At 60.2% G+C, this 455349-nt stretch carries 421 protein-coding genes, 6 tRNA genes, 20 pseudogenes, 1 riboswitch and 2 other annotated features (2 of these 450 running past the window's edge); of the genes and pseudogenes, 158 read left to right on the top strand and 289 right to left on the bottom strand.

Annotation, left to right across the window (positions count from 1 at the left end):
* The 5 genes and pseudogenes from EIO64_RS12480 to EIO64_RS12460 all read right to left on the bottom strand — a co-directional run.
* A pseudogene (locus EIO64_RS12480) lies at window positions 1–84 on the bottom strand (ABC transporter ATP-binding protein) (it extends 1421 nt beyond the left edge of the window).
* A gap of 189 nt (window positions 85–273) precedes the next feature.
* Window positions 274–1431 carry a BMP family lipoprotein gene (locus tag EIO64_RS12475; RefSeq protein WP_021751380.1) on the bottom strand — a complete coding sequence of 386 codons (1158 nt, stop codon included), beginning with the start codon at window positions 1429–1431 and terminating at the stop codon, window positions 274–276.
* Window positions 1432–1902: 471 nt separating this feature from the next.
* On the bottom strand, window positions 1903–2619 hold the full coding sequence (gene deoD, locus EIO64_RS12470) for a purine-nucleoside phosphorylase (RefSeq protein WP_136891443.1): 717 nt from the start codon (window positions 2617–2619) through the stop codon (window positions 1903–1905).
* Window positions 2620–2634: 15 nt separating this feature from the next.
* On the bottom strand, window positions 2635–3294 hold the full coding sequence (deoC, locus tag EIO64_RS12465) for a deoxyribose-phosphate aldolase (RefSeq protein ID WP_136891442.1): 660 nt from the start codon (window positions 3292–3294) through the stop codon (window positions 2635–2637).
* Between the two features lie 21 nt (window positions 3295–3315).
* The gene (locus EIO64_RS12460) at window positions 3316–4311 is read right to left on the bottom strand and encodes an MBL fold metallo-hydrolase (RefSeq protein WP_136891441.1); all 996 of its coding nucleotides are present in this window, start codon (window positions 4309–4311) and stop codon (window positions 3316–3318) included.
* Window positions 4312–4522: 211 nt separating this feature from the next.
* Between EIO64_RS12460 and EIO64_RS12455 the strand changes: the two genes are divergently transcribed.
* The 3 genes from EIO64_RS12455 (at window position 4523) to EIO64_RS12445 (ending at window position 6341) form a co-directional block, all read left to right on the top strand.
* Entirely contained in the window at window positions 4523–4861 is a 339-nt protein-coding gene (locus EIO64_RS12455; protein ID WP_119310496.1) for a DUF2651 family protein, read from the top strand.
* A 197-nt stretch (window positions 4862–5058) separates the two neighbouring features.
* The gene (locus EIO64_RS12450) at window positions 5059–5607 is read left to right on the top strand and encodes an S-layer homology domain-containing protein (protein ID WP_158629788.1); all 549 of its coding nucleotides are present in this window, start codon (window positions 5059–5061) and stop codon (window positions 5605–5607) included.
* On the top strand, window positions 5556–6341 hold the full coding sequence (locus tag EIO64_RS12445; RefSeq protein WP_136891439.1) for a S1C family serine protease: 786 nt from the start codon (window positions 5556–5558) through the stop codon (window positions 6339–6341). Before EIO64_RS12450 ends, EIO64_RS12445 begins: the two co-directional genes overlap by 52 nt.
* A gap of 56 nt (window positions 6342–6397) precedes the next feature.
* On the opposite strand, the gene EIO64_RS12440 is transcribed toward EIO64_RS12445, so the two are convergent.
* The 8 genes and pseudogenes from EIO64_RS12440 to EIO64_RS12405 form a co-directional block, all read right to left on the bottom strand.
* A complete protein-coding gene (locus EIO64_RS12440) occupies window positions 6398–7054 on the bottom strand; it encodes an HAD hydrolase-like protein (protein WP_119310494.1) in 657 nt (218 codons plus the stop codon).
* A 36-nt stretch (window positions 7055–7090) separates the two neighbouring features.
* Window positions 7091–8131, bottom strand: coding sequence for a helix-turn-helix domain-containing protein (locus EIO64_RS18845; protein ID WP_119310493.1), 1041 nt, complete (start codon window positions 8129–8131; stop codon window positions 7091–7093).
* A 137-nt stretch (window positions 8132–8268) separates the two neighbouring features.
* Complete coding sequence (locus EIO64_RS12430) at window positions 8269–8478, bottom strand: helix-turn-helix domain-containing protein (RefSeq protein ID WP_021751390.1); 210 nt, start codon at window positions 8476–8478, stop codon at window positions 8269–8271.
* A gap of 226 nt (window positions 8479–8704) precedes the next feature.
* The gene (locus EIO64_RS12425; RefSeq protein WP_021751391.1) at window positions 8705–9271 is read right to left on the bottom strand and encodes an NADH peroxidase; all 567 of its coding nucleotides are present in this window, start codon (window positions 9269–9271) and stop codon (window positions 8705–8707) included.
* Between the two features lie 136 nt (window positions 9272–9407).
* Window positions 9408–9605, bottom strand: a complete 198-nt coding sequence (locus EIO64_RS12420) for a DUF4177 domain-containing protein (RefSeq protein WP_136891438.1) — start codon at window positions 9603–9605, stop codon at window positions 9408–9410.
* Window positions 9606–10137: 532 nt separating this feature from the next.
* Window positions 10138–12219: an elongation factor G gene (locus tag EIO64_RS12415; protein ID WP_025545335.1), complete on the bottom strand. Its 2082-nt coding sequence runs from the start codon at window positions 12217–12219 to the stop codon at window positions 10138–10140.
* A 567-nt stretch (window positions 12220–12786) separates the two neighbouring features.
* Window positions 12787–14205 (bottom strand): spore germination protein, encoded by a 1419-nt coding sequence (locus EIO64_RS12410; RefSeq protein WP_021751395.1) that lies wholly within the window; start codon window positions 14203–14205, stop codon window positions 12787–12789.
* A 165-nt stretch (window positions 14206–14370) separates the two neighbouring features.
* A pseudogene (locus EIO64_RS12405) lies at window positions 14371–14931 on the bottom strand (DUF4349 domain-containing protein); the annotation flags it as partial.
* A 599-nt stretch (window positions 14932–15530) separates the two neighbouring features.
* Here EIO64_RS12405 and EIO64_RS12400 point away from each other — a divergent pair.
* On the top strand, window positions 15531–16550 hold the full coding sequence (locus EIO64_RS12400) for an alpha-hydroxy-acid oxidizing protein (RefSeq protein ID WP_021749287.1): 1020 nt from the start codon (window positions 15531–15533) through the stop codon (window positions 16548–16550).
* Window positions 16551–16614: 64 nt separating this feature from the next.
* Here EIO64_RS12400 and EIO64_RS12395 read toward each other — a convergent pair whose 3' ends face one another.
* Together EIO64_RS12395 and EIO64_RS12390 are read right to left on the bottom strand one after the other, a co-directional pair.
* Window positions 16615–17322, bottom strand: coding sequence for an alpha/beta hydrolase (locus EIO64_RS12395; protein ID WP_136891436.1), 708 nt, complete (start codon window positions 17320–17322; stop codon window positions 16615–16617).
* 1 nt (window position 17323) lies between these two features.
* Entirely contained in the window at window positions 17324–18067 is a 744-nt protein-coding gene (locus EIO64_RS12390) for an acyl-[acyl-carrier-protein] thioesterase (RefSeq protein WP_025545641.1), read from the bottom strand.
* A gap of 158 nt (window positions 18068–18225) precedes the next feature.
* On the opposite strand from EIO64_RS12390, the gene EIO64_RS12385 reads away from it, so the two are divergent.
* Window positions 18226–18597 carry a RidA family protein gene (locus tag EIO64_RS12385; RefSeq protein ID WP_021749284.1) on the top strand — a complete coding sequence of 124 codons (372 nt, stop codon included), beginning with the start codon at window positions 18226–18228 and terminating at the stop codon, window positions 18595–18597.
* A 109-nt stretch (window positions 18598–18706) separates the two neighbouring features.
* On the opposite strand, the gene EIO64_RS12380 is transcribed toward EIO64_RS12385, so the two are convergent.
* The 8 genes from EIO64_RS12380 to EIO64_RS12345 all read right to left on the bottom strand — a co-directional run bounded on the left by EIO64_RS12380 (window position 18707) and on the right by EIO64_RS12345 (window position 25818).
* Window positions 18707–19549, bottom strand: a complete 843-nt coding sequence (locus EIO64_RS12380; protein ID WP_119310487.1) for a DegV family protein — start codon at window positions 19547–19549, stop codon at window positions 18707–18709.
* 286 nt (window positions 19550–19835) lie between these two features.
* Window positions 19836–20375, bottom strand: a complete 540-nt coding sequence (locus EIO64_RS12375) for an ABC transporter ATP-binding protein (RefSeq protein WP_249390670.1) — start codon at window positions 20373–20375, stop codon at window positions 19836–19838.
* 22 nt (window positions 20376–20397) lie between these two features.
* Window positions 20398–21162 carry an ABC transporter permease gene (locus EIO64_RS12370; protein ID WP_136891435.1) on the bottom strand — a complete coding sequence of 255 codons (765 nt, stop codon included), beginning with the start codon at window positions 21160–21162 and terminating at the stop codon, window positions 20398–20400.
* Window positions 21163–21231: 69 nt separating this feature from the next.
* A complete protein-coding gene (locus tag EIO64_RS12365; RefSeq protein ID WP_412239956.1) occupies window positions 21232–22266 on the bottom strand; it encodes an ABC transporter substrate-binding protein in 1035 nt (344 codons plus the stop codon).
* Window positions 22267–22277: 11 nt separating this feature from the next.
* Window positions 22278–22544: a TM1266 family iron-only hydrogenase system putative regulator gene (locus EIO64_RS12360; protein ID WP_025545700.1), complete on the bottom strand. Its 267-nt coding sequence runs from the start codon at window positions 22542–22544 to the stop codon at window positions 22278–22280.
* Window positions 22545–22762: 218 nt separating this feature from the next.
* Window positions 22763–23218 carry a GNAT family N-acetyltransferase gene (locus EIO64_RS12355; RefSeq protein ID WP_136891434.1) on the bottom strand — a complete coding sequence of 152 codons (456 nt, stop codon included), beginning with the start codon at window positions 23216–23218 and terminating at the stop codon, window positions 22763–22765.
* Window positions 23219–23262: 44 nt separating this feature from the next.
* Window positions 23263–24738, bottom strand: coding sequence for a 4-alpha-glucanotransferase (gene malQ / locus EIO64_RS12350; RefSeq protein ID WP_136891433.1), 1476 nt, complete (start codon window positions 24736–24738; stop codon window positions 23263–23265).
* 57 nt (window positions 24739–24795) lie between these two features.
* Window positions 24796–25818: a C45 family autoproteolytic acyltransferase/hydrolase gene (locus tag EIO64_RS12345; RefSeq protein ID WP_136891432.1), complete on the bottom strand. Its 1023-nt coding sequence runs from the start codon at window positions 25816–25818 to the stop codon at window positions 24796–24798.
* Window positions 25819–26047: 229 nt separating this feature from the next.
* Between EIO64_RS12345 and EIO64_RS12340 the strand changes: the two genes are divergently transcribed.
* The gene (locus EIO64_RS12340; protein WP_136891431.1) at window positions 26048–27385 is read left to right on the top strand and encodes a helix-turn-helix domain-containing protein; all 1338 of its coding nucleotides are present in this window, start codon (window positions 26048–26050) and stop codon (window positions 27383–27385) included.
* A 54-nt stretch (window positions 27386–27439) separates the two neighbouring features.
* Here EIO64_RS12340 and argF read toward each other — a convergent pair whose 3' ends face one another.
* The 7 genes from argF to EIO64_RS12305 form a co-directional block, all read right to left on the bottom strand.
* Window positions 27440–28423, bottom strand: a complete 984-nt coding sequence (gene argF / locus EIO64_RS12335; RefSeq protein ID WP_136891430.1) for an ornithine carbamoyltransferase — start codon at window positions 28421–28423, stop codon at window positions 27440–27442.
* Between the two features lie 197 nt (window positions 28424–28620).
* A complete protein-coding gene (locus EIO64_RS12330; RefSeq protein WP_136891429.1) occupies window positions 28621–29799 on the bottom strand; it encodes an aspartate aminotransferase family protein in 1179 nt (392 codons plus the stop codon).
* 4 nt (window positions 29800–29803) lie between these two features.
* On the bottom strand, window positions 29804–30664 hold the full coding sequence (gene argB / locus EIO64_RS12325; protein WP_021747910.1) for an acetylglutamate kinase: 861 nt from the start codon (window positions 30662–30664) through the stop codon (window positions 29804–29806).
* A gap of 182 nt (window positions 30665–30846) precedes the next feature.
* Complete coding sequence (gene argJ, locus EIO64_RS12320; RefSeq protein ID WP_021747911.1) at window positions 30847–32073, bottom strand: bifunctional glutamate N-acetyltransferase/amino-acid acetyltransferase ArgJ; 1227 nt, start codon at window positions 32071–32073, stop codon at window positions 30847–30849.
* A gap of 91 nt (window positions 32074–32164) precedes the next feature.
* Entirely contained in the window at window positions 32165–33106 is a 942-nt protein-coding gene (argC, locus tag EIO64_RS12315) for an N-acetyl-gamma-glutamyl-phosphate reductase (RefSeq protein ID WP_119310479.1), read from the bottom strand.
* Between the two features lie 63 nt (window positions 33107–33169).
* Window positions 33170–34558, bottom strand: coding sequence for an argininosuccinate lyase (gene argH, locus EIO64_RS12310; RefSeq protein ID WP_119310478.1), 1389 nt, complete (start codon window positions 34556–34558; stop codon window positions 33170–33172).
* A gap of 227 nt (window positions 34559–34785) precedes the next feature.
* Window positions 34786–36006: an argininosuccinate synthase gene (locus EIO64_RS12305; protein ID WP_021747915.1), complete on the bottom strand. Its 1221-nt coding sequence runs from the start codon at window positions 36004–36006 to the stop codon at window positions 34786–34788.
* Window positions 36007–36289: 283 nt separating this feature from the next.
* Here EIO64_RS12305 and EIO64_RS12300 point away from each other — a divergent pair, with 283 nt between their 5' ends.
* Window positions 36290–36724 (top strand): hypothetical protein, encoded by a 435-nt coding sequence (locus tag EIO64_RS12300; RefSeq protein ID WP_021747917.1) that lies wholly within the window; start codon window positions 36290–36292, stop codon window positions 36722–36724.
* Window positions 36725–36783: 59 nt separating this feature from the next.
* Here the strand turns inward: EIO64_RS12300 and EIO64_RS12295 are convergent, their stop codons facing one another.
* The 9 genes from EIO64_RS12295 to EIO64_RS12255 form a co-directional block, all read right to left on the bottom strand.
* On the bottom strand, window positions 36784–37971 hold the full coding sequence (locus EIO64_RS12295; protein WP_136891428.1) for a stalk domain-containing protein: 1188 nt from the start codon (window positions 37969–37971) through the stop codon (window positions 36784–36786).
* Window positions 37972–38126: 155 nt separating this feature from the next.
* Entirely contained in the window at window positions 38127–39347 is a 1221-nt protein-coding gene (locus tag EIO64_RS12290) for a DUF4367 domain-containing protein (RefSeq protein ID WP_119310476.1), read from the bottom strand.
* Complete coding sequence (locus tag EIO64_RS12285) at window positions 39340–39858, bottom strand: RNA polymerase sigma factor (RefSeq protein ID WP_249390911.1); 519 nt, start codon at window positions 39856–39858, stop codon at window positions 39340–39342. Before EIO64_RS12285 ends, EIO64_RS12290 begins: the two co-directional genes overlap by 8 nt.
* 126 nt (window positions 39859–39984) lie before the next feature.
* Window positions 39985–41343: a class II fumarate hydratase gene (fumC, locus tag EIO64_RS12280; RefSeq protein ID WP_025545503.1), complete on the bottom strand. Its 1359-nt coding sequence runs from the start codon at window positions 41341–41343 to the stop codon at window positions 39985–39987.
* 98 nt (window positions 41344–41441) lie between these two features.
* Complete coding sequence (locus EIO64_RS12275; protein ID WP_119310473.1) at window positions 41442–42137, bottom strand: zf-HC2 domain-containing protein; 696 nt, start codon at window positions 42135–42137, stop codon at window positions 41442–41444.
* Window positions 42121–42615, bottom strand: coding sequence for an RNA polymerase sigma factor (locus EIO64_RS12270; protein WP_119310472.1), 495 nt, complete (start codon window positions 42613–42615; stop codon window positions 42121–42123). The genes EIO64_RS12275 and EIO64_RS12270 overlap by 17 nt, the downstream gene beginning before the upstream one ends.
* A gap of 110 nt (window positions 42616–42725) precedes the next feature.
* Window positions 42726–43700: a stalk domain-containing protein gene (locus tag EIO64_RS12265; RefSeq protein WP_025545501.1), complete on the bottom strand. Its 975-nt coding sequence runs from the start codon at window positions 43698–43700 to the stop codon at window positions 42726–42728.
* Window positions 43701–44030: 330 nt separating this feature from the next.
* Complete coding sequence (gene typA / locus EIO64_RS12260; RefSeq protein ID WP_036631354.1) at window positions 44031–45854, bottom strand: translational GTPase TypA; 1824 nt, start codon at window positions 45852–45854, stop codon at window positions 44031–44033.
* A gap of 189 nt (window positions 45855–46043) precedes the next feature.
* Window positions 46044–46181: a hypothetical protein gene (locus EIO64_RS12255; protein ID WP_158629787.1), complete on the bottom strand. Its 138-nt coding sequence runs from the start codon at window positions 46179–46181 to the stop codon at window positions 46044–46046.
* A 386-nt stretch (window positions 46182–46567) separates the two neighbouring features.
* On the opposite strand from EIO64_RS12255, the gene EIO64_RS12250 reads away from it, so the two are divergent.
* Together EIO64_RS12250 and EIO64_RS12245 are read left to right on the top strand one after the other, a co-directional pair.
* Window positions 46568–47734 carry a phosphoglycerate dehydrogenase gene (locus EIO64_RS12250; RefSeq protein WP_021751363.1) on the top strand — a complete coding sequence of 389 codons (1167 nt, stop codon included), beginning with the start codon at window positions 46568–46570 and terminating at the stop codon, window positions 47732–47734.
* Between the two features lie 181 nt (window positions 47735–47915).
* Window positions 47916–47992: transfer RNA gene (locus EIO64_RS12245), tRNA-Arg, on the top strand.
* Between the two features lie 189 nt (window positions 47993–48181).
* Here the strand turns inward: EIO64_RS12245 and EIO64_RS12240 are convergent.
* The 10 genes and pseudogenes from EIO64_RS12240 to EIO64_RS12190 all read right to left on the bottom strand — a co-directional run bounded on the left by EIO64_RS12240 (window position 48182) and on the right by EIO64_RS12190 (window position 54560).
* A complete protein-coding gene (locus EIO64_RS12240; protein WP_181446409.1) occupies window positions 48182–49576 on the bottom strand; it encodes a site-specific integrase in 1395 nt (464 codons plus the stop codon).
* 21 nt (window positions 49577–49597) lie between these two features.
* Complete coding sequence (locus tag EIO64_RS12235; protein WP_136891426.1) at window positions 49598–49804, bottom strand: helix-turn-helix domain-containing protein; 207 nt, start codon at window positions 49802–49804, stop codon at window positions 49598–49600.
* A gap of 529 nt (window positions 49805–50333) precedes the next feature.
* On the bottom strand, window positions 50334–50567 hold the full coding sequence (locus EIO64_RS12230) for a helix-turn-helix domain-containing protein (protein ID WP_136891425.1): 234 nt from the start codon (window positions 50565–50567) through the stop codon (window positions 50334–50336).
* A gap of 5 nt (window positions 50568–50572) precedes the next feature.
* Entirely contained in the window at window positions 50573–51004 is a 432-nt protein-coding gene (locus tag EIO64_RS12225; RefSeq protein ID WP_181446408.1) for an RNA polymerase sigma factor, read from the bottom strand.
* A gap of 524 nt (window positions 51005–51528) precedes the next feature.
* A complete protein-coding gene (locus EIO64_RS12220) occupies window positions 51529–51714 on the bottom strand; it encodes a cysteine-rich KTR domain-containing protein (protein ID WP_009260154.1) in 186 nt (61 codons plus the stop codon).
* A gap of 1 nt (window position 51715) precedes the next feature.
* Complete coding sequence (locus EIO64_RS12215) at window positions 51716–52138, bottom strand: YjdF family protein (RefSeq protein WP_136891424.1); 423 nt, start codon at window positions 52136–52138, stop codon at window positions 51716–51718.
* Window positions 52135–52659, bottom strand: coding sequence for a PadR family transcriptional regulator (locus tag EIO64_RS12210; protein ID WP_136891423.1), 525 nt, complete (start codon window positions 52657–52659; stop codon window positions 52135–52137). The genes EIO64_RS12215 and EIO64_RS12210 overlap by 4 nt, the downstream gene beginning before the upstream one ends.
* Window positions 52660–52762: 103 nt before the next feature.
* Window positions 52763–53397: pseudogene (locus tag EIO64_RS18840) on the bottom strand (CatB-related O-acetyltransferase).
* Between the two features lie 20 nt (window positions 53398–53417).
* The gene (locus EIO64_RS12195; RefSeq protein ID WP_136891422.1) at window positions 53418–54116 is read right to left on the bottom strand and encodes an Ntn hydrolase family protein; all 699 of its coding nucleotides are present in this window, start codon (window positions 54114–54116) and stop codon (window positions 53418–53420) included.
* Window positions 54117–54251: 135 nt separating this feature from the next.
* Window positions 54252–54560: a CD3324 family protein gene (locus tag EIO64_RS12190; RefSeq protein WP_136891800.1), complete on the bottom strand. Its 309-nt coding sequence runs from the start codon at window positions 54558–54560 to the stop codon at window positions 54252–54254.
* A gap of 241 nt (window positions 54561–54801) precedes the next feature.
* Between EIO64_RS12190 and EIO64_RS12185 the strand changes: the two genes are divergently transcribed.
* From EIO64_RS12185 to EIO64_RS12160, 6 genes are all read left to right on the top strand, one after another.
* Entirely contained in the window at window positions 54802–55170 is a 369-nt protein-coding gene (locus EIO64_RS12185; RefSeq protein WP_136891421.1) for a helix-turn-helix transcriptional regulator, read from the top strand.
* A gap of 244 nt (window positions 55171–55414) precedes the next feature.
* Window positions 55415–55744 carry a plasmid mobilization protein gene (locus tag EIO64_RS12180; protein ID WP_136891420.1) on the top strand — a complete coding sequence of 110 codons (330 nt, stop codon included), beginning with the start codon at window positions 55415–55417 and terminating at the stop codon, window positions 55742–55744.
* Entirely contained in the window at window positions 55705–57045 is a 1341-nt protein-coding gene (locus EIO64_RS12175; protein WP_136891419.1) for a relaxase/mobilization nuclease domain-containing protein, read from the top strand. The genes EIO64_RS12180 and EIO64_RS12175 overlap by 40 nt, the downstream gene beginning before the upstream one ends.
* A 69-nt stretch (window positions 57046–57114) precedes the next feature.
* Window positions 57115–57327: a helix-turn-helix domain-containing protein gene (locus tag EIO64_RS12170; protein WP_136891418.1), complete on the top strand. Its 213-nt coding sequence runs from the start codon at window positions 57115–57117 to the stop codon at window positions 57325–57327.
* Window positions 57328–57372: 45 nt separating this feature from the next.
* Window positions 57373–58368, top strand: a complete 996-nt coding sequence (locus EIO64_RS12165; protein ID WP_136891417.1) for an AAA family ATPase — start codon at window positions 57373–57375, stop codon at window positions 58366–58368.
* Between the two features lie 17 nt (window positions 58369–58385).
* Window positions 58386–60920 (top strand): S8 family peptidase, encoded by a 2535-nt coding sequence (locus tag EIO64_RS12160; protein WP_136891416.1) that lies wholly within the window; start codon window positions 58386–58388, stop codon window positions 60918–60920.
* A 346-nt stretch (window positions 60921–61266) separates the two neighbouring features.
* On the opposite strand, the gene EIO64_RS12155 is transcribed toward EIO64_RS12160, so the two are convergent.
* The 35 genes and pseudogenes from EIO64_RS12155 to EIO64_RS11995 all read right to left on the bottom strand — a co-directional run bounded on the left by EIO64_RS12155 (window position 61267) and on the right by EIO64_RS11995 (window position 89941).
* Window positions 61267–63126, bottom strand: a complete 1860-nt coding sequence (locus EIO64_RS12155) for an antirestriction protein ArdA (RefSeq protein ID WP_136891415.1) — start codon at window positions 63124–63126, stop codon at window positions 61267–61269.
* 12 nt (window positions 63127–63138) lie between these two features.
* Window positions 63139–63675, bottom strand: coding sequence for a hypothetical protein (locus EIO64_RS12150; RefSeq protein WP_249390910.1), 537 nt, complete (start codon window positions 63673–63675; stop codon window positions 63139–63141).
* Window positions 63676–63774: 99 nt separating this feature from the next.
* A complete protein-coding gene (locus tag EIO64_RS12145; protein WP_346730096.1) occupies window positions 63775–64098 on the bottom strand; it encodes a DUF3795 domain-containing protein in 324 nt (107 codons plus the stop codon).
* 97 nt (window positions 64099–64195) lie between these two features.
* Window positions 64196–66265, bottom strand: coding sequence for a DNA topoisomerase 3 (locus tag EIO64_RS12140; protein WP_136891413.1), 2070 nt, complete (start codon window positions 66263–66265; stop codon window positions 64196–64198).
* Window positions 66262–66993, bottom strand: coding sequence for a DUF4366 domain-containing protein (locus tag EIO64_RS12135; protein ID WP_136891412.1), 732 nt, complete (start codon window positions 66991–66993; stop codon window positions 66262–66264). The genes EIO64_RS12140 and EIO64_RS12135 overlap by 4 nt, the downstream gene beginning before the upstream one ends.
* Complete coding sequence (locus EIO64_RS12130) at window positions 66983–67273, bottom strand: DUF4315 family protein (protein WP_136891411.1); 291 nt, start codon at window positions 67271–67273, stop codon at window positions 66983–66985. The genes EIO64_RS12135 and EIO64_RS12130 overlap by 11 nt, the downstream gene beginning before the upstream one ends.
* Window positions 67260–68000: an adenine nucleotide alpha hydrolase family protein gene (locus tag EIO64_RS12125; protein WP_136891410.1), complete on the bottom strand. Its 741-nt coding sequence runs from the start codon at window positions 67998–68000 to the stop codon at window positions 67260–67262. Before EIO64_RS12125 ends, EIO64_RS12130 begins: the two co-directional genes overlap by 14 nt.
* A gap of 15 nt (window positions 68001–68015) precedes the next feature.
* Window positions 68016–69905: a C40 family peptidase gene (locus tag EIO64_RS12120; protein ID WP_249390667.1), complete on the bottom strand. Its 1890-nt coding sequence runs from the start codon at window positions 69903–69905 to the stop codon at window positions 68016–68018.
* Window positions 69902–70060, bottom strand: coding sequence for a hypothetical protein (locus EIO64_RS19255; RefSeq protein ID WP_243423658.1), 159 nt, complete (start codon window positions 70058–70060; stop codon window positions 69902–69904). Before EIO64_RS19255 ends, EIO64_RS12120 begins: the two co-directional genes overlap by 4 nt.
* Window positions 70057–70428 (bottom strand): hypothetical protein, encoded by a 372-nt coding sequence (locus EIO64_RS19250; protein WP_429835904.1) that lies wholly within the window; start codon window positions 70426–70428, stop codon window positions 70057–70059. Before EIO64_RS19250 ends, EIO64_RS19255 begins: the two co-directional genes overlap by 4 nt.
* Window positions 70429–70477: 49 nt before the next feature.
* Window positions 70478–70927: pseudogene (locus tag EIO64_RS19245) on the bottom strand (DNA cytosine methyltransferase); the annotation flags it as partial.
* The gene (locus tag EIO64_RS12110) at window positions 70920–71243 is read right to left on the bottom strand and encodes a hypothetical protein (protein WP_136891408.1); all 324 of its coding nucleotides are present in this window, start codon (window positions 71241–71243) and stop codon (window positions 70920–70922) included. The pseudogene EIO64_RS19245 and the gene EIO64_RS12110, both read right to left, overlap by 8 nt.
* Window positions 71244–71247: 4 nt before the next feature.
* Window positions 71248–73650, bottom strand: a complete 2403-nt coding sequence (locus EIO64_RS12105; protein WP_136891407.1) for a VirB4-like conjugal transfer ATPase, CD1110 family — start codon at window positions 73648–73650, stop codon at window positions 71248–71250.
* Entirely contained in the window at window positions 73616–74002 is a 387-nt protein-coding gene (locus EIO64_RS12100) for a PrgI family protein (RefSeq protein WP_136891406.1), read from the bottom strand. Before EIO64_RS12100 ends, EIO64_RS12105 begins: the two co-directional genes overlap by 35 nt.
* Before the next feature lie 15 nt (window positions 74003–74017).
* A complete protein-coding gene (locus EIO64_RS12095) occupies window positions 74018–74872 on the bottom strand; it encodes a VirB6/TrbL-like conjugal transfer protein, CD1112 family (RefSeq protein WP_136891797.1) in 855 nt (284 codons plus the stop codon).
* Between the two features lie 79 nt (window positions 74873–74951).
* Window positions 74952–75050: pseudogene (locus tag EIO64_RS19035) on the bottom strand (Maff2 family mobile element protein); the annotation flags it as partial.
* Between the two features lie 88 nt (window positions 75051–75138).
* Window positions 75139–76746: a recombinase family protein gene (locus EIO64_RS12085; RefSeq protein ID WP_078784320.1), complete on the bottom strand. Its 1608-nt coding sequence runs from the start codon at window positions 76744–76746 to the stop codon at window positions 75139–75141.
* A 111-nt stretch (window positions 76747–76857) separates the two neighbouring features.
* Window positions 76858–77046, bottom strand: a complete 189-nt coding sequence (locus EIO64_RS12080) for a transposon-encoded TnpW family protein (protein ID WP_002569233.1) — start codon at window positions 77044–77046, stop codon at window positions 76858–76860.
* The gene (locus tag EIO64_RS12075; RefSeq protein WP_136891405.1) at window positions 77043–77897 is read right to left on the bottom strand and encodes an ATP-binding protein; all 855 of its coding nucleotides are present in this window, start codon (window positions 77895–77897) and stop codon (window positions 77043–77045) included. The genes EIO64_RS12080 and EIO64_RS12075 overlap by 4 nt, the downstream gene beginning before the upstream one ends.
* Window positions 77894–78643: a phage replisome organizer N-terminal domain-containing protein gene (locus tag EIO64_RS12070; RefSeq protein ID WP_117888470.1), complete on the bottom strand. Its 750-nt coding sequence runs from the start codon at window positions 78641–78643 to the stop codon at window positions 77894–77896. Before EIO64_RS12070 ends, EIO64_RS12075 begins: the two co-directional genes overlap by 4 nt.
* On the bottom strand, window positions 78633–78845 hold the full coding sequence (locus EIO64_RS12065; protein WP_117536991.1) for a hypothetical protein: 213 nt from the start codon (window positions 78843–78845) through the stop codon (window positions 78633–78635). The genes EIO64_RS12070 and EIO64_RS12065 overlap by 11 nt, the downstream gene beginning before the upstream one ends.
* 184 nt (window positions 78846–79029) lie before the next feature.
* Entirely contained in the window at window positions 79030–80652 is a 1623-nt protein-coding gene (locus EIO64_RS12060; protein ID WP_136891404.1) for a relaxase/mobilization nuclease domain-containing protein, read from the bottom strand.
* Window positions 80624–81022, bottom strand: a complete 399-nt coding sequence (locus EIO64_RS12055) for a plasmid mobilization protein (protein ID WP_002569238.1) — start codon at window positions 81020–81022, stop codon at window positions 80624–80626. The genes EIO64_RS12060 and EIO64_RS12055 overlap by 29 nt, the downstream gene beginning before the upstream one ends.
* Window positions 81023–81518: 496 nt before the next feature.
* Window positions 81519–81944 (bottom strand): hypothetical protein, encoded by a 426-nt coding sequence (locus EIO64_RS12050; protein ID WP_136891403.1) that lies wholly within the window; start codon window positions 81942–81944, stop codon window positions 81519–81521.
* Between the two features lie 42 nt (window positions 81945–81986).
* Window positions 81987–82184 carry a helix-turn-helix domain-containing protein gene (locus EIO64_RS12045; RefSeq protein ID WP_008818017.1) on the bottom strand — a complete coding sequence of 66 codons (198 nt, stop codon included), beginning with the start codon at window positions 82182–82184 and terminating at the stop codon, window positions 81987–81989.
* Window positions 82162–82663, bottom strand: a pseudogene (locus EIO64_RS12040) (RNA polymerase sigma factor). Before EIO64_RS12040 ends, EIO64_RS12045 begins: the two are co-directional and overlap by 23 nt.
* A 116-nt stretch (window positions 82664–82779) precedes the next feature.
* Window positions 82780–83484 carry a zf-HC2 domain-containing protein gene (locus EIO64_RS12035; RefSeq protein WP_136891402.1) on the bottom strand — a complete coding sequence of 235 codons (705 nt, stop codon included), beginning with the start codon at window positions 83482–83484 and terminating at the stop codon, window positions 82780–82782.
* Window positions 83477–83989 carry an RNA polymerase sigma factor gene (locus EIO64_RS12030; RefSeq protein ID WP_136891401.1) on the bottom strand — a complete coding sequence of 171 codons (513 nt, stop codon included), beginning with the start codon at window positions 83987–83989 and terminating at the stop codon, window positions 83477–83479. The genes EIO64_RS12035 and EIO64_RS12030 overlap by 8 nt, the downstream gene beginning before the upstream one ends.
* Window positions 83990–84246: 257 nt before the next feature.
* A pseudogene (locus tag EIO64_RS12025) lies at window positions 84247–84375 on the bottom strand (Maff2 family mobile element protein); the annotation flags it as partial.
* A 2-nt stretch (window positions 84376–84377) separates the two neighbouring features.
* Window positions 84378–85229: pseudogene (locus EIO64_RS12020) on the bottom strand (VirD4-like conjugal transfer protein, CD1115 family); the annotation flags it as partial.
* 41 nt (window positions 85230–85270) lie between these two features.
* On the bottom strand, window positions 85271–85429 hold the full coding sequence (locus EIO64_RS12015) for a transposon-encoded TnpW family protein (protein ID WP_002596227.1): 159 nt from the start codon (window positions 85427–85429) through the stop codon (window positions 85271–85273).
* Between the two features lie 143 nt (window positions 85430–85572).
* Window positions 85573–87444, bottom strand: a complete 1872-nt coding sequence (locus EIO64_RS12010) for an AAA family ATPase (RefSeq protein ID WP_136891400.1) — start codon at window positions 87442–87444, stop codon at window positions 85573–85575.
* Window positions 87441–88937, bottom strand: a complete 1497-nt coding sequence (gene mobQ / locus EIO64_RS12005; protein ID WP_136891399.1) for a MobQ family relaxase — start codon at window positions 88935–88937, stop codon at window positions 87441–87443. Before mobQ ends, EIO64_RS12010 begins: the two co-directional genes overlap by 4 nt.
* A complete protein-coding gene (locus tag EIO64_RS12000) occupies window positions 88903–89262 on the bottom strand; it encodes a DUF3847 domain-containing protein (RefSeq protein WP_120120820.1) in 360 nt (119 codons plus the stop codon). Before EIO64_RS12000 ends, mobQ begins: the two co-directional genes overlap by 35 nt.
* Window positions 89263–89377: 115 nt before the next feature.
* Window positions 89378–89941, bottom strand: coding sequence for a hypothetical protein (locus EIO64_RS11995; protein WP_227156861.1), 564 nt, complete (start codon window positions 89939–89941; stop codon window positions 89378–89380).
* A gap of 247 nt (window positions 89942–90188) precedes the next feature.
* Between EIO64_RS11995 and EIO64_RS11990 the strand changes: the two genes are divergently transcribed.
* The 3 genes from EIO64_RS11990 to EIO64_RS11980 are packed head-to-tail and all read left to right on the top strand — an operon-like array spanning window position 90189 to window position 93158.
* Window positions 90189–91160, top strand: coding sequence for a tyrosine-type recombinase/integrase (locus tag EIO64_RS11990; protein ID WP_136890970.1), 972 nt, complete (start codon window positions 90189–90191; stop codon window positions 91158–91160).
* Complete coding sequence (locus EIO64_RS11985; RefSeq protein ID WP_136890969.1) at window positions 91157–92146, top strand: tyrosine-type recombinase/integrase; 990 nt, start codon at window positions 91157–91159, stop codon at window positions 92144–92146. The genes EIO64_RS11990 and EIO64_RS11985 overlap by 4 nt, the downstream gene beginning before the upstream one ends.
* A complete protein-coding gene (locus tag EIO64_RS11980; protein ID WP_136890968.1) occupies window positions 92133–93158 on the top strand; it encodes a tyrosine-type recombinase/integrase in 1026 nt (341 codons plus the stop codon). The genes EIO64_RS11985 and EIO64_RS11980 overlap by 14 nt, the downstream gene beginning before the upstream one ends.
* Before the next feature lie 170 nt (window positions 93159–93328).
* On the opposite strand, the gene EIO64_RS11975 is transcribed toward EIO64_RS11980, so the two are convergent.
* The 6 genes from EIO64_RS11975 to EIO64_RS11950 form a co-directional block, all read right to left on the bottom strand.
* Window positions 93329–93937, bottom strand: a complete 609-nt coding sequence (locus EIO64_RS11975; protein ID WP_002593328.1) for an ATP-binding cassette domain-containing protein — start codon at window positions 93935–93937, stop codon at window positions 93329–93331.
* Window positions 93934–95898, bottom strand: coding sequence for a DUF1430 domain-containing protein (locus tag EIO64_RS11970; RefSeq protein WP_002593327.1), 1965 nt, complete (start codon window positions 95896–95898; stop codon window positions 93934–93936). The genes EIO64_RS11975 and EIO64_RS11970 overlap by 4 nt, the downstream gene beginning before the upstream one ends.
* A 215-nt stretch (window positions 95899–96113) precedes the next feature.
* A complete protein-coding gene (locus EIO64_RS11965) occupies window positions 96114–96458 on the bottom strand; it encodes a TnpV protein (RefSeq protein WP_136891398.1) in 345 nt (114 codons plus the stop codon).
* Window positions 96455–99445 carry a DUF4368 domain-containing protein gene (locus tag EIO64_RS11960; protein WP_136891397.1) on the bottom strand — a complete coding sequence of 997 codons (2991 nt, stop codon included), beginning with the start codon at window positions 99443–99445 and terminating at the stop codon, window positions 96455–96457. The genes EIO64_RS11965 and EIO64_RS11960 overlap by 4 nt, the downstream gene beginning before the upstream one ends.
* Window positions 99442–99930 carry a PcfB family protein gene (locus tag EIO64_RS11955; protein WP_080906131.1) on the bottom strand — a complete coding sequence of 163 codons (489 nt, stop codon included), beginning with the start codon at window positions 99928–99930 and terminating at the stop codon, window positions 99442–99444. The genes EIO64_RS11960 and EIO64_RS11955 overlap by 4 nt, the downstream gene beginning before the upstream one ends.
* 6 nt (window positions 99931–99936) lie before the next feature.
* Window positions 99937–100830 (bottom strand): DUF6017 domain-containing protein, encoded by an 894-nt coding sequence (locus EIO64_RS11950; protein WP_136891396.1) that lies wholly within the window; start codon window positions 100828–100830, stop codon window positions 99937–99939.
* Window positions 100831–101528: 698 nt separating this feature from the next.
* On the opposite strand from EIO64_RS11950, the gene EIO64_RS11945 reads away from it, so the two are divergent.
* Window positions 101529–103412: a coiled-coil domain-containing protein gene (locus tag EIO64_RS11945; protein WP_136891395.1), complete on the top strand. Its 1884-nt coding sequence runs from the start codon at window positions 101529–101531 to the stop codon at window positions 103410–103412.
* Window positions 103413–103484: 72 nt separating this feature from the next.
* Here the strand turns inward: EIO64_RS11945 and EIO64_RS11940 are convergent, their stop codons facing one another.
* The 8 genes from EIO64_RS11940 to EIO64_RS11905 all read right to left on the bottom strand — a co-directional run bounded on the left by EIO64_RS11940 (window position 103485) and on the right by EIO64_RS11905 (window position 113901).
* Window positions 103485–103694, bottom strand: a complete 210-nt coding sequence (locus EIO64_RS11940) for a helix-turn-helix domain-containing protein (RefSeq protein WP_136891394.1) — start codon at window positions 103692–103694, stop codon at window positions 103485–103487.
* A 580-nt stretch (window positions 103695–104274) separates the two neighbouring features.
* Window positions 104275–105531: an acetyl-CoA C-acetyltransferase gene (locus EIO64_RS11935; RefSeq protein WP_021751364.1), complete on the bottom strand. Its 1257-nt coding sequence runs from the start codon at window positions 105529–105531 to the stop codon at window positions 104275–104277.
* Window positions 105532–105823: 292 nt separating this feature from the next.
* Window positions 105824–106903: a peptidylprolyl isomerase gene (locus tag EIO64_RS11930; protein WP_119310449.1), complete on the bottom strand. Its 1080-nt coding sequence runs from the start codon at window positions 106901–106903 to the stop codon at window positions 105824–105826.
* Between the two features lie 115 nt (window positions 106904–107018).
* Window positions 107019–110543 carry a transcription-repair coupling factor gene (mfd, locus tag EIO64_RS11925; protein ID WP_119310448.1) on the bottom strand — a complete coding sequence of 1175 codons (3525 nt, stop codon included), beginning with the start codon at window positions 110541–110543 and terminating at the stop codon, window positions 107019–107021.
* Window positions 110544–110811: 268 nt separating this feature from the next.
* Entirely contained in the window at window positions 110812–111399 is a 588-nt protein-coding gene (gene pth / locus EIO64_RS11920) for an aminoacyl-tRNA hydrolase (RefSeq protein ID WP_136891393.1), read from the bottom strand.
* Between the two features lie 102 nt (window positions 111400–111501).
* Window positions 111502–112461 (bottom strand): ribose-phosphate pyrophosphokinase, encoded by a 960-nt coding sequence (locus EIO64_RS11915; RefSeq protein ID WP_021748686.1) that lies wholly within the window; start codon window positions 112459–112461, stop codon window positions 111502–111504.
* A gap of 73 nt (window positions 112462–112534) precedes the next feature.
* Window positions 112535–113551 (bottom strand): glucosamine-1-phosphate N-acetyltransferase, encoded by a 1017-nt coding sequence (locus EIO64_RS11910; RefSeq protein ID WP_249390665.1) that lies wholly within the window; start codon window positions 113549–113551, stop codon window positions 112535–112537.
* A 38-nt stretch (window positions 113552–113589) separates the two neighbouring features.
* Window positions 113590–113901: a hypothetical protein gene (locus EIO64_RS11905; protein ID WP_145985041.1), complete on the bottom strand. Its 312-nt coding sequence runs from the start codon at window positions 113899–113901 to the stop codon at window positions 113590–113592.
* A 75-nt stretch (window positions 113902–113976) separates the two neighbouring features.
* Here EIO64_RS11905 and EIO64_RS11900 point away from each other — a divergent pair, with 75 nt between their 5' ends.
* The 5 genes and pseudogenes from EIO64_RS11900 to EIO64_RS11880 all read left to right on the top strand — a co-directional run bounded on the left by EIO64_RS11900 (window position 113977) and on the right by EIO64_RS11880 (window position 119483).
* Entirely contained in the window at window positions 113977–114468 is a 492-nt protein-coding gene (locus EIO64_RS11900) for a tRNA (cytidine(34)-2'-O)-methyltransferase (RefSeq protein ID WP_119310447.1), read from the top strand.
* 227 nt (window positions 114469–114695) lie between these two features.
* The gene (locus EIO64_RS11895; RefSeq protein WP_119310446.1) at window positions 114696–115889 is read left to right on the top strand and encodes a phosphoglycerate kinase; all 1194 of its coding nucleotides are present in this window, start codon (window positions 114696–114698) and stop codon (window positions 115887–115889) included.
* Window positions 115890–116335: 446 nt separating this feature from the next.
* Window positions 116336–117109 carry a triose-phosphate isomerase gene (gene tpiA / locus EIO64_RS11890; protein WP_021748680.1) on the top strand — a complete coding sequence of 258 codons (774 nt, stop codon included), beginning with the start codon at window positions 116336–116338 and terminating at the stop codon, window positions 117107–117109.
* A gap of 47 nt (window positions 117110–117156) precedes the next feature.
* Window positions 117157–118673 (top strand): annotated as a pseudogene (gene gpmI / locus EIO64_RS11885) (2,3-bisphosphoglycerate-independent phosphoglycerate mutase).
* Window positions 118674–118781: 108 nt separating this feature from the next.
* Window positions 118782–119483, top strand: a complete 702-nt coding sequence (locus EIO64_RS11880) for a M23 family metallopeptidase (RefSeq protein WP_119310445.1) — start codon at window positions 118782–118784, stop codon at window positions 119481–119483.
* A 52-nt stretch (window positions 119484–119535) separates the two neighbouring features.
* Here EIO64_RS11880 and EIO64_RS11875 read toward each other — a convergent pair whose 3' ends face one another.
* Together EIO64_RS11875 and prfB are read right to left on the bottom strand one after the other, a co-directional pair.
* On the bottom strand, window positions 119536–120927 hold the full coding sequence (locus EIO64_RS11875; RefSeq protein ID WP_036631364.1) for an MATE family efflux transporter: 1392 nt from the start codon (window positions 120925–120927) through the stop codon (window positions 119536–119538).
* A 132-nt stretch (window positions 120928–121059) separates the two neighbouring features.
* On the bottom strand, window positions 121060–122184 hold the full coding sequence (gene prfB, locus EIO64_RS11870) for a peptide chain release factor 2 (RefSeq protein ID WP_021751408.1): 1125 nt from the start codon (window positions 122182–122184) through the stop codon (window positions 121060–121062).
* A 282-nt stretch (window positions 122185–122466) separates the two neighbouring features.
* On the opposite strand from prfB, the gene EIO64_RS11865 reads away from it, so the two are divergent.
* On the top strand, window positions 122467–125421 hold the full coding sequence (locus EIO64_RS11865) for an S-layer homology domain-containing protein (RefSeq protein ID WP_136891392.1): 2955 nt from the start codon (window positions 122467–122469) through the stop codon (window positions 125419–125421).
* 191 nt (window positions 125422–125612) lie between these two features.
* Here EIO64_RS11865 and rsiV read toward each other — a convergent pair whose 3' ends face one another.
* The 9 genes from rsiV to EIO64_RS11820 all read right to left on the bottom strand — a co-directional run bounded on the left by rsiV (window position 125613) and on the right by EIO64_RS11820 (window position 136392).
* The gene (rsiV, locus tag EIO64_RS11860) at window positions 125613–126455 is read right to left on the bottom strand and encodes an anti-sigma-V factor RsiV (RefSeq protein WP_136891391.1); all 843 of its coding nucleotides are present in this window, start codon (window positions 126453–126455) and stop codon (window positions 125613–125615) included.
* 10 nt (window positions 126456–126465) lie between these two features.
* Window positions 126466–126954, bottom strand: coding sequence for an RNA polymerase sigma factor (locus EIO64_RS11855; RefSeq protein WP_021751404.1), 489 nt, complete (start codon window positions 126952–126954; stop codon window positions 126466–126468).
* A gap of 132 nt (window positions 126955–127086) precedes the next feature.
* Window positions 127087–128667, bottom strand: a complete 1581-nt coding sequence (locus tag EIO64_RS11850; protein WP_021751403.1) for a peptide chain release factor 3 — start codon at window positions 128665–128667, stop codon at window positions 127087–127089.
* Window positions 128668–129155: 488 nt separating this feature from the next.
* Window positions 129156–130034, bottom strand: coding sequence for an NAD(P)-dependent oxidoreductase (locus EIO64_RS11845; RefSeq protein ID WP_025545638.1), 879 nt, complete (start codon window positions 130032–130034; stop codon window positions 129156–129158).
* Window positions 130035–130077: 43 nt separating this feature from the next.
* On the bottom strand, window positions 130078–131802 hold the full coding sequence (lpdA, locus tag EIO64_RS11840) for a dihydrolipoyl dehydrogenase (protein ID WP_119310442.1): 1725 nt from the start codon (window positions 131800–131802) through the stop codon (window positions 130078–130080).
* Window positions 131803–131814: 12 nt separating this feature from the next.
* Window positions 131815–133077 carry a dihydrolipoamide acetyltransferase family protein gene (locus tag EIO64_RS11835; protein ID WP_136891390.1) on the bottom strand — a complete coding sequence of 421 codons (1263 nt, stop codon included), beginning with the start codon at window positions 133075–133077 and terminating at the stop codon, window positions 131815–131817.
* A gap of 13 nt (window positions 133078–133090) precedes the next feature.
* Window positions 133091–134071 carry an alpha-ketoacid dehydrogenase subunit beta gene (locus tag EIO64_RS11830; protein WP_136891389.1) on the bottom strand — a complete coding sequence of 327 codons (981 nt, stop codon included), beginning with the start codon at window positions 134069–134071 and terminating at the stop codon, window positions 133091–133093.
* A complete protein-coding gene (locus EIO64_RS11825) occupies window positions 134068–135012 on the bottom strand; it encodes a thiamine pyrophosphate-dependent dehydrogenase E1 component subunit alpha (protein ID WP_051319924.1) in 945 nt (314 codons plus the stop codon). The genes EIO64_RS11830 and EIO64_RS11825 overlap by 4 nt, the downstream gene beginning before the upstream one ends.
* A gap of 63 nt (window positions 135013–135075) precedes the next feature.
* Window positions 135076–136392, bottom strand: a complete 1317-nt coding sequence (locus EIO64_RS11820; protein ID WP_136891388.1) for a GntP family permease — start codon at window positions 136390–136392, stop codon at window positions 135076–135078.
* Between the two features lie 297 nt (window positions 136393–136689).
* Between EIO64_RS11820 and EIO64_RS11815 the strand changes: the two genes are divergently transcribed.
* Window positions 136690–137277, top strand: coding sequence for a LysR family transcriptional regulator (locus EIO64_RS11815; RefSeq protein WP_136891387.1), 588 nt, complete (start codon window positions 136690–136692; stop codon window positions 137275–137277).
* A complete protein-coding gene (locus tag EIO64_RS11810) occupies window positions 137274–137591 on the top strand; it encodes a hypothetical protein (RefSeq protein WP_249390664.1) in 318 nt (105 codons plus the stop codon). The genes EIO64_RS11815 and EIO64_RS11810 overlap by 4 nt, the downstream gene beginning before the upstream one ends.
* Window positions 137592–137802: 211 nt before the next feature.
* On the opposite strand, the gene EIO64_RS11805 is transcribed toward EIO64_RS11810, so the two are convergent.
* Window positions 137803–138531, bottom strand: a complete 729-nt coding sequence (locus EIO64_RS11805; RefSeq protein WP_025544779.1) for a FadR/GntR family transcriptional regulator — start codon at window positions 138529–138531, stop codon at window positions 137803–137805.
* A 329-nt stretch (window positions 138532–138860) separates the two neighbouring features.
* Here EIO64_RS11805 and EIO64_RS11800 point away from each other — a divergent pair, with 329 nt between their 5' ends.
* Genes EIO64_RS11800 through EIO64_RS11785 form a run of 4 tightly spaced genes read left to right on the top strand, consistent with a single transcriptional unit; the run spans window position 138861 to window position 142607 of the window.
* Window positions 138861–139877, top strand: a complete 1017-nt coding sequence (locus tag EIO64_RS11800) for a TRAP transporter substrate-binding protein (protein ID WP_036629491.1) — start codon at window positions 138861–138863, stop codon at window positions 139875–139877.
* A 34-nt stretch (window positions 139878–139911) separates the two neighbouring features.
* Window positions 139912–140415: a TRAP transporter small permease gene (locus EIO64_RS11795; RefSeq protein ID WP_025544782.1), complete on the top strand. Its 504-nt coding sequence runs from the start codon at window positions 139912–139914 to the stop codon at window positions 140413–140415.
* On the top strand, window positions 140412–141689 hold the full coding sequence (locus tag EIO64_RS11790; RefSeq protein WP_021747776.1) for a TRAP transporter large permease: 1278 nt from the start codon (window positions 140412–140414) through the stop codon (window positions 141687–141689). Before EIO64_RS11795 ends, EIO64_RS11790 begins: the two co-directional genes overlap by 4 nt.
* 24 nt (window positions 141690–141713) lie before the next feature.
* The gene (locus EIO64_RS11785; protein WP_021747777.1) at window positions 141714–142607 is read left to right on the top strand and encodes an NAD(P)-dependent oxidoreductase; all 894 of its coding nucleotides are present in this window, start codon (window positions 141714–141716) and stop codon (window positions 142605–142607) included.
* Between the two features lie 136 nt (window positions 142608–142743).
* On the opposite strand, the gene EIO64_RS11780 is transcribed toward EIO64_RS11785, so the two are convergent.
* The 4 genes from EIO64_RS11780 to EIO64_RS11765 all read right to left on the bottom strand — a co-directional run bounded on the left by EIO64_RS11780 (window position 142744) and on the right by EIO64_RS11765 (window position 146393).
* Window positions 142744–143001 carry an HPr family phosphocarrier protein gene (locus EIO64_RS11780; RefSeq protein WP_021749720.1) on the bottom strand — a complete coding sequence of 86 codons (258 nt, stop codon included), beginning with the start codon at window positions 142999–143001 and terminating at the stop codon, window positions 142744–142746.
* 390 nt (window positions 143002–143391) lie between these two features.
* Complete coding sequence (locus tag EIO64_RS11775; protein ID WP_021749718.1) at window positions 143392–144765, bottom strand: VWA domain-containing protein; 1374 nt, start codon at window positions 144763–144765, stop codon at window positions 143392–143394.
* A gap of 21 nt (window positions 144766–144786) precedes the next feature.
* Complete coding sequence (locus EIO64_RS11770; protein ID WP_025545610.1) at window positions 144787–145917, bottom strand: TerD family protein; 1131 nt, start codon at window positions 145915–145917, stop codon at window positions 144787–144789.
* A 143-nt stretch (window positions 145918–146060) separates the two neighbouring features.
* The gene (locus EIO64_RS11765; RefSeq protein WP_021749716.1) at window positions 146061–146393 is read right to left on the bottom strand and encodes a helix-turn-helix domain-containing protein; all 333 of its coding nucleotides are present in this window, start codon (window positions 146391–146393) and stop codon (window positions 146061–146063) included.
* 283 nt (window positions 146394–146676) lie between these two features.
* On the opposite strand from EIO64_RS11765, the gene EIO64_RS11760 reads away from it, so the two are divergent.
* The 3 genes from EIO64_RS11760 to EIO64_RS11750 all read left to right on the top strand — a co-directional run bounded on the left by EIO64_RS11760 (window position 146677) and on the right by EIO64_RS11750 (window position 151305).
* A complete protein-coding gene (locus EIO64_RS11760) occupies window positions 146677–147948 on the top strand; it encodes a DeoR family transcriptional regulator (protein ID WP_021749715.1) in 1272 nt (423 codons plus the stop codon).
* Window positions 147949–148255: 307 nt separating this feature from the next.
* Window positions 148256–148543, top strand: a complete 288-nt coding sequence (locus EIO64_RS11755; RefSeq protein ID WP_136891383.1) for an S-layer homology domain-containing protein — start codon at window positions 148256–148258, stop codon at window positions 148541–148543.
* Window positions 148540–151305 (top strand): S-layer homology domain-containing protein, encoded by a 2766-nt coding sequence (locus EIO64_RS11750; protein ID WP_158629785.1) that lies wholly within the window; start codon window positions 148540–148542, stop codon window positions 151303–151305. The genes EIO64_RS11755 and EIO64_RS11750 overlap by 4 nt, the downstream gene beginning before the upstream one ends.
* A gap of 414 nt (window positions 151306–151719) precedes the next feature.
* Here EIO64_RS11750 and EIO64_RS11745 read toward each other — a convergent pair whose 3' ends face one another.
* From EIO64_RS11745 to EIO64_RS11675, 16 genes are all read right to left on the bottom strand, one after another.
* On the bottom strand, window positions 151720–152619 hold the full coding sequence (locus tag EIO64_RS11745; RefSeq protein WP_136891381.1) for an AEC family transporter: 900 nt from the start codon (window positions 152617–152619) through the stop codon (window positions 151720–151722).
* An 85-nt stretch (window positions 152620–152704) separates the two neighbouring features.
* Entirely contained in the window at window positions 152705–153706 is a 1002-nt protein-coding gene (gene yjfF / locus EIO64_RS11740; RefSeq protein ID WP_021748032.1) for a galactofuranose ABC transporter, permease protein YjfF, read from the bottom strand.
* A complete protein-coding gene (locus tag EIO64_RS11735) occupies window positions 153703–154734 on the bottom strand; it encodes an ABC transporter permease (protein ID WP_309452332.1) in 1032 nt (343 codons plus the stop codon). Before EIO64_RS11735 ends, yjfF begins: the two co-directional genes overlap by 4 nt.
* Entirely contained in the window at window positions 154735–156237 is a 1503-nt protein-coding gene (locus EIO64_RS11730) for a sugar ABC transporter ATP-binding protein (RefSeq protein WP_025544018.1), read from the bottom strand.
* Between the two features lie 137 nt (window positions 156238–156374).
* The gene (locus tag EIO64_RS11725; protein WP_136891380.1) at window positions 156375–157388 is read right to left on the bottom strand and encodes an ABC transporter substrate-binding protein; all 1014 of its coding nucleotides are present in this window, start codon (window positions 157386–157388) and stop codon (window positions 156375–156377) included.
* A gap of 186 nt (window positions 157389–157574) precedes the next feature.
* Entirely contained in the window at window positions 157575–158426 is an 852-nt protein-coding gene (locus EIO64_RS11720; protein ID WP_136891379.1) for a sensor histidine kinase, read from the bottom strand.
* Window positions 158426–159028, bottom strand: coding sequence for a hypothetical protein (locus tag EIO64_RS11715; RefSeq protein ID WP_136891378.1), 603 nt, complete (start codon window positions 159026–159028; stop codon window positions 158426–158428). The genes EIO64_RS11720 and EIO64_RS11715 overlap by 1 nt, the downstream gene beginning before the upstream one ends.
* A gap of 5 nt (window positions 159029–159033) precedes the next feature.
* Window positions 159034–160533, bottom strand: coding sequence for a helix-turn-helix domain-containing protein (locus tag EIO64_RS11710; protein WP_158629783.1), 1500 nt, complete (start codon window positions 160531–160533; stop codon window positions 159034–159036).
* A 950-nt stretch (window positions 160534–161483) separates the two neighbouring features.
* Entirely contained in the window at window positions 161484–162257 is a 774-nt protein-coding gene (gene phnX, locus EIO64_RS11705) for a phosphonoacetaldehyde hydrolase (protein ID WP_136891376.1), read from the bottom strand.
* Window positions 162254–163360: a 2-aminoethylphosphonate--pyruvate transaminase gene (locus EIO64_RS11700; protein WP_021748043.1), complete on the bottom strand. Its 1107-nt coding sequence runs from the start codon at window positions 163358–163360 to the stop codon at window positions 162254–162256. The genes phnX and EIO64_RS11700 overlap by 4 nt, the downstream gene beginning before the upstream one ends.
* A 34-nt stretch (window positions 163361–163394) precedes the next feature.
* Window positions 163395–164378 carry an ABC transporter substrate-binding protein gene (locus tag EIO64_RS11695; protein WP_119310433.1) on the bottom strand — a complete coding sequence of 328 codons (984 nt, stop codon included), beginning with the start codon at window positions 164376–164378 and terminating at the stop codon, window positions 163395–163397.
* Window positions 164375–166054 (bottom strand): ABC transporter permease subunit, encoded by a 1680-nt coding sequence (locus EIO64_RS11690; RefSeq protein ID WP_021748045.1) that lies wholly within the window; start codon window positions 166052–166054, stop codon window positions 164375–164377. Before EIO64_RS11690 ends, EIO64_RS11695 begins: the two co-directional genes overlap by 4 nt.
* Before the next feature lie 11 nt (window positions 166055–166065).
* A complete protein-coding gene (locus EIO64_RS11685; RefSeq protein WP_119310432.1) occupies window positions 166066–166836 on the bottom strand; it encodes an ABC transporter ATP-binding protein in 771 nt (256 codons plus the stop codon).
* Between the two features lie 199 nt (window positions 166837–167035).
* Entirely contained in the window at window positions 167036–167917 is an 882-nt protein-coding gene (locus EIO64_RS11680) for a MurR/RpiR family transcriptional regulator (RefSeq protein ID WP_119310431.1), read from the bottom strand.
* A 650-nt stretch (window positions 167918–168567) separates the two neighbouring features.
* Window positions 168568–168645, bottom strand: coding sequence for a hypothetical protein (locus EIO64_RS19240; protein ID WP_429835888.1), 78 nt, complete (start codon window positions 168643–168645; stop codon window positions 168568–168570).
* A complete protein-coding gene (locus EIO64_RS11675) occupies window positions 168639–173300 on the bottom strand; it encodes an InlB B-repeat-containing protein (RefSeq protein ID WP_158629782.1) in 4662 nt (1553 codons plus the stop codon). The genes EIO64_RS19240 and EIO64_RS11675 overlap by 7 nt, the downstream gene beginning before the upstream one ends.
* A 515-nt stretch (window positions 173301–173815) precedes the next feature.
* On the opposite strand from EIO64_RS11675, the gene EIO64_RS11670 reads away from it, so the two are divergent.
* Window positions 173816–174040, top strand: coding sequence for a hypothetical protein (locus EIO64_RS11670; RefSeq protein WP_145985039.1), 225 nt, complete (start codon window positions 173816–173818; stop codon window positions 174038–174040).
* A gap of 751 nt (window positions 174041–174791) precedes the next feature.
* Here the strand turns inward: EIO64_RS11670 and EIO64_RS11665 are convergent.
* The 4 genes from EIO64_RS11665 to EIO64_RS11650 form a co-directional block, all read right to left on the bottom strand.
* Window positions 174792–175736 carry a ComEC/Rec2 family competence protein gene (locus EIO64_RS11665; RefSeq protein ID WP_119310428.1) on the bottom strand — a complete coding sequence of 315 codons (945 nt, stop codon included), beginning with the start codon at window positions 175734–175736 and terminating at the stop codon, window positions 174792–174794.
* Window positions 175723–176814 carry an ABC transporter ATP-binding protein gene (locus EIO64_RS11660; protein ID WP_025544010.1) on the bottom strand — a complete coding sequence of 364 codons (1092 nt, stop codon included), beginning with the start codon at window positions 176812–176814 and terminating at the stop codon, window positions 175723–175725. The genes EIO64_RS11665 and EIO64_RS11660 overlap by 14 nt, the downstream gene beginning before the upstream one ends.
* Before the next feature lie 15 nt (window positions 176815–176829).
* The gene (locus EIO64_RS11655; protein WP_025544009.1) at window positions 176830–178479 is read right to left on the bottom strand and encodes an ABC transporter permease; all 1650 of its coding nucleotides are present in this window, start codon (window positions 178477–178479) and stop codon (window positions 176830–176832) included.
* 83 nt (window positions 178480–178562) lie between these two features.
* The gene (locus EIO64_RS11650) at window positions 178563–179633 is read right to left on the bottom strand and encodes an ABC transporter substrate-binding protein (protein ID WP_158629780.1); all 1071 of its coding nucleotides are present in this window, start codon (window positions 179631–179633) and stop codon (window positions 178563–178565) included.
* Window positions 179634–179895: 262 nt separating this feature from the next.
* On the opposite strand from EIO64_RS11650, the gene EIO64_RS11645 reads away from it, so the two are divergent.
* The 13 genes from EIO64_RS11645 to EIO64_RS11590 all read left to right on the top strand — a co-directional run bounded on the left by EIO64_RS11645 (window position 179896) and on the right by EIO64_RS11590 (window position 195555).
* Window positions 179896–182082, top strand: coding sequence for an extracellular solute-binding protein (locus EIO64_RS11645; protein ID WP_025544006.1), 2187 nt, complete (start codon window positions 179896–179898; stop codon window positions 182080–182082).
* Window positions 182083–182790: 708 nt separating this feature from the next.
* Window positions 182791–183039 carry a heavy-metal-associated domain-containing protein gene (locus tag EIO64_RS11640; RefSeq protein WP_021751948.1) on the top strand — a complete coding sequence of 83 codons (249 nt, stop codon included), beginning with the start codon at window positions 182791–182793 and terminating at the stop codon, window positions 183037–183039.
* Between the two features lie 40 nt (window positions 183040–183079).
* Complete coding sequence (locus EIO64_RS11635) at window positions 183080–183961, top strand: AraC family transcriptional regulator (RefSeq protein ID WP_249390663.1); 882 nt, start codon at window positions 183080–183082, stop codon at window positions 183959–183961.
* Window positions 183962–184066: 105 nt separating this feature from the next.
* Window positions 184067–184147, top strand: a complete 81-nt coding sequence (locus tag EIO64_RS19375) for a DUF6219 family protein (protein ID WP_227605409.1) — start codon at window positions 184067–184069, stop codon at window positions 184145–184147.
* A 27-nt stretch (window positions 184148–184174) separates the two neighbouring features.
* Window positions 184175–184435, top strand: coding sequence for a DUF6110 family protein (locus tag EIO64_RS11630; RefSeq protein ID WP_025544004.1), 261 nt, complete (start codon window positions 184175–184177; stop codon window positions 184433–184435).
* Window positions 184436–184491: 56 nt separating this feature from the next.
* Window positions 184492–186588, top strand: coding sequence for a heavy metal translocating P-type ATPase (locus EIO64_RS11625; protein ID WP_136891373.1), 2097 nt, complete (start codon window positions 184492–184494; stop codon window positions 186586–186588).
* 113 nt (window positions 186589–186701) lie between these two features.
* On the top strand, window positions 186702–187319 hold the full coding sequence (locus EIO64_RS11620; protein WP_136891372.1) for a TetR/AcrR family transcriptional regulator: 618 nt from the start codon (window positions 186702–186704) through the stop codon (window positions 187317–187319).
* Between the two features lie 57 nt (window positions 187320–187376).
* Window positions 187377–189170 carry an ABC transporter ATP-binding protein gene (locus EIO64_RS11615; protein WP_136891371.1) on the top strand — a complete coding sequence of 598 codons (1794 nt, stop codon included), beginning with the start codon at window positions 187377–187379 and terminating at the stop codon, window positions 189168–189170.
* 16 nt (window positions 189171–189186) lie between these two features.
* Window positions 189187–190941: an ABC transporter ATP-binding protein gene (locus EIO64_RS11610; protein ID WP_136891370.1), complete on the top strand. Its 1755-nt coding sequence runs from the start codon at window positions 189187–189189 to the stop codon at window positions 190939–190941.
* A 1902-nt stretch (window positions 190942–192843) separates the two neighbouring features.
* Window positions 192844–193689 (top strand): tyrosine-type recombinase/integrase, encoded by an 846-nt coding sequence (locus EIO64_RS11605; protein ID WP_136891369.1) that lies wholly within the window; start codon window positions 192844–192846, stop codon window positions 193687–193689.
* A 285-nt stretch (window positions 193690–193974) separates the two neighbouring features.
* On the top strand, window positions 193975–194847 hold the full coding sequence (locus tag EIO64_RS11600) for a tyrosine-type recombinase/integrase (RefSeq protein ID WP_025544841.1): 873 nt from the start codon (window positions 193975–193977) through the stop codon (window positions 194845–194847).
* Complete coding sequence (locus tag EIO64_RS11595; RefSeq protein WP_025544840.1) at window positions 194813–195283, top strand: hypothetical protein; 471 nt, start codon at window positions 194813–194815, stop codon at window positions 195281–195283. Before EIO64_RS11600 ends, EIO64_RS11595 begins: the two co-directional genes overlap by 35 nt.
* Window positions 195271–195555: an S-layer homology domain-containing protein gene (locus EIO64_RS11590; RefSeq protein ID WP_025544839.1), complete on the top strand. Its 285-nt coding sequence runs from the start codon at window positions 195271–195273 to the stop codon at window positions 195553–195555. The genes EIO64_RS11595 and EIO64_RS11590 overlap by 13 nt, the downstream gene beginning before the upstream one ends.
* A gap of 422 nt (window positions 195556–195977) precedes the next feature.
* Here the strand turns inward: EIO64_RS11590 and EIO64_RS11585 are convergent, their stop codons facing one another.
* The 6 genes from EIO64_RS11585 to EIO64_RS11560 are packed head-to-tail and all read right to left on the bottom strand — an operon-like array spanning window position 195978 to window position 200467.
* On the bottom strand, window positions 195978–196844 hold the full coding sequence (locus tag EIO64_RS11585; RefSeq protein WP_136891368.1) for a hypothetical protein: 867 nt from the start codon (window positions 196842–196844) through the stop codon (window positions 195978–195980).
* Window positions 196845–196876: 32 nt separating this feature from the next.
* Window positions 196877–197209: a hypothetical protein gene (locus EIO64_RS11580; protein WP_136891367.1), complete on the bottom strand. Its 333-nt coding sequence runs from the start codon at window positions 197207–197209 to the stop codon at window positions 196877–196879.
* Window positions 197209–198354: a hypothetical protein gene (locus tag EIO64_RS11575; RefSeq protein ID WP_025544836.1), complete on the bottom strand. Its 1146-nt coding sequence runs from the start codon at window positions 198352–198354 to the stop codon at window positions 197209–197211. The genes EIO64_RS11580 and EIO64_RS11575 overlap by 1 nt, the downstream gene beginning before the upstream one ends.
* A complete protein-coding gene (locus EIO64_RS11570; RefSeq protein ID WP_021749534.1) occupies window positions 198351–199202 on the bottom strand; it encodes an ABC transporter ATP-binding protein in 852 nt (283 codons plus the stop codon). Before EIO64_RS11570 ends, EIO64_RS11575 begins: the two co-directional genes overlap by 4 nt.
* On the bottom strand, window positions 199189–199938 hold the full coding sequence (locus EIO64_RS11565; protein ID WP_021749533.1) for a hypothetical protein: 750 nt from the start codon (window positions 199936–199938) through the stop codon (window positions 199189–199191). Before EIO64_RS11565 ends, EIO64_RS11570 begins: the two co-directional genes overlap by 14 nt.
* Window positions 199931–200467: an RNA polymerase sigma factor gene (locus EIO64_RS11560; RefSeq protein ID WP_021749532.1), complete on the bottom strand. Its 537-nt coding sequence runs from the start codon at window positions 200465–200467 to the stop codon at window positions 199931–199933. The genes EIO64_RS11565 and EIO64_RS11560 overlap by 8 nt, the downstream gene beginning before the upstream one ends.
* A gap of 559 nt (window positions 200468–201026) precedes the next feature.
* Between EIO64_RS11560 and EIO64_RS11555 the strand changes: the two genes are divergently transcribed.
* From EIO64_RS11555 to EIO64_RS11540, 4 genes are all read left to right on the top strand, one after another.
* Entirely contained in the window at window positions 201027–201872 is an 846-nt protein-coding gene (locus tag EIO64_RS11555) for a tyrosine-type recombinase/integrase (protein ID WP_136891366.1), read from the top strand.
* Window positions 201873–202276: 404 nt separating this feature from the next.
* Window positions 202277–203548, top strand: a complete 1272-nt coding sequence (locus EIO64_RS11550; protein ID WP_136891365.1) for a tyrosine-type recombinase/integrase — start codon at window positions 202277–202279, stop codon at window positions 203546–203548.
* A gap of 376 nt (window positions 203549–203924) precedes the next feature.
* Window positions 203925–207125, top strand: coding sequence for an S-layer homology domain-containing protein (locus tag EIO64_RS11545; RefSeq protein WP_136891364.1), 3201 nt, complete (start codon window positions 203925–203927; stop codon window positions 207123–207125).
* Between the two features lie 111 nt (window positions 207126–207236).
* Window positions 207237–207491: a hypothetical protein gene (locus tag EIO64_RS11540; protein WP_158629779.1), complete on the top strand. Its 255-nt coding sequence runs from the start codon at window positions 207237–207239 to the stop codon at window positions 207489–207491.
* 198 nt (window positions 207492–207689) lie between these two features.
* Here the strand turns inward: EIO64_RS11540 and EIO64_RS11535 are convergent, their stop codons facing one another.
* Window positions 207690–208436, bottom strand: a complete 747-nt coding sequence (locus EIO64_RS11535) for a DeoR/GlpR family DNA-binding transcription regulator (RefSeq protein WP_249390662.1) — start codon at window positions 208434–208436, stop codon at window positions 207690–207692.
* Between the two features lie 354 nt (window positions 208437–208790).
* On the opposite strand from EIO64_RS11535, the gene EIO64_RS11530 reads away from it, so the two are divergent.
* The 10 genes from EIO64_RS11530 to EIO64_RS19370 all read left to right on the top strand — a co-directional run bounded on the left by EIO64_RS11530 (window position 208791) and on the right by EIO64_RS19370 (window position 217354).
* Entirely contained in the window at window positions 208791–209831 is a 1041-nt protein-coding gene (locus tag EIO64_RS11530) for an NAD(P)-dependent alcohol dehydrogenase (RefSeq protein ID WP_305148294.1), read from the top strand.
* Window positions 209832–209888: 57 nt separating this feature from the next.
* Entirely contained in the window at window positions 209889–210902 is a 1014-nt protein-coding gene (locus tag EIO64_RS11525) for a Bug family tripartite tricarboxylate transporter substrate binding protein (RefSeq protein WP_136891363.1), read from the top strand.
* A 96-nt stretch (window positions 210903–210998) separates the two neighbouring features.
* Window positions 210999–211460 carry a tripartite tricarboxylate transporter TctB family protein gene (locus EIO64_RS11520; RefSeq protein ID WP_158629778.1) on the top strand — a complete coding sequence of 154 codons (462 nt, stop codon included), beginning with the start codon at window positions 210999–211001 and terminating at the stop codon, window positions 211458–211460.
* 18 nt (window positions 211461–211478) lie between these two features.
* Window positions 211479–212981: a tripartite tricarboxylate transporter permease gene (locus EIO64_RS11515; RefSeq protein ID WP_136891361.1), complete on the top strand. Its 1503-nt coding sequence runs from the start codon at window positions 211479–211481 to the stop codon at window positions 212979–212981.
* Window positions 212982–212994: 13 nt separating this feature from the next.
* Window positions 212995–213774, top strand: a complete 780-nt coding sequence (locus EIO64_RS11510; RefSeq protein WP_025544259.1) for a hydroxypyruvate isomerase family protein — start codon at window positions 212995–212997, stop codon at window positions 213772–213774.
* Between the two features lie 37 nt (window positions 213775–213811).
* A complete protein-coding gene (locus tag EIO64_RS11505) occupies window positions 213812–214747 on the top strand; it encodes a carbohydrate kinase family protein (protein WP_158629777.1) in 936 nt (311 codons plus the stop codon).
* Window positions 214748–214777: 30 nt separating this feature from the next.
* Window positions 214778–215620 (top strand): class II fructose-bisphosphate aldolase, encoded by an 843-nt coding sequence (locus EIO64_RS11500; RefSeq protein WP_158629776.1) that lies wholly within the window; start codon window positions 214778–214780, stop codon window positions 215618–215620.
* A 13-nt stretch (window positions 215621–215633) separates the two neighbouring features.
* The gene (locus EIO64_RS11495) at window positions 215634–216680 is read left to right on the top strand and encodes an alcohol dehydrogenase catalytic domain-containing protein (RefSeq protein ID WP_025544256.1); all 1047 of its coding nucleotides are present in this window, start codon (window positions 215634–215636) and stop codon (window positions 216678–216680) included.
* Between the two features lie 312 nt (window positions 216681–216992).
* The gene (locus EIO64_RS18835) at window positions 216993–217121 is read left to right on the top strand and encodes a hypothetical protein (RefSeq protein ID WP_256264863.1); all 129 of its coding nucleotides are present in this window, start codon (window positions 216993–216995) and stop codon (window positions 217119–217121) included.
* Window positions 217122–217171: 50 nt separating this feature from the next.
* The gene (locus tag EIO64_RS19370) at window positions 217172–217354 is read left to right on the top strand and encodes a tyrosine-type recombinase/integrase (protein ID WP_488174986.1); all 183 of its coding nucleotides are present in this window, start codon (window positions 217172–217174) and stop codon (window positions 217352–217354) included.
* A gap of 464 nt (window positions 217355–217818) precedes the next feature.
* Here EIO64_RS19370 and EIO64_RS11490 read toward each other — a convergent pair whose 3' ends face one another.
* Window positions 217819–218571, bottom strand: a complete 753-nt coding sequence (locus EIO64_RS11490; protein WP_136891359.1) for a GntR family transcriptional regulator — start codon at window positions 218569–218571, stop codon at window positions 217819–217821.
* Window positions 218572–218839: 268 nt separating this feature from the next.
* Between EIO64_RS11490 and EIO64_RS11485 the strand changes: the two genes are divergently transcribed.
* Genes EIO64_RS11485 through add (EIO64_RS11470) form a run of 4 tightly spaced genes read left to right on the top strand, consistent with a single transcriptional unit; the run spans window position 218840 to window position 222294 of the window.
* Window positions 218840–219874: an NCS2 family permease gene (locus EIO64_RS11485; protein WP_249390661.1), complete on the top strand. Its 1035-nt coding sequence runs from the start codon at window positions 218840–218842 to the stop codon at window positions 219872–219874.
* 59 nt (window positions 219875–219933) lie between these two features.
* Window positions 219934–220218, top strand: coding sequence for a hypothetical protein (locus tag EIO64_RS11480; protein ID WP_249390660.1), 285 nt, complete (start codon window positions 219934–219936; stop codon window positions 220216–220218).
* 19 nt (window positions 220219–220237) lie between these two features.
* Complete coding sequence (add, locus tag EIO64_RS11475; protein WP_136891358.1) at window positions 220238–221272, top strand: adenosine deaminase; 1035 nt, start codon at window positions 220238–220240, stop codon at window positions 221270–221272.
* Complete coding sequence (gene add, locus EIO64_RS11470) at window positions 221269–222294, top strand: adenosine deaminase (protein ID WP_249390659.1); 1026 nt, start codon at window positions 221269–221271, stop codon at window positions 222292–222294. The genes add (EIO64_RS11475) and add (EIO64_RS11470) overlap by 4 nt, the downstream gene beginning before the upstream one ends.
* Window positions 222295–222547: 253 nt before the next feature.
* Here the strand turns inward: add (EIO64_RS11470) and EIO64_RS11465 are convergent, their stop codons facing one another.
* Window positions 222548–222754, bottom strand: a complete 207-nt coding sequence (locus EIO64_RS11465; RefSeq protein WP_158629775.1) for a hypothetical protein — start codon at window positions 222752–222754, stop codon at window positions 222548–222550.
* Between EIO64_RS11465 and EIO64_RS19030 the strand changes: the two are divergent.
* Window positions 222744–223073, top strand: a pseudogene (locus EIO64_RS19030) (tyrosine-type recombinase/integrase); the annotation flags it as partial. The gene EIO64_RS11465 and the pseudogene EIO64_RS19030 overlap by 11 nt on opposite strands.
* A 601-nt stretch (window positions 223074–223674) precedes the next feature.
* Window positions 223675–223893 (top strand): tyrosine-type recombinase/integrase, encoded by a 219-nt coding sequence (locus EIO64_RS11455; protein ID WP_249390658.1) that lies wholly within the window; start codon window positions 223675–223677, stop codon window positions 223891–223893.
* Between the two features lie 509 nt (window positions 223894–224402).
* On the opposite strand, the gene EIO64_RS11450 is transcribed toward EIO64_RS11455, so the two are convergent.
* The 6 genes from EIO64_RS11450 to EIO64_RS11430 are packed head-to-tail and all read right to left on the bottom strand — an operon-like array spanning window position 224403 to window position 229602.
* Window positions 224403–225713: a TRAP transporter large permease gene (locus EIO64_RS11450; RefSeq protein WP_021749568.1), complete on the bottom strand. Its 1311-nt coding sequence runs from the start codon at window positions 225711–225713 to the stop codon at window positions 224403–224405.
* Entirely contained in the window at window positions 225710–226309 is a 600-nt protein-coding gene (locus EIO64_RS11445) for a TRAP transporter small permease subunit (RefSeq protein ID WP_021749569.1), read from the bottom strand. The genes EIO64_RS11450 and EIO64_RS11445 overlap by 4 nt, the downstream gene beginning before the upstream one ends.
* A 52-nt stretch (window positions 226310–226361) precedes the next feature.
* A complete protein-coding gene (gene dctP / locus EIO64_RS11440) occupies window positions 226362–227447 on the bottom strand; it encodes a TRAP transporter substrate-binding protein DctP (protein ID WP_021749570.1) in 1086 nt (361 codons plus the stop codon).
* Between the two features lie 37 nt (window positions 227448–227484).
* Window positions 227485–227793 carry an enoyl-CoA hydratase/isomerase family protein gene (locus tag EIO64_RS18830; protein WP_136891357.1) on the bottom strand — a complete coding sequence of 103 codons (309 nt, stop codon included), beginning with the start codon at window positions 227791–227793 and terminating at the stop codon, window positions 227485–227487.
* Window positions 227790–228293 (bottom strand): enoyl-CoA hydratase/isomerase family protein, encoded by a 504-nt coding sequence (locus EIO64_RS18825; protein ID WP_158629774.1) that lies wholly within the window; start codon window positions 228291–228293, stop codon window positions 227790–227792. Before EIO64_RS18825 ends, EIO64_RS18830 begins: the two co-directional genes overlap by 4 nt.
* Window position 228294: 1 nt before the next feature.
* Entirely contained in the window at window positions 228295–229602 is a 1308-nt protein-coding gene (locus EIO64_RS11430) for an acetyl-CoA hydrolase/transferase family protein (RefSeq protein WP_119310426.1), read from the bottom strand.
* A gap of 445 nt (window positions 229603–230047) precedes the next feature.
* Between EIO64_RS11430 and EIO64_RS11425 the strand changes: the two genes are divergently transcribed.
* The 4 genes from EIO64_RS11425 to EIO64_RS11410 all read left to right on the top strand — a co-directional run bounded on the left by EIO64_RS11425 (window position 230048) and on the right by EIO64_RS11410 (window position 234144).
* Window positions 230048–231517 carry a sigma-54 interaction domain-containing protein gene (locus EIO64_RS11425; protein WP_119310425.1) on the top strand — a complete coding sequence of 490 codons (1470 nt, stop codon included), beginning with the start codon at window positions 230048–230050 and terminating at the stop codon, window positions 231515–231517.
* Between the two features lie 981 nt (window positions 231518–232498).
* Window positions 232499–232678, top strand: a complete 180-nt coding sequence (locus EIO64_RS11420; protein WP_025544248.1) for a hypothetical protein — start codon at window positions 232499–232501, stop codon at window positions 232676–232678.
* A 341-nt stretch (window positions 232679–233019) separates the two neighbouring features.
* Window positions 233020–233730 (top strand): tyrosine-type recombinase/integrase, encoded by a 711-nt coding sequence (locus EIO64_RS11415; RefSeq protein ID WP_249390657.1) that lies wholly within the window; start codon window positions 233020–233022, stop codon window positions 233728–233730.
* The gene (locus EIO64_RS11410) at window positions 233731–234144 is read left to right on the top strand and encodes a tyrosine-type recombinase/integrase (RefSeq protein ID WP_333637356.1); all 414 of its coding nucleotides are present in this window, start codon (window positions 233731–233733) and stop codon (window positions 234142–234144) included.
* Between the two features lie 194 nt (window positions 234145–234338).
* Here EIO64_RS11410 and EIO64_RS11405 read toward each other — a convergent pair.
* The 4 genes from EIO64_RS11405 to EIO64_RS11390 form a co-directional block, all read right to left on the bottom strand.
* Window positions 234339–234414: transfer RNA gene (locus EIO64_RS11405), tRNA-Met, on the bottom strand.
* Between the two features lie 13 nt (window positions 234415–234427).
* Window positions 234428–234514 (bottom strand) — tRNA-Leu (locus EIO64_RS11400).
* Between the two features lie 302 nt (window positions 234515–234816).
* Entirely contained in the window at window positions 234817–235881 is a 1065-nt protein-coding gene (gene mnmA / locus EIO64_RS11395) for a tRNA 2-thiouridine(34) synthase MnmA (protein ID WP_119310424.1), read from the bottom strand.
* Entirely contained in the window at window positions 235799–236815 is a 1017-nt protein-coding gene (locus tag EIO64_RS11390) for a sensor histidine kinase (protein ID WP_136891355.1), read from the bottom strand. The genes mnmA and EIO64_RS11390 overlap by 83 nt, the downstream gene beginning before the upstream one ends.
* 320 nt (window positions 236816–237135) lie before the next feature.
* Here EIO64_RS11390 and gap (EIO64_RS11385) point away from each other — a divergent pair, with 320 nt between their 5' ends.
* Together gap (EIO64_RS11385) and EIO64_RS11380 are read left to right on the top strand one after the other, a co-directional pair.
* On the top strand, window positions 237136–238161 hold the full coding sequence (gene gap / locus EIO64_RS11385) for a type I glyceraldehyde-3-phosphate dehydrogenase (RefSeq protein WP_021748499.1): 1026 nt from the start codon (window positions 237136–237138) through the stop codon (window positions 238159–238161).
* Window positions 238162–238310: 149 nt separating this feature from the next.
* Window positions 238311–238652, top strand: a complete 342-nt coding sequence (locus EIO64_RS11380; protein ID WP_119310423.1) for a helix-turn-helix domain-containing protein — start codon at window positions 238311–238313, stop codon at window positions 238650–238652.
* Window positions 238653–238738: 86 nt separating this feature from the next.
* Here the strand turns inward: EIO64_RS11380 and EIO64_RS11375 are convergent, their stop codons facing one another.
* From EIO64_RS11375 to EIO64_RS11280, 20 genes and pseudogenes are all read right to left on the bottom strand, one after another.
* Window positions 238739–239482, bottom strand: a complete 744-nt coding sequence (locus EIO64_RS11375) for a PIN domain-containing protein (protein ID WP_119310422.1) — start codon at window positions 239480–239482, stop codon at window positions 238739–238741.
* A gap of 166 nt (window positions 239483–239648) precedes the next feature.
* On the bottom strand, window positions 239649–240197 hold the full coding sequence (gene hpf, locus EIO64_RS11370) for a ribosome hibernation-promoting factor, HPF/YfiA family (RefSeq protein ID WP_119310421.1): 549 nt from the start codon (window positions 240195–240197) through the stop codon (window positions 239649–239651).
* 312 nt (window positions 240198–240509) lie between these two features.
* The gene (locus EIO64_RS11365; protein ID WP_119310420.1) at window positions 240510–240974 is read right to left on the bottom strand and encodes a S1 RNA-binding domain-containing protein; all 465 of its coding nucleotides are present in this window, start codon (window positions 240972–240974) and stop codon (window positions 240510–240512) included.
* Between the two features lie 123 nt (window positions 240975–241097).
* A complete protein-coding gene (locus EIO64_RS11360) occupies window positions 241098–241397 on the bottom strand; it encodes an FtsB family cell division protein (RefSeq protein WP_021748472.1) in 300 nt (99 codons plus the stop codon).
* Window positions 241398–241653: 256 nt separating this feature from the next.
* Window positions 241654–241803 (bottom strand): annotated as a pseudogene (gene yabQ, locus EIO64_RS19235) (spore cortex biosynthesis protein YabQ); the annotation flags it as partial.
* A 63-nt stretch (window positions 241804–241866) separates the two neighbouring features.
* Complete coding sequence (locus tag EIO64_RS11350) at window positions 241867–242151, bottom strand: YabP/YqfC family sporulation protein (protein WP_021748470.1); 285 nt, start codon at window positions 242149–242151, stop codon at window positions 241867–241869.
* 58 nt (window positions 242152–242209) lie between these two features.
* Entirely contained in the window at window positions 242210–242455 is a 246-nt protein-coding gene (locus EIO64_RS11345) for an RNA-binding S4 domain-containing protein (RefSeq protein ID WP_025545076.1), read from the bottom strand.
* Window positions 242456–242529: 74 nt separating this feature from the next.
* Complete coding sequence (locus EIO64_RS11340) at window positions 242530–242805, bottom strand: HU family DNA-binding protein (RefSeq protein ID WP_021748468.1); 276 nt, start codon at window positions 242803–242805, stop codon at window positions 242530–242532.
* A 76-nt stretch (window positions 242806–242881) separates the two neighbouring features.
* On the bottom strand, window positions 242882–243688 hold the full coding sequence (mazG, locus tag EIO64_RS11335) for a nucleoside triphosphate pyrophosphohydrolase (RefSeq protein WP_021748467.1): 807 nt from the start codon (window positions 243686–243688) through the stop codon (window positions 242882–242884).
* A gap of 102 nt (window positions 243689–243790) precedes the next feature.
* The gene (locus EIO64_RS11330) at window positions 243791–245455 is read right to left on the bottom strand and encodes a putative polysaccharide biosynthesis protein (RefSeq protein WP_021748466.1); all 1665 of its coding nucleotides are present in this window, start codon (window positions 245453–245455) and stop codon (window positions 243791–243793) included.
* An 82-nt stretch (window positions 245456–245537) separates the two neighbouring features.
* Entirely contained in the window at window positions 245538–246362 is an 825-nt protein-coding gene (locus EIO64_RS11325; protein ID WP_136891354.1) for a purine-nucleoside phosphorylase, read from the bottom strand.
* A gap of 14 nt (window positions 246363–246376) precedes the next feature.
* Window positions 246377–246769, bottom strand: a complete 393-nt coding sequence (locus EIO64_RS11320) for a zinc ribbon domain-containing protein (RefSeq protein ID WP_021748464.1) — start codon at window positions 246767–246769, stop codon at window positions 246377–246379.
* A 48-nt stretch (window positions 246770–246817) separates the two neighbouring features.
* Window positions 246818–247777: a uridine kinase family protein gene (locus tag EIO64_RS11315; protein WP_021748463.1), complete on the bottom strand. Its 960-nt coding sequence runs from the start codon at window positions 247775–247777 to the stop codon at window positions 246818–246820.
* Window positions 247764–249233, bottom strand: coding sequence for a coproporphyrinogen dehydrogenase HemZ (gene hemZ, locus EIO64_RS11310; protein WP_136891353.1), 1470 nt, complete (start codon window positions 249231–249233; stop codon window positions 247764–247766). Before hemZ ends, EIO64_RS11315 begins: the two co-directional genes overlap by 14 nt.
* Before the next feature lie 13 nt (window positions 249234–249246).
* Window positions 249247–249858 carry an MBL fold metallo-hydrolase gene (locus EIO64_RS11305; protein WP_025545575.1) on the bottom strand — a complete coding sequence of 204 codons (612 nt, stop codon included), beginning with the start codon at window positions 249856–249858 and terminating at the stop codon, window positions 249247–249249.
* A gap of 85 nt (window positions 249859–249943) precedes the next feature.
* Window positions 249944–250387, bottom strand: coding sequence for an ester cyclase (locus EIO64_RS11300; RefSeq protein ID WP_249390656.1), 444 nt, complete (start codon window positions 250385–250387; stop codon window positions 249944–249946).
* Window positions 250384–250830, bottom strand: a complete 447-nt coding sequence (gene dtd / locus EIO64_RS11295; RefSeq protein ID WP_021748459.1) for a D-aminoacyl-tRNA deacylase — start codon at window positions 250828–250830, stop codon at window positions 250384–250386. The genes EIO64_RS11300 and dtd overlap by 4 nt, the downstream gene beginning before the upstream one ends.
* A gap of 1183 nt (window positions 250831–252013) precedes the next feature.
* Window positions 252014–254226 (bottom strand): annotated as a pseudogene (locus EIO64_RS11290) (RelA/SpoT family protein).
* Complete coding sequence (locus tag EIO64_RS11285; RefSeq protein ID WP_249390907.1) at window positions 254223–255626, bottom strand: single-stranded-DNA-specific exonuclease RecJ; 1404 nt, start codon at window positions 255624–255626, stop codon at window positions 254223–254225. The pseudogene EIO64_RS11290 and the gene EIO64_RS11285 overlap by 4 nt, the downstream one beginning before the upstream one ends.
* On the bottom strand, window positions 255626–256321 hold the full coding sequence (locus EIO64_RS11280; protein ID WP_249390655.1) for a DHH family phosphoesterase: 696 nt from the start codon (window positions 256319–256321) through the stop codon (window positions 255626–255628). Before EIO64_RS11280 ends, EIO64_RS11285 begins: the two co-directional genes overlap by 1 nt.
* Window positions 256322–256539: 218 nt before the next feature.
* On the opposite strand from EIO64_RS11280, the gene EIO64_RS11275 reads away from it, so the two are divergent.
* The gene (locus EIO64_RS11275) at window positions 256540–258093 is read left to right on the top strand and encodes an S-layer homology domain-containing protein (RefSeq protein ID WP_136891352.1); all 1554 of its coding nucleotides are present in this window, start codon (window positions 256540–256542) and stop codon (window positions 258091–258093) included.
* A 69-nt stretch (window positions 258094–258162) separates the two neighbouring features.
* On the opposite strand, the gene EIO64_RS11270 is transcribed toward EIO64_RS11275, so the two are convergent.
* The 3 genes from EIO64_RS11270 to EIO64_RS11260 all read right to left on the bottom strand — a co-directional run bounded on the left by EIO64_RS11270 (window position 258163) and on the right by EIO64_RS11260 (window position 261320).
* Window positions 258163–258573 (bottom strand): ATP-binding protein, encoded by a 411-nt coding sequence (locus EIO64_RS11270; RefSeq protein ID WP_021751350.1) that lies wholly within the window; start codon window positions 258571–258573, stop codon window positions 258163–258165.
* A gap of 160 nt (window positions 258574–258733) precedes the next feature.
* On the bottom strand, window positions 258734–260068 hold the full coding sequence (locus EIO64_RS11265; protein WP_025545030.1) for a glucose-6-phosphate isomerase: 1335 nt from the start codon (window positions 260066–260068) through the stop codon (window positions 258734–258736).
* A 130-nt stretch (window positions 260069–260198) separates the two neighbouring features.
* Entirely contained in the window at window positions 260199–261320 is a 1122-nt protein-coding gene (locus EIO64_RS11260) for a D-alanyl-D-alanine carboxypeptidase family protein (protein WP_025545029.1), read from the bottom strand.
* Window positions 261321–261434: 114 nt separating this feature from the next.
* On the opposite strand from EIO64_RS11260, the gene EIO64_RS11255 reads away from it, so the two are divergent.
* Window positions 261435–261508, top strand: a tRNA-Gly gene (locus tag EIO64_RS11255).
* A 388-nt stretch (window positions 261509–261896) separates the two neighbouring features.
* Here EIO64_RS11255 and EIO64_RS11250 read toward each other — a convergent pair.
* Both EIO64_RS11250 and EIO64_RS11245 read right to left on the bottom strand, forming a co-directional pair.
* Window positions 261897–261988, bottom strand: a tRNA-Ser gene (locus EIO64_RS11250).
* Between the two features lie 144 nt (window positions 261989–262132).
* Complete coding sequence (locus EIO64_RS11245; RefSeq protein WP_021751346.1) at window positions 262133–262312, bottom strand: hypothetical protein; 180 nt, start codon at window positions 262310–262312, stop codon at window positions 262133–262135.
* A gap of 155 nt (window positions 262313–262467) precedes the next feature.
* On the opposite strand from EIO64_RS11245, the gene EIO64_RS11240 reads away from it, so the two are divergent.
* The gene (locus tag EIO64_RS11240) at window positions 262468–263535 is read left to right on the top strand and encodes a bifunctional histidine phosphatase family protein/GNAT family N-acetyltransferase (RefSeq protein WP_119310414.1); all 1068 of its coding nucleotides are present in this window, start codon (window positions 262468–262470) and stop codon (window positions 263533–263535) included.
* A 57-nt stretch (window positions 263536–263592) separates the two neighbouring features.
* Here EIO64_RS11240 and EIO64_RS11235 read toward each other — a convergent pair whose 3' ends face one another.
* Window positions 263593–264207 (bottom strand): NUDIX hydrolase, encoded by a 615-nt coding sequence (locus EIO64_RS11235; RefSeq protein WP_025545295.1) that lies wholly within the window; start codon window positions 264205–264207, stop codon window positions 263593–263595.
* Window positions 264204–265100: a diacylglycerol/lipid kinase family protein gene (locus EIO64_RS11230; protein WP_249390654.1), complete on the bottom strand. Its 897-nt coding sequence runs from the start codon at window positions 265098–265100 to the stop codon at window positions 264204–264206. Before EIO64_RS11230 ends, EIO64_RS11235 begins: the two co-directional genes overlap by 4 nt.
* A gap of 310 nt (window positions 265101–265410) precedes the next feature.
* On the opposite strand from EIO64_RS11230, the gene EIO64_RS11225 reads away from it, so the two are divergent.
* Genes EIO64_RS11225 through EIO64_RS11195 form a run of 7 tightly spaced genes read left to right on the top strand, consistent with a single transcriptional unit; the run spans window position 265411 to window position 272233 of the window.
* Window positions 265411–266961 carry an ABC transporter substrate-binding protein gene (locus tag EIO64_RS11225; protein ID WP_119310413.1) on the top strand — a complete coding sequence of 517 codons (1551 nt, stop codon included), beginning with the start codon at window positions 265411–265413 and terminating at the stop codon, window positions 266959–266961.
* A gap of 51 nt (window positions 266962–267012) precedes the next feature.
* A complete protein-coding gene (locus EIO64_RS11220; RefSeq protein WP_025545294.1) occupies window positions 267013–267963 on the top strand; it encodes an ABC transporter permease in 951 nt (316 codons plus the stop codon).
* On the top strand, window positions 267960–268772 hold the full coding sequence (locus tag EIO64_RS11215; protein ID WP_021748026.1) for an ABC transporter permease: 813 nt from the start codon (window positions 267960–267962) through the stop codon (window positions 268770–268772). The genes EIO64_RS11220 and EIO64_RS11215 overlap by 4 nt, the downstream gene beginning before the upstream one ends.
* On the top strand, window positions 268772–269563 hold the full coding sequence (locus tag EIO64_RS11210; RefSeq protein ID WP_021748025.1) for an ABC transporter ATP-binding protein: 792 nt from the start codon (window positions 268772–268774) through the stop codon (window positions 269561–269563). Before EIO64_RS11215 ends, EIO64_RS11210 begins: the two co-directional genes overlap by 1 nt.
* Entirely contained in the window at window positions 269560–270297 is a 738-nt protein-coding gene (locus tag EIO64_RS11205) for an ABC transporter ATP-binding protein (RefSeq protein ID WP_021748024.1), read from the top strand. Before EIO64_RS11210 ends, EIO64_RS11205 begins: the two co-directional genes overlap by 4 nt.
* A gap of 2 nt (window positions 270298–270299) precedes the next feature.
* Window positions 270300–271421 carry a DUF3810 domain-containing protein gene (locus EIO64_RS11200; RefSeq protein ID WP_119310412.1) on the top strand — a complete coding sequence of 374 codons (1122 nt, stop codon included), beginning with the start codon at window positions 270300–270302 and terminating at the stop codon, window positions 271419–271421.
* Window positions 271418–272233, top strand: coding sequence for a glycosyltransferase family 8 protein (locus tag EIO64_RS11195; protein WP_021748022.1), 816 nt, complete (start codon window positions 271418–271420; stop codon window positions 272231–272233). Before EIO64_RS11200 ends, EIO64_RS11195 begins: the two co-directional genes overlap by 4 nt.
* A 156-nt stretch (window positions 272234–272389) precedes the next feature.
* Here EIO64_RS11195 and htpG read toward each other — a convergent pair whose 3' ends face one another.
* Window positions 272390–274273 carry a molecular chaperone HtpG gene (gene htpG / locus EIO64_RS11190; RefSeq protein ID WP_119310411.1) on the bottom strand — a complete coding sequence of 628 codons (1884 nt, stop codon included), beginning with the start codon at window positions 274271–274273 and terminating at the stop codon, window positions 272390–272392.
* Window positions 274274–274455: 182 nt separating this feature from the next.
* Between htpG and EIO64_RS11185 the strand changes: the two genes are divergently transcribed.
* Together EIO64_RS11185 and EIO64_RS11180 are read left to right on the top strand one after the other, a co-directional pair.
* Window positions 274456–274884, top strand: coding sequence for a ribonuclease P Rpr2/Rpp21/SNM1 subunit family protein (locus EIO64_RS11185; protein ID WP_021748020.1), 429 nt, complete (start codon window positions 274456–274458; stop codon window positions 274882–274884).
* Between the two features lie 12 nt (window positions 274885–274896).
* Window positions 274897–275505: a GNAT family N-acetyltransferase gene (locus EIO64_RS11180; RefSeq protein ID WP_119310410.1), complete on the top strand. Its 609-nt coding sequence runs from the start codon at window positions 274897–274899 to the stop codon at window positions 275503–275505.
* Window positions 275506–275562: 57 nt separating this feature from the next.
* On the opposite strand, the gene EIO64_RS11175 is transcribed toward EIO64_RS11180, so the two are convergent.
* The 6 genes and pseudogenes from EIO64_RS11175 to EIO64_RS11150 all read right to left on the bottom strand — a co-directional run bounded on the left by EIO64_RS11175 (window position 275563) and on the right by EIO64_RS11150 (window position 280389).
* Window positions 275563–276639, bottom strand: a complete 1077-nt coding sequence (locus EIO64_RS11175) for a branched-chain amino acid aminotransferase (protein WP_021748018.1) — start codon at window positions 276637–276639, stop codon at window positions 275563–275565.
* A gap of 433 nt (window positions 276640–277072) precedes the next feature.
* The gene (locus EIO64_RS11170; RefSeq protein WP_021748017.1) at window positions 277073–277609 is read right to left on the bottom strand and encodes a 2-oxoacid:ferredoxin oxidoreductase subunit gamma family protein; all 537 of its coding nucleotides are present in this window, start codon (window positions 277607–277609) and stop codon (window positions 277073–277075) included.
* A 1-nt stretch (window position 277610) separates the two neighbouring features.
* Window positions 277611–278369, bottom strand: a complete 759-nt coding sequence (locus tag EIO64_RS11165) for a thiamine pyrophosphate-dependent enzyme (protein ID WP_119310409.1) — start codon at window positions 278367–278369, stop codon at window positions 277611–277613.
* Between the two features lies 1 nt (window position 278370).
* A pseudogene (locus EIO64_RS11160) lies at window positions 278371–279440 on the bottom strand (3-methyl-2-oxobutanoate dehydrogenase subunit VorB).
* Between the two features lie 17 nt (window positions 279441–279457).
* Window positions 279458–279670, bottom strand: a complete 213-nt coding sequence (locus EIO64_RS11155; RefSeq protein WP_021748014.1) for a 4Fe-4S dicluster domain-containing protein — start codon at window positions 279668–279670, stop codon at window positions 279458–279460.
* Between the two features lie 35 nt (window positions 279671–279705).
* Window positions 279706–280389: a P-loop NTPase gene (locus EIO64_RS11150; RefSeq protein ID WP_021748013.1), complete on the bottom strand. Its 684-nt coding sequence runs from the start codon at window positions 280387–280389 to the stop codon at window positions 279706–279708.
* Between the two features lie 165 nt (window positions 280390–280554).
* Here EIO64_RS11150 and EIO64_RS11145 point away from each other — a divergent pair, with 165 nt between their 5' ends.
* Complete coding sequence (locus tag EIO64_RS11145; protein WP_025544674.1) at window positions 280555–281238, top strand: FadR/GntR family transcriptional regulator; 684 nt, start codon at window positions 280555–280557, stop codon at window positions 281236–281238.
* An 89-nt stretch (window positions 281239–281327) separates the two neighbouring features.
* On the opposite strand, the gene EIO64_RS11140 is transcribed toward EIO64_RS11145, so the two are convergent.
* A complete protein-coding gene (locus tag EIO64_RS11140; RefSeq protein WP_197714234.1) occupies window positions 281328–283211 on the bottom strand; it encodes a heavy metal translocating P-type ATPase in 1884 nt (627 codons plus the stop codon).
* Between the two features lie 151 nt (window positions 283212–283362).
* Here EIO64_RS11140 and EIO64_RS11135 point away from each other — a divergent pair, with 151 nt between their 5' ends.
* On the top strand, window positions 283363–283755 hold the full coding sequence (locus EIO64_RS11135; protein ID WP_249390653.1) for a GNAT family N-acetyltransferase: 393 nt from the start codon (window positions 283363–283365) through the stop codon (window positions 283753–283755).
* A gap of 110 nt (window positions 283756–283865) precedes the next feature.
* Here the strand turns inward: EIO64_RS11135 and EIO64_RS11130 are convergent, their stop codons facing one another.
* The 10 genes from EIO64_RS11130 to EIO64_RS11085 all read right to left on the bottom strand — a co-directional run bounded on the left by EIO64_RS11130 (window position 283866) and on the right by EIO64_RS11085 (window position 293181).
* Window positions 283866–284141 (bottom strand): metal-sensing transcriptional repressor, encoded by a 276-nt coding sequence (locus EIO64_RS11130; RefSeq protein ID WP_119310408.1) that lies wholly within the window; start codon window positions 284139–284141, stop codon window positions 283866–283868.
* Between the two features lie 62 nt (window positions 284142–284203).
* On the bottom strand, window positions 284204–284638 hold the full coding sequence (gene aroQ / locus EIO64_RS11125; protein ID WP_025545245.1) for a type II 3-dehydroquinate dehydratase: 435 nt from the start codon (window positions 284636–284638) through the stop codon (window positions 284204–284206).
* Window positions 284619–285863, bottom strand: a complete 1245-nt coding sequence (locus EIO64_RS11120) for a shikimate kinase (protein WP_021748006.1) — start codon at window positions 285861–285863, stop codon at window positions 284619–284621. The genes aroQ and EIO64_RS11120 overlap by 20 nt, the downstream gene beginning before the upstream one ends.
* Before the next feature lie 3 nt (window positions 285864–285866).
* Window positions 285867–287003: a bifunctional chorismate mutase/prephenate dehydratase gene (locus tag EIO64_RS11115; protein ID WP_021748005.1), complete on the bottom strand. Its 1137-nt coding sequence runs from the start codon at window positions 287001–287003 to the stop codon at window positions 285867–285869.
* The gene (gene aroC / locus EIO64_RS11110; protein WP_136891351.1) at window positions 286990–288081 is read right to left on the bottom strand and encodes a chorismate synthase; all 1092 of its coding nucleotides are present in this window, start codon (window positions 288079–288081) and stop codon (window positions 286990–286992) included. Before aroC ends, EIO64_RS11115 begins: the two co-directional genes overlap by 14 nt.
* On the bottom strand, window positions 288071–289315 hold the full coding sequence (locus tag EIO64_RS11105; RefSeq protein WP_119310406.1) for a 3-phosphoshikimate 1-carboxyvinyltransferase: 1245 nt from the start codon (window positions 289313–289315) through the stop codon (window positions 288071–288073). Before EIO64_RS11105 ends, aroC begins: the two co-directional genes overlap by 11 nt.
* Window positions 289316–290386, bottom strand: coding sequence for a 3-dehydroquinate synthase (gene aroB / locus EIO64_RS11100; RefSeq protein WP_021748002.1), 1071 nt, complete (start codon window positions 290384–290386; stop codon window positions 289316–289318).
* 50 nt (window positions 290387–290436) lie between these two features.
* Window positions 290437–291273: a prephenate dehydrogenase gene (locus EIO64_RS11095; protein WP_021748001.1), complete on the bottom strand. Its 837-nt coding sequence runs from the start codon at window positions 291271–291273 to the stop codon at window positions 290437–290439.
* 3 nt (window positions 291274–291276) lie between these two features.
* Entirely contained in the window at window positions 291277–292290 is a 1014-nt protein-coding gene (gene aroF / locus EIO64_RS11090) for a 3-deoxy-7-phosphoheptulonate synthase (RefSeq protein ID WP_119310405.1), read from the bottom strand.
* 330 nt (window positions 292291–292620) lie between these two features.
* Entirely contained in the window at window positions 292621–293181 is a 561-nt protein-coding gene (locus EIO64_RS11085; RefSeq protein ID WP_021747999.1) for a zinc dependent phospholipase C family protein, read from the bottom strand.
* A 232-nt stretch (window positions 293182–293413) separates the two neighbouring features.
* Between EIO64_RS11085 and EIO64_RS11080 the strand changes: the two are divergent.
* The 3 genes and pseudogenes from EIO64_RS11080 to EIO64_RS11065 all read left to right on the top strand — a co-directional run bounded on the left by EIO64_RS11080 (window position 293414) and on the right by EIO64_RS11065 (window position 296052).
* Window positions 293414–294771, top strand: a pseudogene (locus EIO64_RS11080) (acetyl-CoA hydrolase/transferase family protein).
* 232 nt (window positions 294772–295003) lie between these two features.
* On the top strand, window positions 295004–295366 hold the full coding sequence (locus EIO64_RS11070; protein ID WP_119310404.1) for a CidA/LrgA family protein: 363 nt from the start codon (window positions 295004–295006) through the stop codon (window positions 295364–295366).
* Window positions 295363–296052 carry an LrgB family protein gene (locus EIO64_RS11065; protein ID WP_021747996.1) on the top strand — a complete coding sequence of 230 codons (690 nt, stop codon included), beginning with the start codon at window positions 295363–295365 and terminating at the stop codon, window positions 296050–296052. Before EIO64_RS11070 ends, EIO64_RS11065 begins: the two co-directional genes overlap by 4 nt.
* 51 nt (window positions 296053–296103) lie before the next feature.
* On the opposite strand, the pseudogene EIO64_RS11060 reads toward EIO64_RS11065, so the two are convergent.
* From EIO64_RS11060 to EIO64_RS11040, 5 genes and pseudogenes are all read right to left on the bottom strand, one after another.
* A pseudogene (locus EIO64_RS11060) lies at window positions 296104–298190 on the bottom strand (glutamine synthetase III family protein).
* A 947-nt stretch (window positions 298191–299137) separates the two neighbouring features.
* The gene (purB, locus tag EIO64_RS11055; protein WP_136891349.1) at window positions 299138–300502 is read right to left on the bottom strand and encodes an adenylosuccinate lyase; all 1365 of its coding nucleotides are present in this window, start codon (window positions 300500–300502) and stop codon (window positions 299138–299140) included.
* A gap of 145 nt (window positions 300503–300647) precedes the next feature.
* The gene (locus EIO64_RS11050; RefSeq protein ID WP_136891348.1) at window positions 300648–300836 is read right to left on the bottom strand and encodes a hypothetical protein; all 189 of its coding nucleotides are present in this window, start codon (window positions 300834–300836) and stop codon (window positions 300648–300650) included.
* 12 nt (window positions 300837–300848) lie between these two features.
* Window positions 300849–302123: an adenylosuccinate synthase gene (locus EIO64_RS11045; protein ID WP_021750975.1), complete on the bottom strand. Its 1275-nt coding sequence runs from the start codon at window positions 302121–302123 to the stop codon at window positions 300849–300851.
* A gap of 173 nt (window positions 302124–302296) precedes the next feature.
* Complete coding sequence (locus tag EIO64_RS11040; RefSeq protein WP_136891347.1) at window positions 302297–303064, bottom strand: class I SAM-dependent methyltransferase; 768 nt, start codon at window positions 303062–303064, stop codon at window positions 302297–302299.
* A 167-nt stretch (window positions 303065–303231) separates the two neighbouring features.
* Here EIO64_RS11040 and EIO64_RS11035 point away from each other — a divergent pair.
* Window positions 303232–304714: pseudogene (locus EIO64_RS11035) on the top strand (DUF1846 domain-containing protein).
* An 8-nt stretch (window positions 304715–304722) separates the two neighbouring features.
* On the opposite strand, the gene EIO64_RS11030 reads toward EIO64_RS11035, so the two are convergent.
* Window positions 304723–304968 (bottom strand): DUF6809 family protein, encoded by a 246-nt coding sequence (locus tag EIO64_RS11030; RefSeq protein ID WP_136891346.1) that lies wholly within the window; start codon window positions 304966–304968, stop codon window positions 304723–304725.
* A 69-nt stretch (window positions 304969–305037) separates the two neighbouring features.
* On the opposite strand from EIO64_RS11030, the gene EIO64_RS11025 reads away from it, so the two are divergent.
* The 4 genes and pseudogenes from EIO64_RS11025 to EIO64_RS11010 all read left to right on the top strand — a co-directional run bounded on the left by EIO64_RS11025 (window position 305038) and on the right by EIO64_RS11010 (window position 308233).
* Window positions 305038–305250, top strand: coding sequence for a helix-turn-helix domain-containing protein (locus EIO64_RS11025; RefSeq protein ID WP_119310397.1), 213 nt, complete (start codon window positions 305038–305040; stop codon window positions 305248–305250).
* Between the two features lie 91 nt (window positions 305251–305341).
* Window positions 305342–305662, top strand: coding sequence for a hypothetical protein (locus EIO64_RS11020; protein ID WP_158629769.1), 321 nt, complete (start codon window positions 305342–305344; stop codon window positions 305660–305662).
* 3 nt (window positions 305663–305665) lie between these two features.
* Window positions 305666–307832: pseudogene (locus tag EIO64_RS11015) on the top strand (Tex family protein).
* 14 nt (window positions 307833–307846) lie between these two features.
* Window positions 307847–308233 carry a metallopeptidase family protein gene (locus EIO64_RS11010; RefSeq protein WP_119310395.1) on the top strand — a complete coding sequence of 129 codons (387 nt, stop codon included), beginning with the start codon at window positions 307847–307849 and terminating at the stop codon, window positions 308231–308233.
* A 57-nt stretch (window positions 308234–308290) separates the two neighbouring features.
* On the opposite strand, the pseudogene EIO64_RS11005 reads toward EIO64_RS11010, so the two are convergent.
* Both EIO64_RS11005 and EIO64_RS11000 read right to left on the bottom strand, forming a co-directional pair.
* A pseudogene (locus tag EIO64_RS11005) lies at window positions 308291–309045 on the bottom strand (nucleoside phosphorylase).
* Window positions 309046–309129: 84 nt separating this feature from the next.
* Window positions 309130–309825, bottom strand: a complete 696-nt coding sequence (locus EIO64_RS11000; RefSeq protein ID WP_021750982.1) for a YoaK family protein — start codon at window positions 309823–309825, stop codon at window positions 309130–309132.
* 339 nt (window positions 309826–310164) lie between these two features.
* On the opposite strand from EIO64_RS11000, the gene EIO64_RS10995 reads away from it, so the two are divergent.
* From EIO64_RS10995 to EIO64_RS10970, 6 genes are all read left to right on the top strand, one after another.
* The gene (locus tag EIO64_RS10995) at window positions 310165–311154 is read left to right on the top strand and encodes a LacI family DNA-binding transcriptional regulator (protein ID WP_036628089.1); all 990 of its coding nucleotides are present in this window, start codon (window positions 310165–310167) and stop codon (window positions 311152–311154) included.
* 79 nt (window positions 311155–311233) lie between these two features.
* A complete protein-coding gene (locus EIO64_RS10990) occupies window positions 311234–312073 on the top strand; it encodes a carbohydrate ABC transporter permease (RefSeq protein WP_119310392.1) in 840 nt (279 codons plus the stop codon).
* Between the two features lie 64 nt (window positions 312074–312137).
* Window positions 312138–313397 carry an extracellular solute-binding protein gene (locus tag EIO64_RS10985; protein ID WP_021750985.1) on the top strand — a complete coding sequence of 420 codons (1260 nt, stop codon included), beginning with the start codon at window positions 312138–312140 and terminating at the stop codon, window positions 313395–313397.
* A gap of 124 nt (window positions 313398–313521) precedes the next feature.
* Entirely contained in the window at window positions 313522–314418 is an 897-nt protein-coding gene (locus EIO64_RS10980) for a carbohydrate ABC transporter permease (protein WP_021750986.1), read from the top strand.
* A gap of 6 nt (window positions 314419–314424) precedes the next feature.
* Window positions 314425–315357: a ComEC/Rec2 family competence protein gene (locus tag EIO64_RS10975; protein WP_136891345.1), complete on the top strand. Its 933-nt coding sequence runs from the start codon at window positions 314425–314427 to the stop codon at window positions 315355–315357.
* 248 nt (window positions 315358–315605) lie between these two features.
* Entirely contained in the window at window positions 315606–316790 is a 1185-nt protein-coding gene (locus tag EIO64_RS10970) for an ABC transporter ATP-binding protein (protein WP_021750988.1), read from the top strand.
* Window positions 316791–317403: 613 nt separating this feature from the next.
* On the opposite strand, the gene EIO64_RS10965 is transcribed toward EIO64_RS10970, so the two are convergent.
* A tRNA-Leu gene (locus EIO64_RS10965) sits at window positions 317404–317486 on the bottom strand.
* A 116-nt stretch (window positions 317487–317602) separates the two neighbouring features.
* Between EIO64_RS10965 and EIO64_RS10960 the strand changes: the two genes are divergently transcribed.
* From EIO64_RS10960 to EIO64_RS10950, 3 genes are all read left to right on the top strand, one after another.
* Window positions 317603–318451 carry a pyridoxamine kinase gene (locus tag EIO64_RS10960; RefSeq protein ID WP_036631223.1) on the top strand — a complete coding sequence of 283 codons (849 nt, stop codon included), beginning with the start codon at window positions 317603–317605 and terminating at the stop codon, window positions 318449–318451.
* Window positions 318448–319632: an MFS transporter gene (locus EIO64_RS10955; protein ID WP_021750991.1), complete on the top strand. Its 1185-nt coding sequence runs from the start codon at window positions 318448–318450 to the stop codon at window positions 319630–319632. Before EIO64_RS10960 ends, EIO64_RS10955 begins: the two co-directional genes overlap by 4 nt.
* Before the next feature lie 485 nt (window positions 319633–320117).
* Window positions 320118–322193: a serine hydrolase domain-containing protein gene (locus EIO64_RS10950; RefSeq protein WP_136891344.1), complete on the top strand. Its 2076-nt coding sequence runs from the start codon at window positions 320118–320120 to the stop codon at window positions 322191–322193.
* Between the two features lie 50 nt (window positions 322194–322243).
* On the opposite strand, the gene EIO64_RS10945 is transcribed toward EIO64_RS10950, so the two are convergent.
* Window positions 322244–323260, bottom strand: coding sequence for a LacI family DNA-binding transcriptional regulator (locus EIO64_RS10945; protein ID WP_021750995.1), 1017 nt, complete (start codon window positions 323258–323260; stop codon window positions 322244–322246).
* A 300-nt stretch (window positions 323261–323560) separates the two neighbouring features.
* Here EIO64_RS10945 and gap (EIO64_RS10940) point away from each other — a divergent pair, with 300 nt between their 5' ends.
* Complete coding sequence (gap, locus tag EIO64_RS10940) at window positions 323561–324574, top strand: type I glyceraldehyde-3-phosphate dehydrogenase (protein WP_021750997.1); 1014 nt, start codon at window positions 323561–323563, stop codon at window positions 324572–324574.
* Between the two features lie 802 nt (window positions 324575–325376).
* On the opposite strand, the gene EIO64_RS10935 is transcribed toward gap (EIO64_RS10940), so the two are convergent.
* Genes EIO64_RS10935 through EIO64_RS10925 form a run of 3 tightly spaced genes read right to left on the bottom strand, consistent with a single transcriptional unit; the run spans window position 325377 to window position 327083 of the window.
* Window positions 325377–326144, bottom strand: a complete 768-nt coding sequence (locus EIO64_RS10935) for a hypothetical protein (RefSeq protein ID WP_136891343.1) — start codon at window positions 326142–326144, stop codon at window positions 325377–325379.
* Between the two features lie 32 nt (window positions 326145–326176).
* Entirely contained in the window at window positions 326177–326398 is a 222-nt protein-coding gene (locus tag EIO64_RS10930) for a hypothetical protein (RefSeq protein WP_136891342.1), read from the bottom strand.
* 13 nt (window positions 326399–326411) lie between these two features.
* Window positions 326412–327083 (bottom strand): Crp/Fnr family transcriptional regulator, encoded by a 672-nt coding sequence (locus EIO64_RS10925; protein WP_136891341.1) that lies wholly within the window; start codon window positions 327081–327083, stop codon window positions 326412–326414.
* A 110-nt stretch (window positions 327084–327193) separates the two neighbouring features.
* On the opposite strand from EIO64_RS10925, the gene EIO64_RS10920 reads away from it, so the two are divergent.
* Together EIO64_RS10920 and EIO64_RS10915 are read left to right on the top strand one after the other, a co-directional pair.
* Complete coding sequence (locus tag EIO64_RS10920) at window positions 327194–327913, top strand: ATP-binding protein (RefSeq protein ID WP_119310387.1); 720 nt, start codon at window positions 327194–327196, stop codon at window positions 327911–327913.
* A gap of 14 nt (window positions 327914–327927) precedes the next feature.
* A complete protein-coding gene (locus EIO64_RS10915; RefSeq protein ID WP_021751001.1) occupies window positions 327928–328110 on the top strand; it encodes a ferredoxin in 183 nt (60 codons plus the stop codon).
* Between the two features lie 493 nt (window positions 328111–328603).
* Here the strand turns inward: EIO64_RS10915 and trxA are convergent, their stop codons facing one another.
* From trxA to EIO64_RS10900, 3 genes are read right to left on the bottom strand one after another with little or no spacing between them, the layout of a single operon-like run.
* Window positions 328604–328921, bottom strand: a complete 318-nt coding sequence (trxA, locus tag EIO64_RS10910; RefSeq protein WP_021751002.1) for a thioredoxin — start codon at window positions 328919–328921, stop codon at window positions 328604–328606.
* Between the two features lie 42 nt (window positions 328922–328963).
* On the bottom strand, window positions 328964–329791 hold the full coding sequence (locus EIO64_RS10905) for an NAD(P)/FAD-dependent oxidoreductase (RefSeq protein WP_021751003.1): 828 nt from the start codon (window positions 329789–329791) through the stop codon (window positions 328964–328966).
* Complete coding sequence (locus EIO64_RS10900; protein ID WP_021751004.1) at window positions 329781–330080, bottom strand: ArsR/SmtB family transcription factor; 300 nt, start codon at window positions 330078–330080, stop codon at window positions 329781–329783. The genes EIO64_RS10905 and EIO64_RS10900 overlap by 11 nt, the downstream gene beginning before the upstream one ends.
* Before the next feature lie 388 nt (window positions 330081–330468).
* Here EIO64_RS10900 and rpe point away from each other — a divergent pair, with 388 nt between their 5' ends.
* The 3 genes from rpe (at window position 330469) to recR (ending at window position 332762) form a co-directional block, all read left to right on the top strand.
* Entirely contained in the window at window positions 330469–331113 is a 645-nt protein-coding gene (gene rpe / locus EIO64_RS10895; RefSeq protein WP_021751005.1) for a ribulose-phosphate 3-epimerase, read from the top strand.
* A gap of 11 nt (window positions 331114–331124) precedes the next feature.
* On the top strand, window positions 331125–332099 hold the full coding sequence (locus tag EIO64_RS10890; protein ID WP_136891340.1) for a D-cysteine desulfhydrase family protein: 975 nt from the start codon (window positions 331125–331127) through the stop codon (window positions 332097–332099).
* A 63-nt stretch (window positions 332100–332162) separates the two neighbouring features.
* Window positions 332163–332762, top strand: coding sequence for a recombination mediator RecR (gene recR / locus EIO64_RS10885; protein ID WP_119310385.1), 600 nt, complete (start codon window positions 332163–332165; stop codon window positions 332760–332762).
* Between the two features lie 56 nt (window positions 332763–332818).
* Here the strand turns inward: recR and EIO64_RS10880 are convergent, their stop codons facing one another.
* The 9 genes from EIO64_RS10880 to EIO64_RS10840 form a co-directional block, all read right to left on the bottom strand.
* Window positions 332819–334174 (bottom strand): uracil-xanthine permease family protein, encoded by a 1356-nt coding sequence (locus tag EIO64_RS10880; RefSeq protein ID WP_136891339.1) that lies wholly within the window; start codon window positions 334172–334174, stop codon window positions 332819–332821.
* 183 nt (window positions 334175–334357) lie between these two features.
* A complete protein-coding gene (locus EIO64_RS10875; protein ID WP_136891338.1) occupies window positions 334358–335800 on the bottom strand; it encodes a M20 family metallopeptidase in 1443 nt (480 codons plus the stop codon).
* 118 nt (window positions 335801–335918) lie between these two features.
* A complete protein-coding gene (locus tag EIO64_RS10870; protein WP_181446436.1) occupies window positions 335919–336677 on the bottom strand; it encodes an amino acid ABC transporter ATP-binding protein in 759 nt (252 codons plus the stop codon).
* Window position 336678: 1 nt separating this feature from the next.
* The gene (locus EIO64_RS10865) at window positions 336679–337455 is read right to left on the bottom strand and encodes an amino acid ABC transporter permease (protein ID WP_021751011.1); all 777 of its coding nucleotides are present in this window, start codon (window positions 337453–337455) and stop codon (window positions 336679–336681) included.
* Between the two features lie 94 nt (window positions 337456–337549).
* Window positions 337550–338473: a transporter substrate-binding domain-containing protein gene (locus EIO64_RS10860; RefSeq protein ID WP_083491015.1), complete on the bottom strand. Its 924-nt coding sequence runs from the start codon at window positions 338471–338473 to the stop codon at window positions 337550–337552.
* Between the two features lie 333 nt (window positions 338474–338806).
* Entirely contained in the window at window positions 338807–339418 is a 612-nt protein-coding gene (gene rbr, locus EIO64_RS10855) for a rubrerythrin (protein ID WP_136891337.1), read from the bottom strand.
* A gap of 119 nt (window positions 339419–339537) precedes the next feature.
* Window positions 339538–341286, bottom strand: a complete 1749-nt coding sequence (locus tag EIO64_RS10850) for a Na/Pi cotransporter family protein (RefSeq protein WP_136891336.1) — start codon at window positions 341284–341286, stop codon at window positions 339538–339540.
* Window positions 341287–341526: 240 nt separating this feature from the next.
* Complete coding sequence (locus EIO64_RS10845; RefSeq protein ID WP_021751017.1) at window positions 341527–342411, bottom strand: patatin-like phospholipase family protein; 885 nt, start codon at window positions 342409–342411, stop codon at window positions 341527–341529.
* Between the two features lie 46 nt (window positions 342412–342457).
* Entirely contained in the window at window positions 342458–343234 is a 777-nt protein-coding gene (locus EIO64_RS10840; RefSeq protein ID WP_119310380.1) for a class I SAM-dependent methyltransferase, read from the bottom strand.
* A gap of 215 nt (window positions 343235–343449) precedes the next feature.
* Here EIO64_RS10840 and EIO64_RS10835 point away from each other — a divergent pair, with 215 nt between their 5' ends.
* The 6 genes from EIO64_RS10835 (at window position 343450) to EIO64_RS10810 (ending at window position 347490) form a co-directional block, all read left to right on the top strand.
* Complete coding sequence (locus tag EIO64_RS10835; RefSeq protein WP_249390652.1) at window positions 343450–344961, top strand: DUF1538 domain-containing protein; 1512 nt, start codon at window positions 343450–343452, stop codon at window positions 344959–344961.
* Entirely contained in the window at window positions 344958–345257 is a 300-nt protein-coding gene (locus EIO64_RS10830) for a hypothetical protein (RefSeq protein WP_136891335.1), read from the top strand. Before EIO64_RS10835 ends, EIO64_RS10830 begins: the two co-directional genes overlap by 4 nt.
* Window positions 345257–345670, top strand: a complete 414-nt coding sequence (locus EIO64_RS10825) for a P-II family nitrogen regulator (RefSeq protein WP_136891334.1) — start codon at window positions 345257–345259, stop codon at window positions 345668–345670. The genes EIO64_RS10830 and EIO64_RS10825 overlap by 1 nt, the downstream gene beginning before the upstream one ends.
* Window positions 345671–345913: 243 nt before the next feature.
* Window positions 345914–346075: a hypothetical protein gene (locus EIO64_RS10820; protein WP_156909670.1), complete on the top strand. Its 162-nt coding sequence runs from the start codon at window positions 345914–345916 to the stop codon at window positions 346073–346075.
* 198 nt (window positions 346076–346273) lie between these two features.
* Window positions 346274–347107, top strand: coding sequence for a deoxyribonuclease IV (locus EIO64_RS10815; RefSeq protein ID WP_136891333.1), 834 nt, complete (start codon window positions 346274–346276; stop codon window positions 347105–347107).
* Complete coding sequence (locus EIO64_RS10810; protein ID WP_346730040.1) at window positions 347104–347490, top strand: GNAT family N-acetyltransferase; 387 nt, start codon at window positions 347104–347106, stop codon at window positions 347488–347490. Before EIO64_RS10815 ends, EIO64_RS10810 begins: the two co-directional genes overlap by 4 nt.
* An 83-nt stretch (window positions 347491–347573) precedes the next feature.
* On the opposite strand, the gene EIO64_RS10805 is transcribed toward EIO64_RS10810, so the two are convergent.
* The 7 genes from EIO64_RS10805 to thiE form a co-directional block, all read right to left on the bottom strand.
* Window positions 347574–348233 carry a CatB-related O-acetyltransferase gene (locus EIO64_RS10805; protein WP_119311865.1) on the bottom strand — a complete coding sequence of 220 codons (660 nt, stop codon included), beginning with the start codon at window positions 348231–348233 and terminating at the stop codon, window positions 347574–347576.
* Window positions 348234–348500: 267 nt separating this feature from the next.
* Complete coding sequence (locus tag EIO64_RS10800) at window positions 348501–349700, bottom strand: ABC transporter permease (RefSeq protein WP_136891332.1); 1200 nt, start codon at window positions 349698–349700, stop codon at window positions 348501–348503.
* The gene (locus EIO64_RS10795) at window positions 349697–350434 is read right to left on the bottom strand and encodes an ABC transporter ATP-binding protein (RefSeq protein ID WP_021751028.1); all 738 of its coding nucleotides are present in this window, start codon (window positions 350432–350434) and stop codon (window positions 349697–349699) included. Before EIO64_RS10795 ends, EIO64_RS10800 begins: the two co-directional genes overlap by 4 nt.
* Window positions 350434–352185 (bottom strand): RND family efflux transporter, encoded by a 1752-nt coding sequence (locus EIO64_RS10790; RefSeq protein ID WP_025544590.1) that lies wholly within the window; start codon window positions 352183–352185, stop codon window positions 350434–350436. The genes EIO64_RS10795 and EIO64_RS10790 overlap by 1 nt, the downstream gene beginning before the upstream one ends.
* 279 nt (window positions 352186–352464) lie before the next feature.
* Window positions 352465–353274 carry a bifunctional hydroxymethylpyrimidine kinase/phosphomethylpyrimidine kinase gene (gene thiD, locus EIO64_RS10785; RefSeq protein WP_025544589.1) on the bottom strand — a complete coding sequence of 270 codons (810 nt, stop codon included), beginning with the start codon at window positions 353272–353274 and terminating at the stop codon, window positions 352465–352467.
* 112 nt (window positions 353275–353386) lie between these two features.
* On the bottom strand, window positions 353387–354025 hold the full coding sequence (locus EIO64_RS10780) for an HAD family hydrolase (protein WP_025544588.1): 639 nt from the start codon (window positions 354023–354025) through the stop codon (window positions 353387–353389).
* Entirely contained in the window at window positions 354022–354663 is a 642-nt protein-coding gene (gene thiE / locus EIO64_RS10775) for a thiamine phosphate synthase (RefSeq protein WP_025544587.1), read from the bottom strand. The genes EIO64_RS10780 and thiE overlap by 4 nt, the downstream gene beginning before the upstream one ends.
* A 368-nt stretch (window positions 354664–355031) precedes the next feature.
* Between thiE and EIO64_RS10770 the strand changes: the two genes are divergently transcribed.
* Together EIO64_RS10770 and EIO64_RS10765 are read left to right on the top strand one after the other, a co-directional pair.
* Window positions 355032–355703 (top strand): CPBP family intramembrane glutamic endopeptidase, encoded by a 672-nt coding sequence (locus EIO64_RS10770; protein WP_051365607.1) that lies wholly within the window; start codon window positions 355032–355034, stop codon window positions 355701–355703.
* Between the two features lie 174 nt (window positions 355704–355877).
* Window positions 355878–356627 (top strand): sulfite exporter TauE/SafE family protein, encoded by a 750-nt coding sequence (locus EIO64_RS10765; protein ID WP_119310377.1) that lies wholly within the window; start codon window positions 355878–355880, stop codon window positions 356625–356627.
* Window positions 356628–356677: 50 nt separating this feature from the next.
* Here EIO64_RS10765 and EIO64_RS10760 read toward each other — a convergent pair whose 3' ends face one another.
* The 4 genes from EIO64_RS10760 to rpsT form a co-directional block, all read right to left on the bottom strand.
* A complete protein-coding gene (locus tag EIO64_RS10760; protein ID WP_119310376.1) occupies window positions 356678–357301 on the bottom strand; it encodes a TatD family nuclease-associated radical SAM protein in 624 nt (207 codons plus the stop codon).
* Window positions 357302–357321: 20 nt separating this feature from the next.
* Entirely contained in the window at window positions 357322–358278 is a 957-nt protein-coding gene (locus tag EIO64_RS10755) for a putative periplasmic lipoprotein (RefSeq protein WP_119310375.1), read from the bottom strand.
* Window positions 358275–359051 carry a TatD family hydrolase gene (locus EIO64_RS10750; protein WP_119310374.1) on the bottom strand — a complete coding sequence of 259 codons (777 nt, stop codon included), beginning with the start codon at window positions 359049–359051 and terminating at the stop codon, window positions 358275–358277. The genes EIO64_RS10755 and EIO64_RS10750 overlap by 4 nt, the downstream gene beginning before the upstream one ends.
* Before the next feature lie 145 nt (window positions 359052–359196).
* A complete protein-coding gene (gene rpsT / locus EIO64_RS10745) occupies window positions 359197–359460 on the bottom strand; it encodes a 30S ribosomal protein S20 (RefSeq protein ID WP_025544580.1) in 264 nt (87 codons plus the stop codon).
* Window positions 359461–359653: 193 nt separating this feature from the next.
* On the opposite strand from rpsT, the gene gpr reads away from it, so the two are divergent.
* The gene (gene gpr / locus EIO64_RS10740) at window positions 359654–360550 is read left to right on the top strand and encodes a GPR endopeptidase (RefSeq protein ID WP_036631190.1); all 897 of its coding nucleotides are present in this window, start codon (window positions 359654–359656) and stop codon (window positions 360548–360550) included.
* A 166-nt stretch (window positions 360551–360716) separates the two neighbouring features.
* Here the strand turns inward: gpr and EIO64_RS10735 are convergent, their stop codons facing one another.
* Complete coding sequence (locus tag EIO64_RS10735; RefSeq protein WP_119310373.1) at window positions 360717–361472, bottom strand: exodeoxyribonuclease III; 756 nt, start codon at window positions 361470–361472, stop codon at window positions 360717–360719.
* Window positions 361473–361682: 210 nt separating this feature from the next.
* On the opposite strand from EIO64_RS10735, the gene metG reads away from it, so the two are divergent.
* On the top strand, window positions 361683–363734 hold the full coding sequence (gene metG / locus EIO64_RS10730; protein WP_119310372.1) for a methionine--tRNA ligase: 2052 nt from the start codon (window positions 361683–361685) through the stop codon (window positions 363732–363734).
* A gap of 337 nt (window positions 363735–364071) precedes the next feature.
* Here metG and thpR read toward each other — a convergent pair whose 3' ends face one another.
* Window positions 364072–364572 (bottom strand): RNA 2',3'-cyclic phosphodiesterase, encoded by a 501-nt coding sequence (gene thpR, locus EIO64_RS10725; RefSeq protein ID WP_119310371.1) that lies wholly within the window; start codon window positions 364570–364572, stop codon window positions 364072–364074.
* A gap of 93 nt (window positions 364573–364665) precedes the next feature.
* Between thpR and EIO64_RS10720 the strand changes: the two genes are divergently transcribed.
* On the top strand, window positions 364666–365325 hold the full coding sequence (locus EIO64_RS10720) for an HAD family hydrolase (protein ID WP_021751038.1): 660 nt from the start codon (window positions 364666–364668) through the stop codon (window positions 365323–365325).
* Between the two features lie 60 nt (window positions 365326–365385).
* Here the strand turns inward: EIO64_RS10720 and thiM are convergent, their stop codons facing one another.
* Complete coding sequence (thiM, locus tag EIO64_RS10715; RefSeq protein ID WP_021751037.1) at window positions 365386–366180, bottom strand: hydroxyethylthiazole kinase; 795 nt, start codon at window positions 366178–366180, stop codon at window positions 365386–365388.
* 24 nt (window positions 366181–366204) lie between these two features.
* On the bottom strand, window positions 366205–366720 hold the full coding sequence (gene thiW / locus EIO64_RS10710; protein WP_021751036.1) for an energy coupling factor transporter S component ThiW: 516 nt from the start codon (window positions 366718–366720) through the stop codon (window positions 366205–366207).
* A 308-nt stretch (window positions 366721–367028) separates the two neighbouring features.
* A riboswitch (TPP riboswitch) is annotated at window positions 367029–367131 on the bottom strand.
* A gap of 192 nt (window positions 367132–367323) precedes the next feature.
* Here thiW and rpsF point away from each other — a divergent pair.
* The 4 genes from rpsF (at window position 367324) to EIO64_RS10690 (ending at window position 369444) form a co-directional block, all read left to right on the top strand.
* On the top strand, window positions 367324–367620 hold the full coding sequence (gene rpsF / locus EIO64_RS10705; protein ID WP_021751113.1) for a 30S ribosomal protein S6: 297 nt from the start codon (window positions 367324–367326) through the stop codon (window positions 367618–367620).
* Window positions 367621–367632: 12 nt separating this feature from the next.
* Window positions 367633–368085, top strand: coding sequence for a single-stranded DNA-binding protein (locus EIO64_RS10700; protein ID WP_021751114.1), 453 nt, complete (start codon window positions 367633–367635; stop codon window positions 368083–368085).
* A gap of 25 nt (window positions 368086–368110) precedes the next feature.
* Window positions 368111–368362, top strand: coding sequence for a 30S ribosomal protein S18 (gene rpsR, locus EIO64_RS10695; RefSeq protein WP_021751115.1), 252 nt, complete (start codon window positions 368111–368113; stop codon window positions 368360–368362).
* Window positions 368363–368523: 161 nt separating this feature from the next.
* On the top strand, window positions 368524–369444 hold the full coding sequence (locus EIO64_RS10690; protein ID WP_021751116.1) for an AEC family transporter: 921 nt from the start codon (window positions 368524–368526) through the stop codon (window positions 369442–369444).
* A gap of 75 nt (window positions 369445–369519) precedes the next feature.
* Here the strand turns inward: EIO64_RS10690 and EIO64_RS10685 are convergent.
* Window positions 369520–371039 (bottom strand): annotated as a pseudogene (locus tag EIO64_RS10685) (4Fe-4S dicluster domain-containing protein).
* 435 nt (window positions 371040–371474) lie between these two features.
* On the opposite strand from EIO64_RS10685, the gene EIO64_RS10680 reads away from it, so the two are divergent.
* The 8 genes and pseudogenes from EIO64_RS10680 to EIO64_RS10645 all read left to right on the top strand — a co-directional run bounded on the left by EIO64_RS10680 (window position 371475) and on the right by EIO64_RS10645 (window position 381064).
* Window positions 371475–372488, top strand: a complete 1014-nt coding sequence (locus tag EIO64_RS10680) for an ABC transporter ATP-binding protein (protein WP_119310370.1) — start codon at window positions 371475–371477, stop codon at window positions 372486–372488.
* Window positions 372472–373338, top strand: a complete 867-nt coding sequence (locus EIO64_RS10675; protein WP_021751120.1) for an ABC transporter permease subunit — start codon at window positions 372472–372474, stop codon at window positions 373336–373338. Before EIO64_RS10680 ends, EIO64_RS10675 begins: the two co-directional genes overlap by 17 nt.
* Before the next feature lie 16 nt (window positions 373339–373354).
* Window positions 373355–374773 carry a DUF7088 domain-containing protein gene (locus EIO64_RS10670; RefSeq protein ID WP_025544707.1) on the top strand — a complete coding sequence of 473 codons (1419 nt, stop codon included), beginning with the start codon at window positions 373355–373357 and terminating at the stop codon, window positions 374771–374773.
* A gap of 17 nt (window positions 374774–374790) precedes the next feature.
* Window positions 374791–375828, top strand: coding sequence for a DUF4340 domain-containing protein (locus EIO64_RS10665; protein ID WP_136891331.1), 1038 nt, complete (start codon window positions 374791–374793; stop codon window positions 375826–375828).
* Between the two features lie 112 nt (window positions 375829–375940).
* Window positions 375941–376624, top strand: a complete 684-nt coding sequence (locus EIO64_RS10660) for a response regulator transcription factor (RefSeq protein WP_021751123.1) — start codon at window positions 375941–375943, stop codon at window positions 376622–376624.
* Window positions 376625–376691: 67 nt separating this feature from the next.
* Window positions 376692–377918: a sensor histidine kinase gene (locus tag EIO64_RS10655; protein ID WP_021751124.1), complete on the top strand. Its 1227-nt coding sequence runs from the start codon at window positions 376692–376694 to the stop codon at window positions 377916–377918.
* Window positions 377919–378058: 140 nt separating this feature from the next.
* Window positions 378059–378765: pseudogene (locus tag EIO64_RS10650) on the top strand (response regulator transcription factor).
* The gene (locus tag EIO64_RS10645; RefSeq protein ID WP_136891330.1) at window positions 378734–381064 is read left to right on the top strand and encodes a sensor histidine kinase; all 2331 of its coding nucleotides are present in this window, start codon (window positions 378734–378736) and stop codon (window positions 381062–381064) included. The pseudogene EIO64_RS10650 and the gene EIO64_RS10645 overlap by 32 nt, the downstream one beginning before the upstream one ends.
* A gap of 90 nt (window positions 381065–381154) precedes the next feature.
* Here the strand turns inward: EIO64_RS10645 and spoIIP are convergent, their stop codons facing one another.
* The 3 genes from spoIIP to EIO64_RS10630 all read right to left on the bottom strand — a co-directional run bounded on the left by spoIIP (window position 381155) and on the right by EIO64_RS10630 (window position 385190).
* Window positions 381155–382321, bottom strand: coding sequence for a stage II sporulation protein P (gene spoIIP, locus EIO64_RS10640; protein WP_136891329.1), 1167 nt, complete (start codon window positions 382319–382321; stop codon window positions 381155–381157).
* 113 nt (window positions 382322–382434) lie between these two features.
* The gene (locus EIO64_RS10635) at window positions 382435–382881 is read right to left on the bottom strand and encodes a PaaI family thioesterase (RefSeq protein ID WP_136891328.1); all 447 of its coding nucleotides are present in this window, start codon (window positions 382879–382881) and stop codon (window positions 382435–382437) included.
* Between the two features lie 383 nt (window positions 382882–383264).
* A complete protein-coding gene (locus EIO64_RS10630; protein ID WP_136891327.1) occupies window positions 383265–385190 on the bottom strand; it encodes an NAD(+) synthase in 1926 nt (641 codons plus the stop codon).
* A 261-nt stretch (window positions 385191–385451) separates the two neighbouring features.
* On the opposite strand from EIO64_RS10630, the gene EIO64_RS10625 reads away from it, so the two are divergent.
* Window positions 385452–386543: a putative NPN-dependent ornithine cyclodeaminase gene (locus tag EIO64_RS10625; RefSeq protein ID WP_119310365.1), complete on the top strand. Its 1092-nt coding sequence runs from the start codon at window positions 385452–385454 to the stop codon at window positions 386541–386543.
* Window positions 386544–387006: 463 nt separating this feature from the next.
* Here the strand turns inward: EIO64_RS10625 and rnhA are convergent, their stop codons facing one another.
* The 11 genes from rnhA to dnaA form a co-directional block, all read right to left on the bottom strand.
* A complete protein-coding gene (gene rnhA, locus EIO64_RS10620; protein ID WP_036631207.1) occupies window positions 387007–387444 on the bottom strand; it encodes a ribonuclease HI in 438 nt (145 codons plus the stop codon).
* A gap of 117 nt (window positions 387445–387561) precedes the next feature.
* Window positions 387562–390048 (bottom strand): DNA gyrase subunit A, encoded by a 2487-nt coding sequence (gyrA, locus tag EIO64_RS10615; RefSeq protein WP_119310364.1) that lies wholly within the window; start codon window positions 390046–390048, stop codon window positions 387562–387564.
* 94 nt (window positions 390049–390142) lie between these two features.
* Complete coding sequence (gyrB, locus tag EIO64_RS10610; RefSeq protein WP_136891326.1) at window positions 390143–392092, bottom strand: DNA topoisomerase (ATP-hydrolyzing) subunit B; 1950 nt, start codon at window positions 392090–392092, stop codon at window positions 390143–390145.
* A gap of 395 nt (window positions 392093–392487) precedes the next feature.
* Entirely contained in the window at window positions 392488–392751 is a 264-nt protein-coding gene (gene remB, locus EIO64_RS10605; RefSeq protein WP_021751139.1) for an extracellular matrix regulator RemB, read from the bottom strand.
* 81 nt (window positions 392752–392832) lie between these two features.
* Complete coding sequence (locus EIO64_RS10600; RefSeq protein WP_158629767.1) at window positions 392833–393666, bottom strand: hypothetical protein; 834 nt, start codon at window positions 393664–393666, stop codon at window positions 392833–392835.
* 124 nt (window positions 393667–393790) lie between these two features.
* Window positions 393791–394696, bottom strand: coding sequence for a DNA replication/repair protein RecF (recF, locus tag EIO64_RS10595; protein WP_136891324.1), 906 nt, complete (start codon window positions 394694–394696; stop codon window positions 393791–393793).
* Window positions 394693–394872, bottom strand: coding sequence for an AAA family ATPase (locus tag EIO64_RS10590; RefSeq protein ID WP_136891323.1), 180 nt, complete (start codon window positions 394870–394872; stop codon window positions 394693–394695). The genes recF and EIO64_RS10590 overlap by 4 nt, the downstream gene beginning before the upstream one ends.
* On the bottom strand, window positions 394859–395077 hold the full coding sequence (locus EIO64_RS10585; protein ID WP_021751142.1) for an RNA-binding S4 domain-containing protein: 219 nt from the start codon (window positions 395075–395077) through the stop codon (window positions 394859–394861). Before EIO64_RS10585 ends, EIO64_RS10590 begins: the two co-directional genes overlap by 14 nt.
* Window positions 395078–395081: 4 nt before the next feature.
* Window positions 395082–396194, bottom strand: coding sequence for a DNA polymerase III subunit beta (gene dnaN, locus EIO64_RS10580; protein WP_136891322.1), 1113 nt, complete (start codon window positions 396192–396194; stop codon window positions 395082–395084).
* Window positions 396195–396271: 77 nt separating this feature from the next.
* On the bottom strand, window positions 396272–396430 hold the full coding sequence (locus tag EIO64_RS10575) for a hypothetical protein (RefSeq protein ID WP_207754050.1): 159 nt from the start codon (window positions 396428–396430) through the stop codon (window positions 396272–396274).
* A 21-nt stretch (window positions 396431–396451) separates the two neighbouring features.
* The gene (gene dnaA, locus EIO64_RS10570; protein WP_021751145.1) at window positions 396452–397768 is read right to left on the bottom strand and encodes a chromosomal replication initiator protein DnaA; all 1317 of its coding nucleotides are present in this window, start codon (window positions 397766–397768) and stop codon (window positions 396452–396454) included.
* Between the two features lie 376 nt (window positions 397769–398144).
* On the opposite strand from dnaA, the gene rpmH reads away from it, so the two are divergent.
* From rpmH to EIO64_RS10535, 7 genes are all read left to right on the top strand, one after another.
* Complete coding sequence (gene rpmH, locus EIO64_RS10565; RefSeq protein WP_021751147.1) at window positions 398145–398285, top strand: 50S ribosomal protein L34; 141 nt, start codon at window positions 398145–398147, stop codon at window positions 398283–398285.
* 121 nt (window positions 398286–398406) lie between these two features.
* The gene (rnpA, locus tag EIO64_RS10560) at window positions 398407–398751 is read left to right on the top strand and encodes a ribonuclease P protein component (protein WP_021751148.1); all 345 of its coding nucleotides are present in this window, start codon (window positions 398407–398409) and stop codon (window positions 398749–398751) included.
* Window positions 398751–398960 carry a membrane protein insertion efficiency factor YidD gene (yidD, locus tag EIO64_RS10555; RefSeq protein ID WP_025543888.1) on the top strand — a complete coding sequence of 70 codons (210 nt, stop codon included), beginning with the start codon at window positions 398751–398753 and terminating at the stop codon, window positions 398958–398960. Before rnpA ends, yidD begins: the two co-directional genes overlap by 1 nt.
* Before the next feature lie 151 nt (window positions 398961–399111).
* A complete protein-coding gene (locus EIO64_RS10550; protein ID WP_021751150.1) occupies window positions 399112–400242 on the top strand; it encodes a YidC/Oxa1 family membrane protein insertase in 1131 nt (376 codons plus the stop codon).
* Window positions 400243–400257: 15 nt separating this feature from the next.
* Window positions 400258–401082, top strand: coding sequence for an RNA-binding cell elongation regulator Jag/EloR (jag, locus tag EIO64_RS10545; protein ID WP_136891321.1), 825 nt, complete (start codon window positions 400258–400260; stop codon window positions 401080–401082).
* Window positions 401083–401236: 154 nt separating this feature from the next.
* Window positions 401237–401445, top strand: a binding site (T-box leader).
* Between the two features lie 56 nt (window positions 401446–401501).
* The gene (locus EIO64_RS10540) at window positions 401502–402917 is read left to right on the top strand and encodes a glycine--tRNA ligase (RefSeq protein WP_021751153.1); all 1416 of its coding nucleotides are present in this window, start codon (window positions 401502–401504) and stop codon (window positions 402915–402917) included.
* Window positions 402918–403604: 687 nt separating this feature from the next.
* Window positions 403605–405554, top strand: coding sequence for an LTA synthase family protein (locus tag EIO64_RS10535; protein ID WP_136891320.1), 1950 nt, complete (start codon window positions 403605–403607; stop codon window positions 405552–405554).
* Between the two features lie 99 nt (window positions 405555–405653).
* Here EIO64_RS10535 and msrA read toward each other — a convergent pair whose 3' ends face one another.
* The 5 genes from msrA to EIO64_RS10510 are packed head-to-tail and all read right to left on the bottom strand — an operon-like array spanning window position 405654 to window position 408915.
* A complete protein-coding gene (msrA, locus tag EIO64_RS10530; RefSeq protein WP_136891319.1) occupies window positions 405654–406232 on the bottom strand; it encodes a peptide-methionine (S)-S-oxide reductase MsrA in 579 nt (192 codons plus the stop codon).
* A complete protein-coding gene (locus EIO64_RS10525; RefSeq protein ID WP_021751158.1) occupies window positions 406232–406537 on the bottom strand; it encodes a DUF6881 domain-containing protein in 306 nt (101 codons plus the stop codon). Before EIO64_RS10525 ends, msrA begins: the two co-directional genes overlap by 1 nt.
* Window positions 406522–407412, bottom strand: coding sequence for an alanine--tRNA ligase (locus tag EIO64_RS10520; RefSeq protein WP_249390651.1), 891 nt, complete (start codon window positions 407410–407412; stop codon window positions 406522–406524). The genes EIO64_RS10525 and EIO64_RS10520 overlap by 16 nt, the downstream gene beginning before the upstream one ends.
* On the bottom strand, window positions 407316–407693 hold the full coding sequence (locus tag EIO64_RS10515; RefSeq protein ID WP_249390650.1) for an alanine--tRNA ligase-related protein: 378 nt from the start codon (window positions 407691–407693) through the stop codon (window positions 407316–407318). Before EIO64_RS10515 ends, EIO64_RS10520 begins: the two co-directional genes overlap by 97 nt.
* 43 nt (window positions 407694–407736) lie before the next feature.
* A complete protein-coding gene (locus EIO64_RS10510; RefSeq protein WP_021751161.1) occupies window positions 407737–408915 on the bottom strand; it encodes a glycoside hydrolase family 3 N-terminal domain-containing protein in 1179 nt (392 codons plus the stop codon).
* Between the two features lie 140 nt (window positions 408916–409055).
* On the opposite strand from EIO64_RS10510, the gene EIO64_RS10505 reads away from it, so the two are divergent.
* Window positions 409056–409748 (top strand): hypothetical protein, encoded by a 693-nt coding sequence (locus EIO64_RS10505; protein WP_119311862.1) that lies wholly within the window; start codon window positions 409056–409058, stop codon window positions 409746–409748.
* A gap of 107 nt (window positions 409749–409855) precedes the next feature.
* Here EIO64_RS10505 and aspS read toward each other — a convergent pair whose 3' ends face one another.
* The 20 genes from aspS to EIO64_RS10400 form a co-directional block, all read right to left on the bottom strand.
* Window positions 409856–411631 carry an aspartate--tRNA ligase gene (gene aspS / locus EIO64_RS10500; protein WP_119311861.1) on the bottom strand — a complete coding sequence of 592 codons (1776 nt, stop codon included), beginning with the start codon at window positions 411629–411631 and terminating at the stop codon, window positions 409856–409858.
* A gap of 60 nt (window positions 411632–411691) precedes the next feature.
* Window positions 411692–412213 carry a hypothetical protein gene (locus tag EIO64_RS10495; protein ID WP_136891317.1) on the bottom strand — a complete coding sequence of 174 codons (522 nt, stop codon included), beginning with the start codon at window positions 412211–412213 and terminating at the stop codon, window positions 411692–411694.
* A 128-nt stretch (window positions 412214–412341) separates the two neighbouring features.
* Entirely contained in the window at window positions 412342–413697 is a 1356-nt protein-coding gene (hisS, locus tag EIO64_RS10490) for a histidine--tRNA ligase (RefSeq protein ID WP_136891316.1), read from the bottom strand.
* Window positions 413698–414040: 343 nt separating this feature from the next.
* A complete protein-coding gene (locus EIO64_RS10485; protein WP_021751168.1) occupies window positions 414041–414454 on the bottom strand; it encodes a methylglyoxal synthase in 414 nt (137 codons plus the stop codon).
* Window positions 414455–414469: 15 nt separating this feature from the next.
* The gene (gene minD / locus EIO64_RS10480; RefSeq protein WP_021751169.1) at window positions 414470–415222 is read right to left on the bottom strand and encodes a septum site-determining protein MinD; all 753 of its coding nucleotides are present in this window, start codon (window positions 415220–415222) and stop codon (window positions 414470–414472) included.
* Window positions 415223–415257: 35 nt separating this feature from the next.
* Window positions 415258–415956: a 16S rRNA (guanine(527)-N(7))-methyltransferase RsmG gene (rsmG, locus tag EIO64_RS10475; RefSeq protein ID WP_249390649.1), complete on the bottom strand. Its 699-nt coding sequence runs from the start codon at window positions 415954–415956 to the stop codon at window positions 415258–415260.
* Window positions 415953–416399 (bottom strand): large-conductance mechanosensitive channel protein MscL, encoded by a 447-nt coding sequence (mscL, locus tag EIO64_RS10470; RefSeq protein ID WP_136891315.1) that lies wholly within the window; start codon window positions 416397–416399, stop codon window positions 415953–415955. Before mscL ends, rsmG begins: the two co-directional genes overlap by 4 nt.
* A gap of 185 nt (window positions 416400–416584) precedes the next feature.
* The gene (gene serS / locus EIO64_RS10465) at window positions 416585–417901 is read right to left on the bottom strand and encodes a serine--tRNA ligase (protein WP_136891314.1); all 1317 of its coding nucleotides are present in this window, start codon (window positions 417899–417901) and stop codon (window positions 416585–416587) included.
* Window positions 417902–417968: 67 nt separating this feature from the next.
* Entirely contained in the window at window positions 417969–418499 is a 531-nt protein-coding gene (locus tag EIO64_RS10460) for a hypothetical protein (RefSeq protein ID WP_136891313.1), read from the bottom strand.
* A 20-nt stretch (window positions 418500–418519) separates the two neighbouring features.
* A complete protein-coding gene (locus EIO64_RS10455) occupies window positions 418520–419398 on the bottom strand; it encodes a ParB/RepB/Spo0J family partition protein (protein ID WP_021751175.1) in 879 nt (292 codons plus the stop codon).
* Between the two features lie 22 nt (window positions 419399–419420).
* On the bottom strand, window positions 419421–420179 hold the full coding sequence (locus tag EIO64_RS10450) for a ParA family protein (protein WP_136891312.1): 759 nt from the start codon (window positions 420177–420179) through the stop codon (window positions 419421–419423).
* Window positions 420180–420366: 187 nt separating this feature from the next.
* On the bottom strand, window positions 420367–422235 hold the full coding sequence (locus EIO64_RS10445) for a glycoside hydrolase family 13 protein (protein WP_136891311.1): 1869 nt from the start codon (window positions 422233–422235) through the stop codon (window positions 420367–420369).
* Window positions 422236–422249: 14 nt separating this feature from the next.
* A complete protein-coding gene (locus EIO64_RS10440; RefSeq protein WP_136891310.1) occupies window positions 422250–424454 on the bottom strand; it encodes a penicillin-binding transpeptidase domain-containing protein in 2205 nt (734 codons plus the stop codon).
* Between the two features lie 14 nt (window positions 424455–424468).
* Window positions 424469–424981: a hypothetical protein gene (locus EIO64_RS10435; protein ID WP_136891309.1), complete on the bottom strand. Its 513-nt coding sequence runs from the start codon at window positions 424979–424981 to the stop codon at window positions 424469–424471.
* 42 nt (window positions 424982–425023) lie between these two features.
* Window positions 425024–425863, bottom strand: a complete 840-nt coding sequence (gene mreC / locus EIO64_RS10430) for a rod shape-determining protein MreC (protein WP_021751180.1) — start codon at window positions 425861–425863, stop codon at window positions 425024–425026.
* 22 nt (window positions 425864–425885) lie between these two features.
* Window positions 425886–426464 (bottom strand): Maf family protein, encoded by a 579-nt coding sequence (locus tag EIO64_RS10425; RefSeq protein WP_136891308.1) that lies wholly within the window; start codon window positions 426462–426464, stop codon window positions 425886–425888.
* Between the two features lie 10 nt (window positions 426465–426474).
* The gene (locus EIO64_RS10420; RefSeq protein ID WP_021751182.1) at window positions 426475–426906 is read right to left on the bottom strand and encodes a dUTP diphosphatase; all 432 of its coding nucleotides are present in this window, start codon (window positions 426904–426906) and stop codon (window positions 426475–426477) included.
* A gap of 180 nt (window positions 426907–427086) precedes the next feature.
* Window positions 427087–427731 (bottom strand): DUF998 domain-containing protein, encoded by a 645-nt coding sequence (locus EIO64_RS10415; protein ID WP_158629766.1) that lies wholly within the window; start codon window positions 427729–427731, stop codon window positions 427087–427089.
* 4 nt (window positions 427732–427735) lie between these two features.
* The gene (locus EIO64_RS10410; RefSeq protein WP_136891306.1) at window positions 427736–429856 is read right to left on the bottom strand and encodes a U32 family peptidase; all 2121 of its coding nucleotides are present in this window, start codon (window positions 429854–429856) and stop codon (window positions 427736–427738) included.
* A complete protein-coding gene (locus EIO64_RS10400; protein ID WP_021751185.1) occupies window positions 429853–430194 on the bottom strand; it encodes a cell division protein ZapA in 342 nt (113 codons plus the stop codon). The genes EIO64_RS10410 and EIO64_RS10400 overlap by 4 nt, the downstream gene beginning before the upstream one ends.
* A gap of 236 nt (window positions 430195–430430) precedes the next feature.
* Here EIO64_RS10400 and EIO64_RS10395 point away from each other — a divergent pair, with 236 nt between their 5' ends.
* The 3 genes from EIO64_RS10395 to EIO64_RS10385 are packed head-to-tail and all read left to right on the top strand — an operon-like array spanning window position 430431 to window position 432358.
* Window positions 430431–431162 (top strand): DnaD domain-containing protein, encoded by a 732-nt coding sequence (locus EIO64_RS10395; protein ID WP_249390648.1) that lies wholly within the window; start codon window positions 430431–430433, stop codon window positions 431160–431162.
* Entirely contained in the window at window positions 431111–431353 is a 243-nt protein-coding gene (locus tag EIO64_RS10390) for a DnaD domain protein (RefSeq protein WP_249390647.1), read from the top strand. Before EIO64_RS10395 ends, EIO64_RS10390 begins: the two co-directional genes overlap by 52 nt.
* A gap of 6 nt (window positions 431354–431359) precedes the next feature.
* Complete coding sequence (locus EIO64_RS10385) at window positions 431360–432358, top strand: ATP-binding protein (RefSeq protein ID WP_119311853.1); 999 nt, start codon at window positions 431360–431362, stop codon at window positions 432356–432358.
* A gap of 62 nt (window positions 432359–432420) precedes the next feature.
* Here EIO64_RS10385 and ileS read toward each other — a convergent pair whose 3' ends face one another.
* The 9 genes from ileS to EIO64_RS10345 all read right to left on the bottom strand — a co-directional run bounded on the left by ileS (window position 432421) and on the right by EIO64_RS10345 (window position 441644).
* The gene (gene ileS, locus EIO64_RS10380) at window positions 432421–435228 is read right to left on the bottom strand and encodes an isoleucine--tRNA ligase (RefSeq protein ID WP_021750459.1); all 2808 of its coding nucleotides are present in this window, start codon (window positions 435226–435228) and stop codon (window positions 432421–432423) included.
* A gap of 36 nt (window positions 435229–435264) precedes the next feature.
* Window positions 435265–435441, bottom strand: a complete 177-nt coding sequence (locus tag EIO64_RS19230) for a PF20097 family protein (protein ID WP_444880363.1) — start codon at window positions 435439–435441, stop codon at window positions 435265–435267.
* Window positions 435442–435490: 49 nt separating this feature from the next.
* On the bottom strand, window positions 435491–435724 hold the full coding sequence (locus tag EIO64_RS10375; protein ID WP_021750457.1) for a hypothetical protein: 234 nt from the start codon (window positions 435722–435724) through the stop codon (window positions 435491–435493).
* Between the two features lie 72 nt (window positions 435725–435796).
* Window positions 435797–436048 (bottom strand) — a binding site (T-box leader).
* A 71-nt stretch (window positions 436049–436119) separates the two neighbouring features.
* On the bottom strand, window positions 436120–437454 hold the full coding sequence (locus tag EIO64_RS10370) for a hypothetical protein (RefSeq protein WP_021750456.1): 1335 nt from the start codon (window positions 437452–437454) through the stop codon (window positions 436120–436122).
* Between the two features lie 63 nt (window positions 437455–437517).
* Entirely contained in the window at window positions 437518–437688 is a 171-nt protein-coding gene (locus EIO64_RS10365) for a hypothetical protein (protein ID WP_170180091.1), read from the bottom strand.
* 102 nt (window positions 437689–437790) lie between these two features.
* Complete coding sequence (locus EIO64_RS10360; RefSeq protein ID WP_021750454.1) at window positions 437791–438441, bottom strand: peptidoglycan recognition protein family protein; 651 nt, start codon at window positions 438439–438441, stop codon at window positions 437791–437793.
* Window positions 438438–440435: an ABC transporter permease gene (locus tag EIO64_RS10355; RefSeq protein ID WP_119311851.1), complete on the bottom strand. Its 1998-nt coding sequence runs from the start codon at window positions 440433–440435 to the stop codon at window positions 438438–438440. The genes EIO64_RS10360 and EIO64_RS10355 overlap by 4 nt, the downstream gene beginning before the upstream one ends.
* Window positions 440389–441285 (bottom strand): ABC transporter ATP-binding protein, encoded by an 897-nt coding sequence (locus tag EIO64_RS10350; protein WP_021750452.1) that lies wholly within the window; start codon window positions 441283–441285, stop codon window positions 440389–440391. The genes EIO64_RS10355 and EIO64_RS10350 overlap by 47 nt, the downstream gene beginning before the upstream one ends.
* Complete coding sequence (locus EIO64_RS10345) at window positions 441282–441644, bottom strand: GntR family transcriptional regulator (protein WP_119311850.1); 363 nt, start codon at window positions 441642–441644, stop codon at window positions 441282–441284. Before EIO64_RS10345 ends, EIO64_RS10350 begins: the two co-directional genes overlap by 4 nt.
* Before the next feature lie 295 nt (window positions 441645–441939).
* Between EIO64_RS10345 and rpsO the strand changes: the two genes are divergently transcribed.
* The gene (rpsO, locus tag EIO64_RS10340) at window positions 441940–442206 is read left to right on the top strand and encodes a 30S ribosomal protein S15 (RefSeq protein WP_021750449.1); all 267 of its coding nucleotides are present in this window, start codon (window positions 441940–441942) and stop codon (window positions 442204–442206) included.
* Between the two features lie 173 nt (window positions 442207–442379).
* A complete protein-coding gene (locus EIO64_RS10335) occupies window positions 442380–444530 on the top strand; it encodes a polyribonucleotide nucleotidyltransferase (RefSeq protein WP_119311849.1) in 2151 nt (716 codons plus the stop codon).
* A gap of 137 nt (window positions 444531–444667) precedes the next feature.
* Here the strand turns inward: EIO64_RS10335 and EIO64_RS10330 are convergent, their stop codons facing one another.
* Together EIO64_RS10330 and EIO64_RS10325 are read right to left on the bottom strand one after the other, a co-directional pair.
* Window positions 444668–445312, bottom strand: a complete 645-nt coding sequence (locus tag EIO64_RS10330; RefSeq protein ID WP_136891305.1) for an S-layer homology domain-containing protein — start codon at window positions 445310–445312, stop codon at window positions 444668–444670.
* A gap of 193 nt (window positions 445313–445505) precedes the next feature.
* Window positions 445506–446063: a flavodoxin family protein gene (locus EIO64_RS10325; protein ID WP_136891304.1), complete on the bottom strand. Its 558-nt coding sequence runs from the start codon at window positions 446061–446063 to the stop codon at window positions 445506–445508.
* 103 nt (window positions 446064–446166) lie between these two features.
* On the opposite strand from EIO64_RS10325, the gene EIO64_RS10320 reads away from it, so the two are divergent.
* The 10 genes from EIO64_RS10320 to EIO64_RS10275 form a co-directional block, all read left to right on the top strand.
* Window positions 446167–446514: a winged helix-turn-helix transcriptional regulator gene (locus EIO64_RS10320; protein ID WP_136891303.1), complete on the top strand. Its 348-nt coding sequence runs from the start codon at window positions 446167–446169 to the stop codon at window positions 446512–446514.
* Window positions 446515–446519: 5 nt separating this feature from the next.
* The gene (gene mnmE, locus EIO64_RS10315) at window positions 446520–447914 is read left to right on the top strand and encodes a tRNA uridine-5-carboxymethylaminomethyl(34) synthesis GTPase MnmE (protein ID WP_136891302.1); all 1395 of its coding nucleotides are present in this window, start codon (window positions 446520–446522) and stop codon (window positions 447912–447914) included.
* A gap of 116 nt (window positions 447915–448030) precedes the next feature.
* A complete protein-coding gene (locus EIO64_RS10310; RefSeq protein WP_021750440.1) occupies window positions 448031–448612 on the top strand; it encodes a DUF1836 domain-containing protein in 582 nt (193 codons plus the stop codon).
* 2 nt (window positions 448613–448614) lie between these two features.
* Window positions 448615–449487 carry a DegV family protein gene (locus tag EIO64_RS10305; RefSeq protein ID WP_136891301.1) on the top strand — a complete coding sequence of 291 codons (873 nt, stop codon included), beginning with the start codon at window positions 448615–448617 and terminating at the stop codon, window positions 449485–449487.
* 89 nt (window positions 449488–449576) lie between these two features.
* The gene (prmA, locus tag EIO64_RS10300; RefSeq protein WP_119311963.1) at window positions 449577–450551 is read left to right on the top strand and encodes a 50S ribosomal protein L11 methyltransferase; all 975 of its coding nucleotides are present in this window, start codon (window positions 449577–449579) and stop codon (window positions 450549–450551) included.
* A 28-nt stretch (window positions 450552–450579) separates the two neighbouring features.
* A complete protein-coding gene (locus EIO64_RS10295) occupies window positions 450580–451575 on the top strand; it encodes a bile acid:sodium symporter family protein (protein WP_119311846.1) in 996 nt (331 codons plus the stop codon).
* Window positions 451576–451713: 138 nt separating this feature from the next.
* Window positions 451714–452514: a ParB/RepB/Spo0J family partition protein gene (locus EIO64_RS10290; RefSeq protein WP_021750436.1), complete on the top strand. Its 801-nt coding sequence runs from the start codon at window positions 451714–451716 to the stop codon at window positions 452512–452514.
* Between the two features lie 127 nt (window positions 452515–452641).
* Window positions 452642–454540, top strand: coding sequence for a VanW family protein (locus EIO64_RS10285; protein WP_136891300.1), 1899 nt, complete (start codon window positions 452642–452644; stop codon window positions 454538–454540).
* A 119-nt stretch (window positions 454541–454659) separates the two neighbouring features.
* On the top strand, window positions 454660–455319 hold the full coding sequence (locus tag EIO64_RS10280; protein ID WP_036636562.1) for a TVP38/TMEM64 family protein: 660 nt from the start codon (window positions 454660–454662) through the stop codon (window positions 455317–455319).
* A gap of 28 nt (window positions 455320–455347) precedes the next feature.
* A protein-coding gene (locus EIO64_RS10275; RefSeq protein WP_158629765.1) for an acyltransferase crosses the window boundary here: on the top strand, window positions 455348–455349 show a 2-nt sliver of it. 1111 nt of this gene lie beyond the right edge of the window; a 2-nt sliver of its 1113-nt coding sequence is all that appears in the window; its start codon straddles the right edge of the window (only 2 of its three bases are visible, at window positions 455348–455349); the stop codon falls past the right edge of the window.

The raw sequence follows: 455349 nt of genomic DNA, 5'->3' as shown, positions 1-455349 counted from the left end.
CGCGTGGATCTCGCCCCGCTTCAGTTGGAGCGTGATGTTGTCGTTTGCGACAATTCCCGGAAAGCGCTTGGTGATATTCAGCATTTCAATGGCATATGGCTGTTCCAAGCTTACCGCCCTCCTCCTCTTGTATAGTGTATTTATTGTACTATATCTTCCGGAATATTTCAAAGAAAAAATGCAGGAATATCAGGTTTGTTTTGTAAAATTTGTCCAGAGGCAAAAAAAGAGGACGGGATTGCTCCCGTCCTCTTCCTGCAAAGACTCTGATCCTTACTTGATGTTGCCGGCAAAGTTCACCGTGATGGTGGTTGCGGGCATGGCGGAGATGTCGTTGGAAACGGTGACATCGCCGTCGTACATGGCCTTCACCAGGGCCTTATAGTCGTCCTGGGTGAAGCCGTCGCCCCACTGGGTGGTCTCCATGGGCAGCTGGACATAGTTGGCGGTGGGATCATCGCCGTTCACCAGGCCCAGGGTCTCCACCTGGCCGCCGTAGTTGGCAAAGTTGCCTGCCACGACCTCGCCCAGCATGTGCTTGACGGTCTCGGCCAGACCCTTCATGGCGGAGGTCACGCACATGCCCTCGCCATAGGTGTCGATGTTGGCGGACTGGTCCACGTCCACGCCGATCAGCTTGCCGCCGACCTTGGCAGCAGCCTCAGCCGCGGAGGTGTAGATGCCGCCGCCGCTGGCGAAGACGACCTCCACGCCCAGGGTCTGATACCAGTTGTCCATGTAGGCGGTGATATCGCTGTCGCCATAGAACTGGTTGCCATAGGCATACTCCATCACGACCTGGTCGGCGATGCCCATCTCCACGGCAGCGGCGTCAGCGCCCTGCACGAAGCCATAGCCGAACCGCTGCACGGCGGGAACGGCCATGCCGCCCAGCACGCCCAGGTGGGTGTAGCCCAGCTTCACGGCGGCGTAGCCGGCCATGTAGCCGCACAGCTCTTCCTGATACACAGCGCAGTACACGTTGGAGGGCACGGTGTAGTCCTCGCCCAGATCGCCCTGCGCCACGTCCAGCGCGATGAAGGTCACGTCGGGATACAGCTCCGCGGTCTCCTTGATGGTCTCGGCAAAGGCGTAGCCGGGCATCACGATGACGTTGTAGCCGTCAGCCACAGCGGCGTCCACCATGGCCACACGCTCGGCGGTGGAGTCACCGGCGGGCTTGTAGTACTCGAACTGCAGGCCCTCGGCGTCACAGAACTCCTGGCAGGCCTCATAGGTGGTCTGGTTGAAGGACTGGTCGGTGATATCGCCGTAGTCAGTAATCATAGCCACCTGATAAGCGGCGGTCTCGGCGTTGCCGCCATCCTCCGCATCGGCGCCCCCGTCAGCGGCGGTGTCGTCCCCGCCGCCGCAGGCGACCAGGGACAGGGACATCACCAATGCCAGGAGCAATGCAAGAAACTTCTTCATTGGAATCTACCTTCCTTCGTTTTGTTATCCGCGCGAAAATCTCTCCGCGCAGGATGACCTCAACGGGTCAGGCCCATTATAACAACTCTTCCTGAGGATTGCAACCGCATTTCCAAATTGTTTTCTTTTTCGCCACATTTTGTTGAAATTTTTATGAATTTCGGATATCTTTTTTACGGTTTTGTAAAAAGCAGAACCAATTCTGCAAAATTTTTGCTGTGGTTTGTCACGGCTCTGTTTCCATTGTCACCGGTCATTTCCCGGAGAGGCTCGGCCTGTGCCGGACCGGGAAAATATGGAAAAGATGCTCCGCGTCCCGGCCCGGCGGCTTTGCCGGCGGGCCTCCCGCTTTCACCTTTGCCGAAAGTCGCCGCTGCGGCGGGCCGATCAACTATGAAGGGGGACTCAACGTCCCCCTTCATGCTTCCCCCGCGTGGCCGCGGGGACTGATTCTTCTTTTTTGAACTCGCCTTACTTCTTCGCCATTTCCACGGCAACGCCCAGGGCGATCTCCATCATCTGGGTGAAGGTGGTCTGGCGGTCGGCGGCAGGCAGCTCCTCGCCGGTAATCAAGCTGTCGGAGATGGTACAGATGGCCAAGGCCCGCTTGCCCGCCTCGGCGGCGTTGCAGTACAGGGCCGCGCTCTCCATCTCTACGGCCAGCACGCCCATCTTGCCCCAGTCCAGAGTGTTGCCCGCCTTGTTGTAGAACACGTCGGAGCTGAGCAGGCTGCCCACATGGGGCTCGATGCCGAGCTTCCGGGCTACCGTCACGGCGGTCTCCAGCAGGGTGAAGTCCGCGATGGGGGCGAAGGTGCCGCCCAGGCCGAACTGGTGGGCGTAGTTGGAGTCCGTGCAGGAGCCCTGGCCGAACACCACGTCCCGCACCTTCAGCTGGGGGGAGATAGCGCCGGCGCTGCCCACCCGGATGATGTTGTCCACATCATAGAAGTGGAACAGCTCATGGGAGTAAATGCCGATGGAGGGCATCCCCATGCCGGAGGCCATGACGGACACAGGCGTGCCCTGATAGGTGCCGGTGTAGCCCTGGACGCCCCGGACGTTGTTCACCAGCTTCGCGTCCTGCAGAAAGGTCTCCGCGATGAATTTGGCCCGCAGCGGATCGCCGGGCATCAGAACGGTCTTGGCAAAGGCCCCCTGGGCCGCCTCGTTATGGGGAGTTCCCATGCTTTCATTTCCTCCTTATTTCTCTTCCATGGCCTTCACGGCCTTGACGATGCGGCTGGTGCCCAGGCGGGAGGCACCCAGGTTGATGAAGTCCTCCGCGTCCTTCAGGTCGGCGATACCGCCGGCGGCCTTGATCTTCACGTTGGGGCCCACGTGCTTGGCGAAAAGGGCCACGTCCTCCCGGGTGGCGCCGCCGGTGCCGAAGCCTGTGGAGGTCTTGATATACTCCGCGCCGGAGGCGGTGACGATCTCGCACATCTTGATCTTCTCCTCGTCTGTGAGGAAGCAGCACTCGATGATGACCTTCAGCAGCCTGCCCTTGCAGGCGGCCTTCACGGCCTTGATCTCGGCGAGCAGGTCATCCCACTTCTGATCCTTCACCCAGCCCAGGTTGATGACCATGTCCACCTCCTCGGCGCCGTTCTCCACGGCGTCCGTGGCCATGAAGCACTTGGCGGCGGTGGTGTCATACCCGTTGGGGAAGCCGATCACCGTGCAGATGGGCAGCTTTCCCGCCACATACTCCGCCGCCTGCTTGACATAGCTGGCAGGGATGCAGACGCTGGCGCAGCCGTACTTCATACCATCGTCGCAGATGGCCTGGATCTCCTTCCAGGTGGCCGTTTGGGCCAGCAGAGTGTGGTCGCACTTGCTCAGAATCTCTTTCACTTCCATTTGAAGCATCTCCTTTATCATTCATATTTTGTCGCCCACGCCGGCGAAATATACCCGTTTTCCATGTATCTCCTGGCGGAAGACCCGCCTTTGGGCCTCCAGATGGTCCAGATGGGCCAGGGCCTCTCCCACGGCAAAGAACTTCTGCGCCAGGGGAAAATCCGCCCAGTTCCGGCAGCGGATGCTCCAACGCATCCGGCCTGCGATCTGATAGGCGGTGAGGCCCGGCGCCTTCTCCACGGTCCGCAGGGTGTCCTCCAGCCGGCGGGCGTGGTGGGCCTTCAGCTCCGCCGTCCGCTGCCGCAGGTCCCCGGTCTCCGCCCGGTGGGCGGGATACAGCTCCGCTGTGTCCAGAGCGGCCGTCCTGTCCAGACTGCTGAGATAGTCCCCCAAAGAGTCCTCCACTCCCTGCCAGCGGCAGATGTTGGGCGTGATGTGAAACAGCACATGGTCGCCGCAGAACAGCCGCCGGCGGGCCGGGTCATACAGGCACAGGTGCCCCGGCGTGTGGCCCGGCGTCAGCACGCACCGCAGCATACGGCCGCCGTAATGGAGCGCCGCGCCGTCCTGCAGCTCCGTATAGAGCCCTTCCCGCCAGGGCGGGGCCGCCGTCTGGGCCGGATTGTCTCCCCACAGGGCCTCCATCTCCGCCTGGGTGAAGCCGTCCCGCACATATTCCCCGTAAAGCCGCTTCCAACAGGACGGATCCGAGGCGTTTTTCACGCCGGGGCTGTCGATCTCCCCGATATAGATCCGGCAGCCGGGGCGGATCAGCTCCGGCGCCAGCCCTGTGTGGTCGCTGTGGAGGTGGGTGCAGAAAATGTCCAGCCGGTCCCGGTCCACGTGCGTCTCCGCCAGCTGGCGCTCCATGGCCTCGCGGCAGGACTGCTGGCGGAAGCCCGTGTCGATCAGCAGGCTCCGCTCTCCGGTCAGCAAATAGCTGTTCAAGTTTTTCAGCGGGTTCCCCACCAAGGGGATGTCCAGCCGCCAGAGGTCCTCCGCCAATCGCTCCGCCATGGGCCGCTTCCTTTCCAAAAGGTAGATTCAGTATAGCAGACTTTGGCCCGCCTGTCCAGTGAGACGGGCCTTGCTCCCCCGCCTCCTCCGGACGGATGGGCAGCTCCGGCGCTTTCGCTGAAGGGGCCCGCTTCCAAACCTTGAAGCAGCCAGACGTATATGATATCATATAGAAAAGCAACCATTTCCGTATAAAAGGGAGGCCATCCACATGAAGCCATTGATCTTCTGGTCTATATTGGCAATGCTGTTGATGATAGGCTGTCCGTGGTTGGCAGCAACATTTGCAGGCAGCGCGGGAATGGCCGTCTGCCTTCTGCTGTTCTTTGGGGTCAATCCCATATTTTCTGCTGTATGCGGCGTATTTGCAGGAAAGGACATCAAGCGGCTGTGGCCCCTTCCAATTGTTGTCGCGGGATTATTTCTGGCAGGGGCGTGGCTATTCTTTGCGATGGGTGAAACAGCGTTTTTGTTGTATTGCGTCTGCTATCTCATGATTGGCATGATCGCGATGCTGATGCGTTCTTTTCTGAAGGGCAGAAGAGCGTGATCCCAATATACAGAATAGTGGAACCAAGGCCCTCATGTGCGGCAGCGGGGCCTTTTATATACCGTTCTGTTCCGTCTTTTCCGCCAAGAGAGTCTTGGGAACGCCCAAATCGGCCCGGGCAGTAAAGGGACCGGGCCTTGCCAAGCGCTCTGCCCGGTGCTAAAATGGAGCCATTCTCAAGATTTGGAGGCTACCCCATGAAAAAACGACTTCTTTCGCTCCTCTGTGTCCTTGTCCTGACGGTGAGCGTGATCCCCGCCGCCTCCGCTCTGGAGGGGGAGGCGGCCCGGGCCGCGGACACCCTCTCCACCCTGGGACTGATCGACTCTACATATAATCTGGACGCCCCCGCCACCCGGGCACAGGCGGCCGTGCTGCTGGTGCATCTGGCCGGGGCAGAACAGGCCGCCGCGGCAGACAACTGGCTGGCCGGCTTCCGGGATGTTCCCGCCTCCATCGCCCAGGAGGTGAACTACGCCGCCCGGCAGGGCTGGATCACCGGCGTCACGGCGACAGCCTTCCGGCCGGACGCGGCCCTCACCGCCAACGCCTGGAGCGCCTTCCTGCTGCGGATGCTGGGGTATTCCGACAAGGCGGGCGACTTTACCATTGCCGACGCCGCGGGTTTCGCCCAGCGGATCGGCCTCTTCCCCATCGCCTATACCGGCACCCTGACCCAGGGGACCTGTTTGAGATGGCGGCGGATGCCCTGTCCTTCTCCTACCGGGACGGCAGCGCCACAGTGATCGGGCGCCTGGTGAGCCAGGGGACCGTCTCCCGGGCCGCGGCCAACGCCCTGGGCCTGCTGACCCCCGCCCTCACCGCCCGGCAGGTGGCGGACCGCTGCGCGGCCGCCGTGTTCCGTCTGGACACCTATGAGACGGAGGCGTACCGGGACGAAGGCCTTGTCACCGGCGAGGCCAGCGGCTTCTTCATCACGGAGGACGGGCTGGCCATCACCAACTACCACTCCATCGCGGACGCGGTCTCCGCCACCGCCACGCTCTCCACCGGGGATGTATATGAGGTGGAGCGGGTCATCTACTACGATCCGGACATCGATATCGCGGTGATCCGCGTCTCCCACGCCGCCCTAAAGGGACACGACACCTCTGCTTTTGCCACGCTGGACATCGCGGATTCCGGCACCGGAGACCTGCGGGCGGGCGACACGGTCTACGCCATCGGCAATCCCCTGGGCCTGGGGCTGGCAGTCAGCTCCGGCATCGTCAGCGCCACGCAGCGGGATGTGGAGCGGTACGCCCTGCCCTGCGTCATGAGCACCGCCGACATCTCCGAGGGCAGCAGCGGCGGCGCCCTGCTGAACGTCTACGGTCAGGCGGTAGCCGTTACCTCCGGCGCCTATGTCTACGGCAATAGTATGTATCTGGCGGTGCCCATCGACCCCATCCTCACCGCCGATCTCACTGGTGAGGGCCTGACCCTGCCGGAAGTCCTCGAGGCGGAAACCGTCGGCTGAATACCGAAGCGCCTGAAAGAGGCGGCGCCCCATGGGCGCCGCCTCTTTTTTCGCATTCAATGGGTCAGGATGAACTGCTCCAGCTCCTCCGGTGTCCGGACCACGGCCACAGCGCCGCTCTCCGCCAGCTCGCCGGGGGCGGCGTAGCCGAAGAACTCCACGCCCGCGCAGGCGATGCCGCACGCCTTGGCGCCCAGCACGTCGAACTTCCGGTCCCCCACCATCAGGATCTCCGGCTTGTGGGCCTCCGTCAGCTCCAGGCGGCGCATAGTCTCCCGGATCACGTCCGCCTTGCTCCAGTCCCCCACGGGCGGGCTGCCCGTCACAACAGCCAAAGACGGCGTGAAGCCGAACTTCTCGCAGATGGGCACACACAGGCTCTCCGGCTTGGAGGAGGCCAGAGCCAGCACATAGCCCCGGGCCTTCAGCCGGGCGCACAGGTCCGCCATGCCGGGGGCGGCCATGTTCTCAAACTTGCCGACAGGCTCGTACCGCTCCCGGAAGGCGGCGATGGCCTCCGCGGCCCGCTCCGCCGAAAAGCCGCAGAATTCCGCGAAGGAGTCCTGCAGGGGCGGGCCGATGAATTTGATGAGGGTGCTCTCCGGCGGCACCGGCTCCCCCAGCTTGTCAAAGGCATACCGCAGGCTGTTGAGGATGCCCTCCTTGGAGTCTGTCAGCGTGCCGTCCAAATCAAAGAAAATATAGTGATACATACACTTCTCCCCTTATTCTTCGCCGGAGAGATTCTATCATGTTTCGCCCTCCTCCGCAAGAGGGGGGCGGCGCTTTTTCCAATGTAGCAGCGTCCAAACCAGCACGCCAGCCCCGGAGACGGCGCCGGCGATCAGCACCCCCTGCCGCAGCCGGAGCCAGAGTGCCACATCCGCCTCCAGCCGCCCCCGCAGGATGGTCCAGCTCTCCGGGAAACCGCTTTGGACCAGCTCTTCCCCATATCGGGCGATCCAGGGCGCCAACACCCGGTCCAGCTGGCCGTCCGCCAGGAACCACAGCCCCGCCAGAAGTACCGCCCACGCCAGCCACACCAGCCAGAGCCGCCGGGTCCGCCGCAGGAAGCCGCCGCTCCGGTGGAGCATTGGCCGCAGCCGCTCCGGTATCCACAGCAAAGAGGCATCCGCCCCCGCCCGGCGGCGCAGGGCCCGCTCCAGCACGGCGCACAGCAGCGCCAGCCCCACGGCGAAGAGCAGCGGCTTCCAGGCTTGCATGGTGTCGTAGTACCGCATCTCCGCAAAGTCCACCTCCAGCCTGCCCAGCCGCACCAGCCGCAGCAGGGCCCACCACTGGACGGCGGAGGCGGCCAGCAGCTTGCGGTACAGGTTTTCCCAAATTTTAGCATCCAACGATATATCACCGTACCGGGCCGGATGGACAGCCAGCACATAGCCGATCCATAAGAGGCCCACCGACAGCGGCCAGGCCGCCAGACTGACATAGGCCACCCGGAATGCCGCCAGCACACCCAGCGCCAGGCTGCCGATGAAACAGAGGTCGAACCGGGTCCGCAGCCGCAGCAGCAGGAGGCGCCGCCGTGCCGGTCCCTGGGCCTCCGCTGGCCGGCCCCGCAAGGTCTCTCCCGCCAGGATATCATCGGCGGTGACGCCGTACAGCTCCGCCAAGGCAGGCAGCACGGTGATATCCGGCAGCCCCGCGCCGTTTTCCCACTTGCTCACGGTCTTGTTGGAGACACCCAGCTGATCCGCCGCCTCCTGCTGGGTCATGCCCCGGGCTTTCCGCAGCGCCGCCAGATAGGCGCCTGTCTTTCCGGCATCCATGGGCCTCCCTCCTCTCTGGCCTCAGCATACCGCAAATCAGGCTGTTTGACCATCCCCCGCCCTTGAATTTTGTCTGCGGAGCGTAGAATCGGGCCGGGGACGGCAAAAAACGGCAGAGCGGGCGGCCTGCTCTGCCGTTACGCTTTCCCGTCCGGAATATGCCGCATAATGTCCCCCACCTCACACTTCAGGATCTTGCAGAACATCTCAATGGTGTGGGGGCTGACGCTCTCATTCCGCTTCAGGCGGGTGATCTGGGCTGGATTGATGTGCCAGCGCCTAATCAGGGCGTATTGAGAGATGCCTTTTTCCTTCATTTTGTCCCGCAGGCTGTCATAGGAGATCATCACACGCAAGCCTCTCTTTCTGCCTGCATGTTAACCGAAATTGATGTATGACCAGATCAACCAACATCAGTTCATGTATATGGGAGCAGAAAAGCAAGCGCCCCTCAGGGCCTTGAAAGATGTTACAGATTCTGATTAGTTTCGTGCGGCGCGAACGGTCTTACCTCTCTTTTTATAAAAATCCCCCGGCCGGCGGCCGGGGGATTTGCCGTATGGACTTTTCGAATCAGCCGAAGTACCGCTTCAGCAGGCCCTCGAAAGCCTTGCCGTGACGGGCCTCGTCGCGGGCCATCTCATGCACGGTGTCGTGGATGGCGTCCAGGTTGTACTGCTTGGCCAGCTTGGCCAGCTCGAACTTGCCCAGGGTGGCGCCGTTCTCGGCCTCGACCCGCATCTCCAGGTTCTTCTTGGTGGAGTCGGTCACCACATCGCCCAGCAGCTCCGCAAACTTGGCAGCGTGCTCGGCCTCTTCCAGAGCGGCCCGGCGCCAATACTCACCAATCTCGGCATAGCCCTCACGATATGCCACGCGGGACATGGCCAGATACATGCCGACCTCAGTGCACTCGCCGGTGAAGTTGGCGTTCAGACCGTCGATGATCTCCTTCTGGACCTCGGCGGGAACAGACTCGCCGAAGGACTTGCCCACGCCGACCACATGCTCGGCAGCCCAGCTCAGCTCACCCTTCTGCTCGGTGAACTTGGAGGCGGGAACACCGCACTGGGGGCACTTCTCGGGGGGATTCTCGCCCTCATAAACATAACCGCAGACAGAGCAGACCCACTTCTTCATAGTAAATGTCCTCCTTTTATACTTATCTTTTTTGAAAGCCTTTTTTCCTCAGTCCCCTTGGGACAGTTTGAGTATAACAGGATATTCTAATATTTTGAAGTTGCTTTTGCAACTAATAGAAAACTTTTCCTGGATTTTAAGTCGGCAATTTACGACTCCGTTCAAAGATCAGGTCCACCCGGCTAATCCCTCCATGACTCGTGAAGCTCACCGGGAAAAATCCCACATACCGCCAGCCTTCTGCGGCGTATGCGTCGATAAGCTCCCGGTGTTCCCGGGTGTCTGACAGGAAGCCGCCGCCGGTATCCACCGGAATGTATTTATATTGATACATGTGCCCGCTCCTTTCATACAAATTAACAGCTTGTGGCATTTCTGCTTACAGAAACGGCGGGGAGTTTGCTCCCCGCCGTTTTGGTTTTTGCAAATGTGCGTTATCTTTCCTCCGCCGCCTGGAGCGCCTTCGCCTCCGCGATGGCCTTCTCCTGGGCCGCAGGCGGGCAGTCGCCCCGCAAGCCGCTTTGCGCCCTGCGGGGACCCCGCATTGGATGCAAATCGCCCGAAGTGAATTCGGCCGATTTCAAGATTTTGCCTCCGGCAAAATACTTGTACGCCGGACTCCCGGCGGAGAGACGCGGACTGCCTCTTCCTTACTTCTCCTCCGCCGCCTGGAGCGCCTTCGCCTCCGCGATGGCCTTCTCCTGGGCTGCCGGCGGGCAGTCGCCCCGCAAGCCGCTTTGCGCCCCGCGGGGACCCCGCATTGGATGCAAATCGCCCGAAGTGAATTCGGCCGATTTCAAGATTTTGCCTCCGGCAAAATACTTGTACGCCGGACTCCCGGCGGAGAGACGCGGACTGCCTCTTCCTTACTTCTCCTCCGCCGCCTGGAGCGCCTTCGCCTCCGCGATGGCCTTCTCCTGGGCTGCCGGCGGGCAGTCCTCGTAGCGGACGAAGTGGAAGGTGAAGCTGCCGCGGCTCTGCGTCATAGACCGCAGATCGATGGCGTAGCTGCCCATCTCAGCCATGGGCACCTCCGCAGAGATCACCTGGTTGCCGTCGCCGGTGGGATCCATGCCCATGACGCGGCCCCGGCGCTTGTTCAGATCGCCGATGACGTCGCCCATGTAGCTGTCGGGCACAGTGACCTTCAGCTCGCCCACCGGCTCCAGCAGGACCGGGTTGGCCTCCGGCAGGGCGGCCTTGTAGGCCAGCTGCGCCGCGGTCTTAAAGGCGATTTCGGAGGAGTCCACCGGATGGTAGGAGCCGTCGTACAGCACGGCCTTCAGGTTCACCACGGGATAGCCCGCCAGGGGACCGTGGGCGCAGGCCTCCCGCAGGCCCTTCTCCACCGCAGGGAAGAAGTTCTTGGGCACGCTGCCGCCGAAGACCTCCTCGGCGAAGATCATGTCGTCCTGCTCCGTCTGGGGTTCAAACCGGATCCACACGTCGCCGAACTGGCCGCTGCCGCCGGTCTGCTTCTTGTGGCGGCCCTGCTTCTGGACAGTCTTGCGGATCTTCTCCCGATAGGGCACCCGCACGGGCTTCAGATCCGCCTCCACATTGAAGCGGCTCTTCAGCTTGCTGACCAGCACATCCACCTGCATGTCGCCGGAGCCGTTGAGCACCATCTGGTGGGTCTCGGCGTTGTTGGTGACGGAGAAGGTGGGATCCTCCTCGTTCATACGGGCCAGGCCCTGGGCGATCTTGTCCTCCTGGCCCCGGGTCTTGGGCACGATGGCCACGGAATAGCAGGGCTCTGCGAAGGGCAGTTCCTTCAGGGCGACGACCTTCCGGGCGTCGCACAGGGTATCGCCGGTCTTGACCTTCTCCATCTTGCCGATGGCGCCGATGTCGCCGCAGCCCAGCTCCTTCACCTCGGTGGCCTTCTTGCCCCGCATGGTGTACAGGCGGCCCAGTTTTTCAGAGACGCCGGTGCGGGCGTTGACCATGGGCAGATCCGGCGTCAGGGTGCCGGAGAGCACCTTGACGAAGCTGTACTTGCCGTACTGGTCAGAGACGGTCTTGAACACGAAGGCCGTAGGCACGCCGCCGGGGGAGACCACAAAGGGCTCCGTCTCGCCGTCCTGGCGGGTGGCCTTGTGATAGTTGCCCTCCATGGGGTTGGGCAGCAGGTCCACGATGTCGTCCAGCAGCATCAGGCTGCCCATGCAGTTGACAGCGGAGCCGCACAGCACGGGGAACAGGCTCAACTCCCGCACGCCCTGGCGCAGGCCCTGAATCATCTCGGCGTAGGTGAAGTCCTCGCCGCCGAAGAACTTGTCCATGAACTCCTCGCTGGTTTCGGCCACGGACTCCTTCAGGGCGTTGTTGAACTCCTCGATGACGGCGTCCTTGCCCTCGGGGATCTCGATCTCCACCCGCTTTTGGTCCTGCATCTCATAGGCGCGCTTGTTCAGCACGTCGATGATGCCGGTGACCTTCTTGCCCTCGTCCCAGATGGGCACCACCAGAGGCGCGATCTTGTTGCCGAACCGGGCCCGCAGAGCCTCGAAGGTGGCGTTGTAGTCGCTGTTGTCCTCGTCGGTCTTGGAGATATAGATAAAGCGGGGCATATTCCGCTCCTCGCAGTATTTCCACGCCTTCTCCAGGCCCACGGACACGCCGTCCTTGGCGGAGCAGACGATGATGGCGGCGTCGGCGGCCCGTAGAGCCTCGATCACCTCGCCGGCGAAGTCGAACGCGCCCGGCGTGTCCAGCACGTTGATCCGGCACCCCTTGTACTCCAGCGGCGCCACAGCGGTGGAGATGGAGATCTGCCGCTTGGTCTCCTCCGGATCATAGTCGCAGACCGTATTCCCGTCCGCGCCCCGGCCCATCCGGTCGATGGCCCCGGTCATATACAGCAGGCTCTCTGCCAGGGCGGTCTTGCCGTTTCCGCTGTGGCCCAGCAGACAGACGTTGCGGATGTTTTGTACAGAATAGCTCATGTTTGTTCCACTCCTTATGTTGTGCTGTTGCCGCGGCCAGTCCCACCGGCCGCCGGGGATGCCTAATGTAGAAATTATACAACCTTTGCCGGTGCAATACAACAAAAATTTTGGCACATTCCCCGTTTTGGGCAGGAGAGCGAAAAAACAGCCGGAAATTTCGTCAAGTCGGCGAAAAACAGTTTCCCCCCGCCGGGCGGCGCCATGCAGGCACGCACGGCCGTCTCCAGCGCGGCTGCAAAGACGGCAGCCGGGCCGTCCGGCCACCGGAGCAGCTGTGGCGGCCCCTCATTTCTCTCCGCCGGCTGCATCTCTCCCGCCTGTTCAAATTTCCCCTCCATCCAAAGCTGAAGGGGTGTAGAAGTTCATGATGATCCGTGATATGAGTCCCTTCTCTCCTCGTCAAACGCACCAGGGTGGGCTTTTGTCCCCGCAGTCCGTTTCATCAGAGCGCCCATTTTTTCCAAAAGGGGTTGGAAATGCCACAGTTTGAAAAATTTTCTGCTTTCGGGGAAAAAACGCGCCGGACAGAATCCTGTCCGGCGCGTGCTGGAAGGAGCGGGTCTCTCAGGTGTTGTCCCGATTGATGGGTTCCCGCACCAGCAGCCGGCGAAGCGCCTTGCCGTTGAAGGGGATCAGGGGATAGAGATACCCGTGGCCCACCAGGGGTTTTGTGGTGGCCAGCAGGACTAGGATGCCCACGAACCCCAGGCAGAATCCCCAGACGTCGAAGGCCGCTGTCAGCAGCAGCAGCGCCACCCGCAGCAGCTTGAAGGCGTACCCCAGCTCATAGCTGGGCTGGGCGAAGCCCGCCACGGAGACGAATGCCATATACACCAGTACTTCCGGCCCCAGCCATCCGGCCTGCACGGCAAAATCACCCAGGATCAAGGCCCCCAGCATGGAGAAGGAGTTGGACAGCGTATCCGGCGTGTTCAGGGACGCCAGCTTCAGCACGTCGATCAGGAATTCCACCACCAGCAGCTGGGACAGCAGAGACAGCGCCGCCGGCTCCGGGGAGGAGAGGAAATCCAGCCAGGACGGCAGGCGCCCCGGCGAGCTGACCATCAGGTACCAGGCAGGGGTAATCAGCAGGGAGATCAGGAACACCGTCACCCGCAGGACCCGCAGATACGTGCCCACCAGCGGGGGAAAATAGAAGTCATTGGCCTCCTGGGTAAAGTCAAAAAAGGTGGTGGGCAGGATCATCACCGCCGCAGAGTTGTCCACCATCAGGATGATGCTGCCCTCCATGACGCAGGCGGCGGCGGTGTCCGGCCGCTCAGTGTACCGCACCTTTGGGAAGGGGTTGTACCACTGCTTGGGGCGGATGGCCTCCGCCACGCTCTCCTGCGCCATGGTGAGGGAGTTGGCCTGGATGTTCTGGAGCTTGTGGCGCAGCTCGTCCAGCAGGGCGTGGTCCACCCGGTCATCCAGGTAGCACAGCGCCACGTCGCTGTGGGTCCGCTGGCCGACCTTCAGCCCCTCCATGGTCAGGTGGGGATCCCGGATGCGGCGGCGCAGCATGGCCATGTTGGGCACCACCGCCTCAATGAATCCGTCATGAGAGCCCCGGAGGACCTTGCCGTCCGGCGGCTCTCCCACGCTGCGGCTGGGATACTCCTTGGCGTCGATCAGCGCCGCGCCGGACAGCCCCTCCATCACCAGCAGGCTTTTGCCCATCAGCACGGAGGTGACGATGTCATCCCGGTCATAGCTGACGTTCACCTCCATAAAGGTCACATAGCGGTCCGCGAACTGCTGCATCTCCGTCAGGCCCTGCACCGCCTCCGGCTGGAGCGACAGCCAGAAGGCCCCCATCCGCTCCAGGATGGCGTCCCCGCCGAAGCCGTCGATGACCCAGAACCGGGCCCGCCGGCCGCCCACATACAGGTCCCGACATACCATGTCGCAGCTGCGGCCTGCCCCTAGCACGTCGTTGAACCATTGCACATTTTCCTCATAATTGGATGAAATCCGATTCATGCTCCACCTCCGTGATCCCCGCTAGTATGTGCCGCGGCGGCGCGGTGTATGCCCGACAGCGAACACAAAACGGAATATCATCCGTCAAAAATCCACATCATTTTCAAAAATCCGGCAGGAAAACAGCGCATCCAACGCCGGATGCGCTGTTTGTTCCGTTCTGTCTTACGGCTTGTTCTCCGACTCCTTGGAGGCGGCCTGCCGCTCCCTGCGCCTCCTCTTCCAGAGAAGGCGGCCCGCCACGGTGCCAACCGCCGCCAGAAGCAGCAGCCACACCCAGCCGTAGGCCAGGGCCACGGCCAGACTCTCCAGTGCGCCCACAAACCCCCGCCAGCCAGAAGCAAAGGCCGCGCCCATGCGGCTTGCAAAACTGGTAGCCGGCTCCTCCACATTGGAGAGCTGGTACACCTCCTGGAGGGAGAGATGGACAGTGGCGTAGTCCACCAGGGCGTCATACTGCCGCAGGGTGCCGGTGAGCCGCTCGATCTCCAGCTCCGTGTCGGAGATGGCGGATTCGATGGTGATAATGTCCTCCATATTCTCCGCCTGGGCCAGCAGGTTCTGCAGCCGCTCCAGCTTGGTCCTCTGAGTGGCCAGGCGGCTCTCCGCGTCGTAGTACGCCTCGCTGACGTTCTCGCTGGTCTGCTCCTGATAGGTGACGTGGCACAGTGTCCCCACCCGGTCCAGGAAAGGCTGGAACTGATCCGCGGGGATGCGCACTTTGTAGTCGCCGGAGCGATAGCCGCTGCCGTAGTCATGGACCGCCGCCTGCTCAAAATAGCCCCCAGGACCTCCACCAGCGTCCGCAGGTCCGCGTCGGCGGTGTCGAAGGCGGTGGTCTCCACCTCCATCCGGGCGGTGTAGATCATCTTGGCGTTTTCCAGACGGTCGGAGGCACCGTCCTCCGCCGTACCGCCGGAGTCCTCAGCCACTTCCGCCTCCGCCCAGGCGCCGTAGGAGCCGCCCGGGTCGTCCGCCCCATCCGTGGCGGCGCTGTTGGAGGCGGTGTCCGACACAGTCGTATCACCACCACCGCCGCAGCCGGACAGCAGACCCAGCAGCGCCAGCAGCGTCAGCAGCCACGCAAAGCCTCTTTTCATTCCAATACCCTCCTTTTCACGCCCCGCTTCCAAACCGGGGCCTCTGCCTATTCAGACGGAAAGGCGGGCCGTATGTTGCAGGAAAACAAAAAATTTTTCCAGCCTCTTTTTGCGCCCGGGAACTTCTCTGCCAAAGGTTGCCTTTTTCTTTTAAAGGGAGTACAATCAAGGCAGCCTTCCGCGGCGTGCCGCGGTTTTCGGAAAACAATTCGGAGGGGAAAATCTATGACATATCAGGAAGTTCTGGAACAAGCGCGGGGCGCTATGGGCCCCTACTGCAAGGCCTGTCCCGTGTGCAACGGCTTGGCCTGCAGGAACACCGTCCCCGGCCCCGGCGCCAAGGGCATCGGGACCGGCTTCATCCGTAACTATCAGAAGTGGCAGGAGCTGTGCGTCAACATGGACACCATCTGCGAGAACAAGCCGGTGGACACCTCCTTCACCTTGTTCGGCCGCACGGTGGACCTGCCGGTCTTCGCTGCCCCGGTGGGCGCCATGACGCTCCACTACGGGGACAAGTACAACGATCTGGCCTATAACGACATCCTGGTGGCCGCCTGTGCTGAAGCGGGCATCGCCGCCTTCACCGGCGACGGCACGGACCCTGCGGTCATGGAGGGCGCTGCGGCGGCCATCGCCAAGAACGGCGGCTGCGGCGTGCCCACCGTCAAGCCCTGGAACCTGGAGACCATCCGGCAGAAGATGGACCTGGTGAAGGCCGCAGATCCCTTTGCCATCGCCATGGACATCGACGCGGCGGGCCTGCCCTTCCTGAAGAACATGACGCCCCCCGCCGGCAGCAAGACTGTGGAGGAGCTGCGCGAGATCGTTGCCATGGCGGAGAAGCCCTTCATCGTCAAGGGCATCATGACCGTGGCCGGGGCCAAGAAAGCTCTGGAGGCCGGGGCCAAGGGCATCGTGGTGTCCAACCACGGCGGCCGGGTGCTGGATCAGTGCCCCTCTACCGCAGAGGTGCTGCCCGCCATCGTGGACGCTGTGGGCGGCCGGATGACCATTCTGGTGGACGGCGGCATCCGCACCGGCATGGACGTGTTCAAGGCCCTGGCCCTGGGCGCGGACGCGGTGCTGATCGGCCGGCCCTTCGTCACCATGGTGTACGGTGCCGGTGCCGAGGGCGTCAAGACCTATGTGGAAAAGCTGAAGGCCGAGCTGGCCGACACCATGGCTATGTGCGGCGCCCACTCCCTGGCGGACATCAGCCGCTCCATGCTGTACGGGTTCTGAGCTCTGCTCCCGCTTCAAATCACAGCGCCGCCCCGCGGATGCGGGGCGGCGCTTCGCTGTTCTCTTATTCCAGGTCCGCCAGGCAGGCACGCTGCCAGCGGTCCACCACCGCCAGCTGCTCCGGCGTGTGGAACCAGTGCTCTCCGGCCTCCTCCACAGTCAGGCGGCAGCCATTCCGGGCGGCAAAGGCCTCCACGGTCTCCCGGTCCGTCAGATGGTCCCGGGCGCCGTACAGGATGGCCGTGGGCGTCCGCCACCGGCGGGCAGGGTGGGTCCGGACGTATCGCAGATATTCCCAGGAGAGGGTCTGGCCGAACGTTGTGGGGATGCGCCCCTCCCGGGCCAGCCGCTCCTCACTGACACCGGCCCAGCCCATCATTTTGCGGATCAGGGCCTCCATGTCCACCACCGGAGAGAGGAACAGCGCCCCCGCCAGGGGCGCGTCCGGATATGCCAGCAGGCCGAACCAGGCCCCCAGGCTGGAGCCGAAGAGCCCCACCCGGTCCCATCTGCCCCGCAGCTCCGCCAGGGCGCACCGCAGCTCCGGCACCACCTGCCAGGGGACCAGAGCCGCGGCCTCTGACTCCCGGTCCCCGTGGCCGGGCAGATCCACGCTGACGGTCTGCCACCCGGCGTCCGCCGCCGCGGCGGCAAAGAACGCAGCCTCCGCCTTGCTTCCGCCCTGGCCGTGGAGGTAGAGGATCCCCCGCCGGCTGGGCCGCCCCCAGCGGAGGGCCGGCATCCCGCCCAGGGAAAACGGCTCCGCCCGCATCTTAAAACACGCACTGGGCGGAGAAGCAGACGCCCTCCGGGCCCAGGCCCTCCATCAGATACTCGCCGCCCTTGCGGCAGCCCACCATCCGCAGCTCCTGGCCCAGGGTGGCTTCCTTGCTGTAATTGATGAAGAACTCCCGGGGCACCTTTTCCTGCAGGTCGGCGGGCAGGTAGTCCCAGACGAAGTCACCGTAGTTGCCGCTGTACACATGGCCGTTACCGTCCAGGTCGGACCAGACCACCTTCCGGGCGCCCAGATCCTCAACCCCCTCCCGGGGCAGCAGGATCTTCCGGGGCTCCGGAGCGTCGATGGCCTTGGGGCAGGTGCCCAGCTTCTTGGCTGTGAAGGTGCCGGGCCGCATGATGCGCCGGGTCTGCGGGTCCACCAGAATCCAGTCGCTGCGGATGGACACCAGAAGTCCCTCCCTGTCCGTGATCTCATACACCCGCTGCATGTGGGCGGCCTTGACGCCGTCCTCCCAGGTGGTGACGTCCACCACCTGCAGCGCCCTGGGGCAGCGATGGATCCGCAGGGCGATGCGGGAGAGCAGGAACACCTCCCGCATCTCATAGAGCTTCTCATAGGTCAGACCCCGGGCGTCGTAGTCCGCCCCGGCCACGGCGGCGGCGATGCTCAACAGCGTGCTCACCCGGGCCCGCTGGTACCGGTCGCAGTCCGCGAAGATCAGCTGCTTCTGGCGCAGATAGCTGTTCTCCTGAAGGACTTCCCTCAAATCGCTCATACTTGCTCTTCTCCTTCCGGCGGGCCGTCCGCCCTTCCTGTAAGACATTCCAAAAAAGTATACCACGATTTTCCCTTTTTCACAAGCGCCGGTAGTTGACTTTTCTGCGGCGGATGTTATGATGAAGGTATCCAAATCGATCAAAGGAGGGTTTTCCCATGAAAACCGTGATTTCCACCCCCAACGCTCCGGGCGCCATCGGCCCTTACTCCCAGGGCTACGCCTTCGGCGACCTGGTCATCACCTCCGGCCAGATTCCCGTGGACCCCGCCACCGGCGCTATCCCCGAGGGCATCGCCGCACAGGCGGAGCAGAGCTGCAAGAACGTGGGCGCCATTCTGGAGGCCGCCGGCGTCACTCTAGAGAGCGTGGTGAAGACCACCTGTTTCCTGGCGGACATGGGCGACTTCGCCGCCTTCAACGAGGTGTACGCCAAGTATTTCACCTCCAAGCCCGCCCGCAGCTGCGTGGCCGTGCGAGAGCTGCCCAAGGGCGTGCTCTGCGAGATCGAGGCCATCGCCGTCAAGTAAATCTGATTTCCAGCAAAGAGAGCCGGTCCCCAGAGGGGCCGGCTCTTCTGTTTGATGCCAGGGCGCGGGAAGCGGGCCGCCGGGCCTGCCGCCCGCAGCGCGCACGGTCTCACGCCTTCCGCAGGAAGATCACGCCCAGGGTGCCGGGGCCGCAGTGACAGAAGATGGTGCACCCCGCCTTGGCCTCGATGATCTCCTGGAACCGCCCGTCCTGACGCAGGACCTCCCGGGCGATGGAGGCCAGGTGGTCGTCCGGGCAGGTGTCCACCAGAAAGGCCCGGTGGGTGTCCAGGTCCGCGCGGTCCCGCAGCCGGTCCCGGACGTACTCCTCCACCACCTTCTCGATGGAGCCCCGGTACTTCTTCGTCACCGGCAGCTTGCCGTCCACTACGTCCAGGCAGGGGTGGAGCTTCAGCAGGCTGGCACCCAGGGCCGTGGCGGTGGAGCAGCGACCGCCCTTTTTCATGTAATCCAGCCGGTCCAGCACAAAGCTGGTCTCCACCCGGGGAATCATCTCCTCCAGCATCGCCAGGATCTCCGTCACAGACTTCCCGGCCTCCGCGGCCTCTGCGGCGGCCAGCACCAGCATCCCATGGCCCACCGTCAGGTTGGCGGAGTCCACCACATACACGCCGTCCACCTCCTCCGCCGCCAGGCGGGCGTTCTGGTGGCAGCTGGAAAAGCCCATGCCGATGTTCAGGTGGATGACCGCGTCATACTCCTCCATCAGACGGCGGAACAGCTCCTCATAGTCCGCCACATTGACGGCGTTGGTGGTGGTGATCTCGCCGCCGGCGTCCACATGGGCGGCGATGTCCCCGGTGCGGATGTCCACCCCGTCCTGGTACAGCTTCCCCGCCTTGATGATCCCCAGCGGGGTCACGGTGATATTGTATCGCTCCAGCAGCTCCCGCGGCAGGTCGCAGGTGGAGTCGGTGGTGATCTTAATCATACAGACAGCTCCTTTTGGTCGCATCCCCGGACGGCCGTCCGGGGTTGAGGTTGTTGGATGGTCGGCCCCCCCACGGGAGCGGTGCGCTGACGCTGCGGCTGCTGCGCCACCCCCCGCGGGGATCTGGTGCTCCGGGCGGCTGTCCCGCAGGAGGCCGGGCGTGGTCCCAGCCATGGCAGGCGCCCTCCCGCCGCTTTGCGGCCATTGTACCATAGTCTCTCCCAAAAAGCTAGTCCTATGGCGCACCGCGGCGCCGCCCGGAGGCGGCGCCGCGCTCTGTTCTTCCTTACAGCGTGACGACCGGCGATCCCGCCGCGTCGGCGGCATCGTGGGTCACCAGCAGTACCGGCCGATCCCCCGCCGTCTCCCGGATGCAGGCCAGGGCCAGGTCCCGGTTCTCCCGGTCCAGGCCGGTGAAGGGCTCGTCCAGCGCCAGCGCGTCAAAGGGCGCCAGCAGCGCCCGTGCCAGGGCCAGCCGCCGCTTCATGCCGCCGGAGAACTCCCGCACCGGCTGCGCGCCCGTGTCCGGCAGGCCCAGCCGGTCCAGCAGGGCCCGGGCCGCGGCGGGGTCATAAACCCGGCCCAGCACAAACCGGAGATTGCCCTCAGCGGAGAGGTGCTCCAGCAGCCGGTCCTCCTGGAACACGGCGGTGAGCCGCTTTCCCGCAAGCCCCTCCACCGTGCCGCTGTCCGGCCGCTCCAGCCCCAGCAGGATGCGCAGCAGGGTGGTCTTGCCGGTCCCGGAGGGCGCCATGACGGCCGTAATGCCGGGTCCCGCAGTAAAGGTCAAGTCCCGCAGCACCGTCCGGCCCCGAAGGATTTGCACAGGTGCTTCACCGCAATCTCCATCAGCTGCCCGCCTTTCTCACTGCGGCGTCCACCAGGCGGAGGAACAGCCGCTCGAATATCACCGATACCGTCACGATCACCGCCGTCCAGGCGAAGAGGTCTCCGGTCTGGAAGTACACCTTGGCGGTGTACAGCGCCTCGCCGATAGACCCGGCAGGCAGGCCGATGACCTCCGCCGCCGCGCCGGACTTCCAGCACAGGCCCAGCCCCAATGACACGGCGGAGCGGAAATAGGGCAGCACCGCCGGCAGGTAGATGCCCCGCAGCTGCCGGGAGACCGGCACCCGGAACACCCGGGCCATCTCCAGCAGCTGCCGGTCCGTGTGCCCGATGCCCTCCAGCACGTTCAGATACACCGGCGGGAACACCATCAGGGCGGAGATCAGCAAAGACAGGTTCTCCGACGAGAAGAAGATCAGCGCCAGGATGATGAAGGACACCACCGGCACCGCTTTCACCACCGCCACCAGGGGGCTCAACAGGTCCCGGACCCACTGGAAACGGGCCGCCAGCGGTGCCAGCACCGCCGCCAGCGCGCAGGCCAGGAGAAAGCCCCCCAGGATGCGGAGGGAGGAGAAGGCCACCGCCTGCCAGAAGGCCGCCGTGCCCGCCAGGGCCAGCAGCCGCCCCAGCGCCTGCACCGGAGAGGCCAGCAGCAGCATCCGCCCGCCGGTGGTAGCCGCCAGGGCCAGACTGGCCCCCTCCCACACCAGCAGCCAGAAGGCCGCCGCCCACAGCCGGACAGAGCCTGTTCGCCGCTTCATCTGCCTCCCCTTTCTCCTGGAAACCACCGCGCCCCGGGTGTTCCCGGGGCGCGGAAAATTTGTCAGCCGTTACGCGCCGTAATAGAAGTCGTCGTTGGGCATACCGCCGCCCACGGATTCTGCGTCCTGCTCCCACAGCACGCTCAGATAGCCGGACAGCATATCCATCATCTCCGTGCCGGTGACGCACACGATATTGCAGTAAGGCAGGGCCTTCTCCGCCACAGTAGCGTCCACGATGTCATAGCCGCCGATGAGCTCCGCCGCCTCGGCGGTGTTGGCGTTCACCCAGTCCACGCTGGCGCTGTACTGCTCCAGGAAGTTGCTGACCGCCGCCGGGTGCTCTTTCACGAAGTCTGCCCGGGCCACCACCACGCCGGTGAGCAGGGCGGAGCCGTTGTCCAGGGCGTCCCACTCCTCTGTCAGGTCCAGGGCCACCCGCAGGTCCGGCAGCTGGGTCTGGGCCACGGTGACGAAAGGCTGGGGCAGCATGGCGATGGTAGCCGCGCCGGATGCCAGGGATGCCACGCATTCGCTGTGCTCGCTCTTCCAGTCGATGGTGACGCCGGTGTCCGGGTCGATGCCGTTCTCCGTCAGCAGATACCGCAGGGCGTACTCCGGCGTGGAGCCCTTGCCGGAGGCCACGATAGTCCGGCCCGCCAGATCCCCCATGGACTGGACGGAATTGCCATTCTCCACAATATACAGCACGCCCAGGGTATTCACCGCCAGGGTGACGATGCCGCCGTCCGTCCGGTTATACAGCACGGAGGCCAGGTTGGCCGGCACGCAGGCGATGTCCAGCTCCCCCTGCATCAGCTTGGGGGACACCTCGTCGGCGGAGGCGGCCAGGGTGAACTCATAGGTGTTTCCGCCGCCAGCGGTCACCACATTCTCCTTATCCTCCAACGCTTCCTCCACAGGAGCATAATCGCTCATCAGCTTCACCATGCCCATGGCGGTGGGTCCCTTCAGGGCCGCCACCCGGACGTTGACGGACTCCTCCGCGGGCGTCTCGCCCTCCTTCCCGCCACAGGCGGCCAGGGTCAGGCACATAACCAGGGCCAGGCAGGCCGCCAGACTCTTCTTCATCCACTGTTTCATCTTCTGTTTCCTCACTTTCCTTGTTGCAGCGCATCCTCCGGCGCGTAAACGGTCTTGGCCGTGATCCCCGCCAGCCGGCCGATCTTGCCGGACAGGGCGGAGATGGCGTCCGCCGGTGCGTCCACCGCCACGCTGATGATGTTCACGCCCCGGGCGTGGTAGGGCACCCCCATCCGCCCGATGATATAGGGGGCGTACTGGTGCAGCAGCTCGTTCAGCGCCGGGACAGAGGCCGTGTCCCGGACGATGATCGCCAGCACGGCCACACGGGTCTCCACAGAGGATTCCTCCTTTTTCCAAAAAGTAAACCCCTCCGCCGCGCTGGCAGAGGGGGATTTTGACATGCGCCGTCCGCCCGGCACCGCCGGGCGCTTCCCCGTCTTGCGGCCGGGGCTGGCCCGTGCCGGTCAGAGCGACAGAATCCAAAATTGTCCGGTCCGCCGGTCAGAGCTTCTTCCCAGGGACAGGGAAATGATACCATGGAACGCTCCGCCCGTCAAGGGGCGGCTGTCTCCCGCCGCATGTAGAGAATCGGATAGGGATTTCCCTGTTCGTCCAGCTCCGACCGCTCAAAGACCTGGAACCCCATGTGCTCATAAAAGTCCCGGGCCTGGGGGTTCTGCTCGTTGACCGCCAGGGATTCGACCGCATACCGCTGGATTCCATGCTCCAGGAGCTGCCTTCCCAGCCCCTTCCCCCGCTCTTCCGGCGCCAGGAACAGCATTTCCAGCTTTCCGTCCTGGACTCCCATAAAGGCGGCGGGCGCGCCGTCGTCCCGTTCCGCTACCACCAGATGCGCCACTCCCATCAAAGCCTGGGGGACATACCGCTTGATCTCCGCGATCTCGTTCGCGGAGAGGAACAGATGCGTGGCCCGCACGGACGCCTCCCACACGTCCACCAGCTGTTCCACCAGCCGGGGCGTTCTCTCCTCTACTTCCCGAATCTTCATCGCGCTTTCCCTCCGTCAAAATTTCTCAGGCGCTTCTCCGGTCCTCAGCAGCGGCCGTAGACCTCCGTCAGCCGCCGGATGTCCACCGCCAGCCCGGCCGCGGCCGCGCCGGGGGCCATCCGCCAGCGCCAGTTGCCCTCCGCCACGCCGGGGACGTTGATCCGCCCCTCGCTGCCCAGGGCCAGGTAGTCCTGCATCTGGGCCACGAACAGCTCCGCCGTGCTGCCCATGCCGCACCGCAGCAGCGCCCGCCGGACATTCTCCCGGCCGGAGGCGCCCAGATACCGCTCCGCAAAGGCCCGCTCCGCTTCCCCCGCGTGGTCGTACCAGCCCAGGGCGGTGTCGTTGTCGTGGGTGCCGGTGTAGCAGACGCACCGGCGGCTGCCGTAGTTGTGGGGTAGATAGTCGTTGCCGGGGTCTGAAAAGGCGAATTCCAGCACCTTCATGCCCGGCAGGCCCGCCGCCTCCCGGAGCTGGTGGACCTCCGGCGTGAGAAGCCCCAGGTCCTCGGCAATGTAGGTGATGTGGGGGAACCAGCCGGTCAGGACCCGCAGCAGGTCCATGCCGGGGCCGGGTTCCCAGCGGCCCTCTCTGGCGGTCTCCGCCCCGGCGGGGACGGACCAGTACCGCTCAAAGGCCCGGAAGTGGTCGATGCGGATGGCGTCGAACAGGCGGGAGGCGCCCTCCACCCTTCTGATCCACCAGCCGAAGCCGTCCCGCTTCTGGGCCGCCCAGTCGTACAGGGGATTGCCCCACAGCTGGCCCTCCTCCGAGAAGTAGTCCGGCGGCACGCCCGCCACCCGGCTGGGCCGCCCCGTCTCGTCCAGCAGGAACTCCCTCCGCTCGCTCCACACGTCGGCGCTGTCCAGGGACACGTAGATGGGCAGATCCCCGATGATCCGCACCCCCAGGCCGTTGGCGTGGTCCTTCAGGGCCTTCCACTGGGAGAAGAACCAGAACTGCACCGCCTGGTGAAAAGCGATATCCTCCGCCAGCTCCTGCCGGGCGGCCGCCAGCGCCGCCGGGTCGCGGTTCAGGAGGTCCTTGTCCGGCCAGTCGAACCAGGCCGTCTGGCCGAAGCGGGCCTTGAGCGCCCGGTACAGGGCGTACTCCCCCAGCCAGGGATTGGCTGCGGCAAAGTCCCGCACGGACTGGGCCTCCGCTCCGCCCAGCCGGGAGAAGGCCCGCCGCAGCAGTGCCTCCCGGCTCTCATAGAGGGCGGCGTAGTCGATGGGCGCTCCCTCCGGCACCCGGGCGGCGGACAACTCCGCCTCCGTCAGCAGGCCCCGGTCCCGCAGGTCCTCCAGGTCGATGAGCAGCGGGTTCCCGGCGAAGGTGGACTCGCTGGTGTAGGGGGAGTTCCCCGCTCCGGTGGGCCCCACCGGCAGCACCTGCCACCACCTCTGCCCGGCGTTGTGGAGAAATTCGGCAAAGGCCCGGGCCTCCCGGCCCAGGGAGCCGATGCCGTAAGGCCCCGGCAGGGAGAACACCGGCAGCAGGATGCCAGCGGAACGCTCCATATCAGCCCCTCCTTTTTGTCAGATTCCGTTCTATTGTATGCAGCCGGGCGGCGGGTGTCAAGGGCGGCTGTCCCCCCGCTCCACTGGGAAGGGAATCTCCCGGAAGGCCGTCCGCCCCGGGTTGCCCTCCGCCAGCAGGCAGCGCCGCCGGGTCAGGTCGCAGGCCGCGGACCAGACGGTGTCCCGCCCCGCAGCCCGGTCATACTGGCAGAGAAAGCCCTTTCGCCCCGCCAGCAGGGCCTGGACGCCGGAAAGAGCCAGCGTCTCCCCCTCCCGCTCCAGCACCCGGCGCATCGTGTCGTACCGCTCCGCCGCCCGCCAGGAGTCCAGCCCCGGCGGCAGCGGGACCGCCAGATCCGAGTGAAAGAGATTCGCGGCGCAGACGAAGGGTCCCGCCGGGCCGGGACGCTCCACCCGCATCCCCTCCGGGCTGCACTCCGCCACAGCAATGTCCCCGGCGGCATCCGCCAGCGTCAGCGTCTGGCAGGAGGCCAGGGGCAGCGCCCGCAGGCGGTCCAGGGCCTCCGGCACGGCGGCGCAGGTCTCTGCCAGCAGCCGCAGAACCATGCCGGCGTTCAGACCCGGCCGGGGCCTGGGCGTGTAGACAGAGGTGAGCCCGATGGCCAGTCCCCGGGCGTTGACGGCGTCCTCCATCTGCACAAACGAGGTGGTGTTCCCTGTAAAGGGGATCGCCCTGTCGGAAAATCCGTATGTCACATGGGTGTAGTCCGGCTCCAGCGCCGTCAGAAAGTCGCTGTTCCGTCCGAAGAACACCCCGTTCCCGTTGGACACCGCCAGGCAGGAACAGCCGCAGGCGGGCGGCAGGGCGTAGGTGGTGAAGAGGACCGTCTCCAAGTCCTCCTGCCGGCAGTTCTGCCCCGCCGCCAGCCCCTCCAGCTCCTCCAGGGCGGCGGGGAAATGGCGCGCATACGCCGGGTGGCAGGCAGCCGCAAAGGCCCGCCGCTCCGCCTCCAGGGGAAAGGGCACATGGTCCAGCAGGCGCAGGCCGCGCTCCGCCAGCCGGGCGCCCCACTGAAAGCCCATCTCCCGGTGGGTGCCCCGCAAGGTCAAATGATTCATGTGTATTCGCTCCTTCCAGTTCTGTCAGGAGCCGCCGGCAGCTCTGCCCTTACCATAGAACAATAAAAAATTGTTGTCAAGCAGAGATTTTTTATTTGTTTTTTCAGGAGATTCAGGGGAAATTATTTTCTTTTTCCCATCCGCAACCCGTGGTTGACATCCGGGAAACCCGCCGGTGGTTGCGCTTTTTCCCGCTCTCTGGTATGGTGAGGGCAAAGGAGTTGATACCATGCGGGAGCAGCAGACCCTGGGCCGCCGCATCCAGGAGGCCCGAAAGGCCGCCGGCCTCTCTCAGGAATCCCTGGGGGAGCGGCTGGGCGTCAGCCGCCAGGCGGTGAGCAAGTGGGAGGCGGACGCCGCCGTGCCGGAACTGGAGAACCTGATCGCCATGAGCCGGATCTTTGGCGTCACCATCGGCGCCCTGCTGGGAGTAGAGCCGGAAGCGGCGGAGGACCGTTCCGAAAAAGATGCCCCGGAAGCCCCCGGTGAAGGCGTGGAGGGCACCGCCCCGGCGGGGGAGCTGACCGACCGGGAGCTGGCGGCAGTGGAGGCCATCGCAAAAAAATATCTTGACGCGGCCCAGGTCGTCCAGAACCCCAGGTGGAGCCGGAAGAAAAAAATCGCCGTAAGCGCCGGGATTTGCGGCGCGGCTTTGACGGCGGCGCTGGCTTTGGGCAGCGGCCTTTCCGCCCTTGGCAGCCGCCTGGATCAAGTCCAGTCTCAGGTGTACGGTATCGAGAGCAGCGTCAGCGGCCAGATTGGGGCACTTGCCGGGCAGATCCGGGATCTCCTGGATGAGGATTCCAATCTTTTTGCGGTTTCCCAGGCGCGGGTTACGGACTACGACCTGGCAGCGGGGACTGTGACCCTTCAGGTGTCGGCCCAGGCCAAAAGCTGGCAGGACAACACCACCGCCCTCTTCACCGCCCTTCTCTCGGACGGCCGGCAGTTTTCTGCGGAGGCCTCTGGGAAAAACGGAACCTTCACCGCTCAGAATTGGACCCTTCCCATGGATCAGGAAATCCTTCTCTCCGCATCCCTCACCACGGATGGCGTCACTGCCGCCGACCAGATGGAAACCTTGTACGACTGTCTGCCCGGAAATTTCCGGCTGGATGTGTGGGGTGGGTTCAGCCAAACCGACTGGGCCAACCAGTGGAGAGATTTCCAGAGCGATTCCTGGCCGCAGACCAGCAAGAAACTCACGCTGGGCGGGTTGTCCCTTTCCATCTCTCATGGAGGCAACACCCATTTCAGCCCCTCCCCGTCTCAGGTGGAGATCTGCTTCTACCGAAATCAGGAGACAGTCCCGGAATCGTCCGTCCCCGTTCCGGAGGCCTTGGAGCTGTGGGCAGAGGCCGGGTTTGTGGAAATGTATAACTGGACGGATTACACCTTCACCTGTGAACTCCTGCCCGGGGAAACCCTGACAGCCGCCGTCTGCATCACCGATGACCACGGCCAGACCACATGGACCATTCTGTGCGCTTACAGGCTCGACCAGAGCGGGAACGTCCAAACCCCGCAGGATCTGCCCGCCGACTGGCAGCCGGGGGATCTGCTTTGACGACGCATAACAGCGCCCCGGAGTTTTGATACTCCGGGGCACTGTTTCGTTCTCTCACTTCATCAGCTCATACATGACGGCCTTGATGGTGTGCATCCGGTTCTCCGCCTCGTCAAAGACGATGGAGGCCGGGGACTCGAACACCTCGTCGGTGACCTCCATGGTCTCCCGTCCGAACTTCTCGCCCATCTCTTTCCCCACCTTGGTCTTGTGGTCATGGTAGGCGGGCAGGCAGTGCATGAACCTGCACTGGGGCCCGGCGTTGTCCATCAGGGCCTTTGTCACCTGATAGGGCGCCAGGGCGGCAATGCGCTCCTGCCAGACCTCCATCGGCTCCCCCATGGAGACCCAAACGTCCGTGTACAGCACGTCGGCGTTCTTGACAGCTTCCATGGGGTCTTCAATGAACTCCAGCACCGCGCCGGTCTCGGCGGCGAGACGTAAGCAGGTATCGATCAGCTTCTGGTCCGGCATGTACGCCTTTGGGGCGCAGGCCACAAAGTGCATCCCCATCTTGGCGCAGCCCACCATCAGACTATTGCCCATATTGAACCGGGCGTCCCCCAGATACACCAGCTTGATGCCCTTGAGTCTCCCGAAGTGCTCCTGGATGGTCAGGAAGTCTGCCAGGATCTGGGTGGGGTGGAACTCATTGGTGAGGCCGTTGAACACCGGCACCTCAGCGTAGTTTGCCAGCTCCTCCACAATTTCCTGTCCGAAGCCCCGGTACTCGATGCCGTCGTACATCCGGCCCAGCACCCGGGCGGTGTCGGCGATGGACTCCTTCACACCGATTTGGCTGCCAGTGGGACCCAGGTAGGTGGAACCCATGCCTAAGTCCTGGCAGGCCACCTCAAAGGCACACCGGGTCCGGGTGGAGGTTTTTTCGAAGATCAGAGCCACGTTCTTCCCCTCCAGATACCGGTGGGGAATGCCGGCCTTCTTTTTGGCCTTCAGATCTGCTGCGGTGTCCAGGAACTGCTGGATCTCCGCCGGGGTAAAGTCCAGGAGCTTTAAAAAATGGGTGTGGTTTTCCATGGGTGTCTCCTCTCTGTCCCGCCATGGGCGCTTTTATCATTTAGTCCGGGAAAATTGTGTAAAATTCTCCGGTTATAGTTAGGGTTATAGTTAGGGTTATAGTTAGTGTTAGTGTTAGAGTTATAGCGGGTGTTCGTGTAAGTGCCGGAGTCACGGCGGGGCGCAGCAGGTCCCCGGCCGGAGCGAAAAAGACAGATTCAGGAGAGCGTCTTTTTCAGGATCTCCAGCCCCTGGTCCATCTCCTCTTGGGAGATCACAAGAGGCGGCAGCAGCCGCATACTCGGTCCGGCGGTCAGCACCAGCAGGCCGTTTTCGATCAGCTTGCTTGCGATCTCCTTATTGGTCCAGCCGTCCTTCACCTGGATGCCGATCATCAGCCCCATGCCCCGGGTGGCGCCGAAGCAGGGCAGGTCCAGCGCCTCGATCTGGTTACGCAGATACGTGCCCTTGGCCCGGACGTCCTCCAGAAACGCGTCCGTCAGCGTCTCCTGCACCACCAGACCGGCGGCAGCGCACACCGGATTGGCGCCGAAGGTGGTGGCGTGAGTGCCGGGGCCCAGCACGTCCCGGCATTTCTCATTGGCCAGAATGCCGCTCATGGGCAGTCCCCCGGCAATGCCCTTGGCGAAGGACGCCACGTCCGGCAAAATGCCGTACTGCTGGAAGGCGAAGAGGCTGCCCGTCCGCCCTACGCCGGTCTGGACCTCGTCCACCAGCAGCAGCCAGTCCTTCTCCGCGCACAGTCTGGCAACGGCCTTCACATAGTCACGGTCCAGGGGCAGCACGCCGCCCTCGCCCTGGACCAGCTCCATCATGACGGCACACACGTCGTCCCCCGCTGCGGCCTCCAGGGAGGCAAGGTCGTTGGCGTCGGCATACCGGAACCCCTCGGTGAAGGGGAAGAAATAGTTGTGGAACACGTCCTGGCCGGTGGCCGTCAGGGTGGTGATGGTGCGGCCGTGGAAGGAGTTGTTCAGAGTGACGATGGCGGCACGGCCCCTGCCGTACTTGTCGAAGCTGTACTTTCTCGCCAGCTTAATCATGCCCTCGTTGGCCTCGCCGCCGCCGTTGGCGAAGAATACGCTGCTCATGCCGGTCCGCTTGCAGAGGATCTCCGCCAGCCGGGCCGGTGGCTCAGTGTAGAACAGGTTGGAGGTGTGGCCGATCTTCCCCGCCTGCTTGGCGATGGCGTCCACCCAGGGCTGACAACCATAGCCCAGATCGCTGACGCCGATGCCGCTGGTGAAGTCGATGTAGGCGTTGCCCTCGGGGTCGTAGAGCGTGGCGCCCTGTCCATGGTCGATGGCCACCGGGAAGCGGCCGTAAGTGTTCATGATGTACTGCCCGGTCAGGGCCTTGATCTCTTGGCTGGTCATGGGATCAGTCCTCCTTTTTCAACATGGTGCCGATGCCCTCATCACTGAGGAGCTCAATGAGAATGGAATGGGGAATGCGTCCGTCCAGGATGTGGACCCGCTCCACGCCGCCGGCGATGGCGTCCACACAGCACTCCATCTTGGGGATCATGCCCCCGGAGATGATGCCCTGGGCCACCAGGCCCGGCACATCGTAGGTGTGGACCACGTGGATCAGCGTCTCCTCGTCCCTGGGATTGCGCAGCAGGCCCCGCACGTCCGTCAGCAGGATCAGCTTCTCCGCCCCCATGGCGGCTGCCAGCTTGGAGGCGGCGGTATCCGCGTTGATGTTGTAGGCGGTGTCCGCGTCCACGCCCTGGGCCACGGTGGACACCACGGGGATATAGCCGCTGAGCAGGGCGTTTTCCACCGGCTCCGGATTCACACCCGTGATCTTTCCCACCAGGCCGTACTTCTCGTCCAGCTGCTCCGCCTGGAACAGCTGCCCATCCATGCCGCACAGGCCGATGGCCTGGCCCCCCAGACGGTTCAGCTGGGCCACCAGATTCTTGTTGACCTTGCCGCAGAGGACGGACTGGACCACGTCCATGGTCTCGGCGTCGGTATAGCGCAGGCCGTCCACAAACCGGCTTTCGTGGCCGAGCTTCTTCAGCATCTCGCTGATCTCCGGCCCGCCGCCGTGGACCACCACCACCCGAATGCCAACCAGGGACAGCAGGATGATGTCGCACATGACAGCCCGGCGGAGTTCGTCGGACACCATGGCGTTGCCGCCGTACTTGACCACGATGGTCTTGCCGGTGAATTTCTGGATATAGGGCAGGGCTTCCACAAGCGTCCGCGCTTGCTGTGCGTGGGAGGACATCGTAACATCAACTCTTTTCTTGAAAATCGGCGGGATTCCGCCGGAGGGGGAGGAGGTGTCCCATGGGACGCGGGAATGGCAGCTATGATGACTGGACAGATGCACCCGCTACGGGGTGCGGATAGGCCGCCGGACAGCGGCCCATCTCCGCTCCCCGCAAGGGCACTATCGGGCATCCCGGTTTACGTCCGGTAATCCCCGTTGATCTTCACATACTCATAGGTGAGGTCGCACCCCCAGCAGGTGCAGCTGCTATCTCCCTCGCCCATGGTGATGGCAATGGTGACATCGTGCTCCGTCAGGACCCTCTTGGCCAGATCTTCATCAAAATCCAGCCCCCGGCCCTTAGCGCACACCTGGACGCTGCCCGCCTGACTCTGGAAGGCCACATCCACCTTGTCCGGATTGAAGTCCTCCCCGGAATAGCCCATGGCGCACAGCACCCGGCCCCAGTTGGCGTCCGCACCGAAGATGGCCGCCTTGGTGAGGGCGGAGCCGATCACGGATTTGGCGACGGTCTCAGCACTCTGCTCGCTCCCGGCTCCGGTGACGGTGCAGGTGATGAGGTGGGTAGCGCCCTCCCCGTCGGAGGCCATCTTTTTCGCCAGCTCCACACACAGGGCGCGCAGGGCCTCCACAAAGGCGTCGTAATCCGGCCCCTTCTCCGTGATGACAGGGTTCCCCGCCAAGCCGTTGGCCAGGACGCAGCACGTGTCGTTGGTGGAGGTGTCTCCGTCCACGCTGATGCGGTTGAAGCTGGCCTGAACGGTCTCCAGCAGGGCGGACTTGATCATCTCCGAGGAGATGGCGCAGTCGGTGGTCAGGAAGCACAGCATGGTGCCCATGTTGGGGTGGATCATGCCGGAACCCTTGGCGATGCCGCCCATCCGGACGGTCTTGCCGCCGATAACGGTCTCCACTGCCAGCTCCTTCTTGACGGTGTCCGTGGTCATGATGGCGTGGGCGGCCGCGTCGCTGCCCGCCGCCGTGTGGGCCGCCGCCGCGCACAGCTCCGGCATCCCCTGCTCGATGACCGCCACGTTCAGCGTCTGACCGATGACGCCGGTGGCGGCTACCACCACATCCTCCGGCCGGCAGCCCAGGGCCTTGCCTGCCGCCGCGCAGACCCGCTCCGCGTTTTCCTCTCCCATGGGGGCGCAGGCGTTGGCGTTGCCGCTGTTGATAACGGCAGCCCGGGCCTTTCCGTCCGCCAGATGGCGCTTGTCCACATGGATGTGGGCGGCCTTCACGGCGTTTTTCGTATACACGGCGGCGCAGGCGCAGTCCTCGTCGGACACGATCAGCGCCACGTCCTTTTTCCAGGCCGCGTGGGTCTTGACCCCCACGTGGATGCCCCCGGCCCGGAAGCCCTGGGCGGCGCACACGCCGCCGGTGATGAAGTTCAGCATCGTATCATCCTCTCTTCAACAGATAAGGGACATCTCTCCCCCGCCAAAATCAGGGCGCGCCTATCCCTTATCTCTTTTCTTCACTTTTGCCTCACAGCAGTCCAGCGGTCTCCTCAAATCCCAGCATAATGTTCATGTTCTGCACCGCCGCGCCGGAGGCCCCTTTCCCCAGGTTATCGAACAGGGCGGTGATGGTGAATCGCTCGTCATTTCCCGCCGCCACCAGGGTCAGGCCGTTGTCCCCGGCTCTGGCGTTGCCGTACAGCTTGGATCCTGCGTCCGCGCTCCCCTCCGGGGCCACATGGACCAGCTTTTCCCCGGCGTAGTGGTCCGCCAGCGCCTGCCACACCTGATGGAGGGTGGCCTCCCCCGTCAGCTGACTCCTGTGCAGGGGCACTGTGGCAGCCATGCCCTTGTAGTAGTCATCCACGATGGGCGTGAACACCGGGGGCTTTTTCAGGCCGCAGAGCTTCTGCATCTCCGGCAGGTGCTTGTGGGCCTGGGTCAGGCCGTAGAGGCCGGGGCTGTAAAGGCTCTCTGCCTTCTCCGCCGCCTCGTACTGGGCGATCATTTTCTTCCCGCCGCCGGAGTAGCCGGTGAGGGAGAAGCAGCACAGGTCCGCGTCCGCGGACAGTAGCCCCGCCTGAACCAGCGGCGCGACAATGGAGATGAACCCCGTGGCGTGGCAGCCGGGGTTGGCCACATATCGGGCCCCCGCGATGGCCTCCCGCTGGCCGGGCCGCAGCTCCGGGAAGCCGTAGACCCAGCCCGGCGCCGTCCGGTGGGCGGTGGATGCGTCGATCATCCGGGCGCCGGAGCCCTCCGCCAGGGCCACGGCCTCCACAGCCGCCGCGTCCGGCAGGCACAAAAACACGATGTCCGCTTCCGCCATCAGCCGTTTCCGTTCGCCCGGGTCCTTCCGCTTCGCCTCGTCGATCAGCAGCAGGCCGATGTCATCCCGCGCCGCCAGCCGGTCATAGATTTGCAGGCCGGTGGTGCCGTCCTTTCCGTCGATGTAGACCTTTGGTTTCATATCATCACCCCAGTGAAGATAAGGGATAAGAGATATTACCGGATCTGCCTATCTTTTATCCTTTTATCTGTTCTCTTTGATCTTCTGAATGAACTGTTCGATCTCCCCGATCTGCCTTGCGGTCTCCGCCACCGCCGGGCCGCCGTAGCTGCTCCGCAGGGCCATACAGTTCTCCAGGTTCAGCGCGTCATACACGTCCGCCTCGAAGAGCTCGGAGACAGCCTTCAGCTCCTCCAGCGTCAGTTCCTCCAATGTCTTGCCCCGGGCCGTGCACTGGGCCACCAGATGGCCGGTGACGGTGTAGGCGTCCCGGAAGGGCATCCCCTTTTTCGTCAGGTAGTCGGCGCAGTCGGTGGCGTTGATGAAGCCGTGGCCGGCGGCCTTCCGCATATTGTCCGTCCGGACGGTCATGGTGTCCAGCATGGCGGCGAACACCGGCAGGCACATCTCCACCGTGTCCACGGCGTCGAACACCGGCTCCTTGTCCTCCTGCATGTCCTTGTTGTATGCCAGAGGCAGGCCCTTCATGACGGTCAGCAGGCTCATCAGGTCGCCGTAGACCCGGCCCGTCTTGCCCCGGACCAGCTCCGCCACGTCCGGGTTCTTCTTCTGGGGCATGATGGAGGAGCCAGTGGCATAGGCGTCGTCCAGCTCGATGAACTTGAACTCCCAGCTGCACCAGAGGATGACCTCCTCGGCGAAGCGGCTCAGGTGCATCATCAAAATGGACAGGCCGCTCAAAAGCTCCAGCGCGTAGTCCCGGTCGCTGACGCCGTCCAGGGAGTTGCCCATGGGTGCGGCGAAGCCCAGGGCCTTTGCCGTCTCCCACCGGTCGATGGGATAGGTTGTGCCCGCCAGGGCGCCGGATCCCAGGGGACACTCGTCCAGCCGGGCCCCGCAGTCCTCCAGCCGGGTCACGTCCCGGCGGAACATGGCGGCATAGGCCATCAGATGCTGGGCAAAGGAGATGGGCTGCGCCCGCTGGAGATGGGTGTAGCCGGGCATCACGGCGGTCTGGTGCTTCTTCGCCTGACGGCAGAGGACCGTCTCCAGCTCCAGCAGCTGCCCCACGATGACGGGGATCTGCTCCCGGACATACATCCGGAAGTCCAGGGCCACCTGGTCATTGCGGCTGCGGGCAGTGTGGAGCCGCTTCCCCGCGTCGCCGATCCGGGCGGTGAGCAGGGCCTCCACGTTCATGTGGATGTCCTCGTTGTCGGCGGTGAATGCCGCCTTCCCCGCCTCGATGTCTGCCAGAATGTCCTCCAGACCGCTGGTGATGGCGGCGGCGTCCTCTTTGGAGATGATGCCGCAGTCCGCCAGCATGGCGGCGTGGGCCATGGAGCCGGTAATGTCCTCCCTGTACAGCCGCTGGTCAAAGCTGATGGAGGCGTTGAGTTCATTCACCAGCAGGTCGGTGTCTTTTTGAAAGCGTCCGCCCCAGAGTTTCATAAGCTGTTGTTCCTTTCATGGCAGACGCAGGGCGAAGAAGCCTCTCCGCCCCGCCCCTGTGGTCTTGTAATGGTCTTGCCTCTCCCCGCCGGGCATATTGAAAACATTTTCGGCAGGGCGTGTACCTGCCGAAAATACTTTGCCCCAGCCGCCCTGGGCAGCGTTCACCAGTCTGAGGACTGGTGGTGGGGCGGCTCGGAGGGGAGCCCGCTCCCCTCCGAAATCTCTCAGAGCTTCCCCTGCTCCCGCAGTGCCAGCACTGTGTCGGGCAGGCCCCACAGGTTGATGAAGCCGGTGGCGTTGGTCTGGTCATAGCTGCTCTCGTTGAAGGTCACCAGTTCCTCGGAGTACAGAGACTCGGGCGAGGTGATAGAGGCCGTTATCATGTTGCCCTTATACAGCTTCAGCTTCACGCTGCCGGTGACGTGCTCCTGGGTCTTGTCAGCGAAGGCGCTGAGGGCCTCCCGCAGGGGGGTGAACCACTTGCCGTTGTACACCAGGTCCGCGAAGTCCACCGCCAGCTTGCTCTTCATGTGGGCGGTATCCTTGTCGATGGTAATCATCTCCAGGCACTGGTGGGCCTTGTAGAGGATGGTGCCGCCGGGGGTCTCGTACACGCCCCGGTCCTTCATGCCCACCAGCCGGTTCTCCACGATGTCCAGCAGGCCGATGCCGTTCTCGCCGCCCAGCTTGTTCAGCTTGCGGATCACGTCGCTGGCCTTCATCTTCTCCCCGTCCACCGCCACGGGCACGCCCTTTTCAAAGTCGATGGTCACGTAGGTGGGCTTGTCGGGGGCAGCGATGGGGCTGACGCTCATCTCCAGGAAGCCGGGCTTCTCATACTGGGGCTCGTTGGCCGGGTCCTCCAGGTCCAGGCCCTCGTGGCTCAGGTGCCATAGGTTCTTGTCCTTGGAGTAGTTGGTCTCCCGGCTGATCTTCAGGGGTACGTTGTGGGCCTCGGCGTAGTCGATCTCCTCGTCACGGCCCTTGATGTCCCACTCCCGCCAGGGGGCGATGATGGGCATATCCGGGGCGAACCGCTTGATGGCCAGCTCAAACCGCACCTGGTCGTTGCCCTTGCCGGTGCAGCCGTGGGCGATGGCGTCGGCGCCCTCCGCCTTGGCGATCTCCACCAGCTTCTTGGCAATGATGGGTCTTGCAAAGGCCGTGCCCAGCAGATACTGCTCATAGCTGGCGCCCATCTTCAGGGAGGGGATGATGACCTCGTCCACCATCTCGTCGGTGAGGTCCGCGATGTACAGCTTGCTGGCGCCGGTCTTGATGGCCTTCTCCTCCAGCCCCTCCAGCTCGTCGTTCTGGCCTACGTCACCGGATACGGCGATGATCTCGGGGTTGTTGTAGTGTTCCTTCAGCCAGGGGATGATGATGGATGTATCCAGTCCGCCGGAATAGGCCAGCACGATCTTCTTGATGTTTTTCTGATCCATAATGAATTCCCTCCGTGGAGTTTTGATTGATGATGTTTGGATTATACATCTTTCACGCATATTTATTCAAGCATCATTTTGCACAACATTTCCAGCTTCTTCCGCGCATTTTTGCATAAAATTTCGATGAACGTCTTAGAAAACCGTATATTTATTTCGATATTCAAAAAAATATGAATATATACACTCGCTCACACAATCTCCGCACCCAGCGCATAGGCTGGACTGCGGGGCGGTCGCCCCGCCGGGCGGACCTGCGCGTTTTGATAGAAAGGCTGGTCCTATGAAACGCTGCTTCTGTTATCTTCTGACCCTGGTGCTGGGGTCCCTGGCTGTGGGCGGCCTGGTGTTCGCCCTGCTGCGCACGGACGTGCTGACCCTGACGGCCGCCACGCCCACGGCTCTGTTCTTTTTCGCGGCCACCGCTGCCGCCGGTCTTGGCGGCCTGCTGGCCTATCTGCTGGGCGGCCTGCTGGCAGACCGCACGCCGGCCCTGGCGGACGCCTGGCTCTGCTGCGGGGAGGCCTCCGCTGTGGGCGCCCTGGGGGCGCTGCTGACGGCGCTGATTACCGCCCTCTCCACCGCCTCCGGCGTGGGGCTCCACATCGGCGCGGCGCTTTGCTGCGCCTTCCTGGCCCTGATGGCAGGCGGCATCCTCTGCTTTTTGCGGCGGTATGTCACGACCCGCTTCACCTGTAGCTGCGGCCAGAGCTGCTGACAGAAAAGCCCCGGCGTGCTTTGCACGCCGGGGCTGCTTTTATGAGTGCCGTCCGATCTTCACTTGATCCGCAGGCTCTCCGCCACATGGAGCAGATTCTCCTGATCCACAGTGCCGTGGAGGCGGAAGTTCAGGCCGCCGTCCGTCCAGGCCAGGGTGGCCACATCCGCTGCCTGGGGGCCGGAGATGGTGCCAGACGAGATAATCACGCCGCCCACCGTCTCAGGCTCCCACGCATCCGTCTCCGCCTCGTGAGGCTTCTCCGCCTCCCAGAACCTGGCGGTCACACCGCCGAAGCGCACGGTCTCTCCATCTCCCTCCGGCATCAGCAAGGGGGTGGCAGAGCAGGTCAGGGTGATATTGCCGCCCTGGCCGACCCAGGTAGTCTCCGCCGCGCCGCCGGAGGCGTTGGTTTCAAACCAGCTGTAGCCGCCGGGCAGCCAGTCAGCCTCACAAGCGGGCGCAGTCTTTGATGTGGGCTCCACGGAGGAGGCGGCCTCCACCAGCGTGTCCGGGTCCACGTCCGACCCGGTGAACCAGAACAGCACCCCCGCTTCGTCCTCCCACACCAGCAGGCAGCTGTCGCCGTATTCGCTGCTGTAGGTGTAGAGCGCCGCGTCATGGCCGTTCACGGTGACGGTGCGGCAGGGGATCTCCCCGCTGCCGGGGCTCCAGCCATAGCTCCCGCCGTCGGGATAGGCACAGGAGAAGGAGATGCGCCCGCCGCCATTCCAGTAGCTCAGATTCCCTCTGCCGCCCATTCCGGCCCGCACGGACTCCAGCTCCCAGCCCTCCGGCAGCTTTGTCAGCGCGTAGCCAGGGGCTTCGGTGTAGTCGATCCCAGGGTCCTCGCTGGCGTATGTGACGCCGTCCTCATCGGTCTCCCTGTGCCAGTAGAGCCCTGAAGCGACGGCTGCGGAGGCCGGCTCGGTCTGCTCCCCCAGCAGCACCGTGCGGGTGGCGGAGTCGTAGCCCACCTTCACCCCCAGCAGCTCGCTGATGGTCCGGATGGGCAGGTAGTTGGTCTTGCCGCCAGCCTCATCCACATAGAGGATGGAGCCGGGGACCCGCTGGCCGTTGGGGGCGGTGATGTCGCTGCCGGCGGCGATCTTTGTCTCGCCGTTCAGAGCCACCCCAGCGAAGTTGAACTGCACCTGCCCGGAGGCCGCCAGAGCGGTGGCGGTCAGGGCCGTCAGCGCCAACGCCGCGGCCGCGCCGGCCAGGAATGATAGGACTCGTCTTTTCATGGAACTCCTTCCTTTCTGTCTCCGTGTGTTTCCGGGGGACAGGCCCCCGGCCGTTCTATTAGTTGAACGTGCCGTGGGCAGGACGTATCCACGGACTTTTCTATCTTTGTCAAAAATCACAAAGATCTCGTCTCTTTCTGTGGAGTCTGACTGTTTCACTTCCCACCGCCGGCAGTGCCGGTGATCGACTGCGCTCTCTTCGTGGGAGGTGAGAGCTGCGGCTCCGTCTCCTCCGTACGGACAGCCATGTCCCGCAGGTCAAAGCGGTCCAGGGCCCCCTCCAGGAAGAAGGTCGTGTTGGTGTCCGGGTCCGTCCAGATCAGAGTGCCGGTCTCCTCTGTGTCCGGGGAGCCGCCGGTGATGATGGTGACGCCGCCTACGGTGACGGAGGAGCCCTCCGCCTGAATCTCCTCCCCATTCACAGTAATGGTGGGGCCATCGCTCTCCTCCGGCTCCTCCTCCGCCGTCCAGTACCAGCCGGTGACGCCCCGCAGGTCGATCTCCTCCGGCTCCCCCTCCGGGGTCTCGAAGGGGCAGATGGGGTCAGTGACATACTGCCAGGTCAGTGTTGTCCCGTCCCTGACCCACACCTGCTGGACGGCTCCAGCGCCTTCATCCCGGTACATGGGTTCATAGCCCTCCGGCACCCAGCCCATCTCCCAGGCCACACCGGGTCCCTCGTAAGGCACCACGCCTTCCGCCATGGACAGCAGGGTCTCGGTGTCGCCAAAATCCGTGGCCCGCAGCATAAAGAGGTATCCCGCCTCGTTCTGCCAGGTCAGCAGGATTGTCCCCTCCGACTGGAAGAGGTCTGCCTGGTACCCCTGCACAGTGACGGTGGTGTGGTTTTCCCCCGCGTCCGAGGCTCCGTCCACATTGGTAGCTACCTCTCCCGCCTCCGGCGTGTAGACGGCAAACCACAGCCATGCGCCGGTCCCCGGCTCATAGTACCTCCAATAGCCCGAGCTCTCCTTGGGACTCACGTCCGTCAGCACAAAGCCCTCCGGGATCTCCGACAGCCGCCAGCCGCCGGGCGGATCCTCTGCCACGGTCCGCTTCGGGTTGATAAAGGTCACCAGATCCTCCTGCACCTGATGGAACCACCCCAACACCGCCGCCCGGACGGCGGGGCTCACCGCCATCAGGCCCCCCAGGGTCACCAGGCATGCCAATAGCACGCAGGCCGCTGTCCGGGCCGCCCGCTTCCACACCGGCCGGGCCATCCGCTTCGCCCAGCCGAAGGGATCCGCCAGCAGCCGCGTCCGGTTTCTCAAATACCGGTGGGACCAGTCCGGTTCCTCCGCCGCGTCCAGCACGTCCCGGAACCGCTCCAGGTTGGCCTCCATCAGGGCATGGCGCAGCATCCGCTCATCCATGGACGTACCCCTCCTTCTCCAGCGCCGCCGCCAGCATGGTCCGCCCCCGCAGGACGCGGGTGGCCACGGTGGACTCCTTCAGCCCCAGCCGCCGGGCGATCTCCCGGTTGCTCTCCTCCTCCACGCACTTCAGCTCCAGCACCCGCCGGTAGCTCTCCGGCAGCGCCCGGATCAGGCTCACCAGATAGCGGTAGTCCGTCTCCCCCGTCTCCGGAGCGGGCGGATCCCAGTCCTCCGGCAGAGCTTCCTCCCACCGCTCCTTCCGCAGCATGTCCACCGCCGCGTTCTTCACAGCGGTCACTAGATATCCCTCCGTCTCGCTCCAGGCCAGGCCGCTCACCCGGTCCCACCGCCGGATGAGCTGCAGCCAAGTCTGCTGCACCGCGTCCTCCGCCGCGGTCCGGTCCCCCAGAACACGGACCGCCACGGCGTATAGCTTCTTCTCATAGGTCCCATGGAGCTTCAAAAACCTTTCCCGGTCCTCCTCCGTCTCCAGCATAGCCAGCAGCATGGAAAGCAACGCGCTCGCCTCCTCTTCTCTCTTGGGGGCGCATCCCCCCCGTCCGGTAAACGTCCCGGAAACGCAGAGTATCCCACCGGGAGCGAATCTTTTCGTCCCCGGCGGGATACTCTTCTCTTATACCATTTTCTCCGGCCGTACCGTCTCGTCGAATTCCGGCCCCGTCAGATACCCCAGGGCCAGCACCGCCTCTTTCAGGGTAGTGCCGTCGTGAAGGGCCTTCTTGGCGCACGCCGCCGCTGCCTCGTAGCCGATCCTCGGCGTCAGGCAGGTCACCAGCATCAGGGAGTTGTGCAGGTTGGCCGTCATCCGCTCCACATTAGGGGTGATGCCCTCCACGCAGTGGACCCGGAAGGAATCGCACACATCCCCCAGCAGCCGGGCGGAGAGCAGAAAGTTATAGGCGCTCACCGGCAGAAACACATTCAGCTGGAAGTTTCCCTGGCTGGCGGCAAAGCCGATGGCCGCGTCGTTCCCCATCACCTGCACGGCCGCCATGGTGACGGCCTCGCACTGGGTTGGGTTCACCTTGCCGGGCATGATGGAGCTGCCGGGCTCATTCTCCGGGATGTTCAGCTCTCCCATGCCGCACCGGGGACCGCTGGCCTCGAACCGGATGTCGTTGGCGATCTTCATGAGGTTGGCGGCCAGGGCCTTCAGCGCCCCGTGGGCGAACACCAGGGCATCCTTGCTGGTCAGTGCGTGGAATTTGTTGGCATCCGGGGTGAAGTCCACCCCGGTCATGGCCCGAAGCCGCCCGCACACCATCTCGTCGTACCCCTTGGGGGCGTTGAGGCCGGTGCCCACGGCGGTGCCGCCGATGGCCAGTTTGGTCAGCTCCGGCAGGGCGGTGCGCAGCATCCGGCAGGGGGCCTCCACCAGCTCCCGCCAGCCGGAGACCTCCTGGGCGAATTTCAGGGGCGTGGCGTCCTGCAGGTGGGTCCGGCCAATGCGGATCAGGTCCGGATAGGCCTCCTCCAGCCTCCGGAAGGCCCCTGCCAGCCGCTCCGCCGCTGGCAGCACCTGCTCCGTGACGCTCAGGGCCGCCGCGATGTGGAGAGCGGAGGGGAACGTGTCGTTGCTGGACTGGGAGGCATTCACGTGGTCATTGGGGTGAAGCCGCATCCCCCGGTCCGCAGCTAGGTGGGCAATGACCTCGTTGACGTTCATGTTGGTCTGGGTGCCGCTGCCGGTCTGCCACACCACCAGGGGGAACTCGTCATTCCACCTCCCCGCCCGGATCTCGGCGCACACGGCGGCGATGGCCCCGGCCTGCTCCGCCGTCAGCTTGCCGCAGTCCGCGTTGGCCTGGGCACAGGCCTCCTTCAAATAGGCAAAGGCGGTGATGATCTCCTGCGGCTGGCGCTGGCCGCCGATCTTGAAGTTTTCCAGGCTCCGCTGGGTCTGGGCGCCCCAGTGATGCTCCGCCGGGACAGCAATCTCGCCCATGGTGTCGTGTTCGATGCGGGTGTTCATGGTCCAATTCCCCCTGATCGAAAAATCGTTGCCTCCATTATAACGGGAAACAGCGGCGTGGACAAGCCCCGCCGCCATTCTGCTCCCGCAAGTTTTTCTCACCCCGCCGGGTCCAGTAGTCCCATCTCCCGGACGGAGTAAGTGACTTCTCCATCCCGGTAGCGGACAATAAAGACGATATCAAAGTCCTCTGGGATCGGCCCCGCCTCATTGGGATAGCCATAGCCGGCGGTGATCGAGCCCGAGCCACTGGGAGCCCGGTCCGGCACCTCCCACATGTCTATGACATAGCCCGCCCGAACGATGACTCCATTTTCGTCTGTCTCTGAAAAAGGCTCTATTCTGGACCGCAGGTTCTTCTCATGCGATGAGCAGACATGTATCACGCCGCTCCAGTTCCCCTGTTCCAGCTCTCCCCGGCTCCCGTCTCCTCCGGAATCCTCCCCGGAAGTGAGGCCTGACCATTGCAGTTCCAGAGAGACCTCCACATCCCCCGCCGCCACGCGGCGGCCCCAGAAGCAGGTCAGGAAGATCCCCCCCGCCACCGCCGCCGTCACCACTGCCGCCGTCACGGCGATGAGGACCTGCCTCCGCCGCCACCGCCGCTTGAAGCGCCGCAGGGGCTCCACCCCCTCCGGCTCCGCCGGCAGGGCTGTCCCCAAGCGCCCCAGCTCCTCCCGGCAGGCGGGACAGGACGCCAGGTGCTCCTCCACCAGGGCGACCGTGTCGGCACTGGCCGCCTGGTCAGTATACAGGGGCAGCAGGTCCCGGATCACGTCACAGCTCACTTTCATCTCGCTCCGCCTCCCATTGTCTCAAGATCCGGCTTTTGGCCCGGTAGTAGGTCACACGGGCCCAGCCCTCCGTCTTTCCGAAGACCTGTCCGATGGCCCGGAAGGGCAGCTCCCCGAACACCCGCAGGCCGAACACCTCTTTATAGGGCTCCGGCAGGGTGTGGAGAATTCTGTGGAGGGCCAAGACCTCCTCCCGGTCCTCCAGCGCCCCGGCAAAGTCTCCGCCGCCGGGCAGATCCTCCCCCGGCAGCTCCGTCTCCCGCCGGTGCCGGCGGCAATGGTCCACCCAGACATTTCTGGCGATGGTGAACAGCCACGCCCGGACGTCTCCCCGGCCGTCGAACCGGTCCACCGCTCCCAGGGCCCGGGCAAAGGTCTCCTGGGCGATCTCCTCCGCCAGATGTTCGTCCCGAGAGAGTCCCCGGACATAACGGTAGACATCCCGGAAATACAGGCGATAGAGAATCTCAAAGTCCACGGTCCTCCCTCCCTTCACCAAATTAACGCACAGCGCCCCCGAAACGTTACAGATCCCCGGTGGAAATTTCCTCCGGGGATCTGATACGCGGTTTTTCTGTTGTGCCGGACTCAGTCCGCCAGATACAGGTCCAGCGCCTGGGCCAGCGCGGAGCGGGAGACATAGGTGACACCGGCCTCCTTCACGCAGGTGCCGTAGACCTCCTCCGTGGTGCCGTCGCTGTTCACCGCGGCGATGGCGCCGCCGGGCATGGCGGTCATCAGCGTCTCCGTGGTCAGGGGGGCAGGCTTCACCATGTCATCGCCATAGGAGACCACGGCGCCCTGCTTCGCGTCCCAGCGGACGCTCATGCCCAGGGCCTCCGCCACCGCCCGGATGGGCAGCAGGGTGTCGCCGTCAGCGGTGGTCTTGGCCTTCTGAGTCGTGGACTGGCCGTTGACGGACACGACGCCGTCCTCCGCCACGCTGATATAGCCCCGATAGCCGTAGGCGAACACCAGCACCTTCTCCGGCGTGCCCTTGGAATCGGACCACACCAGGATGCGGGCGCCGGGACGCAGATCGGCCAGGGTGACAATGTTCTTCGTCAGGTAGGGCGTCAGCTTTGCAGAGGCGGGCACGGTGATCGTGTCATTGCTGCCCGCCACATGCAGCACCGCGGACTCCTCCGTAACGGTGGAGCTGGTGATCTCATAGTACTGGGGCACGGCGTAGTCGGCGGGGATGTTGCCCACGATCAGGCTGGCCGTGGACTGGGGCGGCAGGCTCAGCGCCATGGCGGGGCCAACCCAGGCATAGACGGCGTCCCCGTCCTCCAGCGTCTCCAGGTTCAGGGTGTTGCCGGTGACGGCGTCCAGGTAGGGGGCATCCCCCACGTGGACCACCACCGCGTCGCCCAGGCCGTCCTCCTTCCCGCTGTCCAGCAGGAAGGTGTCCTCATCCATCCAGGTGACAGTGCCCCAATAGGCCGCGGGGCCCAGGCGGGCGGGCGCTTCTTCGTCAGCGGTCTCCGCGGCCGCGGCGGGGATCGCCAGCATGGCGGCGCAGAGGATCAGGGACAGGCATTGCAGAATCCGTTTTTTCATTCTCGTTCATCCTTTCCAATGCTTTCGGGGGAGCATCTGCTCCGTTTGCCTGTACTGACGCAGGGCAGCGGGAAAAAGTTCCCGTCCAAGGCAGAATTTTTAACAAATATTTTTGAGGCGCCGCGGAGGGCGCTGTACCCGAGCCTGCGGGGCCCGGCATCCCGGAGCGGCTGGTTTCCCCCGCGGGGCAGTCCACCTCCGGGCCGCCGGGATCATCGCCCCCCTGCGGATGCGGCGCGGTCTTTCCCAACAGCCCCCGCCTCCTGCCCGGGCGGCAAACGAACAGGCCCCGGCCCCCTCCCGGGGGCCAGGGCCCATGCAATGGCCGGTTTACTTCTTGCCATGCAGCGCCTTCATGCGCTTCTCGTGGTCCAGAATGGCCTTGCGCATCCGCAGGCTCTTGGGGGTGACCTCCAGCAGCTCGTCGTCCGCCAGGAACTCCAGACACTGCTCCAGGCTCATCTGCTTGGGGGGCACCAGCCGCAGCGCCTCGTCGGAGCCGCTGGCCCGCATGTTGGTCAGCTGCTTCTTCTTGCAGATGTTGACGGTGATGTCCTCGCTCCGGGGGCTGACGCCGATCACCATGCCGCCGTACACCGGCACGCCGGGCCCGATGAACAGGGTGCCCCGCTCCTGGGCGTTGAACAGGCCGTAGGTGACGGACTCGCCGGTCTCAAAGGAGATCATGGAGCCGGTGCCCCGGCGGGAGATGTCGCCCTTGTAGGGGGCGTAGGAGTCGAACACGCTGGCCATGATGCCCTCGCCCTTGGTGTCCGTCAGGAAATCGCTGCGGTAGCCGAAGAGGCCCCGGGCGGGAATCAGGAACTCGATCTTCATCCGCTCGCCCACGGGAGTCATCTCCACCAGATCCGCCTTGCGGGCACCCAGCTTCTCGATGACCGCGCCCACACAGTCGCCGGGCACGTCCACCACCAGCCGCTCGATGGGTTCGCACTTGACGCCGTCGATCTCCTGGTACAGCACGCGGGCGGGGGAAACCTGGAACTCATACCCCTCCCGGCGCATGGTCTCAATGAGGATGGAGAGGGACATCTCGCCCCGGCCCGCCACGTTGAAGGCAGTCTCCTTGTCCGTGTCGGTCACACGCAGGGACACGTCCTTCAACGTCTCCCGGTACAGCCGGTCCCGCAGCTGGCGGGAGGTGACGAACTTGCCCTCCTTGCCGGCAAAGGGGGAGTCGTTGACGGAGAAGGTCATCTCCAGGGTGGGGGCGCTGATCTTCACGAAGGGCAACGCCTCCACGCAGTCCGGGACGCAGATGGTGTCGCCGATGGTGATGTCGGGAATGCCGCTCATGGCGATGATGTTGCCGGCGGTGGACTCGGTCACCGGATTCCGGGCAAGGCCCTCGAACTCGTAGATGGCGGTGGCTCTCGCCTTACGGAGCACAGCCTCCGGGTCGTGGTAGTTGCACACGACGATGTCCTGGTTCTGCTTCAAGGTGCCCCGCTCGATGCGGCCGATGGCGATCCGGCCCACGAAGTCGTTGTAGTCGATGGAGCTGACCAGCATCTGGAAGGGCTGGTCCACATCTGCCTCCGGGGCGGGGATATACTCCAGAATGGTCTCAAACAGGGGCTTGAGGTCCGTGCCCGGCACGTCGGGGGAGTAGGAGGCGGTGCCGTTGCGGCCGGAGCAGAACAGCATGGGGGAATCCAACTGTTCCGGGGTGGCATCCAGGTCCATCAGCAGCTCCAGCACCTCATCCACCACCTCGTGGATCCGCTGGTCGGGCCGGTCGATCTTGTTGACCACCACAATGACCCGGTGGCCCAGCTCCAGGGCCTTGGAGAGCACGAAGCGGGTCTGGGGCATGGGGCCCTCGGCGGCGTCCACCAGCAGGATGACGCCGTTGACCATCTTCAGGATGCGCTCCACCTCGCCGCCGAAGTCGGCGTGGCCCGGGGTATCCACGATGTTGATCTTGGTGTCCTTGTACCGGATGGCGGTGTTCTTGGCCAGGATGGTGATGCCCCGCTCCCGCTCCAGGTCGCCGGAGTCCATGACCCGGTCCACCACCTCCTGATTCTCCCGGTAGACGCCGCCCTGCTTCAGCATCTCGTCCACCAGCGTGGTTTTGCCGTGGTCGACGTGGGCGATGATGGCGACATTTCTCAAATGTTCGTTCTGCATAATTCTCTTCTCCTTCTTCTCTGGCAAGGCCGCGCCGGGCGGCGCGTACAAGTGTTTTGCCTGCGGCAAAACCTTGGCGGAGGCGGAATTCACTGCACAGCCGTTGGCGGCTTTCCCGCCTTACGGATGTGGCGTACCCCTTGCGGGTGCTTCCGCCGGGCATTTCTATCAAACGATCCCCGCAGGGTGTCAGCCCTGTGGGGCAGTCTTGCCGTGGTCGATGTGGGCGTTGATGGCGATGTTCCTCAAATGTTCGTTCTGCACATCTTCCATCTCCTTTTCTCTATGAAGGGGCCACGTGGGGTACGCCGGGCGGCGGATCAACACACGCGGCCTCCCTGCCGGCCGTCCGATTCCGGCCGCCGGTCGAGATTTGCACACAGTTTTGCATTATATGCCGTTCTCTCGATTTTTGCAAGCTGCTTTCAGGGGCTTTTTCAAAAAAACAGGACGATTCCGCAGTTTTCATAGGAAAGCGGCAGTTCCGGAGGCGCAGAACTGCCTTTTGGGGTATTTTCCCAGGCCGTTCCAAAAGTAATACCTCTCCAAAAACTTTCGGCCCAACCGGCCGTGGATTTGGCGGTTCGGCACATTGACTGGGACGGCGGCCTCTACCTATAATAGAAGATGCTGCGGCGGAAGCGGTGCCAGCACCGCACGTTCCCCCGCAAGTACCGCGACCCGCTGGGGCCGCCCAATGGAGGCATTCTGCCATGTACCGTATCAGAACATTCAACAAGATCTCTCCCGTCGGCCTGAACCGCCTGGATCCGGCGCTGTACGCCGTCTCCGATTCGGAGACGGACGAGGACGCCATCCTGGTCCGCTCCGCCAAGCTGCTGGACTATGATTTTCCGAAAAACCTTCTGGCCATCTCCCGGGCCGGGGCCGGCGTCAACAATATCCCCCTGGACCGCTGCTCCGAGGCGGGCATCGTGGTATTCAACACCCCCGGTGCCAACGCCAACGCCGTAAAGGAGCTGGTGCTGTGCGCCATGCTGATGGGCTCCCGGGACGTGGACGGGGGCATCCAGTGGGTCCGGCAGCAGGTGGCCTCCGGCGTGGACGTGACCACCGTAGTGGAGAAGGGCAAGGCCGCCTTCATCGGCCCGGAGCTGTACAAGAAGACGCTGGGCGTCATCGGCCTGGGGGCCATCGGGTCATTGGTCGCCAACATCGCATTGTCCCTGGGCATGGATGTGTACGGCTACGACCCCTTCCTGTCTGTGGATGCCGCCCTGCGGCTGGACCGCCACATCCATGTGGTGAAGGACATCAACGAGCTCTACAAGCGGGCGGACTATATCACCATCCACATCCACTACACCAAGGACACAGAGCGCATGATCGACGCCAAGGCCATCGGCGCCATGAAACGGGGCGTCCGGTTCATCAACCTGGCCCGGGGCGAGATCGTGGACGACGATGCCATGCTGGCGGCGCTGGACACCGGCTGGGTAGCGGCCTATGTCACAGACTTCCCCAATAACCGCCTGGTGGGTGCGCCCCACGTGCTGGCCATGCCTCACCTGGGAGCCTCCACACCGGAGAGTGAGCAGAACTGCGCGGTCATGGCGGTGGACCAGCTGCGGGATTACTTGGAAAACGGCAACATCCGCAACAGCGTAAACCTGCCCGCCGTCAGCCAGGAGCGCAGCGGCGTGTGCCGGCTGTGCCTGATCCACAAAAACGTGCCTGCCATGCTGGCCAGCATCACCACCCTGCTGTCCCGGGACGGCATCAATGTGGAGAACCTGAGCAACAAGTCCCGGGGGGACTACGCCTACACCATCGTGGACCTGAGCGCCCCGGCGGACCAGTGCGTCATCGACGAGGTGACGGCGCTGGAGAATGTGATCCGGGTACGGGTCATCCAGTGAGCGCCGAAGGGCTGCCGCCTGCGCGGCAGCCCTTTCCCATTGACAGCAGGGCGGAAAACAGGTACAATGGTTTCTGCCTATTTGATATGCCCCTGTAGCTCAGTCGTATAGAGCGACCGCCTCCTAAAAATCGAATCGTTCGAATCCTGGAGCCCTGTAAAATTGAATATTTTCTGTATAAGCCCCCGTAGCTCAGTTGGATAGAGCGGTCGCCTCCTAAGCGACAGGCCACTGGTTCGAACCCAGCCGGGGGTGCCAAAAATGACCGCTGTAAGCCGTTTTTCGGTGGTTTACAGCGGTTTTTTGTTATCGTTTCTTCGGAGTATTCTTGCCGCTCCGCCGGAACGATTTTATACATTTTCCGCTGTATGCCTGCTAATTGGCTTCGAACTATTTTTCCGGCCTTGCTAATAAAAAACGCCGATTTGCTAATACGATTTTCCCGCCCTATTTTTCGGATGGGGCCGACACCAGCAATGCAGCCAGTGTGTTGGCCAGTTCCGGCGACTTGCGAAGCTGTTCCACCAGGGACTCCAAATCCAATGTGGCGGGTGCCGGTTCCTTTGGTTCCTCCGGGGGACGAACCGAACGCAGGTCGGGATTGGCATAGAAGGCGCTCTCAAACTTCTGGGCATTGATCTTGCGATCCTCGTCCAGAATGTGGGCATACACGCTGGTGATCATGTCGATCTGGGCGTGTCCGGTATCGCCCTGAGTGGCCTTCAGGTCGCCGTGGTTCAGCTTCAGCTTATAGGTGGTGCTGGAATGGCGGAGGGAGTGAAAGACCACTTTGGGCAACCCTGCTTTCTCCCGTAGCTTTGCAAACTCTTTGAGGATGATCCGATCCTCGCAGGGCCGTCCATTGGGAAGTGCCACCACCAGATCGAAGTCCTGATACTCGTCACGGAGCAGCGACCGCAACTCGTCTTGCGCGGATTTCCATTCCCGCAGGATGTAAGCTAGGGTCTTGGGCAGCCACACCTTACGGATGCTGGAATCGGTCTTGGGCTTCTTCAGGATGATCCTGGTGCTGGTATTGGGAAACAGAGGCGTGAACACATGGTAGATGTCCTTTTGTCCCAGCATCTCAATGGCCCGCTTGGAGGCCCGCGCCAGCTCCTTGTCGATGTAGACATAGGCATTGTCATCAGCGATTTCTTCATCGGAGATGTGGACATTGCTCCAGGTCAGTCCCAGAATCTCGCCCATACGCAACGAGCAGGCAAAAGAGAGGTTCATAGCCACATAGAGCTTGCTGTCCGTACACTGATCCAGGGCGGCGCGGATCATATCGGCGGTCCAGATGTCCCGCTTCTTGTATTCCACTTTGGGCAGCACCACATTGTCAAAGGGATTCTTGGCAACCAGTTCCCACCGAACCGCCTGCTTGAAGGCACAGCGGAGGAGCTTAATAATCTTCTCAATAGTGGCGTTGGTGACAAACTCCGTTTTGGCGTGGTGCGTCCTGGTGTTCACCGCAGGGGTTTTCTGCAAAGTCTGGATGTACTTATCCACCACCCGCGTGGTGATGTCCTGCACCTTCATATCCCCGATGATGGGGTTGATGTAGTTGGCAATCAGCGAGTTTTGGCTGTCATACATGGACACGCCCCACCGCTTTTCGCCATAGAGGGAGACGAAGTCGGACAGGAACTCCGCAATATTCTGATTGGTGGGCGGCAGGAAAGAGTTGGAGCTTTTCTGGCTCTCAATCTCCGCCTTACGCTTCAATGCCTCCTGATAGGAAGTGCGGGTTTCCCACTTCTGCTTGGTCTCACCGTTCTCGTCCACATAAGTGTAGACGATGGAATAGTTTTTCTTTCTTTTGATAATGGATGCCATAACGAACCTTCCTTTCTTGTGTCACAGGTCAAGTGACTCCAGCCAGTGGTCGAACGACCGCTTGGAAATTCGTATGGCGTTGCCAATTCGTACGCTTTTGAAAAGGCCCTCCTGCACAAGTCTATATGCCCGTGCCTGGCTGACGCCTAATATACGGGCAATCTCGTTGACCGTATAGGTCCGGCACTCCAAAGGCCTTCTCTCCGTACCGTTCTGAATTTCTGACACAGCAGCCTCCTTTCCAGTCAGAAACGGCACGCAAAAGGGTGTTCATTCATAACTTCCACCCTCATTGTACCGCGCCGCTTCGGGTTTGTCTGCTGCTAATGGAAAGTTTACGAATTATCCGTAAACAGAAAAGCAGAAGATTTATCTGAAAATAAAAGAGGCAAAAAAACGGATGGCTGCTGGCCGCAGCTCCACGGGAATCTCACCCCGGCCCATGCTGATGGGTGCGCCGCGCAATGCTTTGAGGGCGTTCAACGCGGGAGTCTCATTATCCTGTCTGTGTATCCTCGCCCACAGACTGCCACGCCTGTTTCGCGGCCTGGTTTTGTCGCTCACCTGTTTGGTAGGGGTCCCGTCCTGCGGACTTGCAACAGGGTCATGGCGCACCGGCCGACCGGCTCCACACAGACAGATCGTATCCGTCTGCCTTATGCTGCCCGAAGGCTTTCTTTGTCAAGGTGGGGTCAGTCCCCGGCATCGGCAAAGGAGGAAAGGGTAAGCCGCTTGCCTTCTGCCAGGGCTGAAAGGATCAGGCGCGCATCACGGCCCGGATCAGTCGGATTTCCAGACAGCGCTTCATGTGGGTATCCACGCACACATGAGGGGTTCCGTCCTTGTCATAGAGAGTACGGGTACACAGGCGGCTCATATAGTCGTCGTAGTACCGCAGCACTTGCTCCATGGCCTCGCTGTCACCGCCGGAGGCCGCGTGGATCACCCAAACGGACGGCAGGTCCTTTCCCTTGTGGATGGGCTCTGTCATCTTCCTCAGCCTCCTTTCGGCATCAGCGCCGACAATGTTTCACGCAGCTCCTGCAGCGCCCTCGTCCGGTGCCGCTGAACGGCGCTCCGGGACATCCCAACGAGATTGCCGATCTCACCGTCTGCCAGGTCCAGGGTGCAGTGCAAAATCAAAATGCTCTGCTCCATCTGCGGCAAAGCGGCAAAAGCCTCGGCTACAAGCTCGTTGTCGATATGTAGATCGTAGCCGTGCGACGAGAACACAATGCTGTCGCTGGGGTAACGATCCATGACACAGAGCTTGTCCAGTTCCGCCTGGGACAAGTCGCTAAAGAAGGCTTCACGCTCTCTTTGGCGTTTCATGTTCCGCAGGTAGGCTCTGGCCTCGTTTCGCAATACCTTCTTGCAAAAAGCATCGAACCGGCATTGCTCGCCATAGTCGCGGGGGTTAGATTCCATCAGTTTCACCCCCTTTCCATGGGGGATCAGGTGGTTCTCTCCCTTTCCGCTACTACCAATCCTGCGAGAGCGTGTTCTGCCCGCTAAACGCCTCCTTTTTGAAGAAAATTTGAGAAAAGCAATGGCCAGCCAGCCCGACCGCAGGAAACGACAAAAAGCGCCCGGCAGGTCACAGACCCACCGGGCACAATAGCAAGTGATATGCAGATTATTTACATGGTATAGTTCATACTCATGGCCGAACATCTCCGCCGACTGGAACGAGCTTTTTTTGAGCGGCTAACCTTTGTCAGATCAGGCGGTGACAGCATCCGGCGCAGCATGGCGGCATCCCCCTTTTATGCCGCCGTGTGAGCTGTCTGGACAAAGAAAAACGGCGGCTCGAATCGAACCGCCGTGAATCAAGTGCTCTTTTGCGCATAGAAAGCCGTCTGCCCCGCGGCGGTTTTTTTCTTTTCTGCCGCCGGGCAGATCATAGAGGATATAAAAACAGAGCCGATAACCTATGAGGTTTTTCCTCAGTGTTATCGGCTCTGCGTCTTAGCGTCTGGCTCTTGGATGATGGATAGATTCAGTTGTCTTACCGCGATCAAGGTTTCATGTTTGCATTTTGGGCAATACAGCGGAAAGTTTTCCAGAACTGTATCATCGCGGATTTTCAATCGCGTTTTGCTGCCGCAAAAGGGGCATAAAATCCATTCTATCTTCATGTTATCTTCCTCTGTGCTTGGCTTTCTTCTTTTCCTGCCGTATGGCAAACTGGCGGTCTTTCTCCGTCTCTTTCTGCTCACGGCTCTTGGCTTTCCGTTCCAGCTTACATTGCTCATGCTGGAGTTTCAACGCCTGCTGCGCCTTTGTTCCAATGCCTTTATCCTGCAGTTGGCTTTGAATTTCGCGCTGCATACGTTTGGGATTGATTTTTCGCTCTATGGCTATCTCGGCCTGGATTGGAGGACTGAATTTCAGCTTGTGCCAATTCTTCAACAGAAACTCATAGACCTCGTAATCTTTGGGCTCTGAGCCGAAAGTAATTTTGCATACCTCGTACTTACCGTTATCCGTTCTTTCGTATAGACCGATCCAAAATGGAGCTTCAAACAGGATGGTCAAACTGCTTTGGGAGCTTGTACTCATTCTTCCAAGAACTGCCCTTCAAAGTGATCCAGCCATTCCAAAAGAGCACGATAGAGAAGCTGCTGCTGTTCAAAAATCGTTCTCCCATCCAAGGGAATGTCTGCAAATTCCCGCGCATAGCCCTCGTTCAATTCAGCCGAGGACTGTATGCTCTGGCGCAATGCCGAAACCAGCTCCACTGCTTCGGCTTTGTCCATCTTGTTCAAATTGGTAATGACTACATTGAAATCGAATAATAGGGGCACCGGGCCAGCGGCGCAAGAGGCCATCAGCTCCTTGAAATACGCTCTGCCCCGATCGGTAATAGAATAGATGGCCTTGTCCGCAAACTTATCACCTTTGACAATATCGCTTTGGAGATACCCCTTCTCGCTCAACTGAAGGACCTTACGATAAATAGAAGGTACGCTTATTTTTGTCCAGCGGGAAAAATGGTGGTACTCCACATCCTTCTGAATGTCATAGGCGCTTTGCGGTTTCTCCAGTACAATACCAAGTATGACTAAATCAATCGACGACATAACGACACCTCCAACTTTTACTATTAACAATAGTACTATCAATAATAGCAAAAGTCAAGGCGCATACACTGAATGTAGCCAAATCAAAATAAAACTCTCAAAGTCAAGAGAACAGTTTTCTTAAATCCGCAATTCTCCCTGATTGAATTTCAGTAATATGACTCTGGATTTGTTCAACCGGCCAGTCCCACCATTTCATTTTTAATAATGTATCTATATCATTATCTGAAAAGCGTTTTCGGATTGTCTTAGCGGGAACGCCACCGACAATCGTATAAGGGGGAACATCTTTTGTAACGACAGCGCGGGTACCAATAATTGCTCCATCCCCAATGGTAACACCAGACAAAATCACTGCCTCATATCCAATCCAAACATCGTTGCCGATAATAATATCGCCTTTATTGTCCCATGCACTCGTTATGTTTTGGACATCCAATCCCCATTCCTCAAAAAGATAGGAAATGGAAAGGTAGATAGCGACATTTGCGTATGATTGGCACTAGTAAACAAAAACTTTGCTCCGCAGGCGATGGAACAAAATTTTCCGATGATAAGTTTGTCATGGTTGATCGGATAGTGATACAGTACATTGTTCTTCTCAAACTGCCGCGGATCATAGACGAAGTCGTTATACATGGTAAAGTCCCCGACAAGGATGTTGGAATTTTTGATGACATTTTTCAGATAAACGGTTTCGTGGTCGTTGGTGCGAGGATAAATGTTCTCTGGATTCATGACTTTCCCTCCTCTCGAAGTTATGAGAACTCATATCTCTTAATCAGTGAAAAATGGTTGTTCTCCACATAGTAAACAGCGTGTTCCTTGGCCGAATAAACAAAAGAAACTCTAGTGGCCCAGATTCCTTCCTGCCGGACGGCTTGAAGTACAGAAAACGCATCGCTGACAGTAAACTGCTTTCCGTAAGTGTTTAGAAGTTGAGCAGTCCTTTCGTATCGATCATCTCCCGGCACAAGAAAGGGCATTGTGCTTTCGGGTGCAAGGATAGAGTAATTGGTAATCAGCGAGTAGCGTCCATCGCCTTCCCGCCAGCCAATACCCGGTTCAACGATCAGGGTACGCCCCTGCTGGTCGGACAACATGGCCTGCATGGTGGCATCCGGGGCATAGACGATCTTCTGTTCCTGCACGATCTGCAGTGCATCGTCAAAACTGATTTTTGCCTGCACAAACTGTTCTGTCAGGTCTGCGATTGTCATGCAACCTTTGAAATCCTGATAGGCCCCCTCCGGGTTTCCGTGAACATACAACAAGGTTCCGACATTTCCGTTGCGGTTCACGCCATGATAGGAATGACGCATCCCATCGGGCCGCAGGATGCCGATATAAAAGCGGTCTTTTTCTGTTATGATTTTGTGATTCCACACGGCAAGGTCAATCTCAAAATTGAAGCCGGTGATTATATCATCACCTCGGTAGACAAATCGAGTACACATAGTTTTTTCCTTTCTTGTGATGTATTTGTTATTTTATCGTACTGCCGATGCAAACACTTTTCTATCCACTAGACAATACCGAATCAATCTGTATCAAACAAAAAGCGGGGTTGCATTTCTGCAACCCCCGCCGGTTCATTTCTGATAAATGATTTTACGAATGGCCGATACGGACAAGAAGTATTTTTCCGCTAACGCCTCCATAGAGGTTCCGTTCTGAAACTCCTCTACGATTTGGCGGTTGCGTTGTTGCAATTCCTGCCGGTAGCCCGAAGCTTCTCCCCATCGTTTTTGCTGCGCTTGATCAGACGGGACATAAAGATAGCCCCCTTGCACATAGCTTTGCAACTCCTTGACTAGCGCATCGGGAAGAAGATCTTTTGCATTGATGTATTTCATGCAGGCTTCCTCCTTGAGATGATTGTCAAGTAGCAAAGCCAGCATATTCATTTTGCGACAATTTTTACTCCATGCAAATGTCGCAATCTACTGGCTTTGCATGGAGCCATTCTTCGTTGAGCTTTGTCATTAATACCACTTCTTTCCGCTCTTAAACATTGTAATTATATCATAGCGCTTGCCCATGTGCAAGAAATGAGTATGAAAAATAAAATGTAGTAATAAAGCATATAGCAACATTCCACAGACAAAATATGAAATATACAATGTAAGTGGGTGATGCTATATGGCGAATATTGAAGATTGCCCCGGTTTTGAAACTTTCGGTGCCGATGTAAAAGCCGCTCGGAGCGCAAAGCATCTATCGCGCAAGACATTGGCAGAGATCGTTAACATCGACTCCCGGTATCTCGCAAATATCGAGAACGAAGGTACGATTCCTAGCTTGCCGGTTATCATACAGCTTATCAAAGTGTGCGGACTTCCCGTGGAACGGTACTTCAATCCAGAGGTCATGCGGGAGGAAAGCGCACAGAGACAGCGTATCAGCCACAAACTGAAACTTTGTCCAGAGCAGTATTTGACCATCATCGAGGGTGCGCTTGACGGGGCGCTTAAAACTAAAGAATCAGCAAACGAAACGGAGGGTGTGTGAAAGTATCCTCCGTTTTCGTTTCCTCTGGGCGGCTCTGCCGCCCTTTTCTTTTGAAAAAATCCGGGATTTTGTGGGCAGACGAAGGTGGTTCCGGCATTGTATTTACGGGGGAAGGAGCGTAGAGCAAGCACAGCAAGTGTGGCCACACTTGCGAATTTTGCTTTAGGGAACCCCTTCCCCCTAAATACAAAATTGCTTGTTGGGATAGCCCCAAACCCTTATGCAGAAAGGACGGTGCCACCCTATGGTAAATCGAAAACGCCCCATCATCCTGCGCTGTCCGGTGACGGCAGAAGAACGGAGCCTGATTGAGCAGAAAATGGCCCAGCTCCAGACAAAGCGGATCGGTGCCTACTTGCGGAAGATGGCAATCGACGGATATATCATCTATGTGGACACCAGGGACATCAAGGAGATAAACAAACTCCTGTCCGCCATTGGCCGGAACATCAATCAGATCGCCAAACGGGTCAACGCCGGAGGACCTACCTATCAGGCCGACATGGAAGAAATCCGGGAAAGGCTGGATCAGATATGGCAGTTACAAAGACGCATCCTATTAAGTCAACGCTGAAAGCGGCCATTGACTATATCTGCAATCCCGACAAGACGGACGGGAAGCTGCTGGTGTCCTCCTTTGGCTGCGCCGCCGAGACCGCCGACATTGAATTTGAATGGACACGCCGCCATGCCATTGACAAAGGCACGCACCTGGGCCGCCACCTGATTCAAGCCTTTGAGCCTGGGGAGGTATCGCCAGAGGAAGCCCATGAAATAGGGTTGCAGTTGGCAAAAAAAATATTGGATGGTAAGTACGAGTTTGTACTTACCACCCATATTGACAAGGGACATATTCACAATCATCTGATTTTCAATGCGGTCAGCTTCACCGACCACAAGCACTATCATTCCAACAAGCGTAGCTATCACGAAATACGCCGGGCCAGCGACCGTTTGTGCCGAGAACACGGCCTATCCGTCATCGTCCCTGGCCGGGACAAGGGCAAGAGCTATATTGAGCATCAGGCCGTACAGAACGGCACTAGCTATAAGGCAAAGCTGAAAGCCGTCATTGACCGGCTGATTCCCGTGTCCACCAGCATAGACGATTTGCTTGCCCGGTTGCAGCGGGAAGGATACGAGATCAAGCGGGGAAAGTATATCTCCGCCAGGGCACCGGCTCAGGAGAGGTTTACCCGGCTCAAAACCCTGGGTGCCGATTACACGGAAGAAGCCGTTGTCTCCCGCATTGCCGGAGGCATCCGCCCCTCCAGACAGCCCCAGCAGCGCAGCGGGAAGGTCAGCCTGCTCATTGACATTCAGAATAATATCAAGGCCCAGCAGAGCGCCGGATACCAACGGTGGGCGACCATTGAGAATCTGAAACGTGCGGCCGCCACCATGAACTTTCTTACCGAACACGGCATCGACAGTTATGAGGAATTGAAGGAACGGTGCGACGCCATTGCCGCCGCCACCATCCGCACAAGGGAAAGCCTGCGGGATGTGGAACAGCAGCTCACCGACCTTGCCCTCCTGGGCAAACAGATTGACACCTACCGCAAACTGAAGCCTATCTATGACCGTTACAAAATGTCAAAGGACAAGGAAAAATTCCTGCGTGGGTTTGAGAGTGAGATCATCTTATTTGAGGCGGCGGCCAGGGACATCAAGGAGGCCGGGATCACCAAACTTCCTTCCGCCAAGAAGCTGAAAGCAGAACTGGATGAACTCTCCTCCTGCAAGACCGCCCTGCAAGCGGAACTTCGTAAAATACAGCAGGAAGAAAAGGAATATGATATGCTCCATAGAAATGTAGATTTATTACTACCCTCACACAAAAATCTTCAAAAAAGCAAGGAGTATATGTTGTAAATATTTACGTTGATACTTGTCGTCTGCTATAGCACATGCTATAATTTACAGTAACGGAGGTGTACTCACATGCCCTTTTCTGAAATTTTAAAATCTATCCGAAAGCAAAAAAAATATACTCAAGAGCAGTTTGCTAGAGAACTAAATGTGAGTTTCTCCACAATAAATCGATGGGAAAATGGACGTACTGAGCCTAGTGTACTGGCAAAAATGCGACTTCTCGAATATTGCAAAAAGAATGGTATCGAGGAAATGATCATAATGGAACTCAGTAAATACTAACTGCTTTATTCGATTCTGATTGCAATTTGGAAAGGAGACGCTACCATGGCGAGGGCAGATTTGTTGAAAAAGCTATTTAGTAGCTTTAATAATAATGATAGAGAATCATTTTTGAAAACCGCTCATGAGATTATTGCAGATGAGCGAAAAAAGAACCATGCAATTTTAGCAGATGACTTGGAAATGGTTCTTAACGGTGCACAGAAGAGTTTTGGACACTCGATGTCCACAATGAAACCCACATATTTGTCCAAATCAGGCAAAGAAGAACGGCTAGTTGAGATTATATATCCCGATAAATATTTTGATGATGTTATTCTTCCACAAGAGAAAATGCTTCAACTGTCGGAAGTAATAAAAGAATTTCAGAATTGGGATATCTTAATTAGCAACGGAGTTGCACCAATAAATAAACTACTTTTTTATGGCCCTCCTGGCTGTGGAAAGACATTGTGCGCAAATGTGCTTGCGGCTGAAATTGGAATTCCATTAATGTATGTAAGATTTGACGCATTAGTATCGTCGTATTTGGGAGAAACCGCTAGTAATATTAGAAAAGTTTTTGATCTGGCAAAAAGCGATAGTTTCGTGATATTGTTTGATGAGTTTGATGCGATAGGCAGAAGTAGGAGCGACACAAGTGAGCACGGCGAAATCAAACGAGTGGTCAATACTTTTTTACAGCAAATTGATTGCTTTAGGGGACGCTCAATTATTATTGCTGCAACAAACTTTGAACAGTCCTTGGATTATGCAATATGGCGCAGATTTGATGATACGATTAAATTTGATTTGCCGTCAAACGAAGAAAAGCTAAACCTTTTTATTTTGCGGCTAAAACAATTTAATGGGCCAGCGCATGTATTCGAGTCCTTTTTGAATGAAACCAATTCGTTTTCTTATGCGGATGTCGAAAATATATGTAAAACAATAATGCGAGGGTGCATCCTTAATGGGAAACGAACATATAGCAAAAAAGACATTGAATTTGCAGTCGAAAAACAAAAGAAATTAGTTTCTTTGAGAAGAAGCCAATATTAACTAAGGGGGGTTATGAGATGGCAAATTATGATCATATTCAAATTGAGCGTCAAGAGACCGTCTCTACCTACCGCGGTCGGCCTAACCCTGCAGCCCCAAAACCTCCAGTTCGTGATAGAAAGCGGCATGGGCAAAAACTATCAGAAGAAATCTCTCAAGCATCAAAAAATGTTCTTGATTCCAGAAAGAACATTGGAATTCAAACAGATAAACTGATGGTGTTGGAACTATCTGGAGAAGCTTTATCGGGTGACCTTCTGGAACTGCTAATTAATAAATTTAGGTTGTCTCTAGTTGAAGAAACGGCAGAACCTGGATCAAATCAATCGAAATTGATAGTGCAATTTGAGGATCAAGAGGCAATAGCCCAATTTAATGCCGAACGCGCTCTTTGGGAAGATGATTTACCCGATGAAGTTCTTTTAACGCATGCACAACGCCGTAATTTGTTTTCCTGTATAGATGCTGTCCGAAGTTTAACTCCCGAGGACAGAATGGGACCGCATCTTAAAGATTTTATAAAGGCAATCCCAAAAGACATGGGGTTTTTTATAGTTAATATTGATGTCTGGTATAATAACAATCCTTCGGAAATATTGTCGACTGAGAGGCAAATCCGAAGCGTTTTAGGCACTCAAGGCAGTCAATTGCTAGGTGATCTGTTTGCGATTTCTGGTTTGCTACTGGGGCGCGCCAAGGTTAATGAGTTTTCCTTAAATGCACTGCTTAGCATGGATATTATATCCTCAATTGAATTACCTGCGGAGATAGTTACCCAGGAGCCCCACGAACTTTATCAATATGATTATGTCCCTATTGTAAATGATACACTTGACGAAACGGCGCCGCTTGCTACTGTACTGGATTCTGGTATTTTTACAGGAAATCCTTTGCTTAAATCTGTAGTCGTTGCAGAAGAAGATTTTGATACTACGGAACACACAACAGCAGATATGAACGGTCATGGAACTGGTGTTGCTGGCATAGTAGTGTATGGTGACTTTTCCACCCCCGACGAAAGCAGAATTTTTACACCCTTAGTACGAATCTGTAGTGCTAAAATCATGCATGATGAAGATGGCGATCCCTATTTCCGAGAAGATGTTCGTCCTGAAAGACTTGTTAGAGATGCTATTGTATATTTCTATGAAACGTATGGATGCCGCATCTTTAATCTTTCGGCGGGCGATGCAGGTAGCATGTATAATGGCGGACGCCAATTGAGTTGGGCGAGCATGTTGGATGATCTAGCACGGGAATTAGATATTGTAATTATTGTGAGCGCCGGAAATGTTTCCGATCCTGAAATACCAGAATTTGAATCCCGAGAAGAAGCGATGGAAAAAGTTCGCGATCAGCTATTTGCTCAAGACCATCGTCTGATTGATCCTGCTACTTCTGCTCTTAGCGTTACCGTTGGATCAATATCACGTTCTTCTGAGCCAGCAGTTTTACGAGGTACTGGAATTAATCCCATCTCTGTAGGTTTAAAAGACCATCCCTCGGTATTTACAAGGATCGGAAAAGGTGTCAACAAATCTATCAAGCCTGATTTTGTTGATTACGGAGGTAATTTTTCACTTCGACAAATATCGAGAGGGGCCAGCCGGTGGCTAAAGACAGATCAGAATCTTATGGAACCTACTTTGAACCATACTAATGATCGAGTCTTTAAAGGATATTGTGGAACAAGCTTTGCTGCTCCACATGTTACTCATATTGCGGCCCGGCTAGAACGCATTTTGGAAGCTCAAATTGATGGAAGGCCTTCAGCAAATTTAATTCGAGCGCTGCTTGCAAATTCAGCTAAGTGCTCTAATGATATGCAAACCTGGGGCGAAATGTCGAAAGACGCAGATTATACTGGAAAAGATAATCCAAAACATGATCGATTTATGCGTTTATACGGGTATGGGAAAATTTCAGAACAGATACTTACTTCGACGGATAACCATGTTACACTTTTTGCAGAAGATAGACTTCCGTTACGAGATTTTCATCTTTATAAGATACCTGTACCCAAACAGTTTCTCAAAGTTCGAGCGGCAAAATCGATTACTGTTAGTTTGGCATATAACCCTGTAACAAGAATAAGCAGGAAAGAATACTTAGCCAATAATTTGTGGATTGAGATTTTTCGTAGGATTGATGAGGATACGCTAATCAAATATAAGGCCAAAAGAGAAGCTGGTACAGATACAGAAGATGATTTTAAGAAGCTTCCTGATGAATACAAAATTAAAGACTTTATCCCTGGTTATGATACTGTACAGAAATCAACCCTGCAACAGAGACGTTGGCAAAAGAGTCCTACGGGCGGTGCTGACCTCCTATGGCCTGGTAATGATGAACCATATATATACATATTAATATCGGGCAAAGAGCGGTTTAAATATGCTCAACAAGAGCAGCCTCAATCTTATGCATTATGCGTAACTTTTGCATATGAGTCTGAAGAAAACATCGATTTGTACAACCAATTACGTAATAATGTAAAATTGAAAGCTGTGGAAAGAGAACGGGACAAAGTTCAGCCAAGAATCAAAATATAAAAAAGGGCTCGCCGCCACCGGACAACATCCGATGGCAGCGAGCCTTTCTGTTTGAAAAAGGTGAAATACGAACGTTTTCCCTGTGCAGAAATGCCTTACCGCCCCACATGGGAAATCATACTGCCCCTACACAGAAAAGCCGCCACAGGCGGTTTCTTCGCCTATTTTGAACCCTAATTCCTGCGTTTTTTGGAACGGCGGGAAAGATAGTACGGGCAGGACACTACTACTGTCCGGAAACTCTGCTTGCAGGGATGGGCGCAGCCTTTGCAGAGCTTGTTATACTGACGCCTGCCGTTCTCGCCCAGGAAGAACGCCCATTCCAGACGCCATTTCTTGCTCCGGCTCATAAGTCGCCCAGCTCCGGGGGCTCCTTCTGCGGGGTGGGCTTGTCCGGGCCTTTTCGCGACCCACACTCCCGCTTTGCGTCCTCCAGCCGCTCCCGGATGGAAGGCTTTTTCTCCGGCGTGGTCCTGCGCGCCTCGGCCTGGGCTTTCTCCAATTCCTCCCCACGGCGGCCGTTGTTGATGATCCCGTCGATCATGCCGTAGTCATCCTCTAGGGTCATTTCCGCCGTGCGCAGCGGGTTTTCCGGCTCCACGGGAACGGATACGATCTGCCCGTTGATGCTGGCGAACAGCTCCGGCCGCTTGAATTGCTCAGTGTACTTCTGGATCATGTCCGGGGGCAGGGACGCGAAACTCTCCGGCCCCAGGCCCACCACCAGGAAGGTGCCCGCCACAATGTCGTAAATCTCGCCATGCTCGTCCCGGAGGGAACGGTTCAGGTCCAGACCGATGAGCTTGCCTTCATCATTCAGCACCAGCCCCACCGGATCGTCAAAGGGATAGGAGGCGGCAATATCGCCGCCCACCTCCGCTTGCAGCGCATGAAGGCCGGGATCGATCTCCTTCACATAGGGTTCCTTCATAGGCTCCACCACCAGAACAGTCAGCTTCTCCGGCGCGGTATGTTCGGGGGCGGCTCCGCTGGGGATGGCAAAGGCACGGCTGCCATTGGCCATGATGAGATACTTCCCGTCCTCGGACTCATGGTGAAAACCGTATCCGGCCGCCTCCATCTGTTCCCGGCTCATATCCGTCACATGGAAGATTCCCCTGGGAGTCCGCACCGTTTCGCCGGTCTCCCGGTCATCCGGGGTGGGCGCCGCTTGCTGCCCGTACAACTCCGCCTCATACTCCCGATTTGCCTGCTCCGCAAAGGACAGCATCTCGTCCACATGGGACTGGTCCGGGTTTTCAATAGCTTCCCGAATCGCCTGCGGGTCCACATCCAGAAATTCCTCATAGCCGGTGGCGTCCTTGAACTTCTCAATCTCCGAAGGCAGATAGTCCTCCTGGGTCTGCCCCAGAGCGGCCAGCTTCTCGTCCAGAGTGGAGATGCGCCCGGCCATCAGATTTTCGTAGATTTCTTCCTTCGCCGCGTGTTCCTCCGGGTGCTCGGCGGCATACTGCGGGTCGTGCTGCCGGAAAAACTCGTCCATATCGTAGGCAAGGTCCATGGCCCATTCCGAAATTTCTTCTTCAGGGATGTCGTCCTGGAAGGTCATCACCTGGTATTCCTCCGGGATGCTGCCGCGCTCGCCATCGTAATACTCATGGAAGCTGTCCCCGGTGTCCCGCACATAGCCCAGGTCGGTGAACTGGCCGCTTTCCTCCAGGGCAATGTCCCGTCCGTAGGCCTCATAGTCGATGTAGTTGCGCAGATGCTCCGGCACCTGCATGGCGTCCAGTTCCTCGATGTAATACCGGCCCAGATCGTCGTGGTCGTGGATGTCAGGGTAGATGTCGTAACAGTCCAGGTTCTCCGTCAGATTGATAAGCTCCTGGATGCTGCCCGTGTGGTCGCCGATCTCCATGGCCGCCTGGAACCGCTCGTATTCATCCTGGCTCATATCATCCAGTTTGGAAGCCAGGTAGTTCAGCTCGTCCAGGTTTGCATACTCACCCAGCAGGTCATAGAGGCCGTCCACATAGCAGTCGTAGTCCGTAATGAACCATTCCTCATAGGTCTGCCCGAAGTCGTCCTTCGCGCCGATCCCGATGCGCTCAAAGACCTTTTTCAGTTCCTCCGCCGTGGTGGGAAATTTCACCCATTCACCCACAAGGGCGCCCTCGTTGTATTTGCCCAGGTTAGTGATGAAAGCGGCAAAGGGATACTCTTTGTCATAATCATAATGGGGCATAGCGACACCTCCTTACAGTTCCGGCGCAGGCTTTTCCCGATGGGGCTGCGCCTTGCTCTGATTGGCACATTCCTTCCGGCCCTGCTCCAGCCGCTCCTTGATGGAGGGCTTTTTCTCCGTCTGCTTCTCCCTGGGGCGCTCGTGCTCCCACTCGTCGCCGGAGAGGGTGAGATACCCCTTACTGGTGAAACACCCCTGTTCCTCCTGCATGGCGTGGTTGCCGAAGGGAACGGGATCAATGGCGTCCAGCAGCTCCGGGGGCAGAAGGACATCCAAATGCTGCGCCAGATAGCGCCAGCCCACATCCTCCACCTTGCTGATGTTGGGCTCCAGGACAAAATACTCGGCGTTGGCGGGAAACTCCCGGAACTGCTCCAGGGTGGTCAGACGATAGGGCGACTCCTGGACAGCGGCCAGGAGGTCACGATCCTCCAGGGAAAGTCCGGCAAGCGCCTGGGCCGCTGCCTCCAGCTCGCTTGCGTCACCGCTTGCGGGGAGCAGCGGTTTCAAATGCTCCATGAAATTAGGTTCGGTTTTGCTCAAAGACATCATCCTTTCTGAAAATGGGTAAAAGAAAAGCAGGAAACCCGGAAAGGTTTCCTGCTTGATGCCGTCACTGGCGGCTTCTATTTTGTTGTGGTATGTAGTCTATCCCTTCAGGTTGTCCAGCGCAGCGGGGTTGTTGGAAAGAATTGCGCCGACTGTCTGGCAACTTTCCAATTCAGGACAGTCACCGCAGGTCGTCACGCCTTTTTGTCGGGCGCATTGACGAATACCGCAAAGGCTTTCACAATACACCGTTTTCACTCCATCCACGCGGCAGCCTTGACAGTTGATATGCTCCGGCAGAATGGGCGCATGATTTAATTCAGACCATAGTTTTGCAGTTTTCTCGCGCAATGCCTGATCGTCGTTGATCGTTGCAAGATAAGCGTCGCACTTCTCACAGTCCAGCCCACAGTATGCGATCATATCCCTCACGGCTATTTACCTCCTGAAAGATTTTGGCCTTATTATACAGCAAATCGTTACTCTTGGATAGAGCCGTGAAGGAAGAACGACACGATACTTATTTCTCAATGCGGTAATTCACATACTTCCCGCCGGTGTCGGCCAGAACGATTGTCCCGTCATAGGTTTTCCCAGTACGCAGGGAGCGCAGTCCCTTGACCTTTGTCTTTCCGTCTTTGAGCAATGCAGTGGCAATTTTGGAAGTAAAGACCTTTCCGCGCTGCTCGAAAAAGCGGTCATTCTTCCACATGACAAACTGACAGGCACGGTCCGAACAGGCGAAGTTCTTCTTACCCTCATAAACCGGCTTACCGCAGCGGGGGCAGAGCCCCACCGTCTCCTTCTCCGGCTGGAACAGCTTTTGCCCATCCTCGGAAATGTGGGAGTATTTCCGCACCAGCTCCGCCGTCATCGCCTCGATCCCGTCCATGAAAGCCTCCGACGCCGCCTGACCCTTTGCCACCTCGTTCAACCGCTGCTCCCAATCCGCTGTGAGTTTGGGAGAGGTCAGCAGTTCCGGCAGCACCGTGACCAGGTTGACGCCTGCCTTTGTGGGGATTAGGTTCTTGCCCTTGCGCTCGACAAATCCGCCGGACACCAGCTTTTCGATGATGGCCGCCCTGGTCGCCGGGGTGCCCAGGCCCTTGCGTTCTGCCTCGTCCGGCATATCTTCCTTGCCTGCGTTCTCCATGGCCGACAGAAGGGTATCCTCGGTGTAGGGCTTGGGGGGCGAAGTGAAGTGCTCAGTGACGGAGGCGGCGACCGGCTCAAAAACCTGCCCCTCGGTCAAGGCGGGAAGAACACCCTCGGCATCTTCATCCTCCGGCTTCTCCTTCAGGGAGGAACGGAACACCTCCTGGATAGCCCGCCAGCCCTGGGAAAGCACCTGTTTTCCTTTGGTCGTGAAGGTATGTCCGCCGCAGTCAAAGATAGCCGTGACCGCCTCATACACGAAAGGCTCCGCTGCGGCACACAGCAGCTTGCAGCAGACCAGCAGAAGGATATTGCGCTCGCCCACAGGCAGCGCAGGGACATCCTCCTTTTCCAGCTCCAGGGTGGGAATCAGGGCGTGGTGGTCGGATACCTCCTTGTCGTTCAGCAGCGCCAGAACATCGGGGAAAAACTCTGGGCAGGCGTCGAAGGGAGGCACCCGCGCCGCCAGATGCAGGACCACGGAGGCGGTCTCCGCCATGTCGCCGGTCAGATACCGGCTGTCCGTGCGGGGATAGGTCAGCAGTTTCTTTTCATAGAGGGATTGGGCGTAGTCCAGGGTTTGCTTGGCCGTGTAGCCAAACACCCGGTTGGCCTCCCGCTGCAAGGTGGTCAGGTCGTACAGTTTGGGCGGTTTCTCCGTCTTTTTCTCCTGCGCCACGGATACACAGGTTGCTTTTTTACCATCGCAGGCATCCCGGATGGTCTGGGCGTCCTCCGGGGAAACAATGCGGTCGCTGACCGCCTCGGCGCTCTCCAGCGCCAGCCGCACATGGTGGTATTTCTCCTTGCGGAACAGGACAATCTTGCTGTCCCGGTCGGCCAGCATCGCCAGGGTGGGCGTCTGCACCCGCCCAATATTTAACGTTCGATGATACAACACCGAAAAGAGCCGTGAGGCATTGATACCAACAAGCCAGTCCGCCTTTTGGCGGCAAAGTGCCGATTGATACAGCGGGTCATAGTCCTTGCCGGGGCGCAGGTCGGCAAAGCCCTCCCGAATCGCCACGTCCTCCATCGAAGAAATCCAGAGGCGGGAGAAAGGCTTGGAACATCCGGTAGCCTCATAGACCAGCCGGAAAATCAGCTCACCTTCGCGCCCCGCGTCGCAGGCGTTGACCAGTTCCGTCACATCAGGGCGTTCCATCAGGGAACGGAGAATGTGGAACTGGTCAGCCTTTTCCTCGGACACCACATAGCGGAAGGGGGCGGGCAGGATGGGAAGGTCCTCATACCGCCACTTCTTATAGCGGTCATCGTAGGCGGCCGCGTCCGCCAGTCCCACCAGATGACCAATGCACCAAGAAATCAGCCAGCCGCCGCCTTCAAAATAGCCATCGGCCCTGGATGTGACACCCAGGGCCGATGCGATACTCTTTGCTACACTCGGTTTTTCACAGATCACCAATTTGCTCAATTCTGGTCCTCCTGTTCTTCCTGTTCAGGAACGTCCTCGTTTTCATATTCCTCGTCCTCGAACTCATAATCGTCCGGGTCGGCGCTGACCTTTGCGCCCTGTTTGGGCTTGATGAACTTGATGTAGGCGAAGGCTCCGCCGCCGCCCAGGACCGCCAGCAGCAGGATCAGTACCAGGGCGCCGCCGCTGCCGGACTCCTTCTCCGGTTCCGGTTCAGGCTCCGGCTCCACCTCCGGCGCTTTTCCGGCGCACTCGCTCATATTCACCGCGCAGACCGGACAGGCGGTATTCACCGCACCGGCCTGGCATTTCTCGACGCAGGTGCAGACTGCGGGTTGTTCCTCCGTCTGCCCATCTTCCATCAGCGCCATCAGGTCGGCTTCGTCCACCTGGTTCAAGAAGTGAACGGCGATCTCCTTGTCCTTGTTTGCCCGGTCGATTAAGATGTAAAAATAGTTGCCCGCTTTCGTGGTCACGGTGATAAGCTGCTTATCGCCGTAATAATCGTCCACCAGCGTGGCGTTGCCCTCCGGGGTAAGGGGCTGGTCCTCCGGCTCCATGCCTCCGGTGGCGGGTTCCTCGGTGGGTTCCGGGGTCGTCTCGGCGGGTTCCCCGGTGTAATAGTCGCCATCCCCACCGCCCGCAAAGGCGGTGACGGAGAAGGCGGTCATGCACAGGACCACCGCCGTCAGGGACGCCAAAAGGCGGAAAACTCTGTTACGCTTCATCTTCGCCGTCCTCCATTCCTTCCATATCCTCGTCGTCGGGGTCCGGCGCCGCCTCCGCCTCCATCATCCCGTCGGGCAGGGTGATAAGGCCGCTGGCGTAGGCTTTCAGAAAGGCGGTCAGCTCCTTGTTGTCCATGCGCACCGCCTTGACCATGCGGACGATCTCCAGGTTTTCTTCCTCGGTGAGCTGCGCCTCCAGCTCCCGAAGGCGCTTCTGCTGGGCGGAGATCTTCTCCTTCGTCTTTTCGATGTCCTTGCGGATCTTCTCAACCGTTGCCATGTGTGCAAAACTCCTTTCCAAATCGTTCTCTCCAGGAATAGTTCCGCCCCAGGCCCTTGACCGTTTTCAGATTTTGCCGGGCGTTGTCCTCCAGCGCCAGGGCGCGGCGGAATAAATCGTGATACTGCTCCCGCAGGGCGGTGATCTCGTCGGGTTTCATGCTGGGGCAGAAAAAACAGGACGATTTTCCCGGCTGGGGCAGCCCTGCCGCCTCGATCTGCCGGATGCAATCGTCCCGCGTCCATCCCCATTCCATCAGGGGATACCACTTGCTGTATTTTCGGTCGGCCAAGTCCCCCAGCAGCACCTTATTGCTGCGGTAGCCCTCGCCCGCGTCGTAGCCAATAAATTTGACCACCCGCTTGCCCGCCTCCCATATTCGGCGGCATGGCGGGTAATGGTTGCAGAACTTTTCCTGCGGCCCGATCTTGTGTTTCAGGGAACACCGCTTGAAGCCGTAGGCGATAGACGGAAGGCTGCAACTTTGCAAACATTCATCTTCCAGCGTCAGCCGTTTACCCTCACGGGTGGTCTTATATACTCTGGTAATGGACGGCATCCCGTGATCCTTCAGCCAGGAATCCATCACCTCCAGATAGGCGTAGGTGTGGGGATGCTCTGCCCCCGTATCCGCAAAGAGGATCAGGTCCACCGGGATACGGTGCTGGTGCAGCCCGATCAGAAGGGCGGTGCTGTTGGCGCCGCCCCCATAGGAAACCATATTGATACTTCATCACCTCCATCAGTTGTACGGCGGTCTGCCGTATGCGTAGAAATGGGACTGCCAGTAACTTGTATTCAGGTTGGAATACTGGATGGGGGCGCCGCAGTGCAGCATCATCCCGTCGCCCACATAGATGCCTACATGAGATACGCCGGTTGTATCGTAGGTCCCCACGAAGAACACCAGATCGCCGGGCTGGGGGTCGGATACCGGAGTGGAAATATTGTAGAGCCCCTGTGCGCCCAGCCGCCCGGTATTGCACAGGCCGCTGTTGGTCAGCACATAACTGACGAAGCCGCTGCAATCGAAAGAAGCGCTGGGACTGCTGCCGCCCCACACATAGGGATAGCCCAAATACTTTTCTGCCTCGGTGATAAGGGTATTGAACCGCTCGTCCGTCAGGTATTCAGCGGGAATCTCCCAGGCGGTAGGTGGGTTGTCGATGTACTTGTTCACATACCCGGAGGACGGGAACAGGTCGGGGCGGTTGCCCAGGGTGGACATATAGGTGGCGTACAAGGAAAGCTGTTCCTCGCCCATCATGTAGACCGGCACATGGGAGAGGTCGAAGTTTTCCAGCGTGACGGTGCAGATGGTCCAGGTGTACGGCACCTGGACCGTATAAGGATTGCCCTCGCTGTCCGTCCTTGTTTCCGTCCGATAGCGGGTCTCCGTTGTCACGGTTTCGGTGAGGATATATTGCTTGTCAAAGAGGTTTTGAAGGTCGTCCTGTACCTGGTCGATGGTGAACACCCCTTCATGGATTGCCGACAGAATGGAGATCAGCACATAGGGGTCGTGCTCAATTTCATCCAGGTCGAAGTGATACTCGTCATAGTCGTGGGTGGCCTCGTAGGTATCCAGGTACTCCCGCAATTCATCCTCTTTGGCGCAGTAGGCTTCTTCCGCCGCCAGCATATCGGAATCCTCGGAGAGATAGGAGGACGCCATGATGTTGGACACTCCGCCGCCGAACATGGAGGAACAGGATTGCAGGGAGCCCAGCAGCATCACCAGCAGAAGGCCGATGCCGCCCACGATCAGCGCGCCCTTCCAATGCCGTTTCAGGAAAAGGGCGGTGCGCTTGGACTCCTGGGCGGTTTTCTTGGCCGCCTTTGCCGTGGCCTCCGCTGTTTTCCCGGCCTGGGCAGTCTTGCCCGCTGCCCGATATGCCGCCGCATATTGCTTTTGCAGCTTCCTTTTCTGCCACAGGCGGGAGATGGGATTGGATGCAAGCTGGGGGTTCTCCGCCACGGCTTTCCGATAGCAGAAATCCGCATTGGCCTTGACCGCCGCCTGCTCCGCCTTTGCTACGTCTCGCCAGGGTTTCAGCTTGCGTTCCGCCCGCCAGTTCTGGACACGGCGGTTTCCGTAGCCCACAGCCTTCTCAAAGCTGCGTTCCCCCAGGTGGCCCGACTGGACGCCGGAATTTTCTTGCTCCACCTCCCGGACCTTGCCGTGGATCGCCGCGCCTGCCTCCTGAATAGGGCGGGACAGCGGATTGGTGTGGGGCTTTCCCGGACTCTTATTGGGGATCGCGTCTCTGGCGGCATCCAGCCGGTCCGCCGCCTTGTCCGACTTGCGGATAGCACCTTGCAGCTCCGGCTTGGCCTGGTCCGCCTCGGAAAACTGCAATCGGGAGGATGGACGGCCCGCTGCCGCCTCGCCCTCCCGATAGGCTCTGCGCTGTTTCCGGCGCTTCTTTTTGGCTGCTGCCTGTTCCCGGTGCAGTTCCGCACGGTCCACCGCTTTTCCAGCGGCGCCCGCCGCGTCGCCGGATGTGGAATAGTCCTGCTCCGGCGTCCGATCAGAGGGATAGGTAGTCTCGCCCGTGACCAGATTGACGGACACCGACCCGTCACGGGTCATCTTCTGCGCCTCCTTTTCGGGGGCTTTCCATTCTTTCAAGGTGCGTCACCTCCTGTTCCATAGGGGCAGATGTTGACACAGGCCCCGGTTTCGATCATGGCGATGTACTGGAAAATGGGATAGGCCTGGGGAGGGCAGACCGCATTCCCCAGGGTTTTCAGCCGCAACGCCCGGTTGTCCGTGTCCTCGGTCATGCGGGGGACTCCTTCGGGCTCGGCACGCCATAGGATGCGTCCGTCCATTTCGGGGGGAATCCCATGAGCCATTCCACCCAGTCCGGGTTCAGCGCCGCCTTTTCGGAAAAGGGCTGCTCCTGCCGGATCACCTGGGCCGACAGGTTGGAGGTCGGGGATTTGTCCCGGAAGGCCGCCGGTTTCAGGGTGGAACGGTAGTCCTCCGACGCTGCCGGGGTCAGGTAGAACACCGCCGCCGACAGGGACAGGCTCCAGATGGACCCGTCCTTGTTCCGTTTGCGGAATATCCCATTGTCCGACAGGAACACATCCAGGTTGGCAGCGTCTCGCCCCGTGGATTTGTCGGAGGCAAGGGGTGTGGGAAACATCAGCCGCGACGATAAAAGTTCGCTGGCGCTCATGCCATGCGCCGACGCCGCAAGCCGGAAATACGAATGGGAGAACAGCGTATCCCGCTTTTGCCAGGTCAAAAATCGTTTTGTCGAGCCCCATATTGATGAAGCCAGCAACATTTTCCCCAAGCACCCAATGGGGTCGCAGTTCGGCAATAACGCGGCACATCTCCGGCCACAGGTAGCGTTCATCCGCAAAGCCACGCCGTTTTCCGGCGGTGGAGAAGGGCTGGCACGGGAAGCCACCGGAGAGGATGGTGACGGTTTCAAGTCCTGTTCTTTCAAAAAACGCCTCCTTCGTGAATGTGGTGATGTCCCGGAATTTCGGCACATCCGGCCAATGCTTTTGCAGGATGGAATAGGGATAGTCCGCCCACTCGCATTGGCAGACCGTTTCAAAGCCTGCCGCCTCCGCCGCCAGGTCCAGCCCGCCGATACCGGAAAAGAGGCTCACATGGGTGAGGCGGTCAGGCATGGAGCTGGTCCTCGTCGTCCTCGCAGTCCACATAGAAGGCGTCCAGCTCGCACAGCTCCAGGGCCTTCAGCCGGGCAAGGTCGTCCTTGTCGCCGAACACCAAATAGCGGCCGGGGATGCTCCAGCGGTCAAACATCTGGTCGGCAATGTCCCCATAGTGCCGGGCGGTGTCGATCAGGTTCTCCATGTCCCGGCGGTCCTTGATCTTCCCGGCAAGAAAGGCCAGTTGGTGGAGCAACCCGTAGAGGTGGACCTCCTCGTCGATGTGCGCCTCGTAGGTCTTTTCCTCAATGACATACAGCTTTTCCTGTTCCATATCCTTATCCCATCCTTTCCTCATGTTCCACCTCGCTGGGCTTGGTGGTGAGCAGCTTATAAAGTTCGGTATCCTTCGGGAAGTCATCCGCAAAGGGCAGGATGACATTGTTGAAGAACAGCAGCCCGTGGCCCGGCTCGGAGTTGGTCACATAGGCAAGCTGTTCAGAAGAAATGTTCAGCCGCTCCGCCAGTATCTTCCGGTCGCCCGCCGCCTGGTTGAGCATATAGATGAAATCGCTGTTTTCCAGGATGTTTTCAATCTCCGGAGAGGAAAGCAGGTCTTTGGGGTTCTGGGTCGCCCCGGTGGGGATACCGCCCCACTTTCTGAACCGCTTCCAAATCTCGGCGCTGTACGCCGCAGTCTGTTCCTCTTTCAGCAGAAGGTGGAACTCGTCCACGAAATACCAGGTAGACCGGCCAATGGCCCGGTTGATGGTGACGGTGTTCCACACCGCATCCTGGACAATCAGCATGCCGGGCTTTTTCAGGTTCTTGCCCAGGCCCTTGATGTCAAAGCAGATAAGGCGGTTGGAGATGTCCACGGTGGTGCGGTGGTTGAAGAAGTTCAGCGAACCGTTCACATAGAGGTCCAGTGCCTGGGCAACCCGGTCGGCCTCCGGGATGTGCTGGGACAGCAGGGCGTTCATCAGGTCGCCCAAAATCGGCATATTCTCCGCCCGGGGATCGGCAAAGTAGGGCTGGTAGATCATCTGCACCGCCCGGTCGATGACCGTCTTTTCGATGGCCTCCAGCCCCGTCTTGCTGCCCATGATGAGCTCGCAGAAGGACAGCACGAAGTCGGATTTCAGCGCCAGCGGGTTTTCTTCCTCGGAATAGTTGAGGTTGATGTCCAGGGGATTTACATAGTCGGTGCTGGACGGGGACAGCCGGATTACCTGGCCGCCCAGCCGCTTCACCAGGGGCGAATACTCGTCCTCCGGGTCGCAGATGATGACATTGTCCTGGGTCATCAGCATGATAAAGGTGATCTCCCGTTTGCAGCTCATGGATTTGCCGCTGCCAGGCGTGCCGAACACAAGGCCGTTGGGACAGCGGGATTGCTTGCGGTCCAGCAGGATCATGTTGTTGGAGAGGGCATTGAGGCCATAGTACATGGCGTCGCCGCCCATGAACACCTCCTGGGTGACGAAGGGGACGAACACCGCCAGGGCCGAAGTGGTCAGGCTCCGTTCAATCTTGATGCAGTTGAGGCCCAGAGGCAAAGAAGACATCAGCCCGTCCTCCTGCTGGAAGTCCAACCGGGTCAGAAGACAGTTGTAGGTCTGGGCGACGCTGGCCGCCTGGGACACGGCGATCTCCAGCTTTTGCCGGGTCTCCGCCGTGTGCAGAACCAGAAAGGTCATGTTGAACATTCTCTCGTTGCGGGATTGCAGGTCGGTGAGAAGGTCCTTTGCCGCGCCGCCGTAGGTGGAAAGGTCGGAGGGAAGAATGTCCATATCGTAACCGCTGCGTACCGCCCGCTTCTGCTCCTGTATCTTCATGGCGTCCAGGTCGGTGATCTTTCGCTTGACCATTTTGATGGCCTCGTTCTGGTTGATGCCCCGGATGTGCATGGTCACCATGATATTCCCGTCCGCCTCCATGAAGTCGGTGAGGATGCGGTCGTGCATCTCCGGCGCCAGGATTTGCAGAAAGGACACCGCCCCGTACCGCCTGCCGATGCGGAAGGTGCGGGTCTCCCCGAAGTGGAAGGAGGACGGCGAAATGAAGTCCTTCACCGAAAGGCCGCTGGCCGGGAGCCAGTCCCATTCAAAGGCGAACTGCCCACCCTCCGGGTGGAGGATGTTGTAAAGCAGCTCCAGCCGTTCCTTTCCGTCCAGCACATGAGCCGCCGCCCCCATGACCTTAAAGCGGTTGAGGGTGTCGGTCTCGATGCGGGCAAACCGCGCCCGTGCTGCGGGAAGGTTCTCCGCCTCGATGGTCAGGGTCACATACTTGGTTTTCACATAGCCGTTGTTGCCCCGTTTGTACTGCATCCGCAGGATGTCCACCGCCTCGTCCCGGATGGGGTCCAGGTCGTTGCCCTGCCGGGTAATGCCGAACATTTCATCGGCGGCGCTGCCTCCGCTGCGGCTGTCCAAAGTGACCTGGACGCCGATGGAGGGATCGTAGCCGTTGTAGAAGTCACAGAGGCTTTCAAAGATGCTCCGCTGGTCCTCCGGCCCAGCCAGGCGGTAATTCACATCCTCAAAGGCAATGGTCTTGGAAAAGGTCCCGCCCTCCAGTCTGCACAGACCGTCGGGGAACATATTCTGAAACGGGATGCTGTCCTGCACCGTATGGGCTTTTCCGTCGCCCTTAGCCTGCCGGATCACCGCCTCGATCTGCTTGCGCTGGTTACGGGTGAGCTTACGCTTCGCCGGTCTTTCTGCCTTTTCTCGCAATCCGCTTCACCTCCTGTTCCAGTTGGGATTGCCGCACCAGGGCGGAATAGAGATTGTTGGTCTGGTAGATACGCACCTTCGGCCGGATGAATTTGTTCTGGATCAGATGGCCCAGAAATACTTCCAGCGGCTGCCCGTTCTTCTCGTACATGGCGAACAGGAAAAAGGGCAGCATCACCAGGATCATGCACAGCGCCGCCGTGGTGGTCCCCAGGCTCGCTTTTGCCAAAAAGAAAAGCGGCACACCTACCAGCGCCGCCGCTCCGAAACAGATCACTTGTCGTTTGGTCAGCCCGAACAGAACCTTGCTCTGTATCCGGCTCAGGTCCTTCGGGATCGTTACATAAGCCAATGTTTTACACCTCCTTTAGTGGGCGCCGAACAGGGATTTTGCAAGGCTGCCGGTCTTGAACAGGGTGTAGCACAGTAGAACCGTATAGCCCATGCAGCCCCAGATGGCCGCGGATATGTTGTCGCCGGATGTGGAGATGCCCTCCACCAGCACTGCGTAGATGCCCACGCAAATCATAATGAGGAAGGCCTGGAAGCCCAGGGCCAGCAGGGAGCGAAGGTAGTTCTGCCCCGTGGAGCCCCATTCCCGGTTGACCATCGTGGCAAAGGGGATGGGGCCTATGGAGGTCACCAAATACACCTCAATCATTCTGCCGTAGATCACCAGGAAGATGCAGATGGAAAGTATCTGCGTACACAGCCCCACAAACACGCTCTGGAACCACAGCCCCAGCAGGGCGCCCACGCTCCAGTCGGCAAGCTGGGTTTCCAGATCGCCCACCACGCCAGAGATGTCGATGCCCGCATCCGAGATGATGACCCCCGCCGACTGACTGACCACATTCTGCGCCACATCGAACACCGCCATGACGATGTTCCAGATGTTGGTGACGATCAACACCGCGCAGAAGGTCTTGAAAATCCACTTGAAGAAAATCCAGGTGTCGAAGTCGTGGAGGTTGTTCTTCTCGATGATGAGCTGGATCAGCTCGTAGCACATGACGAAGGTGAGGATGATGCCCGCGATGGGGACGATCACCGTCTCCGAGAGGTTGCGGATCATGTTGAAGATGCTGCTGTTCCAGGCGGCGGGTGTCATGCCGACCTCCCCGGCGATCTCGCCCACCTTTGTGTTCAGGGTATCAAACATCCCGGTCAGGTTTGAAATGATACCGTCAATGAGCAGTTCCTTGAACCACTCCTGGATCATATCCAATATCAAGGGAGATCACCTCCTTTGCGGGGGCTCCCGCTATCAAGCGAAAGCCCCCACCGGTTTTGGAGAAACATTAGGTGGTGGACAGCAGACCGGACAGCAGAGGGATCAGGGTGATGCCGATGAGGGCAACGCCGCCGCCCGCCATGAGCTGCTTGATGCCCTGGCTCTTTACTGATGTGTGATAAAGAAGTAATAGAAGTGTAAAAAATTTTGCCGTTCCTATCCGGCACATGAGGTATGTCGGATAGGTCGGGCGGTTATTCGGGCAAGTCCACCTTGCCAACAAAAGAATAATAAATCTCAATGTCCTGCCTACGGGTCTTGTTCTCGTCATAGCTGCACTCATGCACAACGATTTTCTCTACAAACTCCCGCAACAGAGTAGGGGTAAGTTCTTCAAAGCTGGTATGCCGCCGGACAACATTCATAAACTTTTCTGCGTTCACGGTGGCTTCCTGTGCTTTGGAAAGCTCCGCTTGGATAGCAGCGGCTCTTTCTTTCAGCTCCCGTTGTTCTGCTTCATAGTCTGCCGACAGCTCTGTGAAACGCTCGTCTGATATGCGCCCGGTCACGCTGTCCTCATACAGCCGCTTGAAGATAGCGGATAACTCGGCTATGCGTTTCTCGGCGGCTTCCAGTTCCTTTTTCTTAGCGGCGTTCCTGCGCTTGCCCCCGTCCTCGTTCTGCTCAATCAAGAGCTTCATAAACCGAGCTTCATGCTTTGCCGCATAGCTTGTCACTTTCCGCAGATTGGAGAGTACGCCAGCGGTCAAGAGGTCGGTGCGGATAAAGTGCGCCGTACAGTCATGGGTGCGTTTCTTGTAGTTGCCGCAGATATAACAGTCCTGCTTGCGCTTGTCCGTCTGGTATCGCTGCTGATACATGACACTGCCGCAGTCCGCACAGAACAGTATGCCGGAGAACAAGCCCACTTCATCATAGCGGTTCGGACGCTTGCGCTGTTTGCGTAATTCCTGCACACGCTCCCATGTCTGGGTGTCAATGATAGGCTCATGGTGGTTCTCGAAAATTGCCTGTTTCTCAATGGGATTTTCTACGCTGTGTTTGGTCTTGTAGGACGGTTTCTCCGTCTTGAAGTTCACCAGACAGCCCATGTACTCCCGATTTTCAAGGATATGCACCACAGTATTTGTCGCCCATTTGCATTCATAGCCGGGGTGATAGCGGCGTGTGCTGCCCGTCCTGCGGTATTCCAGCGTCCCCGGCGTGGGGATTTGCTGCTCTGTGAGCATACGGGCTATCTTGGTCGGACCATTCCCGGCAAGGCAGAGGTTGTATATCTGCTTGACTACGGGTGCGGCTTCCTCGTCAATAATGAAATTTTCGTCCTCGTCCATGAGGTAGCCATACACAGGCTTGCTTGTGATGGGCTTGCCACTCATGCCTTTTGAGCGTTTTACTGCTTTGATTTTCTTGCTCGTATCTCTCACCAGCCATTCGTTAAAGATATTCCGCAGCGGGGCAAAGTCATTGTCGCCCTGTGCGCTGTCCACTCCGTCATTGATAGCGATGAAGCGGACACCTTTCTGTGGGAAAATCATTTCCGTGTACATTCCCACTTGCAGGTAGTTTCGCCCTAACCTCGACATATCCTTTACGATAACGGTAGCCACTTTCCCGGCTTCAATGTCCGCAAGCATGGATTGAAAACCCGGTCTTTGGAAGTTCGCACCAGAATAGCCATCGTCCGTGTACCAGCGCAGATTGGAAAAACCGTTCTGCTTTGCGTAGGTTTCAAGAATACGCTTCTGGTTGGAAATGGAATTGCTTTCGCCTTGCAGCTCGTCCTCATGGGATAGTCTTGGATAAAGGGCAGTGATTTTCTGGGTGGTCTGTCTTAACATAAAATCCTCCGTTTCCGACAGCCAGCCCCACTATTCCGTACCTTGATTGTACCACATGGGGCGGCTGTCTGTATAGCGGCAAAAGCGTCAAATCTGCTTCTTTATGGTCGGTCAAATCGCCGTTTTTTGTGTAGCAGCTTCCGCTTCCAGCACTTTCATCATCTTGTCGGCTGCGGTGTCGGTTGCACCCTGCTTGAAGAAGCCGGAAACGGTAAGGACGGAGTTGCCCATGCGGATTTCCGTCACACAGTCCGGGCGGCGGTCTGTTTTGGTGGTGCTTGTCTGTTTGGTTTCTGTCATAGGCTCTCCTTTCGCTGCTTCATCAGTTGCTTTAATCGTTCCAGCTTTTCCTGTGCGGTTTCCTTTCGGAAGTTGCTGCCCGTGAAGCGGACGGGGGCGCACATGGAAGTCAGCCTGTCATAGATACGGGCGTGGGGCGTGTCCTGCGGGTGCTGCAATTCCTCCAGCGTGAGGTTGGTCGTAGCGATCAGCGGCTTGCCGCTTCGGTAACGGCTGTCAATCACGCTGTAAACCTGTTCCAGCCCGTATTCCGTCCCTCGCTCCATACCGAAATCATCAAGTATCAGCAGAGGGTAGCTGCAAAGGCGGGAAATATATTCGTTCCTGCCCTCAAAGCTGGCGGCAAGGTCATTGAGTATGGTTGCAAAGTTTGTCATGCAGACGGCAACCTCTTTTTCCATAAGGGCGTTGGCGATACAGGCGGCAAGGTAGCTTTTTCCTGTCCCCACGCCGCCCCAGAACAGGTAGCCGATATTTTCAGCCTGCATGGTTTCCCAGCTATCCACATAAAAGCGGGCGGTTTCGGTCTGCGGGTTTCTGCCGTTGTCATGCTCAAATGTCCAGTTCCGCATAGCAGGGTCGGTAAAGCCCCGGCGTTTCAAGTCCTCCACTTTTTCAAGGTGCTTCTGTCGGCTTTCGGCGGCTTGCTGCTTTTCACGGGCTGCTCGCTGGCAGTCGCAGTCTGTTGGGTGGCGGTCACGCCCGAAACAGGTCTTTCCCTCTGCAAAGTAGGCTTCTTTGGGCGTATGGCACTTGCCGCAGTATAAAAGCCCGTCCTCGCCTGTGTAGTCCTCCGCTTCGGCGGTAGTGGCTGTAATGTCCGTAATCATAGCTTCCATCTCGTTTTTCATAAGCTCTCGCCCTCCTTGCATGAATAATCGGGTATGCCCTGTTTCGGGGCAGCCTTGCCTTTGGCAGTGTCCTCCTGCGCCCACTTGTAAATGGTGGCTGCATGGCTGTGGTACTGCTTCCCGGTGGAAGCGATATGGCAGGAAAGCCGGTCAATATAATACTCCCACTTGTCGGGCAGCTCTGTTTTCAGCCCGGAAAGCTCTGTATCGGTCAGTATCACATTGTTGTATCTGCCATAAGCGGCGGGGGCGGGGTGTCCCGTTTCTCCCTCTCTCTCTTTTTCTATCTCTATCTCTTTCTCTAACTCTATCTCTTTCTCTGGTGGACGAATGTCGGACAAATGTCCGCCTTTTGTCCGGGGCGGTAAAAGTGCCTTGTTTTCCAGCCTTGCAGCCCGTTTTCGCTCGGCTTCGGTAGAGGACTGTCCTATCATCAGCTCAATGTCGGTCATATAGAAAGCCCCGCTGTCAAGCTGCTCCACAAGCCCCAACTGCCGGAAAATCTCTAAAGCCCTCTCAACTGTCCCTATCTGGTGGCGGGTCAGTGTCGCTATCATCTGCGCTGTGTAGGGGATATGCTCGTCAAGCTGCAACTTCCCGCCGTTTTTCAGCGATTTTAAGTACAGCTTCAAGAGAATATTGGAATATAAAATCCCGTCTTTCATATCTTCCAGCAGTACAATGGAGTCGCTGTCAAAAAAGTTCTCTTTCAGCTTGAGGTAGTAATACTTGCGGTTATCTGCCATTGTCCCTGTCCTCCTTTTTCCGGCGTTTGGAGTAGTAGCGGGGGCAGAGTATGATAACCGCCCGGAAGCTCTGCTTGCAGCTATGGGTACAGCTCCGGCAGAGGTCGTTGTATGTGATACGGTCGCAGGTGGTATTCCCGATTTTTACTTGCCGCAGGAAAAAAGACCATTCCAGCCGCCGTTTCTTGCTCATTCTTGGCATGGGTGCGCTCCTTTCTGCCGTTTCCGCTGGTGTGGCGGTATCGGCGGTAATTCTGTATTATCTCGGTATCATTTTCGGGGTTTTTCTGCCCTGTAAGCCCGTTAAAAAATCCTTTGGTATTGCGGATAGGGTACGGGGCAGCCCCCTTGTTCTGTATGGGTTCGGGTACATTTTGGGGTGGTTTTTATCGCTCCTGTTCCTGCCTTTTCACAGGCTTGCGTTCCCGGCGTAAAATCTGGTCGATATTGCCCTTGACGGTCTGTAAGCGGCGGTATTCCTCCCGTTTTGCCCGGTAATCGTTGTAGCCGCTGTTTTTCTCTTTGATAAGGCTTTCAATCTCTGCTTGCAGGGCTTTATAGCTCGGCAGCTTGGAAATGCCGTTCTCCCTGAAATAACGGGCGGCTGCGTCTGCTATGATAAAGTCGCTTTCGTGCTTCTGACGGTAGGCTGCTTTTGCTTTGGCGTTTTTCTGCTGTTTCAGCCCGTCCCGGACAGGGCGGGTCTTGGAATAGGCAAGCACCTGCCGTTGCAGCTCCTTTTTCCCGTTCAGCGTCTTTTCCACCTGCTTCAGCTCTGTAAGGCTTTCCCGCATGGCGGCATAGGCGGCAGAACAGGCTTCGTCCAGTTCCTCCGGGGAAGAAAAGCCGTACTGCTGGTAGGCGGTAACGGTAGTTGCCATTTGCTTTAGATTGTGCTTTGCCGCCCAGCGGTCATAGCCCACGCCCTTGCCCTCGGCTCGCTTGGCTTCCCGGTCAACCATGCGCTGCAAGGTGTTGTCTGCCGGGGTAGTTTTTGTGGGTTTTTCCCCTTGTGACGGCTTTTTAACTGCGACAAGGTATTCGGGTATGGCTTTGGTCTGCTCGGTGGCTTTGTGGGCGTTCTGCGTGAGCAGGGCAAGGACAGCAGCCTTGTCAAAATTGTCCCCCAGCTTCCGGGCTGTGATAGGCTTTGTCCTGTCCGGCGTGAGGTAGGAAAACCGCCCCCGGCTCTCCTTGACGGTCACGCCCTCCCGCAGCAAAAGGGAAGAAAACTCATCAAAGCTGCCAGCTTGGGAAAGTGCCTGCCGTATCGTCCGGCGCAGCTTCGCCTTGTCCGTTTCAAACTTGGTGGGCTTGGTCGGCTGTCCTGCGGCTTCTCTGACAGCGTTCTCTTTATCAAGGGCAAGCTGCCCTTTCTTTGCCGCCCAGTATTCCCGTTCCGTTATCCGTTCCTTGCTGCCGTTTAGGAGGTCGATTTGGTAAAGCCCTTCCCGGTGGCACATCTCCATGACTTCACTCTTGAAATATTCCATAGCGGCATTGGTACAGCGGTGCTTGCAGCCCTCCCTTGTGTCGGCTGGTCTGTCCATGTAGGGCAGAAGCGGGACTTCGTAAATCCGCAGGGAGTTGATGACGATATGCACATGGATATTCCCGCTGTGGTTATGCCCGTCCGGGTGGGTGCAGATTAGGGCTTGGTGTCCGGGGAAATGTGCCTTGCAGAACTGTTCCCCCAGTTCCTGCGCCCGGTCTGTGGTCAAGCCGTTGTCTGTCCCGTCCCGTGGGTCAAAGCTGATGATATAGTGGTGGCTTTTCACATCTTCCCGTTTTTGGTTTTTCTCATAGCGGAGATTAGCCCGCATACAGGCAACAGCGAAATCCTCGCCCCCGCAGTTAAGGGAAGAAATGCGGTAATCCTCCCTCGGTATCAGCCGCCCGTTTTCATCAAGGGTGGGCTTCATGGTAAACTCGTCATGCTCAAATGTGAGGTAGGCTTCCGCTGCGCCATAGTCCGCATTTTTAGAGCTGATATGTTTGAATGTTGCCAACAGCGTCACCCACTTTCTGCAAGACTTCAAACTTTAGGGCAGCAAGGTCGGAAACCGCCGCCCGTACCTCCCCGGCAAGCTGCGGGTAGGGGCTGTGCCACTCGTTCAGCGTCCGGGCTATCTGGTTTAAGTTGCCGCCGATCCTGCCGTATTCGGCGGTCAGCTTCCCAACAGCGGCAAGCAGCTCATCATTGACGGGAGAAACGGTTATGATGGGGCGTATGGCTGCCCCGGTTATGGCTTGCCGGATAAACTCGGCTTGGCTCATGTTGTAGGCAGAAAGCCTTTCTGCAAACTCGGCGTATTCTTCCTCGGTCATGCGTGTTTTGACTACCCGGCTGCGGTGCGGTGTGTTGTATCGTTTTCGCATGGTAAAACCTCCTTTCGACTGCCGCATGGCTGCGGCGGGATAAGCGGCGTAAGCCGCATGGCAGGGTTTGGGGAAGGCACTCCCCAACAAGATTCCCGCAGGGGCAAAATGAGCGATAAGCGAATTTTGGTACTGCGGTAGAATCTTGCTCTAAAAAACTACCGCTTTCCTCGGCGGCTCTGGCTCTAAAAAACTACCGCTTTCCTCGGCGGCTCTGGTTTGCGGATATACTGGCTTGCTCCACCAATATAGCGATTGCGGCGGCGTGTTCTGCCCGCTGTTCACCACTACAACGGTGAAAAGGGGGCGTTTTGGCAAACGCAGCGGAAATTTTTTGTTTTCCCTGTCTGCTCCCTACAACAATCCGGCGGTGTGGTTTGCCAAAGATTTTTGAAAATGGGCGCAAAAAAAGCAGTAAACCTTTTCAAGATTTACTGCTTATCTGCCGCTGTGATGGGCGGCGGTATTAAATTGTCAGCCGTTTTTCAAATGGAATTTATCTGCAATCGCTTTCTTTCTGCTTTCCAATTCCTTTTCTGTAATCTTCCATAATCCTAACGCAATGATCTGCTATCTTTTGCATTCCGAGTTCTTCAAAAAAGGCAATTTGTATTTTCATCAGTTCTTCACAAACAGTCAACTTCTGCTCATCCATATTGCTAATAGCAAGCCATGGGAACGCTTTATATTTCTTAGTGTCCCCAATGAGAAAATTGTACCCTATCAACTCATTTTCACGGAAAACGAAATAAAATTGTGGGCCTGAACCTGGAACTGACTTTTCCATAATTTGCTGCATTGTTTTCACGCCGCCGTATGCCGGAAAAAAACCTATTCGCTCAAGAGCATTTAATATGTCAATCCTTTTATTTGTGGGTATGTCTCTATAATTGATAATCTGTTCCATTTGCTCTACCCTCATTGAAGTTTAATTTGTCAGGCTCTAATTATACAACTTTTCTGTTTAGCGGTCAAAGCGGAACTTCAACAGGCTTTCTATCAGTTGCCTGACGATATGCTCCTGCATATCCGTGTTAATCTGTCCGTCCATTTTCGCACAAGAGCGGATATATCCCGCATAATGGGATAGGACGGCGGCAACAGCTTCCGGGTCGCCCTCGCTTGCCTTAACGATTGTCTCATAGGGAAGTAGCTGGTTCATAGGACAAGCCCTCCAACTCTGCCCGTAGCCGCCGTAAAATCATCTGAATACGCCGCCCGGTTGTGTTGCCAGCCCGTCCATATCTCCGTCCAATCTCCCTATGCGTCAATCGTTGGAAGTAGTACAGGAAAATGATTTCCTGTTCCATCTGTGATAGTGCGGACAGCGCTGCGGCAAGCTCTGGACTTTCCAAAAGCACCATCTGACCACAGACGAAAAGCGGATAGCTGGTCATGCCGGATTGCTCCGCAAAGTATTTATCTGTGGTACTGAATGGATAGTGTTTTTCTTCTATCAGATATTCAAGCGAGATTTCCCGCTTGCGGCGGCTGCGTATGCTCCGGGCTGCGTCTATGGCAGCGTGGCGAATAACGGTCTTGCAAAAGGCATCGTGTGTATGCCGGATATGTTCTTGATACTTTTCGTGTTCGGTCATGGAAAATCCCCCCTTTCTGAATAATGGCAGAGGGCGGCAGCATTTTATGCTGTCGCCCTCTTGATTACCGAACAGCAAAGACGGGCGGGGCTGTCAACGGCGGCGCATTTGCGCCGTTCATCTTGACCGTTGACAGGCTCGGCTGGGTTTGCTATCTGCTCACGGCAATTCACTCTCATTGATAGGAATTGCTTCAAGTTCCGTATTCAAATTGTTCCAATAAGAGCCAATATCCGCACTTGTAAAATACTTAAAACCGCCTGCTTCTGACTTTAATTCGCCGTTTTTAACTCCATAGCAGGCGTAAATCAAATCGTAGCTTGTTCCATCTGAGAGGTTAAATCTAAAACTGGTCACATCTGCTCCGGCAGTTTCCTCAGTCGTTTTGTCTTTTAGGGATAAGCCCTTGAACTTATCATACAGGGTCTTTATATCATTTTCAGCAACAACTACTTTCTTTTCTGCTGATGCAGGCACTCCGTCATAGTGGTACATTTCAACGTTTTCGACATCTTCAACCTCAAATGGGAAGTCGATTTTGACAGGCTCATAAGCAATGTTTATAGGTAACAGAAAGAGAGCTGTAAAAATTGCAATGATACAAAGAGCGATGGAAACGAGAACAGCAATCGTTATCTTTTTTCTGCCTCTCTGCTTTTCTTTTGCCTCATGGCGCATAATAACGCTTTCGCTTTCTTCGTGAAGAACATCTTCGCTCGTGTGAGAAAGCAATTTCTGATAAATTGCGTTACAGTCAGCACAGGCGTTCAAATGCTCTTTTACCATCTCTGCGCTTGCTTCGCTGCAAGCACCGTCAACATACAGCGGAAGAATATCTCGAACAATATCGCATTGTTTACTCATGCTTTTCATCCATCCTTTCTTGAATTTTTAGCTTTGCACGATGATAAGTAACTCTCGCCCATGATTCTGTTTTTCCAAAAATTGCAGCGATTTGTGAAAAAGATAGTTCCCCGAATACGCGAAGTTGAAAGACTTCTTTGTATGGTTCTTCCAAACGGTGAAGAACGAGGTGTATGCGGAACGCCATGTCAGAATCTGCAACTGAGTTCTCAACATTTTCATTTGATGGCAAGTCATTGATTTCACTCACATTAGCTACTCGCTGACGGCTTCGCATTTCATCATGGTAAAGGTTTTTTGCTATGGAGCAGAGCCATGTCAATTCATCTGACTTACCTTTGAATTGTGATGTTGTAGAAACAGCCTTATAGAATGTGTTCTGCGTGATTTCCTCTGCTATCTCACGATTTTTGGCAAGAGAAATAGTATACGAGTATACCTGTAAATAGTAGGCTTTATAGAGCTTTTCATAGTCCATACTTGTCATCACCTCCTTCAGCTTCATAGGTTAGACGGAGAAATCGGAATTTCGTTACAAAGAAGTTTGAAATTTTTATACCTTTACGCTACTCTTGCTTTGTGCGGACTATTGGTAGACGCGCATTAACGGCAAGTAAAGAGATTGCTGTGTCAGCTTGATATGTTCAAATGCTAATTAAGTATAGCATACAGCTATAAATTTTTCTATTGCGTTCCCCTGACTTCGGAATAGTGGCAGGGCTGGCTATCCTTGTTTTGCTTTGTGCTTCTCTACCGTACATGAGCATTGGAGGCAGGGTTGTCCTGGCCGTAACCTTCCAGAAGGTTGATGCCGCCCCACACGCACAGACCGCCGCCCAGGGCGATGACCAGAGTCTGCAAAACGTCGATAGCGTTAGTAAAAAAGCTCATATTCACATTTCCTTTCGTTCAGTTGAATTGTTGGGTTGAAGGTCGGTCGCTTTCAATTCGTACAGATCGAAAGGCTCGTCCGGCTTCACGATGGCCGGTCTGCGTTTCATGTACCGTTCAATGTCAAAGGTGTTTTTCTTGTCGGCGTCGGCAAGGTACTTGTAGCGGGGATGCTTCGTTATATCAAACTTGTCGCTGAAAAATGGCCGCACCCCTCGAAGCTGCAAGATGCACTTGCCTCCGTCCATCACCGCAATTTCGTCCTGAGTCATCAGCTCCTTTCCTAATTTCTGATAATTGAGGCCGTGGGAAACCTGGCTGCCCCGGTTCTCGGATTGATTGAAGCTGTCGATGGTCTCCTTGCCCAGCAGCTCCGAGATTTCTTTCAGGGTGGATTTCTCCTTGCCTCCCAAAAACAAGGTGGTGTCGCAGTTGCCCACAATGGTATCTGCGGCGTCCTTGTAGATGGTCTTTAACTGGCTTTGGGACTGCAAAATAATAGAAGCCGAGATTTCCCGGCTCCGGATGGTGGCGATCAGTTTGTCGAAGTTGGGTATCTGCCCGATGTTGGCAAACTCGTCCAGGAGGCACCGCACATGGACGGGCAGCCTGCCGCCGTACACATCGTCCGCCTTGTCGCAAAGGAGATTGAATAGCTGGCTTTGCAGCATGGCGATGACGAAGTTGAAGGTGGTATCCGTGTCGCTCATAATGAGGAACAGCGCCGTTTTCCGGTCGCCCAGGGTATCCAGCTCCAGTTCGTCGTCGGACATGATCTCCCGCAGCTCCGCAATATCGAAGGGAGCAAGGCGGGCGCCGCAGCTAATGAGGATGGATTTCAGGGTCTTGCCAGAGACGAAAAGTCAAGGACTTTTTCATCAAATTCAAAAAGAAGTCACATTTTGCGGACTTCTTCACGGAGCATACGCTTGATTTTGTCCTCCATCGTCTCCTTGGCGGTCTCGCTGAAATGGACACGGACGATATAGGTGGTCTTGCCAATCTGCTTTCTGACAGTCGGGCAAGTGGCGGTGTTGGTTGCAGTATTGTTCATTCAAAATCCTCCTGTAAATGAAAAAGTGCCCGGTAACTGTTCATCATCGGGCGGTGTCAGTATGAGGGAACAAGGCAAGGCGGCAACATTAAGGTATCTATAAAACCCTTGCCGTCTTTGCCACGCTTGCCGTGTTCCTGTTGTCAGTCTCGGAGATAGCAGACCCATGCTGTGCCGTCTTTCTCGGTCACAAGTCTGTCCCCGATACGGCTCTTTGCCGTTCTCATGGTGCGTGAGGAAATCCCACGCTCATTGACTGCCTTTTCCAGCTCTGCGCTCGGCATACGCTTTCCGTCCGCAAGCAGTTCCAGAATGAGCATTTGCGCTTGTGCGGTCTTGCTCTCGGTCTTGGTGTTGTCTGCCCCGGCAAGAAGCTCGTCAGCGGTAATGTCATAAGCTCCTATCCATTCAAAGCCTTTCTCGTCTCCCAGAGAAAAGGCAAGGGACTGTCCGGGCGGCGCAAGGGAGCTTTTCTCATGGATAAGCACCCTCGTTGTGGGGCTGTCCTTCAGCTTGCCGATAAAGAGCAGACTGCGGACTGCCGCCGTAATGTCGATAGACCCTAAGCCCCTGTAAGTGCTTTGTGTTCCTGCGGCTTTGTTCAGGTGTCCTATCAGCACGATAGCGCACCCAGTAGCCTGTGCAATATCTCCCAGACTGCGGAAAATGGGACGGACTTCATTTGCCCGGTTCATGTCCACATCTGCGCCCAGAAACGCCTGCACCGGGTCAATGATAACCAGCCTTGCGTTGTTTTCCCGGATTGCCCTTGCTATGCGCTCATCGGCAAGGGTCAGCGGTGTGTCCCTATCGTCAATGACAAGCACTCTTTCAAGGTCTGCTTCCGCTTCCATCAGTCGGGGCTTGACGGTATCGCCCAGACCGTCCTCTGCGGTCTGGTAGATGATGTTGAAAGGCTCAAGGGTCTCCATACCGGGTAAAGGCTTTCGGTTGGTACAAGCCGCCGCAAGACGCATGGCAAAGTAGGTCTTGCCCTCGCCGGGGTTGCCCTGTATAATCGTCAGCTTTCCAAAGGGGATATAGGGAAACCATAGCCAATCCACGCTCGTCAGCTCCACATCTGCCATGCGGAGCATGGGAACAGGCTGGGCGGTGGGCAGCTCTCGCAGCGTGATTGTCTCGGCTATGAATTTGCGGCTGGGAATGTCCCCTTGCTGACGGAGAACATCGTTCCAGTCTTTCCTTGCCGGGACAAGGCGAATGACGGCGATCTCGCCGGGAATGGACTGTGCCAGCCGGGTGCAGGCTTCACTTCCTGCGGTGTCGCTGTCAAGGCAGAGGAACACTTTTCGGGTGTCCTTGCGTTCAGAAAGAAAACGGTCAAGGGCTTTGCCTGAAACGCCGCCCAGGGCAAGGTAGCTCCTTGTCTGCCAGTCCTGCGGATAAAGGCAGATGAATGATAACAGGTCAATCGGTGCTTCAAAGACAAAGAGCTGATTGCCGTTTCCCTCATAGCGGAACGGATAGGACTTGTCAGCCCCGGCAATGTCCTGTCTGAATGGGTCTGCCGTTCCTCGCACATGGGCGTATCTCGGCGTACCACTTCGGTCTCTGCCGACAAACACAACATTGTGCCGCTTTGCGTCCTCGTAAATATCCCCGGAAAGAAGAAAAGTCTCAACAAGCGTTTTGTTGAGACCTCGGCTTTCGCAAAGATATTGAATTGCTCTGTCGGCTGTTCTGTTGTGCAAGGGCAAGTGGAACGCTGTGGGCGGTGCTGTGGTGGCTTCGGTCTGTCCCTCGCCGTTTTCGCCTGTCAACATCTGGACAGCTTCGGGAAAGGACTTGCCGTAAAACTCCATGACGAAATCAATGGGATAGCCGCCCTTGCTCTGGCTGTGGCGAAACCACTTGTTTCCCCGGACGGTCAGGCTGTCATGTTCTTTCCAGCGGTATTCTCGTCCGCTTTTGATAAGTGTCTCTCCCTGTGTGCGGAGAAAATCTTCCAGACTGACGGCGTTCGCCCGGTCAATCTGTGCTTGGGTGTAATTCATCGGGATATATCCTCCTTTTTGTGTCGTGTTTGGGGTCGATTTTGGTGCATTTGTTCCTCTGTACGCTCGTTAAATCGGGCGGCAGTATCTACACATGACTTGACCTTCCAAAGACGGTGTAAATCGTCTCTGACGGTCTTAAACTCGCCATAGGTGGTGTTGTGCGCCTGTTCCAGCTCGTCATACTCTTCGGTCAGCTTTTTCATATCCACCTTGCCGTCCGGGAACTCTCCGGTCAGCTTGCGTCTGGCGGCGTAGAACTGTTTCAGTTCCGCTTCATGCTCTGCCTTGTACTTGGCTCTGGGCTTCTCAAACTTGATTTTCTGCAAGCCGTCATAGACAGGCTTCAAGCTCTGGAAAGCAGCGGAGCTGTCATAGAGCTGCTTAATTGCTTTCATTCGGGCGGTCTGTTCGTCCAGCGTTTTCTTCAAGCTCTCTGTGGCAGCACTGTGTTCGCTGACACGGCTTTCCAAATCTTCAAGGGAGTAAATGCCGTTTGCCCGGAGATAATTGAAAGTCTCGTTCATCTCCTTTAGATTGCTGACCTTGCCTTTCTGCGAATATGCCCCGGCTCTGCGCTGGGTGTAATAGGCGCTCAGCAGCGAAACAAGGTCGGGTGCCTGCGGCTTGGCAAGCTCCGCTTTTGCTTCGGCAATCCAATCGAACAGGAGAGCGATTTTCTTCTTGATGTCACGGATAACGGCATTGGTGGCTTTGATCCAGCGGTTGAACTCGCCTTTCTCGGTGCGTATGCCTTTCTTCTCCATTGCCCGGACGGTTGCGCCCTCGTGGACGGTGGGAAGAAGCTCCACGCCCTGACGCTCATAGCTCCGGTGGTCGATACGAACATCAATACCTTTTTCCGCAAACTTGGCATTGCATAGCTCCGCCCATGTCTGCCGCCAGTATTCCAGCGTTTCGGGACTGCCCCAGTCGGTAGTGGGAACGGCGTTGAACACAAACTTTCCGTCTGCGTCTCGGATACGGTTGCCGTCCTCGTCCAGCTCATACACCCGGCGTTGCTTTAGTCCCCATTTGCCGTTCTGCTCGATGGGGCGGATAGGGCAAAGCACATGAAAATGTGGGTTTGGTATGCCGCCGTCCTCCCGGTCTGGCTGGTGTACGGCGAAGTCAACCACCATGCCACGGCTCACAAAGTTCTCCAATAAAAATTGCCTTGCAAGAGCGATGTTTTCCTCAAGGGAAAATTCATTCTGCAAGGCAATGTCAAAGCTGTATGCAAGCTGGGCGTTCTTACCACGCTCGGCTTTTTCCACGGCGTTCCACAAGGTCTGACGGTCTGCAAATTCCGGGGGAGCATGGGACGGCAAGAGAATGTCAGAGCAGATCACGCCGCCCTTGCGGGTGTAGTCGCTGTATTCGCCGTAATACTCGCTATACAATCGCTCCCCGGCTCGGTAGGCAGCAGAAGCGATAGCGGACTGTCCTGCGCTTCGCTTAGTCTGCGTGACACTCAGATGAAATAGTGCCATCGGCTTTCAACTCCTTTCCTCCGTTCGCTTTGTTGATGTGGGTAATCGCCATGTGACGGACGGCTCGCTGGACTTCGGACAGAGAAAAGATGTGTTCCATCAGCTCTGTCATTTCGGTGCGTGTCAAGTCCTTAACCTCCGGGGCAACGCTTTCCACCATGCCGCCCAGATTGCAAAGGCGGTGGGTGCGTTTCTTGCGTTCGCCTTTCTCATAGTGTTTCTTCCTCTGTTCCAGCCTTTGGAGCTTGTGCTGTTCCTGAAGAAGCTGAGCTTCAGCTTGTTCTTTTTCGGCTCTAAGCTGGTCGAGGGTTTTCGTTTTTGCCATGTTTCATGACCTCCTTTTTTGAAAATGGGTATAAAAAAAGACCGCTGATTTTTTCACACGGTCATGTGTATCAACGGTCTGTTTTTTAGTATTCAGTTGCAATGATTATCTCACTTTAGTTTACGATACCAGCTATATAATCATAATCAATTTTTTCTGAAACCACCTTGTAAAAGAAAGGGTCTTTCCGAATAGTATCATCGGAATTGATGATAAAGTTATTCCAATCATCGGCTTCATTACCATCGGATAAATAAATGGTCATCTTAAAGCTATATCCAGAATAACCAACAGACGGCTTCGACCTTTTTAACTTGATTTCATTTAGATTTTCAATAATATGTTCGATTTGTGTCTCATCTGTGATGTGAGTTGCATTTCCAGTATTTCCATTGAATACGACAATTTCTATAACTTCATCATGTTCCAAATCCATCAAGTTAATAGGAACATTGTACCAGATACCAATCCCTACTGCGAGAACCGCTACAATAGTTAGTAACATTACCAATTTCCGTTTCATAATTATGCTTCTCCTTTTAGTTGGATTTTCAAAATCAAACTTGCTGGCGGCGAACAGCATTTCATGCTGTTTGCGGACGGCAAGTCCACAGGGGATAGCCGCATAAGCGGCGCAAGGGGGTGTAGCCACCTTGTCGAAACGAAGTGACGGAAACATTCGAGGTCAGGCAGTTTTCTTCTGCTGACAGAGAATGAAGCTCCGCAGGACGCACTACTCTCGACAGAGAGTATAGAAGTGCGCCCTATCCGAGTTCTGGGATAGGGCGCATTATCCCAGATATTCAATTATCCGAGGTAAACTTCAAATGTCGTTTGGTATTCTGGGTTTTGAACAGAAAATCTCGGATAACGTTTTTCATGTATGGTACAGTTAAAGCCACTAAAATAACGAGGAGGTTTTAACCATGTGTCAACAGACAAACGAAAACGACATTGCATCATGCAGGTATCAGGAACTGAATCCCGAGATGGATGCTTTTTTGTCGGAATATCTTGAAGACGGACGACGTAAGGGGCTACAGGAAAGTACAATTCATCTTCATGATAAGATTGGACATTACTTTTTATCCGCCCTAACCAGAATCGGTTGTGTGAAACCGCAGGAAATGAATCCCCAAAATATAGGAACCGTATGCTTATCAGTCAGCAGCAAGTGGTATCTTTCCCACATCCGGACATTTCTCCGGTATGCTTATCAGTCCGGTCATACCGACAGGGATTACAGTGGTATTGTCCCTCTTTTTAAAAGACCGCAGCCATACCCTTCTGTATACACAACAGATGAAATTCTAAAAATCGAAAGCAGCATAGACCAGACTTCCCCACACGGAAAGCGTGATTATGCAGCCCTGCTCCTTGCGACGCGGCTCGGAATCAGAAGCGGGGACATTTCATCCATGACATTCAAAGAGCTGGATTTTGACAGGGACCTGATCCTGCTTACCCAGCATAAAACCAGTGTCACTATTGAACTTCCCATGGTTCCCGATGTAAAAACTGCTTTGGAGAGATATTTACAGGAAGAGCGTGCCGACAATGAAAGTCCATATGTGTTTCTCCGAATTATTCCGCCTTACAGCCATATCTCAGTACAGGCAATCACTAAGATTGTAAGGACTGCCATTGAAACAGCAGGAATCGATCCAGGTAAACGCAAGCAGGGAGCACATGCCTTCCGGGCATCCCTTGCAAGTTCCATGGTCAATGACAACATCCCTTATGAAGTCGTAAGAAAAACTCTTGGACATACAGACCAAAATGCCATCCGTTCTTATGCCAGTCTGGACATTGAGCAGCTTCGGGGCTACGCACTCCCTGTACCGGAAGCAGCAGGTACATTTGCCGGTTTTCTGGAAGGAAGGTGGTCTTTGTCATGAATGAATTTAAAAGCATTTTCAAAAACGAGCTGGCGGAATACCTTGCAATCAGCCAGGGCACAATCAGTGACGGTACTTTACAGAATACACGCAGAATCCTGCTTTCGTTCGACTCACTGCTGGCAGAAGAAAATACCGGCGAAATCTCAGAAAGGACAGTGAATCGTTGGATTGGCAGACTTCTCCAGACTAACGCACCTAAAACAGTCAGCGACAAGGTGAGCTATCTCCGGAAATTTTTAAGGTATCTCCAGTATGAAGGCTACAGTGTTTTTATGCCTGACTGCCCTAAAACATCAGACAGCTATGTCCCATATATTTTTTCGGATGAGGAAATACAAATGCTTCTGGCCAGTGCCGATAGCTGGGGCAGTAGGCACACAGACCCGCAAACGCGACAGATGGACATGGAGTTCTGTATGTTACTGCGGATGCTTTTGGGCTGCGGATTCCGGTTGGGGGAACCACTTGCTGCCAGGGTGAAGGATATAAACTTTTCCCGCGGAACTATCCTGATCCGCCATGCCAAGAATAACAAGCAGCGTGTCGTTCCGATGGATGTAACATTAACCAGAATGCTGGAAAAGTACTGCATTGCGATGGCAATCAAAACAGAGCCGGAAAGCCACCTGTTTCCATCGGTCAGGAAAAAAGGGGCAGCTGTTACAAAAGGAACTTTCGGATTACGGTTCAGGAAGCTGTTACAGCAAACCAACCTGTGTGTACCTGGAAAGGCTCATTCCAGAGGTCAATGTCTTCATTGTTTCCGTCATTACTTTGCCATCCATTCTTTTGTACAGGCAGAGAAAAAAGGACGTCCGGTAAATGATTCTGTACCGTTCCTGTCCGTTTATCTTGGACACCATGACATGAACGAGACTGAGAAGTACCTGAAATTCAGCAGCGACATGTTCCCCGAATACACGGAATTGTTTGAAGACTATGCTGTCAGCGTATTCATGGAGGTGGGCGATGAGGAAAAATAAACTTCCCGACTTCATGCTTCTGCTGGAACAGTTTTTTACGGAATATATGCCGCTCTCATCAGGTCTTTCTCCTAACACCGTCCGATCGTATAAGCATTCTTTTCGGCTTCTGTTCCAGTATGTTTATCAAGTGAAAAAGAAAGATGCCGGAGAAATCGTGTTTCAGGATCTCGATTTTGAAACAATCGACAGTTTCCTGAAATGGATCGAAACAGAACGGGGCTGCTCGGTATCCACAAGGAACCTCCGGCTTTCGGCACTCACATCCTTTGCCGCTTACGCACAGAACAGAAATTTTGAAGCGGCGACTGTGTTTGCGAATGCTGTAAGGAGGATTCCTGTAAAAAAGGCATCCAGCCAGCCAAGGATTATTTTTTCGCTTGATGAAGTGTCAGCCCTGCTCCGGCTTCCTGACACTGAAAAACGCTTGGGCTTCCGTGACCAGGTTCTTTTAAACCTGATGTATGCAAGCGGAGCCAGGGCACAGGAAATCTGTGATCTTAAAGTCAGAGATTTCCTTGTTGAAAAAAATCTGTACAAGCTGACAATCACAGGAAAAGGGAATAAGACCCGCAGGATTGTAATCGCTAAACCTAGCGGAATCCTCCTGAAACGGTATCTGGAAGAAACAGGCAGAACTGGACGGTTAGATGCCTATATCTTTTCCAGCCAGACACATCCGCAGATGACTATCTCCTGCATTGAGGAAATTTATAAAAAATATGTTGCCCTTGCCAAGGCGGAGTATCCGAAGATGTTTCTTGAAAAGTGTTATACCCCGCATACCATGAGACATACAACCGCCACACATATGTTAGAAGCCGGAGTCCCGATCATAGCAATCAAAAACTTTCTCGGACATTCCTCGATTTCTACGACTGAACGGTACGCAGAGCTTTCCCAGAGTACCGTGAACAGGTATATCCGAGATTGGAACGAGAAATGGTTTTCACATCAAAAGGAAACCCCTGCTAATCAGAAGGAAAATCAGTTGCCTGATTTTCTGAAATAGCCATTACATTATCCGAGGATATTTCTTTGAAAGCCTTTAATATCAGCAATATTTAAGAATTTCCTCGGATAATTGAATATCTGGGATAATGCGCCCTTTAGTTCCTAAAGGGATTTTCTTCTGACCCAAATTACATAAAATGTAGATCAAGACATTTCTAAGAGGTACTCTCAGATTTTCACAACATAAGGTTCATCTTCAATAATACCCTGATCGTGGGTAACAATGATAACCGTTTTACCTTCTTCATTGAGTTCGTGCAATAACCTCATAACAATATCTCTATTTTTCTTGTCAAGTGAGCCAGTAGGTTCATCTGCCAAAACAACAGAACATTTTTTCATCATAAGACGAGCTAAAGCAACTCTCTGTTGTTCACCACCGGAAAGCTGATAAACTTTTTTGTTAACTTCCTTTGATAACCCCACACGATTAAGAGCTTCTTTAAGTGATACTTTAGTTCGGCTTGATTTTTTAATCAAACTTAAATTTTCTTTAACTGTCTTATTTTCAAGCAGTGCAAAATTCTGAAAAAGAAACCCCACTGTATCCGCAAAAAAACTGTTTTTATTTTTAAGCCGGGTAATATTCAGCCCTTCGATTATGATACTGCCGCTATCCGGCTTTTCGATACCACCAATCATATTGAGCAAAGTGCTTTTTCCACTGCCGCTATCCCCGCTGATTACTACAAAACTTCCATCCGGAATTTCCAAATTAAAGTTGGAGAAAATTATTTTCTCTCCAAATGCTTTATTTAAGCCACGAATTATAATCATAAACATCCACCTTTCAAGGACTTTGAGATATTTGTTTTTTCAACCCACATAACATTTGTGAAAATGATTGCCATTTCAATAATGGTGAGCAATGCTCCAACCAGTAAAGCAATCCCGACACTTGCGTTAGATATAAAAAGCGAAACAATGCAAATCAATATCACAACGGCTATATTTTCTAAGAGATTAACGGAAATAAATCTTTTGTGCCTTTCATAAAAGCGATAGCCCAAAACCTTTTTGAGGGAGATTTCCATCGCATTAAGTCTAAATTCCATTTTCACTTCAGATATGATGATAGCGATATCTAACAGCAATACTAATACGCAAAGAGAGCTTATAAAGCCAATCAGTTTCACGAGGAAACTATGACTATAAGTATAATCCTCCCCGACATTCGTCAGCATAAAATAGTGTGGACCAAGCTGTTCTGCATATTTTTTCGCAGCATTACGAATTGTGCTTTCATCGCATCCGTAGATCACCTCACCATTATATGTTCCTGTTTCGATATAACTTCCATTCAAAGCAACAGCCTCATTTGCCTGATAAATAACAATCGGATTTGTTGCTCTTGACAATCCGTCAATAGCCTCTTCTCTGTTCGAATTGAGATAATAAAATTGCTCTCTGCCAGAATATTCTTTATAAACAACACGCAGTTCTTCTGCATTTTGGGTAAGAGAGTCAATTTCCTCTTTTGCGATATCTTTGTATGATTCCGCATTTTTTCCCTTTGGCACGAAGACCACGATATCCTCTTTTTCATCATCTTCAGTAAGCATATCAGAAAACCCTTGCAGCATATCTCTGGCATTATGATTTACAAAAATATAATTATCCGTATCGCTTATCCGGCTGCCTATGCAGACCACCGGATTTATAGTGTTGTATTCATTTTCGTAAAGGTCATTCCAAAATTCGCTCTCTTTGGATTCCTCCTCATTTTCTTCAAAAGGAGGTTCAATCTGCATAACTCCAAAATAGTAATCATTATAATGATTTTCTAAAAGAGTAGTGTTTGTAAGTAAATTACCTTGAATGCTACTGAGATTTGTAGTTATTGTAAAAATCGTCATAGCAGTAGCAAATACTTTAAGACCGTTCAGAAGATAAAACATACCTTTTTTATCTGAAGCATTGGCAAAGGCTTTTTTTACATCAAAGCGGACAAAAGCAGCATAAGGAATTACGGAAAGAACTGCTCCGGCACAATACACTGCCAAAATGAGATGATCTTCATACGCTCCCGATATAAATTGAGAAACAAGCAACTTTGCTAAGACGAATAATGCAGCATATGAAATCATATCAGCCACTACAGCTTTTAGAGCAATCACAGCAGCATTTTCGCCCAGAGAAGCTCGTACAACTACTTCCTTTTGTCTGCGTATCACCTCAATCATATTAAGTACAATCATCAATATGGCAACCAGGCCCCAAACAATGAACATCATATCAGTTTCGGTTGATTGCCAAAACTCTGGCTGCGATATAGAATATTCTTTTGCCAAATCTTGATATGTGGCAATAATGTCATCATCGTCACCGATATAGCTGACCATTATTTCCTGTCCATTGCCTGTGTTTTTTGCTTCTCTAAAATCTTCAAATTCTATTACGGTGATTCCGCCTATCAAAGCCGTATATGTTTTTTCCTCAATATCCATTGTGCTTTTAAGACTATCCCGAACAACGGTATCATCACCATAAATATAAAGTCTTGTCTGATAATTAGAAACTCTCTGATTAAAAGTCGAAAAAATATGAACACCATGCTTCTCAGCTGTATCTTCTGCATTGGCTAAAAATGAATCCATATCGTCATTAGTAGTTGTGTATCTGGACGATAAATAATAAGCACCATTAAAGTTCCAGAGCATATTTTGATATACTTCAGCTTGCATAACAAAAGCAAAAATAATCGTAATCAACAGCAATATATTTCTTATATGTTTCATTTAAAATTCTTAAACCTCCTTTGAATAGGTAACAGACACACGATTGCCCAAAATACTAATATGGATTTTTTCATACAACCACATTCTCTTGTTAGATTCTAATTTTCCGTTTTCTTTATTCGCATAAATTGTACCATAAAACTCGTGAACAATTCTACCGCAACTTTGGACTACATGAGAAAAGTCCGAACAGTTTTCTGCCCGGACTTCCTCGCTCAATCATAAATCAATTCCACTTTCACAATCTCCTCTGCCTGTGCCTTGCAAGCGTTCATCTGCCGCACCCATTCCATTTGGTTTTCGGCTTTCAGTTGCTCGGTCACGCCGTTTTGCTCTGCCAGTGACCGCACGATCAGCTCCATGCGGTTTCGTGCTGTTTCGTCAATCTCGGCGCAATGCTCAAAGAGCTTGTCGGATAGCACCAGCTCATTGAACAGTATCGGATGGTGCATTTCCAGATACGCCTTGCGAAGTCTGCCGTAGTGTCCGAGGGGCTTGGTCTTGCGGATAATGATGTTTGGGATAAGATAATCGCCGTTCTGTGTGTAAGTGATATTCATGCTGTTTGTACTCCTTTCATCGGCTCTCTCTGCGGTAAACTGCTGACAGGGACGAACACGCCCTTTGCAATGTCCTCCGCACGAATGGCGGCTTTCTTGGCTTCGATTTCTGCCTTTTTCCGCTTTTTGATTTTGTCCTCGTATCGCTTCTGTGCTCCGCTGGCTTTCCGCTTCAAGTAGTTCTGGTGGAGCCTGTCCTTGCGTTCCTCACGCTTGCGGATTTCCTCTAATTCCTCCGGGGTAAGCTCCACTTCGCCAAACGCAGGGGGAACGAAACGACCCACGAAATTGAAGTAAATCTCGACCTCCTGTGTGGTCTGAATACTGCCCTTGCGGTCACGCTCATGCACAAGGATTTTCTCAATAAACTCATTGAGCATGGCAATCGTCAGCTTGTCGAAGTTCTCATACTTGTCAATCAGAGCGATAAAACGGTCAGCGTCCTTTTCGTGCTTCTCGTAGCTCTTGATAGCCTTTTCCAGAACAGAGATTTCAGCGGTAAGCTCGGTCTGCTCCTTTTCATATTGAGCGTCCAGAGTGGCATATCTGCTGTCAGACAGCTTTCCTAAAATGTTGTCCTCATAGATTTTGCAGAGCAGGACTTCCAGCTCGGAAACTCTCTGCTTTGCGGTGGCAAGGCGTATCCGCTGTTTCTTGACCTCTGCCGTCTGCTGGCTGGACTGCGCTTCCTGCACCACTCGGACAAACTCGGCTCTGTCATGCTTCGCATACTCGGCAATAGCTTTGAGCATTTCGGAAACAAGGGACAGTACCACATCTTCATTGATACGGTGCTGTGTCGTGCAGAGCTTTCCAACTGGGACTTTGCTGTATTGGGAACAGGTATATTGAGAAATACGCTTGCCGTTGTTGGTACGGTGGACATACATCTTGCCGCCGCAATCGGCACAATAAAGCAAGCCTGTGAGGGGAGCTGCTTCGCCCCAGCCGTCCGGGTAGCGTCTGACATTCCCACGGATTTTCTGCACAAGGTCAAAGGTCTGCTGGTCAATGATAGCTTCATGGGTATTCTCGAAAATTGTCCATTCGTCCTCCGGGACATAATGGCTTTTCTTGTCCTTGAAGTGCTTTCGGGTCTTGAAGTTGATGGTGTGTCCCAGATATTCACGCTTTTCAAGAATGTTGCAGATGGTGGAAGAACCCCAGCCGTACACATCTTTGAAGGTCTTATTTTTGTTCACGCCCTCGCCGTGCCGGGCAAGGTAAGCGGACGGAATGAGGACTTTTTCTTCTTTCAGCTTGCTGGCGATCTGATACGGACCGTAGCCGTCAATCGTCATGGCAAAGATGCGCTTGACCACCTCGGCGGCTTCGGGGTCAACCAACCATTGGTCTCTGGCTTCGTTCCAAAGATAGCCGTAAATGACCGTGCCTGTGAGGTGCTTGCCGGACTTGCCTTTGGACTGGAAAGTGGAACGGATTTTACGGCTGGTGTCTCTGGCGTAGTATTCGTTCATAATGTTGCGGAAAGGGGTAAAATCATCGTCCCCTCTGGCACTGTCCACGCCGTCATTGATGGCGATAAGGCGAACGCCACGCTGACGCAGGATTTCCATAATCTGACCGACTTTCAGATAGTCACGACCCATGCGGCTCATGTCCTTGATACACAGGTACTCCACATTCCCGGCTTCCACTTCTTTCATCATTGCTAAAAATCCGGGACGGTCAAAGCAAGTACCACTAATACCATCGTCCGTGAAATGGACAATGTTTGTAAAGCCCTGCCGTGCGGCGAACTCCTCCAACATAGCCTTTTGATTGGAAATGGAATTGCTCTCACGCTGTTGGTCATCATCTTTGCCAAAGTCATCACGGCTCAGTCGTTCGTACAGAGCTGTGATTTTCTCATTTTTTCTCATAACTTGCGCTCCTTTCTTCGATTTTGGGTTGTGTGTTCTAAGAGACTTCCCAACTGCTTGATTAAGAAGTCTTTTAGAGCATACAACACCGGCGGCCAATTTGAATTTGCGGTACTGCTTCACGGCGAAGTGGTCCGGGTGCTCTTTCTCCAACTTGGCAAAGAGCAGGTCAACCGGGCTCTGAAATTCCTCGTCATCCTCTCTGGCCTCGGATGCGTTGATGAGCTCCAGCAGCGTGAGGAAGTTCTTTTCCTCCGGCTCCGCCTCGTACCAGATGTACCCAATCAGGGCACAGTACAAAAGGCGCTCGGCCTTCACCCAAAAATCTTCGGAGGATTTTTCCCCGTCGCCTTTGGTGTTGGCGATGATGACATTGACCAATTTGAGGACGTCTTTCTCTGACCGAATGTAGGCGAAGGGGTTGTATTTCATGCTCTTTTTGAAGTTGATGGTGTTGAGGACCTTGATGTGGTACGGCTCATAGATGACCTTCCCGCGGGCGTCCCGCATGGGCTTTCCGTTCTCGTCCAGCTTGGGGGCGCCCCGGCGCAGCATGGTTCCCACCTCGGACAAAAGCTGTCCTTTGGGATCGGTGACCACATAGCTGCTGTGCATCTGCATCAGGGAGGGCTTGACGAAGAAACGGGTCTTACCGCTGCCGCTGCCTCCGATGACCAGGATGTTTTTGTTCCGGGCGTACTTGGGATTTTTCGGGCGGCTGGACATGGTGAGCTTTTCCGTCTGGGTCAGAGGGATGTTCCAGTCGGGGACCGGATCGACATAGGGGGCAATATCCGCCGCCGTGCCCCATCGGGCGCTGCCGTACTCAATGCCCTTGCGGTATTTGCGGACGTTTTTCCCTTTGGCGTATACCGCCAGCCGAACGATGACCGCCCCGACGATACCCGCCAGCAGGTCCAGCGGATGCAGGCTGGGCAGCCCAGAAGAAAACGCCTCCGTAAAGCTCTGGCTCAAATGCAGGAACTTTTCAGAGGCGTCAAGGCCGGGTGCAAAGCGCACCGCCTGGCAGAGCTTATCAAAGAGATAGACAAACAGCAGATACGGGAGATTGAGGAAGAGAGCCTTTTTCCAGGTGTCGGTCATAATTCCACACCCCGGTCTTTGGTTTTGACTTTCTCCCGCTGGCGGTGTTGGGCTTTGGCCTGTTGCTTTGCCTGGTCCAGCTCCTTGCGGATGGAGGGCTTTTTCTCTTTCTCCAGGTTCTTTGCAGAAAACTCCCGAAAAGCCGCCGTGATAACGTCGGCATCCCGGCCCTTGAAGAACACTAGGTAGCGGGGTATCTCGCCGCTGGTGTCCTTTTTCAGCGCGAAGTCAATGCCGTACTTCTTGGCGGTGGCGGAAAAGGCCCGGATGTTCTGGTCAGTGATCTCGATGTTTGAAACGCCGGTATTGTGCTTCATCAACTGCCGGAGGGTCTGCTTGCCGTGGTGCAGCTTGGTCTTGTGGCCGGTCACTCCTTTCTGCATCTCGTCCAGCACTTTTTTCATGGCCTGTTGCAGCATCCCGGCGGAGAGCTTTGTAGCCTCCACACAGAGGGCAACGGTGCGCTGGGTGACTTCTTCCTGCATGACCTATCATCTCCTTTCTCCGCTGCCGTAGAGGTCGTGGTTCACCAGGGACGCATAGTAGCTGTCGATGGTGGCCGGAGCGTTATACAGAGCAGCCAGCAGATATTTCTTGATATTGCGGACATAGGTGGTGTTGTCCCGCATCCGGTCCAGCACATACTCGATGTGGGAACTGTTCAGCTTCAGAAATCGGGATTTGACCACCTCCGCCGGGTAGTCGTCCCCGGCAATGCGGATCGTCTCCCTGCGGGAACAGACGGTATCCACCATGAGCTCCACCAGCTCATTCAGCATATCCCGATCCAGCCGGTCATCCCGGCATAGATAGTCATACTCGATGTTCTCCAGAATCAGTTCCCGATAGCTCTCTCGCTCCCGCATCCAGTCCCGTCCGGTCCGGTTGGCCCCTGCGGGGGTTTGGGGGCTTGATTGGATTGGATTTGATCCTTCCGTACTTGATGAATCAGTATTTTGTTCTTCAGGATTTCTTTTCTCTTTATTTAATTGCGGCCGGTTTTCCAGACATGGGTTATCCATATCCGGGTTTTCCGTATTTGGACAAGCCGTATCCGGCTCATCCTCACACGGCTGGCCCGTGTCCGGGGGATGGGGTGTCTCGTAGATGACATACTCCACATCCACGATCTTGCCCTTGCTGTCCCGGAGCCGATTGCGGACTATGTACCCGGCCCGCTCCAGCTCCTTCAGGGCGGAACCGATGCTGTCCGTACCCTCCTTGCAGATTTTGGCCAAGCCTCTGGTGGTGTAGTTCCAGTCCTCTGGCAAGGACAGCATCATGGAGAGCAGCCCTTTGGATTTCAGCGACAGCCCCGCATTCCGCAGGTGGTGGTTGGACATCACCGTGTAGTCTCGGGTTTTTTCAATGCGAAATACCGCCATGTTATCACCTCCTTTCAGCGGTTTGGAAAAGTGTTCGTTTTTGGGAGAAAGGCGGTATCTATGCCGCCCGGATACCCCGGAGAGGAAAACCTATGGGCGGGGACTTCCGGCTGACTGTGGGAGAAAAAACATGGGATTTTCGACTCCTTTCGTGTCAGTTTTGACTTGGTAATCAGAATATCGTTGTGGTAATCTCAGAGCCAGAATAAATGATACAAAGATACAAATGGATATGAAAAAAGGCCATAGGACTAAACCTATGACCTTTAAACTGCTCTGTTCTTGAGATTTACAAGGAAAGTCGATTTATGTCAGAAATCAATACTCATAGAATTGAAATTTACCTGAATTGGATTTATACTTTAAAATGAAATTTACCCCAAAATAGATACAGAGAGGTAACAGCCATGAGCTCATTTTCGACAATAGCCTGCTATGCTGCTCTAAGTTCCTGTTCTAGAGAAGATATACTCCACGCTTATGCCAGAATGATTGCGGCTCTCATACAGAGAAATAGATACAAAACATGCGATATAGACACTCTATGTAAAGATTTCAAAGCCTATTATGGCTTTTCAGTTCCCTATCATCCAATGCAAACAATTCTTTCTACATGTATTAACTTTGGGTTTCTAACATATAATTCCTCTATACATCAGTTTGTCCCTGACTATGCCCATATTGATGAAGAGGACTTTATGGATATTGTTGAAAAAACAGACCAAAAATATCGAGAAATCCTTGCTCGATTCAAAGTTTTTTTGCAACAAGAGTATAACATCTATTCTTCTGATGAAGATATGGGTGACAAAATACTTGCATTTATTGAGCGATATGGCATTAAAACTAAAGTAGATAGAAGGGTGTTAAGAGAAGTCAAAGACGATTATTTGTTTGCAGCTTTTTTGGTCCATTGTGAAGAAACAGGTCAGGCCGACATTTTGGACTATTTGAACGATTATACCATTGGCCTAGCATTGTCGGAAGTCTTTGCATATTGTGAATCTCCTCAATCTTATACAGCTAAGGACGCATGTGTGTATTTGGATACTGGCTTACTGTTTAAGCTATTTGGTATTGATAGCTCTGACCGTGCTGATAGCTATGAACTATTTGTCAGAAATATCCAAAAACTAGGCATGCATGTCAAGGTATATGATCATACCGTTAGCGAAATGATCGGCATCATCGAAGGTTCAAAGTCGTGGATTAACAATCCCAATTATGATGCAACGCTTTCTTCTGAAGCAACTTATTTCTTTGTACGCAATCAGTGGAGCATAGATGAAATTGATGAGTTCTCTTGTAATGTACGAACTCGCTTAAAAGAAGATTTTAATATCGTTATAGACAATATGCCATATCCCAAAGTGGAAGATATACAGACTCCGACAGAAGCAATTATTAAAGAAATGATTGTCTCGGAATACAAAGAATCGAACCCTGATGTCCAAATTGATGATAAGGATTATAGTATTAACCAAGATGCTAAATCCATTTTCTTTACTCAACATAAAAACAATACAGTTGTTCCGTATCATCTAAATGAGGTCAAAAACATTTTTATCACCGGAAATAGATCATTGGCACGGGTTGGATATAAGATTTCTCTAGAATTTGCTGGATCAAAGGATTTCTTTATACCAACCGTTATGACCGACATTAAATGGGGAACTCTTGTCTGGTTTAATAGCCCGTCTACACTATCTTCGATTAATAGGCCCCGGCTGGTTTCTGCTGCATATGCTGCATTTCGACCTTCTAATGATGTTACAAAAAAATTAAATGATGCGCTAATAAAGTTGGAGAAAAAAGGTGATATTACTCCGGAGCAATGCTATTTCTTGAAAGTTAGCCCTGTTGCTCAAAGAATTCTCGGAAAACTAACGGCAAATGCTTCTGATAAGATTATAGACTCCACACCGCTAGAAATTCTAAAGGAAATTCGTCAGAGTGCATATACGGAAGGAAGCATATCGCGCCAAGAAGAAATTGATAATTTAACAAGGAAAAACGAAACGGCAGAGTTTGAACTTGCAAAAGCTAAACAACAAAGGATTATTTTTGAGTGCCAGCGGAATGTTGAGGTATTAGAGAAAGATAGAACGGACGTAAAGAAAGAGATAGAAGATGTTTCTGAATTTCTGAGTGAACAAGATCAGGTAAAAGATGCAATTGATAAGTCTGTCAACAAACAAATTTTAGGGTTAAAAATAATAATAACAATAGCATCGTTAATAGCAATAGGACTTGCAGTTTACATTGGCACAAATTATTCTGAAGTATTAGGCATTATTACGGCTGTAATTTCAATATTCATAATAATTTTGACGATTTGGAATAAAGACGAAATCAAAATTCTTTCTCTAATATCAAAAGCGAGAAAAGCACTGTTTAACCGCCAAGCGAATTTGCGGCGCTATTCAGCGGAAAAGGTGGAATATGCTGTGCGCCAAAAAGAGAGTGCCGAAGAAAAACTTGCACTCATAGAAGAAAAATTAAGAGCGGCTCGCAGAGAGTTACATCAAGAAAGCGCAAAACTTGATAGATTTTCTGCAGATATTTCAATACTGCAAAGCTAAAAAACCAGGTCCTTTTAAATTGTCTACTATATTAAATTGCCGCAGACTAACAGCCTGCGGCAGTTTAAGCACTTATTCCGTTTCGTCGTCCAGCCCCTCTGCCTTTAGCCAATCCTCAAAGGACTTTCTGGAGATGCGAATCATGTTGCCGATGCGGATTGTCTTGAACGCTCCGGAGTTGGCTAGTTTATAGGCCGAGGCGCGGCCGATACCGAGAATGGCTGCGATGTCATTCACGGTGTATGTTCTGCTTTGGGGCATCCCTTTTTCGTTGGTGCTCATAAAATGATCCTCCCTTGCTAATAGCATTTTCAAACGGCCCCTGGAAGCCCTCTGTCACAAGGGGTTCCTGCTAATACCTTGCTAATACGACATTTGAAAAGCCGTTGTAAGGCAGCATATTTCAGGGGAATTTGTGCAAATTGACCTGCCTCCAGGCAGCACAATTTGCGAAGAAACAACACGGGAAGATATGATATGAACAATTTACGAAATGGTACGCCGTACTCCTAAGCGGTAGGCCACCAGTTAGAGTCTGGTCAGGGGTGCCAAGTCAGCCGCTGTAAGCCAGTTTTCGGCTTACAGCGGCCTTCTTATCCGTTCCACCGCATTCCAGCGGCTGCCAGGTGCCTTTCATAGCGCGGTCCCTGCAAAAACTCCGGCTGATGTGCGATCCGCAAACTGCTGGGGCATCCTCTCAGGCCGCCTCCAGGCGCTTTTATACCCTCGTCCTCCTGCCGTTCTGCTGGATGGCGGCCCTGCGGCACGCCGCTTCCCGGCACAAAAAAAGAGGCGCCCCCGGCTAATGGCCGGGGACGCCTTTTCACATCCAGCGGAGACGGTGCTCTGCCGGAAGATCAATTCAGCACTTCTCGAACACGGTGGCAACGCCCATGCCGCCGCCGATGCACAGAGTAGCCAGGCCCTTCTTGGCCTCGGGCCGCTTCTGCATCTCGTGCAGCAGGGTCACGATGATCCGGGCACCGGACGCGCCGACGGGGTGGCCCAGGGAGATGGCGCCGCCGTTGACGTTGACCTTGCTCATGTCAAAGCCCAGCTCACGGGCCACGGCGATGGACTGGGCGGCGAACGCCTCGTTGGCCTCCACCAGGTCGATATCGTCGATGGTCACGCCGGCCTTGGTCATGGCCTGACGGGAGGCGGGCACGGGGCCGACGCCCATGATCTTGGGATCCACGCCGCCCTGGCCCCAGCCGATCAGCTTGGCCATGGGCTTCAGGCCGTACTTCTCCACAGCCTCACCGGAGGCCAGCACCAGTGCGGCGGCGCCGTCGTTGATGCCGGAGGCGTTGGCGGCAGTCACGCGCTGCTGACCCTTGTCGTCGGTCTCCTGGATGCCGGTGGGCTCAAAGGTGTGGACCACCTGGGGATTGGGGGACTCGGGGCCCACGGGGAAGGCGCCCTTCAGCTTGGAGATGCCCTCGGCGGTCACGCCGGCACGGGGGAACTCGTCCACCTTGAACTCCACGATGTCCTTCTTGACCTTCACGGGCACGGGGACGATCTCAGCCTCGAACTTGCCAGCCTTCTGGGCGGCCTCGGTCTTCTGCTGGGAGGAGGCGGCGAACTCGTCCATCTCCTTGCGGGTGATGCCCCAGATGTCCGCGATGTTCTCAGCGGTGGTGCCCATGTGATAGTTGTTGTAGGCGTCCCACAGGCCGTCCTTGATCATGGTGTCGATCATCTGGGTGTGACCCATCCGGGCGCCGTAGCGGCCGGTGGGAACGGCGTAGGGAGCGGCGCTCATGTTCTCAGTGCCGCCGCAGACAACCACGTCGGCGTCGCCGGCCAGGATGGAGCGGGCGCCCTCGATCATGGACTTCATGCCGGAGCCGCAGACCATGCCCACGGTGTAAGCGGGGACGGAATAGGGGATGCCGGCCTTGATGGAGGCCTGGCGGGCCACGTTCTGGCCCTGGGCGGCGGTCAGGATGCAGCCAAACATGACCTCATCCACCTGCTCGGGCTTCACGCCGGCACGGTTCAGAGCCTCTTTGATGACGATGGCACCCAGATCGACGGCAGGGGTGTTCTTCAGCGCGCCGCCGAAGGAACCAATCGCGGTTCTGCAGCAATTCACAACATAGAGCTCTTTCATGATCTTCCTCCGTTTTTATAAAAATATGGGATTGGCAGCTCCGACGGCTCTTCGTCAGGCGCTGCCGCAGACGCCAATCACAAGTTGAGGGTGGCGGCGAGAGTTTGTCAAAAGAAAAACATGATTGCCAAATTTTTGACAAATGCTCATACACCAACCGCTTGCTGATTTGATTATACTGGGTTTTTCCTGCCCCGTCAATGCAAATTTCTGTGAAATTCGAAAATTTGTTAAAACTTTATCAAAACCTCTGCGAATTTCGTCATTTTGCCAAAATTGGCACAAACACCCATCAGGCAACCTCTCCGCCGGAGGCATCCAGCTCCGCCCGGGCGGCGATGAGCTCGTCGTAAAACCGGCTCACATCCAGGTCCGCATAGGTGCGGGTGGTGGAGATGTCCGCGCTGTCCGCCGCAGCCTGGAGCAGGGCGTCGAAGTAGTCCGGGGCCACGGCCTCCAGGTCCACGTGCTTGCGCAGAATCAGGTAGAAGCCGTCATCCGCCTCCACCACGCCGCTGAACTGGCCCTCCTCCAGGGCCTGGGCCGCCTCCTCGCAGGCGGCGGGCAGCGTGCCGTCCCCCACAGTGAAGGTGTATCCGGACGGATGCTGGTCCCGGTCCGTCTCATCGCTGTAAGTGGCGGCCAGGACAGCAAAGTCATGGGCAGGGTCCGCGCTGCCGTTCAGCTTGGAAAAGGCCTCCTCCGCCCTGGCCCGGCAGGCGGCCACGGCCTCCGCGTCCGCCGGGTCCGCGGCGGCGGTGGAGAGCCAGATGTGGTCCACGGTGAGGTAGCCCTGCTCCTGGGCAAAGGTCTCCAGGTCATGCTCCGCGGGGGCCAGCTCGCTGCCCTCCGTGCAGTAGAGGTCGTACAGGTGCTCGTAGAGATAGTAGTCCCCGGAGATGGCCTCCGCTTCCGCCCGGTCCAGCCCCATGCGGGCCAGCACGGCCAGATAGGCCTCCTCCCCGCCGTACTGGGCCGCCCGGGCCGCCCACTCCCGGTCCATGGCAGTCCGGTCCTCGTCGGTGAGGGTGCAGCCGTAATCCTCCGCCCAGGTCTCCACTGTGGCGTACAGGGCGGCGTTCTGCAGCGCCTGGTCCTTGGCGTAATCCTCCAGGCTCTGGCCGGAGACAGTGTCCCCCCACTGGATCCCCTCCCCGCTGTCGTAGTAGTCGGCAATGTAGTCGCAGGCGTAGGCCAGCCAGTAGAGGTATCGCTGGGCGGACACGTCCCGCCCGTCCACGGACAGCAGCACAGTGTCCGGACGGATGCCGGACGCCTCGCAGAGAAGTCCCCCCTCTGTGTCTCCGCCCCCGCAGGCGGTGAGAGAGATGGCGGCCCCCAGGGCCAGGCAAAAAGCGATGCATCGTTTCATCACGGTTCTCCTTTGTCATTCCTCGCAGATTCCGTGGAAACGCCCCGCACAGGACAGGCGGGGGACGTCCCACCGCCACCATCCTATGCGGGGCATGGCAAAAACATGATGAAACTTACGGGGTCCCGCCCGCGGCCTCCTCCGCGGCCAGCTTCAGGTCCTCCACCAGGTCCCGGGCGGCCTCCAGCACATCCTCCCCGGGCTTGAGCTTCAGGGTGAGGGCAGGGATCTCCCCCGCCGCCAGCGTCAGCCGCTGGCGGTACTTGGCGTGGCCGCACACCGCCACCAGGGCCTGTGGGTGGAACACTCCCAGCTGCAGCCGCAGGAGGCTGCCCTTCTGGGAGATATCGGACACGCCGGCCTTGGCCGCGGCAGAACGCAGCAGGGCCACGTCCAGCAGGGCCAGAACGGACTTGGGCGCCTCGCCGTAGCGGTCCAGCATCTCGTCCAGCAGATCCGAGGCGTCCTCGTCCGTGCGGATGGCGGCGATGCGGCGGTACAGGTCCATCCGCTGTTCCGCCGAGGGGACGTACCGGTCCGGGATATGGGCGTTCACCGTCAGGTCGGCGGCACACTCCGTCTCGATCCGCTTCTCCTCGCCACGCTCCTCCAGGACGGCCTCCTCCAGCAGCTTCAGGTACAGGTCGTAGCCTACGCTCATGAGATACCCAGACTGCTCCGGCCCCAGCAGGTTCCCCGCGCCCCGGATCTCCAGGTCCCGCATGGCGATCTTGAAGCCAGAGCCGAACTCCACATACTCCCGGATGGCCGCCAACCGCTTGGCGGCGGTCTCCTGCAGCACCTTGCCCCGGCGGTAGGTGAGATAGGCGTAGGCCCGCCGGGCGCTGCGGCCGATGCGGCCCCGGATCTGGTGGAGCTGGGCCAGCCCCATCTTGTCCGCGTCCTCGATGATGAGCGTGTTCACGTTGGGGATGTCGATGCCGGTCTCGATGATGGTGGTGCAGACCAGGATGTCCGCCTCCCCGTCCACCATGGCCTGCATGACGGAGGACAGCTCCTGCTCCGTCATCTTCCCGTGGCCGGTGACGATACGGACCTCCGGCCCCAGCATCTTCTGGAGCCGGGCGGCGGTGGCGTCGATGCTCTCCACCCGGTTGTGGAGGTAGTATACCTGGCCGCCCCGGCCCAGCTCCCGGCGGACGGCATCCTCAATGATGGCCCAGTCGTGCTCCAGCACATAGGTCTGCACCGGCTGCCGGTCCGCCGGGGGCTCCTCCAGGGTGGACATGTCCCGCAGGCCCGAAAGTGCCATGTTCAGCGTCCGGGGGATCGGAGTGGCGGAGAGGGTCAGCACGTCCACCTGGCGGCTCATCTCCTTCAGCCGCTCCTTGTGGGTGACGCCGAACCGCTGTTCCTCGTCGATCACCAGCAGGCCCAGGTCTTTGAACGCCATGCTCTTCTGCAGCAGCTTGTGCGTGCCGATCAGCAGGTCCACGCCGCCGTTTTTGGCGGCCTCCAGGATCCGCTTCTGCTCCCTGGCGGGGGTGAAGCGGGACAGCACCTCGATCTTCACCGGAAAGTCCCGGAACCGGCTGACAGCGGTGGCGTAATGCTGCTGGGCCAGGACGGTGGTAGGCACCAGGATGGCGGCCTGTTTCCCGTCCAGGATGCACTTCATCACGGCCCGGAGTGCCACCTCCGTCTTGCCGTAGCCCACGTCGCCGCATAGCAGCCGGTCCATAGGCCGTGGCTTCTCCATGTCCGCCTTGATCTCCGCGATGCACCGCAGCTGGTCGTCGGTTTCGGTGTAGTCAAAGGACTCCTCAAATTCCCGCTGCCAGGGGGAGTCCGGGGAGAAGGCGAAGCCCGGCCGCTTCTGCCGCTCGGCATACAGCGCGATGAGGCCCCTGGCCAGATCCTTGGCGGCCTTCTTGGCCTTGGTTTTCTGCCGGGTCCACTCGGCGCCCCCCAGCTTATTGAGCTTGGTGCGCTCGGTGTCCTCGCCTCCGCCGATGTACTTGCTCACCAGATCCAGCTGGGTCACGGGGACGTACAGGCAGTCCCCGCCGGCGTAGTCGATCTTGATGTAGTCCTTCTCCACGCCGTCCACCGGCATCCGCTGGATGCCCACGAACCGGCCCACGCCGTGGTGCTCATGGACCACCAGGTCTCCGGGGGACAGGTCGGTGTAGGACTGGAGCTTCTGCCGGTTGGAGTCCTTCTTCACCCGCTGGCGCTTGCGCATGGCCGGGGCCGTCAGCTGGCCCTCTGTCAGCACCGCCAGCTTCAGCGCCGGCCACTCGCTGCCAGCGGACAGGGCCCCCAGGGAGAGGCGCACCTCCCCCGCCGCAGGCATGGCGGCGCCGCTTAGATCCAGGGTGGCCGGGATGCCCTTCTCCTCCAGCAGCCGGTGGAGATTCTTCGCCCGGGTCTCCCCACCGCAGAGCACCAGCACCGCGCTGCCGGAGGAGCGGTAGTGCTCCAGATCCGTGACGGCGGTCTCCAGGCTGCCGCCGTAGGAGCTGAGCTGTTTGGCATTCATGGTCAGGAGGCCCCGGGGCCGCAGGGGGTGCCGGGAGGTGGGCAGAGAGTCCTCCAGGATCACGGGGAAGTCCTCCAGCGCGGCGTACAGTTCCTCGGCGGTGAGGGTCAGATGGGCGTACTCCCCCGCCAGCACCCCGGCGGACAGCAGCGCCTCCACGTCCTGCTTCTGCTGGAGGACCGTGTTCTTCACCCGCTCGTCCACCCGGCCGCTCTCACTGAGGAACACCACCGCGTCCGGAGGCAGGTAGTGGACCCCGGCGGTGACAGTCGGATAGATGGCTGCCAGATACCGGTCCGCCGCCCCCGGGGCCGCGCCGCTGCGCAGCCGCTCCGCGTCCTCCCGCAACGTCTGGACGATGGCCTCCGTCTTCTGCTTTTTCGCCAGCTTCTCCGCCAGGGCGGTCAGCTGGTCCGCAAGACCGGGCAGGCCTCCGGGGGCGCAGTGGGGCAGCACCTCCGCCGCCGGCAGGATCCGGGCGGAGGACACGTTCCGGGTCCGCCGCTGGGTGCCGGGGTCGAAGGCGCCCATGGAGTCGATCTCATCGTCAAAAAACTCGCACCGCACCGGCTGGTCCATCAGGGGAGAGAACACGTCCAGAATGCCGCCCCGCAGGGCGAACTGGCCCACGCCCTCCACCTGCTCGCACCGGGTATACCCGGCGGAGAGCAGTTGCTCCGCCAGCGCGCCCAGCTCTGCCTGCCCCCCCACCTCCAGGGTGATGGCCAGGGACCGCAGGGTCTCCGGCGGCAGGGTCCGGGCCATGAGGCCGTCCGCGGTGGCCACCACCACCGGCGCGTCCCCCTGGGCCAGGGCGTACAGCGCCGCCAGACGGCTCCGCTCCCAGTCCCGAGAACCCACGGCCCCGGGGCGGAACTGCCACTCCCGGCCAAGCAGGGTCACGGGGCGGCGGCCCGTCAGGGTCTCCAGATCAGCGGAGAGGACCTGGACCTCCCGCTCGTCCCCGCAGAGGAACACCGCCGGACGGCCGCAGGCTGCCGCCACCGCCGCGCCCACGCAGGCCCGCTGCACCGGCTGGAGGCCGCTGACCGCCGCGGGACAGCCGCCCTCCTCCACCCGGCGGATCAGCTCCGCCGCCTCGGGGATAGTCTGCAATTGTCTCAGAAACTGTTCCATAGGATGTGGTCCTTGTCAACATGAAAAATTGGGAAGACTCTCTGGGCGCCGGGCCGCTTCCGGGCGCATGGCCCGGTGGGCGTTCTCCGCCCGGCGCCTGTTTGGAGGCAGGGGCTGTAAAGCGGATGGACATGATTCTCCCACCCAGGTCATATCCACCGGCACGATCCGGGAAAATGGATCCGTCCTTAGTGTATTCCCCTTTACCGGGCGCCATGCCCGGCGGCAAAAAGAGGCGCGGCGAGCCGCCCTATTGGACGGCCCTCATTCAATTGAAGTCATTCATGGCCTTCTGACAGCCATGTTCAATGATACATTCCGCCGCGTCGATGGCCCGGCGGAAGCTCTCCACCAACACCTTCCGCTCCGCCTGGGAGGGCACGCCGATGACCCAGTCGATCATGTCGCCCCCTTCGCCCGGCGCGCCGGTGCCGATCTTGATCCGGGGGAAGTCCTGGGTCCCCAGGTGGGCAATGATGTTCTTGATGCCGTTGTGCCCCCCAGCGGAGCCGGTGGGCCGCACCCGCAGCTTCCCCACCGGCAATGACACATCGTCATAGATCACCAGCACGTGGTCGGCAGGGATCTTGTAGAACTGCACTGCCTCCCGCACCGCCTCGCCGGAGAGGTTCATATACGTCTGGGGCTTCATCACCAGGCACTTGGACCCGGCGAAGGGGATGATGTTATAGGCGGATTTGAACTTGACCTTGTTCAGCTTCACCCCCGCCTGCTCCGCCAGCAGGTCCACGGTGAGAAAGCCCATGTTGTGGCGGGTGTGCTCATACTTGGCCCCGGGATTTCCCAGGCCCACCACCAGCCAGTCCACGGCGGCGGATTTGGCGCCTAACAGCATGAAAAAAACTCCTTTGCAACGTCAGCCAAGGCGGGAAAGTTCCCTTCCCCGCCTTGACCAGTCCATTATTGATACGCAGAAATGCCGGAGCTCCGCCGCTTCTCAGCGGAACAGCTTGGAGATGGAGATCTCCTGGTAGATACGCTCGATGGCCTCTGCAAACATGGGGGCCACCTGCAGGTATTTGATCTTGCTGCTCTTTTTGGGATCAATGGCGGGGATGGTGTCCAGCAGGGCCAGCTCGGTGATGACGCTGTCGTTGATCCGGTCAATGGCCGGGCCGGAGAGCACGCCGTGGGAGGCGCAGGCCTGGACGCTCTTGGCGCCGCCCACCTCGATCAGGGCCTTGGCGGCGTTGCACAGGCTGCCGCCGGTGTCCACCATGTCGTCGAAGAGGATGCAGTCCTTGTCCCGCACGTCGCCGATGACGTTCATGACCTCGCAGCTGTTGGCCTTCTGCCGGCGCTTGTCCACGATGGCCAGATTCATGTGCAGCTTCTGGGCAAAGGCCCGGGCCCGGGACACAGAGCCCACGTCGGGAGAGACCACCATCATGTTCTCGCACTCGGAGCCGTACTTCTTGGCGTAGTAGTCCACAAAGATGGGGTTGCCCGCCAGATTGTCCACAGGAATGTCGAAGAAGCCCTGGATCTGGGAGGCGTGCAGGTCCATGGTCAGCACCCGGTCCGCGCCCGCGGCGGTGAGCATGTTGGCCACCAGCTTGGCGGTGATGGGGTCACGGGCCTTGGCCTTGCGGTCCTGCCGGGCATAGCCGTAGTAGGGGATGACCGCGGTGATGCGGCCGGCGGAGGCGCGCTTCAGTGCGTCGATCATGATGAGCAGCTCCATGAGATTGTTGTTCACCGGGGTGCAGGTGGACTGGACCACGAACACGTCGCTGCCGCGGACCGTCTCGTACAGGGAGACGAAGATCTCCCCGTCGGAGAAGGTACCGACCTCCGCCTCGCCCAGTTTGGTTCCCATCAACTTGCAGATCTCCTCCGCCAGCTTCGGATTCGCGTTGCCGGAAAACACCTTGATGTCCTTGCCGTGAGAAATCATTGTTTGAACGCCCTCTTTCTATGTTCTGAATGTTCTTGGTTTCTGTCAGTAGGATCGATCAGCCGAAGGAGCATCAGTGCTCCTGCCCGTACAGCTTCCGCCGCCGTTTGGCCCACCCCTCCTTGTTCTCCTGCTTGGCCCTGGCCACGGCCAGCGCGTCCGCGGGCACATCCTTGGTGATGGTGGCACCCGCCGCGATATAGGAACCCGCGCCCACAGTCACCGGCGCCACCAGATTGGTGTTGCAGCCGATGAAGGCGCCGTCCTCAATGGTGCAGCGGTACTTCTTCACGCCGTCATAGTTGGTGGTGACGGTGCCGCAGCCGAAGTTGACCTTGCGGCCCACGTCGCTGTCCCCCACATAGGTCAGGTGGGAGATTTTGGTGCCGTCACCGATGGCGGAGTTCTTCACCTCCACAAAGTCGCCCACCTTGATGTCATCCCCGATGGCGCAGCCGGGGCGCACGTAGGCAAAGGGCCCCACGTGGGTGCGGCTGCCGATGGTGCTCTCGTTCACCTGGGAGGCATTGATCTCTGTCTCATCGCCGATGACGCAATCCCGCACCACGGCATTGGGACCGATGGTGCAGCCGCAGCCGACGGCGGTCTCCCCCCGCAGGATGGTGCCGGGCAGGAGCATGGTCCCCCGGCCGATGGTGACCCGGGGGTCGATATACACCGCGTTCGGGTCCAGCACCCGGACGCCGGCGCGGATGTGCCGCCGGACGATCCGCTCCCGGAGCAGGGGCTCCAGCTCGGCCACGGTCTCCAGACTGAAAACCGGCACCCAGCCGGGGATCAGCTCCGCCGCGGAGACGGCATTGGTCATCTTCTCCTGCCAGACCGCCTGGAGCTCGTAGCCGGCGGCGCCGTAGACAAAGCCGGGGCCCGCCTCCTCCATGGGAAGGGCGGCCCGGACAAACACGGCCACCGGGTCCGGCGTGTTCAAAAAGTCCAGCAGCTCGCTGTGCTGCTCAGAGATGGTCACGTCTGCGTCCTCCGGGAAGCAGGCGCGGACCTCCTGGGCAAAGCGGGGGCTGGAGACAGCAAAAAACCGCTGCACGCCGTCGGCCAACAGCTTGTCACTCATCCATTTTAGGATCGGGCAAAATAACACGGCTTCCAGCATCAGCGGTTTGGAGTGCGCCGGGAGGGAGGAGTCCTCTTCCAGAAAAAACACGGCGCGCTGCGGAAAATCCATGGGTTTTCTCCTCCTTGTTCGTTCGTATTTTTTATTATAACAAATATCTTGGGAAAATCCAGTATTTCCGGCGAATTTATAAAAGAAATTTCCTCCAGATTTTTCTTGTACAGGGACGTTTTTTTGTGGGAGACAACAGATCCGCTCCTGCGGCGCCCCCTCCTTCTGTCATTTCCGGCATTTTGCAGAAATCCAGCCGGATTTGTCGTGATTTTTTCTAAAAATCCGGTTTTCTTCACACATTACAGTTGAATTTGCCGGGGCGACGCGGTACAATGTGTTTTGACTGCATGAAAAGAGGGGGACAGCTGTCTATGCTTCATATCGTACTGGTGGAGCCGGAGATCCCACAGAACTGCGGCAATGTCGCCCGCACCTGCGCCGCCACCGGCAGCCAGCTGCACCTGATCCGCCCCCTGGGCTTCGACATCTCGGAGAAGGCCGTCCGCCGCGCTGGCCTGGACTACTGGAACCTGGTGGAGGTTTTTGATTACGAGAATCTGGAGGACTTTTTCCGCCGCCGCCCCGAGGCGGAGCGGGACCTGTGGCTCACCACCACCAAGGCGCCCCGGTCCTATCAGGAGGCCCGGTTCACCGCCGACAGCTGGCTGTTCTTCGGCAAGGAGACCGCCGGACTGCCTCTGGCTCTCCGGGAGCGGTACCGGGACCGCTGCGTCCGCCTGCCCATGGTCAGCGAGGCCCGCAGCCTGAACCTGAGCAACACCGTGGCCGTCTGCGTCTACGAGGCGCTGCGGCAGAACGGGTTTCCGGGCCTGCTGGGAACCGGCGAGATGGCCTGGGGCTGAGCCCCGCCGGGCGGCGCCGATTCCGCTGGGGAGGCCCGGCTGCTTTTGCAGGGCGCGGAGCGGCCTTGCATTGCAGGGGGGGCGGCCGGGGGTGAATTTCCATCCTTCGGTCCATACTAGTCCCTGAACGCGCTGACACCGCCGCCGAACGCCTCTGCGGCTTCGGCTGCGTTGGAATGAATCATGAGGAATCCAATGGAACGAGATCAGATAGGAGGACATCTCAGATGAATACCCATAAAAAGACGGTCCGGGATGTGGAGGTACGGGGCAAAAAGGTCCTGCTCCGCTGCGACTTCAACGTCCCCCAGGACAAAGAGACCGGCGCCATCACCAGCGACAAGCGCATCGTGGCGGCGCTGCCCACCATCCAGTATCTGCTGGAGAATGGGGCGGCGGTCATCGCCTGCTCCCACCTGGGCAAGCCCAAGAACGGCCCCGACCCCAAGCTGAGCCTAGCCCCGGTGGCGAAGCGCCTCAGCGAGCTGCTGGGCCGGGAAGTGATCTTCGCCCATGACGTAGTGGGCCCCGACGCCCAAACCAAGGCGGCCGCCCTGCAGCCGGGACAGATCCTGCTGCTGGAGAACACCCGCTTCGAGCCCGGCGAGACCAAGAACGACCCGGAGTTGGCCAGGAAGCTGGCCGACATGGCGGATCTGTATGTGTCCGACGCCTTCGGTGCCGTGCACCGGGCCCACGCCTCCACCGCCGGCGTGGCGGCGTACCTGCCCGCCGTCTCCGGCTTCCTGATCCAGAAGGAGCTGGAGTTCCTGGGCGGTGCCATCGCCGATCCCAAGCGGCCCCTGGTGGCCATCTTAGGCGGCAGCAAGGTCTCCTCCAAGATCGGCGTCATCAACAACCTGCTGAACATCGCCGATACCATCATCATCGGCGGCGGCATGGCCTATACGTTCTCCGCCGCCCAGGGCGGCAAGGTGGGCGACAGCCTGCTGGAGGCCGACTGGGAGAGCTACGCCAATGAGATGGTGGAGAAGGCAAAGGAGAAGGGCGTAAAGCTGCTGCTGCCGGTGGACACCGTCTGCGCGGACGCCTTCGCCCCCGACGCCAAGAGTCAGGTGGTGAAGGCCGGGGAGATCCCCGACGGCTGGCAGGGCCTGGATATCGGTCCGGAGACGGTGAAGCTGTACTGCGGCGCCGTGGCGGACGCGGGCACCGTCATCTGGAACGGCCCCATGGGCGTCTTTGAGTTCCCGGCCTTCGCCAAGGGCACTGAGGCTGTGGCCGAGGCCCTGAGCCGTACGGACGCCATCACCATCATCGGCGGCGGCGACAGCGCGGCGGCTGTGGAGCAGCTGGGCTACGCCGACAAGATGACCCACATCTCCACCGGCGGCGGGGCCTCCCTGGAATTCCTGGAGGGTAAGGAACTGCCCGGCGTGGCCTGCCTCCTTGATCAGTAAGCTGCTGTGCCGCCGATCCACCGTTGCGGCATTGCGTTTCCCGGTTCCTCCCGGAGCCGTCAATCGCGCCGCTGGAATTTTTGGAGGGCAAAGAGCTGCCCCGCGTGGCCTGCCTCCCGGATGCTTAAAGAGGGGGACTGTGTCCCCCCTTTACATTCCTCCTCACCAATCTGCGGACTGGTGACACCGCCCAGGGCGGCTGAGGCAAAGTATTTTCGCCACGCACGCCCTGAGGCGAAAATGAATTTGAATGTTGCGGCCGCTTGCGGCGGCCGCGCCGAATCCGTCCCCAAACGCGCTTCATTTGACTTGACAAACGGGCTGGAATTCTGTATAAAAAAAAGGGCCTTTCGGGGAAAATGCCCTGGAAACGGCCAAAACCTGCGCATCAGATCGCGGAGAACGCGATTGCGGATAGATGAAGACATAAAGGAGAAGAGATCACCATGAATCGCAGATATCGCAAAACGGTTATCGCCGGAAACTGGAAAATGAACATGACCGCCACTGAGACGAAGAAATTCGCCGAGGAACTGAAGAAGATCATGCCCCGGGCCAAGTGGTGCGACACCCTGATCTGTGTCCCTGCCTGCAACATTCAGACCGCCGCCAAGGCGTTCAAGGACCTGCGGATCTCCGTGGGCGCCGAGAACGTGTACTTTGAGGAGAAGGGCGCTTACACCGGCGAGATCTCCGCCGACATGCTGAAGGATCTGGGCGTGAAGTACGTCATCGTGGGCCACAGCGAGCGGCGGCAGTATTTCTGCGAGACCGATACCACCGTCAACAAGAAGGTCCACGCCGTGCTGAACGCCGGCATGAACCCCATCATCTGCGTGGGCGAGAGCCTGGAGCAGCGGGAGACCGGCATCACCGACGAGTGGATTGCCCTTCAGGTGAAGAGCGCCCTGTACGGCGTGCCCGCCGACAAGCTGCGCCGCTGCATCATCGCCTATGAGCCCATCTGGGCCATCGGTACCGGCAAGACCGCAACTGCCGAGCAGGCCGGCGAGGTCTGCACCAACATCCGTGCCACCATCCGCAGCCTGTACGGCGCCCGGGTGGCCCGCAGCGTCACCATCCAGTACGGCGGCTCCATGAACCCCAAGAACGCGGCGGAGCTGCTGGCCCAGCCGGACATCGACGGCGGCCTGATCGGCGGTGCCGCCCTGAAGCCCGACCAGTTCGTGGACATCATCAACGCAGCCAACCAGGAGTGAGCTCCGGCAGAGCGGTTTTGTGAGAAAGCGAGCGAGACGAGATTTCAATGAACAAAACACCAACAACCCTCATCATCATGGACGGCTTCGGCCTGCGGCAGGAGACGGAGGGCAACGCCATCCGCGCCGCCGCCACGCCCCGGCTGGACCAGTTTTTCCGGGAGTATGCCCACACCACGCTCCGGGCCTCCGGCCTGGACGTGGGCCTGCCGGACGGGCAGATGGGCAACAGCGAGGTGGGCCACACCAACATCGGCGCCGGCCGGGTGGTGTTCCAGGACCTGCCCCGGATCACCAAAGCCATTGCCGACGGGAGCTTTGATGAAAATCCCGCCTACCGGCACGCCATGGACGCCTGCCTGGAGAAGGGCACGTCCCTGCACCTGATGGGCCTGCTGTCCGACGGCGGCGTCCACTCCCACCTGGAGCACCTGTTCGCCCTGCTGCGGCTGGCGAAGCGAAGGGGCCTGGAGCATGTGTATCTCCACGCCTTTCTGGATGGGCGGGACGTATCCCCCACCTCCGGCGCAGACTTTGTGGCGCAGACCGTGGCACAGTGCCGGGAGATCGGCGTGGGCAAGATCGCCACGGTCATGGGCCGGTACTATGCCATGGACCGGGACAAGCGCTGGGACCGGGTGGAGGCGGCTTACGACGCCATGGTGTACGGCGAGGGCGCCGTGCAGAATCCAGACCCGGTGGCCGCGGTACGGGAGTCCTATGACCGGGGCGTCACCGACGAATTCGTGGAACCCGTGGTCTGTGATGCCGAGGGCACCATCTCCGACAATGACAGCGTGATCTTCTTCAACTTCCGGCCCGACCGGGCCCGGGAGATCACCCGGACCCTGGTGGACCCGGAGTTCGACGGCTTCACCCGCCAGTTTTTCCCCGTGACCTTCGTGTGCAACACAGAGTACGACGCCTCCATGCCCAATGTGGAGGTGGCCTTCCCCGGGTGACGGTGCGCAATGGCCTGGGGGAGTATCTCAGCCAGATGGGCATGACCCAGCTGCGGATCGCGGAGACGGAGAAGTACGCCCATGTGACCTTCTTCTTCAACGGCGGGTCCGAGACTGTCTTTCCCGGTGAGGACCGGGTACTGGTGCCCTCCCCCAAGGTGGCCACCTACGACAAGCAGCCGGAGATGAGCGCGGCGGAGGTGACGGACAAGTGCGTGGAGCGCATTGAGTCCGGCGCCTATGACGTGATCATTCTGAACTTTGCCAACTGCGACATGGTGGGCCACACCGGCGTCTATGACGCGGCGGTGAAGGCCGTGGAGACCGTAGACAGCTGCGTGGGCCGGGTGGTGGACGCCACACTGAAGATGGGCGGCATCGCCATGATCACCGCCGACCACGGCAACGCCGAGCAGATGGCGGAGCCGGATGGCAGCCCTATGACCGCCCATACCACCAATCCCGTACCTTTCATTCTCTGCGGCGCGGGGACCGAGCTGCGCCCCAACGGCCGCTTGGCGGACATTGCCCCCACCATGCTGGACGTGATGGGCCTGGCCTGTCCAGAGGAGATGGACGGCAAGACGCTGATCGTGAAGTGACCAATTTCTGAGAGAAAAGAGACCGCTTTCCAGCGGTCTCTTTTTGTATAATTCCTGGAAATCCTGCCCATACTTCCCTCAGACCCAAGATCGAGGGAGGTATGATACATGGCAAATAAAGTCAAATCCCTGCTGGGCGGGCCAGGCTTTTACGCGGTCCTGGCCCTGTGCGTCCTGGCGGTGGGCGTGGGCGGCTACTTTCTGCTGTTTGGGGAACCGGCCCAGACGGAAGCGCCCACCGGCCCGGACACGGCAGCCTCCGCACCGGTGGAGGACCTGCCGGAGCACGAACCGGTGGTGGAGACCGTGCCTCCGGAGGAACCGGAGGAGGAGACGGAGCCCGTCGTCATGCCGGAGGTGACCATCCCGGTGGATGACACGCCCGTGGTGGCAGAGGAGCCCCATGTGGTGGTCCTGCCCATCCAGGGAGAGGTGCTGACGGCATTCTCCGTGGACCAGCTGCTGTACAATGAGACGCTGGACGACTGGCGGACCCACGACGGGGTGGATATCGCCGCGGCGGAAGGCGATGCCGTCCTGGCCGCCTGCGCCGGGACGGTCTCCTCCATCACCGACGATCCCCTGATGGGCACCACCGTGGTGATCCAGCACAGCGGCGGCTATGAGACCACCTATGCCAATCTCCAGGCGGAGCCCGCCGTGGAGACGGGCGACACGGTGTCCGCCGGGCAGACCATCGGCGCAGTGGGAACCACCGCCGCGGCGGAGGCCGCCCAGGGCGCCCACCTGCACTTCTCCGTTGCAAAGGATGGGGAAGCTGTGGACCCGGACGCATTTCTCAACAGCTGACGCAGCAGCGGCGGAACGGCAAAGGCCGTTCCGCCGCTGCTTTTCTCTGGAGTCAGGCCGCCCGGCTGCCGATCCGCTCGGCAACGGCCCGCATGGTCCGGCGCAGGAAGATAGCGCTCAGTACCAGGGACACCAGTTCGGAGATGGGGAAGGCCAGCCACACCAGCGTCAGGACGCCGGTGTGGGACAACAGCCATGCCACCGGCAGCAGCACCACCAGCTGGCGGCACACAGAGGTAATCAGACTGTACAGCGGGTTGCCGATAGCCTGACACACGGAACCGGCAATGATGTCGAAGCCCGCCAGCACGAAGGACACGGAGATGATCCGCAGAGCCACGGAGCCGATGGAGAGCATCTCCTCCGAGGCGTTGAAGAACATCAGCAGCTGCTGGGGGAAGAGCTGGAAAATCAGGCATCCCACAGCCATGATGGCCATGGCGGTGCAGATGGTCAGCTTGATGGTCCGCTTCACCCGGGGCAGGCTGGCGGCGCCGTAGTTATAGCTGACGATGGGCACCATGCCGTTGTTCAGGCCGAACACCGGCATGAAGACGAAGCTCTGAAGCTTGAAGTATGCGCCGAACACGGCGGTGGCCGTCTTGGTGAAGGAGAAGAGGATCTTGTTCATGCCGAACACCATGGCGGAGCCGATGGACTGCATGACGATGGAGGGGAAGCCCACCCGGTAGATCTCCGCCGCCACCTTGCCGTGCCAGCGGATCTCCCGGGGCAGGATGTGGATGTCCGGATTGCATTTGAGGTTCAGCACCAGGGCAGCGGCGGCAGCCACAATCTGCCCTGCCACCGTGGCAATGGCGGCGCCGGCCACCTCCATCCGGGGCAGGCCGAACCAGCCGAAGATCAGGATGGGGTCCAGCACGATGTTGATGAGGGCGCCGGTAAGCTGGGTGCACATGGCCAGGAACGTGCGGCCGGTGGACTGCAGCAACCGCTCAAAGCAGAACTGGCTGAAAATACCGATGGAGCAGCCCAGGCAGATGGAGGCGTAATCCACGCCGTAGTCGATAATCACCTGTTCTCCCCCGGCCTGCAGCTCAAAGAAGGTCCGGGAGAAGAAGATGCCGATCAGGGCGAATAGCGCGAAATTGCACAGGGCCAGAAAGATGCCCGTGTTGGCAGCCCGGTCCGCCATGGCCTGATTCTTCTCTCCCAGGGACCGGGAGAGGAGCGCGTTGATGCCCACAGCGGTGCCTGCGCCGAAGGCGATCATCAGGTTCTGCAGGGGGAAGGCCAGGGACACGGCATTCAGGGCATCCTCGCTGATCTGTGCCACGAACACGCTGTCCACCACATTGTAGCAGGCCTGGACCAGCATGGAGATCATCATGGGGACCGCCATGTTGGTCAGCAGCCGTCCGATGGGCAGCACGCCCATCTTGTTCTCCTGGGGCGCCGCGCCCTGGGGGAATTTTTCTGCCATGGAAATTCCAACATCCTTTCTCATTCAGAGAGACGTGACACGGAGACCACCCCGCGCCACGTCTCATATTTTGATTTCTCTATTAGGTTGCGGCTCCGGAAAGCCGGGCATCCGGAAGGATGCGTGGACGATTTATTTTTTCAGCTCACCGGTGGCCAGCTGAGTGAGATACGCGTTGATGAAGCCGTCCAGATCGCCGTCCATGACGTTGTCGATGTTGCCGGTCTCATAGCCGGTGCGGGTGTCCTTCACCATCTGGTAGGGCATGAACACGTAGGAGCGGATCTGGCTGCCCCACTCGATCTTCATCTGCACGCCCTTGATATCGGAGATCTTCTCCGCGTGCTGCTGCTGCTTCAGCTCCACCAGCTTGGCCCGCAGCATCTTCATGCAGTTGTCCTTGTTCTGAAACTGGCTGCGCTCCTGCTGGCTGGCCACCACGATGCCCGTGGGCTTGTGAATGAGGCGCACGGCGGATGAGGTCTTGTTCACGTGCTGGCCGCCGGCGCCGCTGGCCCGGTAGACCTGCATCTCAATGTCCTCCTCCCGGATCTCCACCTCGTCGTCATCCTCGATCTCGGGCATGACCTCCACCGCGGCAAAGCTGGTCTGCCGGCGGGCGTTGGCATCAAAGGGAGACACCCGGACCAGCCGGTGGACGCCGTTCTCACTCTTCAAAAGGCCGTAGGCGTTGTCCCCCTGGATGGCGATGGACGCGGATTTGATGCCCGCCTCGTCGCCGTCCTCATAGTCCAGGATCTGATAGGTGAAGTCGTGGCGCTCCGTCCAGCGGGTGTACATCCGATAGAGCATCTGGGCCCAGTCCTGGGCCTCGGTGCCGCCGGCGCCGGCATGGAAGGTCAGGATGGCGCTGTGGCCGTCGTACTCCCCAGAGAGGAGCGTGGCCATCCGGGACTCCTCGATCTTCTCCTCCAGGGTCTGGAAACCGGACTTCAGCTCTTCCAGCAGCTCCTCATCCTCCGCCTCCTGGCCCATCTCGCACAGGGCCGTCAGATCCTGCCACTCGGTCACCAGCTTGTCCTGGCGGGCGATCTTGTTCTGCAGCTGCTTGAGGCGCTGCTGCACCTTCTGGGATCGCTCCAGGTCGTTCCAGAAGCCGTCCTGGGCAGTCTCGTCCTCCAGCTTTCGGGCCTCCGCGCGGGCGCTGTCCATGTCCAGCGCGGCGGAGAGCTTCTCCAGCTCGGGCCCCAGGTCCCGGAGCCTCTGCTTATATTCGTCGTATTCGATCAAAGCCATGTGCTCTCTCCACTTCCTCAAATTTCATTAGCCATAGTATTATATCGGAGGAACGTTTGTTTGTAAAGAAAAACCCGTAAAAAAACGGAAAATCCCGGGCCGTCTGTGTATTTCAGGGGACAATTTCGTTTTCCAGGATGCGGCCGGACCGGAATCTTTTTTCCCGAATGGCGAAAAGTTCATAATTTGTTCATGATTGCCGGGCACTTTCCCGGTATGTTACATGTAGAGAGATAGAAGCTGGAAGCAAGCCTTTTGGAATATGATGGAGGAAAGAGGACTATGAAAACATTTTGGAAGAAAAAGCTCCCGGCGTGTCTGCTGGCGCTGGCGCTGCTGGCCGGAACCGTTCCCATGGCGTCTGCGGCCTCGGCGGATCTGACGTACGATGTGGACGAGGACAGCGGCGTCTGGCTGGATGCGGATGACTTTCAGGAAATCTATGAGGACGACAACGGCGGATACCTTGAATACGTGGAATTCACCGATTATGATGACTTTGACGATTACGGCTATTTCACCTTCGAGGACTTTGACCGTTACGGGTTCGACGACGTGGATTCCAAGGCGCTGGAGAACTACGAATTCTACTATGACCGTGCTGATGCGGACGATTACGACATCGACCTGGACACGCTGCGGTTTGAGACCTATGACAACATCGACAGCGACACACTGGATTTTGATGTCAGGCTGTACGGCGACGAAGGGTCATTCTATGCAACGGTCCGCATTGATGTGGAGGGTGGCTCCCGCTCCGGCTCCGGCGACGTGGAGCTGACCTACAAGGTGGACCCCGGCGACGATGTGACGGTGGACGCCGAGGACTTCTGGGATCTCTTTGACGAGGAAGACGGCCGCTATGACGAGCTGGAGTATGTGGAGTTCACCAGCTACGATGATTTCGATGACTTCGGATATTTCGGCGCAGACGGATACGACAGCGATGACTATATCCTGGACTATGAGCTCAATGACAGCGATCTGGACGATGCCATGTTCTATTACGACGAGAACGACGTCTGGTACGACTATGACTTTGAACTGGACACGCTGACGTTCTACGCCGACCGGAACGCCGACGCGGACACCCTGGCCTTTGACTTCACCATGCACGGCGTGGACGGTGACAAGGTATATGGCACTCTGTACATCGAGGTCGGCAAGGGCAGCGGCACCAGTAGCAAGGGCGACCTGACCTATCAGGTGGACCCGGACGACGATGTGACGCTGGACGCGGAGGATTTCTACGATTTCTTCTACGACGAGTCGGATTACGACGAACTGGAATACGTGGAGTTCACCGACTATGACGACTTTGACGATTACGGCTGTTTCTACGCCGACGGATACGATTCCGACGACTACACCCGGGATTACGAGCTGAACGACAGTGACCTGGACGACGCCGTGTTTTACTATGATGAGGACGATATCTGGGACGACTATGACTTCGAGCTGGACACGCTGACCTTTGCGGCGGACCGGAATGCCGATGAAGACACCCTGACCTTTGACGTCACCATGCGCGGCGTGAAAGGCGACAAGATCTCCGCTACCCTCACCATTGAGATCGGCAAGGGCAGCAGCACCGGCACCAAGGTGAAGGGCGACATCATTTACGAGGTGGATCCCGACGACAGCGTGACCTTTGACCGGGACGACTTCTGGGATTTCCTGGATGACGAGACCGGGGACGATCTGGAGTATGTACGGTTCACCGACGCCGACGGACTGGACGACTGGGGCGAGCTGTACAGCTACGACTACGATGATGACCGGACGTACTTTGACGAGAGCGACCTGGACGACGGTTATTTCTACTATGACAGCAAGGACCTGTTCTACGACGAGGACTTCACCCTGGATGACCTGACCTTTGTGGCGGACAGGGACGCCGACGGCAAGGTGGTGGAGCTGGACTTCACTGCCTACGGTGAGGACGGCGACAAGGCCTACGGCACCGTGGCCATCGCCATCGGCGATGTGGGGGGAACCGGCGTGGCCGCAGAGGGCGGCGATATCCGCTATTATACGGATTACAGCGGCCGAGTGCAGATCAACGCCAACGACATCGCCCGGTTCTTTGAGGAGAGCTACCCCGGCTATACCCTGCAGTATGTCACCTTTAAAGATGCGCCCACTTACGGCAGCCTGTACTACAACTACTACGGTACCAGCAGCTACGGCAGCTCCAGCAGCCTGCGCATCACCGACGACAACTGCGACGACATAGATTTCTACTTCAGTCCCTCCAGCAGCCAGCACGCCCTCAGCGAGCTGACATACATACCCAGCGGCGTCAACTACTGCGCCCAGATCCCCTTCACCGCTTACGGCTCCGGCAGCCGTTCTGTGTCCGGCACCATCCTCATCAGCGTGAACCTCAGCGAGGTGCCCGACGTTTACGGCCCCACGCCCAGAAACACGGCCGTCACCTTCCCCGCCGCCTCCATCTACACGGCGGTGGCCCAGTCCAGCGGCCTGGGTCTGGCCAGCATCCAGCTGCTGGAACTGCCCGCCACCAACGAGGGTGTCATCTACGTGGGCAGCGGCACCTCCAAGCGGGCGGACACCGAGACCCTGTACGGCTACTCCAGCGGCAGCGAGCGGATCAGCCAGCTGCGGTTCGTGCCGGCCAGCGGCTTCACCGGATCTGTGGAAATCCCCTATGTGGCCTGCAACAGCAGCGGCGATCCCATTGCCAGCGGCAAGCTTTGCCTGGGCATTGTCAGCGCTATGGAGGACTTCTCTGATATCACCTCCTCCACCTGGTGCTATAAATATGTACTGGAGCTCAGCGACGCCGACGTGATCGACGGATACAGCGACGGCACCTTCAAGCCCGACAACCAGGTGACCTACGGCGCGGCGCTGAAGCTCATCATGCTGGCCGCTGGCTATGACGAGCAGAAGCCGGTGAACTCCAACGTGTTCAGCGGCTATCTGGCCCGGGCGCAGGCGGACGGGCTGGTGTCCGGCAGCGTGAACCTGAACGCCCCCATCACCCGGCTGGCGGTCAGCCAGATCGCGGCCAAGGCCATGGGCCTCAGCATCAGCAACCTGTCCAGCGTCCGTCCCTTCACCGACACCACGGACCCCTATGTCCAGGCGCTGAATGCCGCAGGCATCGTGGAGGGCTACTTCAGCAACGGCACCAGCACCTTCAAGCCCTACAACACTCTGACCCGGGGCCAGATCTCCGCCATCGTCTGGCGGATGGAGCAAGCCCAGTAAACCGGGAAAACAACAGCGGACCGCTGAAGCGGTCCGCTGTTCTCTGTTATATAAAAGCACCGCAGAAAACTGAATGCATCTTTCCCCGCTCCTTTGGGGCAACTGGAAACGATGCGCCAAACCTTTCACCACAGCATTTGCCCTTATCTACGATGCGCCCAATGCGTATAAAGGTTTATGGGGGAGCGCGGTCACTTCAGCAGGGCGCTGTACACATCCTGAGGGATGGTGAACTCCACCATGCCCATGTAGCCTGCAGCCACCGCGTACTCGTCGAACACCAGAACCAGATCGCCGTCGGCGTTCCAGTAAAAGCTCTGCTCCGGGTCAATAGCGGTGAATTCGTCCGTCAGATAGCTCAGGGATACGTCCGCGGCCATCTGCTCCTCCATCTGCCGCAGGACTTCCGCGGACAGGACAGAGACGTAGTCCGCATCAGGCCGGAACAGATCGCTGAGGGTGACGGCTTCACCCGTAGCTTTGTTGATGTGGTAGAATCGGGTGAAATTGTAGCCGCTGGCCTCGGTCCTCGTGGCATCGATCCGCAGAGTGAACCAAGTATCGCTGTCCGTCACCACAGAGGAGGTCACATCCAGGCCCTGGTAGCTCTCGCCCGCAGCCTCGCAGTCCGTCTGGAACTGGGCGATCAGCTGATCGGTATAGGCCTGCACCTGGTCGTTGATCTCGTCTGCAGCGCCGCTACCGCCCAGCTCCGGGACGTGGACGTCGGCAGTGCTGTGACCATCGTCATACTGGTAATCCCGGAAGGTGATGACCCGCACCACGGCGCCCAGCACCGGGATTTCTTCCATGGCGGCAGCCGCCGCGGGAGATACATTGGGAATGGCCACGAATACGGCCAGGGCCGCGGCTACGCCGACCAGCCAGCGATAGGAACGTTTTTGCTTGTTTTCTTTCATGTTCGTCTCCTTTAAAGCGGCGCAGGTGTCCCGCACCTTTCCGGCATACGTCTCCGGCAGGGGGAAGGGTTCCTGCTTCGCCCGCTCTTTCAGTCGCTTGTCGAATGGCTCCACCTTGCGCACCTCATTCCTCGTGTAATAGTTGTTTTAGCCGGGACCGCCCTCGGGAGAGACGGGTCTTCACCGCCGCCTCGCTGATGCCCAGAACGGCGCTGATCTCCCGGATGGAGAGGTCCTCATAATAAAACAGGGTCACGACCGCCCGCAGGTCGCTGTTCAGCGCCATGACCGCCTGCCATAGAGACAGGCGCTCCGCCTGGTCTGCCGCCGGAGCCGGCAGGAAGTCCTGGATATCCGCCAGGTCCACCGTGGTCCTCCGCTTCCGGCAGAACTCATAGCACTTGTTGACCAGAATTTTCAGGATCCAGGGTCGGAACCGCGCCGGGTCCCGCAGGCTGCCGCGGCCGGCATAGGCGGCGCAGATGGCCTCCTGCACGGCGTCCTCCGCATCTTCGTCCTGGTGAAGGATAGCCTTGGCAGTGCGGAACATGGTCTCCTGGTTTCGGATTACCTGGTCGCAGAATATTTCTTTGTCCAACAAAAAATTTGTCATGGCGGGACTGAGCGCTCCTTTGGGTTCGTTTGACCGGTCACTTATTAGGATGCGGTTTCCGCCGAAAAGGTGACAGCCGGAAGAAAGAAAAGCAAAAAACCGTCCGCCTCTTTCCGGCGGACGGTTTCAGGCTCAGACAGACAGGGACTCGGCCAGCTCCAGGCCGGGGTTGTGCTTGGTGAGAAAGCCCACGGACCACTCCCCGCCGAATGCCACCAGCAGGCGGCCCTTGAAGTCCTCCAGCAGGGCGGCGCCGGTGCACAGCACCAGATCCTCCGGCTTGCAGGGGCAGGCGGTGATGACCCGCAGGTGCTCGTAGGGCAGTCCCTCCATGTAGAGCTCTACGCCGTACTCGCTCCTCATCCGGTACTGGAACACGTCGAACTGCAGGGTGCCCACGACGCCCACGATGACCTCCTCCAGGCCGGCGCCGGGCAGCTTGAAAATCTGGATGGCGCCCTCCTGGGCGATCTGCTCCGTGCCCTTGATGAACTGCTTGCGCTTCATGGTGTCCTTGGGAGACACCCGCATGAAGTGCTCCGGCTCGAAGGTGGGGATGCCGGAGAACTTGAATTTCTTTCCAGGCACCGTCACCGTGTCGCCGATGGAGAAGATGCCGGGGTCAAACACACCGATGATGTCCCCGGCGTAGGCCTCGTCGATGATCTCCCGCTCCGCGGCCATCATCTGCTGGGGCTGTGAGAGGCGCAGCTTTTTGTTGCCCTGGACATGAAAATACTCCGTGTCCCGCTCAAACTTGCCGGAGCAGATGCGCATGAAGGCCAGCCGGTCCCGGTGGGCCTTGTTCATATTGGCCTGGATCTTGAACACGAAGGCGGAGAAGTCCTCGCTGAACACATCCACCTCCCCCTGGTCGCTGACACGGGGCAGGGGCGGCGTGGTCATGCGGAGGAACTCCTCCAGGAACGGCTCCACGCCGAAGGTGGTGAGGGCGGAGCCGAAGAACACAGGGGACAGGGTGCCGTTCCGCACAGCCTCCATGTCAAACTCCCGTCCGGCCCCCAGCAGCTCCACCTCCTCCCGGAGGGCGGCGGCCTTTTGTGCGCCGATCATGTCCTCCAGCGCCGGGTCGTCCAGGGCCACCTCGGCGGAGCCGACCTTCTTGCCCCGCTCCTCCGCCTGGAAGAACAGGATGCGCTGCTTCTCCCGGTCGTAGACGCCCTGGAACTCCTTGCCGGAGCCGATGGGCCAGTTGACGGCATAGGTGTCGATGCCCAGCTCCCGCTCCACCTCCTCGCACAGTTCCAGGGGGTCTTTGGTCTCCCGGTCCATCTTGTTGATGAAGGTGAAGATGGGGATGTGGCGGATGGCGCAGACCCTAAACAGCTTCCGGGTCTGGGGCTCCACACCCTTGGCGCCGTCAATGACCATGACGGCGGAGTCCGCGGCCATCAGGGTCCGGTAGGTGTCCTCGGAGAAATCCTGGTGGCCAGGGGTGTCCAGGATGTTGATGCAGAAGCCGCTGTGCTGGAACTGCAGCACGGAGGACGTGACGGAGATGCCCCGCTGCTTCTCGATCTCCATCCAGTCAGAGGTGGCGGCGCGGGCCCGCTTTCCCTTAACCTCGCCCGCCTGGGCGATGGCCCCGCCGTACAGCAGGAACTTCTCTGTCAGCGTGGTCTTGCCGGCGTCCGGATGGGAGATGATGGCGAAGGTCCTCCGCCGGGAAATTTCAGTGCGTAGTTCAGACATGGAATATCCTCCAGAAAAATATCAGAGTATGGGCCATCTTCGACCCACGGCGCTTTTGCGCCGTCCAAGCGTTTTGCCAAGGCAAAACCTTGGCGAAGGGCGGATTCACTCCGCCCGGAGCAAACGCAAATCAGGGCTCCCGCAAAAGCGCCAGCTTTTGTGGGACGATGATGGCGAGGGTCCTCCGCCGGGAAATTTCAGTGCGTAGTTCAGACATGGAATATCCTCCAGAAAAATATCAGAGTATGGGCCATCTTCGACCCACGGCGCACAGCTGCATGCGGAATCCGGGGCGGTCAGACCGCGAAAAACGGACGGGAGGAGTCTCCCGCCGTGTGTATTCTCGAACAATGTACCATATTTTGTGCCGCTTTGCAAGATTTCCCGCAGCTATCCCGCAAAAAATCCGATGATTCTGTACCACAGGGAAAACCAGCGGGGACCGGCTGATGCCGGTCCCCGCAGATTGCCTGTTCCTTGGCGGGAGATCACTTGATTTCCACGCCCATGGCGTCCTCGTAGTATTTGGCCAGTGCGCACTGGTCCTCGTCGATCATGCCGCGGGCGTCCATCCAGTCCATCTGCTCCTTGACGATCTCCGTCATGGGCAGCTCCACCCCCAGGTGGGCGGCCACGTCCATGGCGTTGTTGATGTCCTTCAGGTGGACGGCGATCCGGGCACTGGCGGAGAAGTCTCGGCTCAGGAGCTTGGGGACCTTTCCGTCCATCACTGCGCTCTGGGCAAAGCCGCCCTTGATGGCGTCAAAAAGGGTCTGAGGATCCAGCCCGGCCTTTTTCGCAAAGGCGAATGCCTCTCCCATGGCGCACAGATGGATGCCCACCATCATGTTGTTGGCCACCTTGGCGGTGCTGCCGCAGCCGGAGGGCCCCATGTAGGTGGCGGTCTTACCCATCATCAGCAGGTAGGGCCGGACCTCGTCAAAGACCTCTTTCTCGCCGCCGCACATGATGACCAGGGTGCCGCCGTTGGCGCCGGTCTCGCCGCCGCTGACCGGGGAGTCCAGCAGATAGAAGCCCTTCTCCACCGCCGCGGCGTGGAGCTCCTGAATCACATAGGGAGAGGTGGAGCCCATGTCCACAATGGTGGTGCCGGGCCGGGCAGTCTCCATGATCTCCGTGATGGTGGCCTTCACGATGGCGTTGGTGGGCAGGCACATGAAGATGATGTCGCAGGTTTTGTACAGCGTTTTAGCGTCGTCCAGGACCTTACCGCCCCGGGCGGCAAACCGCTCCCGCAAAGCGGGCACGGGGTCGTAGCCATAGATGTCGCAGCCGCTCTTGTCGATCAGATTGCCTGTCATGCCGTAGCCCATCACGCCAAGGCCCAGATATCCAAGTGTTTTCATGCCCATTGACCTCCTGTTCTAAATTCCGGAAAGGACTGCCCTGTTATTTCCTGCGGGGCGGGATGTGGACCGCGCGGCCCAGTGCGTCCAGCGCACACTCCCGCATGGTCTCGGTGACGGTGGGGTGGGAATGGATGGTGGCTGCCAGCTCATCCAGCGTCAGCTCGCTGCCGATGGCAAGCGCCCCTTCGCAGATCAGATCCGTGGCGCGGGGCCCAATGATGTGCATACCCAGCACCTCGCCGTATTCCCTCCCGGCGATGATCTTCACCAGGCCCTCGCCCCCGTTCAGGATCAGAGCCTTGCCGTTGGCGCTCATGGGGAACTTGCCCACCATGTAGTCGATCCCCTGCGCCTTGGCCTGCTCCTCTGTGAGACCCACAGAGGCAGCCTCCGGCTCGATGTACACGCAGGTGGGATTGGTGGATTCGTCGTAGTGGGCCTCCATGCCGCAGATATTCTCCGCAGCCACCTCGCCCATGGCGCTGGCGGTGTGGGCCAGCTGGGCATAGCCCTTGACACAGTCGCCGATGGCGTACACGCCGGGCACGCTGGTCTCCATCTTGTCGTTGACGATGATCCGGCCCCGGTCGTTGGCAAGGCCGGCAGCCTCCAGGTTCAGGCTGGCGGTGTTGGCCTTCCGGCCGATGGCCACCAGGACCTTCTCCGCCTCAAAGCTGACAGTCTCGCCAGCCTTGTTCCGGCAAGTGACCTTGGCGCCCACGGGAGAGGCCTCCACGGCCTGCACCGGGCACTCCAGGTTGAACGCCATGCCCATCTTCTTCATGTGGGCCACGCCGATCTTGGTCAGGTCGCCGTCCAGCATAGGCAGCATGTGGTCCAGCGCCTCCACCACGGTGATCTTGGTGCCGAAGGCCGCGTAGGCGCAGGCCAGCTCCAGGCCGATGACGCCGCCACCGATGACCACCATGCTCTTGGGCAACTGTTCCAAGCTCAGGGCGCCGGTGGAGTCGATGCAGTTGGGATTCTCCTTCAGACCGGGGATGGGCGGCTGGGCGTTGACGGAGCCGGTGGCCACGATGATGGCGTCGGCGGTCATCTCCTCCACGGAGCCGTCGGACTTCTTCACAGAGAGGGTCTTGGGGCCGGTGAAGCTGGCCTCGCCGTCGATCTTCACCACCTTGTTGGCCTTCAGCAGTCCCGCTACGCCACTGGTCAGCTGTTTGGAGACGGCGTTCTTGTGGGCGATCACCTGGGGGAAGTTCACCCGGACGCCGTCCGCCTCCACGCCGATCTCCGCGCCCTGGTCCTTGATCTGGGACACCAGCTCTGCGCTGTGCAGCAGGCACTTGGTAGGGATGCAGCCAATGTTCAGGCAGGTGCCGCCCAGGTGCTCCCGCTCCACCAGGGTCACCCTGGCGCCCAGCTGGGCCGCCCGGATGGCGGCCACATAGCCGCCGGGGCCGCCGCCGATGACCAGCACCGTCCCAGGCCCGTTGGGGGCAGCCGCGGCCTCCACAGCCGGGGCGGCAGGTGCCGCGGCTGCGGTGGGGGCCCCCACCTGCTCGCCGGGCCGGCCGATGTAGCCCAGCAGGCCCTTTACCGGCACGTCGGCGCCCTCCTGGGCCACGATCTTCAGCAGGACGCCGTCGGTTTCCGCCGCCACCTCGTTGGTCAGCTTGTCGGTGGTAATCTCCAGCAGGGGCTCACCGGCCTTGACGGGATCGCCCTCCGCCTTCAGCCACCGCTCCACGGTGCCCTCCTCCATGGTCAGCCCCAGCTGGGGCATTTTGATTTCCGTTGCCATTGTTTACGCTCCTCACAGCAGGATGTCCATGGGATGCTCCAGCAGATCCCGGACTGTCATCTCGAATTTGGCCGCCACCGCGCCGTCCAGCAGTCGGTGGTCGAAGGTCAGGGAGATCCGCAGCACCTGATGCTTGGCGATGGTGCCGTCGTCCTCCATCACCAGCTCATCCTCCGTGCAGTTGACGCCCAGAATGGCCGCGTCCGGCTGGTTGATGATGGGGGTGAAGCTCTCCACGCCGAACATGCCCAGATTGGACACAGTGAAGGTGGAGCCCTTGTACTCGTCAGCGCCCAGCTGGTTGGCACGGGCCCGCTCCGCCAAATCCTTGGCCTTGGCGGACAGGGCTTCCAGGCTCAGCAGGTCCGCGTCCCGGATCACAGGGACGATGAGCCCCGCGTCCAGAGCCACCGCCATGCCCAGATTCACATGGGCCCGGCGGATGATCTGCTCCCCGTCCAAGCTCACCAGGATCTCCGGATGACGGCGCAGGGCCTTGGCCACGGCCTTCAGCACAAAGTCATTGACAGAGAAGGCATGGCCCTCCTCCTTCAGCTTTTTGCGGAAGGCCAGCAGGGCGGTGACGTCCACCTTCACCGTCTGGGTGACGGTGGGGATCTCCACAGCAGAGGTGTACATCCGCTGGGCCACCACCTTCCTCATGCCGGTGAGCTTCTCCACCGTGTCACCCTCCATCAGCTCCAGATTCTTCACCGGGAAGGCGGTGGCGGAGACAGCCGCAGGCGCGGCGATCTTCCGATCAGCAGGGGCGGGAGCAGCTGCCTTGGGCGCGGCCTCCGCCGCGGCCAGGATGTCCCGCTTGACGATCCGGCCACTGGGGCCGGTGCCGGTGAGGACGGTGTAGTCCACGCCCATCTGTCCGGCGATCTTCCGGGCCAGGGGAGAGATTCGGATCCGCTTGCCCCCGGCCGCCGGGGATGCCGCAGGGGCAGAAGCCAGCGCAGCCGCAGGCTCCGCAGACGGGGCAGCAGAAGCCGCGGATACAGCGGGGGCAGTAGTCTCCCCCACCTGTTCGCCGGGCTGGCCGATGTAGGCCAGCAGTCCCTTCACCGGCACATCCTCGCCCTCCTGGGCCACGATCTTCAGCAGGACGCCGTCCTGCTCGCTGGTGATCTCATTGGTGAGCTTATCAGTGGTGATCTCCACCACCACGTCCCCGGCCTTTACAGCGTCTCCCTCGTGCTTGATCCACTGGGAGACGGTTCCCTCCTCCATGGTCAGGCCCAGCTGGGGCATCAGTACTTCATAAGCCATCTCACACGCCTCCTCACTTGTTCAGCACGCGCTTGACAGCCCGCACGATATCCTCCGGATGGGGGAAGTTCTTGTCCTCCAGCACCGGGCTGAAGGGGGAGCAGATGTTCAGGCCGCAGACCCGTTCCACCGGGGCGTCCAGCTCATCAAACAGCTCCTCTGCGATCTGGGCAGAGAGCTCACCGGCGTAGCTGCCCCGCTTGACCTCCTCGGAGACGATGATGACGTTGTGGGTCTTGGAGACGGACTTCACGATGGCATCCCAGTCCAGGGGCACCAGAGTCCGCAGATCCAGGACCTCCACGTCGATGCCCTCCGCCTCCAGGGTCTGGGCGGCCTCCAGGGCGAAGTAGACCTCACGGCTCCAGGTGATGATGGTCAGGTCCCTGCCCGCCCGCTTCACGTCCGCCGCACCCAGGGGGATGGTGTACTCCCCATCGGGGATCTCCTCCTTGTGGGCGTACAGCAGCTTGTGTTCCAGGAACACTACCGGGTCGTCGTCCCGGATAGCGGACTTCAGCAGGCCCTTGGCGTCGGCAGCGGTGCAGGGGGCCACCACCTTCAGTCCCGGGAAGTGGCAGAAGAAATTCTCCAAGCACTGGGAATGCTGGCCTGCGTTCCGGCGGCCGGCGCCCATGGGCGCCCGCAGGACCATGGGGACGCTGCACTGTCCGCCGGTCATGTAGCGGATCTTGGCAGCCTGGTTGAACAGGGGATCCGCGCACTCCGTGGCGAAGTCATCGTACATCAGCTCCACCACGGGCCGCAGCCCCCGCATCGCGGCGCCCACGGCCATGCCCACAAACCCCTCCTCGGAGATGGGAGTGTCAATGACGCGGTTGGGGCCGAACTCCTCCAGAAAGCCCTTGGTGATGGCGAACACATTGCCCATGACGGCCATGTCCTCGCCCATGATGAAAACCTTTTCGTCCCGGAGCATTTCCTCGTGCAAGGCTTCACCGATGGCCTTGCTGACGGTGATCTTCTTGCTCATCTCGCCACGCACCTTTCGTTGTCAGTCACATACATATCATCCAGCACCGTCGCGGGGTCCGGATATGGGGACGCATCCGCGAACTTCACAGCCTCGTCCATCTCGGCCTCTGCGTCCTGCCGGATGGCGTCCAGCTCCTCCTGGGCGGCGCCGCTCTCCAGCAGCCGCCGCCCCAGCTTCTCGATGCCGTCGTTTGCCAGGGCGTGCTCCATGTACTCCTTGGGGCGGTAAACCGCCGGGTCACCGCAGTAGTGGCCCTGATAGCGGTATACCTTGGCCTCCACCACATAGGGTCCCTTGCCGCTGCGGGCGTGGTCCAGGGCGACCTTCATAGCCTCATACACCGCGATGGCGTCCGTGCCGTCCACCACGGCGTAGGGCACGCCGTAGGCCGCGGCCCGGGAGGCCAGATCCGGGGTGTTGGTGACCCGGTGGATCTCCGTGGACACGCCGTAGCAGTTGTTTTCAATGAACCAGACCAGCGGCAGCTTCCAGGCGGCGGCCATGTTCAGGGACTCGTGGAAGGAGCCCTCGTTGGTGGAGCCATCGCCGAAGCAGCCCACGGTGACGGAGTCGTCCCCCATGATCTTGGAGGCCAGGGCGCTGCCGGCGGAGATGGGCTGCCCGGCGCCCACGATGCCGTTGGCGCCCAGGTGGTTCATCTTCTCCATGTCCGCAATGTGCATGGAGCCGCCCTTGCCCTTGCAGTAGCCGGCAGCCTTGCCGAACAGCTCCGCCATGGCCCGCTTGGGGTCCGCTCCGCGGGCGATGGCATGGCCATGGCCCCGGTGGGTGGAGGTGAAGTAGTCCCTGGGCTCGATGGCCGCGAAGGCACCGGCCTCCGCTGCCTCCTGACCGATGCTCAGGTGGATGTTGCCCGCCAGCATGCCCTTGGTGAAGCACTCGGCGGCGTGTTCCTCAAAGGCCCGGATCCGGACCATGTCCCGGTACAGGGACAACAAAAAGCTCTTTTCATAGGTAGCCACGATTCAACACGACCTTTCTCAGTGTACGATGGAATAGTAGATAAATACAGGGATCAGGGACAGCAGCGGCAGAATGACCGTCTCCATCGCCACGTGCTTGTAGCCCTTCTTATAGGACACGCCGGACAGGGCGAACAGCATCACTACGGTGCCGTTCCAAGGCAGGGTGTCCAGTCCGCCGCAGGCGATGGAGGCCACCCGGTGGATGATCTCCGGCGTGTAACCCCAGGAGATGAAGGTCTCACCGAAGAGCTCCAGCGCGATAGTCAGGCCGCCGGAGGCGGAGCCGGTGATTCCGGCGATGATGGTGGTGATGGCCGCCACCTTCACCAGGCCCGGCAGCGGCAGGTTGATGATGTTCTCCTGCACCAGGGCGAACACATCGGTGGCGGAGACCACCTTGCCCACGCCCACCACGGCAGCGATGATGATGCAGGGGAAGATCCCGTTGTTGAAGCCCTCGGAGACAATTTCTCCAAAGCCCTTGACGCCGCCCAGGGATTTGCAGAAGAACAGGAGGGACAGCACGCACCCGGCCGTGAGGCCGTACAGCAGCTCCACACCGAAGCCGTTGATGAGGACGAAGGTCACCACCATGGGCAGCAGGGAGATCCAGAAGCCCGGAGCCCGCTGCTCCAGCTCTTTCTCGTCCAAAATGCCGCCCTGGACCTGGTAGAGCTCGATGGCCGCCTCCGGGTCGTTATGACCCTTCTTCACCTGCCAGTAGAGGTAGCCGACACCTACGACGATCATGAACAGCGTGGCCAGCACGCCCTCCACCGGGGCGGCGGTCAGCGCCGTGCCCAGAATCTGAGTGGGAATGATGTTCTGCATCTGCAGGCTGCCGGGCATCTGGCCCATGGCAAAGGTGGCGATGGCCAGGCCGGTGATGCCGGGGAACAAGTACCATGGGATGCCCGCCTTGGGGAACAGGATCTTGGCAAAGGGCAGCAGCACGAAGATCATCACGGTCACCTGGATGCCGCCGTACACCAACAAGGCGCCTACCAGCACGTAGATCAGCAGCGTCCACTGGGTTCCGGCCTTGTTGATGAGGGTGCTGCTGATGCGCCAGGTGGCGCCGCTCTTGTCATACAGCGCGCCCAGCAGGGCGCCCAGGGCGAAGATCACCAGCCAGCTGCCCACGAAGTCCTTCATGCCGATGAGGAAGGGGCCGTCCGCCCCCACCAGGGAGGCCGCCACGTCCAGCCCGCCGAACAGGGCCACGATGGCCGCAGCCAGCACTGCCGCCAGGAACATGCTGATTTTTTTGTAAGCCGCAAAGATCAGCACCGCGAATGCCAGAATGATTCCAATCACGCTCACTACGATCATGTTGTCTATATCCTCCCGTCCTTCTCTGTCAGATTTGATGAAAGCGGCGCCCGTTGCCGTGTACCCTCCTTTCCCGCGCCCCCCAATATGTCTTCCAATTTGAATTTTAGCAACTGGCAATTCAATAGTGAAATACCATGTTTTTATGCAGGAATAACAAAAACTTATAAACAGCTAGTCAAAAAAATGTCAATTCGCACTTTTGGCATAAAGAAAATCTTGATTTTTCAATAAAACTCCTTTATTCTTAAAGAAAAGCGCGGCGGTGCGCCGCCGGAGGGATGGGAGGTCTGCCGGATGCTGAATCTGAAGCGGCTGCAATATCTGGACGCGGTCTACCAGTATAAGAATTTCACCCAGGCCAGCGAGGCGCTCTACGTGTCCCAGCCGGCCATCTCCTCCGCCGTCCAGGCGCTGGAGGAGGAGCTGGGGGTGCGGCTGGTGGTCCGCAGCTCCAAGGGCGTTACCTTTACATACGAGGGCGAGCAGTTTATGATCTGGGCGCGGCGCATCCTCAGCACCTGTGAAGCGGCGGAAAATGCCATGCGGGATCTGGCCGGCACGGCGGAACAGCGCCTGCGGCTGGGAATCTCCCACGTGCTGACGAATCCCATCGTGCCCATGATCTTCTCCACCTTTCTGCGGGAGCACCCCAAGGCGCAGATCTACCTGAACGAGGGCTCCATGAACAAGCACGTGGAGATGGTGACGGGTGAAATGCTGGACCTGGCTTATAACGCCTTCCCCACAGCGCCGGAGGCGGAGGAGCTGGAGATCATTCCTATGGGCACTATGGAGATCCACGCGGTGCTGCATCCGGACCATCCCCTGGCGCGGCTGGACCGGATCCCCTGGCGCGGCTGGGGGAGGAGAAGCTCATTATGATGGACGCCCAATCCAAGGTGAAGGAGTTGATGAGCCGGGAGTTTGAGCGCCATCAGGTGATCCCGGACATTCTCTTCAACTATGACCAGGTGCTGTGCATGGCGAATCTGGTCCGCTCCTGCCGGTACGTGGGCATCATCAGCGTGGCCCAGGGCCAGCAGGCCCTGGGCTGCGAAGGGCTGGCGATCCGCCCCTTCGAGGAGCCGGTGGTGTTCGACGTGGGGTTCTTTCTCAAAAAGGGGCGCTATCTGCCCAAGCTGGGGTGGGAGCTGATCCGCTTCATCCAGGAGAACACCCTGCGGGGCGGCACCTAACCGCGGGAACTCCTTTCCAAAACATCATGGCAAAAAAGCTGGCTGCCCGACGGGCAGCCAGCTTTTTTGCGACGCAGCTGCATCGCAGAAATTTGTGAACGGTATTTCCCTGCCCTTCCCAGGCAGCAGGATCCGAATGCGCCCCCTCATGCGCAGCGGCGAGCGTTTCTTTTCGCGGTGCGCTGCCGTACTTGTGAAGCTCCGTGCCTGTTCAATGGACCGTATCCTGAAACAGCCGGACCATGGCCGCCACGGCGCGGTCCGCCCCGTCGGGGTCATGGGCGAGGACGGCTTCCATGATGGCGTAATGGGTGTTGTAGATCCGCAAATTGATCTCCCGCAGCTGCTCCGGTGTGTAATCCCGAATCGTCTCCACAAACACATCCGTGTTGAGGCGGACAATCACGTCATTAATCAGAGAGGCCAGCGTGTTGTGGCTGGCCTTGGCCAAAGCGCTGTGGAACGCCACATCATACTCCTGGAAGCTGAAGAGGCTGTCCAGGTTGGCCTTCGCGCCCTCCAGGGTCTGCCGGAGCGCCTCAGCATCCTCCTCCGTGTGGTGGATGGCAGCCAGACGGGCGCAGCTGCGGTCGTTGATATGCCGATACTCCAGCAGCTCATCCAGATTGATGGCCCCCATGGCCACCAGGTTTTTCAGGGGCTCTTCCACGGATTTCAGGGAGACGCCCCGGATCACCGCGCCGCCGGAGCTGCCCACGGCGGTTTCGATCAGTCCCTCCTGCTGGAGCATCCGCAGCGCTTCCCGCACCACAGGGCGGCTGCGCTGGAACATCTCCGCCAGCTCCCGCTCCGGCGGGAGCCGGTCCCCCGGACGCAGTTCCCCGGAAATGATCTTGGGGTAGATCTGATTGTAAATAGCCTCGGACGCCCGCTGGGTCTTGGCAGGCGTGAAGAGGGCTTTGGAAGAAGGCTGCTCCATCATGGTTCTCCTTACCCTTCCTGCTTTTTGTGAAAAGTATATCATACTCGAAAGCCGGAATCAAGGGAGAGTCCGTAGGATGCCTGCAGGAGTGGCGAGACATATCCGCACGCGACATTGTTAAAAATTGTGCAAAATAGCTCGTTATTTTAATAACGCTTGACGAGCATTGGGTAAAGTGCTATAAAATAAAGCAAGAAATATAAATGGTAAAATCATTTATAAGGCAACATATTTTGTTGTCAGGCCGGCGGCACAACTGTCATGTCCCGGCAGCAAGCGACCCTTCGCAGAGAATCGACAGGATAAAAGAAAAAGGAGTGTTTGATGTGAAAAAGACGTTGGCAATGGTATTGGCACTTGTGATGATGTTTACCCTGCTGACAGGCTGCGGCGGTGGAGGCGGTGATTCCGGCGGAGACGGCACCGGCGCGGAATACACCTGGCGCATGGCGCTGAACGGCAGTGCCCCCGGCGAGCTGGGCTATGATATGGCCACGTTCTTCAAGGAGAAGGTAGAGGAGCTCACATCCGGCCGCGTCTCCATTGAATTCTACGGCGGCAACAGCCTGGGTTCCACCACTGAGGTGCTGGAGGGCATGGCTGCCGGCGTAGCGGACATCACCTGCGAGTCCGTGGGCACACTGGCTCCCTTCACAAATCTGGCAAATATCGACATCATGCCGTACATCTACAACGGTTACGACCACTTCCAGGCGGTCTGGGGCGGCGAGCTGGGCCAGGAGATTCTAGACACCGTGGGCAATGACTCCGGCTTCAAGCTGATGGGCGCCGGTTACCGTGGTGCCCGGATCGTGACCGCCACCAAGGAGATGAAGACCGTGGAGGACTTCGCCGGCTTCAAGCTCCGCAGCCCCAATCTGGAGGGCTACATCAAGGTTTGGGAGTGGATGGGCTCCGCCCCGACTCCCCTGGCTATGGGCGAGACCTACACGGCTTTGCAGCAGGGCACCGTGGATGGGCAGGAGAACTCCATCCTGGACTCCCAGAGCTATTCCTTCCAGGAGGTCTGCCCCTACTGGATTCTGACCAACCATGTATACAGCGCCAACACCATTATCATGGATAAGGCGTACTTTGAATCCCTGCCGGAGGACATCCAGTCCGCGCTGGAGGAGGCTGCCGTCTATGCCGGCGAGCAGATCGGTCAGGAGGTGCTGGAGCGGGAGGATGCCGCCAAGGAAGAGCTGACCGCGGAAGGCGTCACCTTTGTGGATGTGGACAACGCCGCCTTTACCGAGCATTTCAGCGGCTATGCGGAGGCCAACTTCCCCGATCTGGCCGACTGGTGCAACCAGATCCGTGCACTGGCTCCCAATGCCTGACAACCGCCACGAAGGACATAGCGAGGTGTCAAACATGCTGAGAGGATATTCCAAATTCCTAGATGTCCTGGAGAAGGTCGAGAAAGCGATCCTGGCTGTCACCGTAGGGATTATGGTCATCATCATCGCCTACCAGGTCATCATGCGGTACATCTTTGCCCACGCCAACTCCTGGAGCGAGGAGCTGGCCCGGTATCTGTTCATTTACGACGTGATGATCGGTGCAGCCATTGCCATCCGCCGCAACAGCCATCTGCAGATCGACATTCTCATCAATCTGATGAAGCCGAAGGTGCGGACCATCCTCACCATCATCGCCACTCTGGCCGGCATGGTGTTCATGGTATTCCTGCTGTCCTACTCCATCACCCTGGTGCAGACCGGCGCCCGCACCATGTCTGCGGGGCTTGGGATCCCCATGTCCATCCCCTATTCCTGTATGCCCGTCGGCATCGTGCTGATGCTCCTGACTTCCATTGAGGTCCTCTTCAAGAACATCTCTGCCCTGCGCGGGGCCGGAAAGGAGGCCCAGGTATGAACGCCGGCCTGTTAATCATCATTCTGCTGCTGGGTCTCGCCCTCCTGGGATTCCCCATCTACATCGCCCTGGGCATCGGCGCCCTGGCGGCCCTGAACCTGGCGGACCTGCCCCTGATTGTGCTGCCTCAGAGAATGTTCGCGGGCATGAACGGCAGCGCCCTGCTGGCCATCCCCTTCTTCATTCTGGCGGGCAATATCATGTCCCGCAGTATTACAGGAAAACTGATTGACATTTGTAATGCCATTATAGGACACATCAAGGGCAGCCTGTCCCTGGTGACCATTCTGGCCTCCGCCCTGTTCGGCGCTATCTCCGGCTCCGGCGTGGCCACCGCCTCCGCCATCGGCGGCATCACCATCCCCGCCATGAAGCGGGAGGGCTATCCCGCCCCCTTCGCCGTGGGCGTAGCGTCCATCTCCTCCATCCTGGGTCCCATCATTCCGCCCTCCATTGTGCTGATCGTGTACGCCAGCATCACCAATGTGTCCGTGGCGGAGCTGTTCCTGGGCTCCGTGTTGCCGGGCATCATTCTGGCGGTGGCTCTGATTGCCTACGGCCTGTATTACGGCCACAAGCACAATCTGCCGGCCCATGAGAAGCCCAACCTGAGGAAGATCGGCTCCTCCGTGCGCAAGGGCATCTGGGCGCTGCTGATGCCCATCATCATCCTGGGCGGCATCTTCGGCGGCATCTTCACCCCCACCGAGGCCTCTGCCGTGGCAGTGGTGTACAGCCTGATCATCAGCCTCTTCGTATACAAGGACATGAGCTTCAAGGAGCTGCCCCAGGTGTTTGTGGAGGGCGCAGTTTCCACCGCCACCATCATGGTGATGGTGGGCCTGTCCTCCGCCTCCAGCTATGTAATCACCACCTCCGGCCTGCCCCAGCAGCTGGTCTCCTTCTTCAGCTCCATCACAAACAGCCCCGTCGTCATTCTGCTGCTGCTGAACATTCTGTTCCTGATCATCGGTATGCTGATGGAGGCCAATGCGGCTGTGGTGATGATGACCCCGATCCTGCTGCCGCTGTTGAATGCCTTCGGCATCGATCTGCTGCAGTTCGGCATCGTCATGAGCTTCAACCTCTGCATCGGTCTGGTGACGCCGCCGGTGGGCCTGTGTCTGCTGCTGTGCAACCAGACCGGCGAAACCCGGCTGTCTCACTCCCTGAAGGCCATGATGCCCATGCTGCTGATCTCCATTATCGTGTTGTTCCTCATCACCTATGTCTCGCCCCTCACCACCTTGCTTCCCAGCATCATGGCGGGCTGATTGCGAAGAAAGGAAGTCTTGGATATGCAAAAAATCGGATTTTTGGGAATGGGCGTCATGGGACTGCCTATGGCGAAAAACGTGGTGCAGAAGTGCGGGCTGCCCGTGCTGGGCTACGATGTGGTCCAGCAGCAGATGGACGCCTTCCGGGAGGCAGGCGGCATCCCCGTCAGTGACCCGGCAGAAATCTACAAGGCCTGCGACGTGATCCTCCAGATCCTGCCCACCCATCCCATCATCCGCAACAGCGTGGAGCAGGCCATCCAGTACGGTAAGCCCGGCAATGTGATTGTGGACCTGAGCTCCACCGCACCGGACATCATTCTGGAGCTGTACCAGCAGGCCAAGGACGCGGGGATGTTCCTGCTGGACTCCCCGGTCAGCGGCGGCAACCCCATGGCCATCGCCGGGACGCTGGCCATTATGACCGGCGGCGACAAAGAGGCCTTTGACAAGGTAAAGCCGGTCCTGGCGTGCATGGGCAGTCCCGTTTACACCGGCGGCCCCGCCAGCGGCAGCGTCACCAAGCTGGTGAACAACATGATCGGCGGCGCCATCCTGGTGGCCATTGCGGAGGGCTATGCCTTCGCGGCCAAGGCGGGCATCGACCTGCAGACCACGTTCGAGGCCACCCGGGGCGGCTTTGCCGGCGGTCCCATGTACGACAACAAGGTGCCCAAGATCATTAAGCGGGACTACACCCCCGGCGCGCGGATCGCCGTCCACCGGAAGGACATCCTGAACGCCAAGCACTATGCCCACAAGCTGGACATCGACACGCCGCTGACAGATGTGGTCCTCCATGTGATGGACTGGATGAACGACAACGGCCACATCGACGAGGACCAGGCGGCACTGGTCAAGTATTACGAGGACAAGATGGGCGTGAAGGTCGGCCGGGAGGAGACGGCAGACTGACGCTTGTCAGACGATCAATCTCAGAGTGCGCGGGGACCGGATGCCTGTCCGGTCCCCGCGCATTTCTGTAAAGAGGGGCCGCCGGCTTTGCCGGCGGCCCCTCTTTGATTCAGGAGATCAGGTCTGCTCCAAAGGCTCACGCCCCGGCAAGGCACTGCTCCAGCGCATCCAGCGCCTCTCCGGCATCCGCTCCGTCTGCGGTGATCGTGATCCGCGTCCCCGCTCCGATGGACAGGGAGAGCACACCCAGCAGGCTTTTGGCATTGACGTTGTTGTCGCCGTATACGACGCGGACAACGCTGGTAAAGCGGTTGGCAGTCTGGATGAACCGGGCCGCCGTCTGATGGTGCAGGCCGTCAGGGACCTGGACCGTGACTTCTCTCGTGCACAGCATAAGAAGACCTCCTCAGTTTCTCCTTGCCGCGGGCTGTCCGCCCGCTGTGATGGAACAAAATGATTATACCTTCTTTTTCCTGTCCGGGCAAGGGGGTAACGCAAACCCGAGAGCGCCGGGATGGCCCCTGACAGAAGCATGGAGACGTGCCGCATCCGAAGGCACAGCCATCCCGCAGCCTCACGGCCTGCCGCTCCGGGCAACCAGGGGTATCCCGCAGGGCCGCATCAGCTGGAGTGCGCAATGCCCAGCGGCAAAATCCCTGATGCGCCGGGTTCCATCCCAGGGGCTTTTCACAGTCTCCGCATCATTTGACACCCGAAAAAGTCCCATGCCTCGGCTCCCGCCCCCTGCTGCCCCGTAAATAGCATCCGCCCCAGCGCATCTCCTCTACGGCAGCATCTGCTTCCGGTCCAGCTCCTCCAGCCAAGCGGCCGTGTTTGCGAAAATGGTCCGGTAAAAGCCGCTGTCCATGAAATCGTCGAAATCCTCCATCTTCAAAAAGGCGGCGTTCTGGGTGTGGCGGCCGTCGATCTCATCCAGGTGATTCAGCACGCCGTACTCTTCGCCATAGAGGCCGATGAACTGCCAGAACACGGGGAAACGGGAGGTCTTGATGAGGATCTCCTCGATCTCCCAGTCGGACTGCAACCGGCCATCCGTCAGGAACAGCACCAGAATGGGCCTGCGCAGGCCGCCGTAGATCATCATGATGTCCCGCATGGCCTCCGGCTCGTTGTTGTACTGGTAGTTGAGCATGCTCATCCACCGCTCGTATCCGCCGGCCTGAGAGAAGGTGTAGTCCCGGATGTTATCCAGCGTCACCGGCTCCAGCTGGCGGCTCTTCGCAGCAAAGGCCCAGCAGTCCAGGGCGCCGCTGTCTGACAGGGTGGAGGACAGGGCGAAGAACTTGTCGAACATCTGCTGGACCCGGCCCCCGCGGTACAGGTCGAACATGGAGCCGGAGGCATCGGCGCACAGGACCGTCTGAAGGTCCCTCTCCGCTGCCCGGGGCACCTGGGCCAGTGCTGCAAAGGAGGCTTTGTACAACGGCGCCAGGAAGTCCAGGTCCCCTTGGCAGCGGCGGGCCAGCCCCTCCATGCGGGTGCAGACATGGGGCGGCAGGGAGCGCAGGATGTCCCCCACGGAAGGAGGCGGACCGCCGGCGGGCGCGGCCGGCTGCCGGGTTGTCCGGGCAGACACAGCTGTCCGGACAGGCGGCGGAGGCGGCGGGACCGGGTCTGACACCACGCCGCCGAAGCTCTCCACCAGGGCCCGGAGGCCGCCGTTGAAGCCCCGGCCCACGGCGCTGAACTTCCAGTCCCCGTTTTTCCGGTAGAGCTCGCCGGCCACGATGGCTCGCTCCCCGGAGAACTCGTTCCCCGCGTAGGCATACCGGGCCATCTCCTCCCCTCTGACCCACAGACCGATGCTGCCCTGTTCCAGCTCCCGCAGGGTGCGGCCGCCGTCAATGGCGGCAGTGAAGGAGAGCCGCTGGATATGGTCCGGCAGGGCCGCCAGATCCACCTGGAATCGGGCCGTTCCGCCGGATGCTCCCTCAGAGAGGGCCATGGCCCCTTCCGGCGAGCGCCGCTGGTTATAGAAAAGAAAATACCGCTCGTCGGAGAGGCGGCCTGCGCTGTCCAGGCCAAAGCAGGACACGTCGACCGCCAGGGGCCCCTGATGCCGCAGCTCCACCTCCAGGGTCCAGGTCCGGCAGACGGTTTGAATGGAGATCTTCTGTCCCCGCTGCAAATCCAACATGACTTCGGCTCCTCTCCCGTGTTATTTGTGGCCCGCCACCCAGCGGAAGCCGAAGTGGTAATGGGCGTCCACAGCCCGGTGGCTGTTGAAAAACAAGTCCTCCCGCCGGACCTCCAGCCCGCCGTCCCGGCCGGTGAGGCTGGCCAGGACGCAGAACCGTTCGTTGCTGTTGGGGTTGTCGATCTGGACCTCAATATCCGGCGCCCCCTGCTGGCTCAACACCACCCGGGCGTTGGTGGACCGCCAGTTGGGCACGCCCTCATAGATGAAGGCGAAAACCACGGCGAAGTCGATCAGCTCCGGCCGGAAGAAGTCCATGTTTTCGCCGTTGGCGCTGGCGCCGGAGCGGTCGTCCTTGTCCAGCTTGATGTAGGGGGGCTGATCGGCGGCACCGAAGCTGTTGCCCAGGGCCTGGATGACCCCCTGCCGCCCGTCCTTCAGCCGGTACATACAGGCCAGATCCAGGTCGATGCCCCGGCTGAACAGGCCCCGCCGCTGGTCCCAGTTCAGGTTCACGTGGATGCGCCGACGGTTTTTCGTCAGGTCGATCTTGTGGCTCTCTCCGCTCTTCTTCAGGCTGATTTTGGAGAGATTCACCTTCGGCTCCGGCGGAGCGGGTGCCGGGGTCGGCGGGTCAGGCTTGACCTCCTCCCCGCCGAAGTGGGCCAGCAGGGCGGAGAGTCCCCCGTTGAAGCCGCTGTCCACCACGGAAAAGCGCCAAATCCCATCCTTGCGGTACACCTCGCAGAGAATCAGGGCCTTCTCCTGTTGATACCCCGCACCGGTGAAGACATAGGCCGCCCGGTCCAACTCTCCTTCCAGCGTCAGGAGTCCCCGGGCCAGCGCCTGCATGGTGCCGCTCTCCGCCGCCACCGTCACCACCAGCCTCTGCAGGAAGCCCGGAAGGCGGTTCAGGTCCACCGAGAATACCGTGGACTCCCCGGACTGGTGCATGGAGACGGCGCCCTCCGGCGAACTGGTCTGGTTGTAAAAAATAAAATAACGGTCGTCGGACAACTTCCCCGCTCCGTCCACGCCGAAGCAGGTCACGTCCGCCTCGCTCCCCGGCAGGGACACCGTCACGGAGATTCGCAGCTGTCCGCTTCCGGTCAGGTCCGCCAGTTTGCACTTCTGTCCCTTCTGCAGTTCCATGGGATCCCGTCCTTTCTCGCATATCCGTTTCTCCGCCCTGCGGGTTTACCTCCCTATTTTAGTGGATGGCGGCCGCCGAATCAAGAAGTGGATCCGGTTTTTCAACCCAGCGGGCGCAGATCTATCCGGCCGCCGCAGGCCCGCTATGCGTCTCCCCGCAGCAGAAACAGCCGGAGGACCTTCTCAGCCAGCCGGACCTCCCGGGGCGTGCACCGGGCCAGCAGGGCCTCTATGGCGGTCAGATCTGCATCGGGCTGAATCTCCTCTCCCAAAAGGATATACTCCATTGAGAGCTGCGACGTCTTCGATAATTTAATCAGCGTGTCAATGGACATCTGCGAGGTCCCCACCTCGATCTGGCCGTAATAGCCGGCGCTGATATCCGCCAGCTCGGCAAACTCCTCCCGGGTGAGGCCCAGAAGGGTCCTCTGCTGCCGCAGCCGGTGCCCCATGGCGACTCGCTCCTGTTTTGTCATCTGTTTCACGCTCCTTTTAGAATAAGTCTATTCTGGAACGTGTCCATTCAAAATATGCTATAAGATATTGATTTTAGTTATCTTATAGTGTATATTTTGAGTGAGAAAATCTCCGTATCCATTGTGGTGCAATGGATTAGGAGTTTTTTCAAAAGCGGTTTCACGTGCATAACAATTGTCACAAAAAACGTTAGCTTATAGAGAAGATTCCGTCACCCGCAGGCTTCCAAAAGCAGGAAGGTCATTTTTGTGACACACAAGCGTAACAAAACGAGGAGACGCCATGCAGAGTTACACGCTCAACCGCCCCGATGGAGCCTTGCTTTGCCGGGTGCTGGAACAGCATACAAATGATGCCGCGGGAGCCATCCTGCGGCTGGCGTGGATGGCCGGTCTGATGCGGGACGAAATCCAGCACCTCACCTGGGCTCAGGTGGATCTGCTGGGCGAACAGCTCCTGCTGCCGGACCGGGCGGTCCCGCTGGCCCCGGAGCTGGCCGCCTGGCTGGAGGCCCTGCGCCGGGAGCGGAACGGCAGCAGCGAACGGGTGGTGCTGTCGGACCGGGACCAGCAGCCCCTGGCGGCCCAGTCCATCTCCCGCCTGGCCCGCGCCGCGCTGGACGCCGGGGACCTGAAGGCCGTCCGCCTGATCGACCTGCGCCACGACTACGTTCTGCGGCAGCTGGAACGTCACGACTGGCAGTACGTCTCCCGGATCACCGGGCTGGAGGCCGCCGCCATGAACGTCCACTTCGCGGCCTACCTGACGGAGAAGAAGGTCTCCACCCGCATCCGCCGGAAGGCAGCGCCGCAGATCGACGAGTTCGCCCTCTGGAAGCTGCTGCAGGCGGAACAGGACACCCCCGCCGGGGCGGCCCTGTGGCTCACCTGGCAGCTGGGGCTCCAGGTGGAGGAGATCGCGTCGCTGCGGTGGGACCAGGTGGACCTGCAGAAGGAGCGGCTTATCCTGCCGGACCGGCAAGTCCGCCTGACCAGCGGCGTCCTGTCCATTCTCCAGAAGCTGCGCAAGGCGGCGCCGCCAGAGGCGGAGTGGGTCCTGATGTCCCCCCGCAGCCGCCGCCCCTATGAGCGCACCCGCCTGTCCAAGCTGGTGCGGGCGGCGCTGGTGCAGGGCGGGCTGGACGATCTCTCCCTGCGGGACCTGCGCCTGGACTACGACATCCGGGTGGGCGGCGAGAACCAGGTGCTGGACGTTGTCCGGCGCCAGGGCTCCATCACCCGGAATGAGGTGATGGCCCTTCTGCGGGTCTCCAAGAACACGGCCTACAACCGGCTTCGGCAGATGGTGGCCCGGGGAAAGCTGACCAAAGTGGGAAACCGCTATTACCTGCCCAGCACGGTGGTGCCGCCGGAGGACCAGGAGCAGGCGATCCTGGCGTACCTGTCGGAAGCGGGGTTTGCCTACCGCCAGGACATTGCCCGGGTGCTGCGAATCGGCCCCCGCCAGTGCTGGCCCATTCTCCAGCGGATGCTGGCGGAGCACCAGATCGCCAAGGACGGGCAGAAATACATCCTCTTGCAGAAGGAGGCGTGAGACCGGGCAGCCCCGGTTTCCCGCCTCTCTCTTTTTTGGAAATCTGCAACTTTTGTTACATAAATTACCACGAATCAGACGCTTTTGAACGGCGTGTTTCGTTTGAATAACAATCGCGCCGAATCCGTAGACAATCCGGAAAAACACTGATACATTGGCGTTGCGGACGGCGGGAGTGTCACTGGCGGCCGGCTCTGTGGTTGGTGTAGGCCGACACAAGTTGGTTGGCTAGCCCCCACACGAATCTCAGACCCGGCGGCAGGCATACCGGCGGACCGCAAATATTTTAAAGGAGGAGAAATCCCAAATGAAGAAGTTCCTTTCTCTGGTGCTTGCTCTGGTGATGACCATGTCTCTGGTCACCGTCAGCGCCGGCGCCAAGGACTTCACGGACGACAGCGAGATCACCTACAAGGAAGCTGTGGATGTGATCTCTGCTCTGGGCGTTGTCGACGGTTATTCCGGCGGCGACTTCCGTCCCGATGATGTCCTGACCCGCGGTGCGGCCGCCAAGATCATCTGCAACCTGATCCTGGGCCCCACCACTGCCTCCGCTCTGAGCGCAGGCACCGCCCCTTCAAGGATGTTCCCGTGACCAACACCTTCGCGGGCTACATCACCTACTGCTCTCAGCAGGGTATCATCAGCGGCTACGCTGACGGCACCTTCCGTCCCACCGGCACCCTGAGCGGCAACGCGTTCATGAAGATGCTGCTGGGCGCTCTGGGCTATGACAGCTCCATCGAGGGCTACACCGGCCCCAACTGGACCGTGTCCGTCATCAAGCAGGCCGTGGGCATTGGCCTGGACGACGGCAACGACGAGTTCGTTGGCTCCAAGGCCGTGACCCGCCAGGAGGCTGCCCTGTATGCGTTCAACATGCTGCAGGCCACCATGGTGGAGTATGACCAGCAGAACACCATCGTTGTGGGTGACATCACCATCAACACCACTTCCAGCCGGAAGGATGTTGTCAACAACGACAAGAACGAGAGCATCAGCGAGGACAACAAGATGCAGTTCGCCGAGCGTTACTTCGACGATCTGAAGCTGTCCGACGGCACGGATGATTTCGCCCGTCCCGCCAACGTGTGGCGTCTGAAGGCCGAGAAGATCGGCACCTACGCCAAGGAGGCTGACGCTTCTTACACCGCCAAGGTCGCCGTGGACGATATCTATGCCGACCTGGACCTGGGCAGCAGCGTGGACAAGAAGGACGTCACCGTCTATGAGGACGGCGCTGAGCTGAAGGACAAGGCTGTTGACATCACCAAGAACGACGACGACACCGAGTTCGGCGCCAACGGCGTTCTGACCGAGGTCTTCTATGATGATGACGACGACACCGTCGTGATCACTATGGTGAACACCTATGTGGGCACCATCAACCGTTCCGTGGCTGCCAAGGGCAACAAGGACGCCTATGTGGAGATCGCTGTTGAGGATGTGAAGCCCGACGGTGTGAACGGCATTCAGGACTTTGAGACCGTCGAAGAGTTCGAGGATGACGCCTATGTCCTGTACACCTACTCTCAGTCTGCCGACGAGGTCAAGTCCGTGGCTCTGGCTGAGCAGGTCTCCGGCACCGTGACCCGGGCTGAGAACAATGCCAAGGACGAGGACGAGCGCAAGGCTCTGACCATTGACGGCACCCGTTACACCGCTTCCAAGAACATCGCCGGCGAGGACATTGGCAATGTCAGCGTGGACGAGGACTATGATGTCTATCTGGACGCCTATGGCTACCTGATCTATGTCGAGGAAGTTGACGAGATTGGCGACTATGCCCTGCTGATGAATACGCAGGACAAGGGTGACTTCTCCAACAACCGCGCTCTGCTGGTCTTTGCCGACGGCACGGAAAAGGTTGTTGACACCACCGAAAACTACAAGAACGGCGACGATAAGATTGATAACGGCACCATCGTCACTTATCGCGTGGACGAGGACGGCGACTACACCCTGAAGGCTGTCAAGGCAACTCTCACCAGCGAGAACATCCCCACTGATACTGATATCGGTGATTACACAAGTAACAACACCGACTTCTCCATGGAGAACGACAAGGCCACTGTCACACTTTATAGCGGCAAGACCGTGACCACCAACAGCAGCACTGTGTTCGTGGTGTACAACGACACCAGCGATGATTACACGGTCTACACCGGCATCAAGAACGCTCCCAGCATCGACGGCAGCACGACCAAGGTTGAGTCTTATGCCTACTGCAAGAGCGGCAAGATGGCCACCATCATGTTCATCTTCGTTCAGGACGGCTCTGCCATCGAGGACGACAGCAACACCACCCTGTTCCTGGCCAAGGAGTCTGTCTCCAACCTGATCCACGACAAGGACGGCGACTACTTCGAGTATCAGGCCATCGTCAACGGCGAGGTCCAGACCGTCAAGGTGGACGAGAACCAGGGCAAGAACCTCAACGGCATGTACAAGAACTACTCCGTTGACAAGTATGGTATCATTACCAAGGTCTCTACCAACGGCGATCACGGCTATGTGTCCTTCATCGATGGCGAGGGTGACTCCGGCAAGGAGTACCTGACCGGCGCTGGCATTGACAAGATCTCCGCCGACTACACGGTCCTGCTGGATACTGCGAACCACAAGGATGACACCAACTACACCATCACCGTGGCCGACGACGCCAAGATCTTCTATGTGGACGAGGATGGCAATATTGAGACCAGTTCTTATCGCGCCATCGCCAAGGACAGCAACGACAAGGTCTATGCTGTTGTGGACGAGTACCTGGTCGAGTTCCTGGTGATCGAGGAAGTCGATGACAAGTCCTCTGGCGACGATAAGCCTGAGCTGAGCAAGGATATCGAGGTCCGTGATGTGTCCCTGGGCTCCACCACCACCATCGAGTACTACCGTGAGGCCGGCAAGATCACTCTGAGTGAGGATGACATCATCGCCATCCTGCAGGACAAGGGCTGCACCGATATCTCCGTTGAGGATGTTAGCGGCACTGCAAAGTGGACTTACACCAAGCCCAATGGCGGCACCGTGAAGAACGCCACCGTGACGGCCACCCAGGTTTATGTTGTCAACCTGAAGCTGGACGCTGATGTCCAGGCTCTGGTTGATGCTAAAACCATCAGTGTGGAAATTGCAGAGGGTTCTGAGTATGTTGCGGCGAAGGGTCAGGTTAAGATCGTTCTGACTCACAACACCAGCACCTTCGGCAGCACGTTCAATGCTAACAGCACTGACGGTTCCAAGGTCCCTGTCACTGCTAGCGGAATTGGTGATGCTACCGGAAACAAGACCCAGACCATCACAATCAACAATGTCGGCGCAATTGCCACCGATATCACCGTGACCGTTTCCAAGTAAAGAATTACCTGAAAACTGTTGCGCCCCCCGGCTCTTTAGAGCCGGGGGGCATATTTACTTCGCGCCCAGACTTCCAAGGTCGAACCAGCATAGATAGAGTGTGTGGCCGCTGTTGACCTCCATACGAATGACTCTTCTTTTCCTCCCCCTCCGGGAGCGAAGCTGGAAATCTGCGCCCTCCTCTCTGGGACAGCTGTCTCCCTGTCAGACTTACGCCCTCCAGGACAACAGCCAAGAATTTTTTACAGGACGCAAAGGGCCGCCACGCCGCCCCGGCAGAAACAGCCCATAAATCCAGACACGCAAGCGTCCATCTTCCCAACAGCCGCGGCCTCCAGGAAAATTCCTGGAGGCCGCAGCTGCCCCCTGCCCGGAGCACAACGCAGCGGGCAAACGGCAATAGGCGTCGTCCCATCACATCAGGCACACCAGCAGCGTAAAGGCCAGGCTGATGGGGATGCAGAGGGAGTGGATCGCCCCCACGGCGCCGGAATCACAGCCGCACCGCTCACAGTAGGCCAGGGAGACAGAGGGCACCGGCGCCAGAAGGCTCAGCGCCAGCACCTGCCGGATCCCGGCAGGCAGCGGCAGCATCCAGCAGACGGCGGAGGCCGCCAGGCCGAATCCGTAGCGCAGCAGAACCACCCGCAGAACGTCGGACCGGCTCTCCTGCGGAATCCGCGGCTCCAGCAGCAATCCGATCATCAGCATCGCCAGAAAGGCGTTGGCCTGGCCGAACATCCCCGCCACGGTGTAAACCGGCTGCGGCAGGCGCAGGCCGAGCAGCCCCAGGAGCAGAATGACCAAAAAGGTGTCGAAGGGCACGGAGCGGAGCATTCTGCCCAGAACGGAGCGGACCGTCAGGCGCTCCCCGCCGGTGAGGGCGGCCGTCAGTGCATAGGCGCCGCCGCAGTTGAAGGGGCTGTTGCCCGCGTCAAACATGGAGACGGCCAGCAGCATGTCCGGCGGCAGAAAGCTCTGCACAAAGGGCAGGACAAAGGTGCCGATGTTGTAGCTGGGGGCGTTGAGCAGGTAGAGCGCCCGGACGGGCCCCGGCCGCCCCCGGGTCACCAGGGCGGAGACAGCCAGCAGCAGGACATTGGCGGCTGCTGCCGCGGCGAGAACCGCCAGCAGGGACGGAACCAGCCTGAACGCGCTGAAGCTGGAGAGGAGAGCCCCCGGCAGCGTCAGGTTGACGATGATCCTGGACAGCAGACGGGCATCGCCCTGCTGAAAGACGCCCCGTCTCTTGAGAAGGTATCCCAGCGCCACGATCAGCAGCAGCCCGCCGGTTTTGATGAGTAAAGCGTCCATGCCGAAACCTCCTGAAATGGACACAGCCACCAGGACGTGCCTGGTGACTGTGCCGGAAAAAAGAAGAAAAGAAGATTGGGAAAAATCAGTGCTCAGAGTTGAGGCGCTGCCGGCTGCGGCTGACCACCGCCTGGATCACAATGAACAGGCACAGCAGCAGGGCGATGATGATGCGCGTCCACCAGGCGGAGAGCGTCCCCTGGAAGGTGATGAAGGTTTGGATCACACCCTGGATCAGCACGCCGAGAAGGGTGCCTGGCAGGAAGGCCACGCCGCCGGACATCAGCGTGCCGCCGATCACGGAGGAGGCGATGGCGTCCATCTCCATGCTGACGGCGTGGAGGGGATACCCGGAGAGCATGATGAGGGAGTAGACCACACCGGCCAGCGCCGAGCAGAAGCCGCACACCACGTAGGCGAGGATTTTCGTCCGTTTGGTGGGAAGGCCCATCAGCTGCGCAGACATCTCATTTCCGCCCAGCGCGTAGATGTTCCGGCCGAATCGGGTGAACTTCAGCACCAATGTGGCCGCAACCAGCGTCACCAGCGCGATCACCACGCCCACGGAGATGAATCCGCCGGGCAGGACATAGATCCGTGCGGACGCCAGCGAGGTGTACACGGGATTGTCAATAACAATCGTCTCCCGGGAGATGATCGCCGTCATGCCGCGGGCGAAGAACTGCCCCGCCAGCGTGACAATGAAGGGCTGCATGTTGAATTCCGTAATCAGCCAGCCCTGGACCAGGCCGAACACAGCCCCCATGGCCAGCACGATCAGGATGACGGCGGGCGCGGGCAGGCCCGTGTTCTGCAGCATCTGCGCCGACGACATACAGGTCAGCGCCACCACAGAGCCGATGGAGATGTCAATCCCGCCGATCAGCAGGACAAAGGTGATGCCGATGGTGGCAATAATCAGGGCCGCATTGTCGATCAGCAGGTTGCAGAACACCTGGGGCTTCATGAAGCCCCGGTAGTTCATCATGCCGACCACATACAGCAGCACGAACAGGCTCAGGGTGATGCCGAAGGAAAAATACCGGGAACCGACCAGGCGGTCTTTCAGGCTGCTCTTCTGCTTCATCTCTGCTTCACCGCCTTTTCTGCTGTGCGCTTCTCCAGAACACCCTTGAATTTTTCGGACTGGAGGAGGCAGATCAAAATGACCACAAGGGCCTTGTATACCGGCAGCTGCTCCGAGGAGACGCCCAGCGCGTACAGCGTGGTGGTCATCGTCTGGATGGTGATGGCGCCGATGATGGAGCCGCCGATGTAGAATTTGCCGCCGCTGAGAAGCGTTCCGCCCAGGGCCACGGACAAGATGGCGTCCATCTCCATGTTGAGGCCGGCGTTGTTGGGGTCCGCCGCCGCGATCATGGAGGATTCCATCAGTCCGGCAATGCCGGCGCAGATGCCGGAGAAGACGTACACCATAAAGATGATGGAGGAGACCTTGAGGCCCGTGCGCCGGGCGGCGTTGGCATTGATGCCCACCGCCTGGACGAACAGTCCCACAGACGTCTTTTTCTGGATCAGAACCACAAACAGCACCATGAGGGCGGCAATGAAGATGGTGGTAGGCAGGGGGCTGCCGGGAATGGTGGTGCCGATGTAGGTGAAGGGCTCATAGTACACGGTGACATTCTGCCCCTTGGTAATCAGCATGGCGATGCCTCGTCCGGCGGTCAGCAGGATCAGTGTGGCCACCATGGGCTGGATCTTCAGCTTGGAGACCAGGAAGCCGTTCCACACGCCGCACAGGGCGCAGACCAGCACGGCGATCAGACAGGCCGGCAGCAGCGGCATATTGGCGGTGCCGTCCCCTGCTCCGCCGATCAGGGAGCAGCAGATGGCGCCGGAGATGGCGATGACAGAACCCTGGGAGATGTCGATGCCCCCGGTGGCGATGACGAAGGTCATGCCCATAGACAAGATCACCAGGATCGAAGCCCGGTTGAGAATGTCAATAATGCGCCCGTAAAACTGGCCGTTCTGGAACTCAATGGCAAAAAAGCCGGGGGTGGCAAACGCGTTGAACACCAGCAGCAGAGCCAGGGCAAACAGCGGCAGAAACAGGTGGTTGGACGTCACCTTTTTCACTTTTCCCATCATTTAGGCACCTCCTGCAATGGCTGCCATCACCCGGTCGGAGTTGATGTCGTCGCCGGTCAGTTCCGCCACCTTCCGCCGGTCCCGCAGGACTGCCAGGCGTGTGCAGGTGCGGGTCATCTCGTCAATCTCGCTGGAGATGAAGATGATGGACATGTGCTGCTCCCGGGCCAGCTGGATCACCATTTTCTGGATCTCCGTCTTGGTGCCGATGTCGATGCCGCGGGTGGGCTCATCCAGGATCAGCAGATCCGGCTGCGTCACCAGCCAGCGGGCGATGATGGCCTTCTGCTGGTTGCCGCCGGAGAGGTTGCGGATCAGCTGCTCCGGAGAGGAGACCTTGATCTGCAGCAGCTTGATGTACTCGTCGGCGATCCGCTCCTGCTCCTTCAGGGGGATGTGGTTCCACATGCCCTTTTTGGCCTGAAGGCCGATGATGATGTTCTCCCGGACGGAGAGGTCCCCGATGATGCCCTGGATCTTCCGGTCCTCCGGGCAGAAGGCGATCTTGTGGTGCATGGCGTCCAGGGGGGAGTTGAAATGGACTTCCCGGCCGTTCATCCGCAGTGCGCCCTGTTCGGGCTTGGCCACGCCGGCCAGAAGCTCTGCCGTTTCCGTGCGGCCTGAGCCCAACAGGCCGGCAAAGCCCACGACTTCGCCCCTGTGGATCTGCAGGTCAAAATCCTGGATACGGCCGAACGCGGAGAGTCCGTCGGCCTCGATCAGCACCTCGTCCCCGCACAGGGCGGTGTTTTTGCCCATGCTCTGAATATCCCCCAGCTCCTTGCCGATCATCTTGGAGATCAGCTCCACCCGGGGCAGCTCCGCCACGGCATAGGCGCCCACCAGCTCACCGTTGCGCAGCACCGTGATCCGGTCGCAGAGCTCATAGATCTGATCCAGGAAGTGGGAGACAAAGATGACCCCCAGGCCCTGGGCCTTCAGCTTGCGGACCACTGCGAACAGGCGCTGGGTCTCCTCCTCATCCAGGGAGGAGGTGGGCTCGTCCAGGATCAGCACCTTTGCGTCCACATCCACCGCACGGGCAATGGCAATCATCTGCTGGACGGCCACCGAGTAGCTCCCCAGCGTCTTTGTCACGTCAATGTTCAGATTCAGCGTAGTCAGCAGCTCCGCGGCCCGGCGGTTGATGGTCTTCCAGTCGATGCCGCCCGCCTTTTTTGGCTCACGGCCGATAAAGATGTTCTCCGCCACGCTCAGATTGGGGCACAGGTTGACCTCCTGATACACGGTGGAAATGCCGCACTTCATGGCCTCCAGCGGGCTGGAGGGGGAAATGGGCCTGCCCTCCATGGCGATCTTGCCGCCGTCCTTTGCGTGGACGCCGGTCAGGACCTTAATCAGGGTGGATTTTCCCGCGCCGTTTTCGCCGACCAGCGCGTGGACTTCACCGGAGTGCAGGGTGAAATCCACATTCTCCAGCGCGCGGACGCCGGGGAAGTATTTACAGATTCCCCGCATTGTCAACAGGGCTTCTTCTGCCACAGGTCATCACATCCTTTGTCTTGGATTCGGCGGGTCTGGCATCCCGCCGGAGGCCCTGGGGAGCCAGGGCAAAACAGTCCGCGGGCGGGGAGGACATCCCCCGCCCGCGGGATCATGGAACGGTTGGCGAAAGCCGGTCAATAGGTGCGGTTGGGCAGCTCCTGCTCGGCAATGTCAGCGGGGAAGATCCCCTCTTCCAGCTCAATGGTGGCGGGTACTTCTTCGCCGGCCACAATCTTCTTGGCGGTTTCCATCAGGGTCTCGCCGAAGTTGGGGGTGTGCTCCACGGCGCAGTTCATCTTGCCCTCGATCATAGCGTTGAACTCGCCCTTGGCGGCGTCGATGGAGACGATGACGATGTCCTCACCGGGCTTCAGTCCGGCAGCCTCAATGGCCTGAATAGCGCCCAGAGCCATATCGCCGTTGCAGGAGAAGAGAATATCGATCTTGTCCCCGTCGGACTTCAGGAAGGACTCCATGACCTCCATGCCCTTGGCACGGGTGTACTCACCGGTCTGGGAACAGATGACGTTGTACTTGCCGCTGTTGGGGGATTCGGCCATGGCATCGTTGAAGCCCTGCAGGCGGTCGGCGGCCACGGAGGAGCCGACCGTGCCCTCCAGAATCGCCACCTGGAACTGATCGCCGCCGGCACGGGGAGTCTTGCCCTCAGCAGTCATATACTCGTCAACCCAATTGAAGGCATTGGCACCCTCCTTCAGGGCGTCGGCAAAGATGTGGGTCACATACAGAGAGGGGTCCGCAGTCACGCCGCGGTCCACCAGGACCACCGGGATCCCGGCGTCCTTGGCCTCCTGCAGGACCGTATCCCAGCCGGTCTCCACGATGGGGCAGAAGGAGATCACATCCACGTCAGATGCGATGAAGGAGCGGATGGCCTTGATCTGGTTCTCCTGCTTCTGCTGTGCGTCGGAGAACTGGAGGGTCACGCCGGCGGCCTCCGCGGCAGCCTTGATGTTGTCGGTGTTGGCAGTGCGCCACTCGCTCTCAGAACCGACCTGGGCAAATCCAAGGGTGATGCTGTCCTCACTGCCGGCATCGGCGCTTTCCGCGCCTCCATCACTGCAGGCGGCCAGAGACAGGGCCATCGCAGCGGCCAAAACGCCGGTCAACCATTTCTTCAGTTTCATACCTTTCAATCCTTTCTCGCTTTCTTCATCTTCCGAATGGGCGGTCTCGCGCCCTGTGTTAAATAATATACAAGACGCCTCCACCTTTGAAAAGAGGCGCTCCAACGGGTTTTTATTTGAATTTTACAGAAAAAAGTCCGGCCGGAAAGCCGGACTTTTGCTTTTTTCTGCTGCTTCTCAGCTTTTTTACGATTTTGCCGGAATCTGTAGCGTGACCCGGGTCCCGCAGCCCAGCCGAGAACTCACGTGAATGCCGTAATCCGCTCCATAGGCCAGCTGAATGCGCTTTTGGATATTGGGCAGCCCAAACCCGCCCTCGGAGATCTGACCGAGATCTCCGGCCACCTCCCGTTGCACTTCCTCCAATTTCTCAGGCGTCATGCCGCAGCCGTCGTCCGCCACCTGAACCACCAGGCAGCCGTCCTTCACATCGGCGCAGACGCGGATGGTGCCGCCCCCCCGCTTCTTTTCAATGCCGTGGTACAGCGCGTTTTCCACAAGGGGCTGCAGGCTCAGCTTTTGGATCCGGCAGTCCAAGGCTTCGGGCTCCGCCTGGATCTCATAGTTCAGGATATCGGCATAGCGCACTTTCTGAATATAGAGATAGCTTTGGATGCAGGACAGCTCCTCCTGAAGGGACACCACTGCGCGGCCTTTGCTGAGGACCACCCGGAAAAACCGGGAGAGGGACTGGACCACCTGAATGACCTGCTCCTTATCCCCGGACTCCGCCAGCCAGACGATGATCTCCAGCGTGTTGTAGAGAAAGTGGGGATTGATCTGTTCCTGAAGCAGCCGCAGCTCCAGCTGCTCCTGGGTGCGGGTGTCCTCCTCCACTTTTTCCATCAGGCGCTGGAGTTTTGCCGCCATGCGGTTGAAGCTCTTGTTGAGGATGGTGACCTCATTCTCCCCGGCATCTTCCATCAGGGCATCAAAGTCGCCCTCCGCCAGCCGCCGGGTGTTTTCCACCAGCGCCTGGATGGGGTCGTTGATGGTCCGGTTGATGCGCATCAGCAAAAATGCCAGAACCGCCACCATCAGCACCACCGCCGCCAGATCCCCAGCAGCAGCAGCTGAAATCCGGTCTGGAGCATCTGATCAATGGACTCCCCCCAGAGCAGCTCCAGATAAATGTATTCCTCAATCTGGTTGTACACCAGGGCGGAGACATCCCGAATCTGCTCCAGCGTCACATTCTGCAGTTCCAGGGACACGTCCGCATCAATCTCCTGCCCCAGCTTCTGACAGTACCGCTGCAGGGTGCCGAAGGTGCGCGTGGCAATCTGCAGCTGGATCCGGCCGTTTTCAGAATTGTTCTCCTGCTTCAGCAGATACAGCCCCTGGCGAATTTCCTCCATGTGGTGGAAGAGCTGGGTCGTCTCCAGGGTGCGGCGCCCCGCCACCAGATAATAGGCGTCCAGGCTCACGTCATCCCGGACAGTGGGGATCAGCTTGTTTGCGGAAATGACCCGCTCCGCCAGGATATGGTATTCTCCCAAAAAGTGGTGGGACAGGCCGATAACCAGCAGGTTGATACTCAACATCCCCACCAGGATGACCGTAAACCCCGCCAGGATCTTGCTCCGTATGCTCCCACGGCGGCCCAGGGCGGTTTTCAGGGCGCCGGCTGCACGACTCATCCGTCTCATAGCGTGTGGGAGCGGCGGTACTGGCTGGGCGTCTGCCCGGTGTTTTTCTTGAACAGCATGCTGAAATACTCCATATTCTGATACCCCACCCGTTCTCCGACCTCACTGACCCGCAGATCGCTGGTAATCAGCAGGCGTTTGGCCTGGCGAATTCGGACCTCCGTCAGATATTCACTGAACCCGACGCCAATTTTGGATTTGAAAAGCGTGCTGAGGTGGTTGGGGCTTACAGACACTGCATTCGCAACCGAGGAGAGGGACAGCTCCGGGTCCATATAGTGGCGGTCGATATACGCTCTGGCTTGCTCTGCGGAGGGCGTGTGCCGGCTGCCCCCGGGGCGGACCTCCATCACCTCTTCGCAGAGCTGGCAAGCCAGCGTCAGGAAATCATCTACGGAATTCGTCAGCAGAATACGCTTTTCCAGCAGATCCTCCTGGCGCAGGGATTCCGGAAGGGGGATCCGGTTTTCCTGGCAGAACTCATGGACCACAAAGAAAAGCTCTGTATAGAGATAGCAGCGATAGACAAAGGAGGAATACCCGGACTCGATGGTCGGCCGGTAGTGGGCCCAAAATGACGGAAGTGCAGACGGCTTCCCAGTCCGCAAAAAGTCCAGCAGGGTGTCCCGCTGGAAGGAGGTGGAGTGGGACAGCGTCTTGCTGTCTGCGGACTCCCGCTGCTTTTTCTGAATCGTCAGCAGATGGTATGCTTTCGGCAGGTCGCTGAGCCGGGCCGCCTGTTTTCCAGGCAGCAGATGCACGCTCAGTCCCTCCTGCCCGGCCAGCGCCTCCAGCCATGCAGAGAACTCCCGCAATTTTGGGGGAAGCCCGGCCGCGTCTTCCGCCAGCAGCAGGAACGTGGCCCGCTCCCCATCAAAGCCGGAGCCGTATGCCATTGGCGCGGCATACAGCTTGTCCCGCAGCGCCTCCCGATCCGGTATCACACCGTCCAGCTCCGTCAGGATGATCTGGTAGGCTCCTGCAGCCAAAGAGATCCCAAGCTGCGCCGCACGCTGGAGCATCTGCGCCGGTCCCATCAGGATGCCGCTGTACAGATTGCTGAAAAAGAGCTCCCGCTGTGTGATGCTATGGCTCTGCCGCTCAATCCGCCGTGCGCGGCATTCCAAAATCTGCGCCTTGCTGCGGTCCACGGCTTCCAGAATATCCCTGCTGGAGACAGGCTTGAGCAGATAGTCATTTACGCCCAGGGTGATGGCCTTTCTGGCATATTCAAATTCATTGTGTCCGCTGAGGATGATGATGCGGGTATCCGGCAGCTCCTTCCGCACGATCCGGGCCAGCTCCAGGCCGTCCATAAACGGCATCTTGATGTCCGTCAGCAGAATATCCGGCCGTTTTTCCAGGAGCTGCGGCAGAGCGACTTCTCCATCCGGCGCATCCCCCAGGAACAGGATATCGTGTTCCTGCCAAGGAACATTGTCTCGGATACTCTCCCGGGCAATCCGCTCATCCTCAACAAGAAACAGCGAAATCATGAGTCTCCTCCCCATACGCAGTGTTCTGAATTTCAAACAGCTCCCGCCGGCAAATCCCACCGAATCCATTCCATGCAAACGGAGAGGCAGCGTCCCGGCTGTGGAACAGGCGTTTTTCTTTATTATATCGTATTTTGTCGAAAAGAAAAGGTGCTGAATCATTTTTGCGGATTTTCCGGCTGTCGGCGTATATGCAAACCGCCGCACGGACAGGCCCCTCCATCGTCCCGGTTCGTGGGGAGAGAGCTATCGGGGCGACGGCTTTGTGAGGCGAAATATTCAATGCCCGGAAATGAAATATTGGGGTCTTCGGGCGCAATCAGTCCGGCGGAGGATCCCGCTGTTCCGGCCAAGCAAAGCCACAAACCTGGAGCCGAAGGCCGCTAAGTCTTACTTCGGGAGCCGGCACACCTCTCACATAGAGAGTTTGTTCTTCTGACCTGCCGGCAAAATCTTAATGGTACGAGAATCGTGGGCAGCACAGTCCGGCCCAGTGCCTGCAACGGCTGCTTCTGAGCGCTTTTCAGTCCAGTCAATCGGCTCGAATTGAGAACCGGAAATGGTAGGAGACACGTCTACGGCCCACATAGCTGATTTCCAGAAGGTCCCTTGCCTTTCTCTCACTTAACTGCCAAATCCATTCATTGATGACGCCCATTCAGATTTCATCCGGACTTGATTCCTCCTTTTGTTCGTTCCGGTGGTTGGCAGCTCTCTTCCATTCCAGCAAAGGAGGATGCTTTTTCAGAGCTTAGGCTTTGGGGAACCTCCGGCTGTTCCGGCAGTTCTCTTTATGCACGGAAAAGCCGTCTGATTTCTTAAAAAATCAGACGGCTTTGTGGCTGCTGGGGCCGGATTTGAACCAACGGCCTGCGGGTTATGGGCTGCTGTCGCTTTCTCCATCTGCATGGCCTGGGGGCAGCATCAGTTGAGATGTACTTGGGTTGTGATTACCCGATCATCCGAATGAGCTCCGGCAGCTGGGACAAATCGTTCAGCACAAAGTGGGCTCCAGCGGCGCGGAAGGTCTCCTCTGCCCGGCGGCAGACATCCCTGCGCTCCTCCGGAGTGAGGGCCTCGTACTCTGTCTGGCTCAGACCCAGGACGGAGCTGCCCTCGATGACCCCCACCGACCACACGCCGGCATTGACCCCCTCCCGGATGTCGGAGACAGTGTCCCCCACCTTCACGGCGTTCTTCACACTGGGGACCTCCAGCGCCTTCAGGTTTTCAAAGATCATGTAGGGATCGGGACGGCCCCTGCCGCCCACCCCGTCGGGGCTGATCCAGAAGTCGGGGGCGTAGCCCAGCCGGGCGGCCTTGGGTGCGACAATGTGCATCATGGAGTCGGTATAGCCGGTGGTGGAGCCGATCTTCAGCCCCATCTCCCGCAGGGCGGCCGCTGTTTCCACCGCAAACGGCTTGGGTGTGGAAAACCGGTCCAGGATGGAGAAGAGCTTGGGCTCAAACAGGGCGTACACAGCCTCCACGTCCTCCTCCCCCGCGGGGCGGCCGTGGGTCTCCTCCCAGGCCCGGGCGATGCGCTCCATCCGGAGCATGGTGCGGATGTGGTCCCGCTTCAGCATACCCATGGGCTTACGGGTCTCCTCCAGGGTGACCGGCACGCCGTGGTGGGCGAAGGCCTCCTGAAAGGCCTGGACGGGGGCAAAGCAGCCGTAGTCCACAGTGGTGCCCGCCCAGTCAAAGATGACGGCCTGGATCATGCGATCTCCTCCTTATGGGCAGCCAGGAAGCCGGCGATGATGGAAGCAAGTTTCTCAATATCCTCCGGGTAGATCTCTCCGATGTTGCCCACCCGGAAGGTATCTGCATCGGTGAGCTTGCCCGGGTAGAGGACGTAGCCCCGCTCCTTGATGTAGGTGTAAAACTCGGAGAACTGGAAGGGTACCCCGGCGGGATAGAAGAAGGTGGTGATGATGGGGCCCTGTCGGCTCCCGTCGATGTATGGGGCAAATCCCATGGCGCGCATCTTCTCAATGAGCAGGCGGTTGTTCTCGGCATAGCGGCGGTGCCGGGCGGGGATGCCCCCCTCCGCCTCCAGCTCGTCCAGTGCCTTGGAGAAGGCCAGCACCACATGGGTGGGGGAGGTGAAGCGCCACTTGCCGTCCTTCTCCATCCCCTTCCACTGGTCCAGCAGGTCCAGGGACAGAGAGCGGGCCTTGCCCTCGCTGGAGAGCAGCTTGTCCCGGCGGCACAGGATGAAGGAGAAGCCGGGTACTCCCTGGATGCACTTGTTGGCGCTGGACACCAGAAAGTCGATGCCCCAGTCGGAGACGGGGATATCCACCCCGCCGAAGGAGGACATGGCGTCCACGATGAAGGTCCGCCCGGCGTCCCGGACCACCTTGCCCACGGACTGGATGTCGTTGAGGATGCCGCTGGTGGTCTCACTGTGGACCATGGCCACGTGGGTAATGGCCGGGTCCTGAGCCAGCAGACGGGCGACGCGGGCGGGGTCGGGGATGTGGTCATAACTCTCGGCGTAGTGGACATAGGGAATGCGGTTCCGGTCACAGATCCGGGTCATGCGCACCCCGTAGGCCCCGTTGGAGCAGATGAGGACCTTGTCCTCGTCCCCCACCACGCTGGAGAGGACGCTCTCCACTCCGAAGGTGCCGCTGCCCTGCATCAGGACGGCCGTGTAGTCATCCTCCGACACGTGCCCCAGCTGGAGCAGCTGGCGGCGGATCTTCTGGGTGACGGCCTTGTAGTCGTCATCCCAGGTGCACCGGTCCACCAGCATCTCCTCCTTCACCGTGTCGGTGGTGGTCAGGGGCCCGGGGGTCAGTAGTTTATAGGTATTCATGGTCGGTTCCTCCTTTTCTCACAGACAAGCCAGTTCAGCCCTTGGCCCGTTCGGAGAGCTCCTGGTGGGCGGTGAACAGCTCGAAGGTCAGGGGCTCGTCAAAGATGCTGGGGTAGTCGGACTGGTTGGCGGGGTCGGCGGTCTCGCCCTCATAGAGGGGATTCGGGTAGGTTTGGATCAGCTCGGCGCGGCCGTTTTCTATGATGCACCGCGCCATCTCCATGGCCAGGGGGTTGGTGTCCTCCCCCTTGTCCAGGACGGCCACGGACTCAGTAAGGGAGAAGTTGCCCTCCGTGGGGTCCACGTAGTCGATGGGCAGGCCGTCAGCCTTGTCGGCCACTGCCTGGTGGCGCAGACCGAAGCCGATGGCCACCTCGCCGGCCCGGCACAGCTTCAGGGGGCCGGAGCCGGAGGTCTCGATGTGGGCGCCGCAGTTGTCATAGATGGCGGCCAGCGTCTCCTCGGCCCCGTCCTCGCCGTAGGCGTCCACCAGGGCCTGGATCAGCAGCCATGCGGTGGAGGAGGACTGGATGTCAGTGACGGCCACCTGTCCGGCGTACACTGGGTCAGCCAGGTCCTTCAGGCAGGTGGGAGTGGGCAGGTTCTCTGAGGCCATCAGCTCAGTGTTCAGGATGATGGCCCCCTCCTGGGAGGTGATGGGGGCGGTGTAGTCAGGCACCTCCTCCAGGGTGTTCACCTCAAAGTCCAGGGGCAGGAACATGTTGTTCTGCTCCTGGGCGCTCTGGAGATAGAAGGTGCTCATGGTCACGAGATCCGCCTCTAGGTTGGTGCCCTCGGCCAGCAGCTTGCCCCCCAGCTCGGAGGTGCCGTAGGTCTGCACGATATACTTGCCCTCATAGCCGCCTGCGTCCAGAGCGTTCTCCATGGCAGTGACGGCCTCCTCATCGGCGTTGGAGTAGATGACGATCTGGTCATCGCCGGAGCCGGAGCTGCCGCAGCCGGCGAGAAGGGTCAGGGTCAGGGCGGTTCCCAGGGCGAGGTATTTTTTGAAATTCATTGGACTGCTTCCTTTCTGTTTCCAAAGAGTTGGATGGAACGGCGCTCTTTCACCGGATGGGATGCCTTATAGCTGGCCAGGCAGGAGAAGAGCCCCTTGGCGATCAGGTTAGTGGCCAGGATCAGCAGGGAGAGGACGAACACCTCGTTGAAGCGGTTCACGTACTGCAGCTGCTTGATCATGGTGGTGAGAACCATGGTCCGGGCCCCGGCGATGAAAATGAGGGCGCTGATGGTGACCATGGAATTGATGAAGTAGTAGCTGAACACCTCGATGAGACTGGACAGAGCGTTGGGGGTGACCACCCGGAGGATGGTCTGGAGCCAGCTGTCCCCCATGAGCATGGCTGTGGTCTCCCAGCCGGCGTTCATCTTGGACAGGGAGTTCTTCATCATCAAATAGGGGGTGGAGAAGTAGTGGACGATGTTGCACAGGATCATCAGCAGCAGGGTATTCTGCAGGCCGCTGCCGGAGAAGAGAAACAGATAGGCCACACCCAGCACCATGCCGGGGATGGCGTTGGTCACCAGGGCAATGCTCTCGATGACCCGCTTGTACCGCGGGGGCAAGGTGCTCCGGGCGGTGATGAGGGCGGCGCCGTAGGCCGCCAGAGTGCCCAGGAAGGCAGTGAGCAGGGCCATCACCAGAGAGTGCCAGTAGACGGTAATCAGCTCGCTGTCGGTGAATACGGCGGCGAAGTGCTCCAGGGAGAAGCTGGTCTGATAGGGCCACTCCTCCACCAGGGGGACCACAAAGATCACCGCGAAGATAGACAGGATGGCCACTGAGATCGCCGTGCTGGAGACGCCCCACCCCGTATCCCGCAGGGGGTTCTTCCGCAGGTCCGCCTGGGAGATGCGGGTATAGCGGATATTGAACCGCTCCAGCAGCTGCAGGATGCAGATGCTGCCGATGGAGGGGATGAGCAGGATCATGGCGATGACCGCCCCCCGGTTGAAGTCGGGGATGCCGCCCAGCATCTGGTTGTAGAGGAGGGTGGCGATGACCTCATAGCCGCCGCCCACTGAGGCGGGGATGCCGAAGTCGGTGAAGCACAGGAAGAAGGCCTGAATGAAGGCGCCCGCCAGAGTTCCCAGCAGGGGGCGAAGAATGGCGATCCAGAAGGTGGCCAGGTCCCGGTCCCCCATGGCCTTGGAGACAATGATGGTCTTTTTGTCCACAAAACCCATGGTGTTGTGGATCAGCAGGAAGGCCACCGGAATGGTATAGATCACATAGCCCACCAGCAGCCCGCCGAAGCCGTAGATGTCAAAGAACTGCCGCCCCAGCAGGCGGGTGAGCAGCCCCTGTTTGCCGAAGGAGTAGATGATGGCAAAGCCATAGGTGATGGTGGGCAGGAACATGGGCAGGGTCGCGATGGCGGTGATGAGCCGCTTGGCCCACCTGGGCAATCCGGTGTAGTGGACCGCATAGGCCATCAGGAAGGCGATGACCGTGGCCGTCACGGCCGATGCGGCCGCCACCGCAAAGCTGTTGCCAAGGGCCGTGAGAAATCCCTCCCGGGTCACCACCGAGGCATAGAACTCCCAGGTAAATCCGCCCTCCCCCACCAGGGACTTGCCCAGCAGCAGGAGGATGGGGGCGGCCAGGAAGCCCACGAACAGAAGGGTGATGATCCAGAAAATCCCCTTCAGCTCCCAATTTTTCCGTCTCATGGCGCCTTTCCTCAAACAGCCTCGCCGGCCAGCTGCGGGCGGTCGCCGAACAGGGCGTAGATATTGCCGCGCTTGATCTCCAGCTGGCGGAGGATGAACTTGCGCACAAAGTCGTTCCTGGGCTGGTGGACGATCTCGTCCGGCCTGGCGTACTGGGAGATGGACCCCTGATCGATGATGAGCACCCGGTCGGACAGGGTGAGGGCCTCCTCCGGGTCATGGGTGACGATGATGGTGGTCAGGTGGTACTCCCGGGCGATGGTCTTGATCCGGTCCTTGATGGATTCCTTGATGACTCCGTCCAGGGCGGACAGGGGCTCGTCCAGCAGGAGAATCCGGGGTTTCATCACCAGGGTGCGGGCCAGGGCCACCCGCTGCTTCTGGCCGCCGGAGAGCTGGTCGATGCGCTTGCCCAGGTGCTCCCGCAGGCCCAGCAGGTCGATGAGCTCATCCACCTCCTCCCGGGAGGAGATGCCGGGCTTGTTCCGCAGGCCGTAGGTGATGTTCTGCTGTACGTTTAAATTGGGAAAGAGGGCGTAGTCCTGAAAGACGATGTTGAAGCCCCGCTTCTCCATGGGGGTGCGGGTCAGATCCTCCCCGCTGTATCGGATCTCTCCCTGGTCGGCATCCACGATGCCCAAGATGATATTGAGCAGGGTGGTCTTGCCGCAGCCAGAGGGCCCCAGGATGGAGACGATCTCTCCGTCCTCCACCTGGAGAGAGAGGTCCTTGAGTACAGGCACGCCGTCAAATGCCTTCTGGATATGCTCCAGTTCCAGCATGAAAAACCGCTCCTTTCTCGGTTTCAAAAGTTCTTGTGGGCGCCGCCGCACGTCCGGCGACGGTGTAATCCTAGCAAATTCCAGCTCCGCAAAACAAGCGTAAAAGGTTTAATTTTCCGTTAGAGAAACGTAAAAAGGCATCAAAAACAGGGGGCCTTCCTTGTAGAAAAATTACAAAGAAAGCCCCCGCCGGGGAATCTCACGCCTCCGGATAGCCTCGGTCGGCAATGACCGCTCCGCTTTTGTCCAGACTGCGGGAGAACCGCTCATAGTCGCTCTGAATGATCCCCATGTACAGCAGATCCACCACCGCCAGATCGGGAATGCGGGAGAAGATGGCTGTGCCGTAGATCACAGTGTCCTCTCCCCCGGTATACAGGCACACGTCGGCGTACTTGGCCAAGAGAGGATTCTTCCGACTGGTGACGGCGATGGTGTTTGCCCCCGCCCTTCTGGCCAGTCTCAGCGCCTTCACCGTATCCATGGAGCAGCCGGAGTGGGAAAAGGCTACCGCCACGTCCGCCACCCCCAGATGGGCGGCGGCGATCTGCTGGAGATAGGCGTCGGTGTGCATCCGGCAGCAGAGCCCCAGATAGGTCAGCTTGGTCAGGAGATCACTGGCCGGCGTGCAGGAGTTCTCCACCCCGTAGATGTCGATGGTCCGGGCAGTGGCAAGCATCCGCACGGCCCGGTCCAGCTCCTGGACGGACAGGGACTTCAGTGCCTCCTCCAGCAGGCCGCCGGACACCCGAACCTCTTTCAGGGGGAGGTCCTCCAGCTGGTCCCAGGGCTTCAAGTCGAAGCCTCCCAAGTGGTCGAAGCAGGCCTCCCGGGCCGCGCCGCCGCTGCGGTCCCGGATGAGGCAGTATTTGAAGTTGCGGTAGCCGTCAAATCCAAGGGCCTGCACGAAACGGATCACTGTGGGCTGGCTCACCTGCACCTGGTCTGCCAGCTCTGAAATGGTGCACCGGGTACAGGTCTCCGGGTCCTTCAGCACATAGTCCGCCACCCGCTGCTCCGATGGCCGCAGGGAGGCGTAGGCGCCGCGCACCCGGTCCAAAACCCGAATATCCTGCCGCATGATCTGATCTCTCCTATCCCGTAGCAAACTTACAAGGCGGTGCCTGTTCTCATGAAAAGCCCCCCTCAGCGGGAATCGGCCGCTTGTAGAAGAGGCGAAATATTTTTCTCCAACAAGGCCGGCCCGTCGGTTGATACCAGTATAAAGGGAGAGGCGGGGGTCGCTCCACCCCCTGTTTGTAAAATCGAAGTTAAAGCTGTGCTGGAAGGATTCTCTTCCATCAAGGAGCAGGTCCCCCTCGGGAAGGAACACATCCCCTCCATCTGCATGTCAGCGGCAGTTCCGGACGAGGTCCAGCCTCCTGCCTTGGGCCGTCAAAGCTGACATGCAGAGAAGCGGATCGCGTCTGCCTGCCGCCCTCCGGCTCTATTTCAGGAACCGCCGCCGGCCTAACGGTTGAATGGATCCCTCTTTGCTCCTTGTCTGGCCCCTCGCTGCCGTGTCCTGCCGTACGGCCAGCGACTTCATGGGACGCCCCTCTATGCCCGAAACTCCCCGGGACGCACAGTGCGTCCCAGGGAGTTTCATAGACATTGCGGCACATGCAGGAGATATATCCATTCATCTCGTATCTTGACGGCTTTGCATCCCGCCATCGGACAGAAAAACAGGGCGGCCCCGAAGGACCGCCCTGAAGCAAAGCATGGTACTTACATCACATTTTCAAAGAACCGGTACAAAATCACCGCAAACTGGGCGCGAGTGGCCGTGCCGGCAGGGTTCAGCAGGCCCTCAGTGGTGCCGGAGATGATCCCTCTGCGATAGCCCAGGTCATGGGTTCCGTGGCGTAAGCGGCCACGGAGGCGTTGTCCGGGAACGCGGACAGATCGGCCCGCCCGGACACGTCATAGCCCATCTGCTGCGCCCAGCGGTACAAGATGGTCACCATCTGCTGGCGGGTCAGGGCGCCGCCGGGGTTGCTGCCGTCGGAAATCTTGCTCTCCACGGCCCAGTGCTGCGCCTCGGTCATGTTGGAGGGATTGAACTCCGTCAGACGGGCCAAAACCATCCACAGCTGCTGGCGGGTCACCGTGCTGCCGGGGGCGAACCGCTCGGCGCTGACACCGTTCATATAGCCGTTTTCATAGGCCCAGGTGATCTCCTCCACGGCCCAATAGTCCTCCGCCACGTCGGCAAAGGGCAGGTTCTCCTCTTTCTCCAGAGTGAATGTGGCCTCCACAGTGACCTTGCTGCCGGGCATGGTAAACGTGTACTTGTTGCCGCCCTTGCTCTGGAGCTTCACAGTGTCCCCGTCCTTGTCGGTGACAGTCAACTCGTCCAGCTCATAGCCATTGTCGGGCTTGACGGTGATGGTCACGGTATCGCCCTTGTCCGCCCGCTTGGGACTGACGGTGACGGTGCCGTGCTTGCTGTTCTCCACGCTGACGGTATAATCACCGCTGCTGGAGGAAGAGGATCCGCCGCCGGAGGGAGCGGAATAAGTAATCGTGATCTTACCATCGCTCACGCTCATGCTGCAGCGGCTGCCCAGCGTGATCTTGTCCTTATCATAAGTGTGTCCATCGAGGTCAATGGTCACGCTCTTACCGGAGACAGAGATCTTCTCGTCACAATCCTGCGTCAAAACGATGGTATCGCCGGACTTCGCGGCGTTCACAGCCTCCTGCAGCGTGCCGTACTCGCTCTCACCGATCTTGGCGGCAACTGTCAGCTGGCCGTTGAGCACAAAGGTGCTGAAATGCTTAACATGCAGCACCGCGCAGCCATCCTCCACAGTGAAGCCGGAACCATTCAGATATCGCTCACGGGTGCCGTCATCCGCAATGTGCATGATCTCCTGGGGCTCCAAGTCCGCCGGAATCGGCAGGCGGACCTCAATGAGGGTCTGGCCGTCCAGATAGTCGTTGGTTACGGGAATCTCTTTCCCTACGCTTTCGTCGTTGACTATGACCTTCGCCACAGGCTCTGCCTTATAGGAGACATACATCTTGTCCGCTGTGGTCAAATCCGCTTTATCGGCGGTCAGACTCACGGTGATCTCCACCACCACTTTGTCCTCGGGCTTCAGTTCTCCCTCCACCTGATTGATAATGGCATTCTGCGCGGACTCCGTCACCGCGTCAGAAACGCCGCTGACCTGCGCATTGTCGATGACCGCTTCGATCTTTTTCTGGTCTTCCAGCTCGATACTCTCGCTTACTTCAGTCTCCGTCTTCTCCGTGACAATGGGATCGACCTCCGTAGGCTTCGTGGTGGTCACCATGTAGGCGTAGCCCGTCTTGTCGGAAGCGACCACAAAGAGCTTGGGTTCCGCATTTTCCGGTACGTAATCGCTGGGATCAGAGGTGAAGTAGCCGCCGGTAACACTGATTTTGTCGGCAGCCTGGGTATCAATCTCAAAAGCGTCCTTTTTGCTGCCGGCAGAGAAGTTGCCTCCGCTGACTGTCAGCGCCGCAAGGTAGCTGACAATCTTGGTATTCTCATTTGTTGTCCACTGGCCGTTTACACGTTCCAAACGGTATACGGCAATCGCCGCATTGTTGCGGCTGGTCAGCGTACCGCCGGTGATATTCACGGTCATGGTCTGCCCCTCGCCCTGATAACCGCCGCCGCGGGAAACAACAGACAGGGCCGCGCCATCATCGGTGCTGCCATCCCCCTGGGAAGCGGGCTTGGTGGGAAATTCCGTAAAGGGCAGCGTTGCGGTAATCACAGCATTTTCAGCAATGGTCAGCGTACCGGCGCCGCAATACTGCACGCCGTTCGGGCCGATCAGTTCTGCATCACCCTTGATCGTCAGGTCGCCTACCTGGGGATGATAGATGACATTTCCCTCAGTGGATTCCAGTCTGCCGCCGGTAATCACTGTCTCCGTATAGTCGGCAGAGCCATTTCCGGCAACCGCAAATGCGACCGCCTGTATCTCCCCGCCGTTGATCTCCACAGCGGTTTTGTTTGCCTCATCACTTGTACCAACTGTGTTGATACCATAGGTGCCTGTGTATTTGCCGCCGTCAATTACGGCCTTTGCTCCGTTCTGAATAAAGACGGCATAGTTGCCGGAAACCGTACCGCTTTTGAAATACGCCTCAGTGCCCTGACCATTGACAACAACTGCAATATTGTTGCTGCCGGAGCCAGTATTCTGGATCTTGCCGTTCCCCTTGCTGTCCTGAACGGTCACACGGCTGGCTTCCAGCCACAGCGTATTGGTCGCGTTAGAACTTGTAAGCGTGCAGCCATTCAGATCCAGAGTGACCGCTTTGTTGATCGTAACTCTGTCGCTGCCAAGATCCACCTCTCTCAGCAACGTGATGGTATCATTTTCTTTTGCTTCGGTGATGGCCTTGGCCAGCGTCTGATAATAGGTATCGCCGATTCTGACGGCAGCAAATCCCTCTTCGACCTTGCCCACAGTACCGTTGGCATCCTGTCCAAGACCCTCGGCCAGATACTTGCTCACATCGCTGGAGAACGTGCCGCCGGTGATGATTGCATCACCCTTTGCGTAACCGCTGACCGTACGAATATTTCCCTCAAACGTGCCGGCAGAAATCTCCAGCTTGCCGCCGCTCAATTCAATATCGCCGGTAATGGTGCCTGTGGTATTGATCTTCACCGTGGGAATCTCGTAACTGCCAAACTTGCAGGAATCAAAAGCCGTTTGGTTTTTATATGCCTTTATACTCGTATTTCCGATAAACTGAACAGTACCGCAGTTATTGGAAATCGCATACTGACAGGGTGCGCTTGCCTGACTGGCATCAATCACCATATTCTCAAGCGTCAGGTTGCAATAGTTCTGCAGGCCGATCAGCAGGGTCTTCTGATTGGCAAAGATGATGGACCCGTTTTTCAGCGTCAGGGAACCACCCGTCAAGAACTGAAACGCGTTGGTTTCTGTACCGGAAGACCCCACCGTGCTTCCGCTGACCGTATAGGAGTGGGTATTGAAGTCGATCGTCAGGTTCTTTTTGGATGTATCGATCACAATTCCGTCGCCCTCTGTATCTTTGAGCAGCGTAATGACAGACTTGTCCGCAGCCGCTTCCACAGCCTCTGCCAGGGAGGTATACTGTTCCACCCCCTCTGCGGTTGTGACCTCGGCAACCATCATCTCTTCCCGGGAGCCGACCTCGCCGTTGGCGTTCTGCACATAGCCCTCGGCCAGATACTGTTCATCGACTTTGCTGGAGAATGTGCCGCCAGTGATGTTCAATCCGCCCAAGGCTACATCTACCTTGTAGGCCGGAATTCCTTCAGGTGCGCTGAATTGACCGCCTCTGATTTGGAGACCCGCCTGTTCTTTCAGGCCCCCGTCGTTGCTGTTTCCAACCAGAACGGCAGTCTGCTTCCCCTCCGTCACAAATGTACCGTCATTTACAACAACCTGTACGGCACCGGCTTCTCCGGCCACATAAAGCGCATAGAATACAGCGCCATGCTTCTGGGCGCAATCTACCGTCTTATAGCTGCCGCCATTGACTTCCATTGTCCCAGCGGTCGCACTAAGGGCTCCCTGCGTGCCGGTCACAACAACGCTTCCCTCAGACGACGGCGTAATCGTCAGCTTGGCATCAGGATCGTTGTCCACGCCGCTGCGGACCGTATATCCCCAATTTTGGCTATCGCACCTGCTGCAAGACGTATTCGTAAAAATTCCGCCGGTAATCAGCGTTTCTCCGTTTACATCAACAGCGGGATAAACACTATTTGTAAAGCTTCCGCCGGTAATTGTCGTATTGGAGCCTTCAAAGCTGCGAACAATCGTTGCCCCACCGCTAAAAGTTCCGCCATTAATCACAGCCTTACCGCCATCCTGATTTCTCAGATGAACGGTCATGGCTTTATCAGCTATCTGAAATGTTCCGTTTTCCACAGTCAACGTGCCATAGTTATTGATGAAGCCCTTGTAGCTTGTCGCCTCAGTTGCATCAAAGGTACCGTCGCCTGTAATTGTAAGTGTGCCATTGTTTACGATCAAATTTTTACTGCTGTCCGAAAAGCCAATAGACAACGTCTCACCATTCATGTCTAAAATGATCGTCTTTCCGCTGTCAATGGTCACCTGATCTGACAATGCAATACTGCTCGTCAATTCAATCGTGCCGCTGCCCTGCACAGCGTCAACAGCAGCCTGCAGTGTTTCATACTGCTGACCGTCGACCTCTGCCACATACGAAGTGTCTGCCGCCGTCAGGGCTGCGTCGGACTCGCCTGCGGCCCCATCCTCAGAATTGCCTGTCAGGTCATCCGCAGGTCCCTCTGCCGGATCGTCCGGGATGTTCCCGCTGCCGGAATCCTGCTGCTCCAAAGGCGTCTCGGACGAAGGGGTCTCCTCCGCAAACGCCCCCACGGTCAGCAGACTCATCGTCATGACGACCGCCAACAGCAGAGCCAGCAGTTTCTTACCTGTTTTCATCTTTCTCGCTCCTTCTTCTGTTATTTTCGCCGGAAAACAAAGCTCCTTATTTCCGCAAAGCGGAAATAAAAACGGTATATACCGTTTTGGAGGACGCCGGTCTCTTACACCCCTATCATACTTCATGACTTCGCAGAAAACAAGCAAAAAATAAGACATAATATTATTTTGAATCAAATTATTTTTAGCTGGATGAAGCCGGGGAAGCGCGCCGCCCCCCTCCGTCTCTCCATTGGAAACAGTACGTATAGCGCATAAGTAATGCTTATATGCTTATGCAGGCTGTGGAGTGATAAACCCGCTCCTCAGCCGCCATATTTTTTAACGTAATATTTTTTCTGTCGTATTTAAAACCAGCAGTTTGAGAATGACACCGCGGTGCCATCTGTTATGTTGCTGTAAAAGGTATAAGCGACACGGAAAAGGGCCGGGTGGACTGGAACCGGAGCAAGAGACCATTCAAGGGCTTGAGCCCTAAGACAGCGCAAAGCATTCACCAGATCATCGTCTCGGCTATGAAGCCAACAAATGCTTATCACAGCAGCTCAGAATACGGCAAAACCACGCAAAAATTCTTCCAGATACCATCTAATTCTTTGAAGGCGCAGGAAACCCGGCTGATTTCTTTGGAAATCAGCCGGGAGAGAAGCGGAATGCAATACCAGGCGGTAGCCTGTGTCCACTTTGAAAAGGCAGAGAAAAAGGGGCAATGCCCACTGCTCAAGGTGCGGCAGAGATAAGCCCGAGATTTCCATCTATGAGCCGATGCTGTTTCAAACAGCTATAAAGCCAGGTTGGGTCTGCCAGACCAATTTGAGCTTGTTTTACATGGCCCCGTAAAAGGCAAAAAACGTCGCGGTACGAGAACACAGAGTCTCCTCCGGGCGGCATCGCGTCGGCCAACTGTGACGCAAAAAAGCAGAAAGCGTATGACAGCAGGCGTCAGGCCGGAAGCAGCATTCTATCCCGCCACGACGGGCAGAACGGCACTCCTTCCACGTACATATCCTGATTTTTTGTGCGCATTCCTAATTTTAGGAAAGTGACAGGCGCCGAAGCGCCTGCCCTTTTCTCGAAGCCGCAATCGCATTTCTGCCCGAATGCCCTGCAGTCTGCACGTAAGCCGCTTCCGGCTCATGCATTGACACGCGATGATGGCGGAAACCTGTACCCCATCAGTGGAGATGGGCTGATCCGTCCAGGTTACAACCGCTTTGGATACGGGAAATGCTGTCAAGATGCCCTCGGTATGCCCCGCGGGTAATAAACGTCGTATTCCATAAAATAGTGGAACAAAGTCTCTCATATAGAACAATATGCAGAAGGAATCCGGGAATAATTTTTGAGATTCTCTCACTTGTTGTCTCCGCGCCAGTCCCCATTGTAATCCAACCTGGCGGGAATATCGGCGTGCGTCAGGCAGGAGTCGTTCACATCCTGATAAATCGTTGGGGTCCAGTGTTCAGAGCGGTTCCCTCCCCCCACATCTTTTTACACGTCCGATACCATAAGAACTCCCTTTTCAATCCGAAAACGTATGGCAACATGAGGCTGATCCGGAGCATACTGACACGGTACTGCATCCGTAAAAAAGCATTCAACGCCAAACTGCGACAAAAGCTGAATAATTTTTTTGCTGGGGCAGTCATCTGTCCGATCATCCGAGACCGAGATAACGGCGTACCGTGGCCGCAGCATCTCCAGAAGTCGGGATGTCAAGGCGTCCCCGTGCCCATGGTGGGGCAGCTTTATGAGGGTGCAGGGCGGGAGCTGGTGCCGCTCCCAGCAGGAGGCATACACATCCCCCGGCAGCTCAATCTCCTGCCCGGCATAGGATAGCCGCAGGCGGATACTGGTGTTGTTGATAAAGCCGTCAAGCGCCTCCAGGTCCCCGCTGCTGCCCGCGCCAGAAAGGACGGCGTCCCAGATGGAAGCCTGCCGCAGCCGGAGTTCTTCATCCTCCAGAAAAACACCGGCAGACAATGTCTCCGTCAGCCGCCGGCAATCACAGGGCGTCCGGATCAGCCGGATCTCCGTCTTCTGGCTTCGCAGATGAGCCAGGGCTTTTACATAAATCCCCATAGAGGTCATCAGACACCGGGCGCCGGCTGGAGCTCCCGGCACTGCCGGGAGTGTGTGCCCCCACATCTCCTCCGGCGGGAGGTAGTTGGTCCAGAATTCCCGCACCCGGACCCCCGGCAGCAAATGAGTCAGTCCGCCGGCGTGGTCCAGGTGGAGGTGGGTCAGCACCAGCAGGTCCAGCTCCCGGATCCCCTCCCGGCGCAGGTAGTCCGCCGCAGTGATCCGCCGTCCGTCCGGTCGGGAGCGCCCGATGCGAGCGTCCCCGCAGTCCACCAGCATGGCGAAGGGTGTCTCCGTCTCCCGCAGCAGGATCGCGTCGCCATAGCCCACATTGATAAAGTCAACCAGCAGCATCCGCACCACCGCCTTTCAGCACGTGGAGCTTGCGAGTATCCAAACGAAGCTGCACATCCCCTGTCCGGGCGCCGGTGAGGTCCACATTGGCGTCATCAATGACAAAGACCTCCTCCCCTACCCGCACCCAGTAGCGGATCATACGACCCAGGAAGCTGTAATTTTCAATGGTGCCGCGCAGCGCCGTGCCCTCCGGGACAGTCTCTTCCAGCCCCATCAGGCTGATACCCTCCGGGCGGACCACCAGAGTCACCGGCTCGCCGCCCTGAAGGTCCGTGTCCTCGTCCACCCGGAGGCGCATACCCCTGTGGTCCACGGACAGGCTGCCGTCTGCCTCCCGATGGGCCGTACCCTCCAGGAAGTTCACCGTGCCGACGAAGTCCGCCACAAAGCGGGTGGCGGGGCGGAAGTAGATTTCCCAGGGGCTGCCGATCTGCTCGATGCGGCCCCTGCGCATCACGGCGATGATGTCTGACATGGACAAGGCTTCGTCCTGATCGTGGGTGACGTACATGGTGGTGATCCCGAACTTCTGCTGGATCTGCCGCAGCTCCGTCCGCACCTCCACCCGGAGTTTGGCGTCCAGGTTGCTGAGGGGCTCATCCAGCAGCAGGATCTCCTGCCCCATCACCAGCGCCCGGGCAAAGGCCACCCGCTGCTGCTGGCCGCCGGAGAGCTGCTTCGGGAACCGCCCATCCAGTCCCTGGAGGTTGAACATCTCCAGCATCTCCGCCACCTTGCGGTCCTTTTCCTCCTTGGGCGCCTTTTTCAGCTTCAGGCCGTAGGAGATGTTCTCATACACCGTCATGTGGGGAAACAGCGCATACTCCTGGAACACCAGCGGCGTATTGCGCTTGAAGGGCGGCAACCCGTTCATCCGCTTGCCGTCCACCAGGACGTCGCCCTCCTCCGGCTCGGAAAACCCCGCCAGCTGGCGCATCAGGGTGGTCTTGCCGCAGCCGGAGGGGCCCAGCAGCGTCACGAACGCCCCCTTTGGGATCTGTAAGGACACATGGTCCAGAGCCACAAAGTCGTCGAACTTCTTGACGACGTTCCGAAATTCAATATAAGCATCCATACGTTCCGCCTCCCTTTACAGTTCCAGCTTGATGCCCTGGCGGCCCAGGAGCCACTGAGCCAGCCGCAGCACGGTAAACGCGATGGTGATGAGCACCACAGTAAACGCCGCCGCCTCGCCCCACTGTCCGCTCTGCACGAGGACCATCACAGAGATGGTGCCCACGGTGGTGGAGGGCGCGTAGAGGAAGATCACCACGCTGAGGCAGGTAACCGACCGCAGGAAGGACAGCACGAAGCCCGAGAGAAACGGCGCCTTCAGCAGCGGAATGATGACATCCTTGAAAGAGCGGAAGCTGTTGGCTCCCAGATTCAGGGCCGCGTCCTCCACCGAGGCGCCGATCTGCTGCAGGCCTGCTGTTGCCGCACTGTAACAGGTGGGCAGATTCCAGAACAGCAGCGCCAGCACCATGATGGCGCCCGTCCCCGTCAGGGACAGCCAGCCGCCGTTGAACGCCAGCACAAATCCGATGCCCAGAAACATACCGGGAATGGCACCGGGCAGGATGGCCAGGAAGTCCAGAAACTTGTTGAGGCCTACCTGCTTCTTCTGTACGATGTAGGCCAGGACCATGGCCAGCAGCGCGGCGCCTAAAGACGCCAGGAGGCCGTATTTGATGGAGTTCCAGATCTGTTCCCCTTTCAGGAACACGTACTGCAGGTTCTCCCAGGTGAAGGACCAGTCATATCCCCAGGTCTTGGTGAAGGCCCCGTAGAAAAGGGTGCCGTACACCAGAAGGACGAACAGGGAGATCAGCATGGTCAGCGTGAACAGGGTCCACTTCACCCACTTGGGGACCGGAAAGGGATTTAGCGAAATCTCCTTGCCGGTAATGGTAACATAGGACCGCCTGCCCACCCAGAAGCGGTTCACCAGGAACAGCGCCACGGCCGGGATCAGCAGTGCCACCGCCAGGACGGAAGCTGTACTCATGTCGTACCAGCCGTTGATCTGCATATACGCCTCCGTGGGCAGCAGGGCCAGATCGCCGCCGATCATGATGGGGTTGCCGAAATCCGTCAGGACGTTGATGGCCGCGATGAGGGCGCCGCCGGCCACGCCGGGGCGGCACAGGGGCCAGAACACATCCCGGAACACCTGCCACCGGGTGGCGCCCATGTTGTAGGCTGCATACTCCAGATTGGTGGAGATGCCCTTCATCACGCCGTAGATCACCGAGTAGGCGTAGGGGAAGAAGGTGACAGTCTGGACGATCCACAGTCCCAGGCGGCCATAGATATCCACATGGAGTCCCAGCAGGCCTTTTGTGATGATCCCCTGGACGCCGAAGAGCAGGATATAGCTCAGCGCCACGATAAAGGGCGGAGAGACAATGGGAAGCAGTGTAATAAATCGGAACAGCCCTTTGCAGGGCACATCCAGGCGGGCGATGACATAGGCGAACAGAAATGCCACCGCCGTGCAGGAGATGGTGGAGACCAGGGTCATGAACAGGCTGTTTTTGATGGCGGTGAGCCAGCGGGGCCGGTTGAACAGCTCCAGATAGGTCCCCCCATCGGGGAACAGGATGACCTTGACCACTGGATAGATCACAAATATTCCCACAAACAGGATAATGGCGATGATGACCAGCAGCAGGAGCGGTTCATTTTTCAACCGCTTCATTTCTTTGACGGATTCCCGTGCGGACGTGCCCGCGACCATAGGGACTCCTCCTTCCAGCTCCGTAATTGTAAATTGCAAAAGTGCCTGCCTGCTCTTGCAGGCAGGCACTTTCCTGCTACCGGTTAGGTGCGGTTTGCCATGATTTCCGCCTCAAACTTTTCCAGGACGGACTCCCGCATCGCGGTGGCCTGGTCCCGGTCGTAGTCCACCAGATCCACATCCTCCAGCGCCGGCAGGCCCTCGGGTGCAGCCACGTCTGTGCGGACGGGATAGCGGTAGGAGGACTCCACGTTCAGCTCCTGGGCCTCCTTGGTCAGCAGCCAGTCCATGAAGATCTTGGCATTCTCTGTGTTGGGGCCGCCGTTGATGATGGCCGCGCCGCCAATCTCATAGGCGGTCTGCTCCGGAATGATGAGCTTGAGGGGGTAGCCCTCCTGCTGGGTCTTGAAGCTGTCGTGGGCCCAGGCGATGGAGGCGATGAACTCGCCGGTTGCCACGGGGCTGATGACGTCCCCGGCACCCTGATAATAGTGGTGGACGTTCTGGTCCAGCGCCTTCAGGTAATCCCAGGCGGCGTCTTCACCCAGGCGGAAAATCTGGCAGGCGGTGGCGATGTAGGCACCGCCCGCAGTAGTGGGATTGGCCCAGACAAATACATCGTCATAGGCCGGATCCAGCAGATCGTCCCAGGTGGCGGGCTCCGCCAGGCCCTGAGAGGCCAGTTCCTCCTGGAATCGCTCCTCGTTGATGATGATGCTCAAAACGCCCATGTACCAGCCCTGCCAGAGATGATTGGGGTCATTGAAGCGCGCATCCAGGTCATCGTTGTTGGGGGAGTCGTATTCCAGCAGCGCCCCAGCCTCCGCCAGGGAGCCGTACAGGTCCACGGAGCCGCCCACCAGGAAATCCGCCTGTGGGTTGCTCATTTCCGCCTGGACGCGGGCCACAGCGTCGCCGCCGCCCAGGGAGATGTACTCGACCTCAATGCCGGTGTCCTTTTCAAACTGCTCCGCCATCGCAATGGTGTTGTCCTCGTTCAGCGCGGAGTACACGACCAGTTTTCCACCGGTCTCCGCCGTCTCGCTGCCTCCGTTCTGCTGGGCGCCGTCGTCTGTGGAGGAACCACCGCCGCACCCGGCCAGCAGCGACAGAAGCATCAAAACAGAAAGTGCTAGGCTGAGAAACTTCTTCATCAATGACATCTCCTTTTCATCCAAAATTGAAAAATCGAAGCTGAGAATTGCGAGTTTCTATTGTTACCGTACCACCAAAATTGGAACGTGTCAATTTCTTTTTTGGATTTTTTCAGTACTATTTACACGTTTCTTACAAAACATATAGAATATAAGTCCTTATTCTGTTCAATTTTACTATTTCGTTTTGGCGAGAAGTGCTCTTGCCAGGAACAAACTCACATAGTACAATAAAAACAGATCAGCGGAAGGAGGCGCCGGGATGCCTACTATCAAAGATATTGCAAGGGAGGCCGGTGTCTCCCACGGAACCGTATCCAATGTCATCAACGGCCGCGGAAATGTCAGTGTAGAAAAGATTCGTTTGGTCTGGCAGGCGGCGGAAAAGCTGGGCTATAAGGTCAATGCCAAGGCCCAAAGTCTGCGGCTGGGAAAGGACCGGGCAATCGCGGTTATGCTTCCGGGGATCGAGTACACCCACTGGGCGGCTATGTATGAGGTCTTTCAAAGCGAGTTTTCACAGAGAGGATATTCTGTACAGCTCTATTCCACCCGTTCTATGGAGAGCAGAGAACTGTCCCTGCTGACGGAAGCATTGAACGCCCGTTTCAGCGCGATCATTACCAGTACCTGCCTGACGGATGCATTGTCCCACTACCGGGCCGAAGCTCCGGACCTGCCGCTGGTTTTTTTGCAGCGGGAAGGTCCGGAACAGCCGGATGTGATGTACGCAGGTTTTGATCCTGAGCGGGCTGGCCGGGAGATTGCGGACTATGTCTGCTCTCAAGGTGCTGCCCGAATCGGCGTCTTTACAGAGGCCGCGGAGCTGCCGGATGCTGCTCTGTTTATCAGGGGTGTCCGTACGCACTGCCAGAATAAGGAAGCCGTCAACTTTCTGGACTGCCGCAATTATCAGATCGGCCTGCGGGCCTTTGCGTTTTTTGACGGCGGCCAGGCGTATGATTATATGATATGCTCGGATCGCCGCAGAGAGGATGCCGTCCGGGCAGCCTGCGCCTACTCCAGTCAGGCGCCGCTGCCTCGTTTTGTTACGCTGGCCACAAAGGCCGCTGTGACGGATCCGGAGACCTCAGTTTATGAACTGGACTACAAGCAACTTGCCCACCGGATTGTGAAACAGCTGCTGGCCCGCCTGGAGCAGGGAAAAGCCCTGCCCGGAAAGCTCCGTATGGAAAATGACGGATTCCGCACTGCGCAGATGGTGCCGGGCCATCTGCATTCTCAAACTTTACGAATACTGACCATGGCCTCCCCCTCGACCACCGCTTTGGCCAGGCTGGCGCCGCATCTCGAGAAAACCGCCGGCATCCACCTGGAGCTGACGGTCCTGCCCTCTCTGCGGGATGTCTACCGGGTGGTCCAGTCTCCCGCCCGCAGCCAGTATGATTTGATCCGCATGGATGTAGCCTGGCTGGATGAGCTTGGAGAGGAGGTATACCGTCCCCTTGCCCAGATCCCCTTTGATTGGGACGGGCTGCTGGCTAAAGCCATTCCGGAGCTGGGGCAGCATTTTACCACCGCCCACGGCAACCGCTGCTGTGTTCCCTATGATCCCAGCATCCAACTGCTGTTTTACCGGCGGGATCTGTTCACCGACCCCACATATAAGCGGATGTATTATGAGGACTTCCGGGAAGAGCTTGCTGTCCCCAAGACCTTCCGCGACTATAACCGCGTCGCGTCTTTCTTTACCAGAGGCTGCAATGCCGCCTCCCCCACACAGTACGGTTCAACGGTAGCCATCGGCAATGTTGTCGTAAGCCCCAGCGAATTCATGCCCCGCCTTTTTGCGGAGAACGGACGTCTCCTGGATAGTCAGGGCCGGATCACCCTGGATACGCCGGAGGCGCTGCGTGCGTTGGAAAACTACCGGGAGACATATTCTTATTCGGACCGGACGATCTATGATTTCTGGAAGAATGCTCTGGAGGGCTTTGCCGATGGAACGGCCGCCATGACTGTGGTGTTTATCAACTATGCCTCCCACATTCTGAACTCTCAGATGTCCCGAATTGCTGGTAAGCTGGGCTTTGCCCCCGTCCCTGGCGGAAAGCCGCTTTTGGGCGGCGGCGTGATCGGGATCGCCCAGAGCTGCACCTGCCCTGCGGCTGCCTGCAAGTTTTTGGAGTGGCTGTATGCAGACTTGGTGGCACCGGTCTTCACGATGCTGGGCGGCCTGTCTCCCTGCCGTTCCGCATACAGCAACCGCGATATCAGCGAGCAATACCCCTGGCTCTCCACTGCGCGAAAGAGCTTTCCCACAGCGCAGCGCCGCAGCAACAGCACTTACTACCAGAACTTCAGCGAGCTGCAACTAGAGACCATTCTGGCGGCCCATGTCCAGCAGGCAGTTTTGGGGGTATGTTCCCCAGAAGAAGCGCTGAAGCAGGCCCAAGAGGACTGCAATCGCTATTTTCAGCCATGGTAAAGAGGCCAAACTGCAAGAGACAGATAGTCGAGGACGAATTTATCAGAGCTGGAAGAGACGTCAGCCCGGCAGGACCAGGAGATTCTGCCGTCGTCTGCAGAACTGGAGATCGGGCCGCAGGCTGAAACACGGCTCAGAATCTGCAGGGCCGTCGAGAGCAGGAAAGTCCTTCGTTCCGGGCATGTTCCTTGTTAGCCCGGCACCATGCATCCAGCGCCATCGTGGCGGAGCATCGTAGATGGGTGTGGGGCCCTTTCACCTGCCGGCTCTTTTGGCGGAGGCGGGGAGCCGTTGCTCCGACACCGGCCAAAGTAAGGTGCAGGCCGGAAAGCGGTTCCTGCAAACGGAATCAACACGCCGATAAAAGGCAGGCACATCCGTAATTTCCCCTCTTTCGAGCGCCACGCCGTTCAAATGCTTTTGTATGGTCGCCCCTCTCTCAAAGCAGCCACTTTGCGTACCGTTTGCCAGACGGTCGTAGCCGGTTTTAAGAGGCCCCTGCCGGAATACCATGCCGGGTGCCAATGCTTGCGCGGTCCCGGGGCTTGACAAACCAGAAGATGCGGCTCTATAATGTTTTTGGTTAGATATGCCTAACCGATTTGCATGGGAAACCAGACTGATATTATCTGGACAATTCCCCTGACAGGAGAAGATTGTCCTGTGGTTAGCGTTAACTAATAGAAGCAGCAGTGGAGGCGGCAGAATATGTGGAAATATACTGTGCGGGTGACAGGTATGATGTGCGGCATGTGTGAGAGCCATGTGAACGACGCGGTGCGCAGAGCCTTTCCGGTGAAGAAAGTCACCTCGTCCCGGAGCAAAAAGGAGACCACGGTGATCGCAGAAACAGAGTTGGATGAGGCAGCCCTGCGGGAAGCCATCCGGGCCACCGGCTATGACGCAGGGGAGATTCGGAAAGAGCCCTGGGGGAAGAAGGGGCTGTTCGGCCGGTAAGCGGCCGGGACACAGATCAGCAGAGAGAGGAGGCAGACGGATGCTGGCAGAGGTTCTGGCGGACCGTGGAGACTGGTCGCAGGTGATGCCCGGCGTCCGGGCCTGCCTGTTCTCTCTGGAAAAGAGCCCTCTCCCCCTGCCCCTTCGACTGGAGCCTCTGCATTTCGAGGCCTTGTTCTGTGTTGCCGGGACGGTAACACTGACCCGGCGGGACGGATCGGCCCTGACGGCAGGTGCCCGGCAGGTGCTTCTTCTCACGGACGCCTCCAGCCTGTCCGCCGCCAAGGTCGGCACCTCCTTGGAGGGAGTCCTGGTAGCAGTGGACGCCCGCAGCGCCCGGGACAGCCTGGAGGCCCTGTGTGCGCTGCTGGGGGGCCTCTCTCTGGACACAGAGCAGGTACGGCGATGGATGGCCAGCCGGAACGGCTGTGCCGTAGAGGGGCCCAGCACCTGGAGCCGGGCGGTCTTTGCCAACCTGGACTGCCTGCCCCAGAGCGAGCAGGCCCGCTGGTGCGTGTGGAAATCGGCAGAGCTGCTCTATCTGCTCTCCGCCCCAGAGGGAAATGCGCCGAATGTCCTCCCGGCCCCGGCACTGGATCGGGAGGTAGTCCGGGTTTTAGGAAAGACGCGCCGTTATATGGAGGATCACCTGGCCGATCCCCTGACCATCCCAGCCCTGAGCCGCATGGCCATGCTCTCCGCCACAACATTCAAGGATGCTTTCCGCCGTCTGTACGGCCTGCCGGTCCACGCCTGGCTGCGGCAGCGGCGGATGGAACGGGCGGCAGAGCTGCTGCGGGACTCCTCCCTCAGTGTTCTGGGGGTGGCTCAGTCAGTCGGATATGGCAGTGCCAGCCAGTTCACCGCCGCCTTCCGCCGGCAGTACGGTATGACGCCGGCCAAGTACCGGAAGGATGTCTGAACCGGCACAACATCGTCTGTTTTGGTGATACACCGGGCGTTTCATCTGCTATAATACTTTAATACGCGAAGAGACGGGCTTGTTTCCAGACAGGAGGAGATCTTGATGAAACAACATCGCTTCTGGGCCTGGGGCGCCGTGATCTGCATGATCATGGTGATGATCACAGGTTACAAACGCAAATAACCAATCACGGAAAGGAAGAATCCTATGATGAAGCATTACGTCAGACTGGCCTGCTTTGTGGGCGGTGCTCTGTTCGGCTCTGCCGGCGTGAAGCTGCTGACCAGCAAGGATGCCAAGAATGCCTACATCCACATCACCGCCGCCGGCCTGCGGATGAAGGACAGCGTGATGGAGACGGTCACCGCCGTCCAAGAGAACGCCGCCGACATTGTGGCCTCCGCCAAAGACATCAATGAGGCCCGGGCCTCCAAGGAGGCCGAAACCCAGGTGGAGGGTCAGGAGGCTTAAAAGCTGCGGAAGGGAGCCGGAAAGCGGCTCCCTTTTTCATAGGAAGGAGTACCTGTATGCGAGCAACCATCGTACACGAGAGCCGGGGGCGGCTACGTCTGCGCCTCCGGCAGAAAAACCTGACCTTGCGTCAGGCCGACCTGCTGGAGACCTGGCTGAAGGGCCAGCCCTGGGTCCGGGAAGCCGCTGTCCATGAGCGCACAGGCTGTATCATCGTGACCTTTACAGGGGAGCGGGAAACGGTTCTCTCCGCACTCGGCGCGTTCACCTGGGCCGGGGCAGAAGCGTCTGTCGCCCTCCCCGATCACAGCACCCGGGCTATGAACCGGGAGTTCCAGGAGAAACTGGTGGGTAAGGTGGCAGTAAAGGCGGCGGCCACCCTGTTCCTGCCTGCGCCGCTGCGGATTGCCCGGGTGATTTGGCACATGGCGCCTTTCCTGCGCAAGGGCCTTCGCTGTCTGGGACGGCGTCAGATCAAGGTGGAGCTGCTGGATGCCCTGTCCATCGGGATTTCGGCCTGCCGCCGGGACTTTGGCACCGCCGGCACCGTCATGTTCCTGCTGGAGATCGGGGAGCTGCTGGAAGACTGGACAAGGAAGAAGTCTGTGGCCGACCTGGCGGAGAGTTTGTCCCTTCACGTAGACCGGGTGTGGCTGAAAAACGGGAACGACGAGGTACTGGTCTCCATTGGACAAGTGAAGCCCGGCGATCTGGTTGTGGTCCGGGCCGGGGGCGTCATCCCTCTGGACGGCGTGGTGGCGGAGGGTGAGATCACCGTCAATCAAGCCTCCCTCACAGGCGAGTCCGTCCCTGTGGCCAAGCGTCCCGGAGGGGCGCTGTACGCCGGCACCGTGGTGGAGGAGGGCGAGTGCGCCCTGGAGGTGAAGCAAGCATCCGGCCAGGGCCGGTACGACCAGATTGTGGACATGATCCAGCGGTCGGAGCAGATGAAGTCTGCCGCTGAAGCCAAGGCGTCCAACCTGGCCGACAAGCTGGTGCCCTATACCTTCGCCGGGAGCCTGCTGGATTTGCTCCTCACCCGGAATGTGACCCGAGCCCTGTCGGTGCTCATGGTGGACTTCTCCTGTGCCTTAAAGCTGGCGATGCCTTTGGCAGTCATGTCTGCCATGCGGGAGGCCGGGCGTGAGCACATCACCGTCAAGGGCGGCAGGTTTCTGGAAGCCACAGCCAAAGCGGACACCATCATCTTTGATAAGACCGGCACCCTTACCCACGCCTGTCCCCAGGTGGCCCAGATCATCCCCTTCAACGGCAAGAATGAGGCGGAGATGCTCCGCCTGGCCGCCTGCCTGGAGGAACACTTCCCCCACTCCATGGCCAACGCCGTAGTGGAAGCGGCCCGCCGCCGAGGCCTGCGCCATGAGGAACGCCATGCCAAGGTGGAGTATCTGGTGGCGCACGGCATCGCCAGCTCGGTGGATGGGGAACAAGTGCGCATCGGCAGTGCCCATTTTATCTTCGAGGACGAGAAGGTGCGCATTCCGGAAGGCGAGCAGGAAAAGTTCGACACCCTGCCTCCGGAGTTCTCCCAGCTCTACCTGGCAATCGACGGAGTGCTCTCCGCCGTGATCTGTATCTCCGACCCCCTGCGGGAGGAGGCAAAAGATGTGTTCTCCGCTCTGCGGAGACTGGGCGTGAAAAAGACTGTCATGCTCACCGGGGACAGCCCCCGCACCGCCGCCGCCATTGCGGCCCAGCTGGGGGTAGATGACTTCCGGGCCGGGGTGCTTCCGGCGGACAAGGCGGAGTATGTGGCAGCCCTGCGGCGGGAGGGGCACACAGTCCTCATGGTGGGAGACGGCATCAACGATTCCCCTGCCCTCTCCGAAGCGGATGCAGGCATCGCCATCAGCGACGGGGCGGCCATCGCCAGAGAGATCGCCGATATCACCATCGCCGCCGACAGCCTGTGGGAGCTGGTGCAGCTGCGACAGCTGGCCATGGCCCTCATGAACCGCATCCAAGCCAACTACCGATTCGTCATCGGGTTCAACGGGGCGCTGATCGGCCTTGGCGCGGCGGGTGTGCTGCCGCCGGCCACATCGGCCATGCTCCACAACCTGTCCACTCTGGGCGTCAGCCTCCACAGCATGCGTGCTCTGCCCCTTCCCAAATCAGGGCAAAGATTTTGATCGAAAAGCCCGGCGCACTTGCGCCGGGCTTTTTCGGCTTTCCCCCCTTGACAAATTGTGGGGCTGGTTGTATTATAACACCGTTATATAACGATGTTACAGGAGAGATTCCAGTGGAAGAAACATCTGTTACCACATTGGAAAAAATTCAGGAGGCCGCTATGGCGGAATTCCTGGATAAAGGCTTCCAGGGGGCCTCCCTGCGGCAGATCGTGAAGAATGCCGGGGTGACCACCGGCGCCTTCTACGGCTATTTTTCCAGCAAGGAGGCCCTGTTCGCCTCTATCGTGGAGCCCCATGCCGCCGCCCTCATGGGGAAGTTCATGGCGGCCCAGACCTCCTTCGCCGAGCTGCCTGAGGAGCAGCAGCCGGAGCACATGGGCGTGGAGTCTTCTGGCTGTGTCCACTGGATGGTGGATTACATCTGTGCCCACCGGGAGCCGGTCAAGCTGCTCCTGTGCCGGGCGGAGGGCACCAGCTATGAGCACTTCGTCCACAACATGGTGGAGGCAGAGGTGGAATACACCCAACGGTACATGGAGGTACTCCGCCGCCTGGGCCGGGACATCCCGGTGCTGGACAAATCCCTGTGCCATATCATCGCCAGCGGGATGTTCAATGGCATCTTTGAGATCGTGGTTCACGACATGCCCCGGGACCAGGCGATGCGGGATGTGGATCAGCTCCGGGACTTCTACACCGCCGGATGGCTGAAATTGATGGGGGGATAGCCCCCTGTCTTTTTGGATGACAGTTAGTTTTAGCTAACTTTGAGAGGGAGGTTTTTTATGAAGCAGAAGAAAAAGAGTGATGTGGCCGTCCTGTTGGGCTACGCAGGCAGCCACAAGGGCCTGACCTTTCTGGGCCTGGCCCTGTCGGCGGTGTCCATGCTGCTGAGCATGGCACCCTACATCTGCATCTGGCTGGCAGCCCGGGACCTGATCGCGGTGGCGCCGGACTGGACGAAGGCGCAGAGCGTCGCCCAATACGGTTGGCTGGCGTTCGCCTTTGCGGTGGCCGGCATCATCCTGTATTTTGCGGGATTGATGTGTACCCATCTGGCTGCCTTCCGCACGGCGTCCAATATCCGCAAGCAGGGTGTGGCCCATGTGATGAAGGCCCCGCTGGGCTTTTTCGACTCCAACGCCTCCGGCCTCATCCGCGGGCGGCTGGACGCGGCGGCGGCTGACACGGAGACCCTGCTGGCCCACAACCTGGCGGACATCGTGGGTACCATCACGTTGTTCATCGCCATGCTGGTGATGATGTTCGTCTTTGACTGGCGGATGGGGGCGGCCTGCCTGCTGGCTGCGGTGATCTCCATTGTGGCCATGTTCTCCATGATGGGCGGCAAAAACGCCAAGATTCTGGCAGAGTATCAGGCGGCCCTGGACCGCATTACCAAAGCAGGCACTGAGTACGTCCGGGGTATCCCTGTAGTCAAGATCTTCCAGCAGACCGTCTACTCCTTCAAGGCGTTCCAGGAGGCTATTGAGGACTACAGCACCAAGGCCGAGCACTACCAGGCAGATATTTGCCGGACACCTCAATCCATCAACCTGACCTTCACTGAGGGCGCCTTTGTGTTTCTGGTACCGGCGGCCCTGTTCCTGGCGCCCGGGGCTCTGGCCGCCGGCGACTTCACAGGATTTGTCACAAACTTCGCCTTTTACGCGGTGTTCTCCGCCATCATCTCCACGGCACTTGCCAAGATCATGTTCGCCGCATCGGGCATGATGCTGGCCAGCACCGCGCTTGCCCGCATCGACCAGGTCATGTGCGCCCCGGAGCTGAAAGTGCCGGAGCAGCCCAAGTCCCCCCAGAGCAGCCGTGTGGAATTTGAGGATGTGAGCTTCACCTACGACGGCGCGGAAACCCCCGCCCTCTCCCATGTCTCCTTCACGGCGGAGCCGGGGCAGACTGTGGCCCTGGTGGGGCCCTCCGGCGGCGGCAAGACCACCGCCGCCAGCCTGATCCCACGGTTCTGGGACACCGCCTCCGGCGCGGTGAAGGTGGGCGGCGTGGATGTGCGGCAGATCGACCCCCATGTGCTCATGGACCAGATCGCCTTTGTGTTCCAGCACAGCCGCCTGTTCAAAGCCTCCATCTTTGAAAATGTCCGGGCCGCCCGCCCAGACGCCACCCAAGAGCAGGTGCGCGCGGCGCTGATGGCCGCCCAGTGCGGGGACATTCTGGAGAAGCTGCCCCAGGGCATGGACACCCTGATCGGCTCCGAGGGGACCTACCTCTCCGGCGGCGAGCAGCAGCGCATCGCCCTGGCCCGGGCCATCTTAAAGGATGCGCCCATCGTGGTCCTGGATGAAGCCACCGCCTTCGCGGACCCCGAGAACGAAGCATTGATCCAAAAGGCGTTCTCTGAGCTGACCCGGGGCCGCACCGTTATCATGATCGCCCACCGCCTGTCCACCGTCGTGGGCGCGGACAAAATTCTCGTGTTGGAGGAGGGCCGCATTGCGGAGCAGGGCTCCCATCAGGAGCTGACCGCCGCCGGCGGCCTCTATGCCCGGATGTGGGCGGATTACAACCAGGCGGTCCAGTGGAAGATCACCAGCGAACAGTGAGAGAGGGGTGAAGAAGATGTTCGGCAAAAACTTTCAGCGCAAATACGCCCTCACCGACCAGGGCGTGAAAAACGCCAAAAAGGGCGCTTTCTGGACGGTCATTGTCAATCTGGTCGTCATGGACGGCATGGGCATCCTGTACCTGTTGATGTACGGCCTGATGGGAACCCTGACGGACGGAGCGCCGCTGCCCGGCCCGGCGCTCTTTCTTGGGCTGGTAATCGCGTTCGTCATTCTGTCCTTTGTGACCCACCTGCAGCAGTACCACGCCACTTACGGCCTGGTCTACAACGAGGTGAAGTCCACCCGCCTCAGCCTGGCGGAGCGGCTGCGCAAGCTGCCCTTGGGCTACTTCGGCAAGCGGGATCTGGCGGACCTGACCGAGACCCTCATGGGCGATGTGAACCGCATGGAGCACGTCTGGTCCCATGTGCTGGGATACCTGTACGGCGCCTACATCTCCACGGCCATTATCGCGGTTTGCCTGCTGGTATATGACTGGCGGCTGACTATCGCCTGCCTGTGGGGGGTGCCGGTGGCCTTCGGCCTGCTGTTCGGCACCCGGAAGATCTCCGCCCGGGCCTCGGAGCGGACGAAACAGGCCGCAATCCGTGTCTCCGACGGCATCCAGGAGGCGTTGGAAAACGTCCGGGAGATCCGCGCCACCAACCAGGAGGTGCGCTATCTGGCCGGGCTCAACCAGAAGATCGACGACCATGAGAAGGTCACCATCCAGGGCGAGCTGGGCACCGGCATCTTTGTCAATGCGGCCAGCGTCATCATGCGCCTGGGGGTCGCCACCACCATCCTGGCGGGGGCCAGCCTGATCGTCTCCGGACAGATCGACTTCATGCTGCTGTTTTTGTTCCTGCTGGTCATCACCCGTGTGTACGCCCCCTTCGACCAGAGTCTGGCCCTCATTGCAGAGCTGTTCGTGTCCCAGGTGTCTGCCGACCGCATGAACGAAATCTATAACACCCCCACCGCCGAGGGAGTGGAGCGTTTCCAGCCCAAGGGCCACGACATTGTGTTCGACCATGTGGGCTTCGCCTACGACAAGAAGAAGGTATTGGACGGTGTGAACTTTACCGCCCGGGAGGGTGAAGTGACCGCTCTGGTGGGACCCTCCGGCTCCGGCAAGAGCACCTGCGCCCGGCTGGCCGCCCGGCTGTGGGATGTTACGGAGGGCACCATCCGGGTAGGCGGCGTGGACATCTCCACCGTGGACCCGGAGGCGCTGCTGACCGACTACTCCATGGTGTTCCAGGATGTGGTGCTCTTTGACGATACCGTGATGGAAAACATCCGCCTGGGCAAGCGGGGCGCCACCGACGAAGAGGTGCGGGCCGCGGCGGAGGCCGCCAACTGCGGGGAGTTCATCCGCCGCCTGCCCCAGGGCTATGACACCCCCATCGGGGAGAACGGGGCGAAGCTCTCCGGCGGGGAGCGGCAGCGCATCTCCATCGCCCGGGCGCTTTTGAAAAACGCCCCCATCGTCCTGCTGGACGAGGCCACCGCCAGCCTGGATGTGGAGAACGAGACCAAGGTGCAGGGAGCCCTCTCCCGCCTGCTGGCCGGCAAGACGGTGCTGGTCATCGCCCACCGGATGCGTACCGTGGCCGGGGCGGACCACATCGTGGTGCTGGAAAACGGCCATGTAGCCGAGCAGGGAACTCCGGCGGAGCTGATGGAGCGCGGCGGCCTCTACCGCCGCATGGTGGAGCTCCAGAGTGAGAGCGCCCGGTGGAAGCTGAACGGAACAGAGGCATAGAACAGAGATGATTTCAATTCAGCATTCCCAAAGGCAATTTCTTATGGAAGGGCCGCGTATTTTCAACGGAAAGCAGAGAGCGTCCGGAAGAGTAAACTTTTACAGAGGACCGTTTCCTGGCGAGAACATCAAATCAAGGCGCGTTCACTTTGCATGTGTCTCTGGATTCTATTGTTCGGAATCGTCAAAGGCACCTGATTCTGTATAAACGAGGCGGTTCACAGGCGCCGCCCCAAACGTCTGAATCTGTGAGAAGAAACAGGCCGACAGGAGGGAAGCCACGTCAAAGGGACCAGTTGCAAAAGCCGCGATGACCTGACGCTGTTCCTCAATGCACAACTGTGATCGTACTTGCCGTGCTACCGTCCGGCAGCTGCGAAGCGCTGTACGAATCGGACTTCTTGGTGTTCCGCATCGTCAGCCGGAGGAGCGCGGTCTCCGCACCACGGAGATAGCTGAGCTGATGACCAGGGCCGCCAGACGACGCGACGGCAGCCCGCGGTTCACCATCCGTCCGATCCGGCAGAAATTGGCGGGCACTCCGCCAAACAGCCGCAGAACACCCGCGGGTAATGCCCCACGTGACTGCCTTTCGGCCGCTATGCGCCTTGCGGGATGGGCAGAGTTCCTCTCCAGGCGGTCCGGGACCGGTTTTGGACCATCGTTCCGCCGTTGCAGAGGCGTGTCTATTTGGCCATCTGCCGCCCGCTTGGGCGTTTTTCAAAGGCCGAAGGGAAAAGCGGCAGCAGCCCTTGGGTATTCCCCTCCCACACCGGCGGACCGGTCTCCCTGTACAGCGTCCCGCACATGTTCCACGGGGTTCTGAAGCGGGCGGCTGTTGAAAGCGAGGTTCCACGACCTACGCCGCGCATTCGCCACTCTGATATTTCAGTGTGGGATTGACCTTGGACACCTAGTCCCACGCCACACCATCGGCCCCAAAAGAGGCGGAAAAAGCCATGGAAAAAGTCCCGGCAAATGGTTCTGAAACCGAAAACAGCAGGAGGCTCAGATGCAGAAAATGCTTCTGAGCCTCGTTTTTTGTCCTGTATAGTTTGGGGTTCGGGACAGGCGGAAGTGCCTCCCGATCTGGTCCGAGCTTTTTGATGCCAAAAGCCGGGAAAACCAGCTTGATTGATCGCAAATCAGACAGTTTTGCGGTTGCGGAGGCGGACCTGTACAACGCCTTTCAGGTGATAAGCTGAGGCAGAATTCTCCATCCGATACACCGTGCTTTCCAAGTGTGTTTAGCCCCGAAATCGCCCACCCCCGGAGGTCGTGTCCACTCTACGGCGGCTTTTATCATTCCGGGGCAGGCTATGGGAAGCACAAGATCACAACGAAAGGAGGGGCGAACATCCTGCTAAATACCGGTTTTGGCGTCTTGCCGCTCTGCCCAGGTGACGCAGATCACTTCCTCCACAAAATTTCTATTCTTAAAACTATGGCGGACATCATAGCGGATGCCATACTGGCTTCAAACAGCAAACCGCAGTCTGTATAGGCCATATTTTCCTATACGGGCAGAGCAAAGCAGCCTCCGGTCGCACTGACACTCTGACCAGAAATGCGGCAGGCACACAGGGCAATCCGTCCCATCCAAACCCTTACAAGTTGATTGGCTGCCGGATCAGAGAGGCAACCAGAATCCCAATTGCTCTATCAGCCGGGCCTTTTATGGGGAGCGGCAATATCTGAAATCTTTACGTTCATCGGCCGGCCATCTGCTTCAAAAAACACACAGCAAAAAACGCATAACGGACCGCCCGTTACAAGTTCACGTATACTACAGAAAACAAAAATGAAACCAGACTTTGAACGGACTTTGGAGGGCTCTTAGTACTGCATAAGCTGCCTCCTGCAAGATAAAATAAAGAAAAATATTTGTAGGAGGTTATAGAAATGCCTGAGCGGACAATCGACCCGGCACAACTCGCATCATATACGGCACATCTGCGGAGGGAGGAGCGGAGCCCCGGCACCATTGAAAAGTATCTCCGGGATATCAGGGCCTTTGCCGGCTGGCTGGACGGCAGACCAGTTTCCAGGGAACTGGCTGCCGAATGGAGGGATCACCTGCTCTCTAAAGACTACGCCCCGGTGACCATTAATTCTATGCTGGCTGCACTTAACGGACTGTTTCATTTTCTGGGCTGGGACGAGTGCCGGGCAAAATTTTTGAAAGTCCAGCGCCGCCTGTTCCGCGACGCAGGCCGTGAACTGACCCGCCAGGAGTACGAGCGGTTGCTGGCCGCGGCAAGAGCGCGTGGGCAGGAGCGGCTGGCCCTGTTGATGGAGGCCATCTGCGCTACCGGTATCCGGGTGTCCGAGGTGCGGTATATCACCGTGGAGGCCGCCCAGCGGGGTCGGACCGAGATCTCCCTCAAGGGAAAAATTCGCACCATTCTGCTGCCGGGCAAGCTTTGCCGCAAACTGCTGAAATACGCCAGAAAACACAAAACCGTTTCAGGCGAGATTTTTCTCACCAGAAACGGAACCTCTCTGAGCCGCCGCCAGATTTGGACAGAGCTGAAACGGCTGTGCAAGTCCGCCGGAGTGGAATCTGCCAAGGTGTTTCCTCACAATCTGCGGCACTTGTTCGCCACCATTTTCTACCGGGCCTGCAAGGACATCGTGCGGCTGGCCGATGTGCTGGGCCACAGTTCCATTGAAACCACTCGTATCTACCTTGTGACCTCCGGAGCGGAGCACGCCCGGCAACTGGAACGTCTGGGGCTGGTTTCGTAGGTCAAAATCAACATTTTGTCACAAAAAATTTCAACGGCCCCTTTTTTCTTACATAAATTGCTTTTATTATAGCACGGTTTGAAAGGAACCGCAAGGGACTCCCCCCAATTGGGACGCACAAAATCAGGCCGGGAAAAAGGATTTTTCTCGGCCCTCTTTTCTCTGCCCCAACGAGGTCTGGAGCGTGTTTTAGAAGCGGATTCTCTCCTGAAATCATGCGCTCCAGGTCTTACTTTGCCCGCGGACGTATTCAAAATGTTGATTTCGTTGATAGGGGGAGGAGCAATGCAGAGAACAGGCGCGGTGTGTCAAAAGGCGGCAGCACCGCTGAAAGCAATCGGTGTAACGGTAAGTGAAGAGAGCATCCGGGCCTATTTGGAGGATCTGAATCACCGAGGGCGCCGGGAAGAGACCGTGCGGTTTTACGCCGCAAAACTGAAGACATTCTACGACTATCTGCCGCCTGACAAGCAAATCGTCTTGAATACTCTGGAGACATGGCGGCAGGCTCTGCTGGCAGAGGGATATGCCCCGGCCACAGTGAACACAAACATCTCCGCCGCTAACGGCCTGCTGGACTACTTGGGCCGCCGGGATCTGCAGCTGACCGGACAGCTGGAGACGGAAACGGCACCCCAGTCGGAACTGACCCGAACGGAATATCTGCGGCTGCTGTCTGCTGCTCGGGCGCTGGAAAAGGAGAGAACGTATCTTTTGGTGAAAGCAATTGCCCTGACAGGAGCCCACGTCGGAGAACTGCCTCAGATCACTGTGGAGGCCGTGCAGAGTGGACGCACACCGGCTGTCTCCGGCGGTGAGCAGCGGCGTGTCCAGTTGCCAAGGTGTCTGCAGGCAGAGCTGCTATCCTATTGCCGCCGGCAGGGGCTGACGGCAGGGCCGGTGTTCGTCACCAGAAGCAGGCGGCCCCTGCGGCGGACACAGGTGACGGGGGACATCCAGAGTCTGTCTGGTGCGGCCCGTGTAGCGCCGGAGAAGTGCAATCCCCGGTGCTTGCGAAAGCTGTATCTGGTCACCCAGGCAGAGATCGACCGCGGCGTGCGGCTGCTGGCGGAACAGGCTTACGACCGTCTGCTGGACACGGAGCAGCTGGCCGTCGGTTGGGATGAGCTGCCAGAACAGAAAAAAGCGGCCCAATAGGACCAGCGGATCCCGCGCCATCACCGCCGAGACAGGCCAAGTCGGCTCCATCACCCCCTCCGGGCGCGCCAACGTCAGCCGGGGCGGCGACCGGGCCTTCCACATTATGGCCGGCGACGGTTACCGGATTTTTAATGTGCTGGTAGATGGCGAGAGCGTAGGCGCTATCAGTCACTATACCTTTGAGAACGTGCGGGCCAACCACACCATCAAGGTGGTATTTAAGGCCACTCAGCCGATCGCCGATCCTGATAACACCGACGTGTCCAGCTGGTTGAATACCAGAGACCATACGGTTTATCTCGACGGATTCACAGGCGGCTCTTTCGCCCCCGGCCGGCAGATGACCCGGGGCCAGGCGGCGCAGATGTTCTACAACCTACTATTGGAAAAGAACGTGTCTGTCACCGATACGTTGCACAGATGTTCCAGATGATATGTGGCGCGCCTCTGCTGTTATCCCTGGGCATCATACAGGGCTACTCCGACGGCGCATTTCAGCCCAATCGGGATATCACCCAGGCCCAATTCGCAGTGATCGCCATACGGTTTGCCAACGAGACGCCCGGTGGAACCAGCCTCTTCTCCGACGCGAACGAGGATGACTGGTTTTGTACCCAAGTGACCAGCGCCGCCCAGTACGGCTGGATCGGCGGATTTTTCGATGGTACGTTCCGGCCATATATTCTATCACCCGGGCACAGGTAACTGCCATCGTTAACCGAATGTTGGGCCGCAGCGCCGACACAGCGTATATGGACCGCCATACTGATGAACTGCGGCGGTTCTCCGATGTGGAAGGGACCCATTGGGCCTACTTATAGAGGCCACCAACGCTCACAGTTATGATATGGACAACGGCACAGAGGAATGGACTGGCCTCCTGTAAGCCAATGAGGCGGGAGGGAGCTTTGGCCCAATGTCATTAAATTCCGCTCCCTGCAGGACGCGCGGAGCATTTGGCTTGCCGGCAGCAGCCAAGCGCTGAGAGGCCCACGCCTACTTTGGACGGCCGGCGCCGAAGTGTTTTTAGACCCCAAACGGGCCAAGACTCGAAGGCTGCTGCGCTCCACTCCGCGCTATTTCATCGTTCCGGGTCACAATCCGGATCATACTTGTAGAGATAAAATTTAAGAGAAAATAAAATTTCCTTTATCATAGTTCCCTCTTTCGCTGCCGCCGGCAGGCCAGGGCACACAGGCCAAGTCCCAAAGCCAGCAGGACTGCAGCGGCCACCGCCTCCGCACCCTTGGGCACCCAGGGGCCGTAGCCGTCCCAGAGGGGGCGGAACGTGAAGGGCCGATCCAGAAGCCAGGAGCCCAGCACGACCCCACCGCCACGAACAGGGGAACGGCCTTCAGCAGCATGGCGATGTAGTTGCCGCTGTACTGGGAGAGAAAAGCCGTCAGCCCGGCGGCCCCCAGGGACAGGGCCAAAATCAGCCCCGCCAGCACCAGCAGATAGGTGCCGTAGGTCCAGTCGAACCAGGGAGTGCCCCACTCCCAGATGCCGTCCAGGCCGCAGGCGGCAAATTGCAGGGGCCCCTGGGCCAGGAACGGAATGACATAGACTGTTATATTCACCACCGCCAGCACCAGCGCAGAGAGCAGGGCAGCTCCCATCTGAACGTTCAAAACGGACCGCCCCCGCCGGGAGGCCCACTGCATAGGCCGGGTGTTCCGCAGCCGGTCCCGCACCAGGGTGGGGGAGAGCAGGAGCACGATGCTGAGTACGCACCATACCGCCAGATCCTTGCCGTACTCCTGAGTGGAGTATTTCACAGAGGACGGCAGCAGGGAATGGGTCATATCCGAGCTTGCCAGCTCCGCCTCCCGCCGGACCATAGCCTCCGGCTGGGCCAATTGCTGCCGGTTGGAGACAATCAGAGCGCGGTGATCCTCCTGGGTATCATAGGTCTCCAGAGTATCCGCCAGCGCCTCGATCCGGTACCAGTTGGTGCCGCCGTACACCCGGTAGAGCAGGGCCTCCACATCCATATCTGCCTGTCCATCAGTGTTGCGTATGCCGTTCAGGTAGTCCCCCGAAAGGAGAGAAAAGATTTATAGTCCGTCAGCCCCGCTGCCGCAGCTTCCGGGATGGCGGTGATCTGTGTGTCAAAGGCCGTGATCTCCCCTGCCATCTGCTCGTCCAGTTCTGCCCGTTCTTCCGGTTCCAGGGTGGGGCCATACCGCTCCACCCAGTCGGAGGCCAGATCGAACTGGGCCTCCGACTGGGGACCGTTGCAAAAGTGCTCGATATAGAACTGTGGGAACATCCAGTAGTATACCGCCCCCAGCAGCAGGATGGCCGCCAGGATGCCGGGCCGCCAGATCTTCCGCAGCTCCCATTTCAAAAGTTCCATCAGGACACGTCCTTTCTGTCAAACCAACCGAGAGCCAACAGGACTCCGCCGCCCAAAAGCAGCAGGTTCAGCCCGCTTGCGATGGTCTCCTGCCAGGGGAGGACGGCGTTCAGTCCCAGCTCCGTGAACCAGGCGCTGCAGGAGAGCCAGACCGTTACCGGCTGGAAACAGGCAATCAAATAGGCCGCCCACCAGCCCAGCTCCCCCAGAACGGAGACCAGTCCCAGTCCGCCGAAGCACACCAGGCACAGCGCCAGGGCCGCCAGATAGGGGCTTCGCACCAGCGTGCCGCACACCGACGCCAGCAGGGAGAATACCGCCGTCAGCACCGCGCCCAGGGCTAGGGCAGCGGCCAGGTACTGACCCACCGTGAAGTCCCCCCAGGTGAGGAAGGGCCGGACCACCAGCATGTCCGAGAAATAGTTGAACTGGCTGGACACGCTGGCATTCCAGATTCCGCTGTAGTCGTACAGCAGGAAGTAGGGCACCAGGGTGCAGAACGCCAGCAGGCCGTACAGCGCCGCCGACGCCTGGAGAGCCGCCAGGACCTTCACCCGCCGTAGTTTCCGTCCCGTTCGGGAGGCGCAGGCCAGGCCCTCTGCGCGGTGCATCCCCTCGTAGCCCAGCAGATACAGCGTCCCCAGCATGGCCAGAATGGCGCTCTCACAGAGAATGGCCCGGAACAGCGCGCCGAAGAGGAACTGGTGGCTGCCGTAGGTGGCCGGGCCGGCGTACAAATCCAGCGCCGCGTCAGTCTGGGCCAGGTGCTCCACCCGGCTCGCCAGCAGATCATATTTCCAGGTCATCCAGGTAACTGCCAGAGGGGATTTCTCCACCACACCGGCATAGAAATCCGAGAGTTCCCCGGTGTCATACGTCTCGAAAATGTCCTCCATCCCGGTGACAGATTGACGCAGCAAATCCCGGTTCTCTGTGGCGGGTATAGCGTCCAGCCCGGCAAGAAAGTCTTCATCAACCCGCTGGCCCAAGGCCTTTGCCGTTTGGGAAGTCTCGTTGAAGAACGCCCGGTCATAGGGGGAGAGCGTGGCGATCAGCAGCCCGTTAAAGGCCAGACACAGGGCCAGGAAGGCCCACAGGGCGGGCAGGCGGAAGAGCTTCCGCCACTCATAGACCGCCAGATTCATGTCTGTTCCTCCCGGTAGATGGCGAGAAACGCATCCTCCAACCCCGGCGTTACCGGCGTTCCATTGACAGGGGGCGTCTCGCAGAGCACCCGGAGCACCGGGCCATCCGCCCCCTGTCCTTCGCTGAGCAGGAACTGTCCCGGGGCCAGGGGCATCCCGGCAGGAAGCTGGAATACCCTGCCCTGGAACCGGGCGCAGATGCGGGCAGGGCTGTCGCAGCAGTAGAGGCGGTGATCCTTGAACATGACGATTTGCCCGGCGATGGTCTCAATGTCTGAGACGATGTGGGTGGAGAGAATCACGATCCGATCCTCAGCCAGCGTGTGGATCAAATTGCGGAACCGCACCCGCTCCCGGGGGTCCAGCCCAGCGGTGGGCTCGTCCAGGATCAGCAGCTTCGGGTCGTTCAGCATGGCTACGGCGATGCCCACCCGCTGGAGCATCCCGCCGGAGAACTTCTTCATTTTTTTGTCCGCAGCATCCCCAAGTCCCACTGTCTCCAGCAGGTGGTCAATGCGGCCGTCCGCCTCCCGCTTCGGGATGCACTGGAGGGCGGCGGCATACCGGAGGAATTGCCGGGGCGTGTAGCTGGGATAGTACCCGAACTGCTGGGGGAGATACCCCAGCAGGCCCCGGTATTCCGCCCCCAAGGCCCGGATGTCTTCTCCCTCCCACAGGATCTGTCCCTTGGTGGGGAACAGCAGGGTGGTGAGCATCTTGATGAGGGTGGTCTTGCCCGCCCCATTGGGTGCCAGCAGACCGTAGACGCCGGGAGTGAAGGTCAGGGAAATGTCCTCCAAAGCGGTGAACTTCCCATAGGTTTTCGTGACGTGCTCAACGGAGAGCATAGGAGACGCCTCCTTCCATCGGGCGCCGGCAGAAGCAGCGCAGTTCCAAAAGGTACAGAGTAATCCCGGCCGCGGCCAGCAGGCAGAACACTACGGTGGGGATGGCCGTCAGCCACTCCGCCGTCCGGGGCCAGATCAGGGGAATCAGGCCCATCAGAACCCAGCCGGTCGGCGCCGCCAGCCACCCGGCAGGTCCCCGCAGCCGCTGGCACAGCAGGGAGAGAGCGCCATACAGAAACAGGCTGGCCAGAGACAGTGCCAGCATCCAGCCCAGGGGCATCTCCTGCCCGGTGAAGGTCCACAACAGCATATTTGCCGGGACACACACCAGTACGGACACCCCGCCGAAGCACAGCATCTGCAGGGCCGCCACCATCCGGGCGGAGACCTGGAAGGTCCAGGTCCACTCCCAAATGCCGGTCTGCAGGTTCTTCCAGGCAGTCAGCAGGGAGAGGGCGGCATAGAGCAGGGGAGAAAACAGGAACAGGGCCGGTGCCAAAGAGCCGGTGGAACCGGCCACAAAAAGCGCCGACAGCAGGCACAGGGCCCAGATCAGCAGGGACAAGGCCAAACAGTCCCCCACGCCAAACAGCAGCGCGCGGGGGCCGATGCGCTGCAAAACCTCCCGCAGCTCCCGGCCAAAGGCGACCCGGCGGGGCAGGCCTGCATCCAGAATCCGGGCAATGGCCCGCTGTTTTTCCGCCTCTGTGGGCATGGAAATTTTTTGATTATCCATCTGCTCCAAACTCCTTTCGCAGCCGCCCGATCAGGCGGTAGTATCTGGATTTCACTGCCGCCTCCGGCTCTCCCATGGCGGCAGCGATCTCCGGGAAGGTCTTTTCCCCGTAGATCCGCAGGCGGAACACCGCCTGCTCCCCGGGGTCCAGGCCGGAGACATAGCCTTCGATGGTCTCCAGCAGGGCCCGGTCATGGACGCGGGCCACAAAGTCCTCTGCTGCAGGGAGCTCCATTTCCTGAATAGGAATAGAGACCGGCCGGGCCTTCCGGCGGGTGTCGATGACTTTGTTGGCGGCGATGCGGTACAGCCAGGTGCGGAAGGACGCCCGCTCCGCCCGGTAGCCGGGCAATGCCCGCAGGACTGCGATGAAGACGGACTGGGTCAGGTCCATGGCGTCCTCCTTGCTGCCGGTCTGACGGTAGACGAAGCGGTAGATTTCGTCATAGTAGGTCTGGATCAGCTGCTCCGCCGCCTCCCGGGAGTTTCGCCGCTGGATAGCCCTGATCCATGTCTGTTCCCGCTCCATCGCCTCACCGCCTTTCACAGGTATATTCGTGTTTCAGAGTACCATCGTTTCAGGGGAATAAAAAGAATTTTTACAGGATTTGGGGCGGACGATCCCAAAAGCCCCCCACCTTTCGGCAGGGAAAGCATCGTCCCCGGCTATAGCCAGGGGCAGTTCCATGCGGAAGCCCGGACCCACTTTGCGCGGCCGGAGGGGCAGAAGAATTGCGTAAGGAAAACCCGCTCTGCCGGCCATCGGCATTTCGATGCTGTGAACAAAGGCAAAATCTACTCGTAATCAACAGCTTACGCATATTTTTCTGCACGCAGCCTCGTTGTGTTTCGGATATTCCCATCGGCCTCTGGAGCAGTATGGTATCATATTTGCTTCCATAACTCGTGAAGAGAAGAATCCCATGATAAGCAGATAGGGCAACCCGTATATTTTCTGGAAACCGGTGGCAATCCTACCATTGCGGGACCAGGATTCACAAGCCCACAGCGGCAGTTACCGCTGTGGGCTTTGCTGTCTCTGCCGTTCCTGTACAATGTTGGCATGAAATCATGCAAGGAGGCCCCCTATGTCCGAACACAAACTGACACCCCTGCAAATACAGGCGTTTGCCCGTCACCTTCTGCTGGAGGAGAAGAGCGCAGCCACCATGGAAAAGTATCTTCGGGATATCCGGGCATTCGCCTGCTGGCTGGGTGATCGCGAAATCTGCAAGGAGCTGACCGCAGAGTGGAAAGCCTATCTGGCGGAGCAGGGCTACGCCCCCGCCAGTATCAATGCCATGCTCTCTGCCTTAAACAGCCTGTTGGCGTACCTTGATCTAAACGACTGCCGGGTGAAATTCCTGAAAATCCAGCGGCGGCTGTTCCGGGATGCCGGCCGGGAGCTGACAAAATCCGATTATCAGAGCCTGCTGGACGCGGCTTGCCGTCTGGGCCGGGAGCGGCTGGGCTTGCTGGTGGAGACCATCGGGGCCACCGGCATCCGGGTCAGCGAAGTCCGCTATATCACAGTGGAAGCCGTGCGGCAGGGCAAGGCCGAAGTCTCCCTCAAAGGCAAAATCCGCGTGATCCTGCTGCCGGGGAAACTCTGCCGCAAGCTGCTCAAATATGCCCAAAAGCAAAAGACCGCCTCTGGTGCGATCTTTCGCACCAAAAGCGGAAAAGAACTGGGCCGCCGCCAGATCTGGGCGGAGATGAAGAGCCTTTGCAAATACGCCGGCGTGATGCCGGGCAAGGTGTTCCCCCACAATCTGCGGCACATGTTTGCCACCGTGTTTTACCGGGCCTGTCGGGACATCGTCAAACTGTCCGACCTGTTGGGCCACAGCAGCATCGAAACGACGCGCATCTATCTGCTGACTTCTGGCGCAGAGCACCAGCGAACGCTTGACCGGCTGGGGCTGATATCGTAATCACGGAATTATCATTCCGACACAAATAATCGCAAAAAACAATTTATCCTACATATCTGCAATTACATTTTATCACATAGGGCGCCTGCCCACAAGAGGGTTTTGCCTCTCCGGGCAGCAGAAAAAAGCCGGGGAAACGTTAAATTCTGTCCGGCCTTGGTTCTAATATCGTTTTTTTCGCCCGTGCAGATAGTACGGGCTTTTTTTGTGTCTTTTCCCTTTGACCCGCCAATCCCTTTCATATGAATCAGCGACGGAATGATAATTCCGTGACGAGGCAGCGAGCAAAGGGAAGCGGCAGGAACTGTTCAGTGAAGTTTCTCTAAGCCCGTCCGTCGACGAATAATCGCCCAAGCAAGTTTCGATTTGCATCAGGCAGGGAATTCGGGGCACGGAGGGGCCGTATGCGAGAATTTTTTGTGAATCGGCCGGATACGGCGGCCATGGAACGACTTCTGGGAAGCCACGCCAGCGATGCCGCCGGTGTGGCTGTGCGTCTTGCATGGCAGGCGGGACTGCTACGGGATGAGATCACGAACCTGACTTGGGATCAGGTGGATTTTGAACGAAATCAACTCCAGTTGCCAGCTCGGACGATTCCCATTACTCAAATGCTGGCAGATTACCTGCGTTCCGTGTACAGAAAATGGACATTTCTCACCGGGAATTCCACAAATAACTGCGTGATCTGCTCTGATCGCTACCATAAGCAAATGCAACCCCAGGCAATCTCCCGGATAGCGCGCAGGGTTCTTGACGAGGTAGGGCAAACGAACGTGCGTCTGGTCGATCTGCGCCATGACTATATAATTCGACAACTGGAACAACACGACTGGTCCTATGTGGCTCGTATCACCGGTATGGAGATCCGGTCTTTACAATTGCATTTTGCCCAGTATCTGCCGAACGGAAGAGCTGGCCCCAAGCATAGTGAGAAGTCCGGGGACATCGATGAGTTCAAGCTGTGGAAGATTTTGCAGGCGGAAAAAGACACTCCTGCCGGCTTGGTACTCTGGCTTACTTGGAGCATGGGGCTGACCGCTAAAAACATTGTGTCCTTGACTTGGGATCAGGTGGATCTGGAGAAGAATCTGATTCACCTGCCGGAAGGAGAGGTACCGCTGACAGCGGCAGCCAAAAGAATATTGGCAAAGCGGCTCCAGAAGCGGACGGAGGATCTCCATGTCCTGCTCTCCGCCGAGTCAAAAAAACCCATGGACGTTTCGCGGGTGTCTAGGATCACAAGAACCGCCCTGATCCGCGGCGGCATGGAGAACTGGACGTTGCGAGATCTCTGGACCAGATACGAAAAGAGCAATTGGGAACAAAAGATCACAGAGGCGATTCGCCGCAGTGGCCCTATCACACGCAGCCAGATCATGGAATTATATGGCCAGACCAAATCCGCTGCGTATCAGCGGCTGCGTGCCATGCTGGATAAGGGTCTCCTGGTCCGCGTGGGCTATAAATACTACTTACCGGATTCCGTAGTTCCGCCGGAACGACAGCAGGAAGCCCTCTACGAATATCTGAAGAAGGAGGGCTTTGCCTGTCGGAAGGACATCACCACCGCCCTGCAGATTGAAACCGAGCAATGCTCCGCGCTGCTCAAGCATGAAGTAGATTCTGGAAACCTGATTAAAGTCGGCCAGAAATACTATCTGAAAGAATCGTAGCCTGTTGGGCAATGCATCCCACATAGCAGAAGAAAGATGCCGTGGCAGCAGAGAATCTGTTTTCACGGCATCTTTCTTTTTGCCCCTATGAGGAGACCTGCCGGAATCGCCCCTTTGTTTGGGAACTTTTTCATCGGTTACACTTGCTTTTCATGGCAAGCGCAAGAAATCCAGTAATTATTTCACTTTTTTAACAAAACCCGGCAAATCGTAGACAGCAGCATTCTCCTGGGGTAAAGTGAACGCGCAGAAAGGAACTTCTGTGGTCCGCTCTGGGCCGGAGCAACGGGAAGAGACACCCCTGCGCATATGAAGCCGGTCCGGAGATTGGACCTCAAAAGCTCTCTGCAAATCTTTTAAAGGAGGAGAAATCCGAATGAAGAAATTTCTTTCACTGGTGCTTGCTCTGGTGATGACCATGTCTCTGGTCACTGTCAGCGCGGGCGCCAAGGACTTCACGGACGGCAGCGAGATCACCTACAAAGAAGCTGTGGATGTGATCTCTGCCCTGGGTGTTGTCGACGGTTATTCCGACGGCGACTTCCGTCCCGATGATGTCCTGACCCGTGGCGCGGCCGCCAAGATCATCTGCAACCTGATCCTGGGCCCCACCACTGCATCTGCTCTGGCGGCCAGCACCGCCCCCTTCAAGGATGTTCCCGTGACCAACACCTTCGCGGGCTACATCACCTACTGCTCTCAGCAGGGTATCATCAGCGGCTATGCTGACGGCACCTTCCGTCCCACCGGTACCCTGAGCGGCAACGCGTTCATGAAGATGCTGCTGGGCGCCCTGGGCTATGACAGTTCCATCGAGGGCTACACCGGCCCCAACTGGCAGGTCAGCGTCATCAAGCAGGCCAGCGGCATCGGTCTGGACGACGGCAACGACGAGTTCGTGGGCTCCCAGGCTGTGACCCGTCAGGAGGCCGCCCTGTACGCCTTCAATATGCTGCAGGCCACCATGGTCGAGTATGACAAGAAGGATACCATCGTTGTGGGCGGCGTGGAGATCACCTCCACCTCTACTCGTAAAGAAGTAGAGAACCCCATCGAGAAGGACAACACTATTGAGAAAGACGAGAAGATGCAGTTCGCCGAGCGGTACTTTGACGATCTGCAGAAGGCACCCGGCGAAGCGGATGACTTCGGCCGTCCTTCCAACATCTGGACTCTGAAGTCCGACGAGATCGGCACTTACGCCAATATGGACCAGCTGGTGGGCACCTACACCGCCAAGGTCTCCAAGTCTGATGTGTATGAAGCTGTGGGCCGCACAGTCTACAACGATCTGACGGATGGCAAGTCCGACCTGACCGTGTGGTTCGACGGTGTGGAAACGCCCGTTAAGACCGCTGACGTGGAGGACTATGTTGAGCGCAACAACACCGGCGCGGTCAACAACACTGCCAACGGCGACCTGACCGAGATCTATGTGGACGACGACACCAATGATGTCACCATCGTCACCGTCCGCACCTATGTCTTCCAGGCCGCTTCCGACTATGACACCCGCAAGGAGACGGTCAGCCTGACCACTGACTCCAGCAAGTATGACACCGACATCACCTTGGACAGCCGGACCCTGGATGTGGACGATTTCGCCAATATCACCGACCTGAAGGCCGACGACTATGTCCTGGTGACCGCCGTCAACAACAACAGCCGTTACGAGGTCAAGAGCATTGACAAGGCTGAGGTTGTCAACGGCACTGTTGAGGGCTATAAGGACGGCAGCAATGTGACCATGGGCGGCACCAAGTACGAGTACTCCGCCACCGCCGACAACATCAAGAAAACCAGCTACAATGTGGGCCGCGAGGCTTCCCTGGTGCTGGATTCCTATGGCTATGTCATCGCAGTGGATGAGTCTGTTGTCCTGAGCGATTATGTGTACATCGCTGAATTCGGCAGCAGCAGCGGCATGACCTCTACCTCCCGCGCTCTGGCCAACGCCATCTTCCCCGATGGTACCACCGACGAGATCGTCGTGGACAAGGCCTATGATAAGAAGGCCGGTGAGCAGGTGAGCAGCAAGTCCACCATTGCTCGTTGGGGAACCGACGCCGATCAGATCGGCTGGTTCACCTACAGCAAGAACTCTGCTGACGAATACACTCTGTATGCTGTTGAGTCCAAGTATGACGAGGAGATTGCCAGCTACAGCGGTAAGGGGACTGTTTCCGAAAACAGCAAGGTCGCTCCCTTCGAGAACGATTCCAACAGCACTACCAAGGCGGATCTTTCTCTGGCCAACGACGAGACCATCGTCATTGTCAGCGACAAGAACGATGATCTGTATGTCTACACCGGCGTGAAGAACTTCCCCGCCATTGAGCTGACGGATTCCTCCAGTGAGGCTGCTGTCTCTGCTCTGGTGCGTGACAATGGCTATGCTGCTCTGATCTATATTGATATTGACGGCGATGCCACCATCTCCGGTGAGCAGGAGACCACTCTGGTCTATGTTCTGTCCTATGATGGCCGCTATGTCACCACCGACAACGAGGTCTATCATCAGTACACTGTTCTGAACGGTGATGAGGAAGAGGACATTGTTGCTGACAACAAGATCACTTCCGACAATGACTACTATGGCGTTGCCCACTATCTGACCCGTAATTCCGACGGTCAGCTGACCGACTTCCAGGCGGCCACCGCAGGCGGCAGCGTGATTGCTGACACTGACAAGACCAGCGCGATCAGCCAGAGCGCCGGCACCCTGACCATTAATGGCAGCCGCTATCTGGTGACCGAGGACACCGCTATCACCTTGGTGACCGTTGGTGACCTGGGCGATGACAGAGACGCCAGCATCATGAACAAGGATGAGGATGCCGACTATGAGGTGGCCGCCAATATCTCCGCCAAGGAGCTGGTGGATGCGCTGAAGGGCTATGCCTACACCTATGACTATGCCGGCAAGACCTCTGATAACGGCAAGGTTCTGGAAGAGCTGTATGTGACCGTGACCCAGGCTACTGAAGCCGCTGAGCTCAGCAATGATGCCAGTATTGCTAGCATTACTGTGAAGGGCGAGACTGTTGCCAAGCTCGGTGATGGTGAGACCAACACCATCAATCTGCCTGCTACGCAGAACGATCAGCCCAAGTTCGTTATCAAGCCGAACGATGCTGGTGCAAAGGTTGTGGTGACTAAGAACGGCTCTACCGATGTGGATGCGGATACCCAGGCCCAGACCACCGCTCTGGGTGAGGGCACCTATACCATCAAGGTCACTTCTTCCGATGGTTCCAAGACCACGACAGTGACTGTTGAGGTTGAGGTTGCAGCTGCAAGCTCTGGCACGCTGAAGGTTAAGGATAGTATTTCTTCTTCCGTTATGAGCATTAGCTCCAAGATAATCACTATCGAATCTTCCGCTAACGCTACGGTTGCTGACTTGTACGCTGCTCTCGAGGTCGATGGTGGAAATGCTGCCGACTACTTCGAGGTTGTGAGCCCCTTCGGCGCGATTTATGGCGAGAAGGATACTACCGCTGTCACCGATAGCATGACGGTTGTTCTGCACCTGGATGGCGCAGCGGACGCAACTTACACGATTACCCTCAATTGAGTCTCTTTGCTGCGTTGAAAACAGCTTAATGACAAGCCCCGGGCCAAAAGGCCCGGGGCTTGTCTCGTTTCTCAGCGGATTCCTTTGACTGTGATTTTACTCCCCTTCTTGATGGTGTACCCGCTGTCGCTGGTGACCGCCATGTACTTGGTGAAGTCCCTGAAAGAGATGCCGGTCCACTTCTCGGCCGGCTCCACTCCGGACACCTACGCCCACATCACCAAGGCGGCCCAGAAGGGGGCGGCGAAAGCTATGGGGAAAGTCCCAGCAAATGCCCTCCGAAAAGTCGGCACGGCCCGGATGCGGAGACGCCGCGTCCGGGCATCGTTTTTGCCCCGTATAGGACAGGGTATTGGATGTGTCTAGACGCTACTTGTCGATCTTTCCTGTAGAAATAGCGAATGCAAAATGAATGCTGCCATCTCGTTTGAACAAGGCCTAACAATAAGCCCAGTAGTATTAAGACAAGGGGATGATGCGAAAAAATTGAGGAAAAGTAAATCAAAACGCTGTTTTTGGATTCAGAACACGGATTTTCCGTTGAACTCCCCCCAGGCATTGCACTCAATCACTTTCGTGACCAGGGCAAATCAGCCGGATGCCATAGCGATCAATTGCCTCCAGATACGGCTCAGAGGGCAAGCAGTCTGTAACGATGGCATACAGTTGCTCAAATGGGCAGAAGCTGATCACAGCGGAATGTCCAAATTTACTTTGGTCCGCCATCAGGACAACCCGATTGCCTCGCTGTACCACGCTGCGCTTGATCTCGGCTTCCAGATAAGTACTGTTGGTAAGGCCGTTTTCAATTGAAACGCCGGTAGCAGAGATAAAGATTGTCTGAATGCTCAGGCGAGAGAGGGCATCCAGTGTGGAAATACCGGTAAAGGACGACGTGGCGGGGGCGTAAATACCGCCCAGCGCAATAATGTTCAGGTTGGACAAAGACGAGGCCGCATACAGCGCAGTCAAGCTGTGGGTAATCACGGTAACGCCGTTTTTCTCGCCGATATGCTGAAGGATATAGGGCGTTGTGGAACCGGAGTCCAGAAAAATTGACGCCCCATCGCTGACCAGTTGGGAGGCCAGCCGTCCGATAATCTGCTTGGCCCGGCTGTTTTTCTGGGCCCGGACAGAAAAGCCCACCGGCCGGTTGATCAGGGTGGAAGAGACGCCTCCATAGACTTTTCGGATATTTCCACGGCTCAAAAGTTCCATGACATCCCGCCGGATCGTGTTCATAGATACAGAAAATTGCGTAGACAATTCCTCCAGGGAAACGGTTTCCTTCCCCAAAATATATTGTTCCATCGCATTAAGGCGCTCGGCCCGCATAAGGATTCCTCCTATAATATTAGCAAATTATTCGGTATAATTTGGGTAAATTATATCATATTTTTGCCATTATGCAATCATTTTTCCCAAAATAATCAAGAAATGATGAAAATAAGAATTTTTTTGCACAGGTATTTGCTGTAAATAAAACTCTTATTATTCAAAATGGCCAAAGTTTCGTCAAGAATTTATCACATTTAGATATTGAAAACCCCACAATATTTGCTATAATTATCTAAAAGATACTCATAAATTTACCATAAAATACCTACAAAATTTGGCAACTCAGAATTAGTGAGTAAGTATTTGGGGAAAAGGAGCGAGGATTTCATGGAGATACGGAATCGGGCCGCCTACATGGTCACACCTGGGAAGATGGAAATTCGGGAGCTTCCAATGCCGCAAGCGCAGCCGGGCGAAGTTGTACTGAAAATCGAGTATGTGGGCGTCTGTGGATCTGACGCGCATTTCTTTGAATCCGGCATGCGGAAGGGAAAGGCTTTTGACCTGCCCTTTATTCTAGGCCACGAGTGCGCCGGCACGGTCACACAGGTGGGTGCGGGTGTTCAAAATGTCGCCGTTGGAGACCGGGTCTGCTTTGAGCCCCAGATTACTTGCGGGGTTTGCCCGGAGTGCAGGTCCGGACGCTATAATCTCTGCAAAGATGTCCGCTTCCCCTCAGTTCCGCCCTATGATGGAATGCTGCGGGACTACGCTGCCATACCGGCGCATCTGGCCTTCAAACTGCCGGATAATGTCTCCTCCCTGGAGGGGGCCTTGATCGAGCCGCTGGCCGTAGGGCTGTCGGCTGCCAGCCGGGGTGATGTGACATTGGGGCAGGATGTGGTCATTCTGGGTGCCGGGTGCATCGGCCTTCTCACCATGATGGCCTGCAAAGCCCGGGGGGCCGGCAGAGTAATCGTTTCCGACCTCTTCTCCAAACGATTAGATAAAGCCCTGGAACTTGGAGCCGATGCAGTTATCGATGCCAGCACAGAGGATACCATGGCACGGGTCACGGAATTGACAGAGGGCCGCGGCGCAGATGTGGTATTTGAAACCGCCGGCAACTCCCACACAGCGGCGGAAACCTCAGATCTGGTTCGGCGGGGCGGCGTCATCGTCTTTGTCGGCAATATCAATGGCGAAACTCCTTACCGCTTTATGGATTTGATGTATAAGGAGGGTGAAATTCGGACCATTTACCGCTATCACAACAATTTTCCCACAGCTATCCGGGCGGTATCCACCGGTCGAATTGACGTAAAAGCCATCGCTTCGCATCAATTTGATTTTCAAAATGTGCAGGAGGCCTTTGACGCCGCGCTTTATCAGCGTCAGGATGTGGTCAAGGCCGTCATCAAGTTGTGATTCCCCGCCCATTGATCCGGCAGGGGATACATAAATACGGAACAAAGGAGAATTAACATGAAAAAAGGAATCGCTTTGCTTCTCGCGATATTGATGTGCCTCAGTCTCACCGCCTGCGGCGGCACCGGCGAACAGTCTTCGGGCCAGGACTCCTCCGGAGAGGACACCGCCGCACCGGATTATCCCACCACCAATATTTCCTGCATCATCCCCTATGGTGCCGGCGGTACGATGGACCAACTCTCCCGCGCCCTGTTTCAAAGCCTTTCCGAGGACGCGCTGCCCAGCAATGTGAACTTTGTGGTGGAGAACGTGGCGGGAGGCGGCGGTCTGGTGGGCACCGAGCAGGGGCTGACCCGGGCTGCGGACGGCTACACCATCGTGGGGGTCAACGGTGACCTGATTATCAACCGTGCCATCGGTGCCACGGACATTGTCCTCCAGGAGGATTTTACTCCCATTGTTTGCCTGCAAGATGAGCCCTACTGCCTGATCGGCCCCGCCGATGGGGATTGCAGCACACTGGAGGGCTTCATTAACAAACTCTCCAGCGGCGACAACGCCGTTACCGTGGCGATCACCGGTCTGGGATCTCCCGGCGGTCTGGCAACCATTGCACTGTCCAACGCCTTCGGCTGTCAGATTCGGACTGTAACTTATGACTCTTCCAACGACTGCGCTCTGGCTGTGGTAACCGGCGAGTGCGATGCGACCTTCATCAACGTCAGCGGCGTGGCCGGGCAGATTGAAGCCGGCACCCTGAAGCTTCTGGCCGTTACTTCTGCCGAGGAGTCCGACTCTCTACCTGGAACCCCCTCTCTCGCCCAGACCTATCCCGAGGAGTGCGGCGATATGGATCTGCGGTCTGTGTGCTTCCTGGGAATCCGGTCCGATGCCGATCCCGCCATCATTGAGTGGCTGCATAACACGCTGAATGAGGGCGTGGCCTCCGAAACCTATGCGGAACTGACGGAATCCCAGATGATGACGCCCAAGGTATGGGACATTGAGGGTATGACCCAGTACTGCGAAGAGGCGTACAACTATTACGTCGGCCTGCTGGCTGAGTGAAGAAGAATCATTTCCATATCGCGTAGTCACGTAATCAGGGCGCACGGAACAGGTCCTGTTCCGTGCGCCTGCAACATTCTTGCGGGAGGGATACCGTTGAAAAAAGCAAACGTAGTCACAGGGATCATCTTTCTGGCCCTGTCGATCTTCGCCTATGTGGAATCCCTGGGAATGACCAGCATGCTGATGACAGATTCACTGGGTCCCAGCTTCTGGCCGAAGTGCCTGTCGGTCGTTATGGGATCTCTGTCCATCGTGCTAATTCTCCAGGGGCTTTTCAGCAAAAAAGAAACCCGCAGTTCTCCATTTGCATTTAAGACTGTGGGATTCAAACGGATGGTGCTGGTATCGCTGACACTGATAGCCACTGGTGCAATTATTTATTTCCTGGGAATTTATATCGGCATCCTATTTATGTTGCCAGTATGTATGTTTATCCATGGTGAGCGTAATGTCAAACTCCTGGCGGGACTGACCGTCGTGATCTGTGTATTCGTGTGGCTGAGCTTTGATGTGGCCCTGCGGGTCCCGCTGCCTATGGGCACGTTGTTCTCTTGATAAGGAGGGAGCGATTCTATGGATGCTTTTCTGCAAGCTGCAGCGTTGGTATTTACGCCTACCAGCCTAATTTACATGTTTTTGGGCGTGTTTTTCGGTATCCTGTGCGGGGCGATGCCCGGCCTATCTGCCGTTATGGCGGTCTCCATTCTACTCCCGTTTACTTTTTCCCTTGATCAAGCAGGCATTATGATGCTGCTGGGCACTTTCTGCGGCGCCATCTATGGAGGCTCCATCACCGCCATCCTCATCAATACGCCTGGTACTGCCAACTCGGCCGCCACCTGCCTGGATGGTTATCCCATGGCCACCAAACTGGGGCAGCCCGGCCGTGCCCTCAGTATTTCCACTATGGCCTCCACCTTCGGCGGCCTGTTCTCTGCCTGCGCACTGCTCTTCACCGCTCCGCTGCTGTCCAAGATCGCGCTGAACTTCGGCGTACCGGAGATGTTTGCTCTGGGTGTGTTTGGGTTGAGCATCGTCACCGCCGTGTCCTCTCACTCCATCATTAAGGGTCTGATCGGCGCTATACTGGGCCTGCTGCTTGGCACGGTGGGCATTGATGCAACCTCTGCCACTATGCGGTTCACATTTGGAACCACCTACCTAATCGGAGGTGTCCAGTTCGTGGCGCTGCTGATCGGCCTGTTCGCCTTCTCCCAGTGCCTTGTTACAGCGGAGGAATCTATGAAGGAGTACAAACGGGAAAAGCGCAAGAAGCTGGACCAGATTTTGCCCTCTAAATCAGATATTAAGCGGACAAGTCCTACGATCCTGATGTGCTCCATTATCGGCACCATTATCGGCGCCATTCCCGGAACCGGCGGCGATATCGCCTCCTGGATCGGCTATAACGAGTCCAAACGCTGGTCCAAGCATCCGGAGGAGTTCGGCCATGGTGCTCCCGAAGGCATCGCCGCTCCCGAGGCCGCCAACAATGCTGTCTCCGGCGGCGCCATGATCCCATTGCTGACCCTGGGCATCCCTGGTGACTCCGTCACAGCCATCATGCTGGGTGCCCTGATGATGCAGGGCATTACACCTGGACCGCTGCTTTTCAGCACCCAGACGGTGGATGTCTACTCCATCATTATCTCTCTGTTTATGGCCAACGTCTTCATGTGCTTGTTGGGCTATGGTGCTATCCGCATCTTCTCCAAAATCAGCCTGGTACCTATGAAGTGGCTGAACCCCATTGTGTTTGTCTTCTGTGTGGTCGGCACTTATGCCATCAATAACAATATCTACGATGTGTTTCTGATGATCGGTGCGGGCATTGTGGGCTACTTCCTTATCAAGTTGGACTTCTGCATGCCGCCCATTATTCTGGGCCTGATTCTGGGCGGCACGGTGGAGGAGAACCTGCGCCGCACTCTGGTGCTCTCGGACGGGAGCTTCTCCATTTTCCTCTCTCATCCCATCGCCCTAGTACTGCTGGCTATTGCAGCCATCTCCCTGCTCTCTCCCATTTTCCTGAATCTCTGGAAAAAACGTTCTACCAACAAGCAGTCTGGCAATTAAACGTGGAGGTCATATGAAAAAATCAATCTGTATCGAGAAGCTCTTTGTAGATCTGCCCTTCTACGACCGGTTCCCCATGGTCCGAAAAACCGGTTTCGACTATGTGGAATTCGGTTCCTGGGCACAGCATGATATCAAGAAGATCAAATCCCTACTGGAAGAAAACCGGCTTCAGCTGGGGTGTTTCTCTGGAGACAAGGACTACAACCTGATTGATCCCGCCCATTGCAAGGAATTTTTAGAATACTTCAAGCGATCTGTAGAAGCGGCCCATTTTTTGGACTGTAAAAATCTGGTGATCCATTCCAACGCCTTGGGCGAGGAAGGCAGAATGTGTACCGACGGCAACGATTTGAACGACCGCACCAAAATTGCCTGTGCCACCAAGAACTTGCTGGAGATCTCCAAAATCGCAGAAGCGGAGGGTCTCTATCTTCAAGTAGAGCCTGTGAGCACCTATGCCAAGCCCGGTTACTACATGACTACTTCAGACTCTGCTGCGGATATCATTCGGGTCGTAGGGTCTCCCAATGTAAAGCTGCTGTATGACATCTATCATATGCAGCTGATGGAGGGCGATTTGGTCAACACCCTCCGGCGGAACGCGGACATCATCGGCTATATCCACATTGGAGATGTCCCCGGCCGCCATGAACCCGGCACCGGCGAGATCAACTACCCTTACCTCAAGCATGTGCTGGTGGACGAACTTGGTTTCGACGGTATTTTCGCCTTTGAACTCAGCCCTCTGACCACTATGGATGCCTGCCTTGAGGCTATGCACGCCTTTTAAGGAGGCGCCTTCCATGAGAGTCATCTGCGCCGGTGAAATGCTGGTAGACATTTTTGTCCGTCCAGTCCAACAGATCCCCTTTGAAAACGATACCCAGATAGTGCCAGACATCCGCATTACCAGCGGCGGTGACGCCAACAATAACGCAATTAATTTTGCCAAGTTGGGCCACCAAGTCGCCTACTTAGGGCGGCTTGGATGTGACGAGATGGGAGACTATGTGGCTTCTCTGGCCCAAGCTGCCGGAATCGACATATCCCATACCGTCCGTTCCTCCACGGCTCGGCAAACAAAATCTGTCATCCTGGTCAATCCCAAAGGTGACCGTACATTCCTGCAGGATCCGGGCACCAGCGCAGAGTTCTGCTTTGACGACTGTGATCTGTCTCTGCTGGACTGGGCAGAAATGCTTCAGATTGGGGGCGCTTTTCATCTGCCGAAGTTTGACGGCGAGGGCTCCGCCCAATTGCTGAAAGCCGCAAAGGAGCGCGGCGTAATAACATCTATGGACGTCACCAGTGACCGCAGCGGCCGGTGGAAAGGAATTCTAGACCCCTGCTGGCCCTATCTGGACTATTTTCTGCCAAGCATCGAGCAGGCTTCCCAGATTGCCGGGACCGAGGATCCTCGGGCTATTGCAGATTTCTTCCTGGACCGCGGCGTCAAAAACGTGGCTGTAAAACTAGGCAGCCGAGGTTCCTATTTCAAAAATCGTCAAACCGCCTTTTTTGCGGGCATCTACCAGGGCCTTTCCATAGTGGAAACCACAGGGGCGGGAGACGCCTTCTGCGCCGGCTTTTTGACCGGCGTAGGAGAGAACCTGCCCCCAGAGGACTGTATAACTCTTGGAAGCGCCTGTTCCGCTTTGGCAATCCAGGCGGTTGGTGCAACGGCAGGCATGGGCAGTCGGGCGACAGTGAATGATTTTATTCATTCCCACCAGCCGCTGGATTTTCGCTCAGATATCTCATGACACCCAAGAAAGGAAGCGAGCCATATGCCATTGGCAACATTAAAAGAGGTTCTCGGCATTGCCACCCAGTCTAAAACCGCCATCCCTGGGTTCAATATTGACAATATTGAAATACCGGAAGCCATTATCACTGCAGCAGAAGAGTATCACTGCCCCGTGATTCTGACCATCGGTCAGGGGGCCATCCAGGCTGGACAGATGCACCATCTGGCGGATGTAGTCCGCCGGCTGGCCGACGAGTCCACGGTCCCGGTTGTCATGCATCTGGACCATGGAGCCAGCTACGAGCAAACAATCCAATGCCTGCGGGCAGGCTTTACCTCTGTTATGTTTGACGGGTCCCATCTGCCCTTTGAAGAGAATGTGCGTATTACCCAGGAAGTGGTAAAGGCAGCCCACGCAGTGGGCGTCTCTGTGGAGGCTGAATTGGGCGCAATTTACGGCGTGGAGGATGGCATCAGCCATTCCCGCGACAATTTGGTAGATGTGGACGAGGTTGCCCGCTTTATCCAGCAGGTGGATGTAGATGCGCTGGCTATTGGCATCGGCAATGCCCACGGAATGTACCAGGGACTTCCACGGTTGGACTTTGATCGCCTTCAGCAGTGTCAGGCGTTAAATCCCCCTCCGCTGGTCCTGCACGGCGGTTCCGGTATCCCGGACGATATGATTCGTCGGTCCATTGCACTGGGCATTCGGAAAATCAACGTGGCAACTGAAATCCGAAATGCCTTTATGTGCGGACTGGAGTCTGCAGTGGGGCAACGCAATATCTATGCCATGTACCGCGCCGCCGCTCAGTGTGTACACGACGTGGCAGCAGCCAAGATTCGTCTGTTTCAAGGAGTGGAAGCACCCATTCAAATCGCTTAAAGGAGGAAAGTCTATGGAAACCATGAGAGCGCTGGTCTACGACCGCCCGTCCGTGTGCAGTGTCCGGGATGTACCGATGCCTGTGTGCGGCGAGGATGAGGTTGTCATCAAGGTCATGGCAGCCAGCATCTGCAAAGGCGCAGACCGCCGTCATCATACAACCGGTCACAAGTTGGGACGCTATCCCATCACCACCGGTCATGAGTTCGCCGGCTATATCTACCAGGTGGGCTCCGCTGTGACAGGCTGGAACGTGGGCGACCGTGTAACAGCCGATAATGCTGTCCCCTGTGGAAAGTGCTACTTCTGCCAGCAGGAGATGTACGCCCACTGCCTGAACTTCCAGTCTGTGGGGCACAGTATCCCCGGCGGATTTGCCCAGTACTTAAAAGTAAAGGACAAGACCGTGTTCCGGATTCCGGACCACCTCTCCTTCAACGAGGCTTGTATGACAGAACCTGTTGCCTGCTGCATTCACGCCATGGATCGCCTTGACGTCAAATACGGGGAGGATGTGCTGGTTTTCGGAGCCGGTCCGAACGGCATCATTCTGGCACAGCTGCTCAAACACTCCAACGCAAACCATGTGATCTGCCTGGCTCCCACTCAGTCCAAATTGGATGTTCTGAACGCTTATGGCGTTGACACCATTCTGATGGACCGCAGCGATCCCGCAGTCCACACCAAAGCAGTGTTTGACCGGTTCCCCTACGGCGTGGATGCCATCGTGGATGCCACAGGAAGCGCCTCTGTCCTGCCGGATTGTTTCCAGCTTTTGAAAAAGGGCGGTCGGCTGCTTCAATTCAGTTCCACAAAGGATGATGAGGACATCTCCATCAACCCCGCATATTTTTATCGCAATGAATTGCAGTACTACACGTCCTACTGCCAGGTTCATCAATTCGGCCGTGCCGTGGATGCTATGGATACCGGAAAGGTGAAAACGGACCGACTGATAACCCGGCTCTATCCACTGGAAGAATTCCCGCAGGCCATCGAAGATGTGTTGGACCATAATGTGCTCAAGTTGGTGATCCGGCCTAATGGGATGGAGGACTAAGACGGCAACCGCGCATGGGAGATTAGACAGCAGGCAGTCACCCGACAACTATCTTCGAGAACAACAACACTGCCCCAAAACTGCCAAGATATGAAAATTACCTCTTATTGGTGTATAGATACTGCATAGCTTGTGTTTAGCGGCAATTTCTTTGGAACTTTGACTGGCGGAGTCCTAATGGGACTGCATGGTAGAAGAGATGATCTTAGGAGCCTTCCCCCCATGCTTGTCGTATTATGGTGAGCCAGTAAGCGATAAAAGCAGGGATCGAGGGAGCGGAGTGCCCTCCGGCCTAGTACATCCCCCTCATGCATGCCAGACATCGCATCCAATGGCGAAGAAGAAAAGCCAGCTATAGAAACAGCGAAAAAGGGTATCCCCGGGTCAAAAATTGATACGCTACACAAAGAAAAAGGGCTGCCGCTGGCAGCCCTTTTTTAACCTTAAGCCAACAGTGACCGTAGTCCCTGAATATTTCTGTTTTCCGTAGTATGTTGTGTTGCTGCGAAAACAGTGAACACCATGGTAAAGCGCAGAGCCACATTAAGCCCAACATTGGAAAGATTCCACTGGAAAAGCTCACTTTTCTGGAGTTGCAGGAGTTCTGCAGGAAACTGCTGATCAGCAGGAGGAGAATTCATAGGGTCGAGAGCAAAAGCAGGCTAAGGACCTAAGCCCCAAGACAGTGCGGAGCATCCACCAGTTCATCGCCACCGATCACACTTCCGGCAGAACAACTGATGGCCTTCCTGAGAGAGGCAAACGGCATCGGCGTGTCTGCGATGTACTATGGAGAGTTGCCCACCGGCCTTCGACAGGATCGCTCCTTGACCTCAAAGGGGAGAATATTGACTCGGAAAAAGGCAAACTCCGGCTAAAACAGCAGGTCGCCCGAATCGATGACAAGGTCGCGGAGGCCCCATCTCCCCGGACAGCGTCCTGCACATGCTCTGCCCGGTGCTGAAGCGGGCGGGACTGCCAGAGTTAGGTTCCATGAGCTCCGGGTTATGAGCTGCTTTCCGTTCCGCAGCGATTTTCAGCAATTGGGGTCAGGTTCTAAATCACGAGAAAGCAGGGAACCTGAAAACGGAAACCATCTTTCATTAGACTGTCAATAAAAGATCTGTAGGAACAATCCTTATGAAAGCTGCCCCAAATCACGTACAAGATTCAATTTGATTCGCTCCGTATCCACATAGATGTTTCCACAGAGGACCGGGTTATTTTTGTCATCGTAATTCGTAATCTCTAAAAGAATAAAGGGCCGGATCTTTCCCACAGGGACCTCAAAATAAACCGCCAGCTCTGGAACCTCACCGCTGGTAGTAGCCCGGAGGCGCATCATATCCCATTTTACATGAATATTGCCCGCCTCCTTGAGAAACTCATAGATGGACTGTGTCGCAAGCTCCGGAGTCCGCCACTGATCTTCCGTGATCCGCCCGTCTCGGATACAATCAATGCAGTACATGCATGGAAACTCATCCGCGTAATACAGGCTGCGGATCTCCTGCAGCTGATGTGTCGGGCCACAGTTGAACAAAAGGGACTGCCTTCCCGCTGGAATCTGACGGACAGACAGCACCTCACTCCTGGCGGAATAGCCGTTTCTAGCAACAATTTCCCGCAAGTCGATCCGAGGATACAGCGTTGTATTCACCTGGATGGCCTGTGAATTGACATAGGTACCGCTCCCCTGCCGGCGGATGACCTTGCCTTCCACTTCCAAGTCACTGAGGACTGTACGGATGGTGCTGCGGCTCACCTGAAATTTCGCTGCCAGCTGTCCTTCAGAGAGCAATCTGGTGTTGACGGTCAGATCCATTTCGGAAATGAGCTCCAGAAGCTGGGCCCGGACACGTTCCCGCAGCGGGACTTCGTGTGTATTCATAGAGACAATCCCCTTCTTTTCAGATGTATGGGATCCGCTCCTTTATTGTATACAACTTATGAAAAGAAAGCAAGAAAGGTCCTCAAATTGGTCGGACAACTCCTTGGAATCTTCCCGAATTTCCACGCTTACAAGGGTGGTATGAAAAATGTCGTCTGACTTGTTGACAGACAGTTGAAATCTGTTTTTTCCTATTCTAAGATGGCACTAACACCTGTGCGCACAGGGACGCCATCAAATCAGGCGGCATGACAGGAAGGGGGAAATCATGAATTCTACGATTGGGAACAGATCAATTTTTGAGAGAGTTTTTCATTTGTCTGAACGGGGAACAACCCTGCGGACAGAATTGATTGCGGGAGCTACCACTTTTCTCTCCTGTGTCAGCATTATGGTATTGAATCCAACGATTCTCGCAGCAGCAGGCATGGACCAAAAGGCGGTGTTCTGGGCAACGGCGCTTTCATCATGCATCGGTTGCCTCTGGATCGGCCTGTGGGGAAACTTCCCGTTTGCTCTGGGGCCAGCCATGGGCCTAAATAGTTATATGGCCTACACCGTGGTACAGGGCATGGGCCTTTCCTGGCAGAACGGCTTGGCGTGCGTATTTACATCCGGCTGTGTCTTTATGCTTTTGAGTGCATTTAAGACGCAGCAGCATATTGTAGACGCAGTTCCAGACTGCGTGAAAAAGGCCATTGGCGCGGGCGTCGGTATGTTTATTGCGTTTTGCGGCTTCCAGTCCGCTGGCCTGATTCAAAAGTCTGATAGCACCCTGGTGACGGTGGGCGACTTGAGCAATCCCGGCACAGTGCTGGCGCTGGCCGGCATCGCTATTACGGCGGTATTGGTCATCCGACAGGTCAAGGGTGGGATTCTGATTGGCATTCTTCTGGTGACGGTTCTGGGTCTGTTTGTGAAAGACCCCGTCACTGGTGCGGCCTATACCACTCTGCCGACCTCTGTTTTCTCCTTTGACAATCCAGCAGAGGCTCTGGCCCCTACTCTGGGCCAGTTGAGTTACAGGGGGATGTTTTCCGGACCGCTCCCCTTCGTTCTTGGAACCATTTTTGCGATTGTCAGCTTTTTATTTGTAGATCTATTTGACAGTTTGGGTGTGTTCTTGGGGATCGCCCCAAGGCCGGACTGGTGGATGAGGATGGCAAGACTCCGGGAGCAGGAAAAGCTCTGTTCGTCTCGGCAGGAGCCGCTGCAGTCGGCGCGGTTCTGGGAACCAGTACGGTCACGATTTACGGCGCAGAAAGTGCCGCAGGGATCGCCGCTGGCGGGCGGACCGGCCTGACTGCCTGTAGTACAGGCCTGCTCTTTCTGCTGACGTTGTTCTTCTCCCCCGTTTTTCTGATGATTCCCAGCATTGCAGCAGCGCCTGCGCTCATCATGGTCGGGATTTTCATGATGGAGCCACTCTCCACTTTGGATCTTTCGGATTTTTCCGTGGCTATGCCGGCCTTCTTTGCCGTCGCAGCCATGCCCTTTACGTACAATATCGCCTATGGTGTACTTTTTTCCATGCTCAGCTACACTCTCTGCATGGCAGTGACCGGCAGAAGAAAGCAGCTCTCTCCCACGATGCTGATCCTAACGGCAGTCTTTTTGATGTACTTGATTCTGGACGCTATTTTTTGACGGAATGGAGGGTTGTTCTATGTTAACTTCTCGGCAAAAGCAGATGTTGCAGGAAATCCCGAAGGCAGAAAACCATATTCACATTGAAGGCTCCATCCCCTGGGCTCTCGCGCTGGAGCTGGCGGAGAAAAATCATGTGAAGCTGCCAGTCCACTCCACGGAAGAAATTGCGGTCTGGTCTCAGGATCTAATCTCCAGAAAGGGACTGGATGGGTTTATGATCTGTGACCGGACATTGAACTCCGTTTGTCTCCATGAGGAAGACTATGAAGCAGTTGTCCTGGCATTGGCAAAAGAGGATCAGCGTCAAAATATTATCTACCAAGAGCTGCATTTGGATTATCCACTGAACGAAGAGCGGGGAATTCCCCTAAAAGTGGTCATGGAGGGGTATCGCAGCGCACAAAAAAAAGCGAAAAAGCTTTATGGCGTGGAGATTGTCTACATCGCCGGACTGGACCGGACCCTTTCCAGCGAGCGGTGCCTGTCTTTTGTCAAGGCGCTCCGTCCCTATCTGGATATGGTCGCGGGGCTGGGAATGGACTGTGAGGAAAACGGTCATCCCTGTATCAAGCATTTGGAGAGCTATCGGGAGGCAAAGGAAATGGGGCTGTTCCTTACCGCTCATGCCGGAGAGGACGGCGGTGCGGACAACATCTGGGATGCCCTGCTGAAGCTCGATGTTCAGCGAATCGATCACGGCTGTCGGGCGGCGGAACATCCGGAACTCATGGAATATCTGCAGGAACATCAGATTCTCTGTGCCATGTGTCCTTCCGGAAATGTTTACTCTGGAGCTGCCGCCAGTTTTGAGGCACACCCACTCCTCACCCTGCTGCACTCCGGCGTGCCGGTCTCCATCAGTTCTGATGACCCGCCTTATACCTGCTCTATGACAGAGGAATTGATTCTGGATGCAGAGAAGATGGGATTGACGGAAGCAGAGCTGATCCAGATCATCCGCAACGGATTTGCCTACTCCATCAGCGGACAGCATCTCCTGCCACAGTTTGATGCCTGGGTAGAACGCTTCCAGCAGGAAGGTGCTCAATGACCGGTATGGCGACGTTGGAACAAATCCAGCGAATGCCGAAGCTGGAGCTGCACATCCACCTAGAGGGCACATTCGATCCTGAAACCGTCTGCCTGCTGGCCGAAATGCAGGGGATTTCCCTGCCACGTCCCCGTCAGCACCTGTTCGATTTCTCAGGTCTCTCGGACTTCCTTGACCTGCTGGACTGGATCTGCAGTTTGGTGCAGAATCGGGAGACTGCTCAGCAGATTGCATACCGCCATGCAAAGTACGCCCAGGAGCAGGGTATCCTCTATACGGAAATCATCGTCAATCCCAGCCATTGGAAAAACATTCGGACCGGAGAGCTGTTGACAGGCGTTCTGGAAGGTTTTGACCAGGCCGGAGCAGATGGACTGCCGGATTGCCGGCTTCTTGTGTCCCTGCGCAGAGAACAGGATACAGCGTCTGCCCGCAGGACCATAGAGTGGATCTTGTCCCACAGACATCCGCGGTTGGTCGGGGTTTCCGTCGACGGAAACGAGGCCTGCTCGCAGGACTCCAACCAGAGATTTGCGCCATTACTGGCGAGAGCGGCGGAGGCCGGGCTGGGCATTGCCGTCCATGCCGGCGAGTCCTCTGGGCCGGAAGGAGTTCAGGAAGCTCTTGAACTGTTGGGAGCTAAAAGAATCGATCATGGCGTGCGGGCAGTGGAGGACTTGAAACTGCTGGAACGGCTCCTGAGAGAGCGGATTCCTTTGAATATCTGCTATACGTCGAATGTGGCAGGCGGCCTCTATACGCCTGGCAATCATCCGTTGGGTGAATTGTATAGTAGAGGGATATCGGTAACAGTCAACACGGATGATCCGCAGCTTCTGCGTGTTTCCCTAAGTCAAGAGCTCCAACGCGTGGCAGAACAGTATCACTGGAAAATTGAGGAGCTATTAAAGCTGCAGTATTATGCAGTAGACGCCGCCTTCTGCACAGAAGAAAGGCGAAGTGAACTGTTGTCTAGGTTGCATCAGTTTGAAGCTACATGCCAGAATTTGACCGCATTTTAACAACTAAAACGTTGTTTCACTGAACTAAATGATGAAGGGGGCGGCCAGATAGAGCCGTCCCCTTCCGCAATTTCAGAATCTTTTAAAAAACCACGAGATAAAATGGAAAGTGAAATTGTGCCCACCAGAGTGGGGCAAGAATCGCACCCGGCTATACGCCGGCCGCAGTTCCGGGCAGAAGCCCAGCCCCACTTGGGGCAACCTGTTGGCCGAAGGGGAGAAATCAGAAAAGCGCTTTTACTCAATGCCGGGATTACAACACCGTTGACAAAGAGAGCGCCGTCACCCGGCAGACAGAAGAAAGCCCCGACGCCTTTTCGACACCAGGGCGGTCACAACTGCCCACACTGCGGGCAGTTGCGGGTTTTGAAAGGGCGTTGTTCTGGGTATGAAATAGCGGCATTGACGTTTTTCTCTTCTCTGCGGCATGTTGTGTTATTGCAAAGAAAATGAATGCCATGGCGAAGAAATGGGCCGACGGAGAGCGCAACATCAGAAAAAGAAAAGGTGGCTGCTGGGAGGGTCGCTACACAGCCGGGCACGATCTGGAGGCCGGAAAGCCGATCTACAAGAACGTCCTGGGCCGGACCCAGGGAGAGGCAAACCCGAAAGCGGCCATTGAAGAAATCAAGGGCCTGGACGTGACCATGATGGGAAAGTACATAGTAGGTGCTTGGATGGATAAGTGGTTCAAAAACTATGCAAAGATCAAAGTGAGATCATCCTCCCATCATGCCTACCAAGGGTATATCGACAACCACATCAAGCCGGATATCGGCGAAGTTCCGCTGGAAAAACTCACTTCTCTGGAATTACAGAAGGTCTGCAAAAAATTACTCAACAGTGGAAGAATCGACAGAGTCGAGAGCAAGCGGCAGCCCAGGGGTCTGAGTCCCAAGACGGTGCGGAACATCTGCCAGGTCATCGCCTCAGCCATGAAGCCGGCCAAGGAGAAAAAAATTATTGCCACCGATCCCACCGAGGGCTGCGCCCTACCGAAGCTGGAACATCGGGAGATGAAAACATTGCCCGTCGAGCAGTTGACCTCCTTTCTGCAGGAAGCCAAGGAGAGCGGCGTCTTCGAGATGTACTATGCGGAGCTGGCGGCAAGATTGAGAAAAGGCGAATTGCTTGGCCTCAAATGGGAGGAAATTGATTTGGACCGGGGCGGCCTTTGGGTGAAACGGCATGGTGCTCGCATCAACGGAGAGGTGGCGGCATCGCTCAAGACGAAAAACGCCAACCAAACGCTGCCGCCGGCGGAGGATACCATTCAGGTTCTGAAACAGCAGAGGAAAAAAACGTCAGCAGTCCCTGGGTGTTTCCCTCACCCACCGGCGGTCTATCTCACCGGACAGCGTCCTGCATATACTCCACCGGGTGCTGAGACGGGCGGGTCTGCCTCGGGTCAGGTTCCACGATTTACGGCATACATTCGCACCGCTGGCCCTCCAGAACGGGGTAGATATCAAGACGATATCCGGGATGCTGGGGCACTTCAGCGTGGGGTTCACCCTGCATACCTATGCCCCCGTCACCACAGCGGCCCAGAAGGAGGCGGCTAGGACCATGGAGAAGGTCCTGACGGCGGCAATCTGAAAGTGGAAAAATGGTTCCAAACAGCAGGAAAGCCTTGGCACGGCAGAGTTGCGCCAAGGCACGTTTTTTGCCCTGTATGGGTCATGGTTTGGGGCAACTGCAAATTTTGTAAAATCGCGTTATTTCTCCGGAAACCTTTGGATGCAAAGGCAGAAAAACCGTCTGATTTCATAGAAATCAGACGGTTTTGTGATTGCGGGGCATGACTTGAACCTACGACCTCCGGGTTATAAACTGCTATCGTTTTCTCTATCCGCTGCACCGCAACGTTTTCCGGACTTTTGTGGGACCTGGAATCGTCCAAAACCCGGAATTCATTTCTTCCTACTCCATGACGGTTTTCAGCAATCTGTGGCAAGTCATGGGGCGGGGAAAGATGCCGAAATAAGGAGCACAAGAAATGCATCTAACGGTTTATGCTTACATATTGGGGGAGATGTGTTAACACCACATTGCATGAATCAAACGGAACGGGCCCTGGGTCTTTGCAGCTCCGATGTTCTTCCAGATCAATATCCCATCGCAGCGTTCGGGAAGATGACAATCAGTTCCGGGAAGAGCATCATAAAGAAGCAAGCAACCAGGAAAATAATAACATACGGCATGACCGCCTTGTACATAACCTTGGTGTCCACTCCCGGAGGTGCCACACCCTGCAAGTAGAACATATTGATGCCAAAAGGCGGAGTAATCATGCCCAGGCAAAGAGTGACACACAGAATCAGGATGGTGGCGTTGGTGTCCAGGGAAGAAGCCTGGATTACCGGCAGCAGAATGGGAATGGCAATCATGATGATAGGCGTAGTGTCCAGGAACATCCCCATCACAAAGAACAGCGCAAAGATCAGCAGCATCAGGGGCAGGCCGTCCAGATTGGAGCTTGCAAAAGCAGCGGCTACCACGTCAGACAGGCGGGTGATATTCACCAGGGAGTTGTAAGCGGCGCCTCCCATGAGAATCCACATAAGCATGGCGGAGACCTCCATGGTCTGGATGAGAGAGGCCCGCAGATTCTTCACATTCAGTTTCCGGGTAATCAGGGCATACACCATGGAGGCGAAAGCGCCCACACCGGCGGCCTCAGTAGGTGTTGCGATTCCGGCATAGATGCAGCCCAGCACCAGAACGATGATGGCAATGGGGGCGATGACCTTTTTAAACACCCGCATCTTCTCGCCCCAGGAGGGACGCTCGGCCTTGGGGATGCCGGGGCCCAGCTTGGGATTGATGGCACAGCGGATGCCGATATAGATGATGAACAGCAGGGCCAAGCCTACGCCGGGCAACGCACCGCCGGCAAACAGCCAGCCTGCGGACACGCCGGTATAGGAAGACATGATGATCATGATGGTAGAGGGCGGGATAATGGGGCCCAGGCAGCCACCTGCCAGCACGGGGCCAGTGGCCAACGCTTTATCATAACCACGGTCCAACATAGCTGGCAGTGCAATCAGCCCCATCATGATGGTAGCGGTGGCCGCCACACCGCTCATAGCGGCGATGACTGCCGTGGTGGCCACTGTGGCCATAGCCAGACCGCCATTGATACCGCCAAGCCACTTGTGGAAGAATTCGTAGATGTCTCCGCCGATGCCGGAGGTCTGGAGGAACGCCGCCATCAGAGCGAACATGGGGATGGCCAGCAGGGACTCCGACTGCATCTGATAGACAAATGCTGCGTTCAACACATTCAGCAGGCCAGAGCCGTAGAACACCAGCAGGATGACTGAAGCCACGCTCATCATGGCAAAGCAGATGGGGATGCCCAGCGCCATCAGGGCTACCAGCCCCAGCAGCAAAATGATAATATCAGGACTCACTGTATGTCCTCCTTTCCGGTTTCGTCAGGCAGATGCTCAGCGGACTTCACGATTTCAATTGCCTCCGCGACTTCGTCGGAGTTGTTGGTGAGTTCAATCTTGCCTGCCATAGCGGCTACATTCTTGATAAGCTCACTGATGGCTTGAATGAACATCAGTGCAGCGCCCAGAGGCACCCAAAACCGGATGGTCCACATGGGAGACCCCCACACGGAAGAGATCCGTTCATTGAGGCGGAAGGACAGTAGGAAGATGTTTATTCCGTAGATAAATACCAGCCCCATACAGATTAGGACCAGAATGGCGGTGGCGATATTGATACCGCAGCGGACTTTGACAGGGAATTTATTATAAAGCAGATCCACTCGCACCAGGCCGCCCTTCCAGTAGCAGTATCCGCCGCAGGCCATCAGCATCAGGCCCCAGATCTGGATAATCAGCTCCCATGCCCAGACGGTTGGAGACTTGAGGACATAACGTGAGAATACCTCAAAGGCGGTGAGGCAGATCATGGGCAGAAGAATCCAGGCGAAGATTCTGCCAATGGTCCGATTAATGGCGTCAATGCCGCCTGATAATTTCAATAGTGCGTTCATGTCTCACTTTCCCTTCTCTTGAATTCTATTTTTCTGTGAGGAACGCGCGGACTCAGTAATCCACTTGGCGGCCATAGTCACGGTTTTGCTGCTTGATGATCTCGATACCGCGGGCCATACGCTCGCTCTTGGCGGCCAGCTCTTCCCAGGTCTGGGTGACAGCAATTTCACGCATCTCGGCCAGGACGTCATCAGGCAGCGGAGACAGCTCAGTGTAGCCGCCCTGGATAGCGTCTCGAACACTTTTCTCCGTACCAACCACATGGGCCTGGCCGATGACGCCGATGTTGGCCAGCCGGATGGTCTCGTCCACGATGCTCCGCAGGTCCTCAGGGAGCTTGTTCAGGCTGTCCTGATTCACCACGGTGGCCATTTGGCAGAAGCACATGGAGGGGCTGAGGGCGTACTGCGCCACCTCGCGGATGTTGTTGGAGTCACTCAGAGAGGACCATCCATACAGAGCGCCGTCAATGGTGCCCAGCTGCAGGGCCTGATAGACCTCTGTGCCGGCGATGTTGGTGGGAGAGGCCCCCAACGCAGCCAGGAAGTCGCCCCACACGCCCAGAGCGCGGATCTTTTTGCCGTGGAAGTCCTCCAGGCTCTCTACCTGGAAGTTTGCCAGGACGTTGTAGTTGGGCTCATGGGCATTCCAGTAGTATTTGAGATTCAGTTCTCCGTAGGCCTCCTGGATCACATCCAGCAACCCATAGTTCTCCATTACGTCATAGATTTCGGCGGAGCTCTCCCATGCAAAGGGGATGCCGCAGGCCAGATCCGCCTCCGGAATCAGGCCGGAGAAGGTGGAGCCGAAGATGACGGCACAGTCAAAGGCATTTTGCGAGAGATAGGTCAGTATATCGGAGGTCTGGCACAAAGCGCCCGGCTCATACAGCTCCACCTGAAGGCGGCCATTGGTAGCGGTCTCCAGAGCCTCCTTCAGGTTGGTGGCCATATCGCCCTGCAGGGAATTCAGGGAGTAGCTGCTCTGCAGGCGCCAGGTGATCGTCTCGCCACCGGAGGAGCTCTCTCCCACGCCTGAATCGCTGCCAGCGGTATCGCCGCCGCAAGCAGTCAGCAACGTCAGCGACATACACAGTGCCAGAATCAGCGCAAACAGTTTTTTTGCATTCTTTCTCATGATCCTTCCTCCTAAAGTCTTGTATGGGGGATGTGTTTTACTGGCCGGTATACTGCGGCTCCCGCTTTTCCAGGAAGGCGGAAACACCCTCCTTGAAATCCGCATGACGAGCCATGTAGCGGGTGTAAGTCACCTCCAGCTCATCCTTCCGGTGGATCTGGAAATCCTCCTGCTCATTCATGCAGGCTTTCAGGTACCGCAGCACCAGGGGACCACGGCGGCACAACTCCCGCGCCTTGTCCATGGCCGCGGGCATCAGTTCCTCCAGCGTGTCTACCACCATGGTGACACCGCCGTACTTGTCGTGGAGCTCTTCTGCGGTGATGAAGGTGCCGCAGTAGCTCATATCCCGCTGGATCTGGGGGGCAGAATGCGGGCTAGATGGGCGCTGCCGCCCACCACGCTGAGCTTTGCCTCCGGTGCGCCGAAGAGGGTCCCCTTCACGGCGATAGAGATATCCGCACCGGCGGGGTAGCACACGCCGCCGCCCAGGCAGTGGCCGTGAACTGCACAGATCAGGGGAACCCGCAGTTCATAGAGGGCCTGAGCACCATCGTAATAGACCTCCTGGGTATTGGTGACATCCTTATCCAGGATGCTCTGATAGAATCGCTTGATGTCCACGCCCACGCAGAAGGTTTTGATGTCGGAGTGCATAATGCACACCCAGATGTCATCCTCATGGTTGATATAGTCGCACAGGAGCAGGATCTCCTCCTGCACCACGCCGTCTGCCGCATTCACCGGGGGATTGTGGAGGGTCATAACGGCGATGTGATCCTCCACGGACAGGAATACCTTTTGTAAGGTATGTCCATTGACGGCCTCAATTTTTTTCTCGGACATATTACTGATCCTCCTTGCCATAGCGTTCGTAGTAAGCTTCCCAGAGCTGATCCCGGAACTTGGGGTGGGCGATGTTGATGAGGAGCCGGGCCCGCTCCCGCAGGCTCTTGGCCCGCAGGTTGGCGACGCCGTATTCCGTCACGATGTAGTGGACGTCCGTACGGGTGGTGGTGACAGTGGTGCCGGGCTCAAACACCGGGACGATCCGGGACACTTCCCCGTGCTTGGCCGTGGAGGGCATGGCCAGAATGGCTTTGCCGTCGGGACACATGGCCGCGCCGCGGACATAGTCCAGCTGACCGCCGATGCCGGAGAATTGCTTGGTGCCCATGGACTCGGAGTTCACCTGACCGTTGAAGTCCACCTGTAGGCAGGAGTTGATGGACACCACTTTGGGATTCTGGCAGATCACGGCGGGGTTGTTCACGTAGTCCACAGTCCGCATCATCACGTCCGGATTGTCATCCACAAAGTCGTAAAGCTTTTTGGAGCCCATCAGGAAGGCAGCCACCATCTTGCCCTTGTCCAGCCGCTTGTTGGCACCGGTGATGACCCCCTTCTGGTACAGATCCACCACGCCGTCGGAGAACATCTCGGAGTGGATGCCCAAATCCTTCTTGTCCCCCAGGAACTTCAGCACCGCATCAGGGATGGTGCCGATGCCCAGCTGCAATGTAGAGCCGTCCTCCACCAGGGAGGCCACATTCCGGCCGATGGCTTCCTCCACTTCGCCGATGGTGCCTCCGCCCAGCTCCGGCAGAGGCGTGGATGCCTCCACACAGCAGGTCAGCTGGGAGACGTGAAGGAAGGACTCCCCCATGGTGCGGGGCATCTGGTCGTTGACCTGGGCAATGACCATTTTGGCGTTCAGGCAGGCGGGCTTGGTGCCGCCCACGGAGACGCCCAGGGACACATAGCCGTGCTTGTCCGGCGGAGTGACGGAAACCATCGCCACGTCAATGGGGAAGGTGCCGTCAGAGAAGAATCGGGTGGACTGGTGGAAGAAAAAGGGTGTGTAGTCCGCCCGTCCTTCCTGCACAGCCTTGCGGGTTGGGCCGCCCACAAACATGGCATTGTGGCGAAGGTGCCCCTTCATCTTGGGATCGCAGTACTCCCCTTTTCCCATGGGAACCCAGTGGACGATCTCCACATCCTTATATTGCTCATAGTTTCGCACCAGCGCATCCACCAGGACGGGGGGTTCATTGGCCGCATGGCCGAAAAAGACCCGGGAACCATCGGGGATCTGCCGGACGGCCTCATCTGCCGTCATTAATTTGGAAGCATAGAGTACCTTCCAGTCTTCCATCTCTTGTACCTCCTTAAAATCTCACATATTTCATCGATGGTATGTCTGGCGGGGGATTTCCGCCACCAACACATTCCGTTGGAATTCGACAAATCATTATAGCAAAAATCTTGCCAATTTAAAAAAACATTCCAGCGAAAAGCCAGAAACCCCTATGACTGTATGGAATTGCGGTTCCTCCTGAAATTCAAAAAAGATCGAATTATTTTCCATGACGGAAACGGGGCCTCGATTATGTGAAAAAAATTGCAATTTTGTGTTCCAAAATTGGAACGAATTTTGAGCAGAGTGCTCCGAAATTGGAACTTGTGAAAACATAAGATTTATGATATAGTCATTTTTGTTAAAAACAAAGCAAAGATGATATGAGTTTTGACGATAAAAAGTGTGATTTCAAATTTGAAATTGCACAAAAGAGCAAAAGGCGAAGGGAGGTGTTCCATTTTTGGAGCAAAAGCAGGTGCGCTCGCAGTTTTCCCATGAGACCATGGAGGAACTGCGCAAGCGAGTTTTGGATTTGGAAGAACAGAACCGTGTCCTGGATGCTTTTATCGAGAACTCTACGGATGCCATCCAGATCTCAGACCGGAATCTGGTGACGCTGCGGATCAACCGGGCTTATGAGGTCCTCACCGGGATTCGGAGAGAGGAGTTAGTGGGGGTGCCGGTGGAGCAGTTGGTGAAAAACCATCTGATTTCCGAATCCTGCGGTGCTATCGTAGCAAAGACCAAAAAGCCACACACCATTGTGCAGACCTTCTATCGCACAGGGCGCAGTGCACATGTGTCCTGCACGCCGGTATTTGATAGCTGCGGTGAGATTGAATTCTATATCTGTAATGACCGGGATTTGGACGAAATCAGCTCTTTGCAGCAGGAGCTTGATAAGATCCGGGGACTGAATGACCAATATCTCCAGGAACTGGAGAGCATCAAGGCCCGGATGGGTGGCCAAAGCAAACTGATTGTGGCCGATAAGGAGATGCTGAAGGTGCTGGCCCTGGCCGCCCGGATAGCCAAGGTGGACTCTACCGCCCTTCTGCTGGGAGAAACCGGTGTAGGTAAGGATGAGATTGCCAGATTTATCCACCAGAACAGCGGGCGGTCCAACCGGCGGTTTGTTCCCATCAACTGCGCTGCCATCACAGAGTCTCTCTTTGAGAGCGAACTCTTTGGACATGAAGGCCATGCCTTCACCGGCGCTGGCAGTAAAGTGAAGCCAGGCCTTCTAGAGGCAGCAGATCACGGAACGCTGTTTCTGGATGAGGTCGGCGAGCTGTCTCTGAATATGCAGGCCAAACTGCTCCATGTGCTGCAGAACCGCTCTTTCATCCGCGTGGGCGGCAACGAACCCGTACAGGTGGACATCCGAGTGATCGCCGCTACTAACTGCGACTTGGAAGAGATGGTGCAGCAGAAACGCTTTCGGGAGGACCTGTATTACCGGCTGAATGTCATGCCGATCCATATTCCGCCGCTCCGGAAGCGAAAAAATGACATCATTCCTCTGGCTCAGCATTTTCTAGATTACTACAATCAAAAATACGACTTTCATCGGAAACTGTCCCCAGCAACCTGCTTTGCGTTGCTGAACTATCGGTGGGAAGGGAACGTCCGCCAGCTGAAAAACAGCATTGAGCAGGCAACCATCATCACGGATACAGACTTGATTCAGCCGGAGAGCTTGCCGATGAACGTGGCGGGTCCGGAGCCTGTTCAGGATGCTCCGGCAGAGGCGGGACTGAATGAGATGCTGGAGCGTATGGAGCTGCGGTATCTCCAGACATTCTACGAGCGGTACGGAAGTATCCGTAAGGCTGCGGAACGCCTGAAACTCCCGCCCACTACGTTCCTACGCCATTGGGAACAGCTACGGCAGAAATATGGAACCTCTTCAGCAGAAGGCAAAGAATGAGGATCTGACAAAATAAACATCCGCTAATGCAATGTGGATACTATGTATTCAAATTCCAAAATGCAATATGAAATGAGTTGGGCCACGGGATGCTTGGAATGCGGGCAACTCTATGTAAATGGCACAGACCTTTGGACCCATGTGGGGAGCTGGGTAAAATCAGCGGGGCGGCTCGTGCGGCTCTGCTGATTCTTTGTACAAGACCATCCGGGCTTTTTTGTGGGCAAGCATCTCGTCCAGCTATACGGCGGCTGCAGTTCTGGGCAGAAGCCCGGCCCCACTTTTGTGGCCAGAGGACGAAAGATAGGGAGAGGGAACGCGCTTTTGCTAAATACGCGAATTACGACGCCGTCGACAAAGAAGCCTTTTTTCTCTGTCATTGAGCCCCCAACAATTCCGCCCTCGTTTGCCCCTGTGGGCCGCTGTGTCGGGCGGACGAGGCCGGGGCGGCATCCGTTGCCCACAAACAACTGCCTTCGGCCCTTGTCGGGCCAGCGTGGCGAAAAGACGAGATACCTCACGCCTGCATTGGCCTTTCTCATCAAATGGCAAGATGACATGAGGTTTGCCCACAACGATTGGCCCCACTTCCGTTGGAGGATTCCCATGTTTCTGGAAGTGAACCGGGGGACGAAAAAAAGCAGGAGAAAGAACCGGCGCTTTTGTTGCGCCGATTCGCTCACAACTTCCCGCAGTGCGGGCAGTTGCGGGATTTTGAAAGAGCGTTGTTCCACACATGAAATAGCAGCAATGACGCTTTTCTCCGCAAAATTCGGCTGTCTCCTTAGATCCGCAGAGTGCCGCTGGGGCGTTCCGGGGCTATTGAGGCACGAAAGCCCCTTCAAAGAATGCGTCGCTGAAAACAAGACAAGGATTCCAATCAGGCAGACAAATTGTTACTTTTCTGATAGTAGGCGCCGTGTCCCCTGGCTATTGAGCCAGCATCGTGACATGCTTTTCCGCTGACAAGGAGGCGGTACGATGTACGACTACTTGAAGGCCTTGCACGCAAGGTCCTGCCAGGAGCCAGAACTTCAAAAAGTCCGGGCGGAACTGGACCAAGCCTACAGAGAAATCAACGCAAGGTTAGGCCAACAAGATCAGGAGACCTTGCTCCAGTTGGCGGATCTGGAGAATGAACTGCGGGAGGAAACCTCCTGACATTCTTCATCACCGGGCTTCAGTTAGGTATAGGGATCGCCGGGGAGATGGAACGGTATTGCCTTGAGGACGAGGAAGAAACGCGGGCCACAGAGAGGGCGAAAATGAAGGATCCCCAGGTCAAAATTGATGTGCTATACAAAGAAAAGAGCCGCTGTCGGCCGCTCTTTCTTAACTTTTTGATAACAGTCACCTTTCCATCTGGCTATTTCTTTTTTCTGTGGCATTTTGTTTCGCTGATGAGAGCTCGCTGGCTCCATAAATGTGAGCAACCGAGCGAAGCGAGACGCTTATCGAGTCGTAAAGGGAGGCGGATGCCATGGCAAAGAAACGGGCCAACGGTGAAGGTAATATCAGGAAAAGATGGCCGGTGGGAAGGGCGGTATACCGCCGGGCATAATCCGGAGACCAGGAAGCTAATCTACAAAAACGTCTTGGGCCGGACCCAGGCAGAGGCGAAGAACAAGCTGAAAGCGGCCATCGAGGAAACCAAGAGCTTGGACGTCACCAAGGCGGGGAAGTACACGGTAGGTACCTGGATGGACGAGTGGTTCGAAAATTACGCAAAGATCAAAGCGAGACCGTCCCCCCACCAGACCTACCGGGGGTACATCAACAACCACATTAAGTCGAATATCGGCAAGGTCCCGCTGGAAAAGCTCACTTCTCTGGAGTTACAGAAATTCTGCAAGAAGCTGCTGACCAGCGGGAGAATTGACAGGGTCGAGAGCAAAAATCAGGCAAAGGGTTTGAGCCCCAAGACGGTGCGGAACATCTGCCAGATCATCGCCTCGGCCATGAAGCTGGCCAAAGAGCAACGGCTGATTGCAGCAGACCCCACAGAGGGCTGTGCCTTGCCGAAGCTGAAACGCAAGGAGATGAAAACGCTGCCCATTGAACAGCTGGCATCCTTCCTTAGAGATGCCAGAAACAGTAGGATATTCGAGATGTACTATGTGGAGCTGGCAGCAAGATTGAGAAGAGGCGAATTGCTTGGCCCGAAATGGGAAGGCATCGATTTCGAACACGGAAACCTTTGGATGAAACAGTAGATCGCCCGGATCAGCAGAAAAATCGTAGATGCCTCCCTGAAAACCAAGAAGGCCTACCGGACGCTGCCCCTGGCAGAGGACACGATCCAGGTTCTGAAACAGCAGAAGAAAAAAGCGGGCAGTAGCCTCTGGGTGTTCCCCGGGCCCACTGGCGGGCCCATCTCACCAGACAGCGTCCTGCATATACTCCACCCGGTGCTGAAGCGGGCGGGGTTGCCCAGAGTTCGATTCCACGACCTCCGGCACACGTTCGCTATGCTGGCACTTCAGAATGGGGTGGACATTAAGACGGTGTCCGGGATGCTGGGACATTTCAGCGCAGGCTTCACGCTGGACACCTACGCCCACGTCACGACAGCGGCGCAAAAGGAGGCGGCCAGGACTATGGAAAAAGTCCTGACGGCGGCAATCTGAAAGCGAAAAAATAATCCCAAACAGCAGGAAAGCCTTGGCGCAGAAGGGCTGCGCCAAGGCACGTTTTTTGCCCTGTCTGGGTCACGGTTTGGGTCAACTGCAAATTTTGCAAAATCGCGTAATTTCTCCGGAAACTTTTGGAGACAAAAAGTGAAGAAAAACCGTCTGATTTCTTGCGAAATCAGACGGTTTTGTGGTTGCGGGGGCTGGACTTGAACCAACGACCTCCGGGTTATGAGCCCGACGAGCTACCAACTGCTCTACCCCGCGATATTCTGTTCTGTGGTGCCGGTGACCGGACTCGAACCGGTACAGTATCGCTACCGGGGGATTTTAAGTCCCCTGTGTCTACCAATTCCACCACACCGGCAGCTGTCGGCAATGATTAGAATACCATACTCTCCAGTCATTGTCAAGCACGGGCAAGGAAAACCTTTCAAATTTTTTCGACAACTCCCGTTGCAAAAAGTCCAGACAGGTGCCCGTTTCCGTGCAATTTTCCGCCCGGAGGCGCATATACTGGCTGAGAACCCAAATGCAAAGGAGGAAATAAAATGATGAGACACCAGACGATCAGCGGCGGGGATGTGGATGACCTGATCTTTCAGGACAGCTGGACCACCAGTCAGCGATAAGAACTGCAGGACGCCGCTTTCGCGGCGTCCTTTTGCGTCACGGACAGATGGTGCCCCCGCCCAGCACCAGATCTCCATCGTAGAACACCACCGCCTGCCCCGGGGTGACGGCCCGCTGAGGCTCTGTGAACACCATGCGGATGCGGCCGCCGGGCAGCGGTTCCACTGTGGCGGCAGCTTCCCGCTGGCTGTACCGGGTCTTGGCGGTGACGGACAGGGGGCGGTCCGGCTCCGGTACGGAGAGCCAGTTCACCCGCTCCGCCGTCAGCTCCCGGGTGTAGAGGCGGTTGTCCTCCCCTAGGATCACGGCATTCCGGTCCGGGTCCTTCCCCAGCACGTACTGCGGCGCGTTGGCGCTGACGCCCAGCCCTTTCCGCTGGCCGATGGTATAGCATTCCATTCCCCTGTGGCGGCCCAGCACACGGCCTTCTGAGTCCAGGAAGTCACCGGGGACGGGCTCCACGCCGCCATACTGCCGCAAAAACGACACATAGTCCCCATCCGGCACAAAGCAGATGTCCTGGCTGTCGGCCTTCTGGGCGTTGGACAGGCCGTTGGCGGCCGCCAGGGCCCGCAGGGCAGGCTTTTCATAGTCTCCCACCGGCAGCAGCAGATGGGCCAGCTGGTGCTGGGTCAACTGATAGAGGAAGTACGTCTGGTCCTTCCGTCGATCCGCGCCCCGCAGCAGCTGCCAGCGGCCGGAGGGCGTATCGAGGCGGACTCTGGCGTAATGGCCGGTGGCCATGGCGTCCGCGCCCTGGTCCAGCGCCCAGTCCAGCAGGGCGCCGAACTTGATCTCCCGGTTGCAGTCAATGCAGGGATTGGGTGTGCGGCCGTGGGTGTAGGCCCACACAAACCGGTCCATGACCCGCTCGCGGAACAGATCGCACAGGTCCAGCACCACATGGGGAATCCCCATGCCGGCGGCCACGGCGCGGGCTGTCTCGATATCATCCGCAGAGCCGCACAGGCCCGGGCGGTCCTTATAGGGATGCAGGCGCAGCGTCACGCCGGTGACATTATAGCCGGCCTGCCGCAGCAGCAGCGCCGCTGCGGCGCTGTCCACGCCGCCGCTCATGGCCACAAATACACGCTGGGACATAAATGGGTTCCTCCTGAAAAGGCCGACGGAGCGCCGGTCGTGTGATAGGGCTATTGTAGCCGATTTCCGGAAAAAAGGAAAGCCGCTTCTGCGAAAAAAACCGACCCCAGCCGGAGCCAGGGTCAGTCCAGATGGCGCTGGGAGAAAGCCTGGGGGGCAAGGCGTCCGCCAGGGCCAGGAGGAGCGGATTGAAGCCGCCGTTGTAATCGAACTTCACGTCCGACACGTCCGCAGTCCCGCATCGCCGGTCCGGCAACGACAGGGTGAAGCGGGACCCCTGCCCCGGCCGGGACTCGGCAATCATGGTGCCGCCGTGGCGCTCTGCGATGTGCTGGCAGATAGGCAGTCCCAGGCCCAGGCCGTGGGGCTGGGGCGCCATCGCATCGTCGTGAAGGTAGCGGTCGAACAGGAAGGGGATCTGGTCCTCCTGGATACCGCAGCCGGTGTCGGACACGGACAGGCGGACCCATCGGTTGATGAATTTCAGCTCCACGGTCACCGCGCCTCCGGCGGGGGTAAACTTCAGGGCATTGGAGAGCAACTGGTAGAGCAGCAGCTCGATGGAGGGCTGGTGAAAAGCGCAGGTGTGGCAGTCCGCAGCGCTCCGGAATTCCAGCTGGACCTTTTTGAGCGCAAACAGACCCTGAGCCCCGGCACAGACCGCACGGACCGTCTCCGTCAAATCCCGGTCCCGGACGGGGAGGGGCGCGTCCTGCCCCAGCTCTCCCGCCGCCGTCAGATTGTTCACCAGCCGCAGCAGGCGGTAGTAGCTCTGATCCAGCAGGGAAGCTGTGGAATCCAGCGCCGGATCCCCCTCCCGCCGGATGGCAGGCGCCAGCTGGGCGGCCGCCAAGTGCAGGTTTCCCAACACGCTGCGCAACTGGGCGGCGATGTTGGGGAACACAACGGAGAAGTCAAATTGCTCTGCTTCCATAGGCGCATCCTTTCAGCTGGGATTCTCTCTTGTAGCATATACGGGGAGGGGCTTTCAAACCGTGGAAAAGCCTGCCTCGAACACCAATAGGATAGCAAAAAAGGGATGCAAAGACAAGGTCTTTGTCGAAAAAGGGGGAAAATTGTCGAAGTCCGGCAGACACGGCCGAACAGAAGTCCAGTCTGTGCAAAACGGACAACAAATCTTGCGTTTTATATGCGCAATTTTACGCAAAATTGCGGTGACATTTTCCGGTAATATGGTATAATGAGGACAACATCCGCTGCGGCGGAATACGGAATACAGGAAGGAATGGGAACATGGCGATCAAAGTGGGAATCAACGGATTTGGCCGGATCGGCCGCGTGGCACTGCGGATCATGGTGGAGCGCGGCAGCGCCACCTATCAGATGTGCGGCATCAACCTGCGGAACGCGGACCTGGACTACATGGTCTATCAGGTGAAGTACGACTCCGTGTTCAAGACCTTTCAGGGCACGGTGGAGCGGGACGACCGTCACCTGATTATCAACGGCAAGAAGATCCGGGTTTACAGTGAAGACGACGCCGCCAACATCCCCTGGGACGACTGCGGCGCCGAGTACATCATCGAGTCCACGGGCGCCTACTGCACCACGGAAAAGGCCTCCGCCCACTTCCGGCACGGGGCGAAAAAGGTCATCATCTCCGCCCCGGCCAAGGACGACATCACGCCCACCTTTGTCATGGGAGTGAACCACAAGCGGTACACCCCGGAGATGGACGTGGTCTCCAACGCCTCCTGCACCACCAACTGCCTGGCCCCCATGACTAAGGTCATCAACGACACCTTCGGCATCGAGCAGGCGCTGATGTCCACCATCCACGCCGCCACCGCCAAGCAGAAGGCTGTGGACGCCCGGGCGGGCCGGGACTGGCGTACCGGCCGCAGCGTCCTGGGCAACATCATTCCCTCCACCACCGGCGCGGCCAAGGCGGTGGGCGTGGTAATTCCGGAGCTGAAGGGTAAAATGACCGGCATGAGCTTCCGGGTGCCCACCAACGACGTGTCCGTGGTGGACCTGACCGCCCGCCTCAAGCAGCCTGCCAGCTATCATGATGTGTGCGTGGCCATGGAAAACGCCGCCCAGAACAGCATGAAGGGCATCATCACCTGCACCAACGACCAGGTGGTGTCCTCCGACCTGACGGGGTTTTCAGAGACCTGCATCTTCGACGAGACCGCCGGCATCATGCTGGACAACAACTTTGTGAAGCTGATCGCCTGGTATGACAACGAGTGGGGCTACACCAACAAGATCCTGGATCTGATGGCCTACATGCATACAGCGGACCAGAGCCGGTAATACGCTTTTTAGGGCGCGGGCAGCTGCCTGCGTCCTATTTTTTTCATATTAACATAGTACTTTGTACGTTGTCAATAAAGTACTAGACTATATTTTTCTTTATTGGGAAATAGGGTACACTTTTCTCAAACAGCAGGAGCAGTGCTTTTATGAGAAAACGTGACCCAAACAGAATAGAGATGGGACGCCGCTTTCGGGAAGCCAGAGAGCGACTCAACTGGAGCAGAGAAGTGCTTGCCGAGCGGGCCGATCTATCTGTGTCCTTTATTGCGGATTTGGAGCTGGGAAACACCGGCACCCGGCTGGAGAACTTTATCCGCCTGTGCCGCCTGCTGGATTTGAACGCCGACTATGTGCTCTTCGGCGCGCCCGGGGACGCTGTGCAGCGGATCACGGATCTGCTGCGGGACCGGGACGAAGAGACGGTCCGGGTGGTGGAGCGGACCGTGGAGGCCCTGCTGCGGGCCCTGGACGAACAGCAGACAACGTGACAGACGGCGCCCGGCCAGACTGGCCGGGCGCCGTGTTGCCCACTGTGGCGGATTCAAAGAGGCCGCGCCAAAGGCGCGGCCTCTTGTCATGCTTTTTCTGCCTTGGACCGCTCCGCCCGCTTCCGGCGGCGGCTGGCACCGCTGCGGCGGGATCTGGCGGCCGGGGCGGCAGGCTCCGCCGTCCCGGCAGGCTCCTCCGCATCCTGTGGGGCGCTCTGGGCCGGGGCGGGCTCGGCGGTCTCCGCCGGCTTCGCCGCCGCGCGGCTGCGCCGCTTTCCGGGCTTGGACGCCGCCTTGTTTTCCGGCGCGGGGGAGGGGGCCGCCGCCTCCTGGACCGGAGGCGGGGTGAGCAGGGCCTCCAGATGCTCATAGGCCAGCTGACCCTGCACGGGGCCGTACTGCCGGGCCAGGGCGGCGGCCAGCTCCTCCCGAGTGCCTGCCCGCAGCAGGAACGCCGCCTGGAGACAGTCCTGAATGGAGGGGCGCAGAGCCACCTCCCGGAACGTGGAGGCGTATCGTGCGTGGAGGGCACTCATGGCGGCCTCATATCCCTTGTCCTGGCTGATGACATAGGCGAAATCCGCCTCTCCTCTTCCCACCAGGACGCCCAGCTCCGTGATGATCTGGAAGTCCAGGGAGTTCTTGCCTCCCTTCACGCTCTCCAGATACTGCACCTGGGCCTTTGTGCCGGCGCACAGCTTTTTCACGTTGGCCAGGGTCTGCCCCTTGCCGAAAAAGACCAGGACGGTGTCCTCGGCAGTCAGCAGGTCGATACCCTGGAGCCCGGTGCCAATGTTGTTGTCGCCGTCCACCAAAAAAATCATCTTCATCAAATTGTTCTTTCTTTCCTCGTATTTTGACCCATAGCGGGGATTTGCCGGTATCAGTATAGCAGAAGATGCCGAAAAGGACAAGAGGCATTGCGCGCCATCTCCGGGGCGGAGCGAAAAAGGGCGGAGCCGCTGACGCGGCTCCGCCCTGTCTGCCAGGTACGGGTCACTCCTCTTCATCCGTGACGATCAGGCCGTATCCGCCATTTTTCCGGCGGTAGACGATAGATAGGCCGTCATCCTCACTGCTGCGGAACACGAAAAAACTGTGGTCCAGCAGGTTCATCTGCAGGATGGCCTCCTCCGGACTCATGGGCTTCACGGAGAAGCGCTTGGTACGGACGATGGGGAACTCCTTCTCCTCAGCCACCTCAAAGTCGTCCGCCGGGGCGGGCGGGGGGAAGCCCTCAGTCCGCAGGCGCTTGGCCAGGCGGGTCTTGTTCTTCAGAATCTGCCGCTCGATATATCCCACAGCGGCGTCAATGGCGCCGCGCATATCTCCGTCAGGAGCCTCCGTCTGTGCCCGCAGCAACGTGGTGCCGCCGCGGATCGTGATCTCCACCGAGCACAGATGGTCCTTCTCCACAGAGAAAGTGACAAACGCGGTGGTATCCTCCTCCCGGAAGTATCGCTCCAGCTTGGAGATCTTCTTCTGGGCATATTCCTTGATGGAATCATTCAGCGGGACTCTCTTGCAGGCAAAGGTATACTTCATAGGGATCGCTCCTTTCGTGTGGGAGAGATCGGGGATCTCTCCCCTTTTTATTAATATAGCACAAATCTTTCCATTTGAAAAGGGGCGAGCCGGTGAAATTCACAAATTGTTCAGAGCCCGCAGCGATCCGACAAAAGAGGAGCCGATCCGACAAAAGCTCCTATTTACAAGGGATGCAGGGCGGGTGTATGATAATCCCGGAAGCTTTCCAATATCCCACCCGCTTGGGCCGCGCAGCGTGAAACCGCTGGGCGGCCCTTTTTTATCCGGCGGACATGAAAAAGGCGCGCGGCATTGCCGCGCGCCCTGGTGTTATCTGCGCCGCCGGCCGCCGCCCCGCCGCCCGTCCAGGCTGCGGTTCAGGTCGGCCATCTTCCCCTCAGAGGAGGAGAGGAACTGCTTCAGCTTGTCCTCAAAGGACTGGTCGCCGGAGGGGGGCAGCGGCTGCTGCGCCCGGGCGGCGGGCCGGGCCTGGGCCACGGGACGGGACGTCCCCGCCGGGTGGCTGCCGCTGGGCCGGGGACTGCGGGCGGGCCGCTCCGGCCTGGGGAGCGTCCGCTTGATGGAGAGATTGACCTTTCCATTCTCCGTGGAGAGCACCAGGACCTTGACGGCCTGCCCCTCCTGCAGGTAGTCATGTACGTCGTTGACAAACGTGTTGGCGATCTCGGAGATGTGGACCAGGCCGGACTTCCCATTGTCCAGGGCCACGAACGCGCCGAATTTGGTGATGGAGGTCACCTTTCCTTCCAAAATGCTCCCTACCTGAAGCTCCATATAGTGTACTGTTTCTCCTTCCGGATGGTTTTCCCGCTCCCGTGGAAGCGGGTCGTATCAAAAAAGACCGGCTCCCGGCACAAGCGGGGGAGGCGCTCCGCCTCCCTCGTCGCCCGGCTCCGGTCAGTTGCCCACAGAAAACACACGCTGATTGGGGGAGATCAGCCCCAGCTCTTCCTGCGCGATCTCCTTCATCTTATCCTCGGTGGCGCCCTCGGCGATGTCCGCGGCCAGGGCGGCGTTTTCCTGCTCCTGGGCCTGGACCTGGGCCGTCAGGGCGTCCCGCTGGGCCTGGGCGTCCTGCACCTGGCTGTGGAGGCTGCGCAGCTGCAGTCCGATCGCCGCCAGAATCACCAGGATCAGAAGCTTGGTGAGGACGCTTCCTCTGGACCGCTTCTTTGGCTGCCGTCCTGCTCTTGCCATGCCGCCCGCCTCCTTTGTAAAGCCTTCTGCCGTGCTTGGTGTTTTTTATTGTATAACATTTGCGAATAAAATAAAAGAGATTTTTTCCCCATCTGCCAATTTTTTTACACAAATTTTCCGCTCCCCGCAGGGGAATGGCGGTCAGATGCAGCAAAAATGCCAGGGTATCCACCCAAAAATCCCACACCGGCCGCAAAAACGGGGAGAAGGCGGTGAAAAACAGCACACCGCCGCCCACCGCCCCCAGCAGCAGATACAGCCGCAGCTGCCCCTGCGCCCGGCGGAGCATGAAGAGGAAGACCGCCAAGCCCGCGGCCATGCAGTACAGGATGTCCAGCGCCGACGTCAGGCGGGGCAGCCGCAGGCGGAAGGCCCGCAGCAGGTCATACAGCAGCGCCGCAGCCATGCCCAGCAGGATCGCCTGACAGAAGAGCAGGAGCGGCTGGGAGAGAGCAGGGGCCATGGCGCCTCACCCGAACAGCCGGTGGAAAAGGCCCCCCCGCTCCTGACCGCCGTCCTCATAGGAGACGGAATCGATCCGGCCGTCCACATGGAGCTCGCCCCCGTCCAGGGACAGCTTGCCGATGTGCAGGTCCTCTCCGGTAATGACCAGCGTTCCCACGCTGGTGGACATGATGATGCCGGTCTCGTCGAACCGCTCCACGTCCTCCACTCCGGAGACCGTGAGCCGCTCCCGGCCGATCAGCTCCAGACGGTGGCCCGCCTGGGACATGGCGTTGTTGTAGTCGTTCATTCCGCGTCCCTCCCTGTCCCAACTATATGGGAGGGGCGGGGAGAATATGCGTCCGGCCTTACCGGCCGATCTCCCGGTACAGCGTGCCGGCGTCCGCCTGGCGCACCGTCTCCTGGACGTCCAGCACCTCCACCGTTACGATGCGCTGGCCGAAGCGCAGGGAAATCTGGTCCCCCACCTTCACGTCGTAGGAGGCCCGGGCAGGCTTGCCGTTGACGGTGACCAGGCCGTTGTCACAGGCCTCGTTGGCCACAGTCCGCCGCTTGATGAGGCGGGAGACTTTGAGATATTTATCCAAACGCATGGGCGGCTCCTTTCTCATGGGAAACGGGACTGCCGGCACCACAGCACCGGCAGTCCCGAAATCACAGGGTCAGATCACTTCGCCACGGCGTCCTTCAGGGCCTTGCCGGCCTTGAACACGGGCACTACAGAAGCGGGGATCTCAATGGACTCCTTGGTCTTGGGGTTGCGGCCCACGCGGGCGGCACGCTTCTTGACCTCGAAGGATCCAAAGCCCACCAGCTGCACCTTGTCGCCGTCTTTCAGGGCGGCAGTGATGGCGTCAAACGTGGCGGACACAACAGCCTCGGCCTCCTTCTTGGAAACGTCGGCAGAAGCGGCGACAGAATTGATGAGTTCAGCTTTGTTCATGGATGTTATCCTCCTATACAATGTGTGATGCGCTTGCTAGATGATTTATTCCTAACGCAGGCAGGCGCGCCCGCGATTAAGACGGATCGTGGGATTTTGCATCGTTCCAGAGGGCCAGCAGCTCCGCCTCACCGCACTCCGGCAGAGGCTTGTCCGCGGCCTCTTCCACCGCGCGGAAGCGGCGGTCAAACTTGTCGCAGGCCCGGTGGAGGGCGTCCTCCGGGTCCACGCCCGACATCTGGGCGATTTTGGCGGCCATAAACAGCGTGTCGCCCAGCTCCTCCCGGATGCCGTGGGGCGCATCGGCGGCCTGACCGGCCTCCAGGGCGGCCCGGAGCTCACGGACCTCCTCTTCCAGCTTGTCCAGTGCCTGGAGAGAGCTTGTCCAGTCAAAGCCGGCCTTGGCGGTCTTGGACTGAATTTTTTCCGCCCGCCACAGGGCAGGCAGCGTGTGGGGCACGGCCTCCACCGCGTCCGCCGTGGACCGCTGGCCCTTCTCCCGGCGCTTCAGCACGTCCCAGTTGGCCAGGACCTGCTGGGAGGTATCCGCCTGCACGTCCCCAAAGACATGGGGATGGCGGTACACCAGCTTCCGGGCCACGCCGTCCACCACATTTGCCATGGTGAAGCGGCCCCGCTCCGCCTCGATTTGGGCATGGAAGGCCACCTGCATCAACACGTCGCCCAGCTCCTCGCACATGCCGCTGGCGTCGTCGTGGTCGATGGCGTCCAGAACCTCATAGGTCTCCTCCAGGAAGTTCCGGCGGATGGAGCTGTGGGTCTGCTCCCGGTCCCAGGGGCAGCCCCCGGGAGCCCGCAGCAGCCGCATGATCTCCAGAAAATCCTCGTAGCTGTAAAAATCCTTACGCTGAAACTCTACCATAAGATGCCTGCCTTTGCAAGAAAAATTCACGGGAAACCCCTGATTTTTCAAGGAATTTTAGCGGATCGCCCCCTTGGGAAGGGGGCGCGGCCGCCCGGTTTCTCATTTTAAGTGCAGAAGTTTAATAAGCTTTTCCCCGCGGGGAATGGACCGCACATCCTCCGCCCGCAGGATCCGCAGAGCGATCACCAGCACACCGTAGACGATCACGCCGGCCAGGATGCCCAGCAGGACACAGGCGGCGTTGGCCAGATATACAGACCAGAGCTGGATCTTATCCGGATCCGCAAACATCTGCTGTGCCAGGGCGAGGAAAGCCCCATCCAGCACCCGGCTGGCTAGGCCATAGACCGCCCAGGCCGCGCCGCCCATGAGCAGGGAAGCGGCCACGGGCTTTGCGAAAACTTCGAGATACCGTGGCTTCTGGGGCGAGTATTTCCACACGAAGAACAGATTCAGCACCACGATCACCAGATAGCAGCATAGCGTGGAGATGGGTGCGCCGTGGATGTTGATGTCCGGATTCCCCACCAGGAAATAGTTCATGATGATCTTGACGATGCCGCCGACGATCACGGTGAAGATGGGCAGCTTCTCCTTGCCGTAGGTCTGCAGGATAGCGTTGGTCAGGATCATCAGGCAGATGAAGATGAGGGCGATGCCCAGCACCTGAAGATGGGGGCCCGCCGCCAGGGCATCCTCCCGCTGGGCCGGCAGCACCAGGACCATGATGGGCGTGGAGAGGACACTGAGGCCGATGCCCGCCGGCAGGGCCAGAATGGCGATGATGCGGAAGGCGGAGGAGATGATCCGGTCCGCTCCGGCATGGTCCTGCCGGGCCAGAGCCGCCGCCGCGAATGGAATCAAGCTCATGGTCACCGGGTACACGAAGGAGGCCACCATGTTGGGCATATCCATGGCCATGCTGTACTGGCCGTTCAGGGCGGCGGCCGATTCCTCCGACAGCAGCAGGGCGTTCTGCAGCTGGCCCATGACGATCTTGGTGTCGATGATGTTCAGGATGCTCATTGCGGAGTTGCTGAGGGTGATGGGGATGCCAATGGCCAGGATCTGCCGGATCAGATGGCTGCTGCCGGAGGGGACATCCAGGGACTGTGTCCGATTCCGGTGCTTCGCCAAATATCCCACCAAAAACAGCATGGAGACCGCCGTGCCCGCCGTGACGCCCAGGATGGCCGCGGCGGCGCCCATCTCCAGGCTCATGCCGATGCGCAGTACATACCACGCCAGCGGCAGACCGATAGCCAGTTTCAAAAGCGCCTCCAGTACCTGGGAAACCGCCGTAGGCGTCATGTTGCCCTGGCCCTGGGTGTAGCCCCGCATGCAGGCCAGCAGGCACACGCAGAACACCGCCGGAGCCAGCGCCCGGATGGGCTGGGCCGCCAGGCTGTTCTCCAGAAACCCCGCCAAGCCCTCTGCCTGGAAGAACATAAACAGGGCGCCCACCGTGCCCAGGACGAAAAACAGCACGATGGCGGTGCGGAAGATCTTCCGCTTCTCGTTCTCCCGTCCCTGGGCATGGGCCTGGCTGGTCAGCTTGGAGATGGCCAGAGGCAGGCCCGCCGTGGAGAAGGTCAGCAGGAAATTGTAAATCTTATAGGCAGTGTCGAAATACGTCTTGCCGGGGCCGCCCAGGATGTTGTTCAGGGGGACTTTGTAGAAGAACCCGATAAATTTCACCACAACGACAGCTGCGGCCAGGATGGCGGCGCCGCCCAGGAAGGATTGCTTTTTTTGATTAGACATGAAGCGATTACCTCAAATTACAACAGAGAACTAGGGCGGCGGAATCTGCTGCCCCTATGAGCCTATGGCCTGCCGCTGCCGTTTATAACCGGGCCAGACACGCCTTTACCAGGGCAGAGAACCGGGGCCCCGCCGTGGCGGCGGCGGCAAGCACCTCGTCGGAGGAAAGAGGCTGGTCCAGCACCCCGGCCCCCATATTGGTGCAGAGCGTGAAGCCCAGCACATCCATGCCGCAGTGGGCGGCCACAATGGCCTCCGGCACCGTGGACATGCCCACGGCGTCCGCGCCCAGCGCCCGGGCGGCACGGACCTCCGCCGGCGTTTCGTACTGGGGGCCGGGGAAGTACATATAGACGCCCTGGCGCAGGGGGATGGACAGCTCCTCCGCAGCCTCCCGGGCGGTGTCCTGGAGTCGGGGCGTGTACACATGGCTCATGTCCGGGAACCGGGGGCCGAACTCCTCCAGATTGGGGCCGCAAAGGGGGCTGACACCGAAGAGTTTGATGTGGTCAGTAATCAGCATGATGTCCCCGGCGGAGAAGGCGGTGTTCACCGTGCCGGCAGCGTTGGTGACTACCAGCGTTTCCGCCCCCAGCAGCCGCAGCACCCGGACGGGATAGCTGACATCCTCAAAGGACCAGCCCTCATAGGTGTGGAGGCGGCCCTGCATCACCGCCACGTCCTGACCCGCCAGGCGGCCGAACACGAACCGGCCCGCGTGGTCCGGGGCGGTGGATCGCTTCATGTGGGGCACATCCTCATAGGGGACGGCAATGGGGGACTCCACTTCGTTGCCCAAAGAGCCCAGGCCGGAGCCCAAGATCAGCAGGCACCGGGGGCGGAACGCCCCCAGGCGGTCTCTCAGCGCCTGGGCGCTCTCCTGATATTGTGCGAATGTATATTCCATCTTACGCTTCCTCCTTACAGCTTTTGGCCGCATTCCCGGCAGAATACGTCGCCGCTCCGGGCGGCCGCCCCGCAGAAGGGGCACACCGCGCCGCCCTGGAGCCGAGCGATCTCCCGCTCCAGCCGGTCGATCTGCTGGCGGAGCCCGTCGATCTCCTGAAGCTTTGCCAGCAGTACCTCGGACTCCGTGAGGGTGCCGGTGTGGGTGGCGTAGATCATCTCCCCCACCTCCCGCAGGGCGGTGCTCACCGCTCCCTTCAGGTCCATGATCCGGATATTCAGCTTGGCCACGGACAGGAGCTCTCCCGCCCGCTTTCCCATGCCGTAGGCGGCATCCGCCGCACTGCCGCCCACCTGGGAGGCAGTGCGCTGCACCGCGTCCAGCAGTTCCTGCAACCGCTCATTCATGGCTTGTATGACCTCCAAAGAAAGATTGGGGCAGAGGGGCAGCCCCGCTCAGCTGGGATAGATGCTGCCGCCGATGAACTCCCGCACCAGGGAGCTGGGGGCGATGTTGGACTCTTCCATGATCTCGATCCGCTCAAATCCCCGGAGGATGTCGTCCGCGATCTCATACTTGCCCTGGGGCAGCGCCTCCAGCAGGGGGACCACGAAGGGCTTCAGCACCGCCACCTCATCCGGCAGGGAGGAGTCGAACATCAAGTCCGCATTCTCCTTATAGGGGGAGATATACAGCTTTTCCCCCCGGCGGACATTGGGCCACATCTTCAGGGTGAAGTTGGCGTCGCTGCCCCGGAACTTGTAGTCCCGGACGATCCGGCGGCACAGGCGCAGCCAGGGGTGCTGGAACACCACGGCGCCGTCCTCGTCCACCACATTGGACCGGGCCGCGATATACAGCTTGAAGGCCTTGGGATTCTTGCCCACGATCACGTCGTTCAGGGCGTGGATGCCCTCAAAGATAGCCAGCTCGTCGGGCCCCAGCTTCAGCGGCTGAGACAGGATGTCGGAGCGCATCTGTCGGGCGAACTCGTACTTGGGCACGTGGATGGTCTCCCCCCGGTCCAGCATGGAGAAGTGTCGGTTCAGCAGCTCGATGTCGAGGCAGAAGGGAGACTCGTAGTCGATGGCGCCCTCCCGGTTCCGGGGCGCCGTCTCCGGGTCGATGGTGTTGAAGTAGTTGTCCATGGAGATGGTGTGGGTCTGGATGCCCATTTTCTCCAGCTGCTCTTCGATCTTCAATGCCGTGGTGGTCTTGCCGGAGCCGGAGGGGCCGGACAACAGGATGATGCGGGACTCCTTCCGGTGATCGGCAATCTTCTGGGCCGCCGTCTCCACTTTTTTGGCAAAGGCGGCGTCGCACGCCTCCGCAAAGCCCTTGGGGTCAGAGCGGACAGCGTCGTTGATCTCTTTCAGGGAATAGGCCATGGCGATGCTCCTTTCACAGTGCTTCATAAAAGGCGGCGAAGGCGGTCTGATTGGCCTGCCACTTCTCCGGCCGCTGGATATACTCGGTGGGATATTTCACGTTGAACGCCCGCTGGATCTGGTTGGTGCCCGGCACCACCATCTTGGTGGACCCGGCGGCGCCGAAGGACAGGATGGAGCACAGCTCCGACATGATGTCCACGTTGTACCAGCACTCGCCGCCGCTGCGGCACCAGCCGATGTTCTCAAAGCTGCCGGACATGTACTTCTGCCGGTATAGGTAGTAGGGACGGTATCCGGCGGTCCGGAGGGTGGGAGAGGCGTAATCCAGCATCTCGGCCACCGTCTCCGCGCCGGGGATCCGCAGTCCCTCCGTCAGGATGCGGCTGCCCTTTTTCAGCGCCAGGGTGTGGACGGTGATATCGTCGGGGCCGTAGGTCAGGCACCGGTCCAGGGAGCGGCGGAAGCCCTCCGCCGTATCCTCCGGGAGTCCGGCGATCAGGTCCATGTTCACGTGGGGGAAGCCGCACCGGGCCACCAGCTCCATGGCGCGGTCGATGTCCGCAGCCGTGTGGCACCGGCCGATGGCCCGCAGCACGTTCTCTTCAAAGGTCTGGGGGTTCACCGAGACCCGGGTGACCCCGTGGGTGCGGAGCACCACCAGCTTTTCCGCCGTGATGGTGTCCGGCCGGCCCGCCTCCACAGTGATCTCCTCACAGGCGGTACGGTCGAAGGAGGTCTCGAAAGCAGTGAGGACCCGGTCCATCTGCTCCGCCGTCAGGGTGGTGGGGGTGCCGCCGCCCATGTAGAAGGTCCGCACCCGCAGTCCCGCCCGGCGAACCATCTCGCCGCCGGCGGAGATCTCCCCACACAGGGCGTCCACATAAGGGGGCACCAGGGCAAAGCTCCGCTCCACCGACTGGCTGACAAAGGAGCAATAGGCGCACCGGGTTGGGCAGAAGGGAATGCCCACGTACACGTCAATGTCCCGCTTCTCCAGCCGCCGGGCGGCCTTGGCCGCGGTGGCGCCGGTCTCCAGGGCCAGGGCGGCCCGGGAGGGGGTGACGAAATAGTGCTCCTCCAAATACGCCCGGGCCTCTTCCGGGGACTTCCCGTCCTCCAGGGCCCAGGTCACCGGCTTGTCGGGCCGGACGCCGGTGAGCATTCCCCAGGGGGGCGTCACGCCGGTGACCGCCCGGGCCACCAGGAAGAAGCAGGCGCCGACGGCGTGGCGGCGGAGGCCCTCCCGCTGGAAATCGCCGCCGGAGAGGGGCTCCTGATAGGTCTGCTCGGTGGTCTTGCCGCCCCGGCAGAGGGAGACCGCCACCCGGCAGAGGTCCCCCGTCTCCTCCAGCGAGATCACGGCCCAGCTGTCATCGCCTGGGGTGATCGGCTCGTAGACAGGCAGTTCCCCGGGGAACAGATTCATCAGGCTCTGCTCCACCACATACCGCTCGTCATGGCCGCGGAAAACCAGTTTCATGGGCGCGCCCTCCTCACTGCATGGCCTGGAGCAGATAGGGGTTCCAGCGCCGCTCCCGGTCCAGGGTGGATGCCTCCATGTGGCCGGGCAGGACCCGGAGGTCTCCCTCCAGCTGCCCCAGCCGCCGCAGAGAGGCCATCATCTTCTCCATGGACCCGCCGGGGAAGTCCGTCCGGCCGCAGGAGCCCGCAAAGAGCGTATCCCCGCAGAAGAGGGCGTCTTGGCACCGGAGGGTGACAGACCCCTCGCTGTGGCCGGGGGTGGCCAGAACGGTCACCGTCAGGCCGCCCACAGCCACCGTGTCCCCCTCGTCGTAGTCCCGCACGTCCCCGCTGAGGAGCGGGAACAGCTGCTGGGTGCAGGCATCGGCGTACACATCCCGGCGATTCAGATACACCGGGGTCTCCGGCCATTTGGCCTGGAGCTCTCCCACAGCGCCGGTGTGGTCGTAGTGGCCGTGGGTCAGCAGGATGGCGCAGGGCACACAGCCGGTTTCCGCCACCGCGGCGGCGATCCGCGCCCCATCCCCGCCGGGATCAATGACGGCGCAGGTCTTGGCATCCTCGTCGCAGAGGAGATAGCAGTTGGTGCCGATGGGGCCCACCTGCAAGCACTTGATCTTCATGGGAGACCTCCCTTGCCAAATGAAAATATCAGAGGCAGGCGGCGGAAATCCCGCCCGCCCATGTGTGGAATGGACAAATGCCCTGTCACTCCGCAGGGCGGATCATGCCCGCGTCCCACAGGGTCTCAAAGGTGTTCACAGCGCCGCCGTGCTCCACGATCTTTCCGCCCTCCACCCGGTCGATGTTCACGCCGGTGAAGATCAGGCGTTTTCCCGTGGGGACTGTTCCGGGCCAAGGGCCCAGGTGGGTCCCCTCCATAACACACTCGGAGACGACATACGGCGCGGCCCAGTGCTGGCGGAGGATGCGGACCGTGTAATCCGGATACGTCTCCCGCAGAGCCGCCAGATGCCGCACCATGCCGCCGGGACCCAGGGGAGTGGTCCACTCCCCCTGGCGGAGCACGCAGCCCTCCTCGACGAAGCGGGGCAGGTCCTCCAGACGGTGCTGGGAGACCACGGTCTCATAGAACGTCCGCACCAGCTCCGGCGGCGCCATTTCGCCGCCGCCCTGCGCCGCTTCCCTCATAAGGGCCGCTCTGTGTCGAAGAGGATGGTGACGGGGCCGTCGTTCCGGGAGTCCACCTGCATATCAGCGCCGAACTCCCCATGCTGAACGTCGAAGCCCCGCTCCCTGCAGTGAGCCATGAATCGCTCATACAGGGGGATGGCCGCGTCCGGCTTGGCGGCGCCGGTAAAGCCGGGGCGGCGGGAGGAGGTGTCCGCGTACAGGGTGAACTGGGACACCACCAGCAGGGCACCGCCTGTCTGCTCCAGATTCAGATTCATTTTGCCGTTTTCATCCTCAAAGACCCGCAGGTTGCAGATTTTCTCCGCCAGGCGGTCGGCGGTCTCCTCGGTGTCGTTGGGTCCCACGCCCAGCAGCACCAGGAAGCCACGGCCGATCCGGCCGTTGACGTTCCCGGCAATGGTTACGGAGGCACCAGCCACCCGTGTCACAACTGCACGCATACAATGGATTCCTTTCTATGGTTCACTCAAAATGGAAGGCTTCTATTTCTGCGGGGAATATCAGCCATGCTGACGGCCGTGCAGATGCGCCCCCATTCTCTTTTTGTCAGCGCCAAAAAGAGAACGCGCCGCGCCCGGTATAAGAGAAAAAGGCGCTTTGGCCGCAACTTTACACATGCGTGCAAAGTTGCTGTACGGGGGGCGGCGCGAGAGGGTGCCTGCGTGTTTGCGAGGGTCCCCCGACGGGCGCGGCGGGGTGCGGTGCAGACTTAGCGGCGGATTCCCGCGGCGTAGTGCGTCTTGGATTGGAGGACACGGGCGCATTTGAACCGCTCCTCTTTTCCTGTCTCGCGCTGCGGCGCTCCCCGTATTTCCGTCACCAGTGTTCCACTGGCTCCTCCTTCCGCGCGTTCCGCTTGCCCGCAGGGAGCACGCCGCATCCGTAAGACGGCAGAGCCACCAACAGCTGCGCAGTCGCTACGCGCTGCCTGGGCGGTTGTGGCGGCTTGTGCTGGCGGGCGGACAAGGGCGTCCGCCCCTACCGGGCTTGTGGCCTTCGTCACCCTCGCAAGGGCCGACACGCAGGTCGGCCCCCACAAAATGCGCAAGGCCGACGGTATCTCCGTAGGGGCCGATGCCTTTATCGGCCCGCTACGCCAGTTCCCCCGAGGGGCAGCCAGCGGCAGCGAAAAGAGAAGCAATTCCATGCGATAACCACCCCGACAAGGTTGGTACTCCCGCCATGGGACGGCAGTTAGGAAAATCGCAGAAGGCCCAAGCGTGCCCGAAGGCGGGCCAAAATCGGCGCTTGCACCGATACGTCGACCTCCGTCAGCGCGGAGGGCCACTGCACCGCAGCGCGCCACACACTTTTCTCTTTAGACCGTGCACGGCCCATTTCTCTTTTGGCAAGACCGAAAGGGGCCCCCGCCGCGCCCCGCGCGGTGGGGAGAGGAGGAGCAAGGGAGCGGGCGCAGTTTTCGCCGCAGGCGGAAACGGAGCTGAGCGGACTTTGCGACGACGACAATGGGGGGCGCATCCCCCGTGGAAGCGGCCCCCTGCGGGAGCAGAATCCCCCGTGGCCGCCGTTCGGCGGCCCAAATCATCTCCGGGCGGTTGATCGCCGCCCCTACATCCCCCCGGAAGCTCTTCCGCCATCGAATCACCCCGGCGGAAGCCGCTCTCACCCCGCCGGTCGGTTGACCTTCAGCACCCCGGAGATCTGGTTCAGCTTGTTCATGACGGACTTCAGCTGGGCGCCGTCCTTCACCCGGATCTCCAGCCGGAAGATGGCAAACTGGTCCTCTGTACTGCGGGAGTTGATGCCCAGCACAAAGGTATTCGTCGTGGAGAGGGCAGCGGAGATGTCCAGCAGCAGGCCCTGCCGGTCCTTGCACACCACCTCCAAAATCGTGGGATAGCTGTCGTTGGTGTCGCCGCCCCAGGAGACCTTGATCCAGCGCCCCTCCTGCCCCGGCTGGGATCGCTTCTCCTCCGAGGCGTTGGGACAGTCGCACCGGTGGACGGACACGCCGTACCCCGGGTGATAAAGCCGATGATGTCGTCCCCCGGCACCGGGGTGCAGCACTTGGAGAACTTCACCAGGCAGTTATCCAGGCCCTCCACGATGATGCCCTGCTCGCTCTTCACCCGCTTGGGAGCGGAGGGCTGTTTGGCAGGCTCCGCCGGTTTGGCCTCCGCCAGCTCCTCGGCGGCCTTTTCCGCCTGGTGGAGCTTCGCCACCCGGTTCAGCTCCCCCTGGATCCGGCTCACTGCCTTCTGGGCGGTGAAGCCGCCGTAGCCGATGGCGGCGTACATGTCGTCCAGAGAGCCGTAGGACACCCGCTTCAACAGCACCGGCAGCATCTCCGGCGAGAGAACGTCCTTCATGGAGATGCCGCAGTGCTTCAGCTCCGCCTCGAAGGCGGCACGGCCGTTTGCGATGTTCTCCTCTTTCTTCTCCTTCTTGAACCACTGGCGAATCTTGCTGCGGGCCTCGCTGCTTCTGGCAATCTTCATCCAGTCCCGGCTGGGACCCTTGGCGTTCTTGGAGGTGAGGATCTCCACGATGTCGCCGTTTTTCAGCACATGGTCCAGCGTGACGATCCGGCCGTTCACCTTGGCGCCCACCATCCGGTTGCCCACGGCGGAGTGGATGGCGTAGGCAAAGTCGATGGGCGTGGCGCCGGCGGGCAGGTTCTGCACGTCGCCGCCCGGTGTGAAGACGAACACCTCATCGGAGAACATATCGATCTTCAGAGAGTGGATATAGTCCTCTGCGTCCGCGCCCTCCTGGTTTTCCAGCAAACGGCGGACCCACTCGTAGCGCCCTTCGGTGCCGGCGCCCTGGCCGTTCTGCTTGTATTTCCAGTGGGCGGCCACGCCGTACTCGGCGATCTCGTGCATCTCCTTGGTGCGGATCTGCACCTCGAAGGGCAGGCCGTCCGCGCCGATGACCGTGGTGTGGAGGGACTGATATCCGTTGGGCTTTGGAGTGCCGATATAGTCCTTGAAGCGGCCCAGAATGGGCTTGTAGAGATCATGGATGACACCCAAAACGTTGTAGCAGTCCCCCACCGTGTTCACGATCACCCGGAAGGCGAACAGGTCGAAGATCTCGTCCAGGCTCTTGTTCTGGTTGAACATCTTCCGGTAGATGGAGTAGGGATGCTTCATCCGGCCGTAGACGATGTGATCGATGTCCAGCTCCTTCAGCCGGTCGTCGATCTGGATCTGGATGCGGCGCATGAAGTCCTCGTACTCCTGGTGCTTGGCCTCCAGCTTGGAGACGATTTCCTCGTAGCCAATGGGGTCCAGATATTTTAAGGACAGGTCCTCCAGCTCCCACTTGATGCGCTGCATACCCAGCCGGTGGGCGATGGGGGCGTAGATCTCCATAGTCTCCAGAGACTTCTGCTTCTGCTTGGCGGGAGACTGGTACTCCATGGTCCGCATGTTGTGGAGCCGGTCGGAGATCTTGATGAGGATCACCCGGATGTCCTTGCTCATGGCGATGAGCATCTTCCGCAGGTTCTCCATCTGCTCGTCTTCCTTGGTGGCGTACTGGATGCGGGTCAGCTTGCTGACGCCTTCCACCAGGTCGGCGATGGTGGGTGAAAAGAGTTTGGATACCTGTTCGTGGGTGGCGGCGGTGTCCTCGATGACGTCGTGGAGCAGGGCGGCCTCGATGGACTCGCTGTCCAGCCGCAGCTCCTCCGCCACAATCTGCGCCACCGCCAGGGGATGGATGATATAGGGCTCCCCGCTCTTGCGCTTCTGGTCCTTGTGGGCCTCTGCCGCAAATTCAAAGGCCGCCCGGATGTGCTGGAAGTCTGCCGCAGGATTGTAGCCCCGGACAGTCTTTTCCAGGTTCTCATACTGTTCCTGAATGGTCATGACACAACACCTCCACTCTTGCCGGCGGCGTCCTCCCGCAGGCGGGACAGATAGGGGCAGGCGAAGAGATCCACCTTCCCCTGGATGGGATTCAGCGAAAGCGTCACCTGGTCCCCCTGGACGGACAGGGCGATCAGGCCCCGCTCCTGGAACACGGCCAGGGCCAGGCCGGCCCGGAGGAAGCTCTCACACCCGCCGGAGAGTGCCGACAGCCGCCGCAGAAAGGGCAGCATCTCCTCCTCCGCCTTTCCCCGGCGGAGCTGCCGCTCCAGCACGGTCCAAAAGGCGGCGAACTGGCTGCGGGACGCCTGGAGCCGGGCCCGCTCCTGCCCGGTGAGGCCCTCTCCCGCCACGAGGCGGTGGAGCAGGTCCAGGTCCGCCGCCTCATGGCGGCTGGGGGTCAGAGAGGGGCGGATGTCGATGAGCTGCAGCTGCAGGGTGGTATTGCCCCGGAAGGTATTGGCCTGGAGATAAAAGGCCGCGTCCACCCGCATGCCCGCCGCCACGCCGCACGTCTCCTCCGTCATGGAGAAGAAGATGGCGTCAAACCGGCACGTGCCCTTGGAGAGGCGGAGCTTCAGGTGCTTCCCCTGGCCCACGGGCTGCAGGACGTCCACCGTGGCGCCCAGCAGGGCGAACACCGGCCGGGGATTACCCGCGCCATAGGGCTCCAGCTGGTCCAGCTGCTCCACCTCCGCCAGCGTCACCTCGCCGGGGCAGGAGATGGGCGCGTCCACGTCCAGGCAGGATACCGCCCGTTCCCCGCCGGAGGCGGAGCGGACATACCGGTTCATCCGGGCCCGGAAGGCGTCGATGTTCTCCTCGGAGATGGTAAAGCCCGCCGCCAACTCGTGGCCGCCGAAGCCCTCCAGCAGGTCGGCGCAGGACTCCAGCGCGGAAAACAGGTTGAACCCGCCGTAGGACCGGCAGGAACCCTTGCCCACGCCGTCTTTCAGATGAATCATGAAGCTTGGGCAGGCGTACTTCTCGCTGAGGCGGGAGGCCACAATCCCCACCACGCCCTGGTGCCAGTCCTCGCTGGAGAGGACCAGGGCGCTGCGGTCCTCGGCCCGGAGGCGCTCGATCTTCTCGGTGGCGTCGGCGCAGATGGCCTGCTCTACCGCCTGCCGCTCCCGGTTTAGGTCACACAGAGCCTTTGCCAGCTCCTCGGCCCGGGCGGGGTCATCGGTCTCCAGCAGGTCCGCGGCCAGATCCGCCGCGCCCATGCGGCCGGCGGCGTTGATCCGGGGGGCCAGCACAAAGCCGATCTGGACAGAGGTGATGGGCTTGCCCAGAAGCCCCGCCTCCTTCAGCAGGGCGTGGACGCCCACGAAGTCCGTGTGGGGCAGGGCCTCCAGCCCGCAGAAGGCGATGGTGCGGTTCTCCCCCTCCATCCGCATCACGTCGGCAATGGTGCCAATGGCCGCCAGGGTGCAGTATCGGGCGAACAGGGCATCCTCCCGGCTCTCGCCCCCAGGGCCAGCACCAGCTTCAGCGCCACACCCACTCCCGCCAGATGCTTGAAGGGATAGGGGCAGTCGCTGCGGTGGGGGTCCACCACTGCCAGCGCCCGCGGCAGCTCCTCCTTGCACTCATGATGGTCGGTGATGACCACATCCAGCCCGATGGAGGCAGCGAAGTCCACCTCCTCGTTGCCGGTGATGCCGCAGTCCACGGTGATCATCAGCGTGGCGCCCTGGTCCCGCAGGCCTTGGATGGCCTCCTTGGACAGGCCATAGCCCTCCTCGATCCGGCGGGGGATATGCCGCAGGCAGCGGACGCCGCAGCTTTTGAGATAGTCCATCAGCAGAACCGTGGAAGTGATGCCGTCCACGTCGTAGTCGCCGAACACGGCGATGGTCTCCCCCTGGCTGATCGCCCGCTGGATGCGGGCGACGGCTTTGTCCATATCCCGCATCAGCATGGGGGACATGCTGAGGCTCCTGTCCCGCTCCAGCGCCTCGGCCGCCGCCTCGGCAGTGGTGACACCCCGGGCCGCCAGGACCGTGGAGAGGAGATAGGGGTATCCGGCACTCCGCAGGAGGGCAACGTCCCGCTCAGCCGGGGTCCCGATGTTCCATTTTTTGAATCTCATGGCACGTTCCCTCCCTTTCAAAGGTAATAAAAAGCCATCATAACTAAATTATTATAGCAGGCAAGGGGTGAAACGTAAAGGTTTTTCTGCGTTCCGACACCGTTCGTTTGACGGCGGCGGCAGATTCTGGTACAATGGCATACCGACAGAGGGCGAATCCGGGCATCTCTGCCAGAATCTGAAAGAAATCTGACGCTAAAGGAGCGAAGAATGACAACATGAAAAGACGACTGCAATGGTTCTGTTCCTGCGCGCTGCTCTGCGCCCTGCTGGTGACAGCGGCGCTGCCGGCGCCCGCGGCAGCGGCCTCCACCGGCTTTTCCGACGTGCCGGAGAGCCACTGGGCGGCGGACTCCATCCGTCGGGCCGTGGACCTGGGCCTGTTCCAGGGGCAGACGCCCACCCGCTTCGGCTTGGGGGCTCCCATGACCCGGGGGGCCTTTGTGGTGGCCCTGTGCCGCCTGTTCGGCTGGGAGATGGTAACACCGGAGGCCGGGTCCTATACGGACAACCAGGACAAGAGTGCCTGGTATTACAGCGCGGTGGAGACCGCCTATGCCAACGGGGCCATCACCCGGCAGACGGATACGTTCCGCCCCCGGGAGCCCATCACCCGGGAGGAGCTGGCGGTCATGCTGGTGCGGGCTATGGGCTACGGCACCATCGCCGGTTTGGCCCAGGACCTGCCCATGCCCTTCCGAGATGTGACCACCAACGTGGGCTATATCGCCATGGCCCATGAGCTGGGGCTGGTGAACGGCACTGCGGCCACCACCTTCTCCCCGGATCAGACTGCCACCCGGGAGCAGGCGGCGGTCATGCTGATCCGGCTGTATGACAGCTATCACGCCGCGGCCCCGGAGAAAACCGGCATCGCCTATTCCGCGGAGGGTCTGACAGACCTGACCGGCTATGGCGCCGTGGCGGTGGGCGGCGCCCGGCTGATCTACGCCGGGGAGTCCCGGCTCGCCGGTACCCCCGATGCAGAGACCGCAGCCGCCCTGCAGGAGACCATCACCGCCGCCGGTGCCGTGCCGCTGCTGCATGTGGGCGGGAGCGCCTCGGCACTGAAGGATGACCCCAGCCACACCGCAGAGGTACTGGCGGCCGCGGTGGAGAGCGGCGGTTATGAGGGGCTGTTTCTGGACCTGGCGGAGCTCTCTTCCGCCCAGAAGAAGGATTTCACCGCGCTGGCGGAGGCGCTGCGGGCCGAACTGGGAGAGGACCGGCTGCTCTATTTGATGGTGGAGGCGCCCGTCTGGCAGGGAGCCGCATACAACGGCTATGACTATGCCGCCCTGAGTGAGCCGGCCGACAAGCTGGTGGTACGGGTGGCGGACTATGGCGACGTGTCCGAGGACTTCCCCATCGCCCCCCTGGCGCCGTTGGAGGAGGTCTACTACGCCCTGGCCGAACTGGCGGACCAGGTGGATTCCGATTGTCTCAGCCTGCTGCTGACCACCACGGGCTCCGCCTGGACGGATGGGCGGCACATCGGCCAGGCCTCCGCCGCCGAGATCGAGCAGCTGCTGTCCGCCTCCCAGACGAAAGATTACTACTCCGACCGCTACGCCTGCGCCTATCTCACCTCCGGCAGCGGGGACACCGCGGTGTGGTATCTCAACGGCGAGGCCGCCCTGGAGCGGGCCCGGATGGCTGCTTTCTTCGGCGTGGACCAGCTGTGCCTCAGCGACCTGTCCTCTGTGGCGGACTATGATAATTACAATCTGCTGGAGGGGCTGGACGCCGGATCCTCCCAGGTGCAAATCTGAAACCTGAAAAACGCCGCCTCTGCCAGTTGGCAGAGGCGGCGTCTGTGTATATGGGAAAGCGCAGCAGCCTTACAGGAACTTCTGCATCCCGTCAGTAGCCAGGGAGAGGTCGGCGCTGATGGTGACGGTGAACTTGATGTTGTTCTTCTCGCCAAAGGCGTCCAGCCAGTTCAGGAAATTCTCGGTGTCCTTGTCCACTTCCCGGCCGATGGTCTTGCACAGGTTGTCGATGAACACATGGGAGATATCATAGTTGCCCGCATACAGGCCGCTGATGAAGCCCCGGAAGAGCTCGTAGCTGTCCAGATTGTACTCCTGGGCGTCGATCAGGCGGATGTGGTAGTGGATATCGTATGTCATGGTGCGGTTAGCCTCGATGCAAACCACGTTGCCGGGCTCGTCCTTCGCCGCGTTGTTGATCAGTTCAATGAGCTGCTTGGTCTTGCCGGAGCCCTTCACGCCCATAATCAGTCTGACCATAGTAATCACTCCTGTCAATTAAAGTCGCTGGGGGAAATTCGGTATGTTAAGCATACCACAAGATCGCGTGAAAAACAATGGAGAAATGAAGATTCAAACTTTGTTCATAATGGAGATTGACAGTGGGCGGCAGGACGGATGCCGCCCAATCCGAGGCTGGTCACCCCTCCAGCTTGCTCTCCAGCTGCGCCCGCCGGTCCTCATAGCCCGGCTTGCCAAGCAGGGCGAACATATTCTTCTTGTAGGCCTCCACCCCCGGCTGATCGAAGGGGTTCACGTCCAGCAGATAGCCGGAGAGGCCGCAGGCGTACTCGAAAAAGTAGATCAGCTGCCCCAGGTCTGCCGGCGTCCTGCCGGAGGTCTCCACGATCAGGTTGGGCACGCCGCCCTCCGTGTGGGCCAGCAGGGTGCCCTCCATGGCCCGGTCCCGGATGAAGTCCAGGGACTTGCCCGCCAGGAAGTTCAGCCCGTCGCCGTCCGCCTCGTCCGCCGGGACTGTCAGCTGTCGGTCGGAGGGACCCAGGCGCACCACGGTCTCAAACATCAGGCGCTTGCCCTCCTGGATGTACTGGCCCATGGAGTGGAGGTCCGCAGTGAACTCCACGCTGGCGGGGAAGAGGCCCTTGCCCTCCTTGCCCTCGCTCTCACCGAAGAGCTGCTTCCACCACTCCGCCATGAACCGGAACGCCGGGTCATAGCAGGCCAAGAGCTCAATGGACCGGCCCGCCCGGTACAGCTCGTACCGGATGGCGGCGTACCGCCAGGCAGGGCACCGGAAGGAAGCCTCGGTGCAGGTCTCCATCATCTCCGCCGCTCCCTGCATCAGGGCGGTGATATCCACCCCGGCCACGGCGATGGGCAGCAGGCCCACGGCGGTCAACACGCTGTATCGGCCGCCCACGTCGTCGGGGACCACGAAGGTCTCCCATCCCTCGCTGTCCGCCAGGGACTTCAGGGCGCCCCGGGCCTTGTCCGTGGTGGCGTAGATCCGCTCCCGGGCACCCTCCCGGCCGTACTTCTTCTCCAAGGCCGCCCGGAAGAAGCGGAAGGCCACGGCGGGTTCGGTGGTGGTGCCCGACTTGGAGATCACGTTGACGGAGAAATCCACGTCCGCCACCAGGTCCAGCACCTCCCCCATGGCGTCGGAGGAAAGGCCGTTGCCCACAAAGTAGATGTTGGGCGTATCCTTGCGCTTCAGGTTGTAATTGGGAGAGCGCAGGCAGTCGATGACACCCCGGGCGCCTAAGTACGAGCCGCCGATCCCGATGACCACCAGGGCCTGGGAGTTGGCCCGGATCCGGGACGCGGCCGCCTGGATGCGGGCGAACTCCTCCCGGTCATAGTCCCGGGGCAGATGGACCCAGCCGGTGAACTCTCCGCCGGCACCGCTGCCGCTCTGGAGCTTCTCATGGGCCCGCTTCAGCCGCGGCGCCAGGACCTCCTCATAGGGCAGGGGCAGAAAAGACTGTAATTGGAACGATTTGACATCCAGCATCATGACCGGCCTCTCTTTCGTAAAGCTGCGCGGGTTTGTTGCCTTATTATACCATGCCCCGAAACGGGACACAAGGGAAAGCGGTCGCAATCCGCCGGGATTTCAGGGGGTGCAGCGCCCCCCGCCGCCGTCAGCCGCAGAGGAAGGCCGTCCGCAGCATCTGGACCAGCATCTGGCCGAAGGTGACCCGTGGGATCTCCTCTCCTGCCAGGATGGGCAGCTCCGCCACGACCTCTTCCCCGGAGGTGATGGTGAGGGTCCCCAGTTGACTGCCCGCCGCCACCGGCGCCTCCACAGAGTCCGCCAGGGTGACCAGCTGCTGCAGGCTGCCCGCCTTGGCCTTTTCCAGCAGGAGGTGCGTGTTCTCCCCCAGCACCGGCTGCACTGTGGCCTGGGTCCCCAGGGACACGGGCACCGGCGGCAGGGCGGACTCCGGCACCACATTCTCCAGCGTGTAGGTGGAAAAGCCGTAGTTCAGCAGATTGGTGGCATCCTCAAACCGCTGGGTGGAGGTTGGTGCCTTCATGATGACGGCGATCAGTTCCATGCCGTCCCGCTCGGCCGTACCAGAGAGGCAGTACAGCGCACTGTCTGTTGAGCCGGTCTTCAGGCCGGTGGCTCCCTGGTAGAAGCGGATCAGGCGGTTGGTGTTCACCAGGGAGGAGGCTCCGTCCCGCAGGGAATCCATCCAGATGGTGGTGTACTGGCGGATGTCCGGGTGGTTTCGGATCAGTTCCCGGCTCATAAGGGCGATGTCGTATGCGGAGGTGACATGCCCCTCCGCCGGCAGGCCGGTGGCATTGCAGAAGTGGGTATCGGCCATGCCCAACTCCGCGGCCCGCTGGTTCATTCGCTCCACAAAGGCCTCCTCGCTGCCGGCCACCGTCTCCGCCAGCGCCACGGCGCAGTCGTTGGCAGAGACAACGCACACCGCCTTCAGCATATCGCTGACCGTCATCTGCTCATTCTCCTTCAGCCAGATCTGGCTGCCGCCCATGGAGCAGGCGTGGGCCGACGCGGTGACCACGTCGTCATAGTGGAGCTGTCCGGCGTCGATGGCCTCCATGGTCAGCAGCAGCGTCATGACCTTGGTGACGCTGGCGGGCTCCAGCTTGGCATGTTCGTCCTTGGCGAAGAGGACGGTGCCCGTCTCCTTTTCCATCAGCAGAGCCGAGGGCGCGGATACTTCCAGCGCCTGGGCACTGCTCCCCAGCGCCAGCAGGGCGCACAGCAGCACGACGAGTTTTTTCATGGTGATCCCCCTTTGCTTCGATGGTAGAATCTATGTCCGCGAAAAGGCGTTCATGCCGGAGAAGATTTGGGGGTTGCAAAATATGAAGCGGTCTGGTATAATAACAACTCAGATGCGGCTGTAGTTCATCGGTAGAACGGCAGCTTCCCAAGCTGCATAGGTGGGTTCGACTCCCATCAGCCGCTCCAAAAGAAAATGCGACTTGTTTCGACAAGTCGCATTTTCTTTTGGGTTTCGCTCCCGTTGGTCGCTCCACCCTTCAGTGATTGAAATGCTCGGGCGAAGTGAATTCGCCCTGCGCCAAGGTTTTGCCTGTGGTAAAACGCTTGTACGGCGCAAAGGCGCTGCCGGCCAGAAGGCCGGTTAGATGCTTCTCAAGAAAAATTGCAAATTTGAATGCAAGAGAGTTCGACCGACCTGAGAGGATTTGGATTGTTACCCCTTGCCATGAAAGAGAGACATCTGCTAAAAGCAGATGTCTCTCTTTCGTTCCGCCAAGGGGTTTTCCTGCGGCGAAAACGCTTGCAGGACGCAAAAAAGGAAAGCCTTGAAACCTGACGGTTCCAAGGCTTTCTGTGGCGGAGAAGGAGGGATTCGAACCCTCGAGACCCTTTAGGGGCCTACATGATTTCCAATCATGCGCCCTCGACCAACTAGGCGACTTCTCCATAGCTGTTCTGGTTCTAATTTCTGTATACGAGGCGTCGCCAAATGCGACAGCGTTATTATTATACCAGAGCTTTTCCCAAAGTCAAGCCCCAAAAACGATTTTATCAAAAAAGGCGGAGAGCCGAGGCTCCCCGCCCTGCGCGTCAGCGCATTTCGGAAACGATGCTGTCCACGGCATGGTCCACGGCGACACCCAGCTTGTGGATACTCTTTCCCACCTGCGTTTTCATGGGATCCCTGCCGTAGGGCATCATCATTCCCACTGCCGCGCCGGCCATCAGTCCGGCGCCGATACCGACCCAAAATCCGGTACACATTCTCATCTTCAGTCACTCCTTTGCGGCCTGAGCGTAGTATAGCCGCTTTCCCGGAAAAAAACGCGTTAGAGCGATTTGCCAGAAACCGGCAGATCCGTTATAATGATGATAACGACATCCAAATCTCAAAACGGCGGGCCCAGGCCCGGACGGAGGAAACCATGACCACCATCTATCTGATTCGCCACGCAGAGGCGGAGGGCAACCTGTACCGCATCGCCCAGGGACAGGCCAACAGCAGCATCACAGACCGGGGCGAGCGGCAGATCCAGGCGCTGGCGCGCCGATTCGCGGATATTCCCATCGACGCGGTCTACGCCAGCGACCTCTACCGCACCTGCGCCACCGCCAGCGCCATATACAAGCCCAAGGGCCTGCCCCTGCACCGGCGGCGGGACCTGCGGGAGATCTGCGTGGGCGTGTGGGAGGAGAAGACCTGGGGAGAGATCGCCCGGCAGGACCCGGCGCAGCTGGAAAACTTCAACCACCGGCTCCACCTGTGGCACGTAGAGGGCGCGGAGACGCCCCAGGCAGTCCAGACCCGGCTGCTGGCGGCCGTGCGGGACATTGCGGCGGCCAATGACGGAAAAACGGCGGCGGTGTTCTCTCATGGCTGCGCCATCCGCCTGCTGCTGGCGGCCCTGCAGGGCATCCCGCTGGAGGAGCTGGGGAAGACGCCCACCGGCAGCAACACCGCTGTCTCTCTGCTGCGGGCGGAGGGGGCGCGGATCCAGGTGGTCTGGCGGGACGATGCGAGCCATCTGACAGACCCGGCCTTCACCCAAGGATGCACCGTGAAGCAGCGGGCCAACGGACTGGAGCCCGGCCTCTATTTCCGCCCCCTGGCGCGGGAGCAGGCGGAGTTTCCGGCGGCGTGGGCGGGGACCTCCGGGGCACTGTCCGCCGGGGCGCCTGTACTGGCGGGGTATCTGGATGGAACGCCTGTGGGCGCGGTGGCCTTTGACGACGGCCGGGAATCGGAGCGGGGCTGCGGCTGGATCCCCCTGCTGGCAGTGGCAGAGCCCTGGCGGCGCCGGGGTTACGGCGTGCAGCTGATCGGCCAGGCAGTGATGCACTATCGCCCCATGGGCCGGGACCGCCTGCGGCTGCCCACGCCGGAGACGGAGGCTGCGGCGGGCTTTTACCGGGAGTTCGGCTTTTCTCCGGCGGCGGACGGGCCGGCGTGGGAAAAGTTCATCGGATATGACCCGGAGTTTCTGGGCACATAAATCCTCCATTCTAAACAGGCAGGGCCGGAGCGAATGCTCCGGCCCTGCCTGTGCTCTTTATTCCAGGTGGCGGACGATGTCCTGGGTCAGGCGGGCGGTCATACCCCAGACGGCGTGGCCCTGCCAATACCAGATGGGGACCTCCACCCGGCCCCGGGCCCAGCGGTAGTCCGCAGGAATCCCCACGGTCTCATAGGGAAAGTCCCCCGGCACGTCCGGCTGCAGGGCATAGACATACTGCTCCGGAGCGGTCTCCCGAAAAAAAGCCAGGGGGACGGTGAATGCCTCTCCCACCTCCGCAGGGGAGGGCGCCACCGCCGCAAAACCGGCGGCCGAGACCAGTCCCAGCACCGGCTGCATCAGAAAGCCCGCCTGATTGCAGATGAAGTCCGGCCTGCCCAGGACCTCCACCTCCTGACGGGGGATGGCCAGTTCCTCCTCCGTCTCCCGGAGGGCGCACTGCTCCGGCGTCTCCCCCGCCTCCATCCGGCCCCCGGGGAAACACACCTCCCCGGGCTGGCGGTGCAGGGCGGCGGAGCGGACCTCGAAGAGCAGGTGCAGGCCGTCCGGCCGCTCCACCAGGGGACAGAGGACGGCATAGCTGTGCCGGGCGCCCAGAAGCCCCGGCACATGGTCTGCGTACCGGCGACGCAGATGTTCCAAGTCTCTCATAACAGCATCCTCAGCGCCCGCTGTCGATTGACAATGTCCACCACCGGCACGCTGGGGGCATACTCTCCGTCCAGGGACCAGGGCAGCTCCTCCTCTGTCTCCAGCCGGAGGGAGGAGACGTGGCGGAACACCAGGCCCTGGCTGTCATACTGCTGGTTCAGCAGCGCCAGCACCAGATTCTGCAGATCCGCGGCTGTCTTGGGGCTGGGGACCAGCAGCATCTCGAATTTCCCGTCATCCAGCACCACCCGCTCCGGGTCCAGCTTCATCAGCCCGCCGATGGAGGTGGAGTTGCACACGGCGCCGAACAGGTAGTCCCCGTCCAGCACCTCTCCGTCAGCGGTGAGGCGGATGTGATAGGGGCGGAGGGTGTTCAGGTCCTTCATCCCCTCCAGAATATAGGCAAAGTGGCCCAGGGCGTTCTTGGCCGCCTGAGAGGCGGCATAGGAACTGCGGGTGAAGGCGCCGAAGGAGGCCACATAGATGAAGCTCCGCTCATTCCACCGGCCGATGTCCAGTTCCCGCATGCGGTTCTGTACAATGTTTTTCGCGGCGGACGCCGGGGTCCGTGGAATCTGGAGGCTGGAGGCGAAGTCGTTGGTGGTTCCCTGGGGGAGATAGCCCAGGGGCGGCGGGGCATCCAGCCGCATCAGGCCGGAGATCACCTCGTTGAGGGTGCCGTCTCCTCCGGCTGCCACCACCAGATCGTATCCGGCGCCCTCCCGGGCGGCGGTATCGGCCGCGTCTCCTGGGGCGGAGGTCTCGTGGATCCGGATGAGGTAACCCGCGCCGGAGAGGATGGCCAGCGCGTCAAACAGCGGACCGTGGGGCTTGTTCCGCCCGGCCCGGGGATTGAGAATGAACAGCAGTTTCTTCGTTTTCAAGAGTGACACCTCCTGACTGGGATGGGCGGCCCCATCCAAAGCGATGTAAATTAGTATAGCACGCCGCCCCCGGAAATTCAATTCCGCAGGTGTGACGGATTTGTGAATGTTTCTCCCCCGAACAGGCTGTTTTTTTGCGAAAGCCCTTGCAATCCCCGGGGCGTTCGTGTACAATACACCCTTGCAGGGCAAGCGTTATAAAAATAACATGCCCTGTGAGGCTCCTTTTAAAATTGAATAGAGCCGAACATTTCTGTCAGGGCGGACAGTTTCCGCCCAACACTGACTCGAAATGAGCAGTGATGCAAAGGAGAGAACCATGAAGAAGAGGCTTATGGCGCTCCTTCTTCTGACGGGCCTCCTGAGCGCCGCACTCACCGGTTGCGGAGGCGGCAGCACAGAGCAGGCGTCAGAGGATGGACAGACAGCGGACGGCTCTACCGAGGCGCGGGCCCAGGCGAACGAGATCGTGGTGGGCATCGCGCAGGACCTGGACGAGAGTCTTGACCCTCACCTGGCGGTGGCGGCAGGAACCAAGGAAGTCATGTTCAACGTATTTGAGGGCTTGGTGAAGCCCACGCCTGACGGAGACCTGGTGCCCGCGGTCGCTGACCATTACGAGATCTCTGAGGATCAGACCACATACACCTTTACCCTGCGGGAGGGTGTGCAGTTCCACAACGGGGACCCGGTAGAGATGCGGGATGTCACATATTCCATCGAACGCTGCGCCGACGATTCGGAGGGAACGCCTCTGATCCCGGCGCTTTCTGCTATTTCCAGCATCCAGGCTGATGACACCACGCTGACCATTACCCTGGATCAGCCGGACAGCGAGTTTTTATCCTATCTGACTCTGGCCATCCTGCCGGAGGACTATACGGACCAGGCCACCGCCCCGGTGGGCACGGGGCCTTTCAAATTCGTCTCCCGGACAGCCCAGGACTCCATCGTTCTGGAGCGGTTTGACGGCTACTGGGGCACCCCGGCCCAGCTGGACAAGGTGACCTTCCGGATCATTGAGAACGCGGACAGCCTGGTAATGAGCCTGCAGAGCGGAGCCATCGACATGTTCGCCCACCTGACCAGCACCCAGGCCGCCCAGCTGGGGGATGACTTCCAGGTGCTGGAAGGCACGATGAATCTGGTGCAGGCGCTGTATCTGAACAACGCCGCGGAGCCTTTCAACAATGAAAAGGTCCGGCAGGCCCTGTGCTACGCCGTGGACAAACAGCAGATCATCGATGTGGCCTTCGACGGGTACGGCAGCCCCATCGGCTCCAGTATGTACCCGGCGTTTCAGAAATATTTTGTGGAGGACCTGACAGACTATTATCCCTATGACCCGGAGCGGGCCAGGGAGCTGCTGGCGGAGGCCGGGTATCCCGACGGGTTCTCCATGACCATCACCGTCCCCTCCAACTATCAGCCCCACATCGACACGGCCACTGTGCTGGTGGAGCAGCTGAAGGCCGTGGGCATCACCGCGGAGATTCAGCCTGTGGAGTGGGGTGCCTGGCTCAGCGAGGTGTACGGAAACCGGCAGTTCCAGTCCACCGTGGTAGGCGTAGACGCCTCCAACATGACTGCCCGGGCGCTGCTGGAGCGGTTCACCTCTGCGGCGGACGACAACTTTATCAACTATCAGAACACGGACTATGACGCCCTGTTCCAGCAGGCCCAGGCCACGGCCGACGACGCAGAGCAGACAGAGCTCTACAAACAGATGGAGCGGAACCTGACGGAACACGCCGCCAATGTCTACATCCAGGACCTGGCGGACCTGGTGGTTCTGCGGAACGGGCTGGAGGGATACCAGTTCTATCCCATCTATGTGATGGACCTGTCCACGGTCCATTACGCCCAGTAAATCCAATGCGCGGCAGGTATGCTGCCGCTGCCCCGGAAGGGAGATGATGCCATGAAGTACGTATGCAAGCGGATTTTGATGCTGCTGGTCACCATGGTCATCGTCTCCCTTCTGGCGTTTGCGGCCTTTGAATTGATCCACGGCAGTGCGGCGGAGATCATGCTGGGCACCCAGGCCACGCCGGAGCGCGTGGCGGAGCTGGAGGCGGAGCTGGGGCTGGACCGCCCCTTCGCGGTGCGGTATCTGGAGTGGCTGGCGGGCTTTTTCACCGGGGACCTGGGGATTTCTTACAGTTATAGCCAGCCGGTGTGGGAGCTGATTGCCCCCAAGGTGGGGATTACCCTGTGCCTGAGCCTTCTCAGCTTCGCGCTGATTGCCGTGGTGTCCATTCCCCTGGGGCTGTGGGCCTCCCGCGGGCACAGCAGGGTGGGAGACGCCGTGGGGACGGTGTTGGACCAGCTGTGCATGGCGGTGCCGCCGTTTTTCACCGGCATCCTGATTTCCTGGCTGTTCAGCATCACCCTCCGCTGGTTTGTCCACGGCCAATTCCCGGATCTGGGTGCGGACCCGACCGGGGCGTTCCGGTATCTGTTTTTCGCGGCTGCGGCCATCGCCATCCCCCGGATCGCCATGACCGTGCGGATGCTCCGCAGCACCATTCAGGGGGAGATGCGGCGGGACTATGTCCGCACCGCCATCTCCCGGGGCAATGACCGGGGGGCGGTCCTGCGGCGCCATGTGCTGCGCAACGCCCTGGTGCCGGTGGTGACCTTCCTGGCCCAGACCATGGCGGAGATCGTGGCGGCTGGCATCGTGGTGGAGCAGGTGTTTGCCATCCCGGGGCTGGGACGGCTGCTGGTGGCCTCCATCTCCAACCGGGACTACCCCGTGGTGCAGGCCATCGTGGTGATCCTGGCCTTCTGGGTGGTGCTGGCAGGCACCGTGGCAGACATTGTCAACCAGCGGATCGACCCCCGCCTGCGGCTGGGAGGTGCGTCATGAAGCGGCGGATGAACGGATACCTGCTGGCCGGGCTGATTGTCACCGGCCTCATGGCGGCGCTGATCCTGGTCGGCCTGGTGTGGACGCCCTACGACCCGGACGCCCTGCTGGCAGGGCCCAAGCTGGAGGGCCCCTCCCTGGCCCACTGGCTGGGGACCGACAGCTTCGGCCGGGACATCTTCAGCCGGGTGCTGCAGGGGGCGGGCACCACCTTCCTGATCGCCCTGAGCACCGTGGCCATCGGCGCGGTGTGCGGCACGGCAGCGGGCGCCCTCACGGGCTATTTCGGCGGCGTGGTGGACGAGGTCCTGATGCGCCTGAATGACGCGCTGACCGCCTTTCCCAGCATCCTGCTGGCCCTGGTTCTCATCAGCATCCTGGGGCCGGGGAATAAATACAACGTGGTGATCGCCCTGGGGATCGTGTTCATCCCCAGCTTTGCCCGGGTGACCCGCACCGCCTTCGCGGCGCTGCGGGACGTGAATTATGTGAAGAGCGCCCGGCTGATGGGGGCCTCCAGCGGCCGCATCCTGGTGCGGCAGATCCTGCCCAACACCACGCAGGTGCTGCTGCCGGCCATCACCATCGGCTTCAACAACGCGGTGCTGGCGGAGGCCTCCATGAGCTATCTGGGCATCGGCGTCACGCCGCCGGACGCCTCCCTGGGCTACATGCTCTCGGAGGCGCAGGGGATGCTGACCAGCGCCCCCTGGTATGCCCTGGGTTCCGGCGGCGCCATCGTGCTGCTGATCTTCGGCGTGGGTCTCATCGGCGAGGGCCTGCAGCGCCGGAACGGGGGGGTGTCCTGATGCTGGAGATCCGAGATCTGCATGTGAAATTCCACACCCGGCAGCGGGAGGCCGTGGCGGGCGTGTCCCTGACCATCCACGACGGGGAGATCCTGGGGCTGGTGGGCGAGTCCGGCTCCGGCAAGTCTGTCACCGCCATGAGCGTGGCGGGACTGCTGCCCCGAAAGCAGTGCGACTTTTCCGGGGAGATCCTGCTGGACGGCGCGGAGCTGCTCCACGCAGACCGCACGCTGCTGCGGCAGGTCCAGGGGAGGGAGATCGGCGTGGTGTTCCAGGAGCCGCAGAGCTGCATGGACCCCCTGATGCGTATCGGCCCCCAGGTGGAGGAGGTGCTGCGTATCCACACAGACCTCTCCCGGGAGGCGCGGCGGGACCAGGCCCTGGCGGCCCTGGCAGCAGTGGAGCTGCCGGACCCGGCGGGCGTGTATCGGAAGTATCCCCACGAGCTCTCCGGCGGGATGCTGCAGCGGGCCATGATCGCCGCGGCCGTCGTGGCACGGCCCAAGCTGCTGCTGCTGGATGAGCCCACCACCGCCCTGGACGTGACCATCCAGGCCCAGATTTTGGAGCTTTTGAAAAAGCTGAACCGGGAGTCCGGCATCTCCATGCTGTTCATCTCCCACAACCTGAACGTGGTGCGGAAGCTCTGCACCCGCACGGCGGTGATGCAGCGGGGCGTGCTGGTGGAGGAGGGGGACATCGAGACGGTGTTCCGCCATCCCCGGCACCCATACACCCAGCGGCTCATCGCCGCCATTCCCACCCGGCACCGGAAGGAGGAGACGCCATGAGCGAACAGGAGCTGGTGCTCTCCGTCCGGCACGTCACCAGCGGATACCGGGACCGCGGGCTCTTCCGCCGCGGCCCCTATCAGGAGGTCCTCCGCGACGTGACCTTTGATGTGCGCCATGGGGAAATCCTGGGTCTGGTGGGCGAGTCCGGCACCGGAAAATCCACCCTGGCCAGGACCATCCTGGGCATTGTGAAGCCCGACCAGGGGCAGGTGATTCACTACACCAAGCGGCCCCAGATGATCTTTCAGGACCCGTACAGCGCGCTGAACCCCGCCTATTCGGTGGAGTGGACCCTGGAGGAGCCGCTGCGGGTCTACGGCAAGTATGACGCCCCGGAGCGCAAGCGCCGGGTGCGGGAGATGCTGGACCGGGTGGGTCTGCCGGAGGAGTGTCTGGCGGCAAAACCGGCGGAACTCTCCGGCGGACAGCGGCAGCGGGTGTCCATTGCTGCAGCGCTGATCCAGCGGCCCCGGTTCCTCATTGCCGACGAGCCGGTGTCCGCCCTGGACGTGACCATCCAGGCCCAGATCCTGGACCTGCTGCGGACGCTGCGGCGGGAGCTGGATCTCAGCTATCTCTTTATCTCCCACGACCTGAATGTGGTGTACCAGCTCTGCGACCGGGTGCTGGTGATGAAAGAAGGCCGCATCGTGGAGCAGGGAACAGTGGATGACATCTTCGACCACCCGAAAGACGACTATACCCGCCAGCTGCTGGCGGCAGCGGAGTGAGCATGACATTTTTCAAGTCCCACCAAAAACTGCACATCTGGCTGCTGGCGGACCTGGTCCTGCTGGCGGCCTTCTGGATCGCCCGGGAGCACCGGGACTGGATGAACGCCCTGGAGCGATTTGTATCCGCCCCGATCCGGAGATCTCTGGGCAGCCTGTGCTATCGGGTCTCCTTCTCTGTGATGGAGGTGCTGTATGTCCTGGCGGCCGTCCTCGCGCTGGCCTATGTGGTATGGAACATCACGGCGGTAGTCAGGGCCAGAGGGCGGCGGAAGCGCCGGGCTTACAGCGCGGTTCTGGGGGCGGTCTGCGCCGGGCTGAGCGTCTGCGCCGCTACCTGCCTGCTGTGGGGGGTGTGCTATTACACGGACACCTTCCAGGACCGGTCCGGCATCCGGGCGGAGGAGGTATCGCTCCCGGATCTGACGGCGGTGACCGCGTGGTTCGCGGAAAATCTGGCGCAGACAGCCGACCAGGTGCCCCGGGATGAGGCGGGGACGTTCAATGCGTCTCTGAACGAGATCTTTGCCGGGAGCACGGACATCTACCAGGGCGCGGAGGACCTGTTCCCCTTCCTGGAATTTGAGGACCGAGCGCCCAAGCGGATGTTCTTCTCCAGGGTCATGAGCGCCATGAACTTCACCGGCGTCTACTTTGCTTTCACCGGGGAGTCCAACATCAACGTGGACGCCCCCGCCTGCCTGATCCCCTCCACCATCGCCCACGAGCTGTCCCACCAGCGGGGCATCGCCTCGGAGCAGGAGTGCAACTTCCTGGCGGTGCTGGCCTCCACCACCAGCGGCGATCCGGTGTACGAATACTCCGGCTGGCTGATGGGGTACATCCACCTGGGCAACGCCCTGTACCAGGCGGATCCGGCGGCCTGGCAGGCCATCCGGGACAGCCTTCCGGACACGGTGCTGGCGGATCTGGCATCTAATAACGCCTACTGGGCATCCTTCGAGGGGGCTGCGGCGGATGCCAGCCAGAAGGTGTACGACACGATTTTGAAGGGCTACGGCCAAGAGGACGGCATCCGCTCCTACGGGACGGTGGTGGACCTGCTGGTGGCCTATTACCGGGACACGGCCCGGACCAACGGATCGGAGGGCTTGACCACATGAACATTCTGGTGACACTGGACCGCAACTATCTCCCGCCCCTGCGGGTGATGCTGGGCTCTCTGCTGCGGAATGATCCTGGCGAGACCTTTGAGATTTACGCCATCGGAGACGGCCTGCTGCCGGAGGACTGGGCGGCACTGGAGGAGCTCTGCGCCGGTCGGGGGCGCATCCACCCGTTGGAGGTGCCGGCGGACCTGTTCGCCGACGCGCCGGTGGCCCGGTACTGGACCCGGGCCATGTACTACCGGCTGCTGGCGGCGGAGCTGCTGCCGCGTTCTCTGGACCGGGTGCTGTATCTGGACCCGGACATTCTGGTAATCAATCCCGTCCGGGCCCTGTATGATACGGACCTGGAGGGAGACCTGATGGCCGCCGCCACCCACACCGGGCTGCTGGCGGGCATCACAGACCCGGTGAACCGGCTGCGGCTGGAGAACTATGAGGCGGAGGCCTACTACAACTCCGGCGTACTAGTGATGGATCTGTCCGCCATGCGGCGGGAGGTCCGGCCGGGTGACATCTTCGACTATGCCCGGGAGCACGCCGACATTCTGCTGCTGCCGGACCAGGACGTGCTCAACGGCCTGTACGGCGGACAGATCCTGGGGGTGGACGACAGCCTGTGGAACTACGACGCCCGGCGGTTTGACCGCTACCTGCTGCTGAGCCAAGGGGAGCGGGACATGGACTGGGTGATGGACCACACGGCCATCCTCCACTTCTGCGGCAAGCGCAAGCCCTGGAACCACAGCTATCAGGGCCGGTTTTCCGCCCTGTACAAGCACTACCAGCGGCTGGTGGAGCGGCGGTGAGGGCGGTACCGATCCACGCGGCTGTCTTCTCGGGTGGCCGAGGGCGGCCGCCCCTACCCGATGGAAAAAACGCCGGGATGGCAGAGAGATCCGTCCTGAAGCAAATCAAACAAGCGGTCCCGGGTTTTACCCGGGACCGCTTTTGCGCATGGTATTTTATTTCATCAGCTCGCACACCAGATCAGTGTAGCCGGAGGGATCCTCCAGGGGCAGACCTGCGATCAGCAGAGCCTGGTCGTACAGCAGCGTGGCGTACTTTTTGGCCTTCTCCGGGTCCGCTGTCACGGCGGCCTCCAGGGCCTGGAAAGCTGGGTGCTCCACATTCAGCTCCAGAATCCGCTCGGCGCGGATGGCGCTGTCCGGCTGGACCGCCTGGAAATACTTCTCCATCTCAAAGCTCAGGCCCTCCCCTGCCGTCAGGCACACGGGATGGGACTTCAGCCGGGCGCTGGCCTTGACCTCCTTCACCTGATCTCCCAGGGTCTCCTTGACGAAGTCGAACACGGCCTTGTGGGCGTCTGCGGCCTCCTCGGCCTTCTTCTCGGCACCCTCCTCGATCTCCTGGTCCAGGACAGAGCGGAACTCCTTGTCCTGGAAGGTGTGAAGGATCTGGGCGCAGAACTCGTCCACCTCCTCCGTGAAGTAGAGGATCTCCGTGCCGGACTCCCGCAGGCCCTCGGTCTGGGGCAGTTTGTCGATCTTCTCCAAGCTCTCGCCGGCCGCGTAGTAGATGAACTTCTGCTCCTCCTTCATCCGGGAGACATACTCCGCCAGGGTGACGGGCTTCTTTTCCGTGGAGGAGTAGAACAGCAGCAGATCCTGCAGCAGGTCCTTGTGGGCGCCGTATTCGCTGACGACGCCGTATTTGATCTGCCGGCCAAAGTTCTTCCAAAATTTCTCGTAGCCCTCCCGGTCGTCCTTCAGCAGCTTACCAAGCTCGCTCTTGATCTTCTTCTCCAGGTTGGCCGCGATGACCTTCAGCTGCCGGTCGTGCTGGAGCAGCTCCCGGGAGATGTTCAGGGACAGGTCGGGAGAGTCCACCACCCCCCGGACGAAGCGGAAGTGCTCCGGCAGCAGGTCGGCGCACTTGTCCATGATGAGGACGCCGTTGGAGTACAGCTGCAGTCCCTTCTCGTACTCCTTGGTGTAGTAGTCGAAGGGCGTGGCACCGGGGATGAACAGCAGCGCCTTGTAGGTGACGGCGCCCTCGGCGGACACGGCGATGACCTTTTGGGGGTCGGCGTAGTCGTGGAACTTGTCCCGATAGAACTTGTTGTACTCCTCCGGCTTCACGCTGGACTTGCGCCGCTGCCAGATGGGCACCATGGAGTTCAGCGTCTCCTCTTCCTGATACGTCTCGTACTCCGGCTTGTCGTCGGGGCTACCCTCCTTCCGGCGGGTCTTGGAGACCTCCATTCGGATGGGGAAGCGGATGTAGTCGGAATACTTCCGCACCAGCTCTTGGAGCCGCCAGGACTCCAGGAACTCACTGTACTTCTCATCATCGGTGTCCGCCTTGATGTGCATGATGATGTCCGTGCCCACGGCATCCCGCTCGCATTCGGTGATGGTGTAGCCGTCGGCGCCGGAGGACTGCCACATCCAGGCGGCGTCGGCGCCGTACTTCCTCGTCACCACGGTGATGTGGTCCGCCACCATAAAGGCGGAGTAGAAGCCCACGCCGAACTGGCCGATCACGTCGGTGTCCTTGGCGTCGTCCCCCACCTCCTGCTTGAACTTGTAGGAGCCGGAGGAGGCGATGACGCCCAGGTTGTTCTCCAGGTCCTCCTTGTCCATGCCGATGCCGTTGTCGGAGACGGTCAGAGTCCGGTGTTCCTTGTCCACCTTGATCTCGATCTTGAAGTCCTTGCGGCTCATGCCCACGGCGTCATCCGTCAGGGCCTGGTAGCACAGCTTGTCACAGGCGTCGCTGGCATTGGAGATGATCTCCCGGAGAAAGATCTCCTTGTGGGTGTAGATGGAGTTGACCATCAGGTCCAGCAGCCGCTTGGACTCCGCCTTGAATTGCCGTTTTGCCATGATATTGCACTTCCTTTGGTGTTTTTTCTCAACAGAAATCAGTATAGCACTTTGAACAAAACAAATAAATGACCAATTTGTAAATTCCGCCCGCAAACGGTTGTGCGGCGGTGGGTTTGCGTGTAAAATAATGACAGAATCACACCCTGCGGCAGGAGCCGCCGGAAAAGGAGTCCTTATCTATGGGAGTCTTTCAAAAAATCGGGAACGCACTGGCCCGGCTCATGTACGGACGCAACGGCGTGGACCAGTTGAGCCTGGCCATTGTGGTGGGAAGTCTGGTTCTGGACCTCGTCTCCATGTTTGTGGCCCCCCATCATCTGTGGCTGGGGAATGCGCTGTACCTGGTGTCCATCGCCGCTTGGGCCTTCGCCCTGTTCCGCATCTTCTCCCGGAATCTCACCAAGCGCCGGAGCGAAAACCAGCGGTGGGTGAACTGGATGTGGCGGATGAAGAGCAGCCGCCAGAATGCCAAGGCCCGCCATGCGGACAAGGCCCACAAATACTTCACCTGCAAGAACTGTAAAACCATCTGCCGGGTGCCGGTGGGCAAGGGGAAAATCGTCATCACCTGCCCCAAGTGCGGCGCCCAGATTCATGCCAGGACGTAAGGGGCGGCGGAGATGGCTGAAAGAGAAGCCCCGGGAGCGCCGGCGTTCCGCTTTGCCGCGCCAGCAGACAGCGCCGCCCTGCTGAAGATCTACGGAGAATACCTGGACACTCCCATCACCTTTGAGTGTGCGCTGCCCTCAGAGGCGGAATTTGCCGGACGCATCGCCGCCGTCGGCCGGGAGTATCCCTATCTCGTATGCCTGGAGAAGGGGCGGATCGTGGGCTATGCCTACGCCCACCGCCAGGCGGAGCGGGCCGCCTATCAGTGGAATGCGGAGCTGTCCGTCTATCTGGACCGCTCATGCACCTCCCGGGGGCTGGGAAGGCGGCTGTACGGCGCCCTGATAGACATTCTGCGGCTGCAGGGCATCCGCACGGTCTACGGCTGCGTCACCGTGCCCAATGAAAAGAGTGAGGGGCTCCACCAAGCCCTGGGCTTCCGGCGGCTGGGCACCTACCGCAGCACTGGGTACAAGTGCGGCGCCTGGCGGGATGTGGCCTGGTTTGAAAAGCCCATCGCCCCCTACGATCAAAATCCGGAGCCGATCCGCCCCGTGGGAGACATCCCGGCTGAGGCTCTGGCCGCCATTTTAAAGCGTTATGAAGCGGAGCAGCCCTGAGCGGGACGCAGGAAAAGAGCGGAGCCTTTCGGCTCCGCTCTTTTTGACGATGGGAACTCAGCCCTTGCACACGGGGACGATCCAGCCCTTGGTGTCGGGCAGCTTGCCCCACTGGATGCCGGTGAGGGTGTCGTACAGCTTCTGCGTCAGCTCGCCGATCTTGCCGCCGCTGATGAAGACCTTGTCGCCCTTCCAGTCCAGTTCCTTGACGGGGGAGACGACGGCGGCGGTGCCGGTGCCGAAGACCTCCTCCAGCTTGCCGTCGTGGCCGGCCTTCATGATGTCGGCGATGGCCACGTGCTCCTCGCAGACCTCATAGCCCCAGTCCTTCAGCAGTTCGATGATGGAGCGGCGGGTGACGCCGGGCAGCACTGTACCGGTGCAGGGGGCGGTGTAGATCTTGCCGTCGATCTTGAACATAATGTTCATGGAGCCGACCTCTTCCACATACTTCTTCTCCACGCCGTCCAGCCACAGCACCTGGGCGAAGCCCTGCTGCTCGGCCATCTCGCCGGCCTTGATGGAGGCGGCGTAGTTGCCGCCGCACTTGGTGAAGCCGGTCAGGCCGGGCGCGGCGCGGATGTACTCGTCCTCCACGTAGATGCGGACGGGATCGATGCCCTCGGCATAGTAGGCGCCGGAGGGAGCGCAGATGACGCAGAACGTGTAGTTCCGGCTGGCGTGGACGCCCATGCCCACATCGGTGGCGAATACAAAGGGACGGATATACAGGGAGGCGCCGTCAGAATGGGGCACCCAGTCCTTGTCCACTTCCACCAGGGTCTTCACGGCCTGGACGAAGTCCTCCACAGGGATCTTGGGAATGCACATCCGGTCAGCGGAGTCCTGCATCCGCTGGCCGTTACAGTCGGGGCGGAACAGCTGGATGGTGTTGTCCGCGGTCCGGTAGGCCTTCAGGCCCTCAAAGATCTCCTGCGCGTAGTGGAAAATCACGCAGGCGGGATCCAGGGGGAAGGGCTGATAGGGGACGATGCGGGCGTCATGCCAGCCCTTGTCCGGCGCATAGTCCATGACGAACATGTGGTCGGTGAAAATCTTGCCGAAGCCCAGCTTGCTCTCGTCCGCGGGCTTGGCCTTGGGGCTGGTGGTCTTGGTGATTTGAATATCCAGCATATTGATCGCTCCTTAAAAATAGTTTGAAGTTTTGGGGGATAGCAAAAAGACTTTCGCGCACTCCTGCCCTGCACAGGAGAGGCGAAAGTCAAACTTCCGTGGTACCACTCTCGTTGCCGCTGGTCCAGCGGCCGCTCGTCTGCCCCGATAACGGAGGGCGTCCGGTGCGGCGTACTGGGAAAGCTCTGTTCCGCCCACTGCTCCCGGGGGAGGCCAGCAAAGCTGCCCCCGCTGCCTCGCACCGTCCGGCAGCTCTCTGAGGGGAGAGATCTTCGCGGCGTGTCCCGTTCCACGCAATATAAAGCCATATTCTTCTATGATATCTTTTATACGCTGATACACAGCCAAAGTCAACTGTTAAAATGCACAGAAAGCGCAGGGCCCGCCAAAGAGAGAGGGCCGGTGAGCAAACTCGCCGGCCCTCTGAAACAAATCACTGCACGCAGGCCATGCCGCGGCGGAACGCCTCGATGTTCAGGGGGACGAACTTGGCCTTGGCGCCGGTGAACATCTCCTGGATCATCTTCTCGATGGTCTCCGCCTTCAGCACCTTAGTGCCGGCCACATAGGCGCCCAGCATCACCATGTTGCTGACCTTGGGGTTGCCCACCTCGTCGGCGATCTGGGAGCAGGGGATGTAGTAGGCCGTCAGGTCCGTGCGGGAGACTTTATCCGTCACCACGTCGCTGTTGACGAATACCATGCCGCCGGGGACAACGCCCTCCTCGAACTTGACCAGGGAGGGCTCATTCAGGGCGATGAGCTCGGTGGGATGGGCGAACACGGGAGATCCCACGGGCTTGTCGGAGAGCACCACAGAGCAGTTGGCGGTGCCGCCACGCATCTCGGGGCCGTAGGAAGGAGCCCAGGTAACGTTCAGGCCCTCAGCCATGCCGGCCTCTGCCAGATTCTTGCCGATGGCCAGGCCGCCCTGGCCGCCGAAGCCGGAAATGACGATCTCTTTTTTCATCTCATTTCACCTCCGCGCCTTCCGGGGCCGTCTCCTTGATGACACCCAGAGGATAGTAGGGGACCATGTTGTCCTTCAGCCACTGATTGGCCTTCAGCGGCGTCATGCCCCAGTTGGTGGGGCAGGTGGACAGCACCTCGATAAAGGTGAAGCCCTCGCCGTTCATCTGCTTCTGGAATGCCTTCTTGATGGCCTTCTTGGCCTTGTTGATGTTGGCGATATCCGTGACGCAGACCCGCTCGGCATAGGCGCAGCCGTCCAGGGTGGAGAGCATCTCCGCCATGCGGATGGGCATACCGGCCTGCTCCCGGGTGCGGCCCTCCTGGCAGGTAGTGGCCTTCTGGCCGATCAGAGTGGTGGGGGCCATCTGACCGCCGGTCATGCCGTAGATGGCATTGTTGACAAAGATGGTCGTGAACTTCTCGCCCCGCATGGCGGCGTGGACGATCTCCGCCGCGCCGATGGAGGCCAAGTCACCGTCGCCCTGGTAGGTGAACACCGCCTGATGGGGATGGGTGCGCTTGATGCCGGTAGCTACGGCAGGCGCCCGGCCGTGGGCGGCCTCCTGCATGTCGCAGTTGAAATACTTGTACGCGAAGACGGAGCAGCCCACGGGGCACACGCCGATGGCGTCATCCAGCAGACCCAGCTCCACCAGCGACTCTGCCACCAGCTTGTGGATGATGCCGTGGTGGCAGCCGGGGCAGTAGTGGAACTCCACGTCCGTCAGGCCCCGGGATTTCTCATATACGATCGCCATGTCACTTGCCCTCCTTCAAGGCCTTCTTGGCCGCTTCTACCATCTCTTCCACGGTGGGCATCACGCCGCCGGCGTGGCCCAGGTAATGGATGGGCTTTCTGCCCTCCACGGACAGACGGACATCGTCGATCATCTGGCCGGTGGAGCTCATCTCCACATCCAAAAATGCCTTCACGTGGTCGGCCTTGGAGAGCTTGCGCAGGGCCTCCTCCGGGAAGGGCCACAGGGTAATGGGACGGAACAGGCCCACCTTCAGCCCCTCGGCGCGCAGCGTCTCAAGGGCGGTGAGGGCGATCCGGGCAGGGGTGCCGTAGGCGGTGATGACGATCTCGGCGTCCTCGCACTCCGTCTCGGACCAGCGGACCTCGTTCTTCTCCATCAGGGCGTATTTCTCCGCCAGATGGTCGTTGTGACGGTCGCACTCCTCCGGATCCATGTACAGGGAGTTGATGATGTTGTTGTGGTCCCGGTCCTTACGGCCGGTGGTGGCCCAGTCCTTGGGGGCAGGTCCCGCTTGGGGACAGGACGCCACTCGATGGGCTCCATCATCTGGCCAATCAGGCCGTCCATAACCACCATGACGGGGTTGCGGTACTGGTCGGCAATGTCAAATGCCTCCTGGACGAAGTCCACCGCCTCCTGCACATTGGAGGGGGAGAGGACCAGCGTCCGGTAATCGCCGTTGCCGCCGCCGCGGGTGGCCTGATAGTAATCGCCCTGGCCGGGCTGAATGGTGCCCAGGCCCGGACCGCCGCGCATGCAGTTGACGATGACGCAGGGCAGCTCGGCGCCGGCGATGTATGTAATGCCCTCCTGTTTCAGGCTGATGCCGGGGGAGGAGGAAGAGGTCATGGCCCGCATGCCGGCGCCGGCGGCGCCGTACACCATGTTGATGGCCGCAACCTCAGACTCAGACTGCAGGAACACGCCGCCCGCCTTGGGCAGATGGGCGGACATATACTCCGGGACCTCGCTCTGAGGCGTGATGGGATAGCCGAAGAAGCAGTCGCAGCCGGCGCGGATGGCGGCCTCGGCGATGGCTTCATTTCCTTTCCAAAGTTCTTTTTCCACGGTCGATGACCTCCTTCTCAGAATTTTTCCACAGTGATGATGGAGTCCGGGCAGATCTTCGCGCAGCTGGCGCATGCAATGCACTGGCTGATGTCCGTCACATGGGCGGGGTGATACCCCTTCCGGTTGATGACGGCCTGATCGATGGCGACGATGTGCTTCGGGCACACAGTGGTGCACAGCTCACAGCCCTTGCACCGGTCAGAGTTGAAGGTTACCTTTGCTGTCATGGTTGCAGGATGCCTCCTTTTTTCCTGCCGCGGAGTCAGCGCTCCCACGGCTTTTTCATATTGATGGCAATGGGGAACACGGGTTCCCCCAGGTCTGACAAGGATTCTAAGAACCGCCGCTCCGCCGTGTGGCAGAGGATCGGGATTCCGGTCTGCCGGGAAACCTCTTGTGCCAGGGCGGCGCCCTTGCGGATTTCGGCCGGCGTGGTCTCGCCGCACAGATGGGTGTTGTTCACCAGGCCCGAGCAGGTGAGGCCGGTGACGGCCTCAATGGAGCGGAGGTAGGCGGCGGCGCTCTCCGCATCCCGCACCTCCGGCCGGTTGGCGTTGAGGACGAAGATCAGCTGGTAATCCTCCTGTACGATCTTGGGCTGAAACCGGGCCAGCACCCGGGCGCCCACCGGATCGCCGCCGATATCCAGGATGCCCCGGATCTCCCGGTTCTCCAGAATGGTCAGCAGCTCCGCCGGCAGGGCGGGGACATCCGCGTCCGAACAGGCCTGGGAGGAGGAAATCACCCGCACACCGGCTTTTTCCAGGAGGGGCCGCCGCTCCCGAGAGCGGAAATAGGGGTTGACGATATCCAGATCCGCCAGCATTACCTGTTCCCCCTCAGCGGCCAGCGCCAGGGCCAGATTGACGGAGACCTCCGTCTTTCCGGTGCCGTAGTGGCCGGTGAGGATCGAGACGCGGTGGGAAAACATGTCCTTGGCCGTCACAAGCGGTTCACCTCATTTTTTCACAAAATAGTTGTATTATTTTTTCATTTGTTGTATGATGTCATTGTACTCTAAAAGAGATATGATGTCAAGGACATTTCCGTACTGGCCGGAAAATCCAGTGGAGAAATGCCTGACCTCACCACGGATGATGGAGGGATGCGCATGGGTGAGGGACGGAAAGTCAAATTGTCGGAGCGGACGGCCGACCGGCTGTGCGAGCTAATCATGGACGAACGGCAGTTCACGCCGGGGAGCAAGCTCCCGAATGAAAACGAACTCAGTGAGGCGCTGCACGTCAGCCGCACCACGCTCCGGGAGGCCATCTCCTTTCTGGTGGCCCAGGGCGTGTTGGAGATCCGCCGGGGCAAGGGCACGTTTGTCACGGAGGATCTGCCCGCCAGCGCGGTGGATCTGACGGCGCTGTCCAACCTGCGGTCCCGGGTCCGGGCCAGGGACCTGTTTGAAATGCGGCTGATCTTTGAGCCCGCCACCGTGGCGCTGGCCTGTCAGCGTGCCACAGACGAAGAACTGGCGCAGATCCGCCAGAAAGCGGAGCGGATGGAGCGCATCGCAAAGGCGGGCGGAGACTGGCCCCTGGCGGACCAGGAGTTCCACATGGCCATCATCAAGGCCTCCCACAACGAATATATGCGGCGGCTGTACCCGATCATCAACGGCGCGGTGAACGAGATCCTGCAGGTCTCCGTAAATCGGGCGCACATGCAGAGCATCGCCATCGCGGACAACTACATGATTCTGGACTTTCTGATGCAGCGGGACGAGGCTGGCGCCCGCCACGCCATGAGCATTCACATCCGGCACCTGCTGAACACCCTGAAGGGGTGAGAAGCCAGGACTTAAAAAGCCCCCGGCAGAGGCCGGGGGCTTTTTGCTGTAGGAGGGCGCAGAATCTTCTGTCCCATGGCCTGCCGCTGTCACGGGCGCTTCCGCCACTTCAGCAGCAGAGAGGAGTTGACAATCACCAGCACGGACCCGGCGTTGTGGACCAGGGCGCCCACCACCGGGTTCAGGATACCGGTGATAGCCAGGGCGATGGCGATGAAGTTCAAGGTCATGGAGAAGGCCAGATTGCTCTTGATGGTGCGCATCATCCGCTTGGAGAGTGCCAGCAGATGGGGCAGCTCCCGGATGTCGTCGTTTACCAGGGCGATGTCCGCGGCGTCCACAGCGATGTCGCTGCCCACGCCGCCCATGGCAATGCCCACATGGGCCCGCTTCAGGGCTGGAGCGTCGTTGATGCCGTCCCCCACCATGCAGACCAGATGGCCGCTCTGCTGGCTGCGGTCGATCCAGGTTAGCTTATCCTCCGGCAGGCACTCCGCCTGGAAGGTGCCGATGCCCAGCTCTCCGGCAATATGCCGGGCGGCCCTCTCGTGGTCGCCGGTGAGCAGCACCGGGGTCACGCCGGTGGCCCGGACATCCCGGATGGTCCCGGCGGCGTCCGGCCGCAGGGTGTCTGCCAGGGCCAGAAAGCCCGCCGGGCGGCCGTCTACCGCCACATAGATGACGGTGCAGCCCTGCTCCAGGGCAGGGACGGCAGCCTGGGACAAGGATTCCCAGGGGACATGTTCCTCTGTCAGCAGCTCCCGGTTACCGGCGACGAGGTGATGACCCGCCACAGTGGCAGAAACACCCCGGCCGGGGAGCATCTGGAAGTCCGCTGTCTCCGGCGGCGCCGCGACGGTCTCGGCTCGCCAGCCCTGAACAACGGCACGGCCCAACGGGTGCTCGGACCGGAGCTCCGCCCCCGCAGTCCAGGCGTAGAGCGCGTCCCGGGATACGTCCGGCAGCAGGCTCTCCACCAGCTTCACCTGGGGGGTGCCGAGGGTCAGAGTGCCTGTTTTGTCAAAGGTCACCTGGGAGACGGAGGCCAGCCGTTCCAGAGCGTCTCCCTCCCGCACCAGAAAGCTGTGCCTGGTGGCGTTGCCGATGGCGGCCATGATGGCAGTGGGAGTGGCCAGCACCAGGGCACAGGGGCAGAATACCACCAGAATGGTCACCGCTCGGATGGGATCCCGGGTGATGAGGCCCGTCAAGGCGGCGGCGGTCAGGGCCGCCACTACGATCCAGGTGGCCCAGCGGTCTGCCAGCCCCACGATCCTGGCCTTGCCGGCATCGGCGGACTGGACCAGCCGGATCATCCGCTGGATAGAACTGTCCTCCCCCACCTTCGTCGCCCGCATCTCGAAGGCGCCGAACTGGTTCACCGTGCCGCTGGAAACCTCGTCTCCGGGCCCCTTGTCCACAGGCAGGGGCTCGCCGGTCATCACCGCCTGGTTGATGGAGGTCTGTCCGGTGAGAATCTCTCCGTCCACTGGCACGGTCTCGCCCGGCAGCACCCGGAGCACGTCGCCCACAGCCACCTGCTCGGCGGGAATGGCCTCCTCCCGGCCGCCGGTGAGGCGGCGGGCGGTCTGGGGCGTCAGATGCACCAGCTTCTCGATGCCGGCCCGCGCCCGGGCCACCGTGAGATCCTCCAGCAGGGCGCCCAGCTGCATGATGAAGGCCACCTCGCCGGCGGCGAAGTCCTCCCCAATGATGAGGGAGGCAATCAAGGCGATGGACACCAGCACGTCCGCCTTGATGTCAAAGGCTGTCACCAGGCCGATGACTGCCTCCAAGATGATGGGGATACCGCAGAGGACGACAGCTGCCCAGGCGGCGTCAAAGGGCAGCTGCGGCAGCAGGTCGAAGATGCTGACAAGCAGGGCGATGCCGGAGAAGACCAGGCAGGTCACGGCCTTCTTCACGCCGCCCCACTCCAGAAATCGCTCCAGAGTATGGATCAAATGGCTCACATCCTCTCTTTATACCTATGGGGGTATATGTATATTATACCCATAGGGGTATGCCTGTCAAGAAAAAGTGCCGCCGTTTTCAGGCAAAATACCTTGCGGCACACAGATTCTTCCTGTAAAATGACCACAAAACAGGAAGGAGAGAACAGAAATGCGACTACGGCGCTACCGGACAGAAGACCTGCCCATTCTGGCCCGCCTGTTCGGTGAGACGGTTCGGCAGGTGAACTGCCGGGACTACACCCTGCCCCAGGTGGAAGCCTGGGCCGCCGGAGAGGCGGATCTGCTGACACGGGACAGCTGGTTTCAGCGGCTGTACACCCTGGTAGCAGAGGCGGGCGGGCGGATTGTGGGCTACGGCAATGTGGAGGATACCGGTTATCTGGACCACCTGTTCGTCCGGTGGGACTGCCAGGGACAGGGCATCGCCGCAGCCCTGTGTGACGCGCTGGAGGCCCACTGCCGGGAATTGGGGTGGACGCCGTCACTGTCCACGCCTCCAAGACCGCCCTGCCCTTCTTCCTCGGCCGGGGCTATGCGATAGAGCGGGAACAGCAGGTGCCCTGCCGCGGACAGGTATTGACCAATTACGCTCTGGAGAAAATCCTGTAACATATACAAAGGGGATCGGCTTTTCAGCCGATCCCCTTGCCTTCAACCCATGTTGGAGAACCGCTCCACCGCCTTGGTGAAGCTCTCGATGGTCTTGTCCGCATCCCCGTGCTGGATGCCGTCCCGGACACAGTGCTGGATGTGCCCCTCCAGCACCACCTGCCCGCACTTGTGGAGGGCGGACTTGGCGGCGTTGATCTGGGACAGCACATCCTCACAGGGCACGTCCTCGTCTACCATGCGGTCAATGGCCTGCACCTGGCCGACGATCTTCTTCAGCCGCCGGTGCAGGTTGTCCGCATCCATACATTGTCTCATGCCGACACCTCCCGGATACCCAATGGGGTATGGGCATATTATCCGTCAGAGACCGCCGTTTGTCAAGCGTCCGCGCCGCAGAGAAACCGCAGGGCCTCCACATATCCCTGGAGCCCATGGCCCCGGATGGTGGCCGCGCAGGCGGCCCGGATGTAGGAGACACGGCGGAACTCCTCCCGGCTGTCCGGGTCGGAGACGTGGACCTCCACCGTGGGGATCCCCACCGCCTTCACGGCATCCAGCAGGGCCACACTGGTGTGGGTGTAGGCTGCCGGGTTGATGATGATGCCGTCCACATGGTCGAAGTATGCCTGCTGGATGGCGTCCACCAGGGCCCCCTCGTGGTTGGACTGGAAGAAGGAGACGGACGCGCCCAGCCGGTCCGCCTCCGCCCGGATCAGCGCCTTCAGGTCCTCATAGGTCTCATGGCCGTAGATCTCCGGCTGGCGGATTCCCAGCATGTTCATATTGGGGCCGTTAACTACCAGAATGTGCACAAAAATCCCTCCAGATAGCGGCGGCGGTGTCCTCCACCGTGCCGCTGTTGTCAATCTCCACGTCCCGGAATCGGGCGTACAGGGGCGCCCGCTCCCGCCACATGGCGGCCAGATCCGCCCCCTGGGACAGGGGCCGGCCCTCGGTGGGCAGCAGGCTGAGATCCCGCACCAGCTGATAGATGCGGCCGTTCTGATGGAGGGCCGCGTAGTTTTCCGCCGTCTTGATGATACCGCCGCCGGTGAGGAGGATGACGCCTGTGCGCTTCCCAGCCTCCTCCGCGGCGGCCCGCTCCCGGGCCCGGAAGCCGGACTCGCCTTCACGCTGGAAGATCTCCGGGATGGAACAGCCGGCGGTGGTTTCGATCATCTGGTCCAGATCCACGGCCTCCCGGCCGGTGAGGCGGGAGAGCGCCTCCCCCACCGTGGTCTTGCCACTGCCGGGCATGCCGATCAGGATGAGGTTGGTCATCTCCCGCCGGAGCTGAACCAAAATCCGCTCATTCTCACCGGCGGGAATGGACCTGTTGAAGAACCGCTCCTCTGCCGCCACCGCCTGGGCCACCAGCATGGGCAGTCCGTCAGAGCAGGGGATGCTCCGCGCCTCCGCCTGCAGCAGCAGGGCCGTGCGCCGGGGATTGTAGATGACGTCCAGCACCCCCTGACAGACCGGAAATACGGACAGGTCCACGGGAGACTGGCCGTTGCCGGGGTACATGCCCACCGGAGTGGCGTTCACCAGGATCTCCGCGTCAGCGTGGCGAGAGAGGTTGTCATAGTTGTCCGGACCGAAACGGGATACCACCACAACCTCCGCCGCGCCCCCCTGCCGGGCGGCGGTCTGGGCCGTCAGAGACGCCCCGCCGCTGCCCAAAATCACGACTTTTTTCCCTGACAGGGAGATACCCGCCCGGCAGGCCATATAGAGGAACCCGTCGATGTCCGTATTATAGCCCACCAGCTTGCCGTCTGCGCACCGGACGATGGTGTTGACGCTGCCGATGGCCTCCGCCGCCGGGTCGATCTCATCGCACAGGGGCATCACGTCCCGCTTGTAGGGGATGGTGACGTTCAGGCCGCCGATGTCCTTCCGGTGAAGAAAGGGAGCCAGTCCATCCGGCTCCAGCTCGAGAAGGCGGTAGGCGCCGTTGCCCAGGGCGGCATGGATGGGGACGGACCAGCTGTGGCCCAGCTTCCGGCCCAGCAGGCCGTAAATCCGCTCATCCATGGCTCAGACTTCCGCGTAGTTGCCCAAGAACTGGAACTCGGCACAGCTGCGCTCCATCTCCTCCAGCATGGCCAGGACGCTGGGATCCTGGACGGAGGCGTCCAGCTCCAGGAAGAAAACAAACTCAAAGTCACTTCCCGCCACGGGGCAGGACTCCAGCTTCGTCATGTTGATGTCCAGTGCCGCCAGCTTGGAGAGGATTTCATACAGGGCGCCGGGCCGGTTGTCAAAGGCGATAATCAGGCTGATCCGGTTGGCGCCGGCATAGATCACCGGATCCTTGGTGATGCAGATGAACCGGGTGTAGTTGTTGTCGCTGTCCTGGATGCTGTCGTTGAGGCAGGTCAGGCCGTACAACGCCGCGCAGGGGTGGGAGGAAATGGCGGCGGCGTGGCGGTCGCCCTTCTCCGCCACCATCTTGGCGGCCATGGCGGTGTTGTCGCAGGGGATGACACGGACGCCGTTGAGGCTGTTCAGGAACTTGCTGCACTGGCCGATGGCCTGCTCGTGGGAGTAGATCTCCGTGATGTCCTCCATCTTCACGCCGGGCAGCGTCAGCAACTCGTGCCGGATGCACAGCCGGGTGGACCGGACGATGGAGAGGTTGTGGTCCTGCAGCAGCTCGTACACCGCCCGGACGGAGCCGTTGGAGCTGTTCTCAATGGGCAGCACACCGAACCTGCACAGGCCGGACTCCACAGCGGACACCACAGCCTGGAAGGTCTTCACATACACGATGTTGCCCCGGGGCAGCAGCCGGTCACAGGCCACCTGGGAGTTGGCCCCCTCCACGCCCTGACAGGCCACCAGGCCCGTCTGGGGAAAGACCGAGGTACCGGCCTCCAGAGAGGCGCGGACTTGGGCGGCCACCTTGGTGGGGGCGGAGATCAGCTCTGCCTGCCGGGACCGGGCCAGCTCGAACAGGGTGGAGAACAGGTGGTAGGCATACCGCTCCCGCTCCCCGGATTTCTCCGTCACCTTGGCCAGGATGGCCCGCTCCCGTTCTTTGTTCAAAATGGGCAGATGGTGCGCATTCTTGTAGGCAGCCACCTCGTCGGACAGGTCCATGCGCTGCAGGAACAGGTCCAGCAGCTGCTCGTCCACTGCGTCGATCTTCTCTCGAATCTCAGAAAGTTCCATGATGTCCCTCCAATAATAAATCTAACAGCACGGCGGCAGTAACCGCCTCCACCACCGGGACCGCCCGGTGGGCAATGCAGGGGTCGTGCCGCCCGTGAATCACAAGCTCCGCATTCTCTCCGGCGGACAGGCTGACCGTCCGCTGGGGCTGGGCGATGGACGGTGTGGGCTTCATGGCCGTCCGCAGGACGATGGGCATTCCGCTGGTGATGCCCCCCAGAATGCCGCCCGCGTGGTTGGTCTGCGTCTGCACCCGGCCGTCCTCCATCACAAAGGGGTCGTTGTTTTCGGACCCCCGGGACCGGGCGGCGGCGAAGCCGTCCCCAAACTCCACGCCCTTCACGGCGGGAATGCCGAAGAGGGCGGCGGCCAGCCGGTTTTCCACGCCGCCGAACATGGGCTCCCCCAGTCCGGCGGGAAGGCCCGTGGCGGCACACTCAACGACGCCTCCCACAGAATCCAGATTTTTCCAGGCCTCCAGAATCAGCGCCTGCATCCGCTCCCCCGCCTGGTCGTCCAGCACCGGGAATGGCTTGGCAGCCACGGCGTCAAACAGCTCCTTCGTGGGCCGCAGGGGGAATAATGCATCCGCCACCGTCCCCACGGACTGGAGGTGGGCCCCTACGTATACGCCCCGGCGGGAGAGAATCTGCTTGGCGATGCCGCCGGCGATACACAGGGGCGCCGTCAGCCGGCCGGAGAAGTGGCCGCCGCCCCGCATGTCCGCCTGCCCGCCCCACTTGACAAATGCAGTGTAGTCTGCGTGGCCGGGCCGGGGCTTGTCCTGCAGGGCATCATAGTCCGATGAGTGCTGGTCTCCATTTTCGATGACCGCGCACAGAGGGGCTCCACAGGTGACGCCGTTTTCCAGGCCGGAGAGGAACACCGGCGCGTCGGCCTCCCTCCGGGCGGTGGAAAGGTGGCTCTTCCCCGGCTTCCGCCGGGCCAGGAAGGCGTTCAGCTCCTCCAGGTCGATGGCCTCCCCGGCGGGCAGGCCATCCACCACCACGCCGATGGCCCTTCCATGGGATTGGCCGAAGACAGAGATTTTCAGGAGACTGCCGAATTCAGAGGACATGGATATCACCTCCCAGGTTCTTGTACACCTCCCAGAAATCCGGGTAGGACTTCTGCACGCATTGGGCCCCCAGCACCGTGACGGGGCCGGTACAGGCGGTGGCGGCGATGGCGGCCGCCATGGCGATCCGGTGGTCGTTGGCGCAGTCCACCATGCCGCCGGTGAGCGTCCCGCCGTGGACTGTCAGAAAGTCCGGCCCCTCCTCCGCCCGTCCGCCCAGGGCGGTCAGCAGGGCGGCGGTGGTGGAAAGCCGGTCGCTCTCCTTCATCCGCAGCCGGGCAGCGTTCACAAACCGGGTGGTACCGGAGCGGGCCGCCGCCATCACCGCCAGAGGCGGCAGCAGGTCGGGGCATCCGGAGACATCGATCTCCGTGTCCCCCGGCCGGGCCAGCCGCCAGTAAAGTTCGCTGACTGCCTTGTCCCCCTGCGCAGAGTCGGGATTCAGGCCCCGGATGTCCACACGGCTGTCCAGGAAATCGGCGGCGTACCAGAACCCCGCCTGGGACCAGTCCGCCTCCGCCGTGGCCTCAAAGGACTGGTAGGTCTGGCCGCCAGGGACGAAGAGCGTGTTTTCGTCCAGCCACCGGCTGGTGACACCGGCAGCGGCCTGAGCCTGCCGGGTCATCTCCAGGTAGTCCCGGCTCTCCAGGGGTGTGGTGGACACCAGGGTAGAGTCTCCCTCCAGCAGGGGCATGACGAACAGCAGCCCTGTGAAGAACTGGCTGGATACGTTGCCGGGCAGGCGGTATGTCCCCGGGTCCAGGGCCAGGGTACCGTATCCCCGACCGCCGTTTACGGTGAGGACGTTGTCCGCCAGCTTCCAGGCGATGCCCTTCTCCCGGAACAGGTCCTCGTAGGGCTTCAGCGGGCGCTCCATCAGCCGGCCTCGGCCGGTGAAGGACGCCTCTCCCTGTATCAGCAGGCCCACGGGGATCAGGAAGCGCAGGGTAGAGCCCGATTCCCCGCAGTCCAGCAGGGCATAGGGAGGTGCGATGACGATGCCGTTTCCCAGTCCGTGGACCCGGAGGGTGCCATCCGGCAGATCCTCCATCCCGGCACACATGGCAGACAGGCACCGGCGGGTGGCCCGGATGTCCTGGGAGTCCGCCAGGCCGTGGATGACGCTGATCCCGCCGCTGAGAGCAGCGGCGATCAGCAATCGGTGGGCCTGAGACTTGCTGGAGGGCGGCGTCACGGCGCCGGAGAGTTTTTTCGGGGTGATTTGAAGGTCCATTTACGCCTCCAGTCCTGCCCGGATGATGGGCAGCAGGTCCGCTACCGGGACCTTCCGCAGCTCGCAATGGCCGATCTTCCGGGGGACCACCAGGGTGATATCCCCACCGGCGCGCTTCTTGTCGGAAAGGGCTGCCTCCGCCAGGGCTTCAGCAGAGTAGTCTGTCCCGGTGGGCAGGCCATTTTTAGAAAGGCAGGCGGTGATTCGCGCCGCCAGGGACTCCTCCGTCCAGCCCAGGGCCTCCGCAGCCCGGGCGATGACGGCCAGCCCCGCCGCCACGGCGTGGCCATGGGGGATAACATAGCCGCTGCACTTCTCGATGGCGTGGCCCACAGTATGGCCCAGGTTCAAAAGCTTCCGCTCCCCCTGCTCCTTCTCGTCCCGCTCCACCACGCCGGCCTTGTAGGCGACGCACCGGGCGATGACCTCGCCGGGGTCGGCGGTGAGGGTGCCGTCCTCAAACAGGGCGAACAGGGCTTCGTCAGAGAGCACGCCGGTCTTGACGGCCTCGGCGGCCCCGTCGGCAAACACGTCGGGGGGCAGGGTCTTCAGGCAGTCCGTGTCGCAGATCACGGCGGCAGGCTGGCAGAAGGCCCCGGCCAGGTTCTTCCCGGCGGTCAGGTCCACGGCGGTCTTACCCCCCACGGAGGAGTCCACCGCCGCCAGCAGGGTGGTGGGCAGCTGGACATACCGGATGCCCCGGAGGTACACGGCGGCAGCAAAGCCCGCCATGTCCCCAGTGACGCCGCCGCCCAGGGCGGCCACGCAGTCCGTGCGGGTCAGATGCTCCGACGCCAGGAACTCCAGTAGCTCTGTCAGGGTGGAGAGATTCTTGCGCCCCTCCCCGGAGGGGAAGATATGGGAGCAGACGGCAAAGCCCGCGTCCTCCAGAGCGGCGGTGACGGTGTCCAGGTACAGGGAGGCCACGGTGTCGTCGGCCAGAACGGCGATCCTCCGCTGTCCCAGCAGCGCGGCCAGATAGTCCCCGCACCGGCCAAGCAGGCCGCTGCCAATGCGCACATCATAGGGCGGCCGGACCCGGACGGGAATGGTTCGGATGGAGTCAAACATCGAAAAACTCCTTTTATAGAATCATGTCGCGCAGCGGCGCCGGAAATAGGTCAGTTGCCGCCGGCGGTGGCCTTCAGCTCCCGGCCCTCCTTCAGCAAATCGTGCAGCCGCTGAGTATCCTTGGCCCGCAAGGCGTTGCGGTAGTCCGTCAGGTGGCCGATCAGCTCTTCCAGCTCGGCGGTGAGGAAGTCCTCATCGTCCAGAAACAGCTCTGTCCACATGTCCTCATCCAGACGGGCCACCCGGGTCATATCCTGAAAGCTGCCGGCGGAAAAGCCTCGGCGCTTCTGGGCCTCCGGCGACTTCACATAGGCGCTGGAGACGATATGGGCCAGCTGGGAAGTAAAGGCGATGATGCGGTCGTGCTCCTCCGGCGTTGAGAAGGTGAGGCCCGCAAAGCCCAGGTCCAGAAAGAAGGCCTTCAGCGTCTCCAGCAGCCGCATGTCCGTCCGCTTGTCCGGCGTCAGGATCATAGATGCTCCCACGTACAGGTCCTCTGCGGAGGCGGTGAAGCCGCCCCGCTCCTTACCGGCCATGGGGTGGCCGCCGATATAGGAGAAGCCGCGTTCCTCTGCGATGGGGGCGATGGCCGCCACCACGGTCCGCTTCACGCCGCACAGGTCCACCAGAATGGCGGACTTGGCGATCTGCGGCGCGTGCTGCCGGACCCACTCGATGGCGGCGCCGGGCCGGATCGCCACCAGGATCAGATCCGCCTGGGGCAGGTTCTCCTCCGTCAGGGGGGCGTCGATGGCGCCGCACATCCGGGCCATGGTCATGGTCTCCGCGTTCAGGTCTATGCCCCAGACGGTGTGGCTGGTGCGGTTCTTGATGCTCTTGGCCATGGACCCGCCGATGAGGCCCAGGCCGACGATGGCAACATTCATGTCTTACTCCTCCACCGTCTTCATAAAGTCATGGAGCTTCAGCAGCTTCTTCGCCAGGCCGTCGAACACCTCCGGCTTCAGGGACTGGGGGCCATCGCACAGGGCATGGGCCGGGTCGTTGTGGACCTCGATCAGCAATCCGTCGGCACCGGTAGCCACGGCGCCCATGGCCAGGGGATCTACCAGCCAGCTCTTGCCGGTGGCATGGCTGGGATCGATGATGATGGGCAGGTGGGTCAGCTTCCGCAGCACGGGGATGCAGGCCAGATCCAGGGTGTTGCGGGTGTAGCTCTCAAAGGTGCGGATACCTCGCTCGCAGAGGATCACATTCTCATTGCCGCCGGCCATGACGTACTCGGCGCTCATCAGCCACTCCTCGTAGGTGGCGGACATGCCCCGTTTGATCATGACGGGTTTGTCCTGATGGCCTACGGCCTTGAGTAGGTCGAAGTTCTGCATGTTCCGGGCGCCGATCTGGATCACGTCCACATCCTTGAAGAGGGGCAGCTGGCTCAGGTCCATCAGCTCCGTCACGATGGGGAGGCCGGTCTCCTGCCGGGCCACCTTCAGGTACTCCAAACCCGTGGCCCCCAGGCCCTGGAAGGAGTAGGGGGAGGTCCGGGGCTTGAAGGCGCCCCCCCGCAGCATGGTGGCGCCGCTGGCCTTCACCGCTTTGGCAATGGCCACCACCTGCTCCTCGCTCTCCACAGAGCAGGGACCCGCCATCAGGGTCAGATTGCCGCCGCCGATCTGGGTGTTGCCCACCTGCACCACCGTGTCCTCCGGGTGGAACTTCCGGTTGGCATTCTTGTAGGGCTCCTGGACCCGTTTCACATCCTCCACGATGTCCAGGGCGGCAATCAGGTCGATGTCCAGCTGGCTGGTATCACCCACCAGTCCTAAGATGGTGTGGGCCTCGCCGATGCTGGTGTGGATGATGATCCCCTTTTCCTGGAGCCAGGCGATCAGGCTCTCCAGCTGGTGCCGGTTGGGGTTTTGTTTCAGAACGACGATCATACTGTATTCCTCCTAAAAATGATGGGGCTGGTACAAAAAAGACCCGCAGCCGGTTCGGCTGCGGGTCGTCATGCACTGATAGCCTTTTCCTGGCGTCAGACACGATCACACACATTTTCAGCCAAACCGAAATAAGCCTTACCATAAAAATAGGTAAAGCTAAAGTAACGGTATTCGGCAGAACGGGTGATGTTGGTCATGACTGGGTTCCTTTCCGAGTCCTTTGATAGTTTCAGGATAACACCAGAAAAAGCAAATGGAAATTGACAATGATTCCAAAGAATGCGCCGAAAGGGAAACCGCTGCTGTGCGCTTTTCCCAAAACAGGGTTCAGACAGCCGCTGCGGCGCTGGCAGGCAGGCAGCCGGCCATCAGCAGGGAGGTGGCCTTCAGGATGAACTGCACATCCTTGCGCATATCGGCCACGCCGGCCATGTACTGCCGGTGCAGCTCCTGAAGGGCGTCCGCCACGTCCTGACGGAACTTCTCCCGACGAAGGGCGCGGGTGGCCAGATACTCCTCCAGATAGGCCCGCAGGTCCGTCTCATACTGGTGGTGGCAGAGCATACTGTCGGGATAATTCTCGTTATGGGGATAGGTGAACGCATCCGCCAGATAGTGGGTCAGTTTGCCCAGGGTGTAATACTGCCAGATGGTCCAGCGCTGGCGGCGCTGGAGCCGGGAGATGCGGGAGTAGATGTAGTGCTGGGAGTTGGAGTAGTTATGCCCCCGGAACTTATAGGCCCGCAGGGAGCCCTTCAAATAGGTCAGGGGGTTGCAGTCCGGCTGAAAGGAGCCGAACAGGAAGGCGAGCTCGAATCGTCTGGCCTGAAATCCCTGGGTATTCTCCAGCAGGGTGGCGGCCAGCAGTTTGTGACTGCGTTTCTGCAAGATGCACCTCCATGGAAAAAATCAAGAACAACGCCAGTATAGCACGGCGAAGCGGCCGGGCGCAAGCAGAAAAAAACAAAATTTCTATTAACTCGTCCGCGGAAAAGAGGATTGTGCGGAAGCGGAATGTGCGGTACAATAGACGGGAAAGGGAACCGGCGGCCGCGGCCCCCACGGCGGGCTGTACAAACCGCCGGAGACACCGCCCCGCAGAGGGGCGCGGCAAAGGAGAATGACGATGACAGAACTGACACCCATCCGCCGGGGACGCTGCGCGGGAGCGGGCAACTGGCAGACCCAGTATCAGGCCCTGCAGATGACCGCCCGGGAGGCGGCGGAGCTGATCCGGGACGGGGACACGGCGGCCTTCGCCGCCATGTCCAACTGGCCCTGGGAGCTGGACGGGGCGCTGGCGGAGCGCCTGCTGGAGACCGGCGGCCATATCGCCATCTACGGGCACTTCATCCCCGCCGGGACCCGGCTGCTGACGCCGGAGCTGGCCGGACAGGTGACTTATGACTCCAACTTTTACGGCGTGGAGCGGGGCCTGGAGCCCATGGGCAACGTCCATTACGCCCCCTCCAACCTGAGTCAGACGCCCGCGTGGCTCCTGGCCCGGCGCCCCCGGGTGGCGGCGCTGACCTGCTCGCTCCCGGATGAGAACGGGTGGATGAGCCGCTCCCTGTGGGGCACGGCCCTGAGCCGGAAGGTGCTGGAGCAGTGCGAGCTGGTGCTGGCGGAGGTGAACCCCCGAATGCCCAATATTCCCAGTGATGGGGAGGCCCACACCCGCATCCATGTATCAGAGGTGGACGGGATCATCGAATCCAGCCGTCCTCTGGTAGAGACGCCCATCGCAGCGGGAAACGAGACGGACAGCCGCATCGCGGGCTACATCGCGGATCTAGTGCCAGACGGCGCCTGCATCCAGCTGGGGCTGGGAGGGCTGGCCAATACCGTGGGCGAGTGTCTGGCCCATGCGGGAAAGCGGGATCTGGGCGTCCACACAGAGATCCTGAGCACCGGCGTCATGGAGCTGATGCGCCGGGGCGTGGTGAACAACAGCCGCAAACAGACCTGCCCGGGGCGGAGCGTATACGCCAACATGGTGGGCGGGCCGGAGCTGTGGGCCTTCGCCCATGAGAATCCCGCCTTCTGCCAGAAGGAGATCGACTGGGTGAACGATGCCCGGAACATCGCCCGGAACGACCATGTGGTCTCCATCAACAACGCCATGGAGATCGACCTCACCGGCCAGGTGAATGCCGAGAGTATCGGCCCCCGGCAGTACTCCGGCACCGGCGGACAGCTGGAGTGGGTGGTAGGCTCCCAGTGGTCCAAGGGCGGAAAGAGTATCCTGGCCCTCCGGTCCAGCTACCGGGACAAGGCGGGGGTCCTCCACTCCAAAATCGTGCCGCAGCTGGCCCCCGGCAGCGTGGTGACCACCCCCGCACCTGCGTCCAGTATGTGGTGACGGAGTTCGGCGTGGCGGATCTGAAATACAAGAGCACCGTGGAGCGGGCCCGGGCGCTGATTGCCATCGCCCACCCGGACTTCCGCCGGGAGCTGGAGCGGCAAATGCCCCTCTGAGTCCCCCGGCCTCCTGCGGATGCTTGGATGACCTGGACAAGGTCCCGCTCTTTCCCGGCGGGGCCTTGTACTGTTTTGCCGAATTTTGCGGCGGCGGCAGAAAAAGGAGCCGGAAGGATTTGACATTCCCCGGCCGTCTCCGTAGAATAAAAAAGTTGAAAAGAATCCGCGCCCTTGTGTGAATACGGCGCAGAGTAACGCGGCGGGGGACCGCCGGGAGAGGCGGTTCACTTTGAAACTTCTAACGCAGATCGGCATCATCTTCGGCATCTGCTGGATCAGCACCTGTATTGAGCGGGTGTTGCCCTTCACCCTGCCTGCCAGCATCATCGGGATGCTGCTGCTTCTGGCGCTGCTGCTGGCACGCGTCATCAAGACAGAACACATCCGGGAGAAGTCGGACTACCTGCTGGGGAATCTCCCCTTCTTCTTCATCCCGGCCAGTGTCAGCATCATCAACTATGCAGATGTGTTACGGGAGAACCTGCTTGCCCTGGTGGTCGTCTGCGCGGTCTCGCTGATTGCCACCTTTGCCGCTACAGTGGGAGCGGTGCGGCTCACCTGCCGCCTGCTGGAGAGGGGGAAGCGGAGATGAGCGCGCTGTGGGAGTCCCCCTTTTTCGGGGTGACGCTGACGATCCTGGCTTACTGGGCAGGCTGCAAAATCCAGAAGCGGACCGGGCTTGTGATCTGCAACGGCCTGGTGCTGGCGGTGATGATGATTATCGCGGTGCTGGCGGTGTTTGACATTCCCTATGCAGCGTACAACGCCGGCGGCAGCCTCATCAACCTCTTTCTGGGGCCGGCCACGGTCTGCCTGGCAGTAACCATCTACGCCCAGATCGACCTGCTGAAAAAGAACCTGCTGCCCATCCTGGCGGGATGCGCGGCCGGGGCGGTGACTTCGGTCCTCAGCATCTGGGGCCTGTGCCGCCTGTTCGGCCTGGACCGGACACTGACCGTCTCCCTCCTGCCCAAGTCCGTCACCACACCCATCGCCACCGCCATTGCGGAGGGGCAGGGCGGCATTGTCTCCATCACCGTGGCGGCGGTGATCTTCACCGGCATCCTGGGCAACCTGTGCGCCCCCGCGCTGGCACGCCTCTTCCGGGTGAAGGATCCGGTGGCGGCAGGGCTGGCCATCGGCGCCTGCAGCCACGCCATGGGCACCGCCCGCGCCCTGGAGCTGGGGGAGACGGAGGGGGCCATGAGCGGCCTTGCCATCGGCCTCTGCGGCCTCGCCACCACTATTTTGGCGCTGTTCTTCGACGTGCTGGTGTAACAGATGAATCCAAGAGGGCCCCGGCCGATGGCCGGGGCCCTCTTGCGCACTTTATACGTAGAACAGCAGGTCGCTGTATACCGGGAAAGGCCAGGACTTGGAGGCAGTCAGCGTCTCCAACTGGTCGGCGGCCTTCCGGGCCTCTGCCATGTCGGGGATCAGCACCTCATGGCAGTAGTTCATGGCCTTGATAGAGCCCACGGGGATAGCGGCCAGATCCGCCTCCAGCTTGGCGCAGTCCGCCTGCAGGGCGTCCGTCAGGGTGCCGATCTGCATGGCTGTGGAAGTCTCATACTGGTGGGGCACACCCATGGCGTCCTTGTGATAGGCCCGCTGGCACAGCTGGTCGGCGTAGTCGGACACCGCAGGCAGGATCTGGTGGCGGATCATGTCCGCCATAGTCTTGGCCTCAATGGTCAGGACCGTGGTGTAGTTCTCAATGTGGATCTCCGCCCGGGCCTCGATTTCCTCCTTGGTGTAGATGCCGTGCTTGACAAACAGATCCACGTTTTTGGGAGCGGTGTACATGGGCAGAGCGTCAGCGGTGGAGGTCAGGTTGGAAAGGCCGCGCTTTTTGGCCTCCTCCAGCCAGGCCTCGTCATAGCCGTTGCCGTTGAAGATGATCCGCTGATGCTCGGTGAATACCCGGCGGATCAGCTTGGGCAGGTCCGCCTGGAAGTCCCGGGATGCCTCCAGCTCGTCCGCGAACTGTTTCAGCTCCTCGGCCATGATGGTGTTCAGGGCGATATTGGGGCCGGAGATGGACTGGGATGCGCCCAGCATCCGGAACTCGAACTTGTTGCCGGTAAAGGCCATGGGGGAGGTGCGGTTCCGATCCGTGTTGTCCTGGCGGATGGCAGGCAGGGCGTCCACGCCGATCTCCAGCGTCCGCTTGCCGGTGCTCTGGAAGTCCGTGTCGTTGATGATGGAGTCCACCACAGCGGAGAGCTCGTCTCCCAGGAAGATGGAGAGCACGGCGGGCGGTGCCTCCTGGGCGCCCAGCCGGTGGTCGTTGCCGGGGAAGGCCACCGTGGCCCGCAGGAACTCCTGATAGTCGTCCACACCCTTGATGAAGGCCGCCAAAAACAGCAGGAACTGGGCGTTCTGCCGGGGGGTGGAGCCGGGCTTGAACAGATTTTTGCCCGTGTCGGTGGAGAGGGACCAGTTGTCGTGCTTGCCGGAGCCGTTGACGCCCGCGAAGGGCTTCTCATGGAGCAGGCACACCAGTCCGTGGCGGTCGGCCACCTTCTTCATCATCTCCATCACCAGCTGGTTCTGGTCGCAGGCGGCGTTGGCGTTGGTGTAGATCGGGGCCATCTCATGCTGGGAGGGGGCCACCTCGTTGTGCTTGGTTTTGCTGAGCACGCCCAGCTTCCACAGCTCCTCATCCAGATCCTTCATATAGGCGGCGACCCGGGGCCGGATGGCGCCATAGTAGTGGTCGTCCAGCTCCTGTCCCTTGGGGGCTTTGCGCCGAACAGGGTCCGGCCGCACATCCGCAGGTCCTCCCGCTGGGCGTACTGGGCCTTGTCCACCAGGAAGTACTCCTGCTCCGGCCCCACCTGAACCACCACCCGTTTGGTCGTCGTGTCCCCGAACAGGCGCAGGATTCGCACCGCCTGGCGGCTGATCTCGTCCATGGACCGCAGAAGAGGCGTCTTCTTGTCCAGGGCCTCGCCGGAGTAGGAGCAGAAGATGGTGGGGATGCAGAGGCTACCCTCCTTGATGAAGGCAAACGAGGTGGGATCCCAGGCGGTGTAGCCCCGGGCCTCAAAGGTGGCCCGCAGACCGCCGGAGGGGAAGGAGGAGGCATCCGGCTCACCCCGGACCAGCTCTTTTCCGGAGAATTCCATGAGGATCTTGCCGCCGCCGGCAGGGGCAATGAAGCTGTCGTGCTTCTCCGCCGTGACGCCGGTCATGGGCTGGAACCAGTGGGTGTAGTGGGTGGCGCCCTTTTCCACGGCCCACTGCTTCATGGCCTGGGCGATCTCATTGGCGGTGGAGATATCCAAAGACGTTCCGTCTGTAACGCACTTCTTCCACGCCTCATAGGACGCAGAGGACAGGCGCTCCTTCATGGTGTCCTCATTGAAGACCATGCTGCCGAACAGATCGGAGAGTTTCGTGGTGGTACTCATGCGTTTCATCCTCCTGTATTTATAAAATGTATCGTATCACATCAGATATGGAAAACTCAACAGGAAATGCGGATTTTCCGCCTCATTTGCCGCTCTCGCCGTCATCGGAGGGGCCCCGGGCACAGAGGCCGTCCGCGTCGCATCCCCCAGGACCGGTTGGGCATCCGGAAGTCCCGAAGCATCCAGTTCCGGCCGGAATGGTGTTGCCCGAAGATCTCCCGGTCCAGCAGGCTCACCTTGGTAAAGGGCGGACGACGGCCGCCCTTCCTCCGCAGCGTCTCAAAGTCAAAATACGTCCGGCCGAAGAGGGGCAGCAGCTCTTCCTTGGTACAGATCTTTTGAAAAAACCATGGCCCCGCACATGGGCAGAAGCGCCTCCCGGATGAATTTGCGCATCAGCCGCCGACTGCCCAAAGGGCAGGGTACTGGCGCAGAGCACTCTTTGCTATGGAGCGTATAACAAAGAACGCAGCTTTCTCCTAAAATCTTAGGATGAATAGCTGCGATCCGCGGTACCACCTAATTTGCTCCCATGATGGGATCCCTTTCAAAGCTCCAACAAGCCCGTGTGAGATAACGATCACAACTCGTCGCACTTACTAGCGGAGATCCGCGTTCGGAATGCAGCTGCAGAGTCTTCTTCCCGCGGACTCTTTGTACGGGCTTCCCACTGCCCCCGCTCACTGAACCGGAATTTCCACGATCCTTTTCTCCATCAATGCCTTCTGATGGTTGGATTTGGCCTCGATCTCGAAAGCGATGGTAGCAGTGTATCACCGCCAGCAGCGCACTGTCAACGTCAAAACCCACAAAATCGGCATTCCATTTCCGGCAGCCTTCCCGGCTCCTCCGCTCCGGGACAGCCGAAGGGGTTCCGCCTGAAAAGCGTTCCGGCGCCCCTCCCGCCGCAGGCACGGCGGGCAGGGCGCCCGGACGGTATGAAACGGTCAGAGACTGATCTCCGGGACTTCCCGGCTGGCGCCGGAGAGCAGGGGCCTCACCTGGGCCAGGAAGGCGTCCACCTGCTCCGGACAGCGGCCGATGTACAGCTTCGGGTCCAGCACGGCCTCCATCTCCGCCTCGGTCATGCCGAAGGCAGGCTCCGCCGCCAGGCGGGAGAGCAGGTCGCAGGGCTCCCCCTCCTTCATCCGGGCGGTGGCGGCCATGGAGCAGGTGCGGATGATCTCGTGGAGCGCCTGCCGGTCGCCGCCCCGCTTGACGCCCTCCATCATCAGGTTCTCCGTAGCAATGAAGGGCAGGTACTCCCGGCAGGTCCGGTCCACGATCTTCTCGTTGACGTGGAGCCCGTCGGTGACGTTCTGACTGAGACGCAGGATGGCGTCGGCGCAGAGGAAGCCCTCTGGCATGGAGATGCGGCGGTTGGCGGAGTCGTCCAGGGTCCGCTCCAACCACTGGACGGAGGCGGTCATGGGGGCGTTCATGGCGTCCGCCATCAGGTAGCGGCTGAGAGAGCAGATCCGCTCGGACCGCATGGGATTGCGCTTGTAGGCCATGGCAGAGGAGCCGATCTGGTTCTTCTCAAAGGGCTCCTCCACCTGCCGGTCGTGCTGGAGAAGGCGGATGTCGTTGGCCATGCGGTAGCAGCTCTGGGCAATGGCGGAGAGGCAGTTCAGGATGCGGCTGTCCGCCTTTCTGGGATAGGTCTGGCCACAGACGGCATAACACTGCTCAAAACCGAATTCTGCGGCGATCTGCCGGTTCATCTCGTCAATCTTGGCGCCGTCTCCATCGAACAGGTCCATAAAGCTGGCCTCTGTGCCGGTGGTGCCCCGGCAGCCCAGGAACTTCATGTGGTCCAGGACGAAGTCCAGCTCCTCCAGGTCGGAGAGCAGGTCCTGCATCCAGAGGGTGGCCCGCTTGCCCACCGTCACCAGCTGGGCGGGCTGATAGTGGGTATAGCCCAGGGTGGGGGTGGCCTTGTATTGCTCTGCAAATTTACTGAGGTTCGCCACCACAGCCAGCAGCTCTCCCCGGAGATACCGCAGGCCCTCCCGGTAGATGATGAGATCCGCGTTGTCGGTGACATAGCAGCTGGTGGCCCCCAGGTGGATGATCCCCGCGGCGGAGGGGGCCGCCTTGCCGTAGGTGTAGACGTGGGCCATCACGTCGTGGCGGACCTCCTTCTCCCGCGCCGAAGCCGTCTCATAGTCGATGTCGGTGATGTGGGCCTCCAGCTCCGCCACCTGCTCCGCGGTGACGGGCAGGCCCAGATTGCGCTCGGCCCGGGCCAGGGCCACCCACAGCCGCCTCCAGGTCTCAAAGCGCATGTCGGGGGAGAACAGGTGCAGCATGAACGCCGAGGCGTACCGGGACGCCAGGGGGATTCGTAACGTTCTTTGGACATAAGAGGTCCACCTTTCTTTCGCTCAAAAGTTTAGGAGGCACCGGCATGGGTGCCTCCAGAGGGTACGATCTGTTTCGCCGGAGGCGAAGCATTTATGAAGCAGGGAGTGCGGTAAAAACTGTAAACAGCCAGAGACAAAAATCCAGGCTGAGCAGTGCCAACAGGAAACACTCGACACCCGCGGAACGATCCTTCGATGCTTTTGAAATGATCCGGTAAAGGAGAAACGGCCAGCAGAGGGCACCTGCCAACGCGATCCACCCGAATACGGCAAACAGCATCGGATTTCCTCCTCACCGAATGATGATGGAATCTCTTTCCGGTCCCACAGACACATAGGTGATATGGCAGCCGATCTCCCGCTCCACGTATTCCACATAGTTCCGGGCCGCCTCCGGCAGGTTCTCCCACTTCCGGACGCCGGAGATGTCGCACTTCCAGCCGGGCATGGCAGTCATGACGGGCTTGGCGTCCGGCAGCACGGCGGGGAAGGGGAACGCGTCGGTCTCCTGCCCGTTCAGCTCATATCGGGCGCAGATGGGGATCTCATCCATGTAGCTGAGCACATCCAGCTTGGTCAGGGCGATGTCCGTGGCTCCCTGGCACTGGATGCCATAGCGGGTGGCCACGATGTCGATGGGACCCACCCGGCGGGGCCGGCCGGTCTTGGCGCCGTACTCACCGCCGGCCTCCCGCAGCTTCTCCGCCTCTTCACCGAACCACTCGCAGGTGAAGGGGCCCTCTCCCACGCAGGAGGAGTATGCCTTCACCACACCGATGATCTTGTCCAGCTTGGCGGTGGGCAGGCCGGAGCCCACAGGGGCATACGCCGCAATGGGGTTGGAGGAGGTGGTGTAGGGGTAAATGCCGTAGTCCAGATCCCGCAGGGAGCCCAGCTGGGCCTCAAACAGGATGTGCTTGCCCTCGGCCTGGGCCTGGCGCAGGAAGGCGCCGGTGTCGCAGATGAAGGGCTTGATCTTCTCGCCAAACTCCGTCACCCATGCCTTCAGGTCATCCATGGTGTAGGGCTTGGCGCCGTAGACCCGCTCCAGCGTCAGGTTCTTCCACTCCAGAATGCCCGCCAGATGGTCCCAGAGCTTTTCCGGGTACAGCAGCTCGCCGGCCATGATGGTCTTCTTCTGGTACTTGTCCGAATAGAACGGGGCGATGCCCTGCTTGGTGGAGCCGTACTTCTTGTCCGCCAGGCGGGCCTCCTCCAGGGAGTCCAGGTCCCGGTGCCAGGGCAGCAGCAGGGACGCCCGGTCGCTGATTTTCAGGTTCTCCGGCGTGATGGCCACGCCCTGGTCCATGACGTCGGACATCTCGGTCCACAGGCTCTCGCAATCCAGAGCCACGCCGTTGCCCAGGATGTTCACCACACCCTTGCGGAAGATGCCGGAGGGCAGCAGGTGCAGGGCAAACTTGCCGAACTCGTTCACCACGGTATGGCCGGCGTTGCCGCCGCCCTGATAGCGGACCACCACGTCGTAGTCCGCGGTCACCAGGTCTACCATGCGGCCCTTGCCCTCGTCTCCCCAGTTGATTCCCACGATGGCACAATTTGACATATCCAAAAACCTCCCGGTTTTGATTTACAGACACTCCGGTCAGGTCGACCTTTTCTCCAAAGATGCCCAACCTTAGTTATTATATCGGCTGATTTTCCATAAGTAAAGCCTGAACTTGTAATAATAAGCATTATTTTTTCTGATAAGGTCGACCTTTCAATTCTGGAAATGCCTCATCCCTGGGGAGCGGCGGGGATCCCCACATAGGCCACAGTCTCGTTGGGCTGAATCAGTTGCCCGCCGGAGGCGAAAGTGTCGAACAGCGCCTCCAGCGCCGCCCGAAAGGCTTCGTAATCCGCGTCTCCCTCCCGCAGGGCATAGGAGCTGGAAAAGCACCGCCGGAGGAATCGGTCCCGGTCCAGCGTCAGGGGATTGGGGAACCGCCGCTTTTCATACGCCCCGCCGAAAAAATCCCGGATGCGGGGGTCGTCCTCCCCCATCCCGCCGGTGAATCCGTGAAAGCTCGGGCAGTGCTCCCGAAAGACCTGGGCCAAGGCCTGGTTCACCGGTGCAGACCCACGGACGTTCCAGACGAGAACGGCCCGCCCGCCGGGACGCAGGATCCGGCGGCACTCCCGCGCAAAGGCAGGACCGTCGAACCAGTGGAAGGCCTGGGCCGCTGCGACCATGTCCACGGACCGGTCCGGCAGCCCGGTATCATGGTCCGTTCCATTTGAGGAGGAGAACCGGGGATCGCCGCCCAGAAGCGCCTCCGCCGCCCCCCGCATATCCGGATTCGGCTCCACGCCGCAGACGCGGAAGCCCGCTGCCAGCAGCTGGGCGGAGAGCTTGCCGGTGCCGGATCCGATGTCCGCCGCTGTATAGCGCTCCGGCGGCGCGTACAGCTCTCCCAGCCAGTCCAGGAATTCCTGGGCATAAGAAGGTCTGGCGGCCTGATAGTCCTGGTGCCGGCCATTGAAGCGGTCAAAGGTGTTGCGCATCTGGATCCCCTCCCTGCAAATTCTCCGCTGATTGTACCATGGGAGCTGGACGCCTGCAAGATGCAGGGCGCGGCGGAAAAGCCTTGGTTCTCCACTTCCAAAACGGGACAGGGTGTGGTATACTATCACCGGATTTTGAACAACCAGAGAGAAAAGGGGAAGATCGTATGCCGGCCATCGGTTTTGACAATCAGAAGTACCTCACCACCCAGTCCGAGCAGATCAAAAAGCGCATCGCCCAGTTCGGCGGCAAGCTGTATCTGGAGTTCGGCGGCAAGCTGTTCGACGACTACCACGCCTCCCGGGTGCTGCCGGGATTCGAGCCGGACAGCAAGATCCGGATGCTCCAGCAGCTGCAGGACGACGTGGAGATCCTCATTGCCATTAACGCCGCAGACATCGAGAAAAACAAGGTCCGGGGGACCTGGGCATCACCTATGACGACGACGTGCTGCGGCTGATCGACATCTTCCGGGGCATGGGCTTCTATGTGGGCGGCGTGGTGATGAGCCGGTACAGCGGCCAGGGGGCGGCGGACGCCTTTTTGAAGCGGTTGACCACCCTGGGCATCCGGTGCTACCGCCACTATCCCATCGCGGGCTACCCCTCCGACGTGCAGCACATTGTCAGCGACGAGGGCCTTGGAAAGAATGAGTATGTGGAGACCACGCACCCGCTGGTGGTGGTGACGGCGCCGGGCCCCGGCAGCGGCAAGATGGCCACCTGCCTCTCCCAGCTCTACCACGACTACAAGCGGGGCATCGCTGCGGGCTACGCCAAGTTCGAGACCTTCCCCATCTGGAACCTGCCCCTCAAGCATCCGGTGAATCTGGCCTACGAGGCGGCCACGGCGGATCTGAACGACGTGAACATGATTGACCCCTTCCATCTGGAGGCCTATGGCAAGACTGCCGTCAACTACAACCGGGATGTGGAGATCTTCCCGGTGCTGAACGCCATCTTTGAGAAGATCCAGGGCACGTCCCCCTACCAGTCCCCACGGACATGGGAGTGAACATGGTTGGCAACTGCATCTGTGACGACGCGGTGTGCTGCGCCGCCAGCCGCATGGAGATCCTGCGGCGCTACTACACCGCCTGCGTGGAGCGGCTGCGGGGCAAAGCCGGGGACGAGCCGGTGCGGAAGCTGGAGCTGGTGATGCAACAGGCGAGCGTCACACCGGACATCTGCCCGGCGGTGTCCGCTGCCCTGCTGAAGGCGGAGACCACCGGCGGCCCTGCCGGCGCCATGGTGCTGCCAGACGGCCGGGTGGTCACCGGCAAGACCTCCGACACCCTGGGGGCGGCCTCCGCCCTGCTGCTGAACGCGCTGAAGGCCGTGGGCGGCATCGGTGACCAGTTCGAGCTGATCTCCGCCCAGGTGCTGGAGCCGGTGTGCCGGCTGAAGACCCAGTACCTGGGCCACAAGAACCCCCGGCTCCACACGGATGAAGTGCTGATGGCGCTCACCATCTCCGCCCTGACCAACCCCCTGGCGGAGCTGGCCCAGCAGCAGCTGCCCAAGCTCCGGGGCTGCGACGCCCACTTCACGGTGATCCTCAGCGAGGTGGACGAAAACCTTCTGCGCCGCCTGGGCATCAACGTCAGCTGCGAGGCCCGGTACGAGACGAAGAAGCTCTATCATAAGTAAAACAGGAATCAGATTTCCCGGGCCGCGGTCCATGTTACCTGAAACATGACCTCCATCTCATGGAGCTGGAGGTCGGAGCAGGCGTCCCAGAACTGCTCCGGCAGCTCCTGCTCTTCGGCAGGTAGTGCCTGGCGCAGCTCATCCATGCACTGTTCCACCCGTATAATAGCTCGCCGGTAATCCGGGCAGGAGAGAGATGCTGAAAATCGGCTCTCCAGAAGATTCCGGTAGATGGCAGACAAGATGTCGTTCATAATCATGCACCTCGAAGAACTTTATGTTCCCATTATACTAGGAACTTTAAGTTCCGTCAAGGAGAATATATGGAAAGATTTTCAGAGCGTTTGCAGGAATTGCGAAAAGAAAAAAATGCCACAAAAGAGGATCTGGCAGCCCATTTGGGAATTACTGTGCGGGCCTATCGCTATTATGAAGAGGGGAAGCGCTATCCTGATTTTCAAGGGCTGATTGCCCTGGCAGACTATTTTGGCGTCACTTTAGATGATCTGGTTGGCCGCACGGCCCCAGGGTTATAAAGACGGACGGGCTGCCCCGACAGGATACCCAGCAGCGGACCAGAGGAAGAGGTAATTCGGTAGCCACACCTGTGCCGCCAGCATTCCCGGCATGGGGCAGCAGCTGTACGCCCCGCAAAAAGAACAGCGCACCCGAACCTCAGACATGATTGGCGCAGATACCGATATGCCGCTTCCTGCCGGCGAGGAGAACCACTGCACCGGAGCGCATCCAAAAGCGGTCCTTTGGGGACGTGGCCGCACACGCCCCGTTGTGCAAGCCCTTCTTTGGGAACAGCGATCCCTTCACCGCTATCCGGCATCCGGCGGCACCCGCCCCCAGTATCGGGTGTATCTGCCCGGTTATCCCATAGCTGAATTTCCCGGGCAGCAGACTGCCGCCCTATTTCACGTAGAAAAGGAAGAATCATAACCCATGCAGGATCTCATTCAACAACTGGCATCTGAGCTGGACAAAGACCCCCGCCATGTGGAAAACGTGGTCCGCCTTCTGGACGAGGGCAACACCATTCCCTTCATCGCCCGCTACCGCAAGGAGCTTCACGGCGCCATGGACGACACCGCCCTGCGGAATCTGGAGGAGCGCCTCCAGTACCTGCGGAACCTGGCGGAACGCCGGGAGGCGGTGAAGCGGTCTATCGAGGAACAGGGCAAGCTGACGGAGGAACTCTCCGCCGCCATCGACGCCGCCCGGACGCTGGCGGAGGTGGAGGACCTGTACCGCCCCTACAAGCAGAAGCGCCGCACCCGGGCCACCATTGCCCGGGAAAAGGGCCTGGCGCCTTTGGCGGAGCTGCTGTTTGCCCAGGGGCCGGACTGCCCGGACCCGACGGCGGAGGCCGCCCGGTATGTGGATGCCGAAAAGGGCGTGGAGACGGTGGAGGACGCCCTCTCCGGCGCCTCCGACATCATCGCCGAGACCATCAGCGACGACGCCGCCCTCCGCAAGACCCTCCGCACCCTCCTGGAGCGGGAGGGAAAGCTCTGCTCCCAGGCGGCGGTGGAGGAGGACTCTGTCTACCGGCTGTACTACGACTTCTCCCAGGCCCTCTCCCGGCTTCAGGGTCACCAGATCCTGGCCGTCAACCGGGGGAGAAGGAGGGCTTTCTGAAGGTCCGCGTGGAGCTGGACCGGGACCGGGCCCTCCAGGCCGTCCGGCGGCATGTGATCGTCCCCGGCAGCGCCGCAATGGAATTTATCAAGTCCGCGGCGGAGGACGCATACGACCGCCTGATCTTCCCCGCCCTGGAGCGGGAGGCTCGCTCCGACCTGACGGAGCGGGCGGACGAGGGGGCCATCGGCCAGTTCGCCCTGAATCTGAAGCCCCTGCTGATGCAGCCCCCGGTGAAGGGCAGGGTCACCATGGGCCTGGACCCGGGGTACCGGATGGGCTGCAAGGTGGCGGTGGTGGACGGCACGGGCAAAGTGCTGGACACCGCCGTGGTATACCCCACCTACGGCGAGCGGCAGGAGAACGAGGCTATCGCCGCCCTGGCAAAGCTGATCCGAAAGCACGGCGTGGAGCACATCGCCATCGGCAACGGCACAGCCAGCCGGGAGACGGAGCAGATGGCGGTGAAGCTGATCCGGCAGGTGAATGAGGCCGGCGCCCATGTCAGCTACATGATCGTCAGCGAGGCCGGGGCCAGCGTGTACTCCGCCAGCCCCCTGGCGGCGGAGGAGTTCCCCCAGTACGATGTGAACCTCCGCTCCGCCGTGTCCATTGCCCGGCGCCTCCAGGACCCTCTGGCGGAGCTGGTGAAGATCGACCCCAAGGCCATCGGTGTAGGACAGTACCAGCACGACATGCCCCCAAGCGGCTGGACGAGGCTTTGAACGGTGTGGTGGAGGACTGTGTGAACGCCGTGGGCGTGGACGTGAATACCGCCTCCCCCTCCCTGCTTCAGCGTGTGGCGGGGCTGAACGCGACCACGGCGAAAAATGTGGTGGCCTACCGGGAGGAAAACGGCCCCTTCACTTCCCGGAAGCAGATCTTGAAGGTGCCCAAGCTGGGGCCCAAGGCCTTTGAGCAGTGCGCCGGCTTCCTGCGGGTGCCGGAGAGCCGCTCCGTGCTGGACAACACCGCCGTCCACCCGGAGAGCTACGCCGCGGCGGAGAAATTGCTCTCCCTCACCGGCCACACCCTCACGGACGTGCGGGATGGGAAGCTGGGAGATCTGAACGCCCAGATCAGGACCTACGGCGAGGACCGGGCGGCGGCGGACTGCGGCGTGGGCGTGCCCACATTGCGGGACGTGGCGGCGGAACTGATGAAGCCCGGCCGGGACATCCGGGACGAGCTGCCCAAGCCCATCCTCCGCACCGACGTGCTGGAGATGAAGGACCTGAAGCCCGGCATGGTGCTGACGGGCACGGTGCGGAATGTCATCGACTTCGGCGTGTTCGTGGACATCGGCGTCCACCAGGACGGGCTGGTCCACATCTCCCAGGTGTCCCAGAAGTTTATCAAACACCCCTCGGAGGTGGTGTCTGTGGGAGACATCGTCCAGGTGGTGGTGCTGGAGGTGGACGAGAAGAAAAAGCGCATCGGCCTCAGCATGAAGCAGGTGCCCAAGGCGTGAGGAGGGAAACAGCCATGATCCTGACCATCGACCGGGTGAACGACCTGCTGGACGACATGGCAGACAGTTTCCCGGCGGCGTTGTTCGACGGCCTCAACGGCGGGATCAACCTGCTGGAGGAGGCCAAGCCGGACCCGGAGTTCCCGGAGGGCGAGATGTATATCCTGGGGGAGTACTGCGACGACCTGCTGGGCCAGTATATCAACCTGTACTACGGCTCCTTTGCCGCCCTTGCAGAGCGGGAGGACTGGGGCCAGGAAACATGGGAGGACGAGCTGTACACCACCCTGTCCCATGAGCTGACCCACCACATGGAGGGCCGGGGCGGCCTTCACGCCCTGGATGACCGGGACGCGGAAGAGCTGGAGGAATACCGCCGGGAGTACGGCGGAGAGATGTGATATAAAAGGACCGCCCCGTGCCTGCGGCACGGGGCGGTTTTGATATCCGGAGGGAGATCAGCCCTTGTCCTGCCGGATGATCCGGCGCAGGGCTTCGATGGCGGAGAGGATGGGCTTCTGGATGCTGTCGGTGGGATAGACGTCGGCGCTGTTGCGCTTGGAGACGGACCCGTCGAAATTGGTGGCTGATACCAGGATGGAGGCGGTGCGGATCCCCAGGCTGGAGCCCACAGAGAAGAGGATGGACTCCTCCATGGAGGTGCAGACGGCACCGCCCCGGACATAGCTCTGCCAGCGGCGGATCAGATCATCGGACACCGGCTTCGTCTCCGGCTCCGCCTGCGTGTAAAAGGAGTCCTTGGTGATGCTGACGCCCACCGTGGTGTGAAAGCCCAGAGACACAGAGCTCTCCTCCAGAGCCTTCAGCAGCTGGTAGCTGGGGACGGCAGGGAACTCCATGGGCAGGTAGTGGAGGCTGGTGCCGTCCATGCGGACACTGCCGCTGACCACCACGATGTCCCCGCACTGGACGTCGGCGCAGGTGGAGGCGCAGGTGCCCACCCGGATGAAGGTATCCGCCCCGCACTTATGGAGCTCCTCCACGCAGATGGCGGTGGAGGGCCCCCGATACCGGTGGAGGTAACGGTGACCCGCTCTCCATCCAGCGTGCCCTCCCAGGTGGTGAACTCCCGCTTCCGGGTCACCATGCGGGGGTTGTCCAGGTGGGCGGCGATCAGCTCGCACCGGTCCGGATCCCCGGGGACGATGGCGTAGCGGCCCGCCTCTCCGGGGGCCAGATTCACATGGAGCATTTTGGCTGTTTCAGACATGGTTCTCATTCTCCTCATCATATCATTATTGGTGTGAAATCCGGATGGAGGCCGTTCCCCGCATCCTCAGCAGTCCGCTTCCGCCTGGATCTCCTGCCGGAACATCAGAAGAAAACTGACGGCCAGCAGCAGACAGCTGGCCCAGATGGCCCCTGTTCCCCAGAGCTGGGAGGCAACGCCGCCGAATCCGGCCCCCAGGGCAAAAATGAGGATGACGGCGAAGTAGCGGCCGGCCTTCCGCAGGGCGGTCCGGTCCCGGGTGTCCCAGTAGGCGCAGAAGGCGTCCACCCCGCTGCGGAGATTGCCGATGCACATGGTACTGGCGTATGCGCTGCCGTTGACCTTGCGGAACGCCTGGACCTGCATGGCGCAGGTGAAGGACACCAGCGCGTTGGCCGGCGCATCCCAGGACGATGGGAGGAATCCCACGCCCAGCAACAGGCCGATCTCAGCCAGCACCACCATCTGCCGCCAGTGGAGCCGGGAAATCTCCTGACAGCGGCGGCGGACCATCTCCGCAGCAAAGACGCCCAGCGCAAAGGCCAGCAGCGGGATCAGATACCGGAGGACGCCGGCCAGATCCCCGGCAAAGGCCCGCTGGCTCATAAGAACGATGTTTCCCGTCTGGGCATTGGCGAAAACCTGTCCCCGGACGCAGTAGGTGTAAGCGTCCTGCAGCCCGCCGGACAGGGTCAGAAAAACCATGGTGGAAAATGCCTCGGACATCTGCCCATGGCGGAGGGCGGACCTGGCTCTGTACATCCCATCAGCTCTTTTCCTGAGAATTCCGTGAACAGTATAATATAGGCGCGGGAAAAAGACAAGCCTGGAGAGAAGCACCTCTCACATTCCCGGAGCAGTATCATCTGTCATAAGTGCTTTTAATGGAAGCGGTTACATTTCTGCCGATCTATACAAGGAATGTTAGAGCTTTTCTACACCTGTGTAAAATGTACATTAAATACAAAGAATCCCTTGCTTCCACCGCAAAAAAGTGTTAAAGTTGACTTGATCCAGGAAAACACTGGAAGCTTTACAACAAAAAAACTGTTATTTTCCTACGAAAAATATGAAAACGCTTACGTGAAAAGGGGCGTGACCGTGAATCCAACCATCTATGATGTCTCCAGACTGTCCGGAGTTTCCATCGCCACCGTGTCCCGCGCGTTCTCCAATCCGGAGCGGGTCCGGGAGGACACCCGCCGGAAGGTGTTTGAAGCAGCGGAAGTGCTCCACTACTCTCCAAATGCCATCGCCCGGGCCATGGCCCGCCAGCGAACGGACAAGATCGCCTTCCTGATCTGTAAGGAGGGGGCCACGATCCTGGACGAATTCTACGCCGGCATCTGCACCGGGATCATGCGGGAGACGAACCGAAGTGACTTTGAGTTGGTCATTTCCACCGCTGCGGACTGGGACACGGCCTCCAACACCTCCAAAAACAAACAGGTGGAGGGTGTGATCCTGGGCGGCAATGCCCGACCGGATATGATCGCAGAGCTCCAGAACCGGGATCTGGCCGTGGTACTGGTAAACAACCGCATCCAGGGACTGGACATTCCCTGCGTGGTGTCGGACGAATACGGCGGGGTCCGCCAGGCGCTGGAGCACCTGATCGGCCGGGGTCATCGGAACATCGCCATGCTGGCAGGGCGCTTCTCCCCCTATATACTGGGAGAGCGGTACCGGGCCTTTCTGGAAGTCACCCAGGCCCACGGCCTGCCGGCAGACACCCGGCACATCAAGCTGTGCGATCCCACGGTGGAGAGTGCCGCAGAGGCCTGCCTGGAGCTGCTGTCCCGGCAGGACCGGCCCACGGCCATCTTCGGCGGAAACGACGTGATGGCCGCCGGAGCCATGAAGGCCGCCCTCCGCCTGGGCCTGCGGGTGCCGGAAGACCTGGCGGTGACGGGACTGGACGACAGCTCCGCCTGCGGGATGCTGGAGCCGGAGCTCACCTCCGTCCACATCGACTGCCGCCGGATGGGGGAGTTGAGCGTGGCGCGGCTCCAGGCGCTGCTGGCAGGGGAGACGGACGTCCCCCAGGTCACGGTGGTGCCCACAGAGCTGCGGGTGCGCGGCTCCAGTTGACCCGTACTTTGGAAAAATACAGAATGCCGCGGGTGCGCGGCGGGAATTTTGCCATGCGCAAAAACGAGGAGGAGAGGATATGAAAGCGAGAAAAAGAGCCGGGACAGTGGGAAAAGTCCTGGGCTGCGCCCTGCTGTTGGTGATCGCCCTGTTTCCCATCTATTGGCTGGTGGCCATGGCCATCCGCCCTACATCGGAGATGCAGGGGCATATCTCCCTGATCCCGCAGTCCCTCACCATTGAGCATTTTATCAGCCTGTTTGTCAGCAAGGGCTTCGGCCAAGCCGCCATCAACAGCCTGCAGACCACGCTGAGCTCCCTGGTGCTGTCGCTGATCGTGGGAGTCTGCGCCGCCTATATCCTGGCCCGGCGGAGATTCCGCTTCGGGCTGAAGCGGCCAATGACCTATTGGGTGCTGCTGGTCCGCGTGCTGCCTCCGGTGGCCTTCACCATCCCCCTGTACACCATGTTCAGCAAGATCGGCCTGTTGAACACCAAGATCCCGGTGACGCTGGCCTGCGTGCTCATCAACGTGCCGCTGATTATCTGGTTCCTCATCAGCTTTTTCCAGGACCTGCCGGAGGAGGTGGAGGAGAGCGCCAAGGTGGACGGCGCCACAGAGTGGCAGCTCTTCCGCAAGATCGTCCTGCCCCTGGTGGCGCCGGGTATCGCCGCGGTAGCCATGCTGTCCTTCATGTACGCCTGGAATGAGTACACCTACACGGTCATCTTTACCCGCAGCCCCAGCAACTACACCGTGCCCCTGGCGCTGTCGGTGCTGAACACGGAGGACAACCTGACCAACTTTGGCCTGGTGGCCGCAGGCGGCGTGGTGTCTGTCATCCCCATCACCCTGTTTGTGATCTTTGCGCAGAACTACTTGATCTCCGGATTGTCAAGCGGTGCTGTCAAAGAGTAACAAAATACATCGCACTTCCGATCCCTGACACAACATCAAGCGGAAAAGAGTAGGAGGAAACGAAATGAAAAAACTGCTTACCCTGGTCCTGGCGCTGGCCATGACGCTGTCTCTGGCGGCCTGCGGCGGCGGTGGAGAGGACACGGCCGATGAAGGCAGCGAGGGCAGCACTTCCGGCGAGCCCACCAAGATGACCCTGATCCTGCGGGGCGGCGCCTACGGCGAGTCCCTGGAGGCCAGCCTGGCCCCCTTTGAAGCGGAGCACAACGTGGACATCGAAGTGATGCTCATGTCCTTCGACGACCTGCACACCGGCATCGCCCTGGATGCCGTCAACGAAGTTGGCACCTACGACCTGTGCATGGTGGACGGCTCCTGGATGGCCGAGTTCACTGAGAACGGCGTACTGGCCAACCTCAGCGAGATGGGATACAGCTTTGATGACGACATCATTCCCGCCACCACCACCATCTGCAAGGTGGGCGAGGACATCTACCTGGCTCCCTACTACGGCAACGTGACGGTCATGATGTACAACAAGCAGCTGCTGGCGGACGCCGGCTACGCCCCCGAGGATATCGACTCCTTCGCGGATCTGATGGACATCGCCCAGAAGACCAAGGCGGCCGACTCCAACAAGAACGGTTTCCTGATCCGCGGCGGCAGCGCCGACAACATCCTGTCCGACTTCCTGCCCCACCTGGTTGTCCACGGCGGCTGGGTCGTGGATGAGAACAACAACCCCACCGTTGACACTCCCGAGTTCAAGGCCGCCATGCAGGAGTACCTGGACCTGTACGCCCTGGGCAGCACCCTGGACAAGGACGACATCGTGGCTTCCGTGACCTCCGGCGAGACCGCCCTGGCCCAGATCTGGCCCGGCTGGTACACCCCCACTGCTGATGGTCCTGCCAACTACACCACCATCCCCACCAAGCTGACCGACGACTCCGCGCCTGTGGACGCCGTGGCCCTGCAGGGCGTGTGGTGCATCGGCATCCCCGACAACGCCCCCCACAAGGACCTGGCCCTGGAGCTGCTGGAGTACGTCATGAGCCCCGAGGTGCAGCTGGCCTCCATTGAGAACAACGGCGTGCCCTGCCGGTACAGCTGCCTGACCGATTCCACCGTGCTGGAGACCTATCCCCACCTGCAGACCGTCTGCGGCGCTCTGGAGACCGGCGTGTACCGCCCTGTGATCGAGGAGTGGACGGAGTTCACCAACATCCTAGGCACCGAGATGGACAACATCATCCAGGGCACCAAGACCATGGACGAGGCGCTGGCCTACGCCCAGGAGCAGCTGGAGCAGCTGATGGCCTGAGCCCAGCCTCTCTGAAACAGAAATGACACGGCCGGCCGGGGCGCCGTCTGGCGCCCCGGCCGTTGTTCCAAAAGCCCCGGAGCCGGGCCCTGGGCCACACCTCTCGAGTTTGTGAGGCCAATGTATGAAGAGAAACGAGATTGCAAAACTGAATAGCGCCCAGGCGGCCACAAACCGGTTCGGGATCGGAATGCTCACGCCCACCCTGATAGTCCTGCTGGTCATGACGGCCTATCCCCTGATTTTCACATTTGTATACAGCTTTACCGACTACAACTACCTGAAGGGCACGGAGAACGCCTCTTTTGTGCTGTTCGATAACTACGTCTCCCTCTTTAAAAACGGATATTTTCAGCAGGCGGTGTGGAACACCATCAAGTTCACTATCCTGGCGGTGGTACTGGAGATGGCCCTCGGCCTTCTGATCGCAGTATTTGTCAACTCCCTCAAGCGAGGGCAGAAGATTATGCGGACGCTGCTGCTCCTGCCCTATCTGCTGCCCGCCGTCACGGTGGCCCTCAGCTGGCGGATGATGCTCTCCGCCAACTACGGCATCATCAACCAGTTCCTGAAGGGACTGGGCCTGCCGGTGTTCAACTGGTTCATGGACACAAAAACGGCCTTCGGCACGATCCTGCTGATCGACGTGTGGCAGAACGTCCCCTTTGTGTTTCTGCTGCTGTACGCCTCCCTCCAGTCCGTGTCGGAGAACCAGTATGAGGCCGCCCGCATCGACGGCGCCGGCTTCTTCCAGCAGTTCTGGTACATCACCCTGCCCAACATCAAGGGCAGCCTGGCCCTGTGCGCCCTGCTGCGGACCATCGACACCTTCCGCCTGTTCGAGAAGGTGAACGTCCTCACCGGCGGTGGCCCGGCGGGCACCACCACGACCATCACTCAGTTCTTGTATACATACGGTATCAAGTCTCTGGACTTCGGCTTCGGCAGCGCCGGCGCCATCGTGATGACATTGCTGGTGCTGATCCTGTCCAGCTTCTACATCAAGCGGGCCATGGGTTGAGCGCCTATGGAAGAACTGAAGCTGACATTCGTCAACGTGGGCTATGGGGAGGCCGCCCTGCTGGAATGTCCCGACCCGGCCTTCCCCGGCGGCACCTTTGTCATGGTGATCGACGGCGGCAGCGCCGAAGCAGAAGAGTACCGGGACAGCGCCACCGGCCGTATCCCCTTGGACCAGTACCTCTCCCTGCGGGGCGTGGACCACATCGACCTGATGGCAGCCACCCATGTCCATGAGGACCACCTGTGCGGCCTGCTGCCCGCGGCGGAGAAGCTGCCTCCCGCTGCCCTCTGGCAGACGCTGCCCCCGGAGTTTTGCCGCTCCATGCGGACGCTGGACATTCCGGCGGAGGGCCTGACGCCCTCCCGGAGCAAGTTTCTCCGGGCCCTGAACGACTACCGCCGCCTCTGCCTGGGGCAGAGCTGCCCGCGCCACCGGCCTCTGGCCGGAATGGAGCTCCGGCTGTGCCGGGATCTCTTGGTTCGGGTGCTGGGCCCCTCCCGTGCACAGGCGGAGAAGCTGGCGTCCTCGTGCCGGGCACTGTATGAGGAGGCGGACCCGTCCGCTTTCTGGCAGCGCCTGGACCAGCTGGACGCGGCCATGAACAATTACAGCCTGATCCTCCTGCTGGAGTACCGGGGGACCCGGATCCTACTCCCCGGCGACACCAACTACATGGGCTATGGAGGGCTGGACCCCGCCTCCCTGCGGGCCGACCTCTTCAAGGTGGGCCACCACGGCCAGCGGGACGGTATTTCTGCAGAACAGATCCAGGCCATCGCTCCCCGGGCGGTGGTGTGCTGCGCATCCAGCGACCGCCGCTACAACAGCGCCGATCCGGCCATCCTGCAGATGATGGCGGACAGCGGCGCACGGCTGTACTTTTCCGACTGCCCGCCCGGTCCGGACGGCGCAGTCCCGCCCCCCATCAGGCCCTGACGTTCACAGTAGGCGCCGGCGGCGCAATGGAGGGCACATACCTGTCCATCCCGGATTGAGTCCCCGGTCAAATACGACATATCCGTCCGCTCCGGCACTCCACATTCTGCCGGGAGCGGGACGAAAAAAGGAGGAGAACCCCGCCTGGCTCGCGGTGCGGCAGCGTGGAGACCTGCCACAGAGGCGGACCGGCCCCGGCCGGCCGTGAGGGAACAGCTGCGGAGGCGCTGTTTCCAGAGCCTGATATCATGGCAGAAGTTATTCTGAAAAACATCAAGAAGGTCTATCCCCACCAGGAACCCGCCAAGAAGAAAAAGGGCTCTGAGGAGAAGAAGACGAACCTCCAGATTACGGATGAGGGCGTGCTGGCAGTGCAGGAGTTCAGCCTGAACATTGCGGACAAGGAGTTCATCGTGCTGGTAGGCCCCTCCGGCTGCGGCAAGTCCACTACCCTGCGGATGGTCGCCGGCCTGGAGGAGATCAGCGGCGGCGAACTGTATATCGACGGCAAGCTGATGAACGATGTGGCACCCAAGGACCGGGATATCGCCATGGTGTTCCAGAACTACGCTCTGTACCCCCACATGACTGTGCGGGAGAACATGGCCTTCCCCCTGAAGCTGAAGAAGTACCCCAAGGAGGAGATCCGCAAGCGGGTGGATCAGGCGGCGGAGGTTCTGGGCATCACGGAGTATCTGGACCGCAAGCCCAAGGCCCTCTCCGGCGGCCAGCGCCAGCGGGTGGCCATTGGCCGGGCCATCGTGCGGGAGCCCAAGGTCCTGCTGATGGACGAGCCGCTCTCCAACCTGGACGCCAAGCTGCGCAACCAGATGCGGGCGGAGATCATCAAGCTGCGCCAGCGGATCGACACCACGTTCATCTACGTGACCCACGACCAGACAGAGGCCATGACACTGGGCGACCGGATCGTCATCATGAAGGACGGCGTCATCCAGCAGATCGGCACGCCCCAGGAGGTGTTCGACCATCCCACGAACCTGTTCGTGGCGGGCTTTATCGGCACGCCCCAGATGAACTTCTTTGATGCGGAGCTGGTGAAGGAAGACGGCCGCTATGCGGTGGTTCTGGAGAACGCCCGGGTGGAACTCTCCGAAGCCAAGCAGGCGAACCTGGCCCGGAAGCAGGTCCAGCCCGGCCCCATCACGCTGGGCGTCCGGCCGGAGCACATCTCCCTGGCCGGGGATGCGTCCCAGGCGGTGCGGGGCACTGTGGACGTGGCGGAGATGATGGGCTCTGCGGTCCATCTCCACGTGGACGCCTGCGGGCGGGACACCATCGTCATCCTCCAGACCATGGATCTCCAGGGGGCGGGGCATCCGATTCCCGCCACCGGCAGCGCCCTGCCGTTCACCTTCGGCGGGAACGTGGCCCATGTCTTCGACCGGGAGACCGGCCGGAATTTGGAGGTCTGATCCGCCGCCCTGCCGTGCCGGATGCACCACGGTCAAACTCTGCTGTAAAAGGAGACGCGCTTTTCAGCGCGTCTCCTTTTTTTAGTTTCAATCAGGGCGCGGCCAGCGGCACGGCAGTGGCTGCGGGACCGTGGAAGCACAGAAGGGGACCGGCTGTTTGGAGCCGTTCTCTGGCCGCCGAACGTCAAAAACCGGCGGCCTCTGGATATCGTTCTTTTTGGGCGGGAACGGTTCGGTCAAAATCCACATTTTCAGCACCGCCCTTCCAGTCGGCACGGGCGGCGGGCAGGTGTTTTCCCGGAAAGCGGATGCCTAGCGCAATGCAAATTCATTCACCCGCGTATTTTAGAGCATCGGAGGGCGGAGCCATCCCTCCGGACAGCGAAACCCGTCAAAAGGGACATCCCAAAAAGATGCCCCTTTTGATGGCAGGGCCGGTTGGAGTCGATATTACCTCGTGAGTAAGATAAAATCGCCGCAAAGCGGCGGACCCAAACCGAAGCCCAGTGAAGTTGGTTCAGTTTGGAATCGAAAAGCAGCAGAACGAGCGCACGATAAGCTCTGCAATGAAATGAAAAAGCTCACCGCAAGCGATATGACGCTTGCGGCGAGCTGGTGCGGGTAACAGGACTTGAACCTGCACGGTTGCCCAATGGAACCTAAATCCATCGTGTCTGCCAATTCCACCATACCCGCAGAGATGATGCTGGGATAGTTGCAGTATATCACATCTCTTCCTCTTGAACAATAGGAAAATCTACGATACAATGAAATGCAGTCTGTTCAAAACCATTGAAAAGAGGAAGCGTACCATGATGACCCCACGCGTTGCTGCCATTCATGACATGTCCGGCTTCGGCCGGTGTTCTCTCACTGTGGCCATTCCTATTCTCTCCGCCATGGGGGTCCAGTGCTGCCCCCTGCCCACGGCATTTCTCTCCACCCATACCGGCGGGTTCGAGGGGTTCACCTTTCTGGACATGACCGACGAAATGTCCAAGGTGGCGGACCACTGGGCCAGCTTGGGCCTGACATTCCAGGCTGTATACAGCGGCTTCCTGGGCAGTGAGCGGCAGATCGGCGTGGTGGAGAACTTTATCTGCCGGTTCCGGGGACCGGACACCGTGGTGGTGGTGGACCCGGTGATGGGGGACTACGGCCGGGTCTACCAGACCTACACCGCCGCCATGTGCAGCGGCATGGCCCGGCTGGCGGAGCTGGCGGACGTCATCACCCCCAACCTGACGGAGGCAGCGCTGCTGCTGGGCCAGCCCTATGAGACGCTGCCCGCCGGCGAGGCGGGCCTCCGGGAGATCACGGAGCGGCTGAGCCTGGGAGGGCGGCGGTCTGTGGTGCTGACGGGCGCCTCTCTGGCCCCCGGCCGGACCGGCGCCGTCTGCTTCGACGCCCGCACCGGGAAGACGGAGGCCGTTCAGACCGCCTATGTAGCCCATGAGTTCCACGGCACCGGGGACGTGTTCTCCAGCGTCCTCACCGGGGCCCTGGTGCGGGGGGAGTCCCTCTCCTCCGCCGCCGGAGAGGCGGCGGCGTTCGTCCGTGCCTGCGCGGAGCGGACCGCGGCGGAAGACCTGCCTATGCGGGAGGGCGTGGATTTTGAACCCCTGCTGGGTCTGCTGATTCCCGGAAAGGAGACCGTATGACCGAATTCCCCTCTCTGCGGCGGCTGAACGTATCCTATACGCTGGTCCACGTGGTCTACTGGGCCATGTTTGCCATCTTCGCGGGCTACCAGACCTCTCTGCTGCTGGGGCGGGGCTTTACCAGCGGGGAGGCGGGGATCTTTGCCTCCATTCGCTGCTTTGCCGGCATTTTGGCTCAGCCGTTGCTGGGAGGCTGGGCGGACCGCCACCCGGAGGTGCCGATCAAACGCCTGCTGAACGCCTGTCTGGTGCTGGCCCTGGGGGTGAATGTGGTATTCTACACCACCCGCCCCGGCTTCTGGGGCACCGCCCTGATCTTCCTGACCCTGGGCATTCTGGAGCTGAACGCCTATCCTCTGCTGGACTCCATGGCGGTGCAGTTCATCGCCGCCGGGGTGGACATGTCGTACAGCCTCAGCCGTGGGCTGGGGTCTCTGTCCTATGCCCTGGCCTGCGTTGCGTGCGGCCAGCAGGCGGTGCGCTTCGGAACAGAAAGCCTGCTGCTGACCCACATGGCGCTGCTGGTGCTGATGATCGCGGTGGTGGCCCTGTACCCTGCCTTTCCCAAAGATGCCTTGCAGGCCCAAGGCGGGGGAGAGCGGCCCCACTCCATATTGTACATTCTGAAAAGCAGCCGCCCCTTCACCCTGACGCTGGTGAGCCTGTTCTTCACCCTGGCGGCCATTATGCCCATCGTCAGCTTCATGGTGAACCTCGTCTCAGACCGGGGCGGCGACGAGGGGCACCTGGGTCTGGCACTGTTTCTGATGGGGGCGTCGGAGCTGCCCGCGGCGCTGCTGTTCACGCCGCTGTTCCGCCGCTTCGGCGCGGCGGGGACCCTGCGGATGTCCATCTGCTTCATGGCGGTGAAGCCCCTGCTGTTCCTGCTGGCCCCCGGCCTCTCCGGACTCCTGCTGGTGCAGCCCGTCCAGCTGCTGGGGTACGGGCTGTTCACCCCCGCCTCGGTCTACTACGCCAACGCAAACGTCTCCCCGGTGGACCAGGTGAAGGGCCAGTCCATTATGATGATCGCCTCCAACGGCCTGGGGGCCATGTTCGGCAACTTCCTGGCGGGGTACGCCATCGACTGGGGCGGCGCCGACGCCATGCTGGGGATGTGCCTGGTCTTCGGCGTCATCGGCGTGCTGTTCATGCTGGCGGCAGGGCGGAGCAAGACATAAAAAGAGCGGCACGGCGGTTGCCGTGCCGTTTTCTATATGGCGAGAAACTCTGGAAAGCCCTTGATTTTCCATTCTCCATCGGTTAAACTGAATGCGGAAGCATAAATTGCGGCAGGGCATAGCGGGCGGCCACCCGCTATGTCCCTGTGATGAGTGTCATGACCACTCAACACAACAGTCATCTGACTGCACCGTATTTCCCATTATACCGGCGGGGTGCGCTTTTTTCAAGTGCGAACCCGGGGAGTGGGCGTTGTGTTGCGCTTTGATCCAGAAGATCAGGCGGTGTTGAGTCCTGCGCTCAACACCGCCTTTGTGTTTCCGGCAGACACCGGGGACGGGTATCCGTCCCCGGGAACGTCTGTTGGACCGGATCTTTCCGGATTTTTTACTTGACCTTCCCCTGGGGGGAAGGTGTATCCTGGCACTGTCATCTCGCCGGAGCGTCCGGCACAAACGCCCTGTGGGGCGGGAAAGGAACTGTTATGAACGTACTTCACACTCGCTGGAGAGCCCTGGTTCTGGCCCTCCTCCTGGCCGTGAGCCTGGCGGTCCCCGCCGCGGCGGCGGAGCCCCAAGCTGCGGCCGCGGACCTACAGACCACAGCGGACACAGCCGCCGCCTACGCCGCCCAGTACGGCGGCGCCCAGAGCCTGCAATATGCCCTGTGGCAGGATGGGGAGATCGTTCTCACCGGCCAGACCGGCACCTTCTCCCGGTCCGAAAATCGCCTGATGACCGGGGACGAGCTGTACGGCATCGGATCCGTCAGCAAGATCTACACCACCGTGGCGGTGATGCAGCTGGCGGAGGACGGCAAGGTGTCTCTGGACGCCCCGGTGACCCGGTATCTGCCGGACTTCAAAATGGCGGACGAGCGTTACAAGGACATCACCGTTCGGATGCTGCTGAACCACTCCTCCGGCATCCTGGGCACCGGCCTCTCTGACGCCATGCTGTTCGGCGAGGCCAGCACACGCGCCCATGACACCCTGCTGGAGAAGCTCTCCACCCAGCGGCTGGCGGCGGACCCCGGCGCCTTCAGCGTCTACTGCAACGACGGCTTCTCCCTGGCGGAGCTGGTGGTGGAGGCCATCACTGACATGGACTTCATGGACTATGTGGACGAACATATCCTGGCCCCTCTGGACCTGGACCGCACCTTTGCTCCCGGCGGGGACTTTGACGCCAACGATTTGGCCCCCATCTACCGGGGCACCGACCCCCGCGCCCTGCCCCAGGATGCCCTGAACGCCATCGGTGCCGGAGGCATCTATGCCACGGCTTCCGATCTGGCGTCCTTCGGCGGCGCCCTGACCGGCACGGAGCTGCTGCGCCAGTCCTCTCTGGACGCCATGGCCTATCCGGAGTACAGCCGGGGCCTGTGGCCCGAAAGCGGAGAGCCGGACTCCCTGGCCTACGGCCTGGGCTGGGACAACATGGAGTGGTATCCCTTCTGCCAAAGCGACATCCAGGCCCTGGTGAAAGGCGGTGACACCCTGTACTACCACGCCGGCCTGGTGGTCCTGCCGGAGTATGACATGGCCGCGGCTGTGGTCAGCTCCGGCGGCGTGTCCACCTATGACCAGCTGGCCGCCAATCAGATCCTCATCGCCGCTCTGGCGGAGGAGGGCGTCACCGTGGACCAGACTGTAAAGGCCCTGCCCGCGGCGGAGTCCGCCGCCATGCCCGCGGAACAGCTGGAAAACGCCGGGTACTACGGCTCCACCTCCGCCCAGTATCAGGTGGATATCCAGGCCGACGGCACTTTGACCATGTCCTACCTGAACTATCCCACCTCGATCCCCGCCCAGACCTTCACCTATTGCAGCGACGGCTCCTTCCGGGATTCCACCGGGTTGTCCTACATCTCCTTTGTGAAAGAGCGCAACGGCCAGACCTATCTGTACCAGCAGGCCGTCTCCCCTCTGCCGGGCCTGGGGGCGCTGCCCATCGCCAACTACGCCGCCGTGAAGCTGCCGGAGAACGATCTCTCTCCTGAGGTAGCCGCCGCCTGGGACAGCATCGCCACCTTGGGTATCCTGCCCATGAACGAGCCATACAACTCCCAGACCTTCCTGGCGCTGGCGGACGCCGCCGCGGTCGCGGAGGTTCCGGAAACGATCCCCGGCTATATCGGCGCCGCCCGGATCGCGGACGAGACCACCGCCCGCTCTGAGATCCAGGTGCCCGGCGTGGGCAGCCGGGACGGCGTGGACTACCAGCTGGAGGAGCGGGACGGCGTCCTCTGGATCAACGCCAAGGGCAGCCTCTACATGGACGCGGCCGCAGCGCCCACGCTGTTCACTGGCTCCGGCGCCTCCTACACCACCATTCAGGCGGATGGCTATGCCCGCTGGTATCAGGTCGGCGATGCCGCCGGCAAGACCATGACCGTGCAGGTGCCGGAGAATTCCGGTTTCTGGGTGTATGACGGAAACGGCCAGGTGACTGCCTCCTCCGTCCTGTGGGGCGACACCACCGTCACCTTGCCGGAGGATGGAACGATTGTCTTTGCCGGTGATCCCGGCGCCCGCTTCCACCTGCGCTTCCAGGGATAACGTCTCCAGGACATGAAAAACGCGCCGCTTCTGCGGCGCGTTTTTTCAGTTCAGCGGTCCGAATGAGACCAGGCCCGAGGCTGGTTGTAGGGGCGGTACGTGGATGTGAGCACATTTTCAAAGATCGGCGCGTCGGGCACCTCCACCCGTCTGAGGATCTGCTCGCCCGCAGCCTGCCCCAGGTCCTCCACCGGCTGGATGATGGAGTCCATCTGATTGGCGTACAGGGCGTACACATCGGAGTCATAGTCCACAAAGCTCACCAGGTCGATGTCCTGGGCCAGCTGGATGCCCTTCTGGTGGAGATAGATGATGGTCTCCGAGGCCATCAGCCCCTGACAGACGATGATGGCGTCGCACTTGCGCTCCAGCAGCTGGTCCAGACAGGCGCAGGCGCTGTTCTCCAGGGAGTCGCCATATTGGATTAAATGCTCATCCTCCGGCAGGCCACAGTCCGCCACAGCCTGCCGATAGGCGGAGATCCGCTCCTGCGTGCTGGAGAGGCGGGGGAGGCCGCCGATGATGCCGATCCGCTGGTCGCCCTTTCCCGCCAGCCGGCATACACTGCGGTAGATGGGCTGGAAGTTGGACACGCAGACGGAGGAGTACTTCTTTGTCTCAAAGATCCGGTCCACCAGCACCACCGGAAATCCTGCGGGGATCAGGGCGTCGAACCGCTGGAAATCGTCCATGGTGCTGGCCACCAGCAGCCCGTCCACCAGTCCCGCCGTCAGCAGGCGGATATTGGTCTCCTCCCGGTCCATATTCTCCCGGGTATTGGCGATGATGAGCTGGTAGCCGTTGGCGGAGAGATATTTTTCCACAGACTCAATCATGGTTGCGAAGAATTTATTGGCGATATCGGGCACAATAAAGCCGATGATCTTTTTCTTTCCCGTGCGGAAACTGCGGGCGGAAGCGTCCGGTGTGTATCCCAGCTCCTCGATGGCCCGGTAGACCTTCTCCTTCGTCTCGTTGGACACATACCGGGTATTGTTGATGGTGTGGGACACGGTGGCGGTGGACACTCCCGCCAGCTTCGCCACATCGCTGATGGTCACCTTCATGGGACAGCCTCCTTGCGCAATGGTTTATTGGTTTACGCAAATAATTAGCCACTTCAGTATAGGACAGCTTTCCCTCCGCGTCAAGCCCCTTTTCCCCCTGTTTCGTGTAAAAATTGTGAAATATGCCCTTTTTCTTATGGATTATCCACAACCTGCCGCAGAAAATGTTATCTGAATTGACAGTTGCAAAAAGGTCGACCGTATGATAATATACTTGTGCGATTATTAGAAAACGTTTACGCAAACGTTTTGACGGCGCGCCGCCGGTGCGTCTGATTTTGTGAAAGGAGTCTTTCCGATATGAAAACCAAGATTGGCATCAATGGCTTCGGCCGCATTGGCCGCCTCGTCTTCCGCGCCGCCCTGACTCATGACGATGTAGAGGTCGTCGGCCTGAACGATCCCTTCATGAACCCCGAGTATATGGCCTACATGCTGAAGTATGACAGCGTGCATGGCAAGTTCCCCGGCGAGGTCTCCGCCGAGGACGGCGCCCTGGTGGTCAACGGCAAGAAGTATCCTGTCTTTACCGCTATGGAGGTCAAGGACATTCCCTGGGCTTCCGTGGGTGCGGAGTATATTTGCGAGTGCACCGGCAAGCACCTGACCAAGGAGCTGTGCCAGGGTCACATTGACGCTGGCGCCAAGCACGTGGTCATGGGCGCCCCTTCCAAGGACGATACGCCCATGTTCGTCATGGGCGTCAACAACAGCAAGTACACCTCTGATATGACGTTCGTATCCAACGCCTCCTGCACCACCAACTGCCTGGCCCCCATCGCCAAGGTGCTGAATGACAAGTTCGGCATCGTGGAGGGCCTGATGACCACCGTCCACTCCGTCACCCCCACCCAGAAGCTGCTGGACGGCGCCTCCCTGAAGGACTGGCGCGGCGGCCGTGCCGCCACCGGCAACATCATCCCCTCCTCCACCGGCGCCGCCAAGGCCGTGGGCAAGGTCATCCCCGAGCTGAACGGCAAGCTGACCGGCATGTCCATGCGCGTCCCCACTCTGGACGTCTCCGTGGTGGACCTGACCGCCAAGCTGGCGAAGCCCGCCTCCTATGAGGAGATCTGCAAGGCCATGAAGGAGGCCTCTGAGGGTGAGCTGAAGGGCGTGCTGGGCTACACCGACGAGCCCGTTGTGTCCTCCGACTTCCTGGGCGATTCCCGCACCTCTATCTTCGATGCGGATGCCGGCATCGCTCTGACCGACACCTTCGTGAAGGTCGTCTCCTGGTACGACAATGAGTGCGGCTATTCCAACAAGATGGTGGAGCTGATTCGCTATATGTCCTCTGTGGACCACAAGTAAGATCGACGCAGAAGCTCCCGGGCCATTTGGCCCGGGAGCTTTTTTCACATTCCGCAGAGGAAAGGGCCCGCAGCACGCGGCAGGGGAGGGGCCGCCCGGTGTTCTGCCGCTTTCCCAGCCCTTCAGGGCAGAAAAATTCATGCGGTGTGAACGCACATAAGAATGGGGCGCTCCGCCAGATCCCGGCAGCTTTATGCATCCGGCCCACGGGCCGGACCGGGTCACCGTACCGCCGGAGACGGCACACAGTCTGTTTCGGTGCTTCTGCGCAGCAAAAAAGCGCCCTCCGGCGCCCCAACAGGCTTTCAGCTTCCGCATCCCTGCTTTTTGCCGGATGCCCTCTATACAGCACAACCCCCCGCTCGCTCCAACGACGAACGGGGGGCCTACTTCTGGATCGGAGTTTCCAATATGCATTACCTCTTGCTTTCTTGAGATACCGTCCGGATGCTGGGGAAACAGGGGAACTCAGGGGTTTGCCAATCCATAAAACATCGGTACACGCAGACGTCTGCTCTGGTTGCTACCAAAACTCGATTCTCGTGTGGCTCATCATCGTGAGGTGTGTTTCGTCTTTGGGTTCTTCCGGAGTTTCGCGTTTTGAGGAATTCCTCGATTCCGAACGGTGCAGGGATGATTGGGAATCTCTGAGCTAACTAGCCCATGGGACTCACTCCTTTCCTGTGTCTATAATGTACAATAGATTTCTTTTGCTGTCAAGTGCTTTTGTGTATTTTTACGCTTTCCATAAATCGAAATCAATTACCGTGAGCAAAATGCACAAAGGTGCGGGCAAAGCCGCTCAACTCCGCATCTGGCACAAAAACGCCCCGGGGGAGAGAGCTGCATCCCGAAGAAACGCCAGGCGCAGCGCCTCCAGGTTCTCTTCACTGTGCTCCACTTCACAGCAAAGGCGGCGGACAGCCTCCCAAAAGCCACATACTGCCGTCAGGCGCTGTGCCGTCAGGACCATCAGCACGCAGAACTGCGCCTGCCCCAGCAGGTCGCCGTCGTTGACCGCCTTCAGGAGATACCGGAATGCAAAGTATGTGCCCAGCCGCTCCAGCAGCGTCTCCGGCACGGCGGCGGGCGGCGCCTCCTCCGCCCTGCGCAGGAGCTCCCGCCAGTCCCCGTCCAGGGCCTCCAGCTTGGACAGCACCCGCAGGGCGTGTGGAAACAGGCCAGGCCCGGGCGGTACCGCCGTCTCCCGCTTCTTCCAGTCCGCTGCCAGAGCCGCAAGGTCCTCTGTCCGGTCCTCATCCAGCAGGATTTGCGCCTCCGCAGCCAGGAGCAAAAATGCCTCCAGCCGCTCCTGCAGGGGACGAGGCCGATCCGCCAGCTCCCGAAGCATCCGCTCCCGCAGGGGCAGGAGGCCGCAGAGCCACGGGTCTCCCGGTTCCTCCGGCTCCGCCGTCTCCCGTTCCAGGAAGGACAGCGGGGCGGTGGAGCCAAGCAGCAGGTCACAGGCTGCCGGGCAGGAGGCACAGAGGCTGACCTCCCGAAAGGGGCCGTACTCCTCAATGAACCGGGGGTGGGTCCGGCAGGTCAGGGACGTGGCCTCTGCTCCCAATATCCGGTGGATCTCGCACAGATTCTCTCGGTTCAGAAAGGGGCACCGGCCGCCCCGGAGGGGAAGCAGAAATCCCCCTCCTCGTCCGTCTGGAGCGCCTCCCGCAGCCGCTCCCCCAGGGAGCCAGGGGTCTCCTGATAGCGGCGGGCGGTCTCCTCGTCCACCACCACCTCCCACTTTTCGCAGCAGGTGTGGGGGCAGGCCCCCGCCAGACAGTGAAACGCCTCATAATAATCCGGCACTCGGGTCAGCATGGCGCTCTCCTCCTCAGTCAGTCTGCTCCATCTGCTGAAGCAGGTGGAAATGGTTTTTTTGAAACGTCAGCACACCCTCGTCCCGGAGCTTTCCAAGTGCGGTAGACATGGCGCTGCGGTCCACCGCCAGATAGTCTGCCAGCTGTTGGCGGTCCAACGGGATATCAAACTCCGGCCCTCCGGCCTGCATGGCCTGGGCGGACAGATAACTGAGCAGCTTGTCCCGGGTGGTGCGGCGGGCCATGTGGCCAATCTTCCGGGTGAGGGTCAGATTCCGCCCCGCCAGAATGGTCAGCAGGTTCCGGGTGAATTCCGCGGCGCCCGGCCGGGCACAGGACAGCGCCTGTACGCTGTTGAGAAACAGCACCTCCGCATCCGCTACCGCCAGCACGGCCACCTCCAGCGGCTCACCGCCCAGACAGGCATAGGCCTCCGCAAACACCTCTCCGGACCGGGCGAGGCCCACAATGGTGCGGCTCCCCCAGAAATCCTCCTTGACGATATGCAGCGTCCCGGAGAGGACCAGCCCCAGCCGGTCCGCCCGCTCTCCCCGCCGCAGGACCACTTCACCCCGGCCACAGCGGCGCTTCCGTGCGCCCAGGCCCTCCAGCAGCGCAGGCAGCGCCTCCTGCGGAATCCCGCGGAACAACGGCGTCCGGAGAAGAAGCGCGGTAGAAACTTCCATACCATTTTCTCCATTCCGTTGTAAAAACAACATACTTTTTTATCCCATTGTACGATACTAGGTCTCAGAAAGCAAGCAAAACGTTTGAAACCCCAAAAAGGAGACACACTATGGTAAGAAGGATCATCGAGATCGATCAGGAGAAATGCAACGGCTGCGGCGCCTGTGCCGCAGCCTGTCACGAGGGTGCCATCGGCATGGTGGACGGCAAGGCGGTCCTGCTGCGGGACGACTACTGCGACGGTCTGGGAGACTGCCTGCCCACCTGCCCCACCGGAGCCATCACGTTTGTGGAGCGGGAGGCCGCAGCCTATGATGAAGCAGCTGTCCTGGCAAAGAAGGCGGAGGCCCTGAAAGGCACCGCGCCGCGGCAGGCGCCGCCCTCCGGCGGCTGTCCCGGCAGTATGGCCCAGACCCTCCGTCCGGCGGTGGCTCAGGCCGTTTCCGCGCCGCAGGACGGCGCGGTGTCCCACCTGGCCCAGTGGCCGGTGCAGATCAAGCTGGTGCCTGTGGAGGCCCCCTGGTTCAACGGTGCCCGGCTGCTGATCGCGGCGGACTGCACGGCTTATGCCCGGGCGGACTTCCACCAGCGGTTCATGCGGGGCCGCATCACGCTGATCGGCTGCCCCAAGCTGGATGAGGGAGACTATGCCGAAAAGCTGACGGAGATCCTTCGCCGCAACGATATCCGGGAGCTGACCATCGTGCGGATGGATGTCCCCTGCTGCGGCGGTATGCAGCGGGCAGCGGAGACGGCCCTGCGGCAGAGCGGCAAGTTCATTCCCTGGCAGGTGGTGACACTGGGCCGGGATGGAAATATTCTGGAATAATAGGAGTGACCAATATGAACGCAACAGTAAATGAGAACTGCATCGGCTGCGGCCTGTGCGCCGGCACCTGCCCGGAGGTATTCCACATGGGCGACGACGGGCTGGCCCACGGCAGCGGCATCCCGGAGGGCCAGCTGGAGGCGGCCCAGGAGGCCCGGGACGGCTGCCCGGTCAGCGCCATCAGCATCGAAGCATGAAAGCAGGCCCTGTCCACATGGACAGGGCCTGCTTTCATGCCGGTCTTGCGGTGCGGGTCCCAGTATACCGTTAAAACAGCCCGGTCTAGGAATGCGCCCGCGGTGAAGTCGCACAGCCTGTAATTCCCGGCCGGGTCTTCCAGCTGAATTTCCCCTTCTTGTGAAAAGGCGAATCGAAAACCGACGGTTTTCTGAAACCGGCCTCCGGGAGCTGTGCGTTTCCCTTGCAGCCCCAATCCCTGTGCCCCGTTGTGATAGGACGGCACCAAGCGGAAGCCCGAATTGCCGCACCAGCGAATGGGCTGCGGGCAGCCCTGCGGCGGGGCTGCCCCTGCTGGCCGCAGAAGGAAAGGGGGGCGCACCGGAAGGCAAGTTCCCCACCCCCGCGGGGACTGGGCCGCCGCGCCCAGGCAGAAGCAGGCCGGGCCTCAAGAGGCCCGGCCTGCTTTAACGGATTTCCCGCCTTTGGACTGTGCGCACCGCCCGGGGCAGCTCACAGGTTGGTGTCCAGCACGCCGCTAAACGCCTGGGGCGGCATCACGCCCACCTTCCGGTCAAATTCCTGGCCGTTCTTCAGGAACACCACCGTGGGGATGCTCATGACTCCGAACCGCCGGGCCAGATCCGGCTCCTCATCCACGTTCACCTTGCCCACCAGGACCTTACCCTCGTACTGGTCTGCCAGGGACTCGATCACCGGAGAGAGCATCTTACAGGGGCCGCACCAGTCGGCCCAGAAGTCCACCATCGCCAAGGGGGCCGCCGCCACGGCGGCGTCAAATTCCGCAGTCTTGAAATGCTTGATTCCCATACGTCATGTCTCCTTTATACACTCAAATTTGATGTTGTACGTTCAGCTCTGTTTTTCCCGGCGCTCCTGAGCCGCCGCCCAGGCCGCCGCACTCTGCCCGGCGATCAGCCCATCTCCCGCGGCCTTGGAGACCTGAAGGGGACCGCCGGTGCAGTCTCCCGCGGCAAACAGGCCGGGGAGGTTGGTGGCCATACGCCGGTCCACCGTCACATAGCCCTGTTCCACCGCCAGCCCCGGGAACAGCTCCGTGGGGGCCATGGTGGGCCGCAGGATGAACACGCCCTCCGCCGGAATGGTCCGGCCGTCGCAGGTGACGGACTCCACCCGGCCGTCGCCCCGGATCTCGCACTGCTTGGGGCGGTCGAAATAGGTCACGGAGCAGCCGATTTTCTGGAGAAACTCCGCCTCCTGCCGGGCGGTGTCGGTGTATCCCACCACCGCCACCGGCTTGCCCCGGTAGAGCATCCCGTCGCAGGTGGCGCAGTAGCTGACGCCCCGGCCCAGAAGCTCCGCCTCGCCGGCAAACTTCTTCCCGCGGGCCACGCCCGCCGCCAGCACCACAGCCCTGGCGTTGTACATATCCGGCCCCACGCTGACATACCAGGCGTCCGGCATCTGCACGGCGTTCAGCACCTTGCCCGCCAGAAACTCCACCCCCGCCTGCTCCGCGTGCCGGCGCATGGCGGCCAGCATCTCCGCGCCGGACAGGCCGGGCAGGCCCAGGTAGTTGTCCACCTTCTCCGCCCGCCAGAGAGGATTTTCCTCCAGGGGATTAGAGACCACCAGGGCGCTGCGCCCCCGTGCCCGGACGTTGATGGACGCGGACAGCCCCGCGGGGCCGCCGCCGATCACCAGCACATCATAGGACATAGGAGTCCGCCTCCTCTCCCAGCAGGTCGGCCACCAGGGAGGCCACCTCCCGGGACGCCACCTGATAGTATACCTCATTTCCGGACCGTTCCGCCGTCACCACATTGGCCGCCCGCAGCTTCTGCAGATGCTGGGAGATGCAGGACTGGGACATGCCGGTGGACGCCTCCATGCAGCCCACATTGTGGCACCCGGAAATCAGCAGGCCGTGGACGATCTGCAGCCGGATGGGGTTGGACAGGGCCTTCAGCAGCGATGCCCGCTCCTCATAGTCGATCTGCTCTTCCACGATTCCACCGCCTCTCTCTTGGATTCTGGTATTAGATTATCAGAATATTCTCATTTTAGAAGTGGTTTATGCAACACTTTTGGAATTTTTTGCAGGGCCGGCCTCCCGGCTCGTCCGGGCAAGAGACCGTTGCTTTTGCACCGGAAGTCTGCTACACTGAATACGGTATATACGCAAGCTGAGAGCCGGCAGAGCGTACGCTCCACCGGCTCCCTATTCAAAAAAGCGGCGGCGCCCCGCCCAGGGGCGGACGCTGCGCGGAAGTGCAGACTGGGGGGCGGCCTGCCGCTCGGGGTATCCTATGCGCCGGGTTCTTCCCGCGCCACAGGGCCCGGCAGCCCGATTCCGTCCGGTCTGCCGCCGGAATGAAAGAAAAGAGGGGCTTTCCATGATAAAAATCGCACCGTCCATCCTCTCCGCGGATTTTGCCAATCTGGAGCGGGATATCCAGCGCATCTCCACCGCCGATTACGTCCATGTGGATGTGATGGACGGCATGTTCGTCCCCAACATTACCATCGGTATCCCGGTGGTGAAATCCATCCGCCCCACCACGGCGCTGCCCCTGGATGTTCACCTGATGATCGTGGAGCCGGGCCGGTATGTGGAGCAGTTCTGCGACGCCGGCGCCGACCTGGTGACGGTCCATGTGGAGTCCGACACGGAGGAAAAGCTCCACGACGCCATTGCCAGGATCCACGCCAAGGGCAAGCGGGCCGGTGTGGTGCTGAAGCCGAAAACGCCTGCGGAGACGGTCCTACCCTTCCTGAATGAGGTGGAACTGGTGCTGGTGATGACGGTGGAGCCGGGCTTCGGCGGCCAGAAGTTCATGGCGGATATGATGCCCAAGGTCTCCGCCATCCGCCGCTGGATCGATGAGAAGAACCCCGGCTGCGAGCTGGAGGTGGACGGCGGCGTGGATCCCGTCACCTGCAAGACCTGCATCGCCGCCGGCGCCAATGTGCTGGTGGCCGGCAGCGCCGTCTACAAGGCTGACGATATCCCCGCCCGCATCGCGGAGCTGCGGGGCTGAGGGCGCGCGCCATGCGGAATCTGCACGATCTGCCCAGGGTCCGGCTGGGCGTGTTTCCCACCCCGTTTTACCGGCTGGACCGGCTGAGCGAGCAGTACGGCCGGGGCATTTGGATCAAGCGGGATGACCTGTGCGGCGTGGCCCTGGGCGGCAGCAAGGTCCGCAAGCTGGAATTCGTTCTGGCGGAGGCCCTGGACCAGGGGTGCGACACGGTATTCACCACCGGCGGCGCCCAGTCCAACCACGCGGCCCTCACCGCCGCCTGCGCCGCGCGGCTCGGGATGAAGTGCATCCTGCTGCTGAAGCGCCGGGGCGTCACGGAGCACCGGGGCAATCTGGTGCTGGACGAGCTCTTCGGCGCCGAGGTGCGTCTGCTGGACATGGATTCCTATGACGAGATCTATGCAGAGATGCACCGGATCGGCGGCACGCTGGAGCAGGCGGGGCACAAGTGCTGCTATATTCCCGTGGGCGCCTCCACGGCCCTCGGCGCCGTGGGCTACGTGAGCGGCGCCCGGGAGATCGCCGTCCAGGCTATGGCTGCGGGCGTGCGGCTGGGACACATCGTCTCCGCCACCGGCTCCGGCGGCACGGCCGCTGGGCTGCTGCTGGGAGCCGGGCTGTTTCTGCCCGGTGTGAAGGTCACCGGCATCGCCGTGGACAGCGGCCCCTTCGACAAGATCGTCCCCCGCCTGGCAGGGGAGGCCGCAGCACTGCTGGAGTGCCCCTTCCAGCCGGAAGAGAATGCATTTCAGATGGTGGAGCACATGGGCCCCGGCTATGCCCTGCCGAATCCGGAGGATACCCCCTATATCGAGGAGCTGGCCCGGACGGAGGGCATCCTGCTGGATCCGGTCTACACCGGGAAGGCCTTTGCCGGCATGATGCAGCTGCTGCGCCAGGGAGCTTTTGACGGGCAGGACGACCTGCTGTTTGTCCACACCGGCGGCACGGCGGCCCTGTTCGCCATCGATCTGCCCCGGTGATCGCCTCTTTTTCCCATACCCGGCCGGAGACCGGATACGAACCCTTTGAAGGAGCATCAGACCATGGAATATTTCCCCGCACCTCTTGAAAAACTGGTGGAGCAGTTTGCCCGCCTGCCGGGCATCGGCGGCAAGTCTGCCCAGCGGCTGGCCTTTTACGTGCTGGGCCTGCCGGAGGCGGAGGCCAAGGAGTTCGCCGACGCCATCCTGGACGCCAAGAAAAGCGTCACCTGCTGCCCGGTGTGCCAAAACTTCACCGCCGGGGGGCTGTGTCCCATCTGCGCCTCCCCCAAGCGGGATGGCTCCGTTATCTGCGTGGTGGCGGATCCCCGGGACGTGGCCGCCATAGAGCGGGCCAGGGAGTACAACGGCCGGTATCACGTGCTCCACGGCGTCATCTCTCCCATGAACCACGTGGGGCCGGACGACCTGGCCATCAAATCCCTGGTGGAGCGGGTGGCCAGCGGCGAGGTGAAGGAAGTCATCATGGCCACCAATCCGGATACGGAGGGGGAGGCCACAGCCATGTATATCGCCAGGCTCTTAAAGCCCTTTGACGTGCGGGTGACCCGCCTGGCCTACGGCATTCCCGTGGGCGGACATCTGGAGTTCGCCGACGACGCCACGCTGATGCGGGCCCTAGAGGGCCGCCGGGAGATCTGAGCGCCCCGCCCCCTAAATAAAAACGCCGGATGGAAACCCATCCGGCGTTCGTTTTTTCATTTCTCCTTGGGCAAAATCAGGTTCAGCAGCACCGCCATGATAGTTGCGATCACCACGGGAGACTGTCCGAACACCATGGTGAACGCCTCCGGGAACTGGCTGAGGGCCTCGGAGGCCTGGGAAATCCCCACGCCCAGAGCAGCAGAGAGACCCACAATGGTGGTGTTCCGGGCCGTCAGGTCCTGGGAGGCGATGAGCTTCATGCCCGTCATGGCAATGGTGGAAAACACCGTCACTGTGGCGCCCCCCAGCACGCACTGGGGAATGGTGGTCAGCAGCGCCGCAAATTTGGGGGAGATGCCCGCCAGCAGCAGGAATCCCCCGGCAATGGCGAACACCGTCCGGTTCACCACCTTGTTGGTGGTGACGATGCCCACATTTTGGGAGTAGGTAGCCGTGGGCAGGCCGCCCATCAGCGCCGTCAGGATATTGCTGGTGCCATAGGCGATGATACCGCCCTGGAGCTCCTGGTCCGTGGGATCCCGGTCCAGGCCGCCCACGGTGGTGGCGGTGAAGTCGCCGATGGCCTGGATGGAGTTGATGGCAAACAACAGCCCGATGGCCACACAGGAGGCTGGATCGAACTTCAGACCGAAGTGTAGGGGCTCCGGCAGGGCGAACCAGGCAGCATTTCCCACGTCGGCAAAGCTGACCATGCCGAAGCAGAGCGCCACCGCATAGCCGAACAGCATCCCGATCAGGATAGAAGCCAGCTTGCAGATGCCCTTGGCCTTGTGGTTCAGCACCAGCACGACAGTCAGCGTCAGGGCCGCGATCAGCCAGTTCTGCCAGGAGCCATATACCAGCGCCTCCGTCAGCCCCTGTTGCGCCACCACGGATTCATAGGTGTTGCCGGTGCCGCCGGCCATGTAGTTGATGGCGGTAGGGTAGAGGGAGAGGCCAATGGTGAACACCACCGTGCCGGTAATGACCGGCGGGAACAGCCGGCGGATCTTCTTGACGAACACGCCCACCAGCACAGCCACGATGCCGCCCACGATCATGGCGCCGGCAATGGCCGCCACTCCGCCGCCGGAGGCGGCGATGGCCTGCATACTGGGAACATAGGCAAAGCTGACACCCAGGATCACCGGCAGGCCAGAGCCGAACCGCCCGCCGATGGGATACAGCTGGAGGAATGTGCACACGGCGGACATCACCAGGGATGCCTGGATCAGCAGCACCTGCTCCTCCTGGCTGAGGCCGATGGCTCCGGCGATGATGATAGGCGGGGTGACACACCCCACGATCATGGCCACCAGATGCTGCAGGGCCAGGGAGAGCGAGGTGCCGAGGGGCGGAATTCCCCGGGGCTGAAACAGCAGCTCCCGGCGGTCAAAGCGAGACTCCATGGGCAGGACTCCTTTCGGGCGGAAACTCCGCGCGTTCTGTGGTGCGGAAGTCGGGGCTTGAGGCTTCTGCTCTTATGATACCATGGATTTCCCCAAAAGCAAACAAAATTTTTGGTAACCTGAAAAAATAATTGGTTGTTTCGACAAAAGGGCGCCCCGGCTTTGACCGGGGCGCCCTTTTAATCAGTCTGCGATGGTGGGTACCGCGTCCGCGGGGATAGGGCAGGTGTAGCCTGCCGCCGTCCGGCGCTGAAACTCCGTCTTTGCCTCCTCCAGCAGGGCCGGGTCCGTCAGCAGGTCAATGGCGGCCGCCGCCAGGACCTTGCCGGCATGGAGGGCCGCCTTGTGGCCGATGTCTGTCCGGCCGCAGGAGACATTCTGCCAGCTATGGCCGGGGCAGCCGTTGGGCCAGGCGGCCACGTGGATCTGTGCAGTAGGGCACTGCCAGCTGACGTCGCCCACATCCGTGGAGCCGGGCTGGAAGGCGTCCCCTTGGTACAGGGGCAGCAGAAAGCGGTTCATGGCGTGGCCAGCCTGGGCCCGCCTGGCCTGGGCATCCGCTGCGTAGTCCAGATCATACTGGCTGCCCACGCCCGGCGCCCGGTCACTGCCGGAATAGGTCCCGGCCAGGCTGTCGGCAAAGGCCAGCTCCTCCGGCGTGTAACTGGGGACCCCCAGGGCCTCAAAATTTCGGTAGAGGACCCGCTCCAGGGCGTGGTTCGTGACGGTGTCCGCCAGGCCGTCGATGAATTTCTTCTCCACCGTAGTCTCAGTCATCAGAGCTGCGCCCTGGGCGATCTTGTCCACCCGGGCCTGCAGCTCCACGGCCTCCGCCACATGATTGGACCGGACCATGTACAGCACGCTGGCCCTGGGCTGGACCACGTTGGGACTCCGGCCGCCGGCATCGGTGATGGCGTAGTGGACCCGAGCCTTGTCACTCATGTGCTCCCGCAGGAACTGGACGCCCACGTTCATCAGCTCCACCGCGTCCAGGGCGCTGCGGCCACGGTCCGGGTCTCCGGCGGCATGGGCCGCCACGCCGGTGAAGTGGTACTGGGTTTGGATGCAGGAGTTGGAGGAGCCGGTAAGCACCTCGTTGGCGTCGTCCGGGTGCCAGGTGAGGGCCGCATCCAGACCGTACCATAGCCCATCCCGGGCCATAAATGCCTTGGCGGCGCCGCCCTCCTCGCCGGGGCAGCCATACAGTACCACGGTGCCGGGGATCTTGGCGGCCTCGAGATACGCCTTCACTCCCAGAGCGGCGGCCATGGCCCCGGCGCCCAGCAGGTTATGCCCGCACCCGTGGCCGCAGCCGCCGGAGACCAGCTCCTCCCGCGTCAGGCTGCCGCCCTTCTGGGAAAGGCCGGAGAGCGCGTCATATTCCGCCAGCAGGCCGATGATGGGCCGCCCGCTGCCGTAGAAGGCGGAGAAGGCGGTGGGGATGTTGCAGATGCCCCGCTCCACCTTGAAGCCCTCCTGCTCCAGCACTCGGCAGTACAGGTCGGCAGACTGCTCCTCCTGGAGAGACAACTCCGCAAAGGACCAGATCTCATCTGCCACCTGGGCTACCAGATCTGCTTTTTTTTCGATGGCGGCGACGGCCGCCTGCTTTTCTGCTGTCATGGGGATGCTCCTTTCTGCGCCGGATGCCCCGGCCCGTTAAAAAGGGCGCGCACAGATGTGCGCGCCCCGCAGTTGCCCGGTCCCGCCGCCCAGCGGGCGGCACTGGGCTCAGGCTGCCTTACAGTACCTTGCTGAGAAAGTCCTGGAGCCGGGGGTGCTGGGGATTTCCGAAAATGTCGGCGGGGGAGCCCTCCTCCAGCAGCTTGCCGTCTGCCATGAAGAGGACCCGGCTGCCCACCTCCCGGGCAAAGCCCATCTCGTGGGTGACCACCACCATAGTCATGCCCTCCTGGGCCAGCTCCTTCATGACCTCCAGCACCTCGCCCACCATCTCCGGGTCCAGGGCGGAGGTGGGCTCGTCAAAGAGCATAACCTCCGGCTCCATCATCAATGCCCGGACAATGGCAATCCGCTGCTTCTGGCCGCCGGAGAGCTGGATGGGATAGGCGCGGGCACGGTCCTGCAGGCCTACTCGGTCCAACAGGGCCAGGGCCTTTTTCTCCGCCTCGCCCCGGTCCATGTGCTTCACCTGGATGGGGGCTAGAGTCATGTTGTCCATGATGGTCATGTGAGGGAACAGGTTGAAGTGCTGGAACACCATGCCCATCTTCTGGCGGTGCTGGTCGATGTCCACCTTTACCGTTTTGCCCTCCGCATTTTTTATCTTCTTTTTTGTGATATCCACCCCATTGAAGATGATGGAGCCGCCGGTGGGCTCCTCCAGCAGGTTCAGGCTGCGGAGGAACGTGGACTTGCCGGACCCAGAGGGGCCGATGACCACCATCACGTCGCCCCGGTCAATGTCCACCGTGACGCCGTCCAGGGCCTTGATGGCGCCCCGGTTGTAGTATTTCTTCAGGTCCTTGACTTGGATCAGCTTATCTCCGGTCGCCACGGCTCATTCTCCTTTCGAAGTAAGCGATGATCTTGCTGGTGGGGAACGTCAGGCAGAAGTAGACACAGGCGGCCACCACAAGCGGTTCCGCAATGCGGTAGGTCGCACCTTTGATGGAGGAAACCGCGTACATGATCTCCTGAACGCCGATGGTATAGCAGATAGAAGACTCCTTGATAATGGTGACGAACTCGTTGGCGATGGCAGGCAGGATATTCTTGATAGCCTGCGGCAGAATCACGAATCGCATGTTCTGCACCTGGCTGAGTCCCAGGGACCGTGCCGCCTCCGTCTGACCGCCGTCGATGGACTGGATACCGGAGCGGATGATCTCGGAAAGATAGGCCCCGGAGTTCAGGGACAGGGCAATCACGCCCGGGAGGAACCGTTCAAAGCGAATGGTTCCAAAGATCTTGAAAGAGGGCAGATCAATATCTCCGAACACCACATAATAGATCATGAAAAGCTGAACTAGCATAGGGGTGGCACGGAAGACTTCCACGTAAACCGTGGCGATGAAGCTGAGGGGGTTAAATCTGCTGAGGACCATCAGCACGCCCTGTTCCCGGAGATGGCCGTCCTTGGTCAGACCCAGAAAGCGAAACGGCCGCACATTGGACAGCCGCATGATGGCCAGGAGCAGTGCCAGGACAAAACCGAAAATCACGGTCAGCAGGGAGAGGGAGACGGTACAAATCAGGCCCTCTTTGAAAAGGTCTATGTACTCCCAAGTTCTTTCGAAACCGGCGGCTGTAAACACGGGCGGTTCCTCCTTCTATCTTTACCAAAATATATGAGAAAGCGGCCAATTCCTCCCTGCGCAGCCGCAGGGAGGAATTGAAAGTTTTACAAGCTTACTGAACGGCCTCGCCGTTTTCGTCCACCAGGCCCTCGATGATGTCGCCAGAAGCCAGCTCGTTGGCCGTAAGCACATACTGATCGAAGGAGCCATCCTCCTTGGCGGCGGCGATGGCACGGTTCACACCCTCCAGCAGGGCGGCGTTGCCCTTGGTGACGCCCACCACAGAGCCTTCGGCGTCATAGGGGACCTCCAGCACCAGACACAGCTCGGGATACTGGGTGGCATAGCTCTCGGCCACCATGGTCTCGATAAAGGCGCCGTCCAGCTTGCCGGTCACCAGCTCGGCGATGATATCGGGCACCTTAGCGAGCTCGATGATATCAGCGTCCGGGGTGTTCTCATGCGCCAGATCCGCCTGGATAGAACCCACCTGAGCGCCGATCTGATAGTCGGCATTGTTGGCATCCTCCAAAGAGGTGAACAGGTCTTTGTTGGACTCCACGCACACGAAAGACTGGCCGCCGGTGATGTAAATGTCAGAGAAGTCCATGCTGTCGGCACGCTTGGGATCGGGGGAGTACCCGGCCATGCCCAAGTCCACATTGCCGTTCTGCAGCTCCATGATGGTGCCGTCAAAGTCCATGGGAACGATCTCCAGGGACAGGCCCAGGTAGTCGGCGATATACTGGGCCAGGTCCATATCAAAGCCAGCCAGCTGGGGATCGCCGTTCTCATCAATGGCGTAGAACTCATAGGGGGCGAAGTCCGGGCTGGTGGCGACGGTGAGCTTCCCGCCCTCCACAGTGGTGATGGCGGCCTTCAGCTCGTCGTCAGTCATGGAGGCGTAATCCGCAGTCTCCTCCGTGCCGGAGCCCTCGCCGTCGGCGGTGTCATCCGCAGTGTCGTCGCTGCCGCCGCAGGCCGTGACGGACAGCGCCATGGCCAGCGTCAGAATCAATGCAAGAAACTTCTTCATGGTATCGCAATCTCCCTTTTTCATGCTCCCGCGGTCGCGGGGCGGTTTTCTCTGAATTTCCAAGGGAGGAAGCACCTCCCGCCGGAACATGCCTTACCTTATCACGTTCCCTCCCTCTTGTCAATAGATTTTCGTGCAAAAATGAATATTTATTTGCCCCTGTTGGTGGAGTGCTCTATTTTATCCGGTTCAATCCCGGAAAAACAGCCGAAAATTTGTGAATATTTCCAGCATCGATGTATATTGCAGATGAATAAAAGAGTGAATATTCAGATCCGACTGCAAGAGGGCGGGGAGGCCGCTTTTCCGGCCTCCCCGCCTTGGGAGCCTGATTCACTTTTTCAGCACCGCGTCCCCGAAGGGTGCCATCTCCAGCCGCACGAAAAAGCCCTGGTCGTGCTGGCACACAGGGCAGACCTTGGGGGCTGCCGCCCCCTCAAAGATATAACCGCAGTTCAGGCACATCCAGGCGCACTGGACATCGGAGACAAACAGCTTTCCCTGTTCCAGCAGATCCGCCAGCCTGCCGAAGCGGTTGCCATGGGCCTGCTCGATCTCTGCGATCTTGTGGAAGGAAGCCGCCACAGCGGAAAAGCCCTCCTGCTGGGCCACGTCGCCGAAGGTCTTGTATACCGGGTCGTGCTCCTCATACTCGTTGTGCTGCGCCTTGCGGAGCAGCTCCTTCACATCGTTCGTCAGGTCCACGGGATAGGTGCCGTCGATGGCCACGGTCTGGCCCGCCAGCTCTTTCATGTGGTTGTAAAAAATCTCCGCGTGCTCCTTCTCCTGGTCCGCAGTGAAGCGGAACACCGCCTCCACCACATGCAGCTTCTGCTGGCGGCAGACGGAGGCGGCAAAGGTGTAGCGGTTCCGGGCCTGGCTTTCGCCCGCAAAGGCCCGCATGAGGTTTTTCAGGGTCTCGCTGTTCTTCAGATCCACAGACATACGGATTCCTCCTGTTTTCGGTGAGATAGGGGTATTTTCCCTCCGACAGGGGACGGCTATACCTGAATGATAAAAAACAGGCCCTGCGTCTGGTAGACACAGAGCCTGTCCGCTTTCCGTCATGCCTCGGGGAGATGGTATTTCTTCCGGTCGCGCCGCAGGTCCTCGCCGAAGGCGCCGCCGGCCTTCACCTCCTGCAGATAGGCGTGGCGGCCGGGGCCGCCGGAGCACTCCTCAATGACGCTGACGGCGATGTTGGAGCAGTGATCGGACGCCCGCTCGATGTTGGTCAGCAGGTCGCTGAGCACAAAGCCCAGCTGGATGGTGCACTGGCCCGCCTGGAGCCGCTGGATATGGCGGCTTCGGATCTCCTCAATCAGCTGGTCGATGGTCTCCTCCAGGGGTTCCACCCGGCGGGCGGTCTCCATGTCCGCTGCCTGGAAGCTGCGGATGGTCAGGTCCAGGATGTCATCCAGCGCGGAGAGCAGCACCTGCAGCTCTTCCCGGGCGCTGTCAGAGAACCGGAGCTCCTTGTCGTGGAGCTCCTGGGCGGACTCCTGGATGTTCACGGCATGGTCGCCGATCCGCTCGAAGTCCCCGATGGCGTGGAGCAAGCGGGAAACCGTGCGCATATCCTGCATGGACAGCCCGTGCTGGGAGATCTCCACCAGGTAGCTGCTGAGCCGGTCCTCGTAAATGTCCAGCTTGTCCTCGTTCTGCAGGATCTGGGTCTCCCGCTCCCGGCTGTACTGGGAGAGCTGGTCCGTCGCCAGGCAGATGTTCTCCCGGGCGGCTTGTCCCATGCGGCCTGCCATGGCGACGCTTTCGCTGACTGCCGCGCCGGGGGTCCGCAGCAGCAGGGGATCCAGGAAGGCGAAGCTCTCGCGGGTGTCCTCGGTCCGCACCAGTCTCCGCGCCAGCTTTTCCAGCTGGCGGGAGAAGGGCAGGAGTAGGATCGTGGTGAACACGTTAAAGGCGGTGTGGCAGAAGGCGATGCCCACGGCCCCCACGGCCTGATTCAGGAAGGTGAAGTGGAGGATCATGTCGCCGCCGTAGAAGAGGATCAGGCACACGGCGGTGCCGATGACGTTGAAGGAGATGTGGACCACCGCCACTCGCTTGGCGTTGCGGTTGACGCCGATGGAGCTGATGAGGGCGGTGACGCAGGTGCCGATGTTCTGCCCCATAATGATGGGGATGGCCATGCCGTAGGTGATGGAGCCGGTCATGGCCAGGGCCTGCAGAATGGCGACAGAGGCAGCGGATGACTGGATAATCCCGGTGAACACCGCGCCCACCAACACACCCAGCAGGGGATTTTCAAAGGCGGTGAGCAGCCCGGCAAACTGGGGCATCTCCGCCAGAGGGCTGACGGCGCCGCTCATCAGCTCCATGCCGTACATCAAAATGGCAAAGCCCATCATGATGCGCCCCACGTCCCGGCGCCGCTGGCGCTTGGAGCCCATGATCAGCAGGATACCCGCCAGAGCGATCAGGGGAGAGAAGTTCTCCGGCTTCAGCAGGTTCACAAAGACGTTCTCACTCTCGATGCCGGTGAGAGACAGAATCCACGCCGTCAGGGTGGTGCCGATGTTGGAGCCCATGATGATGCCGATGGTCTGTCTCAACTCCATGACGCCGGAGTTCACCAGGCCCACCAGCATCACCGTCATGGCGGAGGAGGACTGGATGGCGATGGTGATGCCCGCCCCCAGCAGCAAGCTCTTGAAGGGGCTGGAGGTCATGCGCTTGAGCATCCGCTCCAGCTTGCCGCCGGCCATCTTTTCCAGGCTCTTGGACATGACGGTCATGCCGTACAAGAAGAACGCCAGGCCGCCGCAGAGGGTAAAGACGGAGAAAATGTCCATAACTGCGCTTTCCTTTCCCAGTATTCCAGACCGTCTGGCACGGCCGGTCCGATTCTGTCATGTATACTGCGCTCCAACATTATATATGCAAAGCGGCACGCTGGAAAGAGGATTTCTAAGATTTTGTAAAATTTGCGTAAAAATATGGTAAAACGCAAAAAGCAGTACGGATTTCTTGTGCAAAACCACTTCCGCCAAGAGGAAACCGCCGCCCACTGAAAGATGGGCGGCGGTCTGCTGCTATTCCGGTGTCCCAGCGGAAGGTGTCTCCCGCGTCCAGAAGTCCCGCACCGCCTCCGCAGCCCGGCGGCCGGCGAAGAAGCCGTCCTGCCACAGGGCCAGGATCTTCTGCCGGTCCCGCTCCGTGCGGGAGAAGCCCCGGGTGTTCGCCGGCGCGATCACCAACACCCGGCCCTCCTGCTCCAGAGCAAACAGCTCCTCCCGGCATTGGTTATAGCGCTCCGCCCGGGTCCGCAGTCCTTCCAGAAAGACGGGGTATTTGCGGTACACCCGCCGGAACAGGGGCATCAGCTGCTCCGGCTCCTTCCGATAGCTCCGCTCCCGGGTCAGGACAACCACCACCCGGTCGCAGCCCACCGCCAGCGCCCGCTTCCAGGGAATGGCGTCGGAGCAGCCCCCGTCCAGATAGGGGGCGCCGTCATCCAGCCGGATGGGCTGGAACAGCACGGGCATGGCGCATGTGGCCTGGAGCAGGAGGAAGCTGGCGTCCCGCCGGGGGACCTCCCGGTACTCGGCCCGGCCGGTCTGCAGGTTGGTGACCACCGCCTCCACCTGACCGGGATACGCCTCGAAGGTGTCGTAATCAAAGGGCACCAGCTCGTTGGGGATGGTGTCGTAGGCGAACTTCAGCCCGAAGTAGCTGCGATTCCGGGGATCAAAGAAATTCCCCCAGCCCATGTACCGCCGGTCATTGGCGTAGTGCATCAGCAGCTGGAGATTCCGCCGCTTCTGCCGGGAGAGGTAGCTGACGCCGTAGGCAATCCCGGCCGAGACGCCGATGGTGTAGTCCGGCATGGGCAGTTTCTCGTTCAAAAAAGCGTCGCACACGCCGGAGGAGAAGATCGTCCGCAGCGCGCCGCCCTCCAGCACCAGACCTGTTTTCATGGAGCAGTCCTTCCTTTCTGTGTATTCATGATCTTCCAGCAGTTTTTCATCCGGGGCCGTCGCGCCGCCCCGGTTTTCCGTGCGGCCACGCCGTCCGCTTCCGGGCGGAGACCAGCAGCATCATGGGGCGGCGGAGCTCGTCCCGCATTCCCGGCTGGCCCAGCATCCGCGCCGGCGGCTGAGGCTCCACCACCCGCAGCAGCTGGAATCCGCCGGTAAGCAGGCCGTCCAGATAGGTGGTGAGGGTGCGGTGGTACTTGGTCACATCCTCCCCCAGAAAGCGGGCGGTGCGCCGTCCCTCCTCGAAATACCGGTCCACAGGGAAGTGGAGGGGGGTGCCGTCCGGGCCGTAGTACCACTCCTGGGGACCGGCAGCAGTGAAAATGGGGTGCTCCACAGAGAAGACAAAGTCGCCGCCGGGTGACAGGCACTGCCGCACCCGCTCCAAAAAGTCTGTAAAGGAAGGCAGATAGTGGATGGCCAGGGAACTGAGGACCACGTCAAAGCTCTCCGGCGGGAATGGGGTCTCCGCCATATCCCCCCGGATATAGGTCACCTGCGGAGCCGTGGTCTTTTCCCGGGCCACGGCCAGCATTTTCTCCGACAGGTCCACGCCGGTGACAGCCGCCGCGCCGTGTTCCGCCGCATAGATGCAGTGCCAGCCGTAGCCGCAGCCCAGATCCAGCACCCGCTTCCCGGCGAAGTCCGGCAGCAGGGGCTCCAAGGACTCCCACTCCCCGGCGCCCGCCAGTCCCAGGCGGGAGCGGTCCATCTGGCTGTATTTTTCAAAAAACCGCTCTCTGTCGTAAGGACTCTTCTTCATCCTGCGCACTCCTGTGAAGGTGATATGGTACAGCATAGCACAGTTCGGGAAAAAAGGGAATCACCGCTCCGCTTATAAAGATTTTGTAAATTTCTGCTTTTTCGTCACTGTGGGCGGCCTATTTATGTTATTATAATCATATCTATATAAATTGTATGAATTTTGGAGAGGTGATGAGATTGCCGTGGAAGAGACGAGAGCAATGGCAGGAACGATTGGGGCGGAATAAAACCATCCTCTGGGAAAAGCTCCGGGAAGCCTTGGCCTCCGTGGTCCCCATTACGGTGATCGTGCTGATCCTCAGCTTTACTGTTGCGCCCATCCCCACCGAGACGCTGCTGGCCTTTCTGATCGGCGCGGTGATGGTGATTCTGGGCATCGGCCTGTTTTCCCTGGGCGCTGACACCGCCATGACCCCCATCGGAGAACGGGTGGGCGCCGCCATGACCCGCTCCAGAAAGCTCTGGGTTGTGGCGGCTGTCGGCTTTCTGATCGGCGTCATCGTCACCGTGTCGGAGCCGGATCTCCAGGTGCTGGCCCAGCAGGTGCCCGGTGTGCCCAACGCCACGCTGGTGGGCGCTGTGGCCGTGGGCGTGGGCGTTTTTCTGGTGATCGCCATGCTGCGCATCCTGTTCCGCATTCCCCTGAACCGGATGCTGATCGTGTTCTACATCCTCGTGTTTGCGCTGGCCCTCTTTGTACCGGAGGACTTCCTGGCCATCGCCTTCGACTCCGGCGGCGTCACCACGGGTCCCATGACCGTGCCCTTTATCATGGCCCTGGGCGTGGGCGTGGCCTCCATCCGCAGCGACGAGAATGCCGCCCAGGACAGCTTCGGCTTGGTGGCTCTCTGTTCTGTCGGCCCCATCCTGGCGGTGATGGTGCTGGCCCTGATCTACCCGGGCGCGGGCGTCTACACCCCGGTGGAAATCCCCTCCGTGACAGACAGCCGGGCTCTGTGGCACCTGTTTCAGGTGGAACTTCCGGCGTATCTCAGCGAAGTGGCGGTGTGTCTGGCCCCCATCGCACTGTTCTTCGCCGTTTTTCAGGCGGTTTCCCTGAAATTAAAGAAGAAAAAAGTATTGAAAATTGTCATCGGCATCCTGTATACTTATGTGGGTTTGGTCCTGTTTCTTACGGGCGCCAACGTGGGCTTCATGCCGGCGGCCAGCTACCTCAGCCGCCAGATCGCCGGCCTGTCCTTCAACTGGATCCTGATTCCCATCGGAATGCTGATGGGCTGGTTCATCGTCCAGGCGGAGCCTGCGGTCCATGTTCTGAACAAGCAGGTGGAGGAGATCACCTCCGGCGCCATTCCCGGCAAGGCCATGAGCACCAGCCTCTCCATCGGCGTGGCGGTTTCCATCGGTCTGGCCATGATGCGGGTGATGACCGGGATTTCCATTTTCTGGCTGGTGGTGCCGGGGTATCTGGCCGCCATTGTCATGTCCTTTTTCGTCCCCAAGATCTTTACTGCCATTGCCTTTGACTCCGGCGGCGTGGCCTCCGGGCCTATGACGGCCACCTTCCTGCTGCCCTTTGCTCAGGGCGCCTGCGAGGCCTTGGGCGGCAATGTGGTGACGGACGCCTTCGGCGTGGTGGCTATGGTGGCTATGACGCCGCTGCTGACCATCCAGATGCTGGGCCTTTTGTATCAGCTCAAGATGAAGAGAGCCGCTCAGGAGACGCCTCCCGCCCCGGTGGACGAGGAGATCATCGAGCTGTGAGCAGTCCGTCCGACATCGTAAAGAGAGGAGAGACCGCCATGCAGGGCGTCGATTTGTTCATCACCATCACTGACCGCAGCCGGGCAGAGCAGTTCGCCGCCTGGTTCCGGACCCACGGGATCTCGCTGGTGCTGACAGCTCTGGGTCAGGGCACCGCCACCACGGAGGTGCTGGACTTTCTGGGCCTGGAGGCCACGGAGAAGGCCGTGCTGTTCTGCGTGTCCCCCCGGTCCCCCGGCTGGTGCGCCAGGCGGCCCGTGACCTGTGGCTGGATGTGCCCGGCCAGGGCGTTTTGATGACTGTGCCGGTGAACAGCATCGGCGGATCCACCGCCAAGGAATATCTGCTGCATGAACAGGAGGGAGAAACTGCTATGGAACGGGAGATTGCCCACGATCTGATCGTGGTCATTGCCAACCAGGGGTCCACCGACCTGGTGATGGACGCCGCCCGGGAGGCAGGCGCCACCGGCGGCACGGTGATCCACGCCAAGGGCACCGGCACAGACCTGGTGCGGAAGTTTTTCGGCGTGTCCATCGCGTCGGAGCAGGAGATGGTCTTCATCCTGGCCCGGAGCGAGGCGAAGAAGCCCATTATGAAGGCCATCATGGCCAAGGCGGGCATCCAGAGCGCCGCTCAGTCCCTGGTGTTCTCCCTGCCGGTGGGTGACATCGCCGGCCTGCGGGAGCTGGAGCAGCCCGAAACCTGACTTGAATTCCGGAGCGGTCCGCGCCTGACGCGGACCGCTTTTTTTTGCCATTTCCATTTTTTCCGGCAAAAGGCCCTGGATTTTTTTCGTTTTTTCGGAAATTCCTGCTATTTTGTGTTGGTTTTTGAATTTTTTGCAAAACCTTGGGTATCTCGACAGATTCAGACAGAATTTCGCCCGGCCTTTGTGTATGATAAGGGCAGTCCCCAGATCTTGTGGCGGTTTAGAAAGGATGAATACCAAATGCAGAAGGTCTCCAAGGAATATCTGTTGCTCTTCAACGCCATCACCGATGCGGAGGAATCCCTGCGCCGGCTCCAGGCCCGGCTGATCGATGCGCAGCAGAAGGCGGAGGAACTTTTCATCACAGACGATGAAGCCGATCCGCTCTCCCGAAACATATAAGGCCCCCGCCGGACGGGGCCGCCGCTTTACCAGCGTCCGGCAGTGTCTCAGCGGGGTCACCGGTTTCGGCCGGCAGACCCCGCTTTTTGTTGCTTTTGCCCGTGCATAGGCAGTGTCCATGTGGTATGATAAAATATAATCTCCTTCCGCCTTCCGGCGGATGCAGAGCAGTACAGACCGAGAGAAGGAGGCGCGGCCATGCTGTATATCGGCTGCCATCTGTCCTCCTCCAAGGGCTTTGCGGCCATGGGCCGCCAGGCGCTGGAGCTGGGGGCCAACACCTTTCAATTTTTCACCCGCAATCCCAGGGGCAGCCGGGCCAAGGACCTGGACCCGGCGGACGCTGCAGCCCTGCGGGACCTGCTGGCCCGGCACGGCTTTGGCCCCATTGTCGCCCACGCTCCCTATACTTTGAACCTCTGCGGCGCGGAGGAGAAGAACCGGATATTCGCCCGGGAGACCATGGCGGACGACCTGGCTAGGCTGGAGCATGTGCCAGGACAGTATTACAACTTCCATCCCGGCAGCCATGTGGGGCAGGGAAGCGAGACCGGCATCGCTCTCATTGCCGACGGACTCAACGCCATCCTGCGGCCCGATCAGGCCACCACCGTTCTGCTGGAGACCATGGCAGGCAAGGGCAGCGAAGTAGGCGGCCGTTTTGAGGAGCTGCGGGCCATTCTGGACCGGGTGGAGCTCTCCGGCAAGGTGGGCGTCTGCCTGGACACCTGCCACGTGTCCGACGGAGGATACGACATCGTCCACGACCTGGACGGCGTGCTGACAGAATTTGACAGCATCATCGGCCTCTGGCGGCTGAAGGCGATTCATTTGAACGACAGCAAGAATCCCCCCGGCAGCCGCAAGGACCGCCACGCCTGTCTGGGGGAGGGGACCATCGGTCTGGAGGCGCTGGGGCGGATCGTCCGCCACCCGGCGCTGAAGGATCTTCCCTTCTGTCTGGAGACCCCCAACGACCTGCCCGGCTATGCCCGGGAGATCGCCCTGATGCGGGAGATGGCGGAGGCGTGACGGGATTGGAGGATGCTGCCATGGAGTATCGTGTGGACGACCGGAGCCTTTCCGGAGAGACCTTCCTCGACTTTGTCCAGCAGGTCTGGCCGGGAGCGTACAATCTGGAGCAGACCCGCGCCGCGCTGTCAAAAACGATGAACTTCACTGCCTGGGACGGCGGCCAGCTGGCGGGCTGCCTGCGAGTCCTCACAGACGGCTGCTTTTTCGGCACCATCACGGAGCTGCTGGTGTTGCCGGCATATCAGCGGCAGGGCATCGGAAGCCGGCTGCTGCGGCTGGCTGCGGCCCATACCCCCACGCTGCTGTATTTCGGCGCCCAGCCGGGGCGGAAGCGTTTTATGAGAAAAACGGCTGCCAGCGGAGCCTGCCGTCTTATCTGATCGAGCCCAAGAAAGACGGCGCTTCATAAAAAAGCAGAAGTCCCGGCCCTAAAAAGGGCCGGGACTTTTTTGCATACAGCCACTCACTCCGCCATTCCCAGGCGACGGCGCAGGTCCGTCCGCACCGCGTCCAGATCCGGGTCGCACAGCAGCGGCACGGCCTCCGCCAACTCCGCCGGGGGCAGGTCCCACCACCGCCATGCCAGGAGCAACTGGACCAGATCCTCTGGGAACCGCTGCTTCAGCACGCGGACCGGATTGCCGCCCGCCACGGTATAGGCGGGCACATCCTTCGCCACTACGGAGCGGGCCGCAATGATGGCGCCGTCGCCGATGTGGACCCCCGGCAGGATCACGCTCTCCCGGCCGATCCACACGTCGTTGCCCACCATGATGTCCCCCTTTCGGGGCAACTGGCCCAGGTGAGGCGGCGCTTGGTCAGCCCATGCCCCGCCGAACACCTGGAAGGGGTAGGTGCTGACGCTGCTGGTCCGGTGGTTGGCCGGGCCCATGATGAACTGGGTCCCGGCGGCGATGGAGCAGAACTTGCCGATAATGAGCCGGTCCCCGAACTCCGGATAGTTGAACAGGACGTTGTTCTGTTCAAACCCCGCAGGGTCCACCGGATCGTCGTAGTAGGTGTAATCCCCGATCTGGATGTTCGGGGCCGTCACCACATTTTTGATATAGCAGGATGTGCCGTATTCGTTTGGAAAAACCGCGTCGGGGTCCGGAAGCCCCATGCCGCGGATGGTCTGATTCATGATGTCTCCTCCTGTTTCCTTTTTACTGCATCAACCACTTCCTCTCCCGGCGGACTTCCACAGCCACCGCACGCTTCTTTCTGATCTCCCTCATGGCAGTCTCCTCTTTTCGCAGAACCTCTCTCCGGCCGGAAGACCGGTTGTTTCGCGGCCATTGTACCACGGCCGGGCCCGACTGACAAGAAAAACGGCGGCGGGTCCCCGGATGGGGACCCGCCGCCGGGAAGGGCGGATGCGGATGGCGTCTCAATCATACCGCAGCGCATCGATGGGGTTCAGCACCGCGGCCTTTTTGGCGGGGAGGTATCCGAAGGCGATGCCGATGCCCGCGGAGACACCGAAGGCCACCAGGATCGCCGCAATGCTGGGGCTGACGGTGATGGGGGTGTCCGGCATGACATTGGCGATGACCACCGTGGCCGCCGCGGATAGGCCGAAGCCCAGGGCGATCCCCAGTACGCCGCCCAGAGAGGAGGTGGTAGCCGCCTCGATGACGAACTGGCGCATGATGGCGCCCTCCCGGGCCCCAAGCGCCTTGCGGATGCCGATCTCTCTGGTCCGCTCCGTAACCGACACCAGCATGATGTTCATGATGCCGATGCCGCCCACCACCAGAGAGATGGCAGCGATGCCCGCCAGAATGTAGATCACCATGTTCACCATGGAGTTCATCTCCTCCACCATCTCCGCCATGCTGCCCACGGTATAGGCATCGTCGTCCTCAAAAATCTCATAGAGGGCGTTCTCCAGGGTGGTTTTGGCCTGGGAGATCTGGTCCGTGTCCTGGACAGTGATGGTGTAACTGGAGATGGTGCCGGTGAAGCTGAGGCGGGCGGCGGTGGAGTAGGGGAGGAACACGCAGTCGTCCGTGCCGCCCTCTTCCAGCTCTGTGCCCTCCATTCCCATAACACCTACGATGGTAAACGAGTTGCCATTGATCCGCAGCGTCTGACCCACGGCATTCCCGCCGTAATAGACCTGATTCAGATACTGCCCGACGATGCAGACCTTTTTCCGGCCGGTCATGTCCGTGTACTGGAGCCCCCGGCCCTGGGCGACCTCATACCCCTTCATGGAGAAGTAATCCTCGCTGACGCCGGTGACGGAGGTGGCGGAAAGAGTGCTGCTGCCGATCTTCACCGAGCCGCTCATGGTGACCGTGGGGGAGATCTGCTTGAACACATCGCTGTTGTCCGCCACCAGCTGGTACATCTCGCCCTCCGACACGCTGCGGGAGGAGCCGCGGCCCATCACCATCACTGTCAGAGAGTCGGTGCCCATGTCGGCAAAGCTGTCCTCAATATAGCCCTGCATCCCGTTGCCCAGGCCCACGATGACGATGACCGCGCACACGCCGATGATGATGCCCAGCATAGTGAGGAAGGTCCGCATCTTGCTGCTGAGAATATTCTGCACCGCCATCTGGAAGGTCTCGATCAAGCTCATCCCGCCATCCCCCTTCCGGCAAGGTTGGGCGTCACTACCGCCTCAGGCGCACCGGCATCGCCGTCGTAGATCACGTGGCCGTCCTCCAGCCGGATGATCCGCTGGGCCTGGACAGCGATGGAGTTGTCGTGGGTGATGAGCACCACCGTGTTGCCCGCGGCATGGAGCTGCTGCAGCATGGTCAGCACCTCCCGCCCGGTGTGGGAGTCCAGGGCGCCGGTGGGCTCGTCGGCCAGGATCACCGCCGGGTCCCCTGCCAGAGCCCGGGCAATGGACGCCCGCTGCTGCTGGCCGCCGGAGAGCTGGCTGGGCTTATTGCGCAGCTTGTCGCCAAGACCCACCATCTCCAGCGCGATCCGGGATCGCTCGTGCCGCTCCGGCTTGGGGATGCCGGCGTACATCAGCGGCACCTCCACGTTCTCCTGGAGCGTCAGCTTGGGCAGCAGGTTGTACTGCTGGAAGATGAAGCCCAGCATCTTGTTCCGGATGGCGGCCAGCTGGTCCTTATCCATCTGACCCACATCCCTGCCGTCCAGCAGGTACGTGCCGGAGGTGGGCACGTCCAGGCAGCCGATGATGTTCATACAGGTGGACTTGCCGGAGCCGGACTGGCCCACGATGGCCACGAACTCCCCCTTCCGGATCTGGAAGGAGATGTGGTCCGCCGCCTTCACAGTGGTGTCGCCCATCTGGTAATACTTGCAGACCTCCCGAAATTCGATCAAAGTGCCCATCAGAAGCCTCCCGGCCCGCCGCTGGGCATTCCGCCGCCGGAGGGCATCCCGCTGGGCATGTCGCCCATCGGTATGGAGGACATGGCCCCGCTCGGCATGACGAACGTCATATCGCCGGAGCTGGCGGAGCCAGCCGCCTGGAGATAGGCCACTGTGTCCCCCTCCTGGAGGCCGGAGAGGACCTCAATGTAGCTGTTGTCGCTGACGCCGGTTTCCACCGGCACGTAGACGTAGCCCTCCGGGGCCTCCTGGTCCAGGGCATTCACAGCACTGGGAGAATTCGCGGTGACCAGCACCATGTCCCCGCGGCTCACGGCGGCGCTTGGGATGGCCAGCACGTCATCCGCCGAGGAGATCACGATCTCCGCGTCCACATTCATCCCAGGCAGCAGGCCGTCGGTCTCGTCGATGCGGACGGTGACGGGGTACGTGGTGATGCCGCCGGAGGTGGTGCCCGCCACGGACACCTCCGTCACCACGCCGGTGTAGGTCTTCCCCTCCACGGCATCGGCGGTGATCCGGACCTCCTGGCCCACCTCCACAGAGCTGATGTCCAACTCGTCGATGGACATGGTCATCTCCAGATAACTCAGGTCATAGATGACGCAGAGGGTGCTGCCGGAGCCGCCCTCAATGTTGTCCCCCGCCTTGGCGTTCTTGGTGACCACGGTGCCGGAGATGGGCGCAGTGACGGAGTAGTCCTCCAGATTGTCCCGGGCATTTTCCAGGCTGGTGGAGGCGTTGCTGACACTGATGCGGGCGCTTTCAATCTGGTTGTCCACGCTGTCACCGGTGATGGTGCAGATCCGGTCGCCGCTGGAGATGGTATCGCCCACCAGCCAGTTGAAACCTGCAACTTTGCCGGACGCCTCTGCCGTGATGACGCTGCTGGCCCCCACCTTGATGGACGCCTGGCCGTAGCTGGAGTAGCTGCCGATGACGGCGCTGGCGGTGTAGTCGGATGTCACAAGGCCCGGGTTGGCGAGCCGTACCCGGACGGTAGTCAGGGGTACGCCGGTGGAGACCGCCGCGGAGGAACTGGACACCGCGGCAACCGTTCCGGTGAGGGTCCCGGCAAAGCCGTCGATAAAGACCGTGGCGGTCTGGCCGATGTAGAAGTCGCCGCTGTCCGCGTAGGTGAAGTAGAAGTCGATGTAGATGTTCTCATCCGCCACGATCTTCAGAAGCTGTGTGCCTGCGCTGACGCTGTCCCCCTCGTTCACATACACCTCGCTGACGGTGCCGCTCAGGTCCGCCTGGGGATACTTGGCCTTCACCGCCTGCTCATAGGAGGTCTGGGCCTGGGAGTAGCTGTTCTGCGCCTGGGTCTGGCTGCTGGCCGCGTTGGAGGAATCAATAGTATAGAGCAGCTGGCCCTCCTCCACCTGGTCGCCCTTTTCAAAGGTATCGCTGAGGATCTCGCCGGAGACCAGCGTATTGACGGTGTAGGAGTCCGCTGGCTCCAGCGTGCCGCTGGAGGAGAGGGAATTAGTGATAGAGCGGCGCTCCACCGCCGCCTCCTGATACGTCGTCGCAGCGGAGGCCGTCTGTCCGCGGCCCCTCCAGATCACCACGCCGCCTGCAATGGCCACCACCAGAAGCAGCGCCAGCGCCTTTCGTTTCCGCCCCTTCCACAGCTTTTTCCAGCTGCTGCGGAGACGGCCCCCTTTGGGAGAGGAATCTGCTACGACGGGCTCCCGCTCCCCCACGGAGATTCCTTCCGTCTCCCGCTCCAGTCCTTTTTCGCTCATACCGTGCCAATCCTTTCCGTACCTCCCCCTCCGGGAAGGGTTCTGGTCCAAAGGTATCATGGAAAGCTAAAATCAACCTGAAAAAATACTTTAAAAAATTTTGTTTTTATTATTTTTGCAGTATATTTAGCTCGTTTTAAACCTTAAAAATACCTGAAATCATTTTGTTCAGTCTGGTGATTCCAAATAGATCCCGCCATCGGAACCGCCGTTTTTCTGCGCAAAAACAACAGGAGGACAGCGGATAAAACCGCTGTCCCCCTGTTGTCTGCAAACTGGTCAATCTGCCTTTTCCGTACAGTAGATGCTCTTCAGGTCGAACATGTGATTCATGGGGCCGGAACCGCGTCCCAAGTCCAGCATGGCCCCCAGAGCGCCGGAGATGTAAGCCTTGGCCCGCTCCACCGCCGTGTCCAGGTCAAAGCCCTTCGCCAGATTGGAGGCGATGGCGCTAGACAGGGTGCAGCCGGTGCCGTGGGTGTTGGGGTTGTTGATCCGCTTTCCGTGGAACCACTTGCCGCTGCCGCAGCGCCACAGCAGGTCATCGGCGTCGTTGATCTGGTGGCCGCCCTTGCACAGCACGGCGCAGCCGTACTGCTCGCTGATGGCCCGGGCCGCCGCCTCCATGTCTGCGGCGCTGCGGATCGTCATGCCGGAGAGGATCTCCGCCTCAGGGATGTTGGGGGTCAGTACCGTGGCCAGGGGCAGCAGGAGCTCCTTCAGGGCGGAGACCGCGTCCTCCGTGATGAGCCGGTCCCCGGAGGTGGCCACCATCACCGGGTCCACCACCAGATTTTTGGCCCCATACTCCTTCAGCTTGGCCGCGATCACCCGGATCAGCGGAATGCTGGAGACCATGCCGGTCTTCACCGCGTCGGGGAAGATATCTGTGAACACGCAGTCCAGCTCCTCCGCCAGAAAGTCCGGCGTACACTCCACGATGCTCTTGACGCCGGTAGTGTTCTGGGCCACCAGAGCCGTCACCGCACAGGTGGCGAACACGCCGTTGGCGGTCATGGTCTTGATATCTGCCTGGATACCGGCGCCTCCGCTGGGATCGGTCCCAGCGATCGTCAATGCTGTCTTCATATCGATGCTTCCTTTCCTGATGCTTCTTTGCATTGAAGTTTTATCAAGCGGCGGAAGGTGGTGCCCCCGATCCGCCGCTGGAAGCGGCCCGCTGGCCGCGGTTCCCCGTCCCTTACGGGACCCAGTCGCCCAGGTCCCGCACGTACCAATCCGCCAGGGCTTTCAGCGCGGCCTGATCCTCTTCGGCAGAGGCGTCCCAGACGCCGCAGACCCGGAAGCCTGCCTCGTGGGCGGTCCTGGCAGCGTGAAGGGCATCCTCAAACACCACCGTCTCCGCCGGAGCGGTCCCCAGACGGCGGGCGGCCTCCAGATAGATGTCCGGCCGGGTCTTGCCGCCGTACTGGACACAGCTGACGGCGAAGCGGAAGTGCGGCCACAGTCCCAGCCGTTCCATGGCGGAGCGGGCCTGGAACGCCTCGCTGGCGGTGGCGATGCAGCAGGAGATGCCGGAATCCGCCAGCCGGGCCAGCAGCCGGTCCGCCCCGGGCTTCAAGGGCACCCGGGACCGGTACTCCTCCGTCACCAGATCGTTGAGGGTGTCCATCAGCTCCTCCGGCGTGGTGGAGAGGGAGAAGCGGCTTCGCAGGTACTCCGCCGCCTCCCGGCGGCCCATCTCCTTCAGGTCCCGGGCCAGATCCTCCGGCGGGTCACCGCCGTACCGGCGCATCAGATCCACCGGGGCCTTCTGCCAGATGTACATGGAGTCCGTCAGGGTCCCGTCCAGGTCAAAGATGGCGCCCCGGATGTTCATCGGGCGATCTCCTCCGAGAGCCGCAGCAGCTCCTCCGCCGCCGCCTTCACGTCGGCTTGGGCGAACAGGGCGGAGACCACCGCCACGCCGTCCAGGCCGCAGTTCTTCAACTCCAGAATATTGTCATGGCTGATGCCGCCGATGGCCACCACCGGGATGTCCACCGCCGCCGTGATGGCCCGGATGGTCTCCCGGGAGATGGGCTTGGCGTCCGTCTTGGTGCCGGTGACGAAAGCCGCGCCCACGCCCAGGTAGTCCGCCCCCGCCGCCTGGGCGGCCAGGGCCTCTTCCACGGAGTGGGCGGAAACGCCGATCAGCTTGTCCGGCCCCAGCAGCTCCCTAGTCCGGCCCGCCTCCAGATCCTCCTGGCCCACATGAACGCCGTCCGCCCCGGTCTGGGCGGCGATCTCCACATTGTCGTTGATGATGCTGACAGCGCCCTTTTCCCGGCACAGGGCCACGAACCGCTCCGCCTCCGCCAGGAAATCCGCCTGTCCCATGTGCTTTTCCCGCAGCTGGACGATGCCCGCCCCGCCGTCGACGGCTGCCGCCACCTGACGGAGCAGGCCCTCCGCGTCATGAGTCCAGGCCCGGTCCGTCACGGCATACAGCCGCAGCCGCTTGGGGTCGATCTTCATATCACTCCATCCTCTCTGTCAAAAAAACCGCGGACATACCAAGAACGGTCGTCCGCGGCTGTGCGCCTCATGATTTCCCTACGTTGGCATGATCCACATCAGGTAAAGGGTCAAGACCTGGCTGGCCTCCTCTCAGCCCGCGCCAGCGGGCTCCCCATTTTCTCGCCTCTTATCATACGCCTTTTTCCCGGGAAATGCAAGCAAAACCGCCTGCTGGGCTCCGGCTCTAGATAGTGGAATGATAGCGCACAACCCCGGCGAATTCACCTGCTGCCTTGCGCAAAACTTTTTTCTATTCTATAATGGTAAAAATGAGACATAGGCAATATAAAAGCAGCAGATTTATATTTGGGAGGCAGATAATACTGATGGCTATGAATAAAGAAAAAGCGTCGGGTATTATTGTTCTTGTTATAATATGTTGTGTTTTTATGGCACTCATTGAAACAATCATTGAACCGGCATATATTGTCAAATCCGCGCTTAAAGTCGCGGTATTTTTATTATTGCCATTGGTATATGCAAAAATAACCCATACAAAATTACTGGATGAATTCTTTAAAATCGACAAGAGGGGCATGATGAAATTATTTGTGCTGGGCTCTTTTATCTATGCGGTGATTCTGGGTGCGTATACTTTGACAAAAAACTTCTTCGACTATGCGTCGTTGGTTCAGTCGCTTTCAGCGGATCAAAAAGTCAACAGCGGCAGCTTTATTGGGGTGGCTCTCTATATTTCCTTTTGCAATTCCTTTCTGGAGGAATTTTTCTTTCGTTTCGTTGCATTTATCAGATTATCCAAATACACAGCCCGAAAAATAGCATATATATTCAGTTCAGGCATGTTTGCAGTTTATCATATTGCAATGATTGGAATGTCATTTCCGCCGTTGATGTTGCTTTTGGCTTTAATAGGATTGGCGATTGGCGGGCTGCTTTTTGACTATGTAGATAGCAAAAATGAAAATATCTATCATTCATGGGTTATCCATATGTTTGCGGATTTTGCAATCATGACGATATGGTATCTTTATATTTAAATCTGCACTTATTGGAATTCCCCGGCAAATCGTTTATCGATTTGCCGGGGATGCCTCTACCGACACAAACCTGGAACAGGGAGTCCATTTTTTCCGCCGGAGGCAGAATGCCGTTTCCTTTCCGCTGAAAATGTGGTATATAATGAGGGGTGAAAATCTGGGAGGGAACATACAATGACGCTTTCAACCGCACTGTTTATCTTTGCCGCGCAGCTGCTGGCCTATCTGGTCAAAGGGCTGATCGGCTTCGGCAACCCCCTGATCTCCGCGCCGATTTTGTCCATGGGCCTGGACAATGTGGTCATCACCCCGGGTACGCTGCTGCTGGACTGCCCGGTGAACGCCTGGATCACCTGGAAAAACCGGCACAGCTTCCAGTGGCGGAAGATCCTGCCGTTGCTGGCGGCCAACTTCTGCGGCGTGATCCCCGGCACGCTGCTGCTGCGCTTTTCCATGCCCTGGGTCATCAAAACCGTGCTGGGCGTCGTCGTGGTGCTTTTAGGGCTGGAGATGGCCACCCGCTCCCTGCGGCCGGTGAAGCCGGACCGGAAGGACCGGCCCTGGCTGCGGCTGGCGGTGTCCGCGTTCTCCGGCGTGTGCGCGGGCCTCTTCGGCATCAACATGTTCATCGTGGCCTACCTCCAGCGAACAGCCAGAGATTACAGCGAGTTCAAGGGGAGCATGTGCTTTCTCTTCTTTGGGGAGAATGCGGTGCGGGTAGTGACTTATCTAGTCACCGACCTGTTCACCGGCCCGGTGCTGCTGTTCGCCCTGGCGTCTGTTCCCGCGGCGGTGCTGGCCATGGGCCTGGCGGCGTGGCTGGGGCCCCGGCTGGAAGAGGAAAAGCTCCAAAAGGGCGCCATCGTCCTCTTCCTCCTGGGCGGCGTCAGCATCATCGTGAAGTCCGTGGTATTCCATACATAAGCTCAGGAAAAAGAGACGCCCCTGCGGGCGTCTCTTCATATCTGCATTTGTCAGTCCGCAATGTACTCCCGCACCCGGTAGGTGGCGCCGATCTCCTCCTCGCAGATCTTCCGGCAGTTCTCGATCTCCTCTTTCGGGATGGTGTCCACCACGGTCATCATCACGGTGGGCACATACTTGAGGACCTCTCTCGTGAAGTCCTTCATGGCCTGGTAGGCGTTTTCCTGCTGGGGGTGGCACAGGGCGTTGTACTTCTCCGCCGTGTCGGTGTTCAGGGAGACAGACACCATATCGAACCGGCCCGCGAACTCCGGGGCGATGTCCCGGCCGTTGATGAGGGAACCGGTGCCGTTGGTGTCCATCCGGGTGAAGATCTTGGTGCCGTGGGCCTTCATCTGGTCGATGACCCAGCAGATGTCATCGAACCGGTAGGTAGGCTCACCGAAGCCCACGAACACCAGCTGCTTGTATTGGGAGAGGTCGTGGCTCTCGATGGAGGAAAGGATCTCCTCCTTCGTGGGCTCCCGCTTTAGCCACAGGTTATGGGTGTAGATGCTGCCGCCGGAACCCTGGTTGTGCCGCAGGCAGAACGCGCAGTTGAAGTTGCACCGGTTGGTGGGGTTCACATACAGGTTGTCCCCGTATTCATAGGTGATGGTAAAGCCCTTTTCCATAAATATCGCTCCTTGCGTAATCAGGATAAGCTGTTCAGATGAAAGTCCGACAGCGTGAAGATGCCGTTTTCATAGGAGATGGCAGCGGTAATCTCCGCCGCATACCAGTCATAGGGGATTTCCCTCCCCTCCAACATCGCAGAACCCGTAAAGAAAAGATCGCTGCCGTTCCCATCCGTACCGGATTGCACGGAAAAATTGGCCCATCTTCCGGTAGAGGTGTCCTCGATCATGGCCGGATTGAGGTCCGGAAACTGTGTCTGGATCTCGTCTGTGAGGTCCACCAGATCCGCGCCCAAGACGGTGTAGGTCCGGTCCCCGTCCGACACCACCGACAGCAGGCCGGAGAGGTCCTCCTGCCACAGTGACTCCGGAAAGCAGTAGTCCGTCAAGGTGCCGTCCCCGTCTTTTTTGACCACGTGAAGCTCCTCAATAGAAGTCCCGGTGCCGCTGTCCACATGATTGATGACAACGACCTCCTCCTGCCCGTCGGAGTCCACATCCCAGCACCAAAGCTGCGGCTCCACAATCAACGGGCCGCCGAAGGACCAGGAAAACTCCGCCAGACTGTCACCCCAGCGCAGCAGGGCTGAGCTGTCAAGCCACTTTGTCACGCCGTAGAGGGAGAGCTCCCGCTCCGGCAGTTCTGCCAAAAGGCCCACCGGGTCATGGTTCCAGCGGCTTTCACCGATCCAGTCCTTCAGCCCGATCACCTCCGTGGGCAAATCATAGGGTTCCTCCGGCGCCTGCCCCGCCGTTACCACGGCGGGGGCGGAGAGGGGTTCCGCCGGGGCGGTTGCCGGCGGGGATTCGGCAGGCGCGGTTGAAATAGGCTCCGGCGGGGATTCAGCAGCCGCTTCATTGGTTTCCGCCAGAGCGGAATCCGGCCAGGAGTCCGTTGGCGTCACTGTCTCTGACGGCGCGCCGCAGCCCGCCAGCAACAGGCAGGCCAGGACCATCAGAAACGCTTTTTTCATACCTTCCCCTCCAGCCCAAACAGCCGCAGGCCATTGTTCCAGGTGTGCGCCGCCATCTCCTCCGGGGAGATGCCCTTCCACTCCGCCAGTTTTTCCACAATGTAGGGGAGATTCCGGCTGTCGTTCCGCCTGCCCCGGTTGGGCACCGGGCTCATGTAGGGCGCGTCCGTCTCCACCACGATCCGGTCCAGGGGCGTGACGGCCACGACCTCCGGCGCCCGGCGAGCGTTTTTGTAGGTCACCGGACCGTCAAAGCCCAGATACCAGCCCCGCTTCAGCAGCTCCTCCGCCATTTCGGGACTGCCGGAGAAGCAGTGGAATACGCCCCGCACCCCGGGGAACTCCTTTACGATCTCCAGGCTGTCTCCGTGGGCCTCCCGGTCGTGGACGATCACCGGCAGCTCCAGCTCCAGCGCCAGCTCCAGCTGGCGGCGGAACACCATCTGCTGGAATTCCTTTGGCGGATTCTCCGCCCAGTAGTAGTCCAAGCCGATCTCTCCGATGGCGACCACTTTTTTCTCCCGGCACAGGTCCCGGATGGCGGAAAAATCCGCGGCCGTGCAGCCGGCGCAGTCCTCCGGATGGATGCCTGCGGCGGCGAACAGCCAGGGGCGGCTCTCCGCCAGGGCCAGGGCGGAGCGGGAGCTCTCCACGTCCACCCCGGGGATCACCACAGCCCCCACTCCGGCGTCCGGCAGGGCGTCCAGCAGCCCCTTCCGGTTCTGGTCAAAGGCGTCGTCGTTGTAGTGGGCGTGGGTGTCGAACAGCGGCATGGCAGTCACCTCTTCAGCGGAATTCTGATCCTACGGACGATTATAACACGCCCTGCGGAAAAGAAAAGGGCCAGAATCGGGAAAAGCCCCCTGGCCAGAAAACAAAAAAGGACATCCGAACGGATGTCCTTTTGGCCCGATATGATCAGCCGATCTTGTTGAGCTTCAGGGTCATGGCGCTCTTGCGATGAGCGGCCGTATTCTTGTGCAGAATGCCCTTGGCAACAGCCTGATCGACTTTCTTCACTGCAACCTTGTACGCGCCATCGGCCTCGGTGCGATTGCCTTCTGCGGCAGCAGCCTCGAACTTCTTGATGGCGGTCTTCAGTTCGGACTTCGCGGCCTTGTTGCGGGCGTTGCGCACTTCGGCGATCAGAACGCGCTTCTTGGCAGACTTGATATTCGGCAAACCAAACACCTCCTTAGGCAGAAAATTTGACTGTGGGAACCAGTTCCCACCATGCAGAATGATATTTTAACAGGGAACGGCGCAAAAAGCAAGCCTTTTTTTATATTTTTCGGGCTAAAATTGTATATCGTGCCGCCTACCGCAAAACCTAGTGAGCAGACCACTAGATTTTGTGTTTGGGAGGCGGTTCGCATTGTTCATAAAACGTACCGACCTGGCCCTGGAGGCCCGGGAGCTCTGGCAGGAGTCCGCGGAGCGGACCACCCGCCTCATGGGGGTGAAGGCGACCAAGAGCAAGCTGGAGGGATACCCAGTCACCCGGGTGGACATCCTGGACCACCGGGGCGAGGAGGCCCTGGGCAAGCCCCAGGGCAGCTATTTCACCATTGACCTCACCACCTTCTGGCAGCGGAAGGCGGACTTTTTCGAGCGGGCGGTCCGGGCCGTGGGCACGGAGCTGAAGGCCCTGCTGCCGGTGGAGGGCTCCGCCCTGGTGGTGGGCCTGGGCAACGCAGCCATGACGCCGGACGCCGTTGGCCCCCTGGCATTGGACAGCGTGCTGATCACCCGGCACCTGCTCTCCGCCATGCCGAAGCAGTTTGCCGGGTTCCGGCCGGTGTCGGCCTTCCGCACCGGCGTGCTGGGCACCACCGGCGTGGAGTCCGCGGAGGCGGTGCGGGGCCTGGTGGCGGAAGTCCAGCCCGCCATGGTCCTGGCCATCGACGCCCTGGCCTCCCGCCGGTGCGGGCGGGTGTGCGCCACGGTGCAGCTCAGCGACACGGGGATCATCCCCGGCTCCGGCGTGGGCAACCACCGGGCGGCGCTGAACCGGGAGACGCTGGGGGTGCCGGTGTTCGCCATCGGCGTGCCCACGGTGGTGGACTCCGCCACCCTGGCGGCGGACATTCTGGAGGAGTCCGGCGTGGAAAAGGTGGATGAGGAACGGCTGCGCGGGGAGCATGATGCCTTCATGGTCACTACCCGGGACATCGACCAGCAGGTGCGGGATCTGAGCAAGGTGGTGGGCTACGGCATCAACTGGGCCCTCCAGGATCTGGAGATCGAGGAGATGAACGCCCTGTTGAGCTGAAACAGGACCGGACCCAGCAGGTCCGGTCCTGTTTTCCGATGCAAAGCATCACAAACCTTTGAAATGTGCCGTTTCCCCGCACTCTTCAGGGCAGCCGGAAATGATGCAAAAAGACTTCATGTGCAGGATTTGCCGATGTTCGTGGCGCATCGAACGCGCGTGAAGTTTATACATCCAGATCCAGTACCACCGGGCAGTGGTCGCTGCCCAGCACCTCGCTCCAAATATCGGCGTTCCGGATTTTGTCCTTCAGCCGCTCCGACACGATGAAGTAGTCGATCCGCCACCCGGCGTTGTTCTTCCGGGCATTGAAGCGGTAGCTCCACCAGGAGTAGGCCCCGGTCTTGTCCGGGTACAGATACCGGAACGTGTCCACAAAGCCGCTGGAGAGGAGCTTCGTCATCTTCTCCCGCTCCTCGTCGGTAAAGCCGGGGTTGCGGCGGTTGGGACCGGGATTTTTGATATCGATCTCCTGGTGGGCCACGTTCAGGTCCCCGCAGTACACCACAGGCTTTTTGGCGTCCAGATCCAGCAGGTAGTCCCGGATGTCGTCCTCCCAGGCCATGCGGTAGTCCAGCCGGGCCAACTGATCCTTGGAGTTTGGAGTGTAGCAGCACACCAGGTAGAAGTCCGGGTACTCCGCCGTGATGACCCGCCCCTCGTGGCGGTGCTCATCGATACCGAAGTCATAGGTCACGGAGAGCGGCTGGCGCCGGGTGAACACCGCGGTGCCGGAATAGCCCGCCTTGTCGGCGCTGTTCCAGTAGCGGTGATAGCCGGGCAGATCAAATTCTGCCTGCTCCGGGCGCATCTTCGTCTCCTGCAGGCAGATGATGTCCGCGTCGGCCACGGCACAGAAGTCCAGAAATCCCTTGCCCAGGCAGGCCCGCAGGCCGTTGACGTTCCAGGATACCAGTTTCATGGGCGCATCCTCCCTTGTGAAAATCATACAGCGTTCCTATTGTATCGGAATTTTGCGAAAAATACAATCCCCACGAGGAGAGGCGGCTTGTGTGACGGCCCGTTTTTCGCATCTTCCCTTGTATTTTTTGGATTTTCAAACTATAATAATAATTCAGGCAAATACCGGCGCTCTTCCATTCGGAGCTGCCGTTTTAAAGGAGAGAATCCCATGGAAAAGAAAAAATTCTATATCACAACGCCCATCTACTATCCCTCGGACAAGCTCCACATCGGCCACACCTACTGTACGGTGGCCACGGACACGCTGGCCCGGTATCACCGCCTGCGGGGCGAGGACGTCATGTTCCTCACCGGCACGGACGAGCACGGCCAGAAGATCGAGACCAAGGCCAGGGAGGCCGGCGTCACTCCCAAGGAGTTCGTGGACAACATCGTAGAGGGAGACCGGGGCGTGAAGGACCTGTGGAAGCTGATGAACATCTCCAACGACCGGTTCATCCGCACCACCGACGACTACCATGTGGAGAGCGTCCAGAAGATTTTCAAGAAGATGTACGACAAGGGCGACATCTACAAGGGCACCTACAAGGGCAAATACTGCACCCCCTGCGAGTCCTTCTGGACCGAGAGCCAGCTGGTGGACGGCAAGTGCCCCGACTGCGGCCGGGAGGTGCAGGACGCGGAGGAGGAGGCCTACTTTTTCCGCCTGAGCAAGTACGCCGACCAGGTCCGGGATCTGCTGGAGAACACCGACTTCCTCCAGCCCCGTAGCCGCGTCCACGAGATGGTGAAGAACTTCCTGGACCCCGGCCTGGAGGATCTGTGCGTCTCCCGCACCAGCTTCTCCTGGGGCATTCCGGTGGACTTCGATCCCAAGCACGTAGTCTATGTGTGGGTGGACGCCCTCAGCAACTATATCACCGCCCTGGGCTATGACAACGACCGCTACCACGACTACGACAAGGGCTGGTGGCCCGGCGTCAACATCGTGGGCAAGGAGATCGTCCGGTTCCACTCCATCATCTGGCCCGCCATGCTGATGAGCCTGGGCGAGCCGGTGCCCAAGCACGTGTTCGGCCACGGCTGGCTGCTGCTGGACGGCGGCAAGATGTCCAAGTCCAAGGGCAACGTGGTGGACCCGTATATCCTGGCGGAGAAGTTCGGCGTGGACGCCCTGCGGTTCTTCCTGATGCGGACGTTCCCCTTCGGCTCCGACGGCAACTTCTCCAACGAACTGCTGATCCAGACCATCAACACCGACCTGGCCAACGACCTGGGCAACCTGGTCTCCCGCACCACCGCCATGGTGGGCAAGTACTTTGGCGGAGCGCTGCCTGCCGGGTGCGGCGCCACGGAGATGGAGAAAGAGACCGCCAGGTCTGCCGCAAGCCGGGCATCCACGATGTGCTTCGGATCTGACGATCCCAACGATCCGGTCCTCTTTGACCTGGACCTAGTGAGCAAGGCCGCGGGGCTCCGGTTCGACTATGAGGAGGACATGGAGACCTTCGCCCCCCACAAGGCTCTGGACGAGATCTTCAAGGTCATCCAGCGGGCCAACAAGTATATCGACGAGAACGCCCCCTGGGCCCTGGCAAAGGATATGGAGACCAACGGCAAGCGGCTGGCCCATGTGCTGTACAACCTGCTGGAGGCCACCCGCATCTGCGGCATCCTACTGACGCCCTTCATGCCGGAGAGCTGTGAAAAGCTCTTTGCCCAGATCGGCGCCCCTGCGGAGAGTCGGACCTGGGACGCCGCGGCGGAGTGGGGCGCTCTGCCTGAGACCGCTGCCGTCACCAAGGGCGAGAACCTGTTCCCCCGGCTGGACATGGACAAGGCCCTGGAGGAGCTGGAGGCCGCGGAGGCTGCGGCCAAAAAGGCCGCCCTGCCCGCCGTCGAGGTGGAGCCCCAGCTGACGGAGAAGGTGGATTTTGACACCTTCTGCAAGTCCGATTTCCGGGCGGTGAAGGTGAAGGCCTGCGATGCCGTGAAGAAGAGTGAGAAGCTGCTGAGATTCACTCTGGATGACGGCACCGGTGTGGACCGGCAGATCCTCTCCGGCATCCACAAGTGGTATGAGCCGGAGGATCTGGTGGGCAAGACCCTGATCGCCATTGTGAACCTGCCGCCCCGGAAGATGATGGGCCTGGAGAGCAACGGCATGCTGATCTCCGCCGTCCACACCGAGCACGGTGAGGAGTGCCTGCACCTCATCATGGTGGATGATTCCATCCCGGCGGGCGCGAAGCTGTGCTGAGGGCTTCGAGGGGGAGCAGGCTGACACCGTTGCGGCATTGCAATTCCCGGCCCTGTTCGGGCCGCCAATCGCGCCGCTGCCTCGAAACAGACTCACTTTTTCCGCCGCTGGCGGCATTTCGGCTGTTTCCCCTCGACCTCCCCACCACCAGTCTGCGGACTGGTGTGTGCGCCCAGGGCGCACGGGTCAAGGGATTTTTGCCACGTACACGCCGCGGCGAAAATGATTGAAATTTCTTCGTTCGCCAACGGCGAACGAACTGGGGAAAACCTTAGGTTTTCCCCTAGACCCCTTTCCGCTGCAAAAACAGCCGGCACCTAACGGTGCCGGCTGTTTTTTAACGCAGGGATTTGTGGGAGAGTTCTGTGTAGATCCGTTTGCCGTCAATCTGGTCTGACCGCAGGAGGGAGATCTGCCGGACCACCATGCTCGCGTGGGGGACGGTCACCTGCGGGACCTCGCCCCGCCAGCGGCGGACCAGGGTGATGTGGGGCAGCCAGGGGCGGTCCTCCTGGCAGAAGCCCCGGGAGCGGAGGTCCGCCTGCAGGGACACGGCCAGCTCCTCCAGGGCCGGATCTGCTCGAACACCGGCCCACCACAGGTCGCCGAAATGCCCCGGCGGGCCGCCCACCGCCAAGGAGAAAGGTCGGCAGGATACCTCCGACAGGGCGGCCCGGGCCCTGGCCGGGTCCTCTGCCTCCCCCAGGAAGGCCAGGGTCAGGTGCAGGTTCTCCGGCGGCGGGAAAGAGCCCCTGCCCTGGCGGCGCAGGGCGTCCTGAGCGGTCAGCAGTGCTTCCCGCACCGCGGGGGACAGCTGGATGGCCAGAAAGAGACGCATGAATTTTTCCTCCTTTTCACGGGGTTTTCATTGCGCTTTTGCCTGCTCCGGTGGTACAATAGGGACCATCGGCAACAGACGAAAGGAGTTCCCATGAGACTGCAAAGCGCGATTTTTGATATGGACGGCACCCTGCTGGACTCCATGCCTATCTGGCGGGACCTGGGTACCAGCGTCCTGCGGGGCCTTGGCATCGAGCCCGAGCCGGAGACCGACGAGATGCTGAAGACCCTCTCCCTCCGGCACGGGATCGCCTACTGCAAGGAGCACTACCACCTCCCCCAGACGGAGGAGGAGCTGATCGGCCGGGTAGTGGACCGGGTCGCGGATTTCTATCAGCATGAGGTCCAGGCAAAGCCCGGCGTGGACAAGTTTCTGTCCCTTCTGAAGATGGAGGGCGTGTGGATGTATGTGGCCACTGCCACGGACCGCCCTCTGGCGGAAGCAGCCCTCCGCCATGCAGGGATCGACCACTACTTCCGGGGACTTATCACTGTGGCGGAGGTGGGGGTCGGCAAAAAGGAGAGCGCCGAGATCTACGAGCGGGCTATGCGCCGCCTTCAGTCCAACAAGAAGGACACGGTGGTGTTTGAGGACGCCTTCCACGCCATCCAGACCGCCAAGGCCGCCGGGTTCCGGGTGGCGGCGGTGTACGACGCGTCCGAGGAGGCACACCAGGAGGAGATCCGCGGGCTGGCGGACTACTATATCCGTTCCTTTGAGGAGATGTTTGAGACCCGGGAGCTGGAGTGATCGCCTGCCTCGCAAAACAGAAGGCCCGTCCGGTCCGTCAGGACCGGGCGGGCTTCTTTGTCAGAGAGTCAGGATCTCCGCCTCGCGGGCGGCGTCAGATGCCGTCAGCGTATTGGCGGCGTCCAGCAGCGCCGTGCGGAAACTGCCGCTGCCCCGGTCTGCGGCCAGGTGCTCCGCCCGGCGGGCGCAGATCTTCCAGAAGGCGGAGGCCAGGGCAGCCGCCGCGGCGGCGTCCGGCTCCACGGCGGCGAACACACCGCACAGCACCGACAGCATACAGCCCGTGCCGGTGACGAGAGACATCCGGCCGCTGCCGCCGGTGACGCACCAGACCCGCGCCCCATCGGTGATGAGATCCTCCGGACCGGAGAGCAGCACCGCCGTTCCGCGGCGCCGGGCCAGGTCCATGGCGGTGTCCCTCCGGGCTTCCCGGCTGGCGGGCAGCGGGCTGTCCACCCCTTGTTCCTGCCCATCCGACCCCAGCAGGGCCCGGGCCTCCCCCAGATTCACTCGCAGGATGGACGGGGTGAACAGGTCCAGCAGCGCCCGGACCTGTCCCAGCCGCCAGGGACTTGCGCCCACCCCTACCGGGTCTAGCACCACCGGATGACGGGCGGAGACGGCGCAGATCCGGCAGGCCCGGAATTTCTCCGCATCCGGGGTGCCGGTGTTCAGCACCGTGGCGTCGCTGACGGCGGAGATGGCTTCCATCTCTTCCGGTGCCTGGGCCATCATGGGACTGGCGCCAACGGCCAGGGCCAGATTGGCGCAGTCGTTGGCGGTGACGATATTGCTGACGCAGTGGATCAGGGGCCGCTGGCGGCGGACTTTGTCCAGACGGGTGAAATCAAGCATGGAAGGACCCTTTCTCAGTTGGGATCAATGCTCCAATGCGGCCCGCATGGATTTGAGGGCGCCGCTCTTCTGGAGGGTGAATACCAGGATGCCGGCCAGAATGGAGCCGCCCACGGTGGAGACCAGGAAGGGCACCACATAGGCGTAAAAGGCGATGGAGCCGGCCACTACGCCCATAAAGGCCACCGCCACAGGATAGGACAGCAGGCCGCCGATGATGCCGGTGCCGAACACCTCGCCCGCCAGGGTCGCGGGCAGATTCCTGGTCTTCCAGTAGACCAGGCCGCACAGCAGGGCGCCGCACATACTGCCTGGGAAGGCCAGGAGGCTGCCTAAGCCGAAGATGTTGCGCAGCAGGCTGGCCAGGAAGGCCACGGCCACGCCGTAGCCCGGGCCCAGGAACACGGCGCAGATGACATTGACCATGTGCTGCACTGGCGCGCACTGGCTGCCGAATACGGGAAACTGAAGCATACTGCCCACCACGGCCACGGCGCACAGCACGCCTGCCAGGGCCAGCTTCTTGGAATTGGTTTTCATAGAGATCGCTCCTTTGATCCATCAGAATTTGCAGGGAGAAAACAGCGTGCGAAACAGCGTTTTCCCCTTGCCATGCAAGGTCGGCAGGCGGGCATCCGCCTGCTGTGGAAAATCGGTCGAGGCTTTCTGGCCTCCTCTCACGCCGGAACACGGCTTCCCATCGCTGTTTTGCCGGCCCAGGCCCAGGGCGCTCCCCCTCAGCCCGCTCCCGGTGGTCCCCGGGGCGCCGGATGTTGTTTTCGCCGATGCACATCCCTTCCGTCTCAAAGTAAAAAACAGCGGGCGCCTGAGAGGGTGCCCGCCGTGCCGGATGCTCATACATAACTTCCTACGGTGGCATTACCCACATCAGGTAAAGGGTCGAAGCGGTCCGCTTCCTCTCAGCCCGTGAGGGCTCCCCTGTTTTTGTCGCATTTATTATGACACCGCCCGCGGGAATTTGTCAAGCAGTATCTTGTGTAAAGATTTGCCCCCCTATAGAGCCGGGAGAAAAATTCCTTGACATTTCCAGAAATTCCGATATAATAATATGGCTTGCAGTCTGCAGGCATATCCTTGCTCCCATCCCGAATGGGGGCCATTTGTCCAGAAGGAGGTGCAAATATGGCAAAGGTTTCTGCCAATTATGAGGTCGTGTATATCATCGACCCTGCACAGGGTGAGGAGAACACCGCCGCGCTGGTGGCCAAGTTCAAGACCCTGGCTGAGCAGAATGGTTCCGCTGTGGAAGTGGAAGAGTGGGGCAGCCGCAAGCTGGCTTATCCCATCAACTACAAGACCGAGGGTTATTACGTCCTGATGACCTTCACCAGCGAGCCTTCTTTCCCGAAGGAGCTGGACCGTGTTCTGCGGATCACGGACGGCATCATGCGTTCCCTGATCGTCTGCAAGGGCGAGTAAGGGGGCATTGATATGCTCAACAAGATCATCATCATGGGTCGTCTGACCCGGGACCCCGAGCTGCGCCGCACCGGAAGCGGCACCGCCGTCACGTCCTTCTCCCTGGCTGTGGACCGGGACTTTAAGTCCCAGAGCGGCGAAAAGGAGACCGATTTTATCGACGTGGTGGCCTGGCGCAGCACCGCGGAGTTTGTCAGCAAATACTTCACCAAGGGCCGCATGGCCGTGGTGGAGGGCCGGCTGCAGATCCGCGATTGGACGGACAAGGACGGCGGCAAGCGCAGAAGCGCCGAGATCGTCGCCGACAATGTCTACTTCGGGGATTCCAAACGGGACGGCGCCGGCGATTTCGGCGGCGCACCCGCTTCTTACAGCGCCCCCATGGGCGGCCGCAACGCCGCACCGATGGGCGGACAATCCGATTTCGCCGAGATCGGCGAAGAGGACGGCGAACTGCCGTTCTGACTTTTGATAAAGGAGGAACCATTTCATGGCTTTTGATCGTGAAGCGAGACCCGCTCGCCCCAACCGCGGCAAGCGCCGCAAGGTCTGCCAGTTCTGCGCGGACAAATGCGAGTATATCGATTACAAAGACGCCGCCAAGCTGCGCCGCTTTGTCTCTGAGCGTTCCAAGATCCTGCCCCGCCGGACCACCGGCACCTGCGCCATGCATCAGCGTCAGCTGACCGAGGCCATCAAGCGCGCCCGGCAGATCGCCCTGCTGCCCTACGTCACCGACTGAGGCAGACCGTGACTGAACAAAGGCTCCCCCATCCGCTGGATGGGGGAGCCTTTTTACTGCAGTCCCAGTTTTTTTACGCTATATAAACTTTCTGGTTGTTTTTCCTCTTTTGGCGTGGTACGATTAAACTCGCACCTGTGTGTAGATGGAGGAACGTTTTCATGGTATTGATGCTGCTTGAACAGATCGTACAGCTTTTTCTGTGTATCGTCCTGGGCTGGCTCCTGGTCCGCCTGCATCTGCTGAAGCCGGAGGACAGCCGGGTTCTGTCCAAAGTCTGTCTGTATCTGGTCACTCCCTGCGTCATCATCAACGCCTTCCAGCTCCAGCGTACGCCGGAGCTGCTTCAGGGTCTGGCCCTCTCCCTTGGGGCCGCCATTGGCATCCACGCTCTGTTTTTCATTGCCACGGCCTTACTGCACCGCCCCCTGCGTCTGACGCCGGTGGAACAGGCCTCCCTGATTTACACCAATTCCGGTAACCTCATCATCCCCCTGGTGACTGCGGTCCTGGGGCCGGAGTGGGTCATCTATTGCAGCATGTTTCAGTTGGTGCAGCAGTTTCCCATGTGGAGTCACTGCCGGATTATTCTGAGTGGTGACCGGAATGTCTCGCTGAAAAAAATTCTCCTGAATGTCAACATCATTTCCGTGTTTGTGGGTGTGCTGCTGTTTCTGCTGAACCTGCCCCTGCCTACGGTGATCGCCGGTACCATGAAGTCCATTGCCTCCACCATCGGCCCCCTCAGCATGTTTGTCGCCGGCATGCTCATGGGAGAGCAGAACCTGTTGGCGGTCCTGCGCATCCGCAGCATCTGGAAGGTGGCCTTCCTGCGGCTGATCGCCCTGCCGCTGGTGGTCCTGTGTATTTTCAAATACTCTGGCCTTGCGGCCCTGGTGCCGGACGGCCAGTCCATCCTGATGATCAGCCTGCTGGCAGCAAGTGCCCCTGCGGCGGCTAACGTCACTCAGATCGCTCAAGTTTACGGTCATGAAGGAGACTACGCCGGCGCCATTAATGTAATCACCACGCTTCTCTGTATCGGGACCATGCCGCTGATGGTTCTTCTGTACCAAATGTAAGCAGAACCACAGCTTTTCCGGAAAACGCACAAAGCGGGCCACCCTTTTGGGTGGCCCGCTTTCTTGCTTTAGCGGTTATTCCTCCACGTCTTTCAGACGGTCCACATAGGGGCTGGCGGTGCTGCTGACCTCCGCGGCCTCCTTCTTGAACTTCTCAACATTCAGGGTGCTCTCCCGCACGGGGGTGATGGTGCCGGCGCCGGCCACGCAGCCGCCGGGGCAGCCCATGCCCTCCAGCAGATAGCCGTTGCGCTTTCCGGCCTTGGCCATCATCAGCATCTTCTTGCACTCCCGCAGGCCGTCGCCGTACTCGATCTGTACCTCCCGGGTGGGGTCGATGTGCTTGATGGCCTCTACCACGGCCGCGGCCACGCCGCCGCCCACCGCGAAGCCGCGGCCCATGGAGGTGCCCTCGTTCAGGCCGTCCTCCGGGTCCGCCTCCAGGGTGGTGAAGTCGATGTTCTTGGCATCGAACATGCCCTGCAGCTCCTCAAAGGTCAGCACGTAGTCCACATCCGACCGGACAGATTTCCGGTTGGCCTCCAGCTTCTTGGCTGCGCAGGGCCCAATGAAGCAGATCCGGGCATCCGGATGGTCCTTCTTCACCATGCGGGCGGTGATCACCATGGGGGTGAGGGCCATGGAGATGCAGTCCTTGAACTCCGGGAACAGCTTCTTGGCCATGACGGACCAGGCGGGGCAGCAGCTGGTGCCCATGAAGGGCAGCTTCTCCGGCACCTCCGCCAGGAAATCCTTGGCCTCCTCCACGGTGCACAGGTCCGCGCCGATGGCCACCTCCACCACATCGTCAAAGCCCAGGATCCGCATGGCGGCCTTCAGCTTGGCAGGCGTGGCGGCCTTGCCGAACTGGCCCACAAAGGCGGGGGCCACGCAGGCGATGACCTTGGATCCGCGGTTCATGGCGTTGATGACCTGGAAGATCTGGCTCTTGTCCGCGATGGCGGCAAAGGGGCAGTTCACCAAGCACATGCCGCAGGAGACGCACTTGTCGTAGTTGATCTTGGCCCGGCCCAGCTCGTCGGATTCGATGGCGTCCATGCCGCAGGCTGCGGCGCAGGGGCGCTCAATCTTGCTGATGGCGTGGTAGGGGCACTGGTTGAAGCACCGGCCGCATTTGATGCACTTGTCCTGGTCAATGTGGCAATGCTTGTCCTTGTCCAGATAAATGGCATCCTTGGGGCACACATTCATGCAAGGATGGGACAGGCAGCCCTGGCAGCTGTCCGTAATCCGGATCTGCTTGGGGGGCAGGCATTGCAGGCAAAGGAGATGATATTGACCAGGGGCTCCTCAAAATATTTGTCGTCGGCCGCGGCCGCCTCCTGGATACCGGCGCTGACGGGCGTCTGCTCGCCAGCGGGCTGCAGGCTCATGCCAAGGGCCAGCCGCACCCGCTCCTGGACAATGGCCCGCTCCAGAAACACGTCGTGGCGGTGGCGGGCCACCTCTCCGGGAACGATGGTGTAGGGGATCATGTCCACCCGCTTCAAATCCCCGCCCTCATAGGCCAGGCGGGCCACTTCGGTGAAGACATTGCGGCGGATCTCATCCACCGCGCTGTGTACGCCTCTCATTCTTTTTTCCTCCATTGTTCACCGGGCAGTCGCATTCTGAACCCGGCTACTTAGAATTGCGGAATCATTATATCGGAAACACCGGCTGTTTGCAAGAACAAGTCGGCGGAAAGTCCTGGACCGGCCGGATCTTTCCGTCTTTTTCGCCCTTTTCGCGCAAGACAGCGTGCGGCGGAGGACGCCTGGTCATGGACGCCCTCCGCCGCACGCAGAGAGAAAGGAAATGAAAAATGAAAAAAGAGAGGGGGGATCAGTTATCCTTTTTGGAGGATGTCTGTATCATACCCCCAAAATCTAAAAACAACCTTTAAAAAGTTTGAACAGTTTATGAAGTTCTGTTCATTCTTTCAGATAGTTTTCAGTTTCTTTTTTTATACTGTGAAAGCTGACTGGGGCGGGCCCTGCCCGTCTCCATTCCTGAAGGAGGTTATTTGTGTGATCGAGGTCAAAAACCTTGTGAAGCGTTATGGCGACCACTATGCGGTGAACCATCTGAGCTTCACGGTGGAGGACGGCCAGATCTTCGGCTTCTTGGGGCCGAACGGCGCCGGAAAATCCACCACAATGAATATCATGACCGGCTATCTGGCGGCCACGGAGGGACAGGTCCTGGTGGAGGGCCACGATATTCTGGAGGAGCCGGAGGCCGCCCGTGCCTGCATCGGCTATCTCCCCGAGATCCCGCCGCTGTATCCTGATATGACGGTGGAGGAGTACCTGCGCTTCTGCGCGGAGCTGAAGAAGATCCCCAAGGAGCAGCGGACGGACCAGCTGACGAAGGTCCTGGCCCTGACCCATCTGGAGGATATGAGCGCCCGGCTGATCCGGAACCTGTCCAAGGGCTACCGCCAGCGGGTCGGCCTGGCCCAGGCCATCCTGGGCTTCCCCAAGATTATCATTCTGGACGAGCCCACCGTGGGCCTGGATCCCAAGCAGGTGGTGGAGATCCGGGATCTCATTCGGCATCTAGCAAAGGACCACACCGTGATCCTCAGCTCCCATATCCTCTCTGAGATCCGGGCGGTATGCGACCGGGTCCTCATCATCCGCAAGGGCCGGTTTGTGGTGTGCGACACCCCGGAGGACCTGGAGGAGAAGCTCTCCGCCGGAGGCTCCCTGGAACTGACGGCAAAGGCCGCGCCGGAGGCGGCGGGGGCCGTGCTGGACCGGGTGGCGGGCATCACCGGCCGGACCCTGCTGGGGCGGACGGAGGACACAGCCCGATTTGCCATCCACATGGAGAGGGACATCCGGGAGGCGCTGTTCTTCGCCTTTGCAGAGGCGGGGCTGCCCCTGCTGGAGCTGCGGCCCCGGACGGCCTCTCTGGAGGAGGTCTTCCTGGATCTGACGGACGATAACGATACGGTGGCCGCCCGGGCGGCGGCGCTGTTCCAGACCTCTGTGGAAACTGCGGAAAAGGAGGCGGTCGGCGATGAAAGCGATTTATAAGCGGGAGGTCAGCTCCTATTTCAACTCCATGATCGGCTGGATCTTCGTGGCGGTTCTGACGGTCTTCATCGGCATCTATTTCTTTGCCTACAACCTGTTTCAGGGATACCCCTATTTCTCCCTCTCTCTGGGCTCCTCTCTCTTCATTTTCATGGTGGTGGTCCCCATTCTCACCATGCGCTCCATGGCGGATGAGCGCCACACCAAGACGGACCAGCTGCTGCTGACGGCGCCGGTATCCGTCACCGCCGTGGTGCTGGGGAAGTACTTCGCCATGCTGACGGTGTTCGCCGTGCCGGTGGCCATTGCCTGCCTGTGCCCCCTCATCATCGCGCTGAACGGCACGGCCTTCCTGTTGGCGGACTACGGCGCCATTCTGGCCTTCTTCCTGCTGGGCGCGGTGGAGATCGCCGTGGGCATGCTGATCTCCTCTCTGACGGAGAGCCAGATCATCGCCGCAGTGGGCACCTTCGGCCTGCTGCTCCTGCTGTATCTGTGGGACGGCCTGGTGGGCTTTCTGCCCTCCACCGCCGTCGGGTCTCTGCTGGGCTTCTTCGTGGTGCTGATCCTGGTGTGCTTCCTCATCAACGCCCTGTCCAACAACTGGAAGGTCACAGCCGGCGTGCTGGTGGCCGGCGCCGCGGTGCTGATCGCCTTCTACCTGCGGGACTCCTCCGTCTTCGCCAACCTGCTGCCGGATGTGCTGGGCAAGTTCTCCCTGCTCTCCGCCTTCGACAGCTTTTCCACGGACCACGTCTTCGACGTGCCCGGGATCCTGCTGTACCTGTCCATCAGCGCGCTGCTGGTCTTTCTGACCGTCCAGGTCATCCAGAAGCGCCGGTGGAACTGAGAGGAGGCGTGTGAATATGGAACATCGTGATTGGAAAAACAGCCTGCAGGAGACCGCGGGGCGCCACGCCTCCCGCAGGGGCGCCTTCTCCGCCGGACTGACGGCCCTGGCCGTGGCGGCAGTGCTGGTGTTCAACCTGCTGGCGGCACAGCTGCCGGAGCAGTGGGCCCAGATCGACCTGACGGGCAGCGGGATCTACAACATCAGCGAGACCTCTCAGGACTACCTGGCGGGGCTGGAGGATGACGTGGTGATCCACGTGCTCACCGACAAGGACACACTGGATACCCGGATCGTCCGCTTTCTGGACATCTACGCAGATCTCAGCGACCACCTGACCCTGGAATACACCGACCCCACGGTCTATCCCTCCGCCCTGTCCCAGTACGGTGTGGGGGCGGATACCATCGTGGTCACCTGCGAGGCCACCGGCCGGCAGGAGTCCTTTGACATCAGCGACATAATCGGGTATGATATGATGTCGTATTACTATTACGGCACCTATACGGAGACGGACTTCGACGGGGAGAGCCTGCTGACCTCCGCCATCGACAGCGTGCTCACCGGCGTGACCCGGATGGTGTACGAGACCACAGGCCACAACGAGACCGCCGTCCCCATCAGCGTGAAGGAGCGGTTCACGCGGCTCCACATGTCCGTGGAGCGGGTGAACCTGCTCACCGACGGCGGCATCCCTGAGGACTGCTCCCTGCTGATCCTCAACGAGCCGGACCAGGATCTGGCGGACGATGAGCTGGATATGATCCTGAACTATCTGGCGGAGGGCGGCCAGGTGATCTACAACATGGCCGGTGAGCTGGTGGACCTGCCCAACTTCAACGCCCTGTGCGCCGCCTATGGAATGCAGGTGGCGGACGGCATGATCGCGGACACCTCCCAGGGCTATCAGAACAACCCCTATCTGTTCTTCGCGCAGGCGGACACCTCTGTGGATGCGGCCAGCAGCCTCACAAGTGATTCCATGGTCCTGTTTTATGCCTCCCGGGGCTTCACCCTGGCGGATCCCACCCGGGACACCATCACCGTCCAGCCCTTCCTAACCACCACGGAGAACGGCTATGCCGTGCTGGACGCGGACAACATGACCCAGGGGACCTATGTGGTGGGTGCCGTGGCCACGGAGGAGATCAGCGAGGACACCACCGCCCGGCTGACGGTCTACGGCGCGGACACGCTGATCAACACCGATGTGACCAACAGCTTTACCAATGTTGACAACGTGGATCTCTTCATCCACTCCGCCACTGTGGGCTTTGACGATGTATCCGCCATCTCTGTGGAGCCGGTGAGCCTGTTGACGCCCACCAATACCATCACGACCGGCGGCATCTGGGGCCTGCTGTTTATCCTGGTGATCCCCGCGGCGCTGCTGATCTACGGCTTTGTCCGCTGGATGCACCGCCGGAAACTGTGACGAAGGAGCATACAAGCATGAATCGAACACAGAAGAAGACGCTGGTTCTCCTGCTGGGGATCCTGGTGGGCCTGGGCATCCTGCTGGCGGTGGTCTCCGCCGTCAAGCGGTCCAGCGCCCAGCGGGAAGCTGAGGAGGCCGCCGCCCAGGACGCCGCCAGCGTCATCACGGAGACGGAGGCCGCCTATTCGTCCCTCACCTATGACAACGGCAACGCCACGCTGTCCTTCCATCTGGACGAGGCGGGCAAGTGGGTCTGGTCCGACGACCCGGAGTTTCCCCTGGACGACTCCACCATCCAGTCGATCCTGACCCTTCTCACCAACCTCAAACCCCAGCAGACCATTACAGAGGGCGATACGCTGGAGGCCTATGGCCTGGACCAACCCTTCGCCACCCTGACCGCAGCCAAGCCGGACGGCGGGACGCTGACCATCTCCCTGGGCAACACCACTACGGACGGCAACAGCTACTATATGCTGATGAACGAACAGGAGAGTCCGGTGTATATCATCTCCAACTCCCTGTACACCGAGATGTCCAAGACCATCTATGACATGTGCGACCTGCCGGAGCTGCCCCAGCTGACGGAGGAAAACCTCCAGTCCGTCACCGTTGAGGGCGCCGCCAGCACCCTGTTGCGGCCCATCGACAAGGAGACCTCCACCGACGAGGAGACCGGGGAGGAAACGGTTACCGTCACCTGGGCTGCCAGCGGCGAGGACGTCACCGGCAACGCGGACACCGCCTCTCTGCTGGCGGAGCTGGGGGCGCTGACCTTCACCAAATGCGTGGACTACAAGCCCACAGACGAGGCCGCTGCCCTGTGCGGCTTTGACGCACCCCAGGCCACGGTTACCATTCTCTACCTGAACGACACCGGTACCGAGGGGACGCTGACCCTGACCTTCGGCAGCGAGAACCTGGACCAGACCGGCTACTACGTCCGCATGGAGGGGGATTCCACCATCTACCAGATGGACACCGCTTCGGTGGACACCATTCTCTCTGTGGCGGAGAATGGCCTGACTGCGGCGGACGCCACGGGCGAATAAACTCGATCTCGTTTCCCATCCGTCTCATCTGACCAGGGGGAGCCCCCGGGCTCCCCCCTGTGTGGCGCTGCCGGCAGAAACGGCGCGCGATCCTGCAAACGGAGGTGATTTCATGCGCGTACTGGTGGTGGAGGATGAGGTCCGCCTGGCCGCCACCCTCCAGGACCTGTTGGAGCTGAACGGCTATACGGTGGACGTCTGCCACGACGGCGAGGCGGGGCTGGACAACGCCCTGACCTCCATTTATGACGTGATCCTGCTGGACGTGATGCTGCCCAAGCTGGACGGCTTCACCGTGCTGCGCCGCCTGCGGGCGGAGGGCAGCACCACGCCGGTGCTGATGCTCACGGCCCGGTCCGAGCTGACGGACCGGGTGAACGGGCTGGACTCCGGTGCGGACTACTATCTCACCAAGCCCTTTGAGCCCAAGGAGCTGCTGGCCTGCATCCGGGCCCTGACCCGCCGCCAGCCGGAGCTGCGGCAGACTGATGCCCTGAAATACGGAGACCTGCGGCTGGAGAAGACCTCCTTCACCCTCTCCTGCGGCGAGCGCTCCGTGCGGCTCAGCCGGAAGGAGTTCGACATGATGGAGATGCTGATGCTGAACCAGAAGCTGGTCATCACCAAGGAGAAGCTGCTGCTGAAGGTCTGGGGCTATGAGTCCGACGCAGAGGACAACAATGTGGAGGTCTACATCTCCTTCCTGCGGAAGAAGCTGGACCATCTCCACTCCCAGGTGAAGATCCGTACGATCCGCATGGTGGGCTACTGCCTGGAAGCGCCTGAGGAGGCGTAGTTTTCCACAAAGTCCACATTTTTCCACTTTTCCACAGAGTTTTCGACAGGAAGGGGGCGATCCTCCCATGATCCGAAAATTGCAGATCAAATTCGTGGCCATGTGCATGATTCTGGTGACCGCGGTACTGGGCGTGGTATTCACGGCTGTGTTTTTCTCCGCCAAGCAGAACATCGAGGTCATCAGCCATCAGGTGCTCCAGCGGGTCATGGAGGACGACACTCCCAGCGGCCGGCCGGATCTGGGGCTCAACCGGGGCGGGGAAGACGTTCTGCTGCCCTATTTCACGGTGAATCTCTGGGACCGCAGCGGAATCTACGAGGCCTTTGTCACAGGCGGGACCTATTCCAATCTGCAGGACACACAGGAGCTGCAGACCATTCTTACCGACTGTCTCCAGCAGAACCGGCCCGAGGGCACTATCCACAGCTACGGCCTGCGGTATCTGCGCCGGGACTATGGACTATACGAGCGCATCGCCTTTGTGGACATGTCCATGGAGCAGGCCACATTGCAGGAGATCATGGGCTCCTATCTGCAAATCGGTCTGGCGGCGCTGCTGCTGCTTCTGGGCGTCTCCATCCTGCTGGCCCGGTGGGCCACCCGCCCGGTGGCAAAAGCCTGGCAGCAGCAGCGGCAGTTCCTTTCCGACGCCTCTCACGAGCTGAAGACGCCGCTGACCGTGATCCTCTCCAATGCGGAACTGCTGGAGGCGGCGCCGCTGGAGGACCGCCCGGCCCGGTGGGCGGACAACATCCGCTCCGAGGCCGGACAGATGAAGTCCCTGGTGGAGGAGATGCTGACCCTGGCCCGGGCGGACAATGCGGTTCCCACGGCGGTGATGGGGGAGGTCTCGCTCTCCGACCTGGCCACGGACTGCGTACTGGCCTTTGAGCCGGTGGCCTTTGAGGCGGGAAAGCCCCTGGAGAGCGACATCACCCCCGACGTGACCGTCACCGGCGACGCCGACAAACTGCGCCAGCTGATCGGCGTCCTGCTGGACAACGCCATCAAGTATGGGCAGGCGGGGGGTACCATCAGCCTGACCCTGCGGCGCACAGACCGGCAGGCCCGTCTGCTGGTATCCAACCCCGGCGATCCCATCCCACCGGACCAGCTGGGCCGCCTGTTCGAGCGATTCTACCGGGCGGACGCCTCCCGGGGGGAGCAGTCCGGCTTCGGCCTGGGGCTGCCCATCGCCGCCTCCATTGCGACGGAGCACAAGGGAACTCTGAAGGCCGAGAGCGACCAGGCCTCCACCCGGTTCCTCTTCTCCATGCCGCTGAAAAAGTGAGCCATTGAAAAGAAGGGCTTTCCTTCCCGGGAGGGCCCTTTTTTTGTGCCGCTTGAAACCGTAAGAAATCTGTAAGAAATTTCTCCGGGTGTTTGTAAGAATTCCCTGGTATGCTACAATCAGCTCAAGGAGGGATCGAGATGAACGCGTGCATTCTGGTGGTAGACGACGATCCGGAGATCGTGGGGGCCATCGCCATCACCCTGGAGCGGGAGGGCTACCGGGTCCTGCGGGCCTATGACGGCATGGAGGCTCTGGATCTGGCCCTGGACCCGGCGGTGCGGCTGATCCTCATCGACGTGATGATGCCCAAGCTGGACGGGCTGTCCGCTCTGCTGCGGATCCGGGAAAAGCGGAACCTGCCGGTGATCGTCCTCTCCGCCAAAAGTGAGGACACGGACAAGATCCTGGGCCTCTCCATGGGGGCGGACGACTATGTGACCAAGCCCTTCAACCCCCAGGAGCTGGCGGCCAGAGTCCGGAGCCAGCTGCGGCGGTACACCCTGCTGGGGACGTCCACGCGGAGGAGCGGCAGGGCCTCATCGTCAACGGGCGCCTCACCTACGACCCGGACCGCCGGGAACTGCGGGCGGATGGGGAAGCGGTGAAGCTCACCGCCACGGAGACAAAGATCGTGGACCTGCTGATGCGTAACCCCGGCCGCATCTTCCCGGCGGAGGAGATCTACCGCCGGGTGTGGGACGGGGAGGCGGCCTACGCCTGCGAAAACACGGTGATGGTCCACATCCGGCGCATTCGGGAAAAAATCGAGCTCAATCCCAAGGAGCCAGATTACATCAAGGTGGTGTGGGGCATTGGATACAAAATGGAACAGCACGGGACCTGACGAAGGTCTGGAACAACTTGTGGCCGGGGAGGTCCGGGAGGCTCTGAAGGGGGTGGAGGACGCCCCGGGCGTGGCGAAGGTCCGCGTCTCCGGAAAGACCTGCGGCAGGCTGCGGGCGGCGGCCGGACTGGCGGCCCTGGTACTGGGCGTGAGCCTGGTGCTGGGGAGCCTGGGACAGACGGCGGGCCGCCTGGCCAGCGGGGTCGACAGCGGCTCCTTCGGCAGCGGATGGTGGAGTACAGACTGGCAGGAGACCCCAGCCTTCCGGCAGGAGGTGGCCCAACGGCTGCGGGCCTTTCTGGCTATGGCCACTGGCAGCGACCTGGAGTGGTGGGATACTGCTTCCGGGGATACCTACGTCGTGTCCAGTGCTGGCATCACCTGGTACGAGTGGGGATCCACGGACACTGCCACAGAAGATATAGCAACCCCGAAAGAGGAGGCGCCAGACGCCTCCTATGTAGAGGACAAGAATCTCCTCTACCGGGTCCAGGGATCGGGGGAGGACTCCTATTACAGCAATGCTCCAGCGAATATGATCCTCTCCTCCAGCTGGGCCGTGCCGGAGGGCTACAACTTTCTGCTGACCTTCCAGAACGGTACAGTCACCATCACCAAGGATGGAGAGCCAGTGGACGTTTACGGCGATGGATTTTTTACAGAGGATTCCCTGTGGGACGTCCCCGGCTATGAGAATTTCACGGCCGGGGAGGACGCGGCGGATGTGACCGTCTACATGGCCGTCCGGGAGGAGCCGGTGCCTTATCTCCAGCCGAACAGCGGCGGGGCGTCCCGCCCCGCTAACGATCTCTACAGCCTGTATCAGCGCATCCAGGGGATGCAGAAGTTCTACCTGCTGCGGGCAGTGCTGTGTGTGCTCGGCATTGCGTATCTGGTGAGTACCCGTCTCCTGCGGGCGGAACGGCGGAAGGCGGAGAAAAAGCTGGCCGCTCTCACTCGCCGCGTGCCCGGGGAGATCTGGTGGCTGGCGGCTGCCCTGGCAGTCCTCTCCATGGTGTTCTCCACAGGATTCGGCGGCTACTCTCCCTTTGAATTCTGGTATTACGGCTGGGTGGGTCCGACCGTGACGGACGCCCTGCGGCTGGCGGCGCTGCTGCCCGCCAATGCCCCGGCGCTGCTGGCGCTGGTGTGGGCGCTGTGGCTGCGGCACATCACCCGGAAAAACACGGAAAGGGAGCAGCGGCGGAGTCTGTTGAGGGGGCTGAAAAACGCATTCTTGGCAAGAGACTTGAAGCTGCCGGTGCAGAAGCGGCTCCGGCGGCGGTCTCTGGTGCGGAACCTTGCACTATGGGCCATTATGCTTACAGCTGTTCTCTGCTGTGTCCCTGTGTATGAAATGCTTTGGAACTCTTCTCTGACTGTGATCTGCGTTTTTGTTCCCGCCTTTGCGCTGATAGGGGTCCTGGAAATCTTCTGGATCCGGCGGGACTGGACCCTGGTCCGGGATATCGGCCTGCTGGCGGACCAAGTGACGGCCATCCGGGACGGGGATCTGGAAACGCCCCTGGACCTGCCGGCGGACGCAGACCTGCATCAGACCGCGGAGCAGCTGAACGACATCCAGGCGGGCCTGCACCGGGCCCTGGCAGAGCAGACCCGCAGCGAACGGATGAAGGTAGAGCTGATCTCCAACGTGTCCCACGACCTGAAAACGCCCCTGACCTCTGTGCTCTCCTATGCGGAACTGCTGCGGCAGGAGCCCCTGGAGGGGGCCGCAGCGGACTACGCCCGGATCATCGACGAGAAGGCCCGACGGCTGGCAGTGATGGTCCAGGATGTGTTCGAGGTCAGCAAGGCCGCCTCCGGCCAGCTGCCGGTCCACTTGGAGCGGCTGGATTTTGCCAAGCTCCTGCGGCAGACCCTGGCGGACCTGGAGGGGCCTATCTCCCAAAGCGGGCTGACCTTCCGGATGGAGCTGCCGGAGATACCGGTGATGATCACGGCTGACGGCCGGCGGCTGTACCGGGTGTTCCAGAACCTCATCGACAACGCCCTGAAATATGCCCTGGCGGGAAGCCGGGTCTACCTCTCCTTAAAGACCGAGGTGGGCAGGGCGGAGGCCAGCCTGCGCAACACCTCCCGGGAGGAGCTGCCCACAGGCGTGGACCTGACGGCCCGGTTCGTCCGGGGCGACGCCAGCCGTACCGATGGCGGCAGCGGCTTGGGCCTTTCCATCGCCAGCTCCTTTACCGAGGCCTGCGGCGGAGATTTCCACGTGGAGACGCTGGCGGACTTGTTCACCGCTGTGGTGTCCTTCCCCCTGGCGGAGGAGCCCTGAGCCTTCAAAGCAAAAAGCCCCGTCCGTTCGGACGGGGCTTTTGCCGTCGGACCGGGGCCGGATGGCCTGCTCTCCGCAGGACCGCCTCTGTCACTTGCCCAGATCAATGAGATAGTCCGCCATCTGCTGGGCGAACAGGCGGCCCGCCAGGGCGGCCTCCTCCGGAGAGTTGCCGGCGGCCCCTACCTCTACCAGCAAGGAGCCGGTGGTGGCGTGCTGGTTATAGCGGGAATTCCGCAGCAGGATCGGCCGCATCAGGGTGGGATAGCTTTGCAAGATATTGTCCTGAAGGGCCACCGCCAGTTTCAGATTCTCCATCCAGTGCTCATGAGCCAGGCCGCTGCCGTCGCTGCCCATCACCAGAGTCATCTGGGCGGAGGTGCCCACCCCGTCGATCTCCGAGATCACCTTGTACTGATTGCCCTCCGCGTCGCCGATGGCGTCCCGGTGGACATCCAGGATGAAGCGGATGGAGGGGTATTCCGCCAGATAGGTCTCAATGGCCGCCAGGGCGTTGTTATAGGCGTCGTTGTACGACGAGTAGTCGTACAGTGTCCGGTCATGGAGGACGGAGATCCCGGCGGCGGTAAACACCTCCGCCATCTCGTCTCCCACCCCCACCACGTTGTAGCGGGAGTCCGTAGTGCGGTAGTTGCCGGACCAGACGATGTCCGTGCCCGGGGGTGGGGTGTAGGCCTCGCTGCCGTGGGTGTGGAGGATCAGAATCTGAGGCTCCCCATCGGCGAGCCGGGCGTCAAAGGGCTCCGACAGCTCCGTGACGGTGAGGGCGTGGTCCGTGCTGTTGGAGATGTAGGACCGGCCGCAGACCGTATAGCCGCTGGGGTCCGTAGGCACCAGTGTTCTGGCCGGAACGCCGTTGTCCGTCTCTCCCGTGGTCTCCAGCGGCGTCTCCTCCACCGGCTCCGTGACAGTCTCCTCCCGGCCGTCCGCACCGGATTCCTCCGTCCGCTCGGTGGACCACAGCTCCGCCACAGCCGCCCGGGCGGACAACAGCAGGGGAGACTCTCCCAACGTCATCACCGCGGCGGGGGAGAGGTCATCGTTCGCCCACAGGTCCCCCAGCTCCCATTTCAGCGCCGCCAGCGGAGACGCCGCCCGCAGGGCCGCCCAGGCTGCAGACGCGCTGTCGCTTCCGGCGGTGACCACAACCGCCCAAAGGGTCCCGGCCGCCAGCCCGGCTGCGCCCAGCCGCCGGAGCCCTCTTCTGAACGGGCCTGGAAAAACCGGCCTCTTCATATCGCCTCACCTCTGGGACAACCTTATGCGGCGGCGGGCGGAGATATGACAGCCCGGTTTTCCACAGTGTTTGGGAAAAAGGGGAGAGGGGTTCGCCCTCTCCCGCATCTCTCTTATTTCTGCTCAGCGGCCGCCTTCTGGTCCATCAGCGCCTTGTCTACACAGAAGAAGGTGAACTCCCCCGTGGCCAGCAGCCTGCCGCCCTCTCCGGTGATGTCCACAGCGGTGAGCACCGTGGACTTTCCACGGTGCCGGACCCAAGCAGAGGCCCGCACCGTCCCTGTGGCCTGGTTGCGCAGGAAGTGGAGCGCGCTGGTCTGTGTGACGTAATACCGCCCGTCGCTGTGGGCCGCCGCGCCGGTGGCGTTGTCCGCCAGGGTGTAGATGGCGCCGCCATGAATCAGCCCATAGGGGTTGCAGCTCTCCGGGCGGATGTCCAGCTTGAAGACCGCCCGGTCTTTTTCCACGCGTTCCAGCTCGATATAATTATGGAGCATGAAGGCATTCTTCCTCATTCGTGTCTCCGCGCTCTCCCGGATATGTTCTAGAGATTCTTCCATCGTGTGCTTCCTTTCCGTTTTCAAACAATTTTTCTTCTATTTTAATGGGAGGGGGGAGAATCTGTCAAGAACTGCGAAAGTTCATGCTGCCTGTCCGTGTTTATCTGTATACGCATAGAAAGACCAGAGCGCCGGCTGTATAGCCGTCGCCCTGGTCCGCTTTCCACATACTGTTAAAAATGCACTGACTCCAGTGTCTCCAGTTCTGCCTGCCACAGTGCCGCGGAAGCATCGCTCGGCATCCGCCGCGTCGTCGCAAAGTCCGCTCCCCTCCGATTCTGCCCACGGCAAAAGCTCCGGACGCTCCCTTGCTCCTTCTTTCCCCAAAAAATCTTTGATTTTTTTGGGCCCCCCATGTTCGGCAACTGGCTCCTCTCTTCCGTTTACTCCAGTGTCTCCAGTTCTGCCTGCCACAGTGCCGCGGAAGCATCGCTCGGCATCCGCCAGTCGCCGCGGGGGGAGAGTGCCGCAGAACCTACCTTGGGGCCGTCCGGCAGACAGCTGCGCTTGAACTGCTGAGAGAAGAAGCGGCGGTAGAAGGTCTTCAGCCACTTCAGGATCACATCCGGGGTGTAGGTCTTCCCCAGGGCATACAGCGCCAGACGGTAGATCTTCCGGGGCGGGAAGCCCCAGCGGAGCATGTAGTACAGGAAGAAGTCGTGTAGCTCATAGGGCCCCACCAGATCCTCGGTCCGCTGGCTGATCTCCCCTTGGACAGCGGGCAGCAGCTCCGGGGAGACAGGGGTGTCCAGAATATCCTCCAGCACGTCATGGAGGGCCTCGTCCTTCTCCGCGTTGTCCCGGGCCAGATAGGCCACCAGATGCCGCACCAGGGTCTTGGGGATGGAGCAGTTGACGGCGTAGTTGCTCATGTGGTCGCCATTGTAGGTGCACCAGCCCAGGGCCAACTCACTGAGATCTCCCGTGCCGATCACCAGGCCGCCGGTCTGGTTTGCAATGTCCATCAGGACCTGGGTCCGCTCCCGGGCCTGGCCGTTTTCAAAGGTGACGTCATGGTTCTCCATGTTCTGTCCGATGTCGGTAAAATGTCGCCGCACCGCCTGGGAGATGTCAATGATCTTCAGCGTGGCACCCATCCGCTCCGCCAGCAGCTCCGCGTTGGACTTCGTCCGGGCAGTGGTGCCGAAGCAGGGCATGGTGACGGCCACGATGTCGCTGGCGGGCCGATTCAGCATCCCCATGGCCAGGGCCGTGATCAGCAGGGCCAGGGTGGAGTCCAGCCCGCCGGAGAGGCCCACCACCGCCGTCTTGGCGCCGGTGTGCTCCAGCCGCTTCTTCAGACCCAGGGAGGCGATCCGCAGGATCTCCTCACACCGCTCCGCCCGGCCCGCGGCATCCTCCGGCACGAAAGGAGATGGGGAGACGTACCGGGTGAGCCGGGTCTCCTCCACCGGCAGCGTGAAGCCGCACCGCCAGATCTCCGGCGGCTCCTTGCCGAAGGTGAAGGTGTTGGTCCGGCGGCGGTCATGGATCAGCCGGTCCACATCGATCTCGCTGACGGTGAGTCCGGTGGCGAACCGCCGCTCCGCCAGCAGGGTACCGTTTTCCGCGATCATATTGTGGCCGGTGAACACCACATCGGTGGTGGACTCTCCCTCTCCGGCATCCGCGTACACATAACCGCACATCAGCCGGGCGGACTGGCCTGTCACTAGGGAGCGGCGGTAGTCCGCCTTGCCCACCAGCTCATTGGATGCGGAGAGGTTCAGAATCACGGTGGCGCCCTTCCGGGCCAGCTCCACGGAGGGCGGCGCCGGGGCCCACAGATCCTCGCAGATCTCCACGCCGATCACCAAGTTGGGCATGGTGTCGCAGGCAAAGGTCTGGTTCGTACAGAGACTCACATGCTGCCCGCACAGCTCAATCCCGTGCTCCACGCCGCTGCCGGATGCAAACCACCGCTGCTCATAAAACTCCCCATAATTGGGCAGATAGACCTTGGGAATCAGCCCCAAAATCTCTCCTTTTTGTATAATAGCCGCACAGTTATACAATTTGTTGTCCCATTTGTCCCACACGGGCAGGCCAAGGGCCGTCACGATCTCCAGATTTCTTGTAGCCTCCAGGATGGTCTGAAGGCCCTCCTCGGCGCCCCGGAGCAGCGTGTCCTGCAGGAACAGATCTCCGCAGGTGTAGCCGGTGAGGCACAGTTCCGGAAGAGCCAGCACCTTCACCCCCTGCTTGTCCGCCTCCCGCATCAGGGTAAAAATTTGTTCCGCGTTATAGCGGCAGTCCGCCACCCGGATTTTGGGGGTGCCTGCGGCCACGGAGATAAAACCGTCTCTCATGTTGAAAAGCCTCCTTGAAGGAAAAACCTGTATGTTGGATATTCTACACCCGACGGCCCGGATTTACAAGAAAGGGCCTTGTTTTTTTGGCGGCATTCTGATATTCTGAATGCAATCAAACCTCCCGCGCCCTTTTGCCGGATGGGAATGCCGATGGGCCTGGAGACTGCTCCGCAGGTATTGCGAGGAGCGGTCCCCGGGCTTTTCTTCTCTGCATCCGGGTGGAACAGCGGCACCATCTTTCAAAGGAGGAACGCCATTATGCCGTTTCAGCTGCGCCCCTATTTTCCGCCGGTCTTTTCCACACCCGCACTGGAAAACGCACCGGACGCCGTCTTTCGCCCGGCGCCCCGGGACGGCGTGGCGCCGGAGAATTTCCACGCCATGAGCATCTTTCCGGAATACTTCAAAATCGCAGGGCAGTGGCATCTGGCCCGGGAGAGCCGGATGGACTGCGTGGCCGTGTGGGATCGGGGCCGCATCGACGTCCGGGAATTCCGCCGCCTGCGGCAGGGAGATCTGGTGGCCGTCGGCCGCACAGAACAGGGAGAGGAGGGGATCCTCGTCCACCCGGACGGCTTCCGGGAGCGCCGGGTTGCCAGAGATGTGTTTGCCTTCCGGCAGGGCCGCTCCCGGGAGACCGCCTTTTCCCGGGACTATGACGAGCTCTATGAACTGCTGCGCCACGAACGGGACCACGGCAAGGTAGTCTGGGTGATGGGGCCCGCCTTCGCCTTTGACCACGACGCACGCAACGCCTTCTCCCGGCTCATCGCAGGCGGCTTTGTCCATGCCGTGCTGGCGGGCAACGCGCTGGCCACCCATGATCTGGAGGCAGCCTACCTCAACACTGCTCTGGGGCAGAACATCTACACGCAGGAAAGTCAGCCCAACGGGCACTACAACCATCTGGACACCATCAACCGGGTGCGGCTCCACGGATCGATTCCCGCCTTTCTGAAAGCGGAGCAGATCGAAAACGGCATTCTGCACACCTGCGAACGGCACGGCGTCCCGTACATACTGGCGGGCTCCATCCGGGACGACGGGCCTCTGCCGCCGGTGCTGGCAGACGTCTATGCCGCTCAGGACGCCATGCGGGCAGAGATCCGCTCCGCCACCACGGTGATCTGCATGGCCACTGCCCTTCACACCATCGCCGCCGGAAACATGACCCCCTCCTACCGGGTGCTGGCAGACGGAACCGTGCGGCAGGTGTATTTCTACTGCGTGGATATCTCAGAATTTGCCGTGAACAAACTCAGTGACCGGGGAAGCCTCTCCGCCCGGGGCATCGTCACCAATGTGCAGGACTTCATCGTCCATCTCAGCAAGGAGCTGATCCAGCCGTAAACACACAAAGGACCGCCATGTGGCGGTCCTTTGTGCTGTGTGTGTTTTTAGGAGGGAGAAAACGCATCGGGTTTGGGAGGACCCTTTGCTTGATTATAAAGATATCCGAAAATTTTTTCTAAATTATGTTTTTCTTATGAACAGATTGTGAATGTTTTTTTCTGTTTTCGTAAACAGCGGAAAAATTTAGAAAAACTTGTCTTTTTTTGGAAGATAGGTCTGTTTCTCTCACTTTTTCTCCCCATGAGAAGGAAGCGGGGGCTATCAGGATCTCCGGCCGCCACCAGCTCATCACAGTGGTTGCTGTATGCGCTCTCCGCATGGTCCCTCGCCCGGCAGAGCCGGTGGGGGACCTATTTTTTTGATTTGCCCGGCGAGAGGAAATTCCGACTCCGCCGTGGCTTTGCCGTCGTCGAACCGCTTGTACGGCGCCTGCCCCGTTCTGCGGGGTACAGAAGACATACTACTTGTATTTCTGGCTCTCCGCCACCGCCAGCTCATCACAGCGGTTGTTGTACGCATTCTCCGCGTGGCCCTTGACCCAATGGTAACGGATGGAATGAACCTCTGTCAGGGACAGCAGCCTGTCCCAGAGATCCGGATTCAGGGCGGGCTTCTTGTCAGCTTTTTTCCAGCCCCTAGCCTTCCAGCCTTTGGCCCAGCCCTTCTCCAGCCCATCGATCACATATTTGGAATCGGACCAGAGGTCCACGATGCAGGGCTCCTTCAGCAGGGACAGTGCTTGGATCACGGCGGTGAGCTCCATGCGGTTGTTGGTGGTGGCGGCCTCTCCGCCGGAGAGCTCCCGGCTGTGGGGGCCGTACATCAAAATCGCGCCCCAGCCGCCGGGGCCCGGATTGCCGGAGCAGGCGCCGTCGGTGTAGATGGTGACTGTTTTCATCATGAAATCCTTTTGGAAGATGGTTTTGAATGGGGGAGCCGTCTCCTCGGGAACAGCTCCCCCTGTGTTCTGATAAACATTCCGGCAGAAGCGTTTTCGCCCCGGCTCCGGACGGCCTTATTCCTCGGCCTCGGCGCTGCCCTCCTCATGGTCTGTGAGCGCCAGGGAGATCACGTGATCCCCCTCCTCCTTGAACCGCATGACGATGACGCCCTGAGTGGCCCGGCCCGCGGTGCGGATGCTGTCCACCGGGGTGCGGATCAGGATGCCTGCCTGGGTCACCAACAACAGGTCCTCCGTGCCGTCCACCACCTTGATGCCCACCACGGGGCCGGTCTTGTCCGTCACCATGTAGTTCTTGATGCCGAGGCCGCCCCGGTTGGTGATCCGATAGTCCTCCACCGGCGTCTGCTTGCCGTAGCCGTTTTCCGTGATGGCCAGCACCGCATGATTGACCTTGGCACGGGCGGCGCCCACCACGTAATCGCCCTGGCGCAGGCGGATACCCCGCACACCCACGGCGTCCCGGCCCATGGGCCGCACATCGTTCTCGTCAAAGCAGACTGCCATACCGTCATGGGTGGCGATGAGGATCTTCTGGCTGCCGTCAGTCTCCCGGACAGCGATCAGCTGGTCACCCTCCTCCATCCGCAGGGCACGGATGCCGTTATTCCGCAGATTCTTCAGAGTATTGGCCGGCAGGCGCTTCACCGTGCCGTTCCGGGTAACCATGAAGAGGAAGCGGCCGTCGTCCTCAATGGACCGGGTATGGATCATGGCTTGGATCCGCTCGCCCTGCTCCACCTGAAGGATGTTGACGATGTTGGTCCCCTTGGCAGCCTTGCCGGACTCGGGGATTTGATACCCCTTCTTCCGGTAGACCTTGCCGGTGTCGGTGAAGAAGAGGATATAGTCGTGGGTGGAGGCAGTAAACACATCCACCACGTAGTCCTCCTCCCGGGTGGTGATGCCCTTCTTGCCCATGCCGCCCTTGGACTGGGCGGTGTACTCGCTGGCAGGTGTCCGCTTGATGTAGCCCGCCTGGGTCAGGGTGAAGACACACTGCTCCTCCTCGATCAGGTCCTCGATGTCGATCTCATCCTCCACATCCTGGATCTCCGTGACCCGGTCATCGCCGAATTTGTCGGAGATGGCCTGGAGCTCCTCCTTCAGCACCTTGCGCAGCAGCTCGTCGGAGGAGAGCAGCTGGTTGAAGTAGGCGATCTTTTCCTCCAGCTCCTTGTACTCCGCCTCCAGCTTCTCCCGGTCCAGGCCCTGAAGGGCTTTCAGCCGCATATCCAGAATGGCCTGGGCCTGGACATCGTCCAGACCGAAGCGGGACATCAGGTTCTCCTTGGCGTTGTCGTAGCTGCTGCGGATGATTTTGATAACCTCGTCGATGTTGTCCTGAGCCACCAGCAGACCCTCCAGCAGGTGGGCCCGCTCCTGGGCCTTGCGCAGGTCGTACTTGGTGCGGCGGATAATGACCTCCTCCTGGAAGGCCAGATACTCGTCAATGATGTGGCGCAGGGAGAGGATCTTGGGCTGAGACTGGTTATTCACCAGGGCCAGCATGTTGATGGCAAAGCTGGTCTGCAGCTGGGTCTGGGCGAACAGGCGGTTCAGCACCACCTGGGGATTGGCGTCCCGCTTCAGCTCGATGACGATGCGCATTCCGTCCCGGTCGGACTCGTCCCGGATGTCGGAGATGCCGTCCAGACGCTTGTCTTCCACCTGGTCGGCCATGCTCTTGATGAGCATACGCTTGTTGACCTGGTAGGGGATCTCGGTGATGACAATGCGCGTGCGGTCCTTGCCGAACTCCTCAAACTCATGCCGGGCCCGGATCACCACCCGGCCCCGGCCGGTGGCATAGGCCTGCCGGATGCCGCTGCGACCCATGATGATGCCCCGGGTGGGGAAGTCCGGCCCCTTGACGTACTGCATCAGATCACTGAGCTGAGCCTCCGGATTGTCCAGCACGCAGATGCAGGCGCCGATCACCTCCCGCAGGTTGTGGGGCGGGATATTGGTGGCCATGCCCACCGCGATGCCGCTGGAGCCGTTCACCAGCAGATTGGGAAACCGGGAGGGCAGGACACGGGGCTCCTTGCGGGTCTCGTCGAAGTTGGGGTCCCAGTCCACAGTGTCCTTTTCAATGTCCCGCAGCATCTCGTCGGAGAGCCGGGACATCCGGGCCTCCGTGTACCGGTAGGCCGCCGGGGGATCGCCATCCACGGACCCGAAGTTGCCGTGGCCGTCCACCAGGGGATAGCGCATGGAGAAATCCTGAGCCAGGCGGACCAGAGCGTCATAGACGCTGGCATCGCCGTGGGGATGGTACCGGCCCAGCACGTCGCCCACGCAGGTGGCGGACTTTTTGAAGGGTTTGTCCACCGTGAGGCCATCCTCGTACATGGCGTAGAGGATCCGGCGATGGACGGGCTTCAGGCCATCCCGCACGTCAGGGAGAGCCCGGCCCACGATGACGCTCATGGCGTACTCAATGTAGGATTTCTCCATCTCGGGGACCAGCGGTGACTCCACGATCTTCTGTTCGGGGTACCGGATCTCCTCAGGATCGTATTGGGGCTTTTTGCTCATGTATCGTATCTCCTTTTTGTAGGGGCCGGCGCCCTCGCCGGCCCGCAAAGGCATATCTGATCGGACGGGCGGCCGAGGGCAGCCGCCCTACGGATCAATAGTCAAGATTGACCGCGTATTGGGCGTTGCGCTCGATAAATTCCTTCCGGGGCTCCACCTTCTCGCCCATCAGGATGGTAAAGGTCTCGTCCGCGGCCACGGCGTCATCCAGCGTGATACGCCGGAGCGTCCGGGTGGTGGGGTCCATGGTGGTCTCCCACAGCTCATGGGGGTTCATCTCACCCAGGCCCTTGAACCGGGAGATGTCGATCTTGGCGTTGGGGTTGTCGCCCCGCATCTCGGCGGCGATCTTCTCCCGCTGGATGTCGTCAAAGGCCACTCGGGTGGTCTTGCCACGGGTCAGCTTATACAGGGGCGGAACGGCGGAGTAGACATAGCCCTCCTCGATCAGGGGCCGCATGAAGCGGAAGAAGAAGGTCAGCAGCAGAGTACGGATATGGGCGCCGTCCACATCGGCATCGGCCATGATGATGACCTTGTGATACCGGAGCCTGTTCAGATCGAACTCATCCCCGATGCCCGCGCCCAGGGCCGTGATGACGGGCTGGAGCTTGTCGTTGCCGTAGACCTTGTCTGCCCGGGCCTTCTCCACGTTCAGCATCTTGCCCCACAGGGGGAGAATGGCCTGGAACCGGGAATCCCGCCCCTGGGTGGCGGAGCCGCCTGCGGAGTCTCCCTCGACGATATAGAGCTCCGTCAGCTCCGGATTGTTCTCATTGCAGTCCCGCAGCTTATCCGGCATGGCGGCGCCGCCGAGAGCCGTCTTGCGGCGGATGGATTCCCGGGCCTTTTTGGCGGCCTCTCTCGCCCGATTGGCAGTGAGAGCCTTATCCAGGATCATCCGGCCCACCTGGGGGTTCTCCTCCAGGAAGATCTCCAGCTTTTCGGAGACGATGTTATTCACCAGGGTCCGGATCTCACTGTTGCCCAACTTCGACTTGGTCTGGCCCTCAAACTGGGCCTCTGTCAGCTTGACGGAAATGACGCAGGTGAGGCCCTCCCGGCAGTCCTCGCCGGAGACCTTCTCGTCGTCCTTCAGCAGCTTGATCTTCCGGCCGTAGGCGTTCAGCACATTGGTGAGAGCCCGCTTGAAGCCCTCCTCGTGCATGCCGCCCTCCGGCGTGTGGACGTTGTTGGCGAAGGAGAGGATCGTCTCGTTGTAGCCGTCGTTATACTGCATGGCCACTTCCGCCACGGAGTCCTCTCGGGCTCCGGACATGTAAATCACGTCGTTGTGAAGCACATCCTTGCTCTTGTTCAGCCAGGTAACAAACTCCCGGATGCCGCCCTCGAAGCACATGTTGTCCTCCTGCTCCCGTCCGGGGCGGGCGTCCACAGTGCGGATGCGCAGGCCAGCGTTCAGGAACGCCTCCTCCCGCATCCGGGTGTGGAGGGTATCGTAATTGTACTCCGTATCCTCGAACATCTCCGGGTCCGGCTTGAAGGTGACAGTGGTGCCGGTGTGGTCTGTATCTCCCACAATGGTCATGGGCTGGGTCACATTGCCCCTGGAGAACTTCATCTCATAGATATGTCCGTCCCGGTGGACCTGGACCGTCAGCCATTCGGAAAGGGCGTTCACCACACTGGCGCCCACGCCGTGGAGACCGCCGGAGACCTTGTAGCCCCCACCGCCGAACTTGCCGCCGGCGTGGAGGACGGTGTACACTACCTCCAGGGCGGGCTTGCCGGTCTGGGCCTGGATGTCCACGGGGATGCCACGGCCATTGTCCACCACGGTGATGGTGTCCCCCTCGTTGATTCGCACCAGGATGTCGGTGCAGTAGCCGGCCAGTGCCTCGTCGATGGCGTTGTCCACGATCTCATAGACCAGATGGTGCAGGCCGGAGGTGGACGTGGAGCCGATATACATGCCGGGCCGCTTCCGGACGGCTTCCAGGCCTTCCAGCACCTGAATTTCCGATGCGTCGTACTCGTTGGCCGTGTCCACCGCAGTGGAGTTCAACAGTTCATTTTCTGCCATGCAGGTTCTCCTTTCAGGATATTCATATCCGTTCCAAGGCAAGAAGAGCCGGGCCGGAGCCGCCTCCGGCCCGTTTCTCCTTGCCCTGAACCATGTAAGTTGGAATCAAGTGCGTAATTTCTTCAAAATCAGATATGTCAGCAGAGCCAGGAGGGCGGTGAACAGCGCCATCCAGGCAAAATACAGCAGCAGAAGGAACGCACTGTACACCAGAAGCAGCGGGCTGGACCAGCCGTCTCCGGCGCCTGCTGTAATTTTGCAGCAGGACCAGCTGCACCGTGAACACTGCCGCCAGAAAGAGCACCAGAGTTCCTGTCTCCAGGGATGTGAACGAGGATAAAAAGTGGGGAAGGTTTACCAGTGTCGTATATGCCGCCATGGGATCTCCCCCTGGCTCATTCCAGGTTTCCGCTCTCCGCCCGCTTCTGGAGGGTGGTGGAATTCAGCTGGCTGAGGTACACGATCTGCCGGTGATAGGGGTGATCGCACACCACGAAGGACTTGGGGATCTCGCCGGACACGTCCAGCACCACGCCCTCTTTCTCCGCGGCCGCCAGATACTCCCGGGTCCGCTTGCCGTAACTGCATTTGTCCAGATCAAAGATGCCGATGACCCGGCGGTCGGGAAGAATTTCGTTTTGGCCGATGTGGAGGTACATGGTGGTCTCCTTTCGGTATCTGTTGGCGACTTTGCCGCTTACGGATGCGGAACTGCCCTTGTAGAGGGAGCGATCCGTGCCTCATTCTAACTCTGTTTCATAGAAGTCATAAAACCACATCCGCTGCTTCTTCATTTTGCGGAGGGCGCCGTTGTCATTTTCATAGATCACCATGGACAATTCCTCTTCCGGATCTCCATCGTAGACAGTGATCACCTTGTTAAGATTTCCGGTGTCCAGGCCCATGACGATGATCCGAACATTCCTCTCCTGATCGAAAATATCGTAATACAGGGAGGTGACCTCCCCGGACTGGGCGGTGACGCCCGCGTCGGAAAACTGGTAGCGCTCTTCATCCAGAAATTCCGACAGGATCGCGTGGATGTCCTCGTGTTCTGACGGTGGCAGATCGATGAACTGTTCCCCTCCGGCGACGGCCGCCTGGACGGAGGGACTCTCCTCCAGGGCGGAGAGGATTTCCCGGTCCGTCTCTGTAATGGCCAGCTCCGGGATCTCTGCCAGAACGCGCTCCTCGCTGGTGTCTTCTTCCACCATGGTATAGGTGGCGCTGCGCATCTCGTGGGAGATCAGAACACCGAAGCCGATGGCCAGCGCCGCACCGGAGCAGAGGGCAACGGCACGGACGGCATACCGCTGAAAGTGGTCCTCCCCGCCACGGAGCAGGTTGGACAGACTCCATCCAAACAGAAGTCCGCCACCGTACAGCCCCCAGCACAGCAGTAGGAAGGAGAACGGGAGGGTATGGAAAGGAGACACCACACACAGCGCCAGTCCCAGCGCCCCCGCTAGAACAGGCACCCACAGCAGATAGCGCCTTGTCCGGCAGACCAATCCCACGATCAGCTCCCAGAGAAAGCCAGCAGCTGGTCCGCCGAAAACCAGAATGGGAAGCACTGCGTACTAATTCATCACGGTTACCTCCATTTTGTCATGTTGGGGGCCTGTAATTGGATCTGTTGTGTTTGATTGAACAGGCTACCGCCTGGCCGCAGGGATCATCCACTGATGGCGCCCTGTTTCACATGGAACACCTTCCCGCCCAGCATTTGGGGCAGCCGGTCATCCTCACAGCAGGTGATGAACACCTGTCCCCCGCGATGCGGTTGAGAACGAACTCCTGCCGGCGGGGATCCAGCTCACTGAGAACGTCATCCAGCAGCAGCACCGGGTATTCGCCGGTGGCGTTCTGGTAGATTTCCCGCTCCGCCAGCTTCAGCGCCAGAGCCGCGGTGCGGGTCTGACCCTGGGAAGAGTAGGATTTGGCCTCCCGGCCGTCGATGGTGATGACCAGATCGTCCTTGTGGGGGCCGGAGAGGCACATCCGGGAGGCCCGCTCCGCCCCCTGGTGGGATTCCATGTGGGCCCGGAGCTGCTCCGTGAGGACCTCCACCTCCGCCGCCGGGTCCGTGACGGAGGAAACAGTCTGATAGGTGACCTCCAGGCGCTCCCTTCCGCCGGAGCACTCCCGATGGTGGCGGGCGGCATAGCGGTTCAGCGCCTCCGCGAACTGCCGGCGGTAGTGGACCAGCACAGCGCCGAAACGAACCATCCGCTCGTTGAAGTCCGGCAGCAGCTCCAGGAGATCCGGCCGCTCCTCACTGTCCCGCAGAATGCGGGTCTTGTGGTCATAGAGCCGGTGGTACTCCGCCAGAGCGGCCGCGTATCTCGGCCGCAACTGGCAGAGTGCGGTGTCCATGAAGCGCCGCCGGGCGGCGGCCCCCTCCCGGATCAGATACAGGTCATCCGGGCAGAAGAATACGGTGTGGTACACCTGACTCAGGGCGGCGCTGTTTTTGGCAGGCACCTGATTCACCCACATCTTCCGCCGCCGGTCCCGGTACAGCTCCACCCGGGTGCGGAACTCCCGGTCTCGGGCGGAGATCCCGGCTTCCAGCACAGCGGCGGGCGCATCGAAGGCAATCATCTCCCGGTCCGTCCTGGCCCGGGGGATTTCCCGCAGGAGAGGTAGACGATGGCCTCCAGCAGATTGGTCTTGCCCTGGGCGTTCTCCCCAAAGATCACATTGCAGTCCGGGTCAAAGGATACCCGCTGGCCGGAGTAGTTGCGGAAATGCTGCAGCTCCAGCTCAAGAATCCGCATAGGCCACCGTGTAATGGGCGCCCTGGAAGGCCACATCGTCTCCGGGGCGGATCTTTTTGCCCCGCATGGTGCAGATCTCGCCGTTGACGGTGACCTCGCCGCCCTGGATCCGCTCCTTTGCCTCGCCGCCGGAGGACACCAGATTGGCGAATTTCAGCAGGTCCTGGAGCTTGATGAACTCCGTGTGAATCGTGATCGTCTCCATCTGCTCACTCCGCGCTCTTCAGCCGCACCGGCAGGACCATATAGAGGAAGTTTTCCTCCCCCTCCGTGGGGACGATGATGGCGGGGGAGACGCCGGTATTCAGCTCGATCTTCACCGTGTCCGCCGGCGCGTACCGGAGAGCCTCCATCAGATAGCGGTTGTTGAACCCGATCTCCAGCCCGCCGCCGTCACCGGACAAGCGGCAGATATCCTTGGCCTCGCCGTTTCCGGTCTTGGCGGAGAGCAGCACCTTGTCGTGGTCAAACAGGCACCGGACCGGACTCTTCTGCTTTTCGGAGATCACCACACTGACGCGGTCAATGCTCTCGATCAGGGCCTTGGTGTCCGCGATGACGGAGATGGGATTCTTCCGTGGGATGGCATTCTTATAATCCAGGAACTCTCCCTCCAACCGGCGGCAGATCAACTCCGTGTCTCCTACCTCAAATAGAATATGACTTTTGCCCAGGGTCACGGCAGCCAGATCCTCCACGTCGGAACAGATATTTTTCACCTCGCCCAGGGCGCTGCCCGGCGCCACAAAGGAAAAGGCGCCGCCGTCGATCTTTTCCAGCGGCTCCCGCCGGATGGCCAGACGGAATCCGTCCACCGCCACCATAGTCAGGCCCTGGTCCGTGATCTCGAACAGGGCACCGGTATGGATGGGGCGGCTCTCATTGGTGGAGACAGCGAAGGCCGTCTCCTCGATCATGGCACGCAGCAGCTTCTGTTGGATGGAGACGGAAAAATCATCCTCCACCATGGGCAGCTCCGGGTAATCCGCCGCGGAGAGGCCCAGGATATCAAAGTCCGCATCGCCGCAGGAGAGATGAACCAGCTGTTTGTCATCCGCGGTGAAAACCACCACATCGTCGGGCATCCGGCGGATGATGTCGCCGAAGAGGCGGGCGTTTAAAACAATCTCGCCAGGTTCCGTTACATCGGCGGAGACCTTCGTACGGATGCCGGTCTGCAGGTTGTAGCCGGAAATGGTCAGCTGGCTGTCCGCGTGGAGCAGCAGCCCTTCCAGCGCGGGAATGGAGCTCTTCTGGGCCACGGCGCGGCTGGTGACGGCGATGGCGCTTTGCAGAAGGGCTTTTTCACAGGAGAATTTCATGCATGCACTTCCTCTCTAGTCGGGGTTTGAAGATATGGGTCGGAATCGCTCTTTTGAAAAAGAAAGAAATGTATTTTTTAGAAAAAGCAGCCGTAGGGAAAAAAGCTGTGGAAAAGGCGGGGAAAGGCTTGCGCTGTCGGATTTTGAGGCTCCACAGGGGATGTGGAAGGATCCGGGGATTTTTCCACGGACTTTTTTGAAAGACCATTTTCAACAGGGAAGTTTTTCTTTTCCACGGAAGATGTGGAGAAATCTGGTCACCGCTTGGAGTTGATATTCGTCTTGATCTCCTTCACCATTTCGGCAAACGCAGCGTCCTTCTTCATCTTCTTTTCGATTTGCTGGATGGAGTAGAGGACGGTGGAGTGGTCCCGGTTGTCAAAGACCTTGCCGATCTCATCCAGACTGAGGTTCGTCATGGAGCGGATCAGGTACATGGCAATCTGCCGGGCGGAGACCGCGTCCCGCACCCGCTGCTGGCCCCGGATCACGGACTCGTCCAGACTGTAATATTTGGAGATATACTCAAGGATGGCCTCCGGCGTGGGGACATACTCGTTGCTGCGGCGCAGCATGTCCTGGATGGCCCGGGTGACGGTTTCTTCGTCGGTGTCGTTGCCCAGCAGATCCTTGTAGGCCAGGATCTTGTTGATGGTGCCCTCCAGCTGGCGGACGTTGGCGGTGACGTTTTCGGCGATGTAGGCGGAGATTTTGTCCGGCAGCTCCATGCCCAGCAGGGCGGCCTTGTTTTTCACGATGGCAAGACGCGTCTCAAAATCCGGCGGCGCTACGTCCACCAGCAGTCCCCACTCAAATCGGGTGCGGAGGCGGTCCTCCAGCTGGGTCATCTCAGAGGGGGGGCGGTCGGAGGTCAGGACGATCTGCCGGCCGGACTCGTACAGGGTGTTGAAGGTGTGGAAGAACTCCTCCTGCGTCTGCTTTTTGCCGGCGATGAACTGCACGTCGTCCACCAGCAGCAGGTCCGCCTGACGGTACTTCTCCCGCATCTCCGCAGTCTTACCCTCCCGGATAGCATCCACCAGCTCGTTGGTCAGGTCGTCGCCCTTGACGTAAGCGATCTTGGACCGGGGGTCGTTCCGGCGGATGACGTTGGCGATGGCATAGATCAGATGGGTCTTGCCCAGGCCGGAGTCCCCGTAGATCAGCAGGGGGTTGTAGTTCTGAGCAGGATGCTCCGCCACGGAGACGGAGGCGGCATAAGCCAGCTTGTTGGAAGGGCCCACCACGAAGGTCTCGAATGTGAACTCCGCGGAAGTGAACCGCTCACTCTGGCGGTGCGGGCGGTTATCCTTGAGCTCTGCGTAATCCAGGTCATCCAGAATCTTCACTTCAAAATCCGTGGAGAAAATGTCGTGAAGGGAGGCCTTGATGTTTTTCATGAACAGGGACTCGATATAGCCTTTTTTAAAGTCGTTGGAACAGTGGAGGATAAACGTATTGCCCTGGATGTCCACAGCCTCCAATTCGTCGAACCAGGTGGCGATGGTGGTCTCCGAGAGCTCGCCCTTCAGCTGGGATAGTACATTGTCCCACACGTCGGCGACGGAATTCAAAAGGAAACACCTCTCTCTAGTAAAAAATAGACATGGCAGTACGCTTTATTATACCAAAGACAGCCGGAAATTACAACACTTATTCTAATAATAAGAACCAAGGAGATCCGCCTGCACAGGCAACAAGATATAGCGGCTTTGGACAGCATGGGACACCAGATTTTGAAATTTTCGAGAATCGCAACTGAAAAAAGAAAAAAATACGGAAATTTCGCAAAACTTTTAAGTTTTAGTTGACATATTTTCAAACAGTCTGTATAATATCGGTTGCGCCGCGATCATGCGGTCTTGATCTGTTTACTGCGCCGCCCTTTAGGCGGTGTCGAGTAAGTGCCGCCCTCAAAAGGGCCGCAATTCTGACAGGAGGTGTCTCAACATGGCAACGAAACGTACCTATCAGCCCAAGAAGCTGCACGGCCAGAAGGTCCACGGTTTCCGCAAGAGAATGGCAACCGCCAACGGCCGCAAGGTCCTGGCCCGTCGCCGCGCCAAGGGCCGCGCCCGTCTGTCCTACTGAGAAACGGACCGTGCGGGAGACACTTGAACAACGTCTTCAGGGACGGCGGGAATTCTGTGATTCCTCCGTCCCTCGTTGAGTTTGTGTCAGATGTATCAAATGGGAGAAGGCAGGTGGCAGCATGAAGCGGGCAGTGACCCTGAAAGAGAATTATGAGTTCCGCCGGCTGTACCAGAAGGGCGCCTCCGCCGTGGGCGGAGGGATGGTGCTTTACTGCCGGAAAAACCGGCTGGGGCACAACCGCCTGGGCGTGACGGTATCCGTCAAGCTGGGTCATGCGGTGGTCCGCAACCGGGCCCGCCGCCGCCTGCGGGAGGTCTACCGGCTCAATTCCGGACGGCTCCGCCAGGGGTACGACATGATTCTGGTAGCCAGGGGACGGACCCTGACTGCCTCCTGGAAGGAGCTGAACGATACCTTCCTGCGTCTTTGCAGGAAGCTGGAGCTGCTGGAGGACCGGTCATGATGAAAAAGGTCCTGCTGGCCCTGGTGAAATTTTACCGGGTGGCCATCTCCCCGTACCGGCCGCCTTGCTGCCGGTATATTCCCACCTGTTCCCAATATGCGCTGGAGGCGATTGAGAAGTACGGCGCCCTCAAGGGCGGCTGGCTGGCGTTCCGGCGTATCCTGCGCTGTAATCCGTTTCACAAGGGAGGATATGATCCGGTCCCATGAGAGGAGGGGACAAGCCCCTCTGCCGGACCCTGTGCTGCTGTCCGGCCGTCTGTCAGCCGGTACTGCGGAATGCGGACAGGCCGAAAGCGGAAATGCTCCGCTCTGCGGGCGCTGAAAGCCCGGGTCCCATTACAATTTGGAGGAAGCATCTATGTTTTCAACCATCGGATACGCAATTTGTATCCCGTTTGCGGCCCTGCTGCGGCTGTTTTACAACCTGACAGGGTCCTACGGCGTGTCCCTGATCCTGTTCACGCTGGTCATCAAGCTGATCCTGCTGCCCTTCCAGATGAAGTCCAAGAAGAGCATGGTGCGGATGAGCCGCATGTCCGGCAAGATGCAGGAGATCCAGAAGAAATACGCCAACAACCAGCTGAAGATGCAGGAGGAGATGCAGAAGTTCTACCAGGAAGAGGGCTTCAATCCCATGAGCGGCTGCCTGTGGAGCTTTCTGCCCCTGCCCATTCTGATGGCCCTGTACTATATCATCCGGGAGCCCATTGTCTACTTCATGAACTTCGGCGGCAAGGACGCCGGTCTGGCGGTAGTGAATGCGGCCAGAAGTCTGATTGAAGGCGCCGGCATTGAGATCGTGGCCAGCCCCGGCTATGAGCAGATCGCCATTTCCAACATCATTAACAGCCAGTTCCCCGACTTCATTGCAGAGCATCCCGGCTGGGTGAACATCGACTACCACTTCCTGGGGATTGACCTGATCCAGACGCCCTGGAGCGCTGTCAGCAGCCTCTCCACGGGCATCACGCTGGCCGCGGTGGGACTGATTCTGATTCCCATCATTTCCGGTGTGTTCAGCTTCCTGCTGAGCAAGGTCAGCATGAGCCAGTCCGCCCAGACTGCGGCTGCCAACGGCTCCACCAAGATGATGATGTGGATGATGCCTCTGATGTCTATCTACATCGCCTTCATCGTGCCCGCCGCCCTGGGCGTGTATTGGGCTGCCCAGAGCGCGTTTTCCATTATCCAGGAGATGGTCCTGGGCAAGTTCTACACCAAGAAGCTGCAGGAAGAGGAGGACGCCCGGCAGGAGATGATCCAGGCGGACCGCCAGAAGCGGATGGAGGAGGCCAAGCTGCTTCAGGAGCAGCAGCGTCAGCAGGCCGCACAGAAGAAGAGCCTGAAGGAAAAGCGGCAGGCGGCGCAGGAGGCCAAGGCCCTGAAGGCCAAAAAGGCGGCCACCAGCACCACGGAAGCGGGCCGTGTGGGAGACCGGCCCTATGCCCGCGGCCGGTCCTACAAGGAGGACCGCTATGATGATCAGTAAGGAGCTTGTTACGCCATGAGACAGTTTATTGATGTAACGGGCAAGACCGAGGATGAGGCCATCCAGAATGCCCTGCGGCAGCTTGGCCTGGACCGGGACGATGTGTCCGTTGAGATTTTGGAGCGAGCAAAGTCCGGTTTTCTGGGTCTGGGCAGCAGCCCGGCCAAGGTCCGGGTGAGCTACGGCCCGGAGGAGGAAGAGGAGGTTCTCGCCCCCGCTCCTGCCCCCAAGGAGAAGCCGCAGGAAGAGCGGCCTAAGCCCCCCAAAGCGGAAAAGCCGCCCAGACAGGAGCGCAAGCCGGCGGAGGCGCCGGCGCCCGCCCCGGAGGAGAAGACCCGGCAGTCCGCTCCCGTGCAGACACTGGGCGAAGAAGTGGATGACGAGAAGGCCCAGGCCATCCGTAAGTTCCTCTCCGGCCTGCTGGAGCAGATGGAGAGTGCTGCGGAGATCCACATCTATCTGCTGGAGAAGGGCCGCTACAAGGTGATCCTGGAGGGCAAGAATCTGGGCGCACTGATCGGCCGCCGGGGCGAGACTCTGGACGCCATCCAGCAGCTGACCAGCTATGCGGTGAACCGCAGCGGCAGCGGCCGGGTGAGGGTGCAGCTGGACGCGGAGAATTACCGGGAAAAGCGGGAGCAGAGTCTTCAGCATCTGGCCCGGAAGGTGGCCGCCAAGGTCACCAAGTACCGCCGCAGCGTGACACTGGAACCTATGAATGCCTATGAGCGGCATGTGATCCATACGGCGCTGCAGGATGTGCCCAATGTGACGACCTACTCCACCGGAACGGAGCCCAACCGCCGGGTGATCGTGGCCTACGATCGGGAGAAAAAGTAAATTGGGAAAGGCCGCCCTATGGGGCGGCCTTTTTCTGCGCTTCGGATAAGGGATCAGACCAGGGTCCGGGTGAGAGAGTGCCCTGCCTGGTGCGGCTTCTGTGGGACTCGGCCTTGACATTCTGATGAAAACGTGATACAGTTCTCACGATATCCAAAAGGCAGTGACAGGGAGAAGTATCCCCCATACCCCGGCAAAGAGAGAGGGCGGCTGGTGTGAGCCCTTGCGGGGAGGCGGAAGAACAGGCACCCTGGAGCCGCGGGGCGGAAATGCCCTGCCGGTCCCCGCCGTTACCGGGTGAAGAGTGCGCGTCAGCCAGGCGCGAATTCAGGTGGAACCACGGACTGATTGTTCGCCCTGAGCCGAAAACCGGCTCGGGGCGTTTTTTCTGTCCGGGCCGCCGTAAAGGAGAATGGAACATGAAAAACACCGAGAAGACCATGGAGAAGATCGTGGCCCTGTGTAAGAACCGGGGATTCGTATTCCCCGGCAGTGAGATCTATGGCGGCCTTGCCAACAGCTGGGACTACGGTCCCCTGGGCGTGGAGATGAAGAACAATGTCAAGCGGGCCTGGTGGAAGAAATTCGTCCAGGAGAATCCCTACAACGTGGGACTGGACTCCGCCATTTTGATGAATCCCCAGGTGTGGGTGGCCAGCGGCCACGTATCCACCTTCAACGATCCTCTGATTGACTGCAAGGCCTGCAAGATGCGCCACCGGGCGGACAAGCTGGTGGAGAGCTATGTGCAGGAGCACGGCATGGACGTGAACGTGGAGGCCATGACCCAGGAGGAGCTGGTGGCATTCATCCGGGACAACCAGGTGCCCTGCCCTGGCTGCGGCAAGAGCGACTTCACCGACATCCGCAAGTTCAACCTGATGTTCAAGACCCACCAGGGCGTCACGGAGGACACCGCCAACGAGGTGTACCTGCGGCCGGAGACCGCCCAGGGCATTTTTGTCAACTTTCCCGCCATCCAGCGGACCACCCGCCGGAAGTTGCCCTTCGGCGTGTGCCAGATCGGCAAGTCCTTCCGCAACGAGATCACCCCGGGTAACTTCATTTTCCGCATCCGGGAGTTCGAGCAGATGGAGCTGGAGTTCTTCTGTAAGCCGGACACGGATCTGGAGTGGTTCCAGTATTGGCGGACGTACTGCCACGACTGGCTGAAGGGCCTGAACATCAAGGAGGAGAATCTGCGGCTGCGGGATCACGAGCCCGAGGAGCTGAGTTTCTACTCCAAGGCCACTACGGACTTTGAGTATCTGTTCCCCTTCGGCTGGGGGGAACTGTGGGGTGTGGCGGACCGGACCAACTACGACCTGACCCAGCATCAGGAGCACTCCGGCCAGGATCTGACCTATTTCGATCAGGAGAAGAACGAGCACTATATCCCCTATGTGGTGGAGCCCTCCCTGGGCGCGGACCGGATGACCCTGGCCCTGCTGGTGGAAGCCTACGATGAAGAGGTGGTGGATGCAGAAAAGAACGACGTCCGCACCGTCATGCGGTTCCATCCGGCCATCGCGCCTTTTAAGTGCGCGGTGCTGCCCCTTTCTAAGAAGCTCTCCGAAAAGGCCCGTGAGATCCAGGCGGAGCTCAGCAAGGACTGGATGGTGGACTTTGACGACACCGGTTCCATCGGCAAGCGGTACCGCCGGGAGGACGAGATCGGCACGCCCTACTGCATCACGGTGGACTTCGACACCGTGGGCGATGCGGATAAGGCTGGTGACAACTGCGTTACCGTCCGGGACCGGGACACCATGGAGCAGGTGCGGCTGCCTATCGACCAGCTGAAGAGCTATCTGGCGGAGAAACTGGCATATTGATGCCTGTGTCGATCCTGCTCCAGAACGCCGCGGCGCGGCGTCCGAGCATTTTGCCGGAGGCAAAATCTCGCCGGAGGGCGGATTCATTCCGCCCGAGGAATGAGATGGGACAGGGGTCCCGCAAAAGCAGTGCTTTTGCGGGAGGGCAGGTGCGGCTGCCTATCGACCAGCTGAAGAGCTATCTGGCGGAGAAACTGGCATATTGATGCCTGTGTCGATCCTGCTCCAGAACGCCGCGGCGCGGCGTCCGAGCATTTTGCCGGAGGCAAAATCTCGCCGGAGGGCGGATTCATTCCGTCCGAGGAATGAGATGGGACAGGGGTCCCGCAAAAGCAGTGCTTTTGCGGGAGGGCAGGTGCGGCTGCCCGTCGACCAGCTGAAGAGCTATCTGGCGGAGAAACTGGCATACTGATGCCTGTGTCGATCCTGCTCCAGAACGCCGCGGCGCGGCGTCCGAGCATTTTGCCGGAGGCAAAATCTCGCCGGAGGGCGGATTCATTCCGCCCGAGGAATGAGATGGGACAGGGGTCCCGCAAAAGCAGTGCTTTTGCGGGAGGGCAGGTGCGGCTGCCCGTCGACCAGCTGAAGAGCTATCTGGCGGAGAAACTGGCATACTGATCGGAGATTATCGGGGCCGCGGGAAATCCCCGCGACCCTTTTTATAACCTGGGAAATGAGGTAGAAGTGTTGAAGAGACAGAAGCGGCCCCGGGCGTTGGGGCCGGTGTGGCTGCGCTGGGTCATGTTTCTGGGCGGCAGCCTTTGCATGGGGCTGGCTGTGGCGGTGGCCGTCCAGTGGGTGGTTACCGGTTCCCTCTCCATCGTGTGGGAGTGGTTCGTGAAATGGCCCACCTATCTGCTGCTGACCGGCGTCCTTTACGGCGCTGTGGTGTTCACCCTGGGGGCGCTGCTGGGTAGATTGTGGCTTTCCGCTATACTGGTGGGGGTTGCCGGACTGGTGCTGTCCCTGGTGGACTATTTCAAGACAGCTATCAACGGCACGCCACTGGTGCTGGCGGACTTCGGCCTGGCGGCACAGGTGGGAGAGGTGGCCGGTGTGGCGGGAGAGCTGCGCCCGCCGGTGGATTTCTGGATGGCGATGATCGCCCTGGGGATGTGTGTGGGGATTCTGATTCTGGTGCGGCGGCTGACGCTGCTCACCGGGCGGTGCCGCTTTGTCACTTTTTCCGTTTCCCTGGCCCTGACCATTGGGCTGTTTTCCACACAGGGAGCCCAGGCGGCGGGGGCGGTTTTTCAGGTGGATGTGAACACCCGCCTGGCTGCGGCCAACAGCCACGACACCTACGGTTTGACGCTGAGTCTCTGGCGGGACTGCTTTCTTCAGGCCAAGAAGAGCCCGGAGGGATACAGCGAAGCCTACATGGAGCAGGTCCTGGCCCGGATCGACGAGATCCTGACAGAGGACAGCGCCGACGCCCCCGCAGCGGCGGTGCAGCCCAACATCATCGTGGCCCAGTCGGAGTCCTTCTACGATCTGACCCGGCTGCCGGGCCTTCAGTATGAACGGGATCCCCTGGAGAACTTCCATGCCCTGGAGAGCGAGGGCATCAGCGGCACATTCCACAGCCACTATCTGGGCTACGGCACCGGCTATCTGGAGATGTCCATGCTGTACGGCATTACGGAGCTGGACTTCGGTGCTGGGACGAACATCTGCTTCCTGGAGGATGACGCCTATGAGAAATTTGACGCCCTGCCGGAGCAGTATACCAAGAGCGGCTACCGGGCGGAGATGCTCCATGGGTATAACGACAGCCTGTATAATCGAACGGTGACCTATCCCAGGCTGGGCTTTTCCGACCTTCTGTTCTCCGCAGATATCCAGGCTCTGGACTTTCCCTGGGAGGGGGGCATCTACGGCGGGTATTACATGCGGGACAGTTACTTCTTCCAGGCCATGCTGGACCGGATGGAGGACATCAACAGCAGCGGGGAGCGGGCGTTTCTCTACGGCATCACCATGGAGAACCACCAGCCCTTTGACCCGGAGAAATTCAACTATGAGTGTCAGATCGGCGTCACCAGCGAAAGCCTCGGCGAGGAGGATATGGCCATCGTCCGGGTCATGCTGGAGGGCATCACCCGGGCGGATCAGGCCCTGGGAGATCTGACAGACGCCCTGTGGGAGAGCGAGGAGCCTACCATCGTGGTGTTCTTCGGGGATCACAGGCCCAATCTGTTCATGACGGACGGGGACACAGTGTACACAAAGTTGGGCCTCTGCCCGGATAACGACACGGTGGGCTGGACCCCGGAGGAGATCAGCGACCTGTATTCCACGGACTATCTGATCTGGGCCAATGATGCGGCCTTGCTCCAGGGGCAGGCAGGCACCCGGCGGGATAGCAGCATCACCGCCATCGGCCCCCAGCTGCTGGAGCTGACCGGTCAGCCGGTCACCCGGTACTGGGCGCTGCTGGAGAAGGTGAGCCAGGTGTGTCTCACCAACACGGAGCTGTACTTTGTGGATGGCACGGGGACGCCCAGCGCCGGCGTGGAGGAGGCGGCTCTCTCCGACGAGGCCCGGGAGCTGCTGCAGCTGCGGGAGGATGTGCTGTACGACGCCATGTACGGCCAACAGTATATCACTGCAGAGATGAACGAGCCCGTCCAGTGACGGAAGCTGAATCAAAGAGAGCGCCGCAGGCATCCGCCTGCGGCGCTTTTATTTACACAAATATGGTCAGCCTGTGGAAAACAGAGTTTCCCCCGCCCGTCAGAAAGACACTTCTCCGGCTTCTTTCCAGGTCTGCAGCAGCTCTTTTGCGGGACGGGTATAGGTCTTTGTGGAAAAGGGGAAGTCCGGCAGGGCGGCCAGTTTCCAGGGGGCCACGTGGCAGTAGCCCCGTGGGTGCTTTTCCAGATACCGCTGATGGAATTCTTCCGCTGGATAGAAACACGCCAGGGCCTTCAGCTCCACGGCGAAGAAGGGAACGGCCGCGGCCTCCAGGACAGCGATGGAGCGGATGATGCCCTCGTCCGCCGGGTCCATCCAGTATACGCCGGTCTGGTACTGGCTGCCCACGTCCGGTCCCTGACGGTTGGGAGTCTCCGGGTCGATGGCGGCAAAAAAGACAAAGAGCAGGTGGGGCAGGGAGACAGTCCCGTCTTCATACGCCACTTGCACCGCCTCCCGGAAGCCGGTGCGGCCGGTGCAGACATCGTCATAGTTGGCGTGATCTGCCGTGTCTCCGTTGGCATAGCCGGCGGTGACATCCAGTACGCCGGGCAGGCGGCGATACAGGGCCTCCATGCCCCAGAAGCAGCCCCCGGCAAAACAAATGCTTCTTCTCATCAGGCAAACATCCCCATAAAGCCGTCCGGCCGCTCCTGGGCCTGTCCCCAGATCTCCCAAAACGCGGCCGGAGTGATGGCGCGGGCGGTGACCTCCCCGGGGCGGTTCAGCGTCCGCAGGTCCTCCGGGTAGGGGGCAGGGGAGAGAGCCTCCTCCCGGCCGTAGTCGCCGCCGTAGGCAAAGCAGAGGCCATTGGGGTAGAATTCCACCCGCCGGACCTCCCGGCGCCCGCTGTCCAGTTCCGCGTAGATGAACCGGGGCTCGTCCTCTTCCTCAAGATTCTGTTCGATCAGCACGTAGGACATTCAATCCCCTCCTTGCGGAAAAAGTCACAGATGGCGGTCCGGTCCGCCTGCACGCTGCCTTGGGCAAAGCCGTTCCGCCCGCCACCCCGGCCGGAAAGAGCGGCGTTCAGCCGCTTCACCAGGGGAGAGATGTCCGCCCCATCGGCCTGGACAAGGGCATAGACGTAGGAGGACTCCGCTCCCGCGAACACCGCCGCCAGACCGCCGGAGGCCTTTGCGGCTGCGTCTGCCAGCTTTCTGGCTCCGTCCGGCCGCGTGGGGGGCTCCAAAAGCAGCAGATCTCCCCGGTCTGTCAGGGCCTGGGCCCGGAGGGAGAAGAGCTGATCCTCCAGCTCCGTCATCCGCTGCTTGGCGGCGGCCAGCTCCTCCGCCTGCCGCTCTGCGGCGGCCAGGGTGTCCTGGGGTTTTACAGACAGCAGCTGGGCCACGGCGCGGTCCTGGTCGTATACCTGGGAGAGATACCGGTAGGCCCGCGATCCGCAGAGAATCTCCAGCCGCACCCCCTCCCGAAACTTTTGGCAGGAGAGGATCTTGATAATCCCCACCTCACCGGCCCGGCGCACGTGGGTGCCGCAGCAGGCGCAGCAGTCCGCCCCGGGGAAGGCCACGATCCGCACCTGGCCGGTAAGCGCTTTCTTGCTGCGGTAGTTCAGACGGGCCAGCGCATCCGGCGCGGGGAAGGTGATGTCCACCGGAGTGTCCTGCCAGATCACCTCATTGGCGGCCTTTTCCGCGGCCATGACCTGTTCCCAGGTCAGCTCGGCATTGTAGTCGATGGTCACCGTGTCGGCCCCCAGGTGGAAACCCACGTTGTCACAGTGGTACAGCGAGCACAGCAGGCCGGAGAGAATGTGCTCCCCGGAGTGCTGCTGCATGTGGTCGAACCGGCGGGGCCAGTCAACGGCCCCGCCACTTGGGTGCCGATCTCCACAGGGCCGTCACAGGTGTGGAAAATCACGCCCTTTGTTTCATGGACATCCGTGACCTGGACTGCGCCCAGAGTGCCGTGGTCCGCCGGCTGTCCGCCCCCCTCCGGGTAGAAGGCGGTGCGGTCCAGCACTACGGCCCAGCCAGATTTGGATTTTTCACAGGAGAGCACCCGGGCGGTGAAGGCGGTGAGGTAGGGATCTTGGTAATAGAGTTTTTCCGTTTCCATGTGGAAAACTTCCTTTCGTCAGGGGATGGGACCGGGAGGTATGTTACAGCAGCCCCAGATTCTGCTTCCAGGTCAGCACCCGGCGGCAGGCGGTGTCGATGGTCTCCTCGGACAGGGCGCCGCTTTCCAGCGCCTCCAGGACCTTGGGGATCTGGGTGCGGTAGTCGGTGGTGATGACGAGATCGTTTCCCGCCTCCAGGGCCATCACCGCCACGGCCCCGTCGGCGCTGTACGCTGCAACTGCCTCCATGGCCAGATCATCGGTCATCACCACGCCGTCAAAGCCCAGGTCCGTCCGCAGCAGGCCGTGGACCTTCGGGGACAGGGAGGCGGGGAGATCTCCATCCACAGCAGTCATGATATTGTGGGAGACCAGCACAGCGGTCTTTCCGCCGCCGCTCTCCATACCCGCCTGGAAGGGGAGGAAGTCGGAGGACGTGAAGGACTCCAGCGGCCGCTGGTCCACGGCGATACCGGTGTGGGTATCCACATTGTTCCCATAGCCGGGGAAGTGCTTGAGGACGCTGCCCATACCGTCCTCCGCCATCTGCGAGACCACCTGGGCCACATAGTCCGCTGTGGCGGCCGCATCCTGGCCGAAGGTGCGGTCATACATAAAGTCGGCGGGGTTGGTGGACACATCTGCCACCGGGGACAGGTTCACGTTGAAGCCCAGGGCGGAGAGAAGGAGGTCCTTCTCTCGGGTATCTGCCAGCACGGCCTCCATGCCGCCGGAGGCATAAGCTTTCTGAGGAGAGGGGAACTTGGAGGCCCGCAGATGGGGATTGGAGCTGACCCGCACCACCGTGCCGCCCTCCTCGTCCACGCCGATCAGCAGCGGGATTCCGGTGTCCACAGCCGCGGCGTCCTGATAGCTCTGAATGGTCTGGATCAAAGCATCGGCAGTTTTGTCCGCCGTATCCCGGCCGAAGAGGATGTAGCCGCCCAGATGATAGGTGCTCACGTCGGAGACCGCGTCTGTGTCGGGTACCCGGACAAAGAACAGCTGGCCGACCTTTTCCTCCAGGGTCAGGGAGGCAAGCAGGTCCTCCACCTCCTGGGCGGCCAGTTCCTCCGGCGTGGGTTCCGGGGGCGCCTCCGGCTCCTGGGGCTGAATGTCCACTAAGGGTTCCTGGGAAGTCTCCTCTGTGGGGGAGCCGCCGCAGGCAGTCAGGCTCAACAGGGAGAGGACAGCCAGCAGAATTGTAAAAAGTCGTTTCATAAGAGCTCCTTTCTGCTGTGGAGTGATGATATGAAGTGTATCACATCCAGGCCCGAAAGAAAAGACTGTTACTGATTTGTGGTGGAATCCAAACGGACCCCGTGGTATGCTGGCAAAAATAGAAGGGAGCGTGTGACAACATGCGGATGGCGGCTCTACTGATGGCAATGATCGCCCTGCTGGGGAGTCCCCAGGGGGAGGGGACGGTCTCGGAGACCACCTGGGAGATGGTGGCTGTACAAGTGCTGGAGGAGACACCGGAGACGGCGGCACGGACCCTGCTGGACTGGGCGGGCTCTGGACAGACGATCCCGGAGGAGGACGTGGTCCTGGCCCTTTTGGAGGAGATGGAGGCGGAACCGGCAGCCTCCGCAGTGGCATTTGCAGCGGTTCTGGACAGGGCGGACAGCCTGCGGAAAGCAGGTGAGGCGCCGGAGCTGGGAGAAGAGACCTACCGGGCGGCGGTCCGGTCCCTGTCCCCCTTTTTCACCAGGCTTCTGGGGACGGAGACCACGCTCTGGCAGGAGGAGCCCTCTGCCTGGCCTGCGGATTTGGCTGCGTTTGACGGCATCTGGTGTGACAGCACCTTGCAGGAGCTGCTGATCTTCCAGAGCGGCACCTGTCGGGTGGTAATCCCCTACCTGGACTACTATGGGGAAACGGCCTTTTCTGCCCGGCTGCGGGACCGCGGCGGCATGGGCTGGTGTCCGTCGTTGGAGATAGATATCCACGAATCCGGCGATTTCTCCGGGCCGCTGACCTATTACGTCTCCGGTCTGGCGGAGGACCATTTCTGGTGCAATACCCAGGGCCAGCGGTTTGACAGGCTTTGACCTCCGGAGTCATGAAGGTGGTATGCGTGGGATGATGCCGGAAAGTGGAAAAAAAGAGGCGGAACGCAGAAATGCGGTCCGTCTCTTTTTTATTCCGGATTTACAGGTCAGTCCTGGGGCTTGACGATGGCGATGTGCAGCTCGTCCAATTGTTTCTGCGTGACCTCGCTGGGGGCGCTCATCATCACGTCCTGGGCGTTTTTGTTCATGGGGAAGGGGATGATCTCCCGAATGGAGTCCTCCCCGGCCAGCAGCATCACCATGCGATCCACGCCGGGGGCAATGCCCGCATGGGGCGGCGCGCCGTAGGTGAAGGCGTTGTACATGGCGGGGAACTTGGCCTTTACGTCCTCCTCGCCCAGCCGGACCATCTCAAAGGCCTTAATCATGATCTCCGGGTCGTGATTCCGGACCGCGCCGGAGCTGAGCTCCACGCCGTTGCACACCAGGTCATACTGGTCGGCGGTGATGCTGAGGGGATCGATCTCGCCCCGCTCCGCCTTCAGCAGGACCTCCAGCCCGCCGGAGGGCATGGAGAAGGGGTTGTGGCAGAACTCCAGCTCGCCGGATTCCTCGCCGATCTCGTACATGGGGAAGTCCACAATCCAGCAGAAGGCGTACTGCTCCTTGTCCATGTGACCGGGGACGGCGGCGCCCAGAGTCTTTACCAGCGTGCCGGCGGTCTTTTGGGCAGCGCCCAGCTTGCCGGCGGACAGGGCCACGAAGTCGTTGGGCTTCAGACCCAGGGCAGAGACCACAGACTCCTTGATGGGCTGGACAAACTTGGCGATGCCGCCCACGATTTCGCCGTTTTCGTCCAGGCGGAACCAGTAGGGCTTGCCGCCGGAGACCACCTCCACATCCGCCAGGGTCTTGTCGATGAATTTCCGGGTCTCGTGGAAGTCGCTGACCACCACGGCCTTCACCACGTTGCCCTCGAAGGGGCCGAAGCCGCAGGCGCCCAGCAGGCCGGTGACGTCCTGCACCGTCAGGTCGATGCGCAGGTCCGGCTTGTCGGAGCCATACTTCTCCATGGCCTCGGTGTAAGGGATACGCATGAAGGGCGCGGAGCTGGCCCGGTCGTATTTGCCGTACTTGGCAAAGATGGGGGGCAGCACGTCCTCCAGTACGGCAAATACGTCATCCTGAGAGGCAAAAGCCATCTCCATGTCCAGCTGGTAAAACTCACCGGGGGAGCGGTCCGCCCGGGCGTCCTCGTCCCGGAAGCAGGGGGCGATCTGGAAGTACCGGTCAAAGCCGGAGGTCATCAGCAGCTGCTTGAACTGCTGGGGCGCCTGAGGCAGGGCATAGAACTTTCCGGGGTGGTTCCGGGCGGGCACCAGATAGTCCCGGGCACCCTCCGGGGAGGAGGCGGTCAGGATGGGGGTGGTGATCTCCAGGAAGCCATGCTCTGTCATGGCCTGCCGCAGGGCGGCCACTACCTGGCACCGGAGGATGATGTTGTTCTTCACCGCCGGGTTCCGCAGGTCCAGATAGCGGTACTTCAGGCGGGTGGCCTCGTCGGCCTCCCGGCTGCGGTTGATGGGGAAGGGCAGCTCGTTGTGCTGGCAGCGGCCCAGCACCTCAATTTTGCCGGGTACCACCTCGATCTCGCCGGTGGGCAGCTTGGCGTTCTTGCTGTCCCGCTCTCGGACGGTGCCCTCCACGGAGATGGTGGACTCCTTGTTGATGGACTTCAGCAGGGCCACCATGTCGGCGGTCTCCGCCACCACCTGAGTGGTGCCGTAGAAGTCCCGGACCACGGCGAAGGCCAGCTCACTGCCTACCTCCCGGAGGTTTTCCAGCCAGCCGCAGATCTTTATGGCCTTGCCGGCGTCGGAGAGCCGCAGCTCTCCGCAGGTATGGGTGCGATTCTGTGTCATGATTGTGGATTCCTTTCTGTGTGGAAATGTGATTACAAATAGAAATTTATATAAAAAATATTACGAATTGAGATCATATTTCGCTGCCAGAGCCCAGAGCTGTTCCCCAAGGCCCCTGCCAACGGCCTCTCCGTCCGGGACGGTGCAGCCGTAGAAGTCCGCCTGTCCCGGAGCAGCATAGGACCACTCCCGGACGGTAAAGTTCAGCACAGCAAAATCGCCATCTGTACCGGCGAGGGAGAGGGAGAACATCCAGTCTCCCGCCTCATAGAAGACGGACCCATGGCTGGCATTCACCGCCTGAGCAAGGGGCTTGATTAGCGGGTCTGTCAGAGAACGGCAGAAGGAGAGGTCTTGGAGCTGTTTCAGCAGGGCCGCCCCCTCTGGGGAAGTGAGGGGTACCGACACCGTGGCGGTCTCTGGCTCCTGGGCCCAGTCCCCCAGGGAGCGGATCAGGACGTTGATCTCTTGGAGTTCCTGGCCCTTCATCAGGTCCGGCAATGTTACCGGACGGCTGTACCAGATCGCGGCGACCAGCAGCAGGACCAACAAAGGCACCCAGACACGCTTCCGGTTCTTCATAGAAACACCTCTAGTAAATACTGCTTGTATTTTTTATAGAAAATATTTCTGCTTGGACTGCTTGAGATGCGATTTGGTTGTCTCCGCAGGTGAAATTCGGCGTTAAAGTATCTCTGTGGGGCAGGGAATTACTCCTGGATGACGGTGCCCTTTTCCCGTTCCGCGAGACCCGCCTTAATGCGGTAGACGGTGGCGGCGGGTTCCAGCTTTGTCTGCTCGCCGGTGGCCATGTCCTTGCAGGCCACCACGCCGGAGCTGATCTCGTCCTCCCCCAGAAAGATCACATAGGGGATGCCCAGCTTGTCGGCATAGGCGATTTTCTGCTTGAATTTCTTTTCCTCGCAGTGGAGCTGGGAGCGGATGCCGTTTTCCCGCAGCAGGGTGGCCAGGGAGATGGCAGCGGACAGGTCCTCCGTCATGGGCAGGATCAGCACATCCGCCGGAGCGGTGGGCAGGTCCGGATTCAGCATACCCTGTTCTCCCAGCACATAGAACAGCCGGGTCAGGCCGATGGAGATGCCCGCGCCGGGAAGCTGGCGGTCCGTGTAATACTCCGCCAGATTGTCGTACCGGCCGCCGGAACAGACGGAGCCGATCTCGGGGTGATCCAGCAAGGTGGTCTCGTAGACGGTGCCGGTGTAGTAGTCCAGGCCCCGGGCGATGGTCAGGTCCACGGCGAAATTCTCCGCCGGGACGCCGAAGTCCGCCAGATACCGGACCACCGTGTTCAGTTCCTCAAGACCCTGGTCGAAGATTTCGTTCCGGCCCCGGTAGCCCTCCAAAGCGGAGAGAACGGCGTCGTTTCCGCCGGAGATGGCGATAAACTTCAGGATCTCGTCGGCGTCGGACGGAGTCACGGCGAGGTCGCCGGTGAGGATGGCCTTCACCTTCTCCGGCCCGATCTTGTCCAGCTTGTCTACGGTGCGCATGATGTCACCGGACTTCTCCGTCAGACCCAGCATGGCGTAGAAGCCGTTGAGGATCTTCCGGTTGTTCACCCGGATCTGGAACCGCTTCAGTCCCAGGGTGGAGAAGGTCTTGTAGATGATGGCGGGGATCTCCGCCTCATTGATGATGGAGAGCCTGCCATCTCCGATGATGTCGATGTCCGCCTGATAGAACTCCCGGAAGCGGCCCCGTTGGGCCCGCTCACCCCGGTACACCTTGCCGATCTGATACCGGCGGAAAGGGAAGGTCAGGTCGTTGTAGTGGAGGGCCACATACTTTGCCAGGGGGACCGTCAGGTCGAACCGGAGTGCCAGATCCGCGTCGCCCTTCTGGAAGCGGTAGATCTGCTTCTCCGTCTCGCCGCCGCCCTTGGCCAGCAGTACCTCGCTGGACTCGATCACCGGGGTGTCCAGGGGGGTAAAGCCATAGAGGGAATAGGTACGGCGGAGGATCTCCATGATCCGCTCCATCTGCTGCTGTGGTCCGGGCAGCAGTTCCATAAAGCCGGACAGTGTCCGTGGGGTCATTTTAGCCATCGTCAAAACTCCTTTTTCGTGGGATGCGGGTCGCTGCCCGGGATGCACCGCGGGCGCAAAATGATAAAACGCTCCCGTCCCGCGGCTTTGGGACGAGAGCGATTCCGCTTCGTGGTGCCACCCAAATTCAAGGCCTATAGAGCCTCCTTTTTGCCTCCTGTGCTACGGGGAGGGTGCCGTGGGCGTCTCCGCCCCCGCTCCGCCGCTGTCCTTCGTCCAGGCCGGCCGGGCCGCTCTCAGCGGTGCGCCCCTCTCTGTGGGGCCGGCGATTGGAGTACTGCTGCGGCATCCGCGCGGTGCAAATGAATCAACAGGGTGATTGTATGCGCTTTGGGGAAAAATGTCAAGCGATGGGACGGTTGGAGGGATTGACGATGCAGCGCCAGTCCAAATCGCCCCGGGCCAGACCCAGTACCAGCGCCTCCGCCGTGGCCAGATTGCTGGCAAAGGGGATGTTGTTCTGGTCGCACAGCCGGGAGATATAGGAAACATCTCCCACCATAGCCTCGTTGTTGGGGTCGTTGAAGAAGAGTACCAGGTCGAATTCGTTGTATGCGATCCGGGCGCCGATCTGCTGGCTGCCGCCGTGGGCGTAGGACAGGAAGCAGTGGACATTCAGGCCCGTGGCGTCGGCCACCATGTGGCCAGTGGTGTTGGTGGCGTAAATGTTGTGGTGGGACAGGATGCCGGCGTAGGCGGTGCAGAACTGCACCATCAGCTCCTTCTTGTTGTCGTGGGACATGAGGGCGATGTTCATGAAAGACTCCTTTCTCTATCTGATCCGCAGCAGGGGGACCCGTTCCCCCTGGAGGCGTTTCGCAATGTTGCGGTAGGCAGTCGCGGCGCTCTGGCCGTCCGCCAGCAGGATGGGCACACCCCGGTTCATACACAGCGGCAGGGCGTCATCCTCGGGGACCACTCCCAGCAGCGGCAGGCCGGCCTTGTCGATGGCATCGTCAATGGTGGCGTGGAGCTGGCGCAGCAGCTTTTTGCGCACCCGATTCACCACCAGGTGCAGGGCGCCTGATGGGAAGCGATCCAGCTCCATGACGGTGTGCTGGGCGTCCCGCAGGGAGGAGGCGTCCGCAGTGGTCACCACCACGCAGCGGTCCGCGGCGCAGGTGGCCAGCTGAAAGCCCCGCCCCAGGCCCGCAGGTGCGTCCAGCAGACAGAAGTCAAACCGCCTGCGTACCTCCCGCAGCAGATCTGCCATCTGGATCTCCGTCACCGGGCGACCATGGGGACGCGCCGGCGCGGTCAGCAGGAAAAGGCCGGGGATCTTGGGGTGTTCCACAGCGGCCAGTTCCAGGGAACAGCGGTTCTGCGCCACGTCTGAGAAGTCCATCAGCGTCCGGTCCGACAGGCCCAGGGCCAGATCCAGATTCCGCAGACCGATGTCGCAGTCCAGGCACAGCACCCGCCGGCCAGATAGGGCGAGAGCCGCGCCTACACCCGCCGTAAAGGAGGTCTTTCCGGTGCCGCCCTTTCCGGATGCGACGGCAATGCACTGTCCTGGAGACGTCATCAGGCGGCACTTCCTTTCAACTGCTCACAAATGTATTATAAGGGATTCTTCTTGATTTTTGCAAACATTCTCGGATATTTTTCCGGAGTTTTTTTCACTTTTTCCACCACGATCAGCCGGTGGCGCACATCTGTACCGGGGATGGCATAGTCCCGGACCGCCTCCACGGCGCCGCCCAGGATCGCAATGGCGTGCTGTGAGGCGGCCAGCTCCGCGTCTGACTCCACGGATTTCATGGCCAGGAACTTCCCGCCGGGCTTTACCTGCGGCAGGCACAGCTCACACAGCACCGGCAGGGCCGCCACTGCCCGGGAGACCGCTAAATCAAAGGTTTCCCGGTGCTCCGCGGCAAATTCCTCCGCCCGGGCGTGGACGCAGGCCACATCGGGGAGGTCCAGCTCCCGGCACACCGTCTCCAGGAACTGGATGCGCTTGTTCAGGGAGTCCAGCAGCGTCAGGCGGATGGAGGGCTCCAGCACCCGCAGGGGCAGACCGGGAAAACCGGCACCGGTGCCGACGTCCACCACGGACTTTCCGGAAAAGGACTCCAGGGTCAGCAGGGCGGCGCTGTCCAAAAAGTGGAGAGTGGCCACATCCTCCGGGTCCGTAATGGCGGTGAGGTTCATCACCTTGTTGGTCTCGATCAGCAGATCCCCATACCGGACCAGAGCAGGGATTCCCTCCACAGGGAGGTTCAGGGCGGCAAGACCCGATTGCAGGCGCTGTTCCATCATGTCCTCTCCTTCAGCAGGTCTCGGATCTCCGCCAGCAGCACTTCCTCCTGCGAGGGCTGGGGCGGGGGAGGAGGAGCGGCCTCCTTCTTTCGGTGGAAGCGGTTGATAGCTTTGATGAGGCAGAAGACCGCAAAGGCGATGATGAGGAAGTCCAGAATAGTGGAGAGAAAAGAGCCGTAATTGATGGCAACAGCGGCGCGCACTTCGCTGCCGCCGGCGTCATACACCGCCTCCCGCAGGACCCATTGCCATTGGGAGAAGTCCGCGCCGCCGGTGAGCAGGGAGAGCAGGGGCATCAGGATATCGTTGACCAGGGAGGTGGAAATTTTGCCGAAGGCGCCGCCGATGATGACGCCCACCGCCATATCCAGCACATTTCCTCTGGCAATGAATTGGCGAAACTCCGCCAGGAAGCCGGTGGTCTTTTTGGTAAGTTCAGTCATGGGACTCTCCTGTGTGAAATGAATGGGCGCCTGTGTACGTATGCTGTAACCATTGGAGCCCAAGGCTTTCAGAGATTTGACCCGAATGGAGCCGCTGGAGGGGCACCGAATGATCCGGAGCAGGGCTGCGCGCCGCTCCAACGGCTGGAAACGGGTTCAACGATTTGTATAAATAAAACAAAAAATTACAAATTGGATTTTTCCGCGGGGACCAGCAATTCCTTGCCGCCCATATAGGGCCGCAGGACCTGGGGGATGCGGACAGTGCCGTCGGCCTGGAGGTTGTTCTCCAGGAAGGCGATCAGCATCCGGGGCGGGGCCACGCAGGTGTTATTCAGGGTGTGGCACAGCTGCATTTTGCCATTTTCATCCTTATAGCGGATGCGCAGACGGCGGGCCTGGGCGTCCCCCAGATTGGAGCAGGAGCACACCTCAAAGAACTTCTGCTGGCGGGGAGACCAGGCCTCGATATCGCAGGACTTGACCTTTAGATCTGCCAGGTCGCCGGAGCAGCACTCCAGCTGCCGCACCGGAATATCCAGAGAGCGGAACAGCTCCACGGACATCCGCCACAGCTTCTCATACCAGTCCTTGGACTCCTCGGGCTTACAGACTACGATCATCTCCTGCTTTTCAAACTGGTGGATGCGGTAGATGCCACGCTCCTCGATGCCGTGGGCACCTTTCTCCTTGCGGAAACAGGGGGAGTAGGAGGTAAGGGTCTGGGGCAGGCTCTCAGCCGGCAGGATCTGGTCAATGAACCGGCCGATCATGGAGTGCTCGCTGGTGCCGATCAGGTACAGGTCCTCCCCTTCGATCTTGTACATCATGCCGTCCATGTCTGTCTGGCTCATAACGCCCTCCACCACGTTGCCGTGGATCATGAAGGGGGGGATGCAGTAGGTGAAGCCCTTGTCGATCATGAAGTCCCGGCCGTAGGCCAGCACCGCCTCATGGAGCCGGGCAATGTCGCCCAGCAGGTAGTAAAAGCCGCTGCCGGAGACCCGCCCGGCGGCATCCAGGTCGATGCCGTTGAAGGACTCCATGATATCCACGTGGTAGGGAATGGGGAAGTCGGGGACTTCACATGCTCCGAACCGCTGGACCTCTACATTTTCGCTGTCATCCTTGCCGATGGGCACGGAGGAATCGATCATCTGGGGGATCAGCAGCATATTGTGATGGAGCTTTTCCTCCAGCTCCGTCTCCTGTTTCTCCAGCTCTGCCAAGCGGTCCGCCTGTTCCTTCACCTGCTGCTTGACAGCCTCGGCCTCCGCCAGCTTGGCGGGGTCCTTTTTGGCCTGGCCCATCAGCATGCCGATCTGCTTGCTGAGTGTGTTTCGGTTGGAGCGGAGCTGATCCGCCTCCGCAATGGCGGCCCGGCGCTTGGAGTCCAGGTCCAGGACTTCGTCTACCAGGGGAAGCTTGGCATCCTGAAACTTCTTTTTGATATTTTCACGGACGGCATCCGGATTCTCCCGGATAAATTTGATATCCAGCATGATGATTCTCTCCTCAATTTATTGATGTTGCATGTTTCACGTGAAACAATGGCCAGCCGTTGACTGCTCAACGGGCCTCTGCTGCTTCCTTCAGCTGCGCATACCGCTGGGAGGGAGGGGTGACACCCTCCTCAGCAGTCTCAGGCAGTGCGTCCCGGTATTCAGACGCCTCGAAGGCGTCGATGCTGGCTTGACAGCCCGCCAGATCTCCCGCAGAATACTGCTGCTGAATGGTGTACAGAGCCAGCAGTGCCTGGTTCTCCCGCTGGGCCTCCGCCAAGGCGGCGTCAGTTTCCTCTGCGGAGGACTCCAGCGCGTCGATGGTGGTCTGGGCTTCATCCAGCTGGTTTTGCAGGTCCAGCAGGGCGTCCTGCGTGGCCTGTACCTCCTGCATGGCAGTGACGGAGTCCTGAAGCTCCCCAATCACCTCGGAGTTGCTCCGCTGGTGCATTAGAAAGGACAGCGCCATCAGCAGAAAGGCCACGATGAACAGGATCATGATATAGATGACAACGGGCTTTTTCCCGGTGGAGGGCGTTTCCTCCGGAGCAGAGGAGGGTGTCTCCGCTTCGTCTCCGCTGCGTTTTTCAAATTTCATGGCAGATCATCCTTTCCCAATCAGGGGGTTTTCGTTTGCTTTGCCCGGAGCATCGCCAGGGCCTCCAGCAGGTCGTTGAGGTCGTCAATGCCGTAGTATTCCAGCTCAATCCGGCCCTTTTTGCGGCCGGTGACGATCCGCACCCCCCGGCCCAGCTTGGAGCTCAACTCCTTCTGCGCCTCCGCGGCATAGTCGATTCCCTTCGGCGCGGGGGCTTTTTCCGGCTTTTCCAGACTCAGCCGCTTGGCCAGGGCCTCCGTCTGGCGGACAGAGAGGCCGCCGGAGATCACGGCGCCAGCGGCGTTTTCCTGCAGGGCGGGGGAGAGGGGCAGCAGCGCCCGAGCGTGACCGGCGGAGAGCTTTCCCTCCTCCACCAGCTTGGCCACCGGCGGCGTCAGGGACAGCAGCCGCAGCGCGTTGGCCACGGCGCTGCGGGATTTGCCCACTCGGGACGCGGCCTCCTCCTGGGTCATGTGATACGTTTCCATCAGGGACTGGAAGCCAGCGGCTTCCTCTATGGGGTTCAGATCCTCCCGCTGGAGGTTTTCGATCATGGCCAGCTCGGCGGCCTTGCGGTCATCGGCCTCCATGACAATGACGGGCACTTCCTGAAGGCCCGCCAGCCGCGCAGCCCGCCAGCGCCGTTCTCCGGCGATGATCTGATAGTAGCCGGAGGCCAGCTTCCGGACGGTAAGAGGCTGGATGATACCGTGCTCTCGGATGGAGTCGGCCAGTTCTGCCAGGGATGCCTCGTCAAAGTGCTTGCGGGGCTGGGAGGAACAGCTTTCCACCTGGGAAATGGGCAGGTACAGGCTGCCGGTGCTCTCCGCCTTCAATACGTCGTCGCCCAGCAGGGCGCCGAGACCCCGGCCGAGGCCGGAGGGTTTCTTGGATGCCATGGGAACGCTCCTTTCCAGAGAATCAGGCGCTTTGCTTTTTCAGAAACTCCGCCGCAAAGGCGGTGTAGGCCTCCGCGCCCCGGGAGGTCCGATCATAGGCGGTGATGGGCTTGCCGTGGCTGGGCGCCTCGCTGAGGCGCACGTTCCGGGGGATCACAGTGGCATAGACCTTGCCGGGGAAGTAGTGCTTCACTTCCTCCGCCACCTGCAAGGCCAAATTGGTCCGCCCGTCAAACATGGTCAGCAGCACGCCGTCCAGTTCCAGCCGGGGATTCAGGGACCTGCGGACGATCCGCACCGTGTTCATCAGGTCACTGAGGCCCTCCAGAGCGTAGTATTCGCCCTGCACCGGCACCAGGATGGCGTCCGCGGCGCAGAGGGCGTTCAGCGTCAGCAGTTCCAGAGAGGGGGGGCAGTCGATGAACAGGAAGTCGTAGCGATCTTTTACCTTGTCCAGCGCGTCCCGCAGAAGGAATTCCCGGCGCTCCATGCCGATCAGTTCGATCCCGGCGCCGGCCAGCGCCTTGTTGGAGGGGAGAACATCGCCGTATTTGGTGTGCACCAGGGCGTCCTCCACCGGCACTTCGCCGATCAGGGCATCGTAGATTCCCTTGGAGACCGTCTTGTCCACGCCCATTCCAGAAGTGGAATTGGCCTGAGGATCAAAATCACACAGGAGGATGCGCTGCCCGGCCTCCGTCAAGGCCGCGGCGAGATTCACACAGGTGGTTGTTTTCCCCACGCCGCCTTTTTGATTCACAATCGCAATGGTTTTTGCCACGTGGGCACCTACTTTCTGAAAATACCCAATAAGGTAGAAATGCTTATGCTCATTTATTATAGCAAGCGTGGACGGCCGTTGCAAGGAGAAAAGCGGAAAAGCAGAGAAAAGGAAGAGAAAATGTTTCACGTGAAACAAACGGCAGAAAAAGAGCCGCGGATGTTTCACGTGAAACATCCGCAGCCGGTCACAGCAAAAGACGGCAGCCCCAGGGCGGCAGCTGCAAGTGCAGAACACCGCCGGAACAGGGAAGAGTATCTCCGGTGAGGAGATCAGTGGGGCCAGCGCCTTCCCACAGCAGTGTGACAGTGTGGGAGTCCGGTGAGGCGTTGACGGCTGTGGTCAGCCGCTGGTCACCGTTCTGCCGGGCAAAAATCAACAAAGGACCTGCGGTGTAGAGCCAGGAGATGGTGCCGGACTGCAGGGCTGGATACGCATTCCGCAGGGCACCCAGCCGGGTGAACCACGCCAGCAGGTCCCGGTCTTCCCGGCCCCAGGGGTAGGTTCCCCGATTCAGAGGGTCCTCAAAGCCCTCCATCCCGGCCTCATCCCCGTAATAGATCATGGGAGAGCCGGGGAAGGTGAACAGCACCAGCGCCGCCAGCCGCAGCTTGGCGATGCCCGCTGCCCGCTCCCGGGGCAAAAGCCGGTAGGAGGCCCGCTCCGCCTTGGTGTCCGGCGTTCGGTCCGCACCCAGCAGCGTCAGGATGCGGGGGGTATCGTGGGTGCCCAAAAAGTTCATGGCGGAGTAAAAGGCCGCCGGAGGATAGTTCTCCCGCAGGGTCTCCATGGCCTCCCGAAAGTCATCGGCATCCCCGCCGGAGACATAGGCCAGCAGCGCCGTGCGGAAGGGGTAGTTCATCAGCCCGTGGGTCTCACTGCCCAGCAGATACCGCCGCCGCTGGGAGTAGGCGATCTTATTGGAGCCGTCCTCCCACACCTCGCCGATCAGGACGCTGTCAGGGGCCGTCTCCTCCATGGCGGCGCGGATCTTCTCCAGAAACCAGTCCGGCAGCTCATCCGCCACATCCAGTCGCCAGCCGGAAGCTCCGGCACGCAGCCACCGGCGGATAATGGAGTCCTTGCCGTCAATGATGAAATCCACATAAGAGGGAGAGGACTCCTCCACCGCTGGCAGAGTGCGGATGCCCCACCAAGAGTCGTAGGAATCCGGCCAGTGGTGGAACCGGTACCAGCTGTACCAGGGAGAATCCTGGCTCTGGGCTGCGCCCAAAGTGGGGTAATAGCCATCGGCATTGAAGTACATGCTCTGGGATCCGGTGTGGTTGAACACGCCGTCCAAAATCACCCGCATCCCCCGCTGTCGGGCCTGGGCGCAGAGAGCGCGGAAATCGGCCTCCGTGCCCAGCATGGGGTCGATGCGGGTATAGTCCGCTGTGTTATAACGGTGGTTGGAGGCGGACTCGAAAATGGGGCAGAGGTACAGCGTGGTGACACCAAGGGCCTTCAAATCGTCCAGTTTCGACGTGATCCCCGCCAGAGTGCCACCAAAGAAGTCCCGGTTGCGGATCTCCCCATCCGGATCCGGCCGCCACTCCGGCGTGTCATCCCAGTCCTCGTGGACCCAGCGCCGGCCAACCAGACCCGCAGGGTCCACGGGTACCAGACGGCAGAAACGATCTGGAAAAATTTGGTATGTCACACCTGCCCCAAACCAGCCGGGCGTACGGCTTTCCTGGTAGACCGTCAGCTGCCAGGACACGGCCTGTCCGTCACTGCGGTAGCCGGTCTTGTCCAGCAGACAGCCGGTGCCGTCCTCCCGCCAGAAGCGGAAGTGATACCAGAGAAGATCGGGCAGCTCCGGCGCGGTCAGTGTGCCGGAAAAGCAAAGCCGCTCGCCTGCGAAGCCCTCCAGGGGTAGTTCCTGCTCCCGCTGCGTCCCGGAAAACTCACAGGAGAGGACCAGTGCGCAGTGGGAAAAGCCCTCCGTGGCCAGGGGGCGGCAGTGAAAGGTGACCGCCGTTCCGCAGGGGACGGCGCCGAAGGGCTCCTTGCACAGGTCGCAGCGGGGATCAAAGACAAAGGGTTCGCTCATGGGGATGCGTCTCCTTACGGAAGCAGTTGGTTTTCGCCGGTGACGGCACTGCCGGTCTCGTCGGCGGTAAAGTAAGCGTTGAGAATATCCACGCCCGTGGTGGCCAGATTGGAGCCCCAGGTGGCGTGCTCAATGACGATGGCCACGGCGATCTCCGGATCGTCATAAGGGGCGAAGCAGACGAAGACGCCGTTTTCGGTCTGGTTGCCGCCCAGCTCGGAGGTGCCGGTCTTGGCGCCGGCAGTGACCACGCAGTTCCGGAAGGCATTGTAAACAGAGCCGCCGGGCTGGGTGTAGCCCAGCATGCCCTTTTTCACCGCCTCTAGCGTGGAATCCTGCATGGAGACCACGTTGGTGGGCGCCGTGTCGCCCACAGCCAGGACCTCCGTATTGTCATAGGATTTCACGGCCTTCAGCAGGTGGGCCTTGCAGTGCTGTCCGCCGGAGGCCAGTGTGGCGATGTAGTTGGCAAGCTGGAGGGGTGAGTAGAGCTGGTTGGCCTGGCCGAAGGTGGCCCAGGGGGTCTGGTCGTGGCCCGCCTCATTGCTGGGCAAGGTACCGGCGTAATCACCAATCTCAATGCCGGTGTGCTCTCCCAGGCCGAAGGCCTGCAGATACTCCCGGAAGGTGTCCATGCCCATTCGGTATCCCATCTCCGCGAAGAAGTAGTTGCAGGACTTGGTGATGGCCTCCGTCACATTGATGAGACCGTGGTTGCCGCCGGCGCAGTTGGCGCCGCTGTGGGTGGGGTCGTTGGGATAGACCCACCGGCTGGGAGAGTAGATCTCCTGGGTGGGAGTAATGATCCCCTTCTCCAGCGCGGCCACGGCCGTCAGGGGCTTGATGGTGGAGCCGGGGACGTACGTCCCGTTGGTGGCGCGGTTTGTGAAGGGGCGGGCAGGGTCATTGTAGAGAGCCGCGTAGATGCTGCTCTGTCGGAATGTGGAGAGATCATAGGTGGGATAAGAGGCCAGGGCCAGAACTTCCCCCGTGCCCACCTGTACCACCGCCACGGCGCCGCCCCGGGTCTCATCCCCATCCTCCCCGGTCATCCGGGTGATGGTGGCGGCCAGGGCGTCCTCCGCCGCCTGCTGGAGGTCCAGGTCGATGGTCAGCTCCACGGTGTTGCCGGGCACCGGCTCCTTGGAGTAATACTCGCCGGTGATCTTGCCGTCCTCGTTCAGGGAGACCACCCGGGTGCCGTCGGTGCCCTTGAGATGGGATTCAAAGGCCGCCTCCACGCCGTCCTTGCCCACATAGTCGTTCCAGTTATATCCCTCGCCCAGGGCCTCCTTTTCCGCACTGTCGTTGATTTTTCCGAGATACCCCAGGATATGCGCCCCGTAGGTCGTCTCGTACTCCCGCACGGAGGAGGGGGTGATCTTGGCTCCGGCGTAGTCGCCGTCGTTCAGCAGGGAGATCAGCTCCGCGTCGATGTCCTCCGCCAGCACATAGGGGTCCGTCCTGGCGAGATTTCGGCTGCGGATCTCGTACTGGACGCCCAGCACCAGCCGGGCCTCCTCCACGGAAAAAGAGGCGGAGAGGCCGAAATCCTTCCGCATCAGGGCGATCAGCCGCGTGGCGGAGAGACCGGACCCTTCCAGCATGGCGCCGGTCAGCTGACTGGAGGTCAGCTCCTCCAGCAGGGCCTGGGCCTTGCTGGCCTGATCCAGCTCCTCATCCGCCAGGATGTCGTCGGCGGGGTTTTCCCTGTTGCCCTCCTCGTCCGTGGTCTCCAGCAGGGCAGGATGCTCCAGCAGATAGGCGGCCAGGGCGTTCGCGGCCTCGTCCAGATCCTTCAGATAGGTGAGAAAGCGGCTCCTGGCGGCGCTGTCCAGGGAGTCGATGGTGTAGGCGAAGGGGGCGGAGCGGGAGATGGGCAGAGAATCCACCCAGTTGATCCCCCGGCTCTGACACAACTGCAGCAGCCGCAGGAGGGACTCGTTGGCATCTTCGTCCTTCTCCAGCAGGGAGGCGTCAAAGGTCAGGTTGTAGGAGGAGCGGCTGGACACCAGCACCTTGCCGTTTCGGTCGGTGATGTTGCCCCGGGCGGCCTCCACGGTCTCCGACCGGGCGATGCTGCGGACGGAGCTGGCGTAGTAATAGTCGTAATTGTTCACCTGCGTATCGTACAGGACCCCGATGTAGACCGCAGCCACAATGAAAAACAGGGCTGCCAGAACATACAGGCGCAGATGATGGGCTTCCTTATGGTCCATAGACAGCCTCCTTCTCAGTCGTCCAGGTGGGTGCGGCGGAACACGGCAGAGAACAGCAGCACCACCGGGACCACCAGCAGGATGGAGACGCAGACCTCCCGCAGGAAGACTTGGGCCCCCGCAGCCCAGGCGGCTTTCCCCCCAGCCCACAGCACGATACAGTGAAAGGCGTCTGTAAGGAGGAAGGAGAGCACGGAGGTGACCACCCCACAGAGAAAGCCTGCCGGCAGCAGGCTCTGGGAGATCAGCGCCGCGCATAGCCCCGCCGCGGGAAAGATCAGGGTGTAAAAGCAGGGGATGGACGCCGGCAGCAGCAGGTCGCACAGCACTCCCACCGTCAGGGCGTAGACGGAGGCGGGGAGGGGACCCTCATACATACCCAGGACCGCCACCAGGATGGGGAACACAAAGGGAATGACGCCCCAGAGGGTGATCCGCTGGAGCACCGCCCCCTGGAGCAGGAAGAACACTGCCGTGGCCCCGGCATACAGGGCCCATTTGAAAATGGTCTCATTCCGCGCCAGCAATGCCGGAGCCTCCTTTCCGAACAGGTGGGGACATCCGTCCCATCAGGTCTGGATGTCAAAGGATTTGATGACGAAGACCTCCACCAGACTGTCAAAGTCGGCGGCGGGTTCCAGCACCGCGTAGGAGGCGGCGCCGGAGTCGCTGAGCTGCACCTCCTCCACTGTGCCGACAGAGAGGCCGGAGGGATAATACCCGCCCAGGCCGGAGGTGACCACCAGATCGCCGCCCAGCAGCTGACAGTCCGCGGGCAGATAGTCCAGCCGCAGGCGGTTCTCCCGCATCAGGGAGAAGTCGCCCACCGCCAGCCCCAGGTCCTTGGTGCGGAACACCTGGGCGCCCAGGGAGGTGTCCGTGTCCACGATGGTGAGGACCGTGCACCAGTTGAGTCCCACTTCGCTGACCACACCCACCAGGGCATACGTCTCGTCGATGACGCAGTCGTTCACTTCGACACCGTGATCCGTGCCGATGTTCAGTGTCAGGGAGGAGGTCCAGTTGGTGACCGTGCGCTCCGTGACGGAGGCCGTCTCCAGCTCCAGGTCATAGTTCTGGGGCCGCAGGTTCAGCAGATCCCGCAGGCGGGCGTTTTCCTCATTGTTGGTCTGAGCCAGGCGGTTCTGGGCCTTGAGGATGGCGTTTTCCCGCCGCAGGGCGGCGTTCTCCTCCTCCAGGGCGGTGACGTCCTGATAGTAGTTCTGCTTGTCTGTGATCCAGCCTGTTACAGCGGTGTAGGCCGACCGGAAGGGGGAGGCGATGATCCCCGCCAGATTGGACAGGGGAGAGGAGGTGTTGGAGAAAAAGGACATGAGGGACAGGCTCACGGCGATCACCGCCGTGGCGAACAGGACCCAGATGCCGTGTTCCCGAAAAAATTTCTTCAAAGGAAACCCTCCTGATCGTTGGTCAGCAGAAGAAATGGACGCCGAACCGCTCCAGCATCCGGCTCAAGCGCAGGACCGGCAGACCCATCACGTTGAAAAAGTCACCGTCCAGCCGCTCCACCAGAAGGGCACCCAGCCCCTGGACGCCGTAGGCCCCGGCCTTGTCCATGGGCTCGCCGGTGCGGATGTAGCCCCAGAGCTCCGCCTCCGCGGCAGGGCGGAAATACACGTCGGTGGACGCGCTCTCCGTCAGGATCTCGCCGCCCCGGCGGACGGTGACGCCGGTGCATACCGTGTGGCGGCGGCCCTGGAGGGCCGTCAGCATCCGCAGGGCGTCCGCCTCGTCCACAGGCTTGCCGAGACGCTGGTCGTCCAGAAACACCATGGTGTCGGCAGTGATGATGATTTCCTCCGGTGTGCAGAGAGCGGCGGCCGCGTCGGACTTCTCCCGGGAGATGTACTCCACCGTCTCCCGGGGGGAGAGGCCGGCGGGATAGGTTTCCTCCGTCCGGGGGACCCGGATGTCGAAGTCCGTGATGCCGATGCGCTGGAGCAGCTCCTGCCGCCGGGGAGAGCCGGAGGCCAGTACGATCTTTGCCATGGCCGCGCCCTCACTTTCCGGTGGAGCCGAAGCCGCCCCGGTCGGGGCCGTCCAGATGCTCCACTTTGGTGAAGGTCAGCCGGGGCTGGTTTTTCATGATGCGGAACTGGCAGATCCGGGCGTTTTTCTCAATGGTCACATCCCGGGTGGCGTAGGCGGGCATCCGCCACTGGTCACCGTCGCCCCGGTAGGTGTAGTCTACCACGCCCATGGAGTTGGTCTGCAGAATGCCGTAATTCTTAAAGGTGGAGCTGCGGGGGACGATGTGGGCTTCATACCCCTCCGGCAGGGCGATGGCCACCCCCAAGGGGATCAGCCGGAACTCCCCGGCCTTCATAGTCACGGTTTCCGCCGCATGTAGGTCGATCCAGTCGGACTTGCCCTCCACGTAGCACAGCTCGTCGATGTCATCTGTGAAATATTTTACCTTGATCTCTTCCATGTCAAACTCCAAAATAAATACGGTTTGTATAATATAGAATAAAATTTATGAATTGTATAGGAAATATGATGCTTTCAGGCGGTTAACCCCATTGGATGCAGGAGACAAGTCCCGCTGATGGGCGGACAGATGCATCCCTGCTTTTATCAGTGTAAGGTTCCGTGCGGAGGGCTGTACAGCTCAGGGGGCGGAAATCAGGTGGACGATTGCATCCAGCAACAAGGGAACATACATGGCCGCCAGGCAGAGCTGTTCCCAAAGACCCTCACGGGCCACAGCCGTGCCCTGGAAGCGGTCTTTGTCCGAGAGGACAAACAGCGTGAAGAATACCAGCGCCAGCCCCAGGGCGGCAAAGCAGGCCCACGCCATAACCGGGGAGTCTGTCTCCAGCGCCAGCAGCGCCCGCCAGAGGGGTAGGAACAGCAGGGCGAAAAAGCCCAGGGCAGAGGCAATGCCGTGGATCAGGGCAGAGCGATCCGACAGATCTTTGGTGAGCCCGGTGGGAAACAGGGCAGCCAGGATACCGGCGCCCAGGGCGAAGCCGCCCAGGGACACGGCCAATCCCGCCGCCAGCCACCGGGAGGCCGGCGCCGCGCCGACGGCGTAGACGGCGGCAGTGGTCAAAAGCCATATCCCCAGCCACGCCAGCCACAGGCGGTAGACACGGGCCACGGGACCGCCCCTTCTGCCCAGAACGCTGACCGCCATGGTTCCAGGCCGATAGGCTGGATCCTTCCGGGCCAGCAGGCAGGGAAGCAGAAACTCTCCGCAGAGGGTAAGGATCAAAAGGGTCCAAAACCAGCGGGTATCTATACAGGCTGCCATTTGATTATTCAACTCCCCGTTCGTAAAGCCCCCGGGTGAAATCCCCCGCGGCGGGCGCGGCATCCAGATAGTTTTGCACGACGGACACGCACTCCTCCGCTGTCTCCGTGGTGAAGCGGAGACGGGCATAGGCCAGTCCCAGCCTGCGGTGCTCCGGCCGGTCCGCCAGATACAGCGGCTTGCTGTTCTGGATTTCCGTCCGGTGGCCGTAGGCGGGTAGCAGGGGAAAAGCGGCGCCGGTGCGGTCGACCAGAACATTGGGCTGGCCGCAGCGGCAGGGGCCGTCCTCCGGGACACAAAGGCCCTGCCGGTCCAGGCGGCAGCCGGTCTCGTTCTGCACCAGGCAGTTCTCCGTAATCATCAGGGGCAGGCGGCCGTAGACAATGGCCTCCGCCCGCAGCACCTTTTTCAGATCCCGGATCTGGGCGAACCGCAGCTCAAAGGACACGCAGGCGCTCTCCAGCTCCTTGTCCTTCAGATAGGCCAGGGACCGGGAATTGAACACATTCAGGCCGTAATCGCCGTAGAGATGGAAGTCCAGGCCCCGCACCAGGGGCAGATGGCCCAGATTTCCGATCAGAACACCGGTAAAGCCCAGAGCCCGGGCCCGCTCCAGCAAGGTGCGGAGCGCAGGCTCGTCCCGGTCCCGCCAGACCCGGGGCAGAACGGCGCACCACTCCGGGCCTTCTCCCGGGAGAGATTCCAGCCGGGAGACCTCTTCCAGCGGGATATAGACCCGGGCCGGGCAGCCCAGCTCCAGCAGGGCGGGGGAGAGCTGCTCCAGCCGGGTCACGGAAATGGTGAGCCGGGGCGCCTCCGCTGTGCAGTCGGCCTCCGGCAGGGGCGGCACCGGCAGCTCCCGGCGCTTGGGCGGCGCAGTGCGGGCGGCGGTGAGAGCCGCCAGCGCATCCCGCCGCAGGGCATTGACGGCACTGGCGGAGAGGGACAGCCCCTCATCTACCAGGGTGACCACGGTGTCGCAGCGGTAGGCGGTGCCGCCGGTCTTGCGGAGGCGGGCTTCCAGCTCCAGTCCATCCAGGGCCCGGGTCCGGGCGGCCTCCGGCACCGGGCCGGTGACCGTGACGCTGTGGCCGTCCCGGTCCGACACAGTCAGGGTGCAGGGCACCCCCGCGGAAACGGAGCAGGAGAGATCCACCGGCACCGTCCGCAGGCTGTCCCGTTCATAGGCCCGGCGGGCCTCCTCAAAGAGGTCCTTGGGGTCCGGAGCGTTCTCCGGACGGGTCCCGAACATGGCAGCGCCGTGTTTGCCCTGCCAGTACCAGTCGGTGAAGCCGGACCGGGAGAAGGCCTGCTCCAGCTCCGCCCGCTCGTCGGCGGTGGGACCACGGCCCTCCTCCAGCAGGCGGGCGTAGATGCGGGTGATGACGGCCACATACTCCGGCCGCTTCATGCGGCCCTCCAGCTTCACGCAGGATACGCCCATGGCCCCCATCTCCTCCAGCCGTCCGGCCAGACAGCTGTCTTTCAGGCTCAGGGGATATGCCTTTTTGGCGGGGGCGTTAACCCCGTAGGGCAGGCGGCAGGGCTGGGCGCAGCGGCCCCGGTTTCCGGAGCGGCCCCCGATCAGGGCGCTCATCCCGCACTGGCCGGAGTAGCACATGCACAGCGCCCCGTGGGCAAAGACCTCCACTTCCACAGGGCAGTTTTCACAGATCGTACGGGTGTCCTCCGCCGAACACTCCCGGGCAATGACCACCCGCTCGCAGCCGTCGGCGGCGATCTCCCGGGCACCGCCGGAGGTGAACAGGCTCATCTGGGTGCTGGCGTGGAGGGGCAGATCCGGCAGCGTCCGGCGCAGCAGGCCGAACAGCCCCCAGTCCTGCACCAGCACCGCGTCCACCCCCAGGCGGCCGGCCTGAACGGCTGTCTCCAGCGCCTGGGGCAGCTCCCGGTCCGTCACCAGGGTGTTCAGCGTCAGAAAGACCCGGACCCCCCGCTCGTGGCAGTAGGCCAGGGCGGCGGCGAACTCCTCATCAGAAAAATTTTTCGCGCCCCTACGGGCGTTGAAGGCGCCCCAGCCCAGGTACACCGCGTCCGCGCCGTTCTGGACCGCCGCCCGCAGAGCCTCCGGCGAACCGGCGGGGGCCAGCAGCTCCGGCCTCATCCCCGGTCCTTCCGGGCCTGGGCGTCCAGCTTCTGCTGGAGGCGGAAGACCTCCCGCTTCAGCTCGCTGGCCTCGCTCTGGGCCCTGCCGGCCTCGTCCAGATACCCCTTGATCTGGCCCCGGAGCTGCTCCGCCGCGGCCTGGGCCTTGAAGAGCTCGTCGGCAATGTTGACGGCGGTGAGGACGGCGGCATCCGTGCGGCCCACTTTGGAGCTGTCCAGGACCTCCGCCATTTTATCATTGACGTAGGCGCCCACCCGCTGCATGTAAGAAGAGGACTCCTCCGCAATGAAGGTGAGCTCCTCCCCGCAGATGTTGATGACCACGCGATTTGCCATAAACAACTTCCCCCTCGTCGGTAGATTGATCAGCGGCAGGGCAGATGCCGCCCATTATCATAAATTATAGTATATCATAGGAAAAAAGACAGCGCCACAGAAAAACGGGAGGTTTTAAAAAAATTCACATTTCCGCCAGAAGCTGGGGCAGGTGCGGACTTTTTCCGCCGGGGCTTGTCCTGCCGGGGAAAATCGTGTAGAATAGGGGAAGTTCAAAAAGAGGGGAGGAGCGGAGGATGCCCAGCTGTCTGGTACATACCGGGGATGAGAGCGTCACCCTGTCCGCGGCCACGGTGAAGCGGCTGCTGGACCGGGGCGACGGGGATGCGGCGCTGCTGTATCTGGCGCTGCTGCGGCGGCAGGGCACGGTACCGCCCCGGTCCCTGGCCGGGGAGCTGCGGTGGGACCGCGGCCGCATCGAGGCGGCGGAGACCGCCCTGCGGGAGCTGGGCCTGGTGGCCCCCGCGGAGACGCCGCCCGCCCCGGCGGAGGAGCGGCCCGTCTATCAGCGCGCCGACGTGGCGGAGCGGCTGGAGCACAGCAAGGCGTTCCAGGCCCTCACCCGGCAGGTGGAGGTGAAGCTGGGCAAAAAGCTGACCACCCCGGACGTGGGGATCCTGCTGGGACTGACGGACTATCTGGGCCTGCCGGAAGGCGTGGTCTATCTGCTGGTGTGCCACTGTGTAGAGCGGGTGCAGCGCCGATTCGGCGAGGGCCGCCGCCCCGGCATGAAGCAGATCGAAAAGGAGGGCTACGCCTGGGCCCGCATGGGGATCGACACCCAGGCGGCGGCGGATGCCTATCTCCGGACCTATGCCCAGCGCCAGGGGGTCCTGCCCCAGTATATGAAGGCGCTGCAGCTGGGGGACCGGCCCCCGCGCCTTCGGAGGAGAAGTACATCCTCGCCTGGCAGGAGATGGGCTTTGGCCCGGAGGCCGTGGCCCTGGCCTATGACAAAACGGTGCTGAAGTGCCATGAGCTGAAGTGGGCCTATTGCAACGGCATTTTGAAGAAGTGGAACGAGGCGGGCCTCCACACGGTGGAGGAGATTCAGGCGGGGGACCGCCCGGCGGCCCGCAGGGGGGACCAGCAGTCCCCCAGGGACACGGAGACGGAGATGCGCAGATATATGCAGGAGCTGCATCGGAACAGGAGGTGATGAGCGGTGGCGTATGACGGAAAGGTGATGCGCTTGGCCCTCCAGCGGTTCGAGGAGGACCGCCAGAGGCGGCAGGCCCAGTATCAGGAGCGGCGGGAACGGATTTTTGCCCGCCAGCCCCGCCTGCGGGAGATCGACGGGGAGCTTCGCTCCACCATGAGCCGCATCATCACCAGTGCGCTCCGCCACGGCACGGACCCCCGGTCCGCGGTGGCAGTGCTGCGGGATGAAAATCTGAGCCTCCAGGCAGAGAAGCGGGAGCTTCTGCAGAAGATGGGCCTGCCGGAGGATGCTCTGGAGGAGACGCCCGCCTGCGCCCTCTGCGGGGACACGGGCTACCGCAACGGCCGGGTGTGCCGCTGCCTGCGGGGCTATTACGCCCGGGAGCAGCAGAAGGAGCTGTCCCGGATGCTGGACCTGGGGCACCAGAGCTTTGACACCTTCTCCACAGACTGGTACCCGGACCGCTATGACCCGAACATCGGCATCACCGTCCGGCAGCACATGGAGATGATCTACGACATCTGCGCGGATTTTGCCCACCAGTTCGGCAAGCGCCCGGCGAACCTCCTGCTCTTCGGCGCACCCGGACTGGGAAAGACCCACCTCTCCGCCGCCATTGCCCGGGAGGTCAGCGAGAAGGGGCATTCGGTGGTTTATGACACCGCGGGCCACATCTTTGCACAATTCGAGCAGCAGAAGTTCACCCGGGAAGAGGAGGCCGACGACCACGTGGAGCGGGTGCTGAACTGCGATCTGCTGATTCTGGACGATCTGGGATCCGAGATGACCACATCCTTCGTTCAGAGCGCCCTGTACCAGATTGTCAACACCCGCCAGATGGAGCGCCGCTCCACCATCATCAGCACAAACCTGACGCCGGGAGAGCTGGCCCGGCGGTACACGCCCCAGATCGCCTCCCGGATTGAAGGGGAATATACCCTGCTGCCCTTTGCGGGAGAGGATATCCGGAAGCTGAAAAAGGAACGTGCCCGGGGGAATTGAATCGACATGGAAAAAGGTCCCGGCCAATGGCCGGGACCTTTTTGACTGCTGTTTTCGGATGGTCAGAACTGGGGGAGTTTCCGCACCACGGCGGCGCAGCGGGCGCAGAGGGTGGGGTGATCCGCGTCGGCGCCCACAGTGGGGCTGTGCATCCAGCACCGCTCGCACTTGTCGCCTCTGGCCTCGCTGACTTCCACGGTGAGGCCGGGGAAGTTGGCACCCTGGCCCACAGTGGAGGCGGCATCGGGCTCCGCACTGGAGACCTGGCAGTCGGAGACGATGAAGAGCTCTGCCAGGTTCAGGCCCATCACCTGCACCAGGGCGGCAGACGCCGCGTCGTCCCCAGCGTGGAGGGCCACGTGGGCCTCCAGGGCCTTGCCGATTTTCTTCTCGGCCCGGGCGGCCTCCAGCACGGCGTTCACGTCGTCGCGCAGCTTTTCCACGGCGGACCACTTCTCCATGGCGGTCTCATCCAGGGCGTAGTCGGTGAAGGGCTTGTTCATGTCGTTGAACACCACGTTCCGACCATCGTCGCCGCTGCGGTGGGGCATAGAGAGCCAGATCTCATCGCAGGTGAAGCACAGGATGGGGGCCATCAGCTTGGTCATGGTGTCCAGAATCAGGAACAGGGCGGTCTGGGCGCTGCGGCGCTTGGCGCCGTCCTTTTCCTCGCAGTACAGACGGTCCTTGATGATGTCCAGATAGAAGTTGGACATGTCCACCACGCAGAAGTCGTTCACCGCGTGGGTGACCACCAGGAACTCATAGTCGTTGTACGCCTTGGCGCACTTCTCCATCAGGGCGTTCAGGCGGGTGACGGCCCAGCGGTCCAGTTCCTCCATCTCCGCGGGCGCCGTCAGCTGGTCGGCGTCAAAGCCGTCCAGATTGCCCAGGCAGTACCGGGCGGTGTTGCGGAACTTGAGGTAGTTCTGGCTGAGCTGCTTGAAGATCTCGTGAGAGCAGCGGACGTCGGCGTGGTAGTCGGCGCTGGCGGCCCACAGGCGCAGCAGGTCCGCGCCATACTGGTTGATGATCTCTGCCGGGTCCATGCCATTGCCCAGGGACTTGTGCATGGCTCTGCCCTCGCCGTCCACGGTCCAGCCGTGGGTGACGCACTCCTTGAAGGGCGCGCCCTGGCCGAAGGCGCCCACGGCGGTCAGCAGCGCCGACTGGAACCAGCCGCGGTACTGGTCCAGGCCCTCCAGATACATGGTGGCGGGCCAGAAGCCCTGGTCCTTCTTCATGGCGGCGAAGTGGGAGGAACCGGAGTCGAACCAGCCGTCCAGGGTATCGGTCTCCTTGGTGAAGCCGGCTTTGGCACCGCAGTGGGGGCAGGCGAAGCCCTCCGGCAGGATCTCCTCCGCCTCCTTGGCGAACCAGGCGTTGGAGCCTTCGGCGGCGAAGAGCTTGGAGATGGCGTCGATGGTCTCATCGGTGCAGATGGGCTTGCCGCAGTCCTTGCAGTAGAACACGGGAATGGGCAGGCCCCACTTGCGCTGGCGGGAGATGCACCAATCGTTGCGCTCTCGGATCATGGACTTCATCCGGTCAATGCCCCAGCCGGGCACCCAGCGCACATCGTCGCACGCGGCGACGGCCTGTTCCTTGAAGGACTCCACGGAGCAGAACCACTGGGGCGTGGCCCGGAAGATGATGGGGCCCTTGCAGCGCCAGCAGTGGGGATAGCTGTGGATGATGTCCTCGCTGGCGAAGAGCATGCCGCTCTCCTTCATGTCCGCCAGGATGACGGGGTTGGACTCATCGGTCTTCATACCGGCGTACTTGCCGGCGTACTCCGTGTGGCGGCCCTGGTCGTCCACGGGAACTACCATCTCCACGCCGTAGCGCTTGCAGGTCTCGTAGTCATCCGCGCCGAAGCCGGGGGCCGTGTGGACGCAGCCGGTGCCGGAGTCCATGGTGACGTAATCCGCCAGCAGCAGGCGGGAGGTCTTGGGCAGGAAGGGGTGGTCCGCCAGCATGTTCTCAAAGAAGGCGCCGGGATGGGTCTCCGCCACCTCCCAGGTGTCGAAGCCGCCCAAGTGCATGACCTTCTCCACCAAAGCCTCGGCCATGATATAGGCCTCGCCGTTGGGGGCCTTCACCACAGCGTAGGACTCGTCGGGATGCAGGGCGATGGCCAGGTTGCCCGGCAGGGTCCAGATGGTGGTGGTCCAGATCACGAAGAACAGCTTGTCATAACCGGAAAGCTTTCCGCAATCGTCGTGCATGGGGAACTTCACATACACAGTGGTGCAAGGGTCGTCCTGATACTCGATCTCCGCCTCCGCCAGGGCGGTCTCGTCGTGGGGGCACCAGTAGACGGGCTTGAAATCCTTGTAGATATAGCCCTTCTTGTACATGGCACCGAACACCTTCACCTCCTCAGCCTCAAAGCCGGGGTTCATGGTGAGGTAGGGGTGCTCCCAGTCGCCGATGACGCCCATGCGCTTGAAGGCGTCCATCTGCACGCCCACATAATGCTGGGCAAAGTCATGGCAGGCGGAGCGGAAGTCCGGAATGCTCATAGCCTTGTGGTTCAGCTTGTTCTGCTTGATAATGGCGGACTCGATGGGCATACCGTGGTTGTCCCAGCCGGGGATATAGGGGGTGTAGTAGCCCCGCATGGCGTAGGATCGGGTGATGATATCCTTGAGGGCCTTGTTCATGGCGGTGCCCATGTGGATGCCGCCGTTGGAAAAGGGCGGGCCGTCGTGGAGATTGAAGAGGGGCTTGCCCTCGTTCTTCTTCAGCAGCTCGTTGTACACGTCCTGCTCCTGCCAGCGCTTGAGCATCTCCGGCTCCCGCTTGGGCAGGCCCGCCCGCATGGGGAAGTCGGTCTTGGGCAGATTGATGGTCTTGTTGTAGTCCATATCTTTCCTCCTATTTCCATTCTGTTTGCTGAATTTTTATTGATATTGGGTAATGACGGTTTTACAGCTCCGGCAGAGGTAAGCCCGGGGGCGGACAACCAGCCCCAGCTTTCCACCCAGAAGCAAATCTCCCTTCCTGGCGGGAAGGGGAAGGCCTGACACCTCCTCTGACCAGAAAACGGGGGAGCGGCTGCTGAGAAAGCCCTCCTGCATTTGCTGCTGACAATACGGACACTTCATAAAGCTCCTCCTGTTCCAGCTCCTATTTGCTATCTTTTTTGGAGGTTTCAATCAAGCTGCACGGGAAGGTGACAAGGCCGCATTCCCGGCAGAGCATGGCATGGGGAAATTCCGGGAACGGATCCCGTGTAAACACGCTGGTGGTGTCATCGCCAATGGGGCCCAGCTCCACGGTGTCTGTGGGGGCCCGAAAGAATCGGAGCTCCTGCTGCGTCCAGAAAGGGTAATTCCGGGTGTGCAGAGTTCCCTCTTCCATTTCCTTTCCGCAGTTTGGGCATTTCACCAGAATACACATCCCTTCAGAAAACAAAAACGCCTTGCCTCTTTTTCAAGAGACAAAGCGTTTGCAAACACTCTGCGGTACCACTCTCGCTGCTGCGCCCTTGCGGGAAACAGCCCCTCACAGCCCGCTGCCACGGGCCGATGCTGTAACGGGCATCAATCGTCCACGCTTACTCGCGTCGTCTTTCAGCAGGAGGCTCCAAGGTGATTTTCGCCGCAGCTCCCGTCCGCCTTGCACCAAACGGCGGCTCTCTTTGCAGGAGGGATGCCGGTTACTCGTCCTTTTCCACGCCGGAATGTTCCATTTACCGGACTATCGTATCACATTTTCGCCGTTTGTCAAGGCGGTTTTTGCAAAAGATACCCGTTTTAGCCCGGGGCGACCGTATCCGGGACCAAATCCCATCCCAGCCATCGGCCCTGCGCGTCATAGTTCCGGGCGGTGCGGCTGGCCCGGCAGTAGAGCTCCAGCACATCGTGACAGTATGCGGGCAGGGAGCCGACACCGGTGGACACCATCCGGCAGTTGCCCTCTATGCCGTCCAGGCGGCAGATGCCCTCGGCGTCCAGGGACCAGGAAAAGGAGTTCCCGGCCTGCGGATCGGAGAAGGTGACGGTATAGGTGGTCTCCGCATCCAGCGGCGCATCGGTGGGGACGATCACCGCCCCCTTCGAGGAGGGATATGGGCTGTTCCAGAGAAGGGACCAGAGATCCAGATAGGCCGCCTCCCCGGCACCGTCCATGGTCCAGCCGTCGGGGCCGGTAATGGACACATGGGGCAGGGCGGCCCCGCCAGCTGTGGGATCTGAAAGGGGGACTGTGTCTTCCAGCGAGGCCGGGACATAGACAAGGTCCATCTCAATCTCCAGGGCACCGTCCCGAAACGTCACGGCGCAGAACTGTTCCTGATCCTCGTCCGTGCCGTGATAGCGGTAGATCAGCCGGACCGGGCCGGGCCCCTCCTGCTCCACCGCAGCCAGGAACAGGCCCGATGCGTCGATGTATTCGGACGGCGTCACACAACAGATGGCGCCGTCTGTCCGCCGGAAGTAAAAGGAAAACGCGCCCTGCCACTCGGCGATCTCCCAGACCAGTTCCGCCGTTCCGTCCCCGTCCAGGTCCAGGGCCACCGGGTCCATCCTGGCGGTGAGGACCTGCAAGTCCCCGGCAGTGTCGAACCAGTAGTAATCATAGGAGTAAACGCCGGAGCAGTGCCCGTCGGTCCGCAGCAGAAAGCCATCGTGCCCCAGAATACCGGAGCAGGCGGTAAGGGCGGCGGTTTCCGCGTAATTGGGGCCCTGGTCCGCGCCGCGGTACAGGCGGGCAAATCGGATCCACCCGGCGCCAGGGCGCAAAAAAGCGCCATCGATCAGGCCCTCCGCTGTAACGTAGAGCCTGACGATGGTGTTGTCTTTTAATGTACATTCCGCCAGAACGGATGCCATCTCCGCCTGGTCCACAGGGTCCAGGGTGCCGCCCCCCACCCGGACGGGATTGGCAGACGCCCGGGTATCCACCGGCTCCAGGTCCAACAGGGAGATAATCTGGACCGGCGTCTCTTCATAGAGCAGGGATTCCTCCTCCAGCGTCTGCGGAGGAGGGACTTCGCCGGGCGGAGCGGCGGGGGAGCGGGCGGCGGCAAAGACCGTCAGTGCGGTGGCCAGCAGGAGACACAGCAGTGCTGGCCCGCGTTTTTGCCACATGGATCAAAAAGCCTCCTTAGGCGGCTGAAGCCGCCGGGATATGGACGAAAAGGCCCCGCAGGGTCATTGATAACGGTATTGCTTGCAGGCGTATTGGTCCACGCAGCTCAAAAACATCTCGTGGCTGCGGAACTCCAGCAGCTGGCAGTCCTTCTCCTCGTGGAAGGAGACAATGCGCCGCTTGGTATCCACCCACATGCGCCAGAGCGTGGCGGCAGCCGGATTTTGCTCCATGGAAAAAGGCCCCCTTTGATGTAAAATCTCCCTCTGCTTTATAAGACGATCAAGAATGCCGTTTTGTTTCACGGAGGACCAAAAAATTTTTGAAGCTCCGTGTCAGGAGACTTCGGTCTGGCGCTCCATCTCTGCTGCAACGTCTGCCCGGAAGGCATCCCAGGCATCCGGATGCTCCACATAATAGAGGGGACACAGCTTCTCCGTCACGTCGTAGTGGCGGATCACATCAGTGTCCGGATCCAGATCGAAGGTCCGGCACAGCCAGGCCGTCAGCTCCACCACCTGCTGGTAGGCGGCCGGGGAGAATGCCCCGGTCTCGTCCGGGTGGCAGACCTCGATGGCCACGGTGTCCTCGTTGCGGATATTGGAGGCGTAGGCGATCTCCGTCAGGGGAATGCACTGGATGACCTCACCCTCCAGCCCCACGATGAAGTGGCTGGAGGCGTATGTCTCCGTCTCCCCAGAGGACAGGGATTCAAAGTAGTTCCGGTTGGCCTTCGCCGTGGTGCCGGGGTTGCCCACGTAGTGGATCACAATCCCATCGATCTTCTCCAGGGGCGTGCCGGGCCGGGACCAGGGGTTCACGGTGAGGAGGTCCGCCTGCACATAGTCCGGCACCTCCACGCCCTCTCCCGGAAGGCCCCGGCCGGCCCACAGCCAGACGGCGGCGCCCACAGCGGCAAAGATCAGCAGCAGGCATAAAGCGGCAAAACGGGGATTCCGGCGCCGCCGCGTTCTTGCCCCCCTCATGCCGGGGAGACCATGGCGGAAGTGGTGTCCTCCGTGTAGACCACCGCATTCTCACCCGTGTGCGGAACCTCCTGCCAGATGGAGGAGCCGTCCGCCCCATAGTCCTCCGGATACAGCTGCCGGTAGGTGACGAGATCTGCCCTCGTCACCAGGCCGAGGCGCTCCAGGCAGTCCACCGTCTCCGTCATGGCAGGGGTCACATGGACAGAGATCCAGTCGTAACGCTCCTTGTCTGCACTTTCAAAGTCCAGCCCCAGGTCCATGGCATAGCTGCTGCCGCTGTCGCCGGAGAACCAGTCGTAATCCCCCCAGTTCCCGGCGGTCAGATCCCGGCCCACTGCCTTGAGAATGGCGTCACCCTCCCGGCTGCCCAGTTCGTAGCCCTCGCCACGAGTGTCAATGTACAGGCTGCCGCCGCTCACCGTCCAGAAATCGTCATCCAGATGGAGGCGCCGGGCTTTTACAGTATCGCTGTTCACGAACTGGTCCAGCAGATAATCATAGGTCTCTGGCTGGGCCAGTCGGTCCCGGGTAATGAGCAGGGAGTACCAGCGGTCTATCCGGGTGCCGCTTTTCAGAGTATAGGTGAGATTCAGGCCGGTGTATGCCGTGTTGGGGGTCTCATCCTCAGACCAGGTGGAAGATCTGCGGGCCTCCATCTCCCGAACATAGGATTCGTCGGCAACCACCGTTTGATGGAGGGCCCTGACCTGCTCCAGCAGGTCCGCGTCCTTCTCCGGCGTGAGCGTGTAGGTGTTGTCGGCAATCCGGATCTCCAGGGTCTGGATCTGGGAGGCCTCCGGCACCCGGTCCGCCACACCCAGCAGGTCGAAATGCAGCACACAGCAGACCAGGGCACAGCCCGCCAGCACAATGCCCAGGCCCTTCCAGCTGCCCCGGAACACCTTGAAGGCCTTGGCCAGCAGCATGGAGGCGCCGTAATACCCGATGGCCCCTGCCGCCAGCAGGCAGACCACCATGGGCAGCGTGTCGTAGTATTCCCCCTGCTGGAAGCCATACCAGAACAGGGAGTAGAGGAACTGGCCGCCCAGCAGGGCACAGAGCCCTGCCACACCGTACCGGAACACCGGCCGCAGCCAGCCCACGGCCACCACGTCGCCGGCGGTCTCACTGCGGCGCCTGCGGTAGAGGATGAGGGCCAGGGCAGCCAGCGCCAGTCCTACCAGGGCGTAGACGCCGATCAGCCAGAAGCTCTCCAGGTCTGCGGAGGTCAAAAGGCGGGAGGTGTAAGGCGTTCCATCGGGGAACGTCTGCTGGACCTCCACATACTGCCGGGCGCACCGGACGTTGTTGACCAGATACACGGTGGGGGAGAGCCATTCCACCACCCCGGTGTAATAAGTGGAAAAGCCGAAGATGAACCCTTGGGCGAAGGAGGAGATCAGCCAGTCCAGCAGCACCGCCAGGAAGTGGAGCAGGGCGTACAGCGGCGGCATGGTAAAGGCGTTGCCGGTGATGAAGGCCACGAAGGTGGCGCTGGAGAAGTAGAAGAAGCTCTCACCCAGCACTGCCAGGACGGTGACGGCCAGCCCCTTGGCGTCAAAGGCCCCGCCGCACAGGGAGACCACGACGCACAGGACCCCGGTGACCGCGTAGGGAATCAGGGTCATGGAGAGGCCGGAGAGGAAGTTGGTGAGGAACAGCCCTTCCCGCCGGATAGGCAGGGTGTGCATCAGCCCCACGCTGCGGGCGTTGTATAGATAGCTCCACACCGCCATGGCACAGAGGGCGGCGTAGACCAGATTGATGACGGGCACGGCGCTCACCGCATCATAGTACATACCGGTGAAGTCCGGTGCGGAGAGGACGTTCCAGCCCCGGTGCACCATATCCAGCAGCACCGCCAGAGGGAACAGAGCGCCGATAAAGGACGCCAGGCCCCACAGCGGCCAGAACCGGGTCAGGTTCTTGCGGAACAGCGTGGCGTTAAAGTACGATGTCTTTGACTGCATAGTCCGCACCTCCCAGCTCATAAATAAAGATCTCCTCCAGGGTCAGGGGCACTGCGTCCACCAGCAGGGGACTGTACGCCGCCAGACGGTCCTCTGCCTCCTGGGCGCTCATCCGCATGATGAAGGTATGGATGCGGCCGATTTGGCTGGCGTGGAGCACCGGCAGGTCCGACGGCACCTCCGTCATCCCGTCGGGGAACACCACCTGCAGCTTTACCATGTTGTCCTGCAGCTGGGCCAGGGACCGCTCCAGCAGCACGCGGCCGTGGTCCATGATGCCCACGTGGTCGCAGACGTCCTCCAGCTCCCGCAGGTTGTGGGAAGAAACCAGCACCGTGGTGCCTCGCTGGGCCACATCCGCCAGCACCAGAGACCACACCTGCCGGCGCATCACCGGGTCCAGACCGTCCACCGGCTCATCCAGGATCAGGTAGTCCGGCATGCAGCACAGGGCCAGCCAGAAGGCCGCCTGCTTCTGCATACCCTTGCTGAGGCGGCGGATAGGCCGTTTTTCATCCAGCTGAAAGACCTCCTTCAGCTTTTCATACCGCTCCATGGAAAAAGCGGGATAAAATCCGCGGTAAAAGCGCATCATATCCCGAATGGAGGACTGAAGGAAGTAGTACCAGTCGTCAGGGATGGCGGCGATCCGCGCCTTCAGGGCGGCGTTCTCCCACACATCCTCGCCGCCGATGCGCACCGTGCCCGCGTCCTGGCGGAAGATGCCCGTCAGGTGGCGGATCAGGGTGGACTTACCGGCGCCGTTGGGACCCACCAGGCCGTAGACGCTGCCCGCCGGCACCGACAGCGCGGCGCCGTCCAGGGCTGCGAAGCCGTCGAACCGCTTCACCAGGCCATTCACTTCGATCATGACGGACTCGCCTCCTTCACCAGATTCAGCAGCTCCTGCTGGCTTACCCCTAGATACCGCAGCTCGGAGAGGAGCTCCCGCACCTGGGTCAGCAGCTCCGCCCGCCGGGCGGAGTCCGCCGCCGCGTTCGCGGCGGCGAAGCTTCCCTTGCCGGGGACCGAGTAGATGTATCCCTCGCCCTCCAGCTCGTTATAAGCTCGCTGGATGGTATTGGGATTGATGGCCAGCTGGGCGGCCAGCGCCCGCACTGAGGGCAGCTTTTCGTCCGCGCTCAGCGCACCGGTGACGATCAGCTTCCGCAGTCCGTCCCGGATCTGCTCGTAAATGGGCCGGGAGTCCCGATAATTCAGGCTGATCATCCGCTCACCTTCCCTTCCGCGGGGCCGCGGTGCAGCCCCTGCAACTGTATTAACCGTATTAGTACGGTTAGATTATCATGAGAAGAAGCGGTTTGTCAAGCCCATTCGGGGGACAAAAACGGGGAATTTTCCGCCGATCCGGGGAAAACTCCACATTTTTATCTTTACAACTGGGAATTTCTGTGGTATCATGCAACAGCACGTGTATGTGCGGCCCCAGCCCTTCGCTCCGTGGACTTTCACCGATCCCGGGGCGCAGCCCTGCGGGTATATATGAAGAAAGGTGGAAATTTTCATGCTGCGCAAAGAACAGAAGACCGCGATCATCGACGCCAACCGCACCCACGAGGGGGACACCGGCTCTCCCGAGGTCCAGGTGGCCATCCTCACCGAGCGGATCAACGTGCTGACCGAGCACATGCGGAACAACCCCCAGGACAAGCATTCCAACCGCGGCCTGCTGCAGATGGTCGGCAAGCGCCGCCGTCTGCTGGACTACCTCCAGAAGAAGGACATCGAGCGCTATCGTGCCCTCATCGCCAAGCTGGGCATCCGGAAGTGAGTCAATGTGGAGGGTGGTGCGCCTTTGCCGCACCACCCTCTTCCCGCATTCTTTCAACGCCCGCGGGCAGGCCGATCTTTTAGCAGTTGAAGGAGGGACCGGGGATCCGGCCGTTGCTTCAAGTGCTAAATGGTTTGGCTCCCGCGGAGATCATACGAAAAAGGAGACCAGACATGTCAACCATTATCACCAAGAGACAATTCCCCAACTACCACAAGTACGAGATGGAGCTGGCGGGCCGCCCCCTGACCATGGAGGTGGGCAAGCTGGCGGAGCTGGCCAACGCCGCCGTCATGGTGGGCTACGGCGACACCCGGGTGCTCTGCTGCGTCACTGCGGCGCCCCGCCCCCGGGACGGCATCGACTTCTTCCCCCTGAGCGTAGATTTTGAGGAGAAGCTGTACTCCGTGGGCCGCATCCCCGGTTCCTTCAACCGGCGGGAGGGCCGCCCCGGCGAGAAGGGCATCCTAACCAGCCGTGTCATCGACCGGCCCATCCGGCCCCTGTTCCCCTCCGACTTCCGCAATGACGTGTCCGTCATGTGCACGGTCATGAGCGTGGACCACGACTGCACGCCAGAGATCGCCGCCCTGATCGGCACCTCCGCCGCCCTGGCCATCTCCGACATCCCCTGGAACGGCCCCGTGGGCGCCCTGAAGGTGGGCCTTGTGGACGGCAAGCTGGTGTTCAACCCCGACAGCGAGCAGCGCAAGGTCAGCGACCTGGACGTCACCGTGGTCTCCACCCGCAAAAAGGTGGTCATGATCGAGGCCGGCGCCAACGAGGTCCCCAACGACAAGATGTTCGAGGCCATCAAGATGGCCCATGAGGAGAACCAGAAGATCATCGCCCTGATCGATCAGATGGTCTCCGAGGTGGGCAAGCCCAAGTTTGAGTATCCTCACGCGGATTTCAACCAGGAGCTGTTCGACAAGATCGTGGCGGACTTCATGGACGAGGCCAAGGCCGCCATGGACACCGACGACAAGAACATCCGGGAGGCCCGCTGGAACGCCATGATCGAGAAGTGGCACGAGAAGTATCTGGAGGAATATCCGGATATGGACCAGTACCTGGAGGAGTTCACCTACAAGTTCCAGAAGAAGATCGTCAAGCAGTGGCTTCTGGAGGGCCACCGCGTGGACGGCCGCCAGAAGAACGAGATCCGGCCCCTGGCCGCCGAGGTGGGCGTGCTGCCCCGGACCCACGGCTCCGGCCTCTTCACCCGTGGCCAGACCCAGGTGCTTTCCGTCTGCACCCTGGACACCCTCTCCGCCAACCAGAAGCTGGACACCATCTGGGAGGAGACGGAGAAGCGGTATATGCACCACTACAACTTCCCCGGCTACTCCGTAGGCGAGGCCAAGCCCGCCCGTTCCCCCGGCCGCCGGGAGATCGGCCACGGTGCTCTGGCGGAGCGGGCTCTGGTGCCCGTGCTCCCCTCTGTGGAGGAGTTCCCCTACGCCATCCGCGTGGTGTCTGAGGTGTTGAGCTCCAACGGCTCCACCTCCCAGGGCTCCATCTGCGGCTCCACCCTGGCCCTGATGGACGCCGGCGTGCCCATCAAGGCCCCTGTGGCCGGCATCTCCTGCGGCCTGATCCAGGACGACGACGGCTCCTTCACCACCTTCATCGACATCCAGGGCGTGGAGGATTTCCACGGCGAGATGGACTTCAAGGTGGGCGGTACCAAGAAGGGCATCACCGCCATCCAGATGGACCTGAAGAACGACGGCCTCACCATGGAGATCATCAAGGAGGCCCTGGACATCACCTATGACGCCCGGTGCGAGATCCTGGATCAGATCATGCTGCCCGCCATCTCCGAGCCCCGCAAGGAGGTCAGCAAGTACGCGCCCAAGATGCTGACCATGCACATCGACCCCTCCAAGATCCGGGAGGTCATCGGCTCCGGCGGCAAGGTCATCCAGAAGATCGTGGCCGACACCGGCGCCAAGATCGACATCAACGACGACGGCTCCATCTTCATCGCCGGCGTGGACGCCGCCAGCTGCGACGCCGCCAAGAAGTGCATTGATGACATTGTGTTCGTCCCGGAGGTGGGCGCGCTGTACTACGGCCGCGTGGTGCGGCTGATGACCTTTGGCGCCTTCGTGGAGCTGGCCCCCGGCAAGGACGGACTGGTCCACATCTCCAAGCTGGCGGACCACCGGATCGAGAAGGTGGAGGACGCCTGCAAGGTGGGCGACATGATGTGGGTGAAGGTCACCGACATTGACGAGAAGGGCCGTGTCAACCTCTCTCACAAGGATGCTGTGAAGGAGATCAAGGCCAAGGAAGCCGCCGGCGAGCGGATCAAATAACGAGGTCTCCATCCTGTTCCATTCCCTGTCAACTGGAAGCGTCCGGGCGCATCATGTACCCGGACGCTTTGGACGAAAGACGGCGGCTGCCTCTGGCAGCCGCCGCCTTTTTTTCGTTGCCTGCAGTTCATCGTTCCCTACTTCGCGGAAGTCTCTGCCTGAGCGGCCCGATACAGGAATGTGGCGATCTGACCCCGGGTACAGGGAGTGTCCGGGGAGAATGTGGTCTCCGTGGTACCGCTGGCGACACCGTTCTCCACCGCCCACAACACCGCCTGGTCAGCGTACCAGTAGAGGGGCTGTCCGTGTCCGTCTCCGTCCCCGAAGGGGACGTCGGCAAAGGGAAATTCTCCTTCCATATCCGGGCTGCCGGCGGCGCGCCACAGGAAGAATACCGCGTCCAGCCGGGTACACACCGCATGGGGCGCAAAGGTCCCGAATCCCCACATATCCTTCTCTGCAGCCCACTGGACGGCTCCGTAGTAGTAGGCGCTGGGATCCGTCACATCCATGAACTGCTGTTCTGCCAGCGCGGGTTTCGGCTCGCCGGCCGCCCGCCATAGGAACACGGCCAGCTGGGCCCGGGTACAGGGCGCATCGGGGGAGAAGGTGGACGCTGTGGTGCCGTTGGTGACGCCGGTTTCTGCGGCCCATAAAATGGCATCATAGTAGGGGGAGGTCTCCTGCACATCAGTGAAGGGGCTGGCAAAGGCCAACGCGGGCAGGGGCAACCCTAGGCACAGGGACAGCGACAGACAGAGCGCAAAAACGTGCGCTTTCATGCTGTATTCCTCCTTTTCTGTATCTTTGCGGCTCGTTCGGCGCGGCTGTCAGTCGTGAAAGCAGAACCGGCGGGCGGCATCATGATTTCCAACGGCATTTGGTTTTGATGGCTGCATTATATCACCGCGTACCCGAAAACACAAGGAGGCCCCAGCGCCCGTCCTCGTTCTCGTCAGGACAACTGCGGGGCGGTTACAGCGCCGCGCCCAGCTGCCGGGCGGCCTCCAGCTGCTCCGGATGGGCCTGGATATCCCCGACGGCCATGTTTCCGCCGGCGTATACAATGCCCGCATCCTTCCAGCCCAGGCAGTCCAGCAGCGCCTTGTAATAGGCCCGCACCGGGGCGAAATTCTCCTCCGTGTCGCCTTCCGCCGCCATCAGAAGCACCGCGTCCTTGACCGGATTTGCCAGATCGGGGCCCAGTTCCGCCACCGCGAACAGCCGGTCAAAGGCGCATTTCAGTTGTCCGGAGATGCTCCAGTAATACATGGGCGAGGCCAGCACCACCACATCCGCGGCCATGTAGGCCGGATACACGGCGTCCATGCCGTCCCGCTGGACACAGGGGTGCCGGGGATCCCTTCCGCCGCCCAGGCAGCCCCGGCAGCCGTGGATGTCCAGAGCGGCCAGATCGAACCGGGCGATGGTGTGGCCCGCCGCCTCCGCTCCGGCAGTAAACGCGTCGATCAGCGCCGCAGTGTTTCCGTGGATGCGGGGGCTGCCGTTGAGAATCAGAATCTGCTTTGACATCAGAATCGCTCCTTTTTTCTTGATGTCCCCAGTATCCTATGATATTCTCTGTTTGTAAAGTACGCACATCGGTGTAAGATACTAACCAAAAGGAGAGCATAAAATGGAGCCATGCATCACGGCGGGCACCGGGATTGAAGAGACGGGCTTCGGCTACACCATGTCCCTGGTGAGCGGTAAGTACAAGATGATTATTCTCTACTGGCTGGCGGAGTACAGCGTTCTGCGGTACAATGAGCTGAAGCGGCGCCTGGGGACCATCTCCCACAAGACGCTGAGTCTCTCCCTGAAGGAGCTGGAGGCGGCCGGCCTGGTGCAGCGGGAGGAGTATCCCCAGATTCCGCCCAAGGTGGAGTACAGCCTTTCGGAGCGGGGGCGGTCCCTCATCCCCATTTTGGACGCTATGTGCATCTGGGGCGAGGAGAACCGTCCCGGCGGGAAGGGAGCGTGAGGCAGATGGATGTGATCGCGGCAATCGCCACTGGAAGCGCCGCCACCGCCATCGGAATCGTCCGGGTGTCGGGAGACGGGTGCTTCGCCCTGTGCGGGCGGGTGTTCCGGGCGGCTGGCGGCCGTCCCTTTGCCGCCCAGGAGCCCCGGAAAATGGTGTTCGGAGAGATGCTGGACCGGGCGGGCCGGGTCATTGACCGGGGCCTTGCGGTGCGGTTCCCGGGGCCGGGCAGCTACACCGGGGAGGACTGCGCAGAGTTCCACTGCCACGGCTCCCCCGTGGTGCTGCGGGAGCTGCTGTCTGCCCTCTTCGCTGCCGGGGCCCGGCAGGCCCAGGCGGGGGAGTTCACCAAGCGGGCGTTTTTGAACGGCCGGATGGACCTGACCCAGGCGGAGGCGGTGGTGGACCTGATCGACGCGGAGACCGCCGCCGCGGCCAGAAACGCCGCCGCCCAGCTGGACGGCGGCCTGCGCCGGGTGCTGGAGCCGGTCCAGGAGGAGCTGCTGGAAGTCACCTCCCGGTTTTACGCGGTGGTGGACTACCCGGACGAGGACATTCAGGATGTGCGGCCGGAGGAGATCGCCGCTGCCCTCCGGTCCGCCGCTGGGCGGCTGGAGCGGCTGCTGGACACCTGCCGCCGGGGACAGGTACTGAAATCCGGCGTCCGCACGGCTATTGTGGGCCGGCCCAACGCGGGCAAGTCTTCGCTGCTCAACGCCCTGGCGGGGTATGAGCGGGCCATCGTCACCGACATCCCCGGCACCACCCGGGACACGGTGGAGGAGTCCGTACTCTGCGGCGGGGTCCTGCTGCGGCTCATCGATACCGCCGGCATCCGGGCCACGGAGGACCCGGTGGAACAGCTGGGGGTGGAGCGGAGCCGGAGAGCCATCGCCTCCGCGGAGCTGGTGCTGGCGGTGGTGGATGGTGCGGTGCCGGAGGACCCGGAAGAGGGATCTCTGCTGGCGGATGTGGCCCGGTGCGGAGTTCCTTGGCTCCTGGTGTTCACTAAGCGGGATATGGCGGGGGGGCTGCGGACGGCTGGGGCGGTCTTTCCCGCCGGAGAGGGCCCTCTGGCCCCGCCTGCCGCCGTGGTGTCCCTGTCCTCCGTCACTGGCGAGGGACTGGAGGACCTGGGAAACGCCGTAGCAGCCCTGTTTCCCGCCGGGGACCCGGGGGAGGCGGGCAGCCTGCTGACCGACCGGCGGCAGGAGGACGCCGCCCGCCGGGCCCTGGACGCAGTCCGCCGGGCTTTGGAGGCCCTGGAGACCGGAATGACCCCGGATGCGGTGCTCACAGACGCGGAGGAGGCCCTGGACGCGCTGGGAGAGCTGACAGGCCGCACGGCGAAGGAGGAGATTGTCTCCCGCATTTTTTCCCGATTCTGTGTGGGAAAATAACTGCTAACAGAAAATGCAATACCGGACCCTGGAAAACGTGATTTACAAAATCAGATTTGCGTGGTATACTACCTCTGAATAAAAGCCGTGCCGCACGGCGGAAGGAGTGTATCCGCATGTATGATCTGACGGCCCTGCGGGAGAGGCTGCGGACCCAGCGCCCGGTGCCCTGGGACCAGCTGCCGGACTTCTCCCTATATATGGACCAGGTGCTCAGCTATATGGACCGGCAGGTGATCCGGTTCGACGAGGATGACGGCCTCACCGCCGCCATGGTGAACAACTACACGAAGAGCGGCCTGGTGCCCCGGGCGGAGGGGAAGAAATACAACCGGGACCACCTGGCCTATCTCACCGCTATCTGTGTGTTGAAGCGGGTGATGTCCACCCGGGATATGGATCTGCTGATCCGGGAGGAGCTGCAGGGGGACCGGCCCATCTCCGACGGGTACGCCGCCTTCTGCGGGAGCCTCAACAAGGCGCTGAACGCCGTGGCCGATGAGATGGAGGACCGCACCGGGGAGGAGGAGCTGGCGGATGCGGCCATCCACTTTGCTCTGATGAGCTACGCCGCCGGCGTGGCCAGCAGCCGGTATGTGACGCTGCTGCGCCAGCGGCAGGAGGCCCGGGAGGAGGCAGCAAGCGCCGCCCACGCCAAAAGCAAAGAACGGGCCAAAAAGGAAAAGGAGAAGGACTGAGCATGGATGATTTTGTGATCCTGACAGACAGCTGCTGCGACATGACCGCCCGGATGGCGGCGGATCTGGAGCTGGAGGTGCTGCCCCTGAGCCTGAATATGGAGGACCGGGTGTACCACAACTACCTGGACGGCCGGGAGATCGGCTTCCAGGACTTCTATGCCCGGCTCCGCGCCGGCGCCCTGGCGACCACCTCCGCCATCAGCGTGGGCGTGTTTGATGAGGCTATGCGGAAGATTCTGGATAGCGGCAGGGACGTGCTGTACCTGGCCTTTTCCTCCGCGCTCTCCACCACCTACCAGTCGGCGGTGATCGCCGCCGATGACCTGCGGGAGGCATACCCCGGACGGAAGATCTTTGTGGTGGACACGCTCAGCGCCTCTTTGGGCCAGGGGCTGCTGGTATACCTCTGCGTCCAGGAAAAGCGGAAGGGGAAGACCATCGACCAGGTCCACGTCTTTGCGGAGGAGACCAAGGCGAAGGTGTGCCACTGGTTCACCGTGGATGACCTGAACCATCTGAAGCGTGGCGGCCGGGTCAGCGCTGCGGCGGCCCTGCTCGGCACCATGCTGTCCATCAAGCCGGTGCTGCATGTGGATGACACGGGCCATCTGGTGCCCGTCAGCAAGACCCGGGGGCGGAAGGCGTCCCTGCTGGCCCTGGTGGACCGCATGGCGGAGAGCGCCATCGACCCGGCGGGGCAGACCATCTTCATCAGCCACGGGGACTGCGAGGCAGACGCTGAGTTTGTGGCGGACGAGGTGCGGCGCCGCTTCGGCGTACAGGACATCTATATCAACTACGTGGGGCCGGTCATCGGCAACCACTCTGGCCCTGGCACGCTGGCCCTGTTCTTCCTGGGCAGCCGCCGGTGAGGACGGACGGAAAAGCGTCCCTTCAGAGGGGCGCTTTTCCCTGGAGATCAAATATAATTCCGCTCCGGCGGAGAGATGAGGTGACGGCTGTGAAATGGCTGGAGGTACATATCGACACAAACCACACCGGACTGGAGCCGGTGGAGACGATGCTCTCCGCCCTGGGCATCGACGGTGTGGTGATCGATGACGAGACGGAGTTCGAGGACTTCCTGGAGAACAACGGGCAGTACTGGGACTATGTGGACGAGGATTTGCGGCAGGAGATGCAGGGCCGGTCCCGGATCACCTTCTATCTGGAGGCGGGGGACGAGGGCTTCGCCAAGCTGGGGGAGGTCCGCATCGCCCTGGAGGAGCTGAAAAAGACCCGGGACGACTGCGGCACCCTGCTGATGACCCTGGATGACCTGGAGGACGCCGACTGGGAGAACAACTGGAAGCAGTATTACAAGCCCATGGAGATTGGAGACCGGCTGCTGGTGGTGCCGGAGTGGCTGCGGGAGGACCCCAAGGTCCGGGCGGGCCTTGCCGCCGGGCGGGTGGCCCTGGTGTTGGATCCGGGCCTCACCTTCGGCACCGGCAGTCATGCCACCACCCGCCTGTGCCTGACGGCGCTGGAGAAGACCATCCGCGGCGGCGAGCGGGTACTGGACCTGGGCTGCGGCAGCGGTATCCTCTCCATCGCGGCGCTGAAGCTGGGGGCGGCCTCCGCCGCGGCGGTGGATATCGACGACAAGTGCCGGGACGTAGCCTATGAGAACGCCGCCCTCAACGGCATCGGGCAGGACACCTACACCGTCCGGATCGGAGATGTACTGGGGGACGCGGTTCTGCGGGCGGATCTGGGCGGCGGCTGGCAGATGGTGGTGGCTAATATCGTGGCGGACGTCATCATCGGCCTTTCTCCGCTGGTGCGGCCCATGCTGGCTCCGGGCGGACTGTTCCTCTGCTCCGGCATCATCGACGACCGGGCGCAGGAGGTGGCGGACCGCCTGCGGGAAAACGGCTGGGAGATCCTGGAGACACGGAGCGCTGAGGGCTGGTTTTCCTATCTCTGCCGCTGAACAGGAACTAGAAAAGAGGGGATCGGATTTGAAAACGCTCGGCCGCCTGGATGGCTTCCTGGGCGGACACATGGCGCCGGTGGTGCTCTGCTGTGTGGCGCTGGGTATTGCCTTTCCGGAGGTGCTCTCCCACCTGAACGGGGTGACGGTAGGGCTGTTCGCCTTCATGACTTTTTCCAACAGCCTGGGCGGCGGCTTCCGGGAGCTGGCGCAGGTGGTCCGCCACCCTCTGCCGGTGGCGGTGATTTTCGGCCTGCTCCACGTGGTGATGCCCCTCATTACCCTGGGCCTGGGGACGCTGTGCTTTCCGGACGCGCCGCTGTTTACCATCGGGCTGGTGCTGGAGTATGCAGTGCCCACCGGTGTGGCGTCCCTCATGTGGGTGGGCATGAGTCGGGGCAATACCGCCCTGTGCCTCTCGGTGGTGCTGCTGGATACACTCCTCTCCCCGGTGGTGATCCCCCTGACCATGAAGCTGCTGGTGGGCTCGGTGGTGGAGCTGGACACCTGGGGCATGATGCGGGACCTGCTGCTGATGGTGGCGCTTCCGGCTCTGGTAGCCATGGTGCTGTACCAGCTGACAAAGGGTGCCGTGGCGGTCACGCTGAAGCCGAAGCTGTCCCTGCCCGCCAAGGCGGCCCTGCTGCTCATCATCACGGCCAATGCCACCGGCTGCGCGCCCTTCCTCCGGAACCTGACACCGACCCTGGTGCGGGTGATGATCGTGGTGTTCTTCCTGTGCCTGTTGGGCTTTTTCCTGGGGTATTGGGCGGGGCGGCTGTTGAAGCTGGACTTCCCCACAGTGCAGACTGTCGCCCTCAACGCCGGGATGCGGAACATCAGCGCTGGGGCGGTGCTGGCCGAGGCCTATTTCCCCGGAGACGTGCTGTTTCCGGTGGCCTTTTCTCCGGTGTTCCTCCAGGCCACCACGGCCCTGATCGTGAAGGCCCTGCGGGCCACCAGGCCCGGCCGGGCGGATCAGGCGGCCTACGAAGCGCGCCTGGCGGAGGAACCGTCCCGGTAATGGAATATGCAGTGTTCGCATGGCGGCCGCCCATTGGGCGGCCGCTTTTCCTGCGGAGTGGGGGACGCCTCGACAGATTCCCCCTGCCTTTTTGGAACAGGACCTGTAAAATAAAGGAAATGAAACGGAGGTGGTCCCATGGACAGGCCGGAACGGAAGGTGCTGTGGCTCCCGGCGGCGGAAATCCGCCCCAATCCCATGCAGCCCCGGCGGACCTTTGAGGAGACGGGGCTCCGGGAGTTGGCGGAATCCATCCGCCGCCACGGTATCCTCCAGCCCCTGACGGTGCGGCGGACCGCGGCGGGCTGGGAGCTGGTGGCGGGGGAGCGGCGGCTGCGGGCAGCCGTGCTGGCGGGTCTGGAGACCGTCCCCTGCCTGGAGGCGGAGGTGGACGGGCGGGCCTCCGCCCTGCTGGCCCTTGTGGAGAATTTGCAGCGCAAGGATCTGCATTACCTGGAGGAGGCGGAGGCCATCGCCGCCTTTCTCCACCAGACGGGCATGACCCAGGAGGCGGTGGCGGCCCAGCTGGGCATGTCCCCCTCGGCTCTGGCCAACAAGCTGCGGCTGCTGCGGCTGTCCCCGGCCTGCCGGGCGCTGCTGGTGGAACACGGATTGACGGAGCGTCACGCCCGCTGCCTGCTGCGGCTGGAGGACGAGGGCGAGCGGCTGACCGCCCTGCGCCAGGCGGCGGCGAAGCACTGGAATGTGGCCCAGACGGAGCAGTATGTAGAGCGGCGGCTGGCAGCCCTCCAGACCGCGCCGCCCGCAGGACGGCGGACGTACATCATCAAGGACGTGCGATTGTTTTTGAACAGTGTGGACCGGGGGCTGCGGCTGATTCGGGACGCAGGTGTGGACGCCCGGACGGAGCGGGAGGAGACAGAGGACGAAATCGTTCTGACGCTCCGCATTCCGAAACAGCGTCGGAAAGAGGCCTGAAACTTCTGATTGTTACGGGATTGTAATCCATTTTCCAGAAAAAACGTGCTAAAATAAAATCCTGAATGCATAAGCTAGGACAGCACGGCTTGTCTGGGCGATCCGACAGAACAACAGGAGGGGCTTCATGGAACCGAATACGAACGAAGCCACCGCGCCGAAGCGGCTGAAAACCGGCGGCAAAAAGCCGATAATTATCATAGGAGTTATTGTGGCGGTATTGCTTGCCGCCTATGTGGGCCTGTGCGCCTATGCCAATTCCCTGGATATATTTTACCCTAACACCACCATCAATGGTGTGGACGTGGCAGGCCTCACAGCGGAGCAGGCCGCGGAGCGGCTGCGGCAGGAGATTCCGGAGGAAACCGTAGAGTTTTATTTACCGCTGGCCGATGAGACCGGGGATGGGGAATCCGCGCCGGAGGGAGATATGCTGTACGGCGCAGACCCCGACGCCGTATGCACCTATCGGGAGCTGGGCATCACAGAGGAACTGGACTATGAGGTCAGTGCCCAATCCGCATTTGATGCCGTGCAGGGCCGGAGCAGCTTTTTTGTCAAGGGCTGGGAGTATCTTGCCTGCCTGGTCGGAGCAGATGGACAACTGGGCGTCGTGCTGGAGCCGGAGGAGGATATCTTCCAGGTAAAAATGGAACAGCTCAGTGAGCAGTTCTCCCGGGAGGCCCAGGACGCCTCCTACGAGGTGACGGAGGATGCCGTCGAAATCACAAAAGCCCTGAACGGACTGTCCGTGTCCGCCGCAGATCTTGCGCGGACTGCACAGGAAAGATGGACTGGCAGCGGCAATGGCGCGGCGGCCAGCGTGTTTGTGAACAACGCTCGGATCCTTCCCGCCAAGACCCTCACCGCCCAGGAGATCTACGACGATTGCTCCGGCGTGGTGAAGAACGCCTCCTATGACAAGGAGACGGGCGCCATCGTACCGGAGGAGGCCGGAGCGGACTTCGATGTGGACGAGGCCCAGCGGCTGCTGGACGCAGCCGCGCCCGGCGAGACCGTCACCGTCCCCGCCCAGGTGGAGCTGCCCGCCGTCACGGCGGAGGAGCTGGAGCAGGTGCTGTTCCGGGACGTGCTGGGCGAGGCCCGCACCCATGTGGGCGGCACCTCCGCCCGCCGGTCCAATGTGAAGCTGTCCGCCGCATCCATCAACGAGTATGTGATGAACAGCGGCGACGTGTTCTCCTACAATGACGTGGTGGGCCAGCGGACCGCCGCCCGGGGCTATCAGGCGGCTCCCGCCTATGTCCAGGGGGAGACGGTGGACGAGATCGGCGGCGGCATCTGCCAGACTTCCTCCACGCTGTACCTGGCCTGCCTGCGGTCCAACCTGGAGATCACGGAGCGGTACGCCCACCGCTACGTCCCCGCCTATATCACCGCGGGCATGGACGCCACGGTGTCCTGGGGCGGGCCGGACTACAAGTTCACCAACAACTCCCTGTACCCCATCAAGATCGTCACCATCTATGAAAACAATTACCTGACGGTCCGGATCCTGGGCACCAATGTGGACGGCACCAGCGTGAAGATGACCAACGAGCACCTCTCCACCACGCCCTATGAGACGGTGTATGAGGACGACCCCACCCTGGCGCCGGGCACGGAGAAGGTCAAGACCACGCCCTACACCGGGTACAAGTACCGGACATACCGCAATGTCTACGACGCCAACGGCAAGCTGATCTCCTCCACTTACGAGGCCACCAGCGACTACAAGTCCCGCAATAAGGTGATCCTCCGGGGCCCGGCGGTAGAGCCCGCCGACGGCGGCGCCCAGATCCCAACGGACACCACCGAGCCCACCACGCCGGTGGAGCCCACGGAGCCCCAGGACCCTGATGTCCCCGCAGAGCCTACAGAACCCACGACGCCGGATAATGGCTGGACCATCCAGACGCCGGAGCAGGACGGCCAGCAGACAGCGGAAGGGCAGACCGGCACCGGGACCACTGGGGAGTCCGAACTTTCCACGGACGTCCTGCCCCAGGACGAACCCTTTGTATGACCGCCAGGGGAATTCTGTCACTATTTGCAGAAAGAGGCAGCCGGATTTCCGGCTGCCTCTTCGTCTTTTTCCGCCCGCCGCATATACTAGCCCTATCTGACGCGGGCGGGAGGACGGCTATGGAAAAACATGCCTTTCATGTCTGGCGGTACGGGGCGCCGCTGCTGGTGCTGGCAGCGGGCGCCGCCGCCCTCTGGCCGTTCCGCCATCAGTTGACGGCGGAGGCCATCGCCGCCTTTTCCCCCCGGCAGACGGTTCTGGCGGCGTCGTTCCTGGTGGGGCTGTACGCCCTCAAGAGCCTCTCCGTCTGCTTTCCCATGTCCGCCCTCACGGCGGCGGGGGGACTGCTGTTTCCCTTCCCCCTGGCGCTGGCGGTGAACCTCTGCGGCACCGGGGTGGCCCAGACCATCCCCTTTTTCCTGGGGCGGCGGGAGCAGGGGGGACTGGAGGCCCTGGCGGAGCGGATTCCCCGGGTGGCGGGCGTCTGCCGGGCCCAGGCGGAGAACCCGTGGCTGTCCGTCTTTCTGCTGCGGCTGGCGGGGGCATCGCCGGGGGACGTGGTGAGCCTCTATCTGGGGGCCTCCGGCACGCCCTACGGCACGTATCTCTCCGCCGGGCTGCTGGGCGGCCTGCCCCGGATTGCCTGCGCCACCGTGCTGGGCGGCGCGCTGTGGCAGCCGGGGAGCGGGCGCTTCTGGCTGTCCCTGGCGGCGGGCGGGGCGCTGACGGCCCTCTCCGGCGTTATCTGGCTCCTGTGGCGGCGCCGCAGGAGGGCGTGAAGCGGCGGTTGCTTTTTTCTGCCAAACCGT

It is taken from the genome of Dysosmobacter welbionis (genome assembly GCF_005121165.3).
GTDB classification, from domain to species: domain Bacteria; phylum Bacillota; class Clostridia; order Oscillospirales; family Oscillospiraceae; genus Oscillibacter; species Oscillibacter welbionis.
The sequence above is the reverse complement of the archived record's forward strand: the minus strand, read 5'-3'. Positions and strand labels throughout refer to the sequence as shown.

What these genes read in the sequence shown, in the direction of transcription:
- EIO64_RS12475 (WP_021751380.1), bottom strand. Translation starts at nt 1,431, where the DNA reads ATGAAGAAGTTTCTTGCATTGCTCCTGGCATTGGTGATGTCCCTGTCC.
- deoD (WP_136891443.1), bottom strand. Translation starts at nt 2,619, where the DNA reads ATGGGAACTCCCCATAACGAGGCGGCCCAGGGGGCCTTTGCCAAGACC.
- deoC (WP_136891442.1), bottom strand. Translation starts at nt 3,294, where the DNA reads ATGGAAGTGAAAGAGATTCTGAGCAAGTGCGACCACACTCTGCTGGCC.
- EIO64_RS12460 (WP_136891441.1), bottom strand. Translation starts at nt 4,311, where the DNA reads ATGGCGGAGCGATTGGCGGAGGACCTCTGGCGGCTGGACATCCCCTTG.
- EIO64_RS12455 (WP_119310496.1), top strand. Translation starts at nt 4,523, where the DNA reads ATGAAGCCATTGATCTTCTGGTCTATATTGGCAATGCTGTTGATGATA.
- EIO64_RS12450 (WP_158629788.1), top strand. Translation starts at nt 5,059, where the DNA reads ATGAAAAAACGACTTCTTTCGCTCCTCTGTGTCCTTGTCCTGACGGTG.
- EIO64_RS12445 (WP_136891439.1), top strand. Translation starts at nt 5,556, where the DNA reads ATGGCGGCGGATGCCCTGTCCTTCTCCTACCGGGACGGCAGCGCCACA.
- EIO64_RS12440 (WP_119310494.1), bottom strand. Translation starts at nt 7,054, where the DNA reads ATGTATCACTATATTTTCTTTGATTTGGACGGCACGCTGACAGACTCC.
- EIO64_RS18845 (WP_119310493.1), bottom strand. Translation starts at nt 8,131, where the DNA reads ATGGATGCCGGAAAGACAGGCGCCTATCTGGCGGCGCTGCGGAAAGCC.
- EIO64_RS12430 (WP_021751390.1), bottom strand. Translation starts at nt 8,478, where the DNA reads ATGATCTCCTATGACAGCCTGCGGGACAAAATGAAGGAAAAAGGCATC.
- EIO64_RS12425 (WP_021751391.1), bottom strand. Translation starts at nt 9,271, where the DNA reads ATGAAGAAGTGGGTCTGCTCTGTCTGCGGTTATGTTTATGAGGGCGAG.
- EIO64_RS12420 (WP_136891438.1), bottom strand. Translation starts at nt 9,605, where the DNA reads ATGTATCAATATAAATACATTCCGGTGGATACCGGCGGCGGCTTCCTG.
- EIO64_RS12415 (WP_025545335.1), bottom strand. Translation starts at nt 12,219, where the DNA reads ATGAGCTATTCTGTACAAAACATCCGCAACGTCTGTCTGCTGGGCCAC.
- EIO64_RS12410 (WP_021751395.1), bottom strand. Translation starts at nt 14,205, where the DNA reads ATGAATCGGATTTCATCCAATTATGAGGAAAATGTGCAATGGTTCAAC.
- EIO64_RS12400 (WP_021749287.1), top strand. Translation starts at nt 15,531, where the DNA reads ATGACATATCAGGAAGTTCTGGAACAAGCGCGGGGCGCTATGGGCCCC.
- EIO64_RS12395 (WP_136891436.1), bottom strand. Translation starts at nt 17,322, where the DNA reads ATGCGGGCGGAGCCGTTTTCCCTGGGCGGGATGCCGGCCCTCCGCTGG.
- EIO64_RS12390 (WP_025545641.1), bottom strand. Translation starts at nt 18,067, where the DNA reads ATGAGCGATTTGAGGGAAGTCCTTCAGGAGAACAGCTATCTGCGCCAG.
- EIO64_RS12385 (WP_021749284.1), top strand. Translation starts at nt 18,226, where the DNA reads ATGAAAACCGTGATTTCCACCCCCAACGCTCCGGGCGCCATCGGCCCT.
- EIO64_RS12380 (WP_119310487.1), bottom strand. Translation starts at nt 19,549, where the DNA reads ATGATTAAGATCACCACCGACTCCACCTGCGACCTGCCGCGGGAGCTG.
- EIO64_RS12370 (WP_136891435.1), bottom strand. Translation starts at nt 21,162, where the DNA reads ATGAAGCGGCGAACAGGCTCTGTCCGGCTGTGGGCGGCGGCCTTCTGG.
- EIO64_RS12365 (WP_412239956.1), bottom strand. Translation starts at nt 22,266, where the DNA reads ATGAAACAGTGGATGAAGAAGAGTCTGGCGGCCTGCCTGGCCCTGGTT.
- EIO64_RS12355 (WP_136891434.1), bottom strand. Translation starts at nt 23,218, where the DNA reads ATGAAGATTCGGGAAGTAGAGGAGAGAACGCCCCGGCTGGTGGAACAG.
- malQ (WP_136891433.1), bottom strand. Translation starts at nt 24,738, where the DNA reads ATGGAGCGTTCCGCTGGCATCCTGCTGCCGGTGTTCTCCCTGCCGGGG.
- EIO64_RS12345 (WP_136891432.1), bottom strand. Translation starts at nt 25,818, where the DNA reads ATGAATCATTTGACCTTGCGGGGCACCCACCGGGAGATGGGCTTTCAG.
- EIO64_RS12340 (WP_136891431.1), top strand. Translation starts at nt 26,048, where the DNA reads ATGCGGGAGCAGCAGACCCTGGGCCGCCGCATCCAGGAGGCCCGAAAG.
- argF (WP_136891430.1), bottom strand. Translation starts at nt 28,423, where the DNA reads ATGGAAAACCACACCCATTTTTTAAAGCTCCTGGACTTTACCCCGGCG.
- EIO64_RS12330 (WP_136891429.1), bottom strand. Translation starts at nt 29,799, where the DNA reads ATGACCAGCCAAGAGATCAAGGCCCTGACCGGGCAGTACATCATGAAC.
- argB (WP_021747910.1), bottom strand. Translation starts at nt 30,664, where the DNA reads ATGTCCTCCCACGCACAGCAAGCGCGGACGCTTGTGGAAGCCCTGCCC.
- argJ (WP_021747911.1), bottom strand. Translation starts at nt 32,073, where the DNA reads ATGCTGAACTTCATCACCGGCGGCGTGTGCGCCGCCCAGGGCTTCCGG.
- argC (WP_119310479.1), bottom strand. Translation starts at nt 33,106, where the DNA reads ATGAAACCAAAGGTCTACATCGACGGAAAGGACGGCACCACCGGCCTG.
- argH (WP_119310478.1), bottom strand. Translation starts at nt 34,558, where the DNA reads ATGAAACTCTGGGGCGGACGCTTTCAAAAAGACACCGACCTGCTGGTG.
- EIO64_RS12305 (WP_021747915.1), bottom strand. Translation starts at nt 36,006, where the DNA reads ATGGATCAGAAAAACATCAAGAAGATCGTGCTGGCCTATTCCGGCGGA.
- EIO64_RS12300 (WP_021747917.1), top strand. Translation starts at nt 36,290, where the DNA reads ATGAAACGCTGCTTCTGTTATCTTCTGACCCTGGTGCTGGGGTCCCTG.
- EIO64_RS12295 (WP_136891428.1), bottom strand. Translation starts at nt 37,971, where the DNA reads ATGAAAAGACGAGTCCTATCATTCCTGGCCGGCGCGGCCGCGGCGTTG.
- EIO64_RS12290 (WP_119310476.1), bottom strand. Translation starts at nt 39,347, where the DNA reads ATGGATGAGCGGATGCTGCGCCATGCCCTGATGGAGGCCAACCTGGAG.
- EIO64_RS12285 (WP_249390911.1), bottom strand. Translation starts at nt 39,858, where the DNA reads ATGCTGCTGGCTATGCTGGAGACGGAGGAGGACCGGGAAAGGTTTTTG.
- fumC (WP_025545503.1), bottom strand. Translation starts at nt 41,343, where the DNA reads ATGAACACCCGCATCGAACACGACACCATGGGCGAGATTGCTGTCCCG.
- EIO64_RS12275 (WP_119310473.1), bottom strand. Translation starts at nt 42,137, where the DNA reads ATGAAAGTGAGCTGTGACGTGATCCGGGACCTGCTGCCCCTGTATACT.
- EIO64_RS12265 (WP_025545501.1), bottom strand. Translation starts at nt 43,700, where the DNA reads ATGAAAAAACGGATTCTGCAATGCCTGTCCCTGATCCTCTGCGCCGCC.
- typA (WP_036631354.1), bottom strand. Translation starts at nt 45,854, where the DNA reads ATGCAGAACGAACATTTGAGAAATGTCGCCATCATCGCCCACGTCGAC.
- EIO64_RS12250 (WP_021751363.1), top strand. Translation starts at nt 46,568, where the DNA reads ATGTACCGTATCAGAACATTCAACAAGATCTCTCCCGTCGGCCTGAAC.
- EIO64_RS12240 (WP_181446409.1), bottom strand. Translation starts at nt 49,576, where the DNA reads ATGGCATCCATTATCAAAAGAAAGAAAAACTATTCCATCGTCTACACT.
- EIO64_RS12230 (WP_136891425.1), bottom strand. Translation starts at nt 50,567, where the DNA reads ATGACAGAGCCCATCCACAAGGGAAAGGACCTGCCGTCCGTTTGGGTG.
- EIO64_RS12225 (WP_181446408.1), bottom strand. Translation starts at nt 51,004, where the DNA reads ATGGAATCTAACCCCCGCGACTATGGCGAGCAATGCCGGTTCGATGCT.
- EIO64_RS12220 (WP_009260154.1), bottom strand. Translation starts at nt 51,714, where the DNA reads ATGAAGATAGAATGGATTTTATGCCCCTTTTGCGGCAGCAAAACGCGA.
- EIO64_RS12215 (WP_136891424.1), bottom strand. Translation starts at nt 52,138, where the DNA reads ATGAGTACAAGCTCCCAAAGCAGTTTGACCATCCTGTTTGAAGCTCCA.
- EIO64_RS12210 (WP_136891423.1), bottom strand. Translation starts at nt 52,659, where the DNA reads ATGTCGTCGATTGATTTAGTCATACTTGGTATTGTACTGGAGAAACCG.
- EIO64_RS12195 (WP_136891422.1), bottom strand. Translation starts at nt 54,116, where the DNA reads ATGTGTACTCGATTTGTCTACCGAGGTGATGATATAATCACCGGCTTC.
- EIO64_RS12190 (WP_136891800.1), bottom strand. Translation starts at nt 54,560, where the DNA reads ATGCTGGCTTTGCTACTTGACAATCATCTCAAGGAGGAAGCCTGCATG.
- EIO64_RS12185 (WP_136891421.1), top strand. Translation starts at nt 54,802, where the DNA reads ATGGCGAATATTGAAGATTGCCCCGGTTTTGAAACTTTCGGTGCCGAT.
- EIO64_RS12180 (WP_136891420.1), top strand. Translation starts at nt 55,415, where the DNA reads ATGGTAAATCGAAAACGCCCCATCATCCTGCGCTGTCCGGTGACGGCA.
- EIO64_RS12175 (WP_136891419.1), top strand. Translation starts at nt 55,705, where the DNA reads ATGGCAGTTACAAAGACGCATCCTATTAAGTCAACGCTGAAAGCGGCC.
- EIO64_RS12170 (WP_136891418.1), top strand. Translation starts at nt 57,115, where the DNA reads ATGCCCTTTTCTGAAATTTTAAAATCTATCCGAAAGCAAAAAAAATAT.
- EIO64_RS12165 (WP_136891417.1), top strand. Translation starts at nt 57,373, where the DNA reads ATGGCGAGGGCAGATTTGTTGAAAAAGCTATTTAGTAGCTTTAATAAT.
- EIO64_RS12160 (WP_136891416.1), top strand. Translation starts at nt 58,386, where the DNA reads ATGGCAAATTATGATCATATTCAAATTGAGCGTCAAGAGACCGTCTCT.
- EIO64_RS12155 (WP_136891415.1), bottom strand. Translation starts at nt 63,126, where the DNA reads ATGCCCCATTATGATTATGACAAAGAGTATCCCTTTGCCGCTTTCATC.
- EIO64_RS12150 (WP_249390910.1), bottom strand. Translation starts at nt 63,675, where the DNA reads ATGTCTTTGAGCAAAACCGAACCTAATTTCATGGAGCATTTGAAACCG.
- EIO64_RS12145 (WP_346730096.1), bottom strand. Translation starts at nt 64,098, where the DNA reads ATGATCGCATACTGTGGGCTGGACTGTGAGAAGTGCGACGCTTATCTT.
- EIO64_RS12135 (WP_136891412.1), bottom strand. Translation starts at nt 66,993, where the DNA reads ATGAAGCGTAACAGAGTTTTCCGCCTTTTGGCGTCCCTGACGGCGGTG.
- EIO64_RS12130 (WP_136891411.1), bottom strand. Translation starts at nt 67,273, where the DNA reads ATGGCAACGGTTGAGAAGATCCGCAAGGACATCGAAAAGACGAAGGAG.
- EIO64_RS19255 (WP_243423658.1), bottom strand. Translation starts at nt 70,060, where the DNA reads ATGACCGAGGACACGGACAACCGGGCGTTGCGGCTGAAAACCCTGGGG.
- EIO64_RS19250 (WP_429835904.1), bottom strand. Translation starts at nt 70,428, where the DNA reads ATGTTTCCCACACCCCTTGCCTCCGACAAATCCACGGGGCGAGACGCT.
- EIO64_RS12110 (WP_136891408.1), bottom strand. Translation starts at nt 71,243, where the DNA reads ATGGAACAGGAAAAGCTGTATGTCATTGAGGAAAAGACCTACGAGGCG.
- EIO64_RS12095 (WP_136891797.1), bottom strand. Translation starts at nt 74,872, where the DNA reads ATGATCCAGGAGTGGTTCAAGGAACTGCTCATTGACGGTATCATTTCA.
- EIO64_RS12085 (WP_078784320.1), bottom strand. Translation starts at nt 76,746, where the DNA reads ATGTTAAGACAGACCACCCAGAAAATCACTGCCCTTTATCCAAGACTA.
- EIO64_RS12080 (WP_002569233.1), bottom strand. Translation starts at nt 77,046, where the DNA reads ATGACAGAAACCAAACAGACAAGCACCACCAAAACAGACCGCCGCCCG.
- EIO64_RS12075 (WP_136891405.1), bottom strand. Translation starts at nt 77,897, where the DNA reads ATGAAAAACGAGATGGAAGCTATGATTACGGACATTACAGCCACTACC.
- EIO64_RS12070 (WP_117888470.1), bottom strand. Translation starts at nt 78,643, where the DNA reads ATGGCAGATAACCGCAAGTATTACTACCTCAAGCTGAAAGAGAACTTT.
- EIO64_RS12065 (WP_117536991.1), bottom strand. Translation starts at nt 78,845, where the DNA reads ATGCCAAGAATGAGCAAGAAACGGCGGCTGGAATGGTCTTTTTTCCTG.
- EIO64_RS12055 (WP_002569238.1), bottom strand. Translation starts at nt 81,022, where the DNA reads ATGCGAAAACGATACAACACACCGCACCGCAGCCGGGTAGTCAAAACA.
- EIO64_RS12050 (WP_136891403.1), bottom strand. Translation starts at nt 81,944, where the DNA reads ATGAGGGTAGAGCAAATGGAACAGATTATCAATTATAGAGACATACCC.
- EIO64_RS12045 (WP_008818017.1), bottom strand. Translation starts at nt 82,184, where the DNA reads ATGAACCAGCTACTTCCCTATGAGACAATCGTTAAGGCAAGCGAGGGC.
- EIO64_RS12035 (WP_136891402.1), bottom strand. Translation starts at nt 83,484, where the DNA reads ATGAGTAAACAATGCGATATTGTTCGAGATATTCTTCCGCTGTATGTT.
- EIO64_RS12030 (WP_136891401.1), bottom strand. Translation starts at nt 83,989, where the DNA reads ATGAAGCTGAAGGAGGTGATGACAAGTATGGACTATGAAAAGCTCTAT.
- EIO64_RS12015 (WP_002596227.1), bottom strand. Translation starts at nt 85,429, where the DNA reads ATGAACAATACTGCAACCAACACCGCCACTTGCCCGACTGTCAGAAAG.
- EIO64_RS12010 (WP_136891400.1), bottom strand. Translation starts at nt 87,444, where the DNA reads ATGAATTACACCCAAGCACAGATTGACCGGGCGAACGCCGTCAGTCTG.
- mobQ (WP_136891399.1), bottom strand. Translation starts at nt 88,937, where the DNA reads ATGGCACTATTTCATCTGAGTGTCACGCAGACTAAGCGAAGCGCAGGA.
- EIO64_RS12000 (WP_120120820.1), bottom strand. Translation starts at nt 89,262, where the DNA reads ATGGCAAAAACGAAAACCCTCGACCAGCTTAGAGCCGAAAAAGAACAA.
- EIO64_RS11995 (WP_227156861.1), bottom strand. Translation starts at nt 89,941, where the DNA reads ATGTTTCCGTCACTTCGTTTCGACAAGGTGGCTACACCCCCTTGCGCC.
- EIO64_RS11990 (WP_136890970.1), top strand. Translation starts at nt 90,189, where the DNA reads ATGTGTCAACAGACAAACGAAAACGACATTGCATCATGCAGGTATCAG.
- EIO64_RS11985 (WP_136890969.1), top strand. Translation starts at nt 91,157, where the DNA reads ATGAATGAATTTAAAAGCATTTTCAAAAACGAGCTGGCGGAATACCTT.
- EIO64_RS11980 (WP_136890968.1), top strand. Translation starts at nt 92,133, where the DNA reads ATGAGGAAAAATAAACTTCCCGACTTCATGCTTCTGCTGGAACAGTTT.
- EIO64_RS11975 (WP_002593328.1), bottom strand. Translation starts at nt 93,937, where the DNA reads ATGATTATAATTCGTGGCTTAAATAAAGCATTTGGAGAGAAAATAATT.
- EIO64_RS11970 (WP_002593327.1), bottom strand. Translation starts at nt 95,898, where the DNA reads ATGAAACATATAAGAAATATATTGCTGTTGATTACGATTATTTTTGCT.
- EIO64_RS11965 (WP_136891398.1), bottom strand. Translation starts at nt 96,458, where the DNA reads ATGAATATCACTTACACACAGAACGGCGATTATCTTATCCCAAACATC.
- EIO64_RS11960 (WP_136891397.1), bottom strand. Translation starts at nt 99,445, where the DNA reads ATGACCGACACCTGGAAAAAGGCTCTCTTCCTCAATCTCCCGTATCTG.
- EIO64_RS11955 (WP_080906131.1), bottom strand. Translation starts at nt 99,930, where the DNA reads ATGCAGGAAGAAGTCACCCAGCGCACCGTTGCCCTCTGTGTGGAGGCT.
- EIO64_RS11950 (WP_136891396.1), bottom strand. Translation starts at nt 100,830, where the DNA reads ATGGCGGTATTTCGCATTGAAAAAACCCGAGACTACACGGTGATGTCC.
- EIO64_RS11945 (WP_136891395.1), top strand. Translation starts at nt 101,529, where the DNA reads ATGGATATTGTTGAAAAAACAGACCAAAAATATCGAGAAATCCTTGCT.
- EIO64_RS11940 (WP_136891394.1), bottom strand. Translation starts at nt 103,694, where the DNA reads ATGAGCACCAACGAAAAAGGGATGCCCCAAAGCAGAACATACACCGTG.
- EIO64_RS11935 (WP_021751364.1), bottom strand. Translation starts at nt 105,531, where the DNA reads ATGAAAGAGCTCTATGTTGTGAATTGCTGCAGAACCGCGATTGGTTCC.
- EIO64_RS11930 (WP_119310449.1), bottom strand. Translation starts at nt 106,903, where the DNA reads ATGAAACGATGCATCGCTTTTTGCCTGGCCCTGGGGGCCGCCATCTCT.
- mfd (WP_119310448.1), bottom strand. Translation starts at nt 110,543, where the DNA reads ATGGAACAGTTTCTGAGACAATTGCAGACTATCCCCGAGGCGGCGGAG.
- pth (WP_136891393.1), bottom strand. Translation starts at nt 111,399, where the DNA reads ATGCTGTTAGGCGCCAAATCCGCCGCCGTGGACTGGCTGGTGGTGGGC.
- EIO64_RS11915 (WP_021748686.1), bottom strand. Translation starts at nt 112,461, where the DNA reads ATGATTTCTCACGGCAAGGACATCAAGGTGTTTTCCGGCAACGCGAAT.
- EIO64_RS11910 (WP_249390665.1), bottom strand. Translation starts at nt 113,551, where the DNA reads ATGAGTGACAAGCTGTTGGCCGACGGCGTGCAGCGGTTTTTTGCTGTC.
- EIO64_RS11900 (WP_119310447.1), top strand. Translation starts at nt 113,977, where the DNA reads ATGCTTCATATCGTACTGGTGGAGCCGGAGATCCCACAGAACTGCGGC.
- EIO64_RS11895 (WP_119310446.1), top strand. Translation starts at nt 114,696, where the DNA reads ATGAATACCCATAAAAAGACGGTCCGGGATGTGGAGGTACGGGGCAAA.
- tpiA (WP_021748680.1), top strand. Translation starts at nt 116,336, where the DNA reads ATGAATCGCAGATATCGCAAAACGGTTATCGCCGGAAACTGGAAAATG.
- EIO64_RS11880 (WP_119310445.1), top strand. Translation starts at nt 118,782, where the DNA reads ATGGCAAATAAAGTCAAATCCCTGCTGGGCGGGCCAGGCTTTTACGCG.
- EIO64_RS11875 (WP_036631364.1), bottom strand. Translation starts at nt 120,927, where the DNA reads ATGGCAGAAAAATTCCCCCAGGGCGCGGCGCCCCAGGAGAACAAGATG.
- prfB (WP_021751408.1), bottom strand. Translation starts at nt 122,184, where the DNA reads ATGGCTTTGATCGAATACGACGAATATAAGCAGAGGCTCCGGGACCTG.
- EIO64_RS11865 (WP_136891392.1), top strand. Translation starts at nt 122,467, where the DNA reads ATGAAAACATTTTGGAAGAAAAAGCTCCCGGCGTGTCTGCTGGCGCTG.
- EIO64_RS11855 (WP_021751404.1), bottom strand. Translation starts at nt 126,954, where the DNA reads ATGACAAATTTTTTGTTGGACAAAGAAATATTCTGCGACCAGGTAATC.
- EIO64_RS11850 (WP_021751403.1), bottom strand. Translation starts at nt 128,667, where the DNA reads ATGTCTGAACTACGCACTGAAATTTCCCGGCGGAGGACCTTCGCCATC.
- EIO64_RS11845 (WP_025545638.1), bottom strand. Translation starts at nt 130,034, where the DNA reads ATGAAAACACTTGGATATCTGGGCCTTGGCGTGATGGGCTACGGCATG.
- lpdA (WP_119310442.1), bottom strand. Translation starts at nt 131,802, where the DNA reads ATGGCAACGGAAATCAAAATGCCCCAGCTGGGGCTGACCATGGAGGAG.
- EIO64_RS11835 (WP_136891390.1), bottom strand. Translation starts at nt 133,077, where the DNA reads ATGGCTTATGAAGTACTGATGCCCCAGCTGGGCCTGACCATGGAGGAG.
- EIO64_RS11830 (WP_136891389.1), bottom strand. Translation starts at nt 134,071, where the DNA reads ATGAGCAAGAAGATCACCGTCAGCAAGGCCATCGGTGAAGCCTTGCAC.
- EIO64_RS11825 (WP_051319924.1), bottom strand. Translation starts at nt 135,012, where the DNA reads ATGGTCCGGATCCGGGCCTTTGAGGAACACGCCGCCGAGTGCTTCACC.
- EIO64_RS11820 (WP_136891388.1), bottom strand. Translation starts at nt 136,392, where the DNA reads ATGATCGTAGTGAGCGTGATTGGAATCATTCTGGCATTCGCGGTGCTG.
- EIO64_RS11815 (WP_136891387.1), top strand. Translation starts at nt 136,690, where the DNA reads ATGCTGAATCTGAAGCGGCTGCAATATCTGGACGCGGTCTACCAGTAT.
- EIO64_RS11810 (WP_249390664.1), top strand. Translation starts at nt 137,274, where the DNA reads ATGATGGACGCCCAATCCAAGGTGAAGGAGTTGATGAGCCGGGAGTTT.
- EIO64_RS11805 (WP_025544779.1), bottom strand. Translation starts at nt 138,531, where the DNA reads ATGGAGCAGCCTTCTTCCAAAGCCCTCTTCACGCCTGCCAAGACCCAG.
- EIO64_RS11795 (WP_025544782.1), top strand. Translation starts at nt 139,912, where the DNA reads ATGCTGAGAGGATATTCCAAATTCCTAGATGTCCTGGAGAAGGTCGAG.
- EIO64_RS11790 (WP_021747776.1), top strand. Translation starts at nt 140,412, where the DNA reads ATGAACGCCGGCCTGTTAATCATCATTCTGCTGCTGGGTCTCGCCCTC.
- EIO64_RS11785 (WP_021747777.1), top strand. Translation starts at nt 141,714, where the DNA reads ATGCAAAAAATCGGATTTTTGGGAATGGGCGTCATGGGACTGCCTATG.
- EIO64_RS11780 (WP_021749720.1), bottom strand. Translation starts at nt 143,001, where the DNA reads ATGCTGTGCACGAGAGAAGTCACGGTCCAGGTCCCTGACGGCCTGCAC.
- EIO64_RS11775 (WP_021749718.1), bottom strand. Translation starts at nt 144,765, where the DNA reads ATGTTGGATTTGCAGCGGGGACAGAAGATCTCCATTCAAACCGTCTGC.
- EIO64_RS11770 (WP_025545610.1), bottom strand. Translation starts at nt 145,917, where the DNA reads ATGGAACTGCAGAAGGGACAGAAGTGCAAACTGGCGGACCTGACCGGA.
- EIO64_RS11765 (WP_021749716.1), bottom strand. Translation starts at nt 146,393, where the DNA reads ATGACAAAACAGGAGCGAGTCGCCATGGGGCACCGGCTGCGGCAGCAG.
- EIO64_RS11760 (WP_021749715.1), top strand. Translation starts at nt 146,677, where the DNA reads ATGCAGAGTTACACGCTCAACCGCCCCGATGGAGCCTTGCTTTGCCGG.
- EIO64_RS11755 (WP_136891383.1), top strand. Translation starts at nt 148,256, where the DNA reads ATGAAGAAGTTCCTTTCTCTGGTGCTTGCTCTGGTGATGACCATGTCT.
- EIO64_RS11745 (WP_136891381.1), bottom strand. Translation starts at nt 152,619, where the DNA reads ATGGACGCTTTACTCATCAAAACCGGCGGGCTGCTGCTGATCGTGGCG.
- yjfF (WP_021748032.1), bottom strand. Translation starts at nt 153,706, where the DNA reads ATGAAGCAGAAGAGCAGCCTGAAAGACCGCCTGGTCGGTTCCCGGTAT.
- EIO64_RS11735 (WP_309452332.1), bottom strand. Translation starts at nt 154,734, where the DNA reads ATGATGGGAAAAGTGAAAAAGGTGACGTCCAACCACCTGTTTCTGCCG.
- EIO64_RS11725 (WP_136891380.1), bottom strand. Translation starts at nt 157,388, where the DNA reads ATGAAACTGAAGAAATGGTTGACCGGCGTTTTGGCCGCTGCGATGGCC.
- EIO64_RS11720 (WP_136891379.1), bottom strand. Translation starts at nt 158,426, where the DNA reads ATGGTGGCGGTTCTGGCATTTTTGCTGATGCGCATCAACCGGACCATC.
- EIO64_RS11715 (WP_136891378.1), bottom strand. Translation starts at nt 159,028, where the DNA reads ATGAGTCGTGCAGCCGGCGCCCTGAAAACCGCCCTGGGCCGCCGTGGG.
- EIO64_RS11710 (WP_158629783.1), bottom strand. Translation starts at nt 160,533, where the DNA reads ATGATTTCGCTGTTTCTTGTTGAGGATGAGCGGATTGCCCGGGAGAGT.
- phnX (WP_136891376.1), bottom strand. Translation starts at nt 162,257, where the DNA reads ATGATCCAGGCCGTCATCTTTGACTGGGCGGGCACCACTGTGGACTAC.
- EIO64_RS11700 (WP_021748043.1), bottom strand. Translation starts at nt 163,360, where the DNA reads ATGAATACCTATAAACTACTGACCCCCGGGCCCCTGACCACCACCGAC.
- EIO64_RS11695 (WP_119310433.1), bottom strand. Translation starts at nt 164,378, where the DNA reads ATGAATTTCAAAAAATACCTCGCCCTGGGAACCGCCCTGACCCTGACC.
- EIO64_RS11690 (WP_021748045.1), bottom strand. Translation starts at nt 166,054, where the DNA reads ATGAGACGGAAAAATTGGGAGCTGAAGGGGATTTTCTGGATCATCACC.
- EIO64_RS11685 (WP_119310432.1), bottom strand. Translation starts at nt 166,836, where the DNA reads ATGCTGGAACTGGAGCATATCCAGAAGGCATTTGACGGCGTGCCTGTA.
- EIO64_RS11680 (WP_119310431.1), bottom strand. Translation starts at nt 167,917, where the DNA reads ATGCGGCAGGATATTCGGGTTTTGGACCGGGTGCGCGGCGCCTACGCC.
- EIO64_RS11675 (WP_158629782.1), bottom strand. Translation starts at nt 173,300, where the DNA reads ATGAAAACAGGTAAGAAACTGCTGGCTCTGCTGTTGGCGGTCGTCATG.
- EIO64_RS11670 (WP_145985039.1), top strand. Translation starts at nt 173,816, where the DNA reads ATGAAGCCAACAAATGCTTATCACAGCAGCTCAGAATACGGCAAAACC.
- EIO64_RS11665 (WP_119310428.1), bottom strand. Translation starts at nt 175,736, where the DNA reads ATGCTGCTGGTTGACTTTATCAATGTGGGCTATGGCGACGCGATCCTG.
- EIO64_RS11660 (WP_025544010.1), bottom strand. Translation starts at nt 176,814, where the DNA reads ATGGATGCTTATATTGAATTTCGGAACGTCGTCAAGAAGTTCGACGAC.
- EIO64_RS11655 (WP_025544009.1), bottom strand. Translation starts at nt 178,479, where the DNA reads ATGGTCGCGGGCACGTCCGCACGGGAATCCGTCAAAGAAATGAAGCGG.
- EIO64_RS11650 (WP_158629780.1), bottom strand. Translation starts at nt 179,633, where the DNA reads ATGAAGAAGTTTCTCAGCCTAGCACTTTCTGTTTTGATGCTTCTGTCG.
- EIO64_RS11645 (WP_025544006.1), top strand. Translation starts at nt 179,896, where the DNA reads ATGCCTACTATCAAAGATATTGCAAGGGAGGCCGGTGTCTCCCACGGA.
- EIO64_RS11640 (WP_021751948.1), top strand. Translation starts at nt 182,791, where the DNA reads ATGTGGAAATATACTGTGCGGGTGACAGGTATGATGTGCGGCATGTGT.
- EIO64_RS11635 (WP_249390663.1), top strand. Translation starts at nt 183,080, where the DNA reads ATGCTGGCAGAGGTTCTGGCGGACCGTGGAGACTGGTCGCAGGTGATG.
- EIO64_RS19375 (WP_227605409.1), top strand. Translation starts at nt 184,067, where the DNA reads ATGAAACAACATCGCTTCTGGGCCTGGGGCGCCGTGATCTGCATGATC.
- EIO64_RS11630 (WP_025544004.1), top strand. Translation starts at nt 184,175, where the DNA reads ATGAAGCATTACGTCAGACTGGCCTGCTTTGTGGGCGGTGCTCTGTTC.
- EIO64_RS11625 (WP_136891373.1), top strand. Translation starts at nt 184,492, where the DNA reads ATGCGAGCAACCATCGTACACGAGAGCCGGGGGCGGCTACGTCTGCGC.
- EIO64_RS11615 (WP_136891371.1), top strand. Translation starts at nt 187,377, where the DNA reads ATGAAGCAGAAGAAAAAGAGTGATGTGGCCGTCCTGTTGGGCTACGCA.
- EIO64_RS11610 (WP_136891370.1), top strand. Translation starts at nt 189,187, where the DNA reads ATGTTCGGCAAAAACTTTCAGCGCAAATACGCCCTCACCGACCAGGGC.
- EIO64_RS11605 (WP_136891369.1), top strand. Translation starts at nt 192,844, where the DNA reads ATGCCTGAGCGGACAATCGACCCGGCACAACTCGCATCATATACGGCA.
- EIO64_RS11600 (WP_025544841.1), top strand. Translation starts at nt 193,975, where the DNA reads ATGCAGAGAACAGGCGCGGTGTGTCAAAAGGCGGCAGCACCGCTGAAA.
- EIO64_RS11595 (WP_025544840.1), top strand. Translation starts at nt 194,813, where the DNA reads ATGAGCTGCCAGAACAGAAAAAAGCGGCCCAATAGGACCAGCGGATCC.
- EIO64_RS11590 (WP_025544839.1), top strand. Translation starts at nt 195,271, where the DNA reads ATGTTCCAGATGATATGTGGCGCGCCTCTGCTGTTATCCCTGGGCATC.
- EIO64_RS11585 (WP_136891368.1), bottom strand. Translation starts at nt 196,844, where the DNA reads ATGGATGTGGAGGCCCTGCTCTACCGGGTGTACGGCGGCACCAACTGG.
- EIO64_RS11580 (WP_136891367.1), bottom strand. Translation starts at nt 197,209, where the DNA reads ATGGAACTTTTGAAATGGGAGCTGCGGAAGATCTGGCGGCCCGGCATC.
- EIO64_RS11575 (WP_025544836.1), bottom strand. Translation starts at nt 198,354, where the DNA reads ATGAATCTGGCGGTCTATGAGTGGCGGAAGCTCTTCCGCCTGCCCGCC.
- EIO64_RS11570 (WP_021749534.1), bottom strand. Translation starts at nt 199,202, where the DNA reads ATGCTCTCCGTTGAGCACGTCACGAAAACCTATGGGAAGTTCACCGCT.
- EIO64_RS11565 (WP_021749533.1), bottom strand. Translation starts at nt 199,938, where the DNA reads ATGGATAATCAAAAAATTTCCATGCCCACAGAGGCGGAAAAACAGCGG.
- EIO64_RS11560 (WP_021749532.1), bottom strand. Translation starts at nt 200,467, where the DNA reads ATGGAGCGGGAACAGACATGGATCAGGGCTATCCAGCGGCGAAACTCC.
- EIO64_RS11555 (WP_136891366.1), top strand. Translation starts at nt 201,027, where the DNA reads ATGTCCGAACACAAACTGACACCCCTGCAAATACAGGCGTTTGCCCGT.
- EIO64_RS11550 (WP_136891365.1), top strand. Translation starts at nt 202,277, where the DNA reads ATGCGAGAATTTTTTGTGAATCGGCCGGATACGGCGGCCATGGAACGA.
- EIO64_RS11545 (WP_136891364.1), top strand. Translation starts at nt 203,925, where the DNA reads ATGAAGAAATTTCTTTCACTGGTGCTTGCTCTGGTGATGACCATGTCT.
- EIO64_RS11540 (WP_158629779.1), top strand. Translation starts at nt 207,237, where the DNA reads ATGGTGTACCCGCTGTCGCTGGTGACCGCCATGTACTTGGTGAAGTCC.
- EIO64_RS11535 (WP_249390662.1), bottom strand. Translation starts at nt 208,436, where the DNA reads ATGGAACAATATATTTTGGGGAAGGAAACCGTTTCCCTGGAGGAATTG.
- EIO64_RS11530 (WP_305148294.1), top strand. Translation starts at nt 208,791, where the DNA reads ATGGAGATACGGAATCGGGCCGCCTACATGGTCACACCTGGGAAGATG.
- EIO64_RS11525 (WP_136891363.1), top strand. Translation starts at nt 209,889, where the DNA reads ATGAAAAAAGGAATCGCTTTGCTTCTCGCGATATTGATGTGCCTCAGT.
- EIO64_RS11515 (WP_136891361.1), top strand. Translation starts at nt 211,479, where the DNA reads ATGGATGCTTTTCTGCAAGCTGCAGCGTTGGTATTTACGCCTACCAGC.
- EIO64_RS11510 (WP_025544259.1), top strand. Translation starts at nt 212,995, where the DNA reads ATGAAAAAATCAATCTGTATCGAGAAGCTCTTTGTAGATCTGCCCTTC.
- EIO64_RS11505 (WP_158629777.1), top strand. Translation starts at nt 213,812, where the DNA reads ATGCTGGTAGACATTTTTGTCCGTCCAGTCCAACAGATCCCCTTTGAA.
- EIO64_RS11495 (WP_025544256.1), top strand. Translation starts at nt 215,634, where the DNA reads ATGGAAACCATGAGAGCGCTGGTCTACGACCGCCCGTCCGTGTGCAGT.
- EIO64_RS18835 (WP_256264863.1), top strand. Translation starts at nt 216,993, where the DNA reads ATGCCAGACATCGCATCCAATGGCGAAGAAGAAAAGCCAGCTATAGAA.
- EIO64_RS19370 (WP_488174986.1), top strand. Translation starts at nt 217,172, where the DNA reads ATGTTGTGTTGCTGCGAAAACAGTGAACACCATGGTAAAGCGCAGAGC.
- EIO64_RS11490 (WP_136891359.1), bottom strand. Translation starts at nt 218,571, where the DNA reads ATGAATACACACGAAGTCCCGCTGCGGGAACGTGTCCGGGCCCAGCTT.
- EIO64_RS11485 (WP_249390661.1), top strand. Translation starts at nt 218,840, where the DNA reads ATGAATTCTACGATTGGGAACAGATCAATTTTTGAGAGAGTTTTTCAT.
- EIO64_RS11480 (WP_249390660.1), top strand. Translation starts at nt 219,934, where the DNA reads ATGATTCCCAGCATTGCAGCAGCGCCTGCGCTCATCATGGTCGGGATT.
- add (WP_136891358.1), top strand. Translation starts at nt 220,238, where the DNA reads ATGTTAACTTCTCGGCAAAAGCAGATGTTGCAGGAAATCCCGAAGGCA.
- add (WP_249390659.1), top strand. Translation starts at nt 221,269, where the DNA reads ATGACCGGTATGGCGACGTTGGAACAAATCCAGCGAATGCCGAAGCTG.
- EIO64_RS11465 (WP_158629775.1), bottom strand. Translation starts at nt 222,754, where the DNA reads ATGGCATTCATTTTCTTTGCAATAACACAACATGCCGCAGAGAAGAGA.
- EIO64_RS11445 (WP_021749569.1), bottom strand. Translation starts at nt 226,309, where the DNA reads ATGAACGCACTATTGAAATTATCAGGCGGCATTGACGCCATTAATCGG.
- dctP (WP_021749570.1), bottom strand. Translation starts at nt 227,447, where the DNA reads ATGAGAAAGAATGCAAAAAAACTGTTTGCGCTGATTCTGGCACTGTGT.
- EIO64_RS18830 (WP_136891357.1), bottom strand. Translation starts at nt 227,793, where the DNA reads ATGAGCTACTGCGGCACCTTCATCACCGCAGAAGAGCTCCACGACAAG.
- EIO64_RS18825 (WP_158629774.1), bottom strand. Translation starts at nt 228,293, where the DNA reads ATGTCCGAGAAAAAAATTGAGGCCGTCAATGGACATACCTTACAAAAG.
- EIO64_RS11430 (WP_119310426.1), bottom strand. Translation starts at nt 229,602, where the DNA reads ATGGAAGACTGGAAGGTACTCTATGCTTCCAAATTAATGACGGCAGAT.
- EIO64_RS11420 (WP_025544248.1), top strand. Translation starts at nt 232,499, where the DNA reads ATGTACGACTACTTGAAGGCCTTGCACGCAAGGTCCTGCCAGGAGCCA.
- mnmA (WP_119310424.1), bottom strand. Translation starts at nt 235,881, where the DNA reads ATGTCCCAGCGTGTATTTGTGGCCATGAGCGGCGGCGTGGACAGCGCC.
- EIO64_RS11390 (WP_136891355.1), bottom strand. Translation starts at nt 236,815, where the DNA reads ATGGAAGCAGAGCAATTTGACTTCTCCGTTGTGTTCCCCAACATCGCC.
- gap (WP_021748499.1), top strand. Translation starts at nt 237,136, where the DNA reads ATGGCGATCAAAGTGGGAATCAACGGATTTGGCCGGATCGGCCGCGTG.
- EIO64_RS11380 (WP_119310423.1), top strand. Translation starts at nt 238,311, where the DNA reads ATGAGAAAACGTGACCCAAACAGAATAGAGATGGGACGCCGCTTTCGG.
- EIO64_RS11375 (WP_119310422.1), bottom strand. Translation starts at nt 239,482, where the DNA reads ATGAAGATGATTTTTTTGGTGGACGGCGACAACAACATTGGCACCGGG.
- hpf (WP_119310421.1), bottom strand. Translation starts at nt 240,197, where the DNA reads ATGAAGTATACCTTTGCCTGCAAGAGAGTCCCGCTGAATGATTCCATC.
- EIO64_RS11365 (WP_119310420.1), bottom strand. Translation starts at nt 240,974, where the DNA reads ATGGAGCTTCAGGTAGGGAGCATTTTGGAAGGAAAGGTGACCTCCATC.
- EIO64_RS11360 (WP_021748472.1), bottom strand. Translation starts at nt 241,397, where the DNA reads ATGGCAAGAGCAGGACGGCAGCCAAAGAAGCGGTCCAGAGGAAGCGTC.
- EIO64_RS11350 (WP_021748470.1), bottom strand. Translation starts at nt 242,151, where the DNA reads ATGAACGACTACAACAACGCCATGTCCCAGGCGGGCCACCGTCTGGAG.
- EIO64_RS11345 (WP_025545076.1), bottom strand. Translation starts at nt 242,455, where the DNA reads ATGCGTTTGGATAAATATCTCAAAGTCTCCCGCCTCATCAAGCGGCGG.
- EIO64_RS11340 (WP_021748468.1), bottom strand. Translation starts at nt 242,805, where the DNA reads ATGAACAAAGCTGAACTCATCAATTCTGTCGCCGCTTCTGCCGACGTT.
- mazG (WP_021748467.1), bottom strand. Translation starts at nt 243,688, where the DNA reads ATGGTAGAGTTTCAGCGTAAGGATTTTTACAGCTACGAGGATTTTCTG.
- EIO64_RS11330 (WP_021748466.1), bottom strand. Translation starts at nt 245,455, where the DNA reads ATGTCTAATCAAAAAAAGCAATCCTTCCTGGGCGGCGCCGCCATCCTG.
- EIO64_RS11325 (WP_136891354.1), bottom strand. Translation starts at nt 246,362, where the DNA reads ATGGAATATACATTCGCACAATATCAGGAGAGCGCCCAGGCGCTGAGA.
- EIO64_RS11320 (WP_021748464.1), bottom strand. Translation starts at nt 246,769, where the DNA reads ATGAATGAGCGGTTGCAGGAACTGCTGGACGCGGTGCAGCGCACTGCC.
- EIO64_RS11315 (WP_021748463.1), bottom strand. Translation starts at nt 247,777, where the DNA reads ATGAAGCACTGTGAAAGGAGCATCGCCATGGCCTATTCCCTGAAAGAG.
- hemZ (WP_136891353.1), bottom strand. Translation starts at nt 249,233, where the DNA reads ATGAAACTGGTTTTCCGCGGCCATGACGAGCGGTATGTGGTGGAGCAG.
- EIO64_RS11305 (WP_025545575.1), bottom strand. Translation starts at nt 249,858, where the DNA reads ATGAAGATCAAGTGCTTGCAGGTGGGCCCCATCGGCACCAACTGCTAT.
- EIO64_RS11300 (WP_249390656.1), bottom strand. Translation starts at nt 250,387, where the DNA reads ATGAGGGAAGCGGCGCAGGGCGGCGGCGAAATGGCGCCGCCGGAGCTG.
- dtd (WP_021748459.1), bottom strand. Translation starts at nt 250,830, where the DNA reads ATGCGTGCAGTTGTGACACGGGTGGCTGGTGCCTCCGTAACCATTGCC.
- EIO64_RS11285 (WP_249390907.1), bottom strand. Translation starts at nt 255,626, where the DNA reads ATGCGGATGGAGGGGGAGAACCGCACCATCGCCTTCTGCGGGCTGGAG.
- EIO64_RS11280 (WP_249390655.1), bottom strand. Translation starts at nt 256,321, where the DNA reads ATGAGATTCAAAAAATGGAACATCGGGACCCCGGCTGAGCGGGACGTT.
- EIO64_RS11275 (WP_136891352.1), top strand. Translation starts at nt 256,540, where the DNA reads ATGAAAAGACGACTGCAATGGTTCTGTTCCTGCGCGCTGCTCTGCGCC.
- EIO64_RS11270 (WP_021751350.1), bottom strand. Translation starts at nt 258,573, where the DNA reads ATGGTCAGACTGATTATGGGCGTGAAGGGCTCCGGCAAGACCAAGCAG.
- EIO64_RS11265 (WP_025545030.1), bottom strand. Translation starts at nt 260,068, where the DNA reads ATGCTGGATGTCAAATCGTTCCAATTACAGTCTTTTCTGCCCCTGCCC.
- EIO64_RS11260 (WP_025545029.1), bottom strand. Translation starts at nt 261,320, where the DNA reads ATGAAAAAACTCGTCGTGCTGCTGTGCGCCCTGCTGGCGCTGGGGAGC.
- EIO64_RS11245 (WP_021751346.1), bottom strand. Translation starts at nt 262,312, where the DNA reads ATGAGAATGTGTACCGGATTTTGGGTCGGTATCGGCGCCGGACTGATG.
- EIO64_RS11240 (WP_119310414.1), top strand. Translation starts at nt 262,468, where the DNA reads ATGACCACCATCTATCTGATTCGCCACGCAGAGGCGGAGGGCAACCTG.
- EIO64_RS11235 (WP_025545295.1), bottom strand. Translation starts at nt 264,207, where the DNA reads ATGAGAGACTTGGAACATCTGCGTCGCCGGTACGCAGACCATGTGCCG.
- EIO64_RS11225 (WP_119310413.1), top strand. Translation starts at nt 265,411, where the DNA reads ATGAAGAAGAGGCTTATGGCGCTCCTTCTTCTGACGGGCCTCCTGAGC.
- EIO64_RS11220 (WP_025545294.1), top strand. Translation starts at nt 267,013, where the DNA reads ATGAAGTACGTATGCAAGCGGATTTTGATGCTGCTGGTCACCATGGTC.
- EIO64_RS11215 (WP_021748026.1), top strand. Translation starts at nt 267,960, where the DNA reads ATGAAGCGGCGGATGAACGGATACCTGCTGGCCGGGCTGATTGTCACC.
- EIO64_RS11210 (WP_021748025.1), top strand. Translation starts at nt 268,772, where the DNA reads ATGCTGGAGATCCGAGATCTGCATGTGAAATTCCACACCCGGCAGCGG.
- EIO64_RS11205 (WP_021748024.1), top strand. Translation starts at nt 269,560, where the DNA reads ATGAGCGAACAGGAGCTGGTGCTCTCCGTCCGGCACGTCACCAGCGGA.
- EIO64_RS11200 (WP_119310412.1), top strand. Translation starts at nt 270,300, where the DNA reads ATGACATTTTTCAAGTCCCACCAAAAACTGCACATCTGGCTGCTGGCG.
- EIO64_RS11195 (WP_021748022.1), top strand. Translation starts at nt 271,418, where the DNA reads ATGAACATTCTGGTGACACTGGACCGCAACTATCTCCCGCCCCTGCGG.
- htpG (WP_119310411.1), bottom strand. Translation starts at nt 274,273, where the DNA reads ATGGCAAAACGGCAATTCAAGGCGGAGTCCAAGCGGCTGCTGGACCTG.
- EIO64_RS11185 (WP_021748020.1), top strand. Translation starts at nt 274,456, where the DNA reads ATGGGAGTCTTTCAAAAAATCGGGAACGCACTGGCCCGGCTCATGTAC.
- EIO64_RS11180 (WP_119310410.1), top strand. Translation starts at nt 274,897, where the DNA reads ATGGCTGAAAGAGAAGCCCCGGGAGCGCCGGCGTTCCGCTTTGCCGCG.
- EIO64_RS11175 (WP_021748018.1), bottom strand. Translation starts at nt 276,639, where the DNA reads ATGCTGGATATTCAAATCACCAAGACCACCAGCCCCAAGGCCAAGCCC.
- EIO64_RS11170 (WP_021748017.1), bottom strand. Translation starts at nt 277,609, where the DNA reads ATGAAAAAAGAGATCGTCATTTCCGGCTTCGGCGGCCAGGGCGGCCTG.
- EIO64_RS11165 (WP_119310409.1), bottom strand. Translation starts at nt 278,369, where the DNA reads ATGGCGATCGTATATGAGAAATCCCGGGGCCTGACGGACGTGGAGTTC.
- EIO64_RS11155 (WP_021748014.1), bottom strand. Translation starts at nt 279,670, where the DNA reads ATGACAGCAAAGGTAACCTTCAACTCTGACCGGTGCAAGGGCTGTGAG.
- EIO64_RS11145 (WP_025544674.1), top strand. Translation starts at nt 280,555, where the DNA reads ATGGGTGAGGGACGGAAAGTCAAATTGTCGGAGCGGACGGCCGACCGG.
- EIO64_RS11135 (WP_249390653.1), top strand. Translation starts at nt 283,363, where the DNA reads ATGCGACTACGGCGCTACCGGACAGAAGACCTGCCCATTCTGGCCCGC.
- EIO64_RS11130 (WP_119310408.1), bottom strand. Translation starts at nt 284,141, where the DNA reads ATGAGACAATGTATGGATGCGGACAACCTGCACCGGCGGCTGAAGAAG.
- EIO64_RS11120 (WP_021748006.1), bottom strand. Translation starts at nt 285,863, where the DNA reads ATGGATGAGCGGATTTACGGCCTGCTGGGCCGGAAGCTGGGCCACAGC.
- EIO64_RS11115 (WP_021748005.1), bottom strand. Translation starts at nt 287,003, where the DNA reads ATGGAACTTTCTGAGATTCGAGAGAAGATCGACGCAGTGGACGAGCAG.
- aroC (WP_136891351.1), bottom strand. Translation starts at nt 288,081, where the DNA reads ATGTCCTCTGAATTCGGCAGTCTCCTGAAAATCTCTGTCTTCGGCCAA.
- EIO64_RS11105 (WP_119310406.1), bottom strand. Translation starts at nt 289,315, where the DNA reads ATGGACCTTCAAATCACCCCGAAAAAACTCTCCGGCGCCGTGACGCCG.
- aroB (WP_021748002.1), bottom strand. Translation starts at nt 290,386, where the DNA reads ATGTTTGACTCCATCCGAACCATTCCCGTCCGGGTCCGGCCGCCCTAT.
- EIO64_RS11095 (WP_021748001.1), bottom strand. Translation starts at nt 291,273, where the DNA reads ATGAATGTTGCCATCGTCGGCCTGGGCCTCATCGGCGGGTCCATGGCC.
- aroF (WP_119310405.1), bottom strand. Translation starts at nt 292,290, where the DNA reads ATGATCGTCGTTCTGAAACAAAACCCCAACCGGCACCAGCTGGAGAGC.
- EIO64_RS11065 (WP_021747996.1), top strand. Translation starts at nt 295,363, where the DNA reads ATGAGCGCGCTGTGGGAGTCCCCCTTTTTCGGGGTGACGCTGACGATC.
- purB (WP_136891349.1), bottom strand. Translation starts at nt 300,502, where the DNA reads ATGCTGCACCTGTTCTCCCCCGACATGCGCTTTGAGACCTGGAGGCGG.
- EIO64_RS11050 (WP_136891348.1), bottom strand. Translation starts at nt 300,836, where the DNA reads ATGCTGTTTGCCGTATTCGGGTGGATCGCGTTGGCAGGTGCCCTCTGC.
- EIO64_RS11045 (WP_021750975.1), bottom strand. Translation starts at nt 302,123, where the DNA reads ATGTCAAATTGTGCCATCGTGGGAATCAACTGGGGAGACGAGGGCAAG.
- EIO64_RS11040 (WP_136891347.1), bottom strand. Translation starts at nt 303,064, where the DNA reads ATGCGCAACACCTTTGACCGCTTCAATGGCCGGCACCAGGACTATCAG.
- EIO64_RS11030 (WP_136891346.1), bottom strand. Translation starts at nt 304,968, where the DNA reads ATGAACGACATCTTGTCTGCCATCTACCGGAATCTTCTGGAGAGCCGA.
- EIO64_RS11025 (WP_119310397.1), top strand. Translation starts at nt 305,038, where the DNA reads ATGGAAAGATTTTCAGAGCGTTTGCAGGAATTGCGAAAAGAAAAAAAT.
- EIO64_RS11020 (WP_158629769.1), top strand. Translation starts at nt 305,342, where the DNA reads ATGGGGCAGCAGCTGTACGCCCCGCAAAAAGAACAGCGCACCCGAACC.
- EIO64_RS11010 (WP_119310395.1), top strand. Translation starts at nt 307,847, where the DNA reads ATGATCCTGACCATCGACCGGGTGAACGACCTGCTGGACGACATGGCA.
- EIO64_RS11000 (WP_021750982.1), bottom strand. Translation starts at nt 309,825, where the DNA reads ATGTACAGAGCCAGGTCCGCCCTCCGCCATGGGCAGATGTCCGAGGCA.
- EIO64_RS10990 (WP_119310392.1), top strand. Translation starts at nt 311,234, where the DNA reads ATGAAAGCGAGAAAAAGAGCCGGGACAGTGGGAAAAGTCCTGGGCTGC.
- EIO64_RS10985 (WP_021750985.1), top strand. Translation starts at nt 312,138, where the DNA reads ATGAAAAAACTGCTTACCCTGGTCCTGGCGCTGGCCATGACGCTGTCT.
- EIO64_RS10980 (WP_021750986.1), top strand. Translation starts at nt 313,522, where the DNA reads ATGAAGAGAAACGAGATTGCAAAACTGAATAGCGCCCAGGCGGCCACA.
- EIO64_RS10975 (WP_136891345.1), top strand. Translation starts at nt 314,425, where the DNA reads ATGGAAGAACTGAAGCTGACATTCGTCAACGTGGGCTATGGGGAGGCC.
- EIO64_RS10970 (WP_021750988.1), top strand. Translation starts at nt 315,606, where the DNA reads ATGGCAGAAGTTATTCTGAAAAACATCAAGAAGGTCTATCCCCACCAG.
- EIO64_RS10960 (WP_036631223.1), top strand. Translation starts at nt 317,603, where the DNA reads ATGATGACCCCACGCGTTGCTGCCATTCATGACATGTCCGGCTTCGGC.
- EIO64_RS10955 (WP_021750991.1), top strand. Translation starts at nt 318,448, where the DNA reads ATGACCGAATTCCCCTCTCTGCGGCGGCTGAACGTATCCTATACGCTG.
- EIO64_RS10950 (WP_136891344.1), top strand. Translation starts at nt 320,118, where the DNA reads ATGAACGTACTTCACACTCGCTGGAGAGCCCTGGTTCTGGCCCTCCTC.
- EIO64_RS10945 (WP_021750995.1), bottom strand. Translation starts at nt 323,260, where the DNA reads ATGAAGGTGACCATCAGCGATGTGGCGAAGCTGGCGGGAGTGTCCACC.
- gap (WP_021750997.1), top strand. Translation starts at nt 323,561, where the DNA reads ATGAAAACCAAGATTGGCATCAATGGCTTCGGCCGCATTGGCCGCCTC.
- EIO64_RS10930 (WP_136891342.1), bottom strand. Translation starts at nt 326,398, where the DNA reads ATGCTGACCCGAGTGCCGGATTATTATGAGGCGTTTCACTGTCTGGCG.
- EIO64_RS10925 (WP_136891341.1), bottom strand. Translation starts at nt 327,083, where the DNA reads ATGGAAGTTTCTACCGCGCTTCTTCTCCGGACGCCGTTGTTCCGCGGG.
- EIO64_RS10920 (WP_119310387.1), top strand. Translation starts at nt 327,194, where the DNA reads ATGGTAAGAAGGATCATCGAGATCGATCAGGAGAAATGCAACGGCTGC.
- EIO64_RS10915 (WP_021751001.1), top strand. Translation starts at nt 327,928, where the DNA reads ATGAACGCAACAGTAAATGAGAACTGCATCGGCTGCGGCCTGTGCGCC.
- trxA (WP_021751002.1), bottom strand. Translation starts at nt 328,921, where the DNA reads ATGGGAATCAAGCATTTCAAGACTGCGGAATTTGACGCCGCCGTGGCG.
- EIO64_RS10905 (WP_021751003.1), bottom strand. Translation starts at nt 329,791, where the DNA reads ATGTCCTATGATGTGCTGGTGATCGGCGGCGGCCCCGCGGGGCTGTCC.
- rpe (WP_021751005.1), top strand. Translation starts at nt 330,469, where the DNA reads ATGATAAAAATCGCACCGTCCATCCTCTCCGCGGATTTTGCCAATCTG.
- EIO64_RS10890 (WP_136891340.1), top strand. Translation starts at nt 331,125, where the DNA reads ATGCGGAATCTGCACGATCTGCCCAGGGTCCGGCTGGGCGTGTTTCCC.
- recR (WP_119310385.1), top strand. Translation starts at nt 332,163, where the DNA reads ATGGAATATTTCCCCGCACCTCTTGAAAAACTGGTGGAGCAGTTTGCC.
- EIO64_RS10880 (WP_136891339.1), bottom strand. Translation starts at nt 334,174, where the DNA reads ATGGAGTCTCGCTTTGACCGCCGGGAGCTGCTGTTTCAGCCCCGGGGA.
- EIO64_RS10875 (WP_136891338.1), bottom strand. Translation starts at nt 335,800, where the DNA reads ATGACAGCAGAAAAGCAGGCGGCCGTCGCCGCCATCGAAAAAAAAGCA.
- EIO64_RS10860 (WP_083491015.1), bottom strand. Translation starts at nt 338,473, where the DNA reads ATGAAGAAGTTTCTTGCATTGATTCTGACGCTGGCCATGGCGCTGTCC.
- rbr (WP_136891337.1), bottom strand. Translation starts at nt 339,418, where the DNA reads ATGTCTGTGGATCTGAAGAACAGCGAGACCCTGAAAAACCTCATGCGG.
- EIO64_RS10850 (WP_136891336.1), bottom strand. Translation starts at nt 341,286, where the DNA reads ATGGACATTTTCTCCGTCTTTACCCTCTGCGGCGGCCTGGCGTTCTTC.
- EIO64_RS10845 (WP_021751017.1), bottom strand. Translation starts at nt 342,411, where the DNA reads ATGAAAACAGGTCTGGTGCTGGAGGGCGGCGCGCTGCGGACGATCTTC.
- EIO64_RS10840 (WP_119310380.1), bottom strand. Translation starts at nt 343,234, where the DNA reads ATGAAGAAGAGTCCTTACGACAGAGAGCGGTTTTTTGAAAAATACAGC.
- EIO64_RS10825 (WP_136891334.1), top strand. Translation starts at nt 345,257, where the DNA reads ATGACTGTGCCGGTGAACAGCATCGGCGGATCCACCGCCAAGGAATAT.
- EIO64_RS10820 (WP_156909670.1), top strand. Translation starts at nt 345,914, where the DNA reads ATGCAGAAGGTCTCCAAGGAATATCTGTTGCTCTTCAACGCCATCACC.
- EIO64_RS10815 (WP_136891333.1), top strand. Translation starts at nt 346,274, where the DNA reads ATGCTGTATATCGGCTGCCATCTGTCCTCCTCCAAGGGCTTTGCGGCC.
- EIO64_RS10805 (WP_119311865.1), bottom strand. Translation starts at nt 348,233, where the DNA reads ATGGGGCTTCCGGACCCCGACGCGGTTTTTCCAAACGAATACGGCACA.
- EIO64_RS10800 (WP_136891332.1), bottom strand. Translation starts at nt 349,700, where the DNA reads ATGAGCTTGATCGAGACCTTCCAGATGGCGGTGCAGAATATTCTCAGC.
- EIO64_RS10795 (WP_021751028.1), bottom strand. Translation starts at nt 350,434, where the DNA reads ATGGGCACTTTGATCGAATTTCGGGAGGTCTGCAAGTATTACCAGATG.
- EIO64_RS10790 (WP_025544590.1), bottom strand. Translation starts at nt 352,185, where the DNA reads ATGAGCGAAAAAGGACTGGAGCGGGAGACGGAAGGAATCTCCGTGGGG.
- thiD (WP_025544589.1), bottom strand. Translation starts at nt 353,274, where the DNA reads ATGAAGACAGCATTGACGATCGCTGGGACCGATCCCAGCGGAGGCGCC.
- EIO64_RS10780 (WP_025544588.1), bottom strand. Translation starts at nt 354,025, where the DNA reads ATGAACATCCGGGGCGCCATCTTTGACCTGGACGGGACCCTGACGGAC.
- thiE (WP_025544587.1), bottom strand. Translation starts at nt 354,663, where the DNA reads ATGAAGATCGACCCCAAGCGGCTGCGGCTGTATGCCGTGACGGACCGG.
- EIO64_RS10770 (WP_051365607.1), top strand. Translation starts at nt 355,032, where the DNA reads ATGGCTATGAATAAAGAAAAAGCGTCGGGTATTATTGTTCTTGTTATA.
- EIO64_RS10765 (WP_119310377.1), top strand. Translation starts at nt 355,878, where the DNA reads ATGACGCTTTCAACCGCACTGTTTATCTTTGCCGCGCAGCTGCTGGCC.
- EIO64_RS10760 (WP_119310376.1), bottom strand. Translation starts at nt 357,301, where the DNA reads ATGGAAAAGGGCTTTACCATCACCTATGAATACGGGGACAACCTGTAT.
- EIO64_RS10755 (WP_119310375.1), bottom strand. Translation starts at nt 358,278, where the DNA reads ATGAAAAAAGCGTTTCTGATGGTCCTGGCCTGCCTGTTGCTGGCGGGC.
- EIO64_RS10750 (WP_119310374.1), bottom strand. Translation starts at nt 359,051, where the DNA reads ATGCCGCTGTTCGACACCCACGCCCACTACAACGACGACGCCTTTGAC.
- EIO64_RS10735 (WP_119310373.1), bottom strand. Translation starts at nt 361,472, where the DNA reads ATGAAACTGGTATCCTGGAACGTCAACGGCCTGCGGGCCTGCCTGGGC.
- metG (WP_119310372.1), top strand. Translation starts at nt 361,683, where the DNA reads ATGGAAAAGAAAAAATTCTATATCACAACGCCCATCTACTATCCCTCG.
- thpR (WP_119310371.1), bottom strand. Translation starts at nt 364,572, where the DNA reads ATGCGTCTCTTTCTGGCCATCCAGCTGTCCCCCGCGGTGCGGGAAGCA.
- EIO64_RS10720 (WP_021751038.1), top strand. Translation starts at nt 364,666, where the DNA reads ATGAGACTGCAAAGCGCGATTTTTGATATGGACGGCACCCTGCTGGAC.
- thiM (WP_021751037.1), bottom strand. Translation starts at nt 366,180, where the DNA reads ATGCTTGATTTCACCCGTCTGGACAAAGTCCGCCGCCAGCGGCCCCTG.
- thiW (WP_021751036.1), bottom strand. Translation starts at nt 366,720, where the DNA reads ATGAAAACCAATTCCAAGAAGCTGGCCCTGGCAGGCGTGCTGTGCGCC.
- rpsF (WP_021751113.1), top strand. Translation starts at nt 367,324, where the DNA reads ATGGCAAAGGTTTCTGCCAATTATGAGGTCGTGTATATCATCGACCCT.
- EIO64_RS10700 (WP_021751114.1), top strand. Translation starts at nt 367,633, where the DNA reads ATGCTCAACAAGATCATCATCATGGGTCGTCTGACCCGGGACCCCGAG.
- rpsR (WP_021751115.1), top strand. Translation starts at nt 368,111, where the DNA reads ATGGCTTTTGATCGTGAAGCGAGACCCGCTCGCCCCAACCGCGGCAAG.
- EIO64_RS10690 (WP_021751116.1), top strand. Translation starts at nt 368,524, where the DNA reads ATGGTATTGATGCTGCTTGAACAGATCGTACAGCTTTTTCTGTGTATC.
- EIO64_RS10675 (WP_021751120.1), top strand. Translation starts at nt 372,472, where the DNA reads ATGAAAGCGATTTATAAGCGGGAGGTCAGCTCCTATTTCAACTCCATG.
- EIO64_RS10670 (WP_025544707.1), top strand. Translation starts at nt 373,355, where the DNA reads ATGGAACATCGTGATTGGAAAAACAGCCTGCAGGAGACCGCGGGGCGC.
- EIO64_RS10665 (WP_136891331.1), top strand. Translation starts at nt 374,791, where the DNA reads ATGAATCGAACACAGAAGAAGACGCTGGTTCTCCTGCTGGGGATCCTG.
- EIO64_RS10660 (WP_021751123.1), top strand. Translation starts at nt 375,941, where the DNA reads ATGCGCGTACTGGTGGTGGAGGATGAGGTCCGCCTGGCCGCCACCCTC.
- EIO64_RS10655 (WP_021751124.1), top strand. Translation starts at nt 376,692, where the DNA reads ATGATCCGAAAATTGCAGATCAAATTCGTGGCCATGTGCATGATTCTG.
- spoIIP (WP_136891329.1), bottom strand. Translation starts at nt 382,321, where the DNA reads ATGAAGAGGCCGGTTTTTCCAGGCCCGTTCAGAAGAGGGCTCCGGCGG.
- EIO64_RS10635 (WP_136891328.1), bottom strand. Translation starts at nt 382,881, where the DNA reads ATGGAAGAATCTCTAGAACATATCCGGGAGAGCGCGGAGACACGAATG.
- EIO64_RS10630 (WP_136891327.1), bottom strand. Translation starts at nt 385,190, where the DNA reads ATGAGAGACGGTTTTATCTCCGTGGCCGCAGGCACCCCCAAAATCCGG.
- EIO64_RS10625 (WP_119310365.1), top strand. Translation starts at nt 385,452, where the DNA reads ATGCCGTTTCAGCTGCGCCCCTATTTTCCGCCGGTCTTTTCCACACCC.
- rnhA (WP_036631207.1), bottom strand. Translation starts at nt 387,444, where the DNA reads ATGAAAACAGTCACCATCTACACCGACGGCGCCTGCTCCGGCAATCCG.
- gyrA (WP_119310364.1), bottom strand. Translation starts at nt 390,048, where the DNA reads ATGAGCAAAAAGCCCCAATACGATCCTGAGGAGATCCGGTACCCCGAA.
- gyrB (WP_136891326.1), bottom strand. Translation starts at nt 392,092, where the DNA reads ATGGCAGAAAATGAACTGTTGAACTCCACTGCGGTGGACACGGCCAAC.
- remB (WP_021751139.1), bottom strand. Translation starts at nt 392,751, where the DNA reads ATGTACCTCCACATCGGCCAAAACGAAATTCTTCCCGACCGCCGGGTC.
- recF (WP_136891324.1), bottom strand. Translation starts at nt 394,696, where the DNA reads ATGATTGCCTTCGATGCGCCCGCCGCTGTGCTGGAAGCCGGGATCTCC.
- EIO64_RS10590 (WP_136891323.1), bottom strand. Translation starts at nt 394,872, where the DNA reads ATGCGGATTCTTGAGCTGGAGCTGCAGCATTTCCGCAACTACTCCGGC.
- EIO64_RS10585 (WP_021751142.1), bottom strand. Translation starts at nt 395,077, where the DNA reads ATGGAGACGATCACGATTCACACGGAGTTCATCAAGCTCCAGGACCTG.
- dnaN (WP_136891322.1), bottom strand. Translation starts at nt 396,194, where the DNA reads ATGAAATTCTCCTGTGAAAAAGCCCTTCTGCAAAGCGCCATCGCCGTC.
- rpmH (WP_021751147.1), top strand. Translation starts at nt 398,145, where the DNA reads ATGGCAACGAAACGTACCTATCAGCCCAAGAAGCTGCACGGCCAGAAG.
- rnpA (WP_021751148.1), top strand. Translation starts at nt 398,407, where the DNA reads ATGAAGCGGGCAGTGACCCTGAAAGAGAATTATGAGTTCCGCCGGCTG.
- yidD (WP_025543888.1), top strand. Translation starts at nt 398,751, where the DNA reads ATGAAAAAGGTCCTGCTGGCCCTGGTGAAATTTTACCGGGTGGCCATC.
- EIO64_RS10550 (WP_021751150.1), top strand. Translation starts at nt 399,112, where the DNA reads ATGTTTTCAACCATCGGATACGCAATTTGTATCCCGTTTGCGGCCCTG.
- jag (WP_136891321.1), top strand. Translation starts at nt 400,258, where the DNA reads ATGAGACAGTTTATTGATGTAACGGGCAAGACCGAGGATGAGGCCATC.
- EIO64_RS10540 (WP_021751153.1), top strand. Translation starts at nt 401,502, where the DNA reads ATGAAAAACACCGAGAAGACCATGGAGAAGATCGTGGCCCTGTGTAAG.
- msrA (WP_136891319.1), bottom strand. Translation starts at nt 406,232, where the DNA reads ATGAGAAGAAGCATTTGTTTTGCCGGGGGCTGCTTCTGGGGCATGGAG.
- EIO64_RS10525 (WP_021751158.1), bottom strand. Translation starts at nt 406,537, where the DNA reads ATGTCCTACGTGCTGATCGAACAGAATCTTGAGGAAGAGGACGAGCCC.
- EIO64_RS10520 (WP_249390651.1), bottom strand. Translation starts at nt 407,412, where the DNA reads ATGCAGCAGCACTCCGGGGAGCACATTCTCTCCGGCCTGCTGTGCTCG.
- EIO64_RS10515 (WP_249390650.1), bottom strand. Translation starts at nt 407,693, where the DNA reads ATGGAAACGGAAAAACTCTATTACCAAGATCCCTACCTCACCGCCTTC.
- EIO64_RS10510 (WP_021751161.1), bottom strand. Translation starts at nt 408,915, where the DNA reads ATGAAACGACTTTTTACAATTCTGCTGGCTGTCCTCTCCCTGTTGAGC.
- EIO64_RS10505 (WP_119311862.1), top strand. Translation starts at nt 409,056, where the DNA reads ATGCGGATGGCGGCTCTACTGATGGCAATGATCGCCCTGCTGGGGAGT.
- aspS (WP_119311861.1), bottom strand. Translation starts at nt 411,631, where the DNA reads ATGACACAGAATCGCACCCATACCTGCGGAGAGCTGCGGCTCTCCGAC.
- EIO64_RS10495 (WP_136891317.1), bottom strand. Translation starts at nt 412,213, where the DNA reads ATGAAGAACCGGAAGCGTGTCTGGGTGCCTTTGTTGGTCCTGCTGCTG.
- hisS (WP_136891316.1), bottom strand. Translation starts at nt 413,697, where the DNA reads ATGGCTAAAATGACCCCACGGACACTGTCCGGCTTTATGGAACTGCTG.
- EIO64_RS10485 (WP_021751168.1), bottom strand. Translation starts at nt 414,454, where the DNA reads ATGAACATCGCCCTCATGTCCCACGACAACAAGAAGGAGCTGATGGTG.
- minD (WP_021751169.1), bottom strand. Translation starts at nt 415,222, where the DNA reads ATGACGTCTCCAGGACAGTGCATTGCCGTCGCATCCGGAAAGGGCGGC.
- rsmG (WP_249390649.1), bottom strand. Translation starts at nt 415,956, where the DNA reads ATGATGGAACAGCGCCTGCAATCGGGTCTTGCCGCCCTGAACCTCCCT.
- mscL (WP_136891315.1), bottom strand. Translation starts at nt 416,399, where the DNA reads ATGACTGAACTTACCAAAAAGACCACCGGCTTCCTGGCGGAGTTTCGC.
- serS (WP_136891314.1), bottom strand. Translation starts at nt 417,901, where the DNA reads ATGCTGGATATCAAATTTATCCGGGAGAATCCGGATGCCGTCCGTGAA.
- EIO64_RS10460 (WP_136891313.1), bottom strand. Translation starts at nt 418,499, where the DNA reads ATGAAATTTGAAAAACGCAGCGGAGACGAAGCGGAGACACCCTCCTCT.
- EIO64_RS10455 (WP_021751175.1), bottom strand. Translation starts at nt 419,398, where the DNA reads ATGGCATCCAAGAAACCCTCCGGCCTCGGCCGGGGTCTCGGCGCCCTG.
- EIO64_RS10445 (WP_136891311.1), bottom strand. Translation starts at nt 422,235, where the DNA reads ATGAGCGAACCCTTTGTCTTTGATCCCCGCTGCGACCTGTGCAAGGAG.
- EIO64_RS10440 (WP_136891310.1), bottom strand. Translation starts at nt 424,454, where the DNA reads ATGGACCATAAGGAAGCCCATCATCTGCGCCTGTATGTTCTGGCAGCC.
- EIO64_RS10425 (WP_136891308.1), bottom strand. Translation starts at nt 426,464, where the DNA reads ATGGCAAAGATCGTACTGGCCTCCGGCTCTCCCCGGCGGCAGGAGCTG.
- EIO64_RS10420 (WP_021751182.1), bottom strand. Translation starts at nt 426,906, where the DNA reads ATGGAAGAGATCAAGGTAAAATATTTCACAGATGACATCGACGAGCTG.
- EIO64_RS10415 (WP_158629766.1), bottom strand. Translation starts at nt 427,731, where the DNA reads ATGGCAGCCTGTATAGATACCCGCTGGTTTTGGACCCTTTTGATCCTT.
- EIO64_RS10410 (WP_136891306.1), bottom strand. Translation starts at nt 429,856, where the DNA reads ATGAGGCCGGAGCTGCTGGCCCCCGCCGGTTCGCCGGAGGCTCTGCGG.
- EIO64_RS10400 (WP_021751185.1), bottom strand. Translation starts at nt 430,194, where the DNA reads ATGGCAAATCGCGTGGTCATCAACATCTGCGGGGAGGAGCTCACCTTC.
- EIO64_RS10395 (WP_249390648.1), top strand. Translation starts at nt 430,431, where the DNA reads ATGCCCAGCTGTCTGGTACATACCGGGGATGAGAGCGTCACCCTGTCC.
- EIO64_RS10390 (WP_249390647.1), top strand. Translation starts at nt 431,111, where the DNA reads ATGGGCTTTGGCCCGGAGGCCGTGGCCCTGGCCTATGACAAAACGGTG.
- ileS (WP_021750459.1), bottom strand. Translation starts at nt 435,228, where the DNA reads ATGGACTACAACAAGACCATCAATCTGCCCAAGACCGACTTCCCCATG.
- EIO64_RS19230 (WP_444880363.1), bottom strand. Translation starts at nt 435,441, where the DNA reads ATGCAGGAGGGCTTTCTCAGCAGCCGCTCCCCCGTTTTCTGGTCAGAG.
- EIO64_RS10375 (WP_021750457.1), bottom strand. Translation starts at nt 435,724, where the DNA reads ATGGAAGAGGGAACTCTGCACACCCGGAATTACCCTTTCTGGACGCAG.
- EIO64_RS10370 (WP_021750456.1), bottom strand. Translation starts at nt 437,454, where the DNA reads ATGTGGCAAAAACGCGGGCCAGCACTGCTGTGTCTCCTGCTGGCCACC.
- EIO64_RS10365 (WP_170180091.1), bottom strand. Translation starts at nt 437,688, where the DNA reads ATGGAGCAAAATCCGGCTGCCGCCACGCTCTGGCGCATGTGGGTGGAT.
- EIO64_RS10360 (WP_021750454.1), bottom strand. Translation starts at nt 438,441, where the DNA reads ATGAGGGGGGCAAGAACGCGGCGGCGCCGGAATCCCCGTTTTGCCGCT.
- EIO64_RS10355 (WP_119311851.1), bottom strand. Translation starts at nt 440,435, where the DNA reads ATGAGCTGGGAGGTGCGGACTATGCAGTCAAAGACATCGTACTTTAAC.
- EIO64_RS10350 (WP_021750452.1), bottom strand. Translation starts at nt 441,285, where the DNA reads ATGATCGAAGTGAATGGCCTGGTGAAGCGGTTCGACGGCTTCGCAGCC.
- EIO64_RS10345 (WP_119311850.1), bottom strand. Translation starts at nt 441,644, where the DNA reads ATGATCAGCCTGAATTATCGGGACTCCCGGCCCATTTACGAGCAGATC.
- rpsO (WP_021750449.1), top strand. Translation starts at nt 441,940, where the DNA reads ATGCTGCGCAAAGAACAGAAGACCGCGATCATCGACGCCAACCGCACC.
- EIO64_RS10335 (WP_119311849.1), top strand. Translation starts at nt 442,380, where the DNA reads ATGTCAACCATTATCACCAAGAGACAATTCCCCAACTACCACAAGTAC.
- EIO64_RS10330 (WP_136891305.1), bottom strand. Translation starts at nt 445,312, where the DNA reads ATGAAAGCGCACGTTTTTGCGCTCTGTCTGTCGCTGTCCCTGTGCCTA.
- EIO64_RS10325 (WP_136891304.1), bottom strand. Translation starts at nt 446,063, where the DNA reads ATGTCAAAGCAGATTCTGATTCTCAACGGCAGCCCCCGCATCCACGGA.
- EIO64_RS10320 (WP_136891303.1), top strand. Translation starts at nt 446,167, where the DNA reads ATGGAGCCATGCATCACGGCGGGCACCGGGATTGAAGAGACGGGCTTC.
- mnmE (WP_136891302.1), top strand. Translation starts at nt 446,520, where the DNA reads ATGGATGTGATCGCGGCAATCGCCACTGGAAGCGCCGCCACCGCCATC.
- EIO64_RS10310 (WP_021750440.1), top strand. Translation starts at nt 448,031, where the DNA reads ATGTATGATCTGACGGCCCTGCGGGAGAGGCTGCGGACCCAGCGCCCG.
- EIO64_RS10305 (WP_136891301.1), top strand. Translation starts at nt 448,615, where the DNA reads ATGGATGATTTTGTGATCCTGACAGACAGCTGCTGCGACATGACCGCC.
- EIO64_RS10290 (WP_021750436.1), top strand. Translation starts at nt 451,714, where the DNA reads ATGGACAGGCCGGAACGGAAGGTGCTGTGGCTCCCGGCGGCGGAAATC.
- EIO64_RS10285 (WP_136891300.1), top strand. Translation starts at nt 452,642, where the DNA reads ATGGAACCGAATACGAACGAAGCCACCGCGCCGAAGCGGCTGAAAACC.
- EIO64_RS10280 (WP_036636562.1), top strand. Translation starts at nt 454,660, where the DNA reads ATGGAAAAACATGCCTTTCATGTCTGGCGGTACGGGGCGCCGCTGCTG.